This window comes from Tenacibaculum sp. SDUM215027, from assembly GCF_050566205.1.
GTDB lineage: Bacteria > Bacteroidota > Bacteroidia > Flavobacteriales > Flavobacteriaceae > Polaribacter.
Genome location: NZ_JBNXUE010000003.1, coordinates 1 through 380,556 on the forward strand (window position 1 = coordinate 1; position 380,556 = coordinate 380,556).

Genomic DNA, 380,556 nt, shown 5'->3' on the forward strand with positions numbered 1-380,556 from the left:
ATAGATACCTTTTCCCACTCAACAACTACTTTTTTTGCCTTTTTTTTTACACCTTTTTTAACTCACTATTATCTAACCATTTAAACATGAAAGTTTCTTATGCCTCCCTCCTTCTTCTCCTTCTTTTTAACTCTTTTACCTGTGAAACCCATTATCAACAGAAAAGCTTTGTTATACATCTACCATATATATAGACAACTCGCGTTAGGGATTAACTCAATTGTTATTATCTTATTTGTTTCGTTGAATACACAATATTTGAAGCGGCATCCTTTTATTTAGACTGTATTTAGCAGTCTAACACAAAAGACACAGCGAAATACCCGATAGTTTGTTGTGTTGTAGCGCAGCGGAAACAAACAATAAAGTGGAACACTAACATGAATAGATCACCTTATGCGAAATACATTATATATATATTGTATGAAAAATGCTTTTACAATATCTTATTTAAAACAGTGATATTTGATTAGTTTGGTATTTATCAAATTTGGTAAAATCTAACGGGGCAAGTTTTTTATCTTTTAAATACAGTTTTTTCGCCAACCTAAACTGCATGTTTATTTGTTCTGCTATCTTACCTTCTCCTCGCATTCTACTTACGTAACGAGAATCATTTAATGAACCGCAATGACAATCTTCTATCTGATGTAAAATTTTGTCCGCTCTATCAGGATATGTTTTTCTTACCCAATTGGTAAAAATTTCTCCAACCGCTCCATTTAAACGTACTATTGTATATGCAACTGAGGTTGCACCTAACTCACTTACCTTTTTTACTAATGGTAATATTTCGTGACTGTTAATTGAAGGAATAATTGGCGCCATCATTACATTTACTGGAATATTATTTTCTGCTAGAACTTTAACTGTTTCTAATCTTTTTTTGATAGTTACTGTTCTTGGCTCCACTATTCTTCTTGTTTCTTCTGATAGTGAAGTGATAGATATACTTACCCTCACTAAGTTTAACGCTGCCATTTCTCTTAAAACATCTAAATCACGAAGAATTAATGCGTTTTTTGTTATCATACTTACTGGATGCTTTAGCTTTAATAGTACTTGTAGCATTTTTCGGGTAATTTCAAGTTTTTTTTCAATAGGCTGATAACAATCTGTATTGCCTGAGAACATAATATTTTTGCGGCTGCCAATTACGGCTTCGTAGTTTTTTTTCTAATAGTTCTGGTGCATTTGCTTTGTACAATATTTTACGTTCAAAATCTAATCCTGCTGAATACCCCCAATATTCGTGCGTATTGCGTGCATAGCAATAAATACAACCGTGTTCACAACCTTGATATGGATTCATTGAGTAGGAAAATCCAATATCTGGACTTGTTACTTTATTAAGAATTGTTTTAGGATAAATTTCTAAATAGGTTGTTTTATTATTGTCTGCTGATTCGTTTTCTACTTCGCAATAGTTTAAGAAATCATCCAACACTTCGTGTTGATGTTGTATAAATTTATTGTGTGTGTTGTGTTGCGCACCACGTCCTTTAATGTAGTCCATAATCATTCCTAAATAAAATATTATAAAATTGTCTTTAGAATGACTTTATCGAGAACAGGTTAATATAAACTTCTCGATACAATTTCGATAGGGTTCCGAAATCATCCGAAGTGACTTTGTAAAATTACAAAAAGCAACACAAAAATTTTAGTGAAGTCTATATTATTTAAAACAATTAAGGTTTTACCAGTATTTTCTTTACTGCTATCTGTTGTCCATCTTTTAGTATACGCACAAACAATAAACCTGTTTTAAAATTTGGTATAGGAATGGTTTGTCTGATTTTTTGAATTTTGTTTGTATAAATTATTCTTCCTGTAACATCTACGATTTCTATATCTAAATTGTTTCCTCTTGAATACACAAACATTCCTTCTGATGCTATTACAGGGTTTGGATATATTTTTAAGGTATTATCAAAAGGAAAATCAATTTTTATACTATCTGTATAAGTTTCAGTCCCATCATCAAGGACAATTCTAGCTCTATATTCATTTTCTCCTCCAGAAACACCATTATCTTCTATTTGAAGTTCTTGTGTGTTAGGTATAGTGAATGTTTTTATTATTTCAACATTCCCATTGAGTGTTTTTTCAAAAACAACTGAGGCTACATTCGTCAAAGTGCTTAAACTTAATCGAACATCTACTACATTTTCATTTTTTACAAAGGCTAAAAAATTCTTGTAATAACAATTTACTCCTTGTGAGTTGTAATTTATTGTTTGTCCTTTAACTCCTACTCCTTCATTAAAAACTGGTGTTATAGATATATAAGGTGTTTTAAATGTGTTTTTTGAAATAACAATACTCGTTTCGCTTGCTACTGTATTGGTATACATATAAGTATCATCCAACAGTTGCACATTATATGCTGTTGCATTCGGAACTGGCTCCCAGCTAAATTGAATACTTTCATCACAGTTAAAATCGACAATTGGTGTAATAACATCTGAAATTATAAATTCTTCGGAAACATAATATGCTCCATTTACTAAAGCTCTTAATTGAGCTGTTCCATTAACTTCTGGAGTATTCCAAAGTAAATATGGTTTTGTAACATTTGTAGAGTTTGCAACCTCAGTCCAACTTCCATTATTAATAGAATATTCAATTTTACTTACTGGAAAATCTAAGTTGTTTATCCATCGTACATATTTACCTGTTAAAGCTGGTAACTTATCCTCTTTATTAGGGTAGTTCCATATAAAAATATTTTTAGGCTGAAGAAAATAAGCGATAGAAAACGATTGCGTAGCTGTTGCTAACGAATTTGCTTTTACTTTTAAGTTATATGTACCTGTTTCAGGATTTTCTATAGTAATTAATTCTACATTATTAAGATGGTCTTCTCCATACACAGCTTCTTTTTCTAGCGAACTTTGAGATGGTGAAGCATCTAAAACCCAAGGTAACCATGAATTTGCGCCACTATTCACTTCTAAATCTAGATCGTTTACCAACGCTTTATTATCATTAACATTTGCAGGAACATCATTCCAAACCAAAGCTATTCGTATTTCTTTTGTTGTAGTATTAATAGGAATTGAATATTCTTTAACCTCATTACTTGAAACAACATCATTAATATATCCTCCGTTCTCTAAAATACTTATACTTTGATATGCATTTACATTGCCATAACCACTTTTAAAATCAATTCCTTTTGGACCAATATCATCGGCTCCTGCAATTAATAATGATTTTAGCAATGCAGAAGATGAGAGTTTATTCGTTTTCTCTTTATGCTTTTGTTGCAACAAAGTTACTACTCCAGAAACTATAGCTGCTGCGTCTGATGTTCCATCTGGTCCATGAGCAACCAGTTCTGGCTTCACCCTTCCATCATAAGCAGGTCCTTTTGAACTCCTCGAATTTATAGTTAGCTCTTTATTAACTCCTCCAACAACTAAAACATTTTTAGCCATCTTATAATTTCCCGTCATATTAGCATATCCTTCTATTCCTTGATAATTTCCTTCTTCAGAAGCTACCTCTCCTGTATTCCCAGAAGAAAACACATGAAGTAGCTCAGGAACATCAATTGTACTTTGATCATAAGCATTCGCTTGAGCTCCATAAAAATTTTCAATCTCTGTTCCGTAAGAATGATTTTGAATAAATATATTATTGTTAATATAGTAAGTATCATTATCAGGTAGTAGTGTACTAAAATCTGAAGATGACAAATTACTATGATTAGCACCCCCCATAGAATTATATGTACTATTCCCTGCTCCTCCTATTATAGTAGCCATTAAAGTTGCGTGACTAGAAACATCTTCAGCTTCACTTCCATATAGTTTTATTCTTTTTCTTAAGTCAATATCTTTAACATCAAACAGTAATTCTTTTACTGAAGCAGTTATCCCATCACCATTGATTGTTTTAAAGTCATTTTGAAGTTTGTATATATGATTGACACTTAAATCTACTTTTTCAATTGGTACTTTCTCTGGACGAGGAGCTAATTGAGTATCTACATAAACAACCTGATACATAGAAGCTATTTTACTTATTTCTACTGAAGACACTTTAAGAATTAGAACATCTTTATACTTGTGTAACACATTAATATTTAAGTTCTTTTCCTCTGCTTCTTTTAAAAACAAGTTTGAATTAGTTGTTTTTACCACAACTTTCACTTCTTTATTCTTTCCCTTTAATAGCTTTGGAATCCTATATGACAGCTTCCAACTATCATTTACATCAAACAACTTTCCTTTAAAAGTGAACTCTGTAGATTTTGTTTTTTTTGTTATTATCAAAAAATTATCATCTAATTTTCTTACAACTTTTATCTGTTTATCGTTGAAAATCAGATCTTTTTTATTAATTAAATAATATTTTTTTTTCAACGTTTTTTTTTCAAGCCTTTTTGGGGCTATTTTTTTCACATAAGAAGGAAAATCAACTTGCGAATAGGTATTAAATGTTAAAAATAGCGTACAAAAAAAAAGAAAAACTAACCTCATAAAAATATATTATCACCACAAATAAAACACTTTTTTTGCGTATTTCACCATAAAAACATACTTTCGTTGAGATTTTTTAATTAAAACCTTTCAATAAAATGAAAAATTTAAATTCACAACTATTAAGCCTTATGGCTTTTGCAGTTATTTTGTTTACTGCATGTAACTCTTCAGAAGACGCTATTCCAAGTAACGAAGTCAATGAAGTCACTCCTGAAATAGTTTCAAAATTGCAAGCGGCTTATTTTGAAACTTCTTCAGCAAAAATAACAACTTTTATGGGGGAAAAAGGTGTTGCCGTAGAAGACATGTTCTTTACTTTTGCTCAAATTGACGAGTTAGGTGAAAGTTCAAACATTCCTAACACAGAACATTACAGAACAACTAATTTAGTAACTGGTTTACCTAGAGTTATCACAGTAAGTGTTTCTCCTGATTTAGGTACTTTAGGTTCTGATGCTTTAGATGAAACTATCGTTATGTTAAATAACTTAGGTTCCCAATTAACTTACCAAAGAGTTTCTTATGGTGGTAAAGGTAAATCTAAGGCTGATATTGAGGTTAATGAGTTTTACGAATTAGAAAGTGGTGGCTTTATCACATTAGGTAGAGCTGCTGGTTTCCCTACAAGAAAAGGAGATCCTGCTAAAGGTTTTGGTATTAACAGTAGATGGTTTGAATTATCTATTGCGCCTACTTCTACTAAGCTTGCTGGTACTATGGCTCATGAAATTGGACACTGTATTGGTTTCCGTCATACTGACTACCAAACACGTGAAAGCTGTGGTAGTAACGTAAACGAAGGTAGTGCTGGTGTAGGTGCTATTCATATTGCTGGTACTCCAACTGGATCTGACAATACTTCGATTATGCAGTCTTGTGGACCAGCTATCACATTTAATAATAATGATAAAAATGCAATGTTAACTCTTTACTAGACATTTGTATTTTTAAGATATTTAAAAGCCCAGGTACATATATGTATCTGGGCTTTTTATTTCTTATTGAACTCTTCTTGTTTTATCCATTAACCAGAAATCAGCAAGCACTAAAGCTGTTAATGCTTCCACTATAGGTACTGCTCTTGGTACCACACAAGGATCGTGTCGTCCTTTTCCGTGTATTTCGGCAGCTTCTCCTTTTGAATTTATTGTTGATTGGTTTTGCATTATAGTAGCTACAGGTTTAAACGCTACTCGGAAGTAAATATCCATTCCATTAGAAACACCTCCTTGAATTCCTCCTGACAAATTAGATTGTGTAGTGCCATCAGGATTAAAAATATCATTGTGTTCAGAACCTTGCATTTTTGCTCCGCAGAAACCACTTCCAAATTCAAATCCTTTTACTGCATTGATAGATAGCATCGCCTTTCCTAGTTCGGCATGTAACTTATGGAATATAGGTTCTCCTAAACCAACAGGAACATTTTGCGCTACACAAGTTATCGTTCCACCAATAGTATCTCCAGCTTTACGTATTTCTTGAATTTTATCAATCATTTTTTCTGCTGAAGTTTCATCAGGGCAGCGGACGATATTACTTTCAGTTTTAGAAAAATCTAAATCTTGGTATGGTTTCATCATAAAAACATCTCCTACTGATGATGTAAATGCGTTGATATTGATATGATTGATTAGCTGTTTTGCTAAAGCTCCTGCCACAACCCAATTAGCTGTTTCTCTTGCTGATGTTCGTCCACCACCTCTATAATCTCTAATTCCATATTTTTTATCATATGTATAATCAGCATGTGAAGGACGATACACATCTGTATTATGATTATAGTCTTTACTTTTTTGATTTGTATTCTTGATTATAAAGCCTATTGATGCTCCTGTTGTTACTCCTTCAAAAATACCTGATAAAAACTCAACTGTATCTGGTTCTTTTCGCTGGGTTACTATTTTAGACTGTCCTGGTTTACGACGATCTAATTCTTGCTGAACAGCTTCAAAATCAACTTTCATTCCTGCAGGGAATCCATCTATTACACCTCCAATAGCTATTCCGTGAGACTCACCAAATGTAGTTAGCTTTAAAATATTTCCGAATGAATTAAACATACCTTACTATTTATAAAACGAAGGTAGAATTTATTTACTAAAAAACTACAGTTTTCGTTCTTATAATTATTGGTTGGATCATCATTATAGCTCTTTTTTAGGCTGATTCTCTTTTACTCATTATTTTTTTTATTTTTATTTTCCCACTAAACTAATTGATAGCAAAAGTGTTACGTTTCACAACACTTTTTAGACTTAAATTTTATTAAAAAAAGTAGCAAAAAACTTTTTTAGAAATGAAAAAAGGTCATATATTTGCACCCGCAATCAGGGAATACCTGATGAGACGCTCAGGAGAAATGGCAGAGTGGTCGAATGCGGCGGTCTTGAAAACCGTTGTCTGTAACAGGACCGGGGGTTCGAATCCCTCTTTCTCCGCAAATCCGAAGCTTTCGCTTCGGATTTTTTTTTAGGGGATTAAAGAAAAAAAGCTTACGAATCGTAAGCTTTTTTTATTATCAGAAATAATATGTATTCTATATGTTTTTAAAATTATTCTTTTCTTAACCCAACCTTCTTCTCTAAAGCTAAGTATCCAAAATAAAATAATGTACCTAAAATCAACCCTGAAACATACCCTGTTGTAACGTCTACTGGAAAATGTACTCCCAAATATATTCTACTATAGCCAAAGATTAAAGGAAATAAGATCATTAAGTAAATCAACTTAAAATGTTTTCTTAATAATAAAATCATAAAAGTGGTTATTGTTGTAGATAACGAAGCATGTCCAGACCAAAAACTATATCCCCTTGGCTTATATGTAAAACTACGTAGATACTCTTTTAATCCTTCTGTGTTACAAGGTCTAATTCTTTCTGTAGTATTTTTAATCAAATTTGTAAACTGGTCGGAAAAAGCAACAATAACCGCTATAAATAACACTGTAAATATCCCTTTTTTCCACCCAAACCGCTTAAATACTAAAAACAGCACAAAGACAAATAATGGTGTCCAAGTAAATTGATTGGTTATTGTTAACCAAAAACCATCCCATTGTTCACTTCCTAAATTGTTAAGATAAATTAAAAGTTCTTTATCTTTTTGTATAATATTTTCTATCAAAACTATTTTCCTACTTTTAATACTTCTATTTCAAAAATTAAATCCGATTTTGGAGGAATTGGTCCTACTCTACGGTCACCATACCCTAAATAAGAAGGTATAAACAATCGTACCTTATCTCCTTCTTTCATTGTTTTCACACCTTCTTTCCACCCTGCTATTAATGGAAAATTTTCATCATCAACCGTAAAGACAAAAGCCTCACCTTTATCTAAACTAGAGTCTATTTTCCTTCCATCTGCTAAATATAGCGTATAATGTGCTGTAGTTGGTAACGCTGGATTTACTTTTTTCCCATTCCCTTTTTGTAAAGATAAAATCTTCAAGCCAGAATCGGTAGTAATCGCATCATTAATCCCTTGTTCTTCTTGGTATTTTTGTTTTAACTCTTCTAATTTTTTCTTTCTCTCAATCTCTTTCTTCTCAACGTTTGCTAATTCTTGCTCAAAAACTACTGGTGCATCAAACTTCTTAGCATCTTCTCCTATTCTTAAAATTTCTATATGTTTTATATAGTCATTCTTTTGAATGGTATCAACCACTTCCTGACCTTGTAAAACACAACCAAAAACTGAATGTCCACCATCTAACCAAGGTGTTGCTTTATGTGTTATGAAAAATTGACTAGAATTCGTAACAGGTCTTGAGTAATTAGCCATAGACAACACTCCCGGCCCGTCATGCTTATACAATAATTTTCCTTCTTCATCCATTGGAAATTCATCCGCAAATGTATAACCTGCATCTCCTCCACCTGTTCCTGTTTTATCTCCGCCTTGTATCATAAAATCTTTAATCACCCTATGAAACTTAGTTCCATCATAAAATGGCTCTCCCTTTAAAGAGTCAGTCATTTTAACGTGAGTTCCTTCACTTAATGCAATAAAGTTTGCCACTGTCATTGGAACTTTATCATAAAAAAACTTCACTAAAATATCTCCTCGATTAGTTTGAATATCTGCATACAATCCATTTTCTAAACTAGGGTATTTAGCCGATTTACATGATGTAAACACTACAAGTACAACAAGTAGGACTTTAAATAATTTCATTTATTTGGTTTTAAATTCTCTTATAAACAATTAATTAGGTTAACAACAAGTGTTAACCTAATTAATTATCAGTTATTTAAACTTTATTTATTTTATCTCTAACAACTCTACTTCAAAAACTAAAGCTGAAAAAGGTTTAATATGTTGTCCTCTCTGTTGCGCACCATAAGCTAACTCTTGAGGGATAAAGAACTTGTATTTTGCTCCTGGCTTCATTAACTGTAAACCTTCAGTCCATCCCTTGATTACTTGCCCTACTCCAAATTCAGCAGGTTCTCCTTTTTCCACAGAACTATCAAAAACAGTTCCATCAATTAAAGTTCCATGGTAATGAACTTTAACTCTAGAATTAGCCACAGGAGCATCTCCTTCACCTTCTTTTAAAATAACATATTGTAAACCACTTTCAGTAGTTTTCACTCCATCTTTAGCTTTATTCGTTGCTAAAAATTCTTCTCCTGCCTTTTTATTATCTCCAAACTCAGCTTCTGCCTTTTTAGCTTGCTCTTCTTGCATTTGTTTCATTTTTTCTTGTTGTTTCTTCTGAAAAAATGTTCTTAAGATATTATTTACATCTTTTGACTCTACTAATAGATTTGTAGAATCCATTCCGTTTTTAAAACCTTGCACAAATAAATCTTGATCCATTTCGTCAAAATTCGTTTTGATTTTATTAGCCATATCTAACCCTATAGCATAACTAACAGAATCTACCTCTGTTGCTAATGAGCTTTTTTGTTTAAACTGACCGTTACTGCATGAAACAATTGATAAACCTACAACTGTAGCTGCTAAAATGTTGGTTAACTTCATTCTTCTTTTTTTGATTTTATATCGATTAATGTTACTGTACTTTTTATTGGCTGATTTACAGCGATTTTATTTCCATCTCCTGTTACTCCAAAAGCTCTATACGATGGAATGACAAATGTAATAGTTTCTCCCTTTTTCATCAACTTTATTCCGTCTTGTAATGCAGGAATAAAATCTTCTTTATCTACTTTATAGCTTCTCTCTTTTTCTTCATAAAGAATATCTCCATTAAGATCCGATATACTATAAGATAACATAACTAAATCTTCAAACTGTGGAGAATTTGAGTTTAAAGTATCTTTCGTTATATATGTATACCAAAAACCGTTAGGTGAAGTTTTATACTCTTTAACAGTATCTTTAGCCACCCATTCTTCTAAACGTTTTTTTTCCAAAGCGTTTAACTTCTTATTTTCTTTAAGAACTTCTTTATAAAAGTTTGTTGTTCCGTGTTGCTTTGGTCTTCTCGCCTGTGGCTCTTTACAAGATACCATTACCAAAAGAACAAAAAGTATTATTTTATGCTTCATACGAATTTTCTAACTCTTGTTGGTATGTAGGTAATAACGACTTAAATCTCTCTATCGTATTTTCCATATTATCATCACTTCTACCTCCTGCTGCATTATCATGTCCTCCTCCATTAAAATAGTTGCGAGCAAACTGGTTTACAGAAAACTTCCCTTTTGAACGGAAAGATATTTTTACAATTCCTTGTTCTTCATCTTCTATAAAAATAGCTGCAAATACAATTCCTTTCAAAGATAATGCATAATTTACAACCCCTTCTGTATCTCCTTTTTCGTAATGAAAACGTTTTTTTTCTTCTTCAGATAAGGTTATAAAAGCTGTTTTATATTCTGGTAAGACTTTCATATTGCTCAATGCCTGTCCTAACAACAATAACCTATTGTAAGAATTTGCATCATGAACACTGCTATGAATTCTATCATTTTCAGCTCCTTTATCTATTAAATCAGCAATAATTCTATGTGTAGTACTGGTTGTAGATCTAAAACGGAATGAACCGGTATCAGTCATAATACCCGTATATAAACAAGTAGCTATATTTTTATCTATCAACTCTACATCTCCCATCATCTCAATAAAGTTGTATACCATTTGACATGTTGAAGACATAGATGTATCAGAATACATATACATAAAATCATCTGGTTGCTGATGATGATCTATCAAAGCAAAATCATTTTCATACTCCTCTAACGTGTTTTGCATATCATTTCCTACCCTATGCAGTGCATTAAAATCTAATAAAAAAACAATATTAGACTTCGCTAAGGCTTTGACAGATTGTTTGTTTTGACGATCAAAACGTTTTACGGTTTTTGACCCAGGAACCCAATGTAAAAAATCAGGGTACTCATTTGGCATTAGCACCTGTGTAGTGTGTCCTTTTTTATCTAAATAATGTTTTAATCCTAACGTTGAACCAATTGCGTCTCCATCAGGGTTTCTGTGCCCAATTATTACAATATTTCTAGGTTCTGACAAGAATTCTTGTAGCTCTGTAAAGTGTTTCAAAATCATAAAAGGCGAATATACAAATTAATGCTATATTAACCTTTTTATGTATTTCTTTTTGTTTCTTCGCTTAAAAAATTAAAACTTCATGAAATCTTATAAATTTACTTTTTTACTATTCTTTTCTATAACTATTACTTCTTTTAGCCAAGAAGCGTTTACTATTTCTTTTGGATCTTGTAACAATCAGAAACTTAACAATCCTTTTTGGGGAGAAATTCTATCACTTCAACCTGATGTATGGATATGGGGTGGAGATAATATTTATGCAGACACAAATAATATGCGTAAAATGAAACGCATGTATAAGACTCAAAAAAAAGTTAAAGGTTATAAAGAGCTAACTACCAAAATTCCTATTCTTGCTACTTGGGATGATCATGATTATGGGAAAAATGATGCAGGTGTAGAATTTGAAATGAAGGATGAAAGCCAACAATTATTTCTAGACTTTTTAGATATTCCAAAAAGCTCTCCTAGAAGAGAACAAAAAGGCGTTTATCACTCTAAAACTTTTAAAACAGAAGATGGTAACATTAAAGTTATCGTTTTAGATACACGTTATTTTAGAACTCCACTTACCAAAGGCACCAACGGTAAACGTTTTCAACCTAATAAATTTAATGAAGGTACCATTTTAGGTAAAACTCAATGGAAATGGCTTACCAACGAATTAACAAACTCTACTGCTACCTTTACCGTAGTTGTTAGTAGTATCCAAGTACTATCTAAAGAACACGGATTTGAAAAATGGGGTAATTTTCCTCATGAAGTAGCTAATTTATTCAGTTTAATTAAAAAAGCTAAAAACACCAACGTAGTTCTTCTTTCTGGAGACAGGCATATTTCCGAATTTTCTAAGACTAACATTAACGGAGTAAAATATCCTATTATTGATTTTACTTCAAGTGGGTTAACACATGCATACTCTTCTTTTACTTCTGAAAAAAATGACTTTAGAATAGGTAATGTAGTTAACTCTTTAAGTTACGGCACGCTACTTTTAGACTTAAAAACGAAAAAAGCTACTTTTCAAATGCGTGGTAAAAACGGGGTTATCTTACAAGAAATCAACCAAATATACCCTTAACTTGCTAATAACATTAAAAAGTGTATTTTTGCGCCGATTTATGCGAAGTTTGCATAAGCAACAACAATTAAGAAATTTATCATATACTGATATTTATTACATTTAATAATGGCAACAAATAGAACTTTTACAATGATTAAACCAGATGCTGTTGAAAACGGACATACTGGTGCAATTTTAGAAAAAATTAATGCTGCAGGTTTCAGAATCGTAGCTATGAAAAAAACTCAAATGACTAAGCGTGATGCTGAAACTTTTTACGGAGTACACAGCGAGCGTCCTTTCTTTGGTGAATTAGTTGAGTTTATGACTCGCGGACCAATCATCGCTGCTATCTTAGAAAAAGACAACGCTGTTGAAGATTTTAGAACTTTAATCGGTGCTACAAACCCAGCTGAAGCTGCTGAAGGAACTATCCGTCAGTTATACGCTACTTCTATTGGTGAAAATGCAGTACACGGTTCTGATTCTGATGAAAACGCTGCTATCGAAGGTGCATTCCACTTTTCAGGTAGAGAAATGTTTTAATCTTTCGTTAGATAAATAATTAGATCGTTAGATTTATAGATATTAAAAACTCGTTACTTAACTGTAACGAGTTTTTTATTACCCTGTTATCATTATAAACTTTGAGCAGCAATCTCACCCTCAATACTAATATAGTTCTATCTAAAAGTTCAGCTATACCGTTTACAATTATGAATTAGGATTCTATTTAGTAGATATACTACTTAATTATATACCTTAATAACAACTTCAAAACCGAACAATAAACTCAAAAACAAATACTTAATACTTAATAGTTGTTTTATTAAAAAACTTCCTTTTTAAAACACATCAAAAGCCTTTATATTACATAAATTTGCCTTCCGCTTAAAAAAAGCAGAAAAATAATTCTACAACTTAAAATTAAAAAAATGACAAAAGATCAAGACCCAAAAGAAGCAATTCAACAAACAAAAAAAGTAGTATCAGGGGGTATAGTTGGCTGGCTAACAAAATTATTCTTAGGTAAGGATTTTGTTAACGAAACAAATGACATACTTGAAGCTTCAGAAGCTCAAATTGATTTAGTTGGTAAACAACAAAGATTAATTACAGAAGGAATATCTGCTAAAGCTAAAGTTTCTCTAGTGCAAGACACAGGATCATTAGTGAATTTCGATCCTATTATTCTGTTAAGCCTTCATGTTGAACCAGAATCTGGTGAGAACTTTGACATTAGTACTACAACACATGTCTCTAAACTATCTATACCTAAAGTTGGAGAAGTAATTAATATCAAGTATGATTCTAATGATAAATCATCATTAGTTATTGTTTAACTTCAACTTAATAAAGAAACCTAATAAAACTCGTTACAATTATGTAACGAGTTTTTACTATTGCAAAAGCTTGTTTTAGTAGCTTATTACACACCGCTATTAAAGCAAGTTTTTTACTCTTACCCTAGCTACAATTCATTTATATAATTCTCTACACACTTTATTGTATTTACATATTTATGAGGAAAGCTCAGCGTGACGCGCTGACGGTTTCGTTGCGTTGAGGAAATGCCAGCGAAGCTCGCTGATGGTTTTGTTGTGTTGAGGAAAGCTCAGCGAAGCTCGCTGATGGTTTCGTTGGATTGAGGAAAGGCCAGCGAAGTTCGCTGACGGTTTCGTTGCCTTGAGGAAAGCTCAGCGTGACGCGCTGACGGTTTCGTTGGGTTGAGAAAAGCTCAGCGAAACTCGCTGACGGTTTCATTGCCTTGAGGAAAGCTCAGCGTGACGCGCTGACGGTTCGTTGGGGAGTATTCAATAAAGTGTGTCAACAGCGATATATAGAACAGTTGCTACTTCGTAAAACATCTTTTATCCCCTAAATAACTTAGCTTATGGTATTCCGTAAGAATTTGTACACATCTTGTAGTAAGTTCGTTGGAGTTGTATAATTAATTAACAAATAGTAATAACTCGTTAATAACTTTATTTCAGGTAAAGCACTAGTTTTAATATATTTGATAGCATATAAAAATTGCTAAAAATTCCGCTTATCCTACCCTTAAGAGAATATAACAGTAATTTTATTACGTATATAAACTAGTTATGCACAATGCCAAAAAAAATCCCAAAACATATCATCAAACTTTGTCAAAGAATTGATTTTTTAACTGAATGCAAATTTTCAGAAGACGATATAAAGCTTTTTTTAATAGAAATTCGTGCAGAACTTTATGACGAATATTTCTTAAGGGAGATTTGCGATTTTGTTGCACACCCTGAAAGAGACAAAGGAATATGTCATCGAAGAGTTGATTCAAGATATGCCAAACAAAAGTTTATGAAGGAAGGTTCTGAAAAAGTTAAAGATTCTGTTGCAAATAATCCCAATAAACCTTGGAACTTTTTTTCTGACCAAATTTTATCATACATAAAGGTGGAAGAAATCGACAAAAAATTATTTGAAATCATCATTATCGAAGGTATAGAGGAAATATCTGAAGAAACTTTTCTTCAATATTATAAAATGACCAAAAGAGAAGTTCAAAATTTAGTCAAAAGTTCTTACTCAAAAAAGAATGGAAAATTCATTTTAAAACCTTACATAAAAGATAATAAAAAAGAAAAAATTGACGACTTACTAAAGTTTATAAGGGGAACTATTACAGGAAAACCTGCTTTTACTCAAACTGAAATTGAAGGAGAATTAATTAGAGCTATAAATAGAATTCAAAACAAATATTTATTTAAAAAAATAGGATTTAATGAACATACTCTTAATGAGATAATTCTATGTATTTTATGCATACTCCATAATATTATTTTTGAACTATTTGATAATACTAAAGGTGATTCATATTTACATTTTCAAAAAAACGAAGAATTTCCAGAAAAGTCAACTCTATCTTTAATGGCTGAAACAAGTAATTTTCATTTTCCTATTATTTCAACAAAATTATTACTTACCGATTATATTGAAAAACCTGAAAAGATAATTGAGGAGGGCAACCTAAATGACTTAGTGAATGCGGTGAGAGATTTAGATGGTAATTTAAAACTGAAAGAACAAAGTGCATAACAAGGTATAAAAAACACAGAGCGTTTGTGCTAAACCGAAACGAAAGTGCTCATCACCTGCCCTACGTTTCTTATACTAACCGTTTGCTGTAATTAAAAAATAAAGAGAAAAAGATGCGATTAGCAGAAATAGCAAAACAATTAGGAACAAATAAAGAAATAATGGATTCATACTGGGAATACCATGAAAGAAAACAGAATTGGTTTTTTTCTCCAAATCCAAATTTAGATGGAGCTACAAGAAGACCTATGTTTCCAAGTCTTATAGATTGGAAAAAATTAAAATCATCTGAGAGAAAACGAAAATGGAATAACCTTAGTATGAAGCAACGAATGACAATTTCAACTCTTGCTGGGTTTGGGTATGAAGGGAGGGGAATTAACTTAGACAATATATCTCACTTTTCTAGATTAAGAGAAGCTTGTATGAGTAAATGGAAAGTAAACTTATACAGTGTGTTCTGGAGTGATTTAGGAAACGGAAAACGTTGGCTTTGTAATGTTTTTGTTGGTGATGCTATTTATTTATACGGTTTAAATAACTTTACTTCATCAAATAATCATTATTATGACCCAGAACAAATCTATATGGGTAAATCTTCTTTAAGAAAACGAAAAAATTATAAAGATGTTCAAGTTGGAGATATTGTTGTTTTTGGAAAAGGACATGTAGAAATTATTACAAGTATTCAAAAATATTGGGTTGCTGATGATGGGTTTTGCTCTATCGGCGCAGGCAGAGGTAGGGGTAGATCTTATATGGGGAGTATAGAATGTGACGGGGCATTAACACTTTCAGGAAAAAGAGAACTAAATAATAGCAATCACACTTACTTTTACATATAGAATGCGAAAATTTTATTTTTTATCTTGTTTGTCTAATTTTCTAATACTGCTTTTAGTTGGACAGTTTGTTTTTCCTTTAATCGAAGGAATAGTTAGTAATCACATAAAAAAATTTACCGAAATCAGTAGTTACGTAAATTATAGTTACTATTTCTATTTTTTTGTGTTTTGGTGGCTTGCACCATTTTCAATACTTTTAATAAAAAATTACTTAAAACATTTATTACTTTTTATTACAATAAATATATTATTAGCGGTCATAATTTTAATAAGCTCTTTTAAATATGGTTTTGAAATAATTTTGTATGACCTACTGTTATTTATAGTGCCAAGTATGGTAATTTCTATTTTGATTTATTATTCTCAAATGATAATTGGAAAAAAACTACTACCAACAAAGTATAAGCGTAATGCGGAGTAAAGTGCTAAATACGAAAAAATAGACTATTATAACCTTAAGGTTAAACAAAAGTGAAGTGCTTCTAACCTCGCACTACGCTTATACAAGCCGTTAAGGGTAAGACAAAAACTGAAACCGAAGAAAATGATAAATTTATATTGGCCGATTTACAAAAACCTTGAAAAAGAAATAGTTGAATTATCAAATTTAATTCATTTCGATGACCAACAACTGAGTGTTTACTCGGTAAAAATTTCAGAATTATTAATTAGATGTTCAGTAGAAATTGAAGCAATTTCAAAGGAATTATATTTTCAAAATGGGGGAACTAAAGAAAATAATACTGATTTATTTTTTGATATGGATTGTTTAAAATTTTTAGAAGAAAAATGGGATCTAAGTAAGAAGAAGGTTATTGTAAGTTCTTCAAATTTCTTTTTCACAAAACCAAATAACAGAGTTTTTAGACCTCTAAATAAAGCTAACAAAAGAGGGACAAGTGGTTCTAAATGGAAAAGAGCTTACCAAGCAGTAAAACATAATCGCACAGAAAATTTAGAAAAAGGAAATCTTGAAAATTTACTCTTAGCAACGGGGGCCTTGTTTATATTGAATTTATATTATCGAGATGATACGTTCGAACTGAAAAAAAACAATAATGCTGACTTTGCAGAAAATTTATCTAATATTTTTAATGTAAAAGTACACACGTGGCGAGGAGACGATAGAAGAGAAGGTTCTTACATAAAAAAGGATGATTTTGAAGAATGTGTTTACCTCGTTAAATGGACAGATGATTATAAGAGTAAAATGAATACATTTTCAATAGAACAAAATAAACACTTGAACGAATTAATTTTTAAACATCCTAAAATATCAAACTACATAAATAATAACCTTATAGAAGAAGGTAAAATCAAACAAGCTGAGTTTACAAAATTCATAGAGAAAAGAGAATATTTTAAACTTTTAGATATGAAAAAAGAATATGCTCCAATGATAAATCTTGCATCCCACAAAGCTAAGGAAAAACTTAGTTTTGATTGGTTTTTACCATCTGAATTTGAAGGGATTTTAAATAAAAAACAACAAATTTATACATAACTCAACCCATAAGAACTAAAGTCAAAAACAAGTAAATTTTATACTTTTTTAAACCAAAGTACTTTTATAATTTGTGTCATATGGTAAACCACTTTTTACTATAGCAAAAGCTTGTTTTAGTAGCTTATTACATACCTTGCATTCTACACCAACATCAGTTTTTTAACAAGCTCCTCTCCTATTTCCTCATTAATCATACGTATAATCTTATCCTTACCGTAACTTAACTCTTCTCGTAGTACCGAAGAAGACAAACGAACAATTAAAGTTCCGTTTTGTAGTTTTACTTCACTGGTGTACGAAGCTACTCCAGCACCCATCAGTTTTTCCCAAGCTTCGTCAATATGAATTTTTTGAAACCCTTTTTTTAACTTATTATTCTCTTGAATAAAACTTCCCATCAAATCTTTTAATGAAAAACTATCATTTTCTCTTTTAGCCATTAGTTTTATTTTTATCTTACTTGTCTAGCAACAACATTATAACTTAAAAATCTGATATTCTTGGTTACTCTTTTTTATCACCTCTTCTGTTCTATCAGCATGTGTATCAGTAATAAAAATTTGCCCAAACTCATCACTATTTACCAAGTCAACAATTTGGGTTACCCTATTTTCATCTAACTTATCAAAAATATCATCCAATAACAAAACTGGCGTTACATTAGATTGTTTCTTTATGAACTCAAATTGTGCTAATTTCAATGCTATTAAATACGATTTTTGCTGCCCTTGAGAGCCAAATTTTTTAATAGGATGCTCTTCAATTTCAAAGTTCAAATCATCTCTATGAATCCCTACTGATGTATACTGTAGCATCTTATCCTTTTCTAGGTTTTGTTGTAGCAAATCCTCTAAAGCCATATCGTGCAACTGACTTTTATAACGTAAGTTTACCTCTTCATTTGCTCCTGAAATAATTTGATGTTTTGCGTTAAAAATAGGCACAAACTCTTCTAAAAAAATCTTTCTTTTATTATAAATAATCGTTCCATATTCAACTAACTGTTCATCATATACTTTTAAATTTAACGCATCAAACGTTCTATTTGCAGCAAAATATTTTAGCAATGCATTTCGCTGACTCACAGTTTTAGTATACGAAATTAAAGTTTGTAAATACTTTTTGTCTTGCTGAGAAATTACTCCGTCAATAAATTTACGACGAGTTTCGCTACCTTCAACAATTAAATCTCTATCTGCAGGAGAAATTATTACCAGTGGTAACTGTCCAATATGTTCTGAAAATTTTTCGTAGGCTTTTCCATTTCGCTTTAACACTTTTTTTTGCCCTCTTTTTAAAGAGCAAATAATTTTTTCTTGCCGATTATTCAATAAATAATCACCTTCAACCATGAAAAAATCTTGACCATGACGAATATTTTGTCCTGCTATTGAATTGAAGTAACTTTTAGCAAATGACAAATAGTAAATTGCATCAAGTACGTTAGTTTTTCCAATACCGTTACTTCCTACAAAACAATTTATTTTCTTTTGAAAATCAAAAGTTTGCGATTCGATATTCTTAAAATTAACCAAAGAAAGTTTTTGCAAATACATGAATAAGCCTTGTTACTGAAAGAAAGCGCAAATTATCGAAAATTTACGAAAAAACGACTTTTAAAATCCAATTAAAAAAACTATTTTTGTCGCCACTAATTTTTTAAGCAATTATGGCTACATACAAGAAAAGAGGTTACAAACCTAAGAAAGAAAAGGTTACAAATGAAGTAGAAGAAACTTTTGATGAGACACAAAGTACTACAGCTGAAGTATTTAATACTTTAGATGATACAGCGAATAAATCAGAAGAATGGATTGAAAAAAACAGCAAGCCATTATTTTACGGATTAGTAGCTATTGCAGCTGTAATTTTAATGTACTTAGCTTATAATAAATTTATTGCTGAGCCAACACAACAAGAGGCTTCAAATGAATTAGCATATCCAAGAGCCCTATTTGAAGAAGCTGCAACTTTTGCTGGAGCTAAAGCAGATTCTATCTATAACTTAGCTTTAATAGGAGGAGTTGATGGTAAATATGGTTTTATTGATGTTGCTGAGCAATTTGGAGGAACAAAAGCAGGAAACTTAGCAAACTACTATGCTGGTATTTCTTACTTAAAAATGAAAAAATACGAAGAGGCTATCGAGTATTTAAGTGACTTTAGTTCTGATGATGAACTATTAGGGCCTACTGCATTAGGAGCTATTGGTGATGCTTTTGCTGATATTAACCAGCCAAAAGATGCTTTAGACTACTATCAACAAGCAGCTAATAAAAAAGACAATCAATTTACTACACCTTTATTTTTATTCAAAGCAGCTCAAGTTGCAATGGATTTAAAAGAGTATGGTAAAGCTGAAGAACTTTATACAACCATTAAAGAAAAATACGCTGACTCTGATCAAGGAAGAGATATTGAAAAATATATCAACAGTGCTAAATACGCTCAATAATGGCAACAACAAATTTATCTTATTACGATAAAACAACAATCCCAAATGCGAAACCTTTTCGATTTGGGATTGTTGTTTCAGAATGGAACCCTGAAATTACGGGAAACCTTCACAAAGGTGCTATTGAAACTTTACTAGATTGTGGAGCTACAGAAGAAAATATTATCTCTTGGGATGTTCCTGGTAGTTTTGAATTAGTATACGGAGCGAAAAAAATGATTGAAACACAAAAACTAGATGCTATCATCGCTATTGGAAATGTGATTCAAGGTGAAACAAAGCATTTCGATTTTGTATGCGAAGGAGTAACACAAGGAATTGTAGATTTAAACATTAAATACGATGTTCCTCTAATTTTCTGTGTATTGACAGACAATACCAAACAACAATCTATTGATCGTTCAGGCGGAAATTTAGGAAACAAAGGAATTGAATGTGCTGTAGCAGCAGTTAAAATGGCGGCAATTAAAAATCATGAACGTACTTCAAACTCATTAGGTTTTTAATCAAATTCTTTTTTTAGATAAACATTATTAAAAAGCGTATAGGTTGTACAACTTAGACGCTTTTTAACTTTAATTTACTCACTTTTTTTGACCACCTCTCTATAATTCAGTAACTTTGGAATTCGTCTTATTTGGTGTGATTTTTGTTCCACGTAAGCTATTAAAGAAGCAACAATTTTATGGGATTTATCAAAAAAGAAAATAAAAAATTTGATTACAAACCTCGTTATTACAAAGGAGATGGAAATCCTTATGAAATAAAGCAGAAGTTTGATCAATACAGAACTACTATTGGAAAGAAAAAAGGTTTAAAAGGAAAATTTAATGCTGCTATTGACGAATTTAAAGAGTCTGGCTACAAGCTAAATAAAACTATCGTTGTTATAGCGTTAGTTTTAACGCTTATTTTTTTGTTTTTTATCGATTTTGACCTTTCAATCTTTTTCTCAAAAAATAATTAAATGTCAGATATTATACAGCTACTACCTGATCATGTTGCGAATCAAATTGCTGCTGGAGAAGTGGTTCAACGCCCTGCCTCTGTGGTAAAAGAATTGGTTGAAAATTCAATTGACGCTGGTGCTACTTCTATCACCTTATTGTTAAAAGATGCTGGAAAAGCCTTAATTCAGGTAATTGATGACGGTAAAGGAATGAGTGCAACCGATGCTCGTTTGAGTTTCGAACGTCATGCTACTTCTAAAATTAAAGATGCACAAGATTTATTCAACTTAAATACTAAAGGGTTTCGTGGTGAGGCTTTAGCTTCTATTGCTGCTATTGCACATGTTGAATTAAAAACGAAGCAAGAAGATGATGAATTAGGTACACAGATAAAAATTGAAGGTAGTGAAATAACTTCTCAAGAAGTAGTTTCAACAGCAAAAGGAACTAGTATTGCTGTTAAAAATTTATTTTTTAACATTCCTGCACGTCGTAACTTTTTAAAATCAGACACTGTTGAAACGCGTCATATTGTTGATGAATTTCAACGTGTAGCCTTAGCGCATCCTAATATTTCTTTTTTATTACATCATAATAACAACGAAGTTTATCATTTAAAGAAAAGTAACTTACGTAAACGTATAGTAGCTATTTTTGGAACGAAAATGAATGAAAAATTAGTTCCTATTAATGAGCAAACTGATATTATTACAGTTAATGGGTTTGTAGCTAAACCAGAATTTGCAAAGAAAAAACGCGGTGAGCAGTTCTTTTTTGTTAATAACCGATTTATAAAAAGCTCGTACTTAAATCATGCAGTAGTAAATGCTTTTGAAGGGCTGTTGGAAAGTGGTTCACACCCTTCGTATTTCTTATATTTAGAAGTACCTGCAAATACGATTGATATTAATATCCACCCTACAAAAACGGAAATTAAGTTTGATAACGAAAAAGCTCTATATGCTATTTTACGAGCTACTGTAAAACATAGTTTGGGACAGTACAATGTAGCTCCTGTATTGGATTTTGATAGAGATTCTACTTTAGACACTCCTTACGATTATAGTAAAAAAAGTGGCTCTTCTGTTCCTCCGATAACCGTTGACCCTACCTTTAATCCTTTTAAAACTGAAACTAGTTACAAAGAGCCTTCTAGCTCGAGTAGCTCACCAAAAAGCACTACAACACACAGTTATCAATCTAATTTTAAAAAAGATACTGGAAGTTGGGAAGCTTTATATACAAATACTGATACTATTGAACCTGCTCAACAAGAGCAACTTTTTGAGTCTGAACAAGAAACTGAAACTGGAAAAACATTCCAAATTCAAAAAAAATACTTGTTAAGCTCTATAAAATCAGGAGTGGTTTTAATTCATCAATCTTTAGCACATCAACGAGTTTTATACGAGGAGTTTTTAGAGAACATTACTGTTAAAGAAGCAAGTAGTCAACAATTATTATTTCCTGTGAATATTTCATTCTCTTCATCAGATATTGAAATGATATATAGCATAAAGTCTGATTTAGAAAGTGCTGGTTTTATGTTTGATGAATTCACCAAAGAAAGTGTGGTAATTGCTGGAATTCCAACCTCAATAAGTGAAAGTCAAATTACCCTTATTTTAGAACAATTATTAGACGATATCAAACTTGAAGTACCTGATACTAGTTTTAGTCATTTTGACGTAATGGCAAAATCATTTGCTAAGTCACTAGCCATAAAAACAGGAACTACTTTAAACCATAAAGAACAAGAAAACTTAGTAAACAACTTATTTTCTTGTAAAGAACCTAACATTTCACCATTTGGCAAACCTACGTTTAAAACATTAGCTTTAAACGAGATAGACGCCATTTTTAATAAATAAAAAGTAATATGCCTAGATTAACACAAGCCATAAAGCATTTAATAATCATTAACGTGATTCTGTTTTTTGCTCCGCAGTTATTAAATATGGATTTAACTAATCTATTTGCTTTACATTATCCTAAAAACGAACATTTTGGGGTTTGGCAATATGTTACGCACATGTTTATGCATGGCGGAACTATGCACTTAATCTTCAACATGTATGCTTTATGGGCTTTTGGTACTCCACTTGAACAAATGTGGGGCCGAAACAAATTTTTGTTTTTCTATTTTTCTGCAGGAATTGGCGCTGGTCTAATTTACACTTTTGCCAATTATTATCAATTTAATGGAATATACGAACAACTAATTGGAATGGGTATTTCTCCCGCTGAAATTCAAAACATTTTAACCTCTGGACAATATAACGACAGTTTAATTACCTTGTCTAATAAAACTATGAGTGAGTTTTACAGCTTGTATCACACACCTGCCGTTGGTGCTTCGGGTGCTATTTATGGAATTCTAGTTGCGTTTGGATTAACTTATCCTGATGCTAAACTAGCATTGATTTTCTTCCCTGTTCCTATTGCTGCCAAATACTTTATTCCTCTAATTATAGTAAGTGACTTATTCTTTGGTATGACAAGCTACTCTATTGGTAACATTGCGCATTTCGCTCATATTGGTGGTGCTATTATTGGTTTTATTATCGCATGGTACTGGAAAAAAAATCAATTTAAATTTCGTTAATTTAGTATCTTAACTTGTCTTTATTCTAGATGTCATAAAATATGAATATACTCGAAAACTTAAAATATAGATTTAAACACGCAGGGATTGTTGAGCAATTAATTTATGTGAACTTAGCTATCTTCTTACTTGTTTTTGTTACCAATACTTTTGGATTTCTTTTTCAATTAAAAACCAACTTTTTAGTAGAGTGGCTAGCACTACCTGCCAATTTTGATGACTTTTTACTAAAACCATGGACGATTATAACTTATGGTTTTTTACACACTAGTTTTTTACACATCCTACTAAACTTAATTGCCTTATTTTATATTGGGCATTTATTTCAGCAATATTTTACTTCTAAACAATTACTTAGTTTTTATTTATTAGGAACACTGTTTGGAGGAATTATTTTTGTTGCTAGTTATAATTTTTTTCCTGCCTTACAAAACGTTGCTCATAATAGTGTTCTATTAGGTGCTTCGGCAGGTATCTCTGCTATTTTTATTGGTATTGCTACCTACATACCTAATTACGAATTAAAATTCCCGCTAATTGGTTTTGTAAAACTATGGGTGTTAGCTTGTATTTGGATTGCTATTGATATTATTCAAATTCCTGCAGGTAATGCTGGGGGTCATTTAGCACATCTTGGAGGAGCTCTACTAGGCTTTTTCTATGTTCGTAGTGCTAGTAATAAGGAACTGGATATTTTTAAATCAATAAATCAGCTATTTACTAAAAAAGAAAAAAAGCTAAAAACAGTTTATAAATCTGGTAATAAAACACCAAAACCAAACGTTGATAAAACAAGAAACCAAGAAGAAATTGATGCTATATTAGATAAGATCAGTAAATCTGGGTACGATACTTTAAGTAAAAGTGAAAAAGAGTTTTTATTTAAACAAGGAAAAAATTAGATGAAAAAGTTTTCGATAGCTCATAAGTTTTTATTTTTTATCAATTCAGTTTTTGCAGCTGTTTTACTGCTATCGTATGTACTTCCGTATATATCACCGCAAACAATTCCCTTTCTTTCTGTTTTTGGATTGTTTGTTCCGTTTTTAGTTATTGTAAATATTTGTTTTTTTGTGTATTGGCTTATAAAAATGCACAAAAATGCCTTCTTATCTATACTTGTCTTAGCCATAGGGTGGTTTATTTCTACTCCCCTAGTTAAATTTTCAAACAAAGAAGTAATCTTAAATGATGATTTAAAAATAATGAGTTATAATGTTCATCTATTTAATCATTACAAGCATGAAGATGACGTAACCACTGAGCAGAAAATTTATGAATTTATTAATAATCAAAGTCCAGACGTTATTGCAATACAGGAGTTTTACAACTCTAAATTACTTGATATTAAGCTTCCATACAAATACGTAAAAACAAAAACGAAAACTAATAAGTTTGGGTTGGCTATTTACTCCAAACACCCCATTATAAACTCTGGTTCGCTTGATTTTAAACACAGTGCTAATAATACTATCTTTGCTGATATTCTTATTAAGAAAGACACAGTTCGTGTATATAATGTACATTTAGAATCATTAAAACTGAATCCGAAGAAAGAAAATTTTGGAGAAAAAAATTCTGAGCGTTTATTTAAACGTTTAGAAAACGGTTTTGTAAAACAAGTAAATCAAGTCGAATTAATCCAACAACATGAGTATTCATGGAAAGGAAAAAAAATTGTTTGTGGTGATTTTAATAATACTGCCTATTCTTGGGCTTACAAACAATTAGCTACTCATAAAAAAGATGCTTTTATTGAATGTGGAATTGGCTTAGGTAAATCTTTTCGATATACCTACCCTATGCGTATCGATTTTGTTCTGACAGATACCAAGGCAACAATTAATCAGTTTAAAACTTACGGAGACATTAAACTTTCTGACCACTACCCAGTTATGGCTCGCTTACATTGGTAACTTTATTTTTAATTCGGTATAAAAGTGTATTTTTAACCAACTTAAAAATAAAACTATGAAACAACACTATGATGTTGCTGTAATTGGCAGCGGACCATCAGGAGCTTCAACAGCTTTTTATTTAGCCCAAAAAGGTATTTCAACTGTGATTATTGAAAAAGAAACTTTACCCCGTTATAAAACATGCGGAGGTGGTTTTGTTTTTAGAGGTCGTAAAAACTTACCTTTTGATATTGAAGAAGTAGTTGAAAAAGAGTTTCATACTGTTGATATTTATTTGGGAAAGAAACTTCATTTTAAAACGCATAGAGAGCAACCTACTATTTCTATGATTATGCGTGATTCTTTTGACAATCTTATTACGAAAAAAGCAAAAGAGTTTGGTGCCACATTACTAGAAAATCACAAACTAAAAACATTATCTTTTTCTGATGACATTATTACTCTTGAAACATCTCAGGGGAATTTTACTACTAATTTTGTAATTGCTGCAGACGGCGCTTTGAGTCCAACAGCAAAAATGGCAGGATGGAAAGAAGATACTCGTAAATTAATTCCTGCTTTAGAATATGAAGTAGAGGTTTCTGATGAAGACTTTGAACGTTTATCTAAAGAAGTTCGTTTTGATATTGATGCTATTCCTTATGGCTATGCTTGGAGTTTTCCAAAGAAAAAACATTTATCTATTGGAGTTGCTTCAGCTAGAAGAACTAAAATTAACTTAAAAGAACACTATCAGCAATATTTACAAACTTTAAATATTACTAATATTATTAATGAATCTCAGCATGGGTTTCAAATTCCTGTTGCTCCTCGTACAGACGGATTTGTTAAAAACAATGTGTTTTTAATTGGTGATGCTGCTGGTTTTGCTGATCCTATTACTGCAGAAGGAATTTCCAACGCTATTTACAGTGGTAAATTAGCTGCTGAAGCTATTATTGAATCTAAAAAAGAGCCAGAATTAGCTGCAAAATTATATCTAGAAAAGATATCTGAAAACTTACTTCCAGAAATAAAAACAGGCTTGTGGCTCTCTAAGTGGTTTTACGAGCAAAAAAGTATCCGAAATATTTTACTAAAAAAATACGGTCAGCAGTTTAGTGAAGCCATGGCTGATGTTTTTCATGGAGATAGAAGCTACCCTAAAGACATAAAAAAAACAATAACTAAACGAATTAAAGATTTAGTTTTTTAAAAACTCAAGAGCAACCTCAAAAGGTTGCTTTTTTATTTTCAAAATTCTTCCACTTATACTTAAAAATTCAGCACTTATCCTGAAAAGACTTTCAGTATGCTATTTTTCCATTAACTTGCTGTAAGTTCATTGGAACAATTATTGTAATTCTAAATTTTACACACAAGTGAAAAAAACTAAAACTGCCTCATTTTTGAAGCTTCCTTTTCTCTTCGACATAGCTAAGCTTTTATATGATTATTCTTTAGTTGTAAACCAACATTGGATTCCTCACTTTAATACATCAGGGTATGAGGGAGAATGGAAAGCTATTTCCTTGTATGCTAAAAACGGGGATTCTTCTAATATTTTTGCTATCCAAAATGGAAATAACACTGTTATAGAGACTCCAATAATGAGTAACTGTAACTATTTTAAAGAAGTTATTAGTTCTTTTAAATGTCCTATTTTATCTGCTCGTTTATTACGATTAGGTGTGGGTGCAGAAATAAAACCTCATCGTGACTACAAACTAGGTTATGAAGATGGAAACTTTCGTTTACACATTCCAATTACTACCAACAGTAAGGTTCAATTTGTTTTAAATAATGAGAAGCTGAATATGTTACCTGGTGAATGTTGGTATACCAATGTAAATTATGAGCACTCTGTTGCTAATCATGGAAAAGAAGATCGTATTCATTTAGTTATCGATGCTGAAAGAAACGAATGGTCTGACTCTCTATTTTTTTCTCTTGCTCCAAAAGAAAGCTTCCAACCTATACAAGAAGAAATTGAATCTCCTGAAACAATTCGCTTGATTTTAAACGAATTAAAACATCAAAATGAGCCTGCTTCTGAACAGTTGATTTTTGATTTAGAGCAGAAAATATTAAAATTTACTTCAAAATAACACCTTTTATAAAAGCTTATAATGAATTTAAAAAAAGAGTTACAACGTATTACATCTGTATTTTTTGAAGACACAAAGGATTACTCTAAATCTTTTTCGGCTCTAAAAAAATATAAAAAACTATTACTAGGCATTTCAAATGAAACTATAAATAATGAGGAGCACAGAAACAATGTTCTATTTGAAAATGGTATTGCAATTGGCACTTTATGGGCTGCTAATTGTCTTGATGATTTAGTAAGAACACTAAAATTTATCATAGGAATTAATATTGCTATTCAAGAAAAAATTCAACAAAAAGATTCATTACATATACTTTATGCTGGTACAGGTCCTTTTGCTTCGCTCATACTTCCTTTTATATTGAAGTATGCTGATTTGAATATAACATACACGCTTTTAGAGGTAAATCCTCTAAGTTTTGAAACTTTAAAAAGTACAATTAAAAAGCTAGGTTTTGAAACTAATAATATCAACTTTATAAATCAAGACGCTACAAAATATCAATTCCCTAAGAACTTTTCTCCTGATATTATTATAAGTGAGACCATGCAACGTGCGCTGGACAGTGAACAACAAGTTTCTATTTTTTATAATTTAATGAGGCAATCTGATTCAGATACAATTTTTATTCCTGAGAAAATTACATTAGCTATTGGTACAGGCTCTTCTAAAGTTAAAAAAACTGATATTCAGCAAAAATGTTATCTCAAACACAATAACGTTTTTGAGGTTAGTAAAAAAGCCATGAACTCGAATGATTGGTTGTTTGAAAAAACTTCAAACAAATTAGATTTTACTAAAAAGCATACGGTTTTAAAAGAGGAAGAACTTTCAACAGCTAGTGAAATTGTGGTGATGACAGAAATTACAATTTATAGAAATGAGAAACTTATTATAAATGAAAGTGGCTTAACTATTCCTAAATACATTAAGGATGTTTCCGACAACAAAAAAGAATCCTTAACTATTAAGTCTCAATATGTAATTGGTTCTGAGCCTAAACTTGAATTAAAAATTGTTTAAACAAATTTTAGTTTCACTCCTTTTTTCTCAGCATAAATTTTTGCTGCCTCATCTAGTTCTAAGTTTTTTTCTTTAAACTTTTCGAGGCTTTTAGCTTTAAACTCATTGATTAGCATATTAATTTCTTGTTGAGTTTTTCCCTCATCATACATATATGCTATTTCTGCATAGTCCTTTTTATAAAAGTCTATACAAAACTCAAATAATTCAATAGAAGCACTTATCAATTCTTTAGAATCTTCATTTACCTCTAAATTCTGAATATCCCTTAAACTTCTCTCAAGGTTTGGTATGGTAACTCTATGAAGATATTGAAAATATGTTGCTGCATATTCTTCTCCATCATTATCATAATACTTTAAATATTCATTTTTTTGTAATTCTTTAAGTTCTTTAAAGTATCCTGTACCATAATTAGCCGTTAATAAATTGGCTTTAAGTACTGTTTTTTCAACAACTTTTTGCGGAGTTTCTTTCTGACATCCCATAAACAATATACATACTACAATTACCTCTAAAATATTATTTACCCTTTTCATTTCAAATATCTTTTATCAGGTTATAAAATAAATTCTTGACGTTTATGTAAAAACATTGCAAACAAGGCTTTTTTTGATTTTTTGATAGAAACCCCACACCCCCACCTTATTTAAGCCTTAGTTTACAATGTTATGTTTTTTCTCTTTCTTTATTTAGTTAGCTTATATAAAGATGAATGAAGCAACGATCATCCATACTCCTACAGCTATTCCTAATAACCCTAATTTTCCTTGTTTTGGTGCAATCTTCCCTCTCAGTTTTTCTGCTTTTTCTCTAGCTTCAGGATTTTTTGATAATAATAACTTATTTATCATTCCGTATCCTAACATAAAGCCTAATCCTGCTTCAACAATACTTCCTGCTAAAAAGGTACCCCACCATATTGGTACTGTAGTTAACCAACCTATGTTTAAAACAGCTGAAATAATTCCCCAAATTCCCCAAATACAGAAAATAAGACCAATCCATCCTTGATAAGGCTCTATTTTTTCTAGTAATTCTTTGGCATTCGGTTTTTTTGATAAGATTAAAGATGGCACTGCCACAATACTTAAAAATACTAATGAGATTCCGTAAATCATGTTTAATTAAAATTTAAATGGTTTATATTGATTTTTATTATTTATGAATTAAAAGCGCTGAAGAAAACATAAACAGCATTAAAAAAGTTACGATTATAAGTCCTGAAAACATCCACCAAGGAGTTTTACTTGTTTGCTTATAGTCTTTGGCTTTTCTTTGTAAATCTGGTGGCATTTGACTTTTGCTCATTTCTAATTTACAATGCCCACAAATACTATATGTTTTTTTATATAATGGAATAACAGGAATCCAAAATATATGTAAATACAACCTGTTTACTTGAATAAATAAACGCTCTGGTGTATTGCAATAACTGCAACTATGATTGTTGATAGGTTGTATACTTATTTTGGCTTCTCGCCATCCAAAAATGACCATAACTTTATTACTTAATAATTATGGTACAAAGATGAGACAGTATCTATTATTCTAATAGACTGAAACTAGTGAAAGTTATTACCCTGTTTTCAGGGGTGAGCCGAATTATTACTCTACTAAGCCTAGTTTTATTGCATATTTCGTTAGTCCTGCTAGGTTTTTTACGTTGAGTTTAGATATTAAATTTTTTCTATAGCTTTCAATAGTATGTTTACTTAAAAAGAGTTTATCCGCTATTTCTTGTGTAGTATATTCTTCAGCAATTAATTTAAGTACATCTTTTTCTCTTGCTGTTAGCATTACAGTAGTTTCTTTTCTTTTATTAAAAACATTTTCCATGTAAGCTTCTCTTACAGACTGTGAAAAATATTTTTCACCATTAAGAATAGTTTGTACAGCTTGTAGTAATTCTGATTGTGTTGCATTTTTAGACAGGTATCCGTCAACATTATTCTTTATTAATGCATCTATCATACCTGTATCTGTATGCATACTAACAATTAATGTTTTTATGTCTGAACGTTCCTTTTTTATATAATCGTTCAATGTAATACCGTCTATGTCTGGCATAGAAATATCACTAATAACAATATCTATATGTTGATTTGGGTTTGTTTTTATATACTTTATTACATTTTCACCGCTATTTGCTGTAAGTAAAATATTATAAACATCTTCATTATTAAAAATGTTTAACAATCCGTCTAAAAACATTTTATGGTCATCAACTAAAATAATATTATAAGTCATCGTGTATATTAATTTAAAGGTACATTTATATCTATTACTGTTCCTCTTTTAGGAAAAGAGTTTATTAATATATTCCCTTTAATTGTTTTTAATCTATCTTTTAAATTTTGAAACCCCAGTCCGTATTTTACTTTTTCTTGATCAAAACCAACACCGTCATCTTCAAAAAGTAACTGTATTGTATTATTAAATACAGAAAGTTGAATGTCTATTTGTGTTGCTTTTGCATGTTTTAAAGCATTGGTTAATAATTCTTGAATTATTTTATAAAGCTCCACTTTTAAGTTTTCATCCACTTGATCAACTTCTTCAACTGGATGTATCTGTAAAGTTATTTGTCCCTTAAATAATGATTTAACATTGTTTATATATTCTGTTATAATTGTTGTGAAGGCAGAATCTTTAAACTTTTTAGGCATTAAATTATGAGATAACTCTCTTACCTGGTTGTATGTTTCATCTACTTGCTTAATAAGGTTCTCTTGCTCTAGTTTACTCTTATTTGATAATTGTAATTTTATAGTTGCTAAGTTTCCTCCAATACTATCGTGTAACTCTCTAGCAATACGTTTTCTTTCGTTGTTTTGCCCTTCAAGCGAAGCTTTTACCAGTTTTAACTCTTGATCTTTAAGTAACGTAGTTATTTTTTGTTGGTTTACTTCTTCTAATGTTTTATTAAGTTTACTTTGTGTTTGTAGTTTTTGGTAGTATACATACAATAAAGCAAGTACAGGTATTAATACAATGAGAAAAGCTATTAAAATATATGTCTTCATCGTTTTTTGTCGCTCTATCTCCTGCTTTTGCTCTAATGTTTTATACTGTACTTCTAATTCATTTACCTGCTGTTTGTTCTGACTTACTAAAATTTCATTGTTTACACGATTTAACTGTGTCATTAAAGCATGTGCATTTTTATAGTCTCCTGTTTCAGCATAAGCATTTTGAAGGCCTAAAACGGCTCTTCTTTCTATTTCTAAATTTCCCCACTGAATAGAGTTTATGTATACTGTAGATAATATTGTTTTTGCATTTTCATAATCTTCTTTTTTCAAGTAAATACTGCCTATTACATTACCTGCTTTAGCATATAAAGTAAAGTAACCTCTAGATAATGATTCATTAAAAACATTGTAACAAAGATCTAATGCTTCCTTTGTTTTGTTTTCTTTTTGTAATATTCTACCAAGCCATAGGTCAGTTTTTAGCGTTTCTTTCACAAAGCCATCTGACACATAAAATAGTTTCGCCTTGTTATAGTTTTCTTTTGCCTTTTCTAACTCATTCTTTGCATAATAAACAAACCCTAGTTCAAAAAAAGCATCATGCTTTAGCTTTTCGTTTGGAGCATTTTCAATACATTGTTCTAAAATTGCTTTTCCTTCCTCCTTTTTTCCTCTTACATATTTTACAGTTCCTAATCCTATTCTATTTTTAACAAATAACTCATCATTCGGGTTACTGTTTGAATGCTCTATTCCTTTAAAAAACCACTTTAAAGCTTCATCAAAAAGTCCCTTTTCTAATTTTCCTTCAGCAATTATACTAGAGACCTTAGATAAATGATTTTCTTTATTTATTAATTTATTCTTAGTTGTTTCTGTATACAGCTTATTTCCATAGTATATTATAGAGTCTAAGTTCCCTTTTTCTCTGTGAAACTCAATAAGATCAAAAGTGGCCTCGTATTTAGCCTTAAAATTTTTTGCTTTATTTATTTTTGAAAAAAGAGAATCATTAGGAATTGTAGGGTTTACTCCAAAAGCTTTAAATCCCTGCATTCCTCCCGACTGTGACATCGCTTTGAATGTAAAAAACACAAAAACTGTGATTATAACTTGTTTTACAAACAATAATCTTGTTTTTTTTCCTCTTAAGTAACCTATTCTCATCTCAATTATTAAATCTTTTCTCCAAACAATTAGAATCGCTAAAATTACACAACATTTTTATTTCATAATTAACTATTAGCAACTTTATTCTTTTTAAACACTGGCTCTTGAACTAAGAGTACTGAAACAGTTATTATTCTTTTATAAAATTTTATCTTTTAAATTTTTATTAGTTAGGAAACCTAACTATATTTGTATTGAAATTTAAAATCAATATAATTATGAGTAAATCTATTTTTTATCACGCAGGTTGTCCTGTTTGTGTTAGTGCAGAACAAGACATTATAAATCTAATTGGTTTAGACAATGTTGAAGTAGTTCACTTCGGTGAAGACAAAAATCGAATTTTAGAAGCAGAAAATGCAGGTGTAAAATCTGTCCCTGCTTTGGTAACTCCTACAGGTAATGTTCTCCATATTAATTTTGGAGCTTCAATGGAAGATGTTAAAGGATAATTTTTTTTGCTCTACAAAGTTAGGATTCCTAATCTTGTAGAGCTTTTAATATTTTAAATTATATAAAATGGAAGTAGCTGTTTGGGATACTTATGTAACTAAGAAAGATGGTAAAATAATGCATTTTGATATTATTGCACCTTCTAACATGAAAGACACTAGCATAATTTTTAATTATGGTAAAGAATATTTAAGAACTAAAGGTCTAGAAAACCTAGAACTATCTTCAAAAGAATGTGTATTTTGCCATATTGAAATACTCAAACCCGAATGGGAAGATTTTATACATAAAAAAGGGTGTTTTATATACGAAATGGAAAACTGTAAGTAATGAAATCTCCTTTTGACTTAAATCAGCAAAACACTAAAATTGAAAGTAAAATAGTTGTGGCTTTAGAACGAATTTCTGAGGCTTTCAGAGTACTTCTTTGGAGCGAAAGTAAGGAGAACTCTTTAAGCCCTATCCAAATTCAAATTCTAATTTTTTTACTATTTCACTCTGAAGAAAAATGCAAAGTGAGTTATTTAGCTGAAGAATTTAATATGACTAAAGCTACCATTAGTGATAGTATTAGAGTTTTATTAAAAAAAGAATTAGTTCAAAAGTTTAATACCCCTAGCGATACTAGAAGTTATATTATTGGTTTAACCAATCAAGGAAAACAAATAGCAGAGAAATCAGCTAATTTTACACTTAATATAGAGCAACCGTTAAGTTCATTACCTGAAGATCAAAAGAAAGATATACTAGCAGGGCTCTTAAAAGTAATATACCAACTAAATCAAGCAGGAGTTATAACTATACAACGAATGTGCTTTACTTGCTCTTATTATCAAAATGAAAACAACGAACATTTTTGTAAACTGTTACAATCTAAATTAGCTTCTAAAGAGTTGAGAATTGATTGTCCTGAACATGAATTTAAAAGTTAATATTTTAAAGCATCAATCCTACTTCTTAACGGTATGTTAAAAGGTTTAATTTATTACGTACAACCTTTTTTTTTGATAAAAAATTATAAAATGGCTATACATAACTTGATTCTTCAATCGAAAGAAACAACTATAGAACTAGATGAAGTTCATCTTAGTAATGAAAACAAAAATACGCTACAGCAACTACTAAAAGAGTTTAAATACGTAGGTGTTTTGAATCAATACAAACTCCCCGTTGATAATAAGATTTTATTATTCGGACATACTGGTTGTGGTAAAACTACCACCGCTAAAGCTATTGCCAAAAAGCTTGATAAAAAAATTATCATACTTAATTTGGGTAGCATTGTTTCTTCAAAACTAGGAGAAACAGCTAAAAATATTTCCGAAGTTTTTAAAAAAGCTACAAGAGAAAGTGCTGTGCTATTTTTAGATGAATTTGATTACATCGGTAAAGCTCGTGATTATGACAGCAAAGACTCTAGCGAGATGAAACGATTGGTAAATACTGTAATTCAATTAATAGATCAATTACCTAACGATGTTTTATTAATTGCTGCTACCAATCACTCTAGTGTTATAGATACCGTACTTTTAAGACGTTTTCAGTTAAAACTTAAATTCGAAGCACCTAGTGAATCAGATTTAGACAGCTATTACGAAACGTTACTGCAACAATTCCCAGAAGAGTTTAGAAAAGTAAATCGTGTGTACGATATATCGTATGCAGAAGCAAAAGACATTACTCTTCGAGCTGTAAAAAATAAAATTATTGAAAAAGAAGAACTGAACAATCAATTCGTAAATGGATAATATTCAAAACAACCTTAGCATTATTCATCAAAGAATACAATTTGCTTGTAAGAAAACTAACAAAAACCCAAAAGATGTTCGATTGTTACTAGCTACAAAAACAGTAAATACTGATAAAATAAATTTTGCTTTAGAACAAGGTGAAACTCTTGTGGGTGAAAATAAAGTACAAGAATTAAAGCAAAAGTGTAATGCAATAAAGCACTTACAACCTGAAGTACATTTTATTGGTCACTTACAAAGTAACAAGATTAAAGAAGTTATAAAATGGGCTAGCTGTATTGAATCTATCGATCGTTTGTCAGTAGCTCAAAAATTACATCAACGGTTGATTTTTGAAGAAAAAGAAATTGATGTCTACATACAAGTAAACACTTCTTTTGAAGAAAGCAAATTCGGAGCCAATCCAGAGGAAACTATTGAGCTTGTAAAAGAAATATCTAAGCTTAAAAACATTCATATAAAGGGATTAATGACCATTGGTTTACTAAGCTCAGAATCCGACGAAGTTCGAAAATGTTTTCGCCTTTTAAAACAGCTTCAAGAAAAAATCAAGGCACTACAAATTCCTAATGTAGCTATGAAAGAACTCTCCATGGGAATGAGTGGTGATTTAGAAATCGCTATTGAAGAAGGTGCTACTATTGTGCGTGTTGGAACAGCTATTTTTGGAGAGCGTATCTACCCTGATAGCTATTACTGGAACGAAACAAAAAGTAACGCTTAATTTTTCTGTACTCTTTTTAAATTCAATAAATCAATAGGATTAATTCCTAAACCTTTAACATTTTTCTGTGTAAAACGAATTACCTCATCATAATATAATGGTACAATTGGAGCCTCAGCAATAATAATACTATCCATTTTTTGATATAGTTTATAACGTCTTTTTACATCTACTTCTTTGATAGATTGCCCATACAACCTATCAAAAAAGTCATTTTTAAAGTGCGTGTAGTTAGGTCCATTAGGAGTAAAATTTTTGCTATAAAATAGCGACACGTAGTTTTCCGCATCAGGGTAATCAGCAATCCAACTTGCTCTAAAAATAGGCAACTTACCATTTGCTTTTCCTTGGCGCAATGTTGAAGGTGGAATCACATCTACTTTAGTCACTATTCCTATTTTTTGTAATTCACGTTGAATAAACTCACACAAATCTAAATAGTTACTATTGGTTGTAATGGCTATTTGTGGATTCTCATTCCCTGTTTCTTGTTTGTATTGCGCGACTAACTTCTTAGCTTCTTCGGGTTTATATGAATATCCTTGTTGGTTATTGAATGAAGGCAATCCTTTCGGAATGAATCCACTTGTAGCAGGACTACCGATTCCGTTTCTCAAAAATTTTATCATCTTCTCCCTATCAAACCCAAAATTTATAGCTTGTCGTATCAATTTCGATTTTGTTGGGTGTTCTTCTTCTCCATCTAAATAAATTCCTAAATATTCTGTGTTTAAATACGCTCCTGTTTGCATATTTATTTTAGAAGCATATTTTTCTTTTAATGTTCCATCAGTGTTTAGAATATCATCTTTATACGAAGCGTCCAAACTCTTCATAAAATCTATATTTCCTTGAATAAACTGTAAAAACTCACTTTGTTTATCTGGTAAAAAAGTAACTGCTACTGCTTCTAAATACGGGAGTTGTTTTCCATTTTTATCTTTTTCAAAATAGAGTGGGTTTTTTCGTAGTACCAACTTGGTATTTTCTACCCAAAGTTTAAAATGGAAAGGTCCTGTTCCTATCGGATTTGCTCTAAACTCATTCCCAAAATAATCAACTGCTTCTTTTGGTACAACAGAACAATATTTCATAGCCAACAAACCTAAAAAAGGTGGAAAAGGTTGCTTTAAATTGATGGTAAAAACAGAATCACTCTCTGCTTTGAAGTTTTCCACATTTTGTAATACCCAACCTCCTGGAGACGCCACATCCTTATCAAGTAATCGATTAAAAGAATATTCAAAATCTTCGGCTATCACATTTCTTGTAGAGTCTTTTCCAAACAGTTTGTGTTTGTGAAATAATACATCATTTCTTAAATGAAACTGGTAAGTTCTTCCATCTTCAGAAATTGTCCAATTCTTAGCTATTGAGGGTTGCACTTGCAAACTATCATCCAGCTCTACTAACCCATTGTACAGCTGATTTACAGCCCAAATATTTCGTTGATCTTTTGCAAAAGCAGGATCTAATGAGGTAATATTTGAATGCTCGTTATAGCGAAAAACTTGTGAATCGTTAAACTGCGACGCTCTCTTTTTGCAAGAAATCATTAGCAAAACAAAAAAAACAAGAACATAGAAAGTAAAAGTTCTCGGCTGCTCTCGAACTAACATCATCTCTTGTCTCTTCTCTCTGTTCTCTTTTCTTATTTCTCTTTTCTTATTTCTCAAACCCATACTCTCTTTCTACTTTGCTTATTCGAAGTTGATATTTTTTATACCATCTCTCTCTTCCTATATTTCTAGCTTCAGTATGCTCTATATTATTTTTCCATTTTGTAATAGCTTCCAAACTTTCCCAATACGAAACCGTAATTCCAACATCACTTCTAGCTGATTCAATTCCAAGATAACCTTCTTGTTTTTTAGCTAGATTCTCCATTTTTTCAGCCATTTCATAATATCCTTCTGTATCATCTGAAAGAGTTGTGCTAAAAATTACTGCGTAATATGGAGGTTTTAAGTTATCTACTATCATAAAATTAGTTCATATTTTGTTTCTGGTAAGCCAATATCGTCACTTATAAATTTCTCTATCACAACAAAGTTAAATCGCTCTAATATTTTAGCTGAAGCTACATTTTCATCTACCACACACCCAATAAGTTTTTTCATTCCTACCGATTTACAATAGTGTATCAATCCTTCACAAAGTTCCGTTGCAAAGCCATTTCCCCAGTATCGTTCTATAAACCGATATCCTATTTCATCATTTCCTTCTTCATCTTTTACCAAAGCAACCGTACCTACAAATTCATTGTCTAACTTACGTTCTATGGCATATATCCAAAAATCATTTTCCTTATTAGTGTATCGTGCTATAAGCTGTTTTAAATCCTCTTTACTTTCTTCTAAATTTTTAGGCTCCCCTGTTGCATATTGCAATACTTTAGGGTTACTTTCTAACTCATAAAAAGGTTCTATATCAACAACTTGAAGCTTTCGAATAAGTAATCTTTTCGTTTCAAAAATCATGAATATTATCGTACTTTTGCAAACCCAAAACTGCTTTAAGCAGTAGTAGATTAAATAAACTATACGAACTTCTAAAAAATTAAAGACTTGTACAAGGCTTTTGTTTTTTATTTAGGACAGAGAAAAGATGAATGTAGATAAGAAAGTGGCTTTTTACACACTAGGTTGTAAATTAAATTTTTCAGAAACCTCAACCATTTCCAGAAACTTTGTTAATGAAGGGTTTGAGCGTGTTGAGTTTGAAGAGAAAGCAGATATATATGTAATTAATACTTGTTCTGTAACAGACAATGCTGACAAACGTTTTAAAAGCATTGTAAAATCTGCCCTAAAGAAAAATGAAGAAGCTTTTGTTATTGGTGTAGGATGTTATGCGCAATTAAAGCCTGAAGAATTAGCTGCTGTTGATGGTGTAGATTTAGTATTAGGAGCTACTGAAAAGTTTAATGTAACTAGCTACATTAACGACTTAACCAAAAATGATATTGGTGAAGTACATTCTTGCGAGATTGAAGATGCCGACTTCTATGTAGGTTCTTATTCTATTGGAGATCGTACTCGTGCCTTCTTAAAAGTACAAGATGGATGTGATTATAAGTGTACTTATTGTACCATTCCGTTAGCACGTGGAATTTCACGAAGTGATACGTTAGAAAACGTATTAAAAAATGCTAAAGAAATTTCTGAAAAAGGAATTAAAGAAATCGTTTTAACAGGAGTAAATATTGGTGACTACGGAAAAGGAGAATTCGGTAATAAAAAACACGAACATACATTTTTAGAGTTAGTACAAGCACTTGATAAAGTGGAAGGGATTAATCGTTTACGAATCTCTTCAATTGAGCCTAATTTATTAAAAGATGAAACGATTGATTTTGTTTCAAACTCAAACACATTTGTTCCGCATTTTCACATTCCACTACAATCTGGTAGTGATGAACTGTTAAAGAAAATGAAGCGTCGTTACTTACGAAAAGTATATACTGATAGAGTTACAAAGATTAAAGAAGTAATGCCAAATGCTTGTATTGGTGTAGATGTTATTGTTGGTTTTCCTGGTGAAACAGATGAGTTATTCTTAGAAACCTACAATTACTTAACTGACTTAGACATTTCTTACTTACATGTTTTCACATATTCTGAAAGACCAAATACAGAAGCTGTAGAAATGGATGGCGTTGTTCCTAAGAAGACACGTGCAAAACGTAGTAAAATGCTACGCGGATTATCTGTTAAAAAACGTAGAGCTTTTTATGAAAGTCAGTTAGGGAATACCTTAACAGTTTTATTTGAAAGTGAAAACAAAGAGGGATATATTTACGGTTTTACAGAAAACTATGTAAAAGTTAAGGCTCCTTGGAATCCAGAATTGGTAAATACATTACACACTGTTACCTTAACAAAAATAGATGAAGACGGTTTAGTTCGTTTTGATTTTGTGGATGCAGAAGTTATTGCTTAACTTGTCAACTAGTTCACATAATCAAAAAAACTACCTATGAGGTACTTATTATACTCTTTTTTAGCCTTGGGAATTTCTTGTGGTATTCCTAAAAAAAATTCTGAAACCAAAGTAACAGAACCCACAGTAAAAGAAACAATCATTGAAGAGGAAGAAGAAGTTGCAAAACCTGTAGCTCCTCAAAATGAGTTAATTGTTGTTCTTAAAAATGCTAAAAGTATCGATGATGTAAAATCACTTATAAAAAATAGCGGCTTAACTTGGAGTAAAATGGCTTATGAAACTGATGCTTCAAAAATAGCTATTGTTGAAGTCCCAGAAGGAAAACGCGAGTTTTGGATTAATAAATTACAAGAAAGCGGAGAGTTTAGATCAGTTAATAGTAACTCAGAAGAGAATTTGACTGACATTATTTCCGAAGAAAAAAATAATCTTTTAAGGATTATCAAAACACAATGTTTTGGCGATTGCCCAGTGTATACAGTTTCTATTGATAAAGAAGGAAATGTAGTTTATAACGGAGTTAAATATGTGCTTGTAGAAGGTATTCAAAAATTCACTCTTTCAGAAAAACAACTACAAGAATTAAACGAAAAACTTGATAAAAAAAAATTTAAAAGCTTTAAAGACGTATATAACAACCCTAAAATCCCAGATTTATCTAGCACTTATATTGTTCATGACGGAAAACAAATCTTAATTCGTTTATGGAAAGACATTCCTGATGAACTTATTGATGTACATGAATATATAGATGGTATTTTGTTAGACAAAAAGTTTATTGAATAATGCCTAAAACTCACTTGTATTTTGTTCCTGGTTTAGCTGCCAATATCAAAATATTTGAGCATATATCTTTACCAGAGGAACATTTTAAACTCCACTTTTTAGATTGGATGCTACCAACATCTATCGATGAAAGTATTCAAGATTATGCACAAAGATTATGTGCTAAAATCCAACATAAAAACCCTATATTAATTGGAGTTTCTTTTGGCGGTATTGTGGTACAAGAAATGAGCAAAATTATTAATTGTGAAAAAATAATTATAATATCAAGCGTTAAAAGCAATAAAGAATTTCCTAAACGTTTTAAACTTGTACAAATAACAAAGGCCTATAAACTTTTCCCTTCAAAAGTTATTTCAAATATTGAAAGTTATGAGCGTTATTTTTTTAATGATTATTTAAAAAAACGAGCTGAGTTATATAAAATATATCTATCAGTAAGAGACAAAGAGTATTTGCAATGGGCTATATACAACGTATTACACTGGAAACAAGAAGAATCTATTCCCGGTATAATTCACATTCACGGAAAAAAAGATGAAGTTTTTCCTATAAAATATATTAAAAATTCAATTGAAATTGAAAATGGTACGCATGTAATGATACTTAACAAAGCAAAAACTATTTCTAAAATATTAAAAAAGGAATGTTTTTTGATGGATTAGAACCATTACACAACTTTAACAAAACTAAAAGAAAAATGAACAAGTCAATCCGCTTCTTATCTATCTTAACTATAGTATTTATTGGAATTTTATTTACCAATACTATAAGTAAATCAAACGAACCAACCATTAAAAATGTAGCTGAAAGCTATGAGGTTAAAGCTTTAAAGTTACCTAACGATTTAAACTTGGCGGGTGAACGAGTTCCTATTGAAAAACCTGACATTAGAGAACGAATGGATCGTGAGCTGTTGGTAAATACTTATTGGCAGTCTAACGGATTATTACTTATAAAGCGTGCTAATAAATACTTTCCTATTTTAGAACCTTTGTTAGAAAAATACGGATTACCTGATGATTTTAAATTTTTGGCATTGGCTGAAAGTGGATTTATTGATGAAACATCACATGTAGGAGCAGCTGGTATGTGGCACTTTATGAAGCAAACAGGTAGAGAGTATGGGTTAGAAATTAACAGCAACGTTGATGAGCGTTACCATATAGAAAAATCTACCAAAGTAGCTGCTGAATACTTAAAAAAATCAAAAGAGCGTTTTGGTTCTTGGACACTTGCAGCGGCAGCTTATAACGCTGGTAACTATGGGGTTTCTAAAAGATTAGATGCTCAAGGAGTAACTAGCTACTATGATGCCTTATTACCTGATGAGACTGAACGTTATGTTTTTAGAGTCTTAGCTTTAAAAGAAATTATTTCTAATCCTAAAGAGTATGGTTTTGTTTTCGACCAAGAAGATTTGTATACACTACCTGAAACATATACTGTAAAAGTAGACACTGCTATTAGTAACATTGCTTTATTTGCTAAAAAGTTCGGAATTACCTACAAAGAGCTTAAGCTACATAACTCTTGGTTACGAGAAAACAAGTTAAATAATCGTAGTAGAAAATTATACGAAATTAAAATTCCTGTACAATAACAGGAGCAAACACTTTTAGTTTACATTTTATTTTCCGCTAATAATTTATCCTTATTAAAAATAACGTAATAGCTATTTATAAAACTTTTTTTACTCTGCCTACAATCCCAGAGTCTAATTGTACTTTAATTCCGTGAGGATGGGTTGCTGATTTGGTTAAAATTTTACTTACTACACCATTTGTTAATTCACCGGTTCTTTGATGGTGTTTCTGTACAACTTCAACTTTTGCTCCTATGGTAATATCTTTTTTATGGTTACCGTTTTTCATTTTATTAAATTATTTTTAAATACAAAAAATAAGAAAGCCTATCAAGATTGATAGGCTTTACTCATTAAAAAACTAACTAGTAATAACTATATATATTATAATACTCGTACGTTTACTGCGTTTAATCCTTTTTTTCCTTCTTGTAAATCGAATTCAACCTCGTCGTTTTCACGAACTTCGTCGATTAATCCTGAAACATGTACAAAATGTTCTTTGTTTGATCCTTCTTCTGTAATAAATCCAAATCCTTTTGATTCGTTGAAGAATTTTACTATACCTTTATTCATTATAAAAAATTAATATGTTACTTACTTAAGTGTCTGTAACATTTATTGTAATACAAATGTAGTGCCAAATTATTTAACAACAGATAAAACACTCATTTTCTTTTACTTAACAACTTTCTTCTAATGAAAATCAGTATTTAATTTAATGTAATCTAAAAATTCACGTTTGGTTTCTTTGTTTTTAAACGCTCCACCAAATTCAGCAGTTACCGTACTACTTTCTATATCTTTAATTCCTCGTGAATTAACACATAGGTGTTTTGCATCTATAACACATGCAACATCTTGAGTTCCTAAAGCTTCTTGCATTGCCTGTACAACTTGCATTGTTAAACGCTCTTGTACTTGCGGACGCTTAGCATAATACTCAACAATACGATTCATCTTAGATAAACCGATTACTTTACCATTTGAAATATACGCCACATGTGCTCTACCAATGATTGGTAATAAGTGATGCTCACATGTTGAATATACAATAATGTTTTTTTCAACTAACATTTCACCATACTTATATGTATTGTCAAATGTTGACGCTTCTGGTTTATTTTGTGGGTTTAACCCCATAAACAACTCGTTTACGAAAGCTTTTGCTACTCTTTTTGGAGTACCTTGCATGCTATCGTCAGTTAAATCCATTCCTAATGTTTCAAGAATTTCTTTAACGCTCTCTTGAATTTTATCAATTTTTTCGTTGTCAGAAATATCGAAAGCATCCGCACGTAAAGGCGTCTTCGCCGACGTACCAATGTGGTTCTCTCCTATTTCATCTATGCTATCGTCATTCATTTTGTTGTTGTTCACTTCAAACATTTCTATCTAAAATTAGTAGGGCGCAAATTTACAACATTGTTCGTAATTTACTGCACTTTATTTATCAATTCATCTAAAGAACAAGTGGTTTGCTCTCCTGTCGACATACTTTTAACAACAAGCGTACCATTTTCAACGGTAGTTACTACAAACTCTATTTCTCTACTTGTAGCATACTTCCATTGCTTTTTTTGCTGGTTGTTACTGCTTGCCACATCTGGATACATTTCTGACTTTATGTTGTTTTGTCTTAATGTTTTAATGGCTTTTATTTTATCTAAACTTTCGTTTTCTTCAAAGTTTAAGAACAATACTTTTGGTTTTGGTAATGCTACTGCCTCAAACAGTCCTAATTCTTCCATTACCAAGTAAATTCTGTCCAATCCAAAAGAAATTCCTACTCCAGAAACATCTTTTAAACCAAAAATTCCTGTCAAGTCGTCATAACGACCTCCACCTCCTATAGATCCCATCTTTACACTTTCTGGTGCTCCTACTTCATAAATAGCTCCTGTGTAATAATTCAATCCACGAGCTAGTGTTACATCTAACTCTAAGCTTGCTGAATCTAGTCCTAAACTTTCTACATTATTAACTACGGTTCTTAAATCAGCCACTCCTTGCAATCCTTCTTCCGAACCCTGTAGCATTGCCTCTAAAGAAGCTAACTTATCTTGATTACTTCCAAAAAAATTAAATAACGGATCAACTTTTTCAATGGCTTCAGCAGAAATTCCTTTCTCCAACATCTCCTTAACCACACCGTCTTTCCCTACTTTATCTAACTTATCTAAAGCAACTGTAAAATCAATTAATTTGTCTGATGCTCCAATTACCTCAGCAATTCCAGATAATATCTTTCGGTTGTTAATTTTGATAGTCGTACCTTTTAATCCTAACTTACTAAAAACAGTATCATATAATTGTACAAACTCAACTTCTTGCCATAATGAAGTACTTCCAACCACATCAGCATCACATTGATAAAACTCACGGAAACGTCCTTTTTGTGGTCTATCTGCTCTCCAAACTGGTTGAATTTGGTAACGTTTAAATGGAAATGTAATTTCGTTTTGGTGTTGTACTACGTAACGTGCAAACGGAACTGTTAAATCGTAACGCAATGCTTTTTCAGAAATTTTTGAAGTAACTTTTTGACTGTCTTTATCTGCCAATAAGTTTTCATCTACTTTCTTTAAATAATCACCAGAATTCAAGATTTTAAAAATCAATCTATCCCCTTCTTCACCATATTTTCCCATCAATGTAGAAGAGTTTTCAAAACTTGGCGTTTCAATAGGTTGAAATCCAAAATTTTCAAACGACTGTTTAATCGTATTAAAAATATAGTTTCTTTTTGCTACTTCTGTTGATGAAAAATCTCTTGTTCCTTTTGGGATTCCTGGTTTCATATTCTTTTAATTATCATTTATCAATTACCAGTAATCAGTTTATGATTATTGTTTATTGATAATTGTTTATTGTTCTATTTAGCCTGCAAATATCCGAAAAAATATGAAGAAAAATGTTATTTAGCTCTCGCTTTATTTTTGCGTTTTAAACGGTAAATTGTAGCGTTTAGCTCGAATCCTAAGAGTAAAATAATTGCATTTAGCCAAACGAATAGCATTAAAACCAGTAAAGTACCTATTGATCCGTATAATTGGTTGTATTGTGCAAATTTTACTACGTAGATCCCAAATAAATAAAAAGTAAACATAGATACTACCGTAGTTAGAATTGCTCCTGGAGAAAAGAATTTTACATCTTTACCTTGTTTAGTTCCGTATCTAAAGAGTAAGGATACAATGGTAAAAATCATCACTAAAAACAAGAAACCTCTTCCGTAGTAAAACAAGTCTAAGTCTCCTGTGTTTAACCATCCAATTTTGTGAATTCTTGTTAAGGCTATTTGATAAAAAATAATGAGTGTTACCGTTACGATTAAGAAAAAAGACATTAGCAACGATACTGCTAACGAAATAAAATAGGCTCTTAAAACATTTCTTACTTCGGTTACATGATAAGAATATTCAAATCCGCCAAATATCGCATTCACACCATTGGTCATTAAAAAGATAGACGCTAAAAAACCGAAAGATAATAATCCACCGTATTGATTGTTAATAATATCTTTTATAACAAAATCTACCGCTTCAAAGGTTTTTGGTGGTAGTGCTTCTTGCATTAACGATAATAAACCATCTTGAAACCCTTCGATTGGAATGTATGGAATCAGCGTTAAAATGAATAATAAGAATGGAAAAATTGCCATAAAAAAACTAAAAGCAATACCTCCTGCTCTTGTTGTTAGTGCTCCTTTTACAATACCAATAAAGTACATTTCGAGTACATCATATAAAGACATTCCTTCTAACCCTGGAATTTTTATTTTCTTCCCAAAGGCTACGAGCCAGTTAATTACTGGAATTTTCTCAAGGCTTTCTTCTATGTGTTTAGTCATTTTCGTTAGCTGTTGGCTTTTAGCTCTATGCTATTAGCTTTTAATTTTTCGTTTTTCACTTTCAACTTTGTTACTTTAATAACCTCAACTACATTACTCCACCACAATACCATATTTATACAATAGTCCTGCAATATTTTCATTAGAAAATTTTGCTTTTTTAACCCTATTATTTTCAGGATCGATTGCAAAATTAGTAGCAGTTGTAAAATCTGCTTTTTTCAAATTCGTCTGATCAAAAATTGCTCCTTTTAAATCACAATCTTTAAAGACACCTCTACTTAAGTCAGCTTCAACAAAATCTACTTCTTGCAAATTACAACTTATAAATTTTGTAGTAGGAATTTTTAATTGGTAAAAAGAAGATAAGTTTAGCTGGCAGTTATGAAAGCTCATTTCTAGCAAAAAGTTGTTGCATTCATTAAACTTTACCCCAAGCATTTTACAATTTTCAAAAGTGCAATCTTTAAAAAAAGTGTGGTTTACCACTGTATTACTAAAATTACAGTTGATAAACTCACACTCTAAAAATTCAATATTTGAAGCATGTACGTTCTCGAAATTGCAATTCTCAAACGTACAGCTGTCATATTCTCCTTTGTTGATTTTTGTTACTGTAAAATCAACTTTTGTAAATGTTTCGTTGTCAAAGAAATCATTCATTTATTGTAACCCTCTTGCTTTTAGCATTGGTTCTGCCTGTGGATCTCTTCCTGCAAAAACACGATACATTTCTGCATAATCCATCGTGTTTCCTTTCGATAAGATTTGTTCTCTAAACTTCTGACCGTTTTCTCTAGTTAACAATCCGTTGTTTTTAAACCAATCGTACGCATCGTGACTTAACATTTCTGTCCATAAATACGAGTAATATCCTGCACCATATCCTCCACTAAAAATATGTGCAAAATACGTTGAACGATATCTTGGTGGTACCTCATTAATCTTTAACTTCATTTTAGCCAATGCCTCTTCTTCAAATTTAGCTACATCATCAATAGTAGTATCTGCTGAAATAGTGTGCCATTGCATATCTAAATTAGAAGATGCTAAGTTTTCAATAATTGAATATCCTTGATTGAACGTTCCTGCATCTTTAATTTTTTGTAATAATGCATCAGGAATTACTTCTCCTGTTTTATAATGCAATGCATAGTTGTTTAACACCTCTGGATGTGTTGCCCAGTTTTCGTTAAACTGCGACGGGAACTCTACAAAATCTCTTGCAGTACTTGTTCCTGAAATTGATGCATATTTTTGATTCCCGAATAAACCGTGTAACGCATGTCCGAACTCATGAAAGGTAGTTTCTACATTATCAAAACTAATTAGTGCTGGTTCTCCTTCTCCTGGTTTTGGATAGTTACAAACATTGTAGATTACTGGCTTTTGTCCTCTTAATTTAGATTGTTTTACAAAAGCACTCATCCACGCTCCTCCTCTTTTACTATCTCTTGCAAAGAAGTCTCCGTAGAACAATCCTAACTTACTACCATCTTCTTCAAAAATTTCATACACTACCACATCTGGGTGATAGGTAGGAATGTCGGTACGCTTTTTAAAGGTAATTCCGTATAATTTTGTTGCCGCATAAAACACTCCTTTTTCTAACACATTGGTTAACTCAAAGTATGGTTTTACCTCATCTTCATTTAAGTTGTACTTAGACTTACGAACTTTTTCAGCAAAATGATTCCAATCGTATGGTGCTAAAGTAAAGTCGTTTCCTTCTTTGTTAATTTCTGCTTGAATTTCTTTCGTTTCAGTAGCTACTTTTTCTAATGAACCAGGAATTAATCCGTTGAACATTTCAAAAACTTTATCTGGTGTAGAAGCCATTGTTCCTTGTAAGCTCCAACTAGCAAAGTTGTCAAAACCTAAAATTTGTGCTTTCTTAGCACGTAACGAAGCCATTTTCTTTACTAAATCGCTTGTATCGTATTCACCCGCATCTGTTCTGTGAATAGATTTTTCGAACAATTGTTTACGAACTTCTCTATTTTCTAAAGTTTGTAATAAAGGTTGTTGCGTGGTATTGATTAATTGGATTTCGTACTTTCCGTCTTTCTCTAACCCTTTAATTGTTTCTTCTGAAAGTCCTTTTAACTGTTCTTTATCTGCAACCGTTAAACCTCCTTTTTTGCTAGCATCTAATAACTTTTTTCCGAAGTCGTTAGATAAACTTGCTAATTCTGCATTGATTTCTTTTAACTCGTTTTTCTTTTCTTCAGATAAGTTAGCACCTGCTTTTACAAACTTTTTATATTGTTCTTTTACCAAGTGTTCATCTTCTGCATCTAAACCTAAAGATTCTAAATTAAAATATATAAATTTTATTTTTTCAAACAACTTGGTGTTTAATAAAATTTCATCGTTGTGTTTAGAAAACTTTGGAGCTAATTCTTTTTGATTGTCTTTAATCGTATCGTTCGTATGTGCTCCTGCTAAAGCATAAAAAACTGCCTCAACATTATCTAACGTTTTGCTACTTTCTTCAAAAGCTATAATTGTATTTTCAAATGTTGGAGCTTCTGTATTTGCTATAATTTTAGCAATTTCTTCATTTTGAACTTCCATACCTTTTAAAATTGCAGGCATAAAGTGTTCGTTTTTTATTTTGGTAAAATCAGGTGCACCATAAGGTAAACTGCTTTTTACTAATAATGGGTTTTCTACCATGTTTGAAGTGGTTTCTTTTTTAGTTTGCTCTGTTTTACACGACATAGCTACTACTAGCGTTGCTATGAGTAATAGTTGTTTTTTCATGATGTAGTAAGTTATATTAATCGACTGCTTTTAAGCTTAAATCCATATTATATACTGAATGTGTTAAGGCACCAGACGAAATAAAATCAACACCACACTCTGCATACTCTCTAATAGTCTTTTCGTTAATTCCTCCAGAAGATTCTGTTAAACAAGTATCTCCTATCATTGCTACCGCCTTTCGGGTATCTTCATAGTTAAAATTATCTATCAAAATTCTATACACCCCTTCGTTTTGTAAAATTTCTTCAATTTCTTCTAAACTGCGTGCTTCCACAATAATTTTAATATCTAGTCCTTTTTCCGCTAGGTATTTCTTAGTCTTGGTTATTGCTTGTGTAATTCCACCTGCAAAATCGATATGATTGTCTTTAATCATTACCATATCGTATAAGGCAAATCGATGATTTTCTCCACCTCCTATTTTTACTGCCCATTTTTCTAAAGCACGGATTCCTGGTGTTGTTTTACGAGTGTCTAACACCTTTGTTTTGGTTCCTTCTAACAGGTCTGCAAAAAACTTAGTTTTGGTTGCTATTGCACTCATACGTTGCATAGCATTTAACACCAAACGTTCTGCCATTAATATGGATTGTGATTTTCCTGATACGTAAAAAACAATATCTCCATACTTTACTGTTTCTCCATCATTTATTAAGGTTTCTACTTCTAATTCTGGGTCAACATAATTAAACACCATTTTAGCAAACGCTACCCCTGCAATTACTCCTTCGTCTTTTACTAATAGCTTTGCTTTACCTTTTGCATCGGCAGGAATGCATGATAATGATGTGTGATCTCCATCTCCTATATCTTCTCTAATAGCGTTGGTTATAATTAAATCTAACTCTTTATTAAATTGTTCTTTTGAAATCATAGTTTTGAATTATTGACGTAAAAATACAACTATTTTTAGTTCTCTGTTTTGAGTTTTCTACTTATTGTTTTAGTAATTTTTACTGTTTCTTTACTAACAAAATTCTAAACCTGTTACAGGTTCATTTTCATTTTCTACTACTTTGTGTGTATTGTATGGGTTTGGTTTGGTTTATTTTCCCTTACCATGATTTATTCGTTTTCTTTGCTTGTTCAAAGAAAAGAATCAAAAGAAAAGACACTTTTTCTTAGGAATTTTTCAGTTTTCACTGAAAACCATTTATCAAACTTTGCGTTGTTCTTTTTTACATACCACACTGACAACCAATATTTTATTTCTAAATTTTAAAATTTATAAAAATAAACTAAAAAGTAATGTCTGTAAGTTGAGTTTCTTCTCCTAAAAACACACTAAAAAACTAACAATCAGACAATAAATACAAAAACACAAGGAAAAACCTTACTTTTTTTACGGTTTTTTTAGCAAAAAATTTATTATTAAAAGATATTTTTGAAAAGAAAGAAAAATTGTTCTTTAATAAATCCTACTCTTAAAAAAAAATTACTGATTCTAAACAAAATTGTTAATCTAAATGGAGTTACAATCCTTAACAGGAAAGAACTTCACAGTATTGCTGGATCAACTTGTAGAATTGCAGTAAGAAACGGAGATGGTTCTTTTAGACATTGGTCTGCAAAAGTTTATTCGGTAGAAGATGCTCAATCTGCGTATCAACTTCAGCAAGAATATAACGATGGTAGCTATGCTTCAGGGTACTGTTGTGCCTCTTGTTAAAAGCACAGTTTAAACTAACTTAAAGGAAAGGTTTAAAAACCTTTCCTTTAATAAATAAAAAATTAAAAATGACTTTTAAAAAATCTATTTCACTTACATTTTTAGCATTCTTATTTTTTTCGTGTAAAAGTAAAGAAGACAATGAAGTTCCTAAACTTAAAAATGAATTAATTGTTTGTATAGAAAACTATACTGATAATATAATTGCTTTAAGAAAAGAGAACAGTTATCAAAACATTGAAAAAGATCTATATACATCAAAAAAGAAAATAGACACTATTAATATAAAATTAAATAAAAGTGAATTTATTTATTTGAGTCATAAAAAAATTGTTCCCGATACTCTTTTTTTAGGTAAAGGTGATAGCATTAAGATTAAAGCTTATGAAAACAGAATAGAATATTCTGTTAACTCCTACAAACATAATAACAAAAAGTTCAAAGAAGCTTCTCAAAAATTGAAGCAAGATAGTACATATCAAAACTTCAAAAAACAAATAGACTCACTAACTAACACCTTTTATTCTATAAATTACAATAAAAGACCAATGATAGGTAATAATGATTACCAAAAATTTATTAACTATCCTGTAAAAGTAAACAGAGACATTTACCCTTCTAAACATAAAGAAGAAAAACTTCTTTTTAAACTATTAAACAAACTTTACGTGTACAAAATTGATTTTTTAAAAAAAGAAGAGTTACCTAATAATTTAAAAGAACATTTAAAATATAAATCTTTGATAGAGTATAATAATAAACTATCTATATTTCATAGTTTTTTTAAGTCAAAAGCTGCTAAAAACAAACTAAATTCAACCATTTTTATAAATGACAGCCTTCTTTTAAACCCTTATTCCAAAACAATAATGCTTTCTTTCTTAAGAAAGAATGTTATTAAATCTAAACCTACATATTCACGTTCAAAGGAATATGTTAATTATGTTGAAGCTTTTGATAACGCTCCTGTATATTTAAATGATTCTCTTACAAAGTATGCTCGGTTTTTAAGTATTGAAGCTATGATTAACTTTGGCGAATCTTTTAATGTTACTAAATCAAAATTTAATGAGTTTAAAAGCAAATACCAAGATGATAGACTAAATACTATTCTAGAAGATAAGTATTTACTTAATATTGATATATTTGATAATATTAAGAATGATGTAAAACTTATAAATCATAATCAAGAAATAAGTTCTTTGAATGATTTAATAAAGAACAACAACGGTAATTACATATTTATCGACTTTTGGGCAAGTTGGTGTTTCCCTTGTAGAGAAGCCATGCCAGACTATCAAAAGGTGATCAATAAGTTTTCAAAAGAAAAAATCACTTTCCTTTATCTTTCTATTGACAAAAACAAAGACAGCTGGTTGAACGCTGTAAAAGCTGAAAATATGGAAAGTTATCAGCATAGTTATATGGTACTAAATCAAGAGAGTGCAAACTTTTTAAAATCAATTAAATTAGTTAATATTCCAAGATACATACTTCTTGATAAACAAGGAAAAATCCTTCATGAAAATGCTCCTGGTCCTAAAGGTGATGAATTGACTGTTTTTTTGAATAAATACTTAAGCAAGTAACATTAAACATAAAAACCGAACATTTTAGTTCGGTTTTTTAAAATAACTAAATATTAAAACCTTGCATGCATTATTCTTAAAAAAAAGGAGTTATTGCGTTTAAATTAGTTCTCGATAGTTCTACTGAGCGAAGTCGATGTACGATTTTCGTACCTCAAAATCACTCGAGCTGACAGTTTTCTATATTCTTGCCTCAAAAGGCATCAACTGGTTTGACACTCTTGGTTAATTTTCTTGCTTTTACGACTGTTTTTTACTCCTTCTTGTTTGTTTTTTATATTTTGCTTTCTAAATACTAACCGAATTTTAAAACTTACGTGTTGTAAAGAATAAGAAATTTTCTTTCAACTTATAACTACTCTTATATCATGGCTATAAACTACCCTTTTGGTCTTCCGTTGAAACATAATTTTGCTGAATTTGTGCATTATAACGGATTGTTTCTTCCGCATGAAACGGAACGAATTCTTAATTTATGGGATGATAATGAAAAAATTAAAGCTACGCTGAGCGGAGCAGATAGTTATGATGATGAGCTTCGAAAAAGTGATGTGATGTTTATTGATAATACTCCTGAAAACGAATGGATTTACAACCGATTGGCTGGTTTGGCTATTAAATGTAATAACGAACGGTATTGGTTTGATTTATTGGGGTTTCATAATTGTTTGCAATTGGCTAGCTATACTGAGGGTGATTTTTTTGATTGGCATTTGGATTTTGGTGCAGGTGAAATTTCTGATAGAAAGTTGAGTATTTCTATGCAGTTATCTGACCCCGATGAGTATGAAGGTGGTGACTTGCAGTTTATGCTAAATCAGAAAATTGTAAGTGCTCCTAGAGAGAAAGGTACCATCATTGTTTTTCCTTCTTTTATGATGCATCGTGTTACTCCTATTACCAAAGGGGTTCGTAAATCTATTGTTGGTTGGGTTGCGGGTCCTCCGTATAGGTAGTGGTTAGTCTTTAGTTCTTAGTTCTTAGTTTTTAGTGCTTAGTTCTTGGGAGTTAGCGGTTTATTTCTTTAAGAAATTCTTACGATGTTACGGCAATTGCTTTTGATAAAAAGGTCTGTGCTGTAGTGTTAACGGAGCATGCCGTGATATTAGCGACCCGTGCCGCGGTGTCTGCGGAGCATGCCGTGATATCAGCGACCTTTACGGCTATATCAAAAGTCGTTAATAAAACCTAAAACTACTTTTATTATTTAAATATCTGAGCTTATGGAATTCCGTAAGAAAATTAAATTGTTATTAATAAGTTCGTAAGAATATAAACAAACATAAACCTACCAAAATGGTTGTATAACGATGTATAATACATCTATATAAACAAGTTGTGCTTAATGCAAAAAAAACTATGGAAAAAGAAAGATATTATACCGAAAATGAAGGTCCAATTACTGAAATAGAAATGCTGGCTCTTCAGAAAGCGGTTGAATTAAGTAAAGAAATTGAGGATATACAACAAATCACTATTTTAATTCATACAAAAGGAAATACTGGTTATATCGAAAGAACTATTGGTGAAAAATATTTGAAAGGTTTATTCAACGGAACTGTATCTGCTTACTCAAATGGACCGAAAATAAAAATTGAAACTTTACGAACTTACGACAAAGTATATGGTTGGCAGAAAAAGAATAGCATTCTTCTTGCCTTTGGTCTTGACTCGAAAGACTTGTTTAAATATGATGATGACCCAAGTGTTAAAGCAATTGTTGCTCATCAATGGATGAAAACTGGAGTTGCTGAATGGGCAAAAGTTTGGAATGCAACTGAATTAATTTCTAATCAAAAAGCTGAACCAACAGATTTACCTGATGTAATTGTTCAAGAAGCTTTTAACGAACTAAGTAAAGTTATAAACCCAAGTACTGGAATTACACATCATATGGATAACGCAAGATGTAAAACGTACTTAAGAGCACTTAATAAATACAATTACGAATTAAATTCAATTAAGGTCAAGTCTTATTTAGTTACTAACCTAAAATGGGATAATAGACACGCAGAAGATGTTATAAAGTTAATTGAAAAATTAAATTCTGGAAGTTACTTCAAAGGTGGAGAAAAAACAGGACTTCAAAATCACATTAAAAGATGGAAATCTAGAATATAAACACTAAGCACAACACCGGCTAAAATTAATACGGATTTTGGTTCTTGCTCAAAGTTTTGTGTATATTTACTAGGTCGCCAAATCCTTTTTGATTTGGCTTTGTAATAAGAAAATTAAAACCAAAAAAATGATTTCATTCTTTATTACTTTTTATCGTTTTGTTAAAACTCTAATTAATGGAATAAAAAAGGATTCTGAATTTAGATTTCTGTTATTCTTTATTCTCATACTACTAATTGGTTCTACTATTTTCTACACTAATATTGAAAACTGGTCTATTATAGATTCTTTATACTTTTCGGTTATGACAATGGCAACAATTGGATATGGTGATTTTGTACCTACAACCGATTTTAGTAAAATATATACTATAATCTATACTTTTTTATCTATTGGTACTTTCGTTGCTTTTACAGCCAAGAGCATATCTTTAACCTACGATAATCATACTTCTCTTAAAAAGAGATTAAAAAAATAAAATCATGAAAAATTCAACAAATAAACTATTTGCTATATTTTGTATCGTTTTAGTTATACTTACATCTTGTAATAATCAAGAAAAAAATAAAGCAGCTAAAGCCGAACCATACAAACTTCAACAAACAATCTTTTATAATGGAGATATCATTACAATGGAAGGAGAAAAGCCTCAATATGTTGAAACTGTAGTGCAGCGAGAAGGAAAAATAGTATTTGTAGGAAGTAAAGATGAAGCCTTTAAAAAATATAAAGGAAAAGCTGAGGAGGTAGATTTAAAAGGAAAAACAATGCTTCCTGGTTTTTTAGATGGGCATAGTCATATGTACAACGTAGGTTTTACAGCTTTATGTGCAAATATTTTGCCGCCTCCAGATGGACCTGGAGCCAACTTCAATAGTATTATTAAAACTGTTAACGAATGGAAAGAATCAGAAAACGGAAAGTTCATTATTAATAAAATGGGATGGATTGTTGCCAATGGATATGACGATTCTCAATTGGAAGAAAAAACACACCCAACAAAAGAAATCTTAGACCAAATTTCTACCAAAATTCCAGTTATCATAATGCATCAATCAGGTCATCTTGCTTGCGTAAATTCAAAGGCACTTGAAATTTCTGGATATAACAAAGGCTCTAAAGTTAAAGGCGGAGCTATTAGAATGGATAAAAATGGAAATCCTTCTGGGGTATTAGAAGAAGCTGCATTTTTTAATGTTTTCTTACCTGTAATAGGTAAAAAAACAGATGCCGAATTACAAGCACTTAATATACAAAAAGGGCAAGAAGAATATGCTAAAAATGGATATACTACAGCTCAAGAAGGTAGAAGTACAGTAGAAACAACAGATGCATTGGAACAAGCTGCAAGAGACAATAAACTATTTATTGATGTAGTGAGCTATCCTGATATTATTTGGAATAAAGAAGCCGTTATTCCAGAGTTCTATAATCAGGAGCATACTTATAATAATCACTATCGAATTGGAGGTGTAAAGCTTACTTTAGATGGTTCGCCACAAGGAAAAACTGCTTGGCTAAAAAAATGCTATCATGTAAATCCAGAAGGGCAAGATGGTTGTTATAAAGGTTACCCAATTATGTCAGACGAAAAAGCTATTGAACACGTAAAGACTGCTTTTAAAAACAAATGGCAAATATTATGTCATACAAATGGAGATGCAGCTATAGGACAGTATCTAACAGCAGTAGATTCTGCAATAAAAGAATTTGGTTACCCAGACCATAGATCAGTTATGATTCATGGACAAACGTTAAGAAAAAATCAAATTCCAGAATTAGTCCGCTTACAAATTTATCCTTCTTTATTCCCTATGCATACGTACTATTGGGGAGATTGGCATAGAGAATCGGTACTAGGTAAAGAACGTGCAGTATATATTTCTCCATGTCGAGATGTAATAGATGCTGGACTAACGATTACTTCACACCATGATGCTCCTGTTACTTTCCCAAACTCAATGAGAGTATTAGACGCTACGATAAATAGAATAACTAGAAGCGGTTATATACTAGGATCCGACCAAAGAATAACTCCATATGAAGGTCTTAAAACTTTAACAGAATGGTCTGCTAAACAATATTTTGAAGAAGACACGAAAGGAACTTTAACAGAAGGAAAAATTGCAGATTTTGTCATTCTTGATAAGAATCCTTTAAAAATAGCCCCTTTAAATGTCAATAAAATTCAAGTTTTAGAAACTATTAAAGAAGGGAAATCAGTTTATAAAAAAGAATAAAACTGTTGCCAACAAAGAACTGAGGTAAAAAACAAGTAAATTTCCCAAAACTTTATACCAAAGTACTTTTATAATCAGTATCATAAGGCAAACCACTTTTTACTATTGCAAAAGCTTGTTTTAGCAGCTTATTACACATCGCTATTAAAGCATTTTTTTACTCTTGCCTTTAGCTAATAAAGTTCTAGCCTACTTACGAAAATCTTCACGGATTTTCTATTCGATTTGTATTTGCTAAATTAGTTACTTAAAACACGCAAAAAAACATATACAAACACGTTGTGCGTGATTAAAAATCACCTAGAGTTTTAAATTTAAAAAAATGAAAAAACCATTTTCTTTAATTCAATTGTGCCTTTTTTTACTGTTGGCGTGTAATGAGAAACAAACCAAATCGTCAGATTCTAATAAATCAGACCAAACAAACTTCTCAGAAGGTAAAATTATAGATTTATCTCATGCATATTCCAATGAGACTGTATATTGGGTTACAGCAAAGGAATTTAAATTAGATACAGTTTTTAAAGGACAAACAGATAAAGGATTTTATTATTCCGCAAATAATTTTAGTACTGCAGAGCATGGCGGAACTCATATAGATGCACCTATCCATTTTGCTGAAAAAGGCCAAACTGTAGATGAAATCCCTCTCGAAAAATTAATCGGGTCTGCAATTAAAATTGATGTTTCTTCAAAAACACTTAACAATCCTGACTACTTAATAAAAATTGATGATTTTTTAGCTTGGGAAAACAAAGAGAATATCAAAATTCCGAATGGAAGTATTATTTTATTAGAAACAGGGTTTTCTAAATACTATCCTAATAAAGTTAAATATATGGGAACGGCTGAACGAGGTGAAGATGCGGTTGAAAAATTACACTTCCCCGGATTGTCTAAAGAAGCAGCAAAATGGTTAGTTGAAGAACGAAACATCAATGCAATTGGAATTGATACACCAAGTATCGATTATGGCCAATCTAAATATTTTGAAAGTCATGTTATATTACTCTCTCAAAACATACCTGCTTTTGAAAATCTAACCAATCTAGATAAACTACCTAGTATTGGATTTAAAATAATTGCATTACCAATGAAAATTAAAAATGGTAGTGGTGCGCCATTGAGAATTGTAGCAATAATTAATTAGAATAATAACCACGTACAGCAACATGTATAATTTATTGCTAGCTCTTGCTTACTTCCAAAAACCTTCTCAGGTTTTCTATTTGGTTTGTATTTGCTAAATTGGTTGCTTAAAAAACGTAACAAATCATATACAAACACATTGTGTGTCATTAAGAAAATAAAAACTATGAAGAAACTTTTTATTATAATAATTATTTCTGTTTTCTATTCTTGTAATAATAGAACGAATCCGGATTCGATAAATAATATTGAATTGAATGAATCCCAAAAACAAGCAGATATTGATTCAGTTAAAGGATTAATATCAAAATCATTTCAAGATATTTGGTCTGATTTAGATTCAACAAAAATAAAAAATCATCATACAAATGATTTCTTACTACTTGAAAATGGTGTTGTATGGAATAATGATTCTATTTCTAATTATATGATAAAAGCACGAATAAGGGCAGATAAACAACAGTTCCATAGAATCAATAGATTTAACTTCTTAAAAACTGTACATAACAAAAGTACGATATGGGTTGCGTATGATAATTTTGGAACCTGGATAAAAGAAAACGATACCCTACAAACAGCCCATTGGCTTGAAAGTGCAGTCGCAATAAAAGAAGATGGTAAATGGAAAATTCAACAATTACATTCTACTTATGTAGGAAAATGATAAAAAAGAACTTGCTTACAGGTTGTATAATTTATTGCTAGTTTCTAGCTTGCTTACGAAAGTCCTCACTCTACTTTCTATTCGGTTTGTATTTGCTAAACATGTAACTAATTTTATACAATCACGTTAGGTCTCATTAAGTTGAAATGACAGACAAAGAGAAACATATAAAAACAAATCTTGAAATTCTAAAAAATGAACTCGAGCAGCTTTTTGACTTTTTCGAGAAAGGCCTTGACTATTATAAAATGGTTTATGAATTCTGGAATGCAAAGGACATTCTTGGGCATCTAACATTTTGGCACGAGAGTTTTGCAAGGAATATATCAGATTTAGGCAAGGGCATTAAACCAAAACCGTTAAAAGGGAAACTGTCAGAAGTTAACAAACAAAGTGTTGAAACAACAAAAAACGAATCAATAGAAAACCTAATCAAACGACTGAAAGACGCTCAAGACACAATTGAAGAATTCGTATTTATTGACCAAATAAACCTAATACCCTATAAGAAGGGTTCACGGGATTATTCAAGGAGCGAGCATTTAGAAGTAGTTTCAAACCACATTCATAAACATCTAAAAGACATTTCTAAAATATATGGCACGACCAAAGAACTTTTATAATTAGCATCATACGGTAAACCACTTTTTACAATAGCAAAAGCTTGTTTTAGTAACTTATTACACACCGCTATTAAAGCAAGTTTTTTTAATCTGAAACCATCCTTTTAAGAGTTTATAAAACATTCGTAATTTTGCCGTATGAAAATAAAACTACTCGCAATAGGCAAGACTGATAATAAACAGTTACTGCAATTAATTGACGAATATCAAAACCGATTAAAACATTACGTAAAGTTTGAGTTGGAAATTATTCCAGATATTAAAAACGTTAAAAACCTAAGCGAGGCGCAACAAAAAGAAAAAGAAGGTGATTTAATCTTAGCAAAACTACAACCTACAGATCAGTTAATTCTATTAGATGATAAAGGAAAACAACATACTTCTGTAGAGTTTTCAAAATATTTACAAAAGAAAATGAACTCTGGTATTAAACAACTGGTGTTGGTTATTGGAGGTCCGTATGGTTTTTCTGATGCTGTATACAATAAAGCACAAGGAAAGTTATCACTCTCAAAAATGACATTTTCTCACCAAATGATTCGTTTATTTATTGTTGAGCAAATTTATCGTGGCTTTACTATTCTTAGAAACGAGCCTTATCATCACGAGTAAAAACCCTAAAACTTTTATTTACATCAAATTTTATGTTACTCAAAGCATTATGTTTTTAATTTCCTGAAAAGCATGGTAAAAAACATGTTAAAAAGTTATTTTCTTTTTGCATTTAGCCATACTTTTGCGCCCCGAAAAATAAAAACTTTATAACATAAAATAAATATGAAATCACTAAGACTCTTAGCTACTTTAACTTTTTTTATAACCTTTACTTGCTTACAACAAGTAACTGCTCAAAACGACATTAAAACTTTAAAGATTCAAGTAAAAAATAAGAAAGATCAAATTAGCGCTAATGAAGAAATCTTAATTAGTGGAGTTGATGCTTTAAAGCGTGTAAAAGGAAACTTAGAGCGTTTTAAGAAAAGTAAAAAGGCTACAAAACAAGAAGTAGAGAGAAAAGAGAAAATTGCTGCAAACATGCAACAAAGACTTAGCAAGCTTAATAATCAAATTGATTTGCACAAAAAAGATTTAGCTTCTTTAGAAAGAAAGTTAGATAGAAAATTAAAGAAAGAAGAATCTTCAAAAAAAGAAAAATCTTCGAAAAAAGATGAAAATACTGAGGTTGTATATGAAGACAGTATCAGTGCTGAACAAAAAGAAATTCTTTTACAAAAACAAAAACTTGAAGAGGCTCGTAAAAAATTAGATGATGAAAGAAAAGCTAGAGAGCTTGCTTATTTAAAAGAACAAGAGACTTTACGTTTAGAAGAAGAAAAATTGAAGCAATTAAGTAATCAAATTAAAGTTAAAGAGAAAAACATTAGCAAAGAGAAGAATACTTTAATAAGTGACCTTGAAGATGATATTAGCATTAACGAAGAGATCTTAATTAGCGGAAAAGAAGGATTAGAAAAAATGAAATCTAAGTTAGAAGAGGCTAAAAAAGATGCTTCTACTTCTAAAGAAAGTATTGAAAGAAAAGAGGCAATTATCGGTAAAATTGAAAACCGCCTATTAAAAATTCAAAATGAAATTGATGCTAAAAAGCAAGAATTAACAAAAATAAGAGGTTAAAAACTTCCTATCTTAATAAAATAAAAACTCCAAGCAAAAGCTTGGAGTTTTTTTATTTCTAAATAGCTACTTTTAAACAAAGAATTACTTAGAAAACTTATTGTATTTTAGTAATTCTTAAAGTTTGTGATAAGCTATGAATTTTACTAATCTATCTTTTTATTAAATGAAGCACCCCCAAAATAAGCAAATTAGGTTACTAATTGTCCTCTTGTTTTTAATCATTTTAATTACCTCTTGTTCAAATAAGAAAAAGAAGGTTACACATGATAACAATAATCAACCATCATTCAAACACGAAAAAACAGCTAGAATTTCTGACAGCAGTGAATTCATAAGCCAACGTCATTTGCATGAGCAAAAATATAGTAACCTCAATTTTTCTACCGAACGTCAATGGGATAGCTTAAATAACATTTCTCACAAACCCATAGCCCATAAAAAAGGAACCGTGCATCCAAAATATCGCACATTTGGATGGCATGTGTATTCCAATGGTTCTTCCTATAAAAATTATAATTTTTCCATGCTTTGGGGAGTTTCATACTTTTCATACACTGTTGACCCCAAAACAGGTAATTACAAAAGTATACATCAATGGAAAACTACTTCGTTAATTGACAGTGCTAAGGTAAAAGGTTGTAAAGTATTTTTGTCTGTTACCAACTTTGGAAGCGAAAACAACACTATATTTTTGAATAACTCAAAAGCTCAAGCAAAACTTGTAGAGAACTTAGCCGAATTACTTGCTTTAAGAAATGCTAATGGCATTAATATAGATTTTGAAGGTGTTGCTAAAGAAGATAGAAATCGTTTTACACAATTTATCATTCAGGTTTCAATAAAGCTAAAAGAGAAGAACCCTAATTATATGGTTTCTTTGTGTTTGTATGCTATTGATTGGAACGATGTTTTTGATATTCCTGCTATCAATCCACATATTGACTTTTACACGCTAATGGGTTACGATTACTACGGAAGCTTTAGCAAAACTACTGGACCTGTAACTCCTTTTAAGTACAGTAAAAAATTTGGAAATGGTTTAGAAGCTTCTGTCAATTATTATAAAGATAAAGGTGTCCCTTTAAATAAACTAATTGCGGGACTCCCCTATTACGGTGCTGAATGGTATACAAAAAATTCTAAGATGGGTGCTAAAGTAACCAAATTCAAATCGCATCCTCGTTACAATACCATACGAGATATTTACATTGATTCTTTACAAATCCCTATTAAATTTGATCCTAAAAGTGCTTCTAGCTATATAATTATTAAAGATAGTAACCAAGAGTATAGACAGTTGTTTTTTGAAGATGTACAATCGCTTTCAATGAAATATGACTGGATAAAACACAATAAGATAGGCGGTGTAGGCATTTGGGCTCTGGGCTATGATAATGGTTATTCTCAGCTGTGGGATTTGTTGGCTGATAAGTTTTCTAAAGAATAAAGCCCCTACTGTTGAGTAAAAAAAACTCCAAGTGAATACTTGGAGTTTTTTATTGTTTTTATGCGGTTGCTTTGGGTTTTCTAAACATTAACCAAAAACCTATTAACACTAACGGAATACTTAATACTTGTCCCGTATTTAGCGTATTAAACACCCAGTCTTCTCGCCCATCTACTTGTGCTTCTTTTAAGAATTCTATTACAAAACGTAATGACCATAGCACTACCATAAACAGCCCAAATAAGAAACCTGTTTGGTTTTTCTTGTCTGTTTTCCAATAGAAATGCCATAATGCAAAAAATAAAACTAAATAACTTAACGCTTCATATAACTGAGTTGGATGACGTGGTACGGTTTCTCCTGCTCTTTTAAAAATTACTCCAAAGCTACTTCCTGTTGGCTTTCCGTATATTTCTGAGTTAAAAAAGTTTCCGAAACGAATGAAAAATCCTGCTAAGGCTACCATAATCCCTAATCTATCTAAGATAAATAACCATGGTTTATTTAAGTGTTTTTTAGCGTAGAAATACATAGCGATTGGAATTGCAATCGCCGCTCCATGACTTGCAAATCCTGTAAATCCTGTGAACTTCCATCCATCTAACAACCCGAATAAAGCCGATGCTCCTTCTTGTTTTTTAAACGGTAATATGATTTCCAATAAATGGTTTTGGTAATAATCCCAACTGTAAAAGAAAACATCTCCTAAACGCATTCCTACCAACATAGAAACGAATACGTACATAAATAACGGATCTAGTTTTTCAACAGGAATATTATCGTTGGTGTAAATCTTTTTCATTAATTGAAGTCCTAAAATAAACGCTGCTACAAACATTAAGCTATACCAACGAATACCAAAACCTCCTAAATTTATTATTTCTGGGTTCCAATCCCATACTATGGATAAAAAATTCATCTACTTTATTTAGTTTTTATGTCAATTCAAAACGCTATCGAGCTCTTTTTATTTTTAAAATTACTCAACAGTATAAAATGACTGTTATTTTTCTTTTTTTTCTGGAACAGGATCATAACCACTTCCTCCCCATGGGTGGCAACTGAAAATTCTTTTCAATGCCAACCATCCACCATAAAACAATCCGTGTTTTTGCAACGCTTCTATCGTATAACTTGAACAAGTTGGTGAATATCTACACGTGGCTGGCGTATATGGTGAAATAGCGGTTTGATAAAACCGAACTAACAATATAAACGGATATGTTAGGATTTTTTTCAATTAATTAACTGTAAACGTTGTTCCTTCTCTACCGTCTTTTAATTGAATACCTAGCTCCAATAATCTATCACGAATTTCATCAGATAACGCCCAGTCTTTATTTTCACGTGCTTCTTTACGCATGCTAATCAACATATCAACTACTCCGCTTAATTTATCAGAACTGTTTCCTTCAGAAGTTTCGTTCATTAACCCTAATACATCAAAAACAAAAGCGTTGATTGTATTTTTAAATACCACTAAATCGTCGGCAGTTAAACTTGTTTTTTCTTCTTTGAGTTGATTGATAACTTTTACAGCCTCAAATAAATGTGATATTAAAATTGGCGTATTAAAATCATCATTCATTGCATCGTAACAATCTTGTTTCCATTTTTGAACATCAAATGAAGAAGAAGTCCCTGCTTCTATTTTATCTAAGAAATCTACAGCTTCCATTAACTTCGCATGTCCTTTTTCAGCAGCTTCTAAAGCTTCACCAGAAAAGTCTAAAATGCTTCTGTAGTTGGCTTGCATATTGAAAAAACGAACTACACTTGCCGAAAATGCTTTTCCTAAAACATCGTTTTCACCAGTTAAAATTTCGTTTGGTAAAATAAAATTTCCTGTTGATTTTGCCATTTTTTGACTGTTCAACAATAGCATATTAGTATGCATCCAGTAGTTTACTGGCTTTACACCACTACATGTTTGCGATTGCGCAATTTCACACTCATGATGCGGGAATTTTAAATCCATTCCTCCACCGTGAATATCAAATTGTTCACCTAAGTACTTTGTACTCATTACTGAACATTCTAAATGCCACCCAGGAAACCCATCACTCCAAGGTGAAGGCCAACGCATAATATGACGCTCATCAGCTTTTTTCCAAAGTGCAAAATCTTGTGGGTTTCTCTTATCTGATTGTCCGTCTAACGCTCTAGTATTATGAATAGCATCTTCTATTTTTCTTCCAGAAAGTATTCCGTAGTTACCAGTTTCGTTATATTTTAATACATCAAAATATACAGAACCGTTTACTTCGTAAGCAAAACCTTTATCCATGATTTCTTTAATCATTTCAATCTGCTCTACAATATGACCCGTTGCAGTAGGTTCTATACTTGGTGGTAAAAAGTTGTAATTATTTAATACATTGTGGAAATCAACTGTATAACGTTGCACTACTTCCATCGGTTCAATTTCCTCTAGTCGTGCTTTTTTTGCAATTCTGTCTTCACCTTCATCAGCATCGTTTTCTAAGTGACCAGCATCTGTAATATTACGTACATAACGCACTTTATACCCTAAGTGTAATAAATAACGATACACCACATCAAAAAACATAAAAGTTCTTACGTTTCCTAAATGGGCATTGCTATATACTGTAGGACCACATACGTACATACCTATGCGTCCTTCAATTACTGGTTTAAAAAGCTCTTTTGATTTGGTTAAAGAGTTATATATTTTTAGTTGATTTTCTTTGTATAATTCCATAGTAAAAGTGACTATTTGCAATCGCTAATATAGGCACTTTATAAAGAATATAGAAAAAGAATTTGGTAGCAATTTTATAGAAATAGAAAGTAATTTTGTTTGTATTTCTTATTAATTTTTAATTTTTAATTGACTGTATTTACCGTCTATTTCAATTTCTTTATCGTTAGAAATTAAAATGAACTCTCCGTTATACTCTATACTTCCATCTTTTAATTCCTTAACCTTATCGCTTTGAATATCAAACTTCTTATTTACACCTGTTAAATCAACTCCAGCATCTGAATAACTTAAAAATACTTTTAAATTATTATGACTTGGGTGTACTTTAGTAATGGTTAAGTTTCCAAACTTATTGTTTACTTCAACATTACTATATACATTACTTACCACCAAGCCTGAAGAGTTCGAATTTACTGTTGTGTTGGTAACCGATGCTAATTGAGCATCGGTTACATTATTTAAGAACAAGGTACAAGCGTTTAATGAGCTTATGTTTACTGGCGAATATGAAATATTTAACTTTCCTCCGTCAAGTGCATCTGCTTTAAAAGTTCCGTAACTAACTTTTCCTGAAGCTTTTGTTTTTGGTAGTTTTACTTTACAATGACGGGTGTTTAAGTCAAACGTTGCTGATTTTGGAACTTTTATCGTAATCTTCTTGGTAATTTTCACTTTTTTTCCATTAATCATAAGGTTATTACTATCAGAAGAGAAAGAATAATTCATATGAGTTTTTTTCATTTCCTCTCTTACCTTATGCATTTCTTCTCTTGCTTTTGCTAATTGTTTTCTAATTTTTTCTCTATCAACTTTTTTAAGTTCACTTTTAACTCTTTTAAGTTCTTCTTTTAATTTTTTCTCATTAAGAACTTGATGTTTTTTTGAGAAAAACATCTTTGTCTTAGAATTCTTATTCTTCTTAAGGTATTCTTTATATGCCTCCGTATTTTTAAACTCCTCCCATTCTTCTTTTGATGTAATATTTACATTATGCTTACCATCTTTCCATTTAAACCTAACAAGCTCTTCGCTTTCAAACATTTTTTCTACATCAAAATCTACATCTTGAAATAAATCTTCAAAATTAATTTCCGGAATTTTTATTTCTGGAAGTTCAGGTATTTCAGGCATCTCCGGAATTCTTACTTCTGGAATTACTACAACTTCATCATCACCATCAAATTGAAACACCTTTGGATGATTATTATCTGACGAGTTAAAAAACACAATATTGTCTCCTCCTATTCTAAAGCTATTTCTATTGGCATTAATTTGTACCTTACTTTTATTTCCTAAAGCTTCAAACTTCCAATTGTCTAAATACTTTTGAGCTTCTTTTTTGTTAAGCCCTTCCACTTCGACAACTGCCTCTACCGAAACTTCATTTCTGTTCCATGTAGTCACATCAACATCCGCATTAGATGCATTGATCTTAACTACTACGTCTTTATTTGTCTTAAAATTTTCACTGAACTTCTTGTTGTATTTCTGTGCAGATACAACACCTGTCACTAACAGTAAAAAAACACTGATTTTAAATTGTTTGAATGTCATTTTGAGTTGGATTTTTAAATTCTTGTAATTGTTTTTGCATACGTTTTAACAGCTGTAAACGCAGTTGCAGGTTTCCAATCAATGCATTGATAGTATTGTCGTTAATTCCTTTTGTATTGAGCTCTTCGGTTAACGATTTATATTCTTTGGTTAATTCCCCTATCTTGGTCAAGTAACCGTCAAAAAGTTCTTTATTATCTTCTGTTAATTCTAATTGACTTAACTCGTAATTAATAGTATTTACATAGTAGTCTTCCACCGTTTTTAACTCAGGTGAAATGGCTCCTAAACTAATTTGATTTTTCAACTCTTTAGGTACTTCTTTTATATCAGTTCCTATATTATTATTAGTTGGATAAAACTTTATTCCCAAACTCACCAACAACACTATTGATGCTGCTATATACAGCCATTGATATGATTTTCTTGTTGATGGCTTTTCGTGCAATTCATCTAGCAACTTTTGTTGAAAACGTTGTCTGTGATTTGTTGATAACTCTGTTGTGTTTTCAACATCTCTTTTTAATATTTCTCTAATATCTTTAGACATGATGTACTGCTTTTAATTGTTCTTGCACTTGTCTTTTTCCTCTTAATAAATGTGTTCTTGAACTCACTTCAGAAATTCCTAGTATTTGTGAGATTTCTCCGTGGTCATACCCTTCTAACAAAAACAGGGTTAACACAACTCTATACTTTTCTTTTAATTGCTGAATGCTATTTACTATATCTTGATACGATATAGTAGATGCTACATTCCAATTATCATCATCTGCTACTGTGGTGATTTCTTCATTGATCGAAACCAGTTCTAGTTTTTTCTTCTTTAAATAATCAATACTTTGATTGATTACGATTCTTTTTAACCAAGCACCAAACGCTACTCCTTCTTTATATGAATCAATATTTTTAAATGCTTTTATGAATGCTTCTTGCATTACATCTTCCGCAGTAAATGAATCTTTTACGTAGCGTAACGCTACTGTATGCATAGCATCACAATACAAATCATACAATTGCATTTGTGCTTTTGCATCATTGCTTTTACAGGCATCTATTACCGATTGATGTAACTGTTTAGTTGATTTCATTCTTGATTTCTTACCCTAAATACGAGACTTTTTCCGTCGCGTTGCATTTTCCTGCATTTTTATTTCTAAATTTACGTTATTATTTTGTTTTACCTACATAATGACCGACAAAGCCACATCTGCACTCTCTGAAAAAGACGGAGTTTCTCAACCTGAAACCACCAGTAAATCATCTGCAGAAAAAATAAAACGTAATAGAAGAAAAACTACATCTACCCAAGATTTTGTTACTCAAATAGTAGCAGGAAGTATTCCTTTTTTAAGTAGAGCTATTACTTTGGTAGAAAGTACCAACCCAAAACACCAACAACAAGCTAATGAAATTTTAGAAGCTTGTTTACCACACGCTAATAAATCGGTAAGAATTGGAATTACAGGTGTTCCTGGCGTAGGAAAAAGCACCTTTATTGAAGCTTTTGGTAAGCATTTAACTTCATTGGGTAAAAAAGTAGCTGTTTTGGCAGTGGACCCAAGTAGCTCTGTAAACAAAGGAAGTATTCTAGGCGATAAAACTCGTATGGAAGAGTTGGTGACTGATAAAAATGCCTTTATCCGTCCTTCTCCTTCTGGAACTTCGTTGGGTGGTGTTGCTCAAAAAACACGTGAAAGTATTATTTTATGTGAAGCTGCTGATTTTGATACTATTATTATTGAAACCGTGGGTGTTGGACAATCGGAAACTGCGGTACATTCAATGACCGACTTCTTCTTATTACTAAAACTAGCTGGTGCAGGTGATGAATTACAAGGAATCAAACGTGGAATTATTGAAATGGCAGATGCTATTGTGATTAACAAAGCAGACAGCGGTAACGAGAAAAATGCTAAACTTGCGAAAGTAGAATTTAACAGAGCCTTACACTTGTATCCTGCTAAAGAAAGTGGCTGGCAACCTAAAGTTTTATTAGCCAGTGCACTCCATCATCAAGGAGTTGATGCTATTCACGAAATGATTGATGAATACATGAGTTTGGTAAAAAAATCAGGATATTTTCAACAAAAAAGAAACGAACAAAATAATTATTGGTTGTTAGAAACCATTAATCAACAACTAAAAAGTAACTTTTATAATAACCCCAAAATTAAAGATCGCTTACAGCAGGAAATTACTAAACTAGAAAAAGGAAAAACCACGCCATTTACTGCTGCAAAACGATTGCTAGAAAATAATTAAGCTATGGAGAATAATAACAATTTAACTTGGACAGATTTTACAAAAGTAGAAATGCGTATTGGTACTATCATTTCTGCTGAAATATTTAAAGAAGTGAAAAATCCTGCCTATAAAATGCAAGTTGATTTTGGTGACCACGGAATTAAAAAAACCTCAGCACAAATTACTGAACTCTATCAACCAGAAGATTTAATAGGAAAACAAGTAGTTGCTGTAGTTAACTTTCCTAAAAAACAAATTGCAAACATGATGAGTGAATGCTTAGTTCTAGGTGGTTTAGGTAATGATAAAGAGGTAACTTTATTAACCGCTGAACGCACTGTTAAAAACGGGACGAAGATTGCGTAGAAGCTTATTTAGATTATATTTTTTTTACGTTTTATTATCTACCGCCAATGATTAACATTCAAAAAATTGAAAACATTTCCAATCATGAACCACAGAGAATAAAGAAATACCTCTTTGTTTGGTGCAGTAAAGGACAGATGAGTATTCTTGTTGATCAGAAACTTCTAGAATTAACCGAAAACCAAGCACTTACTATCACATCTGGGCAATATCATTGTTTTAAAGATGTAAAAAATACTAAAGGTTATGTTCTTGATTTTACATTAGATTATATATGTAAAACAAAGAAAGATATTGAGCTAATTTTTCAGAATAGTTTATTTTGCCATTTCGATTACAACGAAATTATCACAATAAATAATCCAAAAGATATAGAACGTGAGTTACATAAAATTGAAGATGAGCTTGTAAAAAAGCCTTTTCAATATTTAGAATCTATTCACTCTCGAATTGAATTATTACTCTTTGAAACCAATCGTTCTAAAATTTCTAATGGTGGTGAAGTATGGAAACCAGAGGCTTTATTTTTAGGTTTTTTGGAGTTTGTACGAAATAATTTTGAACATAATTATCCCTTAAAAAGTATAGCTGAACACCTTAAAACTTCTGAGTTAAAACTAAATGAACTTGCCAAAAAACATGTAGGTAAAACAGCTCAAAATGTTATATATGGCCTAGTCATTTCTGAAGCACAACGAATTCTTCATTATGAAAATAAGAGTATAAAAGAAGTAGCCTTTAAACTAGGTTTTAAAGACCCTTATTATTTTTCAAAATTCTTTAAAAACCATGTAGGTATATCACCATCTGAATTCCAAAATAGGCTAAGACATTAAATTTTACATCAAAAACTCAGTATTTTCCATTTTAAGAACTCTGGTTAAGTCTCAACTTTGCGATAACAAAATTTTATAAGTAATCGTAAAACTTAACCTATTATGAGTATTAAAAATTATATCGCTAAAAGTGAACAAATCACATGGAACCCACTTGTTGAAAATGATGTCCATTATCAAGGTGTATATGTTAAATCATTACATTTTGACAAAGCTACACAACGATCTAAAGCAATTTTATTAAAGTTTGAGAAAGGGGCTTCCTATCCTTACCATTCTCATCCAGCTGGAGAAGAAGTTTTTGTTTTAAATGGAAGTTGTGAAATTTTTGGAGAAACCTTAGAGCAAGGAGATTATTTATATACACCTCCAAACGGAAAACATAGCGTGAAAACTCAACATGGATGTGTTTTATTTTTATCTGTTCCTGAAGAAGTTGTTCTTATCTCAGAAGAAAACGACTAAAAAACGTATCTATATAAATATGAATGGGCAGTTTTACTGCCCTATTCTTTTAATAAAATTTAAAATTGGTGAAGTTCACTACAAAATTTATGACTCAAAAAAATTACTCTTGCGATTTCTTAATACTCTTTTTATGATAGAATTTAGCGAATTCTAAAGCTAAAAAGTTTTCAATTTCTTCTTCTGTTTTCTTTTCTTCTATCATTTTAAAAATAGTTGATATATGATTATTTTTAAACTCATTGAGGATTCCATTATTAGTCACAACATCCTGATATGTTAACTTTTGCAATTCTGATTGCATCCATTGATGCCCTTCCATTTTTATTTTTCTAGTCTGTAAATCTTTTTTATCACTTTTAGATATAAAGTTTCCTCTTTTCGCTTCTTGTTTCATCAAGTGTAGTAAACGATTATAACTAGCTTTTACTTCTTCATCTAGTAAAACTGATTGATCATACAGTTTCTTTAAACTTTTAAACGCTAACCTATGATAGGTGTCTATAAAATCTTTATGTTTATATAAGTAGTCTAAATAATTTACTGCTGCTTTTTTATAATGTTTATTACTTACATTTTCATTATTTACAACATCTGTTTCTAATAAACTTAAATCATTTCTTACTTTTTCTATACTTTTTATACTTGCAAAAACAGGATCATTTAATAACTGTTTAACCTCTGAGGTAATTTTAGGGTGTTCTCCACTAAAAGTATGCTCTTTATACGAGAATGAAAATTCTTTTACTTTTTTGTTTCTTTCTCTTTTTTCAAATCTGAATTTCGGTTTTTTCAATCCGAAGCTATAACTATAACCAAAAGTTACTGTTAATTCACTTAGTTTTTCTTGCTGTGTAGATTCTCTGAATAACTGTATTGCATTTAAATTTAAATTATGGCTTTGTGCAATAGTTGTAGAAGCACTTGCTCTAAAATTTAAAACATTACTTGTAATTTCTTTGTTTACATTACTATTATATGAAGCTCCTAGAGTGGTATTTAATATGTTTTTAAAAAACAGTTTATTCATATTTAAAGACGCTCCGTATGCTTTGCTATCATCTCTACCAATATCGCTATAGTTGTAGTTAAGTGAAGGTGAAATTGTTAGCGCTTTTTCAGGAAATCCTAATGTATAAACTACATTTCCGTTGTGAAAATTATTGGCTTGACCAATTCTAATAATACCATTTTCTTTATTTGCTGAAGATGCTAAAGAGTAGTTTAAATTAACATTCTGCGTAACGTTTTTCTTTTTAGCCAACATCCAATTCAAGTTTATATTGGCATTTTGTGATAGTTGCTTAAAATTTAATGCTTCTTGTTCTTCATCAGTTAAATCATTGTCGTTAATATCATCAAACTGATTTAACCTTTTGTTCGTAAACGTGGTAAAATTAGAATACATTCCTGATAAAGTAATGGCATCTGTCATTTGATACGTTGCATTAACGCTCCCTATATTTCTCCCTGTAGACTGCGCTTTTTGATTATTTAAATTATCTCTTTGGTACCCTATATTAAATGATAAGTTCAACTTGTTTTTAAATAATGATCGAGCCATATTTAGTGTGATGTTCTCAAAGTCGTTATTAAAATAATAAGCTCCTAAGGTTTCATAATTAGGATCAATACGTTCATAGCCCAAACCAACTTTCATTTGTCCTAATTTTACATCTAAATCTGCTTTAATCGCATTATAATATTCTGTTGATGTACGGTTATTAAATAAAAAACCTGCTAAATTGTTAGAGGTATTACTACTTTTATCTGCTCTTAAATCTTGTGTAATGGCAGTTGATGCGTATTCTGCTCTTATGGTATATTTTTTAGCGATGGTAGTTTCTCCTGTAAGGCTTATCACTAAATTTTCTTTAGGTTTGATATTTCTTTCTTCTGGTATTGCTGCAATAGAGTTTTCAGCATCCTTTGCATAAAAACCTATTAGTCCTAGCTTATAATTTGGTTTTTCCCAAGCTACTCTTGCTCCATATCCTGTACGTTTAAAAGCTGGCAAGGTTTGCGGATTCCCATCATCTTCTGTTGCTTTTAATAAACGTCCATACATGGCACTGAACTTTATGGGCTTATTAGGAGTTAATTCAATACCTCCACCTGTAAATTGATGTCCGTTTAAGGTATAAGGTGAAAAATTCATCGTAACATCCCCTATATGCGCTTGTACCCATTTGTATTTTGGGTGTAAGCTCAACCTATTAAATTTAAAAGGTAATTGATAGTCAAAATTATCTCCTTGATTAGAAAAACTATAGGTAAAAGGGATGTTAAAACTCAACCAACTTACATTCACTGTTCCTTGTAAAAAATACGTGAACGGAATACGTGCATTACGGGTATTTGCATTGTAATACACCATATTGGCATTGACATTACCATTTACTTTAACCTTGGTAGATTTTGTAATGGACTCTATATCTAAATTTTGTGCTAAACTTATGCTACTTACTAAACATAGCAAGCTTACTAATATGTACTGTTTCCCCCTTTTCAATACTCTTTTTTCTTCTTTTACAGTATTCTTTAACTGTTACTTTTTTCTGACTTATAAAATATAACTGTACAGTCCCCTTGCACAGTCCCTTAACCTACAAAGTAGATCTACATTTTTTAGAGTTGCTATATAGACAATCTAATTATTCTCATTTTTTATTCTTTTCAAATATTCTTCTTTACTCCAATCTGCACCAGTACCCCAATATTTAGAAAATACTTCATCCATAATCTTATCAAAATTAGTTTCAAATTTCTTTGTCGATTGATACCACTCTGGAGTATAAATAGAATACGGGTCTAAACCACTCTCTACCTGCCAGCGCATTTGTTGATGTAATCGTCCTGACCAAAAACTTACTTTTTCTTGAAAAGAATAATTAGGGTAAATTTCATCTCTTAATTTTATTTGTTTTTGATATTCTTTTTCTGCCTCTAAATCAAATAATCTAGTCTTTTCTTCTAGTGATAATTTAGAAAACTCATCATCTGTATAATCTTTCATTTTTTTTTCACTCAACAGTTATTTTAATTATATATCTTATATACTGTTTCCTTTCATTTTTTTATGTTTATTTTTTAAAATCCTCTCAATCTTTAAAGTATCCCACGTTCCACTCCAAATACTGAAAATACCCGAAAGCAACTCAAAAAAATCTGGCTCTGATTTTAAAACATCTTTTAACCAATTCGTATTATATATAGAATATGCGCTAAAACCAGATTCTTCTTGAAATCTCATACTTCTATTTAAACTACTTGCCCAAAACTTGATTTTATCTTTTTTATTCATTTTAGGATATGTTTCTTTCCAAAATATATCCTCAGATTTTTTAGCTTGCTCTACTTCAAACTCTAACTTTTTTAAAATTTCTTTATTCCTTTTATTTGACATATCAGTTCAATTGATTTAAATATATTTCCCATTTATTGCCTCCTATATTTTTAACTTCTAGAACTTCAAAATAACTACCTCTGCGTAGTAGTAACTCTTTAGGGTCATAGCCTCTGAATCTTATGCCATCAGCATAATTAGAAATATCTGGAGCTCTTTTAACATTCATTATTAATTTAACATTTTTTTCTCCTTTATCAAAAAATGCGGCTCCTTTAGTACTACCTGCTGATATAAATTCTTTATATGTTACTTTACTCCCTTTTTTATGTAAATCTAAAAAGGTATTTAATATTTCTCCATTTAATTCTAAGGCTCTGAAAGCTGTCCCTTCATAGTTTGGTAGTTTTCTAAGACCATCTTTCATGATTTTTGCTAGTTCATATGTTTTTGAACTATTAATACCTTCTCTTATCCATGTATTTAAATCTCTGTAAAAAAAGTTTGTTGTATATCCCCAAATAGCATAAGTTTCATCTCTAGTTAAGTTATAATTGTTTCCGTTTCGTAAAACTTCTTCAATAATTTCAAAAAAATCTCCTTTAGTGTGAATATTATGGTAATTTTTAAAATAGCTAACTATTTCACCTTCTGTTTTACCGAATTTTTTTAATGCAGAAACAAATGAATTAGGTAATAAGTCTCTTACAAAATCTGTATTAACAGCCTTTCTAAATATTTTAAGCAAATCTCCATCAGTAAAATGACCTTTTCCAATTTCATTTGAGATTTCAACAATTAGTTCTGAATTCTCTTCTAGATATTTTAAATTATCGGATTGTTTAAGAACTCTTTCTACTTGAATCCTATCTATTCCTTTAGATTTAAGGATTACAGAAACTTCATCTAAGGCTTTTCTTACTTTAGGGTATTTGGCCAATCCAACCGTAACTTCAGCAACCTTAGTTAATTCATCAATAATTAAGTCATCAACTGTATTATCAGCTTTTTCCAGAGCTTCCTTAGCTGTTTTCTTAATCATTTTTTGGGTAAAAACATCTAGTCCTAAAGACCCCATTTCTAACCAAAATAAGTGCACTCTTAACTTCTCACAAAATTCCGATTCACAATCTGAAATTGTAAGCATTGCATTTAATGCCCCTGATGTTATCTCTGCTCCTGCAATAGTATATTTTAACCCTTTTTGTAATTTAGTTAAATGCCTTAAGTGCCTCAGCTTTGCTATATTACCAACCCCTGTAAAAGTAGTAACTACATCTAAAGTTAAGCTAAATCCTGTTTCTAAATTAGTTGTAGAATTAATATCTTTAAATGCTTTTAAATAAAATACTGGTATTTCTTCTGCTGGTATCTTTACTCTTTCTCCCTCTTGGTTACTGTTTAAAAGATTAACTTTCTTATAAAAATCAAAATGTCCTAAATACTCATAATGACGATTTGGATTATTATACCTCGAAGTAATATGAATTTCATTATTCTTAGTATGAAAAAATGTTGCAAAATCATCTGTATAAAAACCTAAAACTTTTTTTGAGTTGTAAGGAATATATAATTCTACATCTTGTTTAGCATAATCTGTTTGTAACCAATATTTATATAAAGTTTTAATATATTTAGTAAAATTATCTTCTCCTCCATAATTATCTATTTTATCATAAATAATTCTAAATAATGTTTTATCATCTAGCTTATTAGTCAATAGTCCGTCTAATAAATCTTTGGCATTATTTTTACCAATGCCATTTACAAGCTTTATTACAGCTTTTTCTTCATCTGTACCCCACTCGTTCAATGAGCATGAAGTTAATATTTTTAAGTCTTTCCAATAAAAATCTTTTCTTTTATCAATGATAAAACTTGGAGCATGCTCATATAAAAAATCTAATTTGTCACAGTCATTTCCTGCTATTTCAAACTCCTTATTGTATTTTTCTAAAACGTACTTTTTATTGAAACTGATTCCCGTAAAAGCAGAATATTCTTCGTAATCTTTAACATCTTCTATTGTTATACGAATTGCATCTTCTTCTTTATGATTTTCATTTGTTACATATTTTATTTTATCAGTATAACTATGCTTTTTGTTTATCTCTAATTCTAAAAGCATATATATTTTTGATAAGTTTACATTTCCCTTTTCCCTTGACAAACTCCCTTTCAATTCTAATTTTCTTCCATTATATTCAAAAGGAACAGAATAAGCCAGCTGCTTAACTTTATCAAGTTTCCAAAAATACTCTAGTTTACTAGGAACTATAAAATTTTGAACATCATATGGAACAGATGATTTGCCATAATTATCTTTTATCCAATTAACCAAAACATCGTAGTTAATTAAATCTTCATGTCTATCATCACCATTTGATTCTCCCTCTTCATCCTTATCAAAAACTCCTATACGTAATTTAGGGTTGTGTATGGTTTGCCAGTGTACAAAAGGAAGTTTTGTTCCGTCTTTATAATCAAGTAACCAATTGGTAGCTTTTTGCGCATATTGATAACTCTGTGAAGAGAAGGGGTGCTTTAACTGGAAGGCTCCGTGCCCTAACTCGTGAGCAGCAGTCAGTGACACGCATTCAGCAGTTGAACAGTTGGTCGTATACACATACCCAAACTGCCTACCTAAAGGCATTAACCCTTTTTCGCTAGCAGAAGAAGGTGTTTTATCTGTTACAATCAAATAGTAAGCATCTTGCTGGTATTGTGAGTGTTGTTTTAGTTTACTATTTATTTGACGTTGTTGTTCGGTATATTGTGCTGCAAAACCACTCTCTCCACTTTGTATGATTCCGTTTGGAGTTAAGGTTTCTAAATCGTTTTTAAAATCGTTAATTTCAGTAATGGTAAGGTTTACCATTGCTTGTTGATATATGTTTTGTAACGATTCTTTTATGTTCCCTGTATTACTATTACTTGTATTGACTAAAACTACTTTTACGTTTTTAGAAGTTGCTTGGTATTGTATAAAAGCTCCCGCAACTTCATATTTAGTTCCTTGTTTTACTAAAGCTTGTGTTTCTATTTCGGCATCATCAAAAACACCTTTTAATTGTAAGGTATAAGAAGTAGCTGTGCTATCTATTTTTGTAATCGCTACTCCGTCTTTTGTTTTAAAAACAATATCTTGAGGTTTAATTTTACTGTCGGTAATAGCTAAATTCGCTACAATAGTTTCTGTATCGTTTTTTGCAACAGCTTTATAAGGAACATAATAATTGTTCCCTAATTTTTTGTATAAATCTTTCGTAGCACTATAGTTACTTTCGTAGCTATCAAACCCATATTTACTATTGGATGCCTTTTTAAAGGTTACTGTTACTCCTTTGGCTGATATGGCAGTAGCTTGACCATTGTTATTAACACCATTGGTGTTTTCAGGGTTGCTAGCACCTCCTTCCGCTTGTGTTCCTTGTGGAGTTACATTACCTTCTTCATCAACCGCCCAAACTTGTCCGTTACTATCTGTTATTACAATATCTTCACCTCCCGGTAGCTCTACTACTTCTCCGTTTTCTCCTATAACTAATATATCTCCATTCGGATCTATCTGTACATCTGAAACTGGGAAATCTACCTTAGTTGATTCTGAGTTTCCAGTTCCTCCTTGAGTCCAATCGTTGGTGTCTTCCATGTCTCCCCAAGTTGGGTCGTAGGTTGTTTTTACCACACCTTCTATCAATTGATAATCGGTATTGATACTTATAGCATCAAAGGTTACCGCTATTTTAGTGTCAGCTAAATAAGGAACTACGATGTACCCTACTCCTGTAAAGGTTCCGTTTCCTCCTTGTACTTGTTTAACTGTTACAGGGAAATCACCTGCGGTGAAGGTTTCGTTAATTCCTATATTTTTTAGCGGATCGTTATTATCTATTTGTATTTCTGGAATAATTCCGCAGTTATAACTACTCCCCATTTCGTCTTTTGCAGGCATGGTAAACTGACTCATATGACTGTACGAATAGTTTTGGTCAAAATCTGTCAGTTCATTACAAGTACCTCCAACTCGAAACATATACGTTTTTCCTGCTCGTAAATTACTTATTTGCGCTTGTGTGTTATATGTATATACTTCAAACCACTCAGCATCGGGTATATCTGCTCTTTTATATTGTACATGGTATTTTTTATGGTCTGGGTGTCCTTGCCAAGTAAGTTTAACACGATCTTTAGCTACTACCTCTGACAATACAAAAGTTGGTGGATAACAGGCATTGGTATAGGTAAAGTAATAAATTTCGCTATAACCATCATTTTTAAAAATTGAGTTTTCACTAACTCCTGTAGTAGATTTGGCTTTTACGCGCCAACCATATCTTCTATTAGGTAATAAGGTAGGTTTCCCTATATTATATAATAATGTTGTTGTATACGTAGTTTCTGAGTAATAGTTAGGCGATGCTAAAAAAGCTGCTTGCGGATTTATTTGCGTATCCCACAACTCTCGCAACTCAAATTCGTACGATACATTGGTAGCATTGGTGTGTCTTGGCGTCCATTGAAAAATAATATTCATCGGATCTTGCGCCACAATTTGATCTCCTTTATAAGGTAAATTTAAAAACGGTGGATCGTTTAGTAATAAATACACATTAGAACAGCCAGCTGTTGGGTGATTTAATTGTTGATTTGTATAAGCATCGTATACTTCCCAACAAAAGGAGTACATACCTTCTGGCAAAGGTTTATTATATTGTTGAGGCGAAATACCTATTAAATTATTAGGCTGAAAATAAGCAGCTAAATCGATATTTGTAAACTGCTGTAGTACTCCCCCATTCAAAGTCACTTGTGAAGCTCCCGCAACAAAATCTGTTGACTGAATGTTTAAACCATTCCCTTTGATATGTAGCTTTAATCGTACTTGCTTGTTATTAGCTACCACATCGGTTAACAATAGGTTTAAACGAAACTTAACATCGCTTGCCGTTGCATAGTCACTTAATTTTGTTGAATATGGTGGAATAATGGTTTGCGTTACTTGTACTGGATAACGTTGCGCATATACTCCTACAACTAGAAGTAAGCAATAAAAAAACAATGCTTGTTTTAATCTATATTTTAATTTCGATAAATTCATTCTAAGGCAATTTTTGAACTTTAATATCACAAAGGATGTATGAATTACTTCCGTTATCTACAAACTCCTTTATTTTTATAGCTCCTTTTCTTCCATCAGCAGTTTGAAACAGTACAATTCTTGGTTTCATAGTACTATCAAAATGTAATAATCCGTTTGGAGTTTCCGTAATTGTTATAGTTTGTAAAGGAGTGTCATTGTTCATTGCATCAAATTGAGCAACACTAAAACTTACCCCACAGCTACAGGTTTCTTGAGAATTAATTAATTTCGTGTGTTGTGCATTAGGGATTGCTACAAAACCATTGGAACCTGCTTCGGTTGGTGACAGAAATTTATTATAAGTAAAACCATTACTAAGTCCCAGAAAAACGAGATCTATTTTAGATCCGTTTTCTGCAGTTACTTCATTTGCAGTAACTGTTTTTCTTAATTCTGTTGAAAAAAAGGCTCCTACATTATTGTTACTATGAGCAGAGTTAATTCCTAACTTAACATCTGTAAATGTTCTTAAATTAGTATTTGGTTTAACCTGTATAGTTTTTGTTATTGTTTTTTCTGCCTTCCCATTAGAAGCAATCAACTTAATTGTATATGTTCCTACATTTTGAAAAATAACCTTTGGATTCTCTTCTATACTGTTACTAGGTGTTCCACCTTCAAAAGCCCATTGATAACTTAAAGCATCGGTTGTTTTATTTTGTAAGGTAATAGTTACTGGAGCTTGATAATCATCATCAAAAAAATCAACTTCCCATCCAAAATCTATATCAATATCTGGTAAAACTGTTATGGTTTCTTCTTTAGTGATTGTTTCAAAACCATTTGACACCTCAACTTGTATACGGTGATCTCCTGGGGTTTCAAATACTACATCAGTCGGATTTTTATCAGATGAATTTGCTGGTTTTCCTCCTTCAAAGGTCCATTGATACGTTAAATCTTCTCCAATTGTATTATTTGTTAGTTTTACCTCTACTGGAGGATAATTACTTTTAATTATTTCTGTTAAAAACTGTATATCTATTCCTTCTACAACAGTAATCTCTTTTGTTAACGTTTCTTCCAAACCGTCAACATTAGAGGCTTTTAAGGTTATTGTGTAAGTTCCTGCTTTTGTGTATTCAATACTTCCTGGGTTTTTATCCGTTGAAGAAGTAACTGTGGCTCCTTCAAAAGCCCACTCATAGGTATCTGCTCCTTCTGTTTTGTTTCGAATACTTATTTGTACAGGTACTGACTCATCATTATTAACAAATGAAGTTTCAAAATCCGCTTTTATAAAAATAGGAGTCTCTTTATAACATGCTGTTATCACAAAAATTATTGCGAGCAAGATATATGTATAGTTATAACCTTTCTTCATTCTTTTTAATCTACAATCATTCTTTTTACCTGTGTTTGCTTCGCTGTTTCTAACACTACGATATACGTTCCTGATGCTAAATACATATTGAAAGGAATACTATATTCCTCTTTTGCTTCACTAGGAATATATTTAGTTACAAATTGCCCCTGAGTACTGAAAATACGTAGAGAAACAGGTGTTGCTTCTACTAAATCTACACTAACCTTAAAACTTCCTTTATTTGGATTTGGAGAAATACTAAACGCTTCAATAAATGGGGTTTCTGTATCTCCTGGGTTAGCTAAACCGCTCTCTTCTTCAACTACTACCTTTTTGTATAGTTCTTGTACACAGTCACCTACTTTTGTTAATAATCCAACTTCATAAGTTCCTGCTTTTGAAAAACTAAGCACTACTGTATTTTCCTTCTCTTCTACTACATTTGCTTCGGTTGGTAATGCCCACTCAAAAGATTCAGGAGTAGGGTTACTAGTATGAAATATAACTACTTCTTCATTAATGTATGCTTGAGACGACACTAAAAACTCAGCGTTTATTTCTTTGTTATTATGGTTAATCTTTATCGTATCTTTAGCTATACAACCTAAAGAAGATGTTGCTGTAACTGTATATGTACCCTCTTCTGTTATTGTTATTGATGCTTCATTTGAGCTAAACCCATTATCTGATGTCCAACTATATGTTGCATTTTTATCATCAATACTTCCATCTAAAGCATAGGTTTGATCTATACATATGGTTTTATCTTTTCCTAGGTCTATAATTAATTTTTCAGGATTTTCTAGCTTTACTTCTGTAAAAGCTTTACACCCGTTAGCATCTATTAATGAAAACTTATATGTACCTTCTTCTAAATTCAACAAACTTGTAGCCTTTTCTCCTGTTTCCCAGGTATAAGTATATGGTGCTTCTCCTCCTGAAATATCTAAAGAAATAGTTCCATCATTTGCTCCATAACAAGTAGGATTCTTTTTGTTCACTTCAATTTTTAATCCTCCCGGTTGTCCTATCGTGATACTTCCTGTTACTTCACACCCTCTAGCATCAGTAACAAATACCAAATGATTTCCTGCAATTAAATTTTCTGCAGTAGTTGTTGTTGCCCCATTAGACCACTGAATGTTGTATGGTGGGATTCCTCCTGAAATTCCTACAGTTGCAGTTCCATCGTTTCCTGTATCACAAGAAATTTCAGTTGATGATAACGATAGTGTCAGTAATTCTGGCTCTTCAAAATTAAACAATACATCTGTTGGATTGATTAACTGTAAACTTTCATAAACACCTATTACAACACCCCTACTATCTTCTACATTTAAAGCATATTCTCCTGTCGATAAATCAGTGGCTACTGGATTATTTTGATTCAAGTCTTCATATACTCCACTACTATTTTTCTTTTTCCAATAATATATGTATGATTGTCCTGTACTAAAAGGTAAACCTCCAGTTACACTTGCCTTCAAAGCCCCATCGGAATAAGGATTGTTAAATTTATTGTTCTGATTACACGAAATTGATGTTTCAACACTAATAGTAGCTTCTATGGGATCGTATAAAATAAACTCTTCTTCTATATGGGTACACCCTTCTTTTGTAGCAGCTGAAACATAATTTGCATCTTCAATCGTTAAATGATAAATCCCCTTCGGTAAGTTATTCATTTTTATTTGAAATTTACCGTTTACAATACTTGTTTCAGTTTGTCCATTCAATATTTTTCCTTTTTCATCTTGCCAATAGTAAGTATAACTGCCATCTGTAAAAGAGGTTCCTCCTTCTATCTCGGCTTGTATCCAACCGTCTGATGCTCCTCCTGTAGAAGGTGTAGCAAAAGCTGTAAAATTTATACTTATAGGGTTTTCTGGTTGGTTTATTAAAATACTCCCTGTTACCTGACAACCTCTAGTGTCTGTAACCGTTACACTATATTCTCCTTTTGTTAAGGAATTTATTTGTGCTACTTTGTTTCCTCTTTCCCACTCGATGTTATATGGAGGTATTCCTCCTTTAATAATTGCTTTTGCCCAACCATCACTACCTTCGTAACAATACACATCTTGCTTTTCAAAAGTTAATTCCAGCAATGGTGGTTCTTCAAAATTATACGTTACATCTGTTGGGGTTTCTAATACATTATTTTTATATACACCTAAAATAATACCATTTGCATCTTCAATATTTACGGCATAATTTCCTGCGTCTAATCCGCTTGCTATATTTGAGGTTTGTGTAGTCAATATTGTCCACACTCCTGGACTTGTTTCTTTTTTCCAAGTATAATAATAGGATAAACCATTATTTTCATTGGGTTGTAGTTTTATACCTCCTTCGGCTATTACTTCTAAAACACCATCCGAAAAAGGATCTCCATAAATATTACTAGCATTACATGAAATTGGTTTTCTTAATTCAATACTTGCTTTTAATGGTTCGGGATCATCAATATAATATTCACTTTCAATTACAGTACATCCTTTTTTATCATCTGCCAATGGATAGTTTTTATCTTGAACTGTTAACTTATACGTTCCTTCACCAATGCCATTTAAAGTTAATTCATAACTCCCCGTATTAGAATTTGAAGTTACCTTAGTATTTAAATTGTTTCCATTCGCATCTTGCCATATATAAGTATAAGAGCCATCGTTTAGAGGAGTACCGCCTGTTATTGTTGCTTTAATCCACCCGTTTGTAGCTCCAGCAAATGTTGGTTCAAAAAAAGTATAGCTTATTTTAATAGGATTCTGAGGTTCTTTTATAGTAATTGTTTCTTGAGCTTGACAACCTCTTTCATCGGTTACCTCAATTGTATAATTTCCTGCTACTAATTCTGATATATCTTCTGTAGTTTCTCCTGTATTCCAAGAGATGGTATAGCTCCCCGTTCCTCCTGTTATTGTTGCATTAATGGCTCCGTCTATTCCTTGATGACAAAATACATCTTGTTTAGTGTATGTTATTTTTAATAATTCTGGTTGCTTTAGCTCGTATTCTATATCTGTTGGATTGACTAATGTATTATTGTTATAGCTTCCTATAATAATTCCATTAGCATCTTCAATATTAACTGCATATTCTCCTGCTCCTCTATTTTCAAGTACGTTTCCTGTTTCTCCAGGTATGATTTGATAAACGCCTAATGTATTTTTCTTTTTCCAAGTGTATTTATACTTGTACTTGCCTTGTATAAGTGGACTAAAAGGAACTCCTCCAGAAGCTATAGCTGTAAGTTCCCCATCACTAGATGGATCTCCATAAGTATTGCTACTATTACAAGAAATGGAATTAGTTTCTTCTATTTTTAACTTTAATTTTGGTGGCTGCTGTAAGATATATTCTGCATTAACTATCGTACATCCTTCTTTATTTGTAGCACTATTGTAATTTGCATCTCTTATAGTTAGTCTATATTTTCCTGCAATTGCATTTGTTAACGTTAAATACCAACCATCTGCATTTACTATATTGCTAAAAGTATTCCATGTGGTACCATTTTCGTGTTTCCACGTATAATTGTACTTTCCGTTAGGTAATGGAGTTCCTCCTGTAATTTCAGCACGAATTCTTCCATCTGAAAACCCAAAAGCTGTTGGTTGTTCTTCATGTACAAAATTTATTTTTACAGGTGAATCGGGTTCATTAACTATTACAGGGGCTTTTTTTTCTTCTCCTAAGTCTATAATGTTTCCCGCTCCATCTCTTACAGGTATTTTAGCGATACAATTATTAGCATCTTTTATTTGAATAATATAATCTCCAGCTGGTTTTCCAGTAATTACTTCTGTAGCTTCAAAAGTAACATTTGGAAATGTTCCTGTAAATGTTGCCAAATTTGTAAATTCAACCCAATCACTTTCTACTACAGGACTTGTATCTCCTGTTTCTCTCAGTAAGTATTTGTATTTTGCTCTATCTTGCCCTCCTTTAGCTTTTATAATTATAGTACCATCACTGCCTCCTTTACACCATACATTGGTAGGTGTTATTGAAAATTCAATAGGTTTGGGTTCTTGTATAGTAAAATTAATTTTATGAGTTGGTGCTTCAGTATAGGTATTCCATACATCACCTCCATAAGCTGGAATTCCAAAACCTATTACTTCTGCAATATAATTTCCTGGTGGCAGATTATTTTTGATATACTCTTTATTTATAATATCATTTTCAACATTATCCGCATTATGTACTGAGTTTTCAGTTATATTTTTGATATCAATACTAAGTTTTTCACCTACGCTAGGGTTTCTATCAAAATAAAAAGTTACACTTCCTCCTTCACCTTTAAAACAAGTTAAATGTTTTTCTCTCTTGTTTGTAAAATGGGGGGCTGATTTTGTTAATTTATAGAAAATTTCATCTGAAGTTAGAGGACAATCTTCAAACCTAAAAGGAAAAATAGATACTAAACACCTTTTTTCATATTTCTGTACTCTAAAATAAATTCTTTTTCCAATATCGCTTGAATCTAAGAAACTAGAAGGTTTAATAGAAAAAGATGTTTCCCCAAAAACATTTGTGCTTATTGGCATATCAAGCCAACTATCGGTATTAGGAGTACCGCTAGCAACTACTTGATATTGCCAATTATAAACAGAAGAATCAAACCCAACAGAGTTAGAAGTTACACTAACATTAAAATTATCTTCAAAACCTATTAAGTCATTAGTGGGTTGATTAATTGAAATATTAGGGTGAATTACATAATCAAAATCAATCTCATTTTCTGCTTCAAAATCCCCTCCATTTCTTCCGTAATGGTTATAATGTCCTAATTTACATTTAGCATCAATATCATTTATATCTCCTTCTGGGTAAATTTCGGTTCCTCCACATTTATCACTCAATGGCCACCTGTCTCTCTTTTCATTGGTATACGTCTGTACATAAATACTTTTTATTATTCCTGAAACTTGAATTGTTTTATCTGGCATGGTTTTAATCCCTTTTCCTCCACCAAAATCATAATATAAAAATTCACGTGAGCTACCATCCATGAAGTAGGCTTTCATTTTAACCCAAGATTGACATACACCTTCATCTCCTTTTACTCTAAGCTGTAAATTTCTAATTTCAACAGTATAACTTTGAGAAAATAAATAAGCGCCTTTGATAAAAAGACAAAAAATTAATATAAACTTTTTCATCCCTTAAAATTTTATTTCAATAGTTTTTACTTTAGCATAGCCTCCTTTTTTTAGTGTAGCACGTATATGATATATATACGTTTCATTAGGGCTTACTTCTTTATCAATTACATTTTTAATCCCAGCAGGTAAAATACGCCAAGTACTTGGTTGCTTTTCTTTTAATTGTTTGTAAATAGTATACTCTGCTATTTCATCATTATTTGCTCTCCAAAAAAGCTCTATGTGATTTGTTTCTCTATTCACCACATAATCTAGTCCCTTTATATATTCTTTTGGAGTTAAGTTGACCATTTCAATAGTTAAAGGTGATGAGGGAAGCGAAGTCAACCCACTTTTATCAATAGCTTTCATATGATATCGATATCTATTATTAGATTTTAATTTTGCATCAATATATTGACGAACTGTATCATTAGTAGTAAATATAGTTTCTAATTCCTTCTTTTCAGAAAGGTTTTCTCTTAGTAAAACATGTGTTGCATTATCTTCTGAAGAAGGTATCCATTCTATTATTACTTTTCCTTCTTTTATTTTATAACCTGAAAAAACTGGTGCTGTAGGAGGAATTACATCTGGTTTTTCTAACATTAGCACTTCTGATTTTTCAGAATGATTATGACGCTTATCAACAGCTACTATACTATAAAACACCTCTGCATTTAAGTTTTTTACTGTTACTGTATCAATAAAACTATTTTGATTTATAGGGGATACTGTTATTTGTGAAGGTTCTTCATCTTTTAAAAAACCTCTAAATACTCTATATCCTAAGAAATCAGGTTCTATATTTTGTTTCCAAGTTATGTGAACTACACCTAAACTATCTATTTTCCCACTTAATTCTGTAGGTATCGCTGGCGGGGTTCTATCTAAAGGTTGTATCAGTGTTGAAAACGATGTTTTTTCTTGTTTTGGATCTTTCCCTATTGCCTTAATCTTAACATAATTTGATGCTTGTAGTTTGGAATACGTAAGCTTACGTTGTTGCGGAGAAATGTTATCTACAGCCACAACATATGGGCCTTTATCAACTGGAGCTATGAGTAGTTGAAATTTTTCTAACAGTGTTTCTCCTTTTTTTGGAAACTCCCAAGTAATTATTGCTTCATTGGTATTTTTGGTAAGTTGTACATCAAAAACTCTAGGCGTGTAAGGCAAAATAGGCTTTCCTTGTCCTGAAATTATTTTAGAATACAATCCTTTTTCTCCGAACGGGGAAATTCCGTTAACTCTATAATAATACGTCTTTGTATTATTTGCTAAGGAATCAATATAAAACATACGTTTAGCTGGGGCTTCTGGTTTATCATTTAAGTTCACCAAAGGTTCTTTGCTTAAAGGTGTAAAGTTTACACCATCTTCTGAACGTTCTAAATTATAAGAGGTATATATTGTTTTAAACAGTTGATACTCCCATGTTAGGATTACGTTTTTATCTCCAAAAATTCCTTGAAAATCTATAGGGGCTGGTAATGGTTCGTACTCTTTAATACTAGCTATGGCAGCAGTTCCTTTTATTTTAACAGTTTTTGAAGCGCTTTCTATAATTGCTGGTTTTATCTTGTACACATATTTCTCATGAAGTTTTACATCCGTGTCTTCAAAACCCCAACCTGCTTTTTTAGCTGCTTCAAAACTCATATCTGCTGCTAATAAAGAGAATGAAAAACGTTGTTCATTTTCATTCACTAAATTGTAAATATCTGCCAACTGCCCTTCACTTCCTCCTTCTACAAAAAAACTTTCACCGAATAATGCTTGTGCAATAATGGCTGCATTGTTGTCTTTTTCTACAATTTCTTGCCAAGTTTCAACGGGAGCTGCTTGTATATTCTTTTCCCATACTTTTTCTAAACTAGGTAACCGCTTACCATTACGAGAAAGCACATATTTTTTTAATGTAAAACCATTTTTGTTTGTCTTTTTCCAAGCATTTGCTGTAGTTGCCGCCCAACGTAATAAAATTTTATCTTTTTGTACTCTAGCAAGTATTTGTACACTAGACTCATTTTTGGATTCTTTTACTTGCGAAAAAACTCCTTGGGTAACTAAGAAATTCACAACTAGTAAATACGATACAGCAAATAACCTCTTCATGCTTTTTTAAGCTTTTTTTTATTGATTAAAAGGGTAGGTGTTAGTTAACATAGCCTACCCCTTATTTTAATTATATTTTTTGGTAAATAGAGTATTCTTGTTCTACTCCATTTTCATCAACTACAACCAATTTCAAATTTCCATTTACAAAGTAATACTTTCCGTTTCTTGTTACTCCGTCTCTGGTTATTGCCAAAACGTTATCTCCTTTGTCTTCCCATGTTCCATCTCCTATATTTGAAATACATTCTTCATTAAAAAATTCATACGAAATACTTTTAAAAGTAGCGTCTGAGTTTAGTTGCAATACTGATTTTTTTTCACATTCATTGGCTTCTATATCTTTTTCTTCATCTGTTGCTCCATACCTTACTAACTGCCACTTTCCTGTTAAAGTATCTTGTGGTGTATCATCATCACTACACGATGTAAAAAGTACATTAACACATACTACTAAGGTTAAAATCATTGCATTTTTAATTGTTCTCATTTTTAAAATTTATTTGGGTTTATAATTAAGTTACTTATTTACCTAAACTTATTAGGGTTTTTAAATTTATATACGGCACTAGTTCCTTTTATTCCACTTGGTAATGTATAGAACAGTTTTATTTTATAATCTCCATATCTCATAAATAGATAATTCTTATCTAAGAATTTCAATACTGAACTTCCGTCGTTTATAATTCCGTCACTATAGTCATTTACTATTTGTGATTCTATATCTATCCAATCTTGTTTGTATACATACCCTAAATTATACCTGAAAGGAAATGTCGTTTCTAACATGTTTTTATTTACCTCATATTCTGCATTGTTTACATAGGTATTTAATAATGGAAGTGCGTATTTTGGAGGTGCTCCTAATTCGTTTTCATCACGTCTTTTTACTCGGTAACCTCCTAATGGATATTTTGCATATAATGGCGGATTTATATCTTTTTCAAAATAATCATCTTGTAAAGTTGCTTCTATAGTTACTAAAGGAACATTATTTGTGTAACTTGTTCCTAACAGCTCAATAACATCAAACGGCTCATGATTCTCAATTCTATTCGTTAAATAAATAACATCTGAATAAAGTTTTCCCCAGTTATATTCCTTTGTATTTATTGAATTTATTTTATCTCTAAATGTTTTATATTTTGAAGTACTAAAATCGTAAGCTAATCTTTCTATCTCTCCGTCCTTTGAAATATTTTCTGCTTTACTTTGTCTAACTTCTACTTCAGTACTTTCTACATTGTTATTATAAGAGCTTTCATTTTCAGAAGTATTATTTTCTTTTGACGAAATATTGGTACTAGATACATTACCTTTTAGCTCACTTACAATACTTAAATGATATTTAGATGATTGTACTACATTAGGTAAGTCATATGTAAGTACATTATCTGATGTATTGTAATTAAAATCATATTTTACTGGTAACTCTCCTTCTTTTTCATATGCTATATGACTCTTCCATTGCGTATCATCAAATAAGTAATCTTGTCCTCTTTTTAACTGGATATACCCTTTATCATATTCTTTTTCTAAAAAATACTTTTGATCCAAAACAGGGTATGTATAGGTAATATTATGTAATGGAATTACTGTTGGTGCTCCTCCTGTAACAAAAGTTCTTTCTTCTATTTCAATAGCTTTTTTACCATCAATCATTATTGTTTTAAAGATTCCTTTTACTTTTTCTTTAAAGCTTACTTCAACTTCAACTGTTAATTCTTCATTAGGTGGTAAAATATCTGTAGAAATAAAATTGGCTCTATCTTTATAATTAGACCATTCTATTACACCTGGTATTTCTTTACCTTTATGTAGTACTCTATATTTTTCAAGAATGATTTTATACGTTTTATCTCCTTCATCTTCTGGTATTATAATAGGTTCACCTACCTTCATACTAAAAGTAGCCTGAGGTATAGCAAACACATCAACGTCTTTACCGCCATCATCAGGTGTAACATCTGTTATTATTTTCAGTCCTCCAAGTGGTGACGCGTTTTCAAACACACATTCTTCTCCTAATGTTAATTTGAATCTAAACCTTCCCTTCACTAAACCTCCTAGTACACTGAAATGCCCACCAACATACCCTCTCATCCATACTGGATTTGGAGCTTTTGCTTGTAACAATACAGCTGCCCCTGCTTTTATAATGGGGATTTTTTTACTTATAAAAAATAATTTAACATGAATACCTAATTCACCTTGTAAATACACATAAGCTTGTCCATTCGCATACCACCCATTAATTCCAACCTGATCACCTGTATTAGAACATCGAGCCTCTTTATAATCTTTTAACATAATATCAAAACCTGCTCCTGCTTGAAAACGAGCATAAAAGATTAAAAAGCGTAAATCTCCTGTATCTATCGATATATCTGCTCCAAAAGCAAAACCTCCCCCATTACTTAAACTATTTTCATCTCGCATGTAATCAAGTTCTTTAGCGTCAACTCCTAAAATTTCAGCAACTATAGGTGGAGGTGGCGGAGAACCTGGTAATTTAGATCCTACCATAAAATACCCTCCTGACTCTACACTTACAGGACCAACACCTATACGTAATCCTAAACGATCTTCTGGTGTACCTACATATATATACCAATCTTCTGGTGAAAAGTGTAATACCGCCCAACCTGCTCTACCTCCTGTTCCTCTACCTTCAACAAAACCACCAGCTACATTTACATAAGCATCCAATTCACCGTGAAGTACGTCATTTTGAAAATCATAGGTAATACCTACTTTAGCACTAATAGACATTTTATCCGTTGGCATTTGTGGAAAATCACTTGATGCTTTATTTAAAAGGTTTCTACCCGTCCATGAATTATCTATATTCTCTTCAGTAACACCTAAAAACTTTTTTCGTACAACTGTGTTCTCTTTAAGTTTCCCCATTAGTTCTGAAATACTATTCATCCCTGGAATTTCAACATTCATAAAAGTTCCCTGCCCGTAAAATCCTAAAAAGTCTAGTCCTCCTGTATTATTAAAGGCTATCTCAAATCCAGCTCGTCCCTCAAAAACGTCCTCTTTAATTGCATTAAACATTACCATAGCTTTTAAGCCTAAACCTAATTTAGCATCTGGCGTATACCCTATTCCTGTAGGAGAAAAACTTGATGAAAAATCGGTTCGCTTCATTCTATATGATGCTCCACCTGCAAAACCACTCAAATTAAACACTCCAGTCCCTATTGAGAGTCCTTCTACCATTGCTTCAAACTGCCAATACCTAAAGGTTGTTTTACCAAAAACTCCTTTGGCAGAAGCTTTTAAACCTAGACTTTTAAAATCTGCTGTTAGTTTTGCTGAAAACCCATCTCCATACTCTGGATCATCATTCATTAATGTTAAGTTTCCTTCTATAGAGAAACCTCCTAAGTCAGCTTTTAAGGCTATGGCATTAAGCTCAATTTCCTTAAACCTCCATTTTTGCCTGTAGTTTTCTTCCTCATAAACTCCTATAATACCTAAGCTAGTTTTTGCTGCAAAGCCATTATTTTCCCCCATTAGGTTAATCCCTAGGTCAAAATATAAATTAGCATTCGTTTTATTTGCTGTAATCCCTATATTTTCTATAGAAACTGGAAATCCTGCTAAAGTTACCTTATCTCGGTATCCCATATAATCAACTGAAAAAACTGGGCTTTCAGTCTGCAATACTAAGTTTTGAAAAACTATTCCTTTAAACTCAACTAATTTCTTTTTACCTGAACTATCAGCTAACGAATCTCCTTCTTTCTCTAAACTTTTTACTTGATTAGCACTAATAGCTAAACGACCATGAAGTATTGCTTTTGGCTTAAACTCTCCATCTTGTATTTTTAATTCTATAGCACTATTGGGTAATAATTCTCCTTTAGCTTTCCATATATTAAAATCAATAATAGAGTCGTTACGTACATTCAACAAGTATTCTTCTTCTGAAATAATTCCTGTATATTTCAACCCAAGTATTTTATTTTTTCCTTTTGATTTTGAAACAGGTAATCGAATACGGCCATCAAAAGATGCCCCTACTAATTTATTTGCAGCTAATGACACTTCTATTTTATCTAAAGAATATGCCCAAGCTTTTTCTTTATTTGTTCTTCCTTTATTTAAGGGAAAAATGTTTTCTGCATAAAAAGAGCCAGAAACTCCATGACCATCAATTAATAAATTATGTGCTCCAAAAGCTATTCTCTTATCTCCTTGTGATATAGTTTCTGAAGTTTTAAACTCTTTAGGTAGTTTTACATCTAAAGTGTTTACATAAACTCCTCTCCAAATATTTTGATTTGGTAGTAATAATCCGTTTTTATAATAATGTTCGGGAAATTTAACGTTAGGAGAGTTTCGTAAATCACTAAAATCTAAGACAGCTTCATTCAAATAAAATTGAAAATTTCCATCATAGTCTTTTTTATTTCTTTTTTTTGCTAACACAAACGGTTGTAAGCTTATCCCAACCAATAAGTCATTCCAATCTGAAGCAATCGCTTTAAAAGCCCCTTTTACACGATAAGGTACCTGAAGAGTTTGTGTTCCGTTTTCTGTTTCAATTTTATAAGGTACTTTTGTTTTTCCTTCATTTACCTCTCCATTTTCTTCTAAAGGTAATATCAATTCTCTTGAAAACTCAACCTCTCCTTCTATCCCCAGTTCTTTAACACCATCACAATTAATGGTTACATATGTTTTGTTTTGGGTAACACCAGTCCTATAATCAAAACCTCCTTTTAAAGTTAACATCCATTTACCTCCATTAAAAGGTATATGCATATCTCCTAACAATACTAAGTTAACATCTCCAACAATACCTCCATCGTGGGATAACTTTACATTATCAGCTCCAAAAAACAATTCTATAGGATAACCGTTTTCATTAGTTTGTGGTAAACGAACTCTAGCGAAAACCGTTAGTTCTGTATAATCTTTATATATGTTAGCTTTTGTTATTCCTATGGCATATTGAATATTCTCTCTAGTATGCTTAACACCAACCGGAAGTTCTTTTATATCTTCATTTGAAAAATTGTCTACCCAAGACTTATGTTTTTCAATTTGTTTAAATGATGCTAGAGCCTTATCCCTATCATTAGTTACAAGTGAAGAAGTTGGATACCATTTTTTTATATTAGTCCAAGAAAATTCTTTTGCTTTTTGCAAAGTCTCAATTTCATATGATTCTTCTTCTGAAGATTCTATAAAAGAGTTTATAGCTTTAACACTTAAGCTATCTTTTATTATTTCTTTAACAAAACTTTTGTTATTTACTGAAGCTGTGGTTAACTGAATAGCAAACAACCACAAAGTAAAGAATGTAGCACCCCCTCTTAACATAGATTTTTTTAATATAGTAGACTTTATCTTTTATTTCCCCTTAACAGCCCGCAAAGTAAACGAAAAATGTAATCACTACAAAAGTTTTATTCTTTTATAATCTTTTTTTTAAATAAAACTTATATCTCTCAACTTAAAATACTGTTAATTTTCATCAACATAATAAGTAAATATATAATTTGAATCATTATTAAAAAGCTACTTTATTAACCTTTAGATATAAAGTTAGGAATACTTAAAATTTATCTATTTTTTTAATTAACTTCTAGTAGGTTCTCCTTATTTTTTTGTCCTAAGCACAATACTATTTATTAAATGAATGAAAAGATCTTTTGAGTAATAAGTTTTACCCTGTCCTTATCTAGTCTTTTTTAGCGCAAAAAAAATTAAATCAACTATCTGATAATCCCTTTTTTAAATTTATAAACGTAGTATTTTCAAACTCCTGTTCAAGAAAATCAATCGCTCGTTGACTACGCATTCCAGATTTACAATAAACCACAAGGGGGGTGTCTGTTTGTATTTCTTGGTATCGTTGCTGTAATTCGCCTAGCGGGATGTGCTGTCCACCAATATGATGTTGTTCACGTTCCCAATCTTCACGAACATCTAACAAATTATAGATTGACAGATTGTTTTGCAATTCTTCTAAGGTTATTTCGTGAGTGGCTGTTTTAATTCCACAGAAAAACTCATAATCTTTTTCTAAGTCAGTAACCTCAGCTTTGTCAGTCTTTTCATACTTTAAGATCATTTGACGCATACTTAACGTATCATACATCAATAATTTATTGGCCAACACTTCTCCTATTCCACAAATAATTTTAATAGTTTCATTGGCTTGTAAACTTCCTATTATTCCTGGTAAAACACCTAGTACACCAATTTCTGAGCAATTCGGAGATTCTTCTGGTTTGGGAGGTGTTGGATACAAACATCGGTACGTAGCACTTCCTTGGTAGTTAAACACACTTACCTGTCCTTCAAACTTAAAAATAGCACCATATACCAATGGCTTTTGAGTGAGTACCGCTGCATCATTTGTTAGGTAGCGTGTCGCAAAATTATCGCTTCCATCAACAATTACATCGTACTGCTGAAATAAAGAAATTGCATTTTGATTGGTTAGTTTTTCTCTGTATACATTGAACTGAACAAACGGATTCAATTTTGATAAGCGACTTGCTGCTGTTGCTGCTTTAGATTTTCCTATATCATCTACCGTATATAAAATCTGACGTTGTAAATTACTTTGATCTACCACATCATCGTCTATAATTCCAATTGTACCCACACCTGCTGCTGCTAAATATTGCAGTACAGGACATCCCAATCCACCAGCTCCAATTACTAAGACCTTTGCTTGTTTTAGTTTGAGTTGTCCCTTCTCTCCTATTTTATCGAGTATAAGGTGACGGTTGTATTGTTTTTGTTCTTCCTTACTTAAGCTCATAATTGTATTAGATTCTGAAACAAGTTCAGAATAACGTTAATTTTGTTTACAAGATGAATTTACCTTAACAACTCATAAAATCTATATTCTTAATTCTAACAGCGTAGCGGTCTAATTTCTAAACTCCTCCCAATCTTTCCAAACTACTTCTAAGCCTTGACCTTTTAGCATCTCTACAATTTCTTCGGTACTTCGTTCATCTGAAATTTCAAACTGCTCTAACGATTGTGGTTCAACGCTATATCCCCCTGGATTTGTTTTCGATTCTGCACTGATAGAAGTAGCTCCTAAATTAACAATATTATTTCTAAAAACTTCACTTTCTCGAGTCGACATAGATAATTCCACATCCTCGTCTAACAATCGAAAAGCACATATTAATTGTACCAAATCAGCATCCGTCATTTCAACCTTGGGTTCTAAACCTCCTGAATGTGGTCTAAGTCTTGGAAAGGAAATTGAATACTTTGTTTTCCAATAGGTTTTTTGCAAATATTTTAAATGCAATGCTGTAAAAAAACTATCAGCACGCCAGTCTTCCAATCCAAATAAAGCTCCCAAACCAATTTTATGAATTCCTGCTTTTCCTAATCTGTCAGGAGTTTCTAAACGATATTCAAAATTAGATTTTTTCCCCTTTGGATGGTGCTTTTTGTATTCTTCTTGGTGATACGTTTCTTGATATACCAATACGGCATACAATCCGTTTTCAATCAACAACTCATATTCATCTTGATCTAAAGGTTGTACTTCAATAGTAATGTTTGAAAACTGAGAACGAATGAGTTTAATGGCTTTTTTTATATAATCAACACCAACCGTTTTATTGGCTTCCCCAGTAACTAACAAAATATGATCGTAGCCTTTTCCTTTTAAAAAAGCTACTTCTTTTAAAATCTCATCATCGGTTAGCGTTCGTCTAGGTATTTTGTTTGTAAAACTGAATCCACAATAGGTACATATATTTTGACATTCGTTACTTAAATACATAGGTGCATACATCTGAATCGTATTTCCAAATCGTTTTTTGGTAAGCATTCGACTCTTTTGTGCCATTTGCTCTAAAAAAGGCTTAGCTGCTGGTGATATCAACGCTTTAAAATCTTCTAAATCAATTTTATCTTTTGACAAAGCATGCTCAACATCAGTAGTCGTTTTATTAAAAATGCTTTGTAACGTATTATCCCAATTGTATTGATTGAATATTGTTTTAAAGCTATTAGTCTTTAGCTCTTGGCTATTGGTTGTCAGCTTTTGAGTATTACTCTTTGTTTTATTTAGTAACATAGTATCAATTTAAAAAAGCTACTGGCTAAAAGCCAAAAGCTCTAACCTAAAAAACTCGTTAACGGGCTACTAGCTTCGGCTTGTTGTCTTACTGGAGCTAACTTTGCTTCGTATGCCATTCTTCCTGCTTCTACAGCCATTTTAAAAGCTTTTGCCATGGCTACTGGGTTTTGTGACACAGCTATGGCGGTATTTACCAACACTGCATCTGCACCTAGTTCCATCGCATGTGCTGCGTGCGATGGAGAGCCTATTCCTGCATCTACTACTACTGGCACATTAGATTGCTCTATAATAATTTCTAAAAACTCTAAAGTTTTTAGTCCTTTGTTACTTCCAATAGGAGCTCCTAACGGCATCACACATTGAGTTCCTACTTCTTCTAATCGTTTACATAATACAGGATCAGCATGGATATAAGGCATCACTACAAAGCCTTTTTTCACCAATTCTTCTGCTGCTTTTAACGTCTCTATAGGATCTGGCAATAAGTACCTTGGATCTGGATGTATTTCTAATTTTACCCAATTTGTTTCTAACGCTTCTCTAGATAACTCAGCAGCAAAAACTGCTTCTTTTGCTGTTCTAACTCCTGATGTATTAGGTAATAAATTAATTCGAGAATGATTTAAATGAGTTAAAATATCATCCTCTTCATTCTGCACATCTACTCTTTTTAACGCCACCGTTATTAATTCACTTTCACTTTCTAATAAAGCATTTCTCATTAATTCTGATGAACTAAATTTTCCTGTTCCTGTGAATAATCGAGAGGTGAATATTTTATCTGCTATCGTTAATTTTGCATTCATTTTTACTATTTGTTATCACCTAATTTATACACTTGCTCGTTGGTACTCGGTGCGTTTAAAATTTTATGAAAAGCCGGTATCAAATTAAAATTTTGAGTAATGGCTCCTGAAACTGCAACACCATATACCCCGGTATTTATAATATCAGAAACATCTTCTAAGGTAATTCCACCAACAGCTATTATAGGGGTTTCGGTTTGCAATTTTTCAAGTAGTGCTTTATAACCTTTAATTCCCAAAACAGGACTCAAATTCTTTTTTGTTTCTGTAAATTGAAAAGGCCCTAAACCGATATAATCTACTTTTTTTTCTAATAGAATTTTACAATCCTCTAAAGTATTAGCTGTACCTCCAATAGAATACCATTTGCCTAAATACTCACGAGCTTTTAACGGACATATATCCTTTTTTCCTAAATGAACTCCATCTGCATTTACTTCTTTGGCTACTTTGTAATAGTCGTTTATAATTAACCTAGTCTGAAAATGACTTGTAATTTCTCTAGCTTTTTTTGCTGTTTCTAATAGCGTTTTTGGGTCAATATTTTTTAACCTAAGTTGTACCCATTCCGCTCCTGAAGCACAAGCTCTTTGAATATTTTCTAAATGTTCTTCAGGAGTTTTTCCTTGAGTTATATAGTGTAATTTACTTATCATTTTATTTGTAATTATGGGTTCCTAATAAGGAATCATTAGAATTCAAAAATTGTTCTGTATACCATTTTGCATTTTTACACGCATCTTCTAAGCTAATTTCTTTAGCTAAATTAGCTCCTAACGCAGAAGAAAGTACACAACCGCTTCCGTGTTTTTCAAAAACCGAATCTATAATAGGTGGAATATTAATTTTTACAATTTTACTATGGTATATTTCATCCCATCCTTTTTTTTCTTCTCTATGACCTCCTTTTAAATAGATATTGGTTCTTTCTGAGATAAACTCAATGGTTTCTTCGATTGTTTTTTCAGGAAATAAAGCTTTTATTTCATCATAATTTGGAGTTATAAAGTCACAATGCAGCAATACCTTTTCAAATATTTTTAAGTTTTCTTTGGAATGAAAATCAAATCCTGCACTCGCTTTTAATATTGGATCTAGCACAATTTTTATTGTAGGGTTACAACTTTTCAACACTTGAACAACCTCTAATAATACTTCCCAAGATTTAATAATCCCTATTTTGACTACAGCAATATCAAAACGTTCAAAAAGTATTGTTATTTGATTGATAATTGTTTCTCTATCAATCCAAGTACATTCCTTAAAATCAACATCATTTTGAACCGTAACCGCAGTACATACCGATAGTCCGTATAAACCGTGCGCCTCAAACGTTTTAATGTCTGAGGTGATTCCTGCTCCACTTGACGGGTCAAGACCTGCAATAGTCAGTATGTAAGGTTTTTGTTTCATGTTTTTTAGTATGCTTTTTTTTCTTTGATGAAAAGATTACTTCGTCGTACACTCCTCGTAATGATGTTTAATATTTTTAAAACTCTCTACTGGATTTTCTGCATTCCAAACACCTCCTAAAACACCGATTCCTTGAAAACCTAACTCAATTGTCTTTTTAATAGTATCTGTATTGATTCCTCCCATACCAACAATGGTTTTATCTATATGATTTACATCAAAACCTCTTCCTTCATATCCCTTCTTTGAAATGGATGAAAAAACTGGACTCAACAAGTGATAATCAAACTCAATATCGCAATTTGCTAATTCTTCTGGTTCGTGAAAAGAACTACTCATTGTTTTTCCTAACATATTCAACCCAATAAAATATTCACTTCCGTTTTCTAAAGCATCTCTTCTTTTTTGTTCTTGAAAGTGAATACCTTTTAAATTGAATTCATTAATCAATTCATGAAAATAATGCGTGATTATTCTATCATGGTGTTTTTTATCTATCTGATTCAAATAAGCTACATGCTCTTCGTAATTCTTATCAGGTTTTCTAAAATGATAATATTCCAATCCTTCTTCAAATAATTGATTCAGCATTTCAATTTCATTCGGAACATCTTTTTCTGGTGCGATTACAACAATCATGGTATTAGGGATTAGGATAAAGGAGTTAGAGTAAAAAACTCTAACTCCTGCTCACTTATTATAAATATACTTCTGAACCTTTGTCTTTAAATTCTTTAGATTTTTCCTCCATTCCTTTTGCAAAGACTTCATCTCCTTCTACTCTATTCTCTGCTGCAAAATCACGCACTTCTTGAGAAATTTTCATAGAACAGAATTTTGGTCCACACATAGAGCAAAAATGTGCAATTTTAGCCCCTTCAGCAGGTAAGGTTTCATCATGATACTCTCTTGCTAATTCTGGGTCTAATCCTAAATTAAATTGGTCTTCCCAACGAAATTCAAAACGTGCTTTACTTAAAGCGTCATCCCTGTGTTGTGCTCCTGGGTGTCCTTTTGCTAAATCGGCAGCATGTGCTGCTAATTTATACGTTACAACTCCAGTACGCACATCTTCTTTATTTGGTAAACCTAAATGTTCTTTAGGGGTTACATAACACAACATGGCACATCCAAACCACCCAATCATTGCTGCTCCAATTCCTGAAGTAATATGATCGTACCCTGGAGCGATGTCAGTTGTTAAAGGCCCTAAGGTATAAAAAGGAGCTTCATCACAAGCTTCTAATTGTTTATCCATATTCGCCTTAATCATGTGCATTGGCACGTGACCTGGTCCTTCAATAAAACATTGTACTTCATGTTTACGCGCTATTTTGGTTAACTCTCCCAAGGTTTCTAGTTCAGCAAACTGTGCCTCGTCATTTGCATCTGCAATTGAACCAGGACGTAAACCATCTCCCAATGAAAAAGCTACATCGTAAGCTTTCATAATTTCACAAATTTCTTCAAAATGCGTGTATAAAAAACTTTCTTTATGATGTGCTAAACACCACTTTGCCATAATAGACCCTCCTCTAGACACAATTCCAGTAATCCGTTTTGCCGTCATAGGCACATAACGTAAACGAACTCCTGCATGAATGGTAAAATAATCTACCCCTTGTTCAGCTTGCTCAATTAAAGTGTCTCTAAAAATTTCCCATGTTAAATCTTCAGCAACTCCGTTTACTTTTTCTAAGGCTTGGTAAATAGGTACGGTTCCTACGGGTACTGGTGAATTACGGATAATCCATTCACGGGTTTCATGAATATTTTTCCCTGTAGATAAATCCATTATATTATCTGCTCCCCAACGACATGCCCATACTGCTTTTTCAACCTCTTCTTCTATTGAAGACGTCGTTGCAGAATTACCAATATTAGCGTTGATTTTCACTAAGAAATTACGCCCTAAAATCATAGGTTCTGCTTCTGGGTGGTTTATGTTAGACGGAATTACTGCACGACCTCTAGCTACTTCTTCCCTTACAAACTCTGGAGTAATTTTTGCTGGAATACTCGCTCCAAAATCTTGTCCTGGATGTTGTTCTGACAAACGCGTCATTTCATCTATTCGCTGATTTTCACGAATAGCAATGTATTCCATTTCTGGAGTAATAATTCCTTTTTTAGCATAATGTAGCTGTGTTACATTATGTCCTTTTTTAGCCCTCTTTGGTTTACTTTTTAAATTGAATCGTAAATGGTCTAAGCTTTTATCATTTAATCGTTCGTTACAATATTCAGAAGTAAATTCTGCTAACTCCTCTACATCTCCTCTTTCTAAAATCCATTGTTCACGAATACGCTCTAATCCGTTATGAATATTGATTTCCTTATTAGGATCTGTATAAGGCCCTGATGTGTCATACACCGTTACTGGTTCATTAGGTATTCTTTTTTTTGTCATCGAATCCACCGTGTCACTCAATTCGATTTCACGCATCGCTACTTGTAATTGTGGATGCAATTTTCCTTGAACGTAGATTTTTTTTGAATTCGGAAATGGATGTCTTGTGATACCACTTTTTTTAGGTGCTGTGTCCTTTTTTTTCATTTTTTTAAGGCTATTAGTTTGTATACTGTTGTTTGTTAATTATTCAAATTATCCTCCTTGTGTAGATTTAATAATTAACACATTATCATTATCTCTAAGTTTATGTGAAGTCCAATTTTCTTTTTTTATTACGTTCTCGTTAACAGCAACAGCAATACCGTTCGTTTGAACCCGTAGCCCATTTATTAGTTCTTGTAACGTTAATGTATTTGAAAATTTTCTTAAAGATTCGTTTACTTTTATTGTCATTGTGTTAACATTTTTAAAGTAAACTATAGAAGAAGAAGTATAGCATGGTTATAATTAACCCCATATACTAGCATAAAGTACTATAACTTTTCCCTACGCTGGTGTTAACCAAATCAGGTTCAAAGGATGTTTCTCAAACTAGTGAACTAGCTACTCCTAAAGTTTACTGAAGCAAATATAACAGTTTATTTTTCTAAACTATACCTATAAAAACAAAAAAAGCGGGTCTTTAAAGACTCGCTTTTTTAAATGTTTTTTTATTTTTATAAACTCTTTACTTTTTTAGTTACTTCTTCAAGCACCTCAAAAGCAATTTCAGCCATTTTATTTCCTTTTAAATCCAGTAAAGGATTTACTTCTACAAACTCTACACAAGCCACTTTTTCGCTTGCCAATAATCCGTTTATAATATTTATGATTTCGTATTGATCAAACCCTTTAGGTACTGGAGTACCTGTTCCATAGGAAATCATATCGCAATCCATTGAATCTACATCAAACGATACATAAATCACATCACAGTTAGAAAGCTTCTCCAAAGCTTCAGTAACACATGCTTCTAATCCGCGGTAACGAACTTCAGCAACCATATAGTTTTTAATACCATACTTCTTCATTTGTTTGTCCTCTGGTTCTTCTGTGTCACGAACCCCAAAGAATACTATATCTTCTGGTAAAACTTTTTGCCCTGGAGTTCCTATATTTTTCATTCGCTCCCACAACTCTGATGTTTCTCTATCTACATCATTAATTTGACAATCTAGATTATCATCTGAAATAGCAGCTGACAAAGGCATTCCATGAATATTCCCGGATGGTGATGTATAAGGTGAATGTAAGTCTCCATGAGCATCAATCCAGACTACTCCAACTCTTTTGGTTGGGTTAGCTGCTTTTACTCCACTAATGGTTCCTAACGCTGAAGAATGGTCTCCTGACAATACAATTGGAAACTTTCCTTCTTGTAAATTTACTTTTACATGATTACTTAAACGCTTACATTGATTAAAAACACTATCAATTCGTTTAGCAAATGAATTATTTACTTTATTGTAAATAGATTCGTTTTCTGTAATTACATCTTCAAAATCATACGAATCAAAGTAGTTACTTTTTTGATTTATAGCTGCAATTTCAATTGCATCTACCCCCATATCAGAACCACGAGTTCCTGCCCCAATATCTGATCTATTCTTGATAATTTTAATTTCTTTCATCATCAGTTATTTTAAATAAAAAAAATGTCATTTAATTATTTTAAATGACACTTTTTAAATATTTTATCTCTTGTCTAATTCTACGAAATCCCTTAAGTTCTCTCCAACGTAAACTTGACGTGGACGACCTATTGGTTCTTTATTTAAACGCATTTCTCTCCATTGTGCTATCCATCCTGGTAAACGTCCTAATGCAAACATAACTGTAAACATTTCTACAGGAATCCCCATAGCTCTATAAATAATTCCTGAGTAGAAATCTACATTTGGATATAATTTTCTTTCTACAAAATATGGATCGTTCAATGCTTCTTGCTCTAATCCTTTAGCGATATCTAATATCGGATCATTCACCCCTAAATCTGCCAATACTTCATCAGCTGCTTTTTTAATGATTCTTGCTCTAGGATCGAAGTTTTTATACACACGATGTCCGAATCCCATTAAACGGAATGGATCATTTTTATCTTTAGCTTTCGCCATGTATTTCTTAGTATCTCCTCCATCTTCTTTAATCGCTTCTAGCATTTCTAATACTGCTTGGTTAGCACCACCATGCAATGGCCCCCATAAAGCAGAAATTCCTGCTGATAACGATGCGAATAATCCTGCATGTGATGACCCTACGATACGTACTGTAGACGTAGAACAGTTTTGTTCATGATCAGCATGTAAAATTAATAGTTTATCTAATGCATTAATCATAATAGGATTTAACTCGTACTCATCATTTGGTTTTTGAAACATCATTGTTAAGATATTTTCAACATACCCCAATTTACGAGATCCGTAATGTAGTGGCAATCCTTGTTTTTTACGTAAAGTCCAAGCTACTAACACAGGGAATTTACCCATGATTTTCACGATAGCTTTATACATATCTTCATCTGAATCAACGTTTACAGAAGATGGATTAAAAGCTGTTAATGCAGATGTTAATGATGATAACACTCCCATTGGATGCGCATTCTTAGGAAAAGCATCAATAATTTTTTTAATATCATCATCCACAATAGCTTCATCTAAGATATCTCCATAAAACTTATCTAATTGCTCTTTAGTCGGCAACTCTCCAAAAATTAAAGCATAAGCTACTTCTAAGAAATCTGCTTTTTCAGCTAGTTCTTCAATTGAATATCCACGGTATCTTAAAACACCTTCTTCACCATTTAAAAATGTTATAGCACTTTGGCATGAGCCTGTATTCTTGTATCCTGGATCAATGGTTATAACTCCATCTGTGACCCCTCTTAAGGCTTTAATATCAATTGCAGTTTCATTTTCTGTCCCTTTTACTAAAGGAAACTCGTACGTATTTTCGCCAATTTGTAATTTTGCTATATCTGACATTTTTTAACTATAATTTTTTATGATTGAAGTGAATTGCGAAGATACCATTTTTTGGATTATTTTAAAAGAGCTAATAGATAGATTTTTAATATAAAAAAATCAGTTTATCTTATGTAAAATAAACTAAAACCTCGCTTATCTATAATACAAGGTTTATGTGTAAGTTGTCTTTATCTGATTTCTTTTATTTTCCTTAAATTCTTTCAAACTTGTTGAGTTTGTTACTTCCTTACTCCTTCCTTTCAAAAAAAACATTTTTTATTTTTGGTTATATGTTTTTTTTGAAATAAATATTAATATTCTTTAAAATATTTAACTCACAAAAACAACAATACAAAATAAAATGTTAAATTTTTGTTGTTATTTTATTAATGTTTGAAAATTATATATTTTTCGTAAAAATAAATTCAATTCATAAAACCCTTTCACAATGAAAAAATTTAAATTTATTATTGCATTATTATGCATACCCTTTCTTGCTGTACAATGTACCCAAGAAGAAAATAATCTTACAAATGAAAATGGACCTACAGGTATTAGCTCACCAAGTATGTTAGAAATTAACAACGCTGAGCACTACACTGTTGATGGTTTTGGTCCAAATTCTTACTGGGCAGAATATATAGTTAACCAGTCTACTACCAATTTTTTAAAAACTCAACATAACAGTGCCGCTAGTTTTTTTGGCATGGGTAATGTGCCTTTATATTTAGCAGGTGGAGATGGAACATTCAATGCTTTATCTTACTCTAATGGTTATATAGTTTGGGGAGAAGAATTATTAGCAAGTGCTTTAAACTATGGTAATGCTGCCATTGCATACGTTGCTGCACACGAAATGGGACATCAAGTACAGTTTAGAGACGGTACCATACCTAGTGGTAATCATGTTAGCGCTACTGAATTAGAAGCTGATGGATTTGGAGGATATTTTATCCGAAGAACTTATACTAGTAACTGGAATACTGCTGCTAGTGCTTATAACTTTTCACAAACATTGGCTGGACCTAACGGAAGCTCTCACGGTACTGCTTCTCAAAGAAGATCTGCTTTTAGATTAGGATATTTATTAGGAGATAACGGAACTTACTCTAACAGAAATTTTGATAGTAATTTCTTTTACTACTATGACTATTATGTTGTAGGTGGTAGACTAAAATTAGAATTAAAAAAGCCAGCTTCTATAGAACAAAGTCAACATGAGAATATTGTTGCTCACCTAGAAGAGTTACAGAAAATTGCTTCAGGAGAAATTTCTGAAGAAGAATTCTTAAACTTAAATTAAAATATAATCAACTAAAATAAACGAATTGAATTTGATTTCAAAGGCTGTCTTATATGTTAAGACAGCCTTTGTTTATTGTATACTACTTAGCCTTAATTTGATTTTTCTTGATCTTCTTCATAATTCTTTTCAAAGCACTATGAATAATCAGGTTTGAATTTTTAGAAAGTGCATAATCATTATCTCTTTCAGAAACAACTAATTTACCAACTACTGTTTGACTGTATAATATTTTAAACATGTTTAAATCGTAGATACTAAGTGTTACCTCACCAATGTTTTTTGAAGGATCAGTTTGAGAACTGCCTGCTCCTAAAATATCAACTTCATTGGCTATATTTTTAGTTCTAATATCAATAAAGTAATCATAACCTGTGCCGTTTTTTATATCTTTAAAAATAGATTTATCAAGACTAGCTGAGATATTACTGGGAATTAATATTCCTTTCATGTTGCTAACTACCAAAAGTCTATTACCTATAAGCTCAGAAAATCGTTCATTTGCCATTTCAGTTAAACCATCTTTTCTAGTGTTTTTAAAAGAGGTAACATCATTTAACAACCACTTTCCTTTTCTGAAATCTAATCGTGAATTTACATCTCCAGAATGAGTATATTTTACCGAATTGCAAGATGTAATTACAATAGCAACAAGTAATATGTATAAATATCCCATATTTCTATAAATCAAACCCTAAATTCAATTGTACCATTAATGGAAAATAATAACCGTTACCATTAACATCAAAATAATAAATAGGTCCCATATCAAATAATAAATGGAAATTTTTACCATATTTACGTTGAATTCCCCAGGTTGGTCCTACAGCAAAATCTAAACCATCGGTACCGTTGGAATTTCCAAACAATGATTCTCCTCTTGTTAAAAATCGTGCAGACACAAAATTCCCTGAATTATTGGTAGTATTCAACCCTTTGGTTTTACGCTTATCAAAATTATAAAACCACTTGTGTTGTACATCTAAAAAAGGGTTAAATGACGTTATAAAACCTGAGCTCACTGTTAAATCAGTGTGAGGGTAACTAATACTATACCCAATACCTGTTCCTATAGACAGAGTAGATGCATTTCCTGTTGACATTTCGTATTCTACTCCTGGATTTAAAAAATTAATTCTCCAAATATTTTCAGTTTGTTTTTCTTGAGAAAATAATGTCAAAGTTATTAAGCTACTGATAAATAGCATTGTTCTTTTCATAGTTAATTTTTATAATTAAATAACAGAATAAAAAGACATTACCCTACTTTTAAAAAAAATAGTAATAACTAAAAAAGCTCGCACATATATATGTACGAGCTTTAAAGACTACATTAAAATAAATTATTTTATTTTAAACGCTTTTTCTTGCGGATAATAAGCTACATCAGCTAACTCTTCTTCAATACGTAATAATTGATTGTATTTAGCCATACGATCTGAACGAGAAGCCGAACCTGTTTTGATTTGGCCTGTGTTTAATGCTACAGCTAAATCTGCAATTGTATTATCTTCGGTTTCTCCTGAACGGTGACTCATTACAGAAGTATACCCTGCATTATGTGCCATATTAACAGCTGAAATTGTTTCTGTTAGCGTACCAATTTGGTTTACCTTTATTAAAATTGAATTGGCAATACCGTTTTCAATACCTTTCGATAAACGCTCTACATTTGTTACAAATAAATCGTCACCTACTAATTGAACTTTATCTCCTACTTTTTCAGTTAAGTATTTCCATCCATCCCAATCATTTTCGTCCATTCCGTCTTCGATAGAAATGATAGGGTATTTTTCGCATAACTCAGCTAAGTAATCTGCTTGCTCTTGGCTAGTACGAACTTTACCTTTTGCTCCTTCAAACTTAGTATAATCATATTTTCCATCTACATAAAATTCAGCTGAAGCACAATCTAGCGCAATCATTACTTCTTCTCCTAATTTATATCCAGCATTTTTAGTTGCTAAAGCAATTGTTTCGATAGCATCTTCTGTTCCTTCTAATGTTGGGGCAAAACCTCCTTCATCACCTACAGCCGTTGATAAATTACGGTCGTGTAATACTTTCTTTAAATTATGAAAGATTTCAGAACCTACTTGCATCGCTTCTGTAAAGTTTTGAGCTTTAATAGGCATAACCATAAACTCTTGAAATGCTATTGGTGCATCTGAATGTGAACCTCCATTTATGATATTCATCATTGGTACTGGTAACGTGTTTGCTGATACCCCACCTACATAACGATATAACGGTAAACCTAACTCATTTGCTGCTGCTTTCGCTGCTGCTAAAGAAACTCCCAAAATAGCATTGGCTCCTAAGTTTGATTTGTTTGGCGTTCCATCTAAATCAATCATTAGTTGATCAATCATGTTTTGTTCAAAAACTGATACTCCTAATAATTCTTGGGCTATGGATGTGTTTACATTTTTAACTGCTTTTAACACGCCTTTACCCATATAATCATTTCCTCCATCGCGTAACTCAACAGCTTCGTGTTCTCCTGTAGAAGCTCCTGATGGTACTGCTGCTCTACCTACAATTCCGTTTTCAGTAGTTACATCTACTTCTACTGTTGGGTTTCCTCTTGAATCAAAAATTTGACGTGCGTGAATGTTGATTATAATACTCATAGTGTTTATTTTTTACTCTTGAACAAAGCTAAGAGTGACCTGTGATTTATTTTAATTATAGATTCCCGTGAATTTTAGTCCACGGGAATCTCTATTTTTTATTCTTTTAAGCTTTTACTTTTTTGATGTTTTCGATAAACTCATCAAATAAGTATTCGGCATCATGTGGTCCAGGACTTGCTTCTGGGTGATACTGAACAGAAAATACATTTTTAGATTTCATTCTGATACCTGCAACTGTATTATCATTTAAGTGTACATGAGTTATTTCTACATCAGGATGTGCTTCCGCTTCTTCACGATTGATAGCAAAACCATGGTTTTGTGATGTGATCTCTCCTTTTCCTGTCAGTAAGTTTTTTACAGGATGATTAATACCTCTGTGACCATTATGCATTTTGTAAGTAGAAATTCCGTTTGCTAACGCAATTACTTGATGTCCTAAACAAATTCCAAATAATGGTAAATCTCTTTTTATGATTTCCTTTGCTGTATTTTGAGCTTCTTCTAAAGGCTCTGGATCTCCGGGTCCGTTAGAAATAAAGTATCCATCTGGGTTAAAATCGCTCATTTGTTCAAAACTAGCATTGTATGGATATACTTTAATGTACGCTCCTCGTTTAGCTAAGTTTCTTAAAATGTTTTTCTTGATACCGATATCTAAAGCAGATATTTTTATCGGAGCATTTTCCTCTCCTACAAAATAAGGCTCTTTAGTAGATACTTTTGATGCAAGCTCTAAGCCTTCCATGTTAGGTGTATTAGCTAACTGTTTCTTTAACTCATCAATTTTGTCAACTTCAGTAGAAATAACAGCATTCATCGCTCCATTTTCTCTTATATAAGAAACTAAAGCGCGTGTATCTACATCGGAAATAGCAACTAAATTGTGCTCTTGAAACCAATCAAATAAGTTTCCGTCAGAATCTACACGAGAGTGTGTAAAACTAAAGTTACGACAAATTAATCCTGAAATTTTAATCCCATCAGATTCTACTTCTTCATTATTAATCCCATAGTTACCAATATGTGCATTGGTAGCAACCATTAATTGCCCAAAATAAGAAGGATCGGTAAAAATCTCTTGATAACCTGTCATACCTGTATTAAAACAGATTTCTCCAGTTGAAGTTCCCTCAATTCCAACAGATTTTCCGTAGAAAATAGTTCCGTCAGCTAATAGAACTAATGCTTTTTTACGTGTTTGATATTTCATTTAGTGTGTTGTGTAATTTGTTTGCAAAAATATATAAAAAAAGGGACAAACATTAAATGTTTATCCCTTTGATATAATTTATAAAAATTTTCATTTTTATTCTTCTTCTTGTGAAGTTTGAGTTTCAACAGCAGCTCCTTCAGTCTTCTTCGCTCCACCACGACGGCTACGACGAGTAGTCTTTTTAGCTTTGTTTCCTTTTGGATCGTATAACTCGTTATAATCAACTAATTCTACCATTGCCATAGAAGCGTTATCTCCTTGACGGTTTCCTAATTTGATGATACGTACGTATCCTCCTGGTCTGTCTGCTACTTTTACAGAAATTTCTTTGAATAATTCTGTTACAGCTTCCTTACTACGTAAGTAACTAAATACTGTACGACGGTTGTGAGTTGTATCATCTTTAGATTTTGTAATTAAAGGCTCTACAAACTTACGTAAAGCTTTCGCTTTAGCTTCAGTAGTATTGATACGCTTGTGCTCTATTAAAGAACAAGCCATGTTAGATAACATCGCTTTTCTGTGCGCTGTTTTTCTTCCTAAATGATTAAATTTCTTTCCGTGTCTCATGACATTTGGTTTTAGCTTTCATCTTGCTACTAACCCTAGTTTAGGGGAGCAAAATATGAAAGGTTAATCTTTATCTAATTTGTATTTGCTTAAATCCATTCCGAAATTTAAACCTTTGTTAGCCACTAACTCATCTAATTCAGTTAATGATTTTTTACCAAAGTTTCTGAACTTCATTAAATCGCTTTTGTTAAATGATACTAAGTCTCCTAAAGTATCTACTTCTGCAGCTTTTAAACAGTTTAAAGCACGAACTGATAAATCCATATCAACTAATTTCGTCTTTAATAACTGACGCATATGCAATGACTCTTCATCATATGTTTCAGTTTGTGCGATTTCATCTGCCTCTAAAGTGATACGCTCATCAGAGAATAACATAAAGTGGTGGATTAAAATCTTAGCTGCTTCAGTTAAGGCATCTTTAGGATTGATAGAACCATCAGTATCGATATCGAAAACTAATTTTTCGTAATCGGTCTTTTGTTCTACACGGAAATTTTCAACAGCATACTTTACATTCTTTATTGGAGTGTAAATAGAATCTGTAAAAATAGTTCCTAAAGGAGCACCAGCTCTTTTATTTTCTTCTGCTGGCACAAAACCTCTACCTTTTTCAATGGTAATTTCAGCATTTAACGTTACTGATTTATCCATGTTACAAATTACTAAATCTGGATTTAGTACTTGGAAACCTGAGATAAATTTTTGTAAATCACCAGCTGTTAATTGCTCTTGTCCTGATATTGCTATAGAAACTGTTTCTCTATCAGATTCTTCAATCTGCTTCTTAAAACGTACTTGTTTTAAATTTAAGATAATTTCAGTTAGATCTTCTACAACACCTTGAATTGTTGAAAATTCATGATCAACTCCGTCAACACGTAATGATGTAATGGCAAACCCTTCAAGAGAAGATAATAATACTCTTCTTAAAGCGTTACCTACTGTTAATCCAAAACCTGGTTCAAGAGGTCTGAATTCGAATCTTCCTGAAAAATCAGTAGATTCAATCATTATTACTTTATCAGGCTTTTGAAAATTTAAAATTGCCATATATTTTTCTTCGTTTTAATTGTTATTCAGTTGCGCGGTTTATAAGTGTGAAGAAATACAAACAAACCCTTTGGCTGAACACCAATATGATTAATTTATTACTTAGAGTATAATTCTACGATTAACTGCTCTTTGATATTCTCAGGAATTTGTAATCTTTCTGGTACTTTTACAAATGTTCCAGATTTTTGATCAGCATTCCAAGATAACCACTCATAAACATTGCTGTTAGATGCTAATGAATTTTCAATAGCTTCTAAAGATTTAGATTTCTCTCTAACCGCAATAACATCTCCTTCTCTTAAACTGTAAGATGGAATGTTTACAATCTCACCATTTACTGTAATGTGACGGTGAGAAACTAATTGACGAGCTCCACTACGAGATGGTGAAATACCTAAACGGTAAACAACATTATCTAAACGAGACTCACATAATTGTAATAAAATTTCACCTGTTACTCCTTGAGAAGATGATGCCTTTTTAAATAAATTACGGAACTGACGCTCTAATATACCATACATATATTTAGCTTTCTGCTTTTCCATTAACTGGACAGCATATTCAGATTTTTTTCCTCTACGTTTACCTACACCATGTTGTCCTGGAGGGTAATTTCTTTTTTCGAAGTTTTTATCGTCTCCGAAAATTGCTTCGCCAAACTTACGAGCAATTTTAGTTTTTGGTCCTGTATATCTTGCCATTTCTAATTAATTTAGTAGGGATTATGAATTAAGGCTTACTCCTTCGATAATCTTTATATCCTACTTTTGTTAAAATATTTAATTTTTGTGCACTATGGTACACTTAAATAAAATATAAGTTGAAAATTAATTCAACTTATACTCTACGTCTTTTTGGTGGACGACATCCATTGTGAGGAATTGGAGTAACATCAATAATTTCTGTTACCTCTATACCTGTATTGTGGATAGATCTGATTGCAGATTCTCTACCATTACCTGGTCCTTTAACATACACCTTTACTTTACGTAAACCTGCTTCTTTGGCTACGTTAGCACAATCTTCTGCTGCTAATTGAGCTGCATAAGGAGTGTTCTTTTTAGAACCTCTGAAACCCATTTTACCTGCAGATGACCAAGAAATAACGTCACCTTTTTTGTTTGTTAAAGAAATAATAATATTGTTGAATGATGCAGTTACGTGAGCTTCACCAACTGATTCTATTACAACTTTACGTTTTTTTGTTACTTTCGACTTTGCCATGATTCTTTACTATTAGTAAAAAATAATCAGTGATTATTTTTTCTTGTTAGCTACAGTTTTTCTCTTACCTTTTCTAGTACGAGAGTTATTCTTCGTTCTTTGACCTCTTAATGGTAAACCAAGTCTGTGACGAATACCTCTTTGACATCCGATGTCCATTAAACGTTTAATGCTTAATTGAACTTCAGAACGTAACTCACCTTCAATAGTGAAAGTTCCTACTTGCTCACGAATTGCTGCAATTTGATCATCAGTCCAATCTTGAACTTTGATACTCTCATCTATATTAGCAGCAGCTAAAACTTCTTTAGCTCTACTTTTTCCTATACCAAAGATGTAAGTTAAAGCGATAACACCTCTTTTATTCTTTGGAATATCTATACCTGCGATTCTTGCCATAACTACCCTTGTCTTTGTTTAAATCTAGGATTCTTTTTGTTAATTACATATAATCTGCCTTTTCTGCGTACAATTTTGCAGTCGGCACTTCTTTTCTTTAATGATGCTCTTACTTTCATCAGTGTGTGTTTTTAATATCTGTAAGTAATTCTTGCCTTTGATAAATCATACGGACTCATTTCTAACTTTACCTTATCTCCTGGTAATAGTTTGATATAATGCATACGCATTTTTCCTGAAATGTGAGCCGTAACAATATGTCCGTTCTCTAATTCTACTCGAAACATCGCATTTGATAATGCTTCTGTAATAGTTCCGTCTTGTTGAATTGCTGGTTGTTTAGCCATATTATTTTAATGATTTTCTGTTACTGTTACCTGTTTTCATTAAACCATCATAACGACTGTTTAATAAATACGAGTTTATTTGCTGTATTGTGTCGATTGCAACTCCTACCATAATGATTAATGATGTTCCACCATAAAACATTGCCCAGTTTTGAGTAACCCCAAATTTTACAATGATTGCTGGTAAAATAGATAAAGCTGCTAAAAATATAGATCCTGGTAATGTGATTTTCGACAACACTGAATCTAAAAAGCTAGCTGTTTCTTCACCTGGTTTATACCCTGGAACAAAACCATTACTTCTCTTTAAGTCTTCTGCCATTTTATTCGTTGGAATAGTAATAGCTGTGTAGAAGTAGCTAAAGACAATAATTAATAAAGCAAATATAACGTTATACCATAAACCGTTAATATCAGTTAAACTGTTTAATGCTGGGTACTTTTGCCCTAATGCTATTGGTAAAAACATAATAGCTTGTGCAAAAATAATTGGCATTACTCCAGCTGCATTCAATTTTAATGGAATGTACTGTCTTGCGCCATCAACATCTTTAATGTTTGTAACTGCTGTACGACGTGCGTATTGAACGGCTACTTTACGTACAGCTGTAACTAATAATACGGTTAACAAGATTACTACAAACCAAACTATTAATTCGATTAAAATCATCATAATTCCTCCAGCACCTGCAGTTTGCTTAGAAACTAATTCTTGTATAAATGCTGCTGGGAAGTTTGCGATAATACCAACCGTAATTAATAATGATATTCCATTACCAACTCCTTTATCAGTAATACGCTCTCCTAACCACATTGCAAAAATTGTTCCTGCACTTAAAAGAATGATAGATGATATCCAAAATGTTGCTCCTGTTACTAAAAATGCTTCTTGCGGTAAACCCATTTGATTTTGAATTACTCCAATATAGGTTGGCGCTTGAAACAATGTAATAGCAATAGTAAGCCATCTTGTTATTTGCGTAATCTTCTTACGTCCACTTTCTCCATCTTTTTGTAGTTTTTGTAAATATGGTACCGCAATACCCATTAACTGAACTACAATCGATGCAGAAATATAAGGCATTATACCAAGTGCCATTACTGACGCTCGAGCAAATGCCCCTCCTGTAAATGCGTTTAATAAACCTAAAAGTCCACTGTCAGTACTGTCTTTTAATGCTGATAACTGAGTAGGATCAATTCCAGGTAATGGAACTGCTGCCATAAAACGGTAAACAGCGATTAAACCTAAGGTTAAAAGTAATTTCTCTTTTAACTCTTCAATCTTCCAAATGTCTTTTAAAGTATTTATAAAATTCATCATTTACAATTCTTATAATGTTACTGCTTCACCTCCTGCTGCTTCAATAGCCGCTTTAGCTGATGCTGTAAATTTATGTACAGTTATATTTAATTTAGCTTTTAACTCTCCACCACCTAATATTTTTACTAAGTCGTTTTTACGAGCTAATCTGTTTTCTACTAAAACATCTAAACTAACTGTATCTGTTATCTTTCCGTTATCTACTAATGATTGTAACTTGTCTAAATTCACACCAACATACTCTTTACGATTAATGTTAGTGAAACCAAATTTAGGCACACGTCTTTGAAGTGGCATTTGCCCTCCTTCAAATCCTATTTTACGAGAATAACCAGAACGAGATTTAGCTCCTTTATGTCCTCTTGTAGAGGTACCTCCGTGACCAGAACCTTCTCCACGAGCGATTCTTTTACCGCTTTTTGTAGATCCTGCTGCTGGTTTTAAGTTATGTAAACTCATCTTTATATTGTCTTATTTAATTTCTTCAACAGAAACTAAGTGTGAAACTTTACTTACCATACCCAAAATTGTAGCTGATGCATCATGTTCTACAGTTTGGTTCATTTTACGTAAACCTAACGCCTCTAACGTTCTTTTTTGATTTTTAAGGCGACCGATTTTACTTTTTACTTGTGTAACTCTAATTTTACTCATCGTCTTAAATTTTAACCGTTAAAAACTTTCTCTAAAGATATACCTCTTTGCTTAGCAATAGTTGCCGCGCTACGTAACTGTAATAAAGCATCAAAAGTTGCTTTTACTACGTTATGAGGGTTTGATGATCCTTGAGATTTTGATAATACATCTTTAATACCAACAGCTTCTAATACTAAACGTACAGCACCACCGGCAATAACCCCGGTACCGTGTGAAGCAGGCTTAACGAATACTTTCGCTCCACCAAATTTACCTTTTTGCTCGTGTGGTAATGTTCCTTCTAAAATAGGGATACGTACTAAATTTTTCTTTGCATCTTCTACTGCTTTTGCAATTGCAGAAGAAACATCTTTAGACTTTCCTAATCCATGACCTACAACTCCGTTACCGTCTCCTACTACTACGATTGCAGAGAAACCAAATGCTCTACCTCCTTTAGTTACTTTGGTAACACGTTGTACACCTACTAATTTATCTACAAGCTCTAATCCGCTTGGTTTTACTCTTTCTACGTTTTTATATCCTAACATAATATAATTTCTTAAAATTTTAAACCAGCTTCTCTTGCAGCGTCTGCTAATACTTTAACTCTACCGTGATATAAATATCCGTTACGGTCAAAAGCAACAGTACCTACACCAGCTTTAACAGCTTTTTCAGCAATTGCTTTTCCTACAGCTGTAGCCGCTTCTGCTTTAGAACTAGATGTAATTTCTTTATCTCTTGATGATGCAGATGCTAATGTTACACCAGCAACGTCATCGATTAACTGAGCATAGATTTCTTTGTTACTTCTAAAAACTGATAACCTTGGTTTTTCAGCTGTTCCTGTAACGATCTTTCTAATTCTATACTTAATTCGTTGTCTTCTTTCAAGCTTTGATAATGCCATAATAATTTCTCTTATTTATTATGCAGATTTACCTGCTTTTCTTCTTAATACTTCTCCTACAAACTTAACTCCTTTTCCTTTGTATGGCTCTGGCCTACGGAATGAACGAATTTTTGCTGCAACTTGACCAACTAATTGTTTGTCATGTGAAGTTAATTTTACGATTGGATTCTTACCTTTTTCAGATATAGTTTCAACCTTAACCTCTGGAGCTAAATTTAAAACAATGTTGTGAGAGAAACCTAAGGCTAAATCTAATTTTTGCCCTTGGTTAGATGCTCTATAACCAACACCTACTAACTCTAATTCTTTAGTAAAACCTTTACTTACACCTTCAACCATGTTATTGATTAAAGCACGGTATAAACCATGTGCAGCTCTATGATCTTTACTTTCTGATGGTCTTTCTAAAGTGACTGTACCATCTTCAACTTTTACAGTAATTCCAGACTTAATTTCTTGAGTTAACTCTCCTAATTTTCCTTTTACTGTAACCACATTTCCGTCTACTTTTACTTCAACACCTTGTGGCAATGCGATTGGATTTTTTCCTATTCTACTCATCTTACAAAATGTTTTTTTAGTAAACGTAACATAATACTTCTCCACCAACGTTTTCTAGTCTTGCTTTTTTGTTTGTCATTACACCTCTTGATGTAGAAACAATTGCAATACCTAATCCGTTTAATACTCTTGGCATTTCTTTAGCGCCAACGTATCTACGTAAACCTGGTGTAGAAATTCTTTGAATCTTTCTGATTACTGATTCTTTCGTATCACGATCGTATTTTAAAGCTATCTTAATAGTTCCTTGAACTTTATCTTCATTGAACTGATAACTTAAAATGTAACCTTGATCGAACAAAATTTTCGTCATTTCCTTCTTCAACTTTGAAGCAGGAATTTCAACTACTCTGTGATTTGCTGCGATAGCATTTCTCACTCGAGTAAGAAAATCCGCGATTGGATCTGTATACATAGTTAATTAAATTGCGGTTTTGGTTTTTAGCTACCTTATTTCACTTGACAAATTACAGTTACTAAACCTGAAACCAGTTAATATTTATTTTTCGTTTTTTAAGGTAAAATCTCGTAGGCATTATACTATTACAAGTATTTACTTACAAGGCGCAATTTACCTCACAAAAACAGTGTGCAAATATACATAAACTTTTTGAAAATCAAACCTTTTTGGTAATTATCATTTTTAGTATCAAAATATTACGTTTTCACAAGTATGTTTAATCTAAAATGAAACTCAAAAAAACTGCTTATCACAACTTCATATTAAGCACAAAAAGGTGTACAACTTTGTTTTGTTGTACACCTTGTTTTTTGTATCTAAAGAGCTATTTTACCAGCTTGCTTTCTTTACTCCTGGAATTAATCCTTGGTTAGCCATTTCACGGAAAGTAACACGTGAAATTCCGAACTGACGCATATATCCTTTTGGACGTCCAGTTAGTTTACAACGGTTGTGCATTCTAATTGGTGATGCGTTTTTTGGTAACTTTTGTAACGCTTCATAATCTCCAGCTTCTTTTAAAGCTTTTCTCTTTTCAGCATACTTTGCAACCATTTTAGCTCTTTTGCGCTCACGCGCTTTCATTGATTCTTTAGCCATCTTATTAATTCTTTTTAAATGGTAAACCTAATTCTCCTAATAGTGATTTAGCTTCTTTATCAGTGTTTGCAGATGTTACAAAAGTAATATCCATACCACTAATTTTTTTCACTTGATCAATATTAATCTCAGGGTAGATGATTTGTTCAGTAATTCCTAAGTTGTAATTACCTCTACCATCAAAACCGTTTGCTTTGATTCCGTTAAAATCTCTTACACGTGGTATAGAAGCTGTAACTAATCTATCTAAAAATTCGTACATTTTATCTCCTCTTAACGTAACCTTTGCACCAATTGGCATTCCTTTACGTAATTTGAAGTTTGCAACGTCTTTTTTAGAAATTGTAGATACTGCTTTTTGACCTGTAATAGTTGTTAACTCATCAATTGCATATTCTATTAATTTCTTATCTGCTATAGCTGCACCAACACCTTTACTTACAACGATTTTTTGTAATTTAGGTACTTGCATTACATTGCTATAACCAAATTCATCAGTAAGAGCTTTGATAACTCTGCTCTTGTACTCTTCTTTTAATCTTGGTACGTAACTCATTGTTATATTGCTTTATCTGATTTTCTTGAAACTCTAACTTTCTTTCCACTTTCCTTATCAAAGTCATACCCTACTCTTACTGTTTCACCATTTTCGATTAAGGCAACGTTTGATATATGTAATGGAGCTTCTTTCTTTACAATTCCTCCTTGTGGATTTGCAGCACTTGGTTTAGTGTGTTTAGACACCATATTTACACCTTCTACTACTACTCTATCCTTATCTTTAAGAATTTGTAAAACTTTCCCTTCAGATCCTTTGTGATCTCCTGCTATAACTTTAACAGTATCTCCTGATTTAATTTTAAATTTTTTCATTTTAAAATCTGATTTTATAACACCTCAGGTGCTAATGATACTATTTTCATAAATTGTTTCTCACGTAATTCACGAGCCACAGGTCCGAATACACGTGTTCCTCTCATTTCCTCAGTAGGATTTAAAAGTACACAAGCATTATCATCAAATCTGATATATGATCCGTCTTTACGTCTAACTTCTTTCTTAGTACGAACAACAACTGCACGAGATACTTGACCTTTCTTAACAGTTCCGTTTGGAGTTGCAGATTTTACCGATACAACGATTTTATCTCCAACGCTAGCGTAACGCTTTTTTGTTCCTCCTAAAACTCTAATCACTAAAACTTCTTTTGCTCCAGTGTTATCTGCGACTTTTAATCTTGATTCTGTCTGTAACATATTATTTAGCTCTTTCTAGGATTTCTACTAATCTCCAACGTTTAGATTTACTCATAGGACGTGTTTCCATGATCCTTACAGTATCACCTTCGTTGCAATCGTTATTCTCGTCATGTGCAACGTACTTCTTAGTCTTTAATACGAACTTTCCGTACATTGGGTGCTTTACTCTTTTTACCTCGTTTACAACGATAGATTTCTCCATCTTGTTACTAGATACTACACCGATTCTCTCTTTTCTAAGATTTCTTTTTTCCATCTTTAAAACTGACTAGAATTATTGTAATTCTCTTTTAGTTAACTCTGTAGCAATTCTTGCTACAGTTTTTCTTAAGCTGCGTAACTCTAATGGATTTTCCAATGGAGTTATGGCGTGAGCCATCTTAAGATCAGTATAATTTTTCTTCAACGCCCCTAGCTTTTCTTGTAAGTCAGCTGTTGATAATTCTTTAATTTCTGATTGTTTCATGATCTAATAGAATTAAGCGTTATAATCAAAATCTCTTGCTATTACAAACTTCGTTTTTACAGGAAGTTTTTGCGCTGCTAAACGTAAAGCTTCTTTTGCTACTTCCATTGGTACTCCACCAATTTCAAACAAAATTCTACCTGGTTTTACAACTGCTACAAAATGGTCAGGTGCACCTTTACCTTTACCCATACGTACCTCTAATGGTTTCTTAGTGATAGGTTTATCTGGGAAAATTTTAATCCAAAGTTGCCCCTCTCTTTTCATATAACGAGTTGCCGCAATACGAGCTGCCTCAATTTGACGAGAGGTAAGTAAGTTCTGGTCTAATGATTTGATACCAAACATTCCGTTAGAAAGTTCAGTACCTCTACCAGAGTTACCTTTCATATTTCCTTTCGCCTTCTGTACCTTACGGTATTTTACTCTTTTTGGCTGTAACATTGTTAATTTCTTTTAAAAATTATTTTCTTCTGCGAGGTTGACGTTTACCACCACCTTTGTTTCCACTACCTTTTTGCTTAGATAGTCCAACTAATGGAGATAATTCACGTTTTCCATAAACCTCACCTTTCATAATCCATACTTTCACACCGATTCTTCCGTATGTAGTATGTGCTTCAACAAGTGCATAATCGATATCTGCTCTAAAGGTAGAAAGAGGAATTCTTCCTTCTTTGTAATGCTCAGAACGTGCCATTTCAGCTCCGTTTAAACGACCTGATAATTGCACTTTAATTCCTTCTGCATTCATTCTCATTGCAGCTGCGATTGCCATTTTAGTAGCTCGCTTGTAAGAAATTCTGTTTTCGATTTGACGAGCAACACTAGCTGCAACTAATTTTGCATCTAATTCTGGGCGTTTAATTTCGAAAATGTTGATTTGAACTTCTTTACCAGTAATTTTCTTAAGCTCTTCTTTTAACTTGTCTACCTCTTGACCTCCTTTACCAATAATGATACCTGGACGTGCAGTAGTGATAGTAACGGTTACAAGTTTTAAAGTACGCTCAATAATAACTCTTGATACACTTGCTTTAGATAATCTAGCATATAAATACTTTCTTATCTTATCATCTTCAGCAATCTTATCTCCGTAGTCATTTCCACCATACCAGTTAGATTCCCATCCTCTGATAATTCCTAAACGATTTCCTATTGGATTTGTCTTTTGTCCCATTTCTACTTTGATTAATTACTGTTATTTTTAGTTCCTAACTCTAAAGTTACGTGGTTAGAACGCTTACGAATTCTATGTGCACGACCTTGTGGAGCTGGTCTTAACCTTTTTAACATACCTGCGCTATCAACACAAATTGATTTTACGTATAATCCAGCATCTTCGATACTTGCATCTTCATTTTTAGCTTGCCAGTTAGCAATAGCTGATAATAATAACTTTTCTAAGTTACGTGATGCTTCTTTTGAACTGAATTTTAAGATTTGTAAAGCTTTTTCAACTTCTACTCCTCTTACTAAATCTGCTACCAAGCGCATTTTTCTTGGTGATGTAGGACAATTAGTTAATTTAGCAAAAGCTCTAGACTTTCTAGCTTCTTTTAACTGTGTTGCCATGTTATGTTTACGACTTCCCATAATTTCCTACTATTTTTTACCTTTATTTTTTGCACCAGCGTGTCCTCTAAATGAGCGTGTTGGTGAAAATTCGCCTAATTTATGACCTACCATGTTTTCAGTAACGTAAACTGGTACAAACTGACGTCCGTTGTGAACTGCAATTGTTTGTCCTACGAAATCAGGGGTAATCATACTTGCTCTAGACCAAGTTTTGATAACTGACTTACTACCTGCTTCTACGTTAGCTAACACTTTTTTCTCTAACTTATAGTGAACGTAAGGTCCTTTTTTTAATGATCTTGCCATGGTTTATTATTTCTTTCTACGTTCTACGATATACTTATTACTAGCTTTGGTCTTTGATCTAGTCTTATATCCTTTAGCAGGAATACCGTTTCTAGATCTTGGATGCCCTCCAGAAGAACGTCCTTCACCACCTCCCATTGGGTGATCAACTGGGTTCATTCTTACTGCGTTAGTTCTTGGTCTTCTTCCTAACCATCTACTTCTACCTGCTTTACCTGAAACTAATAATTGGTGGTCTGAATTAGACACTACTCCAATTGTAGCCATACAAGTTAATAAGATAAATCTTGTTTCTCCAGAAGGCAACTTAACTGTTGCGTATTTACCTTCTTTTGCAACTAATTGAGCAAAAGCTCCAGCAGAACGAGCCATAACAGCTCCTTGACCTGGATGTAACTCTATACAAGAAATTGTAGTACCTAAAGGAATCTCACTTAAGTACATAGCATTACCAACTTCTGGTGCTACTTCTTTTCCTGAAATGATTGTTTGACCTACTTTTAATCCGTTTTGTGCAATTACATAACGTTTTTCACCATCAGCATAACTAACTAATGCAATAAATGCAGTACGGTTTGGATCGTACTCGATAGTTTTTACTGTTGCAGGAATACCTTGCTTATCTCTTTTAAAATCGATAATACGGTATTTTTGTTTATGACCTCCACCGATGTTACGTGTAGTCATTCTACCCTGATTGTTTCGACCTCCAGATCGTTTTTTCGGAGCTAATAAAGATTTCTCCGGCTTATCAGTAGTAATGGTGTCGAACCCATTTACAACTCTAAAACGCTGACCTGGTGTTATTGGTTTTAATTTTCTAACTGACATTCTGTCTTTTCTTAAAGATTGTTATAAAAATCAATAGTTTCTCCTTCAGCTAACTGAACGATTGCTTTCTTGTACCCACTTGTTATCCCTGTAACTAAACCTTTTTTAGTGTATTTAGTTTTTCTTTGAATAGGATAGTTCATTGTTTTTACAGATTCAATCGCTACACCATAAGTAGCCTCAACAGCTCCTTTGATTTCTAATTTGTTAGCTTTTTTATTTACAACAAATGTATAACGGTTATTTAACTCGCTATCATTTGTAGCTTTTTCTGTAATAATAGGTTTAATTAAAATACTCATCTTGTTCCCTATTTACTTAAATTAGACTCAATTCCTTCTAAAGAGCTTTCAGAAATAACTACTTTACTAGCATTTAAAACGCTATATGTGTTAATACCTGAAGCATCTACTACTTTAGAACCTTTTAAGTTACGAGATGATAAGTAAACATTCTTACTTTCTTCACCTAATACGAATAAAGACTTTTTAGAGTCTAATTCTAAAGCTTTTAATACATTGATAAACTCTTTAGTTCTTGGAGCTTCAAAATTGAAATCTTCTACAACTACTAAATTGTTTTCTTTTGCTTGAATACTTAAAGCTGATTTACGTGCTAAACGCTTTAAGTTTTTATTTAACTTAAAAGAATAGTTTCTTGGTCTTGGACCAAACATACGTCCACCACCTCTAAAAACACCAGACTTGATACTACCCGCACGAGCTGTACCAGTTCCTTTTTGTTTTTTAATCTTTCTTGTACTACCAGCAATCTCAGCTCTTTCTTTCGATTTATGAGTACCTTGTCTTTGATTAGCCAAATACTGCTTTACATCTAAATAAATTGCGTGATCATTTGGCTCAATTCCGAATACCTCGCTAGAAAGTTCAACTTTTCTACCAGTATCTTTTCCTGTAATATCTAATACTGCTACTTTCATTATTTCTCGATAGTTACATAAGCGTTTTTGTGACCAGGAATAGCTCCTTTTACTACGATAAGATTCTTATCTGCAACCACTTTTAAAACTCTTAAATTTTGAACTTTTACTTTGTCTCCACCCATACGACCTGCCATGCGCATTCCTTTGAATACTCTTGCAGGGTAAGATGCTGCACCAATTGAACCTGGAGCTCTTAAACGGTTATGCTGACCGTGAGTTGCTTGTCCAACTCCGGCAAAACCATGACGTTTAACAACACCTTGAAAACCTTTACCTTTAGAAACTCCTGATACATCAACGAATTCCCCTTCAGCAAAGTGTTCAACAGTAATTGAGTCACCTAATTTGTACTCACCTTCGAATCCTTGAAATTCAATGACTTTTCTTTTAGCAGATGTACCAGCTTTTTTAAAGTGACCATCTAAAGCTTTATTAGAGCTTTTTGCTTTTTTGTCATCGAAACCAAGTTGTAACGCGTTATAGCCGTCAACCTCTTCGGTTCTGACTTGGGTAACAACGCAAGGACCTGCTTCGATTACAGTACAAGGAATATTCTTCCCGTTCTCATCGAATAAGCTGGTCATTCCTACTTTTCTTCCTATTAACCCAGACATATTTGTTAATTTTCAGACGATTAGATATTTTTTATCCAGCGCGTCTATTAATAAAATAAATATTTGAAACAAATGTTTCTTATTTTTCCTTTAAATTTCTCAAAAAAAAAGAGCGAAAACATCTTCACTCTCTGAATTTGTTTTTTACCGTTTTTCCTTCGCGAAACCCTCAGGACATGTAATTTCTGAATACTTTCCAGAAATTTTCACACTCCGAAACCAAAATTTCGGTGTGCAAAAATAAAAAAAACTTTCGGCTTAACAAAATTAAACCGAAAGTTATTGATTTACTTATACTTTGATCTCAACTTCAACTCCACTTGGTAACTCAAGTTTCATTAACGCATCAATAGTTTTTGAAGAAGAACTATAAATGTCTAATAATCTCTTGTAAGCAGATAATTGAAATTGCTCTCTTGATTTTTTGTTTACGTGTGGTGAACGTAATACTGTAAAAATCTTTTTATTTGTTGGTAAAGGAATTGGACCGTTTACAACAGCTCCAGTACTCTTTACTGTCTTTACGATTTTTTCAGCAGACTTGTCTACTAAATTATAATCGTAAGATTTTAACTTTATTCTAATTTTTTGACTCATCTTAATTAACCTTTAGCGTTTGCGATTACTTCTTCTGAAATGTTACTTGGAGTTTCTGCATAGTGAGAGAATTCCATAGTAGAAGTTGCTCTACCAGAAGATAATGTTCTTAATGATGTTACATAACCGAACATTTCTGATAATGGTACCGTAGCTTTTACAACTTTTGACCCTGCTCTATCTGACATATCAGATACTTGACCACGACGTCTGTTTAAATCCCCAACGATATCACCCATGTTTTCTTCAGGTGTTAACACTTCTAATTTCATGATTGGCTCCATGATTACAGCTCTTGCAGCTTTTGCAGCAGCTTTATAACCCATTTTAGCAGCTAATTCAAATGATAATTGATCAGAATCTACAGGGTGGAAAGATCCATCCTTTAAAGTGATTTTCATCGAATCCATTTCATAACCAGCTAAAGGACCATTTTTCATTGCTTCTTTGAATCCTTTTTCTACAGATGGAACAAATTCTTTAGGAATGTTACCACCTTTAATAGTAGATTCAAACTGTAATCCTGTTACACCTTCATCTGCAGGCTCCATAGTAAATACAATATCAGCAAACTTACCACGTCCACCAGATTGCTTTTTATAAACTTCTCTGTGATCTGCGACAGCTGTTAAAGCTTCTTTGTACTCTACTTGTGGTTGTCCTTGATTTACTTCAACCTTAAACTCACGTTTTAAACGGTCAACAATAATATCTAAGTGTAACTCACCCATACCTGAAATTACAGTTTGCCCTGAAGCTTCATCTGTTTTCACAGTAAATGTTGGGTCTTCTTCTGCTAACTTAGCTAAAGACATTCCTAATTTATCAACGTCAGCTTTAGTTTTAGGCTCAACAGCGATACCAATTACAGGATCTGGAAAATCCATAGATTCCAAAACAATAGGATGTTTTTCATCAGACATAGTATCTCCAGTCTTGATATCTTTAAATCCTACCGCCGCTCCAATATCACCTGCTTCGATATAATCGATTGCATTTTGCTTGTTAGAGTGCATTTGATAGATACGAGAAATACGCTCCTTTTTACCTGAACGGTTATTTAAGATGTAAGAACCAGCATCTAAACGACCTGAATACGCACGGAAGAATGCTAAACGACCAACAAAAGGATCGGTAGCAATTTTAAATGCTAAAGCTGAAAATGGTGCTTTTGCATCTGGCTTACGAATTTCTTCTTCGCCTGTATCAGGGTTAGTACCTATAATATTCTCTCTATCTACAGGAGAAGGTAAATAACGACATACAGCATCTAATAAAAACTGTACCCCTTTATTTTTAAATGAAGATCCACAAACCATAGGAATTATAGACATATCCATTACAGCAGCTCTAAGTGCAGCATGCACTTCTTCTTCTGTAATAGAATCTTCATCTTCCATGTATTTTTCTAATAAGTTTTCGTCATAAGCAGCAACCTCTTCGATTAACTTACCACGTAACTCACGAGCTTCTTCTTTTAATTCTTCTGGAATATCTACAACATCAAAAGTTGATCCGTAGTTATCATCATGCCATACAATAGCACGGTTCTTAACTAAATCAACAATACCTCTAAAATCTGCTTCATCACCAATATTTAATACGATTGGCACTGCATTAGATTTTAACATATCTTTTACCTGTTGACATACTGCTAAAAAGTTAGCACCTTGACGGTCCATCTTATTAACAAATCCAATACGAGGTACTTTATAGTTATCAGCTAAACGCCAGTTAGTTTCAGACTGTGGCTCAACTCCATCAACTGCAGAGAATAAGAACACTAATCCATCTAATACACGTAACGAACGGTTCACCTCTACAGTAAAATCAACGTGACCTGGAGTATCAATTATATTAAAGTGATAATCTTTAGTCTCAGGCAATGGCTTTGCATTCTCTAAAGGAAACTGCCAAGTACAAGTAGTAGCTGCAGAAGTAATTGTAATACCTCTTTCAGCTTCTTGCTCCATCCAGTCCATTGTAGAAGCACCATCATGCACCTCTCCGATTTTATGAGAAACTCCTGTATAGAAAAGAACACGTTCAGTTGTTGTAGTTTTTCCTGCATCAATATGCGCAGCAATACCTATGTTTCTTGTAAATTTTAAATCTCTACTCATTTCTATTAAAATCTAAAGTGTGAGAATGCCTTGTTAGCTTCAGCCATTTTGTGAGTATCTACTCTTTTCTTAACAGCAGCACCTTCTTCTTTAGCAGCAGCTAATACTTCTGCAGCTAAACGTTGTGCCATTGTTTTTTCATTACGCTTACGCGCATACGAAATCATCCATTTGATTGCCATAGAAACCTTACGGTCTGGACGAATTTGCATTGGAATTTGAAATGTTGCTCCACCTACTCTACGAGAACGAACTTCTACGTGAGGCATCACATTGGACAAACCATCTTTCCAAATTTCTAAAGCTGACTTCTCTTCGTCAGTTTTCTTTTCATTTACGATATCCATTGCATCGTAAAACACTTTGAATGCTACAGATTTCTTACCGTCCCACATTAAGTTATTCACAAAACGTGTAACTAATTGATCATTGAATCTAGGATCCGGTAACAAAACTCTTTTTTTAGCTCTTCTTTTCCTCATGTCTTTACATTAAAAAAGTTACTAATTAATTTTTACTTTTTGTCTTTAGGGCGTTTTGCACCGTACTTAGATCTACGTTGGGTTCTACCCTCAACTCCTGCAGTATCTAATGCTCCACGTACCACGTGATATTTAACACCTGGTAAATCTTTTACCCTTCCACCTCTAACTAATACTATCGAGTGCTCTTGCAAGTTATGTCCTTCACCTGGGATATACGCGTTGATTTCGTTACCGTTTGTTAATCTTACCCTTGCTACCTTACGCATTGCTGAGTTAGGTTTCTTAGGTGTAGTGGTATACACACGCGTACAAACTCCACGTCTTTGAGGACATGATTGTAATGCAGCCGATTTACTCTTCTTAGTTATTTTGGTTCTTCCTTTACGAACTAATTGTTGAATAGTTGGCATACTAAATTATTACTTGTTTTTAATTTGTACTTAAATTACTCTAATTTTAAGAGTGTGCAAATGTACGATAATTTTCTAATTATTCAAATATCAAGAAGTTATTTTTCAAAAACAACACACAACTCTATCATTAATTATACCACCTTTCTCTAAATTCTTTTATCAATATTATCAAAACATAAAAAAAAGACAACAAACCTTTATTAAATCAAGTGTTAATAAACTAAATAATTCTCAAAAAAAACAACAAAGACTAACCTTAACACAAAAACAATATCTTATTTTTAGAATAATTTAACAAATACCTTGTTTTTTTAAGTTTTATTTATGATTTTTGACTCAATTAATTCAAATAATTACATAATGAAAACAAAGTTTAATGGAATTTTAACGCTACTATTTGCGTTGATTGTGCAAATATCCTTTGCTCAAGAAAAAATGATTTCAGGTACAGTTTCTGACGAAACAGGCCCACTACCTGGAGTTACAATATTAAAAAAAGGAAGTACAATAGGTACTGAAACTGATTTTGACGGAAAATTTTCTATCAAAGCCTTTACTGGAGATATTCTTATTTTCAGTTTTGTTGGAATGAAAACTACAGAAAAAACAGTTGGAAACTCTAACACCATAAACGTATCAATGACTAACGACAATGTACTTGATGAAGTTGTTGTTACTGCTTTAGGCCAATCAAGAAGTGAAAGAGCCTTAGCTTTTGCCGCTCCTAAAGTAAAGTCAGACGAACTAAACGCTGCACAAAATGATAATGCCGTTAGTGCTTTATCAGGTAAAGTTGCTGGATTAAAGATCAACTCTCCTTCTGGAAACCTAGGTGGATCTCAAAGAATTTTAATTAGAGGAACAAACTCTGTTACAGGAGAAAACCAACCTCTTTTTGTTATTGATGGTATCCCTATGGACAATTCTAATTTCAATACTGAAGACGCTCAAAGAGGAGCTGGTGGTATTGATTTTGGTAGTACAATTAACGATATAGACCCCAACAACATAGAAACTGTAACCGTATTGAAAGGTGCAGCAGCAGCTTTGTATGGATCTAGAGCATCTAACGGTGTTATTTTGATAACAACAAAAACTGGTAAAAATTCAAAGAAATTAGGAGTGAACATTAATTCATCTATTACTTTTTCGGAAGTTGCTATATTACCTAAATTACAAAGAGAATATGGTGGTGGTTCTATAATTTCTGATGCAGATGGTGGTAGAAATGGCTTTGCCACACAAACAATCAATGGCACTGAGTATATGCTAGTTGCTTATGACACAGATGAGAGCTGGGGGCCTAAATACGACCCAAATTTAAAGGTTTTACACTGGGACGCTTTCGATCAAGCTAGCTTTCCTAATGATTATTTAAAACCACGAGCATGGGTTGCTCCTGAAAATGATGTAGACTCTTTCTTCAAAACCGGTATTGCAACAAACAACAACATAACTTTAACTTCTGCTACTGATAAAGGAAACGTATTATTCTCAGCAGGATTACAAGAGAGCACAGGTATTGTTCCAAACACTGAGGTTAATCGTCACTTTGCTAAATTCAGCATAAACCAAAAATTATCAGACAAATTAACAGCTGTAAGCACTATTAACTATGTACAAACATCTGGAACAAGACCTGTTATAGGTTATGACGATAATAGCGTGACTCAAAAATTCTTTCAATGGGGACAAAGACAATTGGACTACAAAAGACTACAGAAGTATAAAAATGATGATGGTACTCAAAGAACTTGGAATAGAATTGCTTGGAATGACGCTAGACCAAACTATTCTGACAACCCATATTGGACTGCAAACGAAAACCTTCCAACCGACAATAGAACTCGTGTTTACGGAAACGCTAGTTTAAGCTATCAAATCACTGATGACTTAAGTGTTAAGGGGAGTATTTATGCAGATACATATAATTTTAGAAACTCAGAGAGAGTTGCTATAGGTTCTCAAGCTCAATCTCAATACCTAGAGAGAACTTATGATTTTAAAGAATATAACTACGAATTTACAGCAAATTATAAAAAAGATATTTCTAACAACTTCAAACTCTCAGCTTTATTTGGAGCAAATAAAAGAAATAATACTTTGAATTACAGAATGAACCAAACCACTGGAGGATTATCTGTTCCTAACATATACAATATGAATAATAGTTTAGGATTATTAGTAAAAGACTCAGATAATTCTCAAAAAGTTGTAAACAGCCTATTCGGAAGTGTTAGCTTAGCTTTTGCTAATCAATTATTTATCGATTTGACTGCAAGGAATGATTGGTCTTCTACTTTACCAGAAGATAACAATTCTTATTTTTATCCTTCAGCTTCCTTAGCTTGGGTTTTTAATGATGTTCTTCTACCTAATGTTGATTGGTTTAACTACGGTAAATTAAGATTAGGATGGGCTCAAGTAGGTAACGACACCAACCCTTATCGAATTATTAGAACCTTATCTTTAGATGATTCTTTCAAAGGAGACGGTAGAGTTACAGTACCTTCAAGATTATTAAACCCTAATTTAAAAAATGAAACTACTACTACTTGGGAAGTAGGTGCTGAATTAAACTTCTTAAATAGACGTGTAAATCTTGACGTTACTTATTATAACAATGAAACAACAGATCAAATCATACCTGTAGACCTTTCTTTTGGTTCTGGCTATGGTTCTCAATGGATTAATGCTGGTAAAATGACTAACAAAGGTATAGAGGTTCAATTAGGCTTAAAACCTATTGTTAGTGAAAATTTTAAATGGGATATTGATTTAAATTTTGCTAAAAACGAAAACTTATTAGTTGAATTACAAGATGGTTTAAGCTCAATACTTTTATCAAACGCTCCGTTTCAAGCTCAATTAGCTGCTACCGTGGGAAATCCCTATGCTACCATTATGGGAACCGACTTCATTTATGATGATCAAGGTAATAAAGTTATTAACAGCAATGGAGCTTATGCAGCTACGAGAGATCTTGTCCCATTAGGAAACACTAATCCTGACTTCACAGCTGGTTTACGTAACTCTTTTAAATACAAAAATTTTGATTTAGGGGTCTTAATAGAAATGAGTAAAGGTGGTAAATATTTCTCTACAACACATCAATGGGGTATGTACTCTGGTATGTTACAAGGAACTGTTGATAATAACATTAGAGAGGATGGTATAGTATTACCTGGGGTAACTGGAACTATTACTTATAACGATAACGGCAACAGCTACACTGTTACAAACACAGCTCCTAATACTACAAGAATTTCAGCAGCAGATTACGGTGCTTATCATTATGGTGGTAACGGTACTCCTGATGCTCAAAATGTTTTTGACGCTGACTTCTATAAATTAAGAGAGATCTCTCTTGGTTACACTTTTAAAGGAGAGTTTTTAAAAGTTTTTGATAAAGCTAGACTTAGTTTCTTTGGTAGAAATTTATATACATGGGGGCTTGATTATGACGGTATTGATCCAGAAACAGTATCGACTGGCTCAGGCAATATTCAAGGTTTAGAAGGTGGTTTACAACCTTCTGTAAGATCTTTTGGTATGAACTTAAACTTATCTTTCTAAATAATAAAATAAGATGAAAAAAATAAAATATATATTCGCTTCACTTTTGCTAAGTTCATTTTTAGCATGTGATACAGATTACATTATCGATCCTGATAATCCAGAGGTAGCCCCTTCAACACATTTAGTAACTAGTGCTCAATTCGATTTAGCCTATGAATTAAATGATCAATGGACAGGAGCTAGAGGAACCCTAGGATTTGCTCAATATTGGGCTGAAACATTCTATACTGACGAAAATAGATACGCACTTAGAACATCCCAAATAGATGATTTATGGGAGTGGCCTTATCGTATTTTAACTGACTTAAAAAAAGCTATAGAATTAGTAGAAGACCCTCAAACTTCTGACTTAATGGCTACTTATGGCGATAATAACAATCAAATACAAGCTTCAAGAATAATGATGGCTTTTACATTTTCTAAATTAGTTGATACTTTTGGTGACGCCCCTTATTGGAGTTATGGACAAAGAGATAATGCTGCTTTTGAAGGATTACGACTAGAAGAAGGAGTAACAAGCCCTGCTTATACTGACGCTCAAACTATTTATGAAGATCTTTTAGCAGAATTACTAGATGCTGCCAATAAAATGGACGATTCTAAAACAGTATTTAATAACGGGGATCATTTATATGATGGGAATCCTGATAAATGGATTTCTTTTGCTCATTCAATACGACTTAGATTAGCTGCCCATATTAGTGGTATAAACAATGCTTTAGCTATGCAAGTTTTTAATGAATCTGATTCAAAAGCTTTTAATTCTAGTGCTGATGAAGCAAATTTCACTTATGGTTTAGATGATATCACTGGAGGTCCTTGGCATCAAGCATTTACAGTAGAAGCAAGAAGAGATTTTGGGCCTGCACTATCTTTTACAGAGTTATTATATAATCGAGTAGGTCCTTTTACTTCAATTACTGAAGAAGACCCTCGAACAACTCAATATTTTGACACTCGCTTAGGAACTACTGAAATAGTAGGTTTACCATATGGCTTTGGAAATGCTACAGCTAGAGCTGTGAGTGACGAAGGAATTCCTAGTTCAGATATAATCAAGCAAAACTACAAGCAACCTATGCTTACTTATTCTGAGATAGAATTTATTAGATCTGAATTCAATGGATGGAATCAAGCTAATTACGAGAACGGAGTAAAAGCTTCAATGGTGTTCTGGGGTGTATCAAATACTGATGCTGATTCTTATATAGCTAATTTACCTGCAGCTAATCAAGAAACTGTTTTAACCCAAAAATACATAGCTCTCTATATGGACGGTTTAGAAGCATGGACAGAATACAGAAGAACTGGCTACCCTAATACATTAACTGTTCCAGGTGACACTTATGGTTCTGCTACATTTACCACTCTTGTACCTGATTTGAATACAATACCTAATAGAGTTACTTATCCTCAAAAGGAGCAGTTATTAAATAATTCTAATTGGGATACTGCTAGACAAGGGCTCTCTGATGGAGATACTATGATGTCTAAATTATTTTGGGATGTAAATTAATATATTATAATCTAAAACAAACACATTTATTAAAACGCCCTGATGTCAGGGCGTTTTTTTATGTTAAAAAATTGTTTATTTAAGATATATTTATGACTTTAGCACCTAATTAATTCAAATAATTACATAATGAGAACAAAGTTTAATGGAATTTTAACGCTATTCCTAGCGTTAATTGTGCAAATATCCTTTGCACAAGAGAAGACAATTTCAGGTACTGTTTCTGATGAAACTGGCCCGCTACCTGGAGTTACAATCTTAAAAAAAGGTACTACACAAGGTACTGAAACCGATTTTGATGGAAACTATGCTATTCAAGCTAAAACTGGCGATGTTTTAGTTTTTAGTTTTGTAGGTATGAAAACTACCGAAAAAACTATTGGAGCATCTAACCAAGTTAATGTTTTAATGGCTAGTGATAACGTATTAGATGAAATCATAGTTATGGGTTATGGTACTGCTTCTAAATCTGATGTAACAGGTTCTACTGTACAACTTAGTAAAGAAGCTATTGAACAGACACCTGTGGCTACCGTAGACCAAGCTTTACAAGGTCGTGTGGCTGGTTTAACCTTAAGTGGTGATTCAGGAACTCCTGGTTCTACTACTGATATTAGAATTAGAGGTATTAGTTCTATTACTGCTGGTAATGAACCTTTATACGTGATTGATGGAGTACCAATGAATAATCCTGATATTAGTGGTACAACTACTGGTTCTTCATTATCAGCACTAGCTAGTATCAATAGCGATAACGTAGAAAGCATTACAGTGTTAAAAGATGCTTCTGCAACTGCAGCTTATGGAGCTAGAGGAGCCAATGGAGTAATCGTAATAACAACAAAGTCTGGAAAGGAAGGAAAAACAAGTTTTAATTTTAATACTTATTATGGTTTTTCTAACGATGCAATTGATGGCCCAACCCCTTTAACAGGAGCTCAAAGAGAACGATTATTTTATGAAGCAGTTTACAATACATTTGGAGCTTCTTATGGTTTAAATACTGTTGAAGAAGCTGGTGCTTTTGCTAGAGCTAACACTCCATATGGTGCTGCTTATCAAGCATGGAGAGATGCTGGTAGTCCTGAGACAAATTGGGCTAATTTAATTACTAATAAAGATGCAGCCATAAGAGAATATAACTTCTCAGCTAGCGGAGGTAATGAAAATTCTACATTCTATGCTTCTTTAGGTTATTTTGATCAAGAAGCTACAGTTATTGGATCAGATTTTAACAGAATTAGTGGATCTTTAAATGTATCTAAAAAATTAACAGATAAAATAAAGTTTAGTTCTAATAATACTGCCTCTTATAGTAACCAAGATGGTTTATTAGAAACAAGTGCTTATTTTTCTTCTCCTAGAACAGCTAAATATTTTATGCCTTCTATTGATCAAGCCTATAATGCTGATGGTAGCATTAACTTGAACACTTCTTTACCAAATCCTTTATGGGTTGCTCAGGAAGACATTATCCAAAACAAGTTAACTAGAATTATTTCTAATAATACAGCTACATGGGAAACTCCTATTGAAAACTTAACTTTTACAAGTAGTGCCAATATAGATTATCTAACAAACAATTATAAAAGTTATCAAAACCCTATAAGTGGTGATGGTGATTCAACAAACGGTGCTGCTGCACAATCTGTATACAATTATGTTACATATGTTTTTCAAAACTCATTAGACTATACTTTAAACTTTAATGACGATCATAAGGTTGACATGAAGTTACTTCAAGAATGGCAAAAAAATAGAAACTACTATTTATATGCTGGTGCTAACAATTTTACTGATAGAGGCTTGACAAACTTAGCTTCAGCAGGAAACCCTACTGACGCAACTTCTGAGTTTTTTGATTGGGCAGTTGCATCATACTTAGGAATGTTTAGCTATAATGCATTTAACAGTAGATATGTACTTAACGCAACCTACAGAAGAGAAGCTAATTCTAGATTTTCTGCTAAAAACAGGTGGGGTAACTTCTGGTCGGTAGGAGCTGGATGGAATTTACACAAAGAGTCTTTTATGCAAAATGTTAACTTCGTTAATAATTTAAAGCTTAGAGCTTCTTATGGTGTAACAGGAAACTCTAACATTAATTTAAATTCTTATCAAGCATTAATAGATTATGATGCTGATTATGCAGGTGAAGGTGCTTCATATCCAACTAGCTTTGGTAATCCAGATTTATCTTGGGAAACATCTCATACATTAGATTTAGGTATGGATTTTGGTCTTGCAAATAATAGAATTACTGGTTCGTTAGGTTACTACAGAAGAGAGTCTAAAGACTTATTATTAAACGTACCTATTTCTAACACTATCGGTCTTACCTCACAAACAAGAAACATTGGTAGGATGGAAAATAAAGGTATTGAATTAGAATTAAATTTTGATATCATAAAATCAGATGATTTTAATGTCTCTTTAGGTGGTAACTTAGCTTCTAATGAAAATGAAGTATTAGAATTAGCTAAAGACTTAAATGGAGAAGATCTTAACATAGAAAGTTCTACTAGAAAAGTACAAGTTGGCCATACTGTTTACGAGTTTTTTATGCCAACATGGGCAGGTGTTAACCCTGACAATGGTAACGAAGAGTGGTACATAAATGGTGTTGATGGGGCAAGAACTGCTAACTACAATGAAGCAGAAAACGTATTCCAAGGAGCTAGTATTTTACCTACTTTAACTGCAGGAATGAATATTCACATCGATTATAAAGGGTTTTTCTTAAATGCTAACGGATATTATGCTGGTGGTCATAAGATGTATGAAAACTGGGCTAGGTACACTCAAGGTACTGATTTATATTCTTCTGCTTTATACCAAGGGTATAATACATTATTAGATAGATGGCAACAACCTGGGGATCAAACAAGATTTGGAAAATTTGAATACACTGGTAGAGACTTTCAAACTAGTTCTAAATTTTTACACGATGGTGATTACTTTAGGTTAAAAAATGTTACACTTGGTTACGACTTCAATCCTGAAATTACAAAATTAATCAATGTAGACGGCTTAAGAATTTACGCTAGAGGTACAAACCTATATACTTGGGTAAAAGATGAACACTTAAAGTATGATCCTGAAAACATAGATGCAGATACAGGAAATACAACACTTACTACCCCTCCTGTTAAAACAATATCTTTTGGTATTAATCTTAAATTTTAATATAATGAAAAAAACATATATATTCGTAGGTCTTGTACTATCACTTACTTTTTTTAGTTGTGGTACAGATGATTTGGATCCTACTTTAGATCAACAAAAAGAAGCCTCAGAAGCTATTAAAAATGTTGATAACCTATACGCTTTAGTTAAAGGGGCTTATAATCGTTTAACTTTAAGCACTTATTACGGTCGAGATTACATTATTCTTAACGAAGTAAGAACAGATAATACTTTTCCTAACGGTAGTTCTGGTAGATTTATTACACAAGGAGGTTTTTCTTACGCTTCTAATTCTGGCCATTTTTGGAATGCTGCTTACGCTTCAATTTCTAGTGCCAATTTAATTATAAGCACAGACTTAAGCTCACTTACAGGAGATATGGATAGAGGTAAAGATATTCAAGGACAAGCTTATGCCTTAAGAGCCTTGGCTCATTTTGATCTATTAAAGCAGTATGGTCAAGCTCATGTTACTGGAGGTACTACTCCAGGAGGTATACCTTATATTACTAAATATACTTCTAGTGAAACAAACCCAGGGGTTGAAGATTTGCTTCCTAATAGAAATACTATTCAAGAGGTTAAGGATAAAATTTATGACGACTTAGAAACAGCATATAATATGATGGTTCCTAGCTCTGATTCACACTTCTTTTCTAAGTACGCTGCCAGAGCATTAGAGGCTAGAGTTGCTGTTTACTTTGAAGACTGGGATAGAGCTGTTACCGCTGCTGAAGATGTAATTAATAATGGAGGCTACTCTATAATACCTAAAGATAATTTTGTAGGTTCTTATGAAACTGATAACACACAAAATATGATTCTTTCACTAGCTTTTAGTTCTACTGACAATAGAGATAGTGATGGGTTAGGTTATATTTACAGAGGTAATTCATATGGAGATATTGAAGTACTTGATAATGTTGCTACTATTTTTGAGCCTACTGATGTACGTGGTCTTTTTGATGGAGAAAAAGGTATCTTAGGTTATGAAGGTAGTAAACTTAGAAACTTAGGTAAATTTCCTGACCTTAACGGTTCTGACGATATACCTCTTTTAAGATATGAAGAATTAATTTTAAATTATGCTGAAGCTTTATTAGAATCTCCGACTGGCGGAGCTTCTGACGCCTTAACAGAACTTAATAAAATACCTGCAGAAAGAGGGGCAACCCCTTATGCTGCTGCTACTAAAGAAAATATTTTATTAGAGAGAAGAAAAGAGTTAATGTTTGAAGGATTTCGTTTTGAAGATTTAATGAGAACTGGAAGTGATATTGAAAAAATAGACGCTAATCAAGCTTTTTCAGCTACTATTCCTTATGGAGATAGCAGGTTAGCTTTACCAATTCCGTTAAGTCAAATTAATTCTAACTCTAACATTAAGCAAAATAAAGGGTATTAAGATTAATAACTTATAAAACTTTAAACCACCTCGTGCGAGGTGGTTTTTTTATACCATAAAATCAACTACATTTGCAGCATGGAACAAAACACAAACATTTTTGGTATTAGAGCCATTATTGAAGCTATTGAAAGTGGAGCTTCAATTAATAAAGTATATCTTCAGAAAGGCTTAAGAGGAGACTTGTTTTTTCAATTAGATAAGCTCTTGAAAAAAAATAAGATTTCAACTAGTGTAGTTCCTACAGAAAAGCTAGATCGTTTATCGAAACACAATAACCACCAAGGTGCTGTAGCTAAAATTTCTCCTATTGATTTTCAAGATTTAGAGACTTTAATAGAAGCTACGTTAGAATCAGACAATACTCCCCTATTTTTATTATTAGATCAAGTTTCTGATGTTAGAAATTTTGGAGCTATTATTAGAACTGCAGAATGTACTGGTGTAAACGGAATTATCATTCAAAAAAGTGGTAGTGCTCCTGTAAATGCTGAAACCATTAAAACTTCAGCTGGTGCTGCTTTTAAAATCCCAATTTGTAAAGTAGATCATATCAAAGATGCTATTTTTCAATTAAAATCGGCAGACATTAAGCTAGCTGCTGCAACTGAAAAAACTGAAGATTCAGTTTTTGATGTTGATTTTAATCAACCTATTGCTATTATTATGGGTTCTGAACACAAAGGTGTAAGTAACTCTGTATTAAAAATGGCTGACTATAAGGCTAAACTACCGTTGCTAGGAGAAATAGAATCACTAAATGTATCAGTTGCTTGTGGTGCCTTTTTATATGAAGCCGTAAGACAACGTTTATAATATTAAAAATCCTGCTGAAAGCAGGATTTTTTATTCTTCTTCTTTATAAATATACTTGTATTTAATTTCTTCTAACTCGACATCTTCTTCAATTACTGGTGGAACATAATTTCCATTTTCATCAAACATAGAATCAAATTCTGTTTTAGTAAATTCAAATTTTTCTTTTACAATTCCTCTTTTTCTGTATAACAGTGCTAAAACGATCCCAGTTATTAGCCCTGATAAATGTCCTTCCCATGACATCCCTTCTTTAATTGGTAATACATACCAAACCATGCTTCCATATAAAAATATAGTAATGAAAGAAACAGCAACTAATCTGTAATTTTCCTTTATTATTCCACTAAAAAGAACAAAACTGAAAAGTAGATACACAATTCCACTTGCACCAATATGATATGATTCACGAGCAATTACCCAAGTTAATAGTCCTGTTATAATTCCACCAAACACCAAAACTTTCACTGCTACTTCCTTATAAAAATAAAAAAGACAAGCAGAGAGCACAAATAAAGGGACTGAATTATTAAAAAGATGTTTGGCATCACTGTGAATAAAAGGCGAGCATATAACCCCTTTTAAGCCACTAAAACTTCTTGGGAAAACGCCAAATTTGTTGAAATTCCATCCGAGTCTAATTTCTATCCAGTACACAAACCATATTATTAAAACAAATAAAAAAGGTATTGTGAAAATAGAAGGAGAAAATTTTAGCTGTTGTTCTGTGTTCATGACCTTGAAAATAACAAAAATAAATCCAAAGTAGTATTTCTGAACTTCTGTCATAAATCTTTGCTATTTTTACATTATGAATCAACCTTTGGCAGAAAGAATCCGTCCTCAAAGTTTAGGCGACTATATTAGTCAACAACATTTAGTAGGCGAAAATGGAATATTAACCAATCATATTAAACAAGGAATTATTCCTTCTTTAATTTTATGGGGACCTCCAGGAATTGGTAAAACTACTTTAGCTAATATTATTGCAAATGAATCTGGGCGTCCTTTTTATACTTTGAGTGCTATTAGCTCCGGAGTAAAAGATGTGCGTGAAGTTATTGAAAAAGCTAAACAAAGTGGCGGATTGTTCACACAGAAAAACCCCATTTTGTTTATTGATGAAATTCATCGCTTTAGTAAATCACAACAAGATTCTTTATTAGGTGCTGTTGAAAAAGGTTGGGTAACTTTGGTTGGAGCAACTACAGAAAACCCTAGTTTTGAAGTCATACCTGCCCTACTCTCTCGTTGCCAAGTTTATATTTTAAATTCTTTTGACAAAAATGATTTGATTGCTCTACTTCATCGTGCAATGGAAAAAGATGAAATTATTTCTCAAAAAAAAATCAACTTAAAAGAAACCGATGCACTACTTCAAGTTTCTGGTGGTGATGCCAGAAAACTTCTGAATATTTTTGAATTATTAGTCGCTGCTAATGATGAAATTGAGGTTACCAATGAGTTAGTGTTATCTAAGATTCAAAAAAACACGGTTCGTTATGATAAAACTGGTGAGCAACATTACGATATTGTTTCTGCCTTTATAAAATCTATTAGAGGTAGTGACCCTAACGCTGCTGTATATTGGTTAGCTCGTATGATTGAAGGGGGCGAAGATGTAAAGTTTATTGCTCGTAGAATGTTAATTGCTGCTTCCGAAGATATAGGTAACGCGAACCCTACTGCGTTAATTTTAGCAAATAATACTTTTCAAGCTGTTTCAGTAATTGGGTATCCGGAGTCTAGGATTATTTTAAGTCAGTGTGCTGTATATTTAGCTAATTCTGCCAAAAGTAATGCCTCTTACATGGCTATTGGTGAAGCACAGAACCTTGTTAAAACTACGGGAGACCTGTCAGTTCCTTTACACTTAAGAAATGCTCCTACTAAACTAATGAAAGATTTAGACTACGGAAAGGAATATCAATACTCTCACAATTACGCAGGTAATTTTATAAACCAGGAGTTTTTACCTGATGAAATTAAAAACACTAAATTGTATGAACCTGGAAATAATACTCGTGAAAATCAATTTAGAGAGTTGTTAAAGCAACGTTGGAGAGATAAGTACAATTATTAGTTAAAGTACATAAAAGGCTATGAATTATAAACTAAAAACTTTTATCAAAGTTGCTCAGTATTCAAGTTTTACACTTGCTTCTAAAGAGTTGAATATTTCACAACCTGCTGTTTCTAAAACTATTTCTAAATTAGAGGAAGAATACAACACGTCTTTTTTTAACCGCTCTAGAAATTCTATTTCATTAACAAATGAAGGGAAAATTTTTCTTGATTACGCTTATAAAATTACCGAGTTGTTTGAAGAGTTAGAGAACTCTTTTCTTTTAAATGAAGAGAACACTTCTCTTGAATTTAATTTAGGATTAAGTACTACAATTGCTACGTATGTAATACCAAAAGTACTTGCTAAAATACAGCAAAACTCAAGCCATATAAAATTCAATATAATTAGTGGTAACACTAAAGATATTGAACGTAAAATCTTAAACCAAGAATTAGAATTTGGTATTGTAGAAGGAAAATCCTCTAATCAATTATTACGATACTCTAAATTTATTAAAGATGAGATTGTGCTGGTAACAAGCACTAACAATATTAACAGTAAAAGTTCTATATCAAAAAAAGAATTAAGTGAAATACCTTATATAGGCCGTGAAATCGGTTCTGGTACACGTGAAATAATTGAAGAAACTTTAAAGAAAAACAACATTACTAAACTAAACAGAGTAATTACATTAAATAACACAGAGGCTATTGAGCAATATTTACACTACTCTAATTCTTATGCTCTTTTATCTATTCATGCTGTAACAGAAAAACTCATCCAAAACAAACTAAAGATTGTTGATATAAAAGGTATCTCTTTTCAACGAGAATTTGACTTTGTTTGTAGAACAAGCTATCAGTCAAAAAAAATGAACTTGCTTTATAAATTAATCAGAACTAATTATAACTTTTAGTTATTTCATATAACATTTTAATTTGCTTTAGAGTTATCTTTCAATTGTAGTTTTGTTTCATATAATTTTAAAAAACATGAAACAGTTCTATCAAATTAGCTTGCTTACTCTCTTTATAATACTAACATTAACCGGCTATATTTCTAGCTCTTTTGCCTTAATATCTGGTTTTATTATAACATTTATTTTTAAAAATCCTTTTCCTGAAGAAACAAGAAAAGCAACTCAAATACTTTTAAAAGCATCAGTAATTGGTTTAGGTTTTGGTATGTCTTTAACTGAAACTTTACAAACAAGTAAAGACGGTCTTACTTTAACTACTTTATCAATTATTTTAACTGTTATTCTAGGCCTAGTTTTTATTAAGCTATTTACAATTGATAAAAAATTAGGTTTTTTAATTACTTCAGGAACTTCTATCTGCGGAGGTAGTGCTATTGCTGCTATTTCCCCTGTAATTAAAGCTAATCATAAAACTATTAGCATTGCTATTGGAGTCGTTTTCTTTTTTAATGCTATAGCCTTGTTTATATTTCCTCCTTTAGGTCATATTTTGGGGTTAACTCAAAAGCAATTTGGTGTTTGGTGTGCAATAGCTATTCACGATACAAGCTCTGTAGTAGGGGCTGCTTTAGAATACGGTGACGAGGCTTTACAAATAGCTACTACCGTGAAACTTGCACGCACTTTATGGATTATACCTTTGTCGTTTTTTGCTATGTTTCTTTTTAAATCTGGTGATAGAAAAATTAAAATCCCTTATTTTATAATAGGCTTCATTATAGCAATGTTGCTCAATAGCTATCAAATTGTTCCAGAAAGTGTTTCTATAAACATTGTAGAATTGTCTAAAAGACTCCTTATAACAACTTTATTTTTAGTAGGAATGAACTTAACTATTAAAGATTTAAAAGAAAACGGTATTAAGCCTATTATTTTTGCTGTTGTTTTATGGATATTTATAAGTATTTTTTCACTACTCTTTATTATAAATTTTTAAAGAGTAGTGATATATATATTAGAACTTAATCTGATATTGTTTTGTTACTTTAGTTCCATTTTTATAATATTCTGCAAACCAAAAATCACCATTTTTATATAAAATTCCATTTTTATCTTTAATTACAAAGACATCCTTTACATTCGTTTTTAATACTTGAAAAACAACTTCAGGCTTTGTATTTACTAACTGAAATCCATTAGTTATTGATTGAGCGTATAATGCATTTTTTGTAGTACTTTCTTCTTTAACTTCAATAGTTTTATTTTTTACTGTTTCAATAGCTGAAACTACTGGAGTTGTTATTTCCTCTTTTACAACTGCTACTTCTTTTGATGGAATATACTTATACTTTAATACTTTTACAGAATTAAATGCATCTCGGATAGCTTCGTGATAAGCCTTTTTATAATCTTTTTCTTTACTTTTACCTACTTGTGAAGTAAACACTACCTTATTATAACAATCTCTTAATTCTACAATACTCTTTGTTGTAAATAAACCTGAATCGTCTTTAACAGTACCTGTTAAAACTAAGCATCTGTTATTTAATACTTCTTCAGGTAACTTCTCATCATCTAAAAAGGCTGTGAAACCATATTTATTGAATAAGAATTTTGTTAGTGAACTTGTTTGATACTTATCTTTTCCTTTCACAAAATCAAACTTAGTTGGTACTATAACATATTTATAGTTATTAATTGTTTTTTGTGCAAAACTTGCTGTTGTTATAAATAACGCTATAAAAAGTATTTTTTTCATTTTTAGTTTTTTATTGTGTTTATTAAGTATAGTTGTTTTTATAAACTTATAAATATTTTTTTAACTCTACCAAGTTAGTTACTCGTTGTACTTCATTATTCTTATCTTCTTGAGAAAAATGAATTGCTCTCATTCCTGAATTTATTGCTCCCATAACATCTGCTTCATAACTATCTCCAATCATAACCGACTGATGTGCTTTTGCTCCTGCTTTACCTAAAGCAAATTCGAAAACCTTTGGATTTGGTTTTTTTACTCCAACACATTCAGATGTTATTATTTCTCTAAAAAAAGTATGTATCCCAGATTTTTCTAATTTTAAGTTTTGTACTTCTTCAAAACCATTCGTTATTATATGCAATTGATACTTACTTTCTAAATACTGTAAAACCTCAATAGCATTATCAAATAAATAATTAAAATTAGGTAGATAACGAATGTAGTCTTCTGAAATTTGATTTATTAAATCATCAGAAATAACATACTCTAAGCTATCAAAAGTTTCTTTTAAGCGATAATATCTTAATACTGTTTTTTCTACCTTATCTTCTCTATATAGCCTCCAATATTTTAAATTTACAGGTATATACACTTCTAAAAAGCTATGTATTGGGATGGTTATTTTTTGTTCTTCAAAAATTTGTTGGAAAGTAAGTTTGGAATTTCTATCAAAATCCCACAGCGTATGATCTAAATCAAAAAATAAATGTTTTATTTCCATCTCTTCTCTAAACATTTCCTACTATTTTAAGCATTGAATTATACAACCTACTCCATCCTCTCCATCTCAAATAGTTACTCAAGCTTTCATTATGGAATACCGTTATAAAAGTACCATTTACTGCCTTTACTTCATTTTTTAAATCTCTAATTTTTCCTAACGACTGTTTTGGTGTTAACTTCATATAATCATTTAATGTCGTATCCATCAATGCAAACGGAAATATTTTTAAAGGTGTTTGAATTTCAAAATCTAAATCGTAAAAATAAAATGGAGTACAAGTACTTGCTCGAAACCCTACGTGTGTTGCATATCCCATTGAGTAATCTTCATCTATCTCTAAATCTATTAACTGTTGATACGTTTCTGGTAAAGATACTCGTAAATAGTGTTGTCTTGAGCGTTTAACAGGTATGTTAGTTATCGCTTCTAAACGTTCTTTTTCTTTTTTTAACATTACAGAATCATTCATCGTGTAATATGACGGATGTAACCCTACACGAGCATAATCAACCATGTCTTTTATTAGTAATTTGAATTTTCTTTTTGAGGCAGACACATTCGTGTCAAATGTAGTATAATCACCTATTAAAAAGAAAAATATGGTTCTTACATTGTAAGTTTTCTTTAACTCTGTAATTTTTTGAAATGTATCAAAAGGGTCTTTTTTAAGATTGAAAAATACTGCAAATCGATCCCAAATTGTAAAAACCTTAAATTGAGAAGCGTCTTTTAAAAATCCTCCAATAGTTCTTATAAAACTCTTATACTTATAAGCATAAGCATTATCGACGTCTATTGTAGAAATATATTGATACTCCCTTGTTGTATGTTCAAAGTCTGGAAATTTTTGTTTTAAGGTCTCCAAAAATTTATATGCCCAAATATCAACCAGAGGTTTTTCTAAAAATCCATTTTGATAGGCTATACTTTCACCAGCTGTAAATCGCCCATGCTTATCTTTTATATGTGGTAAATATTCTTCGTACCTTGAAATTAAGAAAAAGCTAGCTGCAAAAATATCAAACGGAATTTCAGAAGCTTCAACAGTTGGAAAGAAACAAGGAACTTCATCCCATTTTTGAATCACTATTTCTACATCCTTTATACCTTGCTGAAAAAGCAGCTCATTACTTTGAACGAAAAATTCTTTTCCTAAAGGCACATTTGTATATGAAAACTTAGGTCCATTGTAAGCTACAAACTCTTCTACTTTACCTGTAAAATCAATTTGAACTTGTAAAATACGAGTAAAAATATGTTTGAAAATATAACGTACTCTAGGAGTAACTTTATGGGTATAAATAAGTATCATAAATAGTAACTAGTAATCGTGTAAAACGACTATAAAATTCCTTCATCTGCAAAGCTAAAATAAGCTTTTTCAGTAACTATTAGGTGATCTAGCAATTTAATATCTAAAGTAACACCTGCTTGTTTAATTTTCTCTGTTATTTCAATATCTGATTTACTTGGTGATAATTTTTCTGAAGGATGGTTATGACAAACAATTACACCTATTGCAGAAAGTTCTAACGCTCTTTTATAAAGCAGTCGTACATCTACCAAAGTAGCTGTAAAACCTCCTTTACTTAACTGATGTTTCGCTAATACTTTATTTGAATTATTAAGGTACAATACCCAAAACTCTTCATAATGCAAGTCACCTATGAGTGGTTGCATAATTTTTGCTACATCAGTAGAGCTGTTTATTTTAGAGATACTTGCTCTTTCTTCAAATTGTCTTCTTTTACCAAACTCTAAAGCAGTTACTATAGATATTGCCTTCGCCTCCCCTATTCCTTTAAACTTCATCAACTCCTCTACCGACAGTTTTGCTAATGTATTTAAGTCATTGTTTACCGATAATAATATTCTTTTAGCCAAAGCTACAGCGCTTTCCTCTCTGTTTCCTGAGCCTATCAAAATAGCGATCAACTCTGCATCAGACAATACTGTTTTTCCTTTTGACATTAGTTTTTCTCTTGGTCTATCATCTAATGCCCAAGATTTAATAGAAATCTTATTCATATTTTTCCTTTTTTCACAGCATTACAATTCAATATATTAATCCAGTTGTTAACCATGAATATTTAATTACTTTTTCTTACAGGTTTATAAATATAATTCATTTTTTGCACAACCAAAAGAAGCACAGTATCTTTGCTTTCTATCTCTTTTAATTTTTAATATGAAGATTATCATAGCCGGGGCTGGAGACGTAGGTTTTCATTTGGCTAAACTCCTTTCTTACGAAGCACAAGACACATACGTAGTCGATTTTGATGGTGAAAAATTAGAATATCTAAACAATCATTTAGATGTTATTACCAAAAAAGGGGATGCTACCTCTATAAAACTATTGAAAGAAATAGGTATTAACTCTGCAGACTTACTGTTAGCAGTAACTGAAAGTCCTAATACAAACTTTACCATTTCTGTAATAGGTAAAGCATTGGGAGTAAAAAAAACAATTGCTAGAATTAGTAATCCTGAATTTTTAAACAACCCTTGTATCAATTTTAAAGATTACGGAGTAGATTTTATGATTTCCCCAGAAGAATTAGCTGCTGAAGAAATTAAATCTCTACTTAATCAATCTTCTTTTAACGATACAGTAGCCTTTGAAAATGGAGTTTTCAATATCATGGGTACAACACTTGGGTATAAATCTCCTATTCTTGATCTTACAGTTAAAGAAACTAAAGAAAAATATTGCTTAGTAGATTTTATTACTATAGCTATAAAACGTGAAGGAACTTCCCAAACAATTATTCCTCGTGGAGATACTGAGTACAAAATAAACGATCAAGTATATTTCTCTGTACCTAAATATAGTATTGACAAACTGTATCCTATTATCGGAAAGGAATATATCGACATTACAAACGTGATGATTTTAGGAGGAAGCCGCGTTGGAAGAAAAACAGCTAGAAAACTTTGCAAAGACAACTTTAAAGTGAAGTTGATTGAAAAAGATAAAGACAAAGCCTTACAACTTGCCGAAGACCTTCGTAATACATTGGTAATTTATGGTGATGGTAGAGATTTAGAATTATTAGAAGAAGAAAGTATTAGAGAAATGGATGCTTTTGTGGCTGTTACTGGAGATTCTGAAACAAACATCATGTCTTGTTTAGTAGCAAAATCTAAAGGTGTAAAAAAAACAGTTGCCTTAGTAGAAAACATGGATTACATCAATATTTCACAAACTATTGGTATCGACACTCTAATTAATAAAAAGTTAATAGCTGCAAGTAACATTTTCCGTCATATTAGAAAAGGAGAAATTGTAGCTTTAGCTAACCTACATAATGTTGATGCTGAAGTTTTTGAGTTTGAAGTACATCCTGGTGCTAAAGTAACCCAAAAAATAATTAGAGAATTGCGTTTTCCTAGAGAAGCTATTATTGGTGGCGTAATTAGAAATGGAGAAGCATTAATGTCTTTTGGTGATTTTCAAATGCAAAGTGGTGACAAAGCCATTGTTTTTTGTTTACCTGAAGCCATAAATATTGTAGAAGATTTATTCAAATAATGGAGAATCTTAATCTTAAATTAGTTTATCGCTTTTTAGGAGTTACAGCCATCCTTAACGGATTATTTATGTGGCTTACTCTACCCATAAGTTTTTATTACCATGAATCTTCTACATTGGGAATTCTAAATGCAGGAATCATAACAATAGCTATAGGTTCTTTATTGTTTTTTTTTAATAAACCTGACAATAAAAATATTCATAAAAAAGAAGGCTACCTTATTGTTACCTTAGGTTGGCTTACCTTATCATTTACAGGAATGCTCCCCTATTTACTTACAGAAAGTATTCCAAATATTACCAATGCTTTTTTTGAAACAATTTCAGGATATTCAACCACAGGATCATCTATTTTAACCGATATCGAATCCATGCCAAAAGGTATTCTGTTTTGGCGTAGCTGTACTCACTGGATTGGTGGTATGGGAATCATTGTACTTACTATTGCTATTTTACCTTTATTAGGTATTGGAGGAATGCAGCTTTTTATGGCTGAAGCTCCAGGACCTTCAGCAGATAAGCTACACCCAAGAATTACTGATACAGCAAAACGCTTATGGTTAATTTATGTATTATTGACTGCTCTTGAATTTTTACTACTAAAAGTAGCTGGAATGACTTGGTTTGATGCCATTAATCACGCCATGGCAACCGTAAGTACTGGTGGTTTTTCTACTAAAAATGCAAGTGTAGCTCACTGGAACGGAACTCCTTCAATTCAATATACAATCATTTTTTTCATGTTTATTGCAGGAACCAATTTTGTACTTACCTACTTCGCTTTAAAAGGAAAAGTTAGAAAAGTGATACAAAGTGAAGAGTTTAAATACTATTTCTTCGGAATTATTGGAATATCAACTATTGTTGCCTTAATGATTATATTCTTTCAGGATCCAAATCTACAAACCAGTATAGAGCATCCAAAAGCATGGGGGGAAGTAGAAAGTGCCATAAGACATTCTTTATTTTCTGTAATTTCTGTAGTAACCACAACAGGTTTTGTTACTGCCGATTTTACAATGTGGAGCTTTTTTGTTACCGCTATATTTTTCTCTTTATTTTTCTTAGGAGGATCAGCTGGGTCTACAGCCGGGGGTGTAAAAGTTGTTCGTCATATTATTATGCTAAAAAACAGCTTCTTAGAGTTTAAAAAATCACTACATCCAAATGCTATAATACCTGTTCGTTATGATGGTAAAGCAGTAAAACAAACTATTATATTTAATATACTCTCGTTTTTTGTGTTATACATGTTAATTTTTATAATAGGTACCGTTGTTTTGGCTCTTTTAGGTTTGGATATAAAGTCTGCTTTAGGAGCATGTGCTTCTTCATTAGGAAATATTGGACCTGCTATAGGTAGCGTAAGCCCTGTAGACAATTTTAATCATTTATCAGCTGGGGCTAAATGGTTTTGTTCCTTTTTAATGTTAATTGGCCGTCTAGAGCTATTTACTGTGTTAATTTTATTAACTCCTTTCTTCTGGAGAAAAAACTAATTTTTTACAACACTAATACCTATTAATACCTTTTCTCACTTAAACGTATATACCTTAAAAATATACGTTCGCATATCAATCAAAAACGCTTAAACAATAGAATTAAAGTTTAGTTCAGTTTGTCTTTAAATTTGATTTTAGAAAACAAACATTCAACATTTAGCAATTTTACAAACTTGCAACCAACACTGTAATCAGCAAATAATTAAACAGTTACACAAAGCATATTGTTTTTTTTACTAAATTGTTGTTCTAAACATTAACTACTAAACTTTATTATTTATGGATCCATTTATAGGAGAAATTGTTATGTTCGGAGGAAACTTCGCTCCAAGAGGTTGGGCATTTTGCGATGGCCAATTATTATCAATTGCACAAAACACTGCTTTATTTTCAATTTTAGGCACCACTTACGGAGGTGATGGAAGAACAACTTTTGCTTTACCTGATTTAAGAGGTAGAGCCCCAATAGGCCCAAGAAGAGGTCCTGGTTTAAGTGATTATAGATTAGGACAAAGAGGGGGGGTAGAAACGGTTACCTTAAACATTACTCAAATGCCAAGTCATAATCATTCAACTCAAAACAATACAGCTGCTGACCAACATATTCAATTAAGTGCTGATGCTGGTATTCGTAGCACTCCTCAAGCAGGAGATGTCCCTGCTGGCGCAAGTTTTGGGTCTGGTATAGGTGCAACACCTGTAAATGCTTATGGGCCAGCTAACAATACTGTTAATGGGCAAACTATTAGTGCTAATGCTGGTTTGAATATACTTAATACAGGTGGAAATTTACCACATACTAATGTACAGCCTTATTTAGCTGTTAATTATATTATTGCTTTGGTAGGTATTTTTCCTTCTAGAAATTAACTTATTTACTACAATTCACTTATAAAATAAAACTCTAGTGGAAATCATTAGAGTTTTATCTATAAAATAGCTTTAATATTTATTAACCAATCATATACTAAATAAAATGAGACATTATTACTTCAAACTCTTTTTGAATGCAATTGTTTATTCTGTGCTATTGTTCGCAAACAACCAATTAAGAGCTCAAACTCCTAGTACTATGGAATTTGGTTCATCTACTTTAGTTTTAGCGGATGATGCCAATCCTAGTGTAGATCAATCTGCTAATTCTCTTTTGAATAGTTTTGATATGTCTTGTACTCCAGGTGCTTCAAATAGCGAAAATATCATTCTTGCTTTTGCTACAAGTGGAAACGGAGTAGGTACTGATGCTATTGGCGGAGTCACTGATGCCGTATTATCGTGGGCTGGGAATGGTTCCGCCTCAATTATTTCTGGAACGCTATCAACGGATAGTGGAGGAGAAATTGGCATAACATCTATGCAATTTGCTTACCAGCAAGCTTTAGTCGCTAGTGATCTTGGTTTTACTTTTACTGGTAAAAAAAATGGTACAACAGTAGGTACACTTATCTTAGTAGCTCCTACTCATAATTCAGCTATTAGTATAAACCTTGCCTCACCAACAACTGGTTCATTTTCTGATATTGATGAATTAATTATCACACCTGATACACCTCTTTTTGGAGGTTTTTCTATAGATGATATGGTAGTTACATCGGCTGTCTCTAATACAGCTCCAATAATTGGAGGAACAACCGCTGGTCAAAGTGTAAATGATAATAGCACTATTTCTCCTTTTTCATCTATTACAACAACTGATGCTGATGGAGATAACTTATCTGCAACTATTACTTTAGATAATAATGCAAAAGGTGTTTTATCGGGTACAGGGCTTTCTGGTTCTGGTCCTTATACCATAGCGAGTACCACACCTGGTGATTTACAATCAAAACTAAGTGCATTATCTTTTAACCCTACAGATAACAGAACAGCAACCTCAGAAACCACAACTTTTACAGTAGTTATTAATGATGGTACTGTTGATGATACTGATAACACAACAACAGTTATTTCAAGTGCAGTTGCACCCACCGTAACAAGTGTTAACGTACCTACCAATGCTACTTATATAACAGGACAAAATTTAGATTTTACTGTGAATTTTGATGAAAATGTAACTGTAAATACTACAGGAGGAATTCCTCAAATAGCTATTACTATTGGCGCTACTACACGCCAAGCAACCTATATTAGCGGTAGCGGAACAAATGTTTTACTTTTTAGACATACTGTTCTTACAGGAGATCTTGATACTGACGGTATTGCTGTTGGTTCGTTAGCTGCAAATGGAAGCACTTTAAAAGATGCTGGAGGGAAAGATGCTAACCTAACTTTAAATAGTGTGGGAGCTACAGCAGCTGTATTAGTAGATGCTGTTCCTCCTACCGTAACGAATGTTAATGTGCCTACAAATGCTACTTATATTTCAGGTCAAAACTTAGATTTTACCGTTAACTTTAATGAAAATGTAACCGTAAATACTACAGGAGGAACTCCTCAAATAGCTGTTACTATTGGAGCTACTACACGTCAAGCAGTTTACCAAAACGGAAGCGGAACAAGTGCCTTAGTTTTCAGGTATACAGTACAATCAGGTGATTCAGATACTGACGGTATAGCTGTTGGTACTTTAGCAGCAAACGGAGGAACGTTAAAAGATGCCGCTTCTAACGATGCTGTTTTAACATTAAACAGTGTAGGTAGTACCACTGGTGTTTTAGTAGATGCTGTTGCTCCAACGATAACAAATGTTAGTGTACCCGCTAATGGCACCTATAGTGCAGGACAAAATTTAGATTTTACCGTTAACTTTAATGAAAATATTACTGTTAACACCACTGGAGGAACTCCCCAAATAGCTATTACTATTGGAGCAACTACGCGTCAAGCAACTTACCTAAGTGGAAGTGGAACAAGTGCCTTACTTTTTAGGTATACAATACAAGCAGGTGATTCAGATACTGACGGTATAACCGTTGGTACATTAGCTACAAATGGAGGTACTTTAAAAGACGCCGTTAATAATGATGCTGACCTGATATTAAACAGTGTAGGCGCTACAACTGCTGTTTTAGTAGATGCAGTTGCTCCTACTGTAACAAGTGTTAATGTACCTGCAAACGCTACTTATATAACTGGTCAAAACTTAGACTTCACCGTTAACTTTAACGAAAACATCTCCGTAAATACAGCTGGTGGAACTCCTCAAATAGCTATAATTATCGGGGCTACTACACGTCAAGCAGCTTACCAAAGTGGAAGTGGAACAAGTGCCTTATTTTTTAGATATACAGTACAATCTGGTGATTTAGATACTGACGGTATCACAGTTGGTACATTAGCTGCTAATGGTGGTACTTTAAAAGATAGTGCTTCTAATGATGCTAACCTAACATTAAACAGCGTAGGTGTAACAACCGGTGTTTTAGTAGGTATACAAACCTATACTTGGACAGGAACTACAAATAATGATTGGGATACAGCTTCAAACTGGGACTCTAATAGCCTTCCCTCAACAAATGCGGATATTATTATTCCTTCTGGCATAACAAACTACCCTACAATTACATCTCCAGTTACAGTGAATAGTATCACTATTAATTCTGGAGCCTCATTAATTGCAACTTCAAGTGTAACTGCAAGTGTTACTTATAAAAGAAACATAGCTGATACTAATTGGCACTTAGTTGCTCCTCCTCTTTCTGGAGAAACACAAGAAGATATTATTTCTAATCATACATTTGCTAGTGGATCTGGAAGTAATATAGGTATTGGTTCATATACTAACAATGGAGCTAGTCCTTGGACGTATGCTACCCCTATTTCAACTGGAAGTACAATACCTGGGTATGGTTTCTCTATAAAACTTGCTAACCCTGGTGATGTTTCGATTACAGGAAACTTGGTTACAACTAATTATGGAGTTCCAATAAGTACTGGTACCAGAACTAACTATAACTTATTAGGTAATCCATATACTAATTATATAAATTCAGCTACTTTGGCTGGAAGTAACCCTGTAATTAACAATGCTACTTTTTGGCTTTGGGATGGAACTAAGTATATAACACATAACAATGTAAATCCTATTGAAATTGCTCCTTCACAAGGTTTTTTCGTAGAAGCTAACTCAAATAGTAATGTTATATTTTTTACATCAAACCAGAGTCACCAAGGTTCTGATACTTTTATGAAACAAGAACCTAAAACTAACTTTGAGTTACAAGTTAGTAATGGAGAAAAGTCATATTCTACAAGTGTGTTTTACATTGAAAGTAAATCTACTGGTTTTGATTATGGTTATGATTCAAAAATGTTTAGTGGTGTAAATCATGATTTTTCAGTATTTACGCAGCTTATTACAGAAAACGAAGGTAAAAACTTAGCAATTCAAACTTTACCTACAGATAATACCTTAGCAATACCAGTGGGTGTCACTGCCAAAACAGGTAGTAAGTTAACCTTTTCTATAAAAAATCTACAGTTACCTGATGGTTTAAATATTTATTTAGAAGATAAAAATACTGGAGAATTCACTAATTTATCAGAAGAAAACTATACTGCTACTCTTAATAAAGATTCCAACGGTATTGGACAATTTTACTTGTATAAAGATTCAAAAAAACCAACATCTATTATTGAACCTTCTTTAGATAATATTAGCATTTACAATTCTTCTGATAATGAAATAACCATTGTTGGTTTACAAACAGAAGCGAATGTAGCTGTATATTCAATCTTAGGTAAAGAAATTATAAATCGAAATATTATTTCTAACGGAATTAGTAAAATAAGCATACCTAACGTAGCTACTGGAGTATACATTGTAAAACTAAATTCTAATTTAGGAAAAGTTTCTAAAAAAATAATCTTGAAATAAGTAAGCTATAAAATCGAGCAATTATGAAAAAAAACATAAAAAATTCTGATATAAATTCTAAAGATATTACCCGTAAAGAAGCCTTAAAAAAAATAGGTGGCTATAGCAAATATGCGGCTTTAACAGCTTTGGGAACTTATATGATTTTAAATCCTCAAAAAGCACAAGCACAAAGCCCTGAAGATCCAGGAGGGGGTTTCTAAAACAAATATTTATTTTTAAAACCTCGAGAAGTTCTCGGGGTTTTATTACTTTTATGAGCATATGATTACTAAAAAACTCGAAAATAAACAGATTGTTTGGTTTCAAGACAATAATGAATATCTTGTAGTAGAACCACTAATAGCTGAAACACTTTTCCTTTTAAATCAAAATATTAACAAACAAGAAATAGTTACTCAAATAACTAAACAAGTTAACATTCCTCACCAACAAGCATTAAACTTGATTGAAGACATTGAGGTTTTACTGAACACTTCGAAAGAAACTAACGGAAAAAACAAGCTTCTTTCTGTAATTAAACCAACTTCTTTTGCTTCAATAAAACATTATAAAATTAAGGATTTTATTTTTGAGGTAAAATATGCTTCTGACTTAGAGATCTCTTTAGTTCATCCAAAATTTGCTCATTTAGAAATTGAAAAAACCAACAATGTCAATCATAAATTTGAAGTTTTTAGCAAAAAAAATACTATTTCTTTTTCTGTAGATGGTATTATTATTGATACTTGGAGCTTAAAAGAAGTACATTATTTTCAAGGTAAATTTTCAATGGAATTGGTGCAAAAAATCCATAAGAAAAATGAAAATGAATGGATAGGAGTTTTTCATGCTTCCGCAGTTAGTAAGAACAATAATTCTATTTTATTTTTAGGTGATTCTGGAAATGGAAAGAGTACTTCCTTAGCATTATTACAAGCCAATGGCTTTACTTGTTTAGCCGATGATTTTGTACCTATTGATAACTCTTTAAATGTACACAGCTTTCCTTCTGCCATATCCATTAAAAAAAATAGTTTAGAAACGCTACTTCCAATTTATCCTGAATTAAAAACTTCTGCTGAATATCATTTTAAAAGACTAAATAAAGTTGTTCGCTACTTACCTACAAACAATCATGATTACTCTTTAAAACATCCTTGTAAAGCTCTAATTTTTATTAAATATCAAAAAGATAGTGATTTAATCATTAATAAAATTTCAAGCATTACAGCATTCGAGCAATTGGTCCCTGATTCTTGGTTATCTCCATTACCTCAAAATGCTGAACTCTTTTTAGATTGGTTTGAAAAGTTACCTTGCTACCAATTAACCTATTCTAATAATAAAAAAATGATTGAAACTGTAAAAAAAATATTTACAGATGAATTATAAAGAAACATTATTATTTATTGGTAAGTGTTTAACTATTACTCACGAAAAAAATAATAGAGATTTAGTTGAAGAAAAAATTAAATCAGGATTAGTTGATTGGGATGCTGTAGTTAAAGTAAGTACAGGTCAATATGTGTTTCCCGCTTCATATTGCAATTTAAAACGAGCTAACTTCTTACACTATTTACCTGCTGATTTAGTCGAGTACATGCAACATATTACTAACCTGAATAGAGAACGTAATGAACTAATTATTAAGCAGGCTAAAGAAATTAACGAACTTTTACTTTCAAACAACATTACTCCTATTTTCCTAAAAGGAACAGGAAATTTATTAGAAGGATTGTATGAAGATATTGCTGAACGTATGGTGGGCGACATTGATTTTTTGGTCAATCCAGAAAAGCTTAAGCTTACTGTTAATATTCTCAAAGAAAATGGATATCACGAAAAAACTCTCGACTATTTAGATAATACAATCTTAAATAGACACTATCCAAAAATAACTAAAGAAGGAGAAATTGCTGCAATTGAAGTTCACTACAAAATGATTTCTAATGAAAAAGCATTTGACTTTAATTTTATTAAAAAAAGTGTAACTAAACTGGTTAATAACGCCACGGTTCTTTCCTATAATAATCAAGTTCTCTTAACTTGCTTTAACAAACAAATTAGCGATAAAGGTCAATGGACCAAAACTATATCTCTAAGAAATTCATATGATCTTTATTTATTATCTAAACAAACTCCTGTTAAAACAGTTTTAAGTAATTTTGACCATTCAGAGTCCAATAGTTTAAAAAACTTTCTCTCAGTTACTAATTACATATTTAACTCTCCTCGATCTTTAGAAGATATAAGAACACATAAAACTAAAAAGTATATCAAAAAAGTACTTTTCTTTATGAATAACCCTAAAAAAAGTGCTGCTAACAAAAAAAAGTGGGAATTATACTTTTTATACAAACACCGCTTCTCAGTTATTCTAAAGTCTTTTTATGTAAAAGAATACAGGAAATATCTATTTGATAGATTTTTTAATCAACCAAAGCCTTAACCTCATCAAAATCTAACCCTCCGTAGTTACCAGAACTCATTAATAACAAAGTTGTATTTTCAAGATTCTCATTGAATAAAAACTCTTTAAACTTTTCTGGGTTTGTATAAATAATAAAATCGTCACGTTCAAACGCTTTAGCTATTTGTTCTTCTGAAACTTCTTCCAACTGTTTAATTTTTACAGCGTGTGGAGAATAAAAAACTACTGCTTTATCTGCTTTATCTAAAGCTCCTTTGTATTCTGATAAAAACTCAGCATTTAAGCTCGAATAAGTATGTAGCTCTAAACATGCTAACAAAGTTCTATTTGAATATTGATCTTTAACCGCAGCAGTAGTTGCTTTAACTTTAGATGGTGAATGTGCAAAATCTTTAAACACAACTGTTGAAGAATTTTCAGCAATCTTTTCTAATCGCTTACTTGCTCCTTTAAAACTCGCAATGGCTTCATAAAATTCATCCTCATCAATTCCCATATGCTGACAAATCCATTTGGCTCCTGCTAAGTTTTGCAAATTATGTTCTCCAAAAATTTCTAAAGGTAAATCACCTTCAGGTGTTTCTAAATAAGTGATTCCGTTATCAATAAAATAATCAGGAGTCTTGTATGGATATTTTTTTATTGGATGATTAGAGTTTTCAACAACCCTTTTTAACACCTCATCTTCCTCATTATATACCATAATTCCACCATTCGTCAACGAATCAGTAAAAATTAAAAACTGTTCTATATAATTTTCAAACGTTGGGAACACATTGATATGATCCCAAGCAATTCCACTTAATAAGGCAATGTTCGGTTTGTACAGATGAAACTTCGGGCGCATATCTATAGGGGAACTTAAATACTCATCTCCTTCCAAAAGAATAAATTCATTTTCTTCGGTTAAATGCACCATAGTATCAAAACCTTCTAACTGTGCACCTACCATATAATCCACTTCTCTATCATGATAATTCAACACATGTAAAATCATAGAAGTTATGGTCGTTTTTCCGTGAGAACCACCAATAACTACCCTTGTTTTATCTTTTGATTGTTCGTGCAAAAATTCTGGATATGAATAAATTTTAACTCCTAACTCTTGAGCTTTTAACAATTCAGGATTATCTTTTTTAGCGTGCATTCCTAAAATTACAGCATCTAAATCGGTAGTTATTTTCTCTGGAAACCAACCAAAAACATCTGGTAACAAACCTTTATTTGCTAAACGTGATTTAGATGGGTCGTGAATCGTATCGTCACTACCCGTTATTTTATATCCTTTTTGTTGTAATGCGATTGCTAAATTGTGCATTGCGCTACCGCCAATAGCTATAAAATGTACATTCATTTTTAACTTCATAAATTTTGGGTAAATATAACGAAGTATTATAGTTTGTATAGCACAAAACTATACGTTCTTAAAATTTTATATCTTTTTCTTAGAAGAATATTTCTTTTTTATGTTGCTTTGCATACTAAAAAATAATTATTGCTATCAATCATCTTACCATGCAAAAGACATTTACTCTATATTTAGTAGGTTTCTACCTTCTTTTGATGTACTCTAACGCCATCTTTTCTCAATGTGCAGGACAAGACAACACTATTACTTTATGCACAAAAGAATCAAATAGCAGTTATCAAAATTTTAATCTTTATAATCAATTAAGTGGCTCTCCAGAAACTGGCGGGACATGGTCTTCTAATAATCCTATTTTTAAAAACGCTCTTAATAGCAACACAGGTATTTTAAACCTATGGAAGATTAATCAATATGGTGAGCATAAATTTACCTATACGAATAATACCTGTGGTGAAAGTGCAGAAATAACTATTTTTTTAGGCGGGTATTCTGGTGAAGATAATATTAATGGAGGAGCCAATGCTTGTAGTGATGACGTAGATGTTGATTTATTTACTTTTTTAGACAACAATTCAGTTGACTTAAATGCTGACTTGAATGGAATATGGTCTGAAGATCCTTTAACACGCACAGGTTTCTTAAATGACAACTTATTTAATGCTAGTCTTGCTGGTGTGGGTACCTATACTTTTATATATACAGTTGAACAAGTAGACACGTGTCCTTCAAGGTCTACTACTGTAATTTTAGAAGTACATAGAGCTCCTGAATCTGGTGAAGCTACTGACATTGTTATTTGTGATACAGACGATCTTACTCCTTATACCAATATAGATTTATTTGATCAAATAATTAATGAAGATCTTAACGGGGTTTGGACTGATGATGATAATACGAACCAAATAACCTCTCCTTCCGATTCTACTATTGATATTCAAGATATCTACAATAATTTTGGTTCAGGAGAATATAGTTTTACATATACTGTACAACCTACTCATGGAGTTTGCTCTGCAGCTTCTACTACAGTTACAGTAAAACTACCTCAAATTTCAGGAAAGTTTGAAGTAAGTAATACATGTATCAGTAACACTATAAGCATTGGACTTATACATACTAACCCTGATGATGTAGATATGTCGTATGATTTAGGGTACGAAATTGTAAACACCAATACTAATCAAGTAGTTTATTCAGAAACAATTAATGATGTAAAAACATTAAAAATTGATAACACTACTAATAATCCTTCGTTTACATTACCTAAAAACTCATTGCCTCCAGGAAATTATACTATTAGAACTTCTTCTATTTCTAACTTGAGCGGCTTAATCTGTAGTTCTTATACTGTTACAGAAGCTTCTTTTAGTGTGCTTGATGCTAAAATTAACATCGAAGATCTATGTTATGACAATAATACTATAAACGCAACAATCTTTGATTTAATAGATAACACAGGTGCTCCTTCTAATGAAACTTTTACAGTTGATTTATTAATAACTGACACCTCTACTCCGGAAGTAATTACTGTTAAAAACCAACAAATTATATTTACTAATGGTAGATCTAGTTTTTCAATTAATCTTTCTTCATTCTCTGAAAATAATACTGATTATAACATTAAAGTAATTTCTGCTTCTAATCAAAACTTTGGGTGTATCGATCATAATTTTATAGTAAAAAGAGTCCCTGATGATATAAATCTTGACATTGCTATTGATAATATTTGTAATGCTGGAAATGTTTCTGTAGTTATTGATGCCCCAATACTTCCGGATGGTCAGTACATGATAAGCTACGAAATCACTAAACCAGAAAGCTCAGATGCTCTAACAAAAAACTCTATAACATTTAATGGAGGAAAAGCAAACTATCAAGTAGATATATCTAACCTAGAAAAAGGTGTGTACAATGTGGTATTAAAAAGTTCTCAGAATGACACCAATGTTTGTAGAACAAATTTTGATTTTGAAGTTTCTAAAAATTTCTCAATAGATGGTATACCTTCACCTCCAATACTAAATAACGAACAGACTTTTTGTTTACCTGATTTTTCTCCAAACCTAACAACTATATCAGATATAAAAGTAGACAGTGGTGAAAATTTAACTTGGTATGCGGACATGAACTCTACTGATCCTTTACCTCTCTCAACTATACTTGTTGATGGGGAAGATTACTTTGTTAGCTCAAAAGGCTTAAACAGCTGTGAAAGCTCTGAAAAATCTTCAGTTACCATAACTCTACTTTCCCCACAAACTGTTGCGTCTTTTAATACAACTCCTATATTTTGTGGTATTGATAATCCTTCAATTTCTAATTTAGACGCTCAAGCTGATACTGGTGAACTTCTTTGGTATGATGCCCCTATAAATGGAAACTTATTAGATAGTACAACTTTATTAACAAATGGTACTACCTATTACGCTACTGAAAATATACAAGGATGTGAAAGTGTTACAAGAGTAGCATATACTGTTACAATAATCACTCCCCCAACACCTGTATTAAATGGAACGACTCAACTATGCCAATTAGATGAATTAACTATACTTGATTTTGAAAACTCATCATTATCAATAGATCCAAACTTTGAAATACGTTGGTATGATTCTTCTGAAAATGGAGTAGAACTAAATACGTTAGACTTACTAGAAGCAAACATCACCTACTACGTAGCTAATGTAGATCCTAACTCTGGTTGTGAAAGTAAACGACTTCCTATAACTGTTACACTTGATAATTGTGATCCTGAAAAATATGATTTTTTCATTCCTGACGGTTTTTCACCTAACGGAGACGGTGTTAATGATTATTATTTCATACCGTACATAGAATATTTTTATCCTAATTATCAATTAGAGATTTTTAATAGATATGGACAATCTTTATTCAAAGGAAATACCACAAATCCTAAATGGGACGGAACAAACTCTTCCTCTAGAAACGAAGTAACTAGTGGAGTATACTTCTATATTTTAAATTATAATAAAGACAACTTAAAACCTAAACAAGGTAGAATTTATTTAAGTAAATAAAAATTCATGAAAAAAGTAATTTTAGCGTTTTTATACTTTAGTTCTTTATCTGTCATCTTTTCACAACAAGATCCTCAGTATACGCAATACATGTACAATCAAAGCATTGTAAACCCAGCATATGTTACTAATGAGTTAGGGGTCATAAATTTTGGTTTTATGCATCGAACACAATGGGCAAACGCTACTGGTTCTCCAAAAACATATACTCTTTTTGCTCATACTCCAATTACAGAAAAATTTGAAATGGGGTTGTCTTTTATTGGAGATAATATTGGAGATGGAGCCTTAAAAGAAAATAATGTTTATGCAGATTTCGCATATATTTTGCAGTTCAACGAAGTACATAAACTCTCTTTAGGTTTAAAAGCAGGTTTCACTAGTTTTAAAACTAATTTTACAAATTTTCGTTTTCCTGATGATGATATTATTACTGGTGTCAACTCTAATGATGTTGCTTTTGATAATCAGGATGAAATATTTCCTAATTTCGGAGTCGGTGCTTTCTATTTCACTGATAAATATTATGTTGGAGTATCTGTTCCTAACCTAATAAACTCTAAACACATTGATAAGAATAACTTGAGAAACATTGGTGGAGAAGAAATTCATCTATTTGCAAATGCTGGATATGTTTTTACACTAAATGACCATTTTAAATTAAAACCTTCTTTCCTATTAAAAGCAGTAAAAGGGTCTCCAGTAGTCCTAGACACCTCTATCAATGCCTTAATTAATGAACGATTTGAAGGAGGTTTATCATACAGAATTAACGATTCTTTTAGTGCTATGTTTAACGTTAGAGCTACTAACTTTTTAAGAATTGGTTACGCTTATGATTATACTACAAGTAAACTTAGCAACTTTAACTCGGGTACACATGAAATATTTGTACTATTAGATTTTGACACTTTACAATTAAAAAAAGGGTACGACAAATCACCTAGATTCTTTTAAAAAATAATATGAAAAATTTAATCTCTATACTACTTATTCTGCTTCCTCTCTTAAGCAATGCTCAAATGAACAGAGATCTTAAAAGAGCCAATCAATACTTCAATACAACATCTTACAGTAAAGCTATTCCTTTGTATGAAAAAGCTTTAAAAGAAAATAAAAGTTTTAAAGCTGTAAAAAATTTAGCTGATTCGTATTATTTCACTTATAATATGAGTAAAGCTTCCACACACTACAAATACCTTATTAAAAACTACAATAAATTACTTAATGAAACTGATTTTATAAGATATTCTGATATATTAAAAGCTAATGGTAAGTACAAACAAGCTTATAATATACTTTTCTCTTTTTATCAAAAAAATGATTCCGTAAAATTTAAAAAACTAAAAAAAGATGAAAAATACTTAGAAAACGTAAAAGCCATCGGACAACGTTTTTTAATTAAAAACTTACCTTTTAATACAAGTTCCTCTGAATTTGGAGCCATACAAAAAAAACAAAAAATTGTTTTTGCTGCTCCTAAAAAAGAGTCTACAAACTATAAACGTTTTGGTTGGACAGGGAATCATTATTTAGATTTATATGAAGTAGATAGTAACGATACACTTTCTAATAAAACAATTCTACAGCCATTCTCTTCATCTATAAACACTAAACTACACGAATCAAACATTATTTTTACTAAAGATGGAAAAACTGCTTATTTTAACAGAAACAACCTAGTTAAAGGAAAGCAAAAAAAAGATAGTAAAAAGGTTACACATGTACAGCTATACAAAGCTCAATTAGTTAATGGAAAATGGACTAACATTACTTCATTACCTTTTAACAATGATACCTATTCTACCGAACACCCAGCATTAAGTAAAGATGAAAAAACATTATATTTTGCTTCCGATATGCCTAACGGTTATGGTTCTTTTGATATCTATTCTGTAAAAATAAATAATGACGGAAGTTATGAGGTCCCTAAAAATTTAGGTCCAACAATAAATACCGACAAAAAAGAGCAATTTCCATTTATTAGTAAAGACAATAAGTTATACTTTTCTTCTAATGGACACCCTAACTTTGGAGCTCTCGATGTTTTTGTTAGTTCAATTAAAAACAATGAATACTCAAAGCCTGATAATGTTGGATTGCCAGTAAATTCAGGATATGATGACTTTGCTTTTAATATTAATTCTGACACAAACAAAGGCTTCTTCGCTTCTAACAGACCAGAAGGAAAAGGAAGTGATGATATTTATAAACTTACAGAACAAAAGCCTTTAATTATTGAAGACTGCTATCAATTCATTTCTGGAGTAATTACAGACATTGATACAGGTGAAACTTTAGATAATGTAAACATTACACTAAAAAACAACGAAACCGTTTCGTATGCAGCAACAGATGTCTCAGGAAAATTTACTTTTCGTGCAAATTGTGAAACAATCTATAATATTGAAGCTACAAAGGCTGGTTATAAGAGCAAACAAAGAACTCTTACTCTAAAAAATGAACGAAAAAAAGTTTATGATGCCTCAATGGCTTTAAAATCATTAATTCAAATAGAAAAAGAAGAGAAAGAAGCTTTGGCTTTGCAAGCAAAAAAAGAAAAAGAACTTAAAGCAAGTTTAGCCTTACAACTAAAATTAGATAAACAAAAAAAAGCTGATGATATCATTAAAAAAGAAAAAGATATTGTTAAGACTAATGACCAAATAATTATCAAAACTGAAGATATCAATTTTGATTATAAACTCTGGTATTTAAGACGAGATACAAAAAAAGCTATAGATAAGGTTATAAACTTAATGAAGAAATACCCTGATATGATTGTAGAGGTTGGAACCCATTCTGATATTAGAGGTAATAGTAGATATAACCTTAATTTATCACAAAAAAGAGCTAATTCTGTAAGAATGTATTTTATGGAAAAAGGTATTGAACCAGATAGAATATCTGCAATAGGCTATGGTGAAACTAAACCTATTATAAAGTGTAAGACAGAAGAAGAATGCTCAGAAGAAGAGCATGAGTTAAATAGACGATGTGAGTTTATTGTAAAAAAAATTAACTAACATTTATACAAAACGAGCCAATTGGCTCGTTTTTTGTTTTTCTAATTTGCACAATTAATAGATTTAGTACCTTTAACAAACTCACTATAAAACTAGGTTCACTCATTAATAGTAGTATTTACCTAATTTTAATACCAATGGCTCAATATAAAGCACGTTCTTTATTGAGTATAAATAATTATAGTTATGAAAAAAACAACCTTTCTTTTACTAATGATTTTATTTTCAACCTTAGTACACGCCCAAGAAAACTATAACAACCTGTGGGAAAAAGTTCACAAGTTTGAAGCTGAAAACCTACCAAAATCTGCTTTAAAAATAGTAAACACTATTTACGATAAGGCTGAAAAAAGCAACAATGCTCCTCAAGTTATAAAATCATTGTTTTATAAAAGTAAGTACTCTTTAACTTTAGAAGAAAATGCTCAATTAAAAATTATTGATGAGTTTAAACAACAAATTAATAAAAGTGATTTTCCAACAAAAAATGTGCTAGAAAATGTATTAGCTAACTTATACTGGCAATATTTTAATCAGAACAGATGGAAGTTTTACAATCGCACACAAACACAACAAAAAGTTGATGAAAACGATTTTAGAACTTGGGATTTAGATACGCTCTTTGCTGAAATTCATTGTCATTATCAAAACTCTTTAGAAAATGAATCTCAATTACAAACCACCGATGTTCATTCTTTCAAAGATATTATTCATACTAAAAAAGGTTCTAAAAAATACCGTCCTACCCTATTTGATTTCTTAGCGCATAATGCCTTAGAGTTTTATAAAACTACAGAAACCAACATTACAAAACCTACTTATCAATTTAAAATTGATGACACTTTATACCTTAGTGATGCTAATAAATTTTCTAGATTAAACCTTACCACGAAAGATGATTTATCATTACAATTTAATGCCTTGAAAATTTATCAAAAATTAATAAACTTTCATTTAAAAAATAACAATCTCGATGCCTTTGCTGATGTAGATATTCAACGATTACAATTTGTTAACCAACACGCAACTTTAAATAACAAACAAGAATTACTATTACAAACGCTAAAAGCATCAATTAGTAATTATAAAAACAATGAAGTTTCTGGATTATACAGCTATGAAATAGCTAGAATTTATAATCAACAAGCTGGATCTTATAAAGCTGGAAAAAATGAAGAGTTTCGTTTTAAAAACAGAGAGGCACTTGCTATTTGTAAAAAGGTTATTGAACAATTTCCTAAAAGCTTAGCTGCTGAAAAATCTGAGTACTTACAACAACAAATCACAACTACATCGCTAGATATTCTTTCTGAAAAGTTTGTTCCAATTCAAACTCATTCAAGATTATTAATTACTTATAACAACATTGATAAACTGTACTTCTCTGCTTATAAAACTGATCATAAACAATTAGAAGAGCTTCAAAAAATTTACAAAGAAAAAGAACGTTTTAACTTTATAAAAAAGCTTACAAAAACTACTTCATGGAATAGTAACTTACGAAATGAAAAAGATTTTTTATTACATACGACTGAAGTAGTAGTTCCCGAACTAACTCAAGGAAATTATTTAATTGTAGCTCACCAAAATGCTACTTTTAGCTCTAAAGACTTATATGCTACTGCTCATTTACCAGCAACCAATTTAGTTTTAGTAGAAAATAATAATGATGGTGTAAAAACGTACCAAGTTGTTGATAGAAATACTGGAAGACCAATTAAAAATGCTGAATTATTATTACAAAATGAGCAACGTAGATACAGAAAAACGATTCATAAAAAACTAACAACTGACAAAAACGGGTTTGCTTCTTTTAAAAGTGATGCTAATTATGGTAATGTATATGTTACAGTTACATCTAAAAACGATGCTGCTGTTTTTGGTAATTACTACCTAAATAAACATCAAGAACAAGCTACTACAAATGATGATTATACGAGCATAAGACCTTTTATTTTTACCGATAGAAGTATTTATCGCCCAGGACAAACCGTACATTTCAAAGCTATCTTCATTCAAGAAAGAGAAGACAAATCAACACCTTTTACTAATGAGTTTGTACAAATAACGTTGAATAACGTTAATGGAGAAGCAGTAAAAACACTTGATGTAAAACTGAACGAATACGGTTCAGCTTCAGGAGAAATTATACTACCTAGCACAGGGCTAACAGGCGAGTATTGGTTTTCAATTGATAAGAGTGAAAAACAAAAAAGTACCTTTTATGATACTATAGATTTTGATTTTGAACATGAAGACTATATTACTCGTATTTCAGTTGAGGAATATAAGCGTCCTAAGTTTGAAACTGAATTTAAACCTGTAACAAAAACCTATAAGTTACATGATAGCATTACCGTAAACGGATTTGCAAAAGCTTTTGCTGGCTCAAATATTACGGATGCTAAAGTTGTATATCGTGTCCATCGCAAAGTACAATACCCTATTTGGTGGTACTGGCGTAAACCTCAGTTTACTTCAGAAGCACAAGAAATTACACACGGTGAATTGATAACTGATTCGCAAGGTAACTTTTCTATTACATTTAAAGCTTTACCTGATGAAAGTGTAAACAAAGAAAATTTACCTGTTTTTGAATATGAAATCACTGCTGATGTAACCGATGTTAATGGAGAAACTCGCTCAGCAATCTCTATGGTAAAAGTTGGGTATCATGCACTACTTGCTAATATACAAGTTCCTTCTACAATACATAAATCAGACAAGAAAGCAACCATTGGAATTTCAAGTAAAAACTTAAATGGAGAGTTTATTCCTGCGGAAGGAAGTATAAAAGTTTATAAACTTCAGGCTCCTGAAAATCCGTTACGTAAAAGACCTTGGAATACTCCAGATTATCAAGACATTTCAGAAAGTGAGTTTAGAAACTTATTTCCTCATGATGCTTATACTTCGGAAGAACAAAATTCTCAAAATTGGAAAAAAGGGAAACTAGTATTTGAGCAAGCTTTCAACACACAAAACTCTAAAGAAGTTACGCTTACAAACTATAAAAAATGGATTTCAGGAAAGTATATTGTTATTCTAGACACCGAAGATAAGTTTGGACAAAAAGTTACCGACAAAGCTCGTTTTACTATAATTGATCACAAAGAAAAAAGTATAGTAGACAATCAATTATTCACGTACAACACAAACAAAACAATATACAAACCAAATGATATAATAGTATTACAAATTGGTTCTGCCTCAAAAGATGTAACGGTTATAGTTCAAACAGAAAAAAACCACGCTATTATAGACACCAAACTTATTCATTTAAATAACAAAATCAAAACAATTGAAATTCCTGTTACTAAACAAGATGTTGGTGGGTTTGTTATCAAATATTACTTTGTGAATTACAATAGTTTCGTAAGTGGAATGATTCCTATTTCTGTTCCAAATGAACAAGATAGCATTACTATAGAAACCAATACATTTAGAGACAAATTACAACCTGGAACCCAAGAAACATGGAGTTTTACTATTAAAAACGATAAAAACAACAAAGTCGCTGCAGAGGTATTAGCTAGTATGTATGATGCTTCTTTAGATGAATTTAAGCCTCATAATTGGGAGTTTTCACCTATCTCAACTTCAACATATTACTCACAAAGTGGTTACGCTAACGCTTATCGAAGTTTTGGTAATGAACGTTTCAGAGTTTTTAATAATAACTACCCTTCATCTTTTAAAACTCAACGATACGACCAATTAAATTGGTTTGGTTTTTACTTCGGAATGAATAGAAATATTCGTTTAAGAGGCTTAGCCATGAGTTCCAAAATGCAACCTTCACCTGAAAGAGAGATTGTTGAAGAAGAAACTCTTTTAGATACTCAAGAAAACTTACTAGATCAAGTAGTAGCTACTACTTTAGGTATAAAAAAGACAGAGGAAGAAAAAGTTTCTTTAGACGGAGTACAAATTCGTAAAAACCTACAAGAAACTGCCTTTTTCTATCCGCATTTACAAACTGATAAAGAAGGTAATATTACGTTTAGTTTTACCACTCCAGAAGCTTTAACACGCTGGAAACTGCAGTTACTAGCACATACAAAAGAATTACAGTCGACTACCAAGACATTAACTACTGTAACTCAAAAAGAGTTGATGGTAATCCCTAACGCTCCAAGATTTTTAAGAGAAGGAGATCAAATTACATTAAATACCAAAATAGCTAACATCTCTGATAAAAACTTACAAGGAACAGCACTACTTGTATTAACTGATGCTATTACAGGAAAAGAAATCAACTTGTTAAGTAATTCTTCTAAAAATCAGTCTTTCAGTGTTGATTCTAATGGAAACACTAATGTAGCTTGGAACTTATCAATTCCTGACACCTATCAAGCAATTCAATATAAAGTAGTTGCAAAGGCTGGAGATTTTTCTGATGGAGAACAAAATGTATTGCCTGTTTTATCTAATAGAATGTTAGTTACTGAAACCTTACCTATGTGGGTTCGTTCAAATCAAACCAAAACATTCACATTAGATAAGCTAAAAAAGAGTACTTCAAGTACCTTGAAAAACCATAAACTAACTCTTGAAGTAACTTCTAACCCTGCATGGTATGCTGTACAGGCTTTGCCATATTTAATGGAATATCCATACGAATGTAGTGAACAAACCTTTGCACGTTATTATGCAAACACACTCGCTAGTCATATCGCAAATTCAAATCCAAGAATACAAGAGGTGTTCAATACTTGGAAATCTTCAGATGCTTTGTTGAGTAACTTAGAAAAGAATCAAGAATTAAAATCATTGATTATCCAAGAGACTCCTTGGTTACGTGATGCTCAATCTGAAACCGAACAAAAGAAGCGTATTGCTTTGTTATTCGACTTAAACAAAATGAAAAACGAACAACAAAACGCTATTAACAAACTATCGCAAATGCAATTAAATAATGGTGGATTCCCTTGGTTTAAAGGTGGCGATTACCCAAATGCTTATATCACCAATCATATTGCTACTGGTTTTGGACATTTACAAAAGTTAGGCATCACTAAGATAGATAATTCTACAAAAAAAATGCTTGTGGATGCTATCCACTTTTTAGATGCTGAAATTGAAGAGACTCATAAAAAATTATTAGAAAATGCTAAACGTATTAAAGCTGAAAAAGGACAAAAAGAATACACTAAGTATTTAGAACAAAACCATCTAAATTACTTTATCATTCAGTATTTATACATGCGTTCTTTTTATAAAGATATCGATATTAATAGTACAACTAAAACCGCTATTGAATACTATAAAAATCAAACAGTAACTTATTGGAAAGAATTTAGTTTATACGGAAAAGGACAAATTGCCTTACTACAATTTAGAAGTGGTAATACATCAATTGCTGATAAAATTTTAAAATCATTAAAAGAAAACAGTATTACTTCTGATGAATTAGGAATGTATTGGAAAGAGAATCAACCAAGTTGGTACTGGCATCAAGCACCTATTGAAACCCAATCTTTATTAATTGAAGCTTTTTCAGAAATTGAAGATGATACTAAGACTGTTGACAATTTAAAAATCTGGTTGCTAAAAAACAAACAAACCAATCGTTGGAAAACTACCAAAGCAACTACTGAAGCTGTATATGCATTATTATTACAAGGTAGTGATTGGATTTCGATAACCGATATGGTCGATGTAAAAATTGGAAATCAAACCATCAATCCTTCTAAGCTAGAAAACACAAAAATTGAAGCTGGTACAGGCTATTTTAAAACCTCTTGGAACGGTTCAGAAATAACTCCAGAAATGAGTACGGTGAGTATTACTAAAAAAGGAACTGGAATTTCTTGGGGCGGATTGTATTGGCAGTATTTTGAGGACCTAGATAAAATTACTTCTGCTAAAACTCCTTTACAGTTAAATAAAAAACTATTTAAAAAAGTTAATACTAATACTGGTAAACAACTTCAAGAAATTACAGATAACACACAGTTAAATGTTGGAGATTTAATTACTGTAAGAATTAAACTTCGTTCGGATAGAAATATGGAGTTTGTTCATATGAAAGATATGAGAGCAAGCGGAGTTGAACCGATTAATGTATTATCACAATACAAGTGGCAAGATGGACTAGGATATTATGAAAGTACAAAAGATGCTGCAACAAATTTCTTTTTTGAACGTTTACCTAAAGGGATATATGTGTTTGAATATGATGTTCGTGTGAATAATGCAGGGAATTTCAGTAATGGAATTACCACTATTCAAAGTATGTATGCCCCTGAGTTTACTAGTCATTCAAAAGGGAAAAGATTACTAATTAAATAAAATAACTATCTTAGCAACTCATAACACTAAATTAAAAATTATGAAAAAAATCTTTTTATTTATCGGGTTTTTAACCATTTCATTTTTCACAGCTAACGCTCAAGAAATTTCTGATAATGCTATTGGTCTTCGTTTAGGTGACAATGATGGTTTTGGTGCCGAAATATCTTACCAACGTAGATTAAGCGACAACAATCGTTTGGAAATTGACTTAGGTCTTAGAAACGGTAAAAATTATGATGGGTTTAAAGCTACAGGTTTATACCAATGGGTATGGCAAATAGAAAACCGTTTTAACTGGTACGCAGGTGCTGGTGGTGGTTTAGGTTTCTGGAGTATTGATAACCCAGCTGGAGATGATTTTTCTGAAACATTTGTTTTCGTATCTGGAGTTGTTGGTATCGAATATAACTTTGATATTCCTTTAATCTTATCTTTAGATTTTAGACCTGAAATTGGGTTTAACGATAGCTATGATGGGTTCAACTCTGATTTCGGTTTAGGTATCCGTTACCAATTCTAAAAAGACAATAATAAAATTTATTGAAAACCTCCAAAATATTTTGGAGGTTTTTCTTTTTATGCCCTTATAATCTAAACGCTAAGTGTTTTTATAAAGTAACTTTTTCATTAAATAAAAAACATCAAAACATCACGAAAACCTTAACCAATTAACATATAACCAACCTTATGAATAAGTTTTAATAATTTTTTACTAACAAATTTGAAATCTGCTTGCTAGTTATCATAAATAATTTCGCCAAGGATAATTCACTAAAGATTTCAAAATGAAAAAATTAATTTTAACTGCCCTTTGCTTTATAAGTGTTTTAGGATACTCACAAAGTAAATCAGGGTTAAAAGGAAGAGTGTTAGACGAAACAAATCAGCCTTTACCTGGAGCTACAATAAGTATTCCTTCTTTACAAGTTGGATTTTCTACCGACTTTAATGGAAACTACGAACTTTTAAATATTCCTGTAGGAAATTACGAGGTTCAAATATCTTTCTTAGGCTATCAAACCTTAACAGAAACCATTGTACTTACAAACAGTATTCAATCTAAGATTTTTTCTCTTACACCTAAAATAGATAGGTTGGATGAAGTTGTTATTAAAGGAAGTATTGGTAAAGGACAAGCAAAAGCCTTAAACCAACAAAAAAATAAAGAGAATATAACCAATATTATTTCTGCTGACCAAGTAGGAAAATTTCCAGACGCAAACATTGGTGATGCCTTAAAGCGTGTTCCTGGTATTTCTATGCAAAATGACCAAGGAGAAGCTAGAGATATTGTTATTCGAGGATTATCACCTCAATTAAACTCGGTAACATTAAATGGTGACAGAATTCCGTCTGCCGAAGGAGATAACCGTAGAGTTCAAATGGACTTAATTCCTTCTGACATGATTCAAACCATTGAAGTTAACAAAGCAGTAACTCCAGATATGGAAGGAGACGCTATTGGTGGCTCTGTTAATTTAGTTACACGCTCTGCTCCTACTACTTTTAGAGCTTTTGTTGCTGGTTCTTACGGACAAAATTCTATAAGAAACACGCCTAACTATAATGTTTCTACATTAGTTGCCAACAGAACTTTTAAAGACAAACTAGGGTATGTTATCAATGCTTCTTATAACTCTAACGATTATGGTTCAGATAATGTTGAATTTGAATGGGAAAAAGAAAATAGTAAAGTCTACATTGGTGAACACGATATTAGACGCTACGACGTAAAAAGAAATAGAATGAGCATTTCTGCTAACTTAGACTGGACACCAGACAACAACAATACATTCTTCTTTAAATCAATGTACAACCAACGAAACGATTATGAAAATCGTTATAGAGTTCGTTTTAGAAAAATAGATGAACCAGATGCTACAGGATTATCAAAAGCTGAAATACGTCGTCAAACTAAAGGAGGTATCAATAACGATACTAATGACAACACTCGTTTAGAGCGTCAAAGTACTTACAATATATCTGTAGGTGGAGAACATATTGTTTTTGGGAACATTAAGTTGAACTGGAAAACAGGAACTGCTAAAGCAAAAGAAGAGCGTCCAGACGAACGTTACATAAGTTTTGAAAACGATGACATTGAAGTTATGCAAGATTTTTCTCGCAAAAACTTTCCTGTTTTACGTCCAACAAATAACGATTTTAACGATCCTTCAACTTTTGAATACAAAGAAGTAACTCAACAGCAAGGATTTACACAAGAGCGTAAAATTAGTTCTAATTTTGATGTTTTAGTTCCTATCAACGCTACAGGAATCTATAAAAATTCATTGAAATTTGGATTTAAGCACAAATACAAAGAAAAAGTAAGAGACAATAGTTTTTATGAGTATGATTTAGAAAATCAATTTCCAACCATGAATACCACCACTACTAAAGACTATACTATTAATGGTTATTTAGCAGGCGATGATTATAAATCAGGGCTTTTTGTTTCAAAAGAATTTTTAGGAAGTTTAAACTTAACAGGAGGTGAACTTGTACTAGATGAATTTGTTCCTGAAAATTATGATGCTAACGAAAATATCTATGCCTTTTACGGAATGTTACAACAAAAATTAAATGATAAATTCTCTTTTATAGCAGGTGTAAGAGTTGAAAAAACTACTATTGATTATGATGGTTTTGCTATTGATGTTGAAACAGCTAATGATTTAAACGATGTAATTAAAACATCAGGAGCTCGAAACTATACCAATTGGCTACCTAACTTACAAGCAAAATACAACATTAACAAAAACACCATTATTAGAGCAGCTTGGACCAACACTATTGCACGACCAAACTATTTTGACTTGGTTCCTTATAGAAATATTAATAGTGATGATATGGAAGCTGAGTACGGAAATCCTAATTTAGATCCAACTGAAGCTATGAACTTTGATTTAATGTTTGAACACTACTTTAGCAATGTCGGAATTATATCAGCAGGAGTTTTTTATAAAGATTTAGATCAGTTTATTTACAATTCAGTTACTGAAGAACCGATTACCATTGGAGGTGTTACAGAAACTTATGATGTAACAAGACCTTTTAACGGGGGAACTGCTGAAATTTATGGTTTTGAAGTTGCTCTACAACGTAAATTAAACTTCTTACCAGGTTTCTTAAGAAACTTAACAGTATATGGTAACTATACCTACACAGATTCTAAAACAGATGGTATTGCTGGTAGAGAAGATGGATTACCTTTAGCAGGCGCAGTAAAAAACATGTTTAACGGATCGTTAGCCTACGAAAGCTCTAAACTATCTATTAGAGCCTCTTTAAACTTTGCTGATGATTATATTTTTGAATACGGAGACGATACCTTTACGGATGTATTTTATGACGAACAATTGTTTATAGATCTAAATGCTTCTTACCGTATTACTAACAACTTACAAGTCTTTGCTGAAGCAAAAAACTTAACCAATCAAGAATTACGCTTTTACCAAGGTACAAAACATCAAACAATGCAAGCTGAGTTTTATAACTACAATTGGAACGCCGGTTTAAAATACAATTTTTAAGAATGAATAATGTATACAAAATAACACTTACTTGCCTTATTTTAAGCGCTTGTAAAGTTGAAAAAATAGTCCATCAAAACCCACAAGCTAAACCAGTAGTGGCTTTAGTTGCTGATGCTGAAACAGCTCCTGTTACCTCTTTTGATGATGCTGCTGATGATCCGTGTATATGGATAAACCCTGTTGATATAACAAAATCAACCATAATTGGAACAAACAAAAAAGAAGGTTTAGAAGTTTATAATTTAGAAGGAGAACGTTTGTATTCCTATAAAATAGGACGTGTAAACAATGTTGATATTCGTGATGGATTCTTATTAAACGGAAAAGAGGTTTCGGTTGTTACTGCTAGTAATAGAACCTACAATACTATTTCTATATTGATTGTAAAACCTACAGGTGAACTAGAAGATGCTGCTGCAAGAAAAATAACTTCTAACTTAAAAGAAGTTTACGGATTAGGAATGTATAAAAGCCCTAAAACTAACAAATTTTATGTTTTTATGGTTGGTAAAAAAGGCGGTATTGAGCAATGGGAATTGTTTGAAAACAACACTCAAATTGATGCTAAGTTAATCCGTGAATTTTCATTAGGAAGTCAAGGTGAAGGTATTGTTGCTGATGATGTACATGCCAAGGTATATATTGGAGAAGAGAACAAAGCTTTGTGGAAATACGATGCAGAGCCTAATGCTTTAAACAACCGTGTAAAGGTTATCAGCACCAACGATTTGAATATGAAAGATGATTTTGAAGGCGTTACCTTATACGATGCTGGAAACGGAAAAGGGTATATTATTTTATCCTCACAAGGAAATAACAGTTATGCTGTTTTTGATAGAATTAGCAATCAATACTTAGGAAGTTTTTCATTAAAAGATGGTGCTATTGATGGTACCTATGATACGGACGGAATTGATGTAACCTCTGTTAATTTTGGCTCGAAATACCCTAAAGGATTCTTTATTGCGCAAGATGGTGCTAATACCCAAGGAAAAGATAGCTTACATCAAAATTTTAAACTGGTGGATTGGCAAAAAATTTCTAAAAATCTACATTTAGATTAGTATACATAGTGTGTTTGTTGTGTAATTTGAAAAGCCTTTTGGTAAAATCAAGAGGCTTTTTAAATTACCTTATTTCGGCGGATAATTATTGATCACCTTACCAATTACCTTTTGAAAATGTAATCTCTTTTGTTCTGGAGTGGCTTTTTGTCTTACTTCACTAGTAGCAATTCCTTGCCATATTAACTGATTGTCTTTACTTTCAACAAAATCAATGGTTAATTGCTGATTTATTTTTCTACTCTCAATAGGGATACCTCCTGAAATTCCAAACCCAACATTTCTTCCTCCACTTCCTAAGCCAACACCTATCGTATTTCTATTAACTAATTCTCGTTCCTCAGATAAAATATTGATATATATATCTGGTTTTTCAGCCAACTGCATCCCTTTGGCTTCCAAAGCCGTCGTTATTTCATAAGTAACCCTTTTTATATCCAACTCATTTAAACCTTTACCGGCATCTTCAAAAAAATTAAAAGTTTTATACTGGTTAAAATCTGTTTGACTATCGTAGTCATATACTACTTTAGAAGAGGAGCATCCAATAATAACTAGCAGAAAAAAATACTTGTAATACTTCATAAATAAATTCTTTACAATGTAATTAATCAAAAATTATACCTTATAAAAATACAAAAAGCCTCGCGTAAACGAGACTTTTTCTAAGGTTAGTTAATCGATTTTTATTGAACTGCCTTTAAAGCATCAATATTTCCATACCCAAACTCAGAATGTTTGTTCGGATAAAAATCAGCGGATTCTTTCATTTTCTGTAATACTTGACTTCTTGACCAACTTGGGTGCTTTGCCCATACCAATGCAGCAATACCAGCAGTAGTTGCTGTTGCTACAGATGAACCTCCTACATAATTTGCTTGTCCATCATAATAACTCAATACAGGAATTTTATTATCAGTTCCGTTAGTTCGTTGCATTTGTACCGTAAAATCAATTTGTGACCCAGTATGACATACATCACACTTACTATATTGTCCTTCTTTAACACCAGTTACCGCAACAGTTTCAGACATACTTGCTGGAAAAATTACTCCATACCAAGTAGTAAATGAGGTAGAAGTTCCTCCTGCAGCTAAAATCATCTTCCCTTTGCTGTGTGCATACTTAACCGCATCCGATACATTACCAATACTAAACGGAGAACCTAACGACATAGAAATAACTTTTACATCACTTCTATTTGCCAATGCTGTTAATGCTTCAACAACTCCTCTTTTTTCATGATAATCGTCAATTACTACATTTTCAACTGCTCTATACGTTACCAAGCTTGCATTGTAAGCTACACCTACAGGCAAATTATCATTATTTCTAGGAGCTGTTGCTACTGCTGCCATTTTAGTTCCATGACCACACTTGTCATTTACTCCATCATAGTTATCAGACCATGCCCACCAAGAATCAACAAAGGTTCCATATTTTTGAACAGTTCTACCTGAAGAATATCCATCATTAAAATATTGATTCATCCATTTTTGCTCAGGTGATAAACCAGAATCTATTATAGCTACTGTTACTCCTGATCCTGTACTGTAATTCCAAGCCTGTGAAATATTATGTGCATCAAAAGACCAAGGTAACCTAGCTCCTGGTGATACTGTACGATAATCACTCGTATTTAAAGTAGCCGTACCATAGCCACATCCTGAAGAACCCGATGAACTTGACTTAGCTTGTGTAGTAGGCTCTAAAAAACTATATCCTCCAGGTTCTATATAACGAACTCTACTGTCTTTTAATAAAACATTTATTGTTTCCTTGTTGGTAACTTTAATGTCTAATACATTAATATTTTCGTTTACATATAATTCCGTTTCTCCTTTTGCTGAAGTAGGTTCAAAGCTTCTTACTAAGGCTAGTAACTCATTTTTAATATTAGCGCTTTCTTCACTCTTCGCATAGTTATTTTTTGAAGTACCGTAGCCTATAGTCAAGATATTCTCTCCATGATTCACTGCACTCCATATTGTATGAGCATCTTGTGACATCCATTTAAAATCTCCTGTCTTTTGTAAAGATTCCTTGATTTTTGAATTGATTTCTTTTTTGGTAAGTAAATCTTGGTCTTGTTTTATATCTAATGTTTCATCATTATTAGAACATGAGATCATAGTTAAAACAACCATTAGGCTTAAAAGTGTTTTTTTCATTTTCGAAGGGGTTTAAATTAAAATCTTTCGAATATAGTAAAATTTTAATACAATTTTAACACTTTAGTTGATTTAACTAGCACAAAATTAACATTATATCAAAAACACAATACCTAATCCCAATAAAAAAGGAGCTCATAGCTCCTTCTTTACTTTAAGTTTTCAATATGTTTACTCCATATTAACTCTAGTAGGTGTATCTTTTCCTTCAATAATGCTTTGAGTTCCTCTAGCAACTGCTTTAACAGTTTCTGTCAATACAGTCATATTTAAGGTTTCAGCTTCATCTGTTACTTTATGATAATCAGCATCAATATCAATTGGAGTGGTTGAAAATGTATGAGATGGCACACCTAAACGTGCTAAAGAAGCATTATCTGATCGTAAGAACAATTGAAATTTAGGGTATGGATCTGGAAATAGCTTATATCCTGACCCTTCTAAATTCTTTTGAATTATTTTTCCAAAATCCGATTTATCAAAACCTGTTAACCATGCTGTTTTTGGTCCTGTTTTAGGTTGTTTTCCTATTAACTCTAAATTAATCCCTGCTACAAACTTACTAGCGTCAATTCCTTTACCAAAGTATTCAGAACCTACTAATCCCATTTCTTCAGCAGTAAAACATACAAACAAAATACTACGCTCATTATTTCCCTTTTTAGCATAATATTCAGCTAAAGATAATACGCCTGTAACTCCTGAAGCGTCATCATTTGCTCCGTTAAAAATTCTATCCCCTTCTCCATCTTTCTTTACACCTAAATGATCATGATGTGCAGATACTATAACAAACTCATCTTTTTTAGATTTTCCTTCTAACAAGCCTATAATATTGCTCATTTTGATTCCTTTATACTCAAAGTTTTGGCGATATGTAGTTAGTGTATCAAAAGTTTTTAAGCCTATTCTTTTATATTCATTTTCTATATACTGAGTTGCTTTTTCCATTCCCTCAGTCCCAGGTTTCCTACCTTCCATTTCATCTGAAGCAAGTGTATATAAGTGTTTTCTTACTAAAATAGAATCAATTAACTCTTCTTTATTTTGTTTTTTCTGAGTTACCTCTACAGCATTCATAGCAACTTCGTTACTAGTCTTTTTAGTCTGCTTACACGATAATAAAATTGATACACTTACAAGTGCTAATGGATATAAAAATCTTTTCATTCTTTATTTATTTAAAAGCCTAAATATAGCCAATTTAATTTCTTACATTAAATCACTATAAATTTATGGGCACAATTTTTGCTTTACAAAGTTTTTTAGTTTAAATATGAAACAATTTCTTTTTATATTATTTCTTCTTATTACTACCATTGCTAGCGCTCAAAACTTTTCTTTAGTTGAAAAAAAAGTTAATGGTTATCCTAAATTTAATAAAGTAGGAAATTTAGCTCAACAGATAGCAAGCGACTTTAAAACTGAAGAACAGCAAGTACAAGCTGCTTTTTATTGGCTAGCTCATAATATTAGATATGATTTAGACGGGTATTACAATCCAAAGCAAAAAAGAATTTCTTTTAGATACAGGAACGAGCAAGAAAGGTTAGAAAAGCTACAGGCCATAAAAGATAATATTGTTAACGAAACACTTATAACCAAGAAAGCTATTTGTGAGGGATATGCACAAACTTTTGCTAAAATTTGCTCAATACTTCAGATTGAGAATGAAGTTATAAAAGGATATATCAGAAATTCCTCAAACGATATAGCTAATCCTAAAACCAGCTCAAATCATGCTTGGAACGCTGTTAAGCTGAATGATAAATGGATTTATATTGATGCTACATGGGCAGCTGGTGTTGTGAATAATAACAGATGGCAACCTTCATTTAATGCTTACTACTTCAATTTTCCAAAAGAAAAATACTTTAAAACACATTTTCCTGAAAAGAAACTTTGGCAATTAAGAGTTGGTAGAATGGATAAAAAAGATTTTTATAACCAACCAATTTATGATGCTGCCTTTTTAAAATCAGATTTAGAATTAATAACTCCTTCTAAAGGGCTGTTAGAAAAAGATTCTATCATTGAATTAAAAATAAAAAATCTACGTCCTAATCAATCAGTTTCCTTTGGATATAGTGGATACCGATATGCAGTAAAACCACACAGCATATCTATCAAAAATAATGTTGCTACAATTACAACCTCTCCTCTTGAAAATAGCAAACGGCTATTTTTAATTATAGATAAAGAGGTAATATTGGAATTTCTAATAAGGTAATTACTTTCTCCAAAAACCTTTATGGTTGTGTTTTGCTACTTCTTCTATGACTTGTAGTAGTATTTCTTCGTTAATTTCTTCTACTGATGAATAACGAAGTGATTTTACAACTGCTCTTCCTTCTGAAACTAAAAAAACATCAAAATCTTGTAAAATACCTTTTGCCCAAAAACCAACATCAACAAAACCTTTTTTATGGGATGCATTCATGTAGCACAATTGCTTCCCGTTGATATAATATACTGGTATTTTCCACTTATATTTTAATTCTAAATCCTCAAAATTACTTTCTATCAATACTTGTAAGTGTAGTAAAATAGACTTGAATGGTTCTAGCTGTTTAAGTATGTATTCTTCGGCTGGTTTCATGCTTTCAAAAATACATTAATTTTTTATTTGGTTGTTTCTCAAAATTAGCTTTACTTTGTTTTTCAAAGTTCTTTAAAAATGAGTTCAGAAGATTATTTAAAAGACATATCAGAAATTAAAAACCTAATGAATAAATCCTCTCGATTTATATCATTAAGTGGTTTGTCTGGTGTTTTAGCAGGAATATATGCGCTAATTGGTGCAGCTTATGCATATTGGTTAGTTAACAGCAATTCTAATGGTTATTTGATGCTAGATGGAAAAAATTTCCAAATGGTCATCTTTGATTTATTGTTAGTTGGCTTTTTAAGTATTGCTACAGCTATCTTTTTAACCACAAGAAAAGCTAAAAAGAACGGAGAAAAAATTTGGGATGCCACCACAAGAAGGTTGCTATTAAATTTCCTTATCCCTCTGGTTTCTGGAGCGATTTATATCATTATCATTCTAGGGCATCAAAAATATGGACAAACAGGTGCATTAATGTTACTTTTTTATGGCTTAGCGCTGATTAATGCTTCAAAATATACTGTAGGAGACATTAAGTATTTAGGCTATACTGAAGTTGTTTTAGGACTTATTGCTGCGATGTTACCTGGTTATGGTTTTTGGTTTTGGGTTATAGGATTTGGAATCATGCATATTATTTATGGTACACTTATGTATTTTAAACACGATAGAAAATAAGAACTATTTTCGTACTTTAAAATTTATCTTTTTTGAAAAACATTATTCTAAATATAAATAAAGCTTTTGATCATAGAATTAGACTGGGTATTATGTCTGTTCTTATGGTAAATGAATATGCTGAATTTACTACCCTAAAAGAATTATTAGGTGCTACAGATGGTAATTTGGCAAGCCATACTAAAGCTTTAGAAAAAGTTGAATTTATTAGAATAGAAAAACAATTTATTGGTAGAAAACCCAATACCAGATACTACGCTACCGAGCTTGGTAAACAGGAATTTAAAAAACATATTGAAGCCTTAGAAAGGCTGATTAAAAATAAATAACAATAATTTTTTTACAATTAAACTTTGAATTTCAAAGTTCTTTTTAAACAGTAAACTATGGAAACACTAAACAAACAAAATGGAAGATTCGGAAAATGGGTAAAAACATCAATCACTGCTAGAATGCTCATGATTGGGTTTTTAATTCTCATCTTATTGATTCCTTTATCCTTTATTAAGAGCTTGATTGTTGAGCGAATGAACAGACAACAAGAAGTAGTTCAAGAAATCAATCAAAAATGGGGAAAAGAGGTATTGTTATACGGTCCTATTTTAAAAGTTCCATACAAAACTTATAAAGAAAAATTTGTTAGAAATCAAAAAACAAAGGAAACACGAACTGAGGTTGAGGAAAAAATTAAGTATGCTTACTTTTTTCCGAAGGAACTAAACATCAAATCAACCATAAATCCTGAAGAGAAAAAACGTGGTATTTATAAAACTGCTGTGTATAATAGTAAAATTGACATTGAAGGAAGCTTTACCAAACCTGATTTTAGCGAGAAAGATATTAAGGAAGAAGATATACTTTGGAATAAAGCTCGATTAATTATAAAAACTTCTAATTTAAAAGGGGTGAACAATTTAGTTGAAATTAAGTTTCATAAGAATACCTATGCTTTTACTTCTAAGTATGAAGGAAGCAATAGTAACGAAAAAGCCTACTATGATTATTTAAATCTTCACAAATTAGAAAGTAAATTCTTAAATGAAGAAGACCTTCCTAAAAAAACTGACACAAATTTTAACCTATCGTTAAGTATAAATGGTAGCAAACAAATTCGTTTTATTCCTATTGGAAAAGAAACAACCGTTCATATAAACTCTGATTGGAAAACAGCAAATTTTATTGGGGAATACCTTCCTTTTAATTCTGACAAAATTTCTGATAATGGTTTTAACGCCAAATGGAAAATATTGGATATTAATAGACCTTTTTCTCAACAATCTTTTAATGGAATTCCAAACTTAAAAGAATATGCTTTTGGTGTAAACTTTATGATTCCTGTAGACGAATATCAAAAAAGTGAACGATCGGCTAAATATGGATTCTTGGTGATTGGACTTACGTTCTTAATCTTCTTTTTAATTCAAACAATGAGTAAAATATCCATTCACCCATTTCAATATTTAATGATTGGTGTTGCCTTAACTATGTTCTATACATTACTAATATCAATTTCTGAACATAGTAGCTTTTTAAAGGCATATTTAATTGCTTCTATAGCCGTCGTATTGTTAATTGCATTGTATTCAAAATCAATTTTAAAAGGCATTAAGTTTCCATTATTTATCGGAGCATCTCTTACCACATTATATGCCTTTATTTTTGTAATTATTCAACTAGAAAACTATGCTTTATTAGTAGGTAGTGTAGGACTATTTATAATTCTAGCCTCAGTGATGTATGCTTCAAGAAAAATAGACTGGCAAAACGGTTAATTAACTATAAATTAATGAGCAAACTATCATACTGTATGGTAGTTTGCTTTTAAAAACACAAACATGAAATTTCAATCGAAATACTTTCTAGCTTTTATCTTTCTTTTAATACTAGAAATTCTAATAGCTCAAACTTCAGGATTTATAAGACACACTTTTGGTGACTTTTTAGTAGTTATCCTTCTTTTTTATTTCGTGAAGTCTTTTTGTATTTTCTCAAATAAAACTATCGGACTTTCAGTCTTACTTTTTGCTTATATAGTAGAGTTTTTACAATTAACTCCTCTTTTATCGCTTCTTAGTTTGGAGAACAATCGTATGGCTGTTATAATTTTTGGCGCTACTTTTAGTATTGGTGATTTAGTAGCTTATACATTGGGAGTTATTATCGTTCTGCTTATAGAAAGTAGCTTTAAATTAAGATATTCTACGTATTTTTCTAAGAATATCTTCTAACCCATTTAATTGTAATTCATGTACTAGTGACATCATAGTCCCTAGTTTTCCTTGAGGAAATCCTTTGTTTTTATACCATACAATATAATATTCAGGAATATCTATTAAATAGGTTCCTTTATATTTACCAAAGGGCATTTTCATATTAGCCGTGTCAATTAAAAACTGTTTGTCTGGTATCATTTTAAATAAAAAATCCCGCCGAAGCGGGAATTAATGTGCGTTATTCTTTTCCGTCTACGTAATTCTGCAAATATGCATAACGTTCGGTTAATTTACCAGTATTTGTTGTCATTTTTGCGCGCGCTAAAATTCCGTCTTTATCATCGTTGTAAAAAGCAGGAATTACATGCTCTAAAAACATATCTCCAAAACCTTCACTTGCATCTTTTGGTAACTCACAAGGCAAGTTATCAACCGCCATAACAGTAATTGCTTTTTCATCTTTAAAATCAATTTCCGATTCTGTTTCTGGATTATACCCATAAATAGGATCTGCTATTGTAGAAGCTCTTAATGTTGATGCCACAGGACCATCAATATCACATGAAATATCTGCTACATACTTTATTCTAAACTCAGGATGTTTTGCATCTTCACGTGTGTATAAATAAGGAGCTCCATCTCCATAAAAATGACCCGCTATAAAAAAGTCAGTTTGTTTTGCATAGGCCATAAAATTACTTTCATACCCGATTGGATCTTTATAAAACTCAAACTTGTCTCCTACTTTACCGTCTTTACGTTTCGCATACTCCATTACATCTGCTATACAATATACAGGCTCAGTAAACTCAGTTGTTAAATACAAAGCATCACTTACTTGTTTAATTTTTAGATGATCTAATATTTCTTGTGCTCCTTTGGCTACTTTTCCTGTTCCTGTTAACAATATTTTTATGTTAGGTAAGCTAATTTTATCTAATTCAGCCTTCACAGCATCTAAATCAGCTAAGGTCTCTACTTTAGGTAAATTGAACAATCCTTCTCTTATCCCTAAAGCTCTAAAGCCGTTATAAGCTCCTACCAAACCAGCATAACGTCCAAAACCAATTAAACGTGCTCCGTTTTCTTTTATGATGGTTTCATGATCATACATTTCAATATTTCTCTTAAGCATCGCTTTTAACAACTTACGATTATATGGCTGCTTTTTAATGGTATGACTAAAGAAAAAATATTTCTTATTAGGTATTAAGTCGTCTACTGGAACTTCTTTTACTCCTAATAAGACATCACAATCAGAAACATCATTAACTACCTCAAATCCAGCATTTTTATAGGCTTCATCTGAAAAAACTCGGATATCTGAACTTTCTACCACTATTTCTGCCTGAGGAAACTGTTTTTTAAACTCTTGCAATTTTTCTGGAGAAAATACAACTCTTCTATCAGGTGGGTTCTTACGTTCTTTGATGATTCCGAATTTCATAATTGATTTTGTATTAAAATTAAACAATTTAATATATAATGTTATATATTATAACAATTGCAGCGAAAATACTCGTTTTAAAATGATTGTACAAGTAGTATTTTTTTATATTTGCATTCTCTTGTTTAAGCAGTATGCATTTGCAGTACTGCCAAACAAAACTGCATAGGATTACAAAGATTATCTGGTATATTTTTTGCAAGGATACTTATAGCATCTTTGACATATTGGGGACGACTGGTTTTGACAGCAAGATTAGTAAAAATGTAAGCATACCGAGGAGTGAAATGATAACTCGTTAAACTTATTTCAACCATTTAAACGGCGAAGATAACTACGCTTTAGCTGCATAATCTGAATTAATAGTAAGATTAGCCTCGGCGCACTAGGTGCGCAAGCTTTATGTCCACGAAAAGCCTTGGTTTACGGCGTTTCATTTTTGGGCATCGTAAAAGTAAACATAGAAAACTTAGAGCTTCGATAGGTTTTCGAAACTAAAGAAGATAAGTTAAAATTGGGCTGTTTTTGGTCAGGTTTTAATCGAAAATTAAACAAAAACTAAGTATGTAGAAAGCCTTTGAGCTACTTGTTTGGACCCGAGTTCGATTCTCGGCGTCTCCACTTTATAAAAATCTCAACTAGTGTTTAACTAACTAGTTGAGATTTTTCATTTATCTCACAATAATTTTAATAGACAAAATAAAAGTATCTATTCAATGTTTCAGTTCAAATCTATATTTATATCATTAATAGCTTTTGCAGTTGCAGTCGTTTTAACTAAATTTTTAAAAAGAAAACGTGATAATTATTAACTTTATACAAACAAAAAGCGCAACCAATTTGGTTGCGCTTTTGTATTTTATATAGCTATACTACTATTCTTCTTTAAATAACTGCTCTTTATAAGCCGCTTTTTGAACTTGAGCTCTTCTAGTTACAGAAGGCTTAGTGTATTGCTTTCTTTCTCTTAACTCTTGTAAAACTTTTACATTTCTAAACTTACGCTTGTAACGTTTTAAGGCTCTATCGATATTTTCACCTTCTTTTACAACTATTCTTAACATACTATAAGGTTTTATTATTTGACATACTTTAAGTCATATAAATTACAGCGCAATACTACACATAGTACGAACTATGATTTACATGATATTAATTTTAGATTAAAAATTCTATTGAAAACGCTTGATAAAGCAACTGAAGACTATAGAATCTGGTGGTAACAGAAAAATAGTATAAAGACTTGTAGATTTTCTCCTAAAAGGACAGAACATTAATATGTTGCAAAGGTATGTTTTATTTATCGGCTCTACAAGGATTCTAGATAGTAAATTATCGTAAAGGCCTCAGAATAGTATATAGCAATGAAAATAGTACACACCAACAGTAAGTTTTCGCCCTGTTTAGTGAATAAAAAAGGCGTTACCATTAGGTAACGCCTTTTAATTAAATAGTTTCTCCTAATTCTTTTAACTTAGAAGTGTTTTCTGCGAGCATTAGCTCATCTATAATTTTTTGAATATCTCCGTTTACAATATTTGATAAATCGTATAAGGTTAATCCAATTCTGTGATCGGTTACACGTCCTTGCGGATAATTGTATGTTCTAATTTTTGCAGAACGGTCTCCTGAAGTTACCATCGAACCACGTTTAGCTGCATCAGCTTCTTGCTTCTTAGCTAACTCCATATCATACAAACGAGAACGCAATACTTTAAATGCCTTTTCTTTGTTTTTATGCTGTGATTTTTGATCTTGACATTGCGCTACCAATCCTGTAGGAATGTGTGTTAAACGTACTGCAGAATATGTTGTGTTTACCGACTGTCCTCCTGGTCCTGACGAACAGAAAAAATCGATACGAACATCTTTTGGATTGATTTCTACATCAAACTCTTCTGCTTCTGGAAACACCATACAGGTTGCTGCTGATGTATGTACACGTCCTTGTGTTTCTGTTTGTGGCACACGTTGTACACGGTGTACTCCTGCTTCAAACTTTAAAGTTCCATACACATCTTCACCAGAAACCTCGAACTGAATTTCTTTAAATCCACCATTGGTTCCTTCAGAAAAATCTACTGTAGATACTTTCCAACCTTTGCTCTCGCAATACTTGGTATACATTCTAAATAAATCACCTGCAAAAATACTTGCTTCATCTCCTCCTGTTCCTGCACGTAATTCAACTACTGCATTTTTAGCATCTTCAGGGTCTCTTGGAATTAACAAAAACTTAATTTCATCTTCCAATTCAGGAATACGGTTTTTTGCTTCATCCATCTCCATTTTCGCCATTTCAACCATTTCTGCATCTGATCCGTCGGCAATAATTTCTTTAGCTTCTTCTATAGTATTTAATAAAGTTTCGTATTCGTTTGCTTTTTTTACAACCTTTCCTAAATCTTTATATTCCTTATTTAATTGTACATAACGTTTTTGGTCTGAGATAACATCTGGTTGGATGATTAAGTCTGAAACCTCATCATAACGTTGTTTAACTATCTGTAATTTATCTAGCATAGTATCTTTTCTTGGGGTGCGAATTTACGATTTTTTATCGAATTTTATTCATATCTTTAGTTCATTAAGTCTTTTGTTATGCGAATTTTAATCTTATTTTTTACTTGTACACTACTTTTTTCTTGTCAGCAAGAAAAGAAAATTAAAGAGCCAACTTGGTTATTTGGCAAATGGGAACGCATTAATAACAAACCTGATAAAATAACTTATGAGTTTTGGAAAGATGATTTTTCTGGAATTGGTTTTTCCTTACAAAAAAACGATACTGTATTTAAAGAGATCTTACACATCATTACTAAAAACGATTCGTTGTTTTTACAAGTAACTGGTGTAAATGAAAATCCTACTTTATTTGCCTTTACACAAAAAACAGATACTTCCTTTACTGCGGAAAATAAACTGAATGAATTCCCTACTTCTATCCATTACTGGAAAGAGAACGGTCAACTAAAAGCTACCGTAGCTAACGATGAGTTTTCTATTGATTTTGTTTTTGATAAAATGAAATAAAAAAATCCTCAGATTTCTCTGAGGATTCTATAATACTTTTATCTTGTTGAATTAATATTCAAAAGTTCCATATTCACTTTTAATAGTTAATTGCTTTTTATCAGACACCTCTACTCTACCAACAACTTGTGCATTTACATTAAATGATTTTGAAATAGCTATGATATCTTCTGCTACTTCTGGAGACACATATAATTCCATTCTGTGACCACAATTAAAAACTTGATACATTTCTTTCCAATCGGTTTTTGATTGTTCTTGTATCAATTTAAATAATGGCGGAATCGGGAACATATTATCTTTTACAATGTGTAAACCTTCTACAAAATGTAAGATTTTTGTTTGTGCTCCTCCAGAACAATGAATCATTCCATGCACATCTTTTGAAGTATATTTTGATAAAATTTCTTTGATAATTGGTGCATAGGTTCTTGTTGGCGACAACACTAACTTACCAGCATCAATTGGAGAATCTGCTACCTCATCTGTTAATTTTGTATTTCCTGAATACACTAAATCAGACGGTACTGAAGCATCAAAACTTTCAGGATATTTTTCCGCTAAGTATTTATGAAATACATCGTGACGTGCAGAGGTTAATCCGTTACTTCCCATACCTCCATTGTACTCTTTTTCATATGTTGCTTGTCCGAATGACTCTAAACCAACAATCACATCGCCTGCTTTGATGTTTTCATTATCAATAACATCGCTACGCTTCATACGCGCAGTTACAGTAGAATCTACTATAATTGTACGCACTAAATCACCTACATCTGCAGTTTCACCTCCAGTAGAATGTATTGTTACTCCAAATTCTTTCAATTCAGCAATTAACTCTTCTATTCCGTTGATGATAGCCGACAAAACCTCACCTGGAATATTATTTTTATTACGTCCGATAGTAGACGACAACATAATGTTATCGGCAGCACCTACACATAATAAATCATCAATATTCATGATCAAAGCATCTTGAGCAATACCTTTCCATACAGAAATATCTCCTGTCTCTTTCCAGTACATGTAAGCTAAAGACGATTTTGTTCCTGCACCATCAGCATGCATGATTAAGCAATAATCATCATCATTTGTTAAATAATCTGGAACAATTTTACAGAAAGCTTTAGGAAATAACCCTTTATCTATGTTCTTGATAGCGTTGTGTACATCTTCTTTTGATGCAGAAACACCACGCTGTGCGTATCTTTTAGAAACTTCTTGACTCATCTAATGTGTTGTGTGTTGTTTTGTTAGTGCGAAATTACTTTAAAAACAGGAAACTATCAAAGTAAATATTGTTTTTTACTTCGTCTTTCATACAGTACGGTATCTCTCCACACCCCATCTAATTCTGCTATTTTTTCTCGATAACCTATCTTTCTAAAGCCATATTTAACATGTAGTTTAACACTTGCTTCGTTTTCGGGAAATAAACTTGAATATAACGTCCAAATACCATTATTTTCTGAAGATTTCACAACAGCATCCATCAATAAACTTCCTACACCTTTTCCTAATACTCCTAACTTCACATAAACACTTACTTCTGCTACTCCTCTATATTCAAATCTTGTTGATACTGGGGCTATAGCACACCAACCTAATATCTTATTATCCTCAATAGCTATAAACCGAGTATGTTGATGGTGTGAGGTATTCCATTCCTCCCAACTAGGAACTTTTATTCTAAACGTAGCATTTTTTGTAGCGATACCTTCTTTATAAACTTCAACTACTTCTTTCCAATGATTTTTAGTAAGTCTAACTACCTCTATCATATTATTTACCTTAAACTATTTAGTTCAATGTTTTTTTAAAGCATATACTTGATTCTACAGCTTTATAAGGGCCATAGTTCGGTATAACGTCATATTCATTTTTCTTATACAAATGTACCGCTGGCTGCATGGTTTTACTAGTTTCTAAAGCAACAGAGCTAAACTTCTCTTCTCTTGCCCACTCTTCCAGTTCTTTTAGAATCAAGGTTGCTATATTTTTTCCTCTGTATATTGGTTTAACGTACATGCGTTTAACCTCAACAGTTGTGTCATCAATTCGCTTAAAAGCACCACAACCTGCCGCCACCTTATTTATGTAACATACCACTACATACTGTAGTTTATCTATGGTGTTAAATTCCTTAAAAAAAGTATCTTGATCGCCGTTAATTCCTGAGAGGTATTCGTCTAGTTCTTTTACTAGACGAATAAAACTCTCGTGAGTAGAATTTAATCTTTCTAAACTTATTTTATCACTCATTACCTAGTAAACAATAACTCTCTATACTTAGTTAAAGGCCAAAGGTTATCATCAACCATTAACTCTAACTTATCACAGTGATAACGAATTTCATCAAAATAAGGTTTTACTTTATTACAATATGCATCTGCATTTTTCTGCCCTTCCAGCTTATTGGCTTTTTTACGTTCTTCAATCATATCTTCAACTTTTGAATTTATTTCAGCAATATGATTTGATATTTTTTGAATTAAATCAATTTGTTCGTTAGCATACTTCTCAAAATTATTTCCAAAAATTTCTTTCAGTCCTCTTACGTTTTCTATTAAGGTATTTTGGTATTGAATAGCGATTGGTATAATATGATTTCTGGCAATATCACCCAACACCCTACTTTCAATTTGTATTTTCTTTGAGTATTCTTCCAACTCAATTTCATGGCGCGCTTCTACCTCTACCTTATTCATTACGCCCATTTCTTCGAAAAGAGAAATTGCTTTTTTTGAAATCTTTGCTTTTAAAGCTTCTGGGGTTGTTTTGTTATTTGACAAGCCTCTTTTCTTTGCTTCTTTCTCCCAAGCTTCTCCATACCCATCACCCTCAAATCGAATACTTTTTGATGCCTTAATATATTCTCTTAACACATTAAATATCGCCTCGTCTTTTTTTAGCTTTTTGCTATCAATTAATTTATCTACTTCTTCTTTAAATTCATTTAATTGTCTAGCTATAATGGTATTCAATACTGTCATAGGGCCTGCACAGTTAGACCATGAACCTACAGCACGTAACTCAAACTTGTTTCCTGTAAAGGCAAAAGGTGAAGTTCTATTTCTATCTGTATTATCTAATAAGATTTCAGGAATTTTACCTACAATATTTAATTTTAGATCTGTTTTTTCTTCAGGTGATAACTTTCCCTTTGTTACATTTTCTAACTCATCTAATACCGATGATAATTGTGAACCTATGAAAACTGATATGATTGCTGGTGGCGCTTCATTTGCCCCTAAACGATGATCGTTACTTGCACTTGCTATAGACGCCCTTATTAATTCTTCATAATCATGAACCGCTTTAATGGTATTTACAAAAAAGGTTAAGAATTGTAAATTCTTCATTGGAGTTTTTCCTGGACTTAATAAATTAACTCCTGTATTGGTAGATAAACTCCAGTTGTTATGTTTTCCTGAACCATTAATTCCTGCGAATGGCTTTTCATGGAATAACACCTTAAATTTATGACGTTGCGATACTTTTTCCATCACATCCATTAATAATGAATTATGATCTACCGCTAAGTTAGCTTCTTCAAAGATTGGTGCTAATTCAAACTGATTCGGTGCTACTTCATTGTGACGTGTTTTAACTGGCACTCCCAACAGCATACATTCGTGCTCCAAATCACGCATAAAGTTCAATACTCTTGTAGGTATTGATCCAAAGTAATGATCATCTAATTGTTGTCCTTTTGCTGGAGCATGCCCTAACAATGCTCTTCCTGTCATCATAATATCAGGACGAGCAGCTGCTAATGCAGTATCAATCAAAAAATATTCTTGCTCCCAACCTAGGGTTGCGTTTACTTTACTTACATTTTTATCAAAATATTTACAAACCGCTGTAGCTGCAGTATCAACAGCTTGTAAAGCTCTTAGTAATGGAGCTTTATTATCTAACGCTTCACCTGTATATGCTACAAAAACTGTTGGAATACATAAGGTAGTACCATAAATAAACGCTGGTGATGTTGGATCCCAAGCAGTATAACCACGTGCTTCAAAAGTATTTCGAATTCCTCCGTTAGGGAAACTTGAAGCGTCTGGTTCTTGCTGTACTAATTGACCTCCATCAAACTTTTCCATTGCTCCTCCTCCTTCAACTGTTTCAAAAAAAGCATCGTGTTTTTCTGCTGTAGATCCTGTTAAAGGTTGAAACCAGTGTGTGTAATGTGTTGCTCCTTTAGACAATGCCCAGTCTTTCATACTTACCGCTATCTGATCGGCAGTTTTTCTGTCAATCTTAGTTCCAAATTCAATAGCATCCATTACACTTTGGTATGCTTCTTTGGTCATATATTGACGCATTGCTTGTTCATTAAATACATTTTTACCAAACAATTCTGAACGACGTTCGTTCTCTTCTACTACAACAGTATTTCTATTTAAAACCTCTTGTAAAGCATTGAATCTTAAAGTTGACATATAATAAAGTATTAAATTAAACACCCAAAAATACACTTTTAAAACAAAGACCCCCTAAAAAATAGGGGTTAAATTAATTTAAAGCTAATTTTAAGTAAAAACACCCTGAAAAATTTTGCCCTTTAACAAAAAATACTCAATTTTGCCCCATAATTAACTCGAAAACAACACAAAAATAAAAATCATGAGTAAATCAAAATTAGAATACATTTGGTTAGATGGTCATGAACCAACTCAAAACATGCGTAGTAAAACTAAAGTAGAAGATGACTTTAGTGGTAAATTAGAAGACTGCTCTATTTGGTCTTTTGACGGAAGTTCTACAGAACAAGCTTCTGGAGGTGCTTCTGATTGTTTACTAAAGCCTGTTGCTATTTACCCTGACCCTACTAGAAAAAATGGATTCTTAGTAATGTCTGAAGTTTTAAATGCTGACGGCACTCCGCATGCATCAAATGCACGTGCTAAAATTGATGATAACGATAATGATTTTTGGTTTGGTTTTGAGCAAGAGTATTTCTTAATGGATGCCAAAACTGATTTACCTTTAGGATTCCCACGTGGTGGATTCCCTGGACCTCAAGGAAAATATTATTGTTCTGTAGGTGGAAGATACACTTGGGGAAGAGATTTCGTTGAAGAGCATGCTGACTTATGTATTGAGGCTGGTTTAAACTTTGAAGGAATTAACCAAGAGGTAGCTCCTGGACAATGGGAATTCCAATTATTTGCTAAAGGTGCTAAAAAAGCTGGTGATGAAATTTGGGTTGCTCGTTATTTATTAGACCGTTTAACTGAAAAGTATGGTTACTATATTGAATACCACCCAAAACCAGTAAAAGGAGATTGGAATGGTTCTGGTATGCACGCAAACTTCTCTAACACTGTTTTAAGAACTTGTGGTTCTCAAGAGACTTATGAGAAAATTTGTGAAGCATTTAGACCTGTTACTGATGAGCACATGGATGTATACGGAGCTAACAACGATGAACGTTTAACTGGTTTACATGAAACTGCTCATGTATCTGACTTTAGTTATGGAATTTCTGATAGAGGTGCTTCAATCCGTATTCCTATTATTACCGTAGAAAAAGGATGGAAAGGTTGGTTAGAAGACAGAAGACCTGCTTCAAACGCTGATCCTTATAAAGTAGCTGGTAGAATTATAGAAACTGTAAAAGGTGCCAACATATAATTAACAAACACAACAACACAACTAAAAAAAGCCGCTAATAGCGGCTTTTTTTTAGTTTAAAACTAATAATTCGTTTTTACGAAATTGTCAGATATATAAAAGTTGCATACGTTGCTAATAAAATAATTCCATCTCTCCATCCTAAACGCATTCCTTTTGGAAAGAAAACTAAAGGTAGTATAGCAAATGAAACACCTAACATCCAATAAATATCGTTATCTATTAAACTATACGCATCTGGCTTTACTTCTACAGGAGTAATCATTGCAGTAATACCCAAAACAGCTAAAATATTAAATACGTTAGAACCTATTAAGTTCCCTAGCGAAATTGCTTTTTCTTTCTTTAATACTGCAATAATTGATGCTGCTAACTCAGGAACACTTGTTCCTACCGATACTACTGTCACACCAATTATAGCGTCACTAACTCCTAAATTCTCTGCTAAAGTTACCGAACCATTAATTAATAATTCTGAACCACCCCATAAACCAACTCCTCCAATTGCTAAAAACAGTGCTATTTTATATAACGGTAATTCTTCATCGTCTTCTGGCATTTCATCAACAACAGCTTGTTTTTGAAAACGTAGTAAATAAATTAAAAATACTATTAGCATTCCAAATAAAATAGCACCTTCATAAAATTGAATTATTTTATCGTTCGCTATAAAAAAGTACAGTATTACGGAAGCAATCATCATTACCGGCCAATCAGTTTTATAGAAACTTTTTTCTACATCAATTGATGATAGTATTACTGTTATACCCAATACCAAAGCTAAGTTTGCAATATTAGAACCAATAACATTCCCTACTGCCAAGCCTGTTGCTCCATCTAAAGCTGATTTTACACTTACTATTAATTCTGGTGCTGATGTAGCAAACGACACTACTGTCATACCTATTACTATTTTTGGTATATGTAGCTTAAGTGATAAACCTACCGCTGCTTTTAAAAGCCAATTTCCACCTAAAACTAACAATGCTAAACCAATAATAATGTACAGAATGCTCATAAAATATTTTTTGGGCGAAGATAAGGTTTTTACGAAGCAAAAATTAAAACAAATTCAAGTACTAGACTCTATATTTTTTAACAAGTTTACTTCTTTAACCTCTTACGTTTTGAACTATAGATTCTAAAACCTGTTATTAACAAAAGTAAAGGAACAAGTCCTGAAATAAACACCAAAACTCTACCAAACACTCCCACTATTTCTCCAATATGTATTGGATAAAACTGTGCTGAAATTCGATTACTATTTGTGTCTGTTTCAAATTGTGACAAGGTTCTTAACTGACCTTGTTGATTCATTTCCATTTCTTTTGTTTTTCTAAATCCTGCTTTAATAAATCGATCTTTTATGTATCTAAGTCTATAAACACCTGTACTGTCTTTTGGAAAGTAAACAGCTCTTAAAGCATATGAATTATCAGGCTCCAGCATTGCTTTTTTTAATGAAAAAACATCTTCAAACTCTTTATTCTCTTTATAAACTTCTGTTTTGTTAGAATCATCAAATACTGATAAAAATGATTTGTATGTTTTATAATAAGTGAAATAAGCCCCTGTAAATGCCATTACAAAAAGCGGAATTAAAAAGTAAATCCCAAACACTTTATGTAGGTTGAAGTTAAATCTTTTCTTCTTGGGCTTCCATTTCATTGTAAACCCTTTTGATAAGTTATTTTTATAAGCTTTCCACCAAATATAAAAACCTGTGGTTAATAAAAAGAAGCAAAACAACAAGGAGCTTGTTCCTATAATATATTTACCAATTTTAGGAATCCCTAAAGTGCGATGTAAACTCAGAAGTGAATCAAAGAAATATATGGATTTAGATTTTTCTCCTAAAAAAACTTTCGTTTTCGGGTGGTAGTAAAACGTTTTTCCATTAATATATTCTATTGCAGTAGTTTGCTGTTCTCGATATGGTAAATAAACTCTATGTATTTTTTCTTTGCTTTGCTCTATTAAAGAATAAGCTGAATTTAAAAGTTCTTCTTGAGGTATACTTGAAAAACCTTCAACCTCTAATAGCTCAGGATTAAATAATGTAGTTATTTCTGGCTGCCAAACATACAGCGCTCCTGTAAGCCCTGAAAAAGAAGCTATGATTCCACAACTGAGCCCTAACCATAGATGTATTTTCCAAACTATTTTATGTACTTGTTGCAATTGATGTATTAAATTTATGAAACCCAGAAATTATAAATAAGTTCTGGGTTTTAATTTTTGCAAATGTAAGTTGCTCTTTTATACTTTAAAAATTATAAAGCACACTTAATTTAGCATTTGTTCCTTCACCTGTTCCTGTAAAAGTTCTCAAAGGTGCTGCCCATTGTGATCTTGCAGGTAAATAGTATTCGTTTAACAAATTATTTACTGCTAATGAAACTGATATGTTTTCTTGTAATTTATAATTCATAGACCAGTTAAGTAAGGTATAGCCTTCTACTGGAAACTGCGTATGCCTAAAAGTATAATTATCGTTTGCATCTAAATATGGATTAAAACGATTTCTATCTCCTAAATTAGTCATTCGTAAAGAGGTACTAATTTTTTCTGTTGGAATCCAAGTTACATAGGCTGTTAATTTTGGTGCAGCAATTACATCACCCCCTAAATAAGTTAGGCTATTTTCATCTCCTACATCATGAGTTACACCTTCAACATAAGAATATGAGGTTCCTAATTTTAATTTATTTTCAAAAGCAGTATAATCTATTGCTATTTCTCCTCCATAAATATTCTGTGGTTTTTTAGAAGGCACAAAAGAATTAATATTTTCATCAAAAGTAACTCCTGTTCCTAAGTTAGAAACACTGTAATATCCCACAGCTTCTAATCTAAAGTTATTGAACTTAGATAAAAACCCAAATTCATAGTTTTTTGTTACTGCTGGTTCTAATTGAATATCTTCAACATTATCTGCTTTTGCTGAGCGTAAAACAGAACCTAAATCAGCAATTGAAAAACCTTGAGAGTAACTTACATAAGGAATAAACTCTTGGTGTTTTATATATCTTACACCTGCATTAAACGCTAAATTATCAAATCCTAGTTTACCACCTTCTACTGCTACTGAAGGATTAAAATTACCATCACCTAAAGGTGAATATGGTAACGTATTATAATCATCTATTGTAAGATTCATATCGTCATATCTTAACCCTGCTTTTAAAACCCATTCATCATTAAATTTCACTGTAGATTGTATGTATTGTGCCCAACTAAACATATCAATATTAGGTACCCATAATCTACCATCTAACAACCCTTGATTGGTTTTATCTTTTAATAAATCTAAACCATACGTTAATGAAATTTCTGTTGATTCATTAGGAGTTAGAGTTGTATTAAAGTTAGGTCTTACCCCATATTTTTCTGCATTAATAACTGACTGACCTCCGTTTTCAAATTTATCTGAATAAAAGAATACGTTTTTGGTTTTTTGATAATATACATCAGCAGTAAAGTCTGTTGTACCGTCAAAAATAGTATTTAAATCATATTTTAAGTTTCCATTATAAAGTTTAGCACCTGTAGGCTCTTGTCCTTCAATAGATCCTTCAACCCCATAACCAGGAATCAACGTATAATCTCCATTTTCGTTATATACTTCAAAAGATCCTGGAACTGGTATAAATGGTGTATCTTGTAAAGAGTTGTATAAATTCCCTCCAATACTTATTTTTTGTCTATCAGATATTTGATATTCTAATTTAGCTAAAGCAGTATAAATTCTTGTATTGTCTAATCCATAAGTAGGTAGTATAACTTTACCATCAGCATCATACTTGTTCCCTGTTTTTTCATAACTACCACTCACGTAATAGTTAAGCTTATCTATATTTCCACGTAGTGACTGATACGCTCCAAACCCAAAAGCATCTTTAGTTTTTGCCAAATTAGAAGTTCCCCAAATATTGGTAGTACCTTCAATATTTTTACTTGCATTTGGTTTTTTAGTAATATAATTAATGAAACCTCCATTTCCTCCATTTCCAAAAATAGAAGTTGCTCCTTTTATAACTTCTACTCGACTGATATCATTTGGACTTACAGATTTAATTCCTAATTGACCATTACGTAAAGGTGTAGATTGCGGAACACCATCAATCATTACCAAAAGAGAGCGCCCACGTAATGTTTGCCCCCAGTTAGAAAACGTTCCTGTAGTTACTGCTAAACCAGGTACCGTAAACTCTAATATTTCACTAATATTGGTGGTAGCATTAGATAACTCTGCTAATTGTTTTTGGTTAACAACAGTTATTGATGCTGGTATCTCTGAAAGATATTCTGAACGTCTACTAGCTGAAATAACTACTTCACTTAAATTTTCTGTATCTTCTTTTAATATTTGTAAAATCTCTACAGTACTATTTTGAGTAAATTTTATTTCTTTTGTTTCTGTCTGGAATCCTACCATGCTAAAAGTGACCTTTAAGGTTCCTTCTTTTATATCAGTTAGGATAAAACCTCCGTTTTCATCAGAAGTTGTGCCTTTTTGAAGTTCAGAAACAAGAACATTTACCCCATAAATTGGTTCTCCTTTTTCATCCTTTATTTTCCCTTTAAAACTAGACTGAGCTGATACTCCGAGGGTTAAAAATAAAGCTGCTACTATTGTATAAAATTTCATTATATTTATTTAGATTTACTTTAAATTGCAAATATATCTCCTATCAAAATAGCAGCAAACATTTATTAAGAAAAACTTATTTTTTTCTTTTAGAAGAAATGAAACGCCTTAAAAACATTTGTTTAAAGACATATTTTCCTTTGCTTTTACAATCCTGCAAAAAAAAGCCCTTTAAAACCTTACTAAAACAACCATAAAATACATTTTATGCTTTCATTTTAAAACGTAAACGTAGATTATTATATTAATATTTAAAACTAAAAGCATGTTTTTTTATTTAAATCAAAATTCAATCCAATTAAATCGTATTCAAAAATTTGGTTGTAATATTTCCTTTATCATATATTGAAAAAACAATTCCGGAATTCATTATTATTTACTAACTAAAAACACTTAAACCTAACATGATTGTACTTGCTTTAAAACTAATTCTTATAACTATTAAAATTGCTAACTTATTACTGGAATTTATCTTTTAAAAGATTAAACTAATTAAAACCTATACTTTTCATTTTAAGTCAAGTAAAGTTTGGATTTTCTCATCATAACAAATTATTTTTCGTTATTTTTGATAGTAGAATCAACTACTAATGAAAAAAAGTTTTTTTAAGTTTTTAGCCAAACTAAACAAAGTTCTACTACCTTCCTTTACAAAAAAGGAATTGGATATATCTAAAGCATCAAAATTTCAATTGGCTATTATTGGATGGCGTGCTTATGTTACAATAAATTCGTTGGATTAAAATTTACCATTATGAACATGCATATTAAAGTTTTCTCAGGATCTCAAATCTTTGCGAACAGGTTAAGTCAATTACTTGATGAAATTGAAATTCCGTATTTAGTTAAAGATAATAAAGAAGCTGGAAGAGTGGCTGGCTTTGGAACTTTAGGCAATTCTATTGACGTATACATCTATGAATCAGACCTTGAAAAAGCTCAAAGCACTATCGACGATTTTAAACAAGAAATAGAAGCTGACAAATAATTGAAAAAGCTTGAAAAAAAATTATTTTTTTGCTTTAGAATTTAAAAAACATTCTTATATTTGCACCCGCAAAAAGGCCTCGTAGCATAACTGAATAGTGCACTTGATTACGGCTCAAGAGGTTGCAGGTTTGAATCCTGCCGAGGTCACAAAAGCAAACAAAAACCCACTGATAATCAGTGGGTTTCTTTTTTAAGGGTAAGTATAGTGTTAAGTTTATTGCTTTTCTCTAAAATATAAGTCTTTAAAATAAAATTGTTGCTTTTTCTTCAACTACAACAATCTCTTACTTACTTTTTTAGAAACTAAATACAAAAGAAGTAAGGAACGAACTGCTTCTAGCCATTCAAAATACTTTTTTATATAAAAAAGTACTATAAATTAAGATTTTACATATATTAGCGTTAATAAGTATTATAATGATACTTAGAATTATCCCCCGAAATAAATCAGTTAAAATATGGCACACTTATCAATTTACTCTAAGAATTCCTTTTTCTTGATTTATTTCTAGTATGATTCTAGTATCTAATTTAATTTAACTATTAGTATTAGCTAGTTTAGGCTACAAATTATTGATTATTATATTTACTCTAGTATTAATTTTAAATAGAGTAATTATGAAAAAAGTAACTTTGATTTTAGCTGTAGTATTTTCTACATTTTTATTAACTAGTTGTACTGATGAGTCTAATGAACTAGAAGAATTAAACAATGAAAAATTGGAAGTTTTTGCAGTTGACAAAACTAAAATCAAAAGACCAGGCAGTCAAGGGTCATAATCCTGAAACAAAATTTATTCTTAGGATATTTGGAAGTCTTTTAGTTGCTTTGTCTGGTTTTATTTTATTTATTGATAAAGTAACTAAAGGTTTTCATCTTGAAAACAACTTTGGTTATGATGATACTGAGACTTTTATATGGGTAATATCACAAACCTTATCCCCCTTAATACTTATAACCGCTTCTGTATTTAAACCTTATAAAACATCATATTTAATTCCTATCTACATATATGCAATCCAATTATATTGGGTGTTTGAATCAAACGCATTACTTGATAATGGATACCTCCACATATATGCTACTGGCTTTTGTTTAAGTTTTTTACTCTTATCTTATGTAGTCTTTAAAATCAACTCTCTTAAGAACAAAAGAAAAATAGAAAATGAAAATTTTCAAAAAGACGTAACAGAAACAATTGAATTATTAAAGAAAGATATTTTAACAAATGTAGAATAAACAAATTGAAATGGATACTAAAACTGAAAGAGCAAAAGAAATTAGAACACTAATAGAGAACAACACAATTGATAAAATCGCAGCTTTAAACCTATTACAAGAGCTAATTAACACACAAGATATTTCTATTTCTGAAATAGATGTTTACCTACATGAAATAGACAATTTAAAAAAGATTAAGTTAATCAAAAACGATATTAATAATAATATAATTGAACTAGAAGATAATAACAATCAAATTATAGACTTCTTGAGCTTAAATAATGATGATTTTAAAAAGCTTAAACAATTTGGTTATAAATTACTATAACAAGAAAGTTAATCTAGATTATCCAATCTATTTTTAAGAACTTCTTTTAAAGTCTTATTTCGTTCATCAGTTCTTAGGGATTTAACCCATAAATAAAAATTCTCATACTTCATCAGTTCTTTTTCATGTAAGAGAATTTTTTCAATAACATCTAACGCCTCTTTTTCTGAAATACTTCTAAGCTCAGAATTAGAGTCAACATTATTCTCTTTAAATATTTTTTTGAAAATTGGGATTTTAGATTTGGGTACTACTCCACTATTTTCATAATTATAAATTGTATTCTTACTCAAACCTACTAGCTCTCCTAGTTCCTCTTGAGATAAACCTAACTTCTTTCTTAATACTTTTAAATCTGAACCGTTCATTAATTAGTAGCAAGTTAAAAACAACTTTTCTGGCTTTTAAAAAAAAATCATAAAATTGTGATTAAAATTTTTGTAAATCACAAAATTGTGATTATATTTACACAGTGATATATTTCAAATATAGGTAATTTATAAGGATTCCCTATAAAAATTAGTAGGCAATAATAGAAAATAAATATTTAAACCGTAAAAGATAAAAAACAGAAAAATAACTCTCTGAGACTAAATAACTCTATTTAAAACTAATACTACCTATGTTGTTAAGTCAAAGAATTTAAAAATTTGAAAGCGGGACTTTTCTTTTGTATTAAAAAGAAAATTTTCTAGTCGGGGGCGACTAGGTTTTTTGAAGTTTGTGAAGGGGCTTCTTTAAACCAAAAAATCGCTTTTTTCCCCTTAAGCGGTATCAACCCAAGTATTAAATACTTGGGTTGTTTTTTTTAGTTAAGTGACACTACATTTATGCTCTTAGTTTTTAAATAATCACAAAATATTTATCAAAATGTAAGTAGACGGATTTTCCACACTTTTTTCTTTTGATTATAGCTATGCAATGTTAAAAACACCTTTTCTTCCTTTCCATTTATTAATAGACCATTATTCTCTTTAAAGTTTTTCCCTAGAAAACTATAATAATCCTCTTGCGTTAACTCGTCTATAGGCTTTTTTAATTCAACTGAAAACATAGTACTATTAAACAAACTAGTCCCCATAAGCTCTTTGCTATAACAATATAGTTTATTACTATTTGAGTCTTCTATATATAAATAGTCATATATACTCATAAAAAAAGGCTTTGGCTTTTTTTCTAACCTTAACCCTTTTGCCGTATTTATAATTGTATTAACCCCATTATTTATCTTAATTCGTAATTCTTCATTAAAATATATATTTCCAACAGAATCTTTTATATGATAAGAAGGGTTCAAATCTTTATTATAGAGACTTTCCCATATACAAAGTAGTAGAGTACTAAAAAAATATAAATTATACTCAGGGTTTGATTTACTTAAACCATCTATTCTTAAAACTACGGATGGATTGATAAGTTTCTCTATTTGTTTATCTATATTCTTTTTCATCTATTGCAGTTTTTTTTTGGAGTATCAACATAATGAATAGTTAAGACTAAACACTAACTACAAATAACTACTCCAAGATTTTTGCCCTTTCTGTATTTCTTTTTCAGGGTATTGTTTGTTGTACTTTTTATATTGACTTCCAAAAAACACAGGCACATTTTCAGCAGGAGTTGTATCAAAATCGTTGATAATAGTTGTTCCTAAAGTATATAATTGTCTTAAGTTAGGCATATCTTTAACAAACTTAATAGATGCTAAATTTTTACAATCTAAAAATTTTAAAACCTCTAATCCTTTCAATTCACCAATTGGATTAAAACTTTGTAGTTTCCAACAAATATCAAATTCTAAATATTTTAACTTTTGTAAAGTTGTTATATCTGAAATGTCAGTTAAACTTCTAACCCCACCAAAAGACACACACTTTAAATTGGTTAAAGTTTCAATTCCTTTTAAAGACTTTATTTTTGCTGTTTTAAAACTTAAGGTTTTTAAACTTGTCAATGAACTTAATTTAGTTAAGTCTTTTTCATCGTAATCTGAAATAGTTAAGTGTTGTAAATTAGTTTTGTTTAATGCTTCAATATTTATGATTTTTTTCTTTGAATAGACTTGAAGATGCAATGAATAAAGTGATTTTGGTAATTTCTTACAATCTAAAATAAAATCAGTGTCTTTGTATAAGGAAATAACTAATCCTTCTAAACATGATAACTTATAAATAAATGAGTTGTCTTTATTTCCTCCATATTTATTTCCAATATCTAAATTTTTAACTGTTTTAAATTTTTCTATAAACTCTTTTAAAAACTTATTCTCAAATTTACCAGAAAGTCTGACAGTATATTTGTTTTTCAAAAAATCAGGATTTATATTTTCTAAATCCGAATCTGGTTTAACCATTAAATATGGAGAGTGTTTAAAGCCTGATAAATACATAGTTTAAAAAGTTATTGGGTCAAATTTTGTTGGTAAATTATATTTTTTTGCAATTTCTAATGCTTTTTCATTAAATAATTCTTTTCCAGCATCAGTGTTTAATTTAAATCTACCACCAACTGGATTTACTTTGTTTAAAAGTTTATGTAGTTCACTACTTCCTTTTTTAGTTATATCTCCACCATATTTTTCTAAAATTATAAATTGTTCGTACATCTCTCGTTCAAGCTTTGTAGAGCCTTTCATTTTATGAATTACAGAGCCGCTCTCTACAACGTTATGCAGTAATTTACCTCGTTTAGGATTAAAGTGCTGAATGAAACGCTGAAACACATTACCTGATTGTCCTACATACCCTTGTATATCGTCTCCATTTTTTACAATTAAATCGTACACTCCTTTTGCTTCATCTGCTTTTGTTATCTTTTTTAGAGTTTTTGCTTTTTTTACAATTTTTGTTGCAGTTGCAGCTGTTCCAAAAAAAGGAATCATAGCTGCAAAACTTAAGGCAGCATCAGCATAGTTTCCTCTAGCAAGTGATATAACTCCATTAATACAATCTGCTACTTCTCCAACAGCTGGAATCATACCAACAATATCTAAAGCAGTTTGCGTTGCATCCATCCATTTATCCCAAGTCGTCGGTCCTCCTTCTTTTTCTCCATCATATTCATTAATGGTTTCCCATTGTAGGGGCTGAGAACTTGGTATAATTGAATTATTCCTAAATTCGGGGTTATCTATATATTGTTTATCAGGTGGGTTTAATTCTCCAAAGTCTACGTCTGGAAAAGCTATTTTAGCTTCAGCTAAAGTCCCCTCAAAAGTTCCATTAGAGTTTTTATAATACCAAACCTCTTCACCTCTCGAAGTTACTTCTTGTTTAAACTGATTAACTACGATTGTACCTCTTTCAGTTACTGTTGCAGCTGTATTGTATTTAATCTGTGCAATACTTTCACCAACATTAACAAACTCATGTTTTACTTGCATTAATGAAGTTCCTTCTTCATTAACTTTAACAATGTTTGTTCCTTTTTTTTGGTCTTTTATTTCTCTGTCAATATCTTGAACAGGGATAGTAGTTTCTTTTTCTACTTTACCTTTATAAATAACTTGAAATTTATTTTCACTCATTTTATTCTATCTATAATGTTTTGAACTTGTTTATTTTATATTCTAAACACTTTATTTAAATAAATTGTTGAAGAATCGTTTCATTTTATTTTCATTTGTCTTTTTATATTTTCCTCTAGCAAGTAAAATAACATTGTCTATACATTCAGAAAACACATCTTCTCTTCTGTTTAAACTTAGTTCATCTAATGCTTTTTCCACAGCACTGCCCCACTCACTCCAAGAAATAGGTTTATTTGTAAATTCATTACTCTCATAGTTGTTGTTATTTTCCCATTTTAAAGGTTTTACAACATTAAAACTAGACTGAATTAATGAGAGATTTAATTTGTCAAAATCAACTTTTTCAAAAGCACTTTTTGCTTCTTTTATACCTCCTTCAAGAATTGCTGTATCATTGCTAAAATAGAATACTTCGTTTCCTCTTGAGGATATTTCTTGCTTAAATTGACTAACTATAAGAGTTCCTTTTTCCGAAACCTTTACCGAAGTATTATATTTTACCTGTGCTAATGTTTCCCCTATATTAATAAATTCATGTTTGATTTGATTTAAAACAGTTTTATTGTCATTAATGTGAATGATATTTGTTTCTTTTTTATTTTCTGATACTTTCATAGTCTTTTTTAATCTAATTCTTCGTTATCTTCAGATATTACAAATACAGGGATTTTATCTGTATCTGATTTTATTTTATACCCTTCTATCGTATTATTTTTAATTTTCTCGTTATTATAGGTGAAATCTATAACCTTATCATTTAATTTTAAATCTACGGTTTCTCCAACCATATTTTTACTTTCTAAAACTAAATAGGCTTTTTCTCCATAAGTTAGTTTTGTTCCTTTCTTGTTGTTTTCATCCGTATAATAGAAATCAACTATTTGAGGTTTCTTTATCGATTCATTATTCTCTTTCGCTTTATAAGGTGTTTCTTCTATAGGCGGTATAAAACTCTCTTGCCATGGTTTTATATAACGAGTTCTACTTTTTCTTCTCCAGTCAGTACTATTATTAAAAAAACGATAATCTTGCATTGCAGGCGATATGGTTAAGGTAACCTGCATACCTTTTTGGTTATCAAAAACCTCATGGTAGTTTATAAGTACTCCATCTTGAAAGTTGTACTGGAATATCTCTACTCCATCAAAATCATCTTCATAAAAAACTACTTTCCCATCTCTTAATAAATAAAGATTAAAAGGGTGACGTATTTTTTTATTGTCTTTTCTATCGGCTATAATCCATTCAATAAAGGTATCATCGTACATTTCTGGCTCAAAAGTAACGGTAAAAGCACCTCCCATTAGGGCTGATGTAGGTTTACCATTCCAATCGGTAAGACGAATGTAATTTAAACTAGTAGAGATTAATTCTCGTTGCTCTCCACACACAAAGAGTTTGGCTTTTATGTTCATAGATGTTTTTTAAGATGGTACAATTTTTTGACCCTAAATATATAAAAACATTTGGAAAAATAAGCAGGTAGTTTTCTGATTTTTAAGCTACTCCTGTACTTTAAGAATAATTCATTTTTTATGTACTAAGATTGTCCATTTATAAATATAGTCTTTATCAAATTGTATAAACAAACTAACTCCTAGCTTTTAACCCAACGTACAGAGTTAAGTACTGCATGAAAAAACAAAAAGAGCTTACCTTTTCCCTACGTTGCTTCTTATAATACAATTAATATTTTCATTATTTAACAATGAATTTTTGCTACCTTTCTGCCGAATTATAAAAAAAGGTTTAAAGTGAACCGAATTAAAGAAGTTTTAAAAGACAAAGGAATTAGTCAGATTTGGCTTGCTGAAAAAATGGACAAAAGTTATCCAACCATTAATGAATACGCAAGAAACAAAAGACAGCCGAGTTTAGAAGACTTATACAAAATTGCAAGAATATTAAAAATTGAAGTAGCTGAACTACTCGTTAAAAATGACGACATAAAGTGAGTGACGAACAAAAACGAATATTAGAAAATAGCCTTTGGGCAATTGCCAATTTACTTAGAGGAAAAATGAATCCTGATGATTACAGAGATTATATTCTAGGATTTATCTTCTTTAAATACCTTTCAGAAAAGCAAAATATCTATGTTACAGAATTACTACAAGGCGAAAATGAAACCAACTTTGCTAAAGTAACCGACAACGAAACTTTAGAAGCTTTACGTGAAGAATGTTTAATAAAATTAGGTTACTATTTAGAACCAAAAGAACTGTTTGATGCAATTGCAGAAAAGGGTAACAATAAAATTGAAGGTGAAAGCAATTTTATACTAGATGAGCTTCAAGCTGTATTGAACCACATTGAGCAAAGTACAATGGGTAACGATTCAGAAGAAGACTTTGCAGCCTTATTTGAAGATTTAGATTTAACATCTACTAAACTAGGTAGAACTGTAAATGCAAGAAATGAAGTGATTGTGAAAATCATAAACGAATTGCACAAAATTGACTTCAAATTGCAAGATTTAGATTCTGATGTTTTAGGAGATGCTTACGAATATTTAATTGGAAAATTTGCTGCTCTTGCTGGAAAATCTAAAGGTGAGTTTTATACACCAAAACAAGTTTCTAAAATACTAGCCAAAATTGTAACACACGGAAAAACAAAACTAAAATCGGTTTACGACCCAACTTGTGGTTCTGGCTCTCTTCTATTACGAGTAAAGAAAGAAGCAGAAATAAGTGAATACTATGGACAAGAATTAAATCGTACTACATACAACTTGGCTCGTATGAATATGATATTGCACGATATTCATTACCGAAAGTTTGATATTAAAAATGAAGACACATTAGAAAACCCTCAACATTTAGACAAACGTTTTGAAGCTGTGGTAGCAAATCCACCATTTTCTGCTCATTGGAAAGGAAACAAAAATCCACTGAACAGCACAGACGAGCGTTTTGCTCAATATGGAAAACTAGCACCAAATACCAAAGCCGATTATGCTTTTGTACAACATATGTACTATCAATTAGCAGATAACGGAACAATGGCAGTTGTTTTACCTCACGGAGTTTTGTACAGAGGTGCAGCCGAAAATCTAATTCGTAAATATTTAATTGAAGAAAAGAATGCTCTTGACGCGGTTATAGGTTTACCTGCCAATATTTTTTATGGTACAGGAATACCAACTTGTATTTTAGTGCTTAAAAAATGTAGAAAAGCAGATGACAATATTGTAATGATTGATGCAAGTGGTGAAGACCACTTTATCAAAAATGGTAATAAGAACGAACTCAGAGACCCAAAGGACGAGAATCAAATTAATGACATAAATAATATTGTAAATGCTTATATAAACAGAGAACCTATTGATAAGTATTGCTCTATAGTTACGCTTGACGAAATCAAAGAAAATGAGTACAACCTTAATATGCCAAGGTATGTAGATACTTTTCCCGAAGAAGTAATAATAGATTTACAAAAAGTTAGCGAAAAACTAATTGCAATCGATGAAAAATTAGAATTGGCTGATACCTCAATTGCTCAATTTTGTGAAGAATTAAACATCCCAAAACCTTTTTAAATGGAAAACACAAATTTAAAACCTGCTGTACGTTTTCCTGAGTTTACAGAGAATTGGAAACCTAATGTTTTAGGTAAATTAGAAAATATAAATTTCTTAAAAGGCAAAGGTATATCTAAAGCTGATATTGTTGATGATGGAAAAACTGAATGCATTAGATATGGTGAACTATACACTATCTATGACGAAGTAATTGATAAGGTTTATTCCAAGACTAATTTACCTACTTCTGAGCTTGTTCTTAGCAACGCAAATGATGTAATCATACCAGCTTCTGGAGAAACTCAAATTGATATCGCAACAGCTTCTTGTGTACTTAGAGATGATATTGCATTAAGTGGTGATTTAAACATTATACGTTCTGAAATTAACGGAGTTTTTCTCTCTTATTATTTAAATAATAAAAAGAAAAAGGCAATAGCTAGACTTGCACAAGGAAGTTCGGTAATTCATTTATACAATCCTCATTTAAAAACATTAAAGCTTAATCTACCAATACCTGATGAACAAAAAAGAATAGCAGATTTTTTAACTTCAATTGAAATAAGAATTTCTTCATTAAAAGAAAAGAAAGACACCATATTAGATTTCAAAAAAGGTGTAATGCAAAAAATCTTCAATCAAGACATTCGCTTTAAAGACGATAATGGAAATGATTTTCCTGATTGGGATGAAAAGGTTTTAGGTAAAGTTTTCTCTGGTCTAAAAGGCAAAGGAATTTCAAAAGACAAAATTGTAGAGAACGGTAAAAATGAATGTATTTTGTACGGAGAGCTTTATACTAAATATCCTGAAATAGTTACAGAAGTTATAAGTTATACCAATAGTAATGAAGGTGTAAAATCTAAAGAGGGAGATTTGTTAATACCTGCATCAACCACAACAACAGCAATAGATTTGGCTAATGTAACTGCAATATTAAAAGAGGACGTTCTTTTGGGTGGTGATATCAACATATTGCGTAAAAAAGAGAAACTTGATTCTGCCTTTTTCGCATATTATTTATCAAACCATTACAAAACTACTTTAGCTAAATATGCACAAGGAATAACAATTGTTCATTTATATTTTAGTCATTTGAAAAAAGTTAAAATACTTGTTCCAAAAATAAAAGAGCAAACTAAAATAGCTAATTATCTAATTGCTATTGACACATATATAGAAGAGCTACAAAAGAAAATAAATGTAATCGAAGATTTTAAAAAAGGTTTACTTCAAAAAATGTTTGTGTAGTATGGAAAAAGTAAAATTAATACTACACCAACATAAGAACACGTATTCAGACTTTGAATATTATCATTTACACATAGAGAAAATTGAAAATAATAAGTCTAAAAATCCTGACATTGCTATTGAATCGTGCAAATCATTAATTGAAGGTGTCTCAAAATCTGTACTAAACAGACTTGATATCACTTTTGACGAAAAAAAAGAAAGTTCTGGAAAAAACCCACGGTCTGTACAATGGTTTTTTAAAAAATCATTAGAGAAAATTGCAGAGAAATCTGAAGAATTTGAAGCAAGTTTTGTTGCTTCATCTGGTCAAATAATTAATATTATTTCTGAAATAAGAACCAAAAGAGGAGATATTTCTCACGGTAAATCCGTTCCTAAATTAGTGGAGAGTTCACCAGAGTTTGCAGAAATGGTTACTAATATGACTGATTTAATTGTTTCTTATACTTTAAAACACTTTTTTCAGATAGATACAACTGATAAAGACAAACTAGATTATTTTCCTAAAGATGAAGAGAATCCAACAGAAGATGAGGAAACTATAATTAAGTACAATACTTATTTAGATGAATCTCAACCTGATTTTCCAATTTCAACAACAAGTTATAGTCAGCTACTTTATGAAAATGACTATGACGAATATGAGACAAGGTTTTATGATGAGTTTCTAAAAACATTACAACCTGAAGAAGATAGTGATGAAACGGAAAAAGAAGAACCTAAAATAATTGTAGAAGTTAGTAATCCGAGAATAGAACATTTAGTAAAAGAGTTTTTTGCTGATGTTTTCTGGACGGATGAAAGAAATGCAGAATTAACAGTATTTGCTGAAAAAGAAAATTTAAAAGAAGCTGAATTAAAGCAAGTAATAAACTTCTATTTAGACGAAGAAAAAGAACCTTTCCCAGATAGCATAAAAGAAACAATGATTGACAGACCAAGTCTATTAGAATTTAGGAAAATCAAAAAAGAACTAACTCAAAAAATAATTGAATTTGCAAAATCTTTAAATAACGAGACTAAATAATGACTTCACAACCAGAACAATTATTAGAAAACAATTTGGTGAGCCAATTAGTAAAATTGGGTTATGAAAAAGTGGTTATAAAAGATGAAGCAGATTTATTAACCAATCTAAAATCGCAGTTAGAAAAACACAATAAAATTACGCTATCTGATAATGATTTTAAGCAAGTTTTAAATTTCATAAACAAAGGTTCAATATTTCAAAGAGCCAAAATACTACGTGATAGAGTTCCGTTTACCAACGATAAAGGAGAGAACAAAACCATAGAACTTATAAACCAAGTGCATTGGTGTAAAAACGAGTTTCAAGTTACGCAGCAAGTAACTATGGAAGGCAAATACAAAAACCGTTACGATGTTACTATTTTAATTAACGGATTGCCTTTAGTACAAATAGAATTAAAACGCAGAGGATTAGAACTTAAAGAAGCTTTTAATCAAATAAACAGATATGAGCGTCATAGTTTTGGTGCTGGAGCTGGATTATTTCAATTTGTCCAAATATTTGTAATAAGCAATGGTGTAAACACGAAATATTATGCCAACAGCCCAATAAAAGCTCGTAGTTTCAAACAAACATTTTATTGGAGCGATGTAAATAATAAACTAGTAACTCAGCTATCTAAGTTTACAGATATATTTTTAGAGCCTTGTCATATCTCTAAAATGATAACAAGGTATGTTGTACTCAATGAGTCAGTAAAAATTTTAATGGTTCTTCGTCCATATCAATATTTTGCAGTAGAAGCAATTATTGACAGAGTAAAAGAAACTAGAAAAAATGGATTTATTTGGCACACTACAGGTTCTGGTAAAACTTTAACCAGTTTTAAAGCAAGTCAAATATTAACCCATATGCCTAAAGTGCATAAGGTAATTTTTGTAGTAGATAGAAAAGATTTGGATTATCAAACTACTAAAGAGTTTAATAGTTTTAGCAAAGGAAGTATTGATGGTACAAATAATACCAAAACTTTGGTACAACAATTAGCTGGAGATAATAGATTAATTGTTACTACCATTCAAAAACTAAATACAGCGATAAGTAAAACAAAGTATTTAGATCAAATGTCTGTTCTAAAAGATAAAAGAGTTGTGTTTATTTTTGATGAGTGTCACAGAAGTCAGTTTGGAAAAACACATGAAACCATAAAAAAGTTCTTTTCTAAAAGTCAAATGTTTGGTTTTACTGGAACACCAATTTTTGAAGACAATGCAGGAACAAATGAATACGGAAAGCGAACTACTGCAATGCTGTTTGGTGGAGAAAAAGCGTTACACAAATATGTAATTACGGATGCCATTAGAGATGAGAATGTTCTGAAATTTTCTATTGAATACATCAATACTTTTAAAAAGAAAGAACACATTTTAGATATTGATGTTGAAGCCATAGATGAAAAAGAAGTAATGGAAGCACCAGAGCGTTTAAATGCCATTACAGAGTACATAATTGCCAACCATAACAGAAAAACACATAGTAAAGAATTTACTGCAATTATGTGTGTAAGTAATGTAGAAACGCTTATTAAATATTACCAATTATTTAAAGAGAAAGAACATAGTTTAAAAGTAGCCACTATCTTTTCTTATCAAGCAAATGAAGAAGATAAAGATGCTTTAGGTTTTACAACTTCTGAATTTGATGAAGTAGATTTAAATGTTGTAACAGAACCAAGTCCTAGATATAATTCTAAACATACAAGAGAACATTTAGATAATTTTATTGCCGACTACAACAAAACATTCGGCACAAACTATTCTACTAAAGACACACAAAGTTATTATAATTACTACAATGACATTGCAAAACGTGTAAAGCATAGACAAGTTGATATTTTATTAGTCGTAAATATGTTTTTAACTGGTTTTGACAGTAAAACATTAAATACCATTTATGTAGATAAAAACTTAAAGTATCACGGTTTAATTCAGGCATACTCTAGAACTAATAGAATTTTAAATGAAGTAAAGTCGCAAGGTAATGTTGTTTGCTTTAGAAACTTAAAACAAAGTACAGATGACGCAATTACTTTGTTTTCAAACATAGAGTCTAAGGATGAAATAATAATAAAGCCTTACGAGGATTATGTAAAAAAGATGAATGATGCTTTTATACAATTGCTTCAAATAACACCAACAGTTGATAGTGTTTCTAATTTGGAAAATGAAGAAGATGAATTAACTTTTGCTAAAGCGTTCAGAGAACTAATGAGAACTTTAAATGTTTTAAAGACTTTTACAGAGTTTACCTTTGATGATTTAAGTATAAATGAACAAACTTTTGAAGATTACAAAAGCAAGTATTTAGATTTAAGAGATAAGGTTAAAAGAGAAAACGCAAAAGAAAAAGTTTCAATTCTAAATGATATTGATTTTGAATTAGAATTAATTCATAGAGACGAAATAAATGTTACTTATATCTTAAAGCTTTTGGCTAAACTGAAAGACTCCGTTACAAGTGATGAACAAGAAAAGGTTCGTAAAAACATTATTGATACTATATCTAGTGATACTAAGCTAAGAAGCAAACGTGAATTAATAGAGAAATTTATTAACGAACATATACCAATAATTGAAGATTCTGAAGATATTCCAGATGAATTTGTTCAGTTTATGACAGCTGAAAAATTACAAGCTATAAAATCGTTAAGTGAAGAAGAAGGATTAGACTCTGAAAAACTAGAAAAAGTAATTGGAGATTATATGTTTACGGAGAAAATTCCATTGAGAGATGATATAATCGGAACAATGAATACCCGACCAAGCCTAAAGGAAAGAAAAACCAAAGCGGAAAGAATAACGAATAAAATATTAGAATTTGTGGAGACATTTATTAACGGAATTGTTACGGAATAACCAACGCAAGTGCAAGCACATTTAAAACTTGCTCCTGCTAAATGCGAAAAGTTACGTCTATTTGTACGCTACGTTTCATACACAAGATGGTTACCACACATTTAAAACAAATCGCTTTGAAATTAACAATATTTATTCTAACATTATCAAGTACTTTAATGCACTCATAACAGACAAAAATTAAAACTGAAAATATCCCGCCTTTCATGAAAGGAGGTATTTTAATAAAATCCCGCAAAACGATTATAAATCATCTTGCGGGATATACCCTAAAACTCCACCTCTTTTGGTATCACATTTTCTGTAACCACTTCTTCAGAGATAATCGGGTCGAGTTTCCCTGAATAAATATTGTATTTCAATTCATCGAGTGGCTTGTCTTGGTAACGGTTTTTATCCGTGTAAATAAAGTTAGTCTTGTAATGATTTGTTTTCTCGGTAAAGAAAATACAATCCCCATCAAAGCCACTTTTAGCACCGCCACGCATTTTACCGTCTGCCGTTTGTTGAAAGATGATAAAAAACAATTTTCCGTCATACTTCTTTCGTAAATCTTTGTCAATTTCAAACTTACTATCCAGTTCCTTTAACTTGGCAAAACTATCAATGACAATCACATCGTTTTCTCTAATCAATTTGTCTAATTGGTCTAGGTTTTCAATATCAGGATTGGACAAATTACGTTCTGCTACTTCGTTAAAATACATATCTGCTTTGTCCCAATACAACGCACTTTCGGGGTGTTCTTCCATAGAAGCATGACCGACCTTGTATTTTTGAGCTAGTACATTGATAAACTTAAACGCAAAGTGTGTTTTACTTGAACCTCGTTTCCCTGCTAGGGTAATCACCAAACTTTCTTTGGTTTTTATCTCTAGTTTCCCTAAAAAGCTCGCCAGTACGGTATCCTCTATTTGGTAATACTCAAAGGTTCTATGTCGTAGTTGCTTTCGTTTGTAAGCTACCGAGTTTGTATTGAGATTCCCTGGTATATTGTTTTTGGATTGAGGCTTTGATACTCTTTTGACGGGTCTGTTTAAAGCGGGTGTTTTCCTTGGTTTTGAGCTTGCTTTTTGGCTCTTTTTTACCAGTGCTTTGTAAAACTTTGGTTCTTTGTTCGTGTCTACTTGTAAGAGATAATCCACTGCTTTTTGTGCCTCACTAGCTGCACGCATCAGAAGCTTTGTATCTTCTTGCATAAATTGCAACGCCAATTGCCAGTTTTTAAGGTAGTCCGCATGGTTTGCTTGTGTCTTCCATAAAATCCCTGCTTGTGCGGATAAAAACACCGCTCCAAACTCTGCTATGAGTTCTTCCTTGGCATACACCACATCGCCAAAACGTTTTCCAAAAGGACGATTCAATCGGCTTGGGTGTCCTGTGCTGTGTATCATTTCATGGAATAGCGTACTGTAGTAATCTACACTCTGATAAAAGGCTTCGTACTTAGGCATTTTTATCGTGTCTTGAGTGAGGTTGTAACTCGCTCCTTTAAATCCGTGTACTATCTTCGCACTGTCTTTTGGAAAGTGCTGGATGATAAGTTCTGCTATCGGGTTCTTTTCTTCCGTATTGTGAGGCGTGCTTGGTGCAACAAAGCCCAAACGTGCTTTCTCTAAAGTGGTTAATTTGTCCAATCCAAAATCAATGCCCTCAATATCTGCTCCATTGAATACCGTATAGTATTTTAAAATAGGTATGGTCTGTACGAGAAAATCAAAATGACTTGTATCATAGCCTTTCGATTGTAAAAAGTCTTGCATTTTTTGTTTGTTATAAGTGGCGTGTTCGAGTCCTTTTTGAGCATCTGAAAACTTATACAGGCGGGTAAAGTAGATTACTTCCAATCCTTTAGCCCCTTTTTTGAGTTTTCCTTTTGCTTCCTGTATTTGCTTAAAGGTTAAGAAATAAGGGTTTTGATACGCTCCAAAAGGATTGCCTTTTTTTAGTAGTATGATATTAATGCCTCTATAGGCTTTTTTAGAGGCAAAGCTCACAGGCGATAGATACCCGCCTTTTTCTAAAAAGCTATCATCCCATCCCAATTTTGGTGTTCCTTTAGCGCTCTTGATAGCACTGATAAGCTTATCCGTAATCATCTGATAGATTTGGTCGGGACGTACAGGTGCATTCAGTCCTGTGGTGTTTGTGTCTTCTTCCTGAATGAAGTCTAAACCTGCTAAAAATTCTAAGGGGATATTTTCAGCAGGTTGTTTGGTTTTAGTGGCAGGAACTACAGCACTTTTTTTTTTGAGGTAGCTTTTACAACCCTACCTCCTTTTGCATATTTATAGCCTTTTTTCAAACGTCCGCTAGCGGTCAGCCCCTCTTTTCTTTTTGGGGCTGCCAATCCTTTTCGAGTGGGCTTTGGAACATTCGGTCTTGCTTTGACTACACGTCCTTTGATAAAGCGCCATCCTTTGCGCAAACGTCCGCAACTGGTTAAGGCTTCTTTATATGCTCCTGTATGTCTTGGTGCATTCAGTCCTGTGGCATATCGTTTGACTGAAATGTTAAACGTCGTGTATTTAGGGTGGTCGTTTAAAATTTTTGAGACTCTATAAATAACTTCAGTATTGTTTTCTTTTTTAGCCTGTGTTACTACTCTTTCTAAAGTACTTCGACTGACTTCCTTGCCGTCTAAGGCTTGAAATTTTTGTATGGTATTCATCTTATTTTTTCTTTTTCTTTTTAGCTTTTGTATATATCACATAGCTGATAAGAGCTATGCCTGCAATACTTCCTAGTAGCGGTGCTACCTTTTTTTTTTGAGGTCAACACCAAACTTATGGGCTAGTGCAAACACTCTTCCTGTCCAACTCGTTGCGAAGTATTGGTAGTCTTTTAAGCGTTTGTAATAGGCGAGACGTTCTTTTCCTATACGCTCAAAAAGCTGTTTGGCATCTACTGAGTTAATGGCTTTGATAGTGTTAGATCCTATGACATAATCTACTTGTAGGTTTTTGCCAAAGTATCGGTTTAATGAGCGTTGTACGATACCTGCGGTTACTCTTGGATTGGCGTTTATCGCATGGTCGACTATCATTTCTGCCACTGCTTGACTACGGATGCTATCGGCTCGCATTTTGTCCCAAAACTCATTTTTAAAAAGGATATGGGCTTCTACTTTGGTAAGGCTTTTCATATCGCTGATGCTTGGAGGTCTGCCTAGTATCTTTTCATAGAATTTAGCGGAAATTCCGTGATTGGTTCCGACTCGTTCTTTTTTTGAGTTGTAGTTTCCTTTGTCATTTTTTAGGTTTTGATACCCACCCTCTGCTTGTTCTAAAGAGGGTTTGAATAGTTCATAGCTTGCCATTTTCTTTTTTTCTTTTTCTTCTTTTTTAAAATTGTACGGTTCGTGTGTTTCCTAAAGTGGCTACGTCCAGTTCAAAACGCAACGCCTTTATAAAGTCCTGTTGTTTTTTTTGAAGCTCCTCAAACACCAACTGTCCTACGGTGAGTACTGGCAGGTTAATGTGCGTGGGTGGTAACTGGTACATACCGCCACTAGGAATGCTAATTTTGTGGGTGTTCAGCTTGGTAAAAGCGAGTTGCTTCCCTGTCTTCTTTTCATACACTCGTAGCTCTTTTGCACTTATAAACTCTGTATTGATGTTCAAATGTTCCTTTGTTGGGTTTCGTAGCTGTATGTCTAGTTCTAAGGCGATGTGTTGCCATGAGAGCTGCACATTTCTAATTCCTGAAACACGAAACTGTAATTGTTCTATAATACGGGTCAGTTGGGCTTTCTTTTGGCTGATAAAAGTAGTTAGGGTTACTAAGCCTATGCCTCCAACAACCCATAGCTTTCTTGTCTTCATTCTTAGGTTTAAGTTGTTTTGACGATTCCATAGACCATGCCTGCAAGCACTAAGAGCAGTACCCAAACCCACAAGGGCAATCGGTGTGTTGTTGTTTGCTCTTTTACCTCTTGTTTGTGCTTTTTGTGTTGGCTCGTTGATGTACTATCCCGCTGTTTGGTTACAATCTCCTTGGTAGTTCCTATGGTACTGCGTATCTCAAATCCTTGGGCTTGGGTATCGTAGCGAACGCTATAACTGTTTGTACCGCTTTGTTTGCTACTGGCAAAGTGTTGTAATTTTTGATTGACTAGGCTGTCTAGTAAGGTATCTCCAGTGGCAACTTTTATAAATATTTTATCTTGAATAGCGCTATTGATAGTGATGCTGTGTACGCTGTCTTTTTGCACATAGACACTATCCACTTGGGTTTCTAAACTATAGGTCTTACTATATTTGGTTGTCCCACACGCTGTAATCAGTAGTAGTAAAACAACACTGAGTATTTTAAATGTCTTTTCCATATTTTGTGATGTATTTGTCGAGTTCTTTTTGTTGCTTGGCTACGATGCTATGTAGCTTTGTGTTCATGTGTTCTAATTGTTCGATATACTGATGTAGTGAACCGATACGAGCCATAAAATCACTTTTAATGCTTTCTATCATTTCTGCATTGATGTCAAAGGCTCGTTTGTAATTCTCTAGCTTTTGTAAATCGGCTTTGTAACGTCTTTCTAGGGCTAGGTTTTTGGCTTCTTGGTGGCGTATTTTCCGCATTTTAAAGCCTGCGAAAAAGGAAAAAAACAGTCCTAAAATGCCTGTGATTTTTTCCCAGTGCATGAGTATAAATTCCATTAGGTCGTCGTTTTGTTCTTTTTCTTATCCTTGGCAATGGCATACATAAACAGTAAGCCTAACAGTCCCATACTGGCATAGATATAGTTGTTATCTCCTTTCTTATTAGCGGTTATCACTACTTCTGAGAGTAATTCCGAGCTTTCCTGCAACGTGATGGTGGCAGGTAGTTTTGAGGCTGCTATTTGTAGGGTATCATAGCCCACAAAGGAAATATGTATCACATCGGTAGGACTGGCATACAATTGAAATGCTCCGTTTGCATCGGGCGTTGTTCCTTTTTTGGTTTGGGTATTGTACACATTGACAAGCCCTGCTTCAAAGGGTTTTCCTGTACTACCATTGATAATGATTCCGCTGATTAATTGTTGTGCTGTTGTATTCATCGTACATCCGCAATTTTTTTTCGTGTCAAATTCTTCTTGGGCTTGTTGGGTGTCGGGACATGCCAACCCGTAAATTGGTAAACTTGCTTCCATTGTGCTTTTTCATTTTTTTTGTTTAAAAGGGCATGCCTGCGCTTTGTACTCGTTGTTTGATTTGGTGATATAATTGCCTGTCCCACGTCTCTGAAATCTCTGCTTTAAGCCAGTAGATTAAATCGTAATCGTCCGCAAACTTTTTATCGAGCCATACTGTTGGGGTTTTGCCTCCCATGCGTTTTCTTCTGCCAAAGGTTTTATACACGAGTCTAAAGTCATCGCCTGTTTGTAATTTGTCAAAGACTTGTTGTACTTTGGCTTCATCGGTGGCAGGAAGTCCAAAAGCGGTGTCGTTAAAAGCATCTAGTAAGGACTTGGCTAAAATCTTCGCTTGTTCTTTGTCTATGCTTAGCTTTCCTGTATTGATGTGTAAGTCTGCTTCGATATGGTCGTCTGCTACGTCTTGAAAGACTTCGGTTACTGCATCGGCTGATTGTTTGAGCCTTTTGTATAGGAAATACGCAACGACACTTCCGCCTGCTACTATCAGTAGCGGTTTGTTGGCTAGTAAAAAGGCACTGGCTTCATTGGCTTTGCTTACCGCTTTTTTTGTCTTGTTTCGGGTGGCAATTTTCGATACACTTGTTTTCTTTTTCATCGCTTTTTTTTCTCCTGTATCTTGTTCTTGCTTTCTACTTCAAAAAGCTCTTGACCGCTCCGTATTTTATCGGGCATGCAAAGTAGCTTTGTGCTTCTTTATGACTGGATAGTTCTGCTAGGCGTATCAATACTTTTTTTGGTAATTTTTCTAATTGGGCGATGGCTTCTTTTTTAGTTTGTATCTTCATGGTGTTCTTGTTGTTGTTCGATAATCTGTGCTACTTGTGTGATTAAATCTTCTTGCCAGTTGTCAAGCAAATAGTTAAAAAACATGACTTGCTCGTCAGTGGCAGTGGGAAGCTTTTGTACAAAGGCTTTTTGTATGGGCGAAACATTCGGGCTTGCTAACTGACTCGGGTGTCCTGCGGCATTGCCTCCTGAAGCTGCTAAGATTTTAGGGAGCATCCCGCCCAAGGTTTCCATCGTCTTTTCAAAGGCAGGGGTTTCTAAAAAGCTCTTTTTCTTCAGCAGTTCTCGCTCGACTCTGAGTTCTTCTCGTTCTTTTGCGGTCTCTAACTTAATCGTAAGTGAGCTGTTGGTTTCTTCTAATACTCGATTTCGAGAACGCAAGTCTTTGACGGTTTCTTTTAGCTCTTGTACTTGTTCTTTATAGTCTGCCGAACGTTCTGCTTGTACCATCTTTGCCATCAGCTCTGGCGCTCCTAAAAAGGCGGTAGTGGGGTCGGTAGCATTCATATCTTGGGTTAATTTTTCTGTGAGTGTTTGTAGCGTGTGATAGGTGGTTTTACCATCCTTGGTATAGGTTTTTTGTAAGGTAAAGACCACCGCTCCGCTAAATCCTTTTTCGGGTAAGGCTTGTAAAAATTGGGCTATCGAACCGTATTTGCTTTCTATGTCTTCTAAGGTAAAGGCGTACTTCTGTGCCGAAGTAGACTTGACAAGTTTTACGCCGTTACTCGATACCTTGATGACATGATTGCTTCCTCCTTGTAGGTGGTTTTCTACGATGTTCGATAATTGATTATTCACAATATAAATACCTTACTATGGCTTTTTTAAAGGGTGTTGTGTGTACGGCTTCGAGTGCTGGGTGTTCTGAAAATTCAAAGCGTATCAAGCCGTCTACAATTGGATGATTGGTGTTTACGACAAAGGGGGCTTGGGCTGTGATTCGCTGTCCTGAACCGTCTTTGATAAGCAAAGGAACACTTAGCTCGTGTGGGTGTATTTCAAGCTTTACAACACCTTTGCAATCGTTCTTCTCTGAAAAGTTTATCTCAAAATCATCGGTAAACTGTTCGCTGTGGTATATGGTTTTCATTCTTAGCACTGGTTAGGGGCTTCTATCTCAAAAATGAACTCGCCACAAATAGGTCTGCTTCCTAGGGTTTCCCAACTGATAGTCACTCGTTCGTTTTTGCTTTCAAAGTCGAGTTCTTTAAAGCCCTCGTTATAGCCTCCATTTTTGTGTTCATAGTCTTTGATGTCCGTGGTCTCAGTCAGCAAATGCCCTCTGCTGTCTTTCAGGGTAATGTCTGTTTGAGAAATTCCAAAAGGAACTAATCTCGACATGGTTTCTCCTGTGGGCATACCTGTGTCCATAGGGGGCATATAGGAGATAAAATACACTCCGATTACTTTTCCTGTGGGGATGGTGTCGCTGACCTCGTTTTGCAAGAGTTCTTCAGGGGGGAGATTGGTCTTTAAAAGGTCTTTGTTGATTTTTATGCGTTTGTATATCTTTTTCATCTTTGGTGCTTGTGGTAACACTTTGCGCTTGTCTTAGCGCAAAGTGTGGTTATAAAAATGAGCTTAGCGTTTTTGATAGGTGGCAAACCCTGATAAGCGTGCAGAAGCGAACAGGGCTTTTCCGTCTTCTAACGTGATTTTTGCACCTTCTGGGTATTGGATTTCGATTTCGGTAATGGTGTCGTCTTCCAACAGGGCAAATGAACCTAGTTTGAAATAGTGATTCCCGCTTTCGGTAGCGCCTAAAATGTCGCAAATCGGTAATTCTATTAGGATTTCGTTTTTTTGCTTGACTACGACCATCGATTGCATTAAGGTGTTTGGTACTTTGGCTATGCTATAGGCAATGTCTTGCTCTGGTTTGCTTGCATCGTCAATGGCACATTTAAACGTGATGCCATTGGCTACAAAGACACGTCCTTTGACTAAGGAGTTTCCGTCAAAATTGGTCACGCCTCTTTTGGCTACTGACGAACCTGTTAACAGGGATACCGTTCCGCCTACATCTACTTTTTTGTTGGCGTATAAAAAGCTAGGCATGGGCTTCATCGCACTGATGTTCCACTTTTCGTTTTCTTTGCGTTTGGAGTTCTTGTATTTTAAATACTCGGTTACTCGTAAATAGGCTTCTTCGTTTCTTAAAAAATTCATCTTTTTCTTTTCTTTTTTTCTCACTAAGTGAGCTTTAGCATTACTTTGATACGTTTGTATCTACTGGTTTTTGTTTTTTAACTATTAAAATCTTCTACGGTTTCGTAGGAAATGTCTTCGGAAATTCCATCGTAGTTAGGACTGGTGTAACTTGATAAAAAGTCGGTGCTATCTAGTGCAAAGGGTTCGTTCCAATTGTCATAAGGAGATCCTAAAGCGGAATGTAATAGCGGGGTGTTTTGTAACTTTTCATCCAACAGTTCTTTGACGAGTTCGCCTGTTTGGGTGACGGCGGTTCCCATTGCCATGTCTTGCGCAATGGCTTTGCCTGTGGTTTTCCTGTCCAAATAGGCTGCGCCTACGACACCTGCCAAGGCTAACATGCCTTTTTTGAGCTTGGTGTTTTGCATCGGTAGCTTTTTAGCGGTTACACGTGAAAGCATTGCGCCTGCACTCATACTTAGCAAACTGACTACCGAGTTTTCTATTGATTCTTTTCTCATCGTTTATTTTTTTTGTGTCATCACGTACATGCCTCCTAACAATACGAGTATGCCTGCTCCAACTCCTACATACAACAGTGTGTTGTCTTTTTTGGGGGCTTGTTGTTGTGTTTGTAATTGTAGCTGCATCATTTTTACCAAGTTGTCTACCGAGGTTTGCTGTGCTTGTGCTTGTTGTTCTAACTTGGCTATTAGCATCGGGGCAATGTCCTTGGTTTCTCCGTTGGCTTGTTGTACATAGACTGGTTTTCCGTTTCGGGCTTGTTCTATTTGCGACCATGTTCCGCCAACGGTATTGATTATTCCCATCAGATTCGCTCCGTCCCAAAATCCATGAAGTCCGCTTGCTTGTGGTTTAGAAAGTGCCTGACTTTCTAAGGCTTCTTCTTGTTCGGCAAGCAATAGGTGTGTTTGTAACAAATTCATCGTTCTTAGTTTTATACACTTACGGACTTCACCGTTTTGTGGGTTGGACTTTTCTTATTGAGATATACCACTGCGCCTAACAGTGCAATACCTCCTAATATCAGCGGTGCGTTTTCTTTGGCGATTCCTGCAATGCGTTTCTTGTTGGCATTGCTGACCTCGGCGGGTGTGGCATTAGCTGCTTGGGCTTTTTCATGGTCTCTTTCTGCTTTGTACTTTACAATTTTTTGTTTGACTTGGACAATGCTTTGTTTAATGGCATTGAGCTTTTGTTGGTTTGCTTTAATGACTGCATTGGCTTCTTTGATACCTTGGGTTTGTTGACGTTCCAAGGTTTGAAAAGCGCCTTTGATATGTCCTAGGGACTTTTCTGCATTGCGCAAACTTTCTTCGGCTTTTTTTCTTTTGGAGACTGCACCGTTACACCAAGCGCCTAAGCCTAACGCATCGGCGATGCCTTCTTCTTGGGCTAATTGTTGTTGTTCGGCTTTTATGGCTTGTTCTAAGCGCCGTACTTCTTTTTTAAGGCTTTCCCATTCGGCAGCTTGTCGTCCGTTTTGGAGTGCCTTGTACTTGTTGTCCCATTCGGCTTTTTGCGCCCATACGCCTTTGGCTTGGTTGTTCAATCGACTGGCAATTCCATTGGAGGGACAAAAGCCATCGAACCAACCATACAGCCCATACGGAACATGCGTGCCTATGGTGTCAAATTCTTCATTCATAACTTTTTATTTTTTTTGTAAAAACAATACGAGCAAGGCGGAGGCTGCTGCGCCAATACCTACTTGGATTTTTAATCGCTTGCGCTTTTTGGCTTGCTTATCTTCTGCCACGTTTTTTTTAAAGCGTTCTTGATAGTCTCGTAGGGCTAATTCATTAGCGGTACGTGTGTTTTGAGCTTCTTCTTTTAGGTATTGGGTGTAGTTTGCATCGTATCGCAACCATACTTTGTAGAGTTCTCGTTGTAAGGGTTGTTCGAAATAATACAGCATTTCTCCGCCTAAATGTGCTTTGGCTCGTAAGGCTTTTACATTGTCTAACAGTGGGGTTATTTCTTTTTCATAGCTTTTTTCCCGTCCGTCGTTATAGGTTTTTTGTAAATGGGCTAGGTTGTTCATTAGCCATTTTTCTGCATTGGCTTCAAATGGAAATATCGGGTCTAGTCCATAGGTGGATATTTCTTTTCGTATCACAATAAAGCGGTAGTCGGCTACGATGGGGTTGGTTTCATTCTCCACCACAAAATAGAGCGTTCTACTGTTTACATTGGCTGACTTGGTAAATGCTTCTATCTTGAAATAGGGGGCATGCTTTTTAAATTCTTCGAAAAAATTATCGATAAATGTTTTTAATTTTTCCGCAAAGGCTAACGCATGGGCTAGGGTTTCTCCGTCGCAATGTTCGTAAGAACTATAGGCGGTTTCGTTGCGCAAATGGGCAATACCTAAATCTACTTCTTTGAATATTTCGTTGAACAGGTGTTGTGTCCTTGCACGGTTTCTAAAAGTGATGGCTTCGCCTAATTGGGTAATTTTTTGTTGTAGCTTGTCTCGTAAATCACGTCTGATTTTAAGTTCTACTACTGAGGCATCGTAATACGAACCACTACAGGAGTTCATTTCTTGTATGAATTCACTCACGGCATAGTTCACTAGTTTTCCAACGCCTTTTACCAGTTCTCCGCCAATGGCTCCTGATAAGCCTTGGGTTTTGGGGGTCATTAATACATCGTCAGATTGGTGTATGTCCTGTTCTTTGAATGTTTGTAAGGTGCCGTCTATGGTATAGTACCCGTCGTTTAGGTCAAATGTGTGTTGGTTTTTTGGAACTATTACATATACGTGACTGTAGCCCTCGCCCTCTTGTTGTATAACACGTCGCAAGTAGTGTGTAACCCCACAATTTAATAACACACTGCTTGCGAAAATGCTATAACTTTTGCAATCCAACCCCTGTGAGCGAGTCGCCCAAGCACAGGCAGGGCTACGTAATAATTGGTCGTAGGTATCTATCTTGTATTGTAGATGCTGATACAAAAACTTGTGTAGCTCCTTGCATAATTTTTGTAAGGGGTGGTTTGCAAATTTTTCTTGGGATAGCTTTTGGGTGTGGTGTTGGTATTTATATACCCACAATGCCATACTTTCAATTGCTACCTTGGTGTCTCCGTTGGCAATTTTTACGCTACTACAGTCGCTATGTGGAAGTAACTTGTCGTATGTACTTCCTTTTTGGGTGGGTCTGTATAAGATGGTATTAATTGCCTCGGGATTCACTTCTTTTTCTTTTGCTGAGTCAAAAGTACTTGAAGTGTTTTGTGGGCATTCAGGGTTTGAAAGGCTTCGCTAAGTTATGCTGTAATTAGCTAACTTTTGGGAGGGTTTGGTAAGATTGGGGAGGGTTTAATACGTGAAATAGTTTTTTATTCTTCCTCCATTTGCGAACCTATAAAAGGTATTTTTGGGGCTAAAAAATAACCTGTTAAACTTGCAAAGAGAATTGGAACAAAGTGTCCGAATCCCGTTAGGGTAGCCAATAAAATTGTGGTACTCATTGGTGTTCTCGTTACACAAGCATTAATAGCTGCCATACAGCTAACTATTGCTAGTGTCAAATTCATTGTCGGAAATAATTGATGGATAATTAGCCCTAGTGTTGCTCCTACAAAAAACAAAGGAATAATAAATCCTCCCCTCCAACCTGAGGTTACAGTTATTGAAATGGCTATAATTTTAAAAATTAAAATAGCTAGTAATAAAGTCAAAGAAAAATTGCCTGAAAGGAGTTCATTAATCTCATGATGTCCAAAATATCGTGTTATAGGAAAGTAAAATGCTATAATCCCGAGTAAAAGCCCTCCTATTAGAGTCCTGATATAAATGGGTAACGGTCTTTTTTCAAATATAGATTTGAAAAATTTGACACAAAAGATAAATCCCCATCCAAATGTAGTGCCAACTATAGCAAATAGAACAGCGTAACCAAAATCAAAAAGTCCTGAATATTCATAAGCTGATAAATCCCATATTGGACCAAGTCCCAAATGAATGATTAAAGCAAAGACTAAATAACTGAAACAGCTTGCTACAAACGCAGGCATAATTGCTTTATAGTATTCAACAGCGTGTTTATGATGTAGTATTTCTAATGAGAATAAGCTTCCTCCCAATGGAGCACCAAACAGTGCTGTAAAACCCGATGCCATACCCGCAATACTTAATGACCTTAATTCTTCTCCTTTCAATCGAAATAATTTTCCTATCCAAGTTCCTGTTGAGCCTGTTACTTGTACTAAAGGTGCTTCTGGTCCAAGACTACCCCCTGATGCAACACATAATAAAGAGGAAAGTATCATTGAGGGATTGTTTTTGGGTTCAAGTTTTCCTTTATTAAATCTAATGTTATTTACAATTAAGTGTATTTCTCCTGGGTCTCCTATAAAGTGAATTACCAATCCTGCTAAAAACCCACAAATTGCCATTAGAGGAATAACCTGCCAACCACTAAAAAAAGCTAAGCTATGAGTCAAAAACTCAAGCCCAATCCAATAAATACCCGCTATCACTCCGCCTATTAATCCAAGAAGAGCCCATAATAAAAATGACCGACTAAAAACAAAAGGATTGAATCGAATAGGTTGGTCTAAAATATTTAGATATGTAACTAGTTTTCTTCGTTGTTTTAATTTCACCGACCTTATTTATTTTGCGCGGTAAAGTTATATGATATAAACTAACTCATATAATAATTTTATAAAAAATAGTTTAACCTTTGTCTTCTTATAGCTTTTTCAGGAAAACAAAAAGAGCATTCAATATATGAATACTCCTTTTTTTTGTACAGTGATTTGTCCCCATATTTGTCTGTACATTTTTATTAATGATTAGTAACGTTGAGTTTATAAATGTTATTGCCTTCAACTTATAACATTGTAAAAAATTCTCAAAAACTGATTGCAACATACTTAATCGTTTTTAAATTAATTTTCTTTACTTTTTCTATACTAAATCATATACTTCTAAAAATCTTCGTACCTCACTTGGGCGTAGTTTCTTTTTATGTTTAGCTACCTCGAAAGGTAAATGGCGTATCTCTGCGATAATCTCATTAATCGTTACTCGCATTTCTCTTTCTGGTAGGTAATAGTATTTTTCAAATAGTTTCTTTTTACTGTAAATAGCGGTCATTGTTCGTGTGTTTACTGCTAATAGGCTTTCTCATAGACATACCCTGTAATGGTATTGTTGCCATCATACACATATACTTTTTTGGGTTCGTGTACGTAACTGGTGCTTCCTGACATTAGAATGTAATTGATAAGGCTCTGGTTGTCTAGCTTGTAATAGTAACGCAGTGTTACTCGAATGATAAATGTTTCAAACTGACAAAAAAATTCTTCTTCGCTTATTCTACCGTCTTCATGGTGTCTTTTTCCTCCGATATTGTCTTGATGCTCTTTAACAAAGCTTAACAGCTTTTCGTAAGTGTTGGCTTGCAAGTAAGCGACATACATAGGGTCTTGTTCTTTGGTTTTGGGTGAAGCTTCCGTTGTTCCTCCTTGTAATACTAATTCGTTTTCTAACATACTTTTTAAACTCTGTGCATTTCCATAAAATCTCGTTTCATTTACATTGGTTACGTTTCTTGCGAGTATGGTAATGCCTTGTTGTTCGTCTTTGTAATTGGTATTGTGGGTGATTAGTATTGCTTCGTTAGGGTATCTCGGGTGCTTGTGAATAGCTATTGTGGGTAAGATGTGTTCTATCGCTCCTGATGTTCCTGTGATAACTATATTACCATTTGCCTTTTGTTGTATTTTCATGTTCTTTTTTAAATTGTACTTCTCTTTTTGCGTTTTCTTGCGCTTTATTGCGTTTTTCTTGCGTCTTCCAATACTGCTTTTCTTCTTGGAGTTCACACCATTTTTGATAACTGTTCATTGCTTATTTTTTATCTAATTCTGATCTCCCAACGATAGACTGATTTACTGGCGAGCTTAATGGGTATTTCGGGGTTTCAGAGTTTCAGTCTCATACTACAAACCCTTTTTCTGTGTTGGTTGATGCTTTGTTGTTCTTTTTATGCGGTTACTATTGTCGTGATATGTTGTTTGGTCTGATTGTCAAAAAACATAAGCTTGTTGGTAGCGCCTACATATTTTGACTTTTGAAATCGTTTGTACATACTATTGATTAAAGTGTTGATGGTTTTATTGTTTTTACTCAAATGGTTATACCAAACTGGGTTTGCATAGGTGGTATGGCTTGTTTTATACTTTAAATGACTATTCCCATTTTTTAAGAGTATGACCATTTTTAGCTTGCTACATTTTGGACAGGTGATTTTGTGTCCTGTTCCGCAATGGCATCGATTTTCTTTTTTCCTCATTTTTAGATTCTGTTTTGATTGTTATAGTGTATCATAGTGGGCAATGCTGACAGATAGCTATGTGGTAGGTTGGTTTGTACATAGGTATATAGCTGTTTTGCCGTATAATTGCCTTTTTCATATTTCTTGATGGCTGTTGTAATTTTCTTTTGATAGGTGGCTTTGCGCTTTCTTGCGTTTTGTTGCGTTTGTTGTTGCGCTTTTTCTATTGCCTTTTGTTCCTGATACTTCACATGGGTTTTCCATACTTTATGCAAGCCGAAAAAGCCTATTTCATGGGTTTGGGTACGTGTTTTATCAAAATACAACGAGGGATATAATGCAGTTACTTGTGATTTGATAAACCATTTGCGAGCAAACTCTAGTTTCCAACGGTATTCTTTGAGTTTTTGAATCAGGGTTGCCTTTTGAGTAATGTTTGTAAATAGTTCGTTGTTTAGGTAATTGATGGCTTTTTTCCATTCGCCCACATAGACATTGTGTTGTTTCCATAGTTTTGCAGAAGTTTTGATACAATCTTGTAGTAAAATTGCCTTAAACTCTTCAGTCGTTACATTGGCGTAGAGTTCTATTTTTTGCAAATAGTCATAACGTAATCCTTTGTAATTATCATACACACCGTCTGCCAATTGTTGCGCTAGTTCTCTATCGTCTTGCAATCGAGCTAAAAAATTATGTGTAAGCGGACTGTTTGTGCCTTGGCTTGGTTTTTCTTGTTTTAAAAAATCAGGCAACAAGGCTTTGACTGCTTCGGAGGTTTGGCGCGGGCGAGTGGTTGTTTTCTTACTTATCACTGTGGTGTTCTTGTAGAAGCCGTCCGCAGGACATGTAAATTCTTCCTTTTGAAACTCTGTGTTATGTACACAGTCTTTTATTTCTTTTTCTTTTAATAAAAAGGTTCTAGTAGTATCATTATTATCTGGTAATTCTTTCCAGTTCTCCTGTTTAAAAAATTGGTTTTCAATTCTTTTGGGTTTTGGTGGGTTTCCGTCTAAAATCGTTAGGATTTCAGGGTGAAAATTAACCGTTATGGGCTTGTATTGGTTGGTATATGTATAGTTGATTAAGATGTTGGCTTCTCTAAGTCGTTTGATGTGGTTTTGCGCTGTTTTTTTGCAAATAGCAAGTCTTGGTATCTCTGCAATAGTATGTGTGGCTAATTTGCGGTGGTCTATGGTTAGCTTTGGTAAAGCACTTTTTAATACACTGGTTGGACGATTCATTTCTAAGAGATATGAATTGCGTTGTTTTAATTGAGCGATGTAAAAGCCTACCAAAACATTAAATAAAAGCTCGGTGGTGTACTTGATGGTTGGTTTGCGCTTTTTTGCGATATAGTTTGCGCTTTTTTGCGCATTGAATTTTGCTACCTCTTTGTTGTAAGTAGTTGCAAATTCACTACGGTGTTTCTTTGTAAAGTCTGCGACTTGTTGGGCTAGTGTTGGAGTATTAGGAACTATAACCGTTTTGTTATACTCAGCTATGGCTTTGTTGTACTCTATAGCTTGCTGATTGTAACTATGTACATATTGACGGTAGTTATCCATCGTGCTTTTCATAGCACTTCTATCTAAAAAAGGATAGTTGATATAGTTGTAGTGTTTACTTATCGCTTTTTCATGCTCTTTTCCCTTTTTTAAAAGCAAATACCCATGTTGGGTATTAAATTCCTCTACGGCTTTGTTGTATTGCGTATTGTTTAGCTTTTTGCGCTGCGCATTGTCTTTAAATAGCTTGATAGCTAGTTGGGTTATCGCATCCAACGTTGTGTTTTGTAAATACTCATGTACTTTTTGATTGTACAGTCCTATTTTTGTTAATGATGTATTGTTTTTTTTCATATATTCGAGGTTCTTAAAGTTCTGCGTCCTTGCAGAACTTTTTTCATAGCAATTTTTTAAACGGTTAGTGACAGCTAACCGTTTTTTGCTTTAAAAAAGTAACCCACAACCTGAATGTTGTGAGCTACTTACAATAAGTGCTTACTTATCGCTGTGGTGTCTTTGCGCTTTTTGCGTTTTTCATTGCGTTTTTTTGCGCTTTCTTTTTCATGGTTATTGTTCAAAGCTCTCTACTATCTTTTCTAAAAATTGAATTTTAGGAATATGGTATTTACCGTCTTGAAAGATTGCTTGAATGGTATTTTTATGGATGCGGTTTTTAACCGTGTTAGGATGTACCTTTAAATATTTTGCGCAACCATCTACGGTAAGCATCGTATCATTGGCATTAAAAATGGTTAAGGCTTTAAGGTTTACTTTTAATAAGTCTGCTTGGGTCATATTCAATTTTTTAAATTTTTGTGCTATTTTTTATTTTTTGCTCACAAACACCAATAATCTATCGTTAATTGTTATATTTGTGGACAATTACGGCGCAAAAATAAAATCAATTGTCAACTTTTAGAATAAATTGTGGACAAAATAATTTTAAAAAATTGATAAGATGTTGAAAACCAGTTCGGAAGTTTTACAGGAGTTATTAGACCATTTAGGCATCAAAGCAAACCGCTTATCGGTAGAGATTGGAGACAATAGCAATTCTCGTATCTACTATGTAAGAAATGGAAGAAGTAGAATAAGTCCGAAGCTAGCCAAAGCGATTACTAATAGATACAAAGAGATTAACTATATGTATTTACTCACAGGAGAGGGAGAACTTGTCAACAAGGACACTATGGTCAATGCGAATGGAAATGTTTTTGTAGAAAAACCTGATGGTAGTTTTAACGTAACTACACGATTGATTCCTTTTGATGCTTATTCTTCTTTTTTAGAAACCTTAGATGATGCAAATGTAATTTATGAATGGGAGGAAGTAACTTTTAATGTAGAAAAGTACGGTCGTGGTAATTATGAAGCGTTTAGAACTAAAAATGATAGTATGAATGGTGGCGGAATTAATGATACGCCTAACAGAGCTTTGGTATTGGGCAGAGAACTTGGGAGACATCATTGGATGGATGGGTTCAATCCTACTTTATACGGATGGATTATTCTTTCCAAGCACAATGTTTTTCACAAGGATATTATCGGACTGGATAAAGAAAACGGGACGATTATTTGCCATAGTAGAAATAAAAGCCCCGAGTATTCAGATTTTGAGTTAGACCTTAATGAGGTATATCAAATTTTTAAAGTAATTAAAAGAACGTTTTAAAATTAATCAACTCTTTTTTGGCTGTAATATTCATTCCAGTGATTGAGTAGTTTCTCTGCATGTTCTGTTGGGGTAACTTTAATGTATGATAAAAAACTTTTTTCAGAAGAGTGTCCAGTAATTTTCATGATAGAAAGAGAAGGGAAGTTCATCTTGTATAAGTTGGTTGCAAAAGACCTACGACAAGTGTGCGAGCTTACCAATTTATATTTAGGGTACATGCCTACTTTTTTACGATAGATGTCTGTTTTCTCATCTTTAACCATGAGTGAACCTTTTACCTTATCGGTAAATCCTACTTCTAAGCAAACCTCTTTAATATATTCATTGAATTTTACATCAGTAATCATTCTAGGCATACCTCTTTTGTTAATGACTTCTTTGATTTGATGGTGTAGGGGAATAACGACTTTAACCCCTGACGAATTTTTGGTCTTTTTAGGCTGTACAGTGATAAATTTATCATCCGTATTAATTTGAGGTAAATTAAGAAAGTCAGAAACTCTCAACCCTGTCCAAAGACCAATAATAGCCATGTCTCTACAATTTTGTAAACGTTCATTTTTTGAAAAATCGTGATTGAAAAGTGTATCGATTTCTTTTTCGTTTAGTGCTATCGATACACTTTCTTCTTTGATAACAGAAAACTCACTTCGTTCATAATCCTTATGAACATCATAACCAAATTCTACATCGGCTACTTTAAGCAATTTTTTGATGTTTTTTATCAAATCTCCTGTATAGTTGACAGAGTATTTTTTGTTATCCGTGAGGTAGTGTACCAAGGCATCATAGACAACAATATCAAACTTGTTTATTTTGATTTTTGAACGTCTGTAAGTTTCAAATTCTTTTAATCGATTGTTTGTTTTTTTATAGTGCTTTATCTTGTCTGCTGTATAATTTCGTTTTGTAGAACGATTGATAAGGTTAGGCGCTTTGATAAGAAAATCATCGATAAAATCAGTAAGGTATTCAAATCCTTTTTTTTCTGCTGCAACCTTTTTCTTAAAATGCTTGTCAAACTCCGTTTTTAAGAACTTTCGAGTTAGGGGTATATTATTGATTTTACAGTTATCAATTAATCGTTCCAAAAAGGTATCATAGAGCATTATATTGGAAGTTATTTTTTTTAACTTCGCTCCACCGATTCCTTTTTTGGATTTTGGTAGTCTGTTTTCAAAATCCCAATTCTCAGGATTTATTTTTTCGCCAGTTGAATATTTGAAAATAGCCTTTTCGCTCTTTACATAGAATTGAATAATTATCAGTGTCTCTTTTTCTGACTTAGGTTCTTTTAAATAGAAATACATTTTTTGTTTTTTTACTTACCCCAAAGATACAATAGTGGTAAATATCGTGGTAAGAAAAAATGTATTTTTTTTATTTTTTTAAAAACAACAAAAAACAACAAAACGCCTACAACACTATAAAATATGCAGGTTTTGAAAAAACGCACACAAAACAAAACAACAAAATGCAATCCTGCCGAGGTCACAAAAAAGCCCTTTAAAATATTGATTTTAAAGGGCTTTTGCTTTTTTAGGTGGCAATATTGGTGGCAAAACCTAATAAATCATACCAGAATAACATTATTACTCCTCAAAACATCCTCCCTAATCTTACTAACATCTACCTCTTTAGGCAAAAAAATCTTATAAGTTCCTCTTACTTGGCTAAAATCTTTTTTCAAAAAAGCAACTACCACTTCCTCTTTTTGATTAATTATCGATTGGAGAAATATTAAATAAGGGGATAAGTTTACTGTTTTACTCCCTCTATTCACTTTATTTTCCTCTAACAAACAGCTTTCCAAGTCTTTTAGCTCTAAATCTAAAATCCCCATTAGATTAATAATATTATCTATCAACCTTATCATGTCACTTGGTAAAAAAACTTCTGAAAAATACTTATTAAGCATTCTTTTTACACTCTCTTGCTTTTTAATTCTTTTATTTTCTTTAGGTAACCCTGAAATAACATCTAATTTCCCAGCTTGCTCTATAGACACCTCTGCTGATTCAAGCATAGCTTTTACTTGATAAGCCACTCTCTCTTTCACCCAGCTTATCTTATCTGATTTATAAACCAAGTCATGTGTAGCTATTGACCAAGCATGCTGTAAAAAAGTTTTTATTTGAATTTCAAAAACAATATCATCTATTGGTTTTTTATCCCCAAACTCCTTCTTTAGACTAACATACATTCTTAAATCATCAAAGACAAAAGAAGAACTATCTTTATGTGTAAAAGAATCACTTTTGGGCCTTTGATATTTAAAATCAAAAAACTTTTTAATTCTTTTCTTTGCTTTATTTATTGAACCCGCATTTTCTACCACGATAGTACACGCAAAAAAGTCTTCCATTTCTTCAGGATTACTAACCCTACATGTTTCCATTTTCAATGCAAAACTTTCTTGTTTCTTTACACGACTCACATAGTGCCATTGAGGATCTTTCACACTGCTAACCAACTCATCAACCCTCTTCTTCAACACTCCATTCTTTTCCAATAAACCACTATGTATTTGGGCTATAGAATTTACAATTTTCATCTTATAAAACAGCTGTTTTTAAAGCCTCTAATCGTTCTTTTCTCTGAGGTAAATCAGTATTAGCTCCACGAGTTGCCCTATAATACCTATATGCTTCTTGGCTATGTTCAACTTGATCTTTATCTTTCAATAACCTATCTGGATCATCCGATTTTCTAAATTCATCTACCAAATCCATAAAGCTTGAATATTTATCAGCTAAATCAAATAAATTAACCTTTTCAACTCCTTCTAATATCAACAAAGCAAATAACGTATATAAATTATAGTTAGTTTTTGCTTTTTCTGTAATAGCTTTATTATGCTCCTCTATTTTTATTATACTTTCCTTTACTTGCTCTTTTACTATATTAAATCTATCAACATCAATTAAAAACTCTCCATCCTCTTCTATAGAATCAAATTGAGCATATTTTTCATCTAAATAGTCTTGATCAAATCCCACAATTTTATTCTCTAAAATTATCAAAAACAACTCAGAAACCAATTGAACATTTTTCATTCTTTTGGCCTTAGCTTTAGATGTTACTTTTATTTTTTCCCAAAAAATATCATCATCAGCTTCACCCTCTACTAAATTTATAAACCATCCGTCATATCTAGCATGTCTTAACTCTTGTCTTTCAAGGTTTCGAGAATTTCTATTAACCCTATCAAAAACTTCATTTATATCAAGACCATCAATATCCATGAAGTCCACTGGAACATTGTAGTTCCAAAAAATCTTTTTCATTTCTGGGTCTAATTTATTAAACCTTAACCCATCTAATCTTACATCTCCAAAATCCTTATCTATGGCTACTTTATTCTTCGCGAACAATAGAATTGTCTCTATTCTTTGCTTTCCATCTACAACATGATATGTTACAACTCCTTCATCATTAATAGTCTTATGAATAAAAATAGGAGGGCATGGATAATTTCTAAAAATGGTATCTAAAAAATATTTTCTGTCAGAAGAAGTCCATACACTTCTTCTTTGATAAGGTGGATTTAAATCTAATTGTCCTCTGTTGTCTAAATCGATAAACCAAGAAATATCTTGTACTGAAGGTTGTCTTTTCATAAAATTTAATTAATATGGTCCTAAAAATTTGTGTCCATTAAAGTGTATCATATGTGTTGGTGAATCAGCAACCCAAACTTCACTCTCCCATGAAATTTCAGATATATACCTAGCCATAGCTTTTCTATTTAAAAAAGCTGTAACATATACTAAGTCTGCCTTTGAATCTTTAAACAATTCTTTTAATTCATTATACCTCTTTCCATCAACTGGCCCATGACTAGTTACCGATTCTACTAAAACCAACCACTTTTTTTCTTCATAATATAAAATAACATCAGGTAATTTCCCTTTTGAATCAATTATTACCCCTAAACTTTCTAATCTGTTTTTTTGATAATAACCAGTTTTATTTTCTGTATCTCCAACATAAATCAACTCAGAACCAGGCACAAACTGAGGGCCAAACTCCTCTATTATTTTTTTTATCAGAACACTATGATCCCCTGGAGTCAAGTTAAACACCTCTCCATTTATCATCAAAGGAACCAACTTCTTCTTCCTCTCCATAGCATACTTATCCACTAACGTTTTCCTTTTAGCTAGAAAATCTGCAAGCTTTTCTCCCCAACTATCATCTTCATAGCTCATTAAAACCTCTTTTAACTCGGAAACCACCTGATAACAAGCTTTTGGACTATTTGGTGGTCTCTCAGGTTTATCTGGATTATAAGCCACTAATCCTCCCTCTATAAACTGGTGAAGTGTTTGTCTCCTAAAAGTCTCTCTTGTATTAGGAGCATACTCTTTACCATACACAGCCTTAACCCACTCCATTATAGGAGTAACTCCTTTCATAGGATTACCTATTGTATTCCATGAGCTATCAGGTTTTAAATCTAGTAGTGCTAGTAAGGTTAAAGCCGACCTTTCATTTTGTTGCGCTTTTGGCATACCTAAGCTAGCAATAACCTCAATGGCTTCATTTATTTTAACTTCAATATCCAAAGGATTACCACCTTCTTTTTCGTCTTTTCCTAACATATCATTTATTATAATATTTAAAAATTCATCTATCTTTTCTTGATTAAAATAGTTCGACTTCATCTTCTCTCCTAACTTTTCTAAAACTTCTCTACTAGGATACCTCAATGCTCTTAAATCAGTAGCATTTACCTGAGTATTTCCGCTTACTCCTCTATAATATTTATCTATGAGACTACTATTCAAATATAAATATAACCCTTTAACCAAATTTTCATTTAATGCTTTCTTTTTTAAGTGAAATACATTTAGCTTATTCTCAAAACCAACAAATTTTCCAGGAAGGCTAGAGTCATAAATTGTTGCTACTATTCTTTTTTTTTCTTCTTTAGAGCTAAACCTTTTCACTAACAAAAAACATCCTTCATTTTCCCACAAACAAGATCTTGTTTTATTGCTCAACTCTATTCCATTTGGCTTTTTCGAATTTACAGGCCATTTTAACACCCCTTCTCTTAAATGATTAGGGTATATTAAAGGATAAGATGAGTCAGTAGGAGTCATAATTAAACTCTCTTTCACTCTAAAATCCACTACAGGCCCCGTACTTACCTCTACATTTATATCCTCTAAAGAACTAGTGAAGATTGATAACCTATCTATAATCTTTTGTTCATATTCAGAAGAAGATATCCGAATAAAAAGATCTTTATCTTTCGGATTAACTACTTTATCAAAAGACACCCTCCTTTGCATTAAATCATCTGCAGTTAATGTCTTTGAGTTAGAATCCCTATAAAAATCCCCAGAGGAACTCTTGGTTATTAACACATCTCCTTGTTCTTTTCCTTTTATTAAGTGGATTATAATATTCTCTTGCAAGACTTTTTCCTCAGAAAATGCAGAATTTCTCTTATCAAACACATGTATTTTTTCAATACTTGTCTCCTCTAACAAGAACCTTCTAAAAGATAAAAAATAAAGTCCATTTGCAAACGACCTAGGTATGATTGCAACTATCTCCCCTCCTACTCTAGTCTGTTTAATTGCTTTAATTAAAAATGATGAATATAGATTCCCTGTATCAACTCCCATTTCCCTCAAATATACCCTTTGAGTGCTATTTTTAGTTATCTTACCATAAGGAGGATTCATTATTACATGAGAAAATTTTTGTTCAAATCCTGAAAAAATATAGTCATCATAATTAATACTAATAGAGCATCTTTCTTTAAGACGTTCATAACATAGTCTTACTGTATCTTCTAAGTCTCCCCTTAATGTAGAATCCAAATCAAATGCCTCTATTTCAATCTTATTCTTGTTTCCTCTTTTTATAAACTCTTCCACAAAGGACACAAATAAAGACCCCATCCCACAACCTGGATCCAAAAGATTAACATCTCCCTCTATTTTATCAAACATAGAACTCATATACTCACAAATCAAAGACGGAGTAAAAAACTGCCCTAATTTAGACTTCTTTCCCCTCTCCAATCTTCCAATTGAATGTATCCTCTTTAATTCTAAATTATAATTTAATTCCAAAAGTATATGATTTTTAAAAGTCAAATTTAGTAATTCAACTAAGATTAAATTAGAGTACCTAGGTTTATTTTTCCCACAAATTACACAAACTTATTCAAACAATCCAATTTACATTATACATGATTTGAATATTTTAATTTTTTAAAAACATTCTAGTATTTTTTATCTAATCCTAAATATCAGGAAGGAAATGAACTAAGGTTTTTTATTATATTTGAGTATCTCCAAAAGTGTTTGGAGATACTTTTTCTTTTTCATAGCAATTTACCCACTCAATAGAGTGGGTTTTTAGTTTCAATCATGTCTTTTTTTATATTTCACTCGTTAACTCATTTTATTTTAAATTGAGTTAACGAGTGAAACGAGCAAAGACTTGAGATAAGGAACGGACGTGACTTAGCGATGGTTTTGTGAAGCTTTAACGAGATAACTCGATTTAAAAACCATCTAATAAAAAGTTATTCTTCTTTTCAAAACCTCTATTAATCCGTTTGAGTAGTAGAAATACAAATCGGGTATACCAAGTATAAAAGTTTTCGTTGAGTACATTCCTTTTCCATGTTTCTCAATATGACGTTACAAAATAACCACGCTGTTGACAACAAGCTCATAATTTTACTCATTTGGAAATTTGATACAAATATTGTACATTTTTTTACACAAAAAACTGTACGTTTTAATTTAATCATTATGAGAGTAATAACTATTTCCACTCTACGCAAGAGTTTAAAAAAATATCTTGACTATGTTTCAAAGTCAATGGAAGTGATAATTGTATCTAGAAGTAAAGGGGGCGATGCAGTTGTTATAATGTCTATTAACGAATATAATTCATTGAAAGAAACAGAACACTTATTATCTACAAAGGCTAATAAAAATAGACTAATGGAATCAATCGAACAAATCGACAATGGAGATACTTTTTCTTTTTCATAGCAATTTACCCACTCAATAGAGTGGGGTTTTAGTTTCAATCATGTCTTTCTTTAGATTTTACTCACTATCTCTTTTAAATTGAGTTAACGAAGTGAAACAAGCAAAGACTTGAGATAAGGAACGAATGTGACTTAACGATAGTTTTGCGAAGTTTGAACGAGATAACTCAATTTAAAAATTGGTGCTATCACTAAGTTTGTTCCATGTTGCAAAAAGAAAATCCCAGCTTTTGCTGGGATTTAAAAATTATTAATCATACCAATTAACCGTAGCCTTTCTTTCTGTTCTGACCCCATTAGAATCAATAAAAACAAATTTTATCTCTCCTTTCTGAGGTTGCACACCTCCTTGCTGACTAATAGCAATCCTACCATTTTTAAGAGTTCCCATATCTAACAATTCTCCTGGTCCAATCCTCTTTCCTGTATTATATTCTATTAAACTAGTAGAACCAAGATTACTCGTTTCATAATAAAATTTATACGTTAAAACTTGATACTTTACTTCAGGAGGAATAATATTAAAACTTGATGATAAATCAAATTGATAAAAATTCGAAAGATTATCAGCCCCTAATGTAACCTCAAAATTAGTAGGCAAAGACTCAAAATCGACTACTACTTTTTTCATTACCCCGTTTGAAGCTTTCACCTCAAACTCAATCGGTTTATTACTTATTTCAAACGCTTTATAATCCATAAAGAAACGTCCCCCAGGAGTATTATAAATATCTTCATTCATAAAAGAATCTCTTCCTCTTATTAGTTCTCCTTGCTGACCTCTGAAAGTTAATTTATAGCTTAAAGCTTCCATACCATTTGATAATATTTCGAAATCAAATCGTGTTAAATCATTCACGTAATTTTCACTTTTAGAAGGATAAATTTTAAACTCAAAATCAGTCTTTTTAACTAAAAAACTAACTACCACTTCGTGTTCTTTACCATTTGAAGCTTTTATTAAAAAGGTCAAACTGAAGTCACCAGCCTCTTTAGCTTTAAAAATTCCAGAGATCTTACCTTCAGATAAATTATTAAGTGACTCACCTTCTTTAAGCTCGTTGTCTCCAATCAATAAATTACCATATAGAGAGCTTCTAACATATTTTAATTCATAAGTTAAATCTTGATCCAACTCATTAGCAAGCTTTTCAATATCAAAATCAATAGTTACATCTTCTTTAAAGAAAATCTCATTAGCTGATTTTGTTACTGTAACTTGAAAATCATTCAAATCAACTATTTTGTAGGAAATTAATTTTTCAGCTTCTAAATCGCTATCATTTCTTATACTTATCTCTACTTCGTTTGACTCTAGTTCTTCAGCCATATAGACAATTTCTGTTTCTAAAGATTTTAATTCATATTCTTCTCCTGGTATTAAGGCTAAACCATCCATTTTATATAACCCCTTTCCTTTATTTAGTTTGTAAGAAAAGTAATACTTTACTCCTTTTACGATTCTCTCTGGAGTTATTTTAATAGAAGTTTTTACTTCTTCTCCTATGCGGCTAATTTCTTTTTGTTCAGTGGTAATTTCAAAATCAAAATTGTCTTTGATTATTACATCTAAATCGCTATCACACGATATAAAAACTAATATTAATAGAGTGTATAAAAGATTTTTCATAGTTATTTTTTTTTTAAAAGATTACATATTTTAAACCTAGACCAATCATAAATTTAGATTTACCTACTTCACTGTTTGCATGATAAAAGTGAGTGTATCTTCCTAACAAATGAAATCTATTAGATATAAATAAATCTGCTTGTACAGCTCCAAAACCTCCATAAATAGTACCTCCTTTACTTGTTATTAAAGCTCCATTAGGCAACTCATTATTTCCTTTATTTATACTCTCACTTCCTAAAACTCCTCCAATTCCTATATAAGTGCACACTAAGCCGTTTAAAGTTGATAAAGGCTCTATTCTTTTAAAATAACCTAGATTTATACTGTGTACATTTACATCGACATTGTATTCCGTTTTTCTTTCCTTCAGGTAACCCGAATACACACTTGCTTCAAGGAAATCGTATTTTATGTCATTGAATGAATAGGAAAAGCCAAAAAGTGTAGCTATTCCATCATCTGTATATCCTGCAAAGCCAGCTAAACTTTTTTGACTTTGTGCATTTGAAACTGGGATATAGAGTATGAGAATTAATCCCAAGAGTATTATTTTTCTTAATTTATATGACATTTCTATAATATTTTTAATTAATGTTAAATTTGTTGAGTAAGATGGTAAGTACCAGTTACCATCTTACATGACATTTCTTAATGTTTGGTAGGACGTTATCTTATAACTCCTACCTTTTTTCTTTTAACTATTTATTCATTGGCTATTACGTTTTTAAAATTCTCTTGAACTACATCTAAAGCTTCAAGTAATGAAACATTGTATTTATCTCTCAACCTTATGGCTTCATCTAACAAGTACAAGACTTTCTCAGACAAAAATTCTTGGTATAAATCATCTATCTCTAGTTTGTGTTTTAGCTTACTATTTTCATCTAAAACAGCAGCTACAAAAGGCATTAAAAAATGATGTTTTATTCTTTGTGTTTCTATATTAAATTTACTCATAACTTGTTGTTTAACCTGTGAAAAAACTCTATTTTTAGGGGTTTGCTTTACTTTCCCTATCAACGGGCGATTTGCTAAAACTTTATAAAATCATCGTCTTCAGAAACTTTTATTGAGGTTGGCTCTAACAAAATAGATTTCGCTTCTTCTATTATTTTTCGGTAGTTCTTTTGCACATCTTCTTCAGAAGCTTTGAACTCAAATTCTAAATCTGTAGTTTCAATATCTTTATCTACTAAAAACTTGGTTTTAAGAAGTTCTTTTTTATTTCCTTCAGCTATAAATCCATAAAACTCTCCTGGTTCTAGATTCATGATATCTGTACTTTTTACTCGATCTCTTTCCTGAATGGTTTCTGACATATTCTCACTGGAAGAATTTACATGTTTTCCAAAGAAATCTGAATCATGAAACGAATCTCCTTTACTTTTTGTTTGGTATTTTTTATCTGCTCTACCAAACATTTGAGTTATCATTCTAGCAGTGTTATTGTTGACAGTTCTTCCAAAAAATTGATTCCCCATGTTGCTTAGGATAACTTGAGCTTTGTCATTCTTATACCTATCCACAAGCTGACTAAAATCTTGCGCACCATAAACAGTAGCTACTTTATTGCTACGTGCGGTTGCTGGTATCTGTTCAAAATTTGGAATGTATAATGTAGGTGCCTCATCCAAAACAATAATAGACTTATGCTTATTAGGCTGATTCATTTGCTTAGCAGCTACAGAGATAATCAAAGAAATGACTGGTGCATAAGTTTCAGACAGCGTACTTTCATTACCAATACATAAAAACTTAGGATCGTTAGGATTATTAATATCTAAATCAATATCATTTCCTGATAGCACCCAGAAAATATCTGGAGTATTAATTTTTGATAAGTTTGCTTGTAAGGTGCTTATTACTCCCGCTACTTGTTTTGAAGCATTGTTTTTGATTGCTTGATTCAAACTTGCTACCAGTCCTGCGGTTTCAATATTCTCTGCTATTTTTTCTAAAAGTATATTTATATCACTATACAGAACTAAAGAAATAATATGCGGTAACGTACAAAACTGAGGATACTCCTTTTTGAGATACCAAATAATCCCTGTAAGAACACTTTTTGCATCAATCATAAAGTAATTCTCATTTTTAATATTGCTAGGGGAAAGATTATAAAGCAATGTTTGAGAATACTCATGTGCATAGGCTGTTTTAACCATTAAATCGGGATTCAATGGGTTTATCCTCACACTTTTTCGAGCTTCTTTAAAATCTACGAAATAAGACTTGACATTTGATTCATTTCTTAATATTTGACTAATAGCAAAACTTGATAATTCAGGACTTTTAAAATCATACAACAAACCTGTAAAACTCTTTTTAGCAGTCTGTTTTAAAATAGGATATATCAAACTAACACTTTTTCCTGATCCAGCTCCTCCTTGAATAAAAACACCTCTAAAAGCGTTGTTTAATACTACATCTCCTTCTTCAGTTGAAAAAACAAATGCATCATCACTTATTTTGTACTCTTCTTCTTTTTCTCTGACCTTTTTACTTTTATTATTCGGTTTAAAAGAGAATACTTTAAACAAAGTATACCCAAGAATATAAACAGGCACTGTAATTGTAAATGGAATTATTAGCGCTGGAATAAATGATATTACCGCTCCTATCATAAAAGGAAACTTAGCTTGCTTTCGTAAGAATATGGCGTAAACTCCAGTAGTTATAAAAATATTAATTACTCTATAAAACCCTAGCCAGTAAACATATTCGTTAATAAATTGATTCATGTTAATATGATATTAGATTATTGTTTTGCTTCTCTTTTTGTTGTTTTTCTATTTCTATACGTTTTCTTAAATCTTGTTTCTCTTGAAAAGTTCCGTTTTTCAAAATCCTTACGACCTCGAATTTTTCTTCCATATTTCTTGTGTAACCAAATTTTTCATCAAATGATTTCTCATTGAGAATTTTATAGTTACTTCTGTCAAAACCTCCTTTCACAGACTTAGAGTTTAACACGAGGTTTTTACTATTTCTAGCATTAGATAAAGGACTCAAACTAACACGATAGTCTTTATGCATCCTTGAAACTGTAACATGAACATGACTATTCAAACCATTTTTCAATTCTCCACTTTTGAATAATCCTTTCTTTACATCTTCATCATATCCTTTGTATCTTCTTTTATGCTCTACTTTAGCATGCCAGACAATATCATCTTTAGTTATTCCTTTATTGAAATTACTAGCGTAATTTTTCATAGCTTCTTTAGTATATTCTCTAAGAAGCTTATTGTATTCTTGATACTCTTCCTGAGTTAACTCTTTAACATCAGATACATCTTTACCTGAAACTTTCCTTACCAAGTATTTTAATTCTTTATCACTAAAGTTTAAAGTGACTGTGAAATATTTATCTTGAGCTTTTTTCAACCCTTTTCCTTTAGCATTTTCATCAATCATACTTATTGCATTTACCGTAGATATTTTATCTTCATATTGATTGAAAAAGAAGTTCTGTTTCTCAGGAATTCCATCTTTTATATACTCTGAATTTTCCTTGTTCAAGTAAAAACCATATTTAGAAGAACTTCCTTTATTGTTGTCTGACGTTTTATGAATAATTGTTACAGGCATTTGACTTTTTTAAGATTGCTCTTTTATCTTTTGAAAAATCTTATTAAGATTCTGAATCAACTTTTCAAATAACTCTTTTGTCATATCTCCATTATCTTGAATTTGCTGTCTCATCGGATAAAGTATATCAGCTTCTTGTGTCTTAAAAAAGGACACAATTCGACGATCAATTACCTTTATCATTTCTGTGGTACTTTTTCCTTTAATGATTCTTGGATCAGTACCAGTCTTTTTGAAAAACAAAATCATTTCTTCTGTAAAACCTCCAATACTTCTATTGTGATCTGACGCTAATTTTTTTAATTCTTTATGACCTCTTTCAGAAATTACTATGCTTTTTTTCATCATTAAAACTTTATCCAAAAGTCAAGATTTTTAGCCGTGAAGATTTTGCACTTTGAAGAGAAGTGCAATTTTAGAATTATAAGTAACTGGATATTAAACTTTTGTAAAACAAACTGTTTTGACATTAAGTGCAACAGGTTTTATAAAACTTAACACTAACAATCAAGTAGTTAGCCACACCTTTATAACTTTTTTATAATTGGTTATAATTTTTAAAAACCTAGACAAGTCAGGCGTAGCCTGCAAGCTCGATGCAATCGCGAGCGGGAAAATCATCGCGCAGCGTGATTCCCGCTCGCTATTCTTTGAAAAAGAATAATCTTCGACAAAAATAACTTTTAACTCAAATAAGCAACTATAGAAATTCATAAATCTAAATACGGTTTTCCATAGAGTTTTATTTTTAATCTTTATACATTTACTTGCACTCTTATTAAAAAAGAATAATACCTCACTAAAAAAATAGCACATAGTATGAAAATTAAATTTTTAGCTTTATCAAGAACTACTGACCTAGAGATAAAATCACAGACAAACATCGACGAGATTATGAGTGATTTTTTTTTGGCATTTGCTAAAGAAATTGATTATGATAATCGAAAAATCAGTATCGAGCAACTACAAAAAAACACCAGTGATTTAAAAATAAAGATTAATAATATTGTTCAAAAATATAAATCATCAGCTCCTCAAATTAACCAACTAAACAAATATTTTGGAGATTTAAAAGATAATGAGTTTTTCTTCATTTTTGTCAACTCGAATCTTAACAACGAACAATATTTTAATTTATATAATTATTTATCTGCTTTAGAGGACAACAAAGATTTTGGAGTAGCTTCTAAAGAAATGGATGACTTATTTGGAAAACTAAGGGAGAACTATGACATAATTGCATTTGATAAAAACACTAGAAAAAAAATCGGAGAACCTGACAAGTCAAAAAGAGTTTGTAGATTTTGCAATAAAGGATCCGAAGAAGTAACATTCAAAAAAATTGCACATTCTATTTCTGAGTCACTTGGAAACAAAAAAATTATTACAAATGACGAATGTGATTCTTGTAATGAAAAATTTGGCTCAGGAATTGAAAACGACTTGATTTTATACCTAAATCTTTATAGGAATTTTTTTAGTGTTAAAGGAAAAAATGGTATTCCTAAACTCAAAGGAAAAAACTTTCAAATATACAATAATGGAGAAGGTAAAATCGAAATAAAACACTTCTTAAATGAAGAAGAAGAGAATGACCCAAACTTTGATAATTCTAAAATACAGCTTGAAACAAATCAAAATATTGTATTTCAGAATATATATCGAACATTAGCTAAATATGCTTTAAGTGTTATTGACAAACAGTCCTTAAATAATTTTGAAAACACAATTCGTTGGATAAACCAAGAATTTGATGGTGAAAAATTACCCAAGGTTGCAATGCTTACTTCTTATGACTTATTTTGTAATCATCCTCAATTAATCATATACAAGCTCAAAAAAGACCATGATAGTTTACCACATGCCGTGGCTGAATTCCGGTTCACTTTCTTAACTTTTGCATTTATTATTCCTTTCTCAAGTAAGGATAAAATAGATTATTCAAATGAAGAAGATTTCAATAACTTCTGGAAGTTCTTTAAACATTATAATTCTATCAAAGGATGGAAATTTAGCAAAATAGATGATACTACTCCAAAAAAACTTAAAATGATTTTGAACTTTTAAAGTTCAAAAAAAAAGAAACACAAACTAATTAATAATCTGTTCTCAACTACTTCTGAAAATCCAAGAGTGTTTTCAGAAGTAGGCAAACATTTACATTTTAATCAATGTGGCAACTTTTCCACATCGAAAAAAACATCCTTGTTTCAATTTTCTTGTTTTCAATTTTCGTTCAGAATTCACTTTTTGAAACCAAAATCACTTAAAAATCTACTAACTTGTAATATTATTGTAGGTTAACCTTATTGTACTCGCTCTACAGCCCTTTGACATCAAGGGCTACAGGATATAAATCACACTAATTTACTACTAAAAAAAGTTGAATTCACACCAATTTACTACTAAAATCACACTAATTTACCACTAAGCCACTTTATTTCACACTCTAAAAATCAGAAGTGTGATTACATTTTATAAAAAAACGGTGCATCTTTTCCACACCGTTTAAAAACCCTAATTACTAACTCCTAACTCAGGAAGAATTACAAATCTTAATAAGTTATAAATATCTGCTTTACCCTTTTTAGCAGAAGTAAAATCATCATCCAGCCTACAAAATCGGTTGTAAGCCTTATTAATAAAACCTCTCTTAGCTATCTCCTCTGTGAAAATAAAAGCAGAGTTATCTTTGTTGTTAGGGAAGAAAAGCAATAAAAATCTATAGACATAATTATACTCTTGTTCGTTCACAGTTATCTCTACATCATTCTCTAAATATTTATTTCTGTGTATTTTAATATTTATATAATCATAACTCCTCCCACCTCTCTTCTCTAAAGAATAATTGAAATATAAATCTGCTTTTTCTTTTAGTTCTCTCTTTGCAACCTCTAAAACTTTGTTTCGTAAGTGAGCTATCTGCTTATACTTATCCTCAACCTGCAAATAAACCCTAAAGGATATTAAATCACTATTAAACCCTCCTCTATCTACCCATCTACAACACAATTCATAAAGTATTTTAGAGTGTATAGAATTAAGGTTTAATGCTATATTTTTTTGAATAGCTGTAAATCCTCCTCCGATATAACAAAAGAAAACACATGCAGTTGATGGAATTACTAACGTTATATATTTAGACCTTACTTCGTATTCTAACGCCCCAACTATAAAGGATAAGTTTTTCCTAACCTTATTCTCTTTTGGTATTACTAAATCAAACTCAACAGGTTTTGTCGCCAAAGACTTAACCGCTTTCCTAATATTAGAGTAGTTTTTATTTTTATCAAGCTTACTGAGTTCTAGGGTAATTTTTTGCTCCTTATACACTTCAAATGGATCTTTAGACTTAACCTCCTGAAGTTTCTCTATAATGTGATAAATTATATTTTTTTCAATACAAGTATATCTGAACTTGGCTGTAGAAACATGATTAGGTTGTATTATAAAATGACCTGTTTTAGAGCGAGTCATAACACAACCTATTTACCCGCCTTAATTAACTTTCTGTTCTTTCTTGCAACATCGAGAAGCTCTTTTTTTGAATAAAAAATTGCTCTACTTCCTGGCACTTGATAAAAAGGCACTAGGCTTTTCTTTTTCCAGCTAATCAAACTAGTTACTGAAATTCCTAAAAATTTAGCTGCTTCTTTTTGAGTCAACCTATCTTCTTCAGGTGTATTATTGAAATCACTTACTACTTCTGTTTTTCTAATTTCATTTAGAATTAATCTAACAGCTCTTACTAAATCTTCTTTATTATGTGTGTAGAAAAGTACGTTTGACATATTTAAACTTTTTTAAATTCAACTTGTGTTTACACTGGCTAAATTCAGTTTAAATGTGTCTCTTAAACTTGCACTAAAGGTTTAGGTGCAACTAACTTTTGTTTTTTTATCTAACTTACTAAAGGGTTAGAAACTTTATTTTTTTTCGACAAGTGCAACTTTACATCATAACAAGCTTTGCTATTCTCATATTTCTTCAACACGTCTTCATTAGAATAGAAAACTGTACTAATTAAGTTCTGCCTTTTGTTTGCTCTCCCACCTTCTATTTCATCAGAGAACATAAAGTAATTACCTCTTTTAACTTCTCCTTTTAAAGTTCTGATTCCAAAACCTAAATCTTCATTTTTATTTAAAAACTGTGACAGTATTGTAATTGTGTCTGTTTGATTATTTAAAATGTACCCCGAGTAGGAAAGAAATACAAAAAACTTAACAAAATCTACTCTATTTGCCTTGTTCTTTTTTCCTTTTAAAAAGACAAATTCTTCATTATTAAATGAATTTACATCTCCTTTTAAAACACAGTCGACAAAACCTTTAATCAGATCACTCAAGTTTTCTGGTAAATCTAAATTCATTGACCTAAATAATTCTATCAAACCTTTAAGTAAAACGGTTTTATTACTCTCATTAGATAATACTACACTTAACTGGTTGTCATTTTTCCTCCCATTTGAATTCAACTTTTCCTCAAGGTTACTTAACCTATACATCAAATTAAAAGTTTTATCATCTGAAATTTTATCAACATCTATACTCCTAAGAAAATCCTTATACAAACTAATTGGTATCGTAAAATCTTTATAAAAAACAATTTCTGTAACACTTACATCAGAATAATATCTAGGATCAAAATCTATAATACAACCATGATTCAACCTATTCGACACATCATTTAATCTTTCCAAAAGTTCTAATATCTCATATTTTATTTCTCTTTTAGAAAACATTGATAGATTATACAAAACAGCTTCTTTCCATGTTTCAAAACTCATAACAAACAAACTAGCTTCAAAATACTTTTCCTTAAATATTGGTTGTTTATATTCAATTTTCTCACGGTACAAACTTAAAGTCATTTGATTTATGATTGCTTCAATACACTCCATCCTTTTACTACAAAGAAAGTATATCAATTTTTCATCAAAAAATACACTTTTAGAATCAACTCCATGAATCTTTCCTTCACCTAAATAAGAGTTCCTTAATAAAATATGGATATAAACCAATCTATCATTTAAACTTAAAGTCCTTAATTTAAATTCTAATTCTTTTTCTGTCATAACTTATCCCAAGTATTATCCATTTCTTGTTTCTTAAAGTCTTCTGCAATTTTCACATAACGCCTAAACGATTCTTCCTTTTTATGCCCCGTAATGTTACGCACAACCATTTCTTTCATTCCTAGTATAAGGGAATTAGTAACAAACGTTTTACGGGCTGTATGCGTCGTTATCAGCTCATGTTTAGGAACTGTCTTATCAATTCTTTTTTTACCTACAAACCTTGTTGTGGAGGTTGGCGTATTAATTCCAGCTAACTCACAACATTCTTTTATGTACTTATTCATTTTCTCTCTTGAGATAACTGGAAGAGGTTCATAGATTGTGTTCTTATATTTATCTAGAATTTCTTTAGCAAAGCGATTCAAAGGTATTTTATGATCTATCGTTTTTGTCTTTTGAATATTCAACTTTATATAATCATCAAAAACATGAGAAGAGTTTAGTTGCTTTAAATCTGAATATCGAAGACCACTAAAGCAACCAAAGCAATAAGTATCTTTTGTGTGCTCTAACCTTGGAGATTCAAATTCATGCTTATAGAGCTGCATTAACTCTTCCATTGTTAGATAAACTACTTCTATTTCCTGTTCTGGAGCTTTAAATTTTTGATATGCTATATTTTCATGATATCCTCTATCAAAAGACCAGTTCATAAAAGTTTTCAATACTGAAACCAGCTTAGCGAAGTAGTTATTTAACGTACTTCTTTCTTCAAAGGCATAATCTCTAAAATCCTCAAAAAAATCAATCGTTATATTATCGAAATGAAGCCTGAAGTTTTTAGCTTCAGAAAAATCTTTATAAAAATTAAGTGCAGTTCTATAACGTCTAAGAGTTCCATCTGTTTTAATATTCTTGCCTTTCTCTATGAACTCTTCAAAGCAATCAACAAAATCATGAGTCAACTTTACTTCTAACCCTGAATTAAGCTTATCTAAAACAAACTCTTTTGTAGGCTCAATGTTATTCAACATCAAATACCTAAAAATGCTTTTTACAATCCCCTCTTGCTCATCTAACTTCTTATTGTACTCTACATGATAATTATATTCTTCCGATTTCGTAGACGGCTTTATTCGTTGGTCTTTTGCCTTCCAATGCTTTTCTTTTACTCTTACGTCTTTTACGTCCTTCCTTACCCTTTCTCCTTTAAACGTAATCGTCATTAAAACTGGTATCAATCCACTTTTATTAATCTTATTCTTTCTTAAACTAAATGAAACTTGCATTCTTATTTAACTATACTTAAACGGATTAAATTGGTGTCATTTATGGTGTCAGATTTTAAACAAAAAATAATAAAAGTTAATTTAACAACACAACACTAATCCCAAATATAGTAATAAAGAGAGAGTTAAGTAAGTAAAATTTTAATTAAAAACAAAGGTACTCCTGCCGAGGTCACAAAAGCAAACAAAAACCCACTGATTATCAGTGGGTTTGTTTTTTAAGGGTAAGTAAAACTATCTTTATATTGTTAACTTTTAAATACTCACAAAAAGTTATTTCTTAAAACAAAAGCTGACGAGCTTTCCATACCTTTTTCTTTTGATTATAGCTATGCAATGTTAAAAACACCTTTTCTTCCTTTCCATTTATTAATAGACCATCATTCTCTTTAAAGTTTTTCCCTAGAAAACTATAATAATCCTCTTGCGTTAATTCGTCTATAGGCTTTTTTAATTCAACTGAAAACATAGTACTATTAAACAAACTAGTCCCCATAAGCTCTTTGCTATAACAATATAGTTTATTACTATTTGAGTCTTCTATATATAAATAGTCATATATACTCATAAAAAAAGGCTTTGCCTTTTTTTCTAACCTTAACCCTTTTGCCGTATTTATAATTGTATTAAACCCATTATTTATCTTAATTCGTAATTCTTCATTAAAATATATATTTCCAACAGAATCTTTTATATGATAAGAGGGATTCAAATCTTTATTATAGAGACTTTCCCATATACAAAGTAGTAGAGTACTAAAAAAATATAAATCATACTCAGGGTTTGATTTACTTAAACCATCTATTCTTAAAACTACGGATGGATTGATAAGTTTCTCTATTTGTTTATCTATATTCTTTTTCATTAACTATGTCTTCTTCAAATAATAAACGGAACTAGTAACAGCTAAACACTTTATGATTATTTTTTTTCTCGAAAGTCTTTATACACACATTTTTTAGTTCTGTAACAAAGTATAACATCACTATTTATTTTTTCATACAAAATATCTAATAACTCTTCTTTTAGCTCCATATGGTTCCAGTTAGCTGGTATGTCAATAAAATTAGCTTCTTTATCATTCAACATAGTAAAAATTAAAACACGCTCTCCTGTGTACCCTCTTGTTCGCTTTCCTTGTGCGTTTTCTATAAAAGGTTTTATAGATATTGAGTCATTCCTATGTTTAATATTGTGCAGATAAAACTTTAATTTATTCTTATACTCATAGCTAGTTGTTTTAACTAAAAATGTTCTATTATTTAATAAAAAAAGTGAGTCTAAAGTCCTAGCTCTATTAGACATCCAATCTTTATGTTTTTCTTTAGTATGTTTAATATCTTTCACTGTATTTAAAACTGCTTTGAAATTAGTTTTTTTCACTAAGGCATTCTTAATTACACCTTTTTCCTTGTCGGATAAAACGATAGTATCCTGACTTTTTTTCTCTTTTGTAGAACCTTGTTCTATGTTACTTTTTGGTATTTTGCAACTACATATAAATAAAATAACAATTCCTAATAAAATATTTCTGCCCACTTTTATTTTTCTATCTATATCCTTATTCATTAACCATTTTTTCAAGTAATAACCATAAATTATTAACTGCTAAATACACTATAATTATTTCTTCTCTCGAAAGTCTTTATACACACACTTTTTAGTTCTATAACAAAGTATTACATCACTATTTATTTTTTTATATAAAGTATCCACTAGTTCCAACCTCAATTTATAAGGGTTCATTTTTTCAGGAATATCAATATAATTTGCAGTCATATCATCTTTCATTGCTAAAATGAACACCCTGTTACTTAAATAACCCTCTGTGAATTTACCTTGTGCTTTTTCTAAAAAGGGTTTGATAGATATTGAATCATTAACACATTTAATATTGTGTAAATAAAAAACTAAATCTTTCTTGTATGTATAACTTGTAGTTTTTACTTGAAACTTTTCTGAATCAAGTTCAAATAATCCTGAGAACACATAGCTATAATCACTCACCCAATCTTTATGTTTATTTTTGGTGTGATTAATATTTTTTAATGAACCAAGTAACTTTTTAAAATCATAACTTCCAGTTAATCGTAACTTTTTATTTTTAGTTACTTCATTATTTTTTATAACTGAAGTTTTTAAACTATCAATACTATTCTCCTTAGTTACAACATTTGAGAATTTATCTGCCTTCTTTTTACAGTTAAAAAAAATCAAACTAAAGAATAGTAAAATAATTATTAAACATCTCATAACTATTTCTTCTCTCTAAAATCCTTATAAACACACTTTTTAGTTCTGTAACAAAGTATTGCATCACTATTAATTTTTTTATATAAAGTATCTATTAGTTCTAACCTTAATTTATAAGGGTTCATTTTTTCAGGAATATCAATATAATTTGCAGTCATATCATCTTTCATTGCTAAAATGAACACCCTGTTACTTAGATAACCCTCTGTGAATTTCCCTTGTGCTTTTTCTAAAAAAGGCTTAATAGATATTGAATCATTAACACATTTTATATTGTGTAAATAAAAAACTAAATCTTTCTTGTATGTGTAACTTGTAGTCTTCACAATTAATTCATCTTCATCTAAACTAAAAATATTGTGAACAAAACCAGCACTACTATTGGTTAACATATCTGAATATTTGCTGCCAGTATTTTTAATACTCTTCAGTTTCCCTATTACATTGCTAAAGTCATTCTTTGTTAAGAATTTCTTCTTCTCAATTTGTTTTAATCTATTAATCTTTGAGTTTTTTAAACTACTATCTTTTAAATTTATGTCCCCAGCTATTGTTTTATCTTTTTTTACACTTTCTTTACACCCTAATGAAATGATAAAAACAAATAACATTAATAAATATTTCATAACTATTTTATTTTATTTCTTAATTGATACAAACTCAAATTCATAGGAAAATAATATCTCCATTCATAAATAAATTTCAAAAACCAACTTTCAAGTTGTTTTCCTGATTTAGGTAATACCCCAAATATCTGATCAAGAAACTCAAAACTAATATTTTCGCCTCTTTTATTAGCTACGATGGTAAACGAATGAAAATCGGCATTATATGCCCCTATAAACACATAATATCCGTCTTTAGGGCATTTGTTTTTCATATATTCCACAGGACTTTCTTTGAACCTGCTTAGTTCTACATCTGTATTTCCTGCTGTACCATCATTATTAAGCACTTCTCTATCTTTAATATCAATTACGGTAAAAGTTTTTGATGGTTCATCATATATAAGTTTCCTTAATTCATCCTAAAGTTTTTTATAAGCTGTCTTTTAGTTTAGTTATTGTTAAGGTATTTAAATAATTATTAATAGTTATTAAAAAGAGTTGATTTCGTTTATATTTCAGCATATTAGTCTCACTTTCTTTTGTTTGTATGAATGTTGATTTTTTTACTTTATCAATTATTTCCCCTGAATAGTCAATTATACTAACAAAAGTTTCTTTACCTTCATTATTTAGTATATATATATAATTATCATTTGATGTAGAGCTTATTAATTTAGCAGTAGAATAATAAGTTTTAGTTTGCCTATTTCCTTTAAAGTCCCAAATATTAATTTTATTTCCCTGTTTTTCAGAAATAAGAAATATTTTGTTTTTAGATATAGAATACCCTAAATCAATTATAGAACTAGCCTCAATATCTTGAGACCATTGTTTTTTTAAATCAAAATCAAACATCTCTATTTTAAAAATAGGTTTTTCTCTATTATGATAAGTAATAGTAGACACAATTACGATACCGATATCTTTGATAAAAACAGATTTCAGAGGGTAATATCTAAAGGCACCTTTTTCTTTAGTTTTAATTTTTATTTGATTTTTAATATTAAAACTAGTATCTATTTGTGAAATTATTAGTTCTGGTGTTTTCATATATTTAAATCCTTCTGTGATATAAAATAATCTATCACTATCCCCAATAATAAAACCATTACCTCTTGGATATTTTGAGATATCCATGTCTTTTTTTTCTAGAACTTGTAAGTTTTTGTCATATTTTATCAAAGAATCTGTAGATTTTAAATTTTCCCCTAATGTTCTTGGTATTGAACTTAGCACTATCAAGTTCTCTTTTAATAAAAATAAATCTTCTATGAATACAGGAGGTAATTTCTTTACTTTTTTTGTGTTTATGATAACAGTATCATTTTTTATATTTAAGAAATGAACTTTACCACTTCGGTTATCTGAATAACGAAATCTCTGAAAAAGAATTTCTGTTTCATTATCATAAGTCAAAGCCCCATCTGTACTAAAATTTTTGCAATAAGGATAAAACTCTTGTTTTGATATTTTATTAGTGTTTTTTTTACAAGATAGAAAACAATAAAGTACAATGATTACTATAAAAAATTTACTTTTCATACTTATAATTTTCTTGATTTTCTAACTTGAGATATTATATAATTCCCTTTTATAATCTCATAATTTTCACAAATACAATAGTATTTTCCGCTTGAGTAAAAGTTGTCTGTTACTTCAAAATAAAGTTTGCCATCAATATCTCTGCCACAGCCAGTAATAACAGCAAAATGGTCGGTTGTTAAATCCTCATTTGCATATCCTTCCCGGTAATGTAATCCAACCATTACAGGAGTTTTTGATTCCATAGCTTGTTTCAAATAAATAAGAGAGTTTTCAAACATTTCTTTTTGAATACCTTTTTTCATTCCTGCAACATCTGAGCTTAAATACAACTGAAAAATATCATCATTTAACTCCTTAGTTCCATCCCATTTTTTATTCCATCTTTCAGTTTTAACCCAGTACCCTAAATCTTTTAATTGCTGTAAAGCATAATGATAACACTCAGGTGTATTAGTCCAACTTAAACTAGAACCATATGTTACTTTTTTTGAATCTGATACTAAAGATGGGAAAAAAGACCAATCTTTGTCTTTACAAATACTACTCTTTTTTTTGATTACTTTTACTTGCCCGCAAAACACATTTTTATATTTTCCTTCTATATCAAAATATTTCTTGTTGTCGTTAGCATAAAAATTGATAAAAAAAGTTTTTTCTGTTTCTGTGTTTATTTCAACATCAAACTCTATAAGAGTACTTTTTTTCTTAGTATAGTCTACTAAAAAACTCTTATCGTCTGTTATTTTTATACTTTCCTTTTCAGTAAGCTCTTTCTCTCCTTTAGCCAAGGCTATTTCAGGTTTTATATACCCATCATCATCATAAAACTGGTCTGTCGTACCATTTTTAACAGTGAATTTTAACGAGAGTTTTTTACTTTCGGTAGTAAACACCATCAAAGTATATTTATCTCTAATTGATTTACTAATTTTATCTGATAATGTTACTTTTTCATCCTTTTTGTAAACTAAAGATGTTTCTTTTACATCGTCATAATCTATAGGTTCGGCATCTAAACTTACAATGGGGGTAAATTCCCACATTTCTAGAGGTTCTATAGAAAAAGTATTACTAGGGTTTCCGCATTCGGTTACAGTAGCCATATTATTCGTGTTTTAGGGGTTTTACAGTTAGTTTCTGAGTATCTTTTGTTATTAGAATATCTTTTAAAATATTCTTTTCTAAAGGGGTTTTATTATATTCAAAATTAAAGGGATATTTATTTAGGTCTATATCTACTTTGTTATTCTTCATCTCTTTAGAAACAATTACTAACTCTACAAGTTGGTCGGGTTTTACTTTTTTAACCTTTTCTTTTGTTTCTATATCTTCAAAATAAATATTTAAAACTTTTTTACTGTTAGTATTCTCCTGTGCTTTATAAGGAGTTTCTTTTATAGGAGGTATAAAACTCTCTTGCCAAGGTTTTATATAACGAGTACGGCTTTTTCTACGCCAATCGGTACTATTATTAAAAAAACGATAATCTTGCATTGCAGGCGATATAGTTAAGGTAACCTGCATACCTTTTTGGTTATCAAAAACCTCATGGTAATTTATAAGTACCCCATCTTGAAAGTTGTATTGGAATAGCTCTACTCCATCAAAATCATCCTCATAAAAAACGACTTTCCCGTCTCTTAATAGATAAAGATTAAAAGGATGACGTATTTTTTTATTGTCTTTTCTATCGGCTATAATCCATTCAATAAAGGTATCATCGTACATTTCTGGTTTAAAAGTAGCCGTAAAAGCACCTCCCATTAGGGCTGATGTAGGTTTACCGTTCCAATCGGTAAGACGAATATAATTTAAACTAGTAGAGATTAATTCTCGTTCCTCTCCACACACAAAGAGTTTGGCTTTTATGTTCATAGATGTTTTTTAAGGGTGGTACAATTTTTTGACCCTAAATATATAAAACATTTAGAAAAATAGTAGATAGTTTTCTGATTTTTAAGCTACTCCTGTATTTTTAGAATAATCCACTTTTTAAGTACTAAGATTGTACGTGTATAAACATTCTCATGTGCTTAATCAGAAATTACAATATTCTCTAAGTAAGTTTCATAAAACAACTTAATTATCTCCTATAATCAAATTCTTAATCCGAAAACGCTAAAAACCATATTGATTTATAGTTTTTTATTATATTAGCTAGCACTAAAAAATTGTAAAAAATACGTTTGTACTCTCTTTATGGTTATATAAATGAACTGTAGTACACATTCAACCCGACTAAATGGGAAATTATAATGAAAAGACTTATACTATTTTTACTATTTACCAACTTGTCTTTAGGTGTAAACGCTCAAAATAAAGCTGACATATTAACCTACAAAGAATATGTATCAAATATTGGTTATAAATGCGAGGAAACTCCCGAACCAAATCCTTGTGCTGGAATACAAATGTATTTAATATTAAACTTCTCCAAAGAACAAGTATTAATAACCGAAAAAGATATTTCTAGTTGTGGTTCTGAGTATATTACTTCAATATTAGAATATAAATGGGAGCTAACACAAGATTCTATTATTAGAATTTACAGTAAACCTGAAGAAATAGAATATAAATTCTTAAAGGACTTAGTTTTGAAAATAGAAAATGGCAAAGTGATTGGAAATAAAAAATATTGGAATAATAAAATAGATAAATTTATATTTAAAGAAAAGAGTAAAAAATAAAGCATACTATAACAAGCCGTATATAATTTATTGCTAGTTCTACTCTACTTATGAACTTAATTGTTGAAACACTCATTAAATCTGAAGCCAACAAATGAAAGAAAATCAAATATTATTAACGAAACTACTCTTAGTTTTTCTGTTATATTTGACTTATTGTAATACTGTTTATTCTCAAAACACGTTATATCCACTATCTTTTAAGGCAAATAAAGGCAACTATAGTGATTCTTACGGAGAGTATTTTTATCATATAAAAAAAGAAGAAAATAAATATAAATTAACAAATAAAAAGGGGGAGTACATTTTTAAAGAGGCTTTTGATACCATTATAAAAAATGGTTTTTTCATTAAAACATTAAGTAATGATTCTATATCCATTTATAGAATTTCCAACCTAGAAAAGATAGAAATTCCCAACTTAAAACAAGTATATTTTGCAAGAAACGGTCTAGAAGTATTGACTAATAAAGGAGCTCAATATTTTGATAATTCTATTACAGAAATTGATTACTTCCCAAAAGTAAACCTTTTTACTTGCGGAACTGTCTATTCTGAACAGTATACGTTAAAATATAATAAAAAAACAAAAAAGTATAGCATTGAATTATCTAAAGGTTATCTTGGAGGAATACGAGATGAAACAGTTCTAGAGTTTATTAACCTTCCTGACAACATTGAAAATTTGAGTTTTCTAAATGGTAAAAGATACACTTCTGAAAGTGTCAATAACAAATATTATACCTATCCTAATCTTATTAAAATAGTAGAAAAAGGCAAAAGTGGCATTTACTCGTATTCTCTTGATGACGCAAAATTTCCCATAGAAAAGAAAATCACAAAAAAAGAAAAATTAATAAGCAATTATGTTATTGATAAAGTAACTGGTGATACTATCTTTATTGATATACCTGAGATTATCACTCCTATTGAACCAATTTCATTTACAAAAAAAGGAAGTATTGAACCTAAGCAAATATTGCCTGTAAAATATAATAGTATTTTTCAAAACGAAGATAATGGGTTAATTTACCTCTATAACAATAATCAAATAGGTATTTATCCTTACCATACAACTACAAGCTTTGATTTTTTTAATAAAAAAACAACTTCATTTTATGAAATTAGTAAAAACGGAAAACAAGGTTGGATAGACATTATAACTTTTGAAGAATACTACTTTTGAGCTGAAAACGTTTGTTAACAAAGTATAAAACAATAGCTGCTTAGTCGCTAGAAAAACAATTAGAAAGGCATGTATTTAAACAAAAAGTTAATTCTTAAAACCCATATTCTTATGCTAAAACCGCTGTAAATAAACTAAAAATGAAACACACCTTTTTAATCCTGCTTATATCCTCATTAATAATTAGTTGTAGATATGATACAAATAAAAAAGAGCAACAAGTAACAAAAACTAAGTCCACTAAAACTCCTTCTAAAACTTCGATAAAAAATGGTGATACTATTATAGTAAAAAAAATCAATAAGACAGACTATGACTATTATATAAAATCGTTTTCTTATTTATGGGTTACCCCAAAAGATACTCTTGACTTTAAAATTAACGTTAAGGAATGGGATATAGATAGTACCAAATCTCATATTAGCATAAATATAAGACATTTAACTATGCATTCAGAAAAAATATTTTTTTCCACAGCTGTAAAATATCTTAAAAAGTGTATCCCTATTATTAAAGAAAATTTCGCATTAAAAAACATAGGGTCTATACAATTTGAAGGTACTTACGCTTACAAAGATTTTACAACTTATTTACCTAAAGAATATGAAAATAAATATGGTAAAGAAAAAATAACCGATTTAGAATTGGATAATTTTCTTAAACAATCTAGAATGGATATTGAATTGAAAAAATTATTACTTTCTTTAAAAAAAGACACTTATAGGTATGGTATAGAAAAATTTGAAGTTCGTAACGCAGATATTTCTGGAATATGTATTTTAGTTAGAATTACAAATGATGAGTAAAAAATTATTATCAACAATCGCTAAGTAACTCTTTAAGAAAAATCCCGCAACATGATTAATAATCATCTTGCGAGATATATCCTAAAATTCCACCTCTTTCGGTATCACATTTTCTGTAACCACTTCTTCAGATGTAATCGGGTCGAGTTTCCCTGAATAAATATTGTATTTCAACTCATCAAGTGGCTTGTCTTGATAACGGTTTTTATCTGTGTAAATAAAGTTGGTTTTGTAATGATTTGTTTTCTCGGTAAAGAAAATACAATCCCCATCAAAACCACTTTTAGCACCTCCTCTCATTTTACCATCTGCGGTTTGTTGGAAGATGATAAAAAACAATTTTCCGTCGTACTTCTTTCGCAAGTCTTTGTCAATTTCAAATTTGCTATCCAGTTCCTTTAACTTAGCAAAACTATCAATCACAATCACATCGTTTTCTCTAATCAACTTATCTAATTGGTTTAAGTTTTCAATATCAGGATTGGACAAATTACGTTCTGCTACCTCATTAAAATACATATCTGCTTTGTCCCAATACAAAGCACTTTCAGGGTATTCTTCCATAGAAGCATGACCGACCTTGTATTTTAGAGCTAGTACATTGATAAACTTAAAAGCAAAGTGTATTTTGCTTGAACCTCGTTTTCCTGCTAGGGTAATCACTAAACTTTCTTTGGTCTTTATCTCTAGCTTGCCTAAAAAGCTTGCCAATACGGCATCCTCAATTTGGTAATACTCAAAGGTTCTATGTTGTAGTTGCTTTCGTTTGTAAGCTACCGAGTTTGTATTGAAATTCCCTGGTATATTGTTTTTGGATTGAGGCTTTGACTCTCTTTTAACGGGTCTGTTTAAAGCAGGTGTTTTCCTTGGCTTTTGGGTTGCTTTTTGACTCTTTTTTACCAGTGATTTGTAAAACTTTGGTTCTTTGTTAGTGTCAACTTGTAAGAGATAATCCACCGCTTTTTGTGATTCACTAGCTGTACGCATCAGAAGCTTTGTATCTTCTTGCATAAATTGTAACGCCAATTGCCAGTTTTTTTTAGGTAATCCGCGTAATTTACCTGCGTCTTCCATAAATCTCCTGCTTGTGCGAATAAAAACACCGCTCCAAATCCCTGCCGAGGTCACAAAAACCTAGTTAGATATCTAACTGGGTTTTGTTTTATTATAGTTTTACATACTAGCTCCTCCCTACTACTGTTTTGTCTTTTACAACTACATCTTCCAATACTTCAATAACAAATCCATAATATCTTACTAATTTGATAACAGGGTTAGGGTTAATTATGTTATTTACAGACTCTATACGAAGTATATTATCACAATCTTCTAAATCAAAATTTATTTTATAACAAGGAAACTCCTTTTGGAGCTTATCCAAAAGAAGTGTTTCCTCTTCAACTGATTGTACAGATGTTTTAAAGACTTCTACCATTAAAAAGATATTACGTTTAACTATACTGCTCGTTATAATTAATCATCCAATGGACACCAAACTTATCGACAAAACTTCCAAAATAATCTCCCCAAAATTGGTCTTCCATAGGCATTTCAATTTTTCCATCTACAGAAAGCCTATTAAACAAACGATCTGCTTCTTCACGACTTTCAGGGTGCAGTGAAATATAATTATTGTTTCCTTTATTAAGCTTATGCCCCATATAAGGAACTGTATCTGACGCCATTAAAATAGTATCTTTTGATAATGGTAGCGAAATATGCATTATACGATTTCTCTCATTTTCCGGTAATTTTCCTACATCAGGAGCGTCACTCATTTTCATATTTGCAATGAATTCACCGCCAAATACCGATTTGTAAAAATTGAATGCTTGTTCTGCATCTCCGTCAAAATTTAAATAAGGATTTACTTTCATTTTTCTTGTTTTTAAGGTTATTGTTTATTTTAACTTTTCTTTTCTGCTAATTCTTTTATTTTACCCATTGCCTTAGGCCATGTATCTAAAAAGAAGCTTTTATACGCTTCAACTACATCCATTTTTACTGTTAAATGTGTTTTGTTATTAACTCTCTCTAACACGTATTCTTCTGTAGCTCCAGCCCATTCTTTTGCTTCTTTACCTTTTAGGTTCTCTATACCATTTTCAACAACCCCCAAGTGCTCAAAGAGCATATATTCATTAGGAATTTTTTCTTTAATTTTACTTACCATTCCTCTACCATCAGGCGTAAGAAATAGTACCTTGCTCCCTTCTTTCCAATCTGTTTTAGCATAAGACCCTTCAGAAAAAATTGCTGTCCATTGTGGATATGTTTTATCATTCCAAAGAACCTCCCATACCTTTTCGGTACTAGCATTGATAATTTTTGTAAATTCTTGTTGCGCTTTCATAATAATAGTACCTTTAATTTAAATTGTAAAACAGATTAAATAAATGCCCATCTAAATCTTCAAACACACAAACGTAGTAACCGTTATCATCATAAAACTTTTTCTTGTCTTTTCTAGGATCAAAACGGATATGCCCTCCTGCTTTTATTATTTTTTCTATCAATGCATTAAGTTCCTCTTTACTTTTGGCCGAAAGTGTAAACATTATTTCATTACTACTATTAAGATTTGCTACCTCACCTTCAAAGCTTTCTTTTAACTTTTCCTTTTTAAAAAAGTGGATTACAAACTCATCTTCACCAAATAAAAAACTTACTATTTCATTTGTAGGAACTCCATTAAGTTTAAAACCTAATGTCTGATAGAATTTTTGTGTACGTTCTATATCCTCTACTCCTAAGTTTGCCCATATTTTCATCGTTTTTATATTTTTATATTTCTAATAATTTGTTTTACTTGATAAATGTGACGCTGCGTGTGTGCAGTGTTAAATCCTATCCACTCAATTCGTGTAAATGGTCCATATTCAGGAATTTCAAAATCTAAGCACAGTTTTGATAAATCCATTTTCTTTGAAAAATCATTCACCCATTGTATTTTGCTTTTTAACTCCGTCAACAAAATTTCTTTGTTAATAAACTCTTCGGTTGGTATAATCTCTTTAGGTGAATTCATTTTTATATCGAAATTCAAAAACAAGTGTTGTATTTCTGATAATTTTTCATACGGACTTCGTTTTATATCTTTTACCTTTCCGTTTAAAACACCTGATACCTCATACGATTTATTAAGGTGTTCTCCTACCTGCGCTACTGTCCAACCGCTATCCTTTGTTCTTTTATTTAATTGTTCTTCAGTTAAAGATGAAAGCAACCTTAATAATTCCATAGTTGCAGTGTTATATTCATTTAAAAGTTCTTTATCATTCATTTTTTCTTGGTTTGTTGATGAGTAACATAGACAAAATAACTACTCTCCTCACCACTTAAGCATTTGATTACCAAAGATAAAAAGTCTTATTCACACTTCAAAGGTATATTCCCGACAATACCAAGGGTTGATTGCGACAAATGCTTATCTTATATTTGAAATAGATTAATCCCTTGAAACACAACTCATGAAACATATTTCTATTCTTGTACCAGAAGGAGACTCTAGCTTGAGTAATTTAGAGGCTACTTATAAGATGTTTACCATGGCTAATGACGCTTTATTAAAAGCTGGTAAACAACCAATGTTCACAACGCATCTTGTTGGCACACACAAAGAAGCAAGATTAAGCAGCGGACTATTTAGTATTATTCCTAACACTACAATTGCTGATGTCCAAAAAACGGATTTGATTATTATCCCAGCTATTCATGGAGATTATGATCAAGTAATTTCAAAAAACAATGCTTTTATTCCTTGGATAAAAAAACAATATGCTAATGGTGCTGAAGTTGCGAGTCTTTGTATAGGTGCTTTTTTATTAGCTAGCACAGGGTTACTTAACGGTCAAGACTGTGCAACACATTGGTTGGCTGCTGATGAATTTAGAAAAATGTTTCCTGATGTTAATCTTGTTGATGATAGGATTATTACCGATGAAAACGGTTTATACACAAGCGGTGGAGCTTATTCTTCTTTAAATTTAAACCTTTATTTGGTAGAAAAGTTTGCAGGACGTGAAATGGCTGTACTTTCTTCTAAAATTTTCGAAATAGATATTAATCGAAATAGTCAGTCTCCTTTTATTATTTTTAAAGGCCAAAAATCTCATAACGATAAAGATATTTTAAAAATTCAGGAACATATTGAACAAAATTATCAGCAAAAAATAACCGTTGATGAACTTTCTGAAAAAATAGCTGTAAGCCGTAGAACTTTTGAAAGACGTTTTAAAAAAGCAACTACCAATACTGTAATAGAATATGTGCAGCGTGTTAAAATAGAAGCTGCTAAAAAAGAGTTTGAGAGAGGTAATAAAACGGTTAATGAAATAATGTACGAAGTTGGTTATAATGACCCAAAAGGATTTAGAGAGGTTTTTAAGAAAGTTACCAATATGACTCCTTCTGAATATGCTAACAAATATCGTAAAGCAGTTTATGTTTAATTTTAAATAATACATTTGACGTCTTTTCAATCCATAAAAAACTTTTATAAGCCCATACAACCATCGGTTAACTCTAAAACTAATAGCATTTCATATATTGAGTTAAAACCCGATATTAGGTTAGAAAATTATATTTACTGTTTTTGGCAATTAAAAACTAAAAAACCATTACAAAATTCTTTCTCTTATCGAGTTGTCTCTGACGGTTGTATTGATATTTTCTTTAACAAAAAGAATGTTTCTGAAAGCTTTATAATGGGTTTTTGCAGAAAATATGTTGAGTTTCCTATCGGGAATGATTTTGATTATATAGGAGTTCGCTTTCTTCCTTCAGCTTTTCCTTTATTATTTAACATCAATGCTAAAAAACTAAGTAATCAATCACAAGAACTAAAACTTTTTTTACCTCACTTATCCGAATGGATACAAACAACTATTAGTTCGAACAATTCGATGAAAAACATTGTGAAACTTCTTAATATTAAGTTTATAAGTTTAACTCAAAACCTACCTTTACAAAATGACTCTCGTTTTTTTAAAGCTTTATCTCTTATTTTTTATCATAAAGGTTATTTAGATATTGAAAAAGATTTGAATACTGGTTTAAGCACTCGCCAATTACAAAGAATTTTTAACTACCATATTGGCACAACACCAAAGGCTTTTAGTAATGTTGTTCGGTTTCAACAAGTTTTAAACGAAACCACATCTAAACAAAGTTTGAAGAACAACAAGCTTTATTTAGACCTAGGTTTTTTTGATCAAGCTCACTTTATCAAACACTTTAAAACTTTTTATGGTGTGCCCCCCTCTAAAGCTCTTTTTTAAAATCTGTCCGATTTATACAATCAAGCTAAAACTCTTGATGCTAAATTTGTTTCAACAAAAATGTAGAACATGAAAAAATTAATAATAATCGTGTTGATGCTAACTGTTGTATCTATCAACTCACAAACATTCAAAAAGATGAAACTGAACGCTGGTATTATAACCGAAAAACTACAAGAGACTAAAAAATTTTATACTCAAACATTAGGCTTTGGGGTTACTTTTGAAAATGATTTTTACCTCCTATTACATTCACCTAATAAATCTTCAGAAATTAGTTTTCTACTTCCAAATCACCCTAGCCAGAAACCTATTTTTCAATCAGGTTTTAATGGTAAAGGAGTATATTTAACTATTGAAGTAGAAAATGTAGACAGTTACTACAAACAGCTAAAAGAAAAAGGAATACGTATTGAAATTGAGTTAAGAGATGAACCTTGGGGCGATAGGCATTTTGCAATTATTGATCCCAACGGAATAGGAATTGATATTGTTACTTATTCTAAACCCGAAGAAAAATAAAACTCTTCTTTATAACTTTAACACACTGCATTACGTTTCTTAAACTGGCTTAAGTTTTAACATTACTAGGAATAATACCTTTGGTTTATAAAATTAAAAATCATGAAACAAAGACTAAACATTCAAGAATTAGAGCCTAATGCTTACAAAGCTATTTTAGAAATTTCTAAATATCTTGGAGAAACAGCCCTTTCAAATAATAGTAAGAATCTTATAAAAATAAGAGCCTCTCAAATTAATACTTGTGCTTATTGTATAGAAATGCATACTGCTGAGGCTCTAAAAAACGGAGAGAAACAAAACAGAATTTTTGCTTTAAGTGCTTGGAAAGAATCTCCTTTATTTTCTGAAAAAGAAAAAGCTTTGTTAGCTGCTACTGATGAAATAACACAAATAAGCAACAACGGATTAACAGAAGATACCTTTCAGAAACTTAAAGAGTACTTTACCGATAATGAAATAGCACAAATTATTATACAAATAGGGGAAATTAATATTTGGAATCGTATCGCAATATCTACACAAATGTTTCATGCAACTTCTAACGTTTTATAGTCTATTATAAGACTTCGTAACAATATTAATTTATCAAGTTTTTATCTAAGTTTTCTATAGAGCTGCTTTTTAGGTAGCTCTATTTCTTACCTTTCGTTGTACCCTTTTCCTTCTATCATTTTTGGGATAGACTTCTCTATTCTTGACAAGCGTGTTTTTGATTGTTTAGCTTGAGAAAAATACAATAAGTAACTTCTTTGTCTTCCTGGGGTTAGTGCTTCAAAAATTGTTTGTATATCTGGATTTTCTTGCAGTACTTCTTTAAATTCATTTACCATTTCGAATTCTGAAGTTTTCTTAGTTTTTACTTTTAAACCTGCTTTTTCAACCTCTATAGCTTCGAAAATATATGCTTTGATAGTTGATATTAAATCTATAATTTCTTCTGGCTTTGCAAACCTAATTTGACGAGCCGATTGTACATTTTCTGTTTGTTGAATTAAAATCTCATCCGTATCTTTTAATAATGCTCCTTTATGAAAAAGTAATGCACAATAATCTTTAAAACCATGAATTAACACTATGTTTTTTCCTTGAAAAGTATAACAAGGATGCATCCATTTAAAACCTTCTTCAAGACCACAACCCAAACAAATTTGTCGTAACAATTTTGTTTCTTCTTTCCATTTTTTTATGTTTTCTATATACTTATCTACTTTTTCCATTTCAAACTTACTTTATAATTCTTTTTATTCTTCTATTATCTGGTCTTAAATACCAAGATAAAACTGTTATTATTAACAATATTAAAGATGGTACCGCTTCAATAAAACTCTGACCCACGGCGACATGAGAAATTGCTGCTCCAGACATAGCAAAGAAGAAGCCTGCATATGCCCATTCTTTTAATAGAGTTAATTTAGGAGCTAGAATAACAATTACTCCTAATATTTTCCACACACCTAAAATGCTCAATAAATATAACGGGTATCCTAACGCTTTAACAATTTCATTGTATCCTCCAATTTGTAACATCTGCTGAATACCTCCTGCGAACATTCCTATTGATAGAAATATTGTCAATACCCAATACGTAATGTTTTTTACTTTCATACTTTATATAATTTATATACAACTTCTTCTAATCGTTGATGTGCCCAATTAATGCCCATTTTAAATGGAAGTTTTAAATTTTCATCCCTATCTTTAACCGATTGGTAAATTACTTTCTTAATAAGCTTACTCTTACTATCTGTTAATTTTTCAAACGTAAAAACTTCTAACTGCACACCAAAAGGCATACTATCCATCTCAAAAGTTCTAATAATTTTTTTCTGAGGAATAAACTCGTGAATAACTCCTTTTATCAAATGTTTATTTCCTGTTCCATCAGTCGTTTCAAACTGATAGCTTCCATTTGCTTCACTTTCAAGCTTTAGTACCTTTGTATCCATCCATTGTTCAATGATTTCAGGATCAACATACGCCATAAATAAGTGCTCTATCGGCAAATCAAATATTCTATTTATTAAAATTTCTTGTTCTCCAGCTTCAGCTGTAACTTTGGTCTTCTGCTCCATATTTTATTTTTTTTTATAGTTTTTCATAACAGACTCTAACTTATTATACCGTTCATCCCAAAACTCTCTAAAAGGCTCAATAAAAGCTGCTATTTCTTTCATTCCCTCTGGATTTAAATGATAGTATATCTCTCTACCTTTATGCTCCTGTTTCAGAATATCACATTCAGATAGTATTTGTATATGCTTAGAAATTGTTTGCCTTGAATACTCAAAATTATTGGCTATTGCAGATGGAGTCATGGCATGAAGCGCTACTAAAGAAATAATAGTTCTACGGGTTGGATCGGCTATGGCTTGAAATACATCTCTTCTTAACTTCATTACGCAGTTATTTAACTGCTAATATAAAAGAAGTTATTTGACTGCGCAAATTTCAAGACTTAAAAACAAAGAATAATCAACTAATATTCAAACGTCTAAACATCAAAATACCTTTTAAAAGATTAACTTCCTTTACAATATTTGTTCCTATATTCAATAGGTGTTAGCCCTGTAATCTTTTTAAAAACATTTCTAAAAGCTTTGGTATCCGAATACCCTACTTCATACATTACCTCTGTAATATTTTTTCTAGTACTTTCAAAATGTCTCTTGGCTGCTTCAATTTTTACACGCTGATGATACTGAATAATGGTATTATTGGTAGCCTGTTTAAAACGTCTTTCAAAACTTCTTCTGCTAACGGCTACTAAGTTTGCCATATCATCAACAGTAATTTTATCTTTATAATTTGCTTCTATATACTCTTGTACTTTTGCAACCTCCAAATCATTATGATTTTTTTGCCCTGTAAACATTGTAAACGCTGACTGACTATCTCTATCGATATCAATTGCAAAATATTTAGAAGCTAAAATAGCTGTATCTCTATCAGTATACTTTTCTAAGAGATATAATAATAAGTTCCAATAAGAATTTGCTCCTCCACTAGAATAAATACCATTTTCTTCGGTAATAATACTACCGTCAGTCACCTCAACATCTGGAAAAGTTTCTTGAAACTCGTTGTAAAATGCCCAATGTGTAGAACATTTCTTCCCATTCAAAATTCCTGTTGAAGCTAATAAAAACGCACCAACACATAATGAGGCCACTTCAGTTCCTTTTTTATAATGTTTTACAATCCAAGGAATGGCTTCTTCATTAAGTTTAACTGCTGTTTTCATATCTCCAAAAAGCGCCGGTATTATAATAAGATCTGTTTGAGTAACTTCATGTAATAACTTATTTGTATGAACAGAAAACATACCATTATTAAAACTAATTTCTTTTTTACTCCCTACAAGGTTTATCTTAAAAAGAGGTTCTCGATTATTAGATCTTAAAAAATCATTAGCTGCAGAAAACATGTACTGCGGATCGGCAACAGACTCTATTACAGCGGACTCTGGAACAAGGATAGAAACGTTTTTCATAAAACAAATATAAGAAATTGGCGTAATTAGCCCTTAAAAACGCCGTTATACCACCCAAAGAAAACTTTAAATTAATCTCATCTTTGTAATATTAACATTAACACCTTAAAATCATGGAACAAATAACAGTTAAAACAACAATTAAAGGAACTCCTAACAAAGTATGGGATATATGGACAACTCCAAAGCATATAAAAACATGGAATACAGCTTCTGAAGATTGGCATACTACTCGCGCTGAAAACGATTTAAAAGTTGGAGGAAAATTCTTATCAAGAATGGAAGCTAAAGACGGAAGCTTTAGTTTCGATTTTACCGGTACTTACGATGAAGTAAGCCCTCTTGAGTGTATTGCATATACCATGGATGATGGTAGAAAGGCAAAAACAAACTTTACACCAAAAGAAGACTATACTGAAGTTATAACAGTTTTTGATGCAGAAGCTCAAAACTCTATTGAAGTACAAAAAGGAGGATGGCAAGCTATTTTAGATAATTTTAAAAGGTATGTAGAAAACCAATAAGGTTAACTAAGTATAAAAACTTATTATTATGAAAACTAATAAAACTATATTTTGGATAACTACTATTATCATTGTTCTTTTTGAAGGTCTTATGCCTGCATTATTTTCTCAAACGGAACTGGCAAAAGAAGGAATTAAACACTTAGGATATCCACAATATTTCGGAAATGCTTTAGTTATTTTTAAAATATTAGGAGCTCTCGTTTTAATAATTCCTAAACTACATAAAACGATAAAGGAATGGGCATATGCTGGTTTTAGCTTTGTTTTTTTATTTGCTGCTATAAGTCATGCTGCTATTGATGGACTTACTCTTAATTCCTTTTTACCAATTATAGCACTTGGCATTTTAGTCTTGTCTTATATCAATTATCATAAAATAAATACTATAACCAATTGATTCACTAACTTTAAATAATGAGCCAATTAATAACTTATCTTACGTTTAATGGTAATTGCAGAGAAGCAATGCTTTTTTACCAAAATTGTTTGGGTGGTGAATTATATTTTCAAACCTTAGAAGACTCTCCTAAAACTGAGAGTCTTCCTAACAATTATAAAAAATATATTGTACAGGCTTTTCTTAAAAAAGAAAATATGTTATTAATGGGTACTGATTTATTTGATGAAGACAAATTATTACAAGGAAATACTATTGCTATCCTTCTGAAAAGCTGTAATGAAACTGAGATAAGACAATACTATTCAAGTTTAGCCGAAAAGAAAACAATAGCGTTCCCTTTAAAGAGAAACCATTGGGGCCATTTATTTGGAAGTATAACCGATAAATACGGAATACGTTGGTTATTTAGTTGTAGTAAGAAATAAAAAAGTGTAACGAAGTTTTAAGTTCGTTACACTTTTTTAAAATTAGTGATTAGATGTTTCATCTGCTTTTACCTCACCTTTTAAGCTCATTTCCATATTGTGATCGTATTGACAACAACCTGGTAAATTCCCGTAAGCTTCTTCATTTCCTGAAACTTTATCAGTATCGTAACCAGATGCCGCAACTGCATTGTGAATTGCATCTAAATTCGTTTTTGAATCATCAAACGACACATTGACTTGTTTTCGTGCTTTGTCCCAATCTACCGATGCTACTCCATCAACATCATTTACTGCCTTTTCTATGGTACTTTTACACATTCCGCAGTTACCTCTTACTCCAAAAGTTGCAGTAGCCATTGCTACTTCTTTTCCTGAAGTTTGCTCTGTTTGTACTTCTTTTGTTTCTGTTTCTTTTTTAGCTTCGTTTTTACAACTTGCTAAACCAATAGTAGCCAACATAGCCACTCCTAAGATTACTTTTCTCATTTTGAATTGAAATTTAATTATTATTTATTGTTTCTTTTACTTCACCACATTTTAGCATCATATCACCAAAATATGGGTTTAACACTTGTTTTTCTTTACTTAACCAATAAGCACCTTTGTCACTATCTGCCATAGGACAGTACTGTTTATAAGTAACTTCATTAATCCCGAAAGACTGAACTGCTTTAATAAAATTATCAGATACTATTTTAAAATACTTTCGTTGTATAGCAACATCAGTTGTTTTTGCTATTTCTGCATTACTTGATTTTAATGCAGGAATTAATTGCATCCATTGTTGGTGTGTTGCTTTATTAGTTAGCAACTTCATGTCTATCGACATTAAGTTTTTTTGCAGGTTTTCAGCACTGGTTTTTGCTGCGTTAGCATCCGTTTTTACTAAAGCATCTTTTAACTCTATATACCCTTCATAAGCCTTTTGCAATTGCTCTTTAAACTTTTTAGGTGTGCTAAAAGATTCTGTAATTTCTTTAGTATGATTCATCATTGACTTCTTTCCTTGCAATTGTGCTGAGGCATCTATGGTAAACACTCCATTCGTCACAATCTCCTCTCCTGACTCTAATCCTTTTTTTATTTGATAATTCTCACCTACTCTTCCTCCTAACACAATCTCACGCATTTCAAAAATTGGTTTGCTAGCGTCTGGTTTTACATATACAATAGAACGCTTTCCTGTCCACAACACTGCTGTTGCAGGAATACTTAATTGTTGTTCAGTTTGTTTTTCTTCTGCTTCCACTTTCCCTGTAACAAACATTGCTGGTTTAAACTTTCCTTGACTGTTATTCAATACAGCACGCATGGTTACTGTACGTGTTTCTGGATTTAACACAGGGTTGATAAATGAAACTTTTGCATTAAAAGTTTCGTTAGGGTAGGCATTGGTAGTAATTTTTATACTTTGCCCTACTTTAAAATTACTGATTTGATTTTCATACACATCAAAATTTGCCCATACCGAATTCAAGTTAGCTATTTTCAATAAAGCTTGTCCTTGACTTACATAATCTCCCTGTTCTACTAATTTTTCTGACACCGTACCAGAAACCGTAGCATATACAGGAAAGTTTTCTTTGACTTTTCCTGTTTTCTCTATCTGATTGATTTGTTTCTCTGATAGCTTCCATAATTTCAATTTATTTCTAACTGCTTTGTACAATGCGGGTTGATTTTCTTTTACAGAAGCTGCTGTTAATAATTCTTGCTGCGCTTTTACCAATTCAGGAGAATATACCGTTGCTAATAACTGACCTTTGTTTATTTTCTCTCCTGTAAAATTCACATTCAAACGTTCTATTCTTCCTGCAAAATAGCTTACCTGTACTGCATTCGACTTTTCGTTTTCTGCTATTTTTCCTGATAGTGTAATTGTATTATCAGCATTGATAGCATCACCAATCACAGTAGTTTGTACGTTCGCCAACGCCAATGCATTTTTAGTTAATTTAAACTGATTTGCCGCCAATCCATCTGCGCTAGCTTCCGCAGGAATTAAATCCATCCCACAAATAGGGCAATCTCCTGGTTCTGGTTGCATAATCTGTGGATGCATAGAACAAGTCCACATTTTATTCTTCTCTACTGTATTATGATCGTGTGCTGCTTCATTATTTGAAGAACCTCCAAAAAGCAGCCATCCTAAGAACAGTCCAGCGATTAAAATTGCTATATAAACTATATATTTTTTCATCTTATTTAATTAAATAATTAATTATGGTACTTTGTGTGTAGTAATTTACTTCTGATGTAATCATATTCATTTGAAATTTCAATTGTAATTCCTGAATATCTAACACATCGTTAAAATCTATTGTTCCTGTCTCGTAACTTTTTACTAAGATTTGTTCTGCATTTTTTGCTTGCTCTAAATTTTTAAGTTGTGTTCGATAACTTATTACAGATGATTTCCTATCTGAAACCGCTCTGTACAACACAGATTCTAAAGTATTATATCGTTGTTCCTTTTGTGAAATAATTTCCTTTTGTTGTAACTTATTTTGTTTGCTTATAGATTTATTTTTCTTATTGAAAATAGGAATTGACAACGATACCATTGGCATTATAATATCCTTGCCATTATCAGCCATATCCATATCCGTGCGCTTTTCAACATTTACATAATCAAGTCCAAAACCAATCATAGGTTGTTTTTCTTTTTGATTTAAGAACTCTGATTTTTCTACGGAAACATGCAACTTATCAAACTTCATCAACTCTGGATGTAACTTTAAAGTACTTGGTTGTATTTTAGCTACTTCTGTCGGAATTCGTAAACTATCAACTACTGAAACTGGTGTGTTAACATCTTGATTCAGTAATTTATTAAATGCTTTTCTCATTCCTAAAAAAGTTTCTTGCAACACTTCTTTTTGTTGTGCTAACTCATTTTGTCTTATTTGTAACCTTAACACATCTACTGCAGATGCTTTTCCTACTTCAACTGAAGTTAATGCTAACTTTTCATAGGTTTCTAGTAATGCTATATTCTCCTTTAACACTTTTTGTTTCGCTTTAACTTCATAGAGTTTGTAATACGATTGCGCTACCGATGTTGCTAGTTTACGTTTCACTACTACAATATCTTGATAAGCTGCATCTGCTAATGAAGACACATAGTTTTCTCGTGCTGTTATGGTTCCGAAGAAAGGAATCATTTGTTTTACAGATAGTTTAAACTTCTGCGGACCAGTACGTGTTTCTGGTGTACTTACAAAGTATCCTGCCCCAAACTCAGTATTTGGTAGTGTATTTACCTCTTCTTTTTTCTCTGAAATACGCTTGTACTGTGTATCAAACTGCTGTACTTCAGGGTTATTTTCTAAGGCTATGTTTATGTATTCCTGTAAGTTTTGCGCATTTGAAAAGTGAAAAAATAAAAGTGAAAAACTAAAAGTGAATACTTTTTTTGAATGAAAAGTGAAAAACGAAATACCTAAAACTATCCAGCCCATTATTATGTGAAATATAAAAATTATAAACTGCTTCATGATATGGACTTTTTTGATGTTTTTATTGAACTTAACAACATTGCTACTAATTCTTTACAAACTGAATGTAGTGACATATATCTATCTTCAACTAAATAGTTAGTATCTTTTAAAAGGTCTAACCAATACAAGGTTTCATTGGCTTCTTTTAATGCAATACTCATTTTATAAATAAAGTCTTTCTTACTTTGCGCAAATTCAGCTTCTCTTATTAAAGCTCCTACAGCTGTACCACTTCTCAAAAGCTGCTTACTTAAGATATATTCTTTTTTATCGGCAACCAAACACTGTGAAAGCTTCACAATCTCTAATGCAAACACATAACTTTTATCTTTTAAAATACTCATATTTAAAAATTTTACACTTTACACTATTCATTTTTAACTTTCCTTTTTAATAAAAACTCTTCTCTCCAACTATACAGTACTGGTACAATAAAATACGAAGTAACATCTATAATCATTCCTCCAAAAGCAGGAATCGCCATCGGAATCATAATATCACTACCTCTTCCTGTAGAGGTTAATACTGGCAACAAGGCTAAAATAGTAGTCGCTGTTGTCATTAAGCATGCTCTAATACGTTTGTTTCCTCCGTGTAATGCAGATGCTCGAATAGCTTCAATAGTTTTAGGTTTATCTTTAGTAAATGTCTGTTTTAGGTAGGTAGCCATTACCACACCATCATCAGTTGCAATTCCAAACAATGCTATAAACCCTACCCAAACAGCAACACTTAAATTAATTGGATGCATTTGAAATAGCTCTCGCAAGTTTTCTCCAAATACACTAAAATTCAAGAACCAATCTTGCCCGTATAGCCACATCATGATAAATCCTCCTGCAAAAGCTACTGTAATTCCTGTAAACACCATTAATGAAGTAGCTACTGAACGGAACTGAAAATACAGTATTAAAAAGATAATCATCAATGCCAATGGCACTACTACCGATAAGGTTTTTTCTGCTCTCAATTGATTTTCATAGGTTCCTGTAAACTGATAAGATATTCCTTTAGGAACGACTAGTTCTCCTGAATCTACCTTTTGTTGAATTGCTTTTTGAGCAACCTCTACTACATTTACCTCAGCAAAACCATCTAACTTATCAAACAATACATATCCTATTAAAAATGTGTCTTCACTTTTAATCATTTGAGGTCCTTGTTCGTAACGAATCGTTGCTAATTCACTTAATGGAATCGGAGCTCCTTTAGCTACTGGTACGTAAATATTTTCTAAATCGGTCGGATTAGATCGTAACTCTCTTGGATAGCGAACACGAATTCCATAACGTTCTCTTCCTTCTACCGTTTGCGATAATTGCATACCTCCTACAGCTACTTTCAACACATCTTGTACGGTTTGAATGGTAATTCCGTAACGAGCTAATTTCTCTCTATCAATATCAATTAGCAGATAAGGTTTCCCTACAATTCTATCAGCAAAAACAGCTTCTTTTTTAACTCCTTCAACTTCCTTTAAAACACCTTCAAGCTCTACGCCAAAAGCTTCAATTTGTTTTAAATCTTGTCCTTTTACTTTGATTCCCATCGGTGCACGCATTCCCGTTTGCAACATAACCAATCGGGTTTCGATAGGTTGTAGTTTTGGTGCCGATGTTACTCCTGGCAGCCTTGTTACTTTTACAATTTCATTCCAAATGTCATTGGGTGATTTGATATGCGGACGCCAATTTCGGAAGAACTCTCCATTCTCATCAGGAATAAGTTCCTCATTTGCATTAACAGTTTGCCTCGCTTCACCTTTTTTCACTCGTAATGACGTTCCGTTTTTCAATACAAAATCACCATTTTTATCAACCTTGAATCGTTGACGCTCTCCTTCAGCATTTAAAGCATATTCTGGTTTGTAATTAATTATGTTTTCATACATCGATAAAGGTGCGGGATCTAATGCAGAATCTGTTCTCCCTGCTTTACCTACAACCGTTGCTATTTCTGGAATATTCGCAACTGCCATATCTAATTGTTGTAATACCCGCTTATTCTCCTCTACACCTGAGTGCGGCATAGAAGTCGGCATCAATAAAAATGACCCTTCATTTAACGAAGGCATAAACTCTTTTCCTGTATTCTTAAAAATGAGGAACCCACAAATTAACACTGTTAACGGAATGATTAAAAACAATCCTTTATTATTCAGTGCCCATTGTAATATTTGATTGTACTGTTTTTGAAGTAAACTGAAAAAACCTAACAATCCAAAACAAATAAGTGCTACAAATAAAAGATTGGTAATAATACTTTTATCAACACCTAAAGGTCTCCAATATTCTGCTAACAAACCAACAATTGCTAATGCTGATATAACAATATTGATAGTATTTACTGGCAATGTTAAGCTATACTTGGAAAACGAAAAATAAACTGCTTTTTTTCCTGAGTAATTACTCCAAAACTGCACTGCTCCGAAAGCTGTTAATGCTATTCCTAGCCAGTTTCCGTAAAACAAAGCGATAATACCCAACGCAATTAAAACTCCATTTAAAATATACTTAAAGTTTTTCGTTAGCTCTTTTTTTCTGAATAAAATAGCTGCAAATGGTGGTATTAAAAACAATGCTACTACAATCGCCGCTATTAATGCGAATGTTTTAGTAAATGCTAGTGGACGGAATAATTTTCCTTCAGCACCAATCATAGTAAACACCGGAATAAAACTAATAATAGTTGTCATTACTGCAGTTACGATTGCTCCTGAAACTTCAGCTGTTGCATTGTATACTATTTGATTAATAGATAGAGGTTCCTTGTCATTCGTACCTCGTTCTGTCGGAATGACTTCTTTTCCTTCTCTTTTCTCTAAATGACTAATAATGTTTTCGGAGAGTATGACCCCGACATCTACCATTGTTCCAATAGCAATAGCAATTCCTGATAAGGCTACGATGTTTGCATCAACTCCGAAGGCTTTCATTGCAATAAAAACCATTAATACTGACACAGGTAGGAGTCCTGAAATTAATATAGAAGCTCGTAAATTGAATACCATTACAACAATTACTAAAATAGTAATGAGTATTTCTAATGTAAGTGCTTCGTTCAACGTATCTAAAGTTTCATGGATTAACTCAGTACGATCATAAAACGGAACTATTGTTAATTGAGAAGTTCTACCGTCTTTTAACTCCTTACTTGGTAAACCTGCACTTAATTCTTTAATCTTCGCTTTTACATTGGTAATTACCTCTAAAGGATTCGCTCCGTAGCGTGATACAACCACACCTCCTACTACCTCAGCACCTTCTTTATCTAAAATTCCTCTACGAGGCTCAGCTCCTAATGATACTTTTGCGATGTCTTTTACTCGTATTGAAGTATAATCTTTAGCAGTTACTACAGCATTTTCAATATCTGCTATAGACTTTACATACCCTAAACCACGAACTAAATATTCAGCTTGATTTATTTCTATCGTTTGTGCTCCAATATCTTGATTACTTTGCTTTACTGCTGCTACAATTTGTTGTAAACTGATATTGTATTGACGCATCAACTCTGGCTTTACGTCTATTTGGTATTCTTGAACATAACCTCCTATTGAACTTACTTCAGATACTCCATTTGCAGATGAAAGTGCATATTTTACATAATAATCTTGTACACTACGTAATTCATTTAAATCCCAACCTCCAGTTACATTTCCATCTTCATCACGTCCTTCTAGTGTGTACCAAAAAATTTGACCTAAACCTGTTGCATCAGGGCCTAAAGAAGGACTTACCCCTTCTGGTAATAAATTACTTGGTAATGAATTTAGTTTTTCAAGAATTCGAGAACGACTCCAATAAAAATCAACACCTTCATCAAAAATGACATAAATACTCGATAGCCCAAACATTGATGAACTACGAATGGTTTTTACTCCTGAAATCCCTAATAAGGAAGTTGTTAATGGGTAGGTTATTTGGTCTTCTATATCTTGCGGAGATTGTCCGTCCCACTTTGTAAAAACAATTTGTTGGTTTTCACCAATATCAGGTATAGCATCAACTGCTACAGGGTCGCTTGGTAAAAAACCTGTATCTAAATTAAATGGTGCATTTACAGTTCCCCATCCTACAAATAAAACGAGTAATATAACTGCTACCAGTTTGTTTTCTATTAAAAATTTGATGCTTTTATTTAGCATAAAAAATGATTTTTAAACAATTAAACATTGATGTTTTAAAAAACATCGAATACGACAAATCATCCTATTTAATTTCTCAAAAGGACGAATAATTATTGTTTAAAAAATCAAATTAAATATACTTCATCAAGTACGTGAATATCCTTGATGACCAGTGGAGGTATGTAATTTTTAAAAGGAACTACTTTATCGTGAACTCCTTCAAATAAATTAACATAACTGTAGTAAAATGAAGCTATAAAGACTTGTTGTTCAAAAGACAATTGATCCAAAGATGTGATTTTTAAAGTGTCTTGACCTTCAACTACTGAAGCCACATCTTGACAACAGTTCTTTTTCATTACTGAACAATCTTCAGGTTTTGTTTCTTGCTTCATATCCATTCCGCAAGATTCAGCTTTTACAAAATAGCTTGTACCTACTAACATGTCTCCACAAAAGTGACTGTTAACAGTAAACGACATTGTAGACAATAACACTACAAAAGTCATTAAAATAGACGCTATTTTATGAAATGCTTTTTTCATTTTACACTACAAAAGTACAAAATTTTAAATTTTAAAAACTTAAACAATCCTTAAAACCATTTTTTATATTTAAAATACCCTAACATAATCATCACTGTAAACAAAATAACACCCCACATTACAAAGTATCCACTACGATAGGCAAGCTCTGGAATATATTCGAAATTTGTTCCATAAACTCCCGCTATAAAGGTAATAGGAATAAATACTACTGAAAATATGGTTAGTATTTTCATGATATCGTTTAAGCGGTTATTTACGTTCGTTGAATATACCGTTAGCTGCTCACTCAGCATGCTTTTATAGTTTTCAACTGAATCATAACTTCGCTGAATTAAATCGTGCAAATCGTTAAAAAAAGGTTGCTCGACATTAGTAATTAAATCTGTTTTTAATCCTTTAAAATTATTTATAGCCTCACGAGCAGGCCTTATTGCTTTTCTAAAATAGTTAAGTTCTATTTTATATTTATTGATTTCTTGTAATGTGTTTCTATTAGGTTGGAGTAAAATTTTATCTTCTAATTCTTCTACTTTCTCTCCGAAAGTTTCCATTAAAAAATTGTAATTATCTACAATTACATCTAACAAACAATATTTTAAGTATGTTATACTATAATTACGAACTCTACCCTTTTTATTTCGTAATCTTTCTCTTACAGGTTCAAAAATATCTCCTTGTCTTTCTTGAAAAGTAATGAGTACATTTTTTAATAAATACATAGACACTTGCTCTGCCTCAAGCTGACGTATTTCTTTATTTAAAAACATCATCTTAATACTAGTAAAAATGTAAGTCTCTTCAATATCTACTCTCGGCCTTTGATCTGTATTTACAATATCTTCAAGAACAAGCGTATGAATATCAAATAACTTACCTACTTCTCCTACCAAGTCAACGTCATGTAAACCATCTATGTTAATCCAAAGCTTTTTATATTTACTTAAATAACTCTTAAGCTCACTTATAGCTTTAAGTTCAACTTCTACAAGTTCGTTTTCATCATAACCTATTAATCGTATTCTAGTATTTTCTTCTTTTTGATTTCCTACAAAAACTGGGTTTCCTGGAACTACATTTTTAGTGTTTTTTTGTTTGGTTATAAACCTTGTCATACGCTTAGTTATACGAGATTGAATAATTTATACAGTCTGGCTAAAATTATGAGTTCTGATTTATTTTTTCCTGCATAAGAACTAGAAATTTCATGAGATGCTGCTAATAAGTCATGAATTACTTTTTTTGAGAATTCATTTCGATGTGTTAAGTAGTATTTTTTAAAGCTCTCATAAGCTTGTTCTGAAGTAGTTTTTTCTTTAATTAACCCTCTTAAAGTTTCATAAATCAATTCACTATCCGATTTATTCCCTGAAGTAGACCAATTCTTCTCCACCCTTTTAACAATGCTCTTTTTCTCATCTACCGTCATATTCTTATCAGCCATAGAAACTGCATAAAACAAGTTAGATATGCTTTTATAAAATTCTTCTGAAAAATTCATAATTAAGTTATTTCTGGCAAGATCAATATAGGTATTTTACTGTGAAATGCCGATTTTTTTATTACGTTTTCATCTAGCAAGCGATTGAAGAAATTGTATTTATGATTTATTAAAACTAGCAACTCGCTTTTTGTTTCTTCTATATGATTCTCTAGAGTCAATGTCTCAGATTCTTTCCAATCTAACTTTTTATAAATAACATTCAACTCCTGTAATAACTCTCTTAACTTTACTTTATTTCTTTGTTGATTCTCAGATAAAAAGCTTTCTTCTGAAAGGTTTACAACTTCAAGTACACATTTTTTTATTGTACTCAAGTTCATTAAAAACTGTAATTCACTTACCGTAAACGATCTTTTATAGTTTGTTGAAAACACTATTTGATGTAATACTTTATATTTATAATGCATTGGCACTACCAATATTGGGCATTCTTTAACTACGTTAATCATTTTCATGGTATTAGTACCAATAAATGTTTCGGCTAAACTTTTTGCCCCTTTTGTACCAGCGATTACAACATCAATGTTCTTTTCTTTAATTGTGTTCGTTACTGCTTTCGTTAATGAATTAGATGCTACGATATAATCGTAATTAAAGCTAGTATCTTCTCTTCTTAAAACATCGATCAAATACTTTAATTCGTCTTCAATTTCATTATCCATTTCATGAAACCAATTCTCGTTTTCTTCATCACTTAACAACTCTGAAGGTTGGCTTATATATACATCTAACAAATAAATAGTTGCCTCAACACCTTTGAACAGTTGTTTTGTATAATTCAAAGCATTAATCGCTGCTTCTGAAAAATTATATGGTATTAAAATATTTTTCATAACGGTATAGAATTATGATTTCCAATCAAATATAATTTTTTATTTCGAGATTATATTTACAAAACCAGAAGTATATTTGTAATAAAAATACTCAATAATGAAAAATCGTTTTTTAGAATTGTCTCTCTACAGTCCATTTTTACAATTCTTGCTTTTAATAGCAACGCTATTTTTTTTGATTTATCTTACTAAAAAACTCACCAGGTCTTATATAGTAAAAAATGCTATTGAACCTCATAGAAGAAAGTTGATATTGAACCTAAGTTATTTTCTATATTATACCTTAACTTTCTTTATCTCATTGATAATTTTTGGAATTAACTTTAAAGAAGTTATCGTTTTTGCTTCTTCAATACTTGCGGTACTTGGAGTTGGTTTTTTTGCTCAATGGTCTATTTTATCAAACCTAACGGCTAGTATTATTTTGTTTTTTTATCATCCTATGCGCATCGGCGATACCATAAAAATTATAGACAAAGACTTCGATTTACAAGGGGTTGTTAAAAACATTACTGGTTTTTATGTTCTTTTATATATGCCAGAAGAAAAAAGAGAAATTACGATACCTAATACAACTATTTTATACAAAGGAATAGAGTTAATAAGGAAACAAAAAAAGAACTAAACAACTACAAACCAAACCATTAAAAAAAACAAAAAAAAGTTTGTTGTATTAAAAAATAGTTTACATTTACCACATCTTATCACATAAGTCAAAATGTTACGTTTTACTTATTTCGGTAATAACTTCTATGGGAAGATAGTAGATTATTTAGTGTTTGAGAAACACAACCGAAAAATTAAGGTTTCTTCCAACTTTCAATACTCTCTACCTCTGAATTTTTATAAACAGTGCGGTGATTGCTTAGCTTTAAGAGTCTAACTATTCAATTTATTTTGGTTTAACAACTTGTTGTAACACAACAACAAAACTTGTTATACATTTTATTTAAAAAAGTTTTGGGTCTATACCTTAACTGTTTTTGGAATGATTCTCTGTACCCAACATACAGATACAACTAAAATAACAATGAATACTAAATATAAAGACTTAATAGAACAAACGTTTGATTTTCCGCAAGCGGAATTTCATACAGAAAACAACAATTTATTTTTTCACAACATTGATATGCTGGAATTAGTGAAGCAATACGGAGCACCGTTAAAATTCACCTATTTACCTAAAATATCAGAAAACATAAACAAAGCTAAAAACTGGTTTCATAAAGCTATTGAAAAACACAATTATCAAGGTACTTACAACTACAGCTACTGTACTAAAAGTTCTCATTTTAAATATGTGTTAGACGAAGCTTTAAAAAACGATATACACATTGAAACATCATCTGCTTTTGATATTGATATTGTAAAATCACTAAAAAAAGAAGGAAAATTAAGTGATGATGCTTATGTATTGTGTAACGGTTTTAAACGCGACCAATACATTGCCAATATTGTAAGTTTAATTGATGGTGGACATACAAACTGTATACCAATAATAGACAATTACGAGGAGTTAAACTTATTGTTAGACGAAACTAGAAGCAAATTCAACGTAGGAATTCGTATTGCTTCAGAAGAAGAGCCTAAGTTTGAGTTTTACACTAGCCGTTTAGGAATTGGTTACAAAAATATCGTATCGTTTTACGAACGTGAAATCGCTAATAACCCACAAGTAGAGCTAAAGATGCTACACTTCTTTATCAATACAGGAATTAGAGATAACGCCTATTATTGGAACGAGTTAGTAAAATGTTTACGAGTATATACCAAGCTAAAAAAAGTATGTCCAAGCCTAGATAGTTTAAATATTGGTGGAGGTTTCCCCATTAAAAACTCATTAGCATTTGATTACGATTATGAATACATGGTAGATGAAATTATAAACCAAATAAACCTTTCTTGTAAAGAAGCTGGTGTACCAGTACCTAATATTTTTACTGAATTTGGAAGTTTTACCGTTGGTGAAGCTGGAGGAGCTATTTATGAAGTATTGTATCAAAAAAGACAAAACGACCGTGAGAAATGGAATATGATTAACTCATCTTTCATCACTACGTTACCTGATTCTTGGGCTATAAACAAACGCTTTATAATGCTTCCTCTTAACAAATGGAATCATAGATATGAGCGTGTTTTATTAGGTGGATTGACCTGTGATAGCGATGATTATTACAATTCTGAACAGCATGTAAACGGAATTTACTTACCTGTATACGAAAAAGAGAGTCCTTTATACGTAGGCTTTTTCAATACAGGAGCTTACCAAGAAACTATTGGTGGTTTTGGCGGATTACAACACTGTTTAATACCAACGCCCAAGCATATACTGATTGACAAAAATGAAAATGGTGATTTAACCACCAAATTATTTAAAGAACAACAAAAAAGCGAAGAACTATTATCTATTTTAGGATACTAGTAAAAAATATCAAAATGAAAAAAAGAAATTACGCAGGAATACCTGACCAATACGCAAAATTAGAAAATGCTAAAGTAGTACTAATTCCTGTTCCTTATGACGGTACTAGCACTTGGCAGAAAGGAGCTGATAAAGGTCCTGAAGCATTTTTAGATGCTTCTGAAAACATGGAGTTATACGATATAGAAACAGATAGCGAAGTATACAAAGAAGGTATTTATTTAACTGATGCTGTTACGGAAAATTCTTCTCCTGAAGCTATGGTAGAAGCCGTACATGCAACCACTAAAAAATACATCAATAAAAATAAATTTGTAACACTTTTTGGAGGAGAACATTCAATCTCTATCGGAACAATTCGTGCCTTTAATGAATGTTTTAACAACTTAACAGTATTACATATTGATGCGCATGCCGATTTACGAAAAGAATACGAAGGTAGCTCTTGCAATCATGCTTGTGCGGTATATGAAGCAAATCAAACAACCAACTTAGTACAAGTAGGGATTCGCAGTATGGATGCTTCTGAAAAGTCTTCTATGAACATGGATAAAGTCTTTTTTGCACACGATATGGCGATGAATGATTACTGGATAGATGAAGTTATTGATCAATTAACAGGTAATGTTTTTATCACGTTTGATTTAGATGCAATTGACCCATCGTTATTACCAAGTACAGGAACGCCTGAACCAGGAGGATTGTTCTACTACGAAACTTTAGAGTTTTTAAAGAAAGTATTTACTGAAAGAAATGTAGTTGGTTTTGATATTGTAGAATTATGTCCTAATGAAAATGAAAAGTCATCAGACTTTTTAGCGGCTAAATTGTACTATAAAATGTTAAGCTATAAATTCTCTTCTAAAATGGAAGATGAAGAAGTTTACGATGAAGATGATAGTTCGCCATTTAACAAATTAGCTAAGTTTAAAAACGACGACAACGATTATTAAGATGCATTTAAAAGCATTTGCATATCATCTTGAAAAACGAATAGCACTTAGTGATGTTCGTTCACAGTTTGAATCGTATGATTTAATAAAAAGAGAACATTCTTTTTTATTATATAAAATTACAAACGATTCATATCTCTATATAAAAGAATATGGAAGTGTCGTTTTTATTAACTGTGCAGATGATTTAACGATTCAAATTGTTAGTTTTTTAATCAACAAAGAAAGGTCAGCTATCAATAACTTGCCTTCAGAAAAATACAACATAACTTTTTCTAATTCGATAGAAGTTGATTTTGGAACTATTCAAATTAAAGAGTTAAACGATGATGTAGCACATATTATCATGCTTAACCTAGCACAATCGGTAGCATTGATGAATTATGTAAACAAAACATCTGATTTACACGATAAAACATTAGTGTATTCAAAGCAATTAGAAAAAACAGGAAGTTTTAAACTTTCTAAAATTCAAATGCGAAAATTTATTGGTAAAACCTTAAATTTAAAAAACAACATTGCTGAAAACCTATTTGTTTTTGACTCACCAGATGTAGCTTGGAATAACAAAGACTTGTCTGATTTAGATTATAAACTAAAAGATGAGTTAGACATTTTAAAACGTCATCAAGGAATTGAAAATAGTTTAAACGTAATTAAAGAAAATTTAGATTTATTCAACGATATACTACAGCATAAATACAGTAGCATGCTAGAATGGATTATCATTCTTCTAATTCTTTTTGAAGTAGTACAGGTAATTGTTGAAAAACTCATTTAACAAAATAAAAAATGAACAAACCTATAACCAATTTTATAGAAAAATACTTCCTGCACTTCAACGCTGCTGCATTAGTAGATGCTGCAAAAGGGTACGAGGCACAATTAGAACAAGGATCTAAAATGTTAGTATCATTAGCAGGTGCTATGAGTACTGCTGAATTAGGAAAAATTTTTGCTGAAATGATTCGTCAAGACAAGGTACACATCATTTCTTGTACAGGAGCCAACCTAGAAGAAGACATAATGAATTTAGTAGCACACTCACATTATAAAAGAGTACCTAACTATCGTGATTTAACTCCACAAGAAGAGTGGGATTTATTATTAAAAGGATTAAACCGTGTTACCGACACATGCATTCCAGAAGAAGAAGCTTTTAGACGCTTACAAAAACATATCTTCAAAATCTGGAAAGATGCAGAAGAAGCTGGTGAGCGTTATCTTCCACATGAATTTATGTACAAATTATTATTGTCAGGAGTTTTAGAAGAGTATTACGAAATCGATTTAAAAGACTCTTGGATGTATGCAGCAGCAGAAAAGAACTTACCTATTGTTGTTCCTGGATGGGAAGATAGCACAATGGGAAATATTTTTGCTTCCTACGTAGTAAAAGGAGAATTAAAAGCTTCTACTATGAAATCAGGAATTGAATATATGACTTTCTTAGCTGATTGGTATACTGAAAATTCAAAGGACGGAATCGGTTTCTTTCAAATTGGAGGAGGAATTGCAGGAGATTTTCCTATTTGTGTAGTACCAATGTTATATCAAGATTTAGAAAGAGAAGACACTCCTTTCTGGAGTTATTTCTGTCAAATTTCAGATTCAACCACAAGTTACGGATCTTATTCAGGAGCAGTTCCTAATGAAAAAATTACGTGGGGAAAATTAGACATTAACACTCCTAAGTTTATTATAGAAAGTGATGCAACAATTGTTGCTCCATTAATATTCGCTTATTTATTAAAAATGTAACCTTATGAAAAGAGTTATTGTAGACTATGCTAAGTTAACTACTGATATTTTAGATTTATTAGTAGAAAGGTACCCTTACGGATACGATCATTCTGACATTATCTCCTTTAAAAACAGTAAAGGTGAAACAGTAAAAGCTGTAGAAGTAAACACTGATGATACGTTGTATTTAGTGAAAATAAGCTCACAATTGCAACAAACAATGGAAGATCATGAAGTTGATGATGTAGAAGAAGAGTTTGATGAAATTGAAATTTCTGATAATGATTTTAACCAAGATTAAATAACATAAAAAATGAATCCAGTATTTCATATGTCGCTTCCTTGTTTAAATTTACAGGAAACGATAAAATTCTATACCGATGAGTTAGGATTTCAAGTAGGAAGAAAAACAAAAAAATGGGTAGATATTAACCTATTCAATAATCAAATAACATTTGTTTTGGTTAATCAATTTAATTTAGGTTTTCCAGACTATCAATTTGAACAACATACTTTGCCCACCTTTCACTTTGGTGTTATTGTAAATAGTGATATGTGGGAAGAAATGTACGACAGAGTTAATTACTGGTTATCAGATCATAGCATAAAAAAGACTTTTTTAAAAGATCAACACGGAGAGCACGTGTCATTTTTTATAAAAGATCCTAACGGGTATACTTTAGAATTTAAAACTTTTATTGAAGAAGATGATATGTTTATGATGTAAATATAGGCAGCCATGGCTTTTTACAACTCACGACAAACAGTTACATTAGTCGGTGTTTATCAAGGATACACAAACGGCTATTATGTTTTTGAATTAGAAAACGGAGATATTATTGATTTTGACCAAATCAACAAAAAGAATCTTGAACATTTAGATTTAAAGTCTTCATCTCTAAAAAATAAAAGTTTTGAAATTACATATAAAGAAATTTTTGACGACTTAGATGATGAAGATATTGTAATTTTTAAGTTAGAAAACCTACAATTACTTTAAAAAAATCCCATTCTGTTTAGAATGGGATTTTACTTTTTATAAGATATTTAGTATCGACTTATACTGATCTAAATCAATTTTACCGCTAAAAATTTTCGTGGTTTTAGAGATAATTACCTCTGCTTTTTCTTGTGAAAAACCAAGCTGAATAGCATATCTCAAAATTAATTTTAACTCAGCCTCATCTATTTGATGATCTGAATAAATTATTTTGAATAAATCTAGCAAACGCTCTAGTCTGTCATCAGTTTTTGCTTGTGGCACTACTGGGTATTTCTTAGAGTTTTCTACTATTTCTTCATACTCAGCTTCAGTTATATCCAATTTTCTAGCAAAACGATTCACTAATTTTTCTTCATCTTCATTTAAATCACCATCAATGATAGCAAGATTAAAAATAGCACTAAAGTGTGCTACATTATTTCTATGCTTACTTGACTCGTATAAATCTACAATACTCATAATTATTCTATTTTTTTTATTGACTGTAACACAGGAGTTTCAACCTCATCGTCTGATACTTCATAATCATAGGTGATTTCAAATTCCTGCTCTACAAATTTAGTGTCTTTTAAGTTATAAAGTTTCAATATTTTCTCTGATATCCCTTCAAAAGTAATTACATCGTCATCTCCTTCTTCATTTACAAATGAAAAAGTATAACCGTATTCATCGTAGCCTTGAAAAATTGCTTCTATTTTTATGGGGTCTGTAAGTTCTTTTTGTTTAGTTGTTAAAGCTAAACTTACTCCAATAAATACTATAAATACTGTTGTTATGATTGTATGTTTCATTTTCTTTAAAATTTTTAATTAACAAAATTTATATCTTGGATATTTACCACAACAAGTCCAAGTTTCTTTTAGCACAAACTATCTTTTAGCTATGCTCGTGGTATGCAAAGAAAATGATGTTACATAGGCATTTCTTTTTACTACTTCACCTACATAAAGATACGCTTTTTTTCAATCTTTTTTAAAGACCTTTTTATTTATTTTTTATTTAAAATAGAGGAATAAAAAAGACCTTAAACTTTCGCTTAAGGCCTCTTCGTCTAACCAAACTTAGTATAAAAACTAACTACTACTATTTTTAAACCTTTAAAAAACTTCTCTTTGTATGTTTTAAGCAGAAAAGAGAAATTTTACATTTAAGAGGTCATATTTTTTTATTTAATTCTTTTCTTTTTGTCTACACTATTATGACACTATAATTTTTAATTGGTCACTTAAAAGCAAAAAAAACTCAAAAAAAGTTTTTTGAGTTTTTAATACAAGTATTTTCTAAGTATTATTCTGTGTTCTGGTATAGACTTATCGTAGTTTTCTACCAATAACTCGAGTATTTCTGGTGGTTCTTTACCAATACCTTTTTTAGAACTGTATTTTGATACATAGAGGTTATATTCTGATTCTTTTTTTTCAAAAATTAAAAAATGTTCTTTGTTCAGTTCTGAGAAACTTATTTCATTCTCTTGAAACGCACCAGAGCTATCTTTAAAAAATTCTGAAAATTCGTAATACCTAAAAATGTTTTCCATTCTTACACTATCTCTGCTGATAAACCTAACTCTAATAATTTAGAGCATCGTGGTTCTAAGTCTTTATATTCCCCTGTTTTAACCGAACACTTGCCTTTATAATGTACCAAAATAGTACATTGTTCCGCTTGCTCTAATGTATGATCGCATACAGTTACAAGGCTATCAATTACAAAATCAAAGGTATTTACCTCATCGTTATGCAAAACAATTTCGTGCTTTCTTGTTTCATTTAATAAAACATCAAGCTCTTCTTGAATTTTTTCTATCGTACTCATTTGTTTTATTTTTGATACTGCAAAGCTACCCAATTATTTCTTTTTATGGTATCTTTTAATGTTAAACTGCACTTAGACACCTCATTATCAATCACTGGAATATCTTCACTATAAAATCCGCTTAATAATAAAACTCCTTTTTCAGTTAAACAATTTGTATATGTTTGCATATCATTTAGTAAAATATTACGGTTGATATTTGCTATTATAACATCATACTTTTTTCCTTCTAATAATGATGCTTCTCCTTCATAAACCGAAATATGTTTGCAATTATTTCTTTCTACATTTTCTAACGAGTTCTCATAACACCATGCATCTATATCAATAGCATCAATAGGTTGTGCTCCTTTCATTTCAGCAAAAATTGCTAAAATCCCTGTTCCACACCCCATATCTAGTACTTTTTTATCAGTTACATCTAAATTAATCAAATGTTGTACCATCATATGTGTAGTTTCATGATGTCCTGTACCAAAACTCATTTTTGGCTCAATTACTATATCGTACTGTAAATTAGGATTTTCATGAAACGGAGCTCTAATACTTACCAAATCATCTACCTGAATAGGATTAAAATTCTTTTCCCATTCTGCATTCCAATTGGTTTGCTCTATTTCTTTATGCTCGTATTGAATTGAAAATTCTTCTGATTTCAACACAAAAACATCTTCTAAAATAGTTTCGCACCAATCATCTTTTTGAATATACGCTACTACTCCTTTTTCGTTTTCAACAAAACTTTCAAACCCTAAAGACCCCAATTCAGCTATTAAAATTTCTGTAGTTGGTTCTTTTGGTGTTACTTCAAAAGTATATTCTATATAAATATTATCCATTAAATTGATTTAATTATTGCTGCAAAATCTTCAGCTTTTAATGCTGCTCCACCTATTAACCCTCCATCTACATCTGGCTTAGAAAAAATTTCTTTAGCATTTGCAGGCTTTACACTTCCTCCATATAAAATTGAAATAGCATCAGCTGTTTCTTTTCCAAATTCTTTAGCTAAAAGTTCTCTTACAAAAGCGTGCATTTCTTGTGCTTGCTCTGGTGAAGCTGTTTCTCCAGTACCAATCGCCCAAACAGGTTCGTAAGCTAAAATCACGTTCTTAAAATTAGCTTTTTGAAGATGAAACAATGCTTTTTGAAGTTGGCTTTCTACTACTTTAAAATGATTTCCAGACTTTCTATCTTCTAACAATTCTCCAAAACAAAAAACAACTTCTAAACCATTTACTAAAGCTGCATCTACCTTTTGAGCTAATAACTCATCTGTTTCACCAAAGTACTCTCTACGTTCAGAATGCCCTAAAATTACTATGTTAACGCCTAAATTTGTTAACATATCTGCAGAAACCTCTCCTGTGAACGCTCCACTTTTAGATTGATGCATATTTTGTGCGGCAACCTCTACAACCAATTCTTCGGTATTTTTCACTGCTGATTGTAGGTTTACAAAACTAGGAGCAATTATCACTCTAGTACATTCTTCTAAACCAGCTTTTACTTCTTTCTTTATTCCCTCAATTAATTCTTTAGCTTCATCAAGGTTTTTATTCATCTTCCAGTTACCTGCAACTATTTTTTGTCTCACGTGTATTGTTTTTTCTGGTTATTGATTTTATGTTTGCAAAATTACATTTTTTCTAGGCTTTGACGAATTAAATTATCAGTCGCTTTTGTAGCATCAAAAACAATTATTTTTCCATTTTCGTCAATAACTAAAAATCTTGGAATCCAATCTAAACCTAAAAACTCACCTAATTTCCCTTCCCAACCTGATTCTATAAAATAATGATCTCCTTCTATTTTTAGACGTTCAATACCATTTTTCCAATCTGTCTTATTTCTGTCTAAGGATAAAAAAACATAAGCTGTTCCAGATTGTTCTCTTTGAATTTTCTGTACTTCGGGAATATTTTTTAAACAGTCTGGACACCACGAAGCCCAAATATCTATTAGTATCTTTTCTCCTTTATGCTTTTCTAAAACATCTTTGAACTGAATTTCTTTTCCATCCAAAGAAAGAAGAACATCCTCTAAAGCTTCAGTTGAAAATTTACTTGGGTTTTCTTTTGAACAACCTAAAAAGGTTATCCCGATAAAAACTACTACTAATATTTTCTTCATGTTATTGTGCTTTATTTTGAAGTTTATCAGACACTTTTGATGATTTATACACTCTAATTTTTCCTTCTTTATCAATAATCAAAAATCTCGGAATTGTTTTTAATTTTAAAAACTCACCAAGTGCCCCTTTCCCTTTTTTTTGAATGTAATAGTGTTGACCTTTCACAGGAATACTTTCTAAACCTCTTTTCCAATCATGATATGAATGATCTACTGATAAAAAAACATATTCAAGCCTAGGGTTTTTCTTCTGAAATAAAAGCACATCATCAAAACTTCGTTGACTGTAAGGACAGTAAGTTGCAAAGATTTGTATCAACATTTTCTTACCTTTATTTTTCTCTAAAACTTTTTGAAATGAAATTGGCTCTCTTTCTAGATTCAGTAGTTCTTCATTCAGAGATGCTGAGGTAAACTCTTTTGGTTGAAATACAGAGCAGCTTGATAAAAAAACTACAGTAATCAATATAAAAAATATTCTCATTCTATTGTAATCTTATTCGGGGATCTAACCAACTATATAAAATATCTACTAATATATTTATGATTATAAATAGTGTAGCAACCACTAAAACAGCTCCCATAATCACGGGTAAATCGAGTGTGTTTAGTGAGTTTACTATTTCTTTTCCTAACCCATTCCAGTTAAAAATATACTCTACAAAAACTGCTCCTGCTAACATCGAAGCAAACCATCCAGAAATTGCTGTTATTACTGGGTTTAATGAGTTTTTTAAAGCATGCTTTTTTATTACTTGATACATCGTTAAACCTTTTGCCTTTGCTGTTCTAATATAATCTTGACTTAACGTTTCTAGCAATGAGTTACGCATTAGTTGGATTACTACTGCTAACGGACGAATACCTAGTACTATTGCGGGTAATAGTAAGTTTTTCCATTGAATGTGCATTTCTTCTCCAAAATCATCAACCTCATACAAACTTCCAGTCATTTCTAAATGAGTGTATTTATGCAACACAAAACCGAAAAACCAAGCAAACAATATGGCTGAAAAAAATGAAGGAACACTCATTCCTAATGTACTAACAACAGCGATTATTCTATCAAAAAAAGTATCTTTAAGTAACGCAGAGAATATCCCTAATATAATTCCTAAAAAAAGTGCAATCGTTATTGCTACTATTGCTAAAATTGCAGTGTTTGGTAAAGTTTCTTTAATTACTTCGGAAACATTTTTACCATTCTTTTGAAAGGATTGACGTAAATACGGAGTTTTTATAACCACTTCAATATTTCCTACCGAAAACAAGGATTGAGCGTTGTATTTCCCTTCAGATAAAAAAGTATAATTGTCTTTATTCTTACTATGAAACGACAACGGAGAAACATCATTCAAATAATACAAATACTGCGTAAATACAGGTTTGTCGAATCCGTATTTCTTTCGAATATTTTGTAACTGCTCGGTATCTTCTCTCTGATCTAACATCATACGAGCTGGATCGCCTGGTAAGATATTAAACAGTAAAAAAATTACAGTAACTACACCAAACAGTGTTAAGAAGCCGTAAAGTATTTTGTTGATGACATATTGAAACATATATAACAAAGATAACAGAAACTGCTAAATTTATGTACTTTTGCCTAACTTTTACAACAACACATGACAACACAACAACTTGTATCTGAAATTCGAAAAAAGAAATCGTTTTTATGTATTGGATTAGATGTTGATTTAAACAAAATTCCAACACATTTACTTCAAGAAGAAGACCCTATTTTTTCCTTTAACAAAGCTATTATTGATGCTACGCATCATTTTTGTGTAGCATATAAGCCCAACACTGCTTTTTATGAAGCTTACGGTATTAAAGGTTGGAAATCTCTTGAAAAAACGATTAACTACTTAAACGAAAAACATCCTGAGATTTTCACAATTGCTGATGCCAAACGTGGTGATATTGGTAACACCTCAACTATGTACGCTAAAGCTTTTTTTGAAGATTTGGCTTTTGATTCGGTAACTGTTGCTCCGTATATGGGAAAGGACTCTGTAGAACCTTTTTTAGCTTTTGAAGACAAACATACTATAATGCTTGCTTTAACTTCTAACCAAGGTGCTTTCGATTTCCAGACAAAAACAGTTGAAGATAAAGAGTTATACAAACAGGTTATAGAAACGTCTAAATCTTGGAAAAACTCACAAAACCTAATGTATGTTGTGGGGGCTACCAAAGCAGAATACTTAGCTGACATCAGAAAGATTATTCCTGAGAGCTTTTTATTAGTTCCTGGAGTTGGTGTTCAGGGAGGAAGCTTAGAAGAAGTTTGTAAATATGGAATGACTGACACTATTGGTTTATTAATTAATTCTTCTCGTGGAATTATTTATGCTTCTAAAGGAAATGATTTTGCTAAAGCCGCAGCTACAAAAGCTGAGGAGCTACAAAAGCAAATGGAAACTATTCTAAAATAAAAAGAAAGCCAAGGTTAATGACTCCTTGGCTTATAATTAATTCAAATAACTACATTAAATGAAAACAAAAATTTAATGTAATTAGCTTCTTGTTTCTTGTCCACAACTCTTTTTAGTTTTGATCACTTGGTGTTATGTTTGGATTGGCATTAATTTCTGCTTGAGGAATTTTAAAAATCCAATCGTCATTTAAAGAAGGTTTTTCTATCTGATAAGCCCCCTGGTAAAGTACCGCTGAAGCTCCTGAACCTCCATTAGCTCCATGATCTATTCCTTCATCCCAACGGATTTTATCTGTGTATCCAAACCCTTCTCCCCATAATTCTACTCCTCTTTGGAATTTGATTTGCTCCATTAATTTTTCTTGAGTATCAAAAACTGTAACATCAAAGGCGCTATCCCTAGCCTCTCCTAATACTTTTAACGCTGCTTGTGCCCCAGGAATATCTGGTATCATAGCTTTTGCCTCAGCTTCTATTAAATACATTTCTGAGGCACGCATATAAATTATATCGTCAGGATCTGTAGATCCAGGGCTCTTATTCTTTAATTTAAAATGCATATAAGGATGTTGGTTAAAGCTATTCGTAATACCATACTCTGCATTTATTTCTGCTCTTCTAGTATTATAGGCATCTAAATCAGTTGCATAATTAGGGTCTTTTGGTAACCCTGTATCTGGGTGAAGCCCCCCTTGATTATTTGAAGCTGATGAATTGGTGTTTGGTGCATCTATGATAAACACATCTTTTCTATAATCTGTATCAGGAATTGCATCAATCAACCTTCTGTCAGCTATTTTTGGATTGTTCCTAATTTGAGCTCCATTAAATGTATTACTAGCTAGGTAAAAGTAAGAGCGAAAAAATACTGTTTCAGTTTGAATAACATTACTTCCCCAAATAACTTCCGAAAGGTCATTTGTATTAAATCCTTCTTTCCATTCAGATTCATTCATCAACGGGTAATTTTGACGTGCAGCAGCTGCTGCATCTGCAGCTGTTTGCCAATCTCCTTTAGAAAGAGCCCATCTAGCTTTCAGTCCATAAGCTACATCTATATTCAACTGAGATTTTACTTCTGGTCCTCCTGAAGGTCTTGGAGCACCTTTTTCAAAAGCTTTGATAGCTTCTTCTAAATCGTCACCAATTTGAACATAAATTTCTTCTACTGTTGATCTCGGTTGACTAGTAAACGGAGACTCAGATGAAAAAAGTAACGGTACACCTTTGTCAGTACTTGGATTACCTATTAAATACCCTTTTGCATAATGCTGAATTAACGAGAGATATGCGTAAGCTCTGTAGGTGTAGGCTTGACCTAAAATAGAGTTCAGTTTAGAAGTCTCTGTTAAATTTCCTTCGTTTATTCCGTTAATTAACAAATTTGCATGTAAGATAATATTATATCGATGATACCACAACAACTCGTTAGTTAGCGATGTCGGCTGAGTATGTGAGTTCCATTGCATTTCTGTTCTCCAACCTAAATTATTAGCATTAGCACTATGAATTAACCCTCCCGATAAATTATCTCCTAATGGTATCCAATAGTGGTTCCCAGATCTATCAGAATCTCCTCCAGGAAATATTGTTTGAGACTGTGAAAATAGCCCTCTATGCACACCGTTGAGGACTAACTGCATATTATCTTCGTTAGCTAAAGCATCGGCTGCTGATATAGCATCCGTTGGTGTTCTTTCAATGTAGTCTTCTTTACATGACACCATCGTTAAAACAATAGCACCTAGTAATATGTATTTTAATTTATTTATCATCATAATTATTATTTTTAAAATGAAACATTAACACCGAAAGAAATAATTCTAGCTGGTGAAAAATCATTTGCACTTGGAGTACCTGCTATATTGTATTGAGGGTTTAACCCTTTTCTCTTACTTTTTAAGAATAAATTTTCTCCAGACAAATTAAATCTTATATTATCCATTTTAAGCGACTCTACTACTTTTTTATCTAGCGTATAACCTATGTTTACATTTTTCAATGCCCAAAAAGATGCATCTGTTAAAAACCTGTCTGATTGAGTTCTAACTAAATTAGGATTTCCATTTTCCAGTCTTGGAACATTTGTAATATCTCCTGGCTGTCTCCATGCATTTAATATATCTGGATGTAAAGCCCTTCCATAGGTACCACTATGCATTAGAGAAGAATATGCATTATCTAAAATTTTCCCTCCAATTCCATAAGTAACTAAGAAATCGAATGATAAACCTTTGTAAGAAATTGAGTTAGAAATAGAACCTAGTAAGTCTGGAATTGAAGAATCTCCAGTATAAGCTCTTTCAGTATCTCGCCAATCATTAGTTGTTTCAATGTTTCCTTCAGCATCTAACACTGGTACACTTTCACCATTCTCATCTTGCTCATACATGTAGAACAATTGATCTCCATTATCAGGGTCTACACCAGCTGTTCTTAATAAAAAATAATCAAATCTTGATCTTCCTTCTGCCCAACGTTTTGAACCATTTATAAACGGATCTGGTAACCTTGTTATTTCGTTTTTAAATGTAGAAGCCTGTAACGTTAAATCCCATTTAAAATTTTCTTTATTGAAAAGATGAGCTGTTAACCCTAACTCCCATCCTGAATTAAACATGTCTCCTGCATTTACTGGAACTTCATTTAACCCATTACTTGCCGCAATTGGTAAAAGATAAAGTAAATCAGTTGAATTTTTCTTATAATACTCGATAGAACCATCTAAAAAGTTATTAAACAATCCGAACTCTAACGCGACATCAAAATTTTCAGTGGTTTCCCATACTAATTCATCATTTCCTATGTCTGTAAAAATAATTGCAGGATTCGCAGCGTTTGAAGTAATAGAAAACCTTGCTTGTGCCAAATAACTATCTCCCAAGTTATCATTTCCTACTTCACCATAAGATGCTCTAATTTTTAGTTTATTAATAAAAGAAACATCCTTCATAAAGTTTTCTTTGTCTATCCTCCAAGACCCTCCAACAGAGTAAAAATTACCCCATTTGTTATCAGTAAAAACAGAGGAACCATCACGTCTAAAAGAACCACTCAAATAGTACTTATTATCGAAATTGTAATTCACTCTAGTAAAATAACTTTCAATCGCTTTATCAAATGTAGCTCCACTTAAACGAACAATATTTGAAAAGTTATCAAATTCGTAAATACCGTTAGCAGCTTGTACTGTTGACAGTCCACTTATATCCGAAATAGCTCTATCGTAACTTTCATGACCAAGTAACACGTCTAAATTATGATTTCCAAAACTTTTATTGTAATTTAATAATTGAGTGAAAGTTTGTACTTCTCTTCTTGCACGTGTTTGACTTAATCTTCCATCTGGTTGAGCATCACCAATAACAGCATTCTCATACTCTCTTTCGTACTCTTCATTAATGTCTTTACCATAATTTAACTTAAACGTAAGACCCTCAGTAACTTTTAAATCAGCAAAAAACCTGAAACCATATGTATTATTGTTATCACTTTCATCGTTTAATAAAAGTTCTTGTAATGCATGGCGTCCTTGATTAGTAGGTCTTGAACCTATATTGTACTCTGGAAAACCTTCTCCAGAATCAAATACAGGGTTTCCAAATTCATCTCTTACAATATTTCCTTGTAAATCATTTACATATACTGGATAAATCGCCCCCATATTTTGTGCAAAACTAAATGGGTTTGCTATACTACCTTCTCCTGCAGAACTAGGGCCTCTTGCTTCTGTAGTTGCTATGTTTGCACTTCCCCCTATTTTAATTCTCTTACTAATATCGAAATCAGCATTCAACCTTGCTGTTAAACGGTTAAAGTTAGATCTTCTTACGTAACTATCTTCATCAAGATAAGAAGCTGAAAAAAAGACACTATGATCTTCACCTCCTGCCGATACATTAACATTATAATTTTGTCTGTAACCAGTTCTTTGAAATTCATCAAACCAATCTAAACTCTTATAAATTACTCTTGCGTTAGGATTCAACTTACCATCTACTCCCACAATTTGATTGTTAGGTACATTGAATGGATTGTATCCTAACTGATTATAAATGTTAGCACTTGCAAATGCAGGGTCTCCTCCACCTGCACTAGAATTCTTTAATGCTTCCCACATAGTTTCATAATACTGACCTGGAGATATTTGATTGTATAATGGTACTCCATTAGAAACTACACCACTCTGAGCGGAAATATTTACTTTAACACCACCCGATTTAGATCCTTTTTTTGTAGTTATAATAACTACTCCATTTGCTGCTCTAGAACCATACAGTGAAGTTGAAGCAGCATCTTTAAGTATAGTAAAAGAAGCTATATCTTCTTGGTTAATTGTGTTAAGTGATCCTTCATACTGAACACCATCTACAATATATAGAGGATCAGTATCTCCATTTAAGGTACCAACTCCACGAATAATTATTCCAGGTGAATCACCAGGTCCCGCAGCGGAAGTGAATTGGACTCCTGTAGCTTTACCCTCAATAGCTGCAATTGGAGAGGTTACATTACGCGTTTCTAAATCTTTAATTCCAATAACATTTGCTGCTCCTGTAAAAGCTTCCTTTGTAGTAGTACCATATGCTACGACGATAACCTCATCTAACAAACTAGCATCTTCTTCCATTTTAATATTTAAAACAGAAATTGCTCCAACTGTTCTTTCAGTAGTTTTTAACCCTACAAAACTAAAAACAAGTACGTCTCCTTGATTTACTTTTATGGCATACTTACCATCAAAATCTGTTTCGACGCCTCTGCTAGTCCCTTTAATAATTACACTAACTCCTGGAAGTGCTCCAGTTTCATCAGTTACAGTCCCTGTAACTATTTTTTCTTGCGCTAAAATTGTCATACTCAAAAGCATAAACATTAGCATTAAGTAGTTTTTTAATTTCATAAATTATAGAATTAGCTTCACTTTAAAGTGAAATTTTCAAAATAAACACATTAAATCTACAAAAAAAACAACAATACAGTTAATATATTTTTTTTTTAACATAAATAATGTTAAAAAAAACAACTAAACACTCATGAATTTAATAATAAAAAGTAAATTACAGAATAACACAGGTATAAGAACAAAAAAAAAGTCAAGGTTAATGACTCCTTGACTTTATAATTAATTAATTCAAATAATTACACCAATGAAAACAAAGTTGGTATAAGTTGGTGCAAATGTATTAAGCTTAACTCTTCATTATTGTAACTTTGATTTGAATTACCTCTTTTTTGAATTGAAAAACTATTACATTAATATGAAAAGGACTGAGTTTAAAAACTCAGCCCTTTTTTATTAGGGGGAATGTTCTTTTTTAAGTAATTACTTTACCTAAAAAATTAATTTATAAATGGGTTATTTTGAACCTCAGATTGTGGAATTTCAAAAACTAACCTATCATCTTTATATGAAATCGGTGTATTTACAAGGTATAAATGATTATCTCCCCTATTTACTACTCCCTTATTTCTTTTTAAAGCTAAATAACTTTTCCCTTCACCTACAAACTCAATACGAGTTTGTAAATAAATTTCATCCTGTAAGCTTTTCCCAGATAAAGCATCTATATAACTATAGTCTGTTGTACTATCAAACCTTATTTCTAAAAGATCTCTAAGACGGTTTCTCGCATCTCCATCTAAACCTTCTTTTGTTGACATTTCTGCAGACAATAAATACATTTCTTCAATTCTCATATAAATATAATCTGTCTCTACGTTCCTTTGCCCTCCTTTTTCTCTTCCTGGAGCGTAAAACTTATTGAGAGGTGCTAAATGATTACTAGAACTTGGATCATTAAAAAACTGTCCTTTTCTAACATCATTAGATTTAATTGAATTGAAAAGGTTTACATCTACTGCCTTTTTATCTCCAGCAAATTGATAACTATAGGTGAAATAATCCATTTGTCCCCACCAAGAAATCAGATCTAATCCATTATCTAATGTTATATCAACTCCCCACATCCAACTAGGGTTTATATTAACATCATTAAAACCTCCTGTGAGAGCTTTTTTTGTAGTCAGAGGAAATTCCCCATCAGTAATTACATCTTCAGCTAGTTGTTTTGCTCTTAAGTTATCCTCACTTGTTCCCTTTGAAGCATATACATAAGCAAGTAAACTTCTTGCTACATTTTGATTAACTTCATAGGTTTTCTCTCTGTTATACCCTTCTAAAAGAACTATTGCTTCTTTTAAATCATTAATCATAAGCTCGTACACTTCTTCCGTAGTATTTTGCTCCTTAGCTGATGAATTTGGTTCAATGTATATAGGTAACACTTTAGAAGTTGGAATATATTCAGGTATATAAAACTGTGTTAGATAAAAATACGCATAAGCTCTTAAGGCTTTTGCTTGCCCCATACTACTTTTATCTTCTTCTTTAACCACAGCATTATTACCCCCTAATGATTTTATTACTAAATTACTTGCATTAATTATTCTATAATAATAGCTCCAAGCTATATAATTTGGGTATTGACTAGTATAATCTACAGTAGATATTAATTGTGCAAAGTTATTATACCTATTATAACTATTTTTAGTTAATGCTATATCTCCTGATAATATATCACTGTAAATATCATAACCTTTTTGCCCAAAATCTGCATGGTCATCTGTACCACCAGTTCCAACTTGAAACATCATTTCATAAATACCTCTTAAAGTACCTTCTGATATCTCTGGATAAATCTTAGCGGTTCCTTCTACATTTGAAACGGAAACATACCTTGTAGGTTCTTCCTCTAAGAAGTCATCACTACAACCAACTGATAAAACTCCTAAAGCAGTTAACAGTAAAATTGATTTTATATATATTTTTTTCATTATAAAATTGTATTAATATTATTTTAGAATTTAACTCTTACTCCAAGACTTATAGTAGACAACGGAGAATAACGGTAAACACTTGAGCTTCCTGTTTCTGAAGTCGCAGGATTAAATCCATCTCTTTCGCTTAATAAAAACAAATTATCACCTGACATCCATAAGTTTAAGCTATTAACACCAGTATTTTCTAAAAATGTACTAGGAACATTATATCCAATTCTTACATTATTTAACGCTAAGTAATCAGAAGAAGTAATAAAACGAGAAGATCGAGAATTTACTTGAGGGTTTATATTACTAACGAGCTTGGGTACATCAGTAATTTGACCTGGTTCTTTCCAACTATTTCTAATGTCAGTATGCCAATTACCTGAACCTATCTGATCATTAGCCATTAAACCTGCATATACCCCATCATAAGAATATCCTCCTAAACTATAACCAAACTGTGTACTTATACTAAAGTCATAAATTTTAGCATTTAATTTAAACGCTCCTCTGATTTTAGGAATAACAGATTTACCTATATACTTTTCTGTAGCGTCACTATAAATACTAGTAGTTGTTTTACTAATAGCGTTATTTGGGTTTGCTTTTCGATATTCTGCTAAACTTTTAATTCCTTCTCCTTCATCTACAATTCCATTTTTATTAGCATCATAATAATATTGATTCCATAAGGGATAACCATTATCTTTATTGACCCCTACCCATTCTCTTGTGTAGAAATCAAATAAACTATGTCCTTTTGAACGTCCATATACCCCATCAATATCAATAACTTTTGGCTCCCCCGTAGATGGTTCAATAGGCATTGAAGTTAATTCATTATTTAACATTTCTCCATTTATAGAAAAATCTAATTTATAATTCTCTTTAGCTATTAAATGAGCAGTTAAATCGAACTCTAATCCTGCATTTCTTAAAGCCCCATCATTCACATCTATTAATGCGTTTCCTGTAGAAGGCGCAATTCCTCTTTCGAAAATTAAATCATCAGTATTTTTAATGTAATAGTCTACAGAACCATCTATTCTATTATCAAAAATGGTAAACTCTAAACCTGTTTGAAACATTTTAGAAGTCTCCCATGTTAAACTTGGATTTTGAATAGCTCTTGGGATTAATGAAATCTCTCCTCCTAAGTTACCAATAGTATAGGTATTCTGTCCTGAATAAACATCAACTCCTGCTTGATCCCCAAGTACACCATAACTAGCTTTTAATTTTAAGAAATTAATAAAACTAACATTAGACATAAAAGATTCTCTAGACATTACCCACGATCCTCCTACAGATCCAAATGTTCCCCATTTGTCATTAGCAAATCTAGATGAACCATCTCTTCTTAATGATCCTGTTAAGTAATATTTCCCATTAAAATTATAATTAACCTGTCCAAAAAAACTTTCTAAAGCTGTTTTAGTTGTGTAACCTGTTGCTAATGATGAGTTAACTACATAGTTATTAAGATCTGTTAAACCATTATATAAGTTTACAACTTTATTTTTACTAATGCTTGATGTACTAAACTCTCTTTGGTTTGTTTCATGAGCTAACAATGCCGATAAGTTATGATTACCAAAGCTTTTGTTATATCTAAAAATATTTAAAAAATTCTGAGTAAGAGCACTTGATGTTGTCTTAAATAAACTTCCATCTTGGCTTTCAGCAGAACCATAAAAAGGGTTCCTTACTGTATTAGCCTCTCTACTATAGTACTGTGCTCCATATTGAGTTTCAAAAACCAACCCTTCTGCTAAATCAATTTTAAATGAGAAATTACCATTTAATGAATTACGATTATTTCCTATAGAATCATAATTAGCTCCAGCAATTGCATTTGTTAATCCTCCAAAACCTCTATCTAAACCATAGTCATATTGATTTCCTCCATACTTAGTATCTGAAACTAAATTACCCTCATCATCTCTTAAAAATAAAGGATAAATAGATGGAATATTATCTACAAACCAAAAAATACTCCCTGAATCTTCTGCTTGTCCGTTTGCTATTGTTTTTCCTAAAGTATAACCTACATTAACATTTGCTGTTAACCAATCTTTTGGCTTATGTGTTAAATTTAATCTAGTTGCGTAACGCTTATAACCTGAATTAACTAAGTACCCTTGATCATCTAGATATCCAAAAGAACTAAAATATTTAGTTTTTTCATTTCCTCCACTCATTTTTAAGTTAGCTTCAGTTCTTATAGCTGGTTGAAAACCATAATCTGACCAATTCTCTGGAGAATATTTTCTTTTAACATTTGATCTTACTTTTCCAGTTGTAGGATCAATTATTTCAGATACATCATTAGTATTGTAAAAATTATATTTTGGGTCAATCCCCCTATCAGAAAATAAATATTGATTAGCATAAGCCACTGCATCGTTAGCCGGATTAAACTCTAACGTTCTGTTTCCCATTGCTTGCCAAGACAACTCTATATATTCATCTGGAGACTTGATAACATCATATCTAGGTAATAACTGAAAATTAACACCAGTTTTAAAATCTACTTCTATAGAGGCAGCACCTAACTTTCCTGACTTTGTTGTTAATAAAACAACTCCATTAGCCCCTCTAGATCCATAGATAGCTGTAGCTGTAGCATCCTTTAACACAGTAGTAGAAGCTATATCTGATGGGTTAATAGAATTTATTGAGCCAGAAAAAGGCACACCATCAACTACATACAATGGATCTCTATTTCCATTTACAGAACCAAATCCTCTAATACGAATTGTAGCAACTGTTCCTGGTTGACCAGAAGTATTAATTACATTAACTCCTGCTATCTCTCCTGCCAAAGCTTGTGAAACATTAGCTACACTCTTTTTCTCTAGCTCTGCTGCTTTTACAACCTTTGCACTTCCAGAAAAAGATTGTTTAGTTGATGTTCCATAACCAACGACAACTACTTCTTCTAATAGATTAGTATCTTCTTTCATTAAAACATTTAACTCAGAAGCTACTCCCACAGTTCTTTCAGTTACTTGCATCCCTACAAAACTAAAAACTAAAACATCTCCTATCTTTGCTTTTAATGAATACTTACCATCAAAGTCTGTTTCAGTACCTATGGTCGTACCTTTTAAAATTACATTTACACCAGGTAAAGGTCCTGCACTATCAGACACCACTCCAGTGATTTTTTTCTCCTGTGCACTCATATTCAGTAAAAAACCGAAAAAGAAGAATACACAGATTACATTTTTCCAATGTAGATTCATAAATTATTAAATTTTTATTAATTAACAGTTGTAAATCTAAAGTCTATAAGTTTTTGTTAACACCTATTTGAAGTTAACAACCTTTAATTTGATGTGAAAAAACAATTTTAAGAAGTTAACAGCATTTAACATGTTAAAAGGTTATTATTAATTAATGTTATTTTTTTTAAAACATGGTGATTTCCTTTTACTCAGAAGGTTTTCTTCATTATTTTTGCAGCATTAATCAACTAATTATTAATAAAGCAGTCTCCTTCAACTACCTTTTAATAATTACCAATCTAACTTTAACAAAAAACTCTAGTTTTAACAAAATTTTAACTACAGTTAGACAAGAACTTTATTAGGGGAACCCCTTATATGGCTGTTATAGTTATTGGAAAACAAAATGTAAATGAAAATATCAATTCTAATCGTTGACGACGAAAAAACTGCTCGATCTAGGTTTAAAAAATTAGTGAGCGACTATAGTTTTATAAATATTGTTGGTGAATGCTCTAACGGTTTAGATGCTATAAAAAAAATCAACATTCTAAATCCAGATGTTGTTTACCTTGACACAAAGATTAACAATATGACAGGGTTTGATATTATAGAGAAAATCACCCTCCCAAATAAGCCTATTTTTATTTTCACAGCTTCTTCAAATGAACACGCTGTAAAAGCCTTTGATTATTTTGCTTTTGACTATCTTTTAAAACCATTAAAAGAAGATCGCTTTTATGCTTCAATTAAAAAGGTTATCGATTATAAAAAAATAGAAAAGCTTTCAGATTTAGACAACATCTTAGACCTTGTAAAAGAGAAGACTCCTATTGAAATGCCAGTAAAGGGTACTAAAATTAATATTAAATCAGGAAATAAGATAATTTTCTTAGAGCGAAACTCTATTAAGTATATCTCTGCCTCTGGTTATTATGTAGAAATTTTTACCACTGATAACAAAAAATACTTACTAAGAGAGTCTTTATCTAGCATCATTAAAAGATTAAACTCAAACCTTTTTGTTAGAATACATAGATCTACAATAATTAACTCTAATTTTATTGATGAAATCATCACCTCTAATTATGGTGAAACAGATGTAAAAATTAACGATAATAAAACCTTCAGAGTAAGTAAAAGCTACAAAAAAGACTTTCAAGAACTTATGGGAGTTAAATAATAAACCTTTCTTTTTGAATCCTTATTTTTGCTTAATGAGCATTGATAAAAAATATAAAAAAATCATTTCTTTAGTTCCAAGTCAAACAGAACTTTTAGTTGATTTAGGACTTGAAGAGAATATTTTAGGCGTAACAAAGTTTTGTATTCATCCAACACACTTAACAAAAACAAAAACCATTGTTGGTGGTACCAAAAACATAAAAATTGACAAAATAAAAGAGCTTCAACCTGATATTATTCTTTGTAATAAGGAAGAAAATACTAAAGAAATAGTTGAAGCTTGTCAACAAATAGCTTTTACCCATGTTTCTGATATTTTTACACTTACTGATTCTTTAGAATTGATTTCTTTATACGGAAGCTTTTTTGAAAAACAAGCTGAAGCTAACAAAATGATTAGTGTCTTAAAGTCTAAAATAATAGATTTTAAAAAATTTGTTGCAAACAAAAAAAACACTAAAGTAGCTTATTTTATTTGGAGAAATCCCTGGATGGTAGCTGCGAATAACACATTCATTAACCATCTACTGGAACTAAATAGGTTTGAAAATGTTTATGCTAACGAAGAGAGATATCCTGAAGTTGATATAGAAGATATCCAGAATAAAAAAACAAAATTGATTTTATTGTCTTCTGAACCCTTCCCTTTTAAAGAAAAGCATATTATTGAAATAAAAGAACACATAAGTAACTCCACTCCTATCTTAGTTGACGGTGAATACTTTTCTTGGTACGGTAGTAGGTTGTTAAAAGCTTTTGATTACTTTAAGGAGTTACACAACAGGATTTGACATATCTTCATCTAAATATTTTATTCTATTTAGCTTTTCTAATATCTTCATTGCTTTGAATGCAGAGCGATCACTTTTACACTCATCTTCATACTTATAATCGTTAGCAGTCTCAACCAATCTACGGTATCTTTCTTCAAGATGTTTTCTATATCTTCGTAATTGATTAATTCTAGACATTTCTAATTGGGTTAACACGGATTATAAATATACATATTTATTTGATTTGCAATAACATATAACTATCTAAAAATAATAAAAAAGGGAAAAACCCTTTTTTATTTAAAATAATCTCCTATAAACTACCAAACTCTACAAACTCATATTCTGGCGAATACTCTATCATATGCCTTAATAATGACGCATGACCATTACCAATGATTACCAAAACTCTGTCTTCATTTGTATGATCTATTTTCTGAATATTTCTAAAGATTCGAAGGTTACGGTTATACCACCAAATAGATAAAAAGTCTGCTCCTCTATTATCATCTAATTTAAAATCTCCAACTAAATAAGCTCCGTAGTTATTTTTGTGTCCCTCAATAGAATTCATGTGTTTAAAATATTCTAACAAATTTACTTTAGAAGGCATTTTTGCGTCCTCGTCAAATGATTTTTGAACCATTTTACTATAAGGATCCTCAGATTTAAAATCATAATCTTTCGATAATTCTTCCATGAACTTAGGATTTAATTTAGACAAATCACTACTTAGTGTATTTGCATCTATAGAATAAATAGTATCTAAGTTAAAATCATTTGCTATACGCATTCCTAACTGATAATCTTCACCTCTAACGTTCCTATGTGCTCCTTTTTTATATTCTTTATATCTTTTATTCATGTTCCAACTTGGTTTTGCTTCAATAGCTACTTTAGTTGGTTTAAACTTTTTGATATACTCTACTAATTCTGTTACTTCAGATTTTTTTGGTTCCTTCAATACATCTATTTTATCACTTTCTTTAGTTTTAGTATAGTCTAATCCTGGATAAGAAAAATGAAAGGTTCCAACCACTAACACTTTGGTTTTATTACTTGGGTAATAAGATGCATAGGGTTTTAAAACAGTCTGATCTTTATCTAGTAGTTTTTCATCTTTATTTTGACAAGAAAACTGCAACAATGTTCCTAATAATAATGCTAAATATTTTTTCATTTTTTGGTTTTTAAAATTCTACACAAGAATACATTGTTAATTCAGCCTATTAGTTTTTATTACACCAACTCCAGTTTCTTTTACACAAACAGTTTCTTTTAACAAAAAATTCATGTTAGTTTTATAAAAACATGCTTTTGTAATAACAAAACATTCATTTGTCCTATTTTTAATCCCTTAAAGAATATTCCACTTATTTTTGAATCATGAAGTTTTCAAAAGAATTAAAATACAACTTACTTATTATAGCGCTACTAATTTTATTAGATTTTGGATGGGATTTTTTTACCTCATCCAACAGGTTACCTATAAGTTACTCCCTTCTTTTTACACTAACATTCAGCATTAGTTTTTTTACGGTATATTTTGTTAACTATTATTATTTACTCCCTCGTCTTTTTAATACGAAAAAGTATATACTATTTGGAGCTTCGGTTATTTTTATGGTTTTTGTTTTTGCAGGAATTCGTTTTTTACTAGAAGAAGTTTTATCTCCCATATTATTCAACATCAATAATTACAATATTAATGATCAAAGCATAATTTTCACCTACTTTTTTGACAGCTTTATCTTTAGTTTTAAAGCTTCTTTATACAGTACCTTACTGTATCTATTTTTTAGATATAGAGATAATAAGGACAAACTTCATTTATTAGAAATAAAACATCAACAAGCACAATTAGCAACTTTAAAATCGCAAATTAGTCCACATTTTTTATTTAATGTACTTAATAGTTTTTATGTAGAATTGTACGATGAAAAACCTGAAACCGCTAATGATATTTTAAAACTCTCTCAACTATTACGTTATGTTACTTATGAAACATCTGAAGATTTCGTTTTACTAGAAAAAGAAGTTCAATTTATTAACGACTACTTACACTTCTTTAAACGTAGGTATGAAAATAATTTTCATGTTAATTTTATTGTTAATGGAAACCTTAAAAACCATAAAATACCTTCATTAATTTTAATTAATTTTGTTGAAAATGTTTGTAAGCATGGAATTATAAACAACCCTAATAAACCTGCAAAAATAGTCATAACCATTAATGACATCGATTTGTTAGTTAACTCAGAAAATTACACAAGTACTTCTGAAAAGTATATGGAAACTGGCATTGGAACTGAAAATATTCGAAAGAGATTGGAAGTTCTGTATAATGACAATTTTTCACTAACTTTTCAGCAAAGTAATAACATTTTCAACGCCCACTTACAACTTCCTTTATGAGTAAACAACTAACCTGTATAATTATTGATGATGAACCGCCAGCTATTCGCTTGATAGAAAAATATGTAGCTAAGATTCCTTTTCTAGAAGTAAAAAACACTTATTCAAATCCATTGGAAGCTTTAATAGAAATAGAAAAAGGAATTATTGATTTGGTTTTTTTAGATATTCAAATGCCAGAGATTACTGGTATTCAATTATCAAAAATTATAACCAATAAAACCAACATCATTTTTACTACTGCTTATCCTCAATTTGCCCTAGAAAGTTACGATGTTTCTGCTCTAGATTATTTACTAAAACCTTTTGACTTTGATCGTTTATATAAAGCCGTTTTAAAAGCTCATAAAAAAACAACAAATTCTTATGACAAAAAAATTTCAAGAGTTGAAGAAAAGTATTTTTTCTTAAAAACAGATGGAAAAAACAAGTTTTCTAAAGTTTTCCTAGATGATGTTCTCTTTATTGAAGGTCTAAAAAACTATGCTTCAGTTTACCTAAAAAATGAACGAATCATTACCTACAGCACCTTAAAAAGCTTAGTAAGTAGTTTACCTGAAAATAATTTTATTCAAATACATAAATCATATATTATTTCAATTAGAGCTATTGATAAAATAGAAAACGATTCGTTATGGATACAAAAAAAAGAACTTCCTATTGGTAATACCTTTAGAAAGTCCTTTTTTGAAAAAATCGCTAGTAAGCAATTATAATCTATCTGTTGTCCTGTAATGCAAATACCTGACGTAATAATGCCGTATCACGCAAACCTACTTTATTACGTATACCTTTCTCTTCAACAGCAATCATTGTAAACACTCCTTCTAATGCTTCAGTAGTTACGTAGTCTGTTAAATCTGGATTTACCTTTTTCACGAATGGAATACTGTTGTATTTTGAGATTAAGTTTGACCAAATTTTATCAGCTCCTACCTTAGCAAAAGAATTTTTAATCACTGGGTTAAACTCACTATACAAAGCCGATGTTGTTTTCCCTTCTAAATAAGAAGTTGCAGCATTATCAGCTCCTAATAAAATATTTTTTGCGTCTGCAAAGGTGATTTCCTTAACTGCATTTATAAAAATTGGTGTTGCTGTTTTTACAGCATCTTCAGCAGTTCTATTAATTGCTTTTAAACCCTCATCAGCTAAATTCCCTAAACCTATTTTTCTCAAACCTCTATCAACTGCTTGTAACTCTTCTGGTAGTAAAATTTTTACCAAATTATTTTTATAAAATCCATCTTTTGAAGTTAACTTAGTTACCTGATGCTGAATACCATTATCTAAAGCTTGACGTAAGCCATTACCTATTTGACTTTGTGATAATACTCCACCTTGTGGTAATTGATTTACCACTTTTTGTAATTCTGCACATCCCATAAAAGTAAGTGCAATAAAGAATATTGTAATTTTTTTCATATTTACTTGTTTGATTTTATTTATCTTTTAGAAACAATAAACTGATTATTGTCACATTTATTTGAAGCTATCCGTATTTTTATCATATCCATACGGACAGTGTTTACATCCACTTTTACAACAATATCCTCGTCGTAAATGGTATGCCTCTTTAAAAACCCTATACCCTTGTTCATTAGTATAATATTCATCAGGAGTAGGTTTTAATATCTTATTTCTCATGTTACAAATATCATAAAAAAATACGTTAAACAGGTTTTATATTCCTGCTTAACGTATTTATATTAATCTTTAATAAAAATTAAATCTTACTTTTTAGCATTAGGAGGATACTCCGCCATAATCTCACCTACAAACTCTTTAACACGAGCTTCTTTTCGTTCTACACTACTTGTACTTAAAGCACCAGTACCTATTCCCTGCCATACCAATTCTTTCTTTTGAGCATCTAATAAATCAACAAATAATGTTCCTTCAGTATATTGAGAAACAGTTACAGGGCTTTGCCCATAATACCATGGATAATAAAACCCTCCATAATAATTATCGTTTACATTTATACGTTCACGAGATTTAGTAAACAAACTCACTAAAACATCTGGTGTAGCTGATTTTGTCATTCCTTTAGCCATCAACTCTGCTTCAATAGCACGCATAATACGTTTTTTATCTAAATCAGAAATTGGAGCTTTGTCAATCCCTGTCTTATAAAATGCAAATGTTTTGTACTGATTAAAATCAGTTTGTGTATCGTAATCAGTTACTACTCTTACTGAACTACATGAAGTAATTAGTAAAGCTATAATTGGCAAAAAAAGTAATTTTAAATTTTTCATTTTCTTAGAGTTTACATATTTTCTAATAATGCATCATCTACTAAGTTAGGAAGTGTTACTTTTAACTTCTTTTCAGCTTCCATGGCACGTTTAATAGCAAAAACAGCTTCGTTATTTCGTGCCCAACTACGTCGTGCTATTCCGTTATTTACATCCCAGAAAAGCATTGATTTTAAACGTCTTGATGCATCTTTAGAACCATCAAGAAGCATGCCAAATCCACCATTAATAACTTCTCCCCATCCTACTCCACCACCGTTGTGGATTGAAACCCAGGTAGCTCCTCTAAAACTATCACCTATTACATTATGAATCGCCATATCTGCTGTAAAGCGAGATCCATCATAAATATTAGAAGTTTCGCGATAAGGCGAATCGGTTCCAGAAACATCGTGATGATCACGACCTAGCACTACTGGACCTATCTTCCCTTTCTTAATAGCTTTATTAAAAGCTTCTGCTATTTTCATACGTCCTTCAGCATCTGCATACAAGATACGTGCTTGTGAGCCTACTACTAACTTATTTTCTTGTGCTCCTTTAATCCACTGAATATTATCCGCCATCTGTTGTTGGATTTCTTCTGGAGATTTTTTCTTGATTTTCTCCAACACTTTACACGCAATAGCGTCTGTTTTGGCTAAATCTTCTGGATTTCCTGAAGCACATACCCAACGAAACGGACCAAAACCATAATCAAAACACATAGGTCCCATGATATCTTGTACATAACTAGGATACTTAAACTCTCTTCCTAAAGTCGGATTCGGATTCATTACATCTGCTCCAGCTCTACTCGCTTCTAATAAAAATGCATTACCGTAATCAAAGAAATAAGTTCCTTTTTCAGTATGCTTATTAATCGCTTTTGCATGACGACGTAAGGTTTCTTGTACTTTTTCTTTAAATAATTCAGGATTGTTAGCCATCATTTCATTTGACTCTTCAAACGAAATATCAGCTGGGTAGTAACCTCCTGCCCAAGGATTGTGTAGTGATGTTTGATCTGAACCTAAATCGATATACACATCTTCTTCAGCAAACTTTTCCCAAACATCCACTACATTTCCTAAGTATGCTAACGAAACTACTTCTTTATTTTCTTTTGCTTTTCTAACACGTGCTACCAATTCATCTAAATCGGTAATTTTTTCATCAATCCAACCTTGTTCTAAACGAACCTGTGTGATTTTCGGGTTTACCTCAGCACAAACAGTAATACAACCAGCTATATTTCCTGCTTTTGGTTGCGCACCACTCATTCCTCCTAAACCTGCAGTAACAAATAAATTTCCTTTAGGTTCTTTTTTAATCTTACGGAATCCGTTTAGTACAGTAATGGTTGTTCCATGAACAATTCCTTGCGGACCAATGTACATGTAACTTCCTGCAGTCATTTGCCCATATTGTGTAACTCCTATAGCGTTGAACTTTTCCCAATCATCTGGTTTCGAGTAATTAGGAATCATCATTCCGTTAGTTACAACCACTCTCGGAGCATCTTTATGCGAAGGAAATAATCCCATTGGATGACCTGAATACATAACTAAAGTTTGCTTATTTGTCATCTGCGACAAATATTGCATCGTTAGTAAATACTGTGCCCAGTTAGAAAATACTGCTCCATTACCACCGTAAGTAATTAATTCGTGAGGATGCTGTGCTACTGCATAATCCAAATTGTTTTGAATCATTACCATAATAGCCTTCGCTTGCTCAGATTTCCCTGGATACTCTTCAATAGGACGCGCGTACATTTTATAATCAGGACGGAAACGATACATATAAATTCGTCCGTACTTCTCTAGTTCTTCAGCAAATTCAGGTAATAATTCTTCGTGATGTTTTTTATCAAAATAACGCAATGCATTACGTAAAGCTAACTTCTTTTCTTCTTCAGTTAAAATTTCCTTACGTTTTGGTGCGTGGTTTATCGTAGTATCATACTCCTTTTTTGGAGGTAATGTAGTTGGTATTCCTTGTTTTATTTGTTCTTTAAAAGTCATTTTATACGGTTTTTAGTTTCCAGTAAAAGATGAAAACTTATTAATTTTAAATCTGTTGATAATCGTAAAAATGAAGAAACTATGGATAACGGATGTCTGCTCTGTGATACTGAGCTTCAATCCTCTTTTTATATTTTAAAGTTAAAAAATCCATCTTCTTTGAAGTTTGCACAAATATAAGTTTATACAGTTAAAAACTCCATCTTTAAAAAGTATAAATTTTTCTTCTTTTTGTACTTTTTCTGTTGTGCTAACAATAAATTGTACCTTTGGTAAGTTTATTGCATGAACAGGCTTATGATATTTATTTCAAAACATATAATACCAAAAGGATTTTCTGGAATGACATTGTATCCTTTTATCTTTTTAAAAAGAGAAGATTTAAAAGGTGATCCTGTTTTAATAAACCATGAAAAAATTCATTTAAAACAACAATTAGAATTATTGATTGTTTTCTTCTATCTATTTTATTTTTTAGAGTGGTTTATCAAGCTATTAATTTACCGTAACACTTCAAAAGCTTATAGTAATTTAAGTTTTGAGCGAGAAGCCTATAAAAACGAACATAATTTAGATTATATCACTACTCGAAAAAGGTGGGCATTCCTATCCTATTTATAATTGTTAAAACATCCTGCTATTTTTTAAGATTTCCGTAAATTGCGTACCCGAAAATTAAGACAATTTACGAATGGAACAAATAACTCCCTATAAACCTAAACACAAAGTACGAATTGTAACTGCGGCTTCTCTATTTGATGGACACGATGCTGCCATTAATATTATGCGCCGAATTATTCAATCTACCGGGGTTGAAGTAATTCACTTAGGGCATGATAGAAGTGTGGAAGAAGTGGTTAACTGTGCTATTCAAGAGGATGCGAATGCTATTGCTATGACTTCGTATCAAGGTGGGCATAATGAGTACTTTAAGTACATGTACGATTTATTGCAAGAAAAAGGAGCTGGACATATTAAAATATTTGGTGGCGGCGGTGGAGTAATTCTACCTGAGGAAATCAAAGAATTGATGGACTACGGAATTACTCGTATTTATTCACCTGATGATGGTCGTGAATTAGGATTACAAGGAATGATTAACGATTTAGTTCAACAATCAGACTTTGCTATCGGAGATTCACTAAATGGTGAAGTAAACAAATTAGCGGATAAAGAAGTTGGTAGTATTGCACGTGTAATTTCTGCTGCGGAAAACTTCCCAGAAGTTGCTAAAGACGCTTTAGATGCTATTCACGAAAAAAATAAAAATTCTAAAACCCCTGTTTTAGGAATTACAGGTACAGGTGGTGCTGGTAAATCGAGTTTAGTGGACGAATTAGTTCGTCGTTTCTTAATTGATTTTCCAGAAAAAACTATCGGATTAATCTCTGTAGATCCATCAAAAAGAAAAACAGGAGGAGCTTTATTGGGTGACCGTATTCGTATGAATGCTATTAACAATGAACGTGTGTATATGCGTTCGTTAGCAACTCGTCAATCAAACTTAGCTTTATCTAAATATGTAAATGAAGCGGTTGAAGTTTTAAAAGCTGCAGAATTTGATTTAATTATTTTAGAAACTTCAGGTATTGGACAATCAGATACTGAAATTATTGAGCACTCTGATACTTCGTTATATGTAATGACACCTGAATTTGGTGCGGCTACACAGTTAGAAAAAATCGACATGCTTGATTTTGCAGATTTAGTAGCTATTAACAAATTTGATAAAAGAGGAGCTTTGGATGCCTTACGTGATGTAAAAAAGCAATACATGCGTAACAACAATTTATGGGATGTTCATATGGATGACATGCCTGTTTTTGGAACCATTGCTTCTCAGTTCAACGATCCAGGAATGAATTCGTTGTATAAAGCGATTATGGATAAACTAGTTGAAAAAACTGGATCCGATTTACAATCTACTTTTGAAATTACGAAAGAAATGTCTGAAAAGATATTTGTAATTCCACCAAGTAGAACGCGCTATTTATCTGAAATCTCAGAAAACAACCGCGCTTACGATAAAAAAGTTGATGAGCAAGAAAAAGTAGCTCAGAAACTATACGGAATCTATCAAACCATCTTATCTGTTATTCCAAACGAAGTAACAGAATCATTCCTTACTAAAAACGGAATTGACCAAGATGAAATTCAGAAGCAAGTTCAAGAGGAAGAGCAACCATTTGTAAAATTATTATTTGCTCAATTTGATAAAGTAAAATTAAATCTTGATCCACATAACTGGAAAGTTATTTTAAACTGGCAAGAAAAAGTAAAAAAATACAAAGATCCTATTTACTCATTTAAAGTACGTGATAAGGAAATTAAAATAGAAACACATACGGAGTCTCTTTCTCACACACAAATTCCGAAAGTAGCTTTACCAAAATACCAAGCTTGGGGTGATTTGTTACGCTGGAATTTACAAGAAAATGTTCCAGGAGAATTCCCATATGCTTCAGGATTATATCCGTTTAAACGTACAGGAGAAGATCCAACTCGTATGTTTGCCGGTGAAGGTGGACCAGAACGTACCAATCGTCGTTTTCATTATGTAAGTTTAGGAATGCCTGCAAAGCGTTTATCTACTGCTTTTGATAGTGTAACACTTTATGGTAACGATCCAGGACACAGACCTGATATTTATGGTAAAATTGGTAATGCAGGAGTTTCTATTTGTTGTTTAGATGATGCTAAAAAATTATACTCTGGTTTCGATTTAAGTCATGCTATGACTTCGGTTTCTATGACCATCAACGGTCCTGCTCCGATGTTATTAGGATTCTTTATGAATGCAGCGATCGATCAGAATTGTGAGAAATACATCAAAGAGCATAAGTTAGAGAAAAAAGTTGAAGCAAAACTTAAAGAATTATACGACGACAAAGGAATTGACAGACCAAAATACAATGGTGATTTACCAGAAGGTAATGACGGATTAGGGTTACTACTTTTAGGTATTACAGGTGATCAAATTTTACCTTCGGATGTATATGCCGAGATTAAAGCAAACACCTTAGCACAAGTGCGTGGTACGGTTCAAGCAGATATTTTAAAAGAAGACCAAGCACAAAATACTTGTATCTTCTCTACGGAATTTGCTTTGCGTTTAATGGGAGATGTTCAAGAATACTTTATTGAGAAAAATGTTAGAAACTTCTATTCGGTTTCTATCTCTGGGTATCATATTGCTGAAGCGGGTGCGAATCCAATTACGCAATTAGCCTTAACGTTGGCTAACGGATTTACCTATGTAGAATATTATTTATCTAGAGGAATGGATATTAATAAGTTTGGACCAAACTTATCGTTCTTCTTCTCAAATGGTATTGACCCTGAATATGCGGTTATTGGTCGTGTAGCTCGTAAAATTTGGGCGAAAGCTTTAAAATATAAATACGGAGCAAACGCACGTGCACAAATGTTGAAATATCATATTCAAACTTCAGGTCGTTCATTACACGCACAAGAAATTGATTTTAACGATATTCGTACAACCTTACAGGCACTATATGCTATTTACGATAACTGTAACTCGTTACATACGAATGCCTATGACGAAGCGATTACTACGCCTACAGAAGAATCTGTACGTCGTGCTATGGCAATTCAGTTAATCATTAATAAAGAATTAGGATTAGCTAAAAACGAAAATCCAATTCAAGGTTCATTTATTATTGAAGAGTTAACCGATTTAGTTGAAGAAGCTGTATTAACTGAGTTCGATAGAATCACAGAACGTGGCGGTGTATTAGGTGCGATGGAGACCATGTATCAACGTTCTAAAATTCAAGAAGAGAGTTTATACTACGAAACCTTAAAACATACAGGTGAATTCCCTATTATTGGAGTAAACACTTTCTTAAGTTCTAAAGGTTCTCCAACAGTAACTCCACAAGAAGTTATTCGTGCTACAGAAGAAGAAAAACAATTCCAAATCAAAACAAAAGAGAGTTTAAACAAAGCACATGAAGATAAAATAGAACAGCTTTTAACTGAAATGCAAAATGCCGCCATTAATAATCAAAACCTTTTTGAAAAATTAATGGATGCTACCAAAGTTTGCTCATTAGGTCAAATTACTTCTTCGTTATTTGAAGTAGGTGGTCAATACAGACGAAACATGTAAAAGGCAATGCCTTTAGATAAATATTTAAAGCCTCATAGAGATTTCTGTGAGGCTTTTTTTTGTTTTAATAAATCTTTTATTTTTGCCCATAAAAAATAACCATGAGAAAAATTTTATATTTATTTATTGCTATACTTTCTTTTTCCTGTTCTAGCAACTCTTCAGATCCTGAAGAAGACATCGACTACGATGCTATGAACGAGGTAAACATTCAGAAATATCTTACAGAAAACAACTTAACAGCCGAAAAGAGTGAAACTGGTTTGTACTATATTATAGAGAATGAAGGTAGGGGTAGTTCTCCTACTTATGACTCTAATGTTACAGTTAATTATAAAGGATATTTTTTAAGCGGAGAAGTCTTTGGAGAAGATGATGAAGTCGATTTTAATCTTACTAAAGTTATTCCTGGATTTAGTGAAGGTATTCAGTATCTTAAAGAAGGAGGTAATGTTTCTCTAATTATCCCATCTAAGCTTGCTTATGGAGATACAGGGTCACTTACCGTACCTCCAGGAGCTGTTCTAATATTTGAGGTAACTCTTCTATCTATCAATTAGTCAAAAAATATTCATATCCCTTTAGGGTAAATCACTATATAGTCTCACTTAATTCTCTAAGCGAGGCTTTTTTTAGTACTTTTTATTGTTCCTTTTCTTGCAAAAGAATTTCTACTTCTTAAATTTTTATTTTAAAATAATAAAACGTTAAATAAAAACTTTACACGCAACCTTATGCACTATTCATTATCTAACCAATAACAGCTTAATAAAACTCCAATAATTCTATGAAAAAAATATTCTTATTTACTATTCTTTCTCTTCTATTATTTTCTTGTAGTAGCGACGAAAAAGGTAATTTACCTGAACCTCCTTTAGACAACTTAGAACCCTATACTTTACCCGTAGTTGTACACATAATACATGATGGAGAAAATATAGGCGGTGGTTTTAACCTAGCAACCGAACGTATTAAAGAGCAAATTCAATCTTTAAATCACGACTTTAGAAGAGTATCAGGAACTTTAGGAGAAAACAATTCTCCTCTTAGTAGTGATTCTTTTATTCAATTCAAACTTGCTGAAATAGACCCTAACGGAAATCCAACTGATGGAATTAATCGTATCAATTACTACGATAAAACTCCCGTAAGAGGCGATAAAGACAGATTTGATTGGCTTCCTGAATTTGGGTATTGGAATCCTAATAAGTATATCAACATTTGGGTTTATGGCGGGTATCCTCCCAACACATTTGCTGGTGCAGCTTCTTTTCCTTCAACTGATTTATCTGGAATAGAGGATGAATTAAAAACCATTGGTGATGGTATTTTAATTAACGTTCATCACTTTGGGAAATCCGATGTTACTGGAGCGCTCAACCTTGGTAAAACATTAACCCACGAAATGGGACATTTTTTAGGTTTGTTACATATTTGGGGAGCTGTTCTTGAAGGAAAACCTTGTTATGATCATGACGATTTTATTGAAGACACTCCACCTGTAAGTAGTTCCATTAACGGTTGCAATGGAGCAATTCCAAAAGCTTGTGATGGACAACCTGCCCCTGTAAACAATTATATGAACCTTACTGACGATAAATGTATGAATGTATTTACCAAAGGACAGATTAAACGAATGAGGTATGTGCTTGAACATGCAGAAAGGAGAAAAACTTTAACTACTTCTAATGTGATAAATAGGTAACTTATTAATTATAGAGCAGTTTAGTTTTCAAAATACATTCAGAAGAATTTATAAAACTGTTTTGTTTTCAACACTAATTTCAGAACCTTCTAGTAAAAATACAGAGCTAGGTTTTTGACTCTGTAAAAAAGAAAAGTGCTCTCCATAAGTAGCAGAAAAATCAACATCTATGTTGTAATCTGTTACTGGATAATATTCCCAAGTTGGGTGTTTTACTTCATATTCAGTGGTTTTCCTTTTATCCTTAGCATATCCCCAATAATGCTCTGTTATGAATTCAATTTCAGTATAGGGTTTTATCGAAACTGATTTAGATTTACTTTCAACTGAAACCGAATTCCTTTTTTGGTTTATTTTCCATTGATAAGACACTTTAAACATATCTTCTTTCTCAGTCCAACTGTGTTTCATGGGTAATGTTTGGTAGTTTTCCTTATAAATTTTATTTGCTACTAATGTGATTGCCGGTTTTGGTACTATCTCTTTTATAAAGACTACCCCTCTTTTACCTTCTCTTTTCACATAAAACCGAAGATTAACTTCTTCAAAATTTACGTGAAAAGGAACTTTTACACCTAACAACTTTGTGTTTAAAAACATAAACCCTACAACACTTATGTAACATTTGTTTTCATAAAAATCTAATTCAGTTCCTTTAGGTATATAATTTTTTAGTACTTCTGGATCAACCTCATAATTCACCATGACCAATTTTCGCCATTCTGCTTTTAAAAAACTCATATAATTCTATTTTTAATTAAACCATATATTCCAAGTTACTGCACTTATATATACCCAAAAACATGTAAAAAAAACGTGAATAACTGTTTCAAATTTTTTACCTCTCCACAACTCTGGAGAATACACAAATAATTGTATAAATAATCTAATAGACCAAAAAACTGCAAAACCAAGTATGATTTTTCTTCCCAGGTTTGTCTCTATCAATTCTTTACTTTCTAACACTAAAATACTTCCCATTAAAAACACTGTTAGTGCAATAAAAAAAGTATGAACCATCAACATTTGTTTATTCATTAGGCTAAGATCCTTTAACTCATCTTTCCAATTAAAATATTTAGGAAAAATAACATGTATTAAAGCTAAAAGCATTAACAAATATCCAATAATCTTTAAATGAACTTCCATAGTAATTTTATTTTTTATTAATTTTTTCAAGAACAAAAACCGACATAAACGGTGTAAATTTTATCTCTTCTTCTAGTTTAATGTTAGCTTTATCAAATACACTTTTCCAAGTTTTTTTTGAAAAGAAATGCATAAACCCTACTGAAAATGCTAAAAAATTAGGTAAATCTCTCAAATGCTCTACAACCAAAATCTTTCCTTGTTTTTTTAAAACTCTAGAACACTCATTAAAAAGAAGCTCTTTCTCCTCATTAGACCTCACTTCATGAGCCGCCGAGAGTAAAAACAAAATATCAATAGATGAATCTTTTAGTGGTATTTTACCCGTACTAATTGATTTAGTACCTGGATATACCCTACTCACTTTTCTTGCTCTTTTTATAGCCTGTTCAGTATGCCTTGTTTGATCATAAAAATCAAAAACCTGCAAATTTGATGATTGAAACTTATTTTTTAAAATGAAACTAGTCTCATCAAAACCTGCGTTAATATTTACAAGATTATTACTACCCTTTAAGTTGATATTATCTACCCACTTAAAATCATAGTATTTCGAAAAATCATATACATAAGCAGATACTAGCAAGGGAGCTAACAATCCATATATTATAATTACAACTAAAAACCACTTTAGGTAATCATTATAGCTAAATAAATAGTGTCCCAAAACAACTATTAATAAAGCTATTAAGCCAATGTAATAAAAATGCCTATTGAAACTAAGTATGTTTAATACTCCTTGAAACTTTCTTCTTCTTATTTCCATAATTCAATTTTCCCTTTTTTCCAGTAGTATGGAACGTTTTTAATAATAAATGAGTTAGCAACTCTCACATTTTTAAATCCAAGGTCTTTTATAAATGAAAAATTATAATCGACAATTTCAATAGGCTTTGGTTTCCAATTATTTCTTACCCCCTCAATAATTAATACTTTTTTTTTAGGTTCATTATACGTAAAAGTAAATGGTAAAGGCCCAGCAAAGCGCCTTGCTTCTTTCCAATCAGAAAAAGGTGAAAATTTCGGTAATGACACATCACTTTCTTTATCCTCAAACACTATTTTAAAATCTGATTTTTTTGAGCTAATACTTATTTTACTATCTAGTTTAGTCTGCTCAATATCAGAAGTTGTATAGTTATAATGAGTAAATAAATTTCCGGCTATCTCCATTCTTTTACTATTCGTTTCCGATTTTAAAATATACAGCCCCCTTAGTTTTCTTCCTTTTGAATTGGTATATCTCACAAAAATGCGGTAGCCAATTAAAAAGAAGTCATTTCCTAAAATTTTCGGAAATCCTTTTGGTCTCAAATTTTTAGTTTGCACCATAGCTACTGCTAAAAAAGCCCACTGATTATTAAAAGTATCTAAATCCAAACATTCAGGAATAAAGTCTTCTAAATGTTTCTTTGGCATTGCAAAAGTTGTAACAATTGAAGTTTCAAAAAATGCTTCAACAGCAAATGGATGATTTTTTAGTATCTCCTTCATGCTGTAGTATTTTTAGGGTTTAACTTAAATTCATTTATATAAACTATAAATACAAACAAAGCAGCAAAAACTATATTAAGCTTACCCCAGAGTAATATATCTGAAGTAATCATAAACTCAATTACATTCATTATTGAAACAATTACAATCTGTGTTATTACATTTAATTTTGACCTATAGTTTGATATAATCCATACCACCATTATCACTTCTAACCCGCCTATAATTAGGGTTAATTCTCTTGAATAATTATTACTTACAATTTTTCCTACTATTTCTTGATGCCTTGGAACTAGATTAAAAATTTTACAAAAGAGTCCATTAATCAACCAAACACTGGCTATTAATAAAGTAAGTAGTATATGAATATATTTTTTATACATATTAAATTTTCAGAAATTTTTGAAAGTTTGTAGGCAAATTTTTTTACTTTTTTATCATTTTGGTAAAGCTTGATAACAACCAATGCTCATCAGCTTTTATCGCTTTATCTAAAATACCATTTACAGTATTCGTAACTGACGATAAATCATTCATTACTTTTTTAAAGGCTACAGCTTCTTCTGAATTCTCTTTAACATCTTCTTGCAATTCATTTAATACTTTTAGAACAGGCTCTATCTCTCTTTTTTTACGCTCTTTTGTTACCTGCTTAAACAATTCCCAGATATCTTTATCAGCCACAAAAAACTCTTTTCTCTCTCCTACTACAAACTCTTTGCTTACAATTCCCCAATCAATTAAAGCACGAACATTCATATTTACATTACCTCTAGAAATTTTTAAGGTTTCCATAATTTCATCAGCAGAAAGTGGTTTTGTTGAAACTAACAATAACGCATGTACTTGTGCCATCGTTTTGTTTATTCCCCAACTAGTAGCTAAACTTCCCCATGTATGAATGTATTTTAATTTTGCGTCTTCTAATTTCATATCACAAATATATAACAAAATATTAAACTTTCAATAATTACTGAAAATAAAATATTTTAAATTTTTATTTAATTTCTTGTAATAATTTTACTTTTCAGAATACATATTAAGAAAACCAAATTTTGAGTAACGATTTTTATATAACATCCATTTTACCACATGCTGGTATTATTATTAAAATATGTAGAGCTTATACGGACTCTCAAGAAGATTTTGAAGACTTTTATCAAGAGGCTTGTTTACAAATATGGAAAAGTAGAGATGCTTTTCAGAATAAGTCAAAATGGTCTACTTGGATTTACCGAATTACGCTAAATGTTTGTTTAACCTTAGCGAAGAGAAATGCTAAAAAAGAATATTCTTTAGAGAAAACTCCCAATTTATCGGAGGATAATAAAGCTTTTCAAAACGAAGATTTAAACTTGTTATACGATGCTATTAAAAAATTATCTGAAGTCGACAGAGCGATAATCTTACTGCATTTAGAAGAAAATCCTTACAAAGAAATTGCTGCAATTATTGGAACTAGCGCTAACAATATTGCAGTACGCATTAACAGAATTAAAAAACAATTAAAAATATTATTAGATGGAAAAATCAATTGAAAAAAGATGGAATGAAGCTTTTGTTGATGAACAATCATTAATCGCTCCAAAAGTTAACGATATATACAACCAGAAGTCTAAATCAGTCATTAATAAGATTAGAAGAACCTACGAGTTTGACAATAAAGGGTTACTTCCTATGGCAGGAATTGTAGTTATTGGGGGTATCCTTTTATCTGAAACTATTATTGCGGCTTACGGCGCTTTTTTAATCTTAAGCTTGTACTTTTTTAATACAAGATTGTTAAAAAGATTTAAATCCATTGATGTTAAATCTGACAACCTAACGTATTTAAAAAATTATAGAAGTGTAATTAACTCGGTATCTAAAGCCACAAAAAAGTTATTTATTTTTGCTATTCCCCTAGCCATTGTATCAATTTTCGCATTGGCCTATGGGGTAAAAGAACAAAGCTTTTTATCGAACTATATTTCTAGCGAAACTTCCTTCTTAGGCATCTTAGTGATTGGACTTATGGTGGCTATGGCTACTGCAATGATTGGTTATTTTGTATATACCATTTCAACCAAAGTTTTATATCACAGTCTTATTTCTAAGCTCGACAATATCATTAAAGAAATGGAAGAATTAAAAAATTCTTAATCAACCATAAGCCAGAGTTGTTATTAATAACTCTGGTTTATTTTTTTGTTCTTGTTCGTTTACGAAGTTTAAAAATTCTATCATCGTAATAGGCTTTCAATTCCTCTACAAATGACATAGGGTTTTTGTATGTTGTTAAAACTTTATACGTATGACTCCCTAATAACTCATTCAATACTTTTTCTAATCGCTCAACTTCTTTTGTTAAATAAGTAGTGCTATTAGTTGTTTGCTCAATTAGCGAAATATCTTTATCAAAACATATAGTCGTATTACCTCCAAAAATATGCGCATGAAAAGCTTCTAACTCTTCTAAACTTCCGTTCTGGTATATTTCAATAAGTTTTGTTGTAGTTTCAGTTGCTTTTAGTTGTTCATTTTCTTGCATCGAAAATTTATCAGGATGCACATACAACATAGCTTCCTTATACAATCTTTTCTTCTCTTTTTGATTTACTTTTTCTTGTGTTACTGTTTCTTTTGAAATATAAACAACATCAGTAACTTCCTTATAATTTTTACCTTTTCTTTTTTGTGCTAACCTTCTCTCTTTCTTAGCTTTCTTTTGTTCCTTATATAAAATAGTTAGCTCTCTTTCCTCTATCAACAAATCGGAAATCGCATTCCGTAACGACTGCTCAAAAGGAAACAATTTGTATTCAATTGCTTCAATTTCAGCCTCAAGGCTTTTAATTCTCTCTTGTAGTTTTGAAACTGCATCTGACTTAGCTTCTGTAGGGAAATTTTCTATACTCATACCTAATAACTTACCTCTTCCTTTGTAAAATAGTCAACCCTACTCGTATTTTTTCATACGAAACTTGTTCTCCTAAGAACTCAAAATACGGTTTTAAAGCGGTTTCGTTTTTCAAAACTTTTTTTGCATTTGCTACGAGTGCTAAGGTATCTGCATCTATAAATTCGTCTAAACTCACATCTTTTCCTTCTAAATACAGTTTAGATAAATGAGAAAAAATAGTGGTAGGTTTTAATCCTCGATTTTCAGCAATTTCTTCGACCGTAAAACCTTCTTTATACAATTTAAAAGTCTCTAAAGTAGTATCTTTTTTAGTTCTTTTCTTCTCACTTAAGAATGTTTTAATCTCTTCCATAAATTCAGCTCCGTATACCTCCAACTTTCGTTGCCCTACTCCACTAATTGCTAAAAACTCTTCGTCAGATTGTGGTCTTTCGTTTTCTATCTCTTTAAGTGTGGCATCATTAAAAACTAAATATGCTGCAATATCTTCTTCTTGAGCAATACGATAACGTAGCTTTCGTAAACGTTCAAATAACGTATCCTTAACTGCTTTTTTCTTTTTCTCTTTTATTGCTGTTTTTACTTCTTTTGTAAACTCTACAGGAGTTGTTAATTGTACTTTTTCGCCTTCAAAAAGTACTTTATTTGAGAACTCCGTTAGTTGCAAACTGTTGTTTAAATGAAAGGCTATTTGACAATACCCTTGATTGGTTAACTGAACTAAATAATGCTGCCAATCTCTCCATGAAATATCATCTCCTACTCCATACGTTTTTAACGTTTGATAATTCTTATCTAATACAGCGGCATTTTTTGCGCCTCTCAGTACGTCAATCACCATACCCATTGCTTCTTTTCCTTGCAATCGATAAATAGCTGATAATCCTTTCTGAGCTATAACTGTTCCATCAAAAAACTTGGGAGGATTCTTACAGACATCACAGTTTCCACAATTTTCTTCTATCAATTCTCCAAAGTAACTCAATAATATTTTTCTTCGGCAAACAGTGGCTTCAGCGAATTGCTTCATCCTTTCTAATTTTGCCTCCTGTACTTCTTTATTCCCTGTGTTTTCTATAAATTGACGTAATTGAATAACATCAGCGTAACTGTGAAATAATAATGCATTCGCTGGCAATCCGTCTCGTCCAGAACGTCCAATTTCTTGATAATATCCCTCGATATTTTTGGGCATATTATAATGAATTACCCATCGAACATTCGACTTATCAATTCCCATTCCAAAAGCAATCGTAGCACAAATTACCTCACAATCATCTTTTATAAATGCTTCTTGTGTTTTTGCTCTTTCCTCAAAAGGTAATCCAGCATGGTAAGCTTTAGCATTAATGTTATTTTGTTGTAGCTTTTTTGCTAATTGTTCAGTAGCTTTTCTACTCAAGCAATAAATAATTCCTGCTTCATTTGGTCTTCTCTGAATAAATTTGATAATTTGCTGCACTCTATCATTTGCAGGACGCACCTCTAATGCGATATTCTCTCTATTAAAAGAGCTAATAAATTGCGCCGCATTTGGAACGGCTAACTGCTCTAAAATATCCTGTTGTGTGGCTTTATCAGCAGTTGCTGTTAACGCCACAATAGGAACTTCTGGCAACGATTTTTTTAGGAATGCTAATTGTTTGTAGGAAGGACGGAAATCGTGCCCCCAAGCAGAGATACAGTGCGCTTCATCAATAGCTATACAACTTACATATGTTTGATTTAGTATGTTTTGTAATAACGACAAGCTCTCTGGCGCAACATATAACAGTTTGATTTTATTCTGTATTACAGATTCAAAAACCTGCTCTTGCTCTTCAGTTGATTGACTACTATTGAAAAAGGTAGCAGGAATTCCGTTCGCTTTTAAACTATCTACTTGATCTTTCATTAAAGCTATTAATGGAGAAATCACTAAGGTAATTCCTTCAAAAAATAATGCAGGTAATTGATAACAAATAGACTTCCCTCCTCCTGTTGGCATAATAACCAACGTATCTTTTTTTGCCAGTATATTTTCGATAATAGTTTGTTGTTCCAAACGAAAACTATCGTACCCAAAATTTACCTTTAATTTCTCTAACAATTCTTGTTCTGTAATCTGCATCATTTGGCAAAAATAGCAATAAAAAAAGCGCAGAGTTTAAACTCTACGCTTGATCTTATTTTTAGTTATTATTACTTAATATCTTGTAACAACACCTCAACTGCTTTCTTTAATTGAGCGTCTTCTCCTCTATCTTTCCAACCTGGTGCATTTTTTACTAAATAATCTGGTACTGCTGGAGCCTCGTTCTCCATATTCTTTCCAGATTTTTTCACATACCACGCTCTAAATGGCATACGAATCATTCCGTTTTGCAAACGTTTACCTCCTGTAGAAATTACCGCCCCAAAAGTTGGCTGCCCCACTAACTTTCCTAAACCTAAGTTTTTAAAAGCATGTGAAAAAATTTCGGCATTTGAATAACTATTTTCATTACATAAAGCTACCATTGGCTTCGTGTTTACAGATAAAATAGCTCGTTCATTAAACGGATAATTTCCTTTGAATTTTTGATGATTTTTTAAGCTTTTTGCTGCTCCTCTCGGAACAGTATACGCATGCTGATCTACGTTTAACACCGCCATTAATCGGTCAGTAGTCCAACCACCACCGTTGTATCGTACATCAATAACAATTCCTTTTTTACCATATCCGCTAGCTTTTAATTCACGTTCGAAACGCTCAAAACTTAGCATGTTCATTCCTTGAATATGAATGTATCCTAATTGACCGTTAGAATATTCATCTACCAATTTCTTTCTAGAGTCTATCCACTCTTCATATTGTAATCTTCTTAATGATCTTTCTGGACGTAACACGACATCTTTACCATTATCTAAACTCAGTAAAATTTCTTTTGATTGTGTATTCTTTAATAAGCTGTAGAAATTTGTATTCTTTTTAATTTCTTCTCCATTAACAGCTGTAATAATATCTCCTACTTTTAACTTACTTGTAGATTTATCTGCTACTGAATTTGGTAACACGTAAGAAATCTTAACTCCTTTTTTAGTATTCTCTACTTCTAATCCTAATACTCCAATCTTATCACTTGTATTCCTTGGCGTACTACCGCGGTAGCCCATATGACTCGCGTTTAATTGTCCTAACAACAAATTAAACATATACGTGTAATCTTGTTGTGTAGTTGCTGACAATACCCATGGCTTATATTTTTTTACCAAGGCATTCCAATTATACCCATGAAATTCTGGATCATAAAAACCAGCGGTTAATGCTCGTATACCTTCTTCAAAAACCTGCTCAAAAACTTTGTCTCTATAGGTAGTATACGTAGCACTGTGAGGTAAATTTGTTACTTTATCTGACTTAGTGTTTAATTCAGCTAATCTTCCTTTTGAAGTAAAGTAAATTTTCCCTTTGTTTTCAGTAAAGTTTCTTGCGTTGGCTACACCTTTAACTAATTTTGGTTTGCTACCATCCCATTTAACTTTATATGTACTTCTTTTTTCTGTAGCAGGGTTAGTTGCTGAAAAATAAATAAAATCACCATCAGCACTGAATACTGGACTATACTCATCATCTTGTAAAGAAGTAACCTGTACTAAGCGATCATAAATTTTGTCCTCATCTATTTCTACTACTACTTCTTTTTTCTTCTTTTTCTTACCTTTTTTTGCTTCTTTCTCTTTAGAAGGTTCTACTTTCTTCTCAGGATAATAAGACCCTTCCTCGTGGTCTAACTTCGATTTCTCCCAATCATACTTTTCTAACCAAACCATCCATACATCATAATTAATTCCGCTTCTGTTTGATAAAAATGCTAACTTTTTTCCGTCAGCACTCCAAACTGGATTACGGTCGCTTCTTGGATGCATAGACACATTCATTTTGGTAGATGGTTTTTCAATTGACTGAATAAAAATTTCACTATCAAAATTTAAATCTTCTTGAGAATAGGCTATGTATTTACTATCTGGACTCCACGAAACACCTTCTGCTGCTGCCCATGAGTTAGAGTATTCTTTAGCATTTGTTATTTTACCTTTTTTAACATCAGCAATCATTAAAATTCCTCTTCCTACTTGGTAAGCTATCTTCTTTCCGTCTGGAGAAACTAAGGAATACTCTATATCTTCTTTGTTATTGGTAAGCTTAGTAACTTTTGTTTTTAAACTACGGTGTAATCCTACTAAAGTATCTGTAGAAACGGCACTATACAATTGATAAATTCCATCTCTATCCGAAGAAAAAACAACTGTTTTATCGTCTAACCACTGTGGATTAATATCTCTATAAGGATGCTTGCTTACATTGTTTGAACGCTTCTTTTCCTTATTGTTTTCCTTAACAAAGATTTCTCCATTAACTTCTAAAGCTACATTTTTACCATTTGGTGAAACTGCATAATTACTAATGTTTCCTGAAACTGTTTTGGTTTCTTCTTCTTCAAAACGATTATCTGAAACAATATCTAAATTAACTTTTTGAGTTTTCCCATTTACTAATTTGAACGTATCAGCTCCACTAGTATAAACAATTACCCCGCTGTTACTTACCGAAAATGTCTGTACACCATCTTTAGTTTGTCGCGTTAATTGAGTAGCTGTTCCATCAGCAGTTCCATTTGATAAAATTGCTTGCTTATAAATATTATAACGTCCACTTTTTGCGCCTATATAATATAAATTTCCGGCTGCATCCCAAACTGGAGAATGATCGTTCTTATTACTTGTTGTTATTTGGTGATATTTTTTTGTTTCTGTATTGTATATCCAAATGTCACGTTGTGCAGAACCAGCATAATCTTCACGTGCAATACGACATGCTCCTTTGGTAAAAGCAATTAATTTTCCATTTGGTGATACAGAAGCCATTTCTCCATAAGCAGTTAATAAACGACGTGGTGTTTCTCCTTTTTCATTAACTACATACATTTGTTTATCCCACTCTGGACCTCTTAATACACGACCAGTAGTAAATACAACATCTCCTTCTTTTGTCCAATCCGTAGGTGTATTTGTTGTTGGATAATATGTTAACTGTTTAGGAACTCCTCCTTTTACTGAGGTTACAAATACATTATCATTTCCTTTTCTATTTGATGAAAATGCAATTTCAGTTCCATCTGTACTCCAAACAGGGTTGCTTTCGTAACCTTTATGAATGGTCAACCTTTTTGTTTGCTGATTGTTAAAGTTATATAGCCAAATATCGCCATAATAACTGAATGCCATTTGAGAAGCATCAGGGCTTATCACAGGCTTACGAATTAACGTATGTTGCGCAAATAAAAAATTACTTGCTATTAAAGCCACCCCTAAGAATATCTTTTTAGTCATGTTGTTTGATTTTTTAAATCCCCAAATTACTTCATTATGACTAAAACTCTAATAAAATTAGGAATATATTAACAGTTCTTAACAGTTTTCACAAAATCACCAATTCCTTCAACTCCCTTTTTTTCTAGCTCTTTTATAAAAGCTGAACCAATAATTGCTCCGTTTGCATATTCACAGGCAGTAGAGAATGTTTTATGATCTGAAATACCAAAACCAACAATGAGCTTACTTTGTAAATTCATTGTTTGAATTCTTTTAAAATAATTGATTTGTTCTTCGGAAACTTCGCCTTTAGCACCTGTAATAGATGCTGAAGCAACTACATAAATAAAAGCATCTGATAAAGAATCTATCTTACGGATGCGTTCATCTGAAGTATGCGGTGTAATTAAAAACACATTCGTAATTCCGTAGTTTTTGAATAACTGTTGATAATGGTTCTCGTATTCAACCATAGGTAAATCGGGAATAATGACAGTGTCAATTCCGCAATCTTTTACTTTTTTACAGAATTTATCTTCTCCATATTTAATAATTTGGTTCAAATAGCCCATTAATACCAAAGGCGTTTTATTTGAATCTTTAATCGACTCTAATTGCTTAAAAACAACATCGAGATTCATGCCATTTTTCAATGCTATATCACTACTATGCTGAATAGTTGGCCCATCAGCTAACGGGTCAGAATATGGCAAGCCTACTTCAATAAAATCTACCCCACTATTGCTTAACTCGGCAATAACTTTTGTTGTATCTTCTAATTTTGGAAAACCTGCTGTAAAGAAAATAGATAGTAAGTCGTTTTCTTTTTTATTGAATATATTTTGAATTGAGTTCATTTCTAATAGCTTTTAGCCATTAGCCAGAGGCTATTAGCTTAAATGTTTTATATACGTTTCTAAATCTTTATCGCCTCTCCCTGATAAATTCACAACCACCACTTGGTCTTCACGTAAATCCATTTTTGGTAATACTGCTAATGCATGCGCGCTTTCTAATGCCGGAATGATTCCTTCTATCTTTGTCAATTCATAGGCGGCATCTAAAGCTTCTTTATCAGTAGCATTCATGAATTTTGCGCGTTTTGTTTCATGTAAATAAGCATGTAATGGTCCTACTCCTGGGTAATCTAAACCTGCTGAAATAGAATACGGTTCTACAATTTGTCCGTACTCATCTTGCATTAAAATGGTTTTACTTCCATGAATAACTCCTACTTCTCCTAATTGTGATGTCGCAGCACTTTCTCCAGAATTCACTCCTAATCCTGCTGCTTCTACTGCAATCAACTCAACTTCTTCATCCTCTAAATAATGATAAAAAGCACCTGCAGCATTACTTCCTCCTCCTACACATGCTATAATGGTATCTGGATTCTCTTTCCCTGTTTGTTCTTTTAATTGAGCTTTCATTTCCTCAGAAATCACCGCTTGTAAACGTGCTACCATATCAGGGTATGGATGCGGACCAACTACAGAACCTATTAAATAATAGGTCTCTGGATGCTGAATCCAATAACGAATTGCTTCGTTAGTAGCATCTTTTAGCGTTTTGCTTCCACTTGTAGCTGGTACCACCTTTGCTCCCAACATCTTCATACGCGCCACATTAGGTGCCTGACGTTTGATATCAGTTTCTCCCATAAAAACAACGCACTCTAAGCCCATTAATGCACACACTGTTGCCGTAGCCACTCCATGTTGTCCTGCTCCTGTTTCTGCTAAAATTTTAGTTTTCCCTAAATGTTTTGCTATTAAAATCTGACCAATGGTATTATTTACTTTATGTGCTCCTGTATGATTTAAATCTTCTCGCTTTAAATAAATAGTCGCTCCGTATTTCTCTGATAATCGTTTTGCTAAATACAACGGACTCGGACGACCAACATAGTGTTTTAATAAGTCTTTATATTCTTGCTGAAAAGTTTCAGACTCTATAATTTGTATATAATTCTCTTCTAACTCTTTTACATTTGGGTATAACAATTCTGGAATAAATGCTCCTCCAAATTGTCCGTAATACCCGTTATTATCTGGTTGAAATTTCATATGATTAGCTTTTAGCTGTTAGCTTTTGGCAATAAGCCTTAAACTGTTCTATTTTTTTTACTGATTTTATCCCTGGCTTTGTTTCAAACTTACTGTTCACATCAATGGCATAGCAATGCTTAGATGCTGATGTTTTAAAAAACATGGTTAACTCATCTACTTCTTCCAAACCTATTCCACCACTTAAGAAGTACCTTTTTGTTGAATTATAATCTTTTAAAACTTGCCAATTAAATGTTATCCCATTTCCTCCTCGCTCTTTTCCTTTAGTATCAAACAAAAAGTAATCAACTACTTCTTCGTACGGTTTTAAAAGCTCAAAATTGAATTCTCCTTTTATTCCAAATACTTTAATGATCTCTACTTTTGGCAGGTATTTTTTTAACTCTTTAATATACGCTACAGATTCATCTCCATGCAACTGAACTGCTTCTAACTGATATTCTTCAACTAATGAAACTACTATTTCTACATATTCATTTACAAAAACGCCTACTTTTTTGATTCCCTTGGGTAGTTTCGGAATGATACCTTCAAAATTTCTTGGAGATTTTTCATAGAAAATAAAGCCTAAATAATCAGGTTGTAATTCAGCTACTTGCTGAATATTTTCTACATACTTCATTCCACATACTTTTAGCTTCATCTTATTTATATTTTGTCACTTCTTTTGTCACTTCGAATAATTTTCGACTTTAGGAAAAAGTTGTATTGAGAAGTATTTGTTCTCGATACTAATTTATTCGTTCCTCATAAATTCACTCGAACTGACATTATCTTATTTGCTCAATAAACTCCTTACAAGCTTCTCCTGGGGTTTCAGTTTTCATGAAATTTTCTCCAATTAAAAAACCTTGAAATCCGTATTCTTTTAATCCTGTAATAATTCTAGGATCTGAAATTCCACTTTCAGAAACCTTCACAACCGTATCGGGAATTTGACTTGCTAGCTTTATTGAATGCTCTAAATCAACCTCAAACGTTTTTAAGTTTCGATTGTTAATTCCTATAATCTTATTATCCAAATCTCCAATTTTATCTAAATCTTCCTGAGTATGAATTTCATATAAAACCTCTAATCCTAAATCGGTTGCTAACTGACCGTAGTTCTTCAACTGCTCTGCTGTTAAACAAGCAGCTATTAACAGTACAACATCAGCGCCAATTGCTTTGGCTTCTACTATTTGAAATCCATCAATAATAAAATCTTTTCTTAGAATTGGTTTTATTTGATTAATATTTCTGGCCTCCATCAAATCTGCCATCGTTCCTCCAAAAAATGAAGTATCAGTTAAAATAGATTGTGCCGCCACATTCGCATCAAGGTACCCATTAGTCACTTCAGTAATAGTTGCTTTGTCATTGATAACTCCCTTAGATGGAGATTGACGTTTAAATTCAGCAATAATTCCTGTTGAATATGGCTCTAACAACGATTTTTTTAATGAGATTGGTTGTCTTTTAAAATTTGGACTCTTTACCAGTTTTTTAACAGCAACCTCAGCTTTTATTTTAGCTACTTCTTGTTTTTTAAAGGCTATTATTTTATCTAAAATGGTCATTTTATATTCATTTTTTTGTCTAGTCGAACGCAGTCGAGGCTTAAGGACTCTCGGTAATGTTCGAAGTGACATTTAATTTACTAATTTTTCTAATGATTGTTTTGCTTTTAACCCTAATAAAGAATCTTTCGCTTCTTCAAAAGCGGTTTCAAAACTCTTATGTTTATCAAACGTTTTTAAAGCAAATGCTGCGTTAGTTAATACTACATTATTATGTGCTTCAGTTCCTTTTCCTTTAATTATATCCACAAATATCTCTGCTGCTTCCTTAACCGTATTTCCTCCAAAAATAGCAGATGGAGCAATCGTCTTTTGTCCTAAATCAGATGGAGAAACTTGCTTTTCTGCTTCTTTAGTAAACAATTTAAAGTCTCCTGTTAATGAAATTTCATCATACCCATCAAGCGCATGCACTACTCCATAATTTACTTCAGATTGCTGTAACATATAATTATATACTCGTGCCACTTCTAAATTGAATACTCCTACCAACTGGTTTTGTGGTTGACTCGGATTTACCAACGGACCTAACATATTGAAAAATGTTTTCACTCCTAATTCTCTTCGGATGGGAGCTACCACTTTCATCGCTGGATGAAATAACGGTGCATGTAAAAAACAAATATTTGCTTCCTCTAACTGGCGTTTTAAAGTAGCCTCATCATTGGTAAAATTGTATCCTAAAAACTCTAGCATGTTGGACGATCCTGATGCAGAAGACACTCCATAATTTCCATGTTTTGCTACTTTATGTCCAGTCCCTGCAACGATAAATGAGGTTAGTGTTGAAATATTGAAAGTGTTTTTTCCGTCACCTCCTGTTCCACATAAATCGATGGTATTAAAGTCTGACAAATCTACTTTTATGGCAAGTTCTAATAAAGCTTCTCTAAATCCCGATAATTCATCTACCGAAACTGGACGCATTAAAAACACAGTAATGAATGCTGCTATTTGTGAAGCATTGTACTTTTCTTGTGCTATGTTTATCAAAACTTCTTTCGATTGTTCTTTTGTCAATCGTTTTTGTTCAAACAGCGTGTTTAGTATTTTTTTCATGTGAATAGCTTTAAGCTTTTGGCTTTTGGCTTTTCGCCAAATCAATAAAGTTCTGAATCATTTTTTTTCCGTCTGGAGTCAAGATACTTTCTGGATGAAATTGTACTGCTTCAATTGCAAATTCTTTATGTCGCAATGCCATAATACTTCCGTCTTCATCAATTGCAGTTACTTCTAATTCTTGTGGAAAATTAGTATGAGACGCAATCCATGAATGGTAACGAGCTGCTTCAAATGTTTCTGGAATATCTTTAAAGGTGATTGTATTCTTTTTAGTTACCTGCATTTCTGTAGCTACCCCATGAAAAACATCACTTAAGTTTTCTATCTCTCCTCCAAAAACTTCGGTAATAGCTTGCAAACCTAAACACACGCCAAAAATTGGAATTTTACCTGCATATGTTTTAATAGTTTCTTTTAATATTCCTGCTTCATCAGGAATTCCTGGTCCAGGTGATAAAATAATAGCATCGTAATTTTTAATTTCCTCTATAGAGATTTCATCATTACGATATACATCTGGCAACTCCCCTGTAATATCTTCTACATAGTGTACCAAGTTATAGGTAAATGAATCGTAATTATCTAATATTAATATGTTCATATTCTTTAGCTTTTGGCTCTTGGCTATTAGCAAAAATCTAACAGCTAAAAACTAATTTATATTTCCTCTGCTAACACTAATGCTTTTTTCAGTGCTGCTAATTTGTTATTTACTTCTTGTAATTCGTTTTCTTCTTTTGAATTAATTACAATTCCTGCTCCTGCTTGATAATACAGTGTATTATTTTTACTTACAAACGAACGGATAGCAATGGCTTGATTTACATTTCCGTTCAAACCAATAAATCCAACACATCCACCATAAAATCCGCGAGTTTGATTTTCATATTTATCTATCAACTCCATCGCTTTATATTTAGGAGCACCACTCAAAGTCCCTGCTGGAAACGTATCTCCTACAATTTCTATTGGATTTCCTGTAATTTTCCCTGTTACTGTGGATACCAAATGAATTACATGACTAAAATACTGCACTTCTTTATAAGTTTCAACCGTTACGTTAGTAGCGTGTTTACTTAAATCGTTTCGGGCTAAATCGACTAACATTACATGTTCTGCATTTTCCTTTGGATCGTTCGCCAGTTCTTTGGCTAACTCTCTATCTTTTTCATCATCTCCTGTTCTTCTAAAAGTTCCTGCAATTGGGTTTATAATCGCCTGACCTTCGTCTATCTTAATTTGCGCTTCAGGTGAAGACCCCATCAACTTAAAACTTCCGTAATCAAAATAGAATAAATACGGAGAAGGATTTATAGAGCGCAAAGCTCTATACACATTAAATTCATCTCCTTTAAATTTTTGTTGAAATTGACGTGATAATACCAACTGAAAAACATCTCCTCTTTTACAGTGTTCTTTTGCTTTTGTTACACTTCCTTTAAACTCTTCGTCGGTAATATTTGAAGTTTCTTCTCCTTGAAAAGCAAAGTCATATTTAGCAAAGGATTGAGAATTTACCAAGTTTTCAATTTCTGATAATCGAGACTCCTCACCTTCAGGAATGTTTTCTATCAAAATCATTTCATTTTTAAAATGATTAATAGCAACGATAAATCTAAAAAAACTATACTGTAATATTGGAATTGCTGACGGAGCTTTCTTTGATTTTAATTGAATAGTTTCAAAGTATTGTACAGCATCGAAAGTGGTATACCCATACAATCCGTTAAATGATTTTATTTCTTCTGAACAGTCTACTGAAATAACATCACTATATGTATCAAATTTTTTATAGAAATCTTTTTGAATAGGTCCTCTTTCTAATTCTTCCTTTTGATAAGACAGTACTAACTCATCATTTTCAGCTTTAATTGTAACCAACGGTTCTATACATAAAAATGAATAACTATTTTCTTTACTGTGATAGTCTGAACTTTCTAACAGCAAACTATTTGCATACTTATCTCTTGTTTTTAAGTACAAACTAACTGGCGTAACCATATCTGCCAGTTGTTTTTTTGCTCTTGTTTTAAAGGTAATTTTTTTCATTTCATTTAATATGTAAAAACAAAAAAGGCTTATCATGAGATAAGCCTTTTCGTTGTATTATAGATATAACAAGATGGTCTCACTAACGTAAGTTACGAGTTTTCCACCACCAGTTATTTAATTGTTGTTTTATCATTATGCTACAAATGTATAAAGTGATTTTGATTTTACAAACTTTTTTAGATTAAAAATTTATAAATCAATAAACAGCAACTTAATTAATAGAAAAATTTTCTTTAGAGAAGAAAATATCTATTGGTGAACTCCCTATTCCCTTTACTGTTTTAAAAACAGTTTTATCTTCGTTATAAATAACTAGCACACTTTTATCTGTATCAAAAAAATCTTCTGCTCCCAAAACATACACTTGTCCTGTCGTCGGATGTTCTTTGATAACAGTTGTAAGCATTACCCCTTCTGTCATTGGGTTTACAAACTCTTCTGCTTCTTTACTTACAGTATTAAAACGGTGAACTGCTCCTGTAGCTACCTCTAACCAATAAATATAATTACTTGATAAGCTCATAGTAAGCATACTTGTTTTATAAAGATTCATACCCTCTAATGTTATAGTTTCATTAACAGAATAATTTCTACCAAGACTTACGAATGCTGCTTCTCCCACTCTCTTTTCTGTTCCAACCCAAATTTTATTGTTTTTATCTTTTAGAATTCCTGAAATAACATCTTCAAAAGTTACTACTGTTTTTAATGACTTATCCTTAATATTCAAAACCTTCAACTCTTTACCATCAGCAATCAATACGCTTTCTCCTTCTACTAAAAGTCCTGATTTAGAAAATAAAACCTTATCTGATATTCCTTCCATTTTATCTTTTATTCCTTCATTTATATTAAATAATGATAGGTTATATCTTTTATCTCTTCCTCTTCCATCTGTTGAAACCATTAATCCCTCTGTTTCAGAATACATTGTTAAATACGATGGATCTGCGACCTGAGAAGTAGCTACTGTTTTCTCTACAACTAAGCTTTGTAAATCGAATTTTGTAACAAAATCAGGCCCTGTCTGTGATATTGCAAACAATTTGTTTTCATAACCTGAAAAAGAAATAGTGTTTTTGTTTAGCGACTCATATACATTTGGGGTAAAAACCTGACCTTCATCTAGGTGCCCTATTGTTGTTTTTTCTCCTTCATAACTCAATATAAAAGAATTATTATAAATCGGAATTGGTTCCTGTTTTATTGAATCACTTGAACAAGAAAAAAATGTCATAATAAGACATAGCAATGTAATACTGTATATACGTATCATTTTTATAATTAATTTGAAATTTCTGAAACTAAAAAACACTGATAAACATTCTTCAAAACATAAAATGTTTATGTGTACACATTGCTACTTCTTTTATTCCCGAAAGAAAAACAACAAATTAAATTTGGCAGATCTCCTGACTAACATCTTGTTACTACCTTCCCGTAAAAAACAGTGGTGTAAGAAATAACAAGTATCTATTATATAGACAAAGCTTACAGTTGCGGGTACAGTTTAGGACTTTCACCTAATTCCCTTTTAATTTTCTTTTCTTCAAAGAAAAACCGCGACAAATATATTTTAGTCTCAGGAAAGAAACACCAATTTTACTGTTAAAATTCCAGTTCCTCCTTTCCGCATGAAAACCAACTTTATAATTATTATGAGAATAAATTAAAAAGTAAAATAACAATAGCTTAAAATTCAATTTAAAGTTTTAAAAAAGCTTTTTTATAGAGTATAAAGTTATAATTTATAACCAATAATAATAAAATTATTTAAAAATAAAAACATCATTCAGTTATTTGCATTGTAATAAACAACAAAAATAAAAGTTATGTGTGGAATTGTATGTGCGTTTGATTTAAAGCAACCGTCAGATAAATTAAGACCTCAATTATTAGAAATGGCTAAAAAGGTTCGCCATAGAGGTCCAGATTGGAGCGGAATTTATAGTGATGAGAAAGTAATTATGGCACATGAGCGACTAGCAATTGTTGATCCTGCTTCTGGACAACAACCCCTATTTAGCCATGATCGTAGATTTGTGTTAGCTGCTAATGGAGAAATATACAATCACAAAGAGATAAGAAAGCAACTCAAAGAGCAACATGAATTCTTAACAAAATCTGACTGTGAGGTAATCTTAGCCTTATACAAAGAAAAAGGTATTGAGTTTTTAGATGATTTAAACGGAATTTTTGGCTTTACTGTGTATGATTCTATTACCGATGAATATTTAATAGCTCGTGATCATATGGGAATTATTCCTTTATATATGGGATGGGATAAACACGGTACTTTCTATGTAGCTTCTGAATTAAAAGCTCTGGAAGGTTATTGTAACAAAATTGAGGTTTTTCCTCCGGGTCATTACTATACCCGTGAAGATGGTTTACAAAAATGGTATTCTCGTGATTGGATGGAATACGAAGCTATAAAAGACAACCAAACTTCTATTCATGAAGTTCGTGATGCTTTAGAAGCTGCTGTACATCGCCAATTAATGAGTGATGTTCCTTACGGAGTATTATTATCAGGTGGGTTAGATTCTTCTATTACTTCAGCTATTGCAAAAAAATATGCTGCTAAACGTGTAGAGTCTGGTGATAAAGATGCTGCTTGGTACCCGCAATTACATTCATTCTCTATTGGTTTAGATGGATCTCCTGATTTAGCTGCGGCTAAAAAAGTTTCTGAATATATTGACACTATTCATCATGAAATTACTTTTACCATTCAAGAAGGTTTAGATGCTATTCGTGATGTTATTTACAACTTAGAAACCTACGACATTACTACTGTTCGTGCTTCTACACCTATGTATTTAATGGCGCGAGTTATTAAGTCAATGGGAATAAAGATGGTGTTATCTGGTGAAGGTGCTGATGAACTTTTTGGAGGATATTTATACTTCCATAAAGCCCCAAACGCAGAAGAATTTCACAAAGAAACTGTGCGAAAACTAGATAAATTATACCAATATGATTGCTTGCGTGCTAACAAAAGCTTGATGGCTTGGGGAATTGAAGGTCGTGTTCCCTTTTTAGACAAAGAATTTATGGATGTAGCTATGCGTATCAACCCAAAAGATAAAATGATTAACGGTGAACGTATGGAAAAATGGGTGCTACGTAAAGCATTTGAAAGCTACTTACCTAAAGAAGTGGCTTGGAGACAAAAAGAACAATTTTCTGATGGAGTTGGTTATAATTGGATTGATACCTTAAAAGAGGTAGTAGAAGCTGCTGTTACTGATGAAATGATGGAAAGTGCTTCGCACCGTTTCCCTACACAAACTCCACGTACAAAAGAAGAATATTATTACCGTTCAATTTTTGAAGAACAATTCCCAAGTGAAACGGCTGCTTTAACGGTTCCTTCTGTACCTTCAATTGCCTGTAGTACCCCTACAGCACTAGCATGGGACAAAAGTTTCCAAAACCAAAACGAACCTTCTGGTAGAGCTATAAAGGCTGTACATGAAGACGCTTACTAAGAAAATTCTTAGTTTTTTTCTATTTTTAGTTGTGATAAAAATCTCGCGTTTGCGGGATTTTTTTATGTAGAAACTTAAAACTTTGTTAAACTAAAACCTTTGAATCATTTCTTATAATAATAAGAACAATTTTAATAATAATTTCTTTTTTTTGATGGTAATTTTGTTCCTCCTCAAAACTTAATTATTACTCACACTCCTCGCTTTTTTTACCACCACTAAAAACTCAGTACCATGAAAAAACTTGTATTTGGTTTACTTTTTCTGGGTCTAACCAGCCTAGTACATTCTCAGAGCAACGAGATAGCAAAAAACATTATTTTAGAACCTGTAACCATTAAACCCTTAAACCTAAGCTATCTTAACGAGGTTCAACGTAAAGACACTCCTGAACTAGTCAAAAACTTAGAGAATGAAGCCGCTAGGTACGACATTACAGAGTCTCCTATTTTTGATAGAGAGTTTGAAGCTTACGAAGTCATTTTTAGAACAAAAAAAGAAGGAGGAACAACAGGATTAATCACAGCTACTTATGATTCTAATGGTAAAATTATGAGTTCTATTGAACGCTATAAAAACATACTACTTCCTAAAGCTGTTAGAACCGCTATTTTAAAAAAATATCCGGGGTGGACAATACATAAAGATGTATACCTTGTAACTTATAGAAGTGATAGCAAATCTAGAAAAGTGTTTAAGGTTCAAGTTAGAAAAGATGGAAAACGAAAAAATCTAAAACTAGATTATGACGGTAATATTCATTAAAAATAGATTTAAGTCATAATTAAATAAAAAAGTTTTTTACAACAAGTGTAAAAAACTTTTTTAGGGGTTTTATCCTATTTTTTAAACATTCCCTCTGCTTCTCTTCCTAAGTTAACAACTTATCTGCTTTCTATTTGCTAACTTTACATATGTCAGTTTATTTGATTCAACATATAACCAACAATAACACCGCTATTGATTTAGTAGTTACCTTTTACTCTAAACTTCAACAAATTCATCTTAAAAAATGTATTAACTACTGGATTGATCATAAAAAAAACAGCGTTTTTTATCTTATAAAAGCTCCAAACAAAAACTCTATAAGAAAACTGTACCATACATCTATTAATTTACATCCTTACAAAATTACATCAGTTAACAATCATTTAGTTTATGCTTTTTTGAAGAGCGAACAACAACTTAAAGCAATACAATCTAAATCATTCTACAAGCCGCAAAAGCATTCAGTTATTTTTTTGATCAAAACATTTAACAAGAAAATATTCTTACTTAATAAAACAAAAGCTTTAGAGTCTTTATCGTTAAAAAAAACTATCATTCAAAATTTAATAACCTCTTATAAGGGGTATCAAATTGAAACTAACGAAGACATTATAGCTTCATTTCACTCTATTAAAGAAGCTTTGAATTGCACCGCTTCTATACTAGACAAACTAAATAAAAGAGTTGACAACATCTCTACTAAAATTATCCTATATCCATTTTTAAGTAACAACAAAGAAAACACTTTTACTCAAGTAATTCCTAAGCTAACAAAACTGCTCTACCTTGTAAAAAAGAAAGAACAACTTATTGTTTCTTCAAGAATGATAAACATGTACCCTTCGCTTTCCAACTTAAAAAGCATTAACGCTACAAAAAAAATTTACTGGCTAAACCTTGAAAAGGAATCCTTCATACTATCTTTAATTGATATACTCTCAAAAAACTACCATAAACCCAAGTTTAAAATTTCTGACATTTGCGCTTTAATGATGATGTCCAAAACTAAACTATACAGGAATTGTAAAGACATTACAGGCAAATCTATTAATCAATTATTAAAAGAATTTAGACTCTTAAAATCCATCGACTCTATAACAATGAGTTCTTCTGCTATAAGTCAAATATCAACAGATGTAGGCTTTAATAGTAGCTCTTATTTTTCTAATTGTTTTAAGAAAAAATTTGGCATTTGCCCTAAAGAGTTATCTAAACAAAAAAATTCCTTAAATTTTCTATATAACATACAACTCACATAAGGTTTTCTTTAAATACACAACTATTTTAAAAATCAAAAAAGCATCCTGAAAACTCAGAATGCTCTTTTACTTACTTAGTTTTACTTTTTAATTTGGAGCTACGTAAAAAGGAGATAAATTTATCTTCGCATTTCTTCTAGCACCATAATAATTGGAGTAACTCTTATTTTTTTCAATTGTATAAAAAGAGTCTACATAATCATCATTATTAGTATACCAACTATCTGGCATCGCTTGAATTATCGCTCCTGCAACTTGCCCTAAAACGCTTACCCATGGTTGTGTAGAAACTGTTCCTATAATCTGAAAAACACCGTTTACAATGGCAGAAACTAAATCTTTATAATTAGTATTATCATCTTTTTCAAATAATTGAATATTTGCTGCTTGGTATTGATAATCATCCCAAAATAACAATATCTGGTTAGGATAATAATCAGTATCATCATGATCTAAATAATACATCGGTATCACTTTAATCTCAGGATTATTTTTATCGTCTTTAATACCTGATGTTATTGCGTACACCTCAGCTGCTCCACTTACCCAAGGTTCTTCATCATCATTTAATCTAATCTTATCTAATTTCGTAGTTTCTAAACCTGTATTTCTAGCAGATTTAGCACTTAAATCAAATGAAGAGTTTAAAAACCTATTATTTTGAACTCCTCCTTCTTGAAGATACTTATTCATATAAGCTACTTCTTTCTTCAAAGTTTCAAAACCGTCTGTTTCAATAATAATTACTGTTTGACTTGGCACAATCTTAGAGTCAAGATAAACAACTTCTTTATCTATTGTATAAGCCTCAATCCTATTCCACGTCTCCTCATCTCCTTCGGGTGCAAAAGAAAATAACACATTAGAAAAATCATCTATTCTTTTTCCATTGTGCATCCAAACTTCTAATATCTCTATTTTGTCTGGAGCTGCATCTTTAGAAGCTCTGCTTTCTAACATAGTTGTTTTAGAAGCTAATGATTTGTATGCTTCTTCACTACCTACAAATTCAGAAGTTTGTTCTAAAATTTTAGACATCGAAACACTAGGTTGTTGATTAATCAACAGCTCCACAGCTTTTTCTTTAAAACTTTGATTTTTCATTAAATCAATGAACTGAAAAACAGCTTCCTTCTTATTTACTAAATCAGAAGTTTGTTGTTCTACTAAATTGTCAGGACCAGTAACTAATTCTTCAGAGTTGTTACAACCTACAAACAACATCGAAGCTAATAAAGCTCCTAATAAAATTCGGGGGGTTTTCATTTTAAAAAAATTTAATTTATTAATACTAACTCCAATAATAACAAAAAACTCAATAAAAATCACAAAAAATGTTAAATATTTACCAAAAAATAACATTAAATACACTAAATAGTGTTTTATATACATTTTTTTAACACTTAAGTACTAGATATTTAAATTATTTATTTATTCAATAATTTTTAAGCCATATAAGCGATCTTAAAAAAAAGAAGATTTACAAGACCTACCCAAAAGTTGTAAAAATCAATTTATCACCATTTTTAGCCTTTTTAAGCGGTTTTTTATTTTCCAAGCAATTGTTGATAAAACGCCACAAAAACCGCTTAAAAACTTTAATTTAAGCTTTTAAATTTGTAAATTTGTAAGATAACTATAATCGCTTTCGAGCGATTTTTTTATGATAAAGACTTTAATTTAATCCTCTTTATAATGAGCGAAGAAAAAAAACATAATTATTCTGCCGATAGTATTCAGGCGTTAGAAGGAATGGAGCATGTACGTATGCGTCCTTCCATGTATATTGGTGATGTTGGAGTACGTGGTTTACACCATTTAGTATATGAGGTAGTAGACAACTCTATTGATGAAGCTTTAGCTGGTCATTGTGATACTATTGATGTTACTATAAATGAAGATAATTCAATTACAACAAGAGATAATGGTCGTGGTATTCCTGTAGGTATCCATAAAAAAGAAGGAGTTTCTGCTCTAGAAGTAGTAATGACTAAGATTGGTGCTGGTGGTAAGTTTGACAAAGATTCATATAAAGTTTCTGGTGGACTACATGGTGTTGGAGTTTCTTGTGTTAATGCACTTTCTGACCATTTAACAGCAACTGTACATAAAGAAGGTAAAATTTGGCAACAAGAATACGAAAGAGGTAAAACTTTGTATCCTGTAAAAACTATTGGAGAAACTGATTTTACTGGAACCATCGTTACCTTTTTACCAGATAAATCTATCTTTCAACAAACTACCGAATTCAATTACGACACCTTAGCTACTCGTATGCGTGAATTAGCATACCTTAATAAAGGGATTACTATCACGTTAACAGACAAACGTAATAAAGATGATGAAGGAAATGATTCTGTTGAAGTATTTCATTCTGAAGAAGGATTATCTGAATTTGTAAGATTTCTAGACGGAACAAGAACTCAGATCATCCAAGATGTAATTTCTATGGAAGGAGAGAAAAATGGAATCCCTGTAGAAGTTGCTATGGTGTATAATGATTCGTATGCAGAGAATTTGCACTCGTACGTAAACAACATTAACACACATGAAGGTGGTACTCACTTATCAGGTTTCCGTCGTGGATTAACCCATACATTAAAAAAGTATGCTGATGAATCAGGTTTACTGAAAAACGTAAAATTTGAAATTGCTGGTGATGACTTCCGTGAAGGATTAACCGCTATTGTATCTGTAAAAGTAGCAGAGCCTCAGTTTGAAGGTCAAACAAAGACAAAATTAGGAAACCGAGAGGTAAGTGCTGCTGTATCGCAAGCGGTATCGGAAATGTTAACGGATTATCTAGAAGAAAATCCGAATGACGCTAAGACTATTGTTCAAAAAGTAATTTTAGCTGCACAAGCCCGTCACGCTGCACGCAAGGCTCGTGAAATGGTACAACGTAAGACAGTAATGAGCATTGGTGGTTTACCTGGTAAATTATCAGACTGTTCTGAAACTGACCCAGCTGTTTGTGAAATTTTCTTAGTTGAGGGAGACTCGGCGGGTGGTACTGCAAAACAAGGTCGTGATCGTAACTTCCAAGCTATTCTTCCTTTAAGAGGTAAAATCTTAAACGTTGAAAAAGCAATGCAACATAAAGTTTTTGAGAACGAAGAAATCAAAAACATGTTTACCGCTTTAGGTGTTTCTATTGGTACTGAAGAAGACCCAAGAGAATTAAACTTATCAAAATTACGCTATCATAAAGTAGTTATTATGTGTGATGCCGATGTAGATGGTTCTCACATTGCTACCTTAATTTTAACCTTCTTCTTCCGCTATATGCGCGAAATGGTTGAACAAGGGTATATTTACATTGCTACTCCTCCTTTATATTTAGTTAAAAAAGGACAAAAACGTGAGTACGCATGGGATGATAACCAACGTGATTTAATAGCTCAAAAATTAGGAGGTTCTGTAACCATACAACGTTATAAGGGTCTTGGAGAGATGAACGCTGAACAATTATGGGACACTACCATGAATCCTGAGTTTAGAACATTACGACAAGTTACTATTGATAACTTAACCGAAGCTGATAGGATTTTCTCTATGTTAATGGGTGATGAAGTTCCGCCACGTAGAGATTTCATAGAAAAGAACGCAAAGTATGCTAATATTGATGCATAAATAATTTCTTAACCTTAAAAAAAGCTCAATAATATTATTGAGCTTTTTTTTATTTTATATTTTTACCGCTTAAAACAACACCCTCATAATTATGAAAAAAATTCTTTTACCACTTTTAACTTTAATGGTAAGCTTTAGTGTTAAAGCTCAGGAATTAGAAACTATTTTATTAGCTAAAGAAGATGCTAGTAAATTAACTAATGCTTATTTAGACCCTGCTATGAAAGGATTTATTTATAGTATGAACAATGGTTGGTACCACACCGCTAAAGTTCATAAAAAGTTTGGTTTTGATATTTCAATCGGAGCCAATGCTTCTTTTATTCCTTCTGAGGACGAAATGTTTAATCTAACGAAAATAGGGCTATCTAACAACACTACATATAACCAAAACACTACAGCTACAGTTGCTGGAAGTAACTCAATAACTCCTGCTGAATTAACATACACAACTACTATAGATGGACAGCAAGTTGAAGCCAACTTTAGTATGCCTGAAGGTATTAAAGAAGACTTACCAGCAAATGCTGTACCTGCACCATCTGTTCAGGTAGGACTAGGGCTTCCTTTTAAATTTGAAGCAATGCTTAGATATTCTCCTAAAGTAGGTTCAGACGATGTAAAAGGAGGATTATTTGGTATTGGTGTTAAAAAAGAAATCACAGATTGGTTCGGTCCAATGGACAAAACTCCTTTACATGTTTCTTTATTAGCTGCCTACACAAATATGAATGTAGATTATACTATTGGTGACGTAGATGGAGACATTGAAACCAGAAATGCTATTACAGAATTTAGATTAAACTCATATACCGTACAAGCTATAGCTTCTTTAAACTTTCCTATTATCAATATTTATGGAGGTTTTGGATATAACGGAGGTAACACAAGCTTAGACATGAGAGGAGATAGTTTTTACGCTAACTACTCTACACCTTTAGGTACTGAAAGAGAAAACCTAGGAACAAACCCATTATCACTAAGCTCTAGCTCTGGTAGTTTTAACACCACATTAGGTGCTCGTTTAAGTTTAGGTTTCTTTAAAATCTTCGGAAGTTATACCTTACAAGAGTATAACTCCGTTAATGCAGGTATTGCTTTTAGCTTTAGATAAAAGCTCATTTTACAAAATGTATTATATAAAATCCTATTAATTTCAATAGGATTTTTTTATTGGCTATATTCGCCACTAATTTTAATAAAATTTTAACTTTTAATTTTCAAACCCTATGAAAACAAAATTATTCTTATTATTTCTTTTAACCTCTATATTAGTTTCCGCACAAAAGGATCCTGATCACACACTTACACTTGACAGTAAAATCAGTGACGTTTACCTGCACAACCTAACAGGAATCCCTGTAACCACAACAGATGGTGGTGTATATGGTGTTAACGGTGAAACAGGTGAAAAAATATGGGAGTTCAAAGAAACTGGGTTTATTAAAAACCTTAATGCTCTTGGTCAAAATGGAGGATCTTCTTTTAGCGAAGTAGCATTATCTCCGTTTGGGAAATTTAACCAAACTATTTTCAATATCAAAACTGGTCATAAAATCTTAGACGAAAAGACTAATGGATATAAAGGAATTTTTGATGATAAATTTGTTTTTGGTAGTAATGCCATTTTGTTTTTCGCAAAAACTGATAAAACTGAAGCTAAATTATTTTTAACGAGTATTGAAAATGATAATATCATTTGGGAAAGTTCAATAAAAACCAATAAGAAGTTAGGAAGCTTATTATTAGGAGGTGCTGGTGCTTATAATTTTATCCAAAATGAAAACAAAGTTGCTTTTACAGCTGGTAAAACTGTTTTTTTAATCAATAAATCTGACGGAAAAGTTATATTATCAGAAAAATATGACGCTGGTAAATTATTTTTTACAGAAGATAACAAATCTTTAATTATTGTTGAAAACAAAAGTAGTTCTTTAGTTGGAGGTGCCATTAAAGCTGGATTTACCATGGGATTATCTTTAATAGGTAAGAAAGTAATTGGTAAAGAGCTAATTGCTTTTAATGTAAACTCTGGCAAAGAGGTTTGGAAAAAACCTATTAAACTAGATGAAGGTTTTGTAGACTATCAATTTGAAGATGGAAAACTATTCCTTATCCATGAAGACGGAGCTAAATTATTTGATTACCACACAGGTAAAGAAGCTTGGAAAAAAGAATTCAAAAGAAAGAAAGTTAAAGGTGTTGAAAAAACTGATGAAGGTTATATAGTTTACTATAAAAACAAAAAACATTTAGTAGACAATACAGGGAAAAAAGTTTGGAAAAAACCTCAAAAAGTTATTAAAAACGTAGATTTTGAAGTAGACGATGAAGAAGAGTTTACTACTTTCTCTTATGATAAAGGTACTATTTTCGTGACTCCATACAGAATAGAATATTTCCAAAACGGAGAAGAAAAAAGAGTATACAAGATTAAATTAGATGAAAAAAGCGATAAACTAACCTATCATAAGAAAAACAACTCTTTAATTTTATTAAGCGGTAAAAAACTATACATTTTAAACCCTGACAAAGGTCTTGGAAAAGACCAAGTAAAAAAGATTGATTTTAATGATGCAAGTAAAATAACCTCTGTTGAGATAAGAGACAATGGGTATTTCATCAACAGTAACTGGGAATATGTGATTACAGACTTCAAAGGTAATGTAATAAAGAATGAATACTTCAAACAACCTGGCGAAGGATTTAGACATTTAAAGAATTTTGGTTCTTATGCATTAGGTTTCACTGGTTTTGGAATGCAAGGGCTTGGATACGCTAATGCCACATATGGGTCAGCCCTAGTTGGATCTGGAGCTTTTGTAGGTAAACAAAATACAATAAACCGTGGTATAAAACATGCAAACAAAGGTATATCTCAATTTAACGAAGGAACAATGATTTCAGATGTAGGAGAATTATTATGGGACGGCGATCGCTACAATGCTTTTAAAGCTACTAAAAATAATGCTTTCTTCTACGCAAACAAAGGAGGAAAAAAAGTTTTAGTACAAGTTAACAAAGACTCTGGTGATACTGTTGAAACATATGAGTTTGGTGTAGATAAACCAAAATACAAAATTGACAAACCTGCTAAAAAGATTTATTTTTCTAAAGGAAAAGACTTAAAAATATTTAGCTACAACTAACAATATAAAACCCGTTGAAATATCAACGGGTTTTTCTTTTATATCCATAGCCAAATCGCTATTTTTGTGCATCTTGTGCGGATTGCGCACTTATAAACATAATTAATTACAAAAAAACATATATAAAATGAAAGTAACGGTTGTAGGAGCAGGTGCTGTAGGTGCAAGTTGTGCTGAGTACATTGCTATTAAAAATTTCGCTTCTGAAGTTGTATTAGTTGATATTAAAGAAGGTTTTGCTGAAGGTAAAGCAATGGATTTAATGCAAACTGCTTCTTTAAATGGTTTTGACACTAAAATTACAGGAACAACAGGAGATTATAGTAAAACTGCTGGATCAGACATTTGTGTAATTACTTCAGGAATCGCTCGTAAACCAGGAATGTCTCGTGACGAGTTATTAGGAATCAATGCTGGTATCGTAAAATCAGTAGCTGCTAGCTTAGTTGAGCAATCTCCAAACACAATTATCATTGTAGTGTCTAACCCAATGGATACGATGACATATTTAGTTCACAAAGCAACTGGATTACCTAAAAACAGAATTATCGGTATGGGTGGAGCATTAGATTCTGCTCGTTTCAAATATCGTTTAGCTGAAGCTTTAGAAGCTCCTATTTCTGATGTTGACGGAATGGTTATTGGTGGTCACTCTGATAAAGGAATGGTACCTTTAACTCGTTTAGCTACTCGTAATTCTGTTCCTGTATCTGAATTCTTATCAGAAGACAGATTAGAACAAGTAAAACAAGACACTAAAGTTGGTGGTGCTACCTTAACAGGTTTATTAGGTACTTCAGCTTGGTATGCTCCTGGTGCGGCTGTATCTGGATTAGTACAAGCAATTGCTTGTGACCAAAAGAAAATATTCCCTTGCTCTACTTTATTAGAAGGAGAGTATGGTTTATCTGACTTATGTATAGGAGTTCCTGTTGTATTAGGAAAAAACGGAATTGAAAAAATCGTTGAAATTAACTTAAGTGAAGAAGAAAAGGCTGCTTTAACTTCTTCAGCTGAAGCTGTTAAAAACAACAACACTGCATTAACTTTCTAAGAAGTTAACACTGTATAATATAAAAAATCCTGAGTAGCTTATTACTCAGGATTTTTTATAAATTTTTGTTAAAATTTCGACAACTATGTAAGATTCTGCTAATCTGAACGTCTTTATAGTAGAGAAGCATTAGTAGTGTTTCTTTTCATAGTTTTTCATAGCAATTTTCCCACTTCATTCTTGAGGTGGGTTTGTTTTTATATACTATACAGCTTGCTGCTGTACTACTTCAAATAGTTCTCCACCCTCACATTTAATCACTTTTTGTTTAAACTTTACTATTAATTGATAATCGTGAGTTGCCATAAGAATCGTTTTTCCACTTTGATGAATTTCATTCAACAACTCCATTACTTCTAGTGAAGTTTTCGGGTCTAAGTTACCCGTAGGCTCATCTGCTAAAATTAATTCAGGATCATTTAATAAAGCTCTTGCAATAGCCACACGTTGCTGTTCTCCTCCTGACAGTTCAAAGGTTTTTTTATAGTACTTCTCTTTCATCCCCACCTTATCTAAAACCTCATTAATTTTATCTTTCATTTCATCTTTGTCCTTCCAGCCTGTTGCTTTTAAAACAAACTCTAAGTTAGAGAAAACATTTCTATCATTTAATAATTTAAAATCCTGAAAAACAATCCCAATTTTTCTTCTTAAAAAAGGAATATCTTTCTCCTTCATTTTTTTCAAATCAAAATCAACTATACTTCCTAAACCACGTTGTAAACGTAAATCACCATACAAGGTTTTTAATAAGCTACTTTTTCCACTTCCTGTTTTTCCGATTAAATAATAAAAATCACCTTTATTTAAAGTAAAATTCACTTTTGATAGCACTAAATTGTCTTGTTGATAAATATCAGCATTCTCAAGGTGTAAAACAGGATTTTCCATGAAGTATAGTTTTTTTACAAATCTAAAATTTTATAACGTAATTCTGTAACATTTCTTACTTTTGATAAAAAGTCTCCCAACAAAAATAAAAAACTAACGTTATAGTTTCTAGATAACTAAAAAATATGAGGTTTAACTGTTTCAAAAAAAGCTGCTATTTATTTCTTTTTTTAACCATTACAACAACGGCAATAGCGCAACAATCGGCTATAAACACCGATGTAAATACCGATTTTCATAAAGCAATTCGTTTGTACAACAACAAAGCATACGCTGCTTCACAAGAACTTTTTCGTGAGGTTTCCATGAACTCAAAAAAACATCATAACTTAAAAGCTGATGCTGATTATTATGATGCTATGTGTGCAATAAAACTTCAACAAGATGATGCAGACTACAGAGTTAATCAATTTGTTGAAAATTACCCGTACAATAATAAAAAAGAGAAGGCTTTTTTAAATGTTGGTAATTATTATTTTGCTAACAGAAAAGCTGCTCATGCCTTGAAATGGTATCAAAAAGTAAATGAAAAACTATTGAGTCAAGAAGAAAAAAACGAACTCAATTATAAAATGGGATATGCACTTTTAGTTTCCAACTACTTAAAAGATGCTAAGTCTCGTTTTCAAACCTTGTTAGGAAATCCTATTTATGGTAACGATGCTCGTTATTACTTCGGATATATCGCCTATAAACAAGAAAATTTTGGTGAAGCAGAAGATAATTTAAGTCAGTTAGCTAATGACGCTACCTACCAAGCAAAAGCGAATTATTACATACTAGACATTAGTTTTAAAGCAGGTAGGTTTGATAAATCAATTCAAATTGGAGAACAATTATTAAAAACTACCAAAGACAAAAAAGAGATTTCTGAAATTTCTAAAATTGTTGGTGAAAGTTATTTCAATCTAAAAAAATATGAGAAAGCAATTCCGTTTTTAAAAGCCTATAAAGGAAAGAATGGTCGCTGGACAAATACCGATTACTATTATTTAGGTTACGCTTACTATCAACAAAAAGACTATGAAACTGCTATTGGTAACTTTAATAAAATTATAGGAGGAAATAACAAAGTAGCACAAAATGCCTACTATCATTTAGGTGAGTGTTATTTAGAGTTAGATAAAAAACCCGAAGCATTAAATGCTTTTAAGAATGCGAGCGAAATGGATTTTGACGCTCAAATTACACAAAGTTCTTCTTTAAATTATGCGAAATTAAGTTATGAAGAAGGAAATCCATATGAAAGTGTTCCTGATGTTTTAAAAGGCTTTTTAGCTAAATACCCTACATCTCCAAACGCTGCAGAAATTAGTAATTTACTAGTTACTTCATACTTGCATCAACGAGATTATCAAGGTGCTTTAGACTTTTTAAATACTTCGGAAACTCCAGAAAGTAAAAGTATTATTAATGAAGTTTCTTTATATAGAGGTATTCAGTTATACAATGAAAATAAAATAGCCAAGGCTAAACCTTATTTTGTGAGTGCTAAACAGTCGGAAAACGCAATTGTAAGTAACAAAGGTGCTTATTGGTTAGCCGAAACCGAATATTCTCTTGGAAACTATCAAAATGCTCTTGAAAATTTTTTATCGGTTACTGATAAAGAAATTAACGAAGCTAAAATGTTGAATTACCAAATTGGGTACACAAGCTTTAAACTAAAAAATTATCCAAATGCTGCAAAATATTTTCAGCAATTTTTAGAGCAAAACCTCGATAATAACGATTTAAATGATGATGCTTCAAATCGTTTAGGAGACTCTTTTTATGCCTCCAAAAGTTACACAAATGCCATCAAAGCATACAACAAAGTAATTCAAGAAGGTGGTGTAGGTTCAGATTACGCACAATATCAAACAGCTATGAGTAATGGTTTTCTAGGTAAAAATGATGTAAAAATCCAAAACCTTAAAACACTAATTAGTGACTACGATGGTTCTCAATTAAAAGACGATGCTTTATTCCAATTGGCAACTACTTATACAACTATGAACAATGCTTCAAAAGCACAAAAAGCTTATGAACGTTTACTAGCCAATCACCCAAAAAGCAATTATGTTCCAAATGTATTGTTACGCCAAGGATTATTATACTATAGTAATAACAACAATAGAAAAGCTATTGAAAAGTATAAAGATGTTGTTGCGAAATACCCAAATTCAAACGAAGCAAAACAAGCGGTTTCTAATGTTAAAAATGTATATATCGATATTGGTAAAGTTGATGAATATGCCGCTTGGGTAAAAAATGTGAGTTTTGCCAATGTTACGAATGCTGAACTAGACAATGCAACTTATCAATCAGCTGAAAACAAATTTTTAGAAAACAACAACTCTAAAGCTACTGAAGGCTTCAATAAATACTTACAGCAATTTCCTAACGGAATTAATGTATTAAAAGCTCATTTTTACTTAGCACAAGCATATAATAATTCAAAACTATTCGATAAAGCTATTCCTCATTACTCTTACGTTAACAAACAAACTAAAAGTGAATTCACGGAAGAGTCTTTAACCAAGTTAGCTAATATTTATTTACAAAAAGAAGATTGGAGTAACGGTATTTTAGTGCTTCAACAATTAGAAAAAGAAGCTAACTATCCACAAAACATCATTTTTTCACAAAGTAATTTGATGAAAGGATATTACAAGAAAGAGGATTATACCAACGCTATTGCCTATGCTGAAAAAGTGTTACTTAAAGGAAAAGTAGACACTAATATAGCCGAAGACGCAAAAATTATTTTAGCTCGTTCTTCATTTAAAAACAATGATTTTTTAACTGCAGAAGAATATTTTAACGAAGCAAGTAAAAAAGCTACTGGTGAGTTAAAAGCTGAGTGTTTATACTACAACGCTTTCTTTTTACATGAAAATAAAGAATACGAGGCATCTACCAAAGCTGTACAAGATTTAATTGCTAATTATTCTTCATACAAATATTGGGGAGTAAAAAGCTATATAATTATGGCAAAAAATTATTACGCTTTAAAAGATGCGTACCAAGCAACGTATATCTTAGATAATATCATCAAAAACTTTACACAGTATAAAGATGTAATTGAAGAAGCTAAAAATGAGCTTCGTACCATCAAAAATAAAGAAGCAAAAACAAACGAATCAGTAACTACCCAAAACTAAAATTTGTTAATAACAAACGAAAGTTAAATGACTAGATCGATGAAAAAGCACTTAAGTTTACTTGTTTTATTTGTAATAGCATACACAAATGCACAAGAGAAAAACGCAACTAATAAAGCTAAAGACACAATTATAAAAACCGAAGTTGTAAATGTTGTAACTTCATATGTTCCTAAAATTACTGATGCTTTTAAAATAAAACAAAAACCCGTAATTGAACACACAAAAGAAACTCAGAAAAAAGCTTTAGAATATCAAATATTTTCAGTTCCGGTTGCTTCTACTTTTATCCCTAAAAGTGGAACAATGAAAAAAGTAGATTTAGGAAAAAGGGAAAAGCTATACCCTAACTATGTATCAGTTGGTTTTGGAAACATACTTTCTCCTTTTTTAGAAGCATATGTAAGACGTAGTGAAAGTTACAATAGTGAGTTAGGAGCCCATTTAAAATTTTTATTATCATCTGACCCTGTAGCTAATACCGAGTTAAGCAGTACTTTTTATAATATTGACTTTAACTTAAACTATACTCAACAAGAACGCTATTTTCAATGGTCGGCAGGTATAGATGCAGAAAAAGACAAATACAATTGGTATGGTTTACCTACTAATATTATGTTTACTCAAGCTACCTTAAGCGCTATTGAAGAAGCTCAAAGTTATAATCATATAAAAATATTTGGACAAATAAAACCTGATGAATCTTATTTAGAAGAAGCTAATGGGGCAATCGCTTTTTTCTCTGACTCATTTGAAAGTGCTGAATTTTTAGTTGACGGTAATGCACAGTTTCGACTTCCTTTAGATAATTTTCATCGTCAATTAAACGACCTTTACATAAACACAACTCTTAACTACTTAGGAGGTTCTTATGCTTATGCATACGACGCTACCACACCTATTGACTATAATTTTATTACATTAGGAGTACACCCAACTTATAAATTCAATGTACAAGACTTAGCTATTCAATTAGGAGCAAAAAGCTACTTTTCAATGGATACAGAAAATAAAGAAAACAACTTTTTTATCTATCCTGATGTAGAGATTTCATATCCTATCGTTAAAGAACTAGCAAATGTATTTGTTGGAGCATCTGGTGATTTAACCACAAATATGTATCAATCTTTCACAGATGATAACCCATACTTATCTCCTACTCTTGACATGAGACAAACTAATAAAAAGTTTGATGCTTTTGGAGGAATTAGAGGTAAACTAAACCATCAATTTAGTTATAATGCAAAAGTAAGTTATGCTGATATTGAAAACAATCCATTTTTTGTACTCAATCAATCAAAATCTGATGGTGACAACATTGCGGGAACCAACGGATTTACTTTCTACGGATATGAGTATGGAAACTCTTTCAAAGTGATATATGACGACATTAAATTAATGACCTTTTTTGGTGAAGTTGCTTTTGACGGTATTAAAAACCTAACTATTGGAGCTAATACACAATTTAACAAGTTCACACTTACTAACGAATTGGAACCTTGGAACACACCTAAAATAAAAGGAGAAATTTTTGGAACTTATAAAACCGACAAATGGTACGCTGGGGCCAATTTATACTTCGTAGGAAATCGTAAAGGGAGAGTCTATGATACTTTACCAGCCGACACCTATACTTCAATAGACTTAGAAAGTTATTTTGATGTAAACTTTAATGGTGGTTATCACTTTGACGATTCTTTCTCTGTTTTCTTAAACTTAAATAATGTTATGAATAACAGCTATCAACGATTCAATAACTTCAATGTGCAAGGATTTCAAGCAATGGGAGGTTTAACATGGAAGTTTGATACACTTTTCTAAAAATTAAAATATAAAACTTACATTTAGGGTGTTAAAACTAATGCCCTAAATGAAAAAACTTACTTTTTTACTACTTACAAGCATTGCTTTTGTTACTTGTAAAACAGAACAAAAACAAACTACAACCGCTTCTAAAATTTATACTGAAGCAACTTACAAACGAGATTCTACACAAATAAAAAAACTATTCAGTACAGCACTTACCAAAGGTAAATCGTATGAATGGTTACGTGATTTAACCCAAAACATTGGAAGCCGCTTATCAGGATCAGAAGGAGCAACTAAGTCTGTTATTTGGGGAGAAAAGCTAATGAAAGAAGTTGGTTTGGACTCAGTTTGGCTACAACCTGTAATGGTACCACATTGGGTTCGTGGAGAAAAAGAAGAAGCTAATTACGAGTTAAACGGTGAAAAAATTAATGTTCCTATTTGTGCTTTAGGTGGTTCTATTGCTACACCAGTTGACGGAATTACCACTAAAGTAATTGAAGTTAAAAATATTGAAGAAGCTAAAAAGTTAGGAAATAAAGCCAACGGAAAAATTGTATTCTTCAACGGTGCTTTTGATAACACTTTAATCAATACATTTCGTGCCTATGGAGGTTGTGTAGCACAACGTTTTGCAGGAGCTTCAACTGTAGGTAAATTCGGAGCAAGAGGAGTTATTGTACGATCTATGACTAACGGAATCGATGATTATCCACACACAGGTTCTATGGGCTATGGAAATATTCCAAAAGAAGAATACATTCCTGCAGCTGCTATAAGTTCACGTGCTGCTGAAAACTTAAGTAAACATTTAAAAGAAAAACCAAACTTACAGTTTTACTTCAAACAAAGTTGTAAAAACTTACCTGACGCTCCTTCGTACAATGTCGTTGGTGAAATTAAAGGACGTGAATTTCCTGATAAAATTATGGTAATTGGTGGACATTTAGATTCTTGGGATTTAGGTGATGGTGCTCATGATGACGGAACAGGGATTGTACAATCTTTAGAAGTAGCATATCTATTAAAGAAGAACAATATTCAACCAAAAAATACAATCCGGATTGTATTTTTTATGAATGAAGAAAATGGTTTACGTGGTGCAACTGAATATGCTCGTTTAGCTAAGGAAAATAACGAATTTCATATTGGAGCTTTAGAATCTGATGCTGGCGGACATACTCCTAGAGGTTTTTCTATCGATGCCAATGAAAAAAACTTACAACTAGTACAAAGCTGGAAAAAACTGTTAGCTCCTTACGGATTACATGATATTACAGTTGGAGGTGGTGGTGCAGATATTGGCCCACTAAAAGACGACCATGTTACTTTGGTAGGTTACCGTCCAGACTCACAACGCTATTTTGACTATCACCATGCAGCTACTGATACATTTGATAAAGTAAATAAACGCGAATTAGAATTAGGTAGTGCATCTATGGCTAGTATTGTGTATTTAATGGATAAATACTTATACAACAAAGAAACATTAAAACCTTAATTCATGGGCATCCTAATAATTACATTAAGGATTATATTCGGAATATTTTTCGCCTTTGCAGGTATTATGCACTTTATAAAACCTAAAGTTTTCAATCGCTTTATTCCTAATTTTCTTCCAAAATTAACCGTAAATTATATAGCTGGTTTGTTTGAACTAGCCATTGGTATTGGATTATTAATTAATCAAACAACCAAACAAGCGGCTTTAGCTATGTTTGTGTTAATGTTGATTTTTTTACCTATTCACATTTGGGATGTTTTTAGAGAAAAACCTGCCATTGGTTCTAAAAAAATAGCCATTATTAGAGTTCCTCTTCAGTTTTTACTATTATACATAGCTTATTTAATTTACACACACTGATGAAAAAAACACTACTTCCTCTACTCGCTTTTAGTTTATTGTTTTCTTGCAAACCACAAGTAAAAGTTGATACAATTGTAATTAACGCAAAAGCTTATACTGTAAATTCTAATTTTGACACAACAGAAAGTTTTGCTATAAAAAATGGGAAATTCATAGCTGTAGGAAATAATAAAGAAATACAAGAAAAATACACAGCAACTAATCTTATCGATGCTAAAAACAAACCTGTCTACCCTGGATTTATCGATGCACACTGTCATTTTTACGGATTAGGATTACAACAACAAAAAGTAGACTTAGTTGGAGCTAAAAGTTACAGCGAAGTATTGCAACGCTTAATCGATTTTCAAAAAGAAAAGAACACTACTTATATTACAGGTCGCGGCTGGGATCAAAACGATTGGGAAGTAAAAGAATTTCCTACGAAAGAAAAGTTAGACAGTATTTTTCCAAATACACCTGTAGCTATTCGTAGAATTGACGGTCACGCGATGTTAGTAAATCAATCAGCTATTGACTTAGCAGGTATTTCATCTGATTCAAAAATTGATGGTGGTGAATTCATTAAAAAAGACGGAAAATTAACGGGGATACTTATTGACAATGCAATGAGCTTTATCAATATTCCAAAACCTTCAAAAAACGAACAGATTCAAGCGTTAAAAGATGCTGAAAAAATCTGTTTCGATTTAGGCTTAACTACGGTTGACGACGCTGGATTAGACAAACAAGTAATTGAGTTAATTGATAGTTTACATCAGTCAGGTGATTTAAAAATGCGTATTTATGCAATGATTTCTAACAATCAAGAAAACCTTGACTATTACCTCAACAAAGGAATTATTAAAACCGATAAATTGAATGTTCGCTCTGTAAAAGTATATGCTGATGGTGCTTTAGGCTCACGAGGAGCTGTCCTTAAAGATGAATACTCTGACAAAAAAGGACACTTTGGTGCTTTAGTAAATTCATACGATAATTTACAAAAGCTAGCTGACAGAATTGCTAAATCCAAATATCAAATGAACACACATGCTATTGGTGATTCCGCCAACTACGTAATGTTAAAAACCTACAATGAAGTATTAAATAACAAAAACGATAGACGTTGGCGTATTGAACATGCTCAAATTGTAGATGTAGAAAACTTTGACTTATTTAAGAATATACTTCCATCTATTCAACCAACGCATGCTACTTCAGATATGTATTGGGCAGAAGACCGTGTAGGCTCAGAAAGAATCAAAGGAGCTTACGCTTATAACGATTTACTAAAGGAATATGGAAAAGTAGCTTTAGGAACCGATTTCCCTATCGAGCATGTAAGTCCGTTATATACTTTTTATGCGGCTACTATCAGAAAAGATTTAAAAGGGTATCCTGAAAACGGTTTTCAAATGGAAAATGCACTATCTAGAGAAAATGCCTTAAAAGGGATGACAGTTTGGAATGCTTATGCAAATTTCGAAGAAAACGAAAAAGGAAGTATTGAAGTTGGTAAAGTAGCAGATTTTATTATTCTAGATAAGGATATTATGACCATAGACGGAAAAGAAATTCCAAACACAAAAGTGATAGCAACCTATGTAAATGGAGAAAAAGTAAATTAGAAATGCATCTTTTTCATTTCTCTGTAGTCTGATTTATAAAATCAATAAATCATGACCAAGCTACAACGAAAACAAGAATATTACAGACAATTAACTTTAGCTAAAAAGGCACTTAAAAGTAAACACTTTCAGGTGTCTTTTTATCATTTCGAAAATGCACATATTTTAGGTCAAAAACACATGTATCGTCATACCTTGTCGCATTACTACATGCTTGTATTCGGAATAAAAACAAAAAACAGTAAAGAAATATTAGGTCAAATCTCTAGAATTATTGCCTCAATATTTTTTACAAACATTTGGGTTCCTGTAGGAAACACAGGTGGCTCAAACATCTCTCCAATTAAACCTATTCCTGTTAGAAAAGAGCTTCAAAAATATTTTTTAAAATAAATGCATCTTTTTCAAGCTTTCTGAGTCTATTTTATGAACATAAAAAACAAACATCATGAACTATAAAAATGAATGCACTTGTACTTGCGAAGGGTGCAAAACAGGAAATTGCTCAAATTGCACATGTGAAAATTGTACATGTAATAATTGTAACTGTTAATTAAATCTTTTTTAAACTCTTGTCATTCTGAATACAATGAAAACATAACATTCATTTTATTCAGCGTGACATTTTTCGTAAATTTATACTATGACAACACAACAAGTTTGGAAAAAATATGCAGATGATGTAAAACACTTTATTTTAAGTAAAGTGAAAGACGCTACAGTAACTGATGACCTCTTACAAGAAACATTCATAAAAGTTCATACCAAGCTTCACACATTAAAAGATATTACCAAACTAAAGCCTTGGATTTTTACGATTGCTCGTAACACAATGATGGATTACTTCAAAAACACTAATCAAACGGTTGAATTAAAGAATTTTGAAGCTCAAACTGATGTAAAAGAACACGAACATACTGAAAAAGATTGCTTACGTGGAATCTTACAAAGCTTGCCAAAAAAATATAGAGATCCACTATTTTTATCAGATATTAAAGGGTTAAAACAGCAAGAAGTTGCTAATACCTTAAAACAAAACTTACCTACTACAAAATCTCAGATTCAACGCGCTCGTAAATTAATTGCGCAAGGTTTTATGGATTGCTGCGGTTTTTCACTTAATGAAGAAGGCAAGCTGGTAGGAGAAGTTCAAGATAAAGAAGATTGCAAGGTTTGTAAGTAAGTTTTATTATTCGAATTGTACAAGCTACATTACAAAAAGACAATTAAAAAGTACCTTGTTTAAAATAAGAATCCGTATTTTTTTAAAACTTTCGTAACTTTGTGTAAATTCAACACTAAATGAAGATATCACAAAATATAAAAGTTGCTGTAGATGCTGTTGTTTTTGGCTACCAACAAAAAGAACTTTCTATTTTATTAATAAAAAGAGGCATTGAACCTTTTAAAGGGAATTGGGCATTACCTGGTGGATTAGTTTTAGAAAACGAACCACTAGAACATGCAGTTGAAAGAGAACTATTAGAAGAAACTGGAGTAACTATTGATTATCTTGAACAGCTATATACTTTTGGAACTCCAAAAAGAGATCCTAGAAACAGAGTTATTTCTGTTACCTATTTTGGATTAGTGAGCCCCAATCATTTTAAAATTAGTGCTGATACTGACGCTGCGGAGGTTCAATGGTTCCCTATCCATGAATTACCACAATTAGCATTCGACCACAACCTTATTTTAACCACAGCTTTACAAAGACTTCAAAACAAAATAAACTACCAACCTATTGGTTTTGAACTACTAAAAAAAGAATTCCCTTTTTCTGATTTAGAAAACCTTTATCAAACTATTCTTGATCAGAAAATTGACCGACGTAATTTCAGAAAGAAAATTATGAGCTTCGGAATACTTACTGAAACAGACAAAATACACCAACCATCTAGTGGTAGACCTGCGAAACTTTTTAAGTTTAATGCTAAGAAATACAAAGAACTAGAAAAGAAAGGATTCCACTTCGAAATTAAGTTTGCGTAAAAAAAACACTAAAACATTTTTTATTTTAAAAAACTGAATTATATTTGTGTAAAAATTACGCAATATGATTTTAAACTTAGACAAAAACTTTACTCCTTACGGAACAGAAAACAATATAGACTATAATTTCTTTACTTTTTCAGGAGGGGAACCGCATATTAAAATCATTTCTAAACTTGAAAGTGTAACAGAAGTAACAATTACACATCGTATTCAGTCTTTTAATGATATAGGCACGCTTTTATTGGCTACTGATGCACTCAAAAATATGGGAATAAAAAAACTACATGTGGTACTTCCTTATTTTCCTGCTGCACGTCAAGATAGATTAATGGTATCGGGTGAACCTTTATCGGTAAAAGTATATGCAGATATTATAAATGCTCAAAACTTTGAGTCAGTAACTGTTTTCGATCCACATTCTGAGGTAACTCCTGCCCTATTGAATAACTGTAGAATTATAGATAATCACAAATTCATAGAGCGCATTACTCAACAATTATCAGACAACTTACTTCTAATTTCACCAGATGGAGGTGCTTTAAAAAAAATTTATAAAGTTGCTGCTTATCTTCAAAATTATGAAGTAGTAGAATGTTCTAAAAGCCGAAATGTAAAGACTGGTCAACTAACAGGTTTCAAAGTATATGCTGATGACCTACAAGGAAAAGATTGTTTAATTGTGGATGATATTTGCGATGGTGGCGGAACTTTTTTAGGATTAGCAAAAGAACTAAAAACTAAAAACGCAGGAAACTTATACTTAGCCATAAGTCACGGAATATTTAGTAAAGGTTTTGATGAGCTTCAAAAACACTTCACCAAAATTTTTACAACGGATAGTTTTAAAACTATTGAAAACGATAATTGTATACAGATTGAATTGGGAAAATTGCTATAAAAGCCAAAAAAATTGCTATGAAAATTAAAATTATAAAATCAACATTTATTGGATTGGCAGTAGCTGATGCCCTAGGGGTACCGGTAGAGTTTAAAAATAGACAGGAGTTAAAGCAAAACCCTGTAACAACTATGAGAGAGTTTGGAACACATCATCAACCAAAAGGAACTTGGTCAGATGACAGTTCTCTTACTTTTTGTTTAGCTGAGAGTTTATGTCAAGAATACGATTTAGTGGATATTTCATATAAATTTATCCAATGGATGAATGCTGAGATATGGACTCCACACGGTAATGTTTTTGATATTGGAATCCAAACAAGAAAAGCGATTGAACAACTTTCAAAAATCATAAATAAAGAAGACTATAAAGAACTAGAAATTTTAAAATATTCTGATAATGAATATACAAATGGTAATGGTTCATTAATGAGAATTATTCCTTTACTCTTTTACATAAAGGGTAAAAAAATAAATGACCAGTTTAATATTATTTGGCATGTATCATCACTAACACATCCCCACATAAGATCGGCTATTTCCTGTTTAATATATTTAAAATTAGCTGAATATATTTTAAATGGATTTTCAATTATAGATTCTTATAAAAAAATGCAAAATGAAATTACTCTATTTTTAACAGAAAGAAATATTTCTTCTTACGAACAAAATCATTTTTCAAGAATTTTAAAGCAAAATATATCAAATTTAAAAGAAAATGATATTAATTCTAGTGGTTACGTTATTCATACATTAGAAGCTTCGCTTTGGTCTTTACTCAACACTTCTAATTATAGCAAAGCAGTTTTAAAAGCTGTAAATTTAGGTGATGATACTGATACAACAGCTACTGTAGTTGGAGCTATTGCTGGTATGTACTATGGAATAGATAATATACCTCAAGAGTGGATAGATTCGTTGGTAAGAAAAGATGATATTATTATCTTAAGTCAACAATTCTCAAAAAAATATCGTTATGAGAATTAACCGATAAAACGTAACAAACATTGCTTACGTTTTTGAATAAAATTAAAAAAATGAATGAGAAAAACACAAAAAGAATAAGTAAGTTTTTAAGCCTAATATTAAGGCATCAGCCTGAAAAAATTGAACTAAAATTAGATATCAACGGATGGGCTTCAATAGAAGAACTTTTGAACAAATCAAGTAACAACGGAGTTACTTTTACAAAAGATGAATTGGAGTTTATCGTAAAAAACAACGACAAACAACGATTTTCATTTAATGAAAATCAAACAAAAATAAGAGCAAATAAAGGACACTCTTTAAAAAATGTAACAATAGTAACTGAAACAAAAACTCCCCCTCTATTTTTATATCACGGAACAGTAGCTAAATTTATTCCTTCAATAAAAGAAAACGGATTACAAAAAATGAGTAGACAACATGTTCATTTGAGTCCTGACTTAGAAACTGCTAAAAAAGTAGGTAGCAGAAGAGGTAAACCTATAATTTTGACAGTTCAGTCAGGTGCTATGTATAAAAAAGGTTATGAGTTCTTTCTATCTGAAAATGGAGTTTGGTTAACCAACCTTGTCCCATCTGAATTTATTGAATTTGAAGATTTATAATAGTATGAAAACATTTGTAATTGGTGATATTCATGGAGGCTTAAAAGCCATTCCGCAGGTTTTAAAAAAAGCCAAAGTTACCTTAGAAGATACCTTAATTTTTCTTGGTGATTATGTGGACGGTTGGAGTGAGTCTGCACAAGTCATTGATTATTTAATAAGGCTAAACAAAAAGTATAAATGTATTTTCATTAAAGGAAATCATGATTTGTGGTGTGAAGATTGGTTGAGAACTGGTGAAGGTGAAGCCATTTGGTTAGCACATGGTGGCGCAGAAACCAAAAAAAGCTACGAATCTTATTCAGAAGAACAGAAACATGAACATCTGGCATTTTTTCAAGAAATGAAACCTTACCATATCGATAGTAAAAATCGTTTGTTTATTCATGCTGGTTTTACCTCTATGCACGGAGTGGAAAAAGAAACATTCAAATTAAATTATCATTTTGATAGAACCTTATGGGAAACAGCGTTGGCTACTGATAAAAACTTATCTAAAAAATCTGAACTATACCCAGAGAGGTTTACACACTATTCAGAAATATACATTGGTCACACACCAACTATACGCTATAATTCATCAACCCCTATAAACGCTTTAAACTTATGGAACATTGATACTGGCGCTGCATTTACAGGATATTTAACAGTTATGGATATCGACAGTAAAGAATTTTGGCAAAGCGACCAAGTAAAAACTTTGTATTCAAATGAAAAAGGAAGGAATTAAAAGATATTTTAATTCATCTAAAAAGTAAAATTCAATAATTTTACGAAATATCCTTGGAAGTAAAATGCTAGAACAAGATCATTATCAAAAACTAAACTTAAAATATAATCCTTTTTCATTTCTAAATGACCAAGAATTACTGAGGGTTACAGAAGAGCGAATCAACCTTAAAGATTTGGCTTTAAAAATAATGTCAACTAGTTCATGTTTTATTGAATTTTATGGTAAAAAAGGAAGGGGAAAATCAACTCTTTTGCAATCATTAAACTCAAAACACTTAGCTAACTCAACTTTCTTCAAACTAAAGAAGAAAAAACATTCATATATAAATACAATCCCTGGCATTCTAATTATAGACTCCTTTCAACTCTTGTCAGTTAAAAACAAATTGGAGCTACTTACAAATCAAGACAAACTAATTGTAGGTACACACTACTCTTATAAAATTCCGTATTTCCCGAAAAGAAAATTATATAAAAAAATAAATTTTAGCAAACTAGAATTAGATATAAACCTTTTAAGAAAAATTGTACACAAAAGAATTGAACTCGCACGTTTAGATTCTCAGAAAGAATCTATAAAAATTAAAGATGCATCTCTTGAAAAATTATTGGAAGATTACGGTAATAATTTACGGGAAATTCAACTATCCTTGTATGATTCATTCTTAAATCCCAATAACGAACTATATGAGTTATCAACAATTTGTAGATATTAAGGTTACGCTTGACAAAAACGAATTTCAAGCAAATGAGACAATTTCTGGTGAAATTTTTGTTAAAAACCATAGCCCTATTCACTTAGACATTGAATACATTCAAATTAAATTATCTATAAAACACCAAGGCAAAGGAGAAACTGATGAAATTACTTTAGACTATTATTCAATAAACAATTATAAAAAAATTTCCAGAGGTCAAACTATATCTTCTACATTCACTTTTGAGCCTGTTTTTAACGTTTCTTTCATAGGGGAAAATATGACGCAAACGGTTTTACTAAGCACAAAAGTTGACATTAAAAAAGAAAGTGAAAAGCTATTAAGAAAAGAAAAATTATCTGATTTTAAAATAGGAGGTTATTTAAAAGGACTCATTAGTCCTGATTTTTATCATGAAACCCCAATCTTAATAATAAAAGGAAATTCCACTTATAAATTTGAAAAGACTTCTGGCAGTATTAAACCTGGTATTAAAAAAGCTCAAGCAATTTTATTTTTTGGTCTTATAGTAACAGGGATTACTAGCGCTATAATTTACTCACAACTAAGCAGACTGGAGGTGCTTTACATCTTTTTAAGTATATATGTCATGTTGTGTGGAATAGTTTACTTTTATAAAATTCAGCCTTCACTGGCTATTGGGACGATTAACTATAAACTAGAGTCATTAGATGAAAACTTCTACCAAACTAACTTAAGATTAAAAAAAAGAACTGACACAATACAACATATAAGCTGTCAATTAATAGGAAAAGAAAAGGTCACCTATGATAACGGTAGTAGTAGGTCAACAACTATTAACACTTTTTATAAAGGAAAAAAAACAAAAGTAACCCCTATAAATATTTCATCTTTTAAGTCTAAATTTCCAGACGAATCACTTCCTATCTCTATTAAAAATAACGATTTTGAAATTATGTGGTATCTTAAACTAGAGGTGCTTACGAGAAACAATAAACGTATAAAAGGAGAAGACTTAATTCTTATAGACTTCAAAAAATTAATATAATTATTTTATAAAAAAACAAGATTCTGTTGTGAAATAAATTTAATTTGCGTAAATTTGACACAAATAAAATTATACAAGTTATGAATCCATTACTATATACAGATGGTTATAAGGTAGACCACAGAAGACAATACCCTAACAATACTACGTTAGTATATTCAAACTGGACACCAAGAAAAAGTAGAATTCAAGAAGTTGAAAAGGTAGTCTTTTTCGGACTGCAATACTTCATCAAAAGATATATTATTGAAGAATTTCAAACCAACTTTTTTAACAAACCAAAAGAAGAAATTTGTAAACAATACAGTAGAAGAATTAATAACTATTTAGGTGAAAACTCTGTAGGTATTGAACACATTACTGCATTACATGATTTAGGATACATTCCTATGGTTTTTAAAGCATTACCAGAGGGTGTAGAAGTTCCTATCAGAGTACCAATGTTTACCATGTATAATACATTACCAGAATTCTTTTGGTTAACCAATTACTTTGAAACTTTATTATCTACCACTGTTTGGTTACCATGTAATTCTGCAACCATTGCAAAACAGTACAGAAAAATATTAGATAAATATGCACAAGAAACCTCATCAGTTCCTGAAATGGTAGATTGGCAAGGGCACGACTTTTCTATGAGAGGAATGGCTGGTTTAGAAGCTGCTGAAATGAGTGCTGCGGGTCACCTATTAAGTTTTACTGGAACAGATACTATACCAGCTGTAGACTTTTTAGAAAAGTATTACAATGCAAATTCTGATAACGAATTGATTGGAGGTTCTGTTGCAGCAACTGAACACTCTGTAATGTGTATGGGAACTAACAGCGGAGAGGAAGAAACTTTTAAAAGATTAATTACTGAAGTATATCCAAACGGTATTGTTTCTATTGTTTCTGATACTTGGGATTTATGGAAGGTTCTTACCGAATATTTACCGAATCTAAAAGAAGAAGTATTAGCTAGAGATGGAAAAGTAGTAATTAGACCAGATAGCGGGGATCCTGTAGACATCATCTGTGGAAACCCAAACGGTAAAACCGAAGAAGAACAAAAAGGTGTTATACAACTGCTTTGGGAAGTTTTTGGAGGAACAACCAATACAAAAGGATATAACGAACTAGATAGTCATATCGGAGCTATTTACGGTGATAGTATCACCCTTGAAAGAGCAACACAAATTTGTGAACGCTTAAAACAAAAAGGATTTGCTTCTACTAATGTAGTACTAGGAATTGGTTCTTTCACTTATCAATACAACACCAGAGATACTTTTGGCTTTGCCATGAAAGCTACCTATGGAGAAGTAGATGGAGAAGGAAGAGAGATTTTTAAAGATCCAATTACTGATGACGGAACAAAGAAATCTGCTAAAGGGCTATTAAAAATAACTCTAGAAGATGGAGAGTATAAATTACATGATCAAGTAAGCTGGGAAGAAGAACAAAAAGGCGAATTACAAGAAGTTTTTAGAGACGGAAAATTGTTAGTTGATGAAAAACTAAGTGAAATAAGACTCCGTACTAAAAACAGTGTATTAGAATTTTCAGAATAACAAGAAAGCAGGAATAAAACTCCTGCTTTTTTTACTTAAAACCCTACCAAAAACACTAAACAACAATACATTACAAACCACTCAATTTGCTTAACTCTTGATTTTTTCATATCTTAATTGCAACTAAAAAAGAAACTTATGACAGATCAAGAACAGAAAAGACTAGATACAATGAATGCGGTTTTAGTAAAAATGGAGGATATTAAAAACACTCAGAAAAGTTTAATTGAAAAAATTGGAGTTGTGGAAGTTCAATTATTCGATATTCAGTCAAAAGATTTAGACAAAGAGTTGGAAAATGTAATGATAAGAGCTTCTGATACCTTAAAAATCATAAAACAAGCTACCGAAGCTTTTGAAATGAAACGAAACCGTTTAGAAAACGAAGCATAAAAAAATCCGCTTAATAGCGGATTTTTATTTTTATCGTCTCTTCTTTTTGAAACCTTTATTCTTTCTTCTAGAAGGTTTTGATGATTTATATGTTACAGTATCATCAAATGTGTTTTTAGCTTTTCCTGCTTTGTTTTTACGCCATGAAGTATCTTCAGGCAATAACTTTTTCAATAAATCAGTACGTCCAACCTTAGTCAACGTATCTTTTATCCATTTTTTATTTTCCTTTTTATACCAAAAGAAAAACTTGTGTTGATCTTCCTTCTCCTTTTTAGTTTTCGGAGTTTTTACTTCTTTTAAAGTATACGGATGGTATCCACTGTAATAAATTACCGTAGCAACCGTCATTGGTGTTGGCGTAAATCCTTGCACTTGCTCTAACTGGAAGCCCATATCTTTGGTCTCAGCAGCTAAGTTTGCCATATCTTCCTCTTCACAAGCTGGATGACTTGAAATAAAATATGGTATTAATTGAAGTTTTAATTTCTTTTTAACATTAATACGATCGAACCTATCTTTAAATAAATGAAAATATTTAAACGAAGGTTTACGCATTAACTTTAATACTGGATCAGATGTATGCTCAGGAGCAACTTTAAGTCTACCTGAAACGTGTTTAGTCATCACTTCTTCAGTATATGCATCTAACTCTTTTGGATCAGCATTTTTATTGAATTCAGGCACTAACATATCATGTCGAATTCCACTACCAATAAATGATTTTTTTACCTTCGGATGCGCATCAACAGCTTGATATAATTCTGTTAATGGTTTGTGCGATGTATCTAAATTACTACAAATAACAGGTGAAATACACGACGGGGCAACACACTTGTCACAAATCGATTGTACTTTACCTTTCATTTTGTACATATTTGCAGATGGTCCACCAATATCAGATAAATACCCTTTAAAGTCATCCATCTGAGCAACTTGGTCTACTTCTTTTAAAACAGATTCTTGACTTCTACTCGCAATAAACTTTCCTTGATGAGCAGAAATAGTACAAAAACTACATCCTCCAAAACATCCACGGTGAATATTGATAGAAAACTTAATCATTTCAAACGCAGGTATTGGTCCACGCTTGTTATATTTTGGATGCGGCAATCGTGTAAATGGTAAATCGAATGAAGCATCAATTTCCTCCTCTGTCATTGTTGGAAACGGCGGATTAATCATCAGCTTTTTATCTCCAACTTTTTGAAAAATACGACGTGCGTATAATTTATTCGACTCCTGCTCTATTACTTTAAAATTAGAAGCATATGCCTTCTTATCTTTCAAACAATTTTCATGCGAATTAATTTCTATATCATCCCAGTTTTTATTTTTCGGAGTTTTTTCTGCTCCATCTAATAAAACAGCTGTTTGCTTAATGGTTTTTAAACTCGAAAACGGCACACCTTTTTGTAACAATTCTACAATTTCTCTTAGTGGCTGTTCTCCCATTCCGTATACCAACATATCAGCTTTAGAAGTCTCTAAAATTGTTGGTAACAGTTTATCAGACCAATAATCGTAATGTGTAACACGACGTAACGAAGCTTCAATCCCACCAATTAACACTGGAACATCTGGAAACTTTTCCTTTAAAATTTTAGAATATACCGAAGTTGCATAATCAGGTCTAAACCCTTTATCTCCATTTGGTGTATAAGCGTCTTTATCACGACGACGTTTACTCGCCGTGTAATTACTTACCATCGGATCCATACATCCGCCTGTAATCGCAAAAAATAATCTTGGTATTCCTAGCTTTTCAAAATCCTGTAAATTATCATGTACACTTGGTTGTGGAACAATTGCCACACGCAAGCCGTAACTCTCTAAAATACGTCCAATTACTGCAGGACCAAATGATGGATGATCTACATATGCATCTCCACTAAAAAGAATTACATCTAATTCTTCCCATCCTCTTAACTTAACCTCCTTATTTGTAGTAGGTAACCAATCTGAAACTCGTCTTATTCTCATGCCGCTGCAAAGGTACGGGGTTTTATTTACATCACAATACAGTAAAAAACTGAAAACTACTTTATAAACACATTTAACATAAAAAATAAAATCACAAATTTTAATTAGATTTATCTCCTAATTTTTAAATAAAGACTTAAAATGAAAAAAAACATTCCTTTTCTATTACTATTATTTTTATCATTTCAACTTTTTTCTCAAATACAAACTGACAAAATCATACCTCCTACTAAAGGAAAGTCTGTAATTTACTTTCTCAGAACAACTGGCTTAGGAGCTTTAATGAACATTAGATACTTTGACAAAGAAGAATATCTAGGAAGATTTAATGGTGTTAATTATTTACGTTATGAATGTGATCCAGGAGAAAAAGTATTTTGGATTAAAGCTGAAAACATTGATGTGTTAGAAGCTAATTTAGAAGCTGACAAAGTTTATTTAGTTGAAACTAATGCTGTAATGGGAGCTTTTTCTGCAGGTGCGAAATTTAAACTGGTTGATTTCAACAAAAAGAATCAAGTTAAAAGAATTAATAAGCTTTTAGAAAAAAAAGAACCTAAAACTTTTACTCAAGAAACCCTACAAGAACAACTACAGAAAATGAAAAATGTTGTAAACAAGGGTTTAAAAAAAGTAAGAAAAAAAATAGAGCGTAAAAAAACGACTAAGTTATCACCTAATATGAATTATGAAGTATAAACTACTCACTCCATTTAGTTTAACTTCCCTTTAACAATTAATTAAGATAATACCGAAAGTAGTTTTACTAATTTCCGCCCTTATTTATTCAATTAATTTTTACAATGACTAAAAAAATACTTTCAACTATTTTAGTGGTATTTCTTGCTTTAGGAGCTTCTTTGAATGCAGAAGCACAACGAAAGAAGAAAAAAAACGAAAAAAAAGAGACTACCACTAAAAAAGACAAACCTAAAAAGGGAGGTATACAACCTTACGAAAAAGTTGTTACCAAAAAACACAAAACAGACGAAGGTTTGTTTAAAGTTCACTCAAAAGACTCTAAATATTTATTTGAAATTCCAGATTCTCTTTTAAACCGAGAAATGCTAATGGTTACTAGAATTGCCAAAACAGCTAGCGGAATTGGTTTTGGTGGCGGAAAACAAAATACACAAGTGTTACGTTGGGTAAAAAACAAGAAACAAATTTTACTAAAAGTAGTTTCTCACAATGTTGTAGCAGACACAATTTTACCGGTACACGAAGCCGTTGTAAACTCTAATTTTGAACCTATCTTATATGCCTTTCCAATCAAAGCATTTAGCAAAGACTCAACATCTACTGTAATTGATGCTAGTCCACTTTTTGAAGGTGATGTAAAAGCAATTGCTTTCCCTCAAAGAAGTAGAAAACGCTATAAGATTTCTAAAATGGATAAAAGCAGGTCTTATATAGATAGAATTAGTAGTTATCCTCAAAACATAGAAGTTAGAAACGTTAAAACATACATTGCAGGAAATCCACCTTCAAACTCAAGTGTAGGTTCTGTAACTATGGAATTGAGTAACTCTATGATCTTACTTCCTAAAACCCCTATGAAAAGACGTTATTTTGATGAGCGTGTTGGGTGGTTTACAAGTTCTCAAACAGATTACGGTTTAGACGTTCAAAAAAGTAAATCGGTTACGTATTTAGATAGATGGCGTTTAGAAGTAAAAGATGAAGATCTAGAAAAGTTTAAAAGAGGTGAATTAGTAGAACCTAAAAAACAAATTGTATATTATATTGACAGAGCTACGCCTAAAAAATGGCGTAAATACATCAAACAAGGTATTGAAGATTGGCAAGTTGCTTTTGAAGCAGCTGGATTTAAAAATGCCATCATCGCTAAAGATGCCCCTACTAAAGAAGAAAATCCAGAGTGGAGCCCTGAAGACGTACGTTATTCTGTAGTACGTTACTTAGCTTCTCCTATTCCAAACGCAAATGGACCTCACGTTAGTGATCCACGTTCTGGAGAAATTTTAGAATCAGATATTAACTGGTATCATAATGTAATGACCTTATTACACAACTGGTATTTTGTACAAACAGCAGCTATTAATCCAGAAGCAAGAAGCAACCAGTTTAAAGATGAAATTATGGGACGCTTAATCCGTTTTGTATCTTCTCACGAAGTTGGTCATACTATTGGATTACCTCATAACATGGGGAGTTCAGTTGCGTATCCTGTAGACTCTTTACGTTCTGCTGAGTTTACTCAAAAAAATGGTACAGCTCCTTCTATTATGGATTATGCTCGTTTTAACTATGTGGCACAGCCAGAAGACAAAGGTGTAGCATTAATGCCAAATATTGGACCATACGACAAATATGCGATCAGCTGGGGATATAGACCTATATTAGACAAATCTGCAAAAGGAGAAAAGACTATTTTAAACCAATGGATTAAAGAAAAAGCTGGAAACCCTGTTTACAGATTTGGACACCAACAAGTTCGTAACATTATTGATCCTAGTTCACAAACAGAAGATTTAGGTGATGATGCTATGAAAGCGAGTGCTTATGGTATTAAAAACCTACAACGTATTTTACCTCGTTTAGAAGAGTGGACTACCGAAGATGGTGAAACCTACGAAGAACTTAAAACTATGTACGGACAAGTAGTTGGACAGTTTAACAGATACATGGGGCACGTTAGTTCTAATATTGGTGGTGTATATGAGTACTTTAAAACTGCCGATCAAGATGGTGCTGTATACATTCACGTTCCAAAAGAACACCAAAAAAGAGCGTTACAATTTGTAAATGATGAGTTATTTAAAACTCCAAATTGGTTAATTGACGAAAATATTATTAGCAAAACACAACACTCAGGTGTTATTGAGCGCATTAGAGGTTTACAAGTACGAACGTTAAATAGAGTTTTAAAAACTGGAAGATTAACACGTATGATTGAAAACGAAACGCTGAATGGTAATAAAGCTTACACACTTCTTCAAATGATGGGAGATTTACGCAAAGGTATTTGGAGTGAAGTATATGCTAACAAAACTATTGATCCGTATCGTAGAAACCTACAACGTGCACATTTAGACAGATTAGACTTTTTACTAAACAAAGCAAAAGATCAAAAAGCTGCTAAAAGCGACAGAGGTTACTTCAAGCAAACAGCCGTTACTATCAATCAATCAGATATTAAACCTGTAGTAAGAGGAGAATTAAAACGTTTACAAAGAGATATTAAAAGAAGTATTCCTTCTACTCGTAACACAATAACCCGTTATCACTTACAAGATGCGGCAGATAGAATAGATACTATTTTAAATCCAAACAAATAACCTATTTCAAATAGCAGCAACCTAAATGATTGCTGCTATTTTTTTATATCTTTATTTGCTACAATTAACCGATTACCATAATGAAAAAAAACTTACTTCTATTATTTATACTAGCAGCCTCATTTGCTAGCTGCACAAAAAAACAACAGTAAAGAAAGCTGAAAAGACAGAAAACACTTACGTAAAAGACCATTACACTAAAAAAGAGGTGAAAATTACGATGAGAGATGGCGTAAAACTTCATGCTACTATCTACTCACCAAAAGACACCAGTAAAACCTACCCTATTTTACTACAACGTACTCCGTATAGTTGTCAACCTTATGGAGGAGATAAATTCAGAAAAAAAATTGGCCCAAATCCAGTTTTAATGAAAGAGGGTAATATTATCGTATATCAAGATGTTCGCGGACGTTGGATGAGTGAAGGAGTATACGACAACATGCGTGCTTACATTCCAAATAAAACAGAAAAACAAGCCGATGAAACTACAGATACCTATGACACTATTGATTGGTTAGTTAACAATGTAGCAAACAATAATGGTAAGGTAGGTACATGGGGAATTTCATACCCTGGTCACTACGCAACTGTTTCAACTATTGATGCACACCCTGCTTTAAAAGCTACTTCACCACAAGCTTGTATTGGGGATTTCTTTTTTGACGATTTTCATCATAACGGAGCTTTCTTATTGAGCTACTTTAAAGCCATTTCTTTATTCGGAACTTACAAAGATCAACCTACCGATTCTGCTTGGTACTCGTTTCCTGACATGAAAACTCAAGATCAATATCAGTTTTTCTTAGACAAAGGACCTCTTAAAAACTTAAACGAATATTTTCAGTACGATAAGTTAGACACAAAAGTTGCCGACAATAAAGAGCGTATTGATGACTTCTTTTGGAAAGAAATTGTAGAGCACCCTAATTACGACTCAGTATGGCAAAGTAAAGGAATTATTCAGCACTTAGATAAAGTGCCTTCTACTGTAGCAACAATGATTGTTGGAGGTGAATTTGATGCTGAAGATTTGTATGGTCCATTAGAAACTTACAAAAACATCGAAAAAAATCAACCAAACAACTATAATACAATCGTTTTTGGCCCTTGGGATCATGGTGGATGGTCTAGAAATAAAGTAGCTAACAAAGTTGGTAACTACTACTTTGGAGATTCAATCTCTTTAAAATTTCAAAAAGAAGTAGAAACCAAATTCTTCAATCATTTCTTAAAAGGTGATGGTTCTAAAAACTCAGGATTACCAGAAGCGTATGTTTTTGATACAGGTAAAAAAGTATGGAAATCTTACGATGCATGGCCACCAAAAAATACTCAAAAACAAACATTTTTCCTTTCAGAAAACCAAGAATTAACAGCAACTCAAAAAGGAAATAACAAGGTTAGTTTTATTAGTGACATTAAGCGACCTGTACCTTATTCAGAAGACATAAAAACGGTATTCACTCCACGTAAATATATGACAGACGATCAGCGTTTTGCTGCTCGTAGACCTGATGTATTGGTATTTGAAACAGAGGTATTAAATGAAGATTTTACACTTGCAGGTAATATTTTAGCAAAACTACAAGTAGCTACCACTGGTTCTGCTGCCGATTGGATTGTTAAAGTTGTTGATGTGCATCCTGCAGATTTAAAAAATGACAACAAAGAAATGCAACCGCATTTAAAATTAAGTAACTATCATTTAATGGTACGTAGTGAAGTATTACGTGGACGTTTTAGAAACAGTTTTTCAAATCCAGAACCATTTACACCAAATAAAAAAACAGCAGTGAACATTAAGTTACAAGATATTTTTCATACGTTTAAAAAAGGACACAAAGTGCAAATACAAGTGCAAAGCACTTGGTTTCCTTTAATTGACTTGAATCCTCAAACCTATGTAGACAATATTTACAAAGCAGACGAAAAAGACTTTAAAACACAAACACATTCTGTATTTACAGACTCTAGTATAGAATTTACAGTTTTAAAATAATAGCAAACTTTTTCTATTTAAAAACTTACAATACTTAAGAGTATTGTGAGTTTTTTTATTACTAGATTTTCTACGCAACCTTTTCACACTTTATACATCTATTTTAAAATCTACAAGCTCTAACAAGTGATGAAAAAGCAATTACTACTCTTAATAACCATCATATCTCTTTTCTCTTGCTCCAAAGACAACAATAAAGTTATTGATGACATACCAGATTCAGAAAATATTGAGAAACAAATAATAGGTAGATGGATGCCTATAAAAACAGTCTTAAACAATCAAGTAACATACGATAGAAATACCTATACAGGATTGGAAAATGATACGCATTACGAGCGTAGATTATATAAAAATGATAAAACTGTTAGTATGTCTAACAACGATGGTAGTATTAACCTATTTACTTGGGAACTAAATTCAACAACCGACTCTATTATTATAGCTAAAGGATTATCTAATGAGCGCCGTTATTTAATAGAATATGCTTCAAAAGATAGTTTGTCTTTTTCAATAGAGCCTTTTTCTGGTCATAAAGTAGTATATAGTTTTATTAAAGAACATAATGAAACTATAAATAGAAACGATTTAATTACCATAGATTGGAAATACGATTTCGTGTGGGCTCGTTTGTTTAGTATGGATGGTTATAAATATATTAGAAACGGTTCGGTTACCAACGATTTTTATGAAAATGCAAAAATGAGTTTTCATAATGATGGTTCGTTTATCATAACTTCTGGTAATAATACTATACACGAGCAAGGCACTTGGCATCTTAACTTAGACGATATGCAATTAGTAATTGAAGGAAACTACACTAGAAAAGCTACTTTATTAGAACTAAGTGAAAGAAAAATGGTTTTTGTTTTTAAAAACTCACAAGATAACAACGTTAATTATCAAATGGATTTCTCTCCTTTTTAAATTATTGACAAAACAAAAAACCTAACACTAAAACTTCTATACACATACTAAGTTTAAAATAATCCCCTATATTTAACATACTATAAAAAACTTACTCATGAAAAACCTTATACCTATACTTCTTAGTGCCTGCGTAGCAATTTCAGCATGTTCTAATAAAAAAGAAAAAAACACTTCTATAGACAAAACAGTTACTATAGATTCTATTCAAAAAGCATCGCCAATAGCTTCAAAAAAAATGATAACAGATGCTTATTTTAAAGCGAATGGTGTTGAACCTTTTTGGAACTTAACCATTTCTGACAACATGATTAAGTTAAAAACACTTAATGGTCTGGACTCTATTTTAACACCCCACGTACAGCCTATCTATGCACAAGACAGTAACGTAAAAATGTATAATTTACAAACTGAATTAGCTGAGGTTCGCATTCAAATTAGTCAAATGGAATGTATCAATGCTATGTCTGGTAAATCATTCCCTTACTCGGTAACAGTTAAATACAAGAAAGGTAAAGAAACCGAATTTACCACCTTAGAAGGATGTGGGCAATACATCACCAATTACAGACTACACGATATATGGGCTTTAGAAGAGTTAAACGGCTCTAAAGTAGCTAAAGAAGATTTTGGCAAAGAGCTTCCTTATATTGAAATAAATGCTGCTAAAAACACCTTTATGGGAACTTCAGGGTGTAACAGAATTACTGGTAAGTTGTTTTCTGAAAGAGAAAGAATCCGATTTATAAATATCGCTTCTACGGAAATGTTATGTACTAAGGGTAACAAAAAAGAACAAGAATTTACAAAAGCCCTAGAGAGTACTATTTCTTATACAATCGGCAACAATCGATTAACGTTTTTAAACCCAGATAAAACCTTATTGGTTTTCAAAAAAGTTGACTAATTTAAAACTACAAAAGATGAAAAAAATTCTAATCCTATTCATGTTAACCACACTAGCAATTAGCTGTAAAAAGAAAGAATCGAAAAGTGACACAATCAAAGAGTCAAAAGAAGTTGTGGTCGAAACTCCTACTACTTTATTACAAATAGGTTGTTACGAATACAGTAAAGATGGAAATCAAATTTTAATTGAAATCACAGAAATGGATGATACTGTTAAAGGAACTATTGAATATGCATTAACAGAAAAAGACACCAATACAGGAACTTTTGAAGGTATGCTAAATGACGATAAATTAATTGGTACTTACACTTTTTCTTCTGAAGGAACAGAAAGCACCAGGGAAGTTGCTTTTATGGTAAAAGACAATCAGTTAATTGAAGGTTTTGGTGAGTTAAATGAAGCTGGAAACTCTTTTAAAAACAAAAACAATATCAGCTATACCTCAACAATGCCATTAACCAAAACAGATTGTAGTAAATAAAAAAAGTTGAAAATTGATATAAAATGAAAAAGATAGGATTGGTGGGAGGTATTAGTTGGACCTCAACTTTAGATTATTACAAATACATAAATGAAGGAATCAACCAAAGGTTAGGTGGTTTAAGTTCTGCCGAATGTTTAATTTACTCACTAAACTTTTCAGATGTTCAAAACAAAGGGTGGACAAACTCTTTTGACCTAATTTATAATGCCTGTACAAACTTAGCGTCTAGTAATGTAGATGCTATAGTTTTAGGCGCAAACACAGCACATTTATTTGCTGATGAAATTCAATCAAAAATTAATATTCCAATTATCCATATTGCAGAAGCGACTGCTAAAGAAATAAAAAAAGAAAAGCTGAGTAAAGTAGGATTATTAGGAACAAAGTTCACAATGGAAATGGACTTCTATAAAGACAAACTAAAAGAAAACAACATTGAAACCATTATTCCATCTGAAAAAAAAGACATTGAAGAAATACAACACATTGTAAAAAATGAACTTGGAAAAGGAATTGTAACCAACCAGTCTAAACTAAAATTTATACGATACGCAAATGAATTAATAGAACAAGGAGCTGAAGGAATTATTTTAGGTTGTACTGAAATTCCTATGTTAATTGAACAAAACGATTTTGAATTCCCTGTATTTGACACTACCAAAATACACGTTAAAAACATTATTGATTTTGCTTTAACATAGTTTACTAATTATTATAAGAAAAAGCTATAAAAGACAATAGAATAACTATACTGTTTTTAAGATAATTAGCGTATTTTTAAGTAGGTTTAAATATACTAGGCTATCAAGCTTAAAAACTACCAAGATGACAATAAACGAAATTGAAATCAAAACGGCAGATATAAAACCTATTAAGGCTTTTTATCAAAATGTATTGGAACTTCCAACTACACAGATTGATAACAAATCGATATGTGTTAAAATTGGTACATCCTATTTAAAAATCATAGAAGATTCTAAAAACCTCTTACCTGCTTATCATTTAGCTTTTAACATTCCTAAAAACAAGCTGCAAGAAGCAATCAACTGGTCAATAAATAAAGTTAAATTTGTAAAAAAAGAAAATAAGGTACTGATTACTAACTTCGAAACTTGGAACGCCAATTCAGTATATTTTTTTGATATAGAGGGAAATATTTTAGAATATATCGCTCGACACGATTTAGACAATGCAACAACAGAGCAGTTCAACAGTAGCCAAATCTTAAACATAAGTGAATTTGGAATTGTTAAAGACCAACCTGATGTTTACGGAAAACATCTAATAGATACCTATGGACTCCATTTATTTGAAAAAAATCATAATAGTGAAACATTCACAGCTATTGGTGATGATAATGGGTTGCTGGTAATTGTTAAAGCTAACCGAAATTGGTATCCAACAGAAACTCCTGCAAAAAGTAGTTCGGCAAATATCAAATTAAGTAACGTAGGTATAGAAATAAACTTAAAGATAACAGAGTAGACAAGCTAAAACAAGTTTGTAATTCGCCTAATAAAACTTTGACCCCCTCTCTAAAAAACATTCCTCATCAAAGCTCTATAATCTTTCTTTTTATATTTGAGTTAAATTTACATTCATATGCGTATTGTAAGTAATTTTTACGCAACCAAATGAAAAAAGTTCATCTACATTATAGAATCAAGAATATTATGAAAAAACAAATTTTATTTTTAATGATAGTCGGAATTTTATTCTCTTGTAATAAAAATAATAATGGTGATAATTTAGAGACTCAAGTTGTTGGAAATTGGAAACTTATACAAATGACTGGTAGTATACCAAATTCTGAAACAACAGGTACTGAAATGGAATGGCAAGAAACTTATCAATTAAATCCTAATGGAACGTTTCTAAAATCAAGAAACAGAGATGAAGTTATAACAAAAGCTTCAGGAACATATAAGATAGTTGATTCTTCCGATGGGAAATTTTTAGAATTTAATTTTAACGACGAAAGTGAAATTATTGGCTCTTGTTATTCAAACTTAAAAGAAGAAATGTTTTTCCGATCTAAAAACACATTCTCAAGCATATGGAATGCTTGTGATGGCCCTGGTTTGAAATATAAAAAAGAAGATTAACAACAACTTAGAATACTATATAAACACAATAAAGGCTTGAATTTTCAAATGCAAAAGATTCAGATAAGAACTATAAAAGAACCTAATTTATTAGGAAGTTTTTCAATAAGCAACCTAAATACTTTACTTGCTGAAAAAGATATGGTAGAAAAAACTCATCGTCACGATTTCTTTTTTGTTCTTGCTATAGAAAAAGGAAGTGGAGAACATCTAATTGACTTTAAGAACTATTCTATCAATAATTATTCTGTTTTTATTCTTCGTCCAAGTCAAGTACATCAACTAGTATTAAAAAAAAATAGTAAAGGGTATATAATAGCTTTTGACAATAACTTTTACTCCCCTGAAGAGAAGCTAAAAAAAGAAATGTTTTTAACAGTCAGCAGAAACAATTATTATAAACTAGAAACTGAAACATATCACCGATTAGCCTCTATTCTTAATTACATTTTCTCTGAATACTCTAGTAAAAAAATAATGTTTAGAGATACTATTAAAGTAAATCTAGATTTGTTTTTTATAGAATTGTTTCGACAAACTAAAAACTCAGACATTCAAACTAAGAACAATTCTTACTCTATAAAATTACTTGAAAAACTACTGGAGCTTTTAGATATTCATTTTTATAATAACAAACAAGTAATCTATTATGCTGACAAACTAAATTTGACTACTTATCAACTAAATTCAATTACTAAAAAAACATTAGGAAAAAGCTGTTCTCAATTAATTAACGAACGTATAATACTTGAGGCTAAAAGAAACTTAATAGCGACAACTAATCAGGTAAATGAAATTTCTTATCATTTGGGTTATAATGATACTTCGTACTTCATTAGATTCTTTAAAAAACAAACTGGATTAACACCCGAGGCTTTTAGACAAAATTTCTAATAGTCCCATAGTACTTAATATTTGTACTACTTCAACACACCTCCCTAAAACTACCTTTGTAGAAAACGAAATAAACAAATATGAATGCTATTCTACAAGCCATTTTTATTGGTACAGGAGCCACACTTTTTATGGATTTATACGCTTTAATATTAAAGCTTTTCAGTATAAAATCACTTGACTACAAATTTGTAGGTCGTTGGATAGGACATTTTCCAAAAGGAAAATTTTTTCATAATAAAATAATGGAATCACCAGCTATTATTTATGAAGTAATCTTGGGTTGGATAGCTCATTATTTAATCGGAATTACATTCGCCTTTTTATTAGTTTCTGTTTTTGGAAAAAAATGGATAGAAAACCCAACATTAACTCCGGCTCTAATTATTGGTATAGTTACCATTATTGGTCCATTTCTACTAATGCAACCTGCTTTCGGCTTTGGAATTGCAGGCTCAAATTTACCTGACCCTAATAAAGCCAGACTTATGAGTCTCATAACACATACCATATTTGGAATTGGTTTATACCTAAGTACTATAGTAATGAACCAAATAATGAAAGCTTTTTAAACAACTTAAAAAGAGTAAAAACTACAACCAGCAACCTAAAAAACATCTCGTAATTTAAGCTTTTCGAAAAGATATGTTGTTGGATTTAATTAGACAACTACATCCTTTTATTTTTTATACTAAAAAAAAGCACTTTTATTCCTTAATATTACTACATAAGAACATCAATAATACATATATAAACTAGTTTTAGTAATTTGAAAAATGTTTATGCTATTAAACTCACGTGTTAGAAATCTACTGACAATTTAATCGCTAAAACATTTTTTTTCAACATTAAAACTAACTAAAGCTATGTCTAATCAAACCACTATTAAAGGAGATGTATCGTTTAACCAATCTAATAATCTTACTGCAATTGTAAAATTGTGGGAAGCAAACAATAAAGATGCAATTGGTGAGCATATCATTGCTCCAGAAGCAAAAGGTAAATTCACCATAAAAGCAACTCCTAAAGCAAATGATACTGTTCTCTACATTACTGCCGAACTACACGACTCCAAAATAGTACTACTCTCTGTACTATCTCCTAATTTTAAAGAGGACATTACAAAGAATGGAATTGTCGTAAATGAATTAACTACTGTAGCATCTGCTTTTACCTGTGCTCAGTTTTTTAACGGACTTCAATTAACTGGGAATCTACATGGAATCAAAATCGCCGCTAAAAACACTCCTAACCTTATCAATCCTCTAACAGGAACGTATGGAGAGGTGTTAATGGATCCTTTCAACATCACACAAAACGAAACACTAGCGCGATTAAATACATTAGCAGCATTAATCACAGCCTACGGCACGGTAGAAATCGAAGGGTACGACTGGAAGAAAAACTTCATGAAGTACACAACGCCTTTAGGTGGTAAAAAACCACAAAATACTGCCGAAGCTATGATTGGTGCCGCCCAATCACCTTGGCTAAATCCAGCGGCTTTATTTCATCTTTTTAATAAAGCCTATCCATCACCAAAAGATGGTTTCCCTGCCAAACCTAACAGCAAAGTTCCTACGAGTCGACGCAATGCTCCTTTTGTACCTTATTTAAGTTTTGCTCCAGAAGATTTCGCTATGATTTTAGCTTTCGGTCAAGGAGGAATCTGCGCCCCTGGAAAACTTTCTCTTGATAAAGAAGGGAACTTATGGACAGGTTTAAACTGGATGCCAGGAGCACAAAATGGCGTGTACCAAGGTATTGGTGGCGGACTCGTTAAGTTGGACTCCACAGGTAAATTAGTATCACCTCCTGTTACTGGTTACACAGGAATGGGTGTTGATGGTGCCGGTTGGGGTACGGCTGTTACCAAAGATGGTACTTGCTGGGTATCGAGTTTTAATGGGGCAATTGGTGTGTATAAACTAGAGGATGGCTCACCAATCGTTGACAAAGTTCCAGAACATATAGCGGAAGCTTTAAATGAAATTGGAGGCTTGCAAGGTATTGGAGTAGCACCGAATGGTGATATTTGGATTGTTGGAACCTCATCTAACATCATGCTACATTTTCCTGATGGTGACCTTACCAAAGGGAGAGTTGTTGTAAACGAAAAACTTAATGAATCGCTTTCTGCTCCGTTTGCTGCTTCTATAGATACTAACAATCGTGTATGGATTAGTAATACTAATGGTGTATCCCTGGTTCGTTATTCTCCTTCTGAAAAAAACAGACCTGTAGAACGTTTTATTCTTGCAGGTGGCGGACGCGGTGTTGCTTTAGATTCAAAAGGAAATTGTTGGGTAGCCTGTAATACGAGTCCAGACTTTCCTCATACCACTACCACAGATGGCGTTTCTATTATTGAAGGATTTGCCCTTGGGTATCCACACTTACAACAAACAGTGGGGCGTAAACATAAAACAGGTTCCGTTTTTATGATTCCTGCGGATGCTAAACCTATAGACACGATTGATAAAATTACCCACGAATCTAATTTAACACCTTACGGAGATGGTGAACTAAACGCACCTTGGGGAGTATCTATTGATGGAAATGATGATGTTTGGGTTGCCAATTTTATGGGAAGAGGCGTATCGTTTATGGCAGGTGCTTCACCAACTGGACGTACCGAAGATTTTACTACAGGCGATGTGATTCACACTATTCATTCTGGTAGTATACAAATGCTGACCGATGTAGTAGTTGACCAAGCAGGAAACCTTTGGTGTGCTAATAACTGGAACTTACCTCAAACGGTAATGGAAGCAAAACCTGACCCTGCCTATTCTACTTGGGGTGGTGGCTCTGGTGTCGTAGTGGTTTACGGAATAGCCAAACCTGCTCAAACTCCACTTGCTGGCCCAGTGAGTGCTGTTTAAAACCTATAATACTAAATAAGCGTCCTAAAAAGACGCTTATTTAGTAAACACAATTGGATTAGGCTCTAAGTACTCTTTTTATTTTTTTATATTTGGGAAATTAAGAATTAAAATAGTCTAGATATATGATATACGGACAAAAAATGTCCGTATATCTATGTGTTGCCCACAATTATGAAAAAAAGTAGTTTAATAATTTTTATCTTAGTTTTTTGCCTCATTAGTTGTGGAATAAAACCAATGTCGGAAAGATTTGTAGAGATTGAAAAAACTGACTTAATGTATGGTGGAATGATTAAGTCTGCAAATCCATTCCAAATTAAAGGCGATAATGGAAAAAGGTATATTAGGGAAAAAGGTGGAGTTGGCGGAATAATCATGAAAACGCCTGAATTGGAAAAACTATATGGTTCGGAACAAGTTGTAACCGATAGTACCAAAGCCTTATTGATAATGGATTTTCCTTTGGATAGAATCATTGGTTGCGAAATTGAAAATGAAAACGGATTTAAGAAAAAGGATTTGGTATTGGAATTGAGTAAAGCCTATACTGCGATATACGCTGATAAGGAGAAATACGGAATATATTGCGAAAACTTATCTGATTTGGAATTGACAAATATTGTCGTATTCGAAGTTGGAGAACAGATATATTTAGAATCAAAAGTGAGTTCGAAAAAATAACTGTGGGCAACAATGTATAACCGCAATTACGGCGGATTCGACTGCGTCCGAATCCACTCGGAATTGCTAAGCCATTGTTCAACCGAAAAACAGTAACTTTAAAACCGTAACTGACGGTTATACCAACCGTTGGTAATAATTGCCTGCGGCACGTAGAAACCGTGTTTTAACAAACACTCCTTTTCTACTAATTATTACCAACGCTCTAGGTTAATTGCTCCTCTAACAACTATATTGTGTATCTTTAGCCTTCTTCGTGAACTACACACGAAACTATAAACAACAAAATGTATAACGAATGAGGCACAATTATGGCTACTCATGAGGCTGTGCCTCACACGCCATACACCTAGAGCGTTGTGTTTCATGCAGTACAAACTGAAACAACCAAGAAAACCATATATGAAGAGAGCCTATTACTCGAACAACATACAAGACTTTTTACTAGAACCTGATTCGAGTATTCTAGGTGAGTTAACAGCTAATCATAGTAACAGAACACTTGAAGAATTACAAGTAAACGCATGGCGTAAACAAATAACAATCCTTAAAAATCAACTTTCCGAATTTGAAGGTCAAATATATTTCGAGTTTGCAATACCCAGAATGGGTAAAAGAGTAGATAATATTGTGATTATTGATGAGGTCGCATTTATTGTCGAGTTTAAAGTTGGAGATGGTGGTTTTGAAAAACACGCAATAGAACAAGTTATTGATTATACTATTGATTTGAAAAACTTCCATGAAGGAAGTCACGATATCAAACTCATACCAATTTTGGTCGCAACAAATGCGCCAAGTATTACTGTTCAGGATAATCAAGTTCTCACCCACAAAACTGCTGCTAAATCCAATCAATTCGATTTGGCAGAAACACTTAAAAAGTATTTAAAGAATAGCAGTCAATCAATTGATATTAATTATTGGGAGAATTCTATCTACAAACCGACACCTACAATTGTAGAGGCCGCTCAAGCTCTGTATAAAGGCCATAATGTCAAAGAAATAACAAGATCAGACTCAGGAACTATAAACCTTTCGAAAACTGCTGATTGTATTAATTCAGTCATTGAAAAATCCAAAAACATAGGGATGAAGTCAATTTGTTTTGTAACAGGTGTGCCTGGAGCTGGTAAAACATTAGCTGGATTAAATATTGCAGTTGAAAGAATGAAAGCTGATGAGGATGAGCATGCAGTATTTCTATCTGGAAATGGACCGTTAGTTGATGTATTAAGAGAAGCCCTAACCAGAGACGAAGTAATAACAGCAAAAGAAAATGGAGGAAGATTGAGTAAAAAGCAGGCCGCAATTAAAGCGAATGCCTTTATTCAAAATATTCACCACTTTCGAGATGATAATCTACTTTCAGAAAAGGCACCTATTGAAAGAGTTGTAGTTTTTGATGAAGCTCAGAGAGCTTGGACAAATGATCAAGTCAGTTCATTTATGAAAAGGAAAAAAGGGGTTGAGGATTTTAACAAATCAGAACCCGAATTTCTTATTGATGTAATGAATAGACATTCTGATTGGTGTACTATAGTTTGTTTAATTGGTGGTGGTCAAGAAATAAACACAGGTGAAGCTGGCCTAGAAGAATGGATCAATTCACTTAAAAATCATTTTCCGGATTGGGACATTCACTACTCTAGTTCAATATTAGAAAGTGACAACTATTTAAAATCTGAAGATTCTAGAAAGTGGTTAGTGAGAAATGGAATTAGTGAAATCGAATTACACCTTGCAGTATCTGTTAGATCTTTTAGATCTGAACAATTATCAAATTTCATTCACGAACTGCTTAATATTCAAATTGAAAACTCCCAGAGAATATACTCTGAAATCAAAGAATCTTATCCAATAATATTAACTCGAAACCTTGAAAAAGCAAAACAATGGCTTCGTGACAAAGCTAAAGGAAGTGAAAGAATTGGATTAATAAGCTCCTCTGGTGCTAGAAGACTTAGGCCTTTAGGTATAGATGTGAAAAATGAAATTTCTGCACCTAGTTGGTTTTTAAATGACAGCCAAGATATTCGTTCTTCTTATTTCTTAGAGGAAGTGGCTACTGAATTTGATATTCAAGGACTAGAGATTGATTGGGCTTGCGTTGCTTGGGGCGGGAATTTTCATTTTAATAATACAGATTGGAAATATCAAAACTTCAAAGGGACCAAATGGCAAAACATAAATAAAGACATAGACAAAGAGTATTTAAAAAATACTTATCGAGTTCTTCTTACGAGGGCACGTCAAGGAATGGTAATATTTGTTCCTGAAAGCAGTGAAATAGATCATACTAGACCTAAAGCATTTTATGACGAGACGTATAAATATTTGAAGGAAATTGGAATACCAGAAATTGAATAAATAAAACACGAAAACACAACAAAGAACTGAGGTAAAAAACAAGTAAATTTTACAAAACTTTATACCAAAGTACTTTTATAGTTCATATCATACGGTAAACCACTTTTTACAATAGCAAAAGCTTGTTTTAGTAACTTATTAC

The 380,556-nt window shown here is 31.9% G+C and carries 369 protein-coding genes, 2 tRNA genes, 1 other RNA gene, 2 pseudogenes and 2 riboswitches; of the genes and pseudogenes, 153 read left to right on the top strand and 221 right to left on the bottom strand.

Annotated features, from left to right (window positions below; translation table 11 throughout):
- Positions 1 to 450: 450 nt before the first annotated feature.
- The 3 genes from ACQYZ7_RS08105 to ACQYZ7_RS08115 all read right to left on the bottom strand — a co-directional run bounded on the left by ACQYZ7_RS08105 (position 451) and on the right by ACQYZ7_RS08115 (position 4,373).
- Positions 451 to 1,134 carry a radical SAM protein gene (locus tag ACQYZ7_RS08105; protein ID WP_430729272.1) on the bottom strand — a complete coding sequence of 228 codons (684 nt, stop codon included), beginning with the start codon at positions 1,132 to 1,134 and terminating at the stop codon, positions 451 to 453.
- Complete coding sequence (locus ACQYZ7_RS08110; protein ID WP_430729273.1) at positions 1,097 to 1,516, bottom strand: hypothetical protein; 420 nt, start codon at positions 1,514 to 1,516, stop codon at positions 1,097 to 1,099. Before ACQYZ7_RS08110 ends, ACQYZ7_RS08105 begins: the two co-directional genes overlap by 38 nt.
- Before the next feature lie 175 nt (positions 1,517 to 1,691).
- On the bottom strand, positions 1,692 to 4,373 hold the full coding sequence (locus ACQYZ7_RS08115; RefSeq protein ID WP_430729274.1) for a S8 family peptidase: 2,682 nt from the start codon (positions 4,371 to 4,373) through the stop codon (positions 1,692 to 1,694).
- A 215-nt stretch (positions 4,374 to 4,588) separates the two neighbouring features.
- On the opposite strand from ACQYZ7_RS08115, the gene ACQYZ7_RS08120 reads away from it, so the two are divergent.
- A complete protein-coding gene (locus ACQYZ7_RS08120; RefSeq protein ID WP_430729275.1) occupies positions 4,589 to 5,428 on the top strand; it encodes a M57 family metalloprotease in 840 nt (279 codons plus the stop codon).
- Between the two features lie 63 nt (positions 5,429 to 5,491).
- Here the strand turns inward: ACQYZ7_RS08120 and aroC are convergent, their stop codons facing one another.
- A complete protein-coding gene (aroC, locus tag ACQYZ7_RS08125; RefSeq protein ID WP_430729276.1) occupies positions 5,492 to 6,556 on the bottom strand; it encodes a chorismate synthase in 1,065 nt (354 codons plus the stop codon).
- Between the two features lie 293 nt (positions 6,557 to 6,849).
- Here aroC and ACQYZ7_RS08130 point away from each other — a divergent pair.
- A tRNA-Ser gene (locus ACQYZ7_RS08130) sits at positions 6,850 to 6,934 on the top strand.
- Positions 6,935 to 7,048: 114 nt separating this feature from the next.
- Here ACQYZ7_RS08130 and ACQYZ7_RS08135 read toward each other — a convergent pair.
- The 5 genes from ACQYZ7_RS08135 to ACQYZ7_RS08155 form a co-directional block, all read right to left on the bottom strand.
- Entirely contained in the window at positions 7,049 to 7,621 is a 573-nt protein-coding gene (locus ACQYZ7_RS08135; RefSeq protein WP_430729277.1) for a phosphatase PAP2 family protein, read from the bottom strand.
- Positions 7,622 to 7,623: 2 nt separating this feature from the next.
- Entirely contained in the window at positions 7,624 to 8,673 is a 1,050-nt protein-coding gene (locus tag ACQYZ7_RS08140) for a peptidylprolyl isomerase (protein ID WP_430729278.1), read from the bottom strand.
- An 87-nt stretch (positions 8,674 to 8,760) separates the two neighbouring features.
- Positions 8,761 to 9,486: an FKBP-type peptidyl-prolyl cis-trans isomerase gene (locus tag ACQYZ7_RS08145; RefSeq protein ID WP_430729279.1), complete on the bottom strand. Its 726-nt coding sequence runs from the start codon at positions 9,484 to 9,486 to the stop codon at positions 8,761 to 8,763.
- A complete protein-coding gene (gene gldI / locus ACQYZ7_RS08150; protein ID WP_430729280.1) occupies positions 9,483 to 10,016 on the bottom strand; it encodes a gliding motility-associated peptidyl-prolyl isomerase GldI in 534 nt (177 codons plus the stop codon). The genes ACQYZ7_RS08145 and gldI overlap by 4 nt, the downstream gene beginning before the upstream one ends.
- The gene (locus tag ACQYZ7_RS08155; RefSeq protein ID WP_430729281.1) at positions 10,006 to 11,034 is read right to left on the bottom strand and encodes a DHH family phosphoesterase; all 1,029 of its coding nucleotides are present in this window, start codon (positions 11,032 to 11,034) and stop codon (positions 10,006 to 10,008) included. Before ACQYZ7_RS08155 ends, gldI begins: the two co-directional genes overlap by 11 nt.
- 82 nt (positions 11,035 to 11,116) lie before the next feature.
- Between ACQYZ7_RS08155 and ACQYZ7_RS08160 the strand changes: the two genes are divergently transcribed.
- The 3 genes from ACQYZ7_RS08160 (at position 11,117) to ACQYZ7_RS08170 (ending at position 13,443) form a co-directional block, all read left to right on the top strand.
- Positions 11,117 to 12,118, top strand: coding sequence for an alkaline phosphatase D family protein (locus ACQYZ7_RS08160; protein WP_430729282.1), 1,002 nt, complete (start codon positions 11,117 to 11,119; stop codon positions 12,116 to 12,118).
- A gap of 108 nt (positions 12,119 to 12,226) precedes the next feature.
- The gene (locus ACQYZ7_RS08165; RefSeq protein ID WP_028892988.1) at positions 12,227 to 12,646 is read left to right on the top strand and encodes a nucleoside-diphosphate kinase; all 420 of its coding nucleotides are present in this window, start codon (positions 12,227 to 12,229) and stop codon (positions 12,644 to 12,646) included.
- Positions 12,647 to 13,035: 389 nt separating this feature from the next.
- Positions 13,036 to 13,443, top strand: coding sequence for a hypothetical protein (locus tag ACQYZ7_RS08170; protein ID WP_430729283.1), 408 nt, complete (start codon positions 13,036 to 13,038; stop codon positions 13,441 to 13,443).
- A gap of 7 nt (positions 13,444 to 13,450) precedes the next feature.
- On the opposite strand, the pseudogene ACQYZ7_RS08175 reads toward ACQYZ7_RS08170, so the two are convergent.
- Positions 13,451 to 13,617, bottom strand: a pseudogene (locus ACQYZ7_RS08175) (IS110-like element ISCaa14 family transposase); the annotation flags it as partial.
- A gap of 595 nt (positions 13,618 to 14,212) precedes the next feature.
- Between ACQYZ7_RS08175 and ACQYZ7_RS08180 the strand changes: the two are divergent.
- The 3 genes from ACQYZ7_RS08180 (at position 14,213) to ACQYZ7_RS08190 (ending at position 17,527) form a co-directional block, all read left to right on the top strand.
- Positions 14,213 to 15,178 carry a hypothetical protein gene (locus tag ACQYZ7_RS08180; RefSeq protein ID WP_430729284.1) on the top strand — a complete coding sequence of 322 codons (966 nt, stop codon included), beginning with the start codon at positions 14,213 to 14,215 and terminating at the stop codon, positions 15,176 to 15,178.
- 113 nt (positions 15,179 to 15,291) lie between these two features.
- A complete protein-coding gene (locus ACQYZ7_RS08185) occupies positions 15,292 to 16,023 on the top strand; it encodes a hypothetical protein (protein ID WP_303506548.1) in 732 nt (243 codons plus the stop codon).
- Positions 16,024 to 16,567: 544 nt separating this feature from the next.
- Positions 16,568 to 17,527 (top strand): hypothetical protein, encoded by a 960-nt coding sequence (locus ACQYZ7_RS08190; RefSeq protein ID WP_430729285.1) that lies wholly within the window; start codon positions 16,568 to 16,570, stop codon positions 17,525 to 17,527.
- Positions 17,528 to 17,670: 143 nt separating this feature from the next.
- On the opposite strand, the gene ACQYZ7_RS08195 is transcribed toward ACQYZ7_RS08190, so the two are convergent.
- Both ACQYZ7_RS08195 and recF read right to left on the bottom strand, forming a co-directional pair.
- Positions 17,671 to 17,970: a DUF721 domain-containing protein gene (locus ACQYZ7_RS08195; RefSeq protein ID WP_099215390.1), complete on the bottom strand. Its 300-nt coding sequence runs from the start codon at positions 17,968 to 17,970 to the stop codon at positions 17,671 to 17,673.
- Positions 17,971 to 18,006: 36 nt separating this feature from the next.
- Positions 18,007 to 19,086, bottom strand: a complete 1,080-nt coding sequence (gene recF / locus ACQYZ7_RS08200) for a DNA replication/repair protein RecF (protein WP_430729286.1) — start codon at positions 19,084 to 19,086, stop codon at positions 18,007 to 18,009.
- A 113-nt stretch (positions 19,087 to 19,199) separates the two neighbouring features.
- On the opposite strand from recF, the gene ACQYZ7_RS08205 reads away from it, so the two are divergent.
- The 10 genes from ACQYZ7_RS08205 to ACQYZ7_RS08250 all read left to right on the top strand — a co-directional run bounded on the left by ACQYZ7_RS08205 (position 19,200) and on the right by ACQYZ7_RS08250 (position 28,572).
- Positions 19,200 to 19,985, top strand: a complete 786-nt coding sequence (locus ACQYZ7_RS08205; protein WP_430729287.1) for a tetratricopeptide repeat protein — start codon at positions 19,200 to 19,202, stop codon at positions 19,983 to 19,985.
- Complete coding sequence (gene ribH, locus ACQYZ7_RS08210) at positions 19,985 to 20,491, top strand: 6,7-dimethyl-8-ribityllumazine synthase (protein WP_430729288.1); 507 nt, start codon at positions 19,985 to 19,987, stop codon at positions 20,489 to 20,491. The genes ACQYZ7_RS08205 and ribH overlap by 1 nt, the downstream gene beginning before the upstream one ends.
- Before the next feature lie 179 nt (positions 20,492 to 20,670).
- Positions 20,671 to 20,952 (top strand): riboflavin synthase subunit beta, encoded by a 282-nt coding sequence (locus ACQYZ7_RS08215; RefSeq protein WP_430729289.1) that lies wholly within the window; start codon positions 20,671 to 20,673, stop codon positions 20,950 to 20,952.
- A complete protein-coding gene (gene mutL, locus ACQYZ7_RS08220) occupies positions 20,953 to 22,806 on the top strand; it encodes a DNA mismatch repair endonuclease MutL (RefSeq protein ID WP_430729290.1) in 1,854 nt (617 codons plus the stop codon).
- A gap of 8 nt (positions 22,807 to 22,814) precedes the next feature.
- Entirely contained in the window at positions 22,815 to 23,540 is a 726-nt protein-coding gene (locus tag ACQYZ7_RS08225) for a rhomboid family intramembrane serine protease (protein ID WP_430729291.1), read from the top strand.
- A 41-nt stretch (positions 23,541 to 23,581) separates the two neighbouring features.
- Positions 23,582 to 24,442 carry a rhomboid family intramembrane serine protease gene (locus tag ACQYZ7_RS08230; RefSeq protein WP_430729292.1) on the top strand — a complete coding sequence of 287 codons (861 nt, stop codon included), beginning with the start codon at positions 23,582 to 23,584 and terminating at the stop codon, positions 24,440 to 24,442.
- Positions 24,443 to 25,456: an endonuclease/exonuclease/phosphatase family protein gene (locus ACQYZ7_RS08235; protein ID WP_430729293.1), complete on the top strand. Its 1,014-nt coding sequence runs from the start codon at positions 24,443 to 24,445 to the stop codon at positions 25,454 to 25,456. It abuts the gene before it with no gap.
- Between the two features lie 55 nt (positions 25,457 to 25,511).
- Positions 25,512 to 26,654, top strand: a complete 1,143-nt coding sequence (locus ACQYZ7_RS08240; RefSeq protein ID WP_430729294.1) for a geranylgeranyl reductase family protein — start codon at positions 25,512 to 25,514, stop codon at positions 26,652 to 26,654.
- Between the two features lie 166 nt (positions 26,655 to 26,820).
- Positions 26,821 to 27,546 (top strand): aspartyl/asparaginyl beta-hydroxylase domain-containing protein, encoded by a 726-nt coding sequence (locus ACQYZ7_RS08245; RefSeq protein WP_430729295.1) that lies wholly within the window; start codon positions 26,821 to 26,823, stop codon positions 27,544 to 27,546.
- Between the two features lie 21 nt (positions 27,547 to 27,567).
- Positions 27,568 to 28,572, top strand: a complete 1,005-nt coding sequence (locus ACQYZ7_RS08250) for a hypothetical protein (RefSeq protein ID WP_430729296.1) — start codon at positions 27,568 to 27,570, stop codon at positions 28,570 to 28,572.
- Here ACQYZ7_RS08250 and ACQYZ7_RS08255 read toward each other — a convergent pair.
- From ACQYZ7_RS08255 to ACQYZ7_RS08275, 5 genes are all read right to left on the bottom strand, one after another.
- On the bottom strand, positions 28,569 to 29,111 hold the full coding sequence (locus ACQYZ7_RS08255) for a hypothetical protein (RefSeq protein WP_430729297.1): 543 nt from the start codon (positions 29,109 to 29,111) through the stop codon (positions 28,569 to 28,571). The genes ACQYZ7_RS08250 and ACQYZ7_RS08255 overlap by 4 nt on opposite strands.
- Before the next feature lie 162 nt (positions 29,112 to 29,273).
- Positions 29,274 to 29,693: a hypothetical protein gene (locus ACQYZ7_RS08260; RefSeq protein WP_430729298.1), complete on the bottom strand. Its 420-nt coding sequence runs from the start codon at positions 29,691 to 29,693 to the stop codon at positions 29,274 to 29,276.
- 37 nt (positions 29,694 to 29,730) lie between these two features.
- Positions 29,731 to 30,072 carry a hypothetical protein gene (locus ACQYZ7_RS08265; RefSeq protein ID WP_430729299.1) on the bottom strand — a complete coding sequence of 114 codons (342 nt, stop codon included), beginning with the start codon at positions 30,070 to 30,072 and terminating at the stop codon, positions 29,731 to 29,733.
- A 108-nt stretch (positions 30,073 to 30,180) separates the two neighbouring features.
- Entirely contained in the window at positions 30,181 to 30,822 is a 642-nt protein-coding gene (locus ACQYZ7_RS08270; protein ID WP_430729300.1) for a response regulator, read from the bottom strand.
- 8 nt (positions 30,823 to 30,830) lie between these two features.
- Positions 30,831 to 32,621, bottom strand: a complete 1,791-nt coding sequence (locus ACQYZ7_RS08275; RefSeq protein ID WP_430729301.1) for a tetratricopeptide repeat-containing sensor histidine kinase — start codon at positions 32,619 to 32,621, stop codon at positions 30,831 to 30,833.
- 314 nt (positions 32,622 to 32,935) lie between these two features.
- Here ACQYZ7_RS08275 and ACQYZ7_RS08280 point away from each other — a divergent pair, with 314 nt between their 5' ends.
- From ACQYZ7_RS08280 to ACQYZ7_RS08300, 5 genes are all read left to right on the top strand, one after another.
- Positions 32,936 to 33,169: a thioredoxin family protein gene (locus ACQYZ7_RS08280; protein ID WP_430729302.1), complete on the top strand. Its 234-nt coding sequence runs from the start codon at positions 32,936 to 32,938 to the stop codon at positions 33,167 to 33,169.
- Between the two features lie 67 nt (positions 33,170 to 33,236).
- On the top strand, positions 33,237 to 33,500 hold the full coding sequence (locus tag ACQYZ7_RS08285) for a DUF2024 family protein (RefSeq protein ID WP_430729303.1): 264 nt from the start codon (positions 33,237 to 33,239) through the stop codon (positions 33,498 to 33,500).
- Positions 33,500 to 34,102 carry a MarR family winged helix-turn-helix transcriptional regulator gene (locus ACQYZ7_RS08290; protein ID WP_430729304.1) on the top strand — a complete coding sequence of 201 codons (603 nt, stop codon included), beginning with the start codon at positions 33,500 to 33,502 and terminating at the stop codon, positions 34,100 to 34,102. The genes ACQYZ7_RS08285 and ACQYZ7_RS08290 overlap by 1 nt, the downstream gene beginning before the upstream one ends.
- Positions 34,103 to 34,192: 90 nt before the next feature.
- Positions 34,193 to 34,918 carry an AAA family ATPase gene (locus tag ACQYZ7_RS08295; RefSeq protein ID WP_430729305.1) on the top strand — a complete coding sequence of 242 codons (726 nt, stop codon included), beginning with the start codon at positions 34,193 to 34,195 and terminating at the stop codon, positions 34,916 to 34,918.
- Positions 34,911 to 35,645 carry a YggS family pyridoxal phosphate-dependent enzyme gene (locus tag ACQYZ7_RS08300; RefSeq protein ID WP_430729306.1) on the top strand — a complete coding sequence of 245 codons (735 nt, stop codon included), beginning with the start codon at positions 34,911 to 34,913 and terminating at the stop codon, positions 35,643 to 35,645. The genes ACQYZ7_RS08295 and ACQYZ7_RS08300 overlap by 8 nt, the downstream gene beginning before the upstream one ends.
- On the opposite strand, the gene ACQYZ7_RS08305 is transcribed toward ACQYZ7_RS08300, so the two are convergent.
- From ACQYZ7_RS08305 to ACQYZ7_RS08315, 3 genes are read right to left on the bottom strand one after another with little or no spacing between them, the layout of a single operon-like run.
- Positions 35,642 to 37,264 (bottom strand): ABC transporter substrate-binding protein, encoded by a 1,623-nt coding sequence (locus ACQYZ7_RS08305; RefSeq protein ID WP_430729600.1) that lies wholly within the window; start codon positions 37,262 to 37,264, stop codon positions 35,642 to 35,644. The two genes, ACQYZ7_RS08300 and ACQYZ7_RS08305, sit on opposite strands and share 4 nt — an antisense overlap.
- Positions 37,265 to 37,310: 46 nt before the next feature.
- Entirely contained in the window at positions 37,311 to 37,628 is a 318-nt protein-coding gene (locus ACQYZ7_RS08310) for an antibiotic biosynthesis monooxygenase family protein (RefSeq protein WP_430729307.1), read from the bottom strand.
- Positions 37,625 to 38,125, bottom strand: a complete 501-nt coding sequence (locus tag ACQYZ7_RS08315) for a GNAT family N-acetyltransferase (protein ID WP_430729308.1) — start codon at positions 38,123 to 38,125, stop codon at positions 37,625 to 37,627. Before ACQYZ7_RS08315 ends, ACQYZ7_RS08310 begins: the two co-directional genes overlap by 4 nt.
- 127 nt (positions 38,126 to 38,252) lie before the next feature.
- Here ACQYZ7_RS08315 and mtaB point away from each other — a divergent pair, with 127 nt between their 5' ends.
- From mtaB to ACQYZ7_RS08335, 4 genes are read left to right on the top strand one after another with little or no spacing between them, the layout of a single operon-like run.
- The gene (mtaB, locus tag ACQYZ7_RS08320; RefSeq protein ID WP_430729309.1) at positions 38,253 to 39,587 is read left to right on the top strand and encodes a tRNA (N(6)-L-threonylcarbamoyladenosine(37)-C(2))-methylthiotransferase MtaB; all 1,335 of its coding nucleotides are present in this window, start codon (positions 38,253 to 38,255) and stop codon (positions 39,585 to 39,587) included.
- A 36-nt stretch (positions 39,588 to 39,623) separates the two neighbouring features.
- Entirely contained in the window at positions 39,624 to 40,376 is a 753-nt protein-coding gene (locus ACQYZ7_RS08325; RefSeq protein WP_430729310.1) for a DUF6438 domain-containing protein, read from the top strand.
- Positions 40,376 to 41,041, top strand: a complete 666-nt coding sequence (locus tag ACQYZ7_RS08330) for an alpha/beta hydrolase (protein WP_430729311.1) — start codon at positions 40,376 to 40,378, stop codon at positions 41,039 to 41,041. The genes ACQYZ7_RS08325 and ACQYZ7_RS08330 overlap by 1 nt, the downstream gene beginning before the upstream one ends.
- A 35-nt stretch (positions 41,042 to 41,076) precedes the next feature.
- Complete coding sequence (locus ACQYZ7_RS08335) at positions 41,077 to 41,979, top strand: lytic transglycosylase domain-containing protein (RefSeq protein WP_430729312.1); 903 nt, start codon at positions 41,077 to 41,079, stop codon at positions 41,977 to 41,979.
- A gap of 76 nt (positions 41,980 to 42,055) precedes the next feature.
- On the opposite strand, the gene ACQYZ7_RS08340 is transcribed toward ACQYZ7_RS08335, so the two are convergent.
- The 8 genes from ACQYZ7_RS08340 to nadC all read right to left on the bottom strand — a co-directional run bounded on the left by ACQYZ7_RS08340 (position 42,056) and on the right by nadC (position 49,457).
- On the bottom strand, positions 42,056 to 42,250 hold the full coding sequence (locus tag ACQYZ7_RS08340) for a YwbE family protein (RefSeq protein WP_115902248.1): 195 nt from the start codon (positions 42,248 to 42,250) through the stop codon (positions 42,056 to 42,058).
- Between the two features lie 95 nt (positions 42,251 to 42,345).
- Entirely contained in the window at positions 42,346 to 42,537 is a 192-nt protein-coding gene (locus ACQYZ7_RS08345; RefSeq protein ID WP_430729313.1) for a cold-shock protein, read from the bottom strand.
- Between the two features lie 120 nt (positions 42,538 to 42,657).
- The gene (folE, locus tag ACQYZ7_RS08350; protein WP_430729314.1) at positions 42,658 to 43,326 is read right to left on the bottom strand and encodes a GTP cyclohydrolase I FolE; all 669 of its coding nucleotides are present in this window, start codon (positions 43,324 to 43,326) and stop codon (positions 42,658 to 42,660) included.
- Between the two features lie 71 nt (positions 43,327 to 43,397).
- Positions 43,398 to 44,762 carry a histidine--tRNA ligase gene (gene hisS, locus ACQYZ7_RS08355; RefSeq protein WP_430729315.1) on the bottom strand — a complete coding sequence of 455 codons (1,365 nt, stop codon included), beginning with the start codon at positions 44,760 to 44,762 and terminating at the stop codon, positions 43,398 to 43,400.
- Between the two features lie 116 nt (positions 44,763 to 44,878).
- Positions 44,879 to 45,814, bottom strand: a complete 936-nt coding sequence (locus tag ACQYZ7_RS08360) for a YihY/virulence factor BrkB family protein (protein WP_430729316.1) — start codon at positions 45,812 to 45,814, stop codon at positions 44,879 to 44,881.
- A gap of 93 nt (positions 45,815 to 45,907) precedes the next feature.
- Positions 45,908 to 46,477 carry a pentapeptide repeat-containing protein gene (locus ACQYZ7_RS08365; protein WP_430729317.1) on the bottom strand — a complete coding sequence of 190 codons (570 nt, stop codon included), beginning with the start codon at positions 46,475 to 46,477 and terminating at the stop codon, positions 45,908 to 45,910.
- A complete protein-coding gene (locus ACQYZ7_RS08370; RefSeq protein WP_430729318.1) occupies positions 46,478 to 48,580 on the bottom strand; it encodes a M3 family metallopeptidase in 2,103 nt (700 codons plus the stop codon). It lies immediately after the preceding gene.
- Between the two features lie 16 nt (positions 48,581 to 48,596).
- Entirely contained in the window at positions 48,597 to 49,457 is an 861-nt protein-coding gene (gene nadC / locus ACQYZ7_RS08375; protein ID WP_430729319.1) for a carboxylating nicotinate-nucleotide diphosphorylase, read from the bottom strand.
- Positions 49,458 to 49,967: 510 nt separating this feature from the next.
- On the opposite strand from nadC, the gene ACQYZ7_RS08380 reads away from it, so the two are divergent.
- The 6 genes from ACQYZ7_RS08380 (at position 49,968) to ACQYZ7_RS08405 (ending at position 56,202) form a co-directional block, all read left to right on the top strand.
- Entirely contained in the window at positions 49,968 to 50,252 is a 285-nt protein-coding gene (locus tag ACQYZ7_RS08380) for a hypothetical protein (RefSeq protein ID WP_430729320.1), read from the top strand.
- A gap of 68 nt (positions 50,253 to 50,320) precedes the next feature.
- Positions 50,321 to 51,841: a TlpA family protein disulfide reductase gene (locus ACQYZ7_RS08385; RefSeq protein WP_430729321.1), complete on the top strand. Its 1,521-nt coding sequence runs from the start codon at positions 50,321 to 50,323 to the stop codon at positions 51,839 to 51,841.
- Positions 51,842 to 52,209: 368 nt separating this feature from the next.
- Positions 52,210 to 52,797 (top strand): 2OG-Fe(II) oxygenase, encoded by a 588-nt coding sequence (locus ACQYZ7_RS08390; RefSeq protein WP_430729322.1) that lies wholly within the window; start codon positions 52,210 to 52,212, stop codon positions 52,795 to 52,797.
- 403 nt (positions 52,798 to 53,200) lie between these two features.
- Positions 53,201 to 53,962, top strand: coding sequence for a hypothetical protein (locus ACQYZ7_RS08395; protein ID WP_430729323.1), 762 nt, complete (start codon positions 53,201 to 53,203; stop codon positions 53,960 to 53,962).
- 127 nt (positions 53,963 to 54,089) lie between these two features.
- A complete protein-coding gene (locus ACQYZ7_RS08400; RefSeq protein ID WP_430729324.1) occupies positions 54,090 to 54,440 on the top strand; it encodes a potassium channel family protein in 351 nt (116 codons plus the stop codon).
- A gap of 4 nt (positions 54,441 to 54,444) precedes the next feature.
- Positions 54,445 to 56,202 (top strand): amidohydrolase, encoded by a 1,758-nt coding sequence (locus ACQYZ7_RS08405; protein ID WP_430729325.1) that lies wholly within the window; start codon positions 54,445 to 54,447, stop codon positions 56,200 to 56,202.
- A 52-nt stretch (positions 56,203 to 56,254) separates the two neighbouring features.
- Here ACQYZ7_RS08405 and ACQYZ7_RS08410 read toward each other — a convergent pair.
- Positions 56,255 to 56,382 (bottom strand): annotated as a pseudogene (locus ACQYZ7_RS08410) (IS110 family transposase); the annotation flags it as partial.
- Positions 56,383 to 56,524: 142 nt separating this feature from the next.
- On the opposite strand from ACQYZ7_RS08410, the gene ACQYZ7_RS08415 reads away from it, so the two are divergent.
- From ACQYZ7_RS08415 to ACQYZ7_RS08440, 6 genes are all read left to right on the top strand, one after another.
- On the top strand, positions 56,525 to 57,352 hold the full coding sequence (locus ACQYZ7_RS08415) for a cyclase family protein (RefSeq protein ID WP_430729326.1): 828 nt from the start codon (positions 56,525 to 56,527) through the stop codon (positions 57,350 to 57,352).
- A 165-nt stretch (positions 57,353 to 57,517) separates the two neighbouring features.
- A complete protein-coding gene (locus ACQYZ7_RS08420) occupies positions 57,518 to 58,015 on the top strand; it encodes a DUF4440 domain-containing protein (RefSeq protein ID WP_430729327.1) in 498 nt (165 codons plus the stop codon).
- Between the two features lie 146 nt (positions 58,016 to 58,161).
- On the top strand, positions 58,162 to 58,638 hold the full coding sequence (locus tag ACQYZ7_RS08425; protein ID WP_430729328.1) for a hypothetical protein: 477 nt from the start codon (positions 58,162 to 58,164) through the stop codon (positions 58,636 to 58,638).
- Positions 58,639 to 58,776: 138 nt separating this feature from the next.
- Complete coding sequence (gene rlmH / locus ACQYZ7_RS08430) at positions 58,777 to 59,250, top strand: 23S rRNA (pseudouridine(1915)-N(3))-methyltransferase RlmH (RefSeq protein WP_430729329.1); 474 nt, start codon at positions 58,777 to 58,779, stop codon at positions 59,248 to 59,250.
- 165 nt (positions 59,251 to 59,415) lie between these two features.
- Positions 59,416 to 60,273, top strand: a complete 858-nt coding sequence (locus ACQYZ7_RS08435) for a hypothetical protein (protein WP_430729330.1) — start codon at positions 59,416 to 59,418, stop codon at positions 60,271 to 60,273.
- A gap of 166 nt (positions 60,274 to 60,439) precedes the next feature.
- Positions 60,440 to 61,723 (top strand): glycosyl hydrolase family 18 protein, encoded by a 1,284-nt coding sequence (locus ACQYZ7_RS08440; protein ID WP_430729331.1) that lies wholly within the window; start codon positions 60,440 to 60,442, stop codon positions 61,721 to 61,723.
- Positions 61,724 to 61,781: 58 nt separating this feature from the next.
- On the opposite strand, the gene lgt is transcribed toward ACQYZ7_RS08440, so the two are convergent.
- The 6 genes from lgt to ACQYZ7_RS08470 form a co-directional block, all read right to left on the bottom strand.
- Positions 61,782 to 62,642: a prolipoprotein diacylglyceryl transferase gene (lgt, locus tag ACQYZ7_RS08445; protein ID WP_430729332.1), complete on the bottom strand. Its 861-nt coding sequence runs from the start codon at positions 62,640 to 62,642 to the stop codon at positions 61,782 to 61,784.
- An 84-nt stretch (positions 62,643 to 62,726) separates the two neighbouring features.
- Complete coding sequence (gene yidD, locus ACQYZ7_RS08450; RefSeq protein WP_430729333.1) at positions 62,727 to 62,963, bottom strand: membrane protein insertion efficiency factor YidD; 237 nt, start codon at positions 62,961 to 62,963, stop codon at positions 62,727 to 62,729.
- A complete protein-coding gene (gene cysS / locus ACQYZ7_RS08455; protein ID WP_430729334.1) occupies positions 62,964 to 64,445 on the bottom strand; it encodes a cysteine--tRNA ligase in 1,482 nt (493 codons plus the stop codon).
- Positions 64,446 to 64,556: 111 nt separating this feature from the next.
- Positions 64,557 to 66,002, bottom strand: coding sequence for a hypothetical protein (locus ACQYZ7_RS08460; RefSeq protein WP_430729335.1), 1,446 nt, complete (start codon positions 66,000 to 66,002; stop codon positions 64,557 to 64,559).
- Positions 65,983 to 66,552 carry a hypothetical protein gene (locus ACQYZ7_RS08465; protein WP_430729336.1) on the bottom strand — a complete coding sequence of 190 codons (570 nt, stop codon included), beginning with the start codon at positions 66,550 to 66,552 and terminating at the stop codon, positions 65,983 to 65,985. Before ACQYZ7_RS08465 ends, ACQYZ7_RS08460 begins: the two co-directional genes overlap by 20 nt.
- Positions 66,545 to 67,093: an RNA polymerase sigma factor gene (locus tag ACQYZ7_RS08470; RefSeq protein ID WP_430729337.1), complete on the bottom strand. Its 549-nt coding sequence runs from the start codon at positions 67,091 to 67,093 to the stop codon at positions 66,545 to 66,547. The genes ACQYZ7_RS08465 and ACQYZ7_RS08470 overlap by 8 nt, the downstream gene beginning before the upstream one ends.
- Before the next feature lie 100 nt (positions 67,094 to 67,193).
- Here ACQYZ7_RS08470 and meaB point away from each other — a divergent pair, with 100 nt between their 5' ends.
- The 4 genes from meaB to ACQYZ7_RS08490 all read left to right on the top strand — a co-directional run bounded on the left by meaB (position 67,194) and on the right by ACQYZ7_RS08490 (position 69,916).
- Positions 67,194 to 68,267 carry a methylmalonyl Co-A mutase-associated GTPase MeaB gene (gene meaB, locus ACQYZ7_RS08475; RefSeq protein WP_430729338.1) on the top strand — a complete coding sequence of 358 codons (1,074 nt, stop codon included), beginning with the start codon at positions 67,194 to 67,196 and terminating at the stop codon, positions 68,265 to 68,267.
- A 3-nt stretch (positions 68,268 to 68,270) separates the two neighbouring features.
- Positions 68,271 to 68,615, top strand: coding sequence for a tRNA-binding protein (locus tag ACQYZ7_RS08480; RefSeq protein ID WP_430729339.1), 345 nt, complete (start codon positions 68,271 to 68,273; stop codon positions 68,613 to 68,615).
- A gap of 47 nt (positions 68,616 to 68,662) precedes the next feature.
- Positions 68,663 to 69,451, top strand: a complete 789-nt coding sequence (locus tag ACQYZ7_RS08485; protein WP_430729340.1) for a helix-turn-helix domain-containing protein — start codon at positions 68,663 to 68,665, stop codon at positions 69,449 to 69,451.
- A 102-nt stretch (positions 69,452 to 69,553) separates the two neighbouring features.
- On the top strand, positions 69,554 to 69,916 hold the full coding sequence (locus tag ACQYZ7_RS08490; protein WP_430729341.1) for a cupin domain-containing protein: 363 nt from the start codon (positions 69,554 to 69,556) through the stop codon (positions 69,914 to 69,916).
- Between the two features lie 103 nt (positions 69,917 to 70,019).
- Here ACQYZ7_RS08490 and ACQYZ7_RS08495 read toward each other — a convergent pair whose 3' ends face one another.
- The 19 genes from ACQYZ7_RS08495 to ACQYZ7_RS08585 form a co-directional block, all read right to left on the bottom strand.
- The gene (locus tag ACQYZ7_RS08495; RefSeq protein WP_430729342.1) at positions 70,020 to 72,428 is read right to left on the bottom strand and encodes a hypothetical protein; all 2,409 of its coding nucleotides are present in this window, start codon (positions 72,426 to 72,428) and stop codon (positions 70,020 to 70,022) included.
- A gap of 138 nt (positions 72,429 to 72,566) precedes the next feature.
- The gene (locus tag ACQYZ7_RS08500) at positions 72,567 to 72,932 is read right to left on the bottom strand and encodes a hypothetical protein (RefSeq protein ID WP_430729343.1); all 366 of its coding nucleotides are present in this window, start codon (positions 72,930 to 72,932) and stop codon (positions 72,567 to 72,569) included.
- A gap of 36 nt (positions 72,933 to 72,968) precedes the next feature.
- The gene (locus tag ACQYZ7_RS08505) at positions 72,969 to 73,322 is read right to left on the bottom strand and encodes a hypothetical protein (RefSeq protein WP_430729344.1); all 354 of its coding nucleotides are present in this window, start codon (positions 73,320 to 73,322) and stop codon (positions 72,969 to 72,971) included.
- 1 nt (position 73,323) lies between these two features.
- Positions 73,324 to 78,363: a hypothetical protein gene (locus tag ACQYZ7_RS08510; RefSeq protein ID WP_430729345.1), complete on the bottom strand. Its 5,040-nt coding sequence runs from the start codon at positions 78,361 to 78,363 to the stop codon at positions 73,324 to 73,326.
- 1 nt (position 78,364) lies between these two features.
- Positions 78,365 to 79,729 (bottom strand): PKD domain-containing protein, encoded by a 1,365-nt coding sequence (locus tag ACQYZ7_RS08515; RefSeq protein WP_430729346.1) that lies wholly within the window; start codon positions 79,727 to 79,729, stop codon positions 78,365 to 78,367.
- 5 nt (positions 79,730 to 79,734) lie between these two features.
- Positions 79,735 to 84,879: a T9SS type A sorting domain-containing protein gene (locus ACQYZ7_RS08520; protein ID WP_430729347.1), complete on the bottom strand. Its 5,145-nt coding sequence runs from the start codon at positions 84,877 to 84,879 to the stop codon at positions 79,735 to 79,737.
- A gap of 3 nt (positions 84,880 to 84,882) precedes the next feature.
- The gene (locus ACQYZ7_RS08525; RefSeq protein WP_430729348.1) at positions 84,883 to 86,979 is read right to left on the bottom strand and encodes a fibronectin type III domain-containing protein; all 2,097 of its coding nucleotides are present in this window, start codon (positions 86,977 to 86,979) and stop codon (positions 84,883 to 84,885) included.
- 70 nt (positions 86,980 to 87,049) lie between these two features.
- A complete protein-coding gene (locus ACQYZ7_RS08530; RefSeq protein WP_430729349.1) occupies positions 87,050 to 87,469 on the bottom strand; it encodes a lipocalin family protein in 420 nt (139 codons plus the stop codon).
- Positions 87,470 to 87,507: 38 nt separating this feature from the next.
- Positions 87,508 to 92,319 (bottom strand): hypothetical protein, encoded by a 4,812-nt coding sequence (locus tag ACQYZ7_RS08535; RefSeq protein WP_430729350.1) that lies wholly within the window; start codon positions 92,317 to 92,319, stop codon positions 87,508 to 87,510.
- Between the two features lie 391 nt (positions 92,320 to 92,710).
- A complete protein-coding gene (gene moeB, locus ACQYZ7_RS08540) occupies positions 92,711 to 93,772 on the bottom strand; it encodes a molybdopterin-synthase adenylyltransferase MoeB (protein WP_430729351.1) in 1,062 nt (353 codons plus the stop codon).
- Positions 93,773 to 93,883: 111 nt separating this feature from the next.
- Positions 93,884 to 95,059, bottom strand: a complete 1,176-nt coding sequence (thiH, locus tag ACQYZ7_RS08545; protein ID WP_430729352.1) for a 2-iminoacetate synthase ThiH — start codon at positions 95,057 to 95,059, stop codon at positions 93,884 to 93,886.
- Positions 95,060 to 95,100: 41 nt separating this feature from the next.
- On the bottom strand, positions 95,101 to 95,871 hold the full coding sequence (locus tag ACQYZ7_RS08550; protein WP_430729353.1) for a thiazole synthase: 771 nt from the start codon (positions 95,869 to 95,871) through the stop codon (positions 95,101 to 95,103).
- Positions 95,872 to 95,876: 5 nt separating this feature from the next.
- Entirely contained in the window at positions 95,877 to 96,527 is a 651-nt protein-coding gene (thiE, locus tag ACQYZ7_RS08555; RefSeq protein ID WP_430729354.1) for a thiamine phosphate synthase, read from the bottom strand.
- A gap of 1 nt (position 96,528) precedes the next feature.
- Positions 96,529 to 97,284, bottom strand: coding sequence for a hydroxymethylpyrimidine/phosphomethylpyrimidine kinase (locus tag ACQYZ7_RS08560; protein ID WP_430729355.1), 756 nt, complete (start codon positions 97,282 to 97,284; stop codon positions 96,529 to 96,531).
- Positions 97,285 to 97,320: 36 nt separating this feature from the next.
- Complete coding sequence (locus ACQYZ7_RS08565) at positions 97,321 to 97,923, bottom strand: thiamine phosphate synthase (protein ID WP_430729356.1); 603 nt, start codon at positions 97,921 to 97,923, stop codon at positions 97,321 to 97,323.
- A gap of 58 nt (positions 97,924 to 97,981) precedes the next feature.
- Positions 97,982 to 99,841, bottom strand: a complete 1,860-nt coding sequence (gene thiC, locus ACQYZ7_RS08570; protein WP_430729357.1) for a phosphomethylpyrimidine synthase ThiC — start codon at positions 99,839 to 99,841, stop codon at positions 97,982 to 97,984.
- A gap of 48 nt (positions 99,842 to 99,889) precedes the next feature.
- Complete coding sequence (gene thiS, locus ACQYZ7_RS08575; RefSeq protein ID WP_430729358.1) at positions 99,890 to 100,090, bottom strand: sulfur carrier protein ThiS; 201 nt, start codon at positions 100,088 to 100,090, stop codon at positions 99,890 to 99,892.
- 73 nt (positions 100,091 to 100,163) lie between these two features.
- A riboswitch (TPP riboswitch) is annotated at positions 100,164 to 100,258 on the bottom strand.
- 95 nt (positions 100,259 to 100,353) lie between these two features.
- Positions 100,354 to 101,307 carry an arginase gene (locus ACQYZ7_RS08580; RefSeq protein ID WP_430729359.1) on the bottom strand — a complete coding sequence of 318 codons (954 nt, stop codon included), beginning with the start codon at positions 101,305 to 101,307 and terminating at the stop codon, positions 100,354 to 100,356.
- A gap of 63 nt (positions 101,308 to 101,370) precedes the next feature.
- Positions 101,371 to 102,657: a citrate synthase gene (locus tag ACQYZ7_RS08585; protein WP_430729360.1), complete on the bottom strand. Its 1,287-nt coding sequence runs from the start codon at positions 102,655 to 102,657 to the stop codon at positions 101,371 to 101,373.
- A 430-nt stretch (positions 102,658 to 103,087) separates the two neighbouring features.
- On the opposite strand from ACQYZ7_RS08585, the gene ACQYZ7_RS08590 reads away from it, so the two are divergent.
- Positions 103,088 to 103,942, top strand: coding sequence for a metalloprotease (locus ACQYZ7_RS08590; RefSeq protein ID WP_430729361.1), 855 nt, complete (start codon positions 103,088 to 103,090; stop codon positions 103,940 to 103,942).
- A gap of 82 nt (positions 103,943 to 104,024) precedes the next feature.
- Here the strand turns inward: ACQYZ7_RS08590 and ACQYZ7_RS08595 are convergent, their stop codons facing one another.
- From ACQYZ7_RS08595 to rpsL, 36 genes are all read right to left on the bottom strand, one after another.
- Entirely contained in the window at positions 104,025 to 104,618 is a 594-nt protein-coding gene (locus ACQYZ7_RS08595; RefSeq protein ID WP_430729362.1) for a hypothetical protein, read from the bottom strand.
- Between the two features lie 4 nt (positions 104,619 to 104,622).
- Positions 104,623 to 105,162, bottom strand: a complete 540-nt coding sequence (locus ACQYZ7_RS08600) for a hypothetical protein (RefSeq protein ID WP_430729363.1) — start codon at positions 105,160 to 105,162, stop codon at positions 104,623 to 104,625.
- 123 nt (positions 105,163 to 105,285) lie between these two features.
- Positions 105,286 to 106,575: a phosphopyruvate hydratase gene (gene eno / locus ACQYZ7_RS08605; protein ID WP_430729364.1), complete on the bottom strand. Its 1,290-nt coding sequence runs from the start codon at positions 106,573 to 106,575 to the stop codon at positions 105,286 to 105,288.
- Between the two features lie 106 nt (positions 106,576 to 106,681).
- A complete protein-coding gene (carA, locus tag ACQYZ7_RS08610) occupies positions 106,682 to 107,791 on the bottom strand; it encodes a glutamine-hydrolyzing carbamoyl-phosphate synthase small subunit (protein ID WP_430729365.1) in 1,110 nt (369 codons plus the stop codon).
- Between the two features lie 96 nt (positions 107,792 to 107,887).
- Positions 107,888 to 108,364, bottom strand: coding sequence for a 50S ribosomal protein L17 (rplQ, locus tag ACQYZ7_RS08615; protein WP_303506728.1), 477 nt, complete (start codon positions 108,362 to 108,364; stop codon positions 107,888 to 107,890).
- A 63-nt stretch (positions 108,365 to 108,427) separates the two neighbouring features.
- On the bottom strand, positions 108,428 to 109,420 hold the full coding sequence (locus tag ACQYZ7_RS08620; protein ID WP_320242436.1) for a DNA-directed RNA polymerase subunit alpha: 993 nt from the start codon (positions 109,418 to 109,420) through the stop codon (positions 108,428 to 108,430).
- Positions 109,421 to 109,518: 98 nt separating this feature from the next.
- Positions 109,519 to 110,124, bottom strand: a complete 606-nt coding sequence (rpsD, locus tag ACQYZ7_RS08625) for a 30S ribosomal protein S4 (protein ID WP_430729366.1) — start codon at positions 110,122 to 110,124, stop codon at positions 109,519 to 109,521.
- A 136-nt stretch (positions 110,125 to 110,260) separates the two neighbouring features.
- A complete protein-coding gene (rpsK, locus tag ACQYZ7_RS08630; protein WP_115900442.1) occupies positions 110,261 to 110,647 on the bottom strand; it encodes a 30S ribosomal protein S11 in 387 nt (128 codons plus the stop codon).
- A gap of 33 nt (positions 110,648 to 110,680) precedes the next feature.
- On the bottom strand, positions 110,681 to 111,046 hold the full coding sequence (rpsM, locus tag ACQYZ7_RS08635; RefSeq protein WP_430729367.1) for a 30S ribosomal protein S13: 366 nt from the start codon (positions 111,044 to 111,046) through the stop codon (positions 110,681 to 110,683).
- A gap of 2 nt (positions 111,047 to 111,048) precedes the next feature.
- On the bottom strand, positions 111,049 to 111,165 hold the full coding sequence (gene ykgO, locus ACQYZ7_RS08640) for a type B 50S ribosomal protein L36 (RefSeq protein ID WP_010181906.1): 117 nt from the start codon (positions 111,163 to 111,165) through the stop codon (positions 111,049 to 111,051).
- A gap of 12 nt (positions 111,166 to 111,177) precedes the next feature.
- Positions 111,178 to 111,393, bottom strand: coding sequence for a translation initiation factor IF-1 (gene infA / locus ACQYZ7_RS08645; RefSeq protein WP_024740627.1), 216 nt, complete (start codon positions 111,391 to 111,393; stop codon positions 111,178 to 111,180).
- A 1-nt stretch (position 111,394) separates the two neighbouring features.
- Complete coding sequence (gene secY, locus ACQYZ7_RS08650; RefSeq protein WP_430729601.1) at positions 111,395 to 112,714, bottom strand: preprotein translocase subunit SecY; 1,320 nt, start codon at positions 112,712 to 112,714, stop codon at positions 111,395 to 111,397.
- Positions 112,715 to 112,726: 12 nt separating this feature from the next.
- Entirely contained in the window at positions 112,727 to 113,176 is a 450-nt protein-coding gene (gene rplO, locus ACQYZ7_RS08655; RefSeq protein WP_115900439.1) for a 50S ribosomal protein L15, read from the bottom strand.
- A 12-nt stretch (positions 113,177 to 113,188) separates the two neighbouring features.
- Positions 113,189 to 113,371: a 50S ribosomal protein L30 gene (gene rpmD / locus ACQYZ7_RS08660; protein WP_430729368.1), complete on the bottom strand. Its 183-nt coding sequence runs from the start codon at positions 113,369 to 113,371 to the stop codon at positions 113,189 to 113,191.
- 11 nt (positions 113,372 to 113,382) lie between these two features.
- The gene (gene rpsE / locus ACQYZ7_RS08665) at positions 113,383 to 113,907 is read right to left on the bottom strand and encodes a 30S ribosomal protein S5 (RefSeq protein WP_115900437.1); all 525 of its coding nucleotides are present in this window, start codon (positions 113,905 to 113,907) and stop codon (positions 113,383 to 113,385) included.
- A gap of 8 nt (positions 113,908 to 113,915) precedes the next feature.
- Positions 113,916 to 114,266, bottom strand: coding sequence for a 50S ribosomal protein L18 (gene rplR, locus ACQYZ7_RS08670; RefSeq protein ID WP_430729369.1), 351 nt, complete (start codon positions 114,264 to 114,266; stop codon positions 113,916 to 113,918).
- 18 nt (positions 114,267 to 114,284) lie between these two features.
- Complete coding sequence (gene rplF, locus ACQYZ7_RS08675; RefSeq protein ID WP_430729370.1) at positions 114,285 to 114,830, bottom strand: 50S ribosomal protein L6; 546 nt, start codon at positions 114,828 to 114,830, stop codon at positions 114,285 to 114,287.
- Positions 114,831 to 114,846: 16 nt separating this feature from the next.
- Complete coding sequence (rpsH, locus tag ACQYZ7_RS08680; protein WP_430729371.1) at positions 114,847 to 115,245, bottom strand: 30S ribosomal protein S8; 399 nt, start codon at positions 115,243 to 115,245, stop codon at positions 114,847 to 114,849.
- A gap of 375 nt (positions 115,246 to 115,620) precedes the next feature.
- Positions 115,621 to 115,890 (bottom strand): 30S ribosomal protein S14, encoded by a 270-nt coding sequence (rpsN, locus tag ACQYZ7_RS08685; RefSeq protein WP_028890738.1) that lies wholly within the window; start codon positions 115,888 to 115,890, stop codon positions 115,621 to 115,623.
- A 4-nt stretch (positions 115,891 to 115,894) separates the two neighbouring features.
- Positions 115,895 to 116,446 (bottom strand): 50S ribosomal protein L5, encoded by a 552-nt coding sequence (gene rplE / locus ACQYZ7_RS08690; RefSeq protein ID WP_430729372.1) that lies wholly within the window; start codon positions 116,444 to 116,446, stop codon positions 115,895 to 115,897.
- 2 nt (positions 116,447 to 116,448) lie between these two features.
- A complete protein-coding gene (gene rplX, locus ACQYZ7_RS08695; protein ID WP_430729373.1) occupies positions 116,449 to 116,763 on the bottom strand; it encodes a 50S ribosomal protein L24 in 315 nt (104 codons plus the stop codon).
- A gap of 14 nt (positions 116,764 to 116,777) precedes the next feature.
- Positions 116,778 to 117,146 (bottom strand): 50S ribosomal protein L14, encoded by a 369-nt coding sequence (rplN, locus tag ACQYZ7_RS08700; protein ID WP_099215305.1) that lies wholly within the window; start codon positions 117,144 to 117,146, stop codon positions 116,778 to 116,780.
- 1 nt (position 117,147) lies between these two features.
- Positions 117,148 to 117,405, bottom strand: coding sequence for a 30S ribosomal protein S17 (gene rpsQ / locus ACQYZ7_RS08705; RefSeq protein WP_099215304.1), 258 nt, complete (start codon positions 117,403 to 117,405; stop codon positions 117,148 to 117,150).
- 18 nt (positions 117,406 to 117,423) lie between these two features.
- Positions 117,424 to 117,615, bottom strand: coding sequence for a 50S ribosomal protein L29 (gene rpmC / locus ACQYZ7_RS08710; protein WP_028890733.1), 192 nt, complete (start codon positions 117,613 to 117,615; stop codon positions 117,424 to 117,426).
- Between the two features lie 12 nt (positions 117,616 to 117,627).
- Entirely contained in the window at positions 117,628 to 118,059 is a 432-nt protein-coding gene (gene rplP / locus ACQYZ7_RS08715; protein ID WP_115900430.1) for a 50S ribosomal protein L16, read from the bottom strand.
- Positions 118,060 to 118,078: 19 nt separating this feature from the next.
- Positions 118,079 to 118,795 carry a 30S ribosomal protein S3 gene (gene rpsC / locus ACQYZ7_RS08720; protein WP_115900429.1) on the bottom strand — a complete coding sequence of 239 codons (717 nt, stop codon included), beginning with the start codon at positions 118,793 to 118,795 and terminating at the stop codon, positions 118,079 to 118,081.
- 11 nt (positions 118,796 to 118,806) lie between these two features.
- On the bottom strand, positions 118,807 to 119,211 hold the full coding sequence (gene rplV, locus ACQYZ7_RS08725; RefSeq protein WP_115900428.1) for a 50S ribosomal protein L22: 405 nt from the start codon (positions 119,209 to 119,211) through the stop codon (positions 118,807 to 118,809).
- A gap of 9 nt (positions 119,212 to 119,220) precedes the next feature.
- Positions 119,221 to 119,499 carry a 30S ribosomal protein S19 gene (gene rpsS, locus ACQYZ7_RS08730; protein WP_028890729.1) on the bottom strand — a complete coding sequence of 93 codons (279 nt, stop codon included), beginning with the start codon at positions 119,497 to 119,499 and terminating at the stop codon, positions 119,221 to 119,223.
- A 6-nt stretch (positions 119,500 to 119,505) separates the two neighbouring features.
- Positions 119,506 to 120,330, bottom strand: coding sequence for a 50S ribosomal protein L2 (gene rplB, locus ACQYZ7_RS08735; protein ID WP_430729374.1), 825 nt, complete (start codon positions 120,328 to 120,330; stop codon positions 119,506 to 119,508).
- 11 nt (positions 120,331 to 120,341) lie between these two features.
- Entirely contained in the window at positions 120,342 to 120,632 is a 291-nt protein-coding gene (rplW, locus tag ACQYZ7_RS08740; RefSeq protein ID WP_115900426.1) for a 50S ribosomal protein L23, read from the bottom strand.
- An 8-nt stretch (positions 120,633 to 120,640) separates the two neighbouring features.
- Positions 120,641 to 121,270, bottom strand: coding sequence for a 50S ribosomal protein L4 (rplD, locus tag ACQYZ7_RS08745; protein WP_430729375.1), 630 nt, complete (start codon positions 121,268 to 121,270; stop codon positions 120,641 to 120,643).
- A complete protein-coding gene (gene rplC / locus ACQYZ7_RS08750; protein WP_430729376.1) occupies positions 121,270 to 121,887 on the bottom strand; it encodes a 50S ribosomal protein L3 in 618 nt (205 codons plus the stop codon). Before rplC ends, rplD begins: the two co-directional genes overlap by 1 nt.
- Positions 121,888 to 122,178: 291 nt before the next feature.
- Positions 122,179 to 122,484, bottom strand: a complete 306-nt coding sequence (gene rpsJ, locus ACQYZ7_RS08755; protein ID WP_024740605.1) for a 30S ribosomal protein S10 — start codon at positions 122,482 to 122,484, stop codon at positions 122,179 to 122,181.
- Between the two features lie 5 nt (positions 122,485 to 122,489).
- On the bottom strand, positions 122,490 to 124,607 hold the full coding sequence (gene fusA / locus ACQYZ7_RS08760; protein WP_430729377.1) for an elongation factor G: 2,118 nt from the start codon (positions 124,605 to 124,607) through the stop codon (positions 122,490 to 122,492).
- A 5-nt stretch (positions 124,608 to 124,612) separates the two neighbouring features.
- Positions 124,613 to 125,089 (bottom strand): 30S ribosomal protein S7, encoded by a 477-nt coding sequence (gene rpsG, locus ACQYZ7_RS08765; RefSeq protein WP_100925426.1) that lies wholly within the window; start codon positions 125,087 to 125,089, stop codon positions 124,613 to 124,615.
- Positions 125,090 to 125,121: 32 nt separating this feature from the next.
- Positions 125,122 to 125,502: a 30S ribosomal protein S12 gene (gene rpsL, locus ACQYZ7_RS08770; RefSeq protein ID WP_115900422.1), complete on the bottom strand. Its 381-nt coding sequence runs from the start codon at positions 125,500 to 125,502 to the stop codon at positions 125,122 to 125,124.
- Positions 125,503 to 125,865: 363 nt separating this feature from the next.
- Between rpsL and ACQYZ7_RS08775 the strand changes: the two genes are divergently transcribed.
- The 5 genes from ACQYZ7_RS08775 to rlmB all read left to right on the top strand — a co-directional run bounded on the left by ACQYZ7_RS08775 (position 125,866) and on the right by rlmB (position 136,007).
- Positions 125,866 to 129,081 (top strand): SusC/RagA family TonB-linked outer membrane protein, encoded by a 3,216-nt coding sequence (locus ACQYZ7_RS08775; RefSeq protein ID WP_430729378.1) that lies wholly within the window; start codon positions 125,866 to 125,868, stop codon positions 129,079 to 129,081.
- Positions 129,082 to 129,094: 13 nt separating this feature from the next.
- Entirely contained in the window at positions 129,095 to 130,600 is a 1,506-nt protein-coding gene (locus ACQYZ7_RS08780) for a SusD/RagB family nutrient-binding outer membrane lipoprotein (protein ID WP_430729379.1), read from the top strand.
- A gap of 129 nt (positions 130,601 to 130,729) precedes the next feature.
- Positions 130,730 to 133,786: a SusC/RagA family TonB-linked outer membrane protein gene (locus tag ACQYZ7_RS08785; RefSeq protein WP_430729380.1), complete on the top strand. Its 3,057-nt coding sequence runs from the start codon at positions 130,730 to 130,732 to the stop codon at positions 133,784 to 133,786.
- 4 nt (positions 133,787 to 133,790) lie between these two features.
- Complete coding sequence (locus ACQYZ7_RS08790; RefSeq protein WP_430729381.1) at positions 133,791 to 135,191, top strand: RagB/SusD family nutrient uptake outer membrane protein; 1,401 nt, start codon at positions 133,791 to 133,793, stop codon at positions 135,189 to 135,191.
- Positions 135,192 to 135,269: 78 nt separating this feature from the next.
- Positions 135,270 to 136,007, top strand: a complete 738-nt coding sequence (gene rlmB, locus ACQYZ7_RS08795) for a 23S rRNA (guanosine(2251)-2'-O)-methyltransferase RlmB (RefSeq protein ID WP_430729382.1) — start codon at positions 135,270 to 135,272, stop codon at positions 136,005 to 136,007.
- A gap of 30 nt (positions 136,008 to 136,037) precedes the next feature.
- Here rlmB and ACQYZ7_RS08800 read toward each other — a convergent pair whose 3' ends face one another.
- Complete coding sequence (locus ACQYZ7_RS08800; RefSeq protein ID WP_430729383.1) at positions 136,038 to 136,742, bottom strand: rhomboid family intramembrane serine protease; 705 nt, start codon at positions 136,740 to 136,742, stop codon at positions 136,038 to 136,040.
- A 76-nt stretch (positions 136,743 to 136,818) separates the two neighbouring features.
- On the opposite strand from ACQYZ7_RS08800, the gene ACQYZ7_RS08805 reads away from it, so the two are divergent.
- From ACQYZ7_RS08805 to ACQYZ7_RS08815, 3 genes are all read left to right on the top strand, one after another.
- On the top strand, positions 136,819 to 138,090 hold the full coding sequence (locus tag ACQYZ7_RS08805) for a replication-associated recombination protein A (protein ID WP_430729384.1): 1,272 nt from the start codon (positions 136,819 to 136,821) through the stop codon (positions 138,088 to 138,090).
- Between the two features lie 19 nt (positions 138,091 to 138,109).
- Positions 138,110 to 138,991 (top strand): LysR family transcriptional regulator, encoded by an 882-nt coding sequence (locus ACQYZ7_RS08810; RefSeq protein WP_430729385.1) that lies wholly within the window; start codon positions 138,110 to 138,112, stop codon positions 138,989 to 138,991.
- A 76-nt stretch (positions 138,992 to 139,067) separates the two neighbouring features.
- Positions 139,068 to 139,991: a YeiH family protein gene (locus tag ACQYZ7_RS08815; protein WP_430729386.1), complete on the top strand. Its 924-nt coding sequence runs from the start codon at positions 139,068 to 139,070 to the stop codon at positions 139,989 to 139,991.
- Positions 139,992 to 140,009: 18 nt separating this feature from the next.
- Here the strand turns inward: ACQYZ7_RS08815 and ACQYZ7_RS08820 are convergent, their stop codons facing one another.
- The 4 genes from ACQYZ7_RS08820 to radC are packed head-to-tail and all read right to left on the bottom strand — an operon-like array spanning position 140,010 to position 143,505.
- Entirely contained in the window at positions 140,010 to 140,753 is a 744-nt protein-coding gene (locus ACQYZ7_RS08820) for a hypothetical protein (RefSeq protein ID WP_430729387.1), read from the bottom strand.
- A 46-nt stretch (positions 140,754 to 140,799) separates the two neighbouring features.
- The gene (locus ACQYZ7_RS08825; protein ID WP_430729388.1) at positions 140,800 to 141,489 is read right to left on the bottom strand and encodes a YjjG family noncanonical pyrimidine nucleotidase; all 690 of its coding nucleotides are present in this window, start codon (positions 141,487 to 141,489) and stop codon (positions 140,800 to 140,802) included.
- Positions 141,482 to 142,789 (bottom strand): polysaccharide deacetylase family protein, encoded by a 1,308-nt coding sequence (locus ACQYZ7_RS08830; RefSeq protein WP_430729389.1) that lies wholly within the window; start codon positions 142,787 to 142,789, stop codon positions 141,482 to 141,484. Before ACQYZ7_RS08830 ends, ACQYZ7_RS08825 begins: the two co-directional genes overlap by 8 nt.
- Before the next feature lie 29 nt (positions 142,790 to 142,818).
- Positions 142,819 to 143,505: a RadC family protein gene (gene radC / locus ACQYZ7_RS08835; protein ID WP_430729390.1), complete on the bottom strand. Its 687-nt coding sequence runs from the start codon at positions 143,503 to 143,505 to the stop codon at positions 142,819 to 142,821.
- A 160-nt stretch (positions 143,506 to 143,665) separates the two neighbouring features.
- Between radC and trkA the strand changes: the two genes are divergently transcribed.
- The 7 genes from trkA (at position 143,666) to ACQYZ7_RS08870 (ending at position 153,761) form a co-directional block, all read left to right on the top strand.
- Positions 143,666 to 145,012, top strand: coding sequence for a Trk system potassium transporter TrkA (gene trkA / locus ACQYZ7_RS08840; RefSeq protein ID WP_115900408.1), 1,347 nt, complete (start codon positions 143,666 to 143,668; stop codon positions 145,010 to 145,012).
- On the top strand, positions 145,012 to 146,511 hold the full coding sequence (locus ACQYZ7_RS08845) for a TrkH family potassium uptake protein (RefSeq protein WP_430729391.1): 1,500 nt from the start codon (positions 145,012 to 145,014) through the stop codon (positions 146,509 to 146,511). The genes trkA and ACQYZ7_RS08845 overlap by 1 nt, the downstream gene beginning before the upstream one ends.
- A 282-nt stretch (positions 146,512 to 146,793) precedes the next feature.
- The gene (locus ACQYZ7_RS08850) at positions 146,794 to 147,384 is read left to right on the top strand and encodes a phage tail protein (RefSeq protein ID WP_430729392.1); all 591 of its coding nucleotides are present in this window, start codon (positions 146,794 to 146,796) and stop codon (positions 147,382 to 147,384) included.
- Positions 147,385 to 147,586: 202 nt separating this feature from the next.
- Positions 147,587 to 151,330 carry a T9SS type A sorting domain-containing protein gene (locus tag ACQYZ7_RS08855; RefSeq protein ID WP_430729393.1) on the top strand — a complete coding sequence of 1,248 codons (3,744 nt, stop codon included), beginning with the start codon at positions 147,587 to 147,589 and terminating at the stop codon, positions 151,328 to 151,330.
- Positions 151,331 to 151,353: 23 nt separating this feature from the next.
- Entirely contained in the window at positions 151,354 to 151,533 is a 180-nt protein-coding gene (locus ACQYZ7_RS08860; RefSeq protein WP_430729394.1) for a hypothetical protein, read from the top strand.
- 61 nt (positions 151,534 to 151,594) lie between these two features.
- Positions 151,595 to 152,704: a hypothetical protein gene (locus ACQYZ7_RS08865; protein WP_430729395.1), complete on the top strand. Its 1,110-nt coding sequence runs from the start codon at positions 151,595 to 151,597 to the stop codon at positions 152,702 to 152,704.
- Positions 152,694 to 153,761 carry a nucleotidyltransferase domain-containing protein gene (locus tag ACQYZ7_RS08870; RefSeq protein ID WP_430729396.1) on the top strand — a complete coding sequence of 356 codons (1,068 nt, stop codon included), beginning with the start codon at positions 152,694 to 152,696 and terminating at the stop codon, positions 153,759 to 153,761. Before ACQYZ7_RS08865 ends, ACQYZ7_RS08870 begins: the two co-directional genes overlap by 11 nt.
- On the opposite strand, the gene ACQYZ7_RS08875 is transcribed toward ACQYZ7_RS08870, so the two are convergent.
- Positions 153,742 to 155,097, bottom strand: a complete 1,356-nt coding sequence (locus ACQYZ7_RS08875) for a UDP-N-acetylmuramate--L-alanine ligase (RefSeq protein WP_430729397.1) — start codon at positions 155,095 to 155,097, stop codon at positions 153,742 to 153,744. The genes ACQYZ7_RS08870 and ACQYZ7_RS08875 overlap by 20 nt on opposite strands.
- A 161-nt stretch (positions 155,098 to 155,258) precedes the next feature.
- Here ACQYZ7_RS08875 and ACQYZ7_RS08880 point away from each other — a divergent pair, with 161 nt between their 5' ends.
- From ACQYZ7_RS08880 to ACQYZ7_RS08910, 7 genes are all read left to right on the top strand, one after another.
- Positions 155,259 to 158,150, top strand: a complete 2,892-nt coding sequence (locus ACQYZ7_RS08880) for a gliding motility-associated C-terminal domain-containing protein (RefSeq protein WP_430729398.1) — start codon at positions 155,259 to 155,261, stop codon at positions 158,148 to 158,150.
- Between the two features lie 6 nt (positions 158,151 to 158,156).
- Entirely contained in the window at positions 158,157 to 159,107 is a 951-nt protein-coding gene (locus ACQYZ7_RS08885; RefSeq protein ID WP_430729399.1) for a PorP/SprF family type IX secretion system membrane protein, read from the top strand.
- 8 nt (positions 159,108 to 159,115) lie between these two features.
- Positions 159,116 to 161,176, top strand: a complete 2,061-nt coding sequence (locus ACQYZ7_RS08890; RefSeq protein ID WP_430729400.1) for an OmpA family protein — start codon at positions 159,116 to 159,118, stop codon at positions 161,174 to 161,176.
- Positions 161,177 to 161,362: 186 nt separating this feature from the next.
- Positions 161,363 to 167,470: an alpha-2-macroglobulin family protein gene (locus ACQYZ7_RS08895; RefSeq protein ID WP_430729401.1), complete on the top strand. Its 6,108-nt coding sequence runs from the start codon at positions 161,363 to 161,365 to the stop codon at positions 167,468 to 167,470.
- Between the two features lie 40 nt (positions 167,471 to 167,510).
- Positions 167,511 to 167,993: a hypothetical protein gene (locus ACQYZ7_RS08900; RefSeq protein ID WP_430729402.1), complete on the top strand. Its 483-nt coding sequence runs from the start codon at positions 167,511 to 167,513 to the stop codon at positions 167,991 to 167,993.
- 265 nt (positions 167,994 to 168,258) lie between these two features.
- Complete coding sequence (locus ACQYZ7_RS08905; RefSeq protein ID WP_430729403.1) at positions 168,259 to 171,006, top strand: TonB-dependent receptor; 2,748 nt, start codon at positions 168,259 to 168,261, stop codon at positions 171,004 to 171,006.
- A gap of 2 nt (positions 171,007 to 171,008) precedes the next feature.
- Entirely contained in the window at positions 171,009 to 172,073 is a 1,065-nt protein-coding gene (locus tag ACQYZ7_RS08910; protein WP_430729404.1) for a phytase, read from the top strand.
- Between the two features lie 69 nt (positions 172,074 to 172,142).
- Here the strand turns inward: ACQYZ7_RS08910 and ACQYZ7_RS08915 are convergent, their stop codons facing one another.
- The 3 genes from ACQYZ7_RS08915 to ACQYZ7_RS08925 form a co-directional block, all read right to left on the bottom strand.
- A complete protein-coding gene (locus ACQYZ7_RS08915; protein ID WP_430729405.1) occupies positions 172,143 to 172,658 on the bottom strand; it encodes a DUF4136 domain-containing protein in 516 nt (171 codons plus the stop codon).
- Between the two features lie 101 nt (positions 172,659 to 172,759).
- Positions 172,760 to 174,244, bottom strand: coding sequence for a S8 family peptidase (locus tag ACQYZ7_RS08920; RefSeq protein ID WP_430729406.1), 1,485 nt, complete (start codon positions 174,242 to 174,244; stop codon positions 172,760 to 172,762).
- 171 nt (positions 174,245 to 174,415) lie between these two features.
- Positions 174,416 to 175,414 carry a M28 family peptidase gene (locus ACQYZ7_RS08925; RefSeq protein WP_430729407.1) on the bottom strand — a complete coding sequence of 333 codons (999 nt, stop codon included), beginning with the start codon at positions 175,412 to 175,414 and terminating at the stop codon, positions 174,416 to 174,418.
- A gap of 106 nt (positions 175,415 to 175,520) precedes the next feature.
- Between ACQYZ7_RS08925 and ACQYZ7_RS08930 the strand changes: the two genes are divergently transcribed.
- The gene (locus ACQYZ7_RS08930; RefSeq protein WP_430729408.1) at positions 175,521 to 176,474 is read left to right on the top strand and encodes a transglutaminase domain-containing protein; all 954 of its coding nucleotides are present in this window, start codon (positions 175,521 to 175,523) and stop codon (positions 176,472 to 176,474) included.
- On the opposite strand, the gene ACQYZ7_RS08935 is transcribed toward ACQYZ7_RS08930, so the two are convergent.
- Positions 176,475 to 176,843, bottom strand: coding sequence for a DUF1801 domain-containing protein (locus ACQYZ7_RS08935; protein ID WP_430729409.1), 369 nt, complete (start codon positions 176,841 to 176,843; stop codon positions 176,475 to 176,477).
- A gap of 78 nt (positions 176,844 to 176,921) precedes the next feature.
- Between ACQYZ7_RS08935 and ACQYZ7_RS08940 the strand changes: the two genes are divergently transcribed.
- The 4 genes from ACQYZ7_RS08940 (at position 176,922) to ACQYZ7_RS08955 (ending at position 179,758) form a co-directional block, all read left to right on the top strand.
- Entirely contained in the window at positions 176,922 to 177,530 is a 609-nt protein-coding gene (locus ACQYZ7_RS08940; RefSeq protein WP_430729410.1) for a hypothetical protein, read from the top strand.
- Positions 177,531 to 177,562: 32 nt separating this feature from the next.
- On the top strand, positions 177,563 to 177,859 hold the full coding sequence (locus tag ACQYZ7_RS08945; protein ID WP_320242319.1) for a winged helix-turn-helix domain-containing protein: 297 nt from the start codon (positions 177,563 to 177,565) through the stop codon (positions 177,857 to 177,859).
- Positions 177,860 to 177,916: 57 nt separating this feature from the next.
- Positions 177,917 to 179,302 (top strand): cell envelope integrity protein CreD, encoded by a 1,386-nt coding sequence (gene creD / locus ACQYZ7_RS08950; protein WP_430729411.1) that lies wholly within the window; start codon positions 177,917 to 177,919, stop codon positions 179,300 to 179,302.
- A 63-nt stretch (positions 179,303 to 179,365) separates the two neighbouring features.
- Positions 179,366 to 179,758, top strand: coding sequence for a DUF2809 domain-containing protein (locus ACQYZ7_RS08955; protein ID WP_430729412.1), 393 nt, complete (start codon positions 179,366 to 179,368; stop codon positions 179,756 to 179,758).
- Here the strand turns inward: ACQYZ7_RS08955 and ACQYZ7_RS08960 are convergent.
- Together ACQYZ7_RS08960 and ACQYZ7_RS08965 are read right to left on the bottom strand one after the other, a co-directional pair.
- Positions 179,720 to 179,941 carry a DUF3820 family protein gene (locus tag ACQYZ7_RS08960; protein WP_115900387.1) on the bottom strand — a complete coding sequence of 74 codons (222 nt, stop codon included), beginning with the start codon at positions 179,939 to 179,941 and terminating at the stop codon, positions 179,720 to 179,722. The genes ACQYZ7_RS08955 and ACQYZ7_RS08960 overlap by 39 nt on opposite strands.
- Before the next feature lie 40 nt (positions 179,942 to 179,981).
- Positions 179,982 to 181,190 (bottom strand): NAD(P)-dependent oxidoreductase, encoded by a 1,209-nt coding sequence (locus ACQYZ7_RS08965; RefSeq protein ID WP_430729413.1) that lies wholly within the window; start codon positions 181,188 to 181,190, stop codon positions 179,982 to 179,984.
- Positions 181,191 to 181,419: 229 nt separating this feature from the next.
- On the opposite strand from ACQYZ7_RS08965, the gene ssrA reads away from it, so the two are divergent.
- Positions 181,420 to 181,814: a transfer-messenger RNA gene (gene ssrA, locus ACQYZ7_RS08970) on the top strand.
- Positions 181,815 to 182,065: 251 nt separating this feature from the next.
- Here ssrA and rpsU read toward each other — a convergent pair.
- Both rpsU and prfA read right to left on the bottom strand, forming a co-directional pair.
- On the bottom strand, positions 182,066 to 182,254 hold the full coding sequence (gene rpsU, locus ACQYZ7_RS08975; RefSeq protein ID WP_115900369.1) for a 30S ribosomal protein S21: 189 nt from the start codon (positions 182,252 to 182,254) through the stop codon (positions 182,066 to 182,068).
- 382 nt (positions 182,255 to 182,636) lie between these two features.
- Positions 182,637 to 183,713 carry a peptide chain release factor 1 gene (prfA, locus tag ACQYZ7_RS08980; RefSeq protein WP_430729414.1) on the bottom strand — a complete coding sequence of 359 codons (1,077 nt, stop codon included), beginning with the start codon at positions 183,711 to 183,713 and terminating at the stop codon, positions 182,637 to 182,639.
- Between the two features lie 78 nt (positions 183,714 to 183,791).
- Here prfA and ACQYZ7_RS08985 point away from each other — a divergent pair, with 78 nt between their 5' ends.
- Positions 183,792 to 184,223 (top strand): hypothetical protein, encoded by a 432-nt coding sequence (locus ACQYZ7_RS08985; protein WP_430729415.1) that lies wholly within the window; start codon positions 183,792 to 183,794, stop codon positions 184,221 to 184,223.
- 51 nt (positions 184,224 to 184,274) lie between these two features.
- On the opposite strand, the gene ACQYZ7_RS08990 is transcribed toward ACQYZ7_RS08985, so the two are convergent.
- The 4 genes from ACQYZ7_RS08990 to ACQYZ7_RS09005 are packed head-to-tail and all read right to left on the bottom strand — an operon-like array spanning position 184,275 to position 188,668.
- A complete protein-coding gene (locus ACQYZ7_RS08990; RefSeq protein ID WP_430729416.1) occupies positions 184,275 to 185,453 on the bottom strand; it encodes an AIR synthase related protein in 1,179 nt (392 codons plus the stop codon).
- A 56-nt stretch (positions 185,454 to 185,509) separates the two neighbouring features.
- Positions 185,510 to 186,004, bottom strand: coding sequence for an N-acetyltransferase family protein (locus ACQYZ7_RS08995; RefSeq protein WP_430729417.1), 495 nt, complete (start codon positions 186,002 to 186,004; stop codon positions 185,510 to 185,512).
- Positions 186,005 to 186,023: 19 nt separating this feature from the next.
- Positions 186,024 to 186,485 carry a GNAT family N-acetyltransferase gene (locus ACQYZ7_RS09000; protein WP_430729418.1) on the bottom strand — a complete coding sequence of 154 codons (462 nt, stop codon included), beginning with the start codon at positions 186,483 to 186,485 and terminating at the stop codon, positions 186,024 to 186,026.
- Positions 186,485 to 188,668: a glutamine synthetase III gene (locus ACQYZ7_RS09005; RefSeq protein WP_430729419.1), complete on the bottom strand. Its 2,184-nt coding sequence runs from the start codon at positions 188,666 to 188,668 to the stop codon at positions 186,485 to 186,487. Before ACQYZ7_RS09005 ends, ACQYZ7_RS09000 begins: the two co-directional genes overlap by 1 nt.
- Before the next feature lie 184 nt (positions 188,669 to 188,852).
- On the opposite strand from ACQYZ7_RS09005, the gene ACQYZ7_RS09010 reads away from it, so the two are divergent.
- A complete protein-coding gene (locus tag ACQYZ7_RS09010; RefSeq protein ID WP_430729420.1) occupies positions 188,853 to 189,863 on the top strand; it encodes a glutamine synthetase beta-grasp domain-containing protein in 1,011 nt (336 codons plus the stop codon).
- Positions 189,864 to 189,939: 76 nt separating this feature from the next.
- Here the strand turns inward: ACQYZ7_RS09010 and ACQYZ7_RS09015 are convergent, their stop codons facing one another.
- From ACQYZ7_RS09015 to ACQYZ7_RS09025, 3 genes are all read right to left on the bottom strand, one after another.
- Positions 189,940 to 190,881 (bottom strand): calcium/sodium antiporter, encoded by a 942-nt coding sequence (locus ACQYZ7_RS09015; RefSeq protein ID WP_430729421.1) that lies wholly within the window; start codon positions 190,879 to 190,881, stop codon positions 189,940 to 189,942.
- Positions 190,882 to 190,967: 86 nt separating this feature from the next.
- Complete coding sequence (locus tag ACQYZ7_RS09020; protein WP_430729422.1) at positions 190,968 to 192,044, bottom strand: PepSY-associated TM helix domain-containing protein; 1,077 nt, start codon at positions 192,042 to 192,044, stop codon at positions 190,968 to 190,970.
- An 85-nt stretch (positions 192,045 to 192,129) separates the two neighbouring features.
- Positions 192,130 to 194,514 carry a TonB-dependent receptor gene (locus ACQYZ7_RS09025; RefSeq protein ID WP_430729423.1) on the bottom strand — a complete coding sequence of 795 codons (2,385 nt, stop codon included), beginning with the start codon at positions 194,512 to 194,514 and terminating at the stop codon, positions 192,130 to 192,132.
- A gap of 590 nt (positions 194,515 to 195,104) precedes the next feature.
- Between ACQYZ7_RS09025 and ACQYZ7_RS09030 the strand changes: the two genes are divergently transcribed.
- From ACQYZ7_RS09030 to ACQYZ7_RS09050, 5 genes are all read left to right on the top strand, one after another.
- Positions 195,105 to 195,257, top strand: a complete 153-nt coding sequence (locus tag ACQYZ7_RS09030) for an SsrA-binding protein (protein ID WP_430729424.1) — start codon at positions 195,105 to 195,107, stop codon at positions 195,255 to 195,257.
- Positions 195,258 to 195,268: 11 nt separating this feature from the next.
- The gene (locus ACQYZ7_RS09035) at positions 195,269 to 195,502 is read left to right on the top strand and encodes a putative signal transducing protein (RefSeq protein ID WP_430729425.1); all 234 of its coding nucleotides are present in this window, start codon (positions 195,269 to 195,271) and stop codon (positions 195,500 to 195,502) included.
- Positions 195,503 to 195,577: 75 nt separating this feature from the next.
- Positions 195,578 to 195,651 (top strand) — tRNA-Arg (locus ACQYZ7_RS09040).
- A gap of 565 nt (positions 195,652 to 196,216) precedes the next feature.
- Positions 196,217 to 196,744: a hypothetical protein gene (locus ACQYZ7_RS09045; RefSeq protein ID WP_430729426.1), complete on the top strand. Its 528-nt coding sequence runs from the start codon at positions 196,217 to 196,219 to the stop codon at positions 196,742 to 196,744.
- A 10-nt stretch (positions 196,745 to 196,754) separates the two neighbouring features.
- Positions 196,755 to 197,054, top strand: a complete 300-nt coding sequence (locus ACQYZ7_RS09050; protein ID WP_430729427.1) for a hypothetical protein — start codon at positions 196,755 to 196,757, stop codon at positions 197,052 to 197,054.
- A gap of 8 nt (positions 197,055 to 197,062) precedes the next feature.
- On the opposite strand, the gene ACQYZ7_RS09055 is transcribed toward ACQYZ7_RS09050, so the two are convergent.
- The 6 genes from ACQYZ7_RS09055 to tssD (ACQYZ7_RS09080) all read right to left on the bottom strand — a co-directional run bounded on the left by ACQYZ7_RS09055 (position 197,063) and on the right by tssD (ACQYZ7_RS09080) (position 201,998).
- Entirely contained in the window at positions 197,063 to 197,422 is a 360-nt protein-coding gene (locus ACQYZ7_RS09055) for a helix-turn-helix domain-containing protein (RefSeq protein ID WP_430729428.1), read from the bottom strand.
- Positions 197,423 to 197,919: 497 nt separating this feature from the next.
- Positions 197,920 to 198,504 (bottom strand): hypothetical protein, encoded by a 585-nt coding sequence (locus ACQYZ7_RS09060; RefSeq protein WP_430729429.1) that lies wholly within the window; start codon positions 198,502 to 198,504, stop codon positions 197,920 to 197,922.
- Between the two features lie 57 nt (positions 198,505 to 198,561).
- Positions 198,562 to 199,443 carry a hypothetical protein gene (locus ACQYZ7_RS09065; protein WP_430729430.1) on the bottom strand — a complete coding sequence of 294 codons (882 nt, stop codon included), beginning with the start codon at positions 199,441 to 199,443 and terminating at the stop codon, positions 198,562 to 198,564.
- 3 nt (positions 199,444 to 199,446) lie between these two features.
- A complete protein-coding gene (locus ACQYZ7_RS09070) occupies positions 199,447 to 200,580 on the bottom strand; it encodes a hypothetical protein (RefSeq protein WP_430729431.1) in 1,134 nt (377 codons plus the stop codon).
- A gap of 51 nt (positions 200,581 to 200,631) precedes the next feature.
- Positions 200,632 to 201,198 (bottom strand): hypothetical protein, encoded by a 567-nt coding sequence (locus tag ACQYZ7_RS09075; RefSeq protein ID WP_430729432.1) that lies wholly within the window; start codon positions 201,196 to 201,198, stop codon positions 200,632 to 200,634.
- A gap of 8 nt (positions 201,199 to 201,206) precedes the next feature.
- The gene (gene tssD / locus ACQYZ7_RS09080) at positions 201,207 to 201,998 is read right to left on the bottom strand and encodes a type VI secretion system tube protein TssD (protein WP_430729433.1); all 792 of its coding nucleotides are present in this window, start codon (positions 201,996 to 201,998) and stop codon (positions 201,207 to 201,209) included.
- Between the two features lie 339 nt (positions 201,999 to 202,337).
- Here tssD (ACQYZ7_RS09080) and ACQYZ7_RS09085 point away from each other — a divergent pair, with 339 nt between their 5' ends.
- Genes ACQYZ7_RS09085 through ACQYZ7_RS09105 form a run of 5 tightly spaced genes read left to right on the top strand, consistent with a single transcriptional unit; the run spans position 202,338 to position 209,245 of the window.
- Complete coding sequence (locus ACQYZ7_RS09085; RefSeq protein ID WP_430729434.1) at positions 202,338 to 202,538, top strand: helix-turn-helix domain-containing protein; 201 nt, start codon at positions 202,338 to 202,340, stop codon at positions 202,536 to 202,538.
- On the top strand, positions 202,535 to 204,124 hold the full coding sequence (locus ACQYZ7_RS09090; protein WP_430729435.1) for a type I restriction-modification system subunit M: 1,590 nt from the start codon (positions 202,535 to 202,537) through the stop codon (positions 204,122 to 204,124). Before ACQYZ7_RS09085 ends, ACQYZ7_RS09090 begins: the two co-directional genes overlap by 4 nt.
- Positions 204,125 to 205,357: a restriction endonuclease subunit S gene (locus tag ACQYZ7_RS09095; protein WP_430729436.1), complete on the top strand. Its 1,233-nt coding sequence runs from the start codon at positions 204,125 to 204,127 to the stop codon at positions 205,355 to 205,357.
- 1 nt (position 205,358) lies between these two features.
- Positions 205,359 to 206,387 (top strand): hypothetical protein, encoded by a 1,029-nt coding sequence (locus ACQYZ7_RS09100; RefSeq protein WP_430729437.1) that lies wholly within the window; start codon positions 205,359 to 205,361, stop codon positions 206,385 to 206,387.
- Positions 206,387 to 209,245: a type I restriction endonuclease subunit R gene (locus tag ACQYZ7_RS09105; RefSeq protein ID WP_430729438.1), complete on the top strand. Its 2,859-nt coding sequence runs from the start codon at positions 206,387 to 206,389 to the stop codon at positions 209,243 to 209,245. The genes ACQYZ7_RS09100 and ACQYZ7_RS09105 overlap by 1 nt, the downstream gene beginning before the upstream one ends.
- A gap of 269 nt (positions 209,246 to 209,514) precedes the next feature.
- On the opposite strand, the gene ACQYZ7_RS09110 is transcribed toward ACQYZ7_RS09105, so the two are convergent.
- From ACQYZ7_RS09110 to ACQYZ7_RS09220, 23 genes are all read right to left on the bottom strand, one after another.
- Entirely contained in the window at positions 209,515 to 211,344 is a 1,830-nt protein-coding gene (locus tag ACQYZ7_RS09110) for an ArdC family protein (RefSeq protein ID WP_430729439.1), read from the bottom strand.
- Positions 211,345 to 211,478: 134 nt separating this feature from the next.
- Complete coding sequence (locus tag ACQYZ7_RS09115) at positions 211,479 to 211,916, bottom strand: hypothetical protein (protein WP_430729440.1); 438 nt, start codon at positions 211,914 to 211,916, stop codon at positions 211,479 to 211,481.
- Between the two features lie 84 nt (positions 211,917 to 212,000).
- Positions 212,001 to 212,564, bottom strand: a complete 564-nt coding sequence (locus tag ACQYZ7_RS09120; protein WP_430729441.1) for a glycoside hydrolase family 108 protein — start codon at positions 212,562 to 212,564, stop codon at positions 212,001 to 212,003.
- Positions 212,565 to 212,589: 25 nt separating this feature from the next.
- On the bottom strand, positions 212,590 to 213,069 hold the full coding sequence (locus tag ACQYZ7_RS09125) for a hypothetical protein (protein ID WP_430729442.1): 480 nt from the start codon (positions 213,067 to 213,069) through the stop codon (positions 212,590 to 212,592).
- Between the two features lie 8 nt (positions 213,070 to 213,077).
- Positions 213,078 to 213,572 (bottom strand): hypothetical protein, encoded by a 495-nt coding sequence (locus ACQYZ7_RS09130; RefSeq protein WP_430729443.1) that lies wholly within the window; start codon positions 213,570 to 213,572, stop codon positions 213,078 to 213,080.
- Positions 213,556 to 213,903 (bottom strand): hypothetical protein, encoded by a 348-nt coding sequence (locus ACQYZ7_RS09135; protein ID WP_430729444.1) that lies wholly within the window; start codon positions 213,901 to 213,903, stop codon positions 213,556 to 213,558. The genes ACQYZ7_RS09130 and ACQYZ7_RS09135 overlap by 17 nt, the downstream gene beginning before the upstream one ends.
- On the bottom strand, positions 213,903 to 214,355 hold the full coding sequence (locus ACQYZ7_RS09140) for a carboxypeptidase-like regulatory domain-containing protein (RefSeq protein WP_430729445.1): 453 nt from the start codon (positions 214,353 to 214,355) through the stop codon (positions 213,903 to 213,905). The genes ACQYZ7_RS09135 and ACQYZ7_RS09140 overlap by 1 nt, the downstream gene beginning before the upstream one ends.
- Positions 214,356 to 214,404: 49 nt before the next feature.
- On the bottom strand, positions 214,405 to 214,983 hold the full coding sequence (locus ACQYZ7_RS09145; RefSeq protein ID WP_430729446.1) for a hypothetical protein: 579 nt from the start codon (positions 214,981 to 214,983) through the stop codon (positions 214,405 to 214,407).
- 173 nt (positions 214,984 to 215,156) lie between these two features.
- Positions 215,157 to 215,975 (bottom strand): hypothetical protein, encoded by an 819-nt coding sequence (locus tag ACQYZ7_RS09150; RefSeq protein WP_430729447.1) that lies wholly within the window; start codon positions 215,973 to 215,975, stop codon positions 215,157 to 215,159.
- Entirely contained in the window at positions 215,968 to 216,267 is a 300-nt protein-coding gene (locus tag ACQYZ7_RS09155) for a hypothetical protein (protein ID WP_430729448.1), read from the bottom strand. The genes ACQYZ7_RS09150 and ACQYZ7_RS09155 overlap by 8 nt, the downstream gene beginning before the upstream one ends.
- A 2-nt stretch (positions 216,268 to 216,269) precedes the next feature.
- Positions 216,270 to 216,695 carry a hypothetical protein gene (locus ACQYZ7_RS09160; RefSeq protein WP_430729449.1) on the bottom strand — a complete coding sequence of 142 codons (426 nt, stop codon included), beginning with the start codon at positions 216,693 to 216,695 and terminating at the stop codon, positions 216,270 to 216,272.
- 63 nt (positions 216,696 to 216,758) lie between these two features.
- Positions 216,759 to 217,370, bottom strand: a complete 612-nt coding sequence (locus ACQYZ7_RS09165) for a hypothetical protein (protein ID WP_430729450.1) — start codon at positions 217,368 to 217,370, stop codon at positions 216,759 to 216,761.
- 53 nt (positions 217,371 to 217,423) lie between these two features.
- Complete coding sequence (locus tag ACQYZ7_RS09170) at positions 217,424 to 217,849, bottom strand: hypothetical protein (protein ID WP_430729451.1); 426 nt, start codon at positions 217,847 to 217,849, stop codon at positions 217,424 to 217,426.
- A 3-nt stretch (positions 217,850 to 217,852) separates the two neighbouring features.
- The gene (locus ACQYZ7_RS09175; protein WP_430729452.1) at positions 217,853 to 218,275 is read right to left on the bottom strand and encodes a hypothetical protein; all 423 of its coding nucleotides are present in this window, start codon (positions 218,273 to 218,275) and stop codon (positions 217,853 to 217,855) included.
- Between the two features lie 11 nt (positions 218,276 to 218,286).
- Positions 218,287 to 218,997, bottom strand: a complete 711-nt coding sequence (locus ACQYZ7_RS09180) for a hypothetical protein (RefSeq protein WP_430729453.1) — start codon at positions 218,995 to 218,997, stop codon at positions 218,287 to 218,289.
- 6 nt (positions 218,998 to 219,003) lie between these two features.
- Positions 219,004 to 220,551 (bottom strand): hypothetical protein, encoded by a 1,548-nt coding sequence (locus ACQYZ7_RS09185; protein ID WP_430729454.1) that lies wholly within the window; start codon positions 220,549 to 220,551, stop codon positions 219,004 to 219,006.
- A gap of 146 nt (positions 220,552 to 220,697) precedes the next feature.
- Positions 220,698 to 221,966 carry a chloride channel protein gene (locus ACQYZ7_RS09190; protein ID WP_430729455.1) on the bottom strand — a complete coding sequence of 423 codons (1,269 nt, stop codon included), beginning with the start codon at positions 221,964 to 221,966 and terminating at the stop codon, positions 220,698 to 220,700.
- Between the two features lie 307 nt (positions 221,967 to 222,273).
- A complete protein-coding gene (locus tag ACQYZ7_RS09195) occupies positions 222,274 to 222,462 on the bottom strand; it encodes a hypothetical protein (protein ID WP_121146007.1) in 189 nt (62 codons plus the stop codon).
- Between the two features lie 17 nt (positions 222,463 to 222,479).
- Positions 222,480 to 223,097, bottom strand: coding sequence for a hypothetical protein (locus tag ACQYZ7_RS09200; protein ID WP_430729456.1), 618 nt, complete (start codon positions 223,095 to 223,097; stop codon positions 222,480 to 222,482).
- The gene (locus tag ACQYZ7_RS09205) at positions 223,069 to 223,215 is read right to left on the bottom strand and encodes a hypothetical protein (protein ID WP_430729457.1); all 147 of its coding nucleotides are present in this window, start codon (positions 223,213 to 223,215) and stop codon (positions 223,069 to 223,071) included. The genes ACQYZ7_RS09200 and ACQYZ7_RS09205 overlap by 29 nt, the downstream gene beginning before the upstream one ends.
- Positions 223,216 to 223,354: 139 nt before the next feature.
- Positions 223,355 to 223,663: a hypothetical protein gene (locus ACQYZ7_RS09210; protein ID WP_430729458.1), complete on the bottom strand. Its 309-nt coding sequence runs from the start codon at positions 223,661 to 223,663 to the stop codon at positions 223,355 to 223,357.
- Between the two features lie 2 nt (positions 223,664 to 223,665).
- Positions 223,666 to 225,504 (bottom strand): hypothetical protein, encoded by a 1,839-nt coding sequence (locus tag ACQYZ7_RS09215; RefSeq protein ID WP_430729459.1) that lies wholly within the window; start codon positions 225,502 to 225,504, stop codon positions 223,666 to 223,668.
- A 213-nt stretch (positions 225,505 to 225,717) separates the two neighbouring features.
- Positions 225,718 to 225,945 (bottom strand): helix-turn-helix domain-containing protein, encoded by a 228-nt coding sequence (locus tag ACQYZ7_RS09220; protein ID WP_099214612.1) that lies wholly within the window; start codon positions 225,943 to 225,945, stop codon positions 225,718 to 225,720.
- A gap of 163 nt (positions 225,946 to 226,108) precedes the next feature.
- Here ACQYZ7_RS09220 and ACQYZ7_RS09225 point away from each other — a divergent pair, with 163 nt between their 5' ends.
- The gene (locus ACQYZ7_RS09225; protein ID WP_430729460.1) at positions 226,109 to 226,822 is read left to right on the top strand and encodes a hypothetical protein; all 714 of its coding nucleotides are present in this window, start codon (positions 226,109 to 226,111) and stop codon (positions 226,820 to 226,822) included.
- 2 nt (positions 226,823 to 226,824) lie between these two features.
- On the opposite strand, the gene ACQYZ7_RS09230 is transcribed toward ACQYZ7_RS09225, so the two are convergent.
- From ACQYZ7_RS09230 to ACQYZ7_RS09245, 4 genes are all read right to left on the bottom strand, one after another.
- On the bottom strand, positions 226,825 to 228,135 hold the full coding sequence (locus ACQYZ7_RS09230) for a tyrosine-type recombinase/integrase (protein ID WP_430729461.1): 1,311 nt from the start codon (positions 228,133 to 228,135) through the stop codon (positions 226,825 to 226,827).
- A gap of 263 nt (positions 228,136 to 228,398) precedes the next feature.
- On the bottom strand, positions 228,399 to 229,379 hold the full coding sequence (locus tag ACQYZ7_RS09235) for a hypothetical protein (RefSeq protein ID WP_430729462.1): 981 nt from the start codon (positions 229,377 to 229,379) through the stop codon (positions 228,399 to 228,401).
- Position 229,380: 1 nt separating this feature from the next.
- Positions 229,381 to 230,445: a DUF262 domain-containing protein gene (locus ACQYZ7_RS09240; protein WP_430729463.1), complete on the bottom strand. Its 1,065-nt coding sequence runs from the start codon at positions 230,443 to 230,445 to the stop codon at positions 229,381 to 229,383.
- A 9-nt stretch (positions 230,446 to 230,454) separates the two neighbouring features.
- Entirely contained in the window at positions 230,455 to 232,917 is a 2,463-nt protein-coding gene (locus ACQYZ7_RS09245) for a BsuBI/PstI family type II restriction endonuclease (protein WP_430729464.1), read from the bottom strand.
- Positions 232,918 to 233,607: 690 nt separating this feature from the next.
- On the opposite strand from ACQYZ7_RS09245, the gene ACQYZ7_RS09250 reads away from it, so the two are divergent.
- On the top strand, positions 233,608 to 233,853 hold the full coding sequence (locus tag ACQYZ7_RS09250) for a type II toxin-antitoxin system Phd/YefM family antitoxin (RefSeq protein WP_430729465.1): 246 nt from the start codon (positions 233,608 to 233,610) through the stop codon (positions 233,851 to 233,853).
- A 249-nt stretch (positions 233,854 to 234,102) separates the two neighbouring features.
- On the opposite strand, the gene ACQYZ7_RS09255 is transcribed toward ACQYZ7_RS09250, so the two are convergent.
- From ACQYZ7_RS09255 to ACQYZ7_RS09280, 6 genes are all read right to left on the bottom strand, one after another.
- Entirely contained in the window at positions 234,103 to 235,482 is a 1,380-nt protein-coding gene (locus tag ACQYZ7_RS09255) for a TraQ conjugal transfer family protein (RefSeq protein ID WP_430729466.1), read from the bottom strand.
- Positions 235,483 to 235,495: 13 nt separating this feature from the next.
- Positions 235,496 to 236,056 carry a conjugal transfer protein TraO gene (locus ACQYZ7_RS09260; protein WP_430729467.1) on the bottom strand — a complete coding sequence of 187 codons (561 nt, stop codon included), beginning with the start codon at positions 236,054 to 236,056 and terminating at the stop codon, positions 235,496 to 235,498.
- A 131-nt stretch (positions 236,057 to 236,187) separates the two neighbouring features.
- Entirely contained in the window at positions 236,188 to 236,442 is a 255-nt protein-coding gene (locus ACQYZ7_RS09265) for a hypothetical protein (RefSeq protein ID WP_430729468.1), read from the bottom strand.
- 74 nt (positions 236,443 to 236,516) lie between these two features.
- A complete protein-coding gene (locus tag ACQYZ7_RS09270; RefSeq protein ID WP_430729469.1) occupies positions 236,517 to 238,226 on the bottom strand; it encodes a type IV secretory system conjugative DNA transfer family protein in 1,710 nt (569 codons plus the stop codon).
- 1 nt (position 238,227) lies between these two features.
- Positions 238,228 to 239,076: a DUF5712 family protein gene (locus ACQYZ7_RS09275; protein WP_430729470.1), complete on the bottom strand. Its 849-nt coding sequence runs from the start codon at positions 239,074 to 239,076 to the stop codon at positions 238,228 to 238,230.
- Between the two features lie 9 nt (positions 239,077 to 239,085).
- A complete protein-coding gene (locus ACQYZ7_RS09280) occupies positions 239,086 to 239,421 on the bottom strand; it encodes a BfmA/BtgA family mobilization protein (RefSeq protein ID WP_028890647.1) in 336 nt (111 codons plus the stop codon).
- Positions 239,422 to 239,895: 474 nt separating this feature from the next.
- Between ACQYZ7_RS09280 and ACQYZ7_RS09285 the strand changes: the two genes are divergently transcribed.
- A complete protein-coding gene (locus ACQYZ7_RS09285; RefSeq protein ID WP_430729471.1) occupies positions 239,896 to 241,143 on the top strand; it encodes an HNH endonuclease in 1,248 nt (415 codons plus the stop codon).
- 450 nt (positions 241,144 to 241,593) lie between these two features.
- On the opposite strand, the gene ACQYZ7_RS09290 is transcribed toward ACQYZ7_RS09285, so the two are convergent.
- From ACQYZ7_RS09290 to tssD (ACQYZ7_RS09345), 12 genes are all read right to left on the bottom strand, one after another.
- A complete protein-coding gene (locus ACQYZ7_RS09290; RefSeq protein WP_430729472.1) occupies positions 241,594 to 242,553 on the bottom strand; it encodes a replication initiation protein in 960 nt (319 codons plus the stop codon).
- An 8-nt stretch (positions 242,554 to 242,561) separates the two neighbouring features.
- Complete coding sequence (locus tag ACQYZ7_RS09295) at positions 242,562 to 242,867, bottom strand: helix-turn-helix domain-containing protein (RefSeq protein WP_028890644.1); 306 nt, start codon at positions 242,865 to 242,867, stop codon at positions 242,562 to 242,564.
- 110 nt (positions 242,868 to 242,977) lie between these two features.
- Positions 242,978 to 244,153, bottom strand: a complete 1,176-nt coding sequence (locus ACQYZ7_RS09300; RefSeq protein ID WP_430729473.1) for a hypothetical protein — start codon at positions 244,151 to 244,153, stop codon at positions 242,978 to 242,980.
- Entirely contained in the window at positions 244,150 to 245,385 is a 1,236-nt protein-coding gene (locus ACQYZ7_RS09305; RefSeq protein WP_430729474.1) for a site-specific integrase, read from the bottom strand. The genes ACQYZ7_RS09300 and ACQYZ7_RS09305 overlap by 4 nt, the downstream gene beginning before the upstream one ends.
- A 280-nt stretch (positions 245,386 to 245,665) precedes the next feature.
- Entirely contained in the window at positions 245,666 to 246,250 is a 585-nt protein-coding gene (locus ACQYZ7_RS09310; protein ID WP_430729475.1) for a hypothetical protein, read from the bottom strand.
- A gap of 56 nt (positions 246,251 to 246,306) precedes the next feature.
- Positions 246,307 to 246,954 (bottom strand): hypothetical protein, encoded by a 648-nt coding sequence (locus ACQYZ7_RS09315; protein WP_430729476.1) that lies wholly within the window; start codon positions 246,952 to 246,954, stop codon positions 246,307 to 246,309.
- Between the two features lie 54 nt (positions 246,955 to 247,008).
- Positions 247,009 to 247,638, bottom strand: coding sequence for a hypothetical protein (locus tag ACQYZ7_RS09320; protein WP_430729477.1), 630 nt, complete (start codon positions 247,636 to 247,638; stop codon positions 247,009 to 247,011).
- 2 nt (positions 247,639 to 247,640) lie between these two features.
- On the bottom strand, positions 247,641 to 248,264 hold the full coding sequence (locus ACQYZ7_RS09325) for a hypothetical protein (RefSeq protein ID WP_430729478.1): 624 nt from the start codon (positions 248,262 to 248,264) through the stop codon (positions 247,641 to 247,643).
- 2 nt (positions 248,265 to 248,266) lie between these two features.
- Entirely contained in the window at positions 248,267 to 248,593 is a 327-nt protein-coding gene (locus ACQYZ7_RS09330; RefSeq protein ID WP_430729479.1) for a hypothetical protein, read from the bottom strand.
- 82 nt (positions 248,594 to 248,675) lie between these two features.
- Complete coding sequence (locus tag ACQYZ7_RS09335; RefSeq protein WP_430729480.1) at positions 248,676 to 249,788, bottom strand: hypothetical protein; 1,113 nt, start codon at positions 249,786 to 249,788, stop codon at positions 248,676 to 248,678.
- 2 nt (positions 249,789 to 249,790) lie between these two features.
- Entirely contained in the window at positions 249,791 to 250,894 is a 1,104-nt protein-coding gene (locus ACQYZ7_RS09340) for a hypothetical protein (protein WP_430729481.1), read from the bottom strand.
- A gap of 1 nt (position 250,895) precedes the next feature.
- Positions 250,896 to 251,666 (bottom strand): type VI secretion system tube protein TssD, encoded by a 771-nt coding sequence (tssD, locus tag ACQYZ7_RS09345; RefSeq protein ID WP_430729482.1) that lies wholly within the window; start codon positions 251,664 to 251,666, stop codon positions 250,896 to 250,898.
- 380 nt (positions 251,667 to 252,046) lie between these two features.
- Here tssD (ACQYZ7_RS09345) and ACQYZ7_RS09350 point away from each other — a divergent pair, with 380 nt between their 5' ends.
- From ACQYZ7_RS09350 to ACQYZ7_RS09360, 3 genes are all read left to right on the top strand, one after another.
- The gene (locus ACQYZ7_RS09350) at positions 252,047 to 252,478 is read left to right on the top strand and encodes a hypothetical protein (protein WP_430729483.1); all 432 of its coding nucleotides are present in this window, start codon (positions 252,047 to 252,049) and stop codon (positions 252,476 to 252,478) included.
- 94 nt (positions 252,479 to 252,572) lie between these two features.
- Positions 252,573 to 253,664 (top strand): hypothetical protein, encoded by a 1,092-nt coding sequence (locus tag ACQYZ7_RS09355; protein WP_430729484.1) that lies wholly within the window; start codon positions 252,573 to 252,575, stop codon positions 253,662 to 253,664.
- Positions 253,665 to 253,804: 140 nt separating this feature from the next.
- Positions 253,805 to 254,470, top strand: a complete 666-nt coding sequence (locus ACQYZ7_RS09360; protein WP_430729485.1) for a hypothetical protein — start codon at positions 253,805 to 253,807, stop codon at positions 254,468 to 254,470.
- A gap of 81 nt (positions 254,471 to 254,551) precedes the next feature.
- Here ACQYZ7_RS09360 and ACQYZ7_RS09365 read toward each other — a convergent pair whose 3' ends face one another.
- The 6 genes from ACQYZ7_RS09365 to ACQYZ7_RS09390 all read right to left on the bottom strand — a co-directional run bounded on the left by ACQYZ7_RS09365 (position 254,552) and on the right by ACQYZ7_RS09390 (position 257,753).
- Complete coding sequence (locus ACQYZ7_RS09365) at positions 254,552 to 255,544, bottom strand: hypothetical protein (protein ID WP_430729486.1); 993 nt, start codon at positions 255,542 to 255,544, stop codon at positions 254,552 to 254,554.
- A 106-nt stretch (positions 255,545 to 255,650) separates the two neighbouring features.
- The gene (locus ACQYZ7_RS09370) at positions 255,651 to 255,905 is read right to left on the bottom strand and encodes a hypothetical protein (RefSeq protein ID WP_430729487.1); all 255 of its coding nucleotides are present in this window, start codon (positions 255,903 to 255,905) and stop codon (positions 255,651 to 255,653) included.
- A 16-nt stretch (positions 255,906 to 255,921) separates the two neighbouring features.
- Positions 255,922 to 256,347 (bottom strand): VOC family protein, encoded by a 426-nt coding sequence (locus tag ACQYZ7_RS09375; RefSeq protein ID WP_430729488.1) that lies wholly within the window; start codon positions 256,345 to 256,347, stop codon positions 255,922 to 255,924.
- A gap of 29 nt (positions 256,348 to 256,376) precedes the next feature.
- The gene (locus ACQYZ7_RS09380; RefSeq protein ID WP_430729489.1) at positions 256,377 to 256,823 is read right to left on the bottom strand and encodes an SRPBCC domain-containing protein; all 447 of its coding nucleotides are present in this window, start codon (positions 256,821 to 256,823) and stop codon (positions 256,377 to 256,379) included.
- 13 nt (positions 256,824 to 256,836) lie between these two features.
- On the bottom strand, positions 256,837 to 257,241 hold the full coding sequence (locus tag ACQYZ7_RS09385) for a VOC family protein (RefSeq protein ID WP_430729490.1): 405 nt from the start codon (positions 257,239 to 257,241) through the stop codon (positions 256,837 to 256,839).
- Between the two features lie 5 nt (positions 257,242 to 257,246).
- Positions 257,247 to 257,753, bottom strand: a complete 507-nt coding sequence (locus tag ACQYZ7_RS09390) for a DinB family protein (protein WP_430729491.1) — start codon at positions 257,751 to 257,753, stop codon at positions 257,247 to 257,249.
- Between the two features lie 187 nt (positions 257,754 to 257,940).
- On the opposite strand from ACQYZ7_RS09390, the gene ACQYZ7_RS09395 reads away from it, so the two are divergent.
- From ACQYZ7_RS09395 to ACQYZ7_RS09410, 4 genes are all read left to right on the top strand, one after another.
- Positions 257,941 to 258,921 (top strand): GlxA family transcriptional regulator, encoded by a 981-nt coding sequence (locus ACQYZ7_RS09395; RefSeq protein ID WP_430729492.1) that lies wholly within the window; start codon positions 257,941 to 257,943, stop codon positions 258,919 to 258,921.
- Between the two features lie 15 nt (positions 258,922 to 258,936).
- Positions 258,937 to 259,749: an AraC family transcriptional regulator gene (locus ACQYZ7_RS09400; RefSeq protein WP_430729493.1), complete on the top strand. Its 813-nt coding sequence runs from the start codon at positions 258,937 to 258,939 to the stop codon at positions 259,747 to 259,749.
- Positions 259,750 to 259,887: 138 nt separating this feature from the next.
- Positions 259,888 to 260,271, top strand: coding sequence for a VOC family protein (locus tag ACQYZ7_RS09405; protein WP_430729602.1), 384 nt, complete (start codon positions 259,888 to 259,890; stop codon positions 260,269 to 260,271).
- A 102-nt stretch (positions 260,272 to 260,373) separates the two neighbouring features.
- On the top strand, positions 260,374 to 260,826 hold the full coding sequence (locus tag ACQYZ7_RS09410) for a carboxymuconolactone decarboxylase family protein (RefSeq protein ID WP_430729494.1): 453 nt from the start codon (positions 260,374 to 260,376) through the stop codon (positions 260,824 to 260,826).
- 86 nt (positions 260,827 to 260,912) lie between these two features.
- Here the strand turns inward: ACQYZ7_RS09410 and ACQYZ7_RS09415 are convergent, their stop codons facing one another.
- From ACQYZ7_RS09415 to ACQYZ7_RS09435, 5 genes are all read right to left on the bottom strand, one after another.
- Positions 260,913 to 261,491 carry a YdeI/OmpD-associated family protein gene (locus ACQYZ7_RS09415; protein WP_430729495.1) on the bottom strand — a complete coding sequence of 193 codons (579 nt, stop codon included), beginning with the start codon at positions 261,489 to 261,491 and terminating at the stop codon, positions 260,913 to 260,915.
- A 7-nt stretch (positions 261,492 to 261,498) separates the two neighbouring features.
- Entirely contained in the window at positions 261,499 to 261,879 is a 381-nt protein-coding gene (locus tag ACQYZ7_RS09420; protein ID WP_430729496.1) for a DoxX family protein, read from the bottom strand.
- On the bottom strand, positions 261,876 to 262,346 hold the full coding sequence (locus tag ACQYZ7_RS09425) for an SRPBCC domain-containing protein (RefSeq protein WP_430729497.1): 471 nt from the start codon (positions 262,344 to 262,346) through the stop codon (positions 261,876 to 261,878). The genes ACQYZ7_RS09420 and ACQYZ7_RS09425 overlap by 4 nt, the downstream gene beginning before the upstream one ends.
- Before the next feature lie 3 nt (positions 262,347 to 262,349).
- Positions 262,350 to 262,670, bottom strand: a complete 321-nt coding sequence (locus ACQYZ7_RS09430; protein WP_430729498.1) for an ArsR/SmtB family transcription factor — start codon at positions 262,668 to 262,670, stop codon at positions 262,350 to 262,352.
- A 122-nt stretch (positions 262,671 to 262,792) separates the two neighbouring features.
- Positions 262,793 to 263,764 carry a GlxA family transcriptional regulator gene (locus tag ACQYZ7_RS09435; RefSeq protein WP_430729499.1) on the bottom strand — a complete coding sequence of 324 codons (972 nt, stop codon included), beginning with the start codon at positions 263,762 to 263,764 and terminating at the stop codon, positions 262,793 to 262,795.
- A gap of 113 nt (positions 263,765 to 263,877) precedes the next feature.
- Here ACQYZ7_RS09435 and ACQYZ7_RS09440 point away from each other — a divergent pair, with 113 nt between their 5' ends.
- From ACQYZ7_RS09440 to ACQYZ7_RS09450, 3 genes are read left to right on the top strand one after another with little or no spacing between them, the layout of a single operon-like run.
- Entirely contained in the window at positions 263,878 to 264,288 is a 411-nt protein-coding gene (locus tag ACQYZ7_RS09440; RefSeq protein ID WP_430729500.1) for an SRPBCC family protein, read from the top strand.
- A 28-nt stretch (positions 264,289 to 264,316) separates the two neighbouring features.
- Positions 264,317 to 264,688, top strand: coding sequence for a DoxX family protein (locus ACQYZ7_RS09445; RefSeq protein WP_430729501.1), 372 nt, complete (start codon positions 264,317 to 264,319; stop codon positions 264,686 to 264,688).
- 17 nt (positions 264,689 to 264,705) lie between these two features.
- Complete coding sequence (locus ACQYZ7_RS09450) at positions 264,706 to 265,116, top strand: VOC family protein (protein WP_430729502.1); 411 nt, start codon at positions 264,706 to 264,708, stop codon at positions 265,114 to 265,116.
- A 42-nt stretch (positions 265,117 to 265,158) separates the two neighbouring features.
- Here the strand turns inward: ACQYZ7_RS09450 and ACQYZ7_RS09455 are convergent, their stop codons facing one another.
- From ACQYZ7_RS09455 to ACQYZ7_RS09495, 9 genes are all read right to left on the bottom strand, one after another.
- A complete protein-coding gene (locus ACQYZ7_RS09455; protein ID WP_430729503.1) occupies positions 265,159 to 265,605 on the bottom strand; it encodes a heavy-metal-associated domain-containing protein in 447 nt (148 codons plus the stop codon).
- Between the two features lie 13 nt (positions 265,606 to 265,618).
- Positions 265,619 to 267,319: an efflux RND transporter periplasmic adaptor subunit gene (locus ACQYZ7_RS09460; protein ID WP_430729504.1), complete on the bottom strand. Its 1,701-nt coding sequence runs from the start codon at positions 267,317 to 267,319 to the stop codon at positions 265,619 to 265,621.
- A gap of 1 nt (position 267,320) precedes the next feature.
- On the bottom strand, positions 267,321 to 268,616 hold the full coding sequence (locus ACQYZ7_RS09465) for a TolC family protein (RefSeq protein ID WP_430729505.1): 1,296 nt from the start codon (positions 268,614 to 268,616) through the stop codon (positions 267,321 to 267,323).
- Positions 268,613 to 268,963, bottom strand: coding sequence for a four helix bundle protein (locus ACQYZ7_RS09470; protein WP_430729506.1), 351 nt, complete (start codon positions 268,961 to 268,963; stop codon positions 268,613 to 268,615). Before ACQYZ7_RS09470 ends, ACQYZ7_RS09465 begins: the two co-directional genes overlap by 4 nt.
- A gap of 23 nt (positions 268,964 to 268,986) precedes the next feature.
- On the bottom strand, positions 268,987 to 272,769 hold the full coding sequence (locus ACQYZ7_RS09475) for an efflux RND transporter permease subunit (protein ID WP_430729507.1): 3,783 nt from the start codon (positions 272,767 to 272,769) through the stop codon (positions 268,987 to 268,989).
- A 107-nt stretch (positions 272,770 to 272,876) separates the two neighbouring features.
- Positions 272,877 to 273,296, bottom strand: coding sequence for an HYC_CC_PP family protein (locus ACQYZ7_RS09480; protein ID WP_430729508.1), 420 nt, complete (start codon positions 273,294 to 273,296; stop codon positions 272,877 to 272,879).
- A gap of 50 nt (positions 273,297 to 273,346) precedes the next feature.
- Positions 273,347 to 274,411, bottom strand: a complete 1,065-nt coding sequence (gene corA / locus ACQYZ7_RS09485; RefSeq protein WP_430729509.1) for a magnesium/cobalt transporter CorA — start codon at positions 274,409 to 274,411, stop codon at positions 273,347 to 273,349.
- 8 nt (positions 274,412 to 274,419) lie between these two features.
- The gene (locus ACQYZ7_RS09490) at positions 274,420 to 274,797 is read right to left on the bottom strand and encodes a hypothetical protein (RefSeq protein WP_430729510.1); all 378 of its coding nucleotides are present in this window, start codon (positions 274,795 to 274,797) and stop codon (positions 274,420 to 274,422) included.
- 2 nt (positions 274,798 to 274,799) lie between these two features.
- Entirely contained in the window at positions 274,800 to 275,633 is an 834-nt protein-coding gene (locus ACQYZ7_RS09495) for a universal stress protein (protein ID WP_430729511.1), read from the bottom strand.
- 97 nt (positions 275,634 to 275,730) lie between these two features.
- On the opposite strand from ACQYZ7_RS09495, the gene ACQYZ7_RS09500 reads away from it, so the two are divergent.
- The 8 genes from ACQYZ7_RS09500 (at position 275,731) to ACQYZ7_RS09535 (ending at position 281,751) form a co-directional block, all read left to right on the top strand.
- Entirely contained in the window at positions 275,731 to 276,258 is a 528-nt protein-coding gene (locus tag ACQYZ7_RS09500; RefSeq protein ID WP_430729512.1) for a mechanosensitive ion channel domain-containing protein, read from the top strand.
- A gap of 405 nt (positions 276,259 to 276,663) precedes the next feature.
- Complete coding sequence (locus tag ACQYZ7_RS09505; RefSeq protein WP_430729513.1) at positions 276,664 to 278,055, top strand: arginine decarboxylase; 1,392 nt, start codon at positions 276,664 to 276,666, stop codon at positions 278,053 to 278,055.
- 14 nt (positions 278,056 to 278,069) lie between these two features.
- A complete protein-coding gene (gene speB / locus ACQYZ7_RS09510; RefSeq protein WP_430729514.1) occupies positions 278,070 to 279,008 on the top strand; it encodes an agmatinase in 939 nt (312 codons plus the stop codon).
- Position 279,009: 1 nt separating this feature from the next.
- The gene (locus ACQYZ7_RS09515; protein ID WP_430729515.1) at positions 279,010 to 279,789 is read left to right on the top strand and encodes an RMD1 family protein; all 780 of its coding nucleotides are present in this window, start codon (positions 279,010 to 279,012) and stop codon (positions 279,787 to 279,789) included.
- 11 nt (positions 279,790 to 279,800) lie between these two features.
- Positions 279,801 to 280,769 (top strand): deoxyhypusine synthase family protein, encoded by a 969-nt coding sequence (locus ACQYZ7_RS09520; protein ID WP_430729516.1) that lies wholly within the window; start codon positions 279,801 to 279,803, stop codon positions 280,767 to 280,769.
- Positions 280,770 to 280,773: 4 nt separating this feature from the next.
- A complete protein-coding gene (locus ACQYZ7_RS09525; RefSeq protein ID WP_430729517.1) occupies positions 280,774 to 281,052 on the top strand; it encodes a hypothetical protein in 279 nt (92 codons plus the stop codon).
- Between the two features lie 12 nt (positions 281,053 to 281,064).
- The gene (locus tag ACQYZ7_RS09530; RefSeq protein WP_430729518.1) at positions 281,065 to 281,478 is read left to right on the top strand and encodes a VOC family protein; all 414 of its coding nucleotides are present in this window, start codon (positions 281,065 to 281,067) and stop codon (positions 281,476 to 281,478) included.
- Between the two features lie 12 nt (positions 281,479 to 281,490).
- Complete coding sequence (locus tag ACQYZ7_RS09535; RefSeq protein ID WP_430729519.1) at positions 281,491 to 281,751, top strand: hypothetical protein; 261 nt, start codon at positions 281,491 to 281,493, stop codon at positions 281,749 to 281,751.
- 36 nt (positions 281,752 to 281,787) lie between these two features.
- On the opposite strand, the gene ACQYZ7_RS09540 is transcribed toward ACQYZ7_RS09535, so the two are convergent.
- From ACQYZ7_RS09540 to ACQYZ7_RS09580, 9 genes are all read right to left on the bottom strand, one after another.
- Positions 281,788 to 282,213 (bottom strand): TerB family tellurite resistance protein, encoded by a 426-nt coding sequence (locus ACQYZ7_RS09540; protein WP_115900315.1) that lies wholly within the window; start codon positions 282,211 to 282,213, stop codon positions 281,788 to 281,790.
- A gap of 2 nt (positions 282,214 to 282,215) precedes the next feature.
- Positions 282,216 to 282,545, bottom strand: coding sequence for a hypothetical protein (locus tag ACQYZ7_RS09545; protein WP_430729520.1), 330 nt, complete (start codon positions 282,543 to 282,545; stop codon positions 282,216 to 282,218).
- A 473-nt stretch (positions 282,546 to 283,018) separates the two neighbouring features.
- The gene (locus ACQYZ7_RS09550) at positions 283,019 to 283,291 is read right to left on the bottom strand and encodes a hypothetical protein (protein ID WP_430729521.1); all 273 of its coding nucleotides are present in this window, start codon (positions 283,289 to 283,291) and stop codon (positions 283,019 to 283,021) included.
- 2 nt (positions 283,292 to 283,293) lie between these two features.
- On the bottom strand, positions 283,294 to 283,569 hold the full coding sequence (locus tag ACQYZ7_RS09555; protein ID WP_115900312.1) for an ATP-dependent Clp protease adaptor ClpS: 276 nt from the start codon (positions 283,567 to 283,569) through the stop codon (positions 283,294 to 283,296).
- 5 nt (positions 283,570 to 283,574) lie between these two features.
- Positions 283,575 to 284,408, bottom strand: a complete 834-nt coding sequence (gene prmA / locus ACQYZ7_RS09560) for a 50S ribosomal protein L11 methyltransferase (protein WP_430729522.1) — start codon at positions 284,406 to 284,408, stop codon at positions 283,575 to 283,577.
- Positions 284,408 to 285,166: a triose-phosphate isomerase gene (gene tpiA / locus ACQYZ7_RS09565; RefSeq protein WP_430729523.1), complete on the bottom strand. Its 759-nt coding sequence runs from the start codon at positions 285,164 to 285,166 to the stop codon at positions 284,408 to 284,410. Before tpiA ends, prmA begins: the two co-directional genes overlap by 1 nt.
- A 41-nt stretch (positions 285,167 to 285,207) precedes the next feature.
- Positions 285,208 to 285,702 carry a TlpA family protein disulfide reductase gene (locus tag ACQYZ7_RS09570; RefSeq protein ID WP_430729524.1) on the bottom strand — a complete coding sequence of 165 codons (495 nt, stop codon included), beginning with the start codon at positions 285,700 to 285,702 and terminating at the stop codon, positions 285,208 to 285,210.
- A 1-nt stretch (position 285,703) separates the two neighbouring features.
- Complete coding sequence (locus ACQYZ7_RS09575) at positions 285,704 to 286,186, bottom strand: TlpA family protein disulfide reductase (RefSeq protein WP_430729525.1); 483 nt, start codon at positions 286,184 to 286,186, stop codon at positions 285,704 to 285,706.
- A gap of 1 nt (position 286,187) precedes the next feature.
- Positions 286,188 to 287,264 (bottom strand): ABC transporter permease, encoded by a 1,077-nt coding sequence (locus ACQYZ7_RS09580; RefSeq protein ID WP_430729526.1) that lies wholly within the window; start codon positions 287,262 to 287,264, stop codon positions 286,188 to 286,190.
- 63 nt (positions 287,265 to 287,327) lie between these two features.
- Between ACQYZ7_RS09580 and pyrF the strand changes: the two genes are divergently transcribed.
- Positions 287,328 to 288,140 carry an orotidine-5'-phosphate decarboxylase gene (gene pyrF, locus ACQYZ7_RS09585; protein ID WP_430729527.1) on the top strand — a complete coding sequence of 271 codons (813 nt, stop codon included), beginning with the start codon at positions 287,328 to 287,330 and terminating at the stop codon, positions 288,138 to 288,140.
- Between the two features lie 112 nt (positions 288,141 to 288,252).
- Here pyrF and ACQYZ7_RS09590 read toward each other — a convergent pair whose 3' ends face one another.
- From ACQYZ7_RS09590 to ACQYZ7_RS09605, 4 genes are all read right to left on the bottom strand, one after another.
- On the bottom strand, positions 288,253 to 289,917 hold the full coding sequence (locus tag ACQYZ7_RS09590; protein WP_430729603.1) for a RagB/SusD family nutrient uptake outer membrane protein: 1,665 nt from the start codon (positions 289,915 to 289,917) through the stop codon (positions 288,253 to 288,255).
- A gap of 14 nt (positions 289,918 to 289,931) precedes the next feature.
- Positions 289,932 to 293,045, bottom strand: coding sequence for a SusC/RagA family TonB-linked outer membrane protein (locus ACQYZ7_RS09595; RefSeq protein WP_430729528.1), 3,114 nt, complete (start codon positions 293,043 to 293,045; stop codon positions 289,932 to 289,934).
- 440 nt (positions 293,046 to 293,485) lie between these two features.
- The gene (locus tag ACQYZ7_RS09600) at positions 293,486 to 294,979 is read right to left on the bottom strand and encodes a RagB/SusD family nutrient uptake outer membrane protein (protein ID WP_430729529.1); all 1,494 of its coding nucleotides are present in this window, start codon (positions 294,977 to 294,979) and stop codon (positions 293,486 to 293,488) included.
- A gap of 23 nt (positions 294,980 to 295,002) precedes the next feature.
- Positions 295,003 to 298,218, bottom strand: coding sequence for a SusC/RagA family TonB-linked outer membrane protein (locus ACQYZ7_RS09605; protein WP_430729530.1), 3,216 nt, complete (start codon positions 298,216 to 298,218; stop codon positions 295,003 to 295,005).
- A 394-nt stretch (positions 298,219 to 298,612) separates the two neighbouring features.
- Between ACQYZ7_RS09605 and ACQYZ7_RS09610 the strand changes: the two genes are divergently transcribed.
- Both ACQYZ7_RS09610 and ACQYZ7_RS09615 read left to right on the top strand, forming a co-directional pair.
- On the top strand, positions 298,613 to 299,383 hold the full coding sequence (locus ACQYZ7_RS09610; RefSeq protein WP_430729531.1) for a LytR/AlgR family response regulator transcription factor: 771 nt from the start codon (positions 298,613 to 298,615) through the stop codon (positions 299,381 to 299,383).
- A gap of 34 nt (positions 299,384 to 299,417) precedes the next feature.
- Complete coding sequence (locus tag ACQYZ7_RS09615) at positions 299,418 to 300,176, top strand: ABC transporter substrate-binding protein (RefSeq protein WP_430729532.1); 759 nt, start codon at positions 299,418 to 299,420, stop codon at positions 300,174 to 300,176.
- On the opposite strand, the gene ACQYZ7_RS09620 is transcribed toward ACQYZ7_RS09615, so the two are convergent.
- Together ACQYZ7_RS09620 and ACQYZ7_RS09625 are read right to left on the bottom strand one after the other, a co-directional pair.
- Complete coding sequence (locus tag ACQYZ7_RS09620) at positions 300,159 to 300,356, bottom strand: hypothetical protein (RefSeq protein ID WP_125069320.1); 198 nt, start codon at positions 300,354 to 300,356, stop codon at positions 300,159 to 300,161. The genes ACQYZ7_RS09615 and ACQYZ7_RS09620 overlap by 18 nt on opposite strands.
- A 115-nt stretch (positions 300,357 to 300,471) precedes the next feature.
- Complete coding sequence (locus ACQYZ7_RS09625) at positions 300,472 to 301,338, bottom strand: DUF5694 domain-containing protein (RefSeq protein WP_430729533.1); 867 nt, start codon at positions 301,336 to 301,338, stop codon at positions 300,472 to 300,474.
- 206 nt (positions 301,339 to 301,544) lie between these two features.
- Here ACQYZ7_RS09625 and ACQYZ7_RS09630 point away from each other — a divergent pair, with 206 nt between their 5' ends.
- Together ACQYZ7_RS09630 and ACQYZ7_RS09635 are read left to right on the top strand one after the other, a co-directional pair.
- On the top strand, positions 301,545 to 302,573 hold the full coding sequence (locus ACQYZ7_RS09630) for a sensor histidine kinase (RefSeq protein WP_430729534.1): 1,029 nt from the start codon (positions 301,545 to 301,547) through the stop codon (positions 302,571 to 302,573).
- Positions 302,570 to 303,289, top strand: a complete 720-nt coding sequence (locus tag ACQYZ7_RS09635) for a LytR/AlgR family response regulator transcription factor (protein ID WP_430729535.1) — start codon at positions 302,570 to 302,572, stop codon at positions 303,287 to 303,289. The genes ACQYZ7_RS09630 and ACQYZ7_RS09635 overlap by 4 nt, the downstream gene beginning before the upstream one ends.
- A 1-nt stretch (position 303,290) precedes the next feature.
- On the opposite strand, the gene ACQYZ7_RS09640 is transcribed toward ACQYZ7_RS09635, so the two are convergent.
- The 4 genes from ACQYZ7_RS09640 to ACQYZ7_RS09655 form a co-directional block, all read right to left on the bottom strand.
- Entirely contained in the window at positions 303,291 to 303,998 is a 708-nt protein-coding gene (locus tag ACQYZ7_RS09640; RefSeq protein WP_430729536.1) for a DUF4197 domain-containing protein, read from the bottom strand.
- Between the two features lie 57 nt (positions 303,999 to 304,055).
- The gene (locus tag ACQYZ7_RS09645; protein ID WP_159432107.1) at positions 304,056 to 304,220 is read right to left on the bottom strand and encodes a DUF5522 domain-containing protein; all 165 of its coding nucleotides are present in this window, start codon (positions 304,218 to 304,220) and stop codon (positions 304,056 to 304,058) included.
- Between the two features lie 86 nt (positions 304,221 to 304,306).
- On the bottom strand, positions 304,307 to 304,834 hold the full coding sequence (locus tag ACQYZ7_RS09650; RefSeq protein ID WP_430729537.1) for a DUF4136 domain-containing protein: 528 nt from the start codon (positions 304,832 to 304,834) through the stop codon (positions 304,307 to 304,309).
- An 11-nt stretch (positions 304,835 to 304,845) separates the two neighbouring features.
- Positions 304,846 to 306,840, bottom strand: a complete 1,995-nt coding sequence (locus ACQYZ7_RS09655) for a urocanate hydratase (RefSeq protein ID WP_430729538.1) — start codon at positions 306,838 to 306,840, stop codon at positions 304,846 to 304,848.
- Positions 306,841 to 307,137: 297 nt separating this feature from the next.
- On the opposite strand from ACQYZ7_RS09655, the gene ACQYZ7_RS09660 reads away from it, so the two are divergent.
- The 4 genes from ACQYZ7_RS09660 (at position 307,138) to ACQYZ7_RS09675 (ending at position 312,677) form a co-directional block, all read left to right on the top strand.
- Positions 307,138 to 307,461, top strand: coding sequence for a hypothetical protein (locus tag ACQYZ7_RS09660; RefSeq protein WP_028890606.1), 324 nt, complete (start codon positions 307,138 to 307,140; stop codon positions 307,459 to 307,461).
- A 70-nt stretch (positions 307,462 to 307,531) separates the two neighbouring features.
- A complete protein-coding gene (locus ACQYZ7_RS09665) occupies positions 307,532 to 310,972 on the top strand; it encodes a methylmalonyl-CoA mutase family protein (protein ID WP_430729539.1) in 3,441 nt (1,146 codons plus the stop codon).
- A 101-nt stretch (positions 310,973 to 311,073) separates the two neighbouring features.
- A complete protein-coding gene (locus ACQYZ7_RS09670) occupies positions 311,074 to 311,532 on the top strand; it encodes an FKBP-type peptidyl-prolyl cis-trans isomerase (RefSeq protein ID WP_430729540.1) in 459 nt (152 codons plus the stop codon).
- A gap of 227 nt (positions 311,533 to 311,759) precedes the next feature.
- The gene (locus ACQYZ7_RS09675; RefSeq protein ID WP_430729541.1) at positions 311,760 to 312,677 is read left to right on the top strand and encodes a M43 family zinc metalloprotease; all 918 of its coding nucleotides are present in this window, start codon (positions 311,760 to 311,762) and stop codon (positions 312,675 to 312,677) included.
- Positions 312,678 to 312,725: 48 nt separating this feature from the next.
- Here the strand turns inward: ACQYZ7_RS09675 and ACQYZ7_RS09680 are convergent, their stop codons facing one another.
- Genes ACQYZ7_RS09680 through ACQYZ7_RS09705 form a run of 6 tightly spaced genes read right to left on the bottom strand, consistent with a single transcriptional unit; the run spans position 312,726 to position 316,253 of the window.
- On the bottom strand, positions 312,726 to 313,418 hold the full coding sequence (locus tag ACQYZ7_RS09680; RefSeq protein ID WP_430729542.1) for a YqjF family protein: 693 nt from the start codon (positions 313,416 to 313,418) through the stop codon (positions 312,726 to 312,728).
- A 12-nt stretch (positions 313,419 to 313,430) separates the two neighbouring features.
- The gene (locus ACQYZ7_RS09685; RefSeq protein ID WP_430729543.1) at positions 313,431 to 313,826 is read right to left on the bottom strand and encodes a hypothetical protein; all 396 of its coding nucleotides are present in this window, start codon (positions 313,824 to 313,826) and stop codon (positions 313,431 to 313,433) included.
- 7 nt (positions 313,827 to 313,833) lie between these two features.
- Positions 313,834 to 314,592 carry a methyltransferase domain-containing protein gene (locus tag ACQYZ7_RS09690; protein WP_430729544.1) on the bottom strand — a complete coding sequence of 253 codons (759 nt, stop codon included), beginning with the start codon at positions 314,590 to 314,592 and terminating at the stop codon, positions 313,834 to 313,836.
- A complete protein-coding gene (locus tag ACQYZ7_RS09695; RefSeq protein WP_430729545.1) occupies positions 314,583 to 315,320 on the bottom strand; it encodes a DUF2071 domain-containing protein in 738 nt (245 codons plus the stop codon). Before ACQYZ7_RS09695 ends, ACQYZ7_RS09690 begins: the two co-directional genes overlap by 10 nt.
- Positions 315,317 to 315,703, bottom strand: coding sequence for a DoxX-like family protein (locus tag ACQYZ7_RS09700; RefSeq protein ID WP_430729546.1), 387 nt, complete (start codon positions 315,701 to 315,703; stop codon positions 315,317 to 315,319). Before ACQYZ7_RS09700 ends, ACQYZ7_RS09695 begins: the two co-directional genes overlap by 4 nt.
- A 43-nt stretch (positions 315,704 to 315,746) precedes the next feature.
- Complete coding sequence (locus ACQYZ7_RS09705; protein ID WP_430729547.1) at positions 315,747 to 316,253, bottom strand: GbsR/MarR family transcriptional regulator; 507 nt, start codon at positions 316,251 to 316,253, stop codon at positions 315,747 to 315,749.
- 122 nt (positions 316,254 to 316,375) lie between these two features.
- Between ACQYZ7_RS09705 and ACQYZ7_RS09710 the strand changes: the two genes are divergently transcribed.
- Together ACQYZ7_RS09710 and ACQYZ7_RS09715 are read left to right on the top strand one after the other, a co-directional pair.
- Positions 316,376 to 316,858 (top strand): RNA polymerase sigma factor, encoded by a 483-nt coding sequence (locus ACQYZ7_RS09710; RefSeq protein ID WP_099215997.1) that lies wholly within the window; start codon positions 316,376 to 316,378, stop codon positions 316,856 to 316,858.
- Complete coding sequence (locus tag ACQYZ7_RS09715) at positions 316,842 to 317,462, top strand: hypothetical protein (RefSeq protein ID WP_430729548.1); 621 nt, start codon at positions 316,842 to 316,844, stop codon at positions 317,460 to 317,462. Before ACQYZ7_RS09710 ends, ACQYZ7_RS09715 begins: the two co-directional genes overlap by 17 nt.
- Positions 317,463 to 317,499: 37 nt before the next feature.
- Here the strand turns inward: ACQYZ7_RS09715 and ACQYZ7_RS09720 are convergent, their stop codons facing one another.
- From ACQYZ7_RS09720 to ACQYZ7_RS09770, 11 genes are all read right to left on the bottom strand, one after another.
- A complete protein-coding gene (locus ACQYZ7_RS09720) occupies positions 317,500 to 318,219 on the bottom strand; it encodes a hypothetical protein (protein ID WP_430729549.1) in 720 nt (239 codons plus the stop codon).
- 10 nt (positions 318,220 to 318,229) lie between these two features.
- Positions 318,230 to 320,335, bottom strand: coding sequence for a DNA helicase RecQ (gene recQ / locus ACQYZ7_RS09725; protein ID WP_430729550.1), 2,106 nt, complete (start codon positions 320,333 to 320,335; stop codon positions 318,230 to 318,232).
- Between the two features lie 68 nt (positions 320,336 to 320,403).
- Positions 320,404 to 323,574: a S41 family peptidase gene (locus ACQYZ7_RS09730; RefSeq protein WP_430729551.1), complete on the bottom strand. Its 3,171-nt coding sequence runs from the start codon at positions 323,572 to 323,574 to the stop codon at positions 320,404 to 320,406.
- Between the two features lie 68 nt (positions 323,575 to 323,642).
- A complete protein-coding gene (trpA, locus tag ACQYZ7_RS09735; RefSeq protein WP_430729552.1) occupies positions 323,643 to 324,413 on the bottom strand; it encodes a tryptophan synthase subunit alpha in 771 nt (256 codons plus the stop codon).
- 33 nt (positions 324,414 to 324,446) lie between these two features.
- A complete protein-coding gene (gene trpB, locus ACQYZ7_RS09740; protein ID WP_430729553.1) occupies positions 324,447 to 325,622 on the bottom strand; it encodes a tryptophan synthase subunit beta in 1,176 nt (391 codons plus the stop codon).
- Between the two features lie 4 nt (positions 325,623 to 325,626).
- Positions 325,627 to 326,268 (bottom strand): phosphoribosylanthranilate isomerase, encoded by a 642-nt coding sequence (locus tag ACQYZ7_RS09745; protein ID WP_430729554.1) that lies wholly within the window; start codon positions 326,266 to 326,268, stop codon positions 325,627 to 325,629.
- Positions 326,269 to 326,395: 127 nt separating this feature from the next.
- Positions 326,396 to 327,184, bottom strand: coding sequence for an indole-3-glycerol phosphate synthase TrpC (gene trpC, locus ACQYZ7_RS09750; RefSeq protein WP_430729555.1), 789 nt, complete (start codon positions 327,182 to 327,184; stop codon positions 326,396 to 326,398).
- Positions 327,185 to 327,256: 72 nt separating this feature from the next.
- Entirely contained in the window at positions 327,257 to 328,243 is a 987-nt protein-coding gene (trpD, locus tag ACQYZ7_RS09755) for an anthranilate phosphoribosyltransferase (RefSeq protein ID WP_430729556.1), read from the bottom strand.
- Between the two features lie 10 nt (positions 328,244 to 328,253).
- On the bottom strand, positions 328,254 to 328,847 hold the full coding sequence (locus tag ACQYZ7_RS09760; protein WP_430729557.1) for an anthranilate synthase component II: 594 nt from the start codon (positions 328,845 to 328,847) through the stop codon (positions 328,254 to 328,256).
- A gap of 56 nt (positions 328,848 to 328,903) precedes the next feature.
- On the bottom strand, positions 328,904 to 330,295 hold the full coding sequence (locus ACQYZ7_RS09765; protein WP_430729558.1) for an anthranilate synthase component I family protein: 1,392 nt from the start codon (positions 330,293 to 330,295) through the stop codon (positions 328,904 to 328,906).
- 214 nt (positions 330,296 to 330,509) lie between these two features.
- Positions 330,510 to 331,535: a hypothetical protein gene (locus tag ACQYZ7_RS09770; protein ID WP_430729559.1), complete on the bottom strand. Its 1,026-nt coding sequence runs from the start codon at positions 331,533 to 331,535 to the stop codon at positions 330,510 to 330,512.
- Positions 331,536 to 331,683: 148 nt separating this feature from the next.
- A riboswitch (cobalamin riboswitch) is annotated at positions 331,684 to 331,878 on the bottom strand.
- A 252-nt stretch (positions 331,879 to 332,130) separates the two neighbouring features.
- On the opposite strand from ACQYZ7_RS09770, the gene asnB reads away from it, so the two are divergent.
- From asnB to ACQYZ7_RS09785, 3 genes are all read left to right on the top strand, one after another.
- Entirely contained in the window at positions 332,131 to 333,792 is a 1,662-nt protein-coding gene (gene asnB / locus ACQYZ7_RS09775) for an asparagine synthase B (protein WP_430729560.1), read from the top strand.
- A gap of 234 nt (positions 333,793 to 334,026) precedes the next feature.
- Positions 334,027 to 334,557, top strand: coding sequence for a hypothetical protein (locus tag ACQYZ7_RS09780; RefSeq protein WP_430729561.1), 531 nt, complete (start codon positions 334,027 to 334,029; stop codon positions 334,555 to 334,557).
- Positions 334,558 to 334,706: 149 nt separating this feature from the next.
- Positions 334,707 to 335,819, top strand: coding sequence for a helix-turn-helix domain-containing protein (locus tag ACQYZ7_RS09785; RefSeq protein WP_430729562.1), 1,113 nt, complete (start codon positions 334,707 to 334,709; stop codon positions 335,817 to 335,819).
- Positions 335,820 to 335,906: 87 nt separating this feature from the next.
- Here the strand turns inward: ACQYZ7_RS09785 and ACQYZ7_RS09790 are convergent, their stop codons facing one another.
- Positions 335,907 to 337,085, bottom strand: coding sequence for a DUF3103 family protein (locus ACQYZ7_RS09790; RefSeq protein ID WP_430729563.1), 1,179 nt, complete (start codon positions 337,083 to 337,085; stop codon positions 335,907 to 335,909).
- Positions 337,086 to 337,514: 429 nt separating this feature from the next.
- Between ACQYZ7_RS09790 and gyrB the strand changes: the two genes are divergently transcribed.
- The 4 genes from gyrB (at position 337,515) to mdh (ending at position 343,655) form a co-directional block, all read left to right on the top strand.
- Positions 337,515 to 339,452, top strand: coding sequence for a DNA topoisomerase (ATP-hydrolyzing) subunit B (gene gyrB / locus ACQYZ7_RS09795; RefSeq protein ID WP_430729564.1), 1,938 nt, complete (start codon positions 337,515 to 337,517; stop codon positions 339,450 to 339,452).
- Between the two features lie 91 nt (positions 339,453 to 339,543).
- The gene (locus ACQYZ7_RS09800) at positions 339,544 to 340,566 is read left to right on the top strand and encodes a DUF6588 family protein (protein WP_430729565.1); all 1,023 of its coding nucleotides are present in this window, start codon (positions 339,544 to 339,546) and stop codon (positions 340,564 to 340,566) included.
- A 115-nt stretch (positions 340,567 to 340,681) separates the two neighbouring features.
- On the top strand, positions 340,682 to 342,601 hold the full coding sequence (locus ACQYZ7_RS09805; protein ID WP_430729566.1) for a PQQ-binding-like beta-propeller repeat protein: 1,920 nt from the start codon (positions 340,682 to 340,684) through the stop codon (positions 342,599 to 342,601).
- A gap of 127 nt (positions 342,602 to 342,728) precedes the next feature.
- Complete coding sequence (mdh, locus tag ACQYZ7_RS09810; protein ID WP_430729567.1) at positions 342,729 to 343,655, top strand: malate dehydrogenase; 927 nt, start codon at positions 342,729 to 342,731, stop codon at positions 343,653 to 343,655.
- 204 nt (positions 343,656 to 343,859) lie between these two features.
- On the opposite strand, the gene ACQYZ7_RS09815 is transcribed toward mdh, so the two are convergent.
- Entirely contained in the window at positions 343,860 to 344,546 is a 687-nt protein-coding gene (locus ACQYZ7_RS09815) for a cell division ATP-binding protein FtsE (protein WP_430729568.1), read from the bottom strand.
- A 125-nt stretch (positions 344,547 to 344,671) separates the two neighbouring features.
- Between ACQYZ7_RS09815 and ACQYZ7_RS09820 the strand changes: the two genes are divergently transcribed.
- The 16 genes from ACQYZ7_RS09820 to ACQYZ7_RS09895 all read left to right on the top strand — a co-directional run bounded on the left by ACQYZ7_RS09820 (position 344,672) and on the right by ACQYZ7_RS09895 (position 361,868).
- A complete protein-coding gene (locus tag ACQYZ7_RS09820) occupies positions 344,672 to 347,692 on the top strand; it encodes a tetratricopeptide repeat protein (RefSeq protein ID WP_430729569.1) in 3,021 nt (1,006 codons plus the stop codon).
- A 39-nt stretch (positions 347,693 to 347,731) separates the two neighbouring features.
- On the top strand, positions 347,732 to 349,513 hold the full coding sequence (locus ACQYZ7_RS09825; RefSeq protein ID WP_430729570.1) for a hypothetical protein: 1,782 nt from the start codon (positions 347,732 to 347,734) through the stop codon (positions 349,511 to 349,513).
- A 49-nt stretch (positions 349,514 to 349,562) separates the two neighbouring features.
- Entirely contained in the window at positions 349,563 to 351,002 is a 1,440-nt protein-coding gene (locus ACQYZ7_RS09830) for a M20/M25/M40 family metallo-hydrolase (protein WP_430729571.1), read from the top strand.
- Positions 351,003 to 351,005: 3 nt separating this feature from the next.
- The gene (locus ACQYZ7_RS09835; protein WP_430729572.1) at positions 351,006 to 351,365 is read left to right on the top strand and encodes a DoxX family protein; all 360 of its coding nucleotides are present in this window, start codon (positions 351,006 to 351,008) and stop codon (positions 351,363 to 351,365) included.
- Positions 351,365 to 352,978 (top strand): amidohydrolase, encoded by a 1,614-nt coding sequence (locus ACQYZ7_RS09840; protein WP_430729573.1) that lies wholly within the window; start codon positions 351,365 to 351,367, stop codon positions 352,976 to 352,978. Before ACQYZ7_RS09835 ends, ACQYZ7_RS09840 begins: the two co-directional genes overlap by 1 nt.
- Before the next feature lie 51 nt (positions 352,979 to 353,029).
- Positions 353,030 to 353,371: a DUF3703 domain-containing protein gene (locus ACQYZ7_RS09845; RefSeq protein WP_430729574.1), complete on the top strand. Its 342-nt coding sequence runs from the start codon at positions 353,030 to 353,032 to the stop codon at positions 353,369 to 353,371.
- 250 nt (positions 353,372 to 353,621) lie between these two features.
- Positions 353,622 to 354,161 (top strand): sigma-70 family RNA polymerase sigma factor, encoded by a 540-nt coding sequence (locus ACQYZ7_RS09850; RefSeq protein ID WP_430729575.1) that lies wholly within the window; start codon positions 353,622 to 353,624, stop codon positions 354,159 to 354,161.
- A gap of 119 nt (positions 354,162 to 354,280) precedes the next feature.
- Positions 354,281 to 354,970 (top strand): NrtR DNA-binding winged helix domain-containing protein, encoded by a 690-nt coding sequence (locus tag ACQYZ7_RS09855; RefSeq protein ID WP_430729576.1) that lies wholly within the window; start codon positions 354,281 to 354,283, stop codon positions 354,968 to 354,970.
- A 64-nt stretch (positions 354,971 to 355,034) separates the two neighbouring features.
- Positions 355,035 to 355,871: a ribose-phosphate diphosphokinase gene (gene prs / locus ACQYZ7_RS09860; RefSeq protein ID WP_430729577.1), complete on the top strand. Its 837-nt coding sequence runs from the start codon at positions 355,035 to 355,037 to the stop codon at positions 355,869 to 355,871.
- A gap of 17 nt (positions 355,872 to 355,888) precedes the next feature.
- Positions 355,889 to 356,857 (top strand): ADP-ribosylglycohydrolase family protein, encoded by a 969-nt coding sequence (locus ACQYZ7_RS09865; RefSeq protein WP_430729578.1) that lies wholly within the window; start codon positions 355,889 to 355,891, stop codon positions 356,855 to 356,857.
- 50 nt (positions 356,858 to 356,907) lie between these two features.
- Positions 356,908 to 357,462: an RNA 2'-phosphotransferase gene (locus ACQYZ7_RS09870; protein WP_430729579.1), complete on the top strand. Its 555-nt coding sequence runs from the start codon at positions 356,908 to 356,910 to the stop codon at positions 357,460 to 357,462.
- A gap of 4 nt (positions 357,463 to 357,466) precedes the next feature.
- Positions 357,467 to 358,192, top strand: a complete 726-nt coding sequence (locus ACQYZ7_RS09875) for a metallophosphoesterase (protein ID WP_430729580.1) — start codon at positions 357,467 to 357,469, stop codon at positions 358,190 to 358,192.
- A 64-nt stretch (positions 358,193 to 358,256) separates the two neighbouring features.
- The gene (locus ACQYZ7_RS09880) at positions 358,257 to 358,910 is read left to right on the top strand and encodes a hypothetical protein (protein WP_430729581.1); all 654 of its coding nucleotides are present in this window, start codon (positions 358,257 to 358,259) and stop codon (positions 358,908 to 358,910) included.
- Positions 358,882 to 359,922: a hypothetical protein gene (locus ACQYZ7_RS09885; RefSeq protein WP_430729582.1), complete on the top strand. Its 1,041-nt coding sequence runs from the start codon at positions 358,882 to 358,884 to the stop codon at positions 359,920 to 359,922. The genes ACQYZ7_RS09880 and ACQYZ7_RS09885 overlap by 29 nt, the downstream gene beginning before the upstream one ends.
- 80 nt (positions 359,923 to 360,002) lie before the next feature.
- Positions 360,003 to 361,475: a nicotinate phosphoribosyltransferase gene (locus tag ACQYZ7_RS09890; protein WP_430729583.1), complete on the top strand. Its 1,473-nt coding sequence runs from the start codon at positions 360,003 to 360,005 to the stop codon at positions 361,473 to 361,475.
- 138 nt (positions 361,476 to 361,613) lie between these two features.
- Positions 361,614 to 361,868: a hypothetical protein gene (locus ACQYZ7_RS09895; RefSeq protein ID WP_430729584.1), complete on the top strand. Its 255-nt coding sequence runs from the start codon at positions 361,614 to 361,616 to the stop codon at positions 361,866 to 361,868.
- A 30-nt stretch (positions 361,869 to 361,898) separates the two neighbouring features.
- On the opposite strand, the gene ACQYZ7_RS09900 is transcribed toward ACQYZ7_RS09895, so the two are convergent.
- Positions 361,899 to 363,851, bottom strand: coding sequence for a YgiQ family radical SAM protein (locus ACQYZ7_RS09900; protein WP_430729585.1), 1,953 nt, complete (start codon positions 363,849 to 363,851; stop codon positions 361,899 to 361,901).
- A 141-nt stretch (positions 363,852 to 363,992) separates the two neighbouring features.
- Here ACQYZ7_RS09900 and ACQYZ7_RS09905 point away from each other — a divergent pair, with 141 nt between their 5' ends.
- The 14 genes from ACQYZ7_RS09905 (at position 363,993) to ACQYZ7_RS09970 (ending at position 380,414) form a co-directional block, all read left to right on the top strand.
- Positions 363,993 to 364,550, top strand: a complete 558-nt coding sequence (locus ACQYZ7_RS09905; RefSeq protein ID WP_430729586.1) for a hypothetical protein — start codon at positions 363,993 to 363,995, stop codon at positions 364,548 to 364,550.
- A 104-nt stretch (positions 364,551 to 364,654) separates the two neighbouring features.
- Positions 364,655 to 367,153: a zinc-dependent metalloprotease gene (locus ACQYZ7_RS09910; RefSeq protein WP_430729587.1), complete on the top strand. Its 2,499-nt coding sequence runs from the start codon at positions 364,655 to 364,657 to the stop codon at positions 367,151 to 367,153.
- Between the two features lie 220 nt (positions 367,154 to 367,373).
- Complete coding sequence (locus tag ACQYZ7_RS09915; RefSeq protein ID WP_430729588.1) at positions 367,374 to 369,155, top strand: CocE/NonD family hydrolase; 1,782 nt, start codon at positions 367,374 to 367,376, stop codon at positions 369,153 to 369,155.
- 129 nt (positions 369,156 to 369,284) lie between these two features.
- Positions 369,285 to 370,082, top strand: coding sequence for a hypothetical protein (locus ACQYZ7_RS09920; protein ID WP_430729589.1), 798 nt, complete (start codon positions 369,285 to 369,287; stop codon positions 370,080 to 370,082).
- A gap of 97 nt (positions 370,083 to 370,179) precedes the next feature.
- Positions 370,180 to 370,989: an META domain-containing protein gene (locus ACQYZ7_RS09925; RefSeq protein WP_430729590.1), complete on the top strand. Its 810-nt coding sequence runs from the start codon at positions 370,180 to 370,182 to the stop codon at positions 370,987 to 370,989.
- A gap of 16 nt (positions 370,990 to 371,005) precedes the next feature.
- The gene (locus ACQYZ7_RS09930; protein WP_430729591.1) at positions 371,006 to 371,473 is read left to right on the top strand and encodes a hypothetical protein; all 468 of its coding nucleotides are present in this window, start codon (positions 371,006 to 371,008) and stop codon (positions 371,471 to 371,473) included.
- 23 nt (positions 371,474 to 371,496) lie between these two features.
- The gene (locus ACQYZ7_RS09935; RefSeq protein ID WP_430729592.1) at positions 371,497 to 372,177 is read left to right on the top strand and encodes an aspartate/glutamate racemase family protein; all 681 of its coding nucleotides are present in this window, start codon (positions 371,497 to 371,499) and stop codon (positions 372,175 to 372,177) included.
- 124 nt (positions 372,178 to 372,301) lie between these two features.
- Positions 372,302 to 372,961: a VOC family protein gene (locus ACQYZ7_RS09940; protein WP_430729593.1), complete on the top strand. Its 660-nt coding sequence runs from the start codon at positions 372,302 to 372,304 to the stop codon at positions 372,959 to 372,961.
- A 188-nt stretch (positions 372,962 to 373,149) separates the two neighbouring features.
- The gene (locus tag ACQYZ7_RS09945) at positions 373,150 to 373,581 is read left to right on the top strand and encodes a hypothetical protein (protein ID WP_430729594.1); all 432 of its coding nucleotides are present in this window, start codon (positions 373,150 to 373,152) and stop codon (positions 373,579 to 373,581) included.
- 48 nt (positions 373,582 to 373,629) lie between these two features.
- Positions 373,630 to 374,475, top strand: a complete 846-nt coding sequence (locus ACQYZ7_RS09950) for an AraC family transcriptional regulator (protein WP_430729595.1) — start codon at positions 373,630 to 373,632, stop codon at positions 374,473 to 374,475.
- 80 nt (positions 374,476 to 374,555) lie between these two features.
- The gene (locus ACQYZ7_RS09955; protein WP_430729596.1) at positions 374,556 to 375,047 is read left to right on the top strand and encodes a DUF2938 domain-containing protein; all 492 of its coding nucleotides are present in this window, start codon (positions 374,556 to 374,558) and stop codon (positions 375,045 to 375,047) included.
- 294 nt (positions 375,048 to 375,341) lie between these two features.
- Complete coding sequence (locus ACQYZ7_RS09960) at positions 375,342 to 377,360, top strand: hypothetical protein (RefSeq protein ID WP_430729597.1); 2,019 nt, start codon at positions 375,342 to 375,344, stop codon at positions 377,358 to 377,360.
- Between the two features lie 174 nt (positions 377,361 to 377,534).
- The gene (locus ACQYZ7_RS09965; protein ID WP_430729598.1) at positions 377,535 to 378,044 is read left to right on the top strand and encodes a hypothetical protein; all 510 of its coding nucleotides are present in this window, start codon (positions 377,535 to 377,537) and stop codon (positions 378,042 to 378,044) included.
- Positions 378,045 to 378,410: 366 nt separating this feature from the next.
- Entirely contained in the window at positions 378,411 to 380,414 is a 2,004-nt protein-coding gene (locus ACQYZ7_RS09970; RefSeq protein ID WP_430729599.1) for a DUF2075 domain-containing protein, read from the top strand.
- Positions 380,415 to 380,556 lie beyond the last annotated feature (142 nt).

Bases quoted from the DNA above. Each gene is read 5' to 3' on its own strand.
- ACQYZ7_RS08105 (WP_430729272.1), bottom strand. From the start codon at position 1,134: ATGTTCTCAGGCAATACAGATTGTTATCAGCCTATTGAAAAAAAACTT.
- ACQYZ7_RS08110 (WP_430729273.1), bottom strand. From the start codon at position 1,516: ATGGACTACATTAAAGGACGTGGTGCGCAACACAACACACACAATAAA.
- ACQYZ7_RS08120 (WP_430729275.1), top strand. From the start codon at position 4,589: ATGAAAAATTTAAATTCACAACTATTAAGCCTTATGGCTTTTGCAGTT.
- aroC (WP_430729276.1), bottom strand. From the start codon at position 6,556: ATGTTTAATTCATTCGGAAATATTTTAAAGCTAACTACATTTGGTGAG.
- ACQYZ7_RS08140 (WP_430729278.1), bottom strand. From the start codon at position 8,673: ATGAAATTATTTAAAGTCCTACTTGTTGTACTTGTAGTGTTTACATCA.
- ACQYZ7_RS08145 (WP_430729279.1), bottom strand. From the start codon at position 9,486: ATGAAGTTAACCAACATTTTAGCAGCTACAGTTGTAGGTTTATCAATT.
- gldI (WP_430729280.1), bottom strand. From the start codon at position 10,016: ATGAAGCATAAAATAATACTTTTTGTTCTTTTGGTAATGGTATCTTGT.
- ACQYZ7_RS08155 (WP_430729281.1), bottom strand. From the start codon at position 11,034: ATGATTTTGAAACACTTTACAGAGCTACAAGAATTCTTGTCAGAACCT.
- ACQYZ7_RS08160 (WP_430729282.1), top strand. From the start codon at position 11,117: ATGAAATCTTATAAATTTACTTTTTTACTATTCTTTTCTATAACTATT.
- ACQYZ7_RS08165 (WP_028892988.1), top strand. From the start codon at position 12,227: ATGGCAACAAATAGAACTTTTACAATGATTAAACCAGATGCTGTTGAA.
- ACQYZ7_RS08170 (WP_430729283.1), top strand. From the start codon at position 13,036: ATGACAAAAGATCAAGACCCAAAAGAAGCAATTCAACAAACAAAAAAA.
- ACQYZ7_RS08180 (WP_430729284.1), top strand. From the start codon at position 14,213: ATGCCAAAAAAAATCCCAAAACATATCATCAAACTTTGTCAAAGAATT.
- ACQYZ7_RS08185 (WP_303506548.1), top strand. From the start codon at position 15,292: ATGCGATTAGCAGAAATAGCAAAACAATTAGGAACAAATAAAGAAATA.
- ACQYZ7_RS08190 (WP_430729285.1), top strand. From the start codon at position 16,568: ATGATAAATTTATATTGGCCGATTTACAAAAACCTTGAAAAAGAAATA.
- ACQYZ7_RS08195 (WP_099215390.1), bottom strand. From the start codon at position 17,970: ATGGCTAAAAGAGAAAATGATAGTTTTTCATTAAAAGATTTGATGGGA.
- recF (WP_430729286.1), bottom strand. From the start codon at position 19,086: ATGTATTTGCAAAAACTTTCTTTGGTTAATTTTAAGAATATCGAATCG.
- ACQYZ7_RS08205 (WP_430729287.1), top strand. From the start codon at position 19,200: ATGGCTACATACAAGAAAAGAGGTTACAAACCTAAGAAAGAAAAGGTT.
- ribH (WP_430729288.1), top strand. From the start codon at position 19,985: ATGGCAACAACAAATTTATCTTATTACGATAAAACAACAATCCCAAAT.
- ACQYZ7_RS08215 (WP_430729289.1), top strand. From the start codon at position 20,671: ATGGGATTTATCAAAAAAGAAAATAAAAAATTTGATTACAAACCTCGT.
- mutL (WP_430729290.1), top strand. From the start codon at position 20,953: ATGTCAGATATTATACAGCTACTACCTGATCATGTTGCGAATCAAATT.
- ACQYZ7_RS08225 (WP_430729291.1), top strand. From the start codon at position 22,815: ATGCCTAGATTAACACAAGCCATAAAGCATTTAATAATCATTAACGTG.
- ACQYZ7_RS08230 (WP_430729292.1), top strand. From the start codon at position 23,582: ATGAATATACTCGAAAACTTAAAATATAGATTTAAACACGCAGGGATT.
- ACQYZ7_RS08235 (WP_430729293.1), top strand. From the start codon at position 24,443: ATGAAAAAGTTTTCGATAGCTCATAAGTTTTTATTTTTTATCAATTCA.
- ACQYZ7_RS08240 (WP_430729294.1), top strand. From the start codon at position 25,512: ATGAAACAACACTATGATGTTGCTGTAATTGGCAGCGGACCATCAGGA.
- ACQYZ7_RS08250 (WP_430729296.1), top strand. From the start codon at position 27,568: ATGAATTTAAAAAAAGAGTTACAACGTATTACATCTGTATTTTTTGAA.
- ACQYZ7_RS08255 (WP_430729297.1), bottom strand. From the start codon at position 29,111: ATGAAAAGGGTAAATAATATTTTAGAGGTAATTGTAGTATGTATATTG.
- ACQYZ7_RS08260 (WP_430729298.1), bottom strand. From the start codon at position 29,693: ATGATTTACGGAATCTCATTAGTATTTTTAAGTATTGTGGCAGTGCCA.
- ACQYZ7_RS08265 (WP_430729299.1), bottom strand. From the start codon at position 30,072: ATGGTCATTTTTGGATGGCGAGAAGCCAAAATAAGTATACAACCTATC.
- ACQYZ7_RS08270 (WP_430729300.1), bottom strand. From the start codon at position 30,822: ATGACTTATAATATTATTTTAGTTGATGACCATAAAATGTTTTTAGAC.
- ACQYZ7_RS08275 (WP_430729301.1), bottom strand. From the start codon at position 32,621: ATGTCACAGTCGGGAGGAATGCAGGGATTTAAAGCTTTTGGAGTAAAC.
- ACQYZ7_RS08280 (WP_430729302.1), top strand. From the start codon at position 32,936: ATGAGTAAATCTATTTTTTATCACGCAGGTTGTCCTGTTTGTGTTAGT.
- ACQYZ7_RS08285 (WP_430729303.1), top strand. From the start codon at position 33,237: ATGGAAGTAGCTGTTTGGGATACTTATGTAACTAAGAAAGATGGTAAA.
- ACQYZ7_RS08290 (WP_430729304.1), top strand. From the start codon at position 33,500: ATGAAATCTCCTTTTGACTTAAATCAGCAAAACACTAAAATTGAAAGT.
- ACQYZ7_RS08295 (WP_430729305.1), top strand. From the start codon at position 34,193: ATGGCTATACATAACTTGATTCTTCAATCGAAAGAAACAACTATAGAA.
- ACQYZ7_RS08300 (WP_430729306.1), top strand. From the start codon at position 34,911: ATGGATAATATTCAAAACAACCTTAGCATTATTCATCAAAGAATACAA.
- ACQYZ7_RS08305 (WP_430729600.1), bottom strand. From the start codon at position 37,264: ATGTTAGTTCGAGAGCAGCCGAGAACTTTTACTTTCTATGTTCTTGTT.
- ACQYZ7_RS08310 (WP_430729307.1), bottom strand. From the start codon at position 37,628: ATGATAGTAGATAACTTAAAACCTCCATATTACGCAGTAATTTTTAGC.
- ACQYZ7_RS08315 (WP_430729308.1), bottom strand. From the start codon at position 38,125: ATGATTTTTGAAACGAAAAGATTACTTATTCGAAAGCTTCAAGTTGTT.
- mtaB (WP_430729309.1), top strand. From the start codon at position 38,253: ATGAATGTAGATAAGAAAGTGGCTTTTTACACACTAGGTTGTAAATTA.
- ACQYZ7_RS08325 (WP_430729310.1), top strand. From the start codon at position 39,624: ATGAGGTACTTATTATACTCTTTTTTAGCCTTGGGAATTTCTTGTGGT.
- ACQYZ7_RS08330 (WP_430729311.1), top strand. From the start codon at position 40,376: ATGCCTAAAACTCACTTGTATTTTGTTCCTGGTTTAGCTGCCAATATC.
- ACQYZ7_RS08335 (WP_430729312.1), top strand. From the start codon at position 41,077: ATGAACAAGTCAATCCGCTTCTTATCTATCTTAACTATAGTATTTATT.
- ACQYZ7_RS08340 (WP_115902248.1), bottom strand. From the start codon at position 42,250: ATGAAAAACGGTAACCATAAAAAAGATATTACCATAGGAGCAAAAGTT.
- ACQYZ7_RS08345 (WP_430729313.1), bottom strand. From the start codon at position 42,537: ATGAATAAAGGTATAGTAAAATTCTTCAACGAATCAAAAGGATTTGGA.
- folE (WP_430729314.1), bottom strand. From the start codon at position 43,326: ATGAATGACGATAGCATAGATGAAATAGGAGAGAACCACATTGGTACG.
- hisS (WP_430729315.1), bottom strand. From the start codon at position 44,762: ATGAAACCAGGAATCCCAAAAGGAACAAGAGATTTTTCATCAACAGAA.
- ACQYZ7_RS08360 (WP_430729316.1), bottom strand. From the start codon at position 45,814: ATGACTAAACACATAGAAGAAAGCCTTGAGAAAATTCCAGTAATTAAC.
- ACQYZ7_RS08365 (WP_430729317.1), bottom strand. From the start codon at position 46,477: ATGAATGATTTCTTTGACAACGAAACATTTACAAAAGTTGATTTTACA.
- ACQYZ7_RS08370 (WP_430729318.1), bottom strand. From the start codon at position 48,580: ATGAAAAAACAACTATTACTCATAGCAACGCTAGTAGTAGCTATGTCG.
- nadC (WP_430729319.1), bottom strand. From the start codon at position 49,457: ATGATTTCAAAAGAACAATTTAATAAAGAGTTAGATTTAATTATAACC.
- ACQYZ7_RS08385 (WP_430729321.1), top strand. From the start codon at position 50,321: ATGACTTTTAAAAAATCTATTTCACTTACATTTTTAGCATTCTTATTT.
- ACQYZ7_RS08390 (WP_430729322.1), top strand. From the start codon at position 52,210: ATGGCTATAAACTACCCTTTTGGTCTTCCGTTGAAACATAATTTTGCT.
- ACQYZ7_RS08395 (WP_430729323.1), top strand. From the start codon at position 53,201: ATGGAAAAAGAAAGATATTATACCGAAAATGAAGGTCCAATTACTGAA.
- ACQYZ7_RS08400 (WP_430729324.1), top strand. From the start codon at position 54,090: ATGATTTCATTCTTTATTACTTTTTATCGTTTTGTTAAAACTCTAATT.
- ACQYZ7_RS08405 (WP_430729325.1), top strand. From the start codon at position 54,445: ATGAAAAATTCAACAAATAAACTATTTGCTATATTTTGTATCGTTTTA.
- ACQYZ7_RS08415 (WP_430729326.1), top strand. From the start codon at position 56,525: ATGAAAAAACCATTTTCTTTAATTCAATTGTGCCTTTTTTTACTGTTG.
- ACQYZ7_RS08420 (WP_430729327.1), top strand. From the start codon at position 57,518: ATGAAGAAACTTTTTATTATAATAATTATTTCTGTTTTCTATTCTTGT.
- ACQYZ7_RS08425 (WP_430729328.1), top strand. From the start codon at position 58,162: ATGACAGACAAAGAGAAACATATAAAAACAAATCTTGAAATTCTAAAA.
- rlmH (WP_430729329.1), top strand. From the start codon at position 58,777: ATGAAAATAAAACTACTCGCAATAGGCAAGACTGATAATAAACAGTTA.
- ACQYZ7_RS08435 (WP_430729330.1), top strand. From the start codon at position 59,416: ATGAAATCACTAAGACTCTTAGCTACTTTAACTTTTTTTATAACCTTT.
- ACQYZ7_RS08440 (WP_430729331.1), top strand. From the start codon at position 60,440: ATGAAGCACCCCCAAAATAAGCAAATTAGGTTACTAATTGTCCTCTTG.
- lgt (WP_430729332.1), bottom strand. From the start codon at position 62,642: ATGAATTTTTTATCCATAGTATGGGATTGGAACCCAGAAATAATAAAT.
- cysS (WP_430729334.1), bottom strand. From the start codon at position 64,445: ATGGAATTATACAAAGAAAATCAACTAAAAATATATAACTCTTTAACC.
- ACQYZ7_RS08460 (WP_430729335.1), bottom strand. From the start codon at position 66,002: ATGACATTCAAACAATTTAAAATCAGTGTTTTTTTACTGTTAGTGACA.
- ACQYZ7_RS08465 (WP_430729336.1), bottom strand. From the start codon at position 66,552: ATGTCTAAAGATATTAGAGAAATATTAAAAAGAGATGTTGAAAACACA.
- ACQYZ7_RS08470 (WP_430729337.1), bottom strand. From the start codon at position 67,093: ATGAAATCAACTAAACAGTTACATCAATCGGTAATAGATGCCTGTAAA.
- meaB (WP_430729338.1), top strand. From the start codon at position 67,194: ATGACCGACAAAGCCACATCTGCACTCTCTGAAAAAGACGGAGTTTCT.
- ACQYZ7_RS08480 (WP_430729339.1), top strand. From the start codon at position 68,271: ATGGAGAATAATAACAATTTAACTTGGACAGATTTTACAAAAGTAGAA.
- ACQYZ7_RS08485 (WP_430729340.1), top strand. From the start codon at position 68,663: ATGATTAACATTCAAAAAATTGAAAACATTTCCAATCATGAACCACAG.
- ACQYZ7_RS08490 (WP_430729341.1), top strand. From the start codon at position 69,554: ATGAGTATTAAAAATTATATCGCTAAAAGTGAACAAATCACATGGAAC.
- ACQYZ7_RS08500 (WP_430729343.1), bottom strand. From the start codon at position 72,932: ATGAAAGATTATACAGATGATGAGTTTTCTAAATTATCACTAGAAGAA.
- ACQYZ7_RS08505 (WP_430729344.1), bottom strand. From the start codon at position 73,322: ATGTCAAATAAAAGGAATAAAGAAATTTTAAAAAAGTTAGAGTTTGAA.
- ACQYZ7_RS08510 (WP_430729345.1), bottom strand. From the start codon at position 78,363: ATGAATTTATCGAAATTAAAATATAGATTAAAACAAGCATTGTTTTTT.
- ACQYZ7_RS08515 (WP_430729346.1), bottom strand. From the start codon at position 79,729: ATGAAGAAAGGTTATAACTATACATATATCTTGCTCGCAATAATTTTT.
- ACQYZ7_RS08520 (WP_430729347.1), bottom strand. From the start codon at position 84,879: ATGAAAAAGTTTATATTAATTTTTTGTCTTTTTATCAAAGGCGCTTAT.
- ACQYZ7_RS08525 (WP_430729348.1), bottom strand. From the start codon at position 86,979: ATGAAGAGGTTATTTGCTGTATCGTATTTACTAGTTGTGAATTTCTTA.
- ACQYZ7_RS08530 (WP_430729349.1), bottom strand. From the start codon at position 87,469: ATGAGAACAATTAAAAATGCAATGATTTTAACCTTAGTAGTATGTGTT.
- ACQYZ7_RS08535 (WP_430729350.1), bottom strand. From the start codon at position 92,319: ATGTTAAGAGGGGGTGCTACATTCTTTACTTTGTGGTTGTTTGCTATT.
- moeB (WP_430729351.1), bottom strand. From the start codon at position 93,772: ATGAGCTTAAGTAAGGAAGAACAAAAACAATACAACCGTCACCTTATA.
- thiH (WP_430729352.1), bottom strand. From the start codon at position 95,059: ATGTTACTAAATAAAACAAAGAGTAATACTCAAAAGCTGACAACCAAT.
- ACQYZ7_RS08550 (WP_430729353.1), bottom strand. From the start codon at position 95,871: ATGAATGCAAAATTAACGATAGCAGATAAAATATTCACCTCTCGATTA.
- thiE (WP_430729354.1), bottom strand. From the start codon at position 96,527: ATGATAAGTAAATTACACTATATAACTCAAGGAAAAACTCCTGAAGAA.
- ACQYZ7_RS08560 (WP_430729355.1), bottom strand. From the start codon at position 97,284: ATGAAACAAAAACCTTACATACTGACTATTGCAGGTCTTGACCCGTCA.
- ACQYZ7_RS08565 (WP_430729356.1), bottom strand. From the start codon at position 97,923: ATGATTGTTGTAATCGCACCAGAAAAAGATGTTCCGAATGAAATTGAA.
- thiC (WP_430729357.1), bottom strand. From the start codon at position 99,841: ATGAAAAAAAAGGACACAGCACCTAAAAAAAGTGGTATCACAAGACAT.
- thiS (WP_430729358.1), bottom strand. From the start codon at position 100,090: ATGACAATAAAAGTAAACGAATCTTTAAGAAAATTTTCAAATACATTA.
- ACQYZ7_RS08580 (WP_430729359.1), bottom strand. From the start codon at position 101,307: ATGAAAGAAATTAAAATTATCAAGAATAGATCAGATATTGGGGCAGGA.
- ACQYZ7_RS08585 (WP_430729360.1), bottom strand. From the start codon at position 102,657: ATGTCAGATATAGCAAAATTACAAATTGGCGAAAATACGTACGAGTTT.
- ACQYZ7_RS08590 (WP_430729361.1), top strand. From the start codon at position 103,088: ATGAAAAAATTTAAATTTATTATTGCATTATTATGCATACCCTTTCTT.
- ACQYZ7_RS08595 (WP_430729362.1), bottom strand. From the start codon at position 104,618: ATGGGATATTTATACATATTACTTGTTGCTATTGTAATTACATCTTGC.
- ACQYZ7_RS08600 (WP_430729363.1), bottom strand. From the start codon at position 105,162: ATGAAAAGAACAATGCTATTTATCAGTAGCTTAATAACTTTGACATTA.
- eno (WP_430729364.1), bottom strand. From the start codon at position 106,575: ATGAGTATTATAATCAACATTCACGCACGTCAAATTTTTGATTCAAGA.
- carA (WP_430729365.1), bottom strand. From the start codon at position 107,791: ATGAAATATCAAACACGTAAAAAAGCATTAGTTCTATTAGCTGACGGA.
- rplQ (WP_303506728.1), bottom strand. From the start codon at position 108,364: ATGAGACACGGAAAGAAATTTAATCATTTAGGAAGAAAAACAGCGCAC.
- ACQYZ7_RS08620 (WP_320242436.1), bottom strand. From the start codon at position 109,420: ATGGCAATTTTAAATTTTCAAAAGCCTGATAAAGTAATAATGATTGAA.
- rpsD (WP_430729366.1), bottom strand. From the start codon at position 110,124: ATGGCAAGATATACAGGACCAAAAACTAAAATTGCTCGTAAGTTTGGC.
- rpsK (WP_115900442.1), bottom strand. From the start codon at position 110,647: ATGGCAAAGTCGAAAGTAACAAAAAAACGTAAAGTTGTAATAGAATCA.
- rpsM (WP_430729367.1), bottom strand. From the start codon at position 111,046: ATGGCAAGAATCGCAGGTATAGATATTCCAAAGAATAAAAGAGGTGTT.
- ykgO (WP_010181906.1), bottom strand. From the start codon at position 111,165: ATGAAAGTAAGAGCATCATTAAAGAAAAGAAGTGCCGACTGCAAAATT.
- infA (WP_024740627.1), bottom strand. From the start codon at position 111,393: ATGGCTAAACAACCAGCAATTCAACAAGACGGAACTATTACAGAAGCA.
- secY (WP_430729601.1), bottom strand. From the start codon at position 112,714: ATGAATTTTATAAATACTTTAAAAGACATTTGGAAGATTGAAGAGTTA.
- rplO (WP_115900439.1), bottom strand. From the start codon at position 113,176: ATGAGTTTACATAACTTAAAACCAGCAGCAGGATCTACAAAAAGCGGT.
- rpmD (WP_430729368.1), bottom strand. From the start codon at position 113,371: ATGAGTAAAATTAGAGTTACACAAGTAAAAAGTAAAATCGGTCGCCTT.
- rplR (WP_430729369.1), bottom strand. From the start codon at position 114,266: ATGGCATTATCAAAGCTTGAAAGAAGACAACGAATTAAGTATAGAATT.
- rplF (WP_430729370.1), bottom strand. From the start codon at position 114,830: ATGAGTAGAATAGGAAAAAATCCAATCGCATTGCCACAAGGTGTTGAA.
- rpsH (WP_430729371.1), bottom strand. From the start codon at position 115,245: ATGTATACAGATCCAATCGCGGATTTTCTTACTCGAGTGAGAAATGCT.
- rpsN (WP_028890738.1), bottom strand. From the start codon at position 115,890: ATGGCTAAAGAATCAATGAAAGCGCGTGAGCGCAAAAGAGCTAAAATG.
- rplE (WP_430729372.1), bottom strand. From the start codon at position 116,446: ATGAGTTACGTACCAAGATTAAAAGAAGAGTACAAGAGCAGAGTTATC.
- rplX (WP_430729373.1), bottom strand. From the start codon at position 116,763: ATGAAAAAATTTAAAATTAAATCAGGAGATACTGTTAAAGTTATAGCA.
- rplN (WP_099215305.1), bottom strand. From the start codon at position 117,146: ATGTTACAGACAGAATCAAGATTAAAAGTCGCAGATAACACTGGAGCA.
- rpsQ (WP_099215304.1), bottom strand. From the start codon at position 117,405: ATGGAAAAAAGAAATCTTAGAAAAGAGAGAATCGGTGTAGTATCTAGT.
- rpmC (WP_028890733.1), bottom strand. From the start codon at position 117,615: ATGAAACAATCAGAAATTAAAGAATTATCAACAGCTGACTTACAAGAA.
- rplP (WP_115900430.1), bottom strand. From the start codon at position 118,059: ATGTTACAGCCAAAAAGAGTAAAATACCGTAAGGTACAGAAGGCGAAA.
- rpsC (WP_115900429.1), bottom strand. From the start codon at position 118,795: ATGGGACAAAAGACAAATCCAATAGGAAATCGTTTAGGAATTATCAGA.
- rplV (WP_115900428.1), bottom strand. From the start codon at position 119,211: ATGGGAAGTCGTAAACATAACATGGCAACACAGTTAAAAGAAGCTAGA.
- rpsS (WP_028890729.1), bottom strand. From the start codon at position 119,499: ATGGCAAGATCATTAAAAAAAGGACCTTACGTTCACTATAAGTTAGAG.
- rplB (WP_430729374.1), bottom strand. From the start codon at position 120,330: ATGTCAGTTAGAAAATTAAAACCAATAACACCAGGTCAGCGTTTTAGA.
- rplW (WP_115900426.1), bottom strand. From the start codon at position 120,632: ATGAGTATTTTAATTAAACCTATTATTACAGAAAAAGCTACAAATGAT.
- rplD (WP_430729375.1), bottom strand. From the start codon at position 121,270: ATGAAAGTAGCAGTATTAGATATTACAGGAAAAGATACTGGTAGAAAA.
- rplC (WP_430729376.1), bottom strand. From the start codon at position 121,887: ATGTCTGGGTTAATAGGAAGAAAAGTAGGAATGACCAGCTTATTCGAT.
- rpsJ (WP_024740605.1), bottom strand. From the start codon at position 122,484: ATGAGTCAAAAAATTAGAATAAAGTTAAAATCTTACGATTATAATTTA.
- fusA (WP_430729377.1), bottom strand. From the start codon at position 124,607: ATGAGTAGAGATTTAAAATTTACAAGAAACATAGGTATTGCTGCGCAT.
- rpsG (WP_100925426.1), bottom strand. From the start codon at position 125,089: ATGAGGAAAAGAAGAGCTAAAAAAAGAGTTTTGTTACCGGATCCTAGA.
- rpsL (WP_115900422.1), bottom strand. From the start codon at position 125,502: ATGCCAACTATTCAACAATTAGTTCGTAAAGGAAGAACCAAAATAACT.
- ACQYZ7_RS08775 (WP_430729378.1), top strand. From the start codon at position 125,866: ATGAAAACAAAGTTTAATGGAATTTTAACGCTACTATTTGCGTTGATT.
- ACQYZ7_RS08780 (WP_430729379.1), top strand. From the start codon at position 129,095: ATGAAAAAAATAAAATATATATTCGCTTCACTTTTGCTAAGTTCATTT.
- ACQYZ7_RS08785 (WP_430729380.1), top strand. From the start codon at position 130,730: ATGAGAACAAAGTTTAATGGAATTTTAACGCTATTCCTAGCGTTAATT.
- ACQYZ7_RS08790 (WP_430729381.1), top strand. From the start codon at position 133,791: ATGAAAAAAACATATATATTCGTAGGTCTTGTACTATCACTTACTTTT.
- rlmB (WP_430729382.1), top strand. From the start codon at position 135,270: ATGGAACAAAACACAAACATTTTTGGTATTAGAGCCATTATTGAAGCT.
- ACQYZ7_RS08800 (WP_430729383.1), bottom strand. From the start codon at position 136,742: ATGAACACAGAACAACAGCTAAAATTTTCTCCTTCTATTTTCACAATA.
- ACQYZ7_RS08805 (WP_430729384.1), top strand. From the start codon at position 136,819: ATGAATCAACCTTTGGCAGAAAGAATCCGTCCTCAAAGTTTAGGCGAC.
- ACQYZ7_RS08810 (WP_430729385.1), top strand. From the start codon at position 138,110: ATGAATTATAAACTAAAAACTTTTATCAAAGTTGCTCAGTATTCAAGT.
- ACQYZ7_RS08815 (WP_430729386.1), top strand. From the start codon at position 139,068: ATGAAACAGTTCTATCAAATTAGCTTGCTTACTCTCTTTATAATACTA.
- ACQYZ7_RS08820 (WP_430729387.1), bottom strand. From the start codon at position 140,753: ATGAAAAAAATACTTTTTATAGCGTTATTTATAACAACAGCAAGTTTT.
- ACQYZ7_RS08825 (WP_430729388.1), bottom strand. From the start codon at position 141,489: ATGTTTAGAGAAGAGATGGAAATAAAACATTTATTTTTTGATTTAGAT.
- ACQYZ7_RS08830 (WP_430729389.1), bottom strand. From the start codon at position 142,789: ATGATACTTATTTATACCCATAAAGTTACTCCTAGAGTACGTTATATT.
- radC (WP_430729390.1), bottom strand. From the start codon at position 143,505: ATGAATAAGATTTCTATTAAATCTTGGGCATTAGATGATAGACCAAGA.
- trkA (WP_115900408.1), top strand. From the start codon at position 143,666: ATGAAGATTATCATAGCCGGGGCTGGAGACGTAGGTTTTCATTTGGCT.
- ACQYZ7_RS08845 (WP_430729391.1), top strand. From the start codon at position 145,012: ATGGAGAATCTTAATCTTAAATTAGTTTATCGCTTTTTAGGAGTTACA.
- ACQYZ7_RS08850 (WP_430729392.1), top strand. From the start codon at position 146,794: ATGGATCCATTTATAGGAGAAATTGTTATGTTCGGAGGAAACTTCGCT.
- ACQYZ7_RS08855 (WP_430729393.1), top strand. From the start codon at position 147,587: ATGGAATTTGGTTCATCTACTTTAGTTTTAGCGGATGATGCCAATCCT.
- ACQYZ7_RS08860 (WP_430729394.1), top strand. From the start codon at position 151,354: ATGAAAAAAAACATAAAAAATTCTGATATAAATTCTAAAGATATTACC.
- ACQYZ7_RS08865 (WP_430729395.1), top strand. From the start codon at position 151,595: ATGATTACTAAAAAACTCGAAAATAAACAGATTGTTTGGTTTCAAGAC.
- ACQYZ7_RS08870 (WP_430729396.1), top strand. From the start codon at position 152,694: ATGAATTATAAAGAAACATTATTATTTATTGGTAAGTGTTTAACTATT.
- ACQYZ7_RS08875 (WP_430729397.1), bottom strand. From the start codon at position 155,097: ATGAATGTACATTTTATAGCTATTGGCGGTAGCGCAATGCACAATTTA.
- ACQYZ7_RS08880 (WP_430729398.1), top strand. From the start codon at position 155,259: ATGCAAAAGACATTTACTCTATATTTAGTAGGTTTCTACCTTCTTTTG.
- ACQYZ7_RS08885 (WP_430729399.1), top strand. From the start codon at position 158,157: ATGAAAAAAGTAATTTTAGCGTTTTTATACTTTAGTTCTTTATCTGTC.
- ACQYZ7_RS08890 (WP_430729400.1), top strand. From the start codon at position 159,116: ATGAAAAATTTAATCTCTATACTACTTATTCTGCTTCCTCTCTTAAGC.
- ACQYZ7_RS08895 (WP_430729401.1), top strand. From the start codon at position 161,363: ATGAAAAAAACAACCTTTCTTTTACTAATGATTTTATTTTCAACCTTA.
- ACQYZ7_RS08900 (WP_430729402.1), top strand. From the start codon at position 167,511: ATGAAAAAAATCTTTTTATTTATCGGGTTTTTAACCATTTCATTTTTC.
- ACQYZ7_RS08905 (WP_430729403.1), top strand. From the start codon at position 168,259: ATGAAAAAATTAATTTTAACTGCCCTTTGCTTTATAAGTGTTTTAGGA.
- ACQYZ7_RS08910 (WP_430729404.1), top strand. From the start codon at position 171,009: ATGAATAATGTATACAAAATAACACTTACTTGCCTTATTTTAAGCGCT.
- ACQYZ7_RS08915 (WP_430729405.1), bottom strand. From the start codon at position 172,658: ATGAAGTATTACAAGTATTTTTTTCTGCTAGTTATTATTGGATGCTCC.
- ACQYZ7_RS08920 (WP_430729406.1), bottom strand. From the start codon at position 174,244: ATGAAAAAAACACTTTTAAGCCTAATGGTTGTTTTAACTATGATCTCA.
- ACQYZ7_RS08925 (WP_430729407.1), bottom strand. From the start codon at position 175,414: ATGAAAAGATTTTTATATCCATTAGCACTTGTAAGTGTATCAATTTTA.
- ACQYZ7_RS08930 (WP_430729408.1), top strand. From the start codon at position 175,521: ATGAAACAATTTCTTTTTATATTATTTCTTCTTATTACTACCATTGCT.
- ACQYZ7_RS08935 (WP_430729409.1), bottom strand. From the start codon at position 176,843: ATGAAACCAGCCGAAGAATACATACTTAAACAGCTAGAACCATTCAAG.
- ACQYZ7_RS08940 (WP_430729410.1), top strand. From the start codon at position 176,922: ATGAGTTCAGAAGATTATTTAAAAGACATATCAGAAATTAAAAACCTA.
- creD (WP_430729411.1), top strand. From the start codon at position 177,917: ATGGAAACACTAAACAAACAAAATGGAAGATTCGGAAAATGGGTAAAA.
- ACQYZ7_RS08955 (WP_430729412.1), top strand. From the start codon at position 179,366: ATGAAATTTCAATCGAAATACTTTCTAGCTTTTATCTTTCTTTTAATA.
- ACQYZ7_RS08960 (WP_115900387.1), bottom strand. From the start codon at position 179,941: ATGATACCAGACAAACAGTTTTTAATTGACACGGCTAATATGAAAATG.
- ACQYZ7_RS08965 (WP_430729413.1), bottom strand. From the start codon at position 181,190: ATGAAATTCGGAATCATCAAAGAACGTAAGAACCCACCTGATAGAAGA.
- rpsU (WP_115900369.1), bottom strand. From the start codon at position 182,254: ATGTTAAGAATAGTTGTAAAAGAAGGTGAAAATATCGATAGAGCCTTA.
- prfA (WP_430729414.1), bottom strand. From the start codon at position 183,713: ATGCTAGATAAATTACAGATAGTTAAACAACGTTATGATGAGGTTTCA.
- ACQYZ7_RS08985 (WP_430729415.1), top strand. From the start codon at position 183,792: ATGCGAATTTTAATCTTATTTTTTACTTGTACACTACTTTTTTCTTGT.
- ACQYZ7_RS08990 (WP_430729416.1), bottom strand. From the start codon at position 185,453: ATGAGTCAAGAAGTTTCTAAAAGATACGCACAGCGTGGTGTTTCTGCA.
- ACQYZ7_RS08995 (WP_430729417.1), bottom strand. From the start codon at position 186,004: ATGATAGAGGTAGTTAGACTTACTAAAAATCATTGGAAAGAAGTAGTT.
- ACQYZ7_RS09000 (WP_430729418.1), bottom strand. From the start codon at position 186,485: ATGAGTGATAAAATAAGTTTAGAAAGATTAAATTCTACTCACGAGAGT.
- ACQYZ7_RS09005 (WP_430729419.1), bottom strand. From the start codon at position 188,668: ATGTCAACTTTAAGATTCAATGCTTTACAAGAGGTTTTAAATAGAAAT.
- ACQYZ7_RS09010 (WP_430729420.1), top strand. From the start codon at position 188,853: ATGAGTAAATCAAAATTAGAATACATTTGGTTAGATGGTCATGAACCA.
- ACQYZ7_RS09015 (WP_430729421.1), bottom strand. From the start codon at position 190,881: ATGAGCATTCTGTACATTATTATTGGTTTAGCATTGTTAGTTTTAGGT.
- ACQYZ7_RS09025 (WP_430729423.1), bottom strand. From the start codon at position 194,514: ATGAAATTTTATACAATAGTAGCAGCTTTATTTTTAACCCTCGGAGTA.
- ACQYZ7_RS09030 (WP_430729424.1), top strand. From the start codon at position 195,105: ATGAAAAAAAGTTTTTTTAAGTTTTTAGCCAAACTAAACAAAGTTCTA.
- ACQYZ7_RS09035 (WP_430729425.1), top strand. From the start codon at position 195,269: ATGAACATGCATATTAAAGTTTTCTCAGGATCTCAAATCTTTGCGAAC.
- ACQYZ7_RS09045 (WP_430729426.1), top strand. From the start codon at position 196,217: ATGAAAAATTGGAAGTTTTTGCAGTTGACAAAACTAAAATCAAAAGAC.
- ACQYZ7_RS09050 (WP_430729427.1), top strand. From the start codon at position 196,755: ATGGATACTAAAACTGAAAGAGCAAAAGAAATTAGAACACTAATAGAG.
- ACQYZ7_RS09055 (WP_430729428.1), bottom strand. From the start codon at position 197,422: ATGAACGGTTCAGATTTAAAAGTATTAAGAAAGAAGTTAGGTTTATCT.
- ACQYZ7_RS09060 (WP_430729429.1), bottom strand. From the start codon at position 198,504: ATGAAAAAGAATATAGATAAACAAATAGAGAAACTTATCAATCCATCC.
- ACQYZ7_RS09065 (WP_430729430.1), bottom strand. From the start codon at position 199,443: ATGTATTTATCAGGCTTTAAACACTCTCCATATTTAATGGTTAAACCA.
- ACQYZ7_RS09070 (WP_430729431.1), bottom strand. From the start codon at position 200,580: ATGAGTGAAAATAAATTTCAAGTTATTTATAAAGGTAAAGTAGAAAAA.
- ACQYZ7_RS09075 (WP_430729432.1), bottom strand. From the start codon at position 201,198: ATGAAAGTATCAGAAAATAAAAAAGAAACAAATATCATTCACATTAAT.
- tssD (WP_430729433.1), bottom strand. From the start codon at position 201,998: ATGAACATAAAAGCCAAACTCTTTGTGTGTGGAGAGCAACGAGAATTA.
- ACQYZ7_RS09095 (WP_430729436.1), top strand. From the start codon at position 204,125: ATGGAAAACACAAATTTAAAACCTGCTGTACGTTTTCCTGAGTTTACA.
- ACQYZ7_RS09100 (WP_430729437.1), top strand. From the start codon at position 205,359: ATGGAAAAAGTAAAATTAATACTACACCAACATAAGAACACGTATTCA.
- ACQYZ7_RS09105 (WP_430729438.1), top strand. From the start codon at position 206,387: ATGACTTCACAACCAGAACAATTATTAGAAAACAATTTGGTGAGCCAA.
- ACQYZ7_RS09110 (WP_430729439.1), bottom strand. From the start codon at position 211,344: ATGATTACGGATAAGCTTATCAGTGCTATCAAGAGCGCTAAAGGAACA.
- ACQYZ7_RS09115 (WP_430729440.1), bottom strand. From the start codon at position 211,916: ATGAATACCATACAAAAATTTCAAGCCTTAGACGGCAAGGAAGTCAGT.
- ACQYZ7_RS09120 (WP_430729441.1), bottom strand. From the start codon at position 212,564: ATGGCAAGCTATGAACTATTCAAACCCTCTTTAGAACAAGCAGAGGGT.
- ACQYZ7_RS09125 (WP_430729442.1), bottom strand. From the start codon at position 213,069: ATGAAGACAAGAAAGCTATGGGTTGTTGGAGGCATAGGCTTAGTAACC.
- ACQYZ7_RS09130 (WP_430729443.1), bottom strand. From the start codon at position 213,572: ATGGAAAAGACATTTAAAATACTCAGTGTTGTTTTACTACTACTGATT.
- ACQYZ7_RS09135 (WP_430729444.1), bottom strand. From the start codon at position 213,903: ATGGAATTTATACTCATGCACTGGGAAAAAATCACAGGCATTTTAGGA.
- ACQYZ7_RS09145 (WP_430729446.1), bottom strand. From the start codon at position 214,983: ATGAAAAAGAAAACAAGTGTATCGAAAATTGCCACCCGAAACAAGACA.
- ACQYZ7_RS09155 (WP_430729448.1), bottom strand. From the start codon at position 216,267: ATGAAAACCATATACCACAGCGAACAGTTTACCGATGATTTTGAGATA.
- ACQYZ7_RS09160 (WP_430729449.1), bottom strand. From the start codon at position 216,695: ATGAAAAAGATATACAAACGCATAAAAATCAACAAAGACCTTTTAAAG.
- ACQYZ7_RS09170 (WP_430729451.1), bottom strand. From the start codon at position 217,849: ATGAGAAAAGAATCAATAGAAAACTCGGTAGTCAGTTTGCTAAGTATG.
- ACQYZ7_RS09175 (WP_430729452.1), bottom strand. From the start codon at position 218,275: ATGAATTTGTTACAAACACACCTATTGCTTGCCGAACAAGAAGAAGCC.
- ACQYZ7_RS09180 (WP_430729453.1), bottom strand. From the start codon at position 218,997: ATGAATGAAGAATTTGACACCATAGGCACGCATGTTCCGTATGGGCTG.
- ACQYZ7_RS09195 (WP_121146007.1), bottom strand. From the start codon at position 222,462: ATGACCGCTATTTACAGTAAAAAGAAACTATTTGAAAAATACTATTAC.
- ACQYZ7_RS09200 (WP_430729456.1), bottom strand. From the start codon at position 223,097: ATGAAAATACAACAAAAGGCAAATGGTAATATAGTTATCACAGGAACA.
- ACQYZ7_RS09205 (WP_430729457.1), bottom strand. From the start codon at position 223,215: ATGAACAGTTATCAAAAATGGTGTGAACTCCAAGAAGAAAAGCAGTAT.
- ACQYZ7_RS09210 (WP_430729458.1), bottom strand. From the start codon at position 223,663: ATGAGGAAAAAAGAAAATCGATGCCATTGCGGAACAGGACACAAAATC.
- ACQYZ7_RS09215 (WP_430729459.1), bottom strand. From the start codon at position 225,504: ATGAAAAAAAACAATACATCATTAACAAAAATAGGACTGTACAATCAA.
- ACQYZ7_RS09220 (WP_099214612.1), bottom strand. From the start codon at position 225,945: ATGACCCAAGCAGACTTATTAAAAGTAAACCTTAAAGCCTTAACCATT.
- ACQYZ7_RS09225 (WP_430729460.1), top strand. From the start codon at position 226,109: ATGTTGAAAACCAGTTCGGAAGTTTTACAGGAGTTATTAGACCATTTA.
- ACQYZ7_RS09230 (WP_430729461.1), bottom strand. From the start codon at position 228,135: ATGTATTTCTATTTAAAAGAACCTAAGTCAGAAAAAGAGACACTGATA.
- ACQYZ7_RS09235 (WP_430729462.1), bottom strand. From the start codon at position 229,379: ATGAAAATTGTAAATTCTATAGCCCAAATACATAGTGGTTTATTGGAA.
- ACQYZ7_RS09240 (WP_430729463.1), bottom strand. From the start codon at position 230,445: ATGAAAAGACAACCTTCAGTACAAGATATTTCTTGGTTTATCGATTTA.
- ACQYZ7_RS09250 (WP_430729465.1), top strand. From the start codon at position 233,608: ATGAGAGTAATAACTATTTCCACTCTACGCAAGAGTTTAAAAAAATAT.
- ACQYZ7_RS09255 (WP_430729466.1), bottom strand. From the start codon at position 235,482: ATGAAAAATCTTTTATACACTCTATTAATATTAGTTTTTATATCGTGT.
- ACQYZ7_RS09260 (WP_430729467.1), bottom strand. From the start codon at position 236,056: ATGTCATATAAATTAAGAAAAATAATACTCTTGGGATTAATTCTCATA.
- ACQYZ7_RS09265 (WP_430729468.1), bottom strand. From the start codon at position 236,442: ATGAGTAAATTTAATATAGAAACACAAAGAATAAAACATCATTTTTTA.
- ACQYZ7_RS09270 (WP_430729469.1), bottom strand. From the start codon at position 238,226: ATGAATCAATTTATTAACGAATATGTTTACTGGCTAGGGTTTTATAGA.
- ACQYZ7_RS09275 (WP_430729470.1), bottom strand. From the start codon at position 239,076: ATGCCTGTAACAATTATTCATAAAACGTCAGACAACAATAAAGGAAGT.
- ACQYZ7_RS09280 (WP_028890647.1), bottom strand. From the start codon at position 239,421: ATGAAAAAAAGCATAGTAATTTCTGAAAGAGGTCATAAAGAATTAAAA.
- ACQYZ7_RS09285 (WP_430729471.1), top strand. From the start codon at position 239,896: ATGAAAATTAAATTTTTAGCTTTATCAAGAACTACTGACCTAGAGATA.
- ACQYZ7_RS09290 (WP_430729472.1), bottom strand. From the start codon at position 242,553: ATGACTCGCTCTAAAACAGGTCATTTTATAATACAACCTAATCATGTT.
- ACQYZ7_RS09295 (WP_028890644.1), bottom strand. From the start codon at position 242,867: ATGTCAAACGTACTTTTCTACACACATAATAAAGAAGATTTAGTAAGA.
- ACQYZ7_RS09300 (WP_430729473.1), bottom strand. From the start codon at position 244,153: ATGACAGAAAAAGAATTAGAATTTAAATTAAGGACTTTAAGTTTAAAT.
- ACQYZ7_RS09305 (WP_430729474.1), bottom strand. From the start codon at position 245,385: ATGCAAGTTTCATTTAGTTTAAGAAAGAATAAGATTAATAAAAGTGGA.
- ACQYZ7_RS09310 (WP_430729475.1), bottom strand. From the start codon at position 246,250: ATGAAAAAGAATATAGATAAACAAATAGAGAAACTTATCAATCCATCC.
- ACQYZ7_RS09315 (WP_430729476.1), bottom strand. From the start codon at position 246,954: ATGAATAAGGATATAGATAGAAAAATAAAAGTGGGCAGAAATATTTTA.
- ACQYZ7_RS09320 (WP_430729477.1), bottom strand. From the start codon at position 247,638: ATGAGATGTTTAATAATTATTTTACTATTCTTTAGTTTGATTTTTTTT.
- ACQYZ7_RS09325 (WP_430729478.1), bottom strand. From the start codon at position 248,264: ATGAAATATTTATTAATGTTATTTGTTTTTATCATTTCATTAGGGTGT.
- ACQYZ7_RS09335 (WP_430729480.1), bottom strand. From the start codon at position 249,788: ATGAAAAGTAAATTTTTTATAGTAATCATTGTACTTTATTGTTTTCTA.
- ACQYZ7_RS09340 (WP_430729481.1), bottom strand. From the start codon at position 250,894: ATGGCTACTGTAACCGAATGCGGAAACCCTAGTAATACTTTTTCTATA.
- tssD (WP_430729482.1), bottom strand. From the start codon at position 251,666: ATGAACATAAAAGCCAAACTCTTTGTGTGTGGAGAGGAACGAGAATTA.
- ACQYZ7_RS09350 (WP_430729483.1), top strand. From the start codon at position 252,047: ATGAAAAGACTTATACTATTTTTACTATTTACCAACTTGTCTTTAGGT.
- ACQYZ7_RS09355 (WP_430729484.1), top strand. From the start codon at position 252,573: ATGAAAGAAAATCAAATATTATTAACGAAACTACTCTTAGTTTTTCTG.
- ACQYZ7_RS09360 (WP_430729485.1), top strand. From the start codon at position 253,805: ATGAAACACACCTTTTTAATCCTGCTTATATCCTCATTAATAATTAGT.
- ACQYZ7_RS09365 (WP_430729486.1), bottom strand. From the start codon at position 255,544: ATGGAAGACGCAGGTAAATTACGCGGATTACCTAAAAAAAACTGGCAA.
- ACQYZ7_RS09370 (WP_430729487.1), bottom strand. From the start codon at position 255,905: ATGGTAGAAGTCTTTAAAACATCTGTACAATCAGTTGAAGAGGAAACA.
- ACQYZ7_RS09375 (WP_430729488.1), bottom strand. From the start codon at position 256,347: ATGAAAGTAAATCCTTATTTAAATTTTGACGGAGATGCAGAACAAGCA.
- ACQYZ7_RS09380 (WP_430729489.1), bottom strand. From the start codon at position 256,823: ATGAAAGCGCAACAAGAATTTACAAAAATTATCAATGCTAGTACCGAA.
- ACQYZ7_RS09385 (WP_430729490.1), bottom strand. From the start codon at position 257,241: ATGAAAATATGGGCAAACTTAGGAGTAGAGGATATAGAACGTACACAA.
- ACQYZ7_RS09390 (WP_430729491.1), bottom strand. From the start codon at position 257,753: ATGAATGATAAAGAACTTTTAAATGAATATAACACTGCAACTATGGAA.
- ACQYZ7_RS09395 (WP_430729492.1), top strand. From the start codon at position 257,941: ATGAAACATATTTCTATTCTTGTACCAGAAGGAGACTCTAGCTTGAGT.
- ACQYZ7_RS09405 (WP_430729602.1), top strand. From the start codon at position 259,888: ATGAAACTGAACGCTGGTATTATAACCGAAAAACTACAAGAGACTAAA.
- ACQYZ7_RS09410 (WP_430729494.1), top strand. From the start codon at position 260,374: ATGAAACAAAGACTAAACATTCAAGAATTAGAGCCTAATGCTTACAAA.
- ACQYZ7_RS09415 (WP_430729495.1), bottom strand. From the start codon at position 261,491: ATGGAAAAAGTAGATAAGTATATAGAAAACATAAAAAAATGGAAAGAA.
- ACQYZ7_RS09420 (WP_430729496.1), bottom strand. From the start codon at position 261,879: ATGAAAGTAAAAAACATTACGTATTGGGTATTGACAATATTTCTATCA.
- ACQYZ7_RS09425 (WP_430729497.1), bottom strand. From the start codon at position 262,346: ATGGAGCAGAAGACCAAAGTTACAGCTGAAGCTGGAGAACAAGAAATT.
- ACQYZ7_RS09430 (WP_430729498.1), bottom strand. From the start codon at position 262,670: ATGAAGTTAAGAAGAGATGTATTTCAAGCCATAGCCGATCCAACCCGT.
- ACQYZ7_RS09435 (WP_430729499.1), bottom strand. From the start codon at position 263,764: ATGAAAAACGTTTCTATCCTTGTTCCAGAGTCCGCTGTAATAGAGTCT.
- ACQYZ7_RS09440 (WP_430729500.1), top strand. From the start codon at position 263,878: ATGGAACAAATAACAGTTAAAACAACAATTAAAGGAACTCCTAACAAA.
- ACQYZ7_RS09445 (WP_430729501.1), top strand. From the start codon at position 264,317: ATGAAAACTAATAAAACTATATTTTGGATAACTACTATTATCATTGTT.
- ACQYZ7_RS09450 (WP_430729502.1), top strand. From the start codon at position 264,706: ATGAGCCAATTAATAACTTATCTTACGTTTAATGGTAATTGCAGAGAA.
- ACQYZ7_RS09455 (WP_430729503.1), bottom strand. From the start codon at position 265,605: ATGAGAAAAGTAATCTTAGGAGTGGCTATGTTGGCTACTATTGGTTTA.
- ACQYZ7_RS09460 (WP_430729504.1), bottom strand. From the start codon at position 267,319: ATGAAAAAATATATAGTTTATATAGCAATTTTAATCGCTGGACTGTTC.
- ACQYZ7_RS09465 (WP_430729505.1), bottom strand. From the start codon at position 268,616: ATGAAGCAGTTTATAATTTTTATATTTCACATAATAATGGGCTGGATA.
- ACQYZ7_RS09470 (WP_430729506.1), bottom strand. From the start codon at position 268,963: ATGAGTATTTTAAAAGATAAAAGTTATGTGTTTGCATTAGAGATTGTG.
- ACQYZ7_RS09475 (WP_430729507.1), bottom strand. From the start codon at position 272,769: ATGCTAAATAAAAGCATCAAATTTTTAATAGAAAACAAACTGGTAGCA.
- ACQYZ7_RS09480 (WP_430729508.1), bottom strand. From the start codon at position 273,296: ATGAAAAAAGCATTTCATAAAATAGCGTCTATTTTAATGACTTTTGTA.
- corA (WP_430729509.1), bottom strand. From the start codon at position 274,411: ATGACAAGGTTTATAACCAAACAAAAAAACACTAAAAATGTAGTTCCA.
- ACQYZ7_RS09490 (WP_430729510.1), bottom strand. From the start codon at position 274,797: ATGAATTTTTCAGAAGAATTTTATAAAAGCATATCTAACTTGTTTTAT.
- ACQYZ7_RS09495 (WP_430729511.1), bottom strand. From the start codon at position 275,633: ATGAAAAATATTTTAATACCATATAATTTTTCAGAAGCAGCGATTAAT.
- ACQYZ7_RS09500 (WP_430729512.1), top strand. From the start codon at position 275,731: ATGAAAAATCGTTTTTTAGAATTGTCTCTCTACAGTCCATTTTTACAA.
- ACQYZ7_RS09505 (WP_430729513.1), top strand. From the start codon at position 276,664: ATGAATACTAAATATAAAGACTTAATAGAACAAACGTTTGATTTTCCG.
- speB (WP_430729514.1), top strand. From the start codon at position 278,070: ATGAAAAAAAGAAATTACGCAGGAATACCTGACCAATACGCAAAATTA.
- ACQYZ7_RS09515 (WP_430729515.1), top strand. From the start codon at position 279,010: ATGCATTTAAAAGCATTTGCATATCATCTTGAAAAACGAATAGCACTT.
- ACQYZ7_RS09520 (WP_430729516.1), top strand. From the start codon at position 279,801: ATGAACAAACCTATAACCAATTTTATAGAAAAATACTTCCTGCACTTC.
- ACQYZ7_RS09525 (WP_430729517.1), top strand. From the start codon at position 280,774: ATGAAAAGAGTTATTGTAGACTATGCTAAGTTAACTACTGATATTTTA.
- ACQYZ7_RS09530 (WP_430729518.1), top strand. From the start codon at position 281,065: ATGAATCCAGTATTTCATATGTCGCTTCCTTGTTTAAATTTACAGGAA.
- ACQYZ7_RS09535 (WP_430729519.1), top strand. From the start codon at position 281,491: ATGGCTTTTTACAACTCACGACAAACAGTTACATTAGTCGGTGTTTAT.
- ACQYZ7_RS09540 (WP_115900315.1), bottom strand. From the start codon at position 282,213: ATGAGTATTGTAGATTTATACGAGTCAAGTAAGCATAGAAATAATGTA.
- ACQYZ7_RS09545 (WP_430729520.1), bottom strand. From the start codon at position 282,545: ATGAAACATACAATCATAACAACAGTATTTATAGTATTTATTGGAGTA.
- ACQYZ7_RS09550 (WP_430729521.1), bottom strand. From the start codon at position 283,291: ATGGAAAACATTTTTAGGTATTACGAATTTTCAGAATTTTTTAAAGAT.
- ACQYZ7_RS09555 (WP_115900312.1), bottom strand. From the start codon at position 283,569: ATGAGTACGATAGAAAAAATTCAAGAAGAGCTTGATGTTTTATTAAAT.
- prmA (WP_430729522.1), bottom strand. From the start codon at position 284,408: ATGGATAATATTTATATAGAATATACTTTTGAAGTAACACCAAAAGAA.
- ACQYZ7_RS09570 (WP_430729524.1), bottom strand. From the start codon at position 285,702: ATGAAGAAAATATTAGTAGTAGTTTTTATCGGGATAACCTTTTTAGGT.
- ACQYZ7_RS09575 (WP_430729525.1), bottom strand. From the start codon at position 286,186: ATGAGAATATTTTTTATATTGATTACTGTAGTTTTTTTATCAAGCTGC.
- ACQYZ7_RS09580 (WP_430729526.1), bottom strand. From the start codon at position 287,264: ATGTTTCAATATGTCATCAACAAAATACTTTACGGCTTCTTAACACTG.
- pyrF (WP_430729527.1), top strand. From the start codon at position 287,328: ATGACAACACAACAACTTGTATCTGAAATTCGAAAAAAGAAATCGTTT.
- ACQYZ7_RS09590 (WP_430729603.1), bottom strand. From the start codon at position 289,917: ATGATAAATAAATTAAAATACATATTACTAGGTGCTATTGTTTTAACG.
- ACQYZ7_RS09595 (WP_430729528.1), bottom strand. From the start codon at position 293,045: ATGAAATTAAAAAACTACTTAATGCTAATGTTTATGCTTTTGAGTATG.
- ACQYZ7_RS09600 (WP_430729529.1), bottom strand. From the start codon at position 294,979: ATGAAAAAAATATATATAAAATCAATTTTACTGTTAACTGCTTTAGGA.
- ACQYZ7_RS09605 (WP_430729530.1), bottom strand. From the start codon at position 298,218: ATGAATCTACATTGGAAAAATGTAATCTGTGTATTCTTCTTTTTCGGT.
- ACQYZ7_RS09610 (WP_430729531.1), top strand. From the start codon at position 298,613: ATGAAAATATCAATTCTAATCGTTGACGACGAAAAAACTGCTCGATCT.
- ACQYZ7_RS09615 (WP_430729532.1), top strand. From the start codon at position 299,418: ATGAGCATTGATAAAAAATATAAAAAAATCATTTCTTTAGTTCCAAGT.
- ACQYZ7_RS09620 (WP_125069320.1), bottom strand. From the start codon at position 300,356: ATGTCTAGAATTAATCAATTACGAAGATATAGAAAACATCTTGAAGAA.
- ACQYZ7_RS09625 (WP_430729533.1), bottom strand. From the start codon at position 301,338: ATGAAAAAATATTTAGCATTATTATTAGGAACATTGTTGCAGTTTTCT.
- ACQYZ7_RS09630 (WP_430729534.1), top strand. From the start codon at position 301,545: ATGAAGTTTTCAAAAGAATTAAAATACAACTTACTTATTATAGCGCTA.
- ACQYZ7_RS09635 (WP_430729535.1), top strand. From the start codon at position 302,570: ATGAGTAAACAACTAACCTGTATAATTATTGATGATGAACCGCCAGCT.
- ACQYZ7_RS09640 (WP_430729536.1), bottom strand. From the start codon at position 303,998: ATGAAAAAAATTACAATATTCTTTATTGCACTTACTTTTATGGGATGT.
- ACQYZ7_RS09645 (WP_159432107.1), bottom strand. From the start codon at position 304,220: ATGAGAAATAAGATATTAAAACCTACTCCTGATGAATATTATACTAAT.
- ACQYZ7_RS09650 (WP_430729537.1), bottom strand. From the start codon at position 304,834: ATGAAAAATTTAAAATTACTTTTTTTGCCAATTATAGCTTTACTAATT.
- ACQYZ7_RS09655 (WP_430729538.1), bottom strand. From the start codon at position 306,840: ATGACTTTTAAAGAACAAATAAAACAAGGAATACCAACTACATTACCT.
- ACQYZ7_RS09660 (WP_028890606.1), top strand. From the start codon at position 307,138: ATGATATTTATTTCAAAACATATAATACCAAAAGGATTTTCTGGAATG.
- ACQYZ7_RS09665 (WP_430729539.1), top strand. From the start codon at position 307,532: ATGGAACAAATAACTCCCTATAAACCTAAACACAAAGTACGAATTGTA.
- ACQYZ7_RS09670 (WP_430729540.1), top strand. From the start codon at position 311,074: ATGAGAAAAATTTTATATTTATTTATTGCTATACTTTCTTTTTCCTGT.
- ACQYZ7_RS09675 (WP_430729541.1), top strand. From the start codon at position 311,760: ATGAAAAAAATATTCTTATTTACTATTCTTTCTCTTCTATTATTTTCT.
- ACQYZ7_RS09680 (WP_430729542.1), bottom strand. From the start codon at position 313,418: ATGAGTTTTTTAAAAGCAGAATGGCGAAAATTGGTCATGGTGAATTAT.
- ACQYZ7_RS09685 (WP_430729543.1), bottom strand. From the start codon at position 313,826: ATGGAAGTTCATTTAAAGATTATTGGATATTTGTTAATGCTTTTAGCT.
- ACQYZ7_RS09690 (WP_430729544.1), bottom strand. From the start codon at position 314,592: ATGGAAATAAGAAGAAGAAAGTTTCAAGGAGTATTAAACATACTTAGT.
- ACQYZ7_RS09695 (WP_430729545.1), bottom strand. From the start codon at position 315,320: ATGAAGGAGATACTAAAAAATCATCCATTTGCTGTTGAAGCATTTTTT.
- ACQYZ7_RS09700 (WP_430729546.1), bottom strand. From the start codon at position 315,703: ATGTATAAAAAATATATTCATATACTACTTACTTTATTAATAGCCAGT.
- ACQYZ7_RS09705 (WP_430729547.1), bottom strand. From the start codon at position 316,253: ATGAAATTAGAAGACGCAAAATTAAAATACATTCATACATGGGGAAGT.
- ACQYZ7_RS09715 (WP_430729548.1), top strand. From the start codon at position 316,842: ATGGAAAAATCAATTGAAAAAAGATGGAATGAAGCTTTTGTTGATGAA.
- ACQYZ7_RS09720 (WP_430729549.1), bottom strand. From the start codon at position 318,219: ATGAGTATAGAAAATTTCCCTACAGAAGCTAAGTCAGATGCAGTTTCA.
- recQ (WP_430729550.1), bottom strand. From the start codon at position 320,335: ATGATGCAGATTACAGAACAAGAATTGTTAGAGAAATTAAAGGTAAAT.
- ACQYZ7_RS09730 (WP_430729551.1), bottom strand. From the start codon at position 323,574: ATGACTAAAAAGATATTCTTAGGGGTGGCTTTAATAGCAAGTAATTTT.
- trpA (WP_430729552.1), bottom strand. From the start codon at position 324,413: ATGAACTCAATTCAAAATATATTCAATAAAAAAGAAAACGACTTACTA.
- trpB (WP_430729553.1), bottom strand. From the start codon at position 325,622: ATGAAATTTCAACCAGATAATAACGGGTATTACGGACAATTTGGAGGA.
- ACQYZ7_RS09745 (WP_430729554.1), bottom strand. From the start codon at position 326,268: ATGAAGCTAAAAGTATGTGGAATGAAGTATGTAGAAAATATTCAGCAA.
- trpC (WP_430729555.1), bottom strand. From the start codon at position 327,184: ATGACCATTTTAGATAAAATAATAGCCTTTAAAAAACAAGAAGTAGCT.
- trpD (WP_430729556.1), bottom strand. From the start codon at position 328,243: ATGAAAAAAATACTAAACACGCTGTTTGAACAAAAACGATTGACAAAA.
- ACQYZ7_RS09760 (WP_430729557.1), bottom strand. From the start codon at position 328,847: ATGAACATATTAATATTAGATAATTACGATTCATTTACCTATAACTTG.
- ACQYZ7_RS09765 (WP_430729558.1), bottom strand. From the start codon at position 330,295: ATGAAAAAAATTACCTTTAAAACAAGAGCAAAAAAACAACTGGCAGAT.
- ACQYZ7_RS09770 (WP_430729559.1), bottom strand. From the start codon at position 331,535: ATGACATTTTTTTCTTGTTCAAGTGATTCAATAAAACAGGAACCAATT.
- asnB (WP_430729560.1), top strand. From the start codon at position 332,131: ATGTGTGGAATTGTATGTGCGTTTGATTTAAAGCAACCGTCAGATAAA.
- ACQYZ7_RS09780 (WP_430729561.1), top strand. From the start codon at position 334,027: ATGAAAAAACTTGTATTTGGTTTACTTTTTCTGGGTCTAACCAGCCTA.
- ACQYZ7_RS09785 (WP_430729562.1), top strand. From the start codon at position 334,707: ATGTCAGTTTATTTGATTCAACATATAACCAACAATAACACCGCTATT.
- ACQYZ7_RS09790 (WP_430729563.1), bottom strand. From the start codon at position 337,085: ATGAAAACCCCCCGAATTTTATTAGGAGCTTTATTAGCTTCGATGTTG.
- gyrB (WP_430729564.1), top strand. From the start codon at position 337,515: ATGAGCGAAGAAAAAAAACATAATTATTCTGCCGATAGTATTCAGGCG.
- ACQYZ7_RS09800 (WP_430729565.1), top strand. From the start codon at position 339,544: ATGAAAAAAATTCTTTTACCACTTTTAACTTTAATGGTAAGCTTTAGT.
- ACQYZ7_RS09805 (WP_430729566.1), top strand. From the start codon at position 340,682: ATGAAAACAAAATTATTCTTATTATTTCTTTTAACCTCTATATTAGTT.
- mdh (WP_430729567.1), top strand. From the start codon at position 342,729: ATGAAAGTAACGGTTGTAGGAGCAGGTGCTGTAGGTGCAAGTTGTGCT.
- ACQYZ7_RS09815 (WP_430729568.1), bottom strand. From the start codon at position 344,546: ATGGAAAATCCTGTTTTACACCTTGAGAATGCTGATATTTATCAACAA.
- ACQYZ7_RS09820 (WP_430729569.1), top strand. From the start codon at position 344,672: ATGAGGTTTAACTGTTTCAAAAAAAGCTGCTATTTATTTCTTTTTTTA.
- ACQYZ7_RS09825 (WP_430729570.1), top strand. From the start codon at position 347,732: ATGAAAAAGCACTTAAGTTTACTTGTTTTATTTGTAATAGCATACACA.
- ACQYZ7_RS09830 (WP_430729571.1), top strand. From the start codon at position 349,563: ATGAAAAAACTTACTTTTTTACTACTTACAAGCATTGCTTTTGTTACT.
- ACQYZ7_RS09835 (WP_430729572.1), top strand. From the start codon at position 351,006: ATGGGCATCCTAATAATTACATTAAGGATTATATTCGGAATATTTTTC.
- ACQYZ7_RS09840 (WP_430729573.1), top strand. From the start codon at position 351,365: ATGAAAAAAACACTACTTCCTCTACTCGCTTTTAGTTTATTGTTTTCT.
- ACQYZ7_RS09845 (WP_430729574.1), top strand. From the start codon at position 353,030: ATGACCAAGCTACAACGAAAACAAGAATATTACAGACAATTAACTTTA.
- ACQYZ7_RS09850 (WP_430729575.1), top strand. From the start codon at position 353,622: ATGACAACACAACAAGTTTGGAAAAAATATGCAGATGATGTAAAACAC.
- ACQYZ7_RS09855 (WP_430729576.1), top strand. From the start codon at position 354,281: ATGAAGATATCACAAAATATAAAAGTTGCTGTAGATGCTGTTGTTTTT.
- prs (WP_430729577.1), top strand. From the start codon at position 355,035: ATGATTTTAAACTTAGACAAAAACTTTACTCCTTACGGAACAGAAAAC.
- ACQYZ7_RS09865 (WP_430729578.1), top strand. From the start codon at position 355,889: ATGAAAATTAAAATTATAAAATCAACATTTATTGGATTGGCAGTAGCT.
- ACQYZ7_RS09870 (WP_430729579.1), top strand. From the start codon at position 356,908: ATGAATGAGAAAAACACAAAAAGAATAAGTAAGTTTTTAAGCCTAATA.
- ACQYZ7_RS09875 (WP_430729580.1), top strand. From the start codon at position 357,467: ATGAAAACATTTGTAATTGGTGATATTCATGGAGGCTTAAAAGCCATT.
- ACQYZ7_RS09880 (WP_430729581.1), top strand. From the start codon at position 358,257: ATGCTAGAACAAGATCATTATCAAAAACTAAACTTAAAATATAATCCT.
- ACQYZ7_RS09885 (WP_430729582.1), top strand. From the start codon at position 358,882: ATGAGTTATCAACAATTTGTAGATATTAAGGTTACGCTTGACAAAAAC.
- ACQYZ7_RS09890 (WP_430729583.1), top strand. From the start codon at position 360,003: ATGAATCCATTACTATATACAGATGGTTATAAGGTAGACCACAGAAGA.
- ACQYZ7_RS09895 (WP_430729584.1), top strand. From the start codon at position 361,614: ATGACAGATCAAGAACAGAAAAGACTAGATACAATGAATGCGGTTTTA.
- ACQYZ7_RS09900 (WP_430729585.1), bottom strand. From the start codon at position 363,851: ATGAGAATAAGACGAGTTTCAGATTGGTTACCTACTACAAATAAGGAG.
- ACQYZ7_RS09905 (WP_430729586.1), top strand. From the start codon at position 363,993: ATGAAAAAAAACATTCCTTTTCTATTACTATTATTTTTATCATTTCAA.
- ACQYZ7_RS09910 (WP_430729587.1), top strand. From the start codon at position 364,655: ATGACTAAAAAAATACTTTCAACTATTTTAGTGGTATTTCTTGCTTTA.
- ACQYZ7_RS09915 (WP_430729588.1), top strand. From the start codon at position 367,374: ATGAGAGATGGCGTAAAACTTCATGCTACTATCTACTCACCAAAAGAC.
- ACQYZ7_RS09920 (WP_430729589.1), top strand. From the start codon at position 369,285: ATGAAAAAGCAATTACTACTCTTAATAACCATCATATCTCTTTTCTCT.
- ACQYZ7_RS09925 (WP_430729590.1), top strand. From the start codon at position 370,180: ATGAAAAACCTTATACCTATACTTCTTAGTGCCTGCGTAGCAATTTCA.
- ACQYZ7_RS09930 (WP_430729591.1), top strand. From the start codon at position 371,006: ATGAAAAAAATTCTAATCCTATTCATGTTAACCACACTAGCAATTAGC.
- ACQYZ7_RS09935 (WP_430729592.1), top strand. From the start codon at position 371,497: ATGAAAAAGATAGGATTGGTGGGAGGTATTAGTTGGACCTCAACTTTA.
- ACQYZ7_RS09940 (WP_430729593.1), top strand. From the start codon at position 372,302: ATGACAATAAACGAAATTGAAATCAAAACGGCAGATATAAAACCTATT.
- ACQYZ7_RS09945 (WP_430729594.1), top strand. From the start codon at position 373,150: ATGAAAAAACAAATTTTATTTTTAATGATAGTCGGAATTTTATTCTCT.
- ACQYZ7_RS09950 (WP_430729595.1), top strand. From the start codon at position 373,630: ATGCAAAAGATTCAGATAAGAACTATAAAAGAACCTAATTTATTAGGA.
- ACQYZ7_RS09955 (WP_430729596.1), top strand. From the start codon at position 374,556: ATGAATGCTATTCTACAAGCCATTTTTATTGGTACAGGAGCCACACTT.
- ACQYZ7_RS09960 (WP_430729597.1), top strand. From the start codon at position 375,342: ATGTCTAATCAAACCACTATTAAAGGAGATGTATCGTTTAACCAATCT.
- ACQYZ7_RS09965 (WP_430729598.1), top strand. From the start codon at position 377,535: ATGAAAAAAAGTAGTTTAATAATTTTTATCTTAGTTTTTTGCCTCATT.
- ACQYZ7_RS09970 (WP_430729599.1), top strand. From the start codon at position 378,411: ATGCAGTACAAACTGAAACAACCAAGAAAACCATATATGAAGAGAGCC.